Source organism: Leisingera sp. ANG1, assembly GCF_000203975.2.
In the GTDB taxonomy this organism is placed as follows: domain Bacteria; phylum Pseudomonadota; class Alphaproteobacteria; order Rhodobacterales; family Rhodobacteraceae; genus Leisingera.
The window spans coordinates 565,783-1,009,520 of the sequence record NZ_AFCF02000001.1 but is presented as its reverse complement, the minus strand read 5'-3'; the positions used below and the strand labels follow the sequence as shown (position 1 = coordinate 1,009,520).

The following is a 443,738-nucleotide window of genomic DNA, read 5'->3' as shown; positions in this document are numbered from 1 at the left end:
TGGCTGGCGGTGAACCTGGTGACGGCGGTGCTGGCTTCGCTGGTGATTGCCCAGTTTGAGGCGGCGATTGCACAGATTGTGGCGCTGGCCGTGCTGATGCCGATCGTCGCCTCCATGGGCGGTAACGCAGGCACCCAGTCGCTGACAGTTGCGGTACGCGCCATTGCCACACGTGACCTCACCGGCTCCAACGTCTGGCGGGTGATCCGGCGGGAAGTGCTGGTGGGGCTGGTCAACGGGGTGATCTTTGCCATTGTCATGGGCCTGGTGGGGCTGGCCTGGTTCGGCTCGCCGATGCTGGGCGTGGTGATTGCCGTCGCTATGGTGGTCAATCTGGTCGTGGCGGGGCTGGCGGGAACGGTGATCCCGGTACTATTGGAGAAAACCGGAATTGACCCGGCGCTGGCCTCTGGTGCCTTTGTGACCACCGTGACCGACGTGGTGGGCTTTTTCGCCTTCCTGGGCCTTGCGGCCGCTCTTTTGCTCTAGGAGACCGCCATGACGGATCTGACTGAAATCAAGGCCGCCGCCCGCAAAGCCGCCTTTGCCCGCCGCAAGGAGGCGCACGCCCGCAATATCCCTGGCGCCGCAGGCCACCTGTCGGAAGTGCTGGCCGGCTACCGCGGCGTGCCGTTGTCGGGCTACATGCCGATCCGGACTGAGATCGACCCCGTGCCCGCCATGGCAGAAGCCTCAGCCCATGGGCCAGTTGGCGTGCCGGTGATCCTGGGGCAGGGTCAGCCTTTGAAATTCAGCCGCTGGCAGCCCGAAGGCGCGCTGCGCGAGGGGCCTTTCGGTGCCATGGTTCCTGAGGTGGATGACTTCTTTGAGCCGGAAATCCTGGTGGTGCCGCTGGTTGCCTTCGATTCCAAGGGCGGGCGGCTCGGCTATGGCGGCGGTTTCTACGACCGCACGCTGGAACTGCTGCGCGGCAAGCGGGGCACCTTGGCGATCGGCTTTGCCTTCGATGCGCAGGAGGCAGAGGACCTGCCGCTGGAGCCCACCGACCAGCCGCTCGACATGATCGTCACCGAAAGCCGCATTCTGCAGTTCTAATCCGCTAGCCGGGCGCAGGTTCTGCGGATCGCGGCTTCGAAGAAGGCGAGGCGCGCCGGCGGCGCCTCCTGCTTCTGCCGGACCAGCCACAGGTCATCCTCCAGCGGCGCCTTCAGCGCCGCGGTGCGGAAGGTTCCTTGGCCCTGCTGCGCCAGAACAGCGCTTTGCGGCAGGATGGTGTAACCGGCCCCGGCAGATACCGGGCTCAAGATTTGGCCGATCTGGTTGAGGAAGGCGCGCCTGCGCAACCCGGCGGAGCCGCGATAGTCAGGATAGTTTGCCGCCAGCAGCCGGTCTGCCAGGGCGGCGGCGTCAGGGTGGTCAACCAGCCCCAGTTTCTGCAGCGTTTCAAACTCAGGCCTGTCTGCCGCATCTGACGGCAGGATCAGGTTCAGCCGGTCGCGCCCCAGCCGCTCCGCCATCAGCCGCGGCGCATCCAGCTCACGGTGCAGGATGCCCAGATCCAGCTCCCCGGACAGCAGTAGCGCTTCGATGGAGGCTTGCGGTGCCGCCTGCAGCGACAGCGTCAGTTCCGGCCAGCGCGCCAGATGCACCTCCACCTCGGCGTAGATCAGAACCGCCAGCCCGCCGGGGCAGGCGATGCGCACATGGCCGCGGCCGGGATCATCCTGTCCCAGGTCCTGGCGCAGCGCGTCTTCTTCAGCCTGGCGCCTGCGGCCTAGAGCGGCCACCGCAACGCCTGCGTCCGTCAGGCTGAAGCTTTTGCCGTGGCGGACCAGCAGCGGTGTGCCCACCTGCTGCTCCAGTTTCTTGATGTGCTGGGTAACCCCGGGCTGGGTCATGTTCAGCCGCGCTGCGGTGCGTGTGAAACTGTCCAGTCTGCTCAGCACAGTGAAGGTTTCCAGCCAGGTGGCATTCAGCATCTTTGGCTCATTTTGTTATGGATCGCATAATGAATGATAATTTTTCCTTCTTCTCCTGCAACCCTATCTCCGGGTGGCAACAAGCAAAACACCATCCAAGGAGACTATGATGCTGACCGCCCCGCGCAGTTTTTCCCACATCGGCCTGTCTGTTCCGGACCTGGACGCCGCAATGAAATTCTATGCAGAAGTCATGGGCTTCTACGTCATTATGAACCCAACCGAAGTGGTGGAGGAAGACAGTGACATCGGCCGTATGTGCACGGATGTGTTCGGGGCCGGCTGGTCGCGGCTGCGCATCGCTCACCTGTCCACCGCCGACCGCGTCGGCATCGAATTGTTCGAATTCGATGGAAATTACGCGCCGTCCGACAATCTGGACTACCGCCGTCACGGCCTCTTCCATTTCTGTGTGCAGGACCCCGACGTCGAGGGCCTGGCGCAAAGGATCGTCGCGGCCGGCGGCAAGCAGCGGATGCCGGTGCGGGAGTATTATCCGGGCGAAAAGCCCTATCGCATGGTCTATGTCGAAGACCCGTTCGGCAACGTGTTCGAAATTTATTCGCACGGCTACGAACTGACGTATTCGGCGGGCGCCTACAGCTGAGCCGGGCGCCACACCGATGCGAAAACGCACTGCGGGGCCTTGCTCTTTGGCGCCGTGTTGCCTACCAGCCGGGCATGCGTATTCTTTTCCTTGGCGATGTGATGGGCCGCGCCGGGCGCCGTGCCATCACCGAAACCCTGCCGCGTCTGCGGCAGGAGTGGCGGCTCGATTTTGTGGTGGTGAACGGCGAAAACGCCTCCAACGGCATGGGGCTGAGCGGCGAGCACGCCAAGCTGTTGCTGGATGCGGGCGTCGACTGCCTGACACTGGGCGATCATGCCTTTGATCAGAAAGACATGTTACAGTTCATCGAGAAAGAGCAGCGCATCATCCGGCCTCTGAACTTTGCCAAAGGCGCGCCGGGCCGCGGCTACAGACTCTTCAACGCGCCGGGCGGACGCAAGGTGCTGGTGGTGCAGGCGCTGGGGCAGGTGTTCATGAAACGCGCCTTCGACGACCCCTTCGGCGCAGTAGAGGCGGTGCTGAAGTCGCACCCGCGCGGCGGGCTGGCGCAGGCGGTCATCGTCGACATGCACTGCGAGGCAACCTCGGAGAAGATGGCGATGGGCCACTTCTGCAACGGCCGCGCCTCGCTGGTGGTGGGCACCCATACCCATGTGCCGACAGCGGATGCGCAGATCCTTTCGGAAGGCACCGGGTATCTGACCGACGCCGGCATGTGCGGCGACTACAATTCCGTCATTGGCATGGACAAGGCCGAACCGATGCGCCGCTTCCTGACCGGCATGCCCAAGGCCCGCTTTACCCCGGCAAATGGCGAGGCGACGCTGTCCGGCGTGTTTGTCGAGACCGACGACCGCACCGGGGCCGCCAAGAAGATTCGCATGGTGCGCAACGGCGGGCTGCTCGAGCCAGCGGCCCCCTGAACGGGACCCGCCGCCGCTGCAAGCACCAGCAGACGGGAGAATTGACGCTAAAGCCGCGGATTTCCGGGCAAAATGCCCTTTCCGCGCCGTTGGGCATCTGCTTTGCCGGAAATTCTTGCTCAGCCCTCTGGTTTCGGGGAAACTGCGCGATGGCGGGGCGTAAACCCCGCCTTTAACAACATGGGCAAAGTCACGGTTTATGCAGTACTTCCAACTTGGTGACACCGGCAGCGCATTTCTGGCGCTTGCAATTGTCCTGGCGATGTTCGTGGCGTTTCTCCGGGAAACCTATCCAACCGAAGTGGTGGCGCTGACCGGCGTTGCTGCGATGCTGGCCACCGGCGTTTTGCCCTATGGCGAGGCGCTGCCGGTTCTGTCCAACCCGGCACCCTGGACCATTGCCGCGATGTTCATCATCATGGGCGCTCTGGTGCGCACTGGTGCACTCGACGCCTTCACCCAGATCGCCAAGAAGCAGGCAGAAGTAAACCCGAAACTGGCCGTCGCTCTGCTGATGGCGTTTGTCGTCACCGCCTCCGCCGTTGTGTCCAACACGCCGGTGGTGGTGGTGATGATCCCGGTCTTCATCCAGATCGCCCGCACCCTCAACGTCTCTGCGTCCAAGATGCTGATCCCGCTCAGCTATGCGGCGATCCTGGGCGGCACCCTGACGCTGATCGGCACCTCGACCAACCTGCTGGTGGACGGTGTGGCGCGGGCGCAGGGGCTGAAGCCCTTCACCATTTTTGAGGTCACCCCGCTGGGCCTGATCCTCGTCGCCTACGGCATGGTCTACCTGCGCTTCATCGCGCCGCGCCTGCTTCCTGCGCGCGACAGCATGGCAGAGCTGCTCAGCGACAAATCGAAGATGAAATTCTTCACCGAGGCGGTGATCCCGCCCGAAAGCAACCTCATTGGCCGCGAAGTCACCGGCGTGCAGCTGTTCAAGCGCCCCGGCGTGCGCCTCATCGACGTGATCCGCGGCGACGCCTCTCTGCGCCGCAATCTTCAGGGGGTGGAGCTGCAGGTCGGCGACCGGGTAGTGCTGCGGACCCGGATGACAGAGCTGCTGAGCCTGCAATCAAACAAGGAACTGAAGCGGGTCGATCAGGTGTCCGCCATCGAGACCCAAACCGTCGAAGTGCTGATTACCCCGGGCTGCCGGATGGTGGGCCGCAGCCTGGGCGCCCTGCGCCTGCGCCGGCGCTATGGCGTCTATACGCTGGCGGTGCACCGGCGGAACCAGAACATCGGCGTGCAGCTGGACGATCTGGTCGTGCGGATCGGCGATACCCTTCTGCTGGAGGGCGCGCCCGCCGATATCCAGCGCTTGGCGGCTGACATGGATCTGGCCGATGTCTCGCAGCCGACCCAGCGGGCCTACCGCCGCAGCCACGCACCAATCGCTGTTGTTGCGCTCCTGGGCATCGTGCTGCTGGCCGCCTTTGGCGTCGCACCGATCCTGATGCTGTCGCTGCTGATGGTCTCGCTGGTCTTTATCACCCGCTGCATCGACGCGGATGAGGCATTTTCTTTTGTCGACGGGCGTCTGCTAGCACTGATCTTCTCGATGCTGGCCATCGGTGCCGCGCTGGAAAGCTCTGGCGCGGTGGCCCTGATTGTCAACGCCATTGCGCCAGCCTTGTCGATGCTGCCGCCGTTCCTGCTGGTTTGGGCCGTCTATCTCCTGACCTCAGTGCTGACGGAGCTGGTGTCCAACAATGCAGTTGCCGTGGTCGTCACCCCGATTGCAATTGGGCTGGCACAGGCCATGGGCGTCGATCCGCGCCCTCTGGTGGTGGCGGTGATGGTGGCGGCCTCGGCCTCTTTCGCAACCCCGATCGGCTATCAGACCAACACGCTGGTCTACGGCCCGGGCGGATACAAGTTCACCGATTTCCTGCGCGTCGGTATCCCGCTGAACCTGACCGTTGGTATGGTGGCCTCGCTGCTCATCCCGTTCTTCTGGCCGCTCTGAGCCCTCCTAGAACAGAAAAAGGCGGCGAAAAGCCGCCTTCTGTGACCCCGGTTACATGAAACTGTTAAACTATTGCCCATATGGAGAGGAGCAGTGTCTTCATAAGGTCCAAGACCATGAGTTTCAGAAAAGTGTTTTTGTTTGTCGTCCTCGCCGGCTCCACCGCAATTGCGCTGGTGTCGCAAGCCCAGACCAGCGGCGCCGCCCGCGCGCATCCGGTTCAGCAGGAGCAACCGCAATAAGCGGCAGCCGGTGCGTGGCCCTCAAAGGGGCCAGAACACCAGAATGGCGGGAATTGACACCGCGATGACCAGCGCTTCCAGCGGCAGTCCCATCCGCCAGTAGTCGCCGAAATGGTAGCCGCCAGGTCCCAGCACCAGCGTATTGTTCTTGTGCCCGATCGGGGTCAGGAAGGCGGCAGACGCGGCAACTGCCACAGCCATCAGAAACGGATCGGGCGAAACACCCAGCGTTTCCGCCATCTGGATGCCAACAGGCGCTGCCACAATCGCCGTGGCAGTGTTGTTCAGCACATCCGACAGGGTCATGGTGACCACCATCAGCACCGTCAGCACTGCCCAGGCGGGCAGGCCCGCGGTCAGCCCGGTCAGCGCATTGGCAATCAGCGCCGTGCCGCCGGATGTGTCCAGCGCCGCCCCCAGCGGGATCATTGATCCCAGCAGCACCACCACCGGCCATTCCACGTGGTCATAGATCTCTGCCACCGGCAGGATCTTCAGCAGAACATAGCCGATGGCCACCAGCCCCAGCGCCACAGGCAGGTACAACAGCCCGACAGAGGCTGCGAGCACCGCTGCGGCAAACAGCCCGATGGCGGCCCAGGTCTTGTCGTTCGCTGTGACCGACAGGCCGCGCGCCGCCAATGGCAGGCAGCCCAGCCAGTCGGCCACATCGGCGCTGCGCCCCCGCGGTGACAGCAGCAGCAGAATATCGCCGGCCTGAACCTCTGTCTGACGGATATGGCGGGTGATCCGCGTGCCCTGGCGGGAAATCCCCAGCAGCACTGCGCTCTGCCGCCAGGCCAGCCCGACGGACTGCGCCGTTCGCCCCCGGATGCGGGCGGTCTCCGGCACCACCAGTTCCGTCAGCTCCAGCCCTTCACCCGCCGCCGTCAGCTTTTCGGACCGTGCGGCATCAGCAAACTCCAGCTTGAGCGCGCTGCGGAACTCATCCAGCGCCTCGGGTTCCGCCTCGATCACCAGCGTATCGCCTTCGCGCAGCGTCGCCGCGGCGGAGCGCCCATAGCGCCGCTTGCCGTCCCGGATCAGGCCCAGGATCGCTACATCGGCCTTCTCGGCCTCTTCGTCCAGTTCCCCCAGCCGCTTGCCAATCAGCTCAGATCCGCCGCCCACCGTCAGCTCGGCGATATAGGGCGCCAGCTGCGCTTCGGACGCGCCGGCCGCATTCTCCCGCGCTGGGATCAGCCGCCAGCCGATCAGCGCGACAAAGGCAAGCCCCGCCAGCGCGGCAATGCCGCCGACCGGGGCGAAATCGAACATCTTGAACGGCTCCCCCAGCGTCTCGCCGCGGATCGCGGCAATGATGATGTTGGGGGGCGTGCCGATCAGCGTGACCATGCCGCCCAGGATGGTGGCAAAGGACAGCGGCATCAGGCTCAGTCCCGGCGCACGGCCTGCCTTGCGTGCGGTCTGAATGTCCACCGGCATCAGCAGCGCCAGCGCCGCCACATTGTTCATGAAGGCCGACAGCACGGCGCCAACCCCGCCCATCAGCGCGATGTGGCCGCCCAGGCCCCGCGCACTGTCTATCAGCGTCCGGGTGATCAGGAACACTGCGCCCGACCGCACCAGCCCGGCAGAGACGATCAGCACCAGCGCCACTACCAGCGTCGCAGGGTGCCCGAAGCCGGCAAAGGCGTCTTTGGCTGGCACAACCCCCAGCACCACGCCCGCCATAAGCGCGGCAAAGGCCACCAGATCGTAGCGGAAACGCCCCCACAACAGCAGGGCAAAGACAGCAGCAAATAACGCAAACAAAACAGCTTGATCATATGTCATGGCGCCAGCTTATCCCCGAAACCCCGCGGAACAAGGGCAAAGCGGGGCAGGGGCGCTTGAAAGCCGGCACATCCCAAGGCTATATGGGCGCCAATTCAGATATACAGCAGCAAGGATGCACCATGGCAGGCCATTCAAAATGGGCTAACATTCAGCACCGCAAGGGCCGTCAGGACGCGGCGCGGTCAAAACTGTTTTCCAAGCTGGCCAAGGAGATCACCGTGGCCGCCAAGATGGGCGACCCCGATCCCGACAAGAACCCGCGTCTGCGCCTGGCCGTAAAAGAGGCCAAGAGCCAATCCGTCCCCAAGGACGTGATCGAACGCGCGATCAAGAAGGCCATCGGCGGCGACGCCGAGAACTATGACGAAATCCGCTATGAGGGCTACGGCCCCAATGGTGTTGCGGTGATCGTCGAGGCGATGACCGACAACAAAAACCGCACTGCCTCCAACGTGCGCTCCACCTTCTCCAAGAACGGCGGCAACCTGGGCGAAACCGGCTCTGTCGGCTTCATGTTCGAACGCAAGGGTGAAGTCACGTACCCGGCCTCCGTTGGCGACGCCGACACCGTGATGATGGCCGCGATCGAAGCCGGTGCAGAAGACGTCGAAAGCGCCGAGGACGGCCACATCATCTATTGCGCCGACAGCGACCTCAACGACGTCTCCAATGCGCTTGAGACCGAGCTGGGCGAATCCGAATCGACCAAGCTGGTCTGGAAGCCGACCACCACCACCGAGCTGGACCTGGAAGGCATGCAAAAGCTGATGAAGCTGGTCGATGCGCTGGAAGACGACGACGACGTTCAGCGCGTCACCACCAATTTTGAGGCCACCGACGAGGTCATGGCGCAGCTCTGAGCCAGCGCCTGAAATGAATTCAAAGGCCCGCCAATCCGGCGGGCCTTTTGCTTTCTTCTGATGCAAAGCCCATGCGGGGCCCTCAAAAACTGCCGCGCTTCTTTCTGGGTGCAAGTACCCCGGGGGGAGGTCCAAGGGGCCGAGGGGGCAGCGCCCCCCTCACTGCTGGTCTGGCCCAATCAACCCGGCACTGGTCAGCTCTGCCCTGCTGGGCCGCCACAGCTCCGAGCCCGGCACCGCAAAAATCCTGCCTGCAAATTCTGCGCTCACCCCCTGGTCCAGCAGAAAGGCGCGGTCTTTCTCCTGTTCCCTCTGCAAATCAATCTGCGGCAGCCCGCTTTCAAACAGCAGGGTATAGCTGTGAAAGCCAAGCTGCCCGCCGGGTCCAAGGGTGCGCCCGCGGCCCGCAGCAAACACAAGGGTGCAGGCAGAGGCGCACAGCCCGTCCGCACGGGTGTCCCAGCCTTGCTGCCGGATCAGCCGGGCAACGCCGCGCGCCTCCGCAATCAGCCCGCCTGGGCCGCTTAAGGAGACAACACGCAGACCAGGATGCTCAGCGCCCATCTGGCCGATCCGGCGGGTCAGGCCAAAGGTGATCTCCCCGTCAAACACCAGCGTTGTCCCGTCACCGGAAACCGACAGGCTATAGAGCGCTTCACGCTCCAGCCGCCGCTGTTCGGCATAGGCAGGTTCCTCCACCGCCCGGGCAATCAGCAGCGCATCCCACCACTGGGTCAGCGCCGCAAACCCCGCAAACAGCAGCAGCAGATAACCGCCCCAGACCGGAGCCATTGCGCCGGTGCTTCGGACATGGGCATCGGCGCTGCGTAAAAACGCGCGTGCCTGCCAAAGCAAGTATACCCCGTCCGCCGTGATCAGCACAAAGGTCAGCGGCACCGGCAGCCGGATCCAGTGGTTAAACGCCAGCCACACCAGCAGCACCATCCCCCGCGGCAGAACCACCTGCAGTATCAGGCTGCGGGTCAGGGAGGCCGGGCTGCCTGTCATCCGGCGGGCGGTTTCATTCAAACACCTGGCAGATTTGCTCCAGAGGTTTTTTCATCTTGGCAACCGACGGCACCATCGCATCGTCTGCCGGATGGCCCACGGCAATGATCATGGTGGGTTTTTCTGATGCAGGGCGGCCCAGGGTGCCGTTCAGGAATTTCATCGGGTTCGGAGTATGGGTTAGCGTGAACAACCCCGCTGTATGCAGCGCCGTCAGCAGCACGCCGGTGGCGATGTTCACGCTTTCCGGCACGTAGTAGTTCTTGTACCGGGTGCCGTCCGCGAACTCGCCCCAGCGCTGGGCAAAGACGACGATCAGCCAGGGCGCGGTGGTCAGATGCGGTTTGTCTGCATTGGTGCCGATCGGCTCCAGTGCCTCGATCCATTCATCACCCGCGCCGCCTGCATAGAACCGGCGCTCTTCCTCTTCGGCCTCTTCGCGGATCTGCGCCTTCAGCGCCGGGTTGGAGATCGCGGCAAAGAACCAGGGCTGGTGATTGGCGCCCGAGGGCGCGGTGCCAGCAGCGCGGATGCAATCCTCAATAACCGCGCGCGGCACCGGCTGATCCGTAAAGTCCCGCACCGTATGCCGGCGCTGCATATGCGCAAGGAACGCGGCTGCCTTTTCCTGCATCTCCGCCTCGGAATACTCCGCCCGGTCGGGCAGGGGCAGCGGTTCATAGCTGAGCGTGTCTTTGGAGAACATGGGCGGTCTTTCCGGATTAGCTTTGCATCAAATACCGTTTCGCCGATTTCTGCACGGCGCGGGTCACCTCGGCAAGGGCCGGGGCCATCACCCGCGCCACTTGCCAGGTCAGGGGAACCGGCAGCGTGGTGTCCGGGATCAGCGGCACCAGGCGGCCCGCGCGGATGTCTTGCTCTACCATCGCCAGCGGGTTCATGCCCCAGCCCAGGCCCGCAGCCGCCGCATCAATAAATGCCTGGGTCGAGGGCAGGTAATGCGCGGGCGGCGCCAGCCCGGAGGCCACATTGCGTTCCAGCCACAGCCGCTGCAGGTTGTCCTTGGCGTTGAAGATCAGGCAGGGCGCCTTTGCGGCGGCCTCCAGCGTCACCCCGCCGGGAAACCAGCGTTCCATAAAACCCGGGCTTGTGGTTGCCACATACTCCGGCGCGCCCAGCGGGTAGGCGTCAAACCCGGTTACCGGCTTGGAACTGGCAGTGACCGCCGCGGAAACTTCGCCGCGTCTCAGCCACTCAGCGCTGTGGTCCTGATCATCGACCAGCAGGTCGAACAGCACGCCGTCCACCTCCGCCATCGCATCGATGAACCAGCTCGCCAGACTGTCGGCATTGACCGCAATCCGCAGCCGTACCGGGCCGTGATCCGCCTCCAGTGCCAGTTCCCGCGCCAGCTGCGCCTCCAGCAGGCCGATGTCCTCGGCGTGTTTGGCAATCCGAAGGCCCGCGGCCGTACCGGTGCAGGGCGACCCGCGCAGCACCAAAGCCGCGCCAATGCGGTCCTCCAGCGCCTTGATCCGCTGTGAAACGGCTGAGGGCGTCACGTTCAACGCATGTGCCGCCGCCTCGAATGTGCCGAGACGCAGCACAGCGCTTAGTGCTGCCAGCTGGCTGGGATCCATCTGCATTAGCAACTCTAATCTGACTTAAATCTCTTTAACTGGATTAATGGGTGGGCGAGCAGTAGTCAAATCCCAGCACAACGATGGAGACACACATGCCCCCCAGCCTGATTGCCGGATTTGCCCTGGGCCTCAGCCTGATCATGGCGATTGGCGCCCAAAACGCCTTTGTCCTGCGCCAGGGGCTGCGGCGCCAGCATGTGTTCTGGATCTGCCTCACCTGCGCGGGGTCCGACGCTCTGCTGATCACCGCGGGTGTTCTTGGCTTCGGCACCCTGGCAGTGGCCGTGCCCTGGTTCGAGCAGGCGATGCGCTGGGGCGGCGCGGCCTTTCTGATCTGGTACGGCGCCCGTGCCCTGCGCGCCGCCTGGCAGGGCGGCGAAACGCTGGAGGCAGCGCAGGAGGGTGCTGGCGCAGCCTTGTTGCCGGTGCTGGCCACCGTGCTGGCACTCACCTGGCTGAATCCGCATGTCTACCTGGACACGGTGGTTCTGCTCGGCTCAATCTCCGCCCAATATCCCGATCCGCTGATCTTTGCCGCTGGGGCCGCCATCGCCAGCTTCACCTTCTTCTTCACGCTGGGTTACGGCGCCAGCTTGCTGGCCCCGGTCTTTGCCCGCCCGCGGGCCTGGCAGGTGCTGGATGCCATTGTCGGCCTCACCATGTGGGCAATTGCAGCCAAGCTCCTTTTGATGTGACGAACAGCACTTGTGCGCAGGCGGGCCTAACGCCTGCGCAGAAATGTCCTACCTTTCCCCCATGACAGCAGACAGGAGGGAAGGATGAGCTGGAATCCGGCACTGGAACCGCAATGCCCCGACGCGGGCAGCCTTGATGCCATCGAGACGGTGATCATTCCGCGCGCCCGCGACATCGGCGGCTTTGAGGTCCGCCGCGCGCTGCCCGCGCCGCGCCGCCAGATGGTCGGGCCGTTCATCTTCTTCGATCAGGCCGGGCCGGCCGAATTCCTGACCGGCCAGGGCATCGACGTACGCCCGCACCCCCATATCGGCCTCGGGACCGTCACCTACCTCTATCAGGGCGAGTTCGAGCACCGGGACTCGCTGGGCACCCACCAGATGATCTATCCGGGCGAGGTGAACTGGATGGTGGCAGGCCAGGGCGTCACCCACTCCGAGCGCACCTCTGCCGCCACCCGTCAGGGAAAAAGCAGCCTGTTTGGCATCCAAACCTGGATTGCGCTGCCCGAAAGCCACGAGGATGTGCCTGCTGCTTTTGAACACCACGGCAAGGAGGCGCTGCCGGTGCTGGAGGGCGAGGGCAAGACCGTGCGCCTGATCCTTGGCAATGCCTGGGGCGAGAAAGCCCCGGCAACCCTCTATTCCGAAACCTTTTATGCCGATGTGGTGCTGCACCCGGGCGCCAAGCTGCCGCTGCCCACCGACCACGAGGACCGCGGGCTTTATGTCACGCAAGGCTCGGTGGAAATTGCGGGTGACACCTTTGAGGCGGGCCGCATGATGGTGTTCCGCCCCGGCGATGAGATCACCGTGACCGCCGGTGCTGAGGGCGCCCGGCTGATGGCGCTGGGCGGTGCGACGCTGAACGGTCCGCGCTATATCTGGTGGAATTTCGTCGCCTCCTCCCGCGACCGGATCGAAGCGGCCAAAGTGTCCTGGGCCGCTGGCGACTGGCAGCATGGCCGCTTTAAGCTGCCGCCCGGAGACGATCAGGAGTTCATTCCGCTGCCCGAGAACCGGAAATAATTCACATGTGAAGTCTTGCGCCGCCGCCCGAACGGGTGTTCTGTCAGCCCATGAGCCAATCCGCCGCCCCTGTTCAGCACACACAGAACCCTCTCAGGGGCGTGTTCTGGATGGTTGTGACCGGTCTCTGCTTTGTGGCGGTGACAGCGCTGGTCAAATCGCTTGGCACCCGCATCCCGCCCGCCGAAAGCGCCTTCTTGCGGTATCTTCTGGGGCTGGTGTTTCTGATCCCGATGGCTGGCGCGCTGCGCAGGGCGCATCTGACACCGCGGCTCTGGGCGTTGTTTGCCGGCCGCGGCGTGGTGCATACGGCGGGGGTGATCCTGTGGTTCTACGCTATGACCCAGATCCCGCTGGCAGAGGTCACGGCAATGAACTACCTGTCGCCGGTCTATGTCACCCTTGGTGCGGCGCTGTTCCTGGGCGAGAAGCTGGCCTTCCGCCGCATCACCGCCATCGCCGTCGCCTTGATCGGCGCGATGATCATCCTGCGCCCCGGCTTCCGAGAGGTTTCCCCTGGCCATATCGCCATGCTGTTCACCGCGGTCTCCTTCGGTGCCTCCTACCTGATTGCCAAGTTCACCGTTGGCAGCAACAGTCCGGCGGTGGTGGTGGGGATGCTTTCAGTGTTCGTCACCCTTGGCCTTGCCCCCTTTGCTCTCGCGGTCTGGGTGACGCCGACACTGGCAGAGGTTGCAATCCTGTTTGGTGTCGCTTGCTTTGCCACCGCGGGCCACTACACCATGACGATGGCCTTTGCCGCGGCGCCAGTGGCGGTTACCCAGCCGGTCACCTTCCTGCAGCTGGTCTGGGCCACCCTGCTGGGCGCGCTGGCCTTCGGTGAGCCCGCTGATGTCTGGGTGCTCTCCGGCGGCGGCTTGATCCTGGGCGCGGTCAGCTTCATCTCCTGGCGTGAAGCCAGGAAAAAAAAAGAAGAGTCTTTCATCCTCCGGTAATGTTGCTGGCGTTTGATCGTCTTATGGATGTTACATGGCTGGGATAACATCCTGCATTTATGAACATTCGCCGGGGTCCGTGGACGATGAAATGCCTATGGCTGCCAGCCTTGCTACTGGCAGCACTCCTTGATCTGACTGCCGCTCAGGCCGGGACCCGTTTCTGCAACGATACGGATGCCCTGCATCACCTGGCGGTGGTCCTTCGCGACGGCGGCAGTTGGGTGGCCCAGGGCTGGCAGCATCTGCATCCGGGCGATTGCGCGGATCCGGTGCCGCGGGAGTATCCGGGCAAGTTTCTCTATTACCGCGCCGAAAGCCCTGGCCACCGCTTCCATGATGACAGCGTGCAGTTCTGTACCGCACCCGGCCAGTTCCGCATCCCGCGCGGGGGCGATTGCACCGGACAGGGGCAGGCATGGCGGCGGTTTGCCAAGGCGTCCCTGAACCAGCCCGTGCTCCTCAGCACCCGTTCACACAGCGGCGAAGGTGCCGCGGACAGCCTGCAGGATCAGCATCACATAGCAGAAGACGGGCTGCACTATACGGCTGAGGTGGTCTTTCAGGGCTGCAGGCTGAACACCGCGGAGGAAACCGTCACCTGCAAATTTATCGGCCACGGCATGGAAATCGGGTCCGAAGGCCGCCTGCAGGTCGAAGACCCGGTCTTTACTTACTTGCTTGGGCTGCTGCGCGGAGCACCCCTGGAAATCGACGGGGAGATGATCTCCAGCTTCGGCTCTTTCGGTGAGCTGGACCTGCACAGTGTGACACCGCGGGTGCCGGACCGCTACGATGGGCTGCTGCAGAAGATGCAAGGCGTGTGGCTGTCAGAGCGCAGCCCGCTGGACAGGTTTTCCATTTCAGGCGCGATGCGCCGGGTCAGCTACGGCGGACGCCGGATGACGCCGGAATTCCTCTCAGTGCAAGACAGCTGCCAGGGGGGCAAGGGGGCGGATTTCCTGCTGGCCTGGGACAGCCTGCGCGGCAGCAGCCTGTGCTACCGGATCGACGCGCTGACACAAGACCGGATGACGCTGACCTATATGCCGCGCGGTATCCGGCTGGACTACCGGCGGGTGCAATAGGGGCCGGCGATCACGAGGCCCGCTGCCCGGGTCAGGGGATCACCAGGTCCACCACCCGGTGCGCGGCGGCGCGGGCCTCATCCGGGTCCAGCGCCTCTTCTGATTGTGCTGCCTGCAGCCAGACCCCATCCATGTAGCACTGCAGCGCTTGACGGGCGGTCTCCACCCGGTCCGCAGGCAGCAGCGCCCGCAACTCGGCCAGGAAATGGCTCCGCACCCGGGCCCGGTTGATTCGGTGCAACCGGCTCAGGCGCGGCGAATAGGGGGCATTTGCCCAGAACTGCATCCAGATGCTGCACTGGGGAACGGTGAACAGACCGTCGGCAAAGTTCGCATCCATCACCGCATAGAGCCGCTCGCGCGGGGTGCGCGCGGTTGCGTACCCTTCGCTCATCGCACGGCGAAGCTTGCCCAGAAGATGCAGCATGGTGGCTTCCATCAGCCCTTCCTTGGAGCCGAAATAGTAGTTGATCGAGGCCGCCGATGCTCCGGCCTCGCGCGCGATTTCCGCCATCGTTACAACACCGTAGCCGCGCTTGTGCACGGCAACGATGGTGGCTTCGATCAGCTCTTCGTTGCGGATGTCCCGGATGCGTTTCCTGCTCATGATTAAGTTGTGCGGCAATTGGGCCAGCGTTTCAACTGTTGTTCGCGTGAATTCGAAACTTGAATGACCATTTAAAAAACTGTTTGGCGCTTCAGCCGGCTGTGATATGTACCCGTTCCATGTCTGAGGGCGGAAACCGCCCGGAAATGGGAGGGACATATGACTTCAATCATCTCGTTCGGGATTCTGCTGGCCTTTGCGCTGGTGGCGTTCTGCGTGATCAAGTGGTGGAACGTCCGCAACGTCGGCGTGACCCCCGTTCACCTTTTCACCTTCATCGCAATCCTGTTCACCTCCGGTCTGGACGTGGGCCTGATCATGTTCCCGCTGGCCTGGGACTTCCCGCTTTACGCGGACACCGCGGCGGAACCGGCCTATGGTTTCACCAACCCGCTGGCGCTGGAGTTCGGCTTCTGGGGCTTCCTGATCTGGGGCTTTTACTTCCTGACGACCTTCTATTTCTGCGTGATCGAACCGCGGGTGAAGTTCTTTGAGATCCCGCTGGTGAAATGGATCAACAACATCGTGATCATCGGCACCTGCGCCTTCACCGGCGCGCTGTTCCTGATCTACCTGCCGTATTATGCCACCTTCATGGGTGACGGCGAAACAGTGATCCCGGCCTTCTATGTCATCACCTTCCTGGTGATCCTGTTTGCCGCCTTCTCCTCCACCGACATCAAATACGTGCGTATTCTGTCGGTCGGCTCCACCGGGCTGTTCCTGGCGCTGATCCTGGGCATGTGGGCCTATGCGGGCATGGGCCTGGGCGCCTTTGCCGACACCGCTTCGAACATCGGCGGCTACTTTGCCAACATCCACAAGTTTGTGCTGCCGCTGACCGACTATCATGAGTTCTACCTGTTCTGGTGGTTCGCATGGTCGATCATGATCGGCCAGTTCACTTCCCGCTTTGTCGGCGGCCTGCGTACCTGGCAGGTTCTGGCGGCGCTGCTGATCTTCCCGTCGATCCCGCTGGGGATCTGGTTCTCGGTGCTCTACTACTACCACCTGAACAGCATTGAGACGACGCTGCTGATCAACGTCTCCATGGTCGCTGTTGGCATCATCTTCGTGGTCAACTCGTTTGACTCGCTGATCCGCCTCTACACCGACAACTTGAACCTGTCGGCCAAGCGTTTCGGCACCATTCCATACGTTGTCGGCAACGCTGTTGTGCTCTTCGGCCTGACCCTGGCCTTCCAGAGCCAGTGGCTGCAGATCCAGTGGATCGGCACCGTGGTCATCGGCATCTATGTGGCCTGCCTGGCTTACATCGTGCTGTTCAAGCGCAGCGAAGTCATGAGCATCGACGCCTCGCCTGAGGAAAACACGCTCGACTTCGAAAAGATCAAGACAGCCCACTAAGGGCGGTCTCCCGGCTGGCCCCCAAGTTTCCCCGAATGAGGGGACCAGCCTTTAACTGCCTGGCAGCGCTTTCGGGCCTGCCAGGCGCCTTTGCAAAGCATCGCCAATACTTGGGAGGTCCGCGATGAGTGCCCCGAATATCCTGATCCTGATGGTTGACCAGTTGAATGGGACGCTTTTCCCGGACGGCCCCGCCGAATGGCTGCATGCGCCGAACCTGAAGAAACTGGCGGAACGCTCCACCCGCTTCAAAAACGCCTATACCGCGTCGCCGCTCTGCGCACCGGGGCGGGCTTCTTTCATGTCCGGCCAGCTGCCCTCGCGTACCGGCGTCTATGACAACGCCGCCGAATTCCGCAGCGACATCCCGACTTATGCCCACCACCTGCGCCGCGCAGGCTATTACACCTGCCTTTCGGGCAAGATGCATTTTGTCGGCCCCGACCAGCTGCACGGGTTCGAGGACCGGCTGACCACCGACATCTACCCGGCCGACTTCGGCTGGACCCCGGACTACCGCAAACCGGGCGAGCGGATCGACTGGTGGTATCACAACATGGGCAGCGTCACCGGGGCAGGGGTGGCAGAGACCTCCAACCAGATGGAATACGACGACGAGGTCGCCTACAACGCCACCGCCAAGCTCTATGAGCTGTCGCGCGGCCTCGACGACCGCCCCTGGTGCGTGACCGTCTCCTTCACCCACCCGCACGACCCCTATGTGGCACGCCGCAAGTACTGGGATCTTTACGAGGACTGCGAGCACCTGCTGCCCGAAGTCCCCGCCATGGACTATGAGGACCACGATCCCCACGCCAAGCGGATCTTTGACGCCAACGACTGGCGCAGCTTCGACATCACCGAGGAGAACATCAAACGCTCCCGCCGCGCGTACTTCGCCAATATCTCCTACCTGGACGACAAGATCGGCGAGATCCTGAACGTGCTGGAAACCACCCGGCAGGAGGCGATCATCCTGTTTGTCTCCGACCACGGCGACATGCTGGGCGAGCGCGGCCTCTGGTTCAAGATGAGCTTCTACGAGGGCTCCTCCCGCGTGCCGCTGATGATCTCGGCGCCGGACCTGCCCGCGGGCCTCATTGAAACCCCGGTTTCAACACTGGACGTGACCCCGACGCTGGGCGCGCTGGCCGGTGTCGACATGGGTGAAATCGAACCCTGGACCGACGGCCAGAACCTGGTGCCGCTGGCCAATGGAACGGAACGCACTGAACCGGTCGCCGTGGAATACGCCGCGGAAGCGTCATATGCGCCGCTGGTGTCGCTCCGTTATGGCAAGTGGAAATACAACCGCTGCAGCCTCGACCCTGATCAGCTGTTCGATCTGGAGGCCGACCCGCACGAGCTCAACAACCTGGCAGACGATCCGGCCCATGCCGGCACGCTGAACACCTTGCGCGCCAAGTCGGAGGCGCGCTGGAACCTGGAGACCTTCGACGCAGAGGTGCGCGCCAGCCAGGCCCGCCGCTGGGTCGTCTACGAGGCCCTGCGCCAGGGCGGCTACTACCCTTGGGATTACCAGCCGCTGCAAAAGGCCTCCGAGCGCTACATGCGCAACCACATGAATCTCGACAACCTCGAGGAAAGCAAACGCTTTCCCCGCGGCGAATAACCATAGCAACCGTTCAGCATCTCCCCCTGCTGAAGACCCCCGCTGGAGACACACAACATGACACATCCCGCACAGCCCAAGGCCAGCCACTTCATCAACGGCGAATACGTCGAAGACACCGCAGGCACCCCGATCCCGGTGATCTACGCCGCCACGGGTGAGCAGATCGCCACTGTCTACGCAGCCACTCCGGCGATCGTCGATCAGGCGCTGTCCACCGCCAAGGAAGCCCAGAAGGCATGGGCCAAGATGACCGGAACCGAGCGCGGCCGCATCCTGCGCCGTGCCGCCGACATCATGCGCGAGCGCAACCACGAACTGTCGGTTCTGGAAACCTACGACACCGGCAAACCGCTGCAGGAAACCCTGGTGGCCGACGCCACCTCCGGTGCCGACGCGCTGGAATACTTCGGCGGCCTGGCAGGCTCCCTGACCGGCGAGCACATCCCGATGGGCGAGGACTGGGTCTACACCGTGCGCGAAGCGCTGGGCTTGTGTGTGGGCATCGGCGCCTGGAACTACCCGACCCAGATCGCCTGCTGGAAAGGCGCACCGGCGCTGGCCTGCGGCAACTCGATGGTGTTCAAACCGTCCGAGACCACGCCGCTCTGCGCCCTGAAGGTGGCCGAGATCCTGCTCGAGGCAGGCGCCCCCGCAGGCATCTACAACGTCATCCAGGGCATGGGCGAAGTCGGCGGCGCGCTGGTTACCGACCCGCGCGTGGACAAGGTCTCGCTGACCGGCTCGGTGCCGACCGGCAAGAAAGTCTATGCCGCCGCCGCCGAAGGCATGAAGCACGTCACCATGGAGCTGGGCGGCAAGTCGCCGCTGATCATCTTTGATGACGCCGACATCGACAACGCCGTCGGCGGCGCCATCAACGGCAACTTCTACTCCTCCGGCCAGGTCTGCTCCAACGGCACCCGTGTGTTTGTCCAGAAGGGCATCAAGGAGAAATTCCTGGCCCGCCTGGCGGAGCGCACCGGCAACGCCATCCTGGGCGACCCGATGGATGAGGCCACCAGCTTCGGCCCGATGGTCACTGAAAACCAGATGAACATCGTGCTGGGCTACATTGAAAAGGGCAAAGAAGAAGGCGCCCGCCTGATCTGCGGCGGCGCGCGTGCGGACATGCCGGGCTACTACATCCAGCCCACCGTCTTCGCCGATGTGACCGACGACATGACCATCGCCCGTGAGGAAATCTTCGGCCCGGTGATGTCCGTTCTCGACTTCGACACAGAGGAAGAGGTGATCGCCCGCGCCAATGACACCGAATTCGGCCTGTCCGCCGGCGTCTTCACCAACGACTTCAGCCGCGCCCACCGTGTGATCGGCCAGCTGGAGGCGGGCAGCTGCTTTATCAACTCCTACAACGACGCGCCGGTCGAGGCGCCGTTCGGCGGGGTGAAGGCATCGGGCGTTGGCCGCGAGAACTCGAAAGAGGCGATCAAGCACTTCAGCCAGGTGAAGTCGGTCTACGTCCGCATGGGCGACGTCGAAGCGGCGTTCTGATCGGCGCTGCCTGAAAGCAACGGCCGGGCAGGGCGCCCCGCGCGCCCGCCCAATCTGAAGAAAACGGCAGCAGTCCAGATCTTTCGGCTGCCGGATGGAGAGTAGAAATGAACGCGGATTATGTGATTGTCGGGGCCGGCTCAGCGGGCTGTGCCATGGCCTACCGGCTCAGCGAGGCCGGGAAAAAGGTCCTGGTGATCGAACACGGCGGCACCGATGCCGGGCCGTTTATCCAGATGCCGGGCGCGCTCAGCTACCCGATGAACATGCCGCTTTATGACTGGGGCTATAAATCCCAGCCCGAACCGCATTTGGGCGGCCGCGAACTGGTCTGCCCGCGCGGCAAGGTGATCGGCGGCTCCTCCTCGATCAACGGCATGGTCTATGTGCGCGGCCACGCCGGCGACTACAACCACTGGGCCGAAAGCGGAGCGGCGGGCTGGTCCTATGCTGACGTGCTCCCGTACTTCAAACGCATGGAAACCTGGAACGACCGCGGCCACGGCGGCGACCCGGACTGGCGCGGCAAGGACGGCCCGCTGCACGTGACCCGCGGCCCCCGCGACAACCCGCTGCATGACGCCTTCGTCAAGGCGGGCGAGCAGGCGGGCTATCCGGTCACCTCCGACTACAACGGCGAGCAGCAGGAGGGCTTCGGCCCGATGGAAATGACGGTCTACAAAGGCCGCCGCTGGTCCGCCGCCAACGCCTACCTGAAGCCCGCGCTCAAGCGTGAAAACTGCGACCTTATCCGTGCCTTCGCCCGCAAGGTGGTGATCGAGGACGGCCGCGCCGTGGGTGTCGAGATCGAACGCGGCGGCAAGGTTGAGGTGATCCGAGCCAACGCCGAGGTGATCCTGGCCGCCTCCTCGCTGAACTCCCCCAAGATGCTGATGCTCTCCGGCATCGGCCCGGCCAAGCACCTGGCCGAACACGGCATCGACGTGGTCGTTGACCGCCCCGGCGTCGGCCAGAACCTGCAGGACCACCTGGAATTCTACTTTCAGTTCGCCTGCAAGCAGCCGATCACCCTGTTCAAATACTGGAACCTGCTGGGCAAGGGCCTTGTCGGCGCCCAGTGGATGTTCACCAAGACCGGCCTGGGCGCCTCGAACCAGTTCGAAAGCGCCGCCTTCATCCGCTCCGACAAGGGCGTGGATTACCCGGACATCCAGTACCACTTCCTGCCGATCGCGGTCCGCTACGACGGCCAGGCGGCGGCAGAGGGGCACGGCTTCCAGGCCCACGTCGGCCCGATGCGCTCCCCCTCGCGCGGCGAGGTCACGCTGGCGTCGAGCGATCCCAAGGACGCGCCGAACATCCTGTTCAACTACATGTCGACCGAGCAGGACTGGATCGACTTCCGCAAATGCGTGCGCCTGACGCGGGAAATCTTTGCCCAGGACGCGATGAAACCGTTCCTCAAGCACGAGATCCAGCCGGGTGCCGACCTGCAGACCGACGACGAGATCGACGGCTTCCTGCGCGAGCATGTGGAAAGCGCCTACCACCCCTGCGGTACCTGCAAGATGGGCGCGGCGGATGATCCGATGTCGGTGGTCGACCCGGAATGCCGTGTCATCGGTGTCGATGGCCTGCGCGTTGCCGACAGCTCGATCTTCCCGCGGATCACCAACGGCAACCTCAACGGCCCCTCGATCATGACCGGTGAGAAGGCCTCTGACCACATCCTGGGCCGCCGCCTGCCGTCCTCGAACGCAGAGCCGTGGTTCAACCCGAACTGGCGCGAAGCGCAACGCTGATCCTGTTGCACTGCCAGCAAGCCGCCCGCCACCTCCCCTTTGTGCGGGCGGCTTTTTATTAACGGAATTTTCCCGAAAATCCGCGTGCCGCAGGCATCTTTTGATCCGCGTCAAAGTGAAGGGGCAGGGGAGGAAATAATCTGCAAACGACCCTAGGAAGAAGGAGCGAGCAGGTGTCCAATACTCCCCATGAACTGGCCGAAGAATTCCCGGAAAAAGCGGCCCTGATGAGCCAGCTGAAACAGTCGGATGCGCATTTCGCCAAACTGTCCGATGAATATCACGAAGTGAACCGCGCCGTGCACCGGGCGGAAACCAATGTGGAGCCGGTGAGCGCCCAGGCCGAAACCGATCTGCGCAAGCAGCGCGCCGCGCTGAAGGACGAGATCTGGGGGATCTTGTCGAAGGCGTAAGACCAGAGCACCGGAAGTCAAAGCAAGGGGCGCCAATGGTGCCCCTTTATTTATGTCGTGCCCCGCTGTGCGGTCTCCCAGGCAACGGAACAGCCGCGCCTGTTATGCGCGCCTGAAATCCATGGTCCAATTTGTTTCCCAGGTCTTGCCGCCGTCGCTGGACATCGCCTGTTCCCAGCGGGGCGTCTCCGTGCCGGTATGCAGCCAGAGAAACCTGACCGACACGGGTTCGCTGCGTAGGGTGTCTTCTGCATAGAATGCTCCGACGCCATCTTCGAAGCTGCCAACCACAGGCACATCCAACTGGTGCGGATCGGTGGCTGCAAGCCACCAAATGGCCCACTTCTGGCTGGCAGGATCAAAAGACCGCAGCGCAATAGCCCGGTAGGCACCGCTTGGGAATTCAAGAAGGTTGTCTTCGACATTGCCATTCCCGCCCAGAACAGGCCGGGTTTCTGATGTGCCTTCGAATTCTTCCCATTCATCACAGCCGGTCAATCGCTCCTTCAGCCTGCGGTGGCGCACAACCCAGCTGCCGAACTCAAAATCGAAATCCCTGGAAATACTGCTTTTACCGTCCATGAAACTATCCTTCTCAAGTCAATACTGTTCTTGTTTTGTTCCAGATCAACCATCAAGTCAACGGTGAAACCCCGCTACGGGCTGCTTTGGCAAAGAATGGGTGAATGTTGAGTAAGTTCAGCTGGTTATCCTGCGGGGGTATCTCCAGGCCCCCCGTATTTGCACTGGGACCTGCACAGCCGGGACGCAGGATCGAAAGCCGTGTGCTAAGCTCTCTCCTGCGGCAATGCGGAGGTGCGACTGATGGCTGATTTCTATTCCGCAGAGCAGCGCCAGCTGCAGGATGCCTTCGGCACGCGGGGGCTGGCGGACGCTCTGCACGGCAACGTCCTGCGGCAGGCCCTGGCCCCGATGGACCGGAAATTCATCGCTGCAAGCGATTTCTTTTTCCTCTCCACCGTGGATCGCTGCGGCTATCCGACGGTGTCCTACAAGGGCGGCTTCCCGGGGTTCGTGCAAATGCCCGGCGACCGCACCCTCCGTTTTCCGGTCTATGACGGCAACGGCATGTTCCTGTCGGCGGGCAATATCGCCGGCACCAGCAAGGTTGGTCTGCTGTTCATTGATTTCACTCAGCCACGCCGCCTGCGGCTGCAGGGCACCGCCAGCCTTGTGACAGACGAGGCGCAGCTGGCAGACGTCCCGGAGGCCCTGATGCTGGTCCAGGTGGAGCTTGAGGCCATCTTCACCAACTGCCCGCGGTATATTCACAGCTACCATCGTACCGGCCGCTCTGAATATGTGCCTGCTGACGGTGCCGAAACGCCGGTGCCGGAGTGGAAGCGGGTGGATTACCTTCAGGAACAGCTGCCGCCCAAGGACCGCGAGGCCGCGCGGAAGTCAGGAGAGGTGATCACCGAGGCAGAGTACCGCAAGCACTTCTGGAAAGGGCTGGAGTAAGACGCCGGCCCGTGCCGTGATTGCCACAAGATTCGCAGCGGCTGGATTGATCCTGTACCGGAAACAGTGCCGCGCTGCCCGTGTTAGTGTTGAGTGTTTTCTTCCCGGTTGAGGTCAATTTAGATGAATTTAAGGCAAATTCGTCAAAATTGTGACCGGCTGCACTATCTTCAGACTGCAGCCGGAATGGGTCCGCGGGCCTGAGGCTGCAGTGTAGTGTGCAAGGGAGTAACCCAATGGGACAGGTCTATCAGCCGGGGGGCTGGCAGGAGATCGAGGGCGTGCCGGAAGAGGCGTCCGATGCGGAGATTCTCGCCAGGGTTCGCAATCTGGTCCAGGCGGAAACCGCGGTCCGTACTCAGCCGCAGGAGCCTGCGCCAAACCGCGTGAGCCAGTGGCAGCCAGCAGAAGCCGTTCAGCCCAAGCAACCGCCGCAAGCATCCGCCAGGGCAGAACGCGCGCTGATGGCCCGCCTGCTGGACCGCCTGCGCGGCTGACCACACCGCGCTGCAAGCTGCCGGGCGCCCAAGGATTTTCAAAATCCTTGGCAATTTTCTTCGAAGAAAATTGCCGCCGCACGCACCCTCTCAACTTACCTCATAAGGCAGCACACCGCGCTGGTCGGTGTTGATGGTCAGCCGCCGCTCCAGCGGCGGAACGGACCGCTGATGGCAATCTTTGCGCTCGCAGATCCGGCAGGAGATGCCGATCGGCTCATAGGCGCTGTCCTGACTCACATCCATCCCGTCCGCATAGACCAGCGCATCTGCATGGCGCACCTCGCACCCCAGCGCAATTGCATAGCGGCGCACCGGCGCGCCGAACGAGCCGCCCGGTTTCGACACATCCCGGGCCAGCGAGATATAGCGCACCCCATCCGGCGTCTCCGCCAGCTGACGCAGGAACCGGCCCGGGGTTTCAAACGCCCGGTGCACGTTCCACAGGGGGCAAGCGCCGCCAAAGCGGGCAAATTGCAGCCGCGTGGCTGAGTGCCGCTTGGTGATGGTTCCCGCCTGATCCACCCGCACGAAAAAGAACGGCACCCCCTTGGCGCCGGGCCGCTGCATGGTCGAGAGCCGGTGCGCAATCTGTTCAATCGAGGCGCCAAAGCGGATTGCCAGCAGCTCCAGGTCATGGCGGCAGGCCTGTGCAGCTTCCAGAAAGCGGCCATAGGGCATCAGCGCCGCGCCGGCGAAATAGTTGGCGAGGCCTATCTTGGCGATGGCGCGGGCCTCCTCGCTTTGAAACTTTGCAAAATCGAGGGTCGCCTCCAGCAGGGTGTTCTGCCGCAGGAGCGCCACCTGCAGCAGCATCTGGAACAGCTGCGTCTGCGGCGCGGAGCGGTTCGACAGATGCAGTACCTGCGCTTCGGCGTCGTAGTGGCGCAAGCCCTCCATCTCGGTTTGGCGCACCTTGATGCCGCCGCGCTCCAGCTCGGCTATGGCCGCCGCGCGGATGTCGCTGGTGGCGGCAAACCGCTCCGCCGCGTGGTCCACCGCGTCGATGTAGTTGTCGCAATAGTGGAAGAAATCGCGCACCTCCTCCCAGGGGGACGCCTGAATGCGCGCATCCTCCCGCCCCAGCGCCTCATCCAATGAGGCAAGCCGTTCATGGGTCTGCCGGTAAGCCCGGTGCAGCGCCAGAAAGGCCCGCGCCAGGGCAGGGGCGTTTGAGGCGGTCAGCCGCAGGTCCGCCAGCGGCGGCGCATCATCGGCAAACACCGGATCCGCCATCGCCTCGCGCATGTCACTGACCAGCCGCTCGCTGTCGCCCGCACTCAGCTCGGTCACATCCATGCCGAACTCCTGCGCCAGTGCCAGCACCACCGTGGTCGACACCGGGCGGTTGTTGTTCTCCATCTGGTTCAGATAGGGCAGGGAGACGCCCAGTTTGGCGGCGAAATCCTTCTGCGTCAGCTCCAGCCGCTGCCGCATCTCGCGCAGCTTGGCGCCTGCGTAAAGTTTCTGGGTGGCCATGAGGGAAGCCTTTGCAAATTCAATTCTTGCGAATGGTATAATTGCAAACTCACCCCTGCAAGCCCGTGGCGGCTCTTATGCGCCGATCTGCCGCTCCCGCCAGACCACCAGCAAGATCGCGACCAGGCCCATCATGGCGGTGGCAAACATGATCACCAGGAGCGGCACTGCAGTTGACCCCGGCACCAGCAGCATCCCTGCAAAGGCGCTGAGCGCGGCACCCGCGCCGATCATGATCGCGCCGCTGAGGCCGGAGGCGGTGCCCGCCAGATGCGGCCGCACCGAAATCGCGCCTGCGGTGGCATTGGGGATTGCCATGCCGTTGCCCAGCCCGACAAAGCACATGAGGCCAAAGAAGGTCCACACCGTATCTGCGCCCGCCATCGCAATCAGCAAGGACAGCAGCACCCCGCCGCCATTGATCACGCAGCCCCATAGCACCATGCGGTTGACGCCCAGCCGGGTGGAGAACCGGCCGGAGACAAAATTGCCGGCAAAATACCCGACCGCAGGAGCGGAGAAGAAGACACCCAACTCCGCAGTGCTCAGCCCGTATACCTCGGTGCCGACAAAGGGCGCACCGCCGAGGTAGGCAAAGAACGCGCCCGACGCCAGGCCGGAGGACAGGGAGTAGCCCCAGAACCGCGGCGACTGCAGCAACTCCGGGTACTCGCGGAACTGCGCCACCAGCGTCTTGCCGCTCTTGTGCGCGGTCTCGCCGAAATCGGTGAAGGTGATCAGCAGCGTCGCCGCGCCGACCAGGAACAGCAGCCAGAAATTGGCGGTCCAGCCCATCCACTGGTCCAGAAAACCGCCGATCGCCGGGCCGATCATCGGCACCACCGCCATGCCCATGGTGACATAGCCGATCATGCTGGCGGCCTCGTTGGTGTCATACATGTCGCGCACCGCGGCGCGGCTCAGCACCATGGTGGCGGCTACAACGGTCTGCGCCACCCGGAACAGCAGGAACAGCTCCGCAGTCGGCGCATAGATGCAGCCCAGTGTGGCCAGCAGGAACAGCACGATGCTGATCAGAATGACCGGACGCCGCCCCATCTGGTCGGAAATCGGTCCGACAAAGATCTGCACCACCGCATTGCCTGCCAGATACAGCGCCACCGACAGCTGCATTACCCGGTAATCCACCGCGTAATACTCTGCCATCCCCGCCAGCGACGGCAGATGCAGGTTCATGCCAAGCGCCGACAGGCCTGCCAGCAGGATCAGGGTGAAAATGCGCGGGGGCGTCCGCTGGCCAGAGGCCCTGGTATCATATGTGGACATACCATCTGCCTTATAGCGGCCCGCGGCCCTTGTCTATCGCGCATTCCGGGAGACCTTTATGTGCACTGCGGGGCTGCGGTTGCGGCTGGTTGAGTTTGCTGATTTTCAACTTTGCGGCTCGCGTATGCAAACGGTTTGCAAATTTGCGATAATGTCCTTTGGCTTCGCCGCAGCGCAATATATGGTCGCGCTGAAACTGACAGGGGACATGAGCCATGAAAGACATTCTTTCCGAGCTGGAAGACCGCCGCCAGGACGCGCGGCTGGGCGGCGGCCAGCGCCGCATCGACGCACAGCACGGGCGCGGCAAGCTGACGGCCCGTGAACGGATCGAGCTGCTGCTGGACGAGGACAGCTTCGAAGAGTTCGACATGTTCATCGCCCACCGCTGCACCGATTTCGGCATGGAAAACAACAAGCCGGCCGGTGACGGCGTGGTCACGGGCTGGGGCACCATCAATGGCCGCCAGGTCTATGTGTTCTCCCAGGACTTCACCGTGCTGGGCGGCTCTGTCTCTGCCACCCACGCGCAGAAGATCTGCAAGATCATGGATATGGCGGTGCAGAACGGCGCGCCGGTCATTGGCATCAACGACTCAGGCGGTGCCCGTATCCAGGAAGGCGTCGACGCGCTGGCCGGCTACGCCGAGATTTTCCAGCGCAACATCATGGCCTCCGGCGTGATCCCGCAGATCTCCGTCATCATGGGCCCCTGTGCCGGCGGTGCCGTGTACTCCCCGGCGATGACCGACTTCATCTTCATGGTCAAGGACACCTCCTACATGTTCGTGACTGGCCCGGACGTGGTGAAAACCGTGACCAACGAGGTGGTGACGGCCGAGGAACTGGGCGGCGCCTCCACCCACACCCGCAAGTCCTCGGTCGCCGACGGCGCCTTTGAAAACGATGTGGAAGCCCTGGCCGAGGTCCGCCGCCTGGTCGACTTCCTGCCGCTGAACAACCGTGAAAAGCCCCCGGTGCGCCCGTTCTTTGACCAGCCGGGCCGGATCGAGGAAAGCCTGGACACCCTGATCCCGGAAAACCCCAACAGCCCCTACGACATGAAGGAGCTGATCACCAAGGTCGCGGATGAGGGCGATTTCTACGAGATTCAGGAAGATTTCGCCAAGAACATCATCACCGGCTTCATCCGCCTTGAAGGCCAGACCGTGGGCGTCGTCGCCAACCAGCCGATGGTGCTGGCGGGCTGCCTCGATATCGACTCCAGCCGCAAGGCCGCCCGCTTCGTGCGCTTCTGTGACTGTTTCGAGATCCCGATCCTGACCTTCGTCGACGTGCCGGGCTTCCTGCCGGGAACCTCCCAGGAATACGGCGGCGTCATCAAGCACGGTGCAAAACTGCTGTTCGCCTATGGCGAAGCCACCGTGCCGAAGGTCACCGTGATCACCCGCAAGGCCTATGGCGGCGCCTATGACGTGATGGCCTCCAAGCATCTGCGCGGCGACTTCAACTATGCCTGGCCGACGGCAGAGATCGCGGTGATGGGTGCCAAGGGCGCCACCGAGATCATCCACCGTGCCGACCTCGGCGATGCGGAGAAGATCGCGGCCCACACGGCGGACTACGAAGACCGTTTCGCCAATCCCTTCGTTGCGGCCGAACGCGGCTTCATCGACGAGGTGATCATGCCCCAGTCCACCCGCAAACGGGTCAGCCGCGCCTTTGCCTCCCTGCGTGGCAAGCAGCTGAAAAACCCGTGGAAGAAACACGACAACATTCCGCTGTGAGTAGTGGTGCGTTAGAACCGGCCAGCAATCTAATTGGAGAAAAACATGCGTGTTATATTTGCGCTTTGTCTGCTGTTGCTGGCCGCCCCTCTTTCTGCTGGGCAGCAAGAGCGGATCTGCAAAGGGAAGTTCAACTTTCAACTGCCTGATGGAACTGTTGGCTGTATGCTTGGCTTTGGGAAAGCAAGCATAACAAAAACAAGGTCGATTCAGGACTATAACCGAGTCGTATCTCGTCGAGAAATTAAATCTGTGGGTGTTGAACTGGTTATGTTCGGTGAACCTGCAGTGCTGCGCTCGGCTTGGAACCGCCGGTACAAGGCGGCCTGCAAGGCTATTATGCCGGTGATTTCTGAAACCCATAAAAAAGGCAGCTATCGGAACGTAATTATCAACGTGCGCTGGCCTGATTTGATGGAAGTGACGTCAGATCCGAAAGGGGATGTCCGAATTCTTCGATCAGCATACATGAACCCTTCTTGCCGCTCTGTGCGTTATTTTCGGGGGTGGTGATAGCAATATGGGTATCCGATGGTACGTTTCACACTTAAATGAGAAGCTGACGCTGTCGCGCCGCCTTCCTGCACGCTTCGACGTGGCGGCGGAAACGGTGCTGCCTGCCGCTGATCCCCTGCGGCTGGCGCATCAGATCCGCCAGGACATGTGGCGCAAGCTGCAATCCCTGCGCGGCTTCTCCCCGGTGGTGGAAATCACCTCCGCAGGGCAGGGGATGCGGGTGCGTGCAGGGGGACAGGTGATGGGCCGGGTGCCCGCCAACACCGCCGCACAAATCACTGAAGTGCTGGAAGACCCCGGCGCCCGCGCCCGCTGGATTCGCCATGCCACCCGGGGGCAGGGGGGCGCTCTGCCTGATTCCCGGGCAGATGCGAAGGATTCGCATAGAATCGCGGCAAAAATTGACATGAAGAGCGAATCAGCGTCATGATCCGCTCCAGCCGATATCAGACAGCGCGCGCAACTTGCGCAGCGCCTGCAGCTCCGGCCGGAGGAGCCCGGGTGACCGGGGGCCGGGGCTGCGGATATCTGGCGGCAATCCCCTTTGCTCTCTATGCGGTCACCGCCGCTGCGGCAGATGCCGTGCCTGTCCCCTCGGGACAGCCTGTGACGCTGGCAGAAGTGCTTCTGGATGATGCCCCGGGCCAGCCCGGTGACACCTGGGCGCGGTTCCGCTTCCTGGCACCGCAGATCGCCCGTGAAAGCGGAACAGTCAGCTATGAGGCCGCCGCCCCCGACATGGACCACCTTTGCGGCAGCATCGCGCTGCCCTATCTGGCCGAACATGGCCTGAGCGCGGCGCGGGTGGTGATCTCGCTGTCGGACCGGATGGTGCCCTTTGGCGCCCAGGACCCGGACGCGACCCAGTTCTTCGAAGCCTACCGCCCCGACGGTGCGGCCTGCATGTGGGAGGCTTTCTGATGGTTCCACAATATCTTGCGGGCCTTGGGCAGGATCGGCGGAATCTTGCGGCATTGCAGCCACAGCCCTGTCAATTGCCGCGATTTGCATGTGACTTGGCCGCAAACCCGGTTATCCTCGCCGCGGGCAGTCATAAGGCTGCCTTCGCATTGAGGTTGAGGCACGCGGACGGCACAGCCGCCGCAGGTTTCACACATTTTATCAGGAGACAGAAATGTCCAAGAGCATCAAGCTTTTCGCCCTGGCAGGCCTGCTGGCCGCCGTCACCGCCTGCGCCCAGCAGGAAGAAGAATTCGTCGTTGTTGAGCCGGTCACCGAAGAACCGGTTTTCACCGGCAAGTACAACTAAACACTACAGGGGTCCGGCCCTGCGGCCGGCCCCCGCCGCCCCGTGGGGTGCCGGACCGGAGGCACCCAAATGCTGAAACACCGCGGGTTCCCGGGCCGTATGCCCGGCACAGATTTCCAATTCACCATCCGCCGCCCCAACCCCAAAGGGGTGACGCCGCTGACCCGGCGCGAGCGCTTCCGCGACCGCAAGAACGTCGACAAACGCGTCGACCTGATGTTCATGCAGTCCCTGTGGGAGCATTTCGGCGACCAGCCGTTTGAGCGCGGCAACCTCGATGCAGGCCGTCTCAGCTGGCTGTTCGGCCGCGAGGTCGTGCCGGCCGAAGATCCCTTTGATCCCGCAAGCTATGAGGCGCTGCTGGTTATCAACGAGGCGGTTGCGCGCGCGTCCTTCCCGGAGGCGTTCGACTGATGGCGCGCACCCGGACGCATATCTCGGGCTTGGCGGCGCGGTCCCTTGCGCGCAGCCTGTCCCGGCGTCCGGGGCGCCGCAATTTCGGCGTGAATTTGCACACGGCCCTTCCAGTTCAGCAGGAATCTGCCAAATTCGGGGGTGTTGAATTTCAGGGGCTTACAGCTGCTGCCGCCCGGTGCATCGTGGGTCAAGCAGCGCAGCCACGCTGCTGTGCCGAGCATCTGTTCCGGCCCCTTCGCCTGAACGGGCAGGTACGCGCCCCCATCCGCGGCCTGCCCGTCTTTTATCCCCTTCAGGCATTGGCGGAAGCTTGCCGCATCTCCCCCCCGGTGCGGCAAGCCTCCGCCCATCAGACACCCCGGATCCGAGCAGCGTTGCGCCCGGCTTGCCAGCCTGCAAATTCCGCAGGGACACTGACGTCCCAGGAAGAAGGAACATGGACATGCGGGCAAAATCTCTCATCGCGGCGCTGTCGCTCTGCGGCCTTGTGGCGGCCTGTGGCGACACCACCGGCGAACGGATCATCTACGGCGGCGGCGCCGGCGCGCTTGGCGCTGCAGTGCTGGATGCCAACCTGGTCACCGGCGCAGCCGTCGGCGTGGCCGCAAACCTCGTTTACTGCGAGCAAAACCCCCGCAAATGCTGAGGGTGCTGCCGAAGCACTGAACAGCCGCCCCTCGCGGGCTGCTTATGACATCGCGCAAACGCCGCGTCCGGGCTCTCCCCGGGCGCGGCGTTTTGCATTCCGGAATACCAAGGAACAAGGGACTGCCTATGTTTGATAAGATCCTGATCGCCAACCGGGGCGAGATCGCCTGCCGTGTGATCAAAACCGCGCGCAAGATGGGTATCAAGACCGTTGCCATCTACTCCGACGCCGACAAGCAGGCCCTGCATGTGCAAATGGCCGACGAGGCCGTCCACATCGGCCCGCCGCCGGCCAACCAGTCCTATATCGTCATCGACAAGGTGATGGAGGCAATCCGCGCAACCGGCGCGCAGGCGGTGCATCCGGGCTATGGCTTCCTCTCCGAGAACTCCAAGTTCGCCGAGGCGCTCGAGGCCGAAGGCGTTGCCTTTGTCGGCCCCCCGAAAGGCGCGATCGAGGCGATGGGCGACAAGATCACCTCCAAGAAAATCGCCCAGGAGGCCGGCGTGTCCACCGTGCCCGGCTACATGGGCCTGATTGCCGATGCCGACGAGGCGGTGAAGATTTCGAATGAGATCGGCTACCCGGTGATGATCAAGGCCTCCGCGGGCGGCGGCGGCAAGGGCATGCGGATCGCCTGGAATGACGAAGAGGCCCGCGAAGGCTTCCAGTCCTCCAAGAACGAGGCCGCAAACTCCTTCGGCGACGACCGGATTTTCATCGAGAAATTCGTCACCCAGCCGCGCCACATCGAGATTCAGGTGCTCTGCGACACCCACGGCAACGGCATCTACCTGGGGGAGCGCGAATGCTCGATCCAGCGCCGCAACCAGAAAGTGGTGGAAGAAGCCCCGTCGCCCTTCCTTGATGAGGAAACCCGCAAGGCGATGGGCGAGCAGGCCGTGGCACTGGCCAAAGCCGTTGGTTACTCCTCTGCCGGCACCGTGGAATTCATCGTCGACGGCGACAAGAACTTCTACTTCCTGGAAATGAACACCCGCCTGCAGGTGGAACATCCGGTGACTGAGCTGATCACCGGCGTCGACCTGGTGGAGCAGATGATCCGCGTCGCTGACGGGGCCGAACTGCCGATGCGTCAGGAAGATGTGAAACTCACCGGCTGGGCGATTGAAAACCGTCTTTATGCCGAGGATCCCTACCGCGGCTTCCTGCCCTCCATCGGCCGCCTGACCCGCTACCGCCCGCCGGCGGAAACCGCGGCTGGCCCGATGCTGGTCAACGGAAAATGGCAGGGTGATGCGCCTGCTGGCGAGACCGCCGTGCGCAACGACACCGGCGTCTATGAGGGCGGCGAGATCTCGATGTACTACGACCCGATGATCGCCAAGCTCTGCACCTGGGCGCCGACCCGCGAGGAGGCCATCGGCGCGATGCGCACCGCGCTCGACAGCTTCGAGGTGGAGGGCATCGGCCACAACCTGCCGTTCCTCAGCGCGGTGATGGACCACCCGATCTTCATCGACGGCTCCATGACCACCGCTTTCATCGAGGAACAGTATCCCGACGGCTTTGAGGGCGTGGAGCTGCACAGCGACGACCTGCGCAAGATCGCTGCCGCCTGCGCCGCCATGCACCGGGTTGCCGAAATCCGCCGCACCCGCGTGTCGGGCCGGATGGACAACCACGAGCGCAAGGTCGGCACCGACTGGGTCGTCAGCCTGCAGGGCCAGTCCTTCAACGTGGTGATCGACGCCGACCGCGACGGTGCCACCGTCAATTTTGAGGGCGGCGGCAGCTACCGTGTGACCTCTGACTGGACCCCGGGCGACCAGCTGGCCACCCTGCAGGTGAACGGCGAAACCCTGGTTCTGAAGACCGGCAAGGTGACCCAGGGCTTCCGCGTCCGTTCCCGCGGCGCTGACCTGGCCGTCAAGGTGCGCACGCCCCGTCAGGCCGAATTGGCAGAACTGATGCCGGAGAAGGTCGCACCCGATACCTCCAAGATGCTGCTGTGCCCGATGCCCGGCCTGATCGTGAAGGTCGACGTCGAAGTGGGGCAGGAGGTCCAGGAGGGCCAGGCGCTCTGCACTGTCGAAGCCATGAAGATGGAAAACATCCTGCGCGCCGAGCGTAAGGGGGTGGTGTCCAAGATCAACGCATCCGCTGGCGATAGCCTGGCGGTTGATGATGTGATCATGGAATTCGAATAATGCACTTTGGGGCAGGCACATATGCACGCGGGCAGGCGGGTTTTCCCGCCCCCGCAGCCGTGCCTGCCCCGCAAAATACGGTGCCATGCACCAAATCTTCAGTTTTTTCTGCGACACTGCGGGCGTTTGACCACTCCAAGGTGCCGCATGACCCGTCTCCTGACCTGTCTTTTGACCGTTCTGGCCGTCCTGTCCGCCTGCGCGCTGGACAAGGAGGAGGCGCTGCGCGCCCAGCTGTCGACCTGGGTGGAGCTGGGGGAGACGTTCTTTTTCCAAAGCTCGATGAGCTGCACCGCAGCGGTGTTTCACACCGCGGAAAATCCGCGCATCACCTCGCTGGTGGACCGTGCGCGGTCCCTCAACACCGGCATGAAGATGCTGGAGGCCGGCAAGCCGGTGATGTTTGCGGTCTCGGGCAAATCCCCCAATGCGGTGACAGAGGACATCATGTCCCGCGACCTGCCGCAGGGGCTGGGGGTGCTGAATTCGGGGCTGGCAGGGGTCAGCTGCATGACCGATCTGGTCAAATCCGTCTATTACCAGGCGATCCGCAACCCGGGCTCCAGCCTGGTCTTCGTGCCGGAAACCGGCGCGATGGTGGTGCTGGACAAACAGGCGATGGCGCTGATCTACGTCCGCGGCAACGGCTGAACGAAACCGCCCAGCGGGCTCACCCGCCGCGCCGCTCTTCCACTTCGCGCAGGCGTTCCGGGAACTTGTCGATGGTGCGGGACAGCTCGCGCACCGTCCAGGGATGCGGCTTCCTCAGCTTGACGCCGCCGTCCTTGCCCACCAGCACCAGCATGAACCCGCGCGGCCGCAGCTTCTTGCGCAGGGCCGACTTGGCAGCCGGATCGGTATCGGTCAGCACCACCACATCGCGCGTCTTCAGCGCCTCGATGCCCTCCATCAGCCGCTCCATCTGCTCATGGAACCGCGGGTCCTCGGGGCTGTCGGCAAACACCACCACCGGGCGGTGCGTCCACTGGAATTCCTCCAGCTCCACATCATACCCGGGCTGTATCAATTCAGGCGCACTGCCATCCGCCGCCGCAGCCGCCAGCGGCAGGAACCCTGCCATAACAACGCTAAGGATTGCTCTCATAATCTCTCCTGTTGTGTTGAATATATGTGTGCCGGCGGCAAATGCGACTGTGAAATCCGCAGCTTGGCGAAAAAACATAAACGTTAACGGGATAATGAGGGGTTGCCGGCCATGATCGTGGCATTCCCCTTGACCGGGCTGCGGCCTGCGGCCCTCCATCAGAGGCCCCGTAACGCTATGAAAGTGATCCTGCACACCGGCGCGCACCGCTGCGCAACCACCTCGTTCCAGGAATACATGCGCCACAATGCGCAAGCCCTCGAAAAACAGGGTATCGGTTTCTGGGGGCCGTACCGCACCCGCAACGGGCTGTTCCATGGCATCCAGCCGGGGCCCGCGCCGGTGTCCGGCCGCAACCTGGTGCAGCGCGCCCAGGGCCGTCTGAAAATCCAGATGGCAGACAGCAGTGATCGGGGCACCCGCCAGCTGCTGGTGAGCGAGGAAAACATGATCGGCTCGGTACGCCAGAACCTGCGGCTCGGCGATCTCTACGGCGGTGTGGGCGAACGCATGGCACGCTTCTCCCAGGCATTCGGCGGCGCAGTCACCGATGTGGCGCTCTCGATCCGCAGCCTCGACAGCTACTGGACTTCGGCGCTGGCCTACGCAGTGGCCCGCGGCCACAAGCTGCCCTCCGCGGCCACGCTGGACCGGCTGGCGCAGTCGCCGCGCAGCTGGCGCGACGTGATCACAGACATTGCTGCCGCGATGCCGGATGTAAACCTGCATGTGCTGCCGTTTGAAACCTTCGGCACCCGGCCTGAGGCCGCACTGCAAGCGCTCACCGGCATCGAGGCGCCGCGCACCCACGCGCGGGTGCGCCTCAATGCCTCGCTCTGCCTGCAGGACCTGCGCGCCAGCCTGCCGTCCCGGGTGGCGGCCGGCCTGCCTGATGGCGCAGGCCGCTGGCGCCCCTTCGACGACGCGCAGACCGCATATCTGCGCGAGGCTTACGCCGACGACATCATGTGGCTGGCGGGCGGGGCGGACGGCCTCGCATCACTGGCACAGGACCCGGAAAAACAGGCGGCGGGCACGAACCCGCCCCGTATCGCACTGACAAGAGGAAGACCTGATGACAAACAAAGACGAATGGCGGGCTCTGGCTGAGAAAGAGCTGCGCGGACGGGCTGTTGACGACCTCAACTGGCAGACGCTGGAAGGCATCGAGGTCAAGCCGCTCTATACCGAAGACGATACCAGGGATCTGCCCCACATGGGCACGCTTCCCGGTTTCGGCCCCTTCACCCGCGGGGTGAAGGCCACCATGTACGCAGGCCGCCCCTGGACCATCCGCCAGTACGCGGGCTTCTCCACCGCCGAAGAATCCAACGCCTTCTACCGCCGCAACCTGGCCGCAGGCCAGCAGGGCGTCTCGGTCGCCTTCGACCTCGCCACCCACCGCGGCTATGACAGCGACCACCCGCGTGTGGTCGGCGATGTCGGCAAGGCCGGCGTGGCCATCGACTCAGTCGAGGACATGAAGATCCTGTTCGACGGCATCCCGCTCGACAAGGTCTCGGTCTCGATGACCATGAACGGCGCGGTGATCCCGGTGCTGGCGTCGTTTATCGTCGCGGGTGAGGAGCAGGGCCACGACAAGAGCCTGCTGGCGGGCACCATCCAGAACGACATCCTCAAGGAGTTCATGGTCCGCAACACATATATCTATCCGCCAAAACCCTCGATGCGGATCATCTCGGACATTATTGAGTACACCTCGAACGAGATGCCCAAGTTCAACTCCATCTCGATCTCCGGCTACCACATGCAGGAGGCCGGCGCGAACCTGGTGCAGGAGCTGGCCTATACCATCGCCGACGGCCGCGAATACGTGCGCGCGGCGCTGGACGCGGGCATGGATGTGGACAAATTCGCAGGCCGCCTGTCGTTCTTCTTTGCGATCGGCATGAACTTCTTCATGGAAATCGCCAAGCTGCGCGCCGCCCGCACCCTGTGGCACCGGGTGATGACTGAGTTCGGCGCTAAGTCCGAACGCTCCAAGATGCTGCGCACCCACTGCCAGACCTCGGGCGTGTCGCTGCAAGAACAGGATCCCTACAACAACGTGATCCGCACGGCGTATGAGGCGATGTCTGCCGTACTTGGCGGCACCCAGTCGCTGCACACCAACGCGCTGGATGAGGCCATCGCGCTGCCCACCGATTTCTCCGCCCGCATCGCCCGCAACACCCAGCTGGTGCTGCAGGAGGAAACCGGCGTCACCAATGTGGTCGACCCGTTGGCCGGCTCCTACTACATCGAAAGCCTCACGGCGGAACTGGTCGACAAGGCCTGGGCGCTGATGGAAGAGGTCGAGGAAATGGGCGGCATGACCAAGGCCGTCGAAAGCGGCATGCCCAAGCTGCGCATCGAGGAATCGGCCGCCCGCCGCCAGGCGATGATCGACCGCGGCGACGAGGTTGTGGTTGGCGTCAACAAGTACCGCAAGGACAAGGAAGACCCGATCGACATCCTCGACGTGGACAACCACGCGGTGCGCGACGCCCAGATCGCCCGCCTGCAAAAGATGCGCGACACCCGTGACGAGGCCGCCTGCCAGGCTGCCCTCGATGAACTGACCCGCCGCGCCGCATCAGGCGAGGGCAACCTTCTGGAAGCCGCAGTCGAAGCCGCCCGCGCGCGGGCCTCAGTCGGAGAGATCTCCATGGCAATGGAAAAGGAATTCGGCCGCCACCGCGCGGAAGTCAAAACCCTGGCCGGCGTCTATGGCGCCGCTTACGAGGGCGACGAGGGCTTTGCCGCGATCCAGAAATCAATCGAGGACTTCGCCGAGGAAGAAGGCCGCCGTCCGCGCCTTCTGGTGGTGAAAATGGGCCAGGACGGCCACGACCGCGGCGCCAAGGTGATCGCCACCGCCTTTGCCGATATTGGCTTTGACGTCGACGTGGGCCCGCTGTTCCAGACCCCGGAAGAGGCCGCCCAGGACGCCATCGACAACGACGTCCACGTGATCGGCATCTCGTCCCAGGCGGCGGGCCACAAGACGCTGGCGCCGCAGCTGGTCGAGGCGCTGAAGGCCGAAGGCGCGGGCGACATCATCGTCATCTGCGGCGGTGTCATTCCGCAGCAGGACTACGAGTTCCTGTACTCGAAGGGCGTCAAGGCGATCTTCGGCCCCGGCACCAACATCCCCGAGGCCGCCCAGGACATCCTGCGCCTGATCCGCGAAGCGCGCGCCTGACACGCAGGCCGCATCTGCGGGGCAGGGGAGGTCCTCCCGTACCCGCAGGTGCCCGCCCTCCGGGCCGCCCCCTTGGCGGCTTTGGGTCCGGCAGCCCGCCCCGATGGGGTGGGCTGCCTGCATCGCGCACAGGCGCGATGCCGCGCCCAACCGGCGCGGATGGGCCTTTGGCTCAGTCAAGCGCCGGGCGGGAGTGCCCGTTGCTTTAGAAACATGGTGCCGCTTGCCGCAGCTTTCCGCCGGGTCTGATACGCCATGCCTTGGCAAACCGTAGCGGCGGTGATTGAGTGGCGCCATGCAGCGCAGCAAACGCCCCCGGATCCTTATCGGCATGGCCCTCGGCGCCCTCTGGGGCCTGCTGGTTGTTGGCCTGCCGCAATGGCTGGGCCTGCCCTATATCCCGGCCCCCATCGCATTGCCCGGCGCCTTCCTCGCGCCGGGGCTGGTGCTGGTGCTGATCATCGGCCGCCTGGCGCAGCGGCGGTTCTTCGATGACGCCATCATCGACGGAGAGCCCTTCGCCCCCGGCTCCCCGGCCGAGATCGACCAGCGCGTGCTGACCAACAGCATCGAGCAGCTGGTGCTGGCACTGGCCATCTGGCCCTTTGCCGCTGTCACCCTGGGCGGGGCGGTGGCCATCGCCCTTGGCCTTTCCTTCGCCGTCATGCGGCTGTTGTTCTGGGGTGGCTACCACCTGTCGCCGCCTTTGCGGGGGCTAGGTTTTGCCGGGACGTTTTACCCGACGGTGATTGCCGGGATCTGGGCGCTGGCGGTTTGGATGTGAAGGGCGGGCCGGAACAGTCCGCAGGGCGTTAGCCGGTACCAGCCTGCCCAAGCATCGCCGCCACAATGGCCTCCGGGCAGTCTTCTTGAAGCAGGTGCCCGGCGCGAGGAACCGGCTGGCACGGCGTGCCGGCGATCAAACCGGCCAGCTCATGCCCCTTGGCAATCGGGATCCATTGATCCTCCTCCCCCCACAGCACCTTGACCGGGCAGTCCAGCAACCGGTACTGCGGCTCGATCTCGTCAGTAAACGCCTGATCCATCTGCGCAATCTGCCGGTAAAAGGCCGCCTGACCGGTCTCTCCCGTCCAGGGCGACGCATAGATGTCCAGCGCCTCTTCGCTGAGCGTCTGATGGGCCGCTGTTTGCAGATAGGCGCGCAGAAGGGCCTGATGCATATAGTCCGGCATCCCGGCAAAGGCAGCCTCGTGTTTCTTCACATGCTGCACAAGGGGAGAGCCCCAGGTCTGCAGCGCCACCGCGTCGAAAATCGTCAGCGAGGCATAGCGCAGCCCGTTCAGGAAATACCCCCGCAGCGCAGTTGCTCCGCCGAAATCATGGGCCAGCACATGCGGCCGCTCCAGCCCCCACTCCTTGAACAGCGCCGCGAGTATCCGGTTTTGCACGCCTAGCGATACATCCTGTCCCCCCCGCATTTCAGATTGCCCGTAACCGGCCATGTCAAAGAAATAGACCGTCCAGCAGTGTTTCAGATGCGGCACGATCCTGCGCCAGACCTGCGAGGAAAACGGGGTGCCATGCAGGGCAACAAGCGCCGGCCCGGTGCCTTCCTTGCCCCAGCGGATGGTGTTCCCCTCAATTTCGCTCGTTTGATTCAATTGCAGCATGGCGATTCTCACATTGTAAATTAGCTAAATGACGATATGAATGGATGCATGGACAGGTCAACACAAATCAAGGCGCTGGCAAGCAGCACCAGAATGGAGGTTCTGCGCCTGCTTGCGGAGCCGGGCAAGCACTTCGGCAGCCAATGGTCCGCTGACCCGGTGGAGTTCGGGGTTTGCATGACGCTGATTGCTGAGGCCTTGGAAGTGTCGCAGCCCACGGCAAGCCGGCATTTGGATATTCTGCGGCAGGCGGGGTTCATCACCGTTCGCAAACACCAGAAATGGTCATACTGCCAGCGGGATGAGGCTGTGATCCGCGACTATCTTCAATGGCTGGGGCAGGAACTGGCAGTGGCCGGATAGCATACCAAACCGCGGCATTCCCCCAGGTCCCGCCTTGCACCCCGCCGCAACCCGGCTAGTCTCACGCGCAAAAGGGGAGGGCAGACATGATACTCGATCACCTGGCAGTGGCCGGCGCAACGCTGGAAGAGGCCGTTGCCCATACCGAAGACGCGCTCGGCATCACCTTCGGCCCCGGCGGCCAGCATGCCCGCTATGGCACCCATAACCGGCTGATCGGGCTGGCGGACGGGCTGTACCTCGAAGCCATTGCCATCGACCCCGAGGCCCAGCCGCAGGAGCTGCCGCGCTGGTTCAACCTCGACCAATTTGCAGGCCCCGCGCGGCTCAATAACTGGATCCTGCGCAGCGAAGATCTGGAAGCGGAGAAACCCCTGCTGCCGCCCCATGCGCAGCGGCATGTACAGATGCAGCGCGGGGACTTGCGCTGGCTGATGACGGTGCCCGCGGACGGGCTGCTGCCCTATGACAACCTGTTCCCGGCGGTCCTGCAATGGCAGGCGGAACCGCCTGCAGCAAAATTGCCGCAATCGAACTGCCGCCTGACCCGCCTGATCCTCAGCCACCCGGAGGCCTCTGATTTACAGACCGCGCTTGACCGCATCCTCAACGACCCGCGCCTGAAGGTCGAACAGGGCGCGCCGGCAATGATGGCGGAATTTGACACGCCGCACGGGCCGAGGGTGCTCAGATGATCATCCGTCCCGCAACCGAGGCTGATGCCGGGGCGGTCTGCGCCATCGCCAACTGGGTGATCCGCGACACGCTGGCCACCTTCAACACCCTTGAAAAGACCCCGGAACAGGTGAGGGAGCAGATCACGGCGAGCAACGGCGCCTATCTGGTGGCGGAACAGGACGGGGAAATCCTCGGCCACGCGCATTTCTTCCCGTTCCGCTCCGGCCCCGGCTACCGCTTCACGGCTGAGCACACCATCCACCTGCTGCCCGCGGCGCAAGGCAGGGGTGCCGGCCGCCGCCTCATGCAAGCGCTGGAGAATAAGGCCAAGGAAGCGCAGATCCACGTCCTGATCGCCAGCGTCAGCAGCGCCAACCCTGCTGCCATCGCCTTTCACGCCGCATTGGGCTACGTGGAAACCGCCCGGATGCCGGAGCTTGGCTGCAAGAACAACCTCTGGCTCGACACTGTTTTCATGCAGAAAATCCTGACACCGGGTATTCCCGCCCCTGACAGTGCCGCCAAAGCCGGATAGGCTCGCCCCATGTCACTCTGGACCCGCATATCCGACGCGCTGGCTGCGCTTGCCGCAGGTGAAAGCCTCACCGACGTCTTTGACAAGCTGCGCGCGCCGCCTGAACGCACCGTGGCCTTTGCCATTGCCGTCATCGCGCTTGGCGCCAAGATGGCCAAGGCCGACGGCCAGGTCACCCGCGATGAGGTCACCGCCTTCCGCGAGGTGTTCCAGATCGCACGGGATGACGAGGCGGGCGCCGCACGTGTCTTCAACATGGCGCGCACCGATGTGGCCGGTTACCAGGAATACGCCCGCCGCATCCAGCGGATGTTCGGCAACGACCCCACCACGCTGTGTGACTTGATGGAGGGGCTGTTTCACATCGCCATGGCGGATGGTTTCTACCACCCCGGCGAAAATGAGTTCCTGGAGGAGGTGAGCCGCATTTTCGGCCAGACCCCGCAGCAGTTCCAGGCCCTGCGCGCGCGCTTTGTGCCGGATGCGCCCAAGGATCCCTATACCGTGCTGGGCGTCTCCCCCGACATGACCCGCGAGGAGATCCGCAAACATTGGCGCCAGCTGGTGCGCGACACCCACCCGGATGCGATGATCGCCCGCGGCGTGCCGGAGGAGGCGGTGCGGCTGGCGGAAAAGCGGATGATCGACATCAACCGCGCCTGGGATGAAATCAGCGGATGCGGCGGCAATGCGGCTGGCCACGTATAACATCGAATGGTTCGCCTATCTGTTCGATAAGGACGACAAGCTGATGCTGGACGCCAAGCCCTCGGGCGTGCATGGCGTCGACCGCTACACCCAAGGCCGCGCCATCGCCCATGTGCTGCAGCGCATCGACGCCGATGCCATCATGGTGGTCGAGGCGCCCAACACCGGCCGCAGCCAGCGCACCACCCGCGCCCTGGAAAACTTCGCCGCTGAGGCAGGCCTCAGGGCGCGCGAGGCGGTCAGCGGCTTTCCGAATGACACCCATCAGGAAATCGCGCTGCTTTATGATCCGGATGTGCTGGACGCGGTGCATGATGCGCGCTCCAGCCCCGCCGCACCGCGGTTTGACGGGGTGTTCGAGATCGACCTCGACGTGGATGAGCGGCTGGACCAGGTGGCGTTCTCCAAACCGCCGCTGGAACTGGCGGTGACTACCAAGGGCAGAACTGTCTTGCGGCTGATCGGCGCCCACCTGAAATCCAAGGCGCCGCATGGGGCCAGAACGCCGGAGGCTATCACTGCCGCCGCCATCGCCAACCGCCGCAAGCAGCTGGCGCAGGCGATCTGGCTGCACCGCCGGGTTAAGGAGCACGCCGCCGCAGGTGAGCATGTGATGGTTCTGGGAGACCTCAACGACGGCCCCGGTCTCGACCAGTACGAGCAACTGTTCGGCCAGTCCTCGGTGGAGATCGTGATGGGCGATCTGCTGCACGACCCTCACGCGCAATGCCTGCTGCAGCCGCGCCCGGACATCCCGCCCAGCACCTCGCGGTTCTACAATGCCGAGACCAAGCGCTTCACCCGGGCGCTCTTGGACTATGTGATGATCTCGCAAAGCCTGATGGGCCTGCGCCCCCAATGGCGCATCTGGCACCCGTTTGAGGACGGCGAATGCTACGCCGACGCAGAGATGCGACAGGCGCTGCTGGATGCCTCGGACCATTTCCCGGTGACGCTGGATATCGAGCTGGGGTGAGGCAGGCATAGAGTATGCCTGCTGTTCATGGCCTTGACAGTTTGCAGACCGCTGCTTAAATGGCCCATGCACGAGGGCATGATGCCTCTTGCAATGGAGATTTTATGAAAGAGCCCCGGGCCTAACGCCCGTTCCTGGCGAAATTCACAGGAACACCCGCAAAGATAGGCACACTCACGCGCTGACGCTGAGTGATCCTGTTTCTGTGCTTTCATAAAATCGAGACATCCCAATGAACATCTCAAAGCACGAGCAACGTGTTTTGCATGAACTCGCCCTGGGCGGCGAGATTAAATACGCGCGCGGCGACAACGGCAAAGTGCACTCCGTCCAGTGTTATACACGCGACGGCTTTGTCTTCTCAGCCTGCACGATGGACGTGTTCAAGCGCCTCAAGGACAAGCGCTTCATCAAGTCGAAGAACGGCCACCCCTATCGCATCACGCATTTAGGGAACCAATCCGTGCGCGCCCAAATGAACCAGCGATAGGACAGAAGAAGATGACAGATAACACGTTCTCTATCCGCCCCTATCATGCCGATGACACGGATGCGGTGATTGCCGTCTGGCAAAGGGCCAACGCGCTCGCGCATCCGTTCCTCAGCCCGGACTTCGTGGCAGAGGTGCAGCAGGCCATGCGCAGCATCTATCTGCCAAACGCGGAAACCTGGGTGCTGGAGGAAGCAGGCACCGTCATCGGTTTCATTGCCCTCATTGGCAATGAAATCGGCGGCCTGTTTCTGGAGCCGTCCAGACACGGCCGGGGATACGGCAGGGCGCTGGTTGATCATGCGGTGGCTCTGAAAGGGCCGCTGAAGGTCGAGGTCTTTCGCGACAACACCATCGGGCGGCCGTTCTACGAACGCTACGGCTTCGAGTTTGCCGGGGAGGGGCTGCACGAACCCTCCGGACAGGTGAGCCGGAAGATGGCGATGCCCGGTGCCTGACCACCCTTCAACAGGCCGTCCCCCGCGCGGGGCGGCCACACCATTCATCCAAAGGAGACCAGAAATGGACAACATGGAAAAAGAAAACATCATCGACGTTCACCGCCGTGCTTTCGGCCCGGACGAAGGGCCGGAGATCGCAAAGCTTGCAGAAATCTTCCTTGATCACCCGGACACCATCTCAATCAGTGTCAGCCGCGATGGCAAGACCGCGGGCAACGTGCTGTTCACGCCCTTCGTTTTTGAGGACCACCCGGACGCAAAATGCTGCCTGCTCGCGCCCTGCGGCGTGTTGCCGGAGTTTCAGGGCCATGGCGTCGGCAAGGAGCTGATGGAAAACAGCATCGCGCACCTAAAGTCCGCGGGCTTTGACGCAGTGTTCGTGCTGGGCGTCCCCGCATTCTATCCCCGCTACGGCTTTGTCCCGACGGACAAGCAGACACCGTACCCGGATCTGCTGACCATGCCGGAATCCTGGATGGCGCTGGAGCTGACCGCCGGAACAGTCGCAAAGCTGAGCGGCAGGACAAAGGCGATCCCTGAGTTCATGCAGCCCGCGATGTGGGACACCTCCGCGTACGGCTAAGCGCAGAAGCCCTGCATCTGAACGCTGCGGGGCCTCATCCGCTGCAAAACGGCGGAGTGCCCCAACTGCGTTCCACAGAAGGCCGGTGCCAAATGCGCGCCGGCCTTACTTCTCCAGCTTGAAGCGGCTTGGGTCGGGGTTGATCTTGTTGACCAGCTTCTTCGCCCGTTTTTCCAGATCAGCGTCCAGCTTCTTGGTTGCTTCATCGGTCTTGGCCTTAATGGCTTTCTTGTCGGGCTTCTTGTCCTTGGCTTCGGCCTTGGCATCCTTTTCGGCCTGCTCCTTGGCCTTCTTGCGTTCTTCATCGACCTTGGCCTTGGCCGCCTTGAACTTCTTGTCGAACAGGGATTTGTAGTTCGACTCGATTTCAGAATTCCGCTTCAGCTTCTTGCCCTTGGCCAGGCCCTCTGTCAGGGCGACGTAGTTCGCGTAATTCTCCACGCAGGCCTTGACCTCTGTATCGCTGCGCCCGGGGCGGGTTTTCTTGACGACGTCGCCCTTGCCGACGCCCCCCTTCACTGCCTTGCGGGGCAATTCCACATGCCAGGGATCATCCGGCGCCAGGTTCGGCTTGGTTCCGGCCCAGTTTGCCAGTTTGGCGCTTTTGACCGCATCGGCCCATTCCTTGGCAAAGTCCGAATAGGACATGATCCCCCAGACCTCCTTCTTCTCGTCGAGATGATCGGCGTGGGAATATTTCGCTGGGAAAAATTTGAGCAGGTTGGTCTTCTTGTGCGGGACGGTTTTCGACTTCCCGGCCCGTGTCGCAGTGACCGGAACATGGATCGCAGCGCGCCGCATATGGGCGGAGGAGCAGGTGCTGGACCAGCCCTTGATCGCGTAATAGGCCTGCTCATTGGCAGTTCTGAGCCCGCTGCTTTCGACATTGTCGCTGATCGCCGCGCTGAAGCTGGGAATGCGCTTTTCCAGCTCGGCTTTCTTCTTGGCCAGTTCCTTGGCGTCCGGCTTGCCGCCTTTGGCCTCCTTCTTGGCCTTCTTTTCCAGCTCGGCCTTGGCCTGCTTGACCGCTTCCTTCCGGGCTTTGGTAAAGGCTGCGTTCAGTTTCGGAACCAGTTTGCCGGCCCGTTCACGCACGGTTTTGGCCAGCTCATCGGTCAGCTTCTTGGTATCGTCTTTCTTGTCCGCGGCCTTGTCTTCGGTTTTTGGAGCTCCCATCGTTACTTGCCTCCTGATCTGACGATCCCCGGCAGAGGTTTGCGTCAAACAGGGTAGTTGCCACCCCGGCCGGCAGGCAACAGTTAAGTTGCCGCCAATCCTGCAGTCTTCCCCTGTTACACCCCGCATCAGGCCTCTATATTAGCCCCATGAAACACCTCATCCTGCCTGCCGCCCTCCTTGCCCTGATGTCCGCGCCGCTTTCCGCCCAGGAAGCGGAAGAGGAGGGGACCGGCCCCTCGCTGATGGAGCGCGGGGCGGAGCTGTTCTGGGAAGGGTTGCGCCAGGAAATGGCGCCGGCGCTTGAGGACCTGCAGGGCATGATGGAGGAGATCGGCCCCTCGATGGGTGCCTTCCTGGCAGAGATGGGGCCTGCGCTGGCGGAGATCGCCAAGGAGGTGGAGGACTGGAGCGCCTATGAGCTGCCGGAAATCCTGCCCAACGGCGACATCATCATCCGCAAAAAGCCCAAGGACAACGCGCCCGCCAAGGAAGACAAGGGTGAGGACGAGGGCGTCACCGAAATCTGACGCCCCGCGCTCATTATTCTTGCGCCTGTTCCGGCTCGGGTTCCGGTGCGGGTTTGACAAAGCGCAGGTCAATCTCCGCATCCAGCGCCTTGGCCAGCGACTTCAGCCGCGACTCCGCCACCTCGCCGTACAGCGGCCGTGCGGTGTCCGGCAGATCCACATGCAGCACCCGCTTGCGCGGCTGCCAGCGCAAAGACCCGATGTCGCCGTTGCCGGTCACCATCAGCATCGCGCCGAACCGCATCGCCTTGCCCAGCACCTCCGCCTCGTGCTGGCCCTTTTCGTCCAACAGATCATAGAGATACTCGAAAGAGCTGCCGTGCCGCTTGTTGCTGTAGCGGTGCAAGAGCGCCAAGCCCAGGAACACCCGTTCGGAATGTTTGAGCCCGCCCAGGTTGGCGCGGGTGGCGTTGTCGAAACAGACCTCGGCGCGGTAGTCGGGATGCGCCCGCCAGCTGACGTCATGCAGCAGGCAGGCCGCCTTGACCAGCCGCCGCTTGCTGTGCCTCGCGCCGCTGAAGATCGGGCTTACGAAATCATAAAGCGTCTTGCCGAAGCCAGGGACGCGCGCGTCCTTCATCTCGGCAAAACGGGAGGCCTCGACCAGCGGGTCGCGGGCGCGCAGCCGCTGCGGCATCTGTTCGTACAGCAGGCCCTCGCGGATGCCATAACTGGAGACTGCAATATCCTTGGGTTTGAAGGTCTTCACGAGCCGGGTCAGCACGTCGATCGCATAGGGCACCAGCGACATCCGGCTGGAGGAAACCCCGCAGGCGCCGCGCAGCTTGTCCAGATCGCTGGTCTCGATAAAGCGGGCGGTTTCGCGCACGTCCTTGGCGGACATCCGGTATTCATGCAGCACCTTCAAAGGGTAGCCGCGCCGGTGCATGTCGATGCGGGCAATCGCCCGCCAGCTGCCGCCGACCAGGAACAGACGGTCGCGCTGCGGGCCCATTTCGCCCTTCAGCCGTTCGATCACTTCCTTGATGTGTTCCTTGCGGCCCCTGCGCCCGCCCTTGACGTCGCGCAGTTTCAAGGGTCCAAGCGAGGACGTCACCCGGCGGCCGACGGAGTTCTCCTGGATCTCCGCCAGTTCCATCGAGGAGCCGCCGATGTCGCAGACCAGCCCATAGGCGCCGGGCCAGCCCAGAAGCACGCCCTGTGCCGACAGACGCGCCTCTTCGCGGCCGTCAATGATGTGGATTTTCAGCCCGGTCTCGCGCAGCACCTCGTCGCAGAACTCCGGCCCGTCTTCCGCTTCGCGCACCGCCGCTGTGGCAATGGCTGACAGCGGCGGCAGCCCCATGCCCTGGGCCAGATGCTGGAACCGGCGCAGCGCCGACAGGGCGCGGGCGCGGCCCTCGGGGTTCAGGCGGCCGCTTTCGGACAGCCCGGCCCCCAGCGCGCACATGATCTTCTCGTTGTAGAAATAGGCCGGGCTGCGGGCGGCGCCGTCAAACACCACCAGGCGGACCGAGTTGGAGCCGACATCGACCACCCCCACCCGCGACAGCGCCCGGGCTTTGGGGTCATCAAAGATCGGACGCCCGAAAGGGCCCCAATCAGTTGCGGCGGCGGTGGCAGCGGCGGCGGGGTCCTGGGACAGGTTCATGAGGGCTCCGTCTTGCGATCCGCGGTCAGGATGGGGCATGGGCGGGCAGCGGTCAACCGCTTGCGGATGCGTCATTTTCTGCGGCCTCTTCGCGCACTTCAGACAGCGCCCGCACCGCCAGGGGCCGGGTCAGGCTGCGTTTTTCCGCCAGCGACAGCTGGTCCAGCCGCCGCACGATCTGCGCCGCGGCGGCAAAGGAGCGGTCCATATGCGCCACCAGATAGGGAATCACATCCGGTTTCGGGGTGATCTGGCGGTCGTTGAACAGCTTGGCCAGCACCACTGCCAGCAGCTGGTCGTCGGGCGGCTGCAGTTCGGCATGGGTGGCGGCCTGCACCCGGCTTTGCAGGTCGGGCAGCGTCAGCCCCCAGAGGTTCGGCGCGCCGCGCCCGGTCATCACTAGCGAATGGCCCTGCGCCAGCACCAGATTATGCAGATGGAACAGGGCGTTCTGCTGCTCTGGATCATCCGCGATCTGCGGGACGTCCTCGACCACCACCGGGCCTTGCGCCAGCTCCGGCACCATCTGTTCGCTCAGGCCTGCGGCGGGGAGGATGCGGGCGCCGGTCTGGCTGGCCCAGACATGCGCCAGATGGGTCTTGCCCGCGCCCTTGGGGCCGGTCAGCACCAGCTTGCCGCTGGGCCAGGCGAACTGCGGGTCCAGCAGGGCGACGGCCATCGCGTTGGAAGGCGCGACAAAGAAATCCTCCCGCCCCAGCGCCGGTTTCGCCGGGAGATCAAAACTCAGCTGCTGTGCCATCGGTTTACTCCGCGCCCGCGTCCCGCTTGACAGCAGTGGGATGGCTCTGGCCCTGATACAGGCGGCTGTCCAGGTACTGTTCGGTCAGGAAGCGGGCGATCACCCCCAGCGCCGCGGCGACAGGCACGGCAACCAGCATGCCGACAAAGCCGAACAGCGCCCCGAACACTGACAATGCCAGCAGCAGCCACACCGGATGCAGGCCGACAGAGCCGCCCACCAGCTTGGGGGTCAGGAAGTTGCCCTCTGCCACCTGGCCGATGGCAAAGACCGCGGCAACCAGCCCGATAGACACCCAGTCGCCCCAGAACTGGAACAGCGCCAGGCCAATGGCCAGCGCGCCGCCAATGAGGGCGCCGAGGTATGGGATGAAGGTGACAAGACCGGCGATGAAGCCGACGGCAAGGCCAAAGTTCAGCCCCACCAGCATCAGCGCCACCGCGTAATAGGTGCCAAGGATCAGGCAGACGGTGCCCATGCCGCGGATGAAGGACGCCAGCACCGCGTCGATCTCGCCGGCGATGCGGCGGATCACCGGCTGATGGTCGCGCGGCAGCAGCTCATCAATGCGGGCGACCATCCGGTCCCAGTCCAAGAGCAGATAGACCGCCACTACCGGCACGATCACCAGCAGGATCACGATGTTGAGGAAGGACGCCGCCCCGCCCAGCACCGATTGCAGCACCTCCACCGCGCGTGATTGCAGCGTCTGCGCAAAGGAGGTCACCGCTTGGTGAATGCGGCTGTTCTCCTCGAAGATCGAGGGGAAATGCTCAATCGCAAAGGTGCGTGCGTCGCGCACCAGCTGCGGCAGCACCTGGGCCAGGTCGATCATCTGCGCAATCAGCGTCGGCACCACGACCACCAGCAGCAGCAGGAAGATCAGCAGCGTGCCCACCGTGATCGTGGCGGTGGCGCCAGTGCGGCTCATGCCCCAGGCCTCCAGCCGGTCGGCGACGGGGTCAATCATATAGGCGATGGCGGCGCCGAGGATGAAGGGCATCAGCACATTGCCAAGCGCCCACATCACCACCGCAAAGACGATGGCGGCAATGCCCCAGTATTTCAGCTGCTGTTTTGCCGGTAAGGCCATGGTCCGCGTGCCGCCTCTGGTCCGTTTGCATCAGGTTCCTGGCGCCAGTCTTTCCTGATGGGGCAGGGGCTTGCAAGGGGGCAGGGCGATTCCCCTGTGGGCAAGGCGGGGATAAGGCGGAAAAGGCCGGGGGCAAGTTAAGGAAATGTTGCGCCCGGCCGCAGGCTGGGCAGCGCCCGCCCTCTCAGTGTGGGCGGGCGCTCCGCCCCCTGTGGGGCGGGGCGTTCCTTCAGCTGTGAATCGTGCCCAGCTCAGGCGTGTCTTCGCCCGCGTTCTCATCCGGCCAGTTGGTGCGCCAGATCTCCGCCGACCAATGGCCGCAATGCACCGAAGGCCGGTCGAAGCCTTCAACCGGCGGCAGCAGCGGCTGCACCACCACGTCATGGCGCGGCACCGCGAAATAGGGGAAGGAGTAGCGCTCCCGCCCGGATTTGTTCACCACCCGGTGCGGGGTGGAGACCAGCCGCCCGCCGGACCACAGCTCCAGCATGTCGCCGATGTTCACCACAAAGCCGCCGGGCGGGCAGTCGGGGGTGATCCAGCCGCCGTCCCTTGTCTGTACCTCCAGACCGCCCACCGGGTCCGGCGCGATGATGGTCAGCGCGTCGGTGTCCTTATGCGGGTGGATGCCGAACCCTTCCTCCTCCGGCGCCTGTGGCGGGTAATGCAGCAGGCTCATGTTGGTGAGCGGTTTCTCAAACGGGTCCTGAAACGCCGCCGGGTCCAGCCCCAGCCCCTCTGCCAGCGCGCCCAGCAGCAGGTGAAAGACACCGTCCAGCTGGGACCAGTAGCCCAGGATCACCTCGCGCGCTTCCGGCACCTCAAGCGGCCAGCGGTTGGGACCGTAGAGCGGACAGGCGGCACGGATGGGATCACCTGCTGCCACCTCATGGTGCAGTTTATAACCCTCGTATTTGTCCGCCGTGCCGCTGCCATCGTTTGGTGTGAAGAACCCCATCGGGATATAGCCGCGGTAATTCTCCCGCGTAATCGCCTGATCCCACTTGGATTTCTCATCCACGGCAAAGATCGCGCGCACCGCGTTCCGCACGGCCTCCACCGTTTCCTGCGCCACGCCGGTGCCGGTGATCGACAGAAAGCCGATGTCCTCAGCCGCGGCCAGAATGGCGGCAACGGTCTGCTGGTGCTGCGGGTGGCTATCCTCCCGCAGCGGCGTGATGTCGATGGTGGGGATCATCTGCATCAGTGGATCCGCACCCCCTGGCGCTTCAGCTCTGCCTGCACCGCGGAGATATCCACCGCGTCAAATTCGCAGCCCGATTTGACCGACAGCGCGGCGGCAATGCCCGCGCCCTGACCGGCGACAGCGCAGCAGGCCATGTTGCGGGTGGCGGCATGGGCGATCTTGTCGCCGCCGATGGCGCGGCCGGTCACCAGAAGGCCCTGAACCCCCTTGGGCAGCATCGAGCGGTAGGGGATCTGCATGTATCGCCCGGTGGTGGGCAGGATCAGCACCCCGTAGCCGTCGATGAATTCCGGGTAGATGCCGATAGTGTCCTCAAAGCGGCCCTGGTTGCGGGTCTCATCCTCGGTGATGTTGTGATGCGCGTCGATCTTGCGGGTGTCGCGGATGCCGATGGTCATGCCGAAGTTCCGCAGACGCGCGCCCTCGCAGCCGGGCGTATAGGTGCGCAGGGCGTCGATGGCGTGCATCGCCTGCTTGCGGCCCTCGATCTCGCCCTTTGTCATGCTGTCAGGGTCGGTGCCGTCGATGCCCGCCAGATGCACCAGGTTCATATAGGTCATCTCGCCTGAGTCATGCACCGCGCCCCAGGTGCCGCCGATGGTGTTCAGATGCGCCGGGATCACCCCGTCGCGGATGGCCTGTGAAAACGGTTTGGCCAGGAAGGGGGAGAACATCTCATCCTCTTTCCCTGAGGTCTCCACCTGCCATTCGCCGGTCGACCAATTGGCATAGGTCTGCGGATCGGCCTTCACACCTTCCATGAACTTCTGCTTGTCGACGCCGGCGATGTTGAACATCACGCTGGCCGCCTGCATCTGCTCCACCGGGGTCTTGATGCAAGGCGCGCCCATCATATGGGCAATGTCGGCGTCGCCGGTGGCGTCGATCACCCGTTTCGCCAGCACAGCCTCGCGGCCTGCCTTGCTTTCGACGATCACGCCGGTGATCCGGCTGCCCTCGCGGATCGGGGCCACAAAGACCCGGTGCAGCATCGGGTGGATGCCCGCTTCCTCGACCAGCTTATCAGCGACCAGCTTGAAGCCCTCGCTGTCCAGCTCATAAGACAGCGACTGGCTTTCGGGCACCGCCGCGCCCATCGCCTTGGCGCGTTCCTCGAATTCCCAGCCGATGCCGCCGGCCTCTACCGTTTCCTCGTGCCGGTACCAGGCAAAGCCCTCGACCCCCACGGTGGTGATATTGCCGCCGAAGCAGCCGAAGCGGTCCATCAGCGTGACCTCGACGCCCGCCCGCGCTGCCGCCAGCGCTGCTGCCAGCCCGCCAGGGCCGGAGCCCACGACCAGCACCTCTGTTTCATGGATCACCGGTATCTCGCGGGCCGGTTCGGTAATTGTTTTGGCCACGTCTCTCTCCCTAAGTCGTGCCGCCGTGTTTGGCGTTTCCGCTAACACTTTCGAATCTTGAACGGCGATTCAAGTTCCTTTGCGCCAGAATGCGGCAAAAGCGACATCATGCTGAGAGCAGGGCGCATACCGGCCCCAGGGAGGGTTTGCGGCGCAAATTAGGAGATTTCCGAATTTAATGCGACACTTGCAGGAGAGTTAACGAGTACAAGGGGAGGCGTCATGCCTGAAACAAAGAAAATGCTCGATCCCGACCCGAGGGTCTGGGACTTCGAGACAGAGTATGAGCTGGGACAGGACAACATCCGGCCGTTCGGCCTGGACATCCATAATCCTGTCTTCCTGATTTCCAGTATCCTGATCGCGGCATTTGTGCTGATTGCGCTTGCCAACCAGGAGGCTGCGGCGGCCTTCTTCGGCTGGCTGCGGCCCTGGCTGACCAGCACCTTCGACTGGTTTCTGGTCCTGTCGGTGGACGCCATCACCCTGTTCTGCCTGGCGCTGATCGTCCTGCCGGTCGGCTCTGTCCGGATCGGCGGCAAGGATGCCAAGCCGGATTATTCCTATGCCGGGTGGATTGCGATGATGTTCGCGGCCGGCATCGGTATCGGCCTCTTGTTCTTCGGCGTGCTTGAGCCGGTCTACTACAACTTCTCAGAAGGCGGCGCGGCGCGGCCGCTGGGGATCGACATCAATGAGCCGGGCAATGAGTACATCGGCATTGTCGGCACCATCCACCACTGGGGGCTGGAGGGCTGGGCGGTTTATGCCGCTGTCGGCCTGTCGCTGGCGATCTTCTGCTACAACCTCGATCTGCCGCTGACCCTGCGCTCCGCGTTTTATCCGATCCTGGGCGAGCGGGTCTGGGGCTGGTGGGGCCATGCCATTGATACGCTGGCGGTCTTTGCCACGCTGTTCGGGCTGACCACCTCCTTAGGCCTTGGCGCGCAGCAGGTTGCGGCCGGCCTTTATGAGGTGTTCGGGATCGAACCCAGCCCGACGGTTGTCGTGCTCTTGATCATCGGCATCACCGCGATTGCGCTGGGCTCGGTGCTGATGGGCATGGATGCCGGTGTCAAACGGCTGTCGGAAATCAACATGGTGATGGCGGTGGCGCTGTTCATCTTTGTGATCCTTGTGACCGGCATCGGCACCGCAATTGCCCGTTATTTCAGTGTGATGGTGGACTATGTTCAGCTGCTTCCGGCGCTCTCCAACCCGTTCGGGCGCGAGGACACCAGCTACTTCCACGGCTGGACCACCTTCTATTGGGCCTGGTGGATTGCCTGGTCGCCCTTTGTCGGCATGTTCATCGCCCGCATCTCCAAGGGCCGCACCGTGCGCGAGTTTGTGCTCTGCGCGCTGATCGCCCCCACTGCCGTTTGCGCGCTGTGGATGTCGACCTTTGGCGGCGGCGCCATCGACATGCTGAACGCCGGCGGCGCCGAGGGCGTCAAGGCGACAGTGATCGACAGCTACAAGCCCGAGGGCGCGCTGTTCGGCTTCCTGAAGGAGCTGCCTTTGTACTCGATCGTGGCACCGATCTCGCTGGTGCTGATCGTGATCTTCTTCGTGACCTCATCGGACTCCGGTTCGCTGGTGATCGACACGATCACCGCTGGCGGCAAGATGGACGCCCCGGTGATCCAGCGGGTGTTCTGGTGCACGCTGGAGGGGCTGGTCGCGATTGCACTCCTGCTCGGCGGCGGACTGTCAGCGCTGCAGGGCGCGGCGGTCTCAACCGGCATCCCGTTCACGCTGGTGGTGCTGATGATGTGCTACTGCCTGTGGCTGGCGCTGCGGGCTGAGCGGGCGAAGATGTAAGGCTACGGCAAAGCCTAGGTGAAACTTCTGCGGGCGTTCCGGCGCCCGTGGTTTTCTTTTGGGACGTGTGGCGTCAGCCGCACGGCCTGCGCCTGACCTTCCCCCCGGTCTGGCGCATTCGCGCCCGCCCAAGGTCAGGCCCGGGCCATTTGCAGTATTAGCTACTTGGTTTTGGTCTGGCGTTCTCGAGGATGAACCGGGCTGATCTTGCAACGTGTTTCGGTCTCTCATAGCCTGCCGGCCATGTACAAACTCCTTTCACATGAGCCTGATTTTAAGGCCGAAATCTCCATTCTGACCGCAGAACAGGGCGGGAGCTCTGTCCCTGCCTTCAACAAACTTCGATGGGACTTCAGATATGGGGAAGATAGCCCAACTGATGAAATCTACATGATCCATCCGATTTTTTTGGATGAAGATGGAGTTCCGTTCCCTGATACCGAACCCCTCTCAGGAATAAAGGACGCGCTCATGACTATCGTTGTCAGGGAGATGGTTAGCTACCACCGTCAGCGCATTTCAGTTGGGACAAATTTCTACTGCGTCGCGGGCCGCAAAGTTTATGCGACCGGTGTAGTAACAGAACTATTGGGTATTCAAGACTGAGCCCTGCCGGAATGCCGCAAGTTCTTTATTGCGGGCATTCTCTCCACCCTTGCCCGCACCCCCATCACCCACTAAACCGGGCGGGAACTCGAACCCACATCACCGATGGAGCCAAGATGCGCCTGTCCCGCTATTTTCTGCCGGTTCTGAAAGAGAACCCCTCGGAAGCCCAGATCGTCAGCCACCGGCTGATGCTGCGCGCCGGGATGATCAAGCAATCCGCCGCCGGGATCTATTCCTGGCTGCCCTTGGGCTTCAAGGTGCTGAAGAAGATCGAAAGCATCGTGCATGACGAGCAGATCCGCGCGGGCCATATCCCGATGCAGATGCCGACCATGCAGTCCGCCGACCTGTGGCGCGAGTCGGGCCGCTATGAGGCTTACGGCCAGGAAATGCTGCGGGTGAAGGACCGGCATGACCGCGACATGCTGTTCACCCCCACCGCCGAAGAGCTGATCACCGACATCTTCCGCGCCCATGTCAGCAGCTACAAGGACCTGCCGCTGACCATGTACCAGATCCAGTGGAAGTTCCGCGACGAGATCCGCCCGCGTTTCGGCGTGATGCGCGGCCGCGAATTCTATATGAAGGACGGCTACAACTTCGACCTCACCAAAGAGGACGCGCTGCACGCCTACAACCGCCACCTGGTAAGCTACCTGCGCACCTATGAGCGGATGGGGCTGCAGGCGATCCCGATGCGCGCCGACTCTGGCCCGATCGGCGGCGATGACACCCATGAATTCCTGGTGCTGGCAGACACCGGCGAGTCCGAGGTGTTCTATGACAGCGCCGTCACCGATCTGACCTTCGGCGACCGCGAGATCGACTATGACAGCGTCGAGCAGTGCCAGAGCGTGCTGGAGGAGTTCACCTCCAAATACGCCCGCACCGACGAGACCCACGACGAAGCCCTGTTCAACCAGATCCCCGAGGAGCGCCGCCAGGTGGCCCGCGGCATCGAGGTCGGCCAGATCTTCTATTTCGGCACCAAGTATTCCGACGCGATGGGCGCCACCGTGCAGGGCCCCGACGGCAAGAACGTGCCGGTCCACATGGGCTCCCACGGTATCGGCGTCTCGCGCCTGCTGGGTGCGATCATCGAGGCCAGCCACGACGACAAGGGCATCATCTGGCCCGAGGGCGTGACCCCGTTCCACTGCGGCATCGTCAACCTCAAGCAGGGCGACGACGAGGCGGATGCCGCCTGCAACCAGCTCTATGCGGCGCTGACCGCGGCTGGCCTGGACCCGCTTTATGATGACCGCAACGAGCGTGCGGGCGGCAAGTTCGCCACCATGGACCTGATCGGTCTGCCCTGGCGCATCACCGTCGGCCCGCGCGGGCTGAAGAATGGCGTGGTGGAGCTGACCTCCCGCCGCACCGGCGAGAGCGAGGAGTTGTCCCCGGAAGAGGCGGTCAAGAAAGTGGTCGAGGTCTACAAGGCGCACCCCACAGGGCGCGGCTTCTGAGCCAGGCCGCAAGTTTGAAGCGAACAGCCCCGCTGGCGAAAGCTGGCGGGGTTTTCCTTTGCCGTGCAGGGCGCTGACAGAGGGCGGCCCGGCTGCTAGCCTCGCCCTGAACAGCAGCGGGGGCAGAGCAGGCATGGCCAATTTCAGCGGTATCGAAGCAGACAGCGGGCTGACCCATGTGCTGTCCTCCTTTCCGCAGAACTCCGAACAGCTGCTGTGCTTGCTGGACCGCATCATGTGCGCCAGCGGTGTTCTGACACGGGGCGAGCGCGAGGCAATAGCCGCGCATGTCTCCGGCCTGAACGGTGTGGCCTATTGCGTCCATTTCCACAGCTTGTTTTCTGAGGTGTTCTGCGGCCCCGTGGCAACAACACAGGACCGCATCCGGCCCTTGCTGGACTATGCCGGTGCGTTGCACACGGGAGAGGCGGAGGACATCACGCAGGCCTTTGCCGCGGCCACCAGCGCGGGCTGGAGCGAGGCGGCGCTTTATGAGGTGGTGGAGGTCTGCGGCATGTTCAGTTTCATCAACACCATTGTCAGGGCAGCCGGGCTGGCGGCACCGGACCAGGTGCCGGACCCGAGGCCCGCGGCAGCGGAGCTGGAAGGCTCCTATGCTGCAATGGCAGAGGCGGTGCGCGGCAACTAGCCCCGGCGCGCGGGGGGGCTGTCATTTCCCTTGCCCGAACCCGCCGTCCGCCGCAGGGTGCCGGAAACGGGAGGATACGGCATGAAACAGATCCTGGCTTTTGGCGACAGCCTGACCTGGGGCAGCGACCCGCACACCGGCGGGCGGCACCCCTATGACGACCGCTGGCCGGTGGCGCTGGGCGAAGGGCTGACGAAAGCCGCCGTCTTTGCCGAAGGCTTGCGCGGGCGCACCACGGTTCACGCGCGCAACTCGGCCTGTGCGGAGATGCGCGGCGATGCGGTGCTGCCGATGCTGCTGCACAGCCACGCGCCGCTGGATCTGGTGGTAATCATGCTGGGCACCAACGAGATCTACGAGACCCGCCCCAACCATCTGATCCGCGACGGGCTGGAGCGGCTGGTGGAGATCATCCGCCACCACCCCTGGCGGATGCCGGAACCGGTGGCGCCGCAGGTGCTGCTGGTCTCGCCGCCTCCGGTGACGCTGTGCGAAACCTCGGACGTGACCCCGGCGATGGTCGAACAGTCAGAGATGCTGGCAGACGTGATCGAGGCGCTGGCAGACCGGCTTGGCTGCGGCTTTTTCGATTCCGGCCAGGTGGCGCGGGCCTCAGCCGCGGATGGCTACCATCTGGAGGCGGCGGACTCGCGTGCCCTTGGCCAGGCGCTGCGGCTGCCGGTGGCGGCGATGCTGGCGCTCTGACGCAAGTTCCGATCAGCCGTGTTTCAGCGGGTATTCGTGGCCTGAGAACCGGTGGAACAGGGCGGCAATCGCCACCAGCGCCACGGCCCCGGTCAGCACCGGGAACAGCAGGAAGGAAACACCGGGATCGGTGGCAAAGACCACCAGCGGGTCGGCGCCTGCGGGCGGATGGGTCAGGCGCAGTGCTGCCATCAGGGCAATAGAAAGGCCAACGGCCAGCGCCAGCGCCCACCAGGTGTCGGGCAGCAGCGCGTTCAGCGCCAGCGCAACCGCGGTGGCCAGCACATGGCCGCCGACCACATGCGCGGGCTGCGACAGCGGGCTGGCAGGGACCGAGAACAACAGCACGCAGCTGGCGCCAAAAGGCGCGATCAGCAACAGCAGATTGGCGTGGGTGGTCAGCAGCGACAGCGCCGCAATGGCCAGAAACGCGCCGAGCCCGGCCATGATCACCGTGCGCAGCGAAGGATGCGGCAGCGCGCGTTTGAAGTATCTGTCCATCGTTCTCACCCATTAAAACCGGAACCCGCCTGATAAAGCCCTAGCACCGGGCAAATGCAAGGCAATGGGCATATGCGGCAGGTCACGATGCAGTGACGCCAGGCGGCGTGGGTCAGCCGCCATGCTTGAGGGCAAGCGCCTTTTCGGTGGTCCAGACGGTGTCCGCGCCGCCCCAATGGCCGCTTCTCACCTCGTGTATGCGGACCGAAGTATTGTCCTGCATGACCTGACCGGCAACGGTGCCAAAGGCCTTTGCTGTTTCCCGGATCAGCTGGTGCTTTTCCTCTTCGGTAAACACCCCTTCCAGAACGTGAATGTCAATCAATGGCATTGTGGCCTCCCGTGTTCCTGCTGTGCGCTTCCAACGATTGCACAGACCAGCGCACGCCAGAAGCCTGCAGCGGCCGGCGGATTATCGGCCAGTTCTGCAACCGCACCTTGACCCCGGGCGTAAGGCAGCACAGTTTGCAGGCAAAATTTCCGGGCAGGACCCCTTATGGCCACGACACCACCGCCGTTTTCGCGTTTCGAATGGATTATCGCCTGGCGCTACTTGCGCGCCCGCAAGGCCGAGGGCGGGGTCAGCGTGATGACCTGGATCAGCCTCATCGGCATTACGCTTGCGGTGTTTGCGCTGATTGCCACGCTGGCGGTGCGTTCCGGCTTCCGCTCAGAGTTTGTCGGCACCATCCTGGGCGCGAACGCGCATGTCACCGTTTATTCCTATGGCGAGGTGAATGAGGCCGGGGTGCTGGACCGTTCCCTCAAGGATTATGAGGCACTGGCAGAGACCGTCGCCGCGGTACCGGGCGTCACCCGGGCTGCGCCGCTGGTCAAGGGGCAGGTGATGGCGAACCTGCGCGACCGCAATGCAGGCGTCGAGGTATTCGGGATTTCTGCCGCTGACATTCAGGGCATCCCCGGCGTCGCCCAAAGCGAGGAGGCCATTGGCGACCTTGCGCGGTTTGAGGAGGGGATCGCCATCGGCTCCGGCGTGGCGCGGGAGCTGGGGGTCACTGTGGGGGACAAGATCAAGCTGATCTCCCCCAATGGCGTCAAGACCGCCTTTGGCACCAGCCCGCGGGTCAACGCCTATGAGGTGGTCTATGTCTTTACCGCCGGGCGCTGGGACATCGACCGCACCCGGGTCTATCTGCCCTTTGGTGAGGCGCAGGGGTTTTTCAACCGCGAGGGCGTCGCGGATGAGATTGAGGTCATGGTGGAAGACCCGGAAAACGTGGATCAAATCGCCCTGCCGATCCTGACCGCGGCGGGCGGCGTTGCGGGGGTCTGGACCTGGCGCGATGCCTCTGGCGGCTTCCTGCGCGCGCTGGAGGTCGAGGACAACGTGATGTTCATCATCCTGTCGATCCTGGTGCTGATCGCGGCGATGAACATCGTCTCGGGCCTGATTATGCTGGTCAAGAACAAGGGCCGCGACATTGGCATCCTGCGCACCATCGGCCTGAGCGAAGGCTCGGTGATGCGGGTGTTCTTCATCTGCGGTGCCTTCACCGGCGTCCTCGGCACCATCTGCGGTGTGGTGCTGGGCTGCCTGTTTGCGCTTTATATCGATCCGATCTTCTCCTTCGTGAACTACGTCATGGGCGGCGGCGTCTGGGACCCGTCGATCCGCGGCATCTATGCGCTGCCAGCTGAGCTGCGGCTGGCGGATGTGCTCTCGGCCACGGCGCTGTCACTGGGGCTGTCGTTCTTCGTGACCATTTTCCCGGCCCGCCGCGCGGCGCGCCTCAACCCGGTGGAGGCGCTGCGCTATGAGTGAGATCACGCTGGAGCTGAAGGGGATCACCAAGTCCTATCTGAAAGGTACGCCCGGGCAGGTGGATGTTCTGCGCGGCGCCGACCTGACCCTGCAGGCAGGCGAAGTTGTGGCGCTGGTGGCACCCTCGGGCGCGGGCAAGTCGACGCTGTTGCACATAGCGGGGCTGTTGGACACGCCGGATGCAGGCGAGGTGCGGGTGGCCGGTGAGGATGTGACCCGAAAGGGCGACCGCCGCCGCACCCGTGTGCGCCGTCAGGAAGTGGGGTTTGTCTATCAGTTCCACCACCTGCTGCCGGAGTTTTCGGCGCTGGAAAACATCGTGCTGCCGCAGCTAGCCAATGGCGCCTCGCAGAAATCCGCGGTGGCGCGGGCGGCGCAGCTGTTGGGCACCGTGGGCCTTGCAGGCCGCGCCGATCACCGCCCGGCGGCGCTGTCGGGCGGCGAGCAGCAGCGGGTTGCCTTCTGCCGGGCGCTGGCCAACGCGCCGCGGGTGCTGCTGGCGGATGAGCCGACCGGCAACCTCGATCCCGGCACCTCTGACCAGGTGTTTGCGGCGCTGATGGAGCTGGTGCGCGGCACCGGCCTGTCGGCGCTGATTGCCACCCACAACCTGGAGCTGGCGGCGCGGATGGACCGGCAGGTGAAGCTGGAGAACGGGCTGCTGGTGCCGGTTTAGCCCACCGTTTGAGGCCGGGCAGGGCCCGTCCGCGGGTGGGCGGCGCTGACTGGTTTGTATGGCAGTTTATCCCGCCTGTTCCGTAGAAGTGCTGACAGGTTCGCACCGTGGCCAAAGAGCCCGCCCGAGGGGGCGGACGGGCTCTGCCCGGCGGCGCTGCGCGCCTTGATTCCGGGCTTTGCGCTCGCCCGCCGTTTGACCTGAACCCCTGCGCCAGGCCAGTCTATCCCTGGTACGGTTCCAGTGACGGCGGGTTCAGATGCAGAAGACGGTCTCACTCCTGAAAGACCTCGTGGTGCTGTTGCGCGATGCTACGGTGATTGCGCTGTTTGCGGTCTTTCTGCTGTTTCCGCAGAAGCTGAACGGCATTCTGGTCAGCGCCGGGTTTGAGGAGGGCAGCTTTGCCGGCTTCAAGTGGAAGTCGAAGCTGGTCGAATACGACGCCACCGTGGCGGAACTGCAGACCGCGCTGGCGGAGGCGCAGAAGGTGAATGCCCGGCTGACCCAGGCGCTGCAGGGGGCGGAGGGCGGCACGGGCGAGTTGCAGCGCGCCGCAGAACTGGTGCAGCAGGACGCAGCCTCGGCGCTGGAGGCAGCCAGCAAGACGGTGGCGGGCAATCAGCAGCTGGTCGAACAGGCCCGCGCCCAGCTGCAGGAGGAGGCCATCCGTTATTGCTACCAGGAGGACAGCGGCAAGACCGGGCCGCAGGCCTATCTGGCGGCCTGCCACACCACGCCGGAGCGCTGCGAGCGGGCCAAGGAGAACCCGGCCACAAGATCCTCAGCTTGCGTGGCGCTGGACATGAACACCGCACCCTGGCAGCCCAGTCCGGGCGGATTCTGGGGGTCGCTGTTCCAGTACGGCGCCGCACCTTTGCCGGCACCGTTCCCGCAGGTGGAATAGGCGGGCAGGCGGAACCTTGCCACCCCGACAGCTGCGGCTTTGGCCCCGGGGCGGCTGTTTGCTAACAACTGTTCAAATTTGACCGGGCGGGCTAGGCTGTCCGGGGATGCGCAGAAAGGGCTGAGACGTGGTGAATTCGGTAATCGAGAAAGACGTGACGGTTGAAGGCAATGTCACCTCCAGCAAAGGCAGCGTCGAGGTCAGGGGCCGGGTTGTCGGCGATGTCTCCGCGCAGGCGGTGACAGTGCTGGAAGGCGGCACCGTGGATGGCGCGCTGAGCGCAAAATCGGTCACGGTCGAAGGCGCCTACAGCGGCAAAATCCAATGCGAGGACCTGCGGCTGGCGGCCAGTTCGCGGGTGCAGGCGGATGTCTCTGCGCAGACCATGTCGACTGAGAACGGCGCCCAGCTGCAGGGCAATATCAAGGTCAGCGGCAAAACGGATTAAGCCTCGCAGAGAAAACTCCAGGTCAGCATCCGGCGCTCGCGCAGGGCGCGCAGCTGGTTCTGCACCATCTCCCTGAACCCGTCGCCGAACAGCAGCCGGGTGGTGATCGGCACTGGCGGCGGCGGTCCGGTGCTGGCGGTGCGCTCCTCCAGCCAGCGCAGGCTTTCGGCGGTGGATTCAATGCTGCCCAGCAGCTTGAAACCGGCGCCGCGCAGCAGGGTCTCCATCTCCTGCGGGGTGGCCAGATGGCTGATTGATGGTTCGGCTGCCCAAGGCGCCGGGAAGATCATATCCCCGCCTTCACCCTGAAGAATGTCATAGACGGCAAACACCCCGCCGGGCCGCAGCACGCGGCGGGCTTCGGCATACATCCGGTGTTTGGCGGGAATGTTCATCGACACATGCACGGTGATCGCGGCGTCAAAGCTGTTGTCCGCAAAGGGCAGATCTGTGGCATCGCCTTGCTGGAAGTCTGTTTTGCCCGCGAGGCCCAGCCAGGCGGAAATCTCTGCCGCCGCGGCGCATAGTTCCGGCGTCAGGTCGAGGCCGGTGACATGGCAACCCGCGGTCTCCGCAAGGGTGCGGGAGACACCGCCAAGGCCGGAGCCGATGTCGAGCACCTTGGATTGCGCAGTCAGCCGCATCTGCGCGGCCAGCTCCAGCGTTGCGGCGCGGCCGCGGAAGTGGAATTCATCCAGCGTCTCGAAATCGGCGGGGGTGAGCTCCGCGGGCTCCAGCCCCTTGGCGCGCAGGTCATTGGCGATCTGCTCTGCCAGATTGCTGCTGCCGCCGTAGTGTGTTTCCACCTTGCCGGTCATGATCCCGCCTTTCGCTGGTGCAAAGAAGTATAGCACAAAGGGAGCCGGGCGGCGGATCTGTCTCTGGTGTTGCGCGGGGTTCCCGGCTATTGGCGGTGTATGACTGATACCCTGCCGCCGTGCCCCGAATGCGCCTCTGCCTACACCTATCATGTGGATGCTCTGCTGATCTGCCCCGAATGCGCCCATGAATGGGCCGCGGGGGAGGCCGCGGGCGACGCCAAGGAGGTGCGCGACAGTGTCGGCAACGTCTTGCAGGACGGCGACACGGTGACGGTGATCAAGGACCTGAAGCTGAAGGGCACGTCCTCGGTGATCAAGGTCGGCACCAAGGTGCGCGGCATCCGGCTGGTGGACGGCGATCACGACATCGACTGCAAGGTGCCCGGCGTCGGGCCGATCGGGTTGAAGTCGCAGTTTGTGAAGAAGGTTTCCGGTTAAGCCATCTGGGTGATCCAGACCCCCAGCGCCATCACCGAAATGCCGGCCGCGCGGGTCAGGGTCAGCGGGCTGACCTGGGCGCCGAACAAGCCGAAATGGTCGATGGCGGCGGCAGAGATCAGCTGGCCGATCAGCACGAAGAACACCGCGTTGCCGACCCCGAAATGCGGCGCGACATAGGTGATCGACAGGACGTAGAAGGCGACCAGAACGCCCGCCAGCAGCAGGTGCTTGGGGGCCGATGGAATGCGCGCCAGCGCCTGCGGGCCGGCGATCAGCGCGTAGAGGCTGGTGGCAATCAGCGCGATCAGGAACAGCACCACGGCGGCAGAGGCGGGGGAGCCGATCAGCTTGCCGAGTGCCGCGTTCAGAGCCGCCAGCACCGGAATGCCAAGGCCTGCGGCCAGCATGATGAGGGCGTATTGGGTCATGGCGCGGCTCCTGCAGTTTGCTTGGCGGATTTGTGGCCGGAAACTCTCTGCGAAGACAACCCCTACGTTGCGGCGCAGCATCGGAATCCGGCGCGATTTCCCGCCCTGAAAAATCGATCTATCACCGCGGTTCAGCAGGTCAGTCGCAGATGCCGTTCAGTTCGGCGTCCTTCCAAGGCAGGTAGACCGCGCTTTCGCGGCTTTGCGGCAGCGGGCTGACCGGCATTGCGGCGGCCAGCATGTCGTGCAGCCGCTTGGTGCGGGCGGCCTGCGGGGCGAGGGCGCGGCAGCAGACGTATTCCTCGACGATGGCGCCCTGCTGTTCGAACCCGTAGGTGCCGAAGTCCGGGTCCCCCTCCAGATCGAACAGATAGGGGTCGCGGTCCTGGCCGTGCTCCGCTGCGGCGCGCAAGGGGGAATAGCCGGTCTGGCGGCGGTTTTGCCATTGCCACACATGGGTGACCTCATGCGCCAGCAGCATCGCCTCCACCAGGTGCAGCCGCTCCGGGTATTCCGGCAGGTAGTTATCCACGTACCAGTCGCGGGTGAAGAAGATGCGGTTGAACAGCGCCACGGCGGCGGGTTTGGAGGTGACGATCTCTTCCTTCACCGGCGGCAGGATGCGCTCGCGGCAGGTGACACGCGGGCGCGGCATGCGGCGGAAGGTGACGGCCCCGAGCGGTGCGCCCTCGACGATGCGGACCTTGTTTGCGTTGAGGCTGGTGCCGTGCAGGGTGTCCAGATAGGCGCGTTCGGTTTCCGTCAGCGGGCGGCCGCAGGCAGAGAGAAACAGCAGGGCGAGGAGCAGGCAGCGGATCATATGCGGCTTTGCCTCAGCAGCTCATCGCCAGCACGCGGCTGATTTCGGTGAGGGAGCGGCCGGATTGATCCATCCATTCATTGAACGCGGCCTGCACCGCTTTCAGAGCGGTCTTGGAGGTTGCGGGTTTGTCGATCACGCCCTCGGCAATGAGGCGCGCAGTGACGTCCTGGCTGAGGATGAAACTGTCGCGGCCGGCAAAGCGCATGGCGTATTGGCCGGTGTTGCCGCCGAGGCGGGCGCCGCGTTTCTTGAGCATCTCCAGCAGCCCGATGTAGTCGGATGAGGGCCAGCCGCCCAGTATCTCGCCTGCGCCGCCCTCGTCGCGCAGCTCCATCAGGAAGGCAGCGTTGGCGCGCACTGTTGCCAGTTTGGCGCCGTTCCGGACCACGCGGGTGTCGCTGAGGATCCGGTCGAATTCATCCTCCGGCATAAAGGCGCAGGGGCCGGGGTCGAAGCCGTGGAAGACCTCCTCGAAACCCTGCCATTTCGCCTCGATCACTTTCCAGTTGAAGCCCGCCTGGAAGATGCATTTGGTCATGGTGGCGAGCCAGCGGTCCTCCGGCAGCTCTGTCACCTTGGGGTCGGGTCTGGTGAGTTTCTCCTCCAGCGCCTGCACCCCACCGTGGCGGTCTGCGGATATGGCGTGGATCTCGTCGAATGTGCGCATGGGCGGGTCCTGTGGCGTCAGGTCAGGTTAGCGGCGCGCGCGCAGCTCGACAATGGATTTGCCGAGGCGGAAGGGGGCGGCGAAGCTGACGAGGCAGAGCGCGATGATCTGCAGCACCAGGATATGGGCGTTGTCCTGCAGGTATTCCCATTCCTCCTTGAGCTTGGACACATGGGCGATCAGGCCGTCATAGGCGCGGGCGATGATCAGGAAATCGCCGGCAATGGCAGGCACCTTGCGGCGCATGGTGTCGACGGCGGCCTGTGTTGGGGCGTCAAGCGCGGTGAAGACCAGGAAGGCCGCCGGGTCGAAGGCGGCGGCTTTGGCCTCCATGTCTGCCATTTCGGCCTTTTCCGAGCGGCTGCCGAACAGGAAGCTGAGGCCCTGCAATGGCGCGACCTCATCGGTCACCGCGATGAACAGCGGCAGTTCAGCGTTGCCCGCGGTGGAGGCGGAGAGGAATTCGACCTTTTCGCACAACACCGCGATGTCGGTGTCATAGGCGGGGTCGCAGAAGCGCAGGCGGAAGCGGGCGGCGTCGCGGTCGAAGGCGGCGGTGGCGGCATAGGCGATGTCGATCTGGCGTTCGAGCCGGGAGCTATCTGCGGCGTAGATGCCGGAGATCACCGCCACCAGCGCGCCGAAGCCGCCGAGCACCACCCACACGAGGTCCGCCAGTTTCCAGGCCCGGTGGCCTGCCGGTTTGCGGAACAGGAAGGCGGTGCCGATCAGGCCTGCAAAGAAGAACAAGAGGAGCAGGGGCAGCTGGTTGTCCGCGATGAAGGCCATGGCTGTTTCCCTGCTGTGATTGGCTGGCCTAACCATAAGAAGGGAAAGCGGTTTCAGGCAACAGCCCTCACGAAGCTGTCACCGGATGCGCGGGTTTGGCCGGGCGGGATTGTCTCCCTGTCCGGTGGCTGTGTGTCCGTCTGTCTGCCCGTCTGCCTGTCTGGGGCCTTTGGGCCGTTTTGCTTGTGTGGCCGTGATGTGCTGGCCGGAGTAGAGGTGGCGGCGCCGCCAAGGGGCCCGGAGGGGCCGGAGGCGGAGGGCCGGGCAGGGGGTCGCAAGCCCCCATGTCCGCTCGAAAGCTCTCGTGTTGCGGAGAACCCCTGCACCCGATGAAGAGGTGGTCTTGGGGGCTCCCGTATCTCCTGGTGGTGCGGGGTGTCAGTCCGCACCGTTGTGTCGCGACGGATTGGAGTATGGCAGAGCGGGGTTAAGGGCGCGCAAGCGGGGCGTGCGGTGGTTTGGGGTTTGGCGCAACGGGGGGGCGAGTCACCTTGACCGGGTCGCTTGCGGCCCGGTCAAGGTGACTCGCCCACTTCCCAACTTTAGTCGAAGTCTACACCGGCAGTTCTAAATTTCTCTAGAAGGCCTGGTAAATCAAATTCGTCCTCTAAGTCTTGTATCTCTTCATCGGAGAACGAATATTGTCCCCAATATGCTTCCCGTAAAAACCGATCTGGGTTTTTCCATACCATTGCCATACGTACAGCGCCAATGAAACGGAGGTTTTCCCAGAAGAACGTTGAAAAATCCTCCTTCAGGAACTCGTCCAATAGCGTGTCCAGTTGTCCAACAGTGAGAATTCCAAACTTCGACAGCTCGTGAATTAAGAGATCTGATTCTTCTTCGCTGAAGGGGATGTGCTGAGAGATAAGTTTTCCGTTGGGGGATTTGAGGTGTTTCTTTGAGAGACTCAGGATCGATGTTGTGGAGAGGAAATCATCCAAAACAGAAGCGTCATTCTTTCCAACTCTGTCATTGTATAGGTCAGCTTCCTGCACGACTCTGGAGAGTTCTTGGTCGATGAGTTCCAAATTTCCAGACAGAATATTTAACCGTCGCTGTAAGTCCGGGGGGAGTGCGGAATTTGACTTGTATTGTTGTTTATGTTCAATTTCAGCCCATGCTTGTTCGAGTGCTGTACGAATTTGTAACTCAAATGGTATGTCGTAAATGTTTAGGTATTCAGGTAGAGTCTCTCTTCCCTTTCCAAGTTTGCAGATTAAGTGTAGCGACCTGTAGCCAACTTTTTGAACATCTGAAGGTTTTCTCTTGTCTATTGAGTTTTCTTCATCAATCTCAAAGTACTGTCGGAGAACTTCTTCCAAGGATGTGATTTCATGTTCCAGATATAAAACGACTCTTAAACCGACAATATCTGTCATTTCCTTAAGGGGGTCGTTATATTTTTTCTATCAAGCTTTGAAGCCGCGCTGTTCTTGTCCTTTACGCGAGAGAGAATTGGCATAGCGGAAACGCCGGCTTCAGAAATTGCTTTCGATACTAAACCGAATGCTGATGTTCTCAAGTTTTCGAAGTTGTGGTGTTGACTCTCAAAGTTACTAAGGAATTCTTCTTTCTTCAATTTGTCCCCCAGGTGCCTGAACTCTCCACAAACCTCGAGAAGTTCCGGTCGAACTGGAAACGAAGTTTGGGCTCTATTTGGGTTTCACTTTATGCGTGTGATGGCGGAATGCAAACACTGCGATCAGGAGGAAAACGCCGCAGCAACTATGGTTGTGAGCACCGCGGCTGTGCTTGCGGACGCCAGCAGCATCAAAAACTGCAGCGCTGGGTGAGGCCGCGCACGACCAAACCAGAACTCCAGAATGCCAAGCGATGCGTTTTCCTCCCTCGCCTTGAGGTAAAGTAGAAGGTGGAAGAAAACATGCAGAGCCAAGAACAACCCGGCGAAAATCTTGAATGCCATCGGCTTAGACGTCCAGCTCCTCCACGAACTTCGCGTTCTCCTGGATATACTGGAAGCGGAGCTCGGGTTTCTTGCCCATCAGGCGCTCGACCAGGTCGCCGGTCTCGCCGGGCTCGTCCTCGTCGATGGTGACGCGGATCAGCTTGCGGGTGGCGGGGTCCATCGTGGTCTCTTTCAGGTCCTTGGCGTCCATTTCGCCAAGACCCTTGAAGCGGGAGACGTCGATCTTGCCCTTGCCGCCCAGGCCCTTCTCCAGCCATTTGTCGCGCTCAGCCTCATCGAGGCAGTAGACGCGGCGCGCACCTTGGGTCAGGCGGAACAGCGGCGGGCAGGCGAGGTAGAGGTGGCCGCCGTCGATCAGCGGGCGCATCTGGGTGAAGAAGAAGGTCATCAGCAGCGAGGCGATATGGGCGCCGTCGACGTCCGCGTCGGTCATGATGATGATCTTGTCATAGCGCAGGTCATCAAGGTTGAACTTGGTGCCGAGGCCGACGCCAAGCGCCTCGCAGAGGTCGTTGATCTCGGCGTTTGAGCCGAGCTTGTTGGAGGCGGCGCCCAGGACGTTGAGGATTTTACCTTTGAGCGGCAGCAGTGCCTGGTTCACCCGGTTGCGCGCGCCCTTGCCGGAACCGCCCGCCGAGTCGCCCTCGACGATGAACAGCTCGGTGCCGGAGCGGTCCTTGGAGGTGCAGTCGGTCAGCTTGCCGGGCAGGCGCAGCTTCTTGGTGGCGGACTTGCGCTGGGTTTCCTTCTCCTGCTTGCGGCGCAGGCGTTCCTCGGCGCGCAGGATCAGGAAGTCGAGGATGGCGCCGGCGGATTTGGTGTCGGCGGCCAGCCAGTTGTCGAAATGGTCGCGGACCGAGTTTTCCACCATCTTGGAGGCGGCCTCGGTCGACAGGCGGTCCTTGGTCTGGCCGACAAAGGCGGGGTCGGCGATGAAGCAGGAGACCAGCGCGCAGCCGCCCGCCATCAGGTCGTCGCGGGTGATCTGGGCGGCCTTCTTGTTGCTGACCAGTTCGCCGTAGGCCTTGATCCCCTTGAGGATCGCGGCCCAGAAGCCGGTCACATGGGTGCCGCCCTCGGGCGTCGGGACGGTGTTACAGTAGGACTGGGTGAAGCCGTCGCGCGAGGGGGTCCAGTTGATCGCCCATTCCACGTAACCCGGCTCGCCGAATTTCTCGCGGAATTCCACTTTGCCGGCAAAGGGCTGGTCTGCGTAGACGGAGGATTTGCCGAGCACCTCTGTCAGGTAGTCCTTGAGGCCGCCGGGGAAGTGGAAGGTGGCCTCGGTCGGGGTTTCGCCGTCGTCGATCTCAGACTTCCAGCGGATTTCGACGCCGGAGAACAGGTAGGCCTTGGAGCGCACCAGGGTGAACAGGCGCTTGGGCTTGAAGCGGTGGTGGCCGAAAATTTCCTCATCGGCGTGGAAGGTGACGAAGGTGCCGCGCTTGTTGGGGGCGGCGCCGATCTTCTCAACCGGGCCGAGGGGCAGGCCGCGGGAGAAACGCTGTTCGAACAGTTCCTTATTCTTGGCGACCTGGACAACCATCGAATCCGACAGCGCGTTCACCACCGAGGAGCCGACGCCGTGCAGGCCGCCCGAGGTCTGGTAGGCCTTGCCGGAGAATTTGCCGCCTGCGTGCAGGGTGCAGAGGATCACCTCCAGCGCGGATTTGTCCGGGAACTTGGGGTGCGGGTCGATCGGGATGCCGCGGCCGTTGTCGGAGATGGTGACTGCGTAATCGGAATGGAGCGTCACCTCGATCCGGTTGGCGTGGCCGGCGACGGCCTCATCCATGGAGTTGTCGAGGATTTCCGCCACCATATGGTGCAGCGCGCGTTCATCGGTGCCGCCGATATACATGCCGGGGCGCTGGCGGACCGGCTCAAGCCCTTCCAGAACCTCGATGGAGGACGCGTCATAGGTTTCCGATGCAGGCGTGCTGAGGAGGTCGTCGGCCATGTGCGGGAGCTGCTCTTCCTTGGTGTTGATTGACGCCCATTATGGCAGGTGTTGGGGCCGGGTGGAAGAGGGACGCAAGGGGCTGTGGATAAGGCGGCCCTGCCGTGGCAGGGCGGGAAGTTATCAATCCATCGAAGATAAGTTCCGGTTATCCGGGTGCGGCGATATTTTCCGTGCGGCGCAAGGACCTGAGGGCTACACCTCCTCCAGCGGCAGGCAGGAGGAGGGCGCGCGGTGGCTGAGAAGGGGATCAAGACGCAGGACTGGGCGGCGTTCCGGGCCGAGGCGCAGCGGATGCTGGAGGCGGCGCTGGACCAGATGCAAGAGGCGGTAGAGCGCCCGTGGCAGCCAGTGCCGGAGGACATCGATGCGCGCTATGCGGTGACGGCGGAGGCGCGCGGGCCGCAGGAGACCGTGGACCGGATCATCGAGGACGTGCTGCCCTATCACGGCGGCAATATTCATCCGCGGTTCTGGGGCTGGGTGCAGGGATCGGGGCTGGCCTCGGACCTGATCAGCTCCCTCGCGGTGGCGGCGGTCAATGCCAATATGGGCGGGCGCGATCACGGCGCGAACTACATGGAACGCGCGGTGGTCGACTGGACGCGGGCCAGGATGGGCATGCCGGAAAGTGCCAGCGGTATTCTGGTGACCGGCACCTCGCAGGCGACGGTGATTGCCTTTCAGGCGGCGCGGCTGCGGGTGCTGAAGGACCTGCGCAAGTCCGGGCAGGGCGCGGTGCGGCTGACCGCCTATGCGGGCGAGGGCGTGCACAATGCGACGCTGAAGGCGGTGGAACTGCTGGGCATCGGCTCAGACAACCTGCGCAAGGTGCCGTTGGCAGATGGCAAGCTGGACTGCGCAGCCTTGGCCCGGATGGTGGCAGAGGACAAAGCCGCGGGCGCGGTGCCCTTTCTGGTGGTCGGCAATGCGGGCACCGTGGATCTGGGGCTGTTTGATGATCTGAATGCGCTGGCGGATGCGGCTGCGGAGCTGGGGCTGTGGCTGCATGTGGACGGGGCCTTTGGTGCCTGGACGCGGATTGCGGCGGAGCCCTACCGGTCGTTGAGTGATGGGATTGGGCGGGCAGACAGCATTGCGCTGGATTTTCACAAGTGGATGTATGTGGGCTATGACTGCGGCATGGCCTTGCTGCGCAATGAGGACGAGCACCGGGCGGCCTTTGCGGCGCGACCGGCGTATCTGGAAGGGGCCGAGCGCGGGCTGGCGGGCGGCGAGCCGTGGTTCTGCGACTACGGCATCGACCTCAGCCGCGGCAACCGGGCGCTGAAAGTCTGGACGGCGCTGGAGACTTATGGCGAGGCGGCGTTCTCAGAGGCGATCACCGGCAATTGCGAATTGGCGGGTTTCATGGCGGCGGAGGTTGAGGCGCAGCCCCATATGGCGCTGGGGGCGCCGGTGGTGTCGAACGTCTGCGTGTTCACCGCGCGCAGCGATCTGGAACCGGACGCGCAGTCGGCGCTGAACGCGCATATCGCCCAGACCCTGCAGGAAAGCGGCGAGGCCGTGTTCTCGACCACCCGTGCAGGCGGCAGAGTAATGCTGCGCGCTGCGATCACCAATCACCGAAGCCGCGAGGCAGATGTTCGGGCAGCGATTGCAGCGGTGGCGCGGGAGGCGGCGAAGTAGAGCGGGGCGGTGGTGCCGCCAGGCTGAGAAACTGTGACGTTCGGTTTCGTCTTTCCGTATGATCTGAACCCGCTACTCTCCGGGCCAGACAGTCAGGGAGAGAGACATGGCCTGGATCAGGACCGTTCCGTTTGAAGAGGCAACCGGCAAGCTGAAGAAGCTCTATGAGCGGGTGACCGGGCCGGGGGGCAATGTCGACAACATCATGATGGTGCACTCCCTGCGGCCGCATTCGATGGAAGGCCATATGGCGCTCTACAAGAATGTGCTGCACCACACCGGCAACAAGATCCCCAAGTGGTTCCTGGAGGTGCTGGGGGTCTGGGTATCGTCGCTGAACGATTGCGCCTATTGCGTCGAGCATCACTTTGCCGGGCTGCAGCGGCTCTTGGGCGATACGGAGCGCGGTCTGGCGATCCGGGCCGCGATCGAGGCGCGGGAGCCGGAAGCGGCCCCGCTGGAGCCTGCACAAGTGCTGGCAATGGGTTATGCGAGGATGCTGACGGAGGAGCCGTCCAGCGTGACAGAAGCGGATATCGAAGCCCTGCGGGAAGCCGGGTTCGAGGATGGCGAGATCCTGGAGATCAATCAGGTAACCGCCTATTTCTCCTATGCCAACCGGACGGTGCTGGGGCTGGGGTGCTCCACCAAAGGGGATGTGCTGGGGCTGAGCCCGAACAATTCGGAGAACCCGGACGATTGGGGGCATAAATAGGGGCGCTGCCCCTCGGCCCCTTTGGGCCTCACCCCGGAGTATTTGAGACCAGAAAGAAGCAGGCGGCCCGTTACGGCCGTCTTATTTGTTGTGCAGACGGCTAATCTTTTGATGCAGGTCAGGGCGGGGGAACGGTGGCGGTATTAGGGTTGCGGCGCAGATTGAAAGAGGGAGTTTTTGATGGACGCCGCAGTGAAAAAGAGTGCCGGTAAAACCGCAAGCCCAGTGCCGGTTCAGCCCCCCGCCAGCGCCTCGGCCGAGGCCCGGGGGCCCAGTGCCGAGGACATCCGCCGGGCGTTTGAGAGCGGCAAGTACCCGTATCCCAAGAAGATGCAGCGCAAGGCCTATGAGGCGGAGAAGGCGCGTCTGCAGGCAGAGTTGCTGAAGGTGCAGCTGTGGGCGCAGGAGACCGGTGAGAAGTTTGTTCTGCTGTTCGAGGGCCGCGATGCCGCGGGCAAGGGCGGCACCATCAAGCGGTTCACAGAGCATTTGAACCCGCGCTCTGCCCGGGTGGTCGCCTTGAACAAGCCGTCGGACGAGGAGCGCGGCCAGTGGTATTTCCAGCGCTACGTGCGGCATCTGCCGACCAGCGGTGAGATCGTGTTCTATGACCGGTCCTGGTACAACCGCGCGGGCGTCGAGCGGGTGATGAGTTTCTGCGAGCCGAACGAATACCTGGAGTTCATGCGCCAGGCGCCGGAGTTTGAGCGGATGCTGGCGCGGTCGGGTATCCGGCTGTACAAATACTGGTTCTCTGTCACCCAGGCCGAACAGAAGCGGCGGTTCAATTCGCGCGAGACCGACCCGCTGAAGCAGTGGAAGCTGTCGCCGATCGACAAGGCGTCGCTTGGCAAATGGGACGATTACACCGAGGCCAAGGAGGCGATGTTCTTTTATACGGACACCGCGGATGCGCCCTGGACGGTGATCAAGTCGAACTGCAAGAAGCGCGCGCGGATCAACTGCATGCGGCATTTCCTGGCCTCGCTGGACTATCCGGGCAAGGATCCGGAGATCGCGCGGGCACCGGATCCGCTGATTGTCGGCCAGGCGCATCATGTGATCCACCAGTCCGATCACATCCTGGGCAAGGCGCTGCATCCTGAAACACGGACGCGCTGATCCCCGCTTGCGGTGCGGCCCGGCGCTTGCGGGGCCGTCGAACTGGGCTTAAGTCTTTGGGCATGAAACATCTTGCTCCACTTCTGGCACTTGCGCTGCTGGCCCCTGCGGGTGCCGGGGCGCATCCGCATATCTTTGTCGACACCGGAATGAAACTGGTGGTCTCAGACGGCGGGCAGCTGCAGGCGGTGGAGATCACCTGGGCCTATGATGAGTTCTATTCGCTGCTGATCTTCGAGGATAAGGGGCTGGACAGCGATTTTGACGGCAGCCTGACGGCAGAGGAACTGGCGCAGCTGCAAGGCTTTGATCTGGCCCGGAGCGAGGGGTTCCAGGGCGACACCTATCTGACCCTTGGCGGCGGGGCGCTGGGCCTGGGCGCGCCTGAGCATTTGTCGACCGAGGTGAAGGACGGGCGGATCACCACCCGGCACCGGCGGGTTCTGACACAGCCGCAGGCCGCGGACGGCGTGGTGATCAAGGCTTATGATCCGACCTATTACACGGCCTATACGGTGAACCAGGGGCTGGAGGTCAGCGGCGGCTGCCAGGCCAGCATCACCCCGCCCAACCTGGATCAGGCCTATACCCTGGTGGAAGAGCTGCTCTATGCGATGCCTGCAAATCAGGCAGAAGAGGCATACCCTGAGGTGGGGGAAGCCTTTGCCGACACCGTGCGCTTGAGCTGTGGCGCGTAAGGTGAAGATTTTCTTAACAATTGCGGCGCTGGGCGTGGCGGCGCTGGCTGTGTGGCTTTGGGGCTTTGGCGGTGCCGGGATGGTGTCCGTTTGGGCGGCCGAGGGCCAGCGCGAGGCGCAGAATGCGATGGCGCGGGGGCTGCGGGCGTTGCGCGCCGGGGAGCCGGGGGCGCTGTTGGCGCTGTTGTCCCTGTGTTTTGCCTACGGGTTCTTTCACGCTGCCGGGCCGGGCCATGGCAAGCTGGTCATTGGTGGCTATGGCATGGGCAAGCCGGTGCCGCTCATGCGGCTGGCGGGGCTGGCGCTGGCGTCCTCGCTGGCGCAGGCGGCCACAGCCGTCGTGCTGGTAGCGGGCGGGCTGATGCTGCTGGACTGGGGGCGCGAGCAGCTGACCAGCGCGGCGGAGGATGTGCTGGCGCCGCTGTCATACGGGCTGATTGCGCTGGTGGGCCTGTGGCTGCTGGTGCGGGGTGTGCGGCGGCTGCTGGCGAGCGGCCCGGTTCAGGTGGCAGCCCATGCAGGGCACCATCACCACGGGCACAGCCATGAGCATCACCATCACCATCATGATCATGATCATACTGACGGGGTCTGCGCCTCCTGCGGGCACCGGCACGGGCCGACGGTGGAGGAAGCCGCCAATGTGCACTCGCTGCGCGATGCGCTGGCGATCATCGGCGCGGTGGCGCTTAGGCCCTGTACCGGTGCGGTATTCCTGCTGCTGCTGACCTGGCGGATGGGGGTGCTGTGGGCCGGGATTGCCGGTGCCTTTGCCATGGGGGCCGGCACTGCGACGGTGACGGTGGCTGTGGCCATTGCTGCGGTGACAATGCGCAAGGGGGCGCTGGCGCAGATGCAAGGCACCGGCGCGCTGCGGGCGGCGGCGGTGCTGGAGATCCTTGCCGGTGCCGTGGTGGCGGTGCTGGCCAGCCAGATCATGCTGCGGGCCTTGTAGGCCTCAATCAGCCAAAGCACTCTCCAGCAGGGCAAACATCGGTTCCTGCGTCAGGTAGGCCGACATCAGCGCGCCCATCGGGGTGGCCTGCTCGCGGACTGACATCTCATGCCAGAAAGTCAGCGACTTGCGCTGCAGCAGCGCGCCGTGGGGGTGTGCCTTGCCATAGGGGGCCGGGACGCGTTTCAGTTCCGGGTCCTTGGCGGCAAATCCTTTGAGCGCGAGGATATCCACTAGTGCCGCGGTTTCATCGCCGAAGGCACCGTCGATGGCCTGCCGCCAGCGCGGCAGCTGCGCCTTGCTGAAGCCCATGATGCCGCCGCCTGCGGTGCAATAGTCCGGCGCGATGCCGAAGAACAGCGCGCAGCCTGCGCCGTTCAGGGTCCACATCATGTGCAGATGGGTGTTGTACGGCGTCTTGTCCTTGGAAAACCGCACGTCGCGCTGCGGGCGGAATAGCTTGGCGGTGACTTGCGCGCCGCTGCGGCGGCTGATCGCCTGCGCCACCTCGTCCATCTGCAGGAGCGCGGGGGATTTCAGCTGCGCCTCGTACCGGTCCTTATGCGCAGTGAACCAATCCCGGCTGTTGTTCTGCGCAAGCTCCGCCAGAAAGGCACGGGCGTCGGGGATCAGCTGGGCAAAGGCGTCGGTCATTCAAAAGGGCTCCTGCAAAGGGTTGCCTGTGCAGAATACCACCATGAGCCTGTGCGCAGGCAAGGAAACTCTTCCCTTGCCGGGGCGTGCGGGGGCGCCTAAGGCTGGCAGGATGAGCACGTTAGCGACCAAACATTCCGAGATGCCTGTGCGCAGCCACGCCCGGGCGATAGCCGTTCTTGGCCTGCCTCTGATCGGCGGCCATGTGGCGCAGTTTGCCATCGGCCTGACGGATACCGTCATGCTGGGGTGGTACGGGGTGGAGGAACTGGCGGCGGTGACGCTGGGCTCGTCCTATTTCTTCTCAATCTTCTTGCTGGGTTCCGGCTTTGCCTTTGCGGTGATGCCGATGGTGGCAGCGGCGGCTGGTGCCGGAGAGGAGCGGCAGATCCGCCGTTCGACCCGGATGGGGCTGTGGCTGTCGCTGGCGTACGGCGTGGCGGCGATGCCGCTCTTGTGGTGGTCGGAGGCGATCCTGCTGGTGTTGGGGCAGGAGGCGAAAGTGGCGCATGACGCGGCGGAGTACCTGCGGATTGCCGGCTGGGCGCTGTTTCCGGCGCTATTGTATATGGTGGCGAAATCCTATCTGGCGGCGCTGGAGCGCACTCAGATCGTGCTGTGGCTGTCGGTTTTTGCGGCGGTGATCAATGCGCTGGTGAACTATGCGCTGATCTTTGGCAACTGGGGGGCGCCGGAACTGGGGATTGCCGGGGCGGCGATTGCTTCCTTGGTGACAAATGGCGTGTCCTTTGTGCTGGTGCTGGCTTATGCGCTGAAGGTGCTGCCGCAGCATGAACTGCTGAAGAACTTCCACCGGCCGGACTGGGAGATGCTGGGCAAGGTGTTCCGCATGGGCACCCCGATCGGGCTGACGACCCTGGCGGAAGCCAGCCTGTTTGCGGCCTCAGCCATGATGATGGGCTGGCTGGGCACGGTGCCGCTGGCCGCACACGGCATTGCGATCTCGCTCGGCGGGCTGACGTTCATGGTGCATCTGGGCCTGTCCAATGCCGCGACCATCCGGGCCGGCAATGCCTTTGGCCGCGGCGACCGGGAGCATCTGGCGCGCGGCGGCAAGGTGGTGACGGTGATGTCGCTGCTGGTCTCGGCGGTGGCGATTGTGCTGTTCCTGACCATTCCGGATGCTCTGATGTCGCTGTTCCTGGATGCCGAGGATCCACAGAAGGATCAGATTCTGCTGATTGGCGGCGTGCTGCTGGCGGCGGCGGCGCTGTTTCAGCTGATGGACGGGATGCAGGCGGTGGCGCTGGGCCTGCTGCGCGGGGTGCAGGACACCGGCGTGCCGATGGTGATTGCAGCGCTCAGCTATTGGGCGGTGGGCATTCCGGCTTCCTATGTCTTTGGCTTCCTGCTGGGCTGGGGCGGCGTTGGCGTCTGGATGGGGCTGGTTGCCGGGCTGACCTGCGCCGGGCTGTTTCTGATGCTGCGGTTCTGGCGCCGCTCGATCCTGACGGTGGGGGCCGCGGCCTGAGATATGCGCCTGCCCGATGGAGGGCAGGCGCCGCATGGCTCAGTTCACCGGCTGGGACAGGACCGTTGCTCCGAGATAAGTGAAGGCCGTCAGATGTGCCTTGTTGAACTGGCCCACCTGTTCCAGCACGCCGGGATTGGCGGCGCGGAAGGCCTCGGCCTCTGCGCCAGAGCTGTAGTAGAGGAAAGTGATGTCATCCGGGCGCAGAGTGCCCAGGGCTGTGGCCGGGGTCAGCACAGCCTCTGTCTGCCAGACGTTTTCGAGATCTGAGATGACGCTGCCAAGGGTGGTGAGATCGGCAGCGCGCTGTTCCGTGTCCAGATTGTTGTAGTGTGAAAGCTTCACGATATATTCGGCCTCCGCATCTGGTGCATCAGCTGGTAAGAGCGTCAGGCTGCCCTCGAACAGCACCGGCTGCTGGCCGTGGCGGGCCAGCAGCGCGCTGGCGCCAGAGGCAGAGAGCGCACCCAGGACCGGGCTGGCGCAGCGGTAAAGGCGGAAGCCCTTCATTTGCGGCCAGTCCAGCGGGCCGAGGCTGCCGGAGATCGTGCCGGAGCGGTGCAGGCTGCACCCTGCGTCCTGGAGGAGCGGGGCGGCAGCCGGATCCCAATGGGTGAGAGCTGCTGCGGGCTGTGCGGGCCAAGCAAGGAACAGGCCGGTCTCGGCCAGTGCAGGCGTTGCTGTGGAAAGGGCGGCGGCGAAAGCGAGGGGCTTCATATGCGTCTCCTTAAACTTCAAAGCTGACAGGCCCGCGGCCGAAGACGCTGGCGGCAGGTTCATCCGGGGCGGCCTTGGCGGCGTTAAGTGCATCCATGGCGCCTTTGACAAATGCCAAGGGATGCGCAGGCACCGGCATCCCCGGCGCGAAGCCGTTGAAGCGGGCGGTGAAATGCTCCTGGGTCCAGGTGACGTCGATGCTGGCGGCCTCCGCGTTCTGATACTGGATGCCAAGGCTGAGGCTGCCGGTCATCACGTCTGGCACATCGGCGGATTTCAGGGTGAGCTGATAGGTCATTTCGGTGTCTCCGTTGCTGTGATGGGGAATTGCTATCGCGGACGGAGTTGTTAGAATATCTACCAGATTGGAACCGCTTTGGAACAAATTTGTACCAATGGAGAATTGGGACGATATCCGCATCTTTCTGGCGCTGGCCGAGGGCGGCACAATCCGCGGCGCAGCGGAGCAGCTGGGTGTGACCCATGTGACGGTGACCCGGCGCATCCGGGCGCTGGAGGCGCGGATCGGGGCCACATTGTTCGAGCGCAGCCCGGCCGGCCATCAGCTGAGCGAGGCGGGGCGGGCGGTGCTGCCCAAGGCGCTGGAGGCGCAGAGCAGCATCCGGGATCTGGAGCGGCAAGTGCTGTCGATAGATGCCAAGCTGAGCGGCCCGGTAAGCCTGGCGCTGCCGGAGGCGGTGGCAACGGTGCTGATTGCGCCGCTGTTGCCGGAGCTGCGGATGCTCTACCCAAAGATCACGCTGCGGCTCTTGCTGTCGGACCGTCTGGTGAACCTGGCAGGGCGGGAGAGCGATCTGGCGCTGCGGCTAACTGCCAGCCCGCCGGAGACCGCCTATGGGCGCCGCGTTGCCCATAGCCCGCTGTGTGTCTATGCGGCGCCTGCCTATCTGGAGGTGCGGCCGGTGCCGGACCGCTGGATCGGGCTGGACTACGGGCCCGCGCGGACCCTTGAAGGCACTGCAGACACGCACATCCAGGCCAACAGTATCCTGGCGATGGCGGAACTGCTGAAGGCGGGGCTGGGGGTTGGGGTGCTTCCGTGTTTTCTGGGGGACAGCCACGAAGGGCTGCAGCGGCTGCCGGGCGCAGAGGTGAAGCCGGACCTGGATCTGTGGCTGCTGGTGCACAAGGATCTGCGGCAGATGGCGCGGGTGCGGGCGGTGGCGGATTTCATTGCCGAACGCCTGAAGCCGCTGCGGCCGGTGATCGAAGGTGCATCGGTAGCGTCTTGACCGCCCCTGTGCGGGCTGGGAGGCTGGACTGAAATACTAGCAAAAACGGAAAGGGCAGTTTCAAAATGATGACAGATGACGACAAGCGCCTGCTGCGCATCGCCTATGAGGAAGCCAAGGCGGGATTCGAAGAGGGCGGCTGCCCGATCGGCTCAGTGCTGGCGCGGGGCGGCCAGGTGGTGGCGCAGGGGCGCAATCAGCGGGTGCAGAAGGGCGACCCGATTGCCCATGGCGAAATGGATGCGCTGCGCAAGGCCGGGCGGCAAAAGACCTACCGGGACACGGTGCTTTATACCTCGCTGTCGCCCTGCATGATGTGCAGCGGCACCATCGTGCAGTTCGGCATTCCGCGGGTGGTGATTGGCGATACGCAGAACTTTGGCGGCAACGAGGACTTCCTGCGCTCCAAGGGCGTTGAGGTGGTGATTGCCGAGGATTCGGACTGCATCGCGCTGATGGAGCGGTTCATCCGCGAGAAGCCGGAGCTGTGGTCCGAGGACATCGCAGAATAATCCTGCCCCCGTCTGTCAGCTGGTGAAAAACTCCAGCGTGCCGATGTTCTTGGCACGGACGGCGAATTTGCTTCCGTAGTGCTTCTGGTCGATCCCGCCCAGTTCATTGCGTAGCTCCGCGCTGATGCGGACCGGCCCGATTTGCCCGCCCTCCATCACGTCTTCCTGATGCGCCTGTTCCAGCCGGGCGGCCTTGTTCACCTCCGGGCCGATCAGGGTGAACTGGTGGCGGGTGGCGGAGCCGAAATCGCCGCTGAGAACGTAACCGGCGTGCAGGCCGATGCGCAGGCCGAGCGGCTGCTGTCCGATGGAGATGTCCGCCACTGCGGCCACCGCTTCCTCGGCGGCGCGCAGCGCGGAGGTGCAGATGCTGCGGGCGGAGCCGTCAGCGGTTCCGAGCACCCAGAAGGCCATCAGCCCGTCGCCGATGAACTTGTCGATATGGCCGCCATGCTGCTGGATCGGCTGGGTCTGGGCATTGAAGAACCGCTGCACGATGTCGGCGATCCGCTCCGGCGGCGTTCTGGTGGTGTAGCCGCTGAAGTTGACAACGTCCGAGAACCAGATCACCGCCCGGTCGACCGCGTAACCGGTCTGCTGGCCCGCGCCGGCCTGCATCCGGCGGCTGAGCGCGTATTCGTTGGTGTAGGCGTGCAGAATGCGGGTGTCATCGGCCAGCTGCTGGCTGAGCGAGGCTGTGCGGCGGCTGGCGCTACGCAGCTTGATCGAGATGATCTTGGCGATGTTGCGCCAGATCTTCCCGGCTTCCGGATGCTGTTCAATCTTGGCCTTGTCGACCACCAGCACCTCGACGCTGGTCTCATTGGCCACCAGGTCATAGATCCGCTGGTAGCCGTTGCCGACCAGATGCTGCTCTCCGACCACCTCGTTGCGGCGGCGGACAAACAGCGTGTGGCCGTCTTCCCGGATCGCAACGGAGCCCTCAACCACGATCCAGAGGCAGGTCGCCGGATCGCCGCGGGAGCAGAGATGCTCGCCTTCTGCAAAGCGGAAGGGGCGGGCGTCCAGCAGGTCGGGATCGAGCAGATCATCGGCCAGGCCGCACATCGCCATGGCCTCCGCATAGCGGGACCCCAGCGTGTTCAGTTTCTCGATTTTCGGTTTCATGGCAGTACCGCAACGGCGGCTCACGGGAAGATGAGGCTAGGTGCGGAGTCTAGCAATAATCCTGCGAGCTGGCCTTAACCTCGGTTGCGTTGCGGCAAAACGCGAATTGCTGAGTGCGGTTTGGTTCCCGGCTCCGGTGCATTTTCCGCGGGGCGGGCGGAAAGCCGCAGGAACGCCTGCCGGGCCTGCGCGGACAAAGGCCGACCCGGCTGTGAGGGCGGTAACCTGCTTATTTGAAACGGGAAAAACGGCGCTGTTGCGCCGGGGTTTTGGCCGGATGCGGTTGGGGGATGGTGCCGCGACCGGGCACGTCCTAGCTGTTTGCCACGGCTCGCGGGACACACCGCGGGCTGCAACAAACCAAATGATGACTGGAGTGTCTCACATGAAAAAGTTTGCCCTGACCGCCGCCGCCGTTGCTGCTCTGACCGCTTCGCCGCTGGCTGCAAAGGACCTGGCTGCAGAGCTGGACGCAGATGGCAACGGTACTTTCTCGCTGGAAGAGCTTCAGCTGGCGTTCCCGGAGCTGACCGCGGAAACCTTTGCCACCATTGATGCCAATGCGGATGGCGAAGCCGACGCGGAAGAGGTCACAGCGGCGATGGAAGCCGGCGTTCTGGCCAACGCGGGCTGATCCCGGGCTGAACCGCCAGTGTGCCGTCACTTGCACCCCTCTTGCCTTTCGGGGGGAGGCGCATAGTCCCTTCCAGCCGCGCAGGCGGCGGCACAGCGCAGAAAAGGCCCCGCGGGTTGCGGGGCCTTTTTTGCATGTCCGGCGGGTGGCGGTTGCGGTGCATTTCCCGTCGGGTTTCGGGGGCAGCCGCCGGCGGCTTGCCTGTAGGGTCTGCGCAGATTTGAAACCGCAGCGCCGGGCAGCCACGCGCCCGCGCCCTCAGGAGGCCCCCCCGATGTCCAAACCGATCGTTCTTATCACCTCGGCCACCGGCCGCATCGGCCGCGAGCTGGTGGCGCGGCTGGCGCAAGGGCAGCAGTTCACCGTGCGCGCCTGCTACTTCAGCGAAGCCAAGGCGGAACAGCTGAAGGCGCTGGGAGCTGATGAGGTCGTGAAATTCGACCTGTCGGATCCGGCCACCTGGGACGCGGCGCTGGAGGGCGTATCGGCGGTTTATTCCGCCTCGCTGGACCCGATGCTGGAGGGGCATCTGAACTTCTGCAAGGCGCTGGGGGCGCGCAAGGCGCAGATCAAACATGTTGTGCGCGTCAGCTGCATGGGGGCGGATACCAATACCGCTGACTATGATGCGGATACCCATGCGTCACGCGCGGGCGCAGGCATACCGCTGATGCTGCAGCACTACTGGTGGGGCGAGAAGGCGCTGATTGATGCAGGGCTGAATGTCACCGCGCTGCGCAATAACTTCTTCATGAATCACCTGTTGAAGACCGACTGCGAAACCATTGAAAACGAAGGCTGGTTCTCCAACCCTCTGGGCAGCATGCGCAATTCCTTTGTCGCCACACGCGACATTGCCGAGGCGGCGGCAGTGGTGCTGGCGGAGGGTCCGGAGCGGCACGGCAACAAGTTCTATGACATCACCGGCCCGGCGCCGCAGTCGATGGCGGAAATTGCCGCCGATCTGGGCCGCGCGATGGGCCGGGAGATCGAATACCGCCCGCAATCCATGGAGCAGTTCGAAGCTGATTTCGGCGCCACGCGGGCGGAATTCTTTGAGTATCTGACCAATGGCTTCTACACCCGCTGCAGCCCGGATTTCTACAACATCACCGGGCACAAGCCGACGTCTTACTACGATTACCTGACCACCAAGGGGGCCAGCGGCGAGACCGGCCTAGAAGAGCTGTGGCAGGGCAACCTGTGGAAGAAGGGTGTCGATGCGATGAAGGAGGCCGCCGCCGCCAAGGCGTCCTGATATCCTAGGCGGGCCGTCAGTCCAGGCTGACGATCCGCCATTCGCCGCCCTCGCGGCAGGCCAGGCCGCGGCGCCAGGAACCGCCGTCAAACCGGGCATCGAAGCTGCGGCAGAGCGTGCCGTTTTGGCTGCTGCGCGACAGCGGGCGCAGCGCATAGGCGAGGCCGGTCTGGGGGCTGCTGAAGTCGAAGACCTGGCTGTTGCCTGCGTATTCCAGCGCTGAGCCGATGCAGCGGCGGTCGTCCGCGCCCAGGCGGCGGCCGATTTCACCGCCCAGCAGGGCGCCCAGCACGGTTCCGGCCGCAATCGTGACGAGGTCGCCGTCGCCGGCCCGGGACCCTGCCGCTGCCCCAGCCGCGCCGCCCAGCAAGCGGCCCAGGGCTTGCGAGCTGCAAGAAGGCCAGGGCGCGGGCTGCGGTGCCGGACGGCTGCTGCCGCGCGCATAGGCAGCGGGCGGCGCAAATTGCGGGAAATGGGCAATATGGGAGCAGTCGCCCTTGGAAGAGGTCTTGGCGTCCCCCTTGCCGTATTTCAGGTGGTATTTGAACTGGCAGCGATGATCCTTGTACTCGTATTTGTACTGGTTGCCCTTGTCCTGAACCTTGATCGAGGGCCCGCCGGCCAGAGCGGGATGCGGCAGGGCCAAGGCGCAGAGAAACGGTAAGCTGCGGAGGAGGAAAGCGGGGCGCATGAGCGGTCTCGTATTCTGCCAGGGGCCGGGCAGAGACCCGGCGGAAACAGCACAACCTCAACCACGGAGCGGTGCCTGGGTCCAGCGGCGGCGGTGCAGCCCTGCCGGTAGCGGCAAAGCTTTGCCAATGCAGCGGCGGGGGCGCTGTTCCGCTTCCAGAGAGGCCGTCAGGCCGTTCCGGCTGCGGCTGCAGGCTGCTCTTCCTCTGGCCGGGTCTGGCTGGCCTGGTCCGGCAGCGCGCGGGTCAGACGCTTGATTGCGGCCAATCGGCGTGCGCGGGTCATGGGGCCGTAACTGCCCTCGCAGCCGTGCAGCGCATCCAGGTCCGCGGGGGCCTCGAAATCGAAGGGCACATCCGACAGTTGCGGGGCAAAGCGTTCAATGATGTCGAAGACCGGCACCGACTCTACCCGGTGCTTGTCCGCAAAGCTGAGCGACAAGGCGATCAGTTTGCGGCTGTTGAAGGGCGACATGTAGAAGTGCTGCCACAGGCCCGGAAACACGGCACCGATGGTGGAGCTGTAGTAGACCTCAAGAAACAGGAAATCGACTGCTTTGCTGCGGGCGGGTGTGTTCAGCGACTGCTGCCAGGCAGTGAAATCGTCCCGGAACAGCGCGGCCGTTTCAGGCCCGAACATATTGCTGGGCACAATCAGCAGCTTTCTGATCTGCCAGTTGATCACATCCCACAGCCCTTGCGGCCTCGTCACAAAGACGGCACGCAAAAGGTCGGTTTGATGGCCGCGCAGAATGACGGTGTTTTCGGGCAGGCCGTTGGCAGTGCCGTTCAGATGCTCAAGCGGCGGCGGCATCGGGGCGCCGGTTGTCAGGTGATAGATGCTGCGCCGCTTTTCGACTTCGGCTTCCGGCAGGGAAAAATCGCGTTTGTCCAGCGGTTCATGGCGCAGGTTCAGGCGCTGGCACAGGATGCCGCCGATGGCGGCGTCGCGCCGTGTTGCGTAGTTGTTGATATGGGAGAAATAATGCCGGATGCGGCCCGCATGGGGCTTGGCAAACGTCATGAGCAGGCGGCTGTCCTGGCCGCCGGTCACCGGCAGCGCCGTTGGGTGGGCAGCAGCAATGGCACCGATGTTGAAACTGGCCTGGGCATAGATCCGGTCGTAGATCTCTACCGGGTCTGCCGGGGCGTCCAGGCTGTCGTCCTCGCGGGGCCAGAAGCGGTGCTCGCGGAAGGTGCGCAGATCCAGGTAACAATTCGGATTGAGGCGCCGGACATGCTTGTCAGCTGTATGGAACAGGGAAATCTTGCCGCCGTGGTTTTCGACGTTATCCAGGTCGACTTTGGGATTGGGCACCACCGGACGGTCCAGCGCCAGCAGAGGAGAGGCGGCAACGCGGCGTGCCAGCGGGTCATAGACGGCGCCGATCATGGCGACCGGATCGGTGTAAAACCGTGCTTGGCCACCGCTTTCGGCGATGATGGCAAAACGGCCTGCGGTGTCCGTGATGAAGGCTTCAAGATGGTTCCAGAAATCCGCAGCGGTACTGTCCAGCGGCAGGTGCTGCTGCGGTCCGGACAGGAGGCCCGCCGGGCCGACTGCGATGCCTAGGAGGACGCCGAATTGGCGGCCCTGTGCATCATGCAGGGTGCAGGCGGGCAAGTCCTTGCCGGAATGAATATGCCATTGGCCGCAGGTGCGGCGGGCAAAGGAATGGATCTGTTCCACTTGCCGCGACACCACGTACTGGTAGCGGAACGCCTTGGCGAACAGCCGCGGGCGGTAGGGCCAAAGTCTTTGCGCTTCAAGCATCTGCTCTGCCGGAGCGGATGGTGCTCCGGCCCTCATCTTTTGTTGTTATGCTGTGATTTAGACCGGGATCTTGAGCGCCGGCCAGCAGTATCGGGGTTTCTGCCTGTGATTGAAACCGGGCCGTAGCATTCACATCACGCCGGGCGCTGCGGCCCGGGCTTTTGCCTGGGAAGGGCGCCTTGTGTTTGGGAAGGCCTGCAGCTGTGCTAGGCTTACGCTGTCTGTGACAGGCGGGAGCAGAAGGCCATGGTGCAGGACTTCGCAGGGCTGGCCTGGCGCCGGCTGGCGGCTGGGGTACTGGCCGGACTGTTTCTGTGCCTGCCCGCGGCGCTGGCAGAACAGGCGGACCGGCAGGCGGCTCCCCGTTCCGGGCTGATGTGGAACCGCACGGGGCTGCCCGCAGTGTTTCCCCTGCAAGTCAAATCGCCTGCAGGCGCTGATTACTATCTGGTGCTGTCCGGCAGCGGCGGTGACGCACTGGCGGCCTATGTTCGGGGCGGTGCCTTCTTTAAGGTACTGGTGCCGCCGGGGCGCTTTAAGCTGCGCTTTGCCAGCGGCAGGGACTGGAAGGATGAAGAGCGGCTGTTCGGGCCTGACACCGTGGTGTTTGAACTGCCGCAGGTGCTGGAGTTTGCAGTCCGCGGTGCGGGTCTTAAGGCTGGTCATCTGGTGACGCTGACACGGGAGTCTTCGGGCGGCGGGTTGCGGGCCGAGGTCAAAGGGCAATTCGTTTGCCAGATTGCCAGCCTGGAGGGGGCTGAGCCGTCCCGGATTCAGGCGGAGCCGCCCCGCGGGTTCATCCTGGGCGGCAATATGCATGCAAGGGCTGTTCTGCATCTGAGGTGGCGCCTGGGCCTGACCGGGGTGGAGCCGGGCACGCCGGACGCGCTGTGGCAGCGCAGCCTGTTTGTGCTGGGAAATCCGGGTCTGCCGAGGCACATGCCGCAATTTCTCAGCCCGCCCCAGCTGACGCGGTTTCAAAGCGGGTTCCGGTCATATTCCGTGCGGTCGCTGTACTGCGGTTGACGCGGCGGTCTTATTCCCCGCTGCGCTCTTTCATCAGCCGGTCGGCTTTTTTGCGCACCAGCACGCTGCGCAGGTCGTGCATCGCCAGCAAAAGCGCGTCGGTCACGTCTTCCAGCTGCTCCTCCGTTGCGCGGCTGTTGGCCCACTGAGCGGTGAGGTTCAAATGGTCGATGGCGCGGTGGATGTCGTCCACGTCGCGGGCTGCCAGGGTGGCGGCACGGGCCGCCATCCAGGATTTGATCTCGGCGAGGTCCTGACCGGTCAGCTGGCGCTGGCCGTGCGGTTTGATCTCGCCGTTGCGGATGTTCACAACGGCGATCTGGTCCATCTCGATCCGCCGGTTGCGGTTCTCGGTATCGACACGGAAGACAAAAGCGCCGTTCTCACGGACGCGGAAGTAATACTCCGGCAGATCGGCGCTCATGCTCGTGTCTCCTGTCAGGTCAGCGCGGCGCAGAAGGTCTGGATGCGGCGGCAGGCCTCTTCCAGCGCTTCGTCGGAGGTCGCGTAGCTGACGCGGAAGTTCGGCGACAGGCCGAAGGCGGCACCAAAGACCACAGCGACGTCTGCCTCCTCCAGCAGGGCGGTGGCGAAATCCTCATCGGTTTCAATCACTTTTCCTGACGGGGTCGTCTTGCCGATCAGCCCGGCGATGGACGGGTAGACGTAGAACGCACCCTCAGGCACGGGGCAGGAGATGCCCTCGATCTCTGACAGCATGGAGACCACCAGGTCGCGGCGGCGGACGAATTTTTCGTTGTTGGGCGCCAGGAAGGCTTGCGTGCCGTTCAGAGCCTCCACCGCGGCCCATTGGCTGACCGAGCAGGGGTTGGAGGTGGACTGCGACTGCACCTTGCGCATGGCGGCGATCAGCTTTTCGGGGCCTGCGGCATAGCCGATGCGCCAGCCGGTCATCGCATAGGCCTTGGAGACACCGTTGCAGGTGAGGGTGCGCTCATAAAGAGCGGGTTCCACCTGCGCCGGGGTGCAGAATTCAAACCCGTCATAGGCGAGGTGTTCGTACATGTCGTCGGTCATCACCCAAACGTGGGGGTGGCGCATCAGCACGTCAGTCAGCTCTTTCAGCTCTGCCCGGCTGTAGCCCGCGCCCGTGGGGTTGGAGGGCGAGTTGAAGATGAACCATTTGGTCTTGGGGGTGATCGCGGCTTCGAGCTGATCCGCGGTCAGCTTGAAATTGGTTTGCAGCGAGGTTTCGGCAATCACCGGGGTGCCGCCGGCCAGCAGCACCATATCGGGGTAGCTGACCCAATAGGGGGCGGGAATCACCACCTCATCGCCCTCGTTCAGTGTGGCCATCAGGGCATTGTACAGCGTCTGCTTGCCGCCGGTGCCGACAGAGACCTGCGCGGGCGTGTAGTCGAGACCATGGTCGCGCTTCATCTTGGCGCAGACGGCCTGTTTCAGCTCCGGGATGCCGTCGGGAGCGGTGTATTTAGTCTTGCCCGCGGCAATGGCGGCAACCGCCGCATCCTTGATGTTCTGCGGCGTGTCGAAATCCGGCTCGCCCGCCGACAGGCCAATGACGTCACGTCCCGCCGCCTTCAGCTCTGCCGCTTTTGCGGTCATCGCTATGGTCGGCGACGGTTTGACGCGGGATAAGGTCTCAGACAGGAAAGACATTGGCGGTGCCCCGGTTTGTATGTTGTGCGGAACTGTCATAGGTTGCCGCCAAACAGCGATCAAGCTGCATTGGCACTTTGAGTTAGGAGAACTGACAATGACTGAGCAGAACACAGACTGGTATGGCCCGGATGCAGCAACTTTCGGCGACCGCGTTGCAGCGGCGCGCGAAGCGGGCGGGATGACCCAGGGCCAGCTGGCACGCCGTATCGGCGTCAAGAAATCGACCCTCAGCGCCTGGGAGCGGGACCTGTCCGAGCCGCGCGCCAACAAGCTGACCATGCTGGCGGGCCTGTTGAACGTGTCGATGTCCTGGCTGCTGACCGGCGAGGGTGAAGGCATGTCCGAACCGGCGCCGCTGGAACTGGAAGTAGGCGATTTTGCTAGCGTCCTGAACGAGTTGCGCTCGCTGCGCAGCGAAATGCGCCAGAACGCGGAGCGTGCTGCGCGGCTGGAGAAGAAATTGCGGAGCCTGTTGCAGGTGAACGAGGCGCCGGCAGCGGAAACTGCCTGAGGCCTGATGATGCAAGAAGACCGTGCCACCCGCCTGAAGCGGCTGCAGATGCGCTCAATGCGCCGGGGTATCAAGGAAATGGATATCCTGCTGTCAGCCTATGCAGCCGCAAGCCTGGAGCAGATGGATACGGCGCAGCTGGATCTGTACGATCAACTGCTGCACGAAAACGACCAGGATCTGTACCAGTGGGTGACCGGTCAGGCGGAACCGCAGGAGCGGTTCCGCGCCCTCGTGGCGGACATAGCACAAACCCATCAAAAATAATAAAATTCCGGCTTAACTGATTTTTCGGGAATTGTTGGCATCTTGTCTTAGAAGCAAATTCGAGTCGGAGATGCGAATGAGTATGGAATTGCCAATTGGCCAGACGGACCGCAAAGGTTTCATGACTGGCTATCTGGAGGCGCTGGGTCTGCTTGAGCGCCTTCACCGCCTGCTGCTGGATGTCATCAAGGATGAGTTTGAGCGCGTCGGCGTGCTGGAGATCAATGCGGTCCAGGCGCTTTTGCTGTTCAACATCGGTGACAATGAGGTGACTGCCGGGGAACTGAAAACCCGCGGCTACTATCAGGGCAGCAACGTCAGCTACAACCTCAAGAAGCTGGTCGAAATGGGCTATATGCACCATCAGCGTTGCGAGATCGACCGCCGTTCCGTCCGGGTGCGTCTGACCCCGCGCGGCCGCGAGATCCGCGACATCGTGTCAGCGCTGTTCTCCCGCCATGCCGAAGGGCTGGAAGGCAAGAACGTGATTTCCTCCGAAGGGATCGAGGACATTACCGCCTCGCTGAAGCGGATGGAGCGCTACTGGTCGGATCAGATCCGCTACATTTACTGAAGCCAGACTGGGAAACAGACCAGCAGGCAAGAGGCCGCAGAGCCGGGGAACACCGGCAGGCCGCTGACAGGGCATGAGGGGAAACCATGCTCTGACCGAAAGCAAAGGGAAAGCGCCGGGCCCCGGACGGGGTCACGGCAGAAGGCCGCAGAAGCGCCGCCCTTTTTCCGGGATCGAAGTCTGTAAGAGACGATCAGACGGCACCGGCAGCCCCCATTGGGGGCTGCGCCGGTTTTTGGAGTTGCAAAAGGCTCTTATCCTGGCCGGGTGGCAAGCTGGCCTTGGCCGTTCGGCCTTTGGCGCCTGTTCCGGCCGGGGGGCTTGCTGGCCTTGCAGCCTGGTTTTCACGGCGGCTCAGCGCTGCTGTTGGCCGCGGTTAAGCCTGCGCCTGACTTCCGGGCGCGCTGCGTGCCGCTTCCCGCTGTATCTGATGCCAGGCTCTGCGGCCCGCCACCGGCAGGCCAGGCAGCCTTTCCAATGGCATGAGCCGCCGTTTGTCCCGTCGCCAAAGGCCTGCCTTACCAGTGGCCGGTATTTTCCATGCTGGCCCAAGGCTCTGCCGGGGGCAGGGACCCGCCATTTTGCAGCAGTTCGATGGAAATATTGTCGGGCGAGCGCACAAAAGCCATGTGCCCGTCGCGCGGCGGACGGTTGATGGTGACGCCGTTGTCCATCAGGTGCTGACAAACGGCATAAATGTCGTCCACCCCATAGGCAAGGTGGCCGAAATGGCGGCTGTCGCTGGGCAGCGCGTCGTCCCCGTCCCAGTTCCAAGTGAGCTCGACCGGGGCGTCCTCCTGACCCGGGGGCGCCATGAACACCAGGGTGAACCGGCCCTGCTCGTTGTCCCAGCGGCGGGTCTCCTTGAGGCCCAGCAGCGCAAAGAAGGCCATGGATTTCTCCAGGTCTTTCACCCGGACCATGGTGTGCAGATAGGTGAGGGGCATTGGCGGTCTCCTGTTTGGGTTTGCGGCCCCGGTGCATTCACCGTGCAGGCCCGTGCTGAACAGATACGGGGTCAGAACTTTGATTCAATGCCCAGAGAAACGGAAAATTCCGAACTGTCAAAGCGGCTGTGATTGGAACTGCGCTTGCCCGCGCGGACCCGCAGCATGGGGGCAAACCCTGCGTAATCATAATCTTCAAAGAATACGTTCAAATCCGCATAAAGCGACTGATCCTGGCGGCCGCCGGGTATGGTTTGCCAGCCAAAACCGTTGTGGAAAATGTGATCGGGATAGTCGGCGGCTCCCAAAATCAGTCCTGTGCTGACTTTGGCCGGGCCGATGGCCTCTGCAATAGCGTAGCCGATGCGCAGGGTTGCCGTAGTTCCTGCGGAGTTGACATTGCTGGTGTGGGTGTCGCGCAATCCAAGGGAGAAGCTGAGGCTGTTGCCGTTTTCCAGCTTTCGCGACAGCGAGGCGCCGAGGCCGAACACGTCGGCCCTCAGCAAGCTCAGGCGCGGATCAATCCGGTGTTCGGCGCTGCCGTTGATGGTGAGCCGGTTCTGGCTGGAGAGGGCCCAGCTGCGGGCGCCTGACAGCTTTACCAGATTGTAGTTGCGCCTGCCGCCATACCAGGAGGTTGCACCGGTCAGGGCGACACGGGCACTGCCGGCGCTTTCCTTGGGGCCTGCGGCAAAGGCGTGACTCAGAGTGATTTCGCCGTAGGTGGAGCCGAATTCGGAATTGCGGGGCACGCTGGTGCCGGTCTGCGCAGCCAGTGCGGCGGCTTCTTCCTTGGCGCTGGAAGACAGGGCGACGCGCTGGACGTAGAGGCGCCCGCTGAGAGACGTCAGGCTGGTTTCGCTTTGCCGCAGGCGGCGGCCGAGGCTGCTGTCCAGGGTTCCGATAAGACCGGAAAGGGCAATGGCGCGCGGGCCGAATCTGTTCTGGTGAGAGCTGAGCCCGTCGATTTCCTGAGTCGCCGCGTCAGAGCCGTTGTTCACGTTGTTCGACGGTTTCACCCCGCCGCTGAGGCGGAAGGACCAGGGGCTGATCCGGCGCAGGGCCTGGTAATCCTTGGCAATCAGCGCGTCGGATTTGCTGTCCGGGGAATGAACTGCCGTCCGGCGCAGCCAGTATTGAGACAAGGCCGGGCTGCCGCCCTGGAACGCCAGGCGCGAGGCCAGCTGGCCCATCTGGAACTTGGCGGCACTGTCGGGAGCAAAGCGAAAAGCACGGGCGGCGGCCTTGCGGCCTTTGGCGTGCTGACCGGCTTGGGCATAGGCCACCGCTTGCAGCTGCCAGGCTATGTGGTTCTTGCGATTGGCTTGCAGCAGCGCGTCAGACACCCGCAAGGCCAGCTGCGGATTGCCGTTGTCGAGAGCGTGCGCAGCCAGAATCTGACCTTGCTCCAATGTCAGATGGGCCTGAGTCTTCGGGGACTCCTGTGCCTGTGGCTGGCCGATGGAAACGGCCAGCCCAACAAATGCTGCCACAAACCTGTGCATGTTTACGGGGTTGGCTGATCGCAGACCGGGTCGCTGTTGTCGCCCCCGCATTGCCCGAGAACAAACACGCCGTATTCCTCAATGTCTGAAGAATACCCGTCGATATGACCTGTAGCGTGAACGCTCCCAGCTACGGCTGCTGCATCAGTGCCGGAGAATATCCCACCGTACTCGCCGAAATTGGTTTTGTCGATCGAAACATCACCAGTGAACGTTCCGTCCTCGGTAATGGACGTCGGTGCCAGCTCCAAATTGGCTGGAGACGCTGACCCGTTGTCCGTAACGGCACGATTGTAGATCAGGCCGTTTACAGTGTTATCGGCGAAATCAGCGTTAATAAACACATCTCCCGTTATTTCCGCGGCTTGGTCGGGCTGAAGCTCCGATGGCGTACCGGCGGCAACAGGAAGAAGGTCTTCTCCGCTTCCAGCAGTGTTCAAGAGGCCTACATACGACCCTGCATAACTGACGAGACCGCCAGAAGGCTGATCCGTGTCTGGCGCAGAATAGCTGCCGGTGCGGCCATAGTTTGTACCGGCGAAGTAGTAGTTGAACTGCCCGCCTGTTGCGACAACAACGGCGTATCCGCCCTCGATCTGGCGGACATAGGCGGTGGAATGGCGGTCAAGGGACGAGTCTTGAACCGTGTAGGCTTCGTAACCGTCCCGGTCTAGGGCGGTCTTGCGAACGTAGGAGGCGGAGAACGGTGTTTCATCCAAACTCACGCCTGACACGGTCAGCGTTTGATTGGACGGGTCATAGCTAACGCTTTCAAGATCGTTTGCCAAAGCATCTGGGATCGCCGACTCGGTATCCGTGCCGGTGTCCGTATCGTCATCAGTCGTTGTGGTGAAGGGATTCCCCCCGCCGCATGCGGACACCACGGACGCTGCCGCGAGCCCTAGCCAAAAGCGCCTCATCTGCCTCTACCTCAATATGTTTTATCGTTTTGCGCTACCTTCGGCCGCAGCGCTGCGCTTGTCAATTGAACAGCGCGGTTTTGGGCGCAACCGTGGCGGATGCGCTACCTGCATGTAGTTTCCTGTATCGCGTTGAGTGGCAGATATGGTAGGGTGACGGGGTGCCAAAGGGGGTATTTTCTGTCTTGGCGTGCGGCGTGGCATTGAGTATGCCGGGGTGATATTCCGGGCAGCGGCAGGGGGCGGAAATGCAGCAGTATCACGATCAGCTACAATTCATTCTGGATCACGGGGTGCCGTCGGATGACCGGACCGGCACCGGAACGCTGTCCTGTTTCGGGATGCAGGCGCGCTATTCCCTGGCGGAAGGCTTTCCGCTGGTGACCACCAAGAAGCTGCATCTGCGCTCCATCATTCATGAGCTGCTGTGGTTCCTGTCCGGCGACACCAACATCCGCTACTTGAAGGAAAACGGGGTGTCGATCTGGGACGAGTGGGCGGATGAGAACGGCGACTTGGGACCGGTTTACGGCCACCAGTGGCGCCGCTTTCCCAAGCTGGAACTGGCTGAAGGGACCCTAGGGGATGAGCCGCTGTACCGTGCGGGCAGTGTCGACCAGATTTCGGATCTGGTGGAGATGATCCGCAAAAGCCCGGACAGCCGCCGCCTGATCGTCTCAGCCTGGAACCCTGCGGATGTGCCGGACATGGCGCTGCCGCCTTGCCATACGCTGTGGCAGGTGCGGGTTGCAGGCGGCAAGATGCACATGCAGCTCTATCAGCGCTCCGCCGACATGTTCCTGGGGGTGCCGTTCAACATCGCGTCTTATTCTCTGCTTCTGGCCATGCTGGCGCATGTGACCGGTTACGAGGCTGGGGATTTCGTGCACACGATGGGCGACGCGCATATCTATTCGAACCATGTGGAGCAGGTGCAGCTGCAGCTCTCGCGCAGTCCCAAGCCGCTGCCGCAGCTGCAGATCAAGCGGCAGGTGAATTCGATTTTCGATTTCACCTTTGATGACTTTGAAATCCTGAACTATGACCCCGACCCAGTGATCAAGGCGCCGGTGGCGGTCTGACAGGCAAGTAACACGGGCAAGGACAACAGGCATGATTACCCTGATCGCTGCGCGGGCGCGCAACGGTGCCATCGGCAAGGACAATGATATCCCCTGGTTTGCGCCGGAGGATTTGAAGGCGTTCCAGCGTGAGACCCTGGGCGGCGCCATCATCATGGGCCGCAACACCTGGGACAGCCTGCCGGTGAAGCCGTTGAAGAACCGGCTCAATCTGGTGGTGTCCTCCAACCCGCAGGCAGCGGAGATTGTGCTTCCGTCGATCGAGGCGGCGGTGGAAGCAGCCTATGCGCAAGGCTACCGGCGCGTCTATGGCATTGGCGGTGAGGGGATCTATCGTGGGATGCTGGATATGGCGGACCGGCTGCTGGTCACCGAGGTGGATCTGACCATCGAGGATGCAGATGCCTATTTCCCGGAGTTTCAGGCAGACAAGTGGTTCAAGGCCGGAGAAACAGTGCTTCGCGACAGCGATCCGGCCTGTGTGATGGTGGAATACCTGCGGCGGTCCTGAGGCCGCTGGCAGTGCCTGCGCCCAGTCAGCACCCGGGCGCAGTGCAGAATTGATAGGCTATACAGCCTTAAGCTCTGCTGCCATTTGCCGGCCATCACGGCCTTCGGACAGCTCATAGGCGATTTTCATATTGTCGGCGAGGCCGGTCATGCCCGACCGCTCCACCGCTGAAATGTGCACAAACACATCTTTGCCGCCTTCATCGGGTTCAATAAACCCGTACCCTTTGGTGGTGTTGAACCACTTCACGGTGCCGCTTGGCATTTCCCGTGTCTCCTTCTACTTTGCACGTCGCCCAGGGGCATCCCGGGGCATCCGGCCTGTACCCTGACCGCGAAGGGCAAGGCGAGGCTGGACAACCTAGAGTTTTACACGGGTTGGCCGAAAATCAAGAGAAACCGGATAATTCCACCATAAATTGTGTGAATTCCGGCTGGGGAGAGTGAAGGCAACATGAAAATCTATGGACTCAAGAACTGCGATACCTGCCGTAAGGCGTTGAAAGCGCTTCCGGATTCGAGTCTGGTCGATATCCGCACGGACGGGATGCCGGACGGCCTGCTGGAAGCAGCCCATGCTCAGTTCGGGGTCAAGCTGGTCAATACCCGCTCCACCACTTGGCGGGGGTTAAGCGAAGAAGAACGTGCGGGGGAGCCGCTGGACCTGCTGCGCGCGCATCCGGCACTGATGAAGCGGCCACTGATTGAGCGTAACGGGGAATTATTCCTGGGATGGGATCAGAACACGAAGGCGGCCCTTGGCGCGGCCTAAGGCGGCGCATATGTCGTTACGGCAGATTTCAGGAGACGTATAATGCGGAATGCAGCCCTTGTTCTGGGGATCATCGCCGGGATTTTCGGCATGGTGGTGGGGTTCTTCGGCTATGGCTATACCGCCGCGGTGGAGCATTTTGGCGAGGTCGAGGGGCTGGCCGAACAGGTCGAGAACGTCGAGAAATTGCGGCTGCTGGCTGTGCTGTCGCCGCTGCTGGCGATTGCCGGCGGCGCGATGGCGCGGGCGCGGGCCTTGTGGGGTGGTATCCTGCTGTTGGGATCGGCGGCGGGGATGTATGCGGGCTTTGGCCTCAATGTCTTCACCATCTTCCCGCTTAGCTTTGCTGCGGTGGGCGGCTTGATGGCGCTGGCGGCGGGCAAGCCGGATGAGCCCAAGGCGCATTTCTGATCCTTAGCGGAACCGCATGAAAAAGGCGCCGCTGCCGGGGGCAGGGCGCCTTTTGTTTTTGCCAATTGTTCAGTGTCAGGCGATGGCCGGTTCCATCCGGTTGCGTAGCAGGGCGTCCACAGAGAGCGCTCCGGCGCCTTTGACCACCAGGACCGCCAGCAAGAAGACCCAGAACAGCCGCTGGTCCAGGATCACCGCGTCAGGGAAGCGGTCGAACAGCGCGCCAAGGGTTTTGTCGTCGGTTGCACCGTGGCCGTAGATGTCGGTCAGCGATTGCACGATGACAAAGCCGATCATGCCAAGCGAAGCGAGGCGGGTCAGAAGGCCGATCACGATCAGCAGCGGCAAGATGAACTCGGCGTAGGTGCCGGCCAGCACAACCAGTTTCTGGAATAGCCCGAACTGGGAGACGTCATAGCCGACCGCCTCCAGCTGTTTCGGGAAGATTTGGCTGTAGGCGCCGATCGAAGGGCTGAACAGGCCGAGGATGCCGTCGCCCAGCTTGGTCAGGCCGGAGTTCCAGAAGTAGAGCAGCAGGGTGGAGGCGAAAACAAAGCGCGCTGCCAGCGGCAGCAGCCAGTTGCCGCCCCTTTCCACCTGGCGGAAGACGGCGTCGTGAATGGAGACAAGTGCGTGCATGGATTTACCCTTTGCTGTCCAATCCGGTGATCGCGTGGCCCTGCAACAGCAGGGCCAGCGTGGCACCCAGGTCGAAGGTTTCGTCTGCGGCGGCGGCCTGTTCCAGCGCTTCGCCGATGGTGGCGCCCTTCATCAGGGCGCGGATCCAGAGGGCCCCGCCGAGGGGCAGAGCCTGGGGAATGGGGTCGAATTCAGGACGGGTGACCAGCACATCCTGGGCCTGCGGTTCAGGCTTGGGCGCGCCGTCCTCGGTGTTGAAGCGCCAGATGGCGTGGACGGGCCAAGGCGAACAGATGACCTGCACTGCGGGCGCAAGCGTCAGCCAAGTGTTCATCAGCTGGTCTGGCGGAAGGGCTCCAAGCGCGTCAGGGGTAATGGGCGCGGCATCGGCAGCATGGTAGGCGCGGCGCAGGGCCAATTCCAGCCGGGCGACATCGCCAAGGTAGCCGAGGTGCTTGAGCTGCTGCATGCCTTCGAGGAAGGCAGGGAAATGTTCGCCGTAGAACATCATTAGCGGTGAGGAAGGGGGATGCTGGCGCAGGTAGATGCCTGCCAGCCCGTCCATGTTCTGCTTTCCCAGAAGCTTGGCAATCACCGGAAAGGCGCTGTGCATGGCATCGGTCAGGGAGACGGCCACATTGTTGCGGTACACGCTGAAGCGGCGCCCGGCGGGCTGGGCCTGATGGTCGATCAGACCGTCCGGCACCGGCTGGCCCGCATCCATCATGGCGCGGGTGAATTCTGTCTGGGTCACACTCATGCCGGAACGCGCTCCAACGCGGTTGCGGCGCGGGCGGCCTCGGCTTCCAGCACGGGCCAGTCCGGTACGTCGTTGTCCCATTCGATCAGCACCGGCTTGGGGCCGGATTTTGCCAGCGTGTAATCCAAGAGCGCCCAGACCGGATCCACCACTTCGCGCCCGTGGCTGTCGATCAGCAGCGGGCGGCCGTGGTCGTCCTCATCCTCGTCGTGGCCGCCAAGGTGGATCTCGCCGACCTTGTCCAGCGGGAAGGCGTCGATGTAGCCCTGGGGCGAGAAATCGAGGTTGGTGGCGGACACAAAGACGTTGTTCACGTCCAGAAGCAGCCCGCAGCCGGTGCGGCGGGAGATTTCGGCCAGGAATTCAGGCTCGGACCAGGTGCTCTCGGCAAAGGCGAGGTAGCTGGAAGGGTTTTCCAGCAGCATCCTGCGGCCAATGGTGTCCTGCAGTTCGTCGATATGATCACAAATCCGCTGCAGGCTGGTGTCCGTGTAGGGCAGCGGCAGCAGGTCGTTGTAGAAATGACTGTCGTGGGTGGACCAGGCCAGATGCTCGGAGAAGCTGGCAGGGTTCAGCCAGCCAACCAGATGCTTGAGCCGGGCGAGGTGGTCCGCATCCAGGGCGCCCTCGCCGCCGATCGACAGGCCGACGCCGTGAACTGACATAGCAAAGCGTTCGGACAGGTGGCGCAGCTGCGCAATTGGACGTCCGCCGTCGCCCATGTAGTTCTCGGCGTGTATTTCCAGCCATTTGACGCTGCCCGGTTCGGCGGTGATCTGGGCGAAATGCTGCGGCTTGTAGCCAACGCCGGGGGCGGCGGGCAGCCTGTCATGTGCAGCAGTGTCAAGCATGGCGGGTCCTGTGGTCCGGGTGCAAAAGGGGCGGGAATTGACACTCCCGCCCCTGAATTCAAGCCGGTCTTATGCCGGCAGGTCGCGCTCCAGCGGCTCCAGCGAGCCCTTGCGCTCAGTGCCGTCTGCCATCGCGGGCAGTTCCATGCCCTCGCAGGTGCCTGCGTCCACCAGAGTCCAGGCATTGCCCTGGTAGTCGGTGGTCGAGGTGCCGGCGCAGGTGGTGCCGGGGCCGGCGGCGCAGTCGTTCTGGCCTGCCAGCGAAACGCCGTAGCATTTTTCCTTGGTGGCAGCAGCAGCGGGGATGGTCGAAGCTGCGGTCAGAGCGGCGGCAACGGCGCTGGCAACGGCCAGGGATTTTGCGGTGGTCGACATCTCGTGAATTCCTTTCGGTTTAACATGCGGTGTCGTGTTGACAGGAAAACACTAACCCGGGGCTTTCAGGAAATTAAGTCACGAGGCCGTGTCTCACGTCTGCGTCAGCGTATGTGAGACAGGATTGCAGCGCAAAGAGCTGAAATCGCGGGGTTTTACCGGATTTTGAAACAAAACGGCCCCCGGATGGGGGCCGCTGATGCTGTTTTCGGGACGGAATGTTACAGAAGGTCCGGCGGGGTGGCCTCCACCGCCAGCGACTTTGTAACATTTTCGAGGCTTTCCACCTTGGTCTGCTTTTCGCCAAGGCGGCGGACAGAGACGGTGCGCTCCTCCACCTCGCGGTGGCCGACGGCGAGAATGACCGGAACCTTGCCCACGGAATGCTCGCGGACTTTGTAGTTGATCTTCTCGTTGCGGATGTCAGCCTCGGCGCGCACGCCGGCCTTCTTCAGCTCGGCCACGACCTCTTGCACGTAGTCATCGGCGTCGGAGGTGATCGAGGCGACCACAACCTGGCGCGGCGCCAGCCAGAACGGCAGCTTGCCTGCGTGTTCCTCGATCAGGATGCCGATGAAACGCTCGAAAGAGCCGAGGGTGGCGCGGTGCAGCATGACCGGGCGGTGCTTGGCACCGTCGGCGCCGATATAGGTGGCGTCCAGGCGTTCCGGCAGCACGAAGTCCACCTGGTGGGTGCCGCACTGCCAGTCACGGCCGATGGCATCGGTCAGCACAAACTCCAGCTTGGGGCCATAAAAGGCGCCTTCGCCCGGGTTCAGTTCCGGTTCGATCCCGGCGGCGCGGGTGGCGGACAGAAGCGCGGCCTCTGCCTTGTCCCAGACTTCATCGGACCCGGCGCGGGTGTCCGGGCGGTCGGAGAATTTGACCGAGAACTTCTCGAACCCCAGATCCTTGTAGATCTTCGACAGGAAGTCGATGAATTCCGCGGTTTCGGATTCGATCTGATCCTCGGCGCAGAAGATGTGGCCGTCGTCCTGGGTGAAGCCGCGCACCCGCATGATGCCGTGCAGTGCGCCCGAGGGCTCATACCGGTTGCAGGAGCCAAACTCGGCCATGCGCAGCGGGAGGTCGCGGTAGGACTTGAGGCCCTGGTTGAAGATCTGCACGTGGCAGGGGCAGTTCATCGGCTTCAGAGCGTTCACAGCCTTCTCGCGGGCGTGTTCCTCGTCCACTTCGACGATGAACATGTTCTCCTGGTACTTGTCCCAGTGGCCCGAGGCCTCCCACAGTTTGCGGTCCACGACCTGCGGGGTGTTCACTTCGACATAGCCGCCCTTGCGCTGCTGGCGGCGCATGTAGTCCTGCAACTGGGTGTAGACGGTCCAACCGTTCGGGTGCCAGAAGATCTGCCCCGGTGCCTCTTCCTGCATGTGAAACAGGTCCATCTCGCGGCCCAGCTTGCGGTGGTCGCGCTTGGCGGCCTCTTCCAGCATGTGGAGGTGCGCCTTCAGCTTTTCCTTGCCGGTGAAGGCAACGCCGTAGATGCGCTGCAGCATCGCGCGGGAGCTGTCGCCGCGCCAGTAGGCGCCGGCAATCGACATCAGCTTGAACGCATCGCCCGGCAGTTGGCCGGTGTGCTGCAGGTGCGGGCCGCGGCAGAGGTCCTGCCAGTCACCGTGCCAGTACATGCGCAGCGGCTCATCGCCCGGGATGCTCTCGATCAGCTCGACCTTATAAGGCTCGTTGTTGTCGGTGTAATGCTGGATCGCGCGGTCGCGTTCCCATACCTCGGTGCGGACCTCATCACGCTTGTTGATGATTTCCTTCATCTTTTTCTCGATGGCGCCGAGGTCTTCGGGGGTGAAGGGGGCTGCGCGGTCGAAGTCGTAGTACCAGCCGTTTTCAATGACCGGGCCGATGGTGACCTTGGTATCGGGCCAGATTTCTTGCACCGCGCGCGCCATCACATGTGCCAGATCGTGGCGGATCAGCTCATTGGCCTGGACCTCGTCCTTCATGGTGTGGATGGCAATGGTGGCGTCGCTGTCGATCGGCCACTGCAGATCCCAGTGCTGATCGTTGACGGTGGCGGAGATGGCCTTCTTGGCCAGCGAGGTGGAAATGCCGGAGGCCACCTGCGCGGGCGTGACGCCTGCGTCATAGGATCGTGCATTGCCATCGGGGAAAGTGAGAGAGATTTGGGCCATAGTCTGGCTGCTCCTCGTCGGTTTGGCGCCCACAGAACGCCCGGTTGCGGGTATGTGTTTGGTCTGCGCGTTTTGCTGCCAATACAGAGGCAAGTCAAGGCGGCTTTGCATGCGGTTGTAATTGCGCAGGAATTTCCGTTTGTGTGCCTGTGCATGCGATTGCACATATATGTATACAGGTAAGCAATTGAAAAATAACAAAAAAACTGTTGTCATGGACGCGGCGCTAGGGCAGGGTGACCGAAACCTGAGACCCAAGGACATACCAGGAGTGTTCCAATGACCCGCCCGAACCCGAACTTTGACCTGACGGTTGAAGATGTGGATCTGATTGAAACCGCGCTGTGCCAGTCGCAAAAGATCCTGTCGCACCGCCATCTGTCTTATGAGCATGGCGCGCAGATCGAAGGCGGGGCAAACGCGGAGAAGGCCGTGCAGACCGGGGAGATGCTGAGCCGGATCCGGAACCTGCTAGGCCGCTTGCAGGTTCAGAAGGCCGACGGGACACCTGCCGCTAGTCTGTCCTGATCAGCCGTCAGGCAAGCGAGGGGCCAGCCCCTCGCGCTCCCCGGGGTATTTTAAACCATAAAGATGCCGGTCAGTCCTGTGCGGGCGCCGGCACGCCTTCGCGGATCATGGCGGAGTAGTCGGGACCGACCCCATGCGCCTGCGCGATCGGGGTGATGCTGCCAAGCGCGCGCAGGTCTTCGACGCTGCGGCTTTGATCCAGAACGCCCTGTTCCCAGGCAAATTCCGGCAGGTAGCCATTCGCCAGCACCCGCCAGTCCAGCGGCACGTCCTCCGCGAAGCTGCGGATCAGGGTCATCACTACCGTGGTGCAGTTGGTGGTCAGCGAGTTGTACCACTGGGGCTGTGCTGCCAGGCTGTTGGCGGTCTCGACGTATTTCAGCAGCAGTTCCCGGCCGGTGTCGGGGCTGACGCCGATGCGGAAAAGCTGCACGTCTTCGCCGCGGGCATTGGTGCGGGTCCCGACCAGATCGCGTTCATCCGCGGCGATCAGAACCAGCGTGTTGGATTTGAACAGATCGGCGATGGGGGAGAAACCGCCGCCCAGCTGGCGCCGCACCTCAACCGACCAGGCGATATGCTCGCCGCCCTCAAAGCCGAAGCTGACGATCATATGCGCCATCTGCGGCCCGGCCCAGTAGGACATGAACAGGTCGGTGGATTGCAGCTTGGTCAGATCGTAACTGCGGGATTCCCAGGCCTCGGTGAAGTTTTCCGGTGTGTCCCAGGTGAAATTGCGAACGCCGCTTAGGGTGAGGATGTCGCCCTCGACCGTGCCGGTCACCTGGCGGGCCACATCGGGCGACCAGTTGCGGTCTGCGGGCGGGGTGAGGGTGGACCACCACAGGATCACCGCAGCCAGTGCCAGAACGAAAGTAGTGAGCGCGCGCAAGGCGCGGCGGCGGAACAGCCCGGCAATGACGGCAAGACCCAAGAGGGCAATGCCGCCCGCCAGCGCACCCCGGCCCAGAGCTTCAAACGGCAGACGGTACCACAGGGCCATAACCGCCCAAACTGTCGCAAGGGCCACCGCAAGGATGGCGGCGCCAGTGAAAACGCCCTTGATGAGTCTGAACATGCCCCCACGGTCCTTCAAAAAATTTTTGCGGACCATAAGGAAGGCAGCGGGGGAGTTGCAAGCAGGCTGTGCACCTGCTTGCGGGGCGGGCGGAGCCGTGCCACATCTTGGGAAAAGCACAGGAGAGCAAAGACATGCCAGCTGCATCTTACCTTGAGACCTCTCAGGGCCGCCGGATTGCCTATCACAAGAGCGAGGGGCAGGGGCCGTGCGTGGTGTTCCTGGGCGGGCTGAAGTCGGACATGGAGGGCACCAAAGCGGTGCATCTGGAGGCCTGGGCCAAGGCACGCGGGCAGGCGTTTCTGCGGTTCGACTATTCCGGCCATGGCGAAAGCTCAGGAACGTTCGAGGAAGGTTGCATCGGCGACTGGCACGAGGACACGCTGGAGGCGGTGGCGCAGCTGACTGAGGGGGAGATCGTTCCTGTAGGGTCTTCGATGGGTGGTTGGCAGGCGCTCTTGCTGGCGCGCGAGATGCCGGAGCGGATCAAGGGCCTGGTGACTATCGCCGCAGCGCCGGACTTCACCGAGGACGGCTATTGGGCAAATTTCTCGGAGGCGCAAAAGGCGGAACTCGAGAGCCGCGGTTATGTAGAGCTCCCGAGCGATTATATGGAGCCCTATCACATCTCGAAACGGATGATTGAGGACGGGCGCAAGCGGCTGCTGCTGCGTACGCCGCTGTTCCTGCCGTTCAAGGTGCGCTGCCTGCAGGGAACAGCAGATACGGCGGTGTCGACAGAGACCGCGCTGCGGCTGATGGATCATGCAACCTGCCCGGACATGCGGCTGAACCTGGTGAAAGATGCCGATCACCGCTTCTCGGATGAGGCCTGCCTGAAGATGATCGAAGACGCGGTTCTGGACGTTCTGGGCGGCGCCTGATGCGCAGGTTCGGGAGCGGCTTGGGACGGGGGCTGCTGGCCCTGGCGGTGCCCGTTGCGGCGCTGACGGTCTTTGGCCCTTATGAGGACGTGGACCTCACTACCAGTTTTGATGCGCGCAAGTTTGGTGAAGGCGTTCAGGTCTACTTTGAAAGCGTCGAGAGCCGCTACGGCGACATTACGCCTGGCACGGAAAAGCGCGTGGTTTGGGCTGGGCAGGCAGAGACACGGACGCCAGTGTCGGTCCTCTACATCCATGGGTTTTCCGCGACCTCCGAGGAAATCCGCCCGGTGCCGGACCGGGTGGCTGAAGCCTTGGGCGCCAATCTGGTGTTTACCCGGCTGACCGGCCACGGGCGTTCCGGGGCTGCAATGCTGGAGGCCACGCCCAAGGCCTGGATGCAGGACACGGCAGAGGCGCTGGCGGCGGCGGCACAGGTGGGGAAGCGGGTCGTGGTTATCGCCAATTCCACGGGTGCAACCCTCGCCACGGTGGCGGCGTTGGATGCGGAGTTGTCGCAGAGCATTGATGCAATGGTACTGATGTCGCCGAACTACGGGTTGAACACGGTTTTTGCTCCGCTGCTGACCTGGCCCGCTTCACGCTACTGGCTGCCGCCGCTGGCCGCGCGCGAGGTAGAGCTGCCGGTGCGCAGCGAAGCCTATGGGCGGTTCTGGACCACGCGGTACCCGTCGCAGGCCGTGCTTCCGATGGCGGCAATGCTGAAAACGGTCAGCAAACTGGACTTCAGTCAAACGGATGTTCCTGCATTGTTCTGGTATTCAGATGGCGATAAGGTGGTGCGGCCTGACATCACTGCGGAGGTTGCCGCAGCCTGGGGTGGTCCGGTTGCGGTGAATCTGGTGCCGCCGGGGGCTGCAGACGATGTGCACGGCCATATTCTGGCCGGAGACATCGTATCGCCCAGCCAGACGCAGGCAACGGTGGATGGGATATTAAGTTGGTTGAACACAAAAGGATTTGAGTAATGGAACAAAGGGTGAGCCTGATTACGCTGGGCGTGCCGGACATGGAGAAGGCCGCCGCCTTTTACGAGGCTCTGGGTTGGAAACGGGCCGAAAGCCCGGATGGCGTCATTGCATTTGATCTGATTTCGCAGACACTGGGTCTCTATCCGCTGGTGGCGCTGGCGGAAGATGTCGGCCTGCCGCCTGAGGCTCTGGGAACCGGTGCCATAACGCTGAGCCACAACACCCGCAGCAAGGAAGAGGTGGCACAGCTCCTGGCCGCGGCAGAGGACGCCGGTGCGGAGGTGCTGAAGCCTGCGCAGGATGTGTTCTGGGGCGGCCATCACGGGTATTTCCGCAGCCCGGACGGGCATGTCTGGGAAATCGCCTTCAACCCGTTCTCGCCGCTGGCGGAGGACGGCGCGTTCCGCTGGAACGGTTACTGAGCGTGGCAGGGTGGCGGCAGCTTTTCTGTAAATTGCCGCCGCCCCGAGGTTTTTCTTGATCTAAGGGTTTTCCGTCCACAGAGTTGACAAACGGGTGGGAGGCAAACCGCGAGGGCAGGACATGCCTTATGATCAGCAACCGTGCCGCGAACCCCTGGTTTTGCTGCCGGGTATGATGTGCGACGGCCGGATCTTTTACGCTCAGGTCAGGACATTTTCCGGCAGCATGCCGGTGATGGTGCTGCCGCTGGCTGGCGGTGACACGGTAGAGAAGATCGCCGCTCGGATGCTGAGCCATCTGCCGCCGCGCTTTGCGCTGGCGGGGTTTTCCATGGGCGGCATTCTGGCGATGGAACTGGTGCGCCGGGCCCCGGAACGGATCAGCCGCCTGTGTATCATCGGGGCCAGTCCGCTGGCCGAGACGCCGGACCAGGCCGCCAGCCGGGAACCGCAGATCGTCGCGGCGCGCGCCGGACGGCTGGAGGATGTGCTGCGCGAGACATTGCCGGCGGAAGCGCTTGCCCCGGGCCCCTTGCGGCTGGAGGTGCACAAGCTGTTCTGCCGGATGGGGATGGAGCTGGGGCCGGAGATGTATGTGGCGCAGGCACGCGCATTGCAGCGGAGGCCGGACCAGCAGGCCGCAATGCGGCGGGTGCATGTGCCTACGCTTGTTCTCGGCGGAGAGCATGACACGATCGTACCCCCGGCCAAGCTGGACCTGCTGGCACAGCTGATCCCGGAGGCGCGGCTGGAAATCCTGCCGGATGCCGGTCATTTTCCAGTGCTGGAGCAGCCGGATGCCGTGAACCGGGCATTGCTGCACTGGCTGGCAGAGCCGGTAGCCGAACCCGCTGCGGAGACCGCCCTTTACGCTCAGGGATAAAGTTTCGCGCGCTCTGCCTTGCTGATCAGCTGCGGCTCCGCCACAGGTTTTCCGGTCTCCGCATCAAAGAACGGCGTCTCCTTCCACCGGCCGGACAGCCGCGCGGTGATCATCCGGCTGAGGATGCCCCAGGCCATGGCGCCTCCGCCCTTGGTGCGGGCTTGCTTGCCGGGGGCGGGGATGAAGGCCCTGGACCGGATCTTGCCCAGGGCGGATTTGTCCTGGAACAGATCAGAGCGCATGCCGGCAAAGGGCAGGCCGGGTTTGGCCAGCGTATTGGCAAAGGGCGTGCCGCAGCAGGAGGCAAACCAGCGCAACGGCCCGCGGGGGCCGAGGCGGAGCGCCTTCAGATGCTCTGCCCCTTGGGTGATGGTGATGGTATCAGGGGCGAGCTGAAAGAGGTCGACCGGGTCCGGGGCCGGGTCGGGCTGGCCGTGGTACAGCTCATTGGCACGGCAGTCGGCGCAGTAGCAGACAACGCGGGTACCGGTCTTGATGCCTTGCGCCGCGACTTCACCGCGCAAGGCCCCGCAATTGCAGGAAAACGCCAGCCCCTCCGCCATATATTCAGGCAGCCGTGTTCTTGTTGGCGGGTTTGTGAGCTGCCGGCTTCTTGCGGCTGTTGGCGTTCATGAAGTCGATCACCAGCGGCCGGATATTGTTGCGCCAGCTGCGGCCCGCGAAGATGCCGTAATGGCCGGCGCCAGGTTCGACGTGGCTGGCCTTCTTCTCTTCCGGCAGACCGGTACAGAGATCCAGTGCGGCGATGCATTGGCCGGGGGCGGAGATGTCGTCCTTGGCGCCTTCGACGGTTTTCACCGCCACATCGGTGATCTTGGAGAAATCGACCTTGTGGCCATTCACCACGAATTCATTGCGGGCGATCTCACGGTTCTTGAAGATGCGTTCGACCGTGGACAGGTAGAATTCCGCCGTCATGTCCATCACGGCGAGATATTCGTCATAAAACCGGTTGTGGGCATCGTGGTCGGATGCTTCGCCGCGGGAAACCCGCTGGATCTGATCCATGAAGGCCTTGGAGTGCCGTTCGCCGTTCATCGACATGAAAGACGCCAGCTGCAGCAGGCCCGGGTAGACCTTGCGGCCGACGCCGGGATACTTGAAGCCGACGCGCTGGATCATGGTTTCCTCCAGCTGGCCCATGGTGACGCGGCGGCCGAAATCTGTGACTTCGGTCGGGGTTGCGTCCGGGTCCACCGGGCCGCCGATCAGCGTCAGCGAGGAGGGCTGCGCCTTGGGGTCCTGCTCTGCCAGATAGGCGGTGGCGGCCAGGGTCAACGGCACCGGCTGGCAGACCGCAACAACATGGATGTCCGGTCCCAGCTCGCGCATGAAATCAACGAGGTAGAGCGTGTAATCCTCGACGTCGAATTTCCCCGCGGAAACAGGGATGTCGCGGGCGTTGTGCCAGTCCGTCACATAGACTTCACAGTTTCTGATCAGACTTTGCACGGTAGAGCGGAGGAGGGTGGCGTAATGGCCGGACATCGGGGCAACAAGCAGCACCTTGCGGGGCTGTTCATCGCGTCCGCTGACCTTGAAATGGATGAGGTCGCCAAAGGGGCGCTCGACCACGTTGGCAATTTCAACCACATGGTCCTTGCCGTCTTCGCAGGTGAAGGAGGGAATGCCCCAGTCGGGTTTCACCACCATGCGCTGGTAAGTACGTTCCGTCACTTCGCCCCAGGCGGCCATCCAGCTGAGGGCAGGGTTTGGCAAGGCGGAAAAGACCGGGTAAGATGCCATGGAGAGGGCCGTGGCGCCCAACCATTGGTTGGTGTTCCGGACGGTCTCCATCAGGTCGTAGGTCATCATGTATCGCATGCGCGTCTCCTTCGGGCTTTGCCCCTGCGTCATCGGACCATCAAATCCGGACTATCGGACCAATCGCCGCTTTGCCCTGAAAAATGCAGAAGAGTATTCTGCATAGCAGAAAGCCTATGAGGGATTCTTTTATATGACAACTAGTGACGAATTATCCGCAGCGGCCAATTCTGAGAGCATTGAAAAGCTTAAGGAAAACTTGACCCGTGTGGAGGAGCTGAGCAAGCGTCTGGCCGATGTCATGTCCCGGAAGGTGCCGCATAACCCGGCTTTGGACGGTCCGAATCAAGAGCTTTATGCGCGTGCAGCAACTGCCTATTGGGCCGAAGCCATGCAGAACCCGGCCAAGATCCTTGAGCAGCAGGTCGAATACTGGAGCAAGTCTGTGCTGAATTTCGCAGAAGCGCAGAAAGCCCTGGCTGGAAAACCGGAGAGCACGGATGACGGCGGCCCGAAGGACCGCCGTTTTTCGAATCCGCTGTGGGAGAGCAGCCCGTACTTCAGTTTCGTGAAGCAGCAGTACATGACCAACGCAGATGCGATCCGCAAGGCGGTGCAGGATGCGGTGGACCTGGACCGCAAGGACAAGCAGCGGCTGACCTATTTCGCCGATCAGATCATCGAGATGATGGCGCCAACCAATTTCCTGCCCACCAACCCGGACGCGCTGGAAAAGGCGGTGGAAACCGAAGGCCAGTCGCTGATCGACGGGCTGGAGAACCTGGTCACCGATCTGGAAGCCAATAATGGCGAGCTTGTGGTGCGGCTGGCGGATGAGAGCGCCTTTGAGCTGGGCGGCAACATCGCCACCACGCCGGGCGACGTGGTCTACCGCAACCGGATGATGGAGCTGATCCAGTACAAGCCGGTGACCGAGACCGTGCATGAGACGCCGATCGTTTTGTTCCCGCCTTGGATCAACAAGTTCTATATCCTCGACCTCAAGGCGCAGAACAGCCTGATCAAATGGGTGACGGAGCAGGGCTACACCCTGTTTGTGGTCTCCTGGGTCAATGCCGACGCCAGTCATGCCGACGTGGGGATGGAGGATTACATTCAGGAGGGCTTCCTGACCGCAATCGAGACCGCCAAGGAGATCTGTAAGACCGATCAGGTCAATGCAGTGGGCTATTGCATTGCCGGCACCACGCTGAGCCTGACACTGTCGCTCTTGAAGCAGCGCGGCGACAAGTCGGTGAAATCGGCCACCTTCTTTACCACGCTGACGGACTTCGGCGATCAGGGCGAGTTCACGCCGTTCCTGCAGAACGATTTCGTCGACGGGATCGAGGCGCAGGTGGAGGAAGAAGGGCTGCTGCGGTCCTGGGTGATTGCGCGCACCATGTCGTTCCTGCGTTCCAAGGACCTGATCTACGGCCCGGCTGTGAAAAGCTACATGATGGGCGAGACGCCGCCTGCATTCGATCTGCTTTACTGGAACGGCGACGGTGCCAATCTGCCGGGCCGGATGGCGGTGCAGTATCTGCGGGGCCTCTGCCAGAACAACGAGTTTGTTGGCGACGGGTTCGAGCTGATGGGCCACAAACTGCATATCAAGGACGTGGATGTGCCGCTGATGGCGATCACCTGCGAGACCGATCATATCGCCCGCTGGAAGGACTGCTATGCCGGCGTGCAGCAGATGGGGTCACGCAGCAAGAGCTTCATCGTGTCGGAATCCGGCCATATCGCCGGCATCGTCAATCCGCCCAGCAAGAAGAAATACGGCCACTACACCAATGACGATCTGAAGGGGGATCAGGAGGCCTGGATGGAAGGCGCGGATTACCACGAGGGCTCCTGGTGGCCGCGCTGGAACGATTGGCTCAAGAAGCGCGCAGGCAAGCAGGTTCCCGCCCGCGAGGTGGGGGATTCGGGCTTCCCTTCTTTGATGCCGGCCCCGGGATCCTATGTGAAGGTGAAAGCAAACCGTTGATTTTGCAGGTGCAGAAAACTTTTTTCTGCACCGCAGCAAAAATCTCTTGAAATGCTGCGGTGCGGCACGCATATTCCCCTCATGCTAAGAGCGCAGGATGGTCCTGCTGCAGCTTTCTGAGGAATTAGAACTATGGCAAAGACCCAAGACTTCACCGCGATGATGAAAGACTTCATGGGCGCCTTCCCGGTCGACACCAAAGCGATGGAAGACGCATTCAAGAACACCGCAGCTCTGAACGAGAAGCTGTCCGCTGTTGCACTGGACGCCGCCGGCAAATCCGCCGAGATCTCCAACAAGTGGACCAAAGAAACCATCGCCAAGCTGAGCGACGTTTCCAAGGTTCAGGCTGACCCGGCAGACTATGCCAAGGCCGCAACCGATTTCGCGTCCGCTTCCGCTGAAGTGGCTGCCGAAAACATGGCTGCCTTTGCTGAAGTTGCAAAGAAAGTCCAGATGGACACCGTCGAACTGATGATGGCGGCCGGCAAAGACGCAACCGAAGAAGCAACCGCTGCCGTGAAAAAGGCCACCGAAGAGGTGACCTCCGCAGCGAAGAAAGCTTCGGCAGCTGCCAAGTAAGAACGACCACGATCCGGCCCTCGCTCTCCTCCCTGACGGAGCCGGATTGTGAAGAAGGGCAGGCCGCAAGGCCTGTCCTTTTGCGTTTCAGGGGAGGTCAGTCCGGCAGCCCGGCGCGGCGCAGCCCGTCGCAGTAATGCTCCAGGTCTTCTTCCTTGGCAAAGGGCAGCGTGCTGCGGATGCGGCTGACTGAGAACCCGGGCTCCAGCTGCAGGATGCGCCCGCATTCCTGGGCTGCGGCGGTACGGTCACCCAGCTGGCCGTAACAGGCTGCCAGATGGCGGCGCGGTGCCGGGAACCCCGGAAACAGGCCGACCGCCTTGTTCACCTCTGAGATGCCCGGCTGGTATTCCCGGCACATGTATAGCGCCAGCCCTTTGAACCAATGAAAATAGGTCGGATGGAACGGGTTGCGTGCTGTGGCTTCATCCAGCTCGGCAAGCGCCTTTTCCGGCATGCCCTGATAAACCAGGGACAAACCGCGGAAGGCCATGGCGTCGGTGTCATTCGGATTAAGCGCCAGCGCACGCTGGAAATGATCCTCTGCCAGTGAAAACTCTCCCTTGAACAGGTGCATGACCGCGAGACGCCGCTGGGCAACGCTGTCCAGCGGGTCGATACGCGCTGCACGGCGCAGCAGCGGGAAGGCCCGGTCGAGGGTTTCCGCGGGTGACTTACCCCAGCCGCTCATCCATTCCACCAGATAGGTCAGAGCGAGCCCTGAACAGGCTGTGGCATTTCCGGGATCGGAGTCGCTGGCCTGCTGATACAGGCTGCGGCACTGCATCAGCGCATCGCGGGTATCCAGGATCAGCGCCTTGGCTCTGAGAACAAGCTCCCGCGCGGTCAGGGGAGTGCTTGCTGCGGCAATTGCAGCCGACCTCCGCTTTGCGGTGGCCTGCAGCTGTCCGGCAAGAGTTTGGGTGATCTGCCGGGCCAGCGCGTCCTGCTGGGTGATATCCGCACCAGCTGCCAAGTGGTATTGTTCGCTGAGCAGAGTGCTGCCGCTGATGCCATCCGCCAGCGAGACCGCAACCCGCAGTTTGCCAGGAAGCTGCCGCACGGTGCCCTCAGCCAGGTAGCGCACGCCCAGTTCAACAGCGGCAAGGGAGGTCTCCGAGGCACTGCTGGCATAACGCAGAGCCGTAGTGCGGGAGATCACCCGCAGTTCGCGGAACCTGGAAAGGCCGATTGTGATATCTTCGGTCAGCGAGTCCGCCAGGCTGCTGGCGCTGTCTGCGGCAGCGGGTTTGCCGGCAAACGGCAGCACCGCAACGGAGATTTCATAGGCCGGGCCTTCGGGATCCAGCTGCGGCATGGTGTTTTCGGCAATGCGGAAGATCCGCACCGGATCGGAGATATTGCGGATGACCTGCAGGCCAAGATCGTCGAAGGCAGCGTTGATCCGGCCGCGGACCTGTTCTTGCACAGTGCCCGAAACGCAGATTTCGCCAGGACCTGCAAGGCTTTCAAGCCGGGCTGCAATATTGACGCAGTTTCCGAACAGGTCGTCACCGGCAGAGATGACATTCCCGGTGTGGATCCCCATCCGCAAGGCTAGACGCGGATGCCCAAGGCTGGTGCCCTGGCTTGCGGTTTTCTTGGAGATCAACAAGGCAGCCTTCACGGCTTGCAAGGAGGAAGGGAACTCCAGCAGAAAGCCGTCCCCCAGTGTTTTGACAAGCTGGCCCGAATACTGAAGCGCTGCGGGCACGATGACCTTGTCGGCCAGTTTACGCACCGCGGAAACGGCCTCGGTTTCTCCGGTTTCCACCATCGCGGAAAAACCGGCCACGTCAGCGATCAGTATGGCAGCTTGTCTCTGTCTGTCCCCTTGGTCAGCCATATTCCCCGCCACCACAGACTCAAAGACCTGACCTTTATTATATCATATTGAGAGTTTTTTGCGGGAATTTAGATGCAAATAATATGATATTTCTTCAATGGGTTCCGGCCTGTCTTCAAAACTGCGCAGTGTGGAAGCTGGAATACCGGGGCTGCCAGCCGGTCAGGCGGCGCAGCTTTTCGGATCCCATCTGCTGGTCCAGCGTGGGGCCTTCCGCCCAGCTGCCGTATTTGCACAGGACATGTTTCAGACTGCGTACCACATAACCGCCATCATGGCCGCGGCGGCGGGCGATTTCACGGGTGATCTCGGCAACCGGAACGCCATCCTGGGCACTGGCGTTGAAGTGACCGCTGAGGTCCGGGTTTTCCAGCAGCAGCCGGTAGGCGCGGGCAAGGTCCTCGCGTTGGATCAGTGGCCAGCGGGTGGAGATGCTGCCCCAGATCTCGAACGGCTTGGCTGTGCTGGCGGCCTCCAGGTAGCGGGAGAATGCGCCGCCGTCCTCGTGATAGACCAGCGCCGGATGGATCACCGCGGCTGAGACGTCCGGGGAGGTCAGCACCAGGCGGGCGTTCTCTTGCATCCAGGCAAAGGGTTTAATCGGGCGCATTGGGCTGGTCTCATCCGCGATCTGACTGCCTGTGGCGCCATAAAGCCAGCAGCCGCCGGTGTAGATCATCCGCAGCGGCTGCGGGCGCAAGGCGGCTTGCCGCAGGATTGCGTTGATGGCGGCTGTATCGGCCTGGCCCATGTCTTCGTCGAAGGTGGCGGCCAGCTGGATCAGGCCGTCGGTGCGGGCCGCCTCGCGGACCCAGGCGCCAGGGGTGCGCAGGTCGCCGCGCAGGGGGCGGGCGCCCATCCTTTCCAGTTTGCGGTCCGACAGCTCCGACCGGCTGAGACCGGTCACATCATGACCGTGGCGGATCAGTTCTTGGGTAACGGCGGTGCCTATGGATCCCGTGCCGCCGAGGATCAGGACTTTCATTACTGTATGCTCTCCCGCTTCGGATTCTGGTGCGGGATCACTCATAAAAGCTCAAGCCAGGTTCAGGTCAAGCGCTTTGAATGCAGCTGCAGCAGGGCTGTACAGAACAATTGTTGCGGAAAACACGCCAAGGCTTCCCTTTTGTTCTGCGCTGGCATAGGCTTCGCTGCAATGCGTCATGACCGGGGAGGGATCACATGACAGAACAGGACAAACCCTTGCTGATCAAACGGTATGCGAGCCGGCGGCTCTATAACACCGAGACCAGCGATTACGTCACGCTGGAGGATATCGCGGGGTTCATCCGGGAAGGCCGAGAAGTGCAGATTGTCGATCTGAAGACTGGCGATGACCTGACTCGCCAGTATCTCCTGCAGATCATCGCCGAGCATGAAAGCCGCGGCGAGAATGTTCTGCCGGTCAATGTGCTCAACGACCTGGTGCGCAGCTACATGGTGCCGGGCGGCGGGGTGATGCCGCAGTTCCTGCAGACCTCCTTTGACATGCTGCGAGAAAGCCAGTCGAAAATGGTGGAGAACATGACCGCTATGAACCCGATGTCCAAGATGCCCGGGTTCGAGGCGATGAAGGCGCAGCAGGAGGCGTTCCTGAAGGCAATGACCGGCGGTTTCGGTGCCGCGGGCTGGACCGGCGGTGCTGAGGAAGAGAAGTCCGACAGCAGCGGCGAAGATCTGGACGACATCAAGAAACAGCTGGCAGCGCTGCAGGATAAACTGTCGAAGATGAAATGAGGCGCAGCGCCCAGCGCTGAAAGCACAGCCTAAAGATAAGCCCCCTGTCCGGTTCGGCGGGGGCTTTTTCAACGGGCAGGTACATGCGAGTGCGGATCAGGAGCCGGCCTCGACCTTCAGCACGTTGTGCAACCGGTGATAGGGAGCGTTCTGGACGATCTTGTCCAGGTCCTTTGCCTCCGCTGCGGGGCGCGCGCGCATGAAAAGATAGGCGCTGGCACCAAAAGACAGGGCGCAGGCGCCGACGATCGTGCTGACGATGACAGTCTCAAGTCCCATGGCTTCAAACATGCGTTTCTCCGTTTGCACTGCCAATATAGGGCAGGAAAGCTGAAAATTCCATATCACTTCCCCTCCTTCTTCAGTTTGCCTGCTTCCAGCACGTGGCGGGCCAGGGTCTCGGCGCTTTCCCGCTCCTGCGCTCGGCGGCGCATTTTCACCCTTCCTCCGATGCGGGAGGCGGTGGCAAAAACAAATCCTGAAAAAGACAGCAGGGTGAGGCCAAAGGCCAGCCCGCCGGTCACCGTGTCTGCAATCGTGGCGCCAAAGCTTGCCAGCAGCGCGCCGGCGGCCAGACGCTGCGCCCATTGGCCGATAACCTGATCCGCGTCGCGGGCCTGGGCTTCCGCCTCTGCCGCCTCGGTGGCAAAGGCGGTCAGCAGGTCGGCCACGGCCAGGCCGCAGTCCGGGTCGTTGGACGCACGGAGCGCGGCGAGCAGCGCCGCCCGTTCCGCGCGGTCCGACACAACCGCGCCAATGATCTGGCGCAGCTCATCACCGGGGACTGCATCGCCCATGCTCAGGGAGTTTGCCATCGCCACCAGCGCGGTGGCCGGGCGCCGTTTGAATTTCAATGGGCCTTTCATGAGCGGCACCGTGGACGGCACAAGCCTGGATTGCAATCGCGAAAAGCCCCGGCGCGGAGGCCGGGGCTGGTATTCGCTAAAGCACTGATATTCTCAGGCGGCAGCCTTGCCCATGGTCTCTTCTGCGGCGGCCAGCAGGATGCCGGCAATCACGTCCAGCTCCGCCCGGGTCAGCCGCACCGGCAGGCGCACGTCGCAGGCCTTCATCAGCATGTCACGGGTCTGGGGCAGCTCAGGGACATTGCCCAGGAACTGCCAGTTCCAGAAGGCGCGGGCGTTGTCGGTGGACAGGCCGAAGACCTGGACCTTGACGCCCTTGGCCTCTGCTGCGGCGGCAAAGGCGCGGGTCTGTGCCTCGCTGAGATCCACCAGGTTGAACTGGATTGAATCCGGCGCCCGGCGCTCCGGCCCCAGCGGTGCGGGCACGTCAAAGAAGGGGGAGGCGTTCAGCCGCTCCGCCACGTAATCGTGGTTGGCGAGGCCGTCGCGCACCCGGCGGGCCAGTTCCGGCAGCTGCGGGCGGATCACTGCGGCAGAGAGGTTGCTCATCCGCAGGTTATAGAGCGGCAGCTGGTTTTGCCACTTGGCAAAGGCCTGTTCCAGGTCCGGGGTGTTTTCGCCGTGCGGGCCTTTGTGCTTTTTCCAGTTGTGCTCATAAGCGCCGGACATGATCACGGCGCGGGCAACCAAGTCGGCGTCGTCGGTGATCAGGATGCCGCCTTCGCCGGCGTTGACCATCTTGTAGGACTGGAAGGAGAAGCAGCCCACCTTGCCGATGGTGCCTATGTTCCGGCCGTTCCAAGTGGTGCCCAGCGAATGGGCGGCGTCCTCGACCACCGGTATGCCGCGGGCATCGCATAGCGCCATGATCGCATCCATGTCGGAGGTATGGCCGCGCATATGGCTGATGATCACCGCCTGCACGCTGTCCAGCTTGGCCTCGAAATCGGCCATGTCGATTCGGTAGTTGTCAGCCACTTCACACAGCACCGGCACGCAGTCGGCATGCACGACGGAGGAGGGCACGGCAGCAAAGGTGAAGGCTGGAATCAGAACGCGGGCGTCGCGGGGCAGGCCAAGCGCCTTCAAAGACAGGAACAGAGCCGCCGAACAGGAAGACACCGCCAGCGCATATTTGCAGCCCAGAAGATCCGCATATTCCTGTTCCAGCAGCGTGACCGGCGCATCCTGGGGCGCGGTGTAGCGGAACAGGTCGCCTGATTGCATCAGGGCATCGATGGCGTCGCGGGCGGCTGCGGGAATGGGTTCAGCGTCATGAACGTTGGGCGGCAGAGCCATATTTCAAAATCCTGAATTGTTTCTTTGGGAAATGTAAAACTAACTTTCCGGGAAGCCAAGGCTGGACGCAGCGGAATCTGCTGCGCCCGGCAAAATTTCACAGAATTGTTGCGGAGTTGCGCGGAATCCGGCTCAGGCCGCTGTTCAGATGCCCAGCCGGTCGCGCATGGCAAACCAGGTCATCGCCAGCACCAGCAGCGGCGAGCGCATCCGCGGCCCGCCGGGGAAGCGCGGGGCAGGGACGCGGGCCAGGGTATCAAACCCTTCGGCCTGTCCCTGAATCGCCTGTGCCATCAACTGGCCCGCATGGGTGGCGGTGCCGACACCGTGGCCCGAGTAGCCGGAGGCTGTCAGCACATTGGGCGCCAGCCGTGCCAGATAAGGCATCCGCTTCATGGTGATGCCCAGGGTGCCGCCCCAGGCATAGTCGATCTGCACATCCTTCAGATGCGGGAAGATCTCCGCCATCGGCTTGCGGACGGTGGCGGAGATGTCTGCCGGGAACCGGTAGCCATAGCTTTCGCCGCCGCCGAACAGCAGCCGCTTGTCATGGCTGAGGCGGAAGTAGTTCACCACGAACTTGGTGTCAGCGACCGCCACGTCGCGGGCCAGAACACGGGCGGCGTCATCGCCCAGCGGTTCAGTGGCCACCACGAAGTTGTTGATCGGCATAACCCGTGCAGCGACCTGGCCGTTCAGCCCGCCGAGATAACCGTTGCAGGCCAGGATCAGGTGATCTGCTGTCACAGTGCCGCCCACGGTGCGGATGCGCAGCTGGCTGCCTTCCTGAATGTCCAGAACTTCGCTGCCTTCGTGGATGACAGCTCCTGCAGTTGCGGCTGCGCGGGCAAGACCCAGAACGTAGGCCAGCGGGTGCAGATGGCCCGCACCCATATCGAGAGAGCCGCCGACGTAGGCGGGTGACGGGCAGAGCGCCTGCATCGCGTCGCGGTCCAGCAGTTCGATCTGATCATACCCGTAGCGGTTTTGCAGATGTTCCGCGTAGGCGTGCTCATGCGCCGTTTCGCCATTGGAGAAACAGGCGTGCGCGACGCCGGGCTTCAGGTGGCAGTCGATGCCGTGGCGGGCCACCAGATCCTTCACCAGATCCTTGGCACCTTCGGCCAGATCCCAGAGCTTACGGGCATCATCCAAACCGACCAGCTTTTCCAGCCCGTCCTGCTCCATCCGCTGGCCGCTGCCGAGCTGGCCGCCGTTGCGGCCCGAAGCGCCAAAGCCTACCCGCTGCGCTTCCAGCAGAACAACGGACAGGCCTGCTTCTGCCAGATGCAGTGCAGCAGACAGGCCCGTGTAGCCGCCGCCGACGATACAGACGTCCGCCTTTACATCGCTGTCCAGCGCGGGAAAGCGCTCCAGCGGCGCGGCGGTGGCCGCATACCAGCTGCTTGGATACTCGCCTTTGCGGTCATTGGAATAGAGCAGGTTCATCGCCATCCCGCACCTCACCTGTTGGCGGGATTTCCCGGAAGGGATCCCGCTGTTCTTCTTTGCCCAAATACTCAATTGCAAAGGCGCTGCACCGCGGTGCAGCGCCAGAGGCTTCAGACGTTCATCAGCAGATGCTCGCGCTCCCAGGGGGAGATGACCTGCAGGAACTCCTCATACTCCGCGCGCTTCACGATTGAGTAGACGCGGGCAAAGTCCGGGCCCAGCACCTCGTGCAGCTCCTTGGCCTCGTCGAACAGGTCCAGCGCCTGACCCATCACCTGAGGGATATCGCCTTCGCCTTCATAGGCGTCGCCTTTGAACTGCTTGCGCGGGCGTTCCTCGTTGACCAGGCCGAGATAGCCGCAGGCCAGCGACAGGGCGATGCCCAGGTAGGGGTTGCAATCCATGCCGGCGATGCGGTTTTCCACCCGCCGCGCTTCCGGCCCCGACAGCGGCACGCGGATGCCGGTGGTGCGGTTGTCGCGCGCCCATTCCAGATTGATCGGCGCGGCGTGGTCTTTCACATAGCGGCGGTAGGAATTCACATAGGGCGCCATCACGGCAATGCCTGCAGGCAGATGGTTTTGCAGCCCGGCGATGAAGTTGTAGAACGCGTCCGTCTCTCCGCCCTGCGGGCCGGAGAAGATGTTCTGGCCGGTCTCCACATCCAGGATCGAATGGTGGATATGCATGGCAGAACCGGGCTCATTCTCGATCGGCTTGGCCATGAAGGTGGCAAAGCAGTCGTGGCGCAGCGCAGCCTCGCGGATCAGCCGTTTGAAGTAGAACACCTCGTCCGCCAGCTTCACCGGGTCGCCGTGGCGCAGGTTGATTTCCAGTTGGCCGGCGCCGCCCTCCTGGGTGATACCGTCGATCTCAAAGCCCTGATGCTCGGCGAAGTCATAGATGTCGTCGATCACCGGGCCAAACTCGTCCACTGCAGTCATCGAATAGGCCTGACGCGCCGCAGCCGGGCGGCCGGAGCGGCCCATCATCGGCTCAATCTCCTTGGCCGGGTCGATGTTGCGGGCGACCAGGAAAAATTCCATCTCAGGTGCCACAACCGGCTTCCAGCCCTTATCGCGGTACAGCTGCACCACGCGCTTGAGCACGTTGCGCGGGCTGTAGGGGATCGGCTGGTCATGCCGGTCGAAGGCGTCGTGGATCACCTGCAGGGTCCAGTCGCCGGTCCAGGGCGCAGCGGTGGCCGTGGACATGTCCGGCTTCAGGGTCATGTCCTTTTCGATCCAGCCGTCCTCGTCCGCGGCATCTGCCCAGTCCCCGGTGATGGTCTGGTAGAAGATGCTGTCGGGCAGATGGAAATAGTCGGTCTTTGCGAACTTCGATGCCGGTACCGCCTTGCCACGGGCGATACCGGGAAGGTCCGAGATAACGCATTCGACTTCGTCGAGACGACGCCCCTCCAGATAGGCTTTTGCTGCTTCGGGAAGGGTGTCGAGCCAGGCTGACATTAGGTCCTCTCTTTCCTGTAAAAATCTGCGAGGAGGGTTGCGATATCTTGGTTGTCTACGGGAGTGTCCAGCTCGGCGGCTGCACGATCCAGAAGGTCGTCAGGCACCACGCCGCGGCCGCGTTTTTCAATCAGGCCGCCAACGAAGGCGTTGGGGAATTCGGGGTGGGGCTGCCAGGAGATGATGTGATCGCCATAGGCAAGGATGCCATTGCGGCAGAACTCATTGCCGCCCAGCACCCGCGCGTCTTCGGGCCGCTTCACCACCTGGTCCTGATGCCAGGCGTTCAGGGTCAGGTCCTTGCCGTCCACCTGATAGGTGACCGGGCCGACGGCCCAGCCGCCCTCGAACTTCTCGACCTTGCCGCCAAGCGCCTGGGCGATGATCTGATGGCCGAAGCAGATGCCCGCCAGCGGCTGCTTGCGCGCATGGATGGCACGGATCAGATCCTCCAGCGGCGGGATCCACGCGTGGTCCTCATAGGCGCCATGCTTGGAGCCGGTGATCAGCCAGGCGTCGGCGTCCTGAGGCCCGTCCGGCAGGATACCGTCCACCACCGCCCAAGTCTGAAACTCAAACCCGTTGCCGTCTAGCATGTCGCGGAACATGGCGTCGTAATCGCCGAAGTCTCCGAACAGGTCTTCGGGGGAGTGGCCGGTTTGCAGGATGCCGATTTTCATGAGTCACCAAATTTGATCAAATTGAGCCTAGCCGAGGATGCCGGGGCGGGCAAGGGGCTTCCCGGGCGCCGCAGGCAAAGCGGGTTTATACCGCCTCCAGCCAAGACAGCCAATGGCTCTCCTTGGGGCGTTCCGCAAAGCCAATGAGCTCCTGCCGCTTGGTCATCACAAGATTGCGGATGGCGAGGTCCGGAAGGATGCGTGCAATCAGCGGGTCGGTGTCAAGCCAGTTGATCGCGGTCTCCCAGTCGGCGGCCAGCTGCGGCAGGCCCTCGATCTCATAAATGTTGCCCTCGGAAGGCGCTGGAGGCTGCATCTTGTCCTCGATCCCGGCCAATGCTGCACCCAGCACCGTAGCCAGCATTAGGTAGGGGTTGATGTCGCCGCCTGCGACCCGGTGTTCGATCCGGCGTGCCTTGGGGCTGCCGCCGGGAATACGGATGGCGGCGGTGCGGTTTTCATAGGCCCAAGCGGCGCTGACCGGGGCGTGGGCGCCGGGCACCAGCCGGTCATAGGAGTTGCCGTGCGGGGCAAAGATCAGTGAGCTGGCGGGCATCGCTGCCAGACAGCCGGCCACCGCGTGCATCAGCAGATCAGACCCTTTGTCGCTGCCGTCGTCAAAGATGTTGTTGCCGTCCTGATCCTCGACCGAGAAATGCACATGCATGCCGTTGCCGGCTTCCTCGGCATAGGGTTTGGCCATGAAGGTCGCGGCAAATCCGTGTTTGCGCGCAAGCCCTTTGACCAAAGCCTTGAATAGCCACGCATCATCGGCGGCGCGCATGGCGTCCTGGTGGAGGAGGTTGATTTCGAACTGCCCGAGGCCGGCCTCGGAGATGGCGTCCTGGGCGGGAATGCCCATCGCCTCTGCGCCGTCGTAGAGATCGGAGAAGAACTCGTCAAAGGCGTCCAGTTCGGCAATCGACAGCACCGATTGCTGATCCAGCTCGCGGCCCGTCAGCGGGTCAATCGGCGGGGCCGGGCGGGCACCGCTGTCATCCAGAAGGCTGAACTCCATCTCGGTCGCGGCGACAACGGTCCAGCCGCGTGCGCTGTAGCGCGACAGCACATCTGCCAGTACATGGCGGGGGTCGCCCAGGAAAGGGGAGCCATCCTCCCAGTACATCGCCATGGGCACTAGCGCCGAGGCACTCTTGAGCCAGGGCATCGGCACCGGACCGCGGTTGGTGGGCAGCATCACGCCATCAGCGTCGCCGGTTTCAAAAACCAGCGGGCTGTCTTCGACGTCGCGGCCCCACAGGTCGACGTTGAGGGCGGAAACCGGCATCCGGGCGCCGCCGCTTTCCAGCTTTCCGGCCTGGCTTGCGGGCAGCCGCTTGCCACGCATCTGGCCGTTCATATCACAGGCGGCAATGCGGATTGTCTTCAGTCCGGGCAGGTCCATTTGGGGCTCCATCAATGCGTTGCGCCAACCCTAGCCTATGGAAATCCATTCGCCAAGATAATTTGATCAAAAGTTCGATGTGATGGCCGTGCAGCTGGTGGATTGTCGGTGCGAATGGGCGCATCTGGCCATGCAGAGAAGCTGTCTGGGCCTCCGTTAAAAGCAAAAATGGCTCCCGAGGGAGCCATTTTGTTGTTAGCGGATCAGGCTGATCCTCAGTCTGGGCTTGGCCCGCCGCTCCTGCGGCAGATGCTTGTTCAGCCGCCGGTTCACAAAGCCGAACAGGCTGATAATCACCAGCGTCAGCAGGATGAAGTAGAAGGCCAGGATCGGGTAGGGGACAAACGGGTTGAAGGTCTTGTCCGCGAAATAGCTGGCGTAATAGAGTGCATCGCCCTGCTGCCGCCAGGCCGGGAAGCCGGAGAAGAACACCAGTGTGGTGGCATGGAACAGGAAGATCGCCTCGTTGGTGTAGGCAGGCCAGGCCAGCCGCAGCATGGTCGGGAATGTGATGCGGCGGAAGCGGTTCCAGCCGGTCATGCCATAGGCATCGGCGGCCTCGATGTCGCCCTTTGGTATCGACAGCAGTGCGCCATAGAAGATCTCGCCCGAGTAGGCTGCGGTATTGCAGAACAGTACAACCAGCGCCCCGAGCCAGGCCGATGTGAACGGATCAAAGAAGCTGGACACGCTTTTGAGGCTCAGGAAACAGGCGTAGGCAAAGAAGAACTGGATGAACAGCGGGCTGCCGCGGAACAGGAAGATGAACCACTCCGCGGGCTTGCGGAACAGCGGGTTGGGGCTGGACTTGCCGACCGCCAGGGCGACTGCCAGGAAAAAGCCGGTCATCAGCGCCAGTGCGCCGAAGTAGACGTTCCAGATCAGGCCGGAACCGATCAGGGTGAAATGCTCGCACAGGGTGTATTCGCCGCGCGGCAGCAGCCGTTCGCCAAAGCCCAGGGAACGGAAGGCATAGGCCTGGATGGTTTCAACGCAACTCATGCCGCTGCCTTTCTTTGTGCTTCACCCGCTGCGGTGGCCTGGCCCTTGGTCAGGCGGGTCATGATGCGGTCCAGAACCACTTCGGAGACTTTGGTGAAGCAGAGGTAGAACACCAGCAGCGCGAAGAAGTATTCAACATGCCAGTTCGGGTGCGGGTAGTCGGTGAAGCGCGCGGTCTTGGTGCCGCCGAGTTCCTTGGCCCAATAGACGATGTCTTCAACGCCCAGCAGGAACAGCAGCGGCGTGGACTTGATCAGCACCATCCACAGGTTCGACAGGCCGGGCAGTGCATAGACCCACATCTGCGGCACCAGGATGCGCCAGAACGCCTGGCGGTGGGTCATGCCATAGGCCTCCGCCGTTTCGATCTGGGCGCGCGGCACGGCGCGCATCGCCCCGTAAAGGACGTTGGCGGCAAAGGCGCCAAAGACGATGGAGAAGGTCAGGACGGCCAGGAAAAAGCCATAGGTTTCATGCACCCACTGCGGCGAGGTCGAGAGCGGCAGCTTGGCCGCGTCGCAGACCACAAAGTCGATGCCCTGGCGGATCGGCTGGTCCCAGTCCGGGCATTTCACCTTGTGGCGCATCCACTCAAACGCCTGGTCAAGCGCGATGACGAAGAACAGGAAGAAGGCAATGTCCGGCACGCCGCGTACAATGCTGGTGTAGCCTTTGCCGAACCAGCGCAGAGGCAGGAATTTCGAGCGGGCGGCACTGGCAGCGCCGAAACCGAACAGCAGGGCTGTCGGGGCGGTGATCGCCAGCAGTGTCAGCACCACAAAGACCGAGATGTAGAGGTTCACATGCTTGCCGGTGGTCAGATAGCAGCTGAGCCAGCTCAGCCCCTCAAGCGTGGATGGGTCCGTGCAATAGGAAAACATATGTACCCTGTCTTTCTGTGCTCACGCCCGGCACACCAGGCGCCGGAAGCGAATGAATGAGGCCCGCGTGCCGCGGCTCGCGGGCCTGCAAGATCCTGAAACAGGATCAGATTACCACTGTGAGGACACTTCCCACTTGGCGATCAGTTCGTTCAGCGAGCCGTCGTCTTTCATCGACTGGATTGCCGCGTCGAACTTGCCGCGCAGGTCTGCATCCGACTCGCGGAAGCCCATGCCAACGCCGCCGCCCAGGGATTCGGATTTCTCCAGCATCACCAGGTCGTCGCCGACCACAGTGTCCAGGAAGCTCTTGTCGGCCAGAACCGCGTCAGCTTCGCCGTTGCGCACGGCTGCGACGGTTTCTTCCGGGGTTGCGAATTCGACCAGGGTCCAGCCCTGCTCAGCGATGAAGGCCGCCTGGATGGTGGTGGCCTGAGCCGCGATCACGCCGCCTGCCAGATCGACGTCAGCCGACTGCGCCACATATGCGGACGGATCCGGCGGCGTGTAGGGCTGGGTGAAGTCGATGACTTCGTCGCGCTCGTCGGTGATCGACATGCCGGCGATGATGGTGTCGTAGTTGCCGGAAACCAGGTTCGGAATGATCGAATCCCAGTCGTTTTTGACCCACTCGCAGGTCAGTTCGGCGCGCTTGCACAGCTCATCGCCCAGTTCGCGCTCGAAGCCGTCGATCTCACCGGCGTCGTTGACGAAGTTCCACGGCGCATAGGCGCCCTCGGTGCCCAGGCGCACGGTGTCCGCCAGGCCCATGCCCGCGGTCAGCGCCAGGGCGGCGGTGCCAAGGATCAAAGATTTCATCAAGTTACTCCCATTTTTGGTTGGTTATTGATTTCGTTATTATTGCTCATGGCGGGTCGATGACAAGAACGCCCGCAACCGTTCGGAGCGGGTGCCGCCAAAGACTTCGTCCGGTGAACCTTCTTCCTCAATAAGGCCCTGGTGCAGGAACACCACGTGGCTGGACACATCCGCGGCCATTTTCATGTCGTGGGTCACAATCAGCATGGTGCGGCCTTCGGCGGCCAGATCCTTGATCACCTTGACCACTTCCTGCTCCAGCTCCGGATCCAGAGCAGAGGTCGGCTCGTCGAACAGGAGCGCCTCCGGTTCCATGCACAGGCCGCGGGCAATCGCCGCCCGCTGCTGCTGACCGCCGGACAGCTGCGCCGGGTAGACGTCGCATTTGTCGCCGATGCCGACTTTTGCCAGGTAGTGACGGGCCTTTTCCTCGACTTCAGCTTTGTCGCGGCCCAGAACGGTGACAGGCGCCTCCATCACGTTTTGCAGGATGGTCATATGAGACCACAGATTGAACTGCTGGAAAACCATCGACAGGTTGGTTCGGATGCGCAGCACTTGCTTGGCATCGGCCGGCCGTCGGGCCAGCCCCTGGCCAGTCCAGCTGATCGGCTCGCCATTGAACAGGATTTCGCCCTGCTGGCTGTCCTCCAGCAGGTTGCAGCAGCGCAGCAAAGTGGATTTGCCAGACCCCGAAGACCCGATCAGCGACACCACGTCGCCTTTCTTGGCGGTGATGTCGACGCCTTTGATCACTTCCAGCTCGCCATAGGATTTATGCAGGCCGCGGATTTGCAGAACGGGCGTTGTATCGGTCAAGGTGTCGTTGTCCCTGTAAGTGGAAATTCGTTCTTATTGGACCGAAAAAAAGACCGAATGCAACGTTCAAACCGCACAAGCTGCTGTCTGAGTTGTCAAAACGGCAGGTTTGGCGGCCCATTTCGGAGGCGGCGGCTACGTCAGCTCCGCTGCACGGATGCGCTGTTCGGTCAGCACCGGGCCGGGCGGGGTCGGCACCGCGAGATAGTCGCTGGGGGTGAACCGCACCAGCCCCTTCAGATGCAAGCATGCCTTGGTGTCTGCATCCAATTCGCTGATGGCCGTTTCAATGGCGGTGAACAGCTCATCCGCATCCCGGCCCAGGGCTGTGATATAGGGCAGGGTGGGCGTCGGCACTGTGCGCTCAATCTCGGCCAGGCCGGCGGCAAAGGTGTCGTGTTCCCGGATCAACTCCCAGGTCAGCGCATCTAGGGAGGCAAAATCGGCGCGGCCTTCCGCGACCGCTTCGGCAGACAGCCGGTGGCCGCCGGTTTCCACCAGCGCGCCGGGCAGGATACTGCGGTCGTGCAGGTGCACCATCGCCGCGGCCCAGCCCGATTGCGACAGGGATTCGTTATAGGCAAAGCGGCGTCCAGCTAAGGCGGACAGCGGCTGGCCTGCGTCTTCTTTGCGGGCAATAAACACGCTGTTGTAATAGCCGGGTTCGCAGCCGGGAAGGCCGTAGTCGGGAGTGCCCACCAGCTCCACCTCTCCGTAAAGCCGGGTGCGGTAGGGGCAACCGCAGGTTTGCGAGAGCAGCAGATCCGGGGATTTCCAGACCTGCCAGAAATCCGCACCGCGGGTCAGCGTTTCTGGCCCGCCGCTGAGGTGTTTGCGTATCTCCGTCCAGAACCTGTCGTTTGCCGCTGCGGTTTCCGGGCGGTCGTACATGCCTAGATGTGCAATCATTTCGCAGCCTCTGCCCGTTTGCGCGCCATGGCGCTGTCCACATCGGAAACCCCCAAGAGGCTGGAGGACAGCCGCAGCAGTGCGTCCTCATTGGCGTCCCGGTGCCCGTCGGCCAGCGCAACTTGCCACAGCGCCTCGACCACGCCGGTGCGGTCTTCATAGGCCACCGCGTCCTTGATGGCGCGGGTGAAGCGGACGGTATCAGGTGCCTCAGCCTCCATGGCCTCCGCCTGTTCGCGCAGGATCAGCGTGCCGCCGGTGTCCAGCCCGTAGCGGGCAGTCAGGATCCGGTCGATGCGGTCCTTCTCCACTTCGGAATAATTGTGGTCGGAGCGGGCTATTCGCACCAGCAGCGCCGTCAGCGCCAGTTTTGCGCCTTCGTCATCCAGCTGCGCAGGGGCGGGCTCCAGCAGCCGGTTCAGCAGTTCCTTGAACATCAGCTCTCCCCCGCTGTGCCGCTGAATTTCTCAACCGCTCGGGCGCGGGCCTTTTCACTGTCGGCATAGGACAGGCCCATAGCCTTGCGCGCGTCCTCAATAATGGTGATTTCGCCCTCGTGCTCGTTGCCGTCTGCCAGCACCACCTCCCACAGGGCATCCAGCGCCGCCAGGCGTTCCTCCAGCCCGGTGGTCTCGCGGATCAGCCGGCCGAAAGTGTCTGTTTCGGGCGCTGCTGCGTGCAGTTTTTCGCAAGTGGCGCGCACCTTGGCGGCCTCAATCGCGTTGTGCTGGTAAAGCCGCGCCAGGATCCGGTCGATCAGGCTGATCTCCTCCAGCTTGTAGTCACGGTCTGATTGCGCCACCCGCACCAAAAGCGCCCCCAGCGCCAGTTCGGCATCCGGGTCGGGAAGGGCGGGCGGCTCAGACGGGCGGAACGCTTGAAAGAATTTCTTGAGCAAGGGCATCGGCAGACCTCTGGCAGAGCAGCAGGGCAGACGGCTTCAGCCGCCGTACCCTTCGATGATGTGCATATCACCCGTCGAGACCAGATCGCGAAAGGCCTTGGCGTTCTGATAAGCCACGGAATCATAGCAGGCTTTAGCGGTTTCGAAATCCTTGAATTCAAGGACAACGGTGCGGGCCTTGAACGCGCCTTCACGCACTTCCCGCTCGCCGCCGCGGATCAGGAACTTGGCTTCGTACTCCTCCAGCACCGGCCGCGCTGCCTTGATATAGGCTTGATAGCGCTCCATGTCGTTCACATCCACATGGGCCACCCAGTATCCCTTGGGGGTGGTTTCATTGGGCATGGCTGCAGCCTCCCTTGTTCTTATGGTTGACGGCAGGCTGATACAAAACCGCCGCAAAGACAATGGGGCGGTTACCAGGAATTTCCCCGTACTGATGAAAATCAGAATGGTTTCAACACGCTGCAGCGAACAGCAAAACGCCCGCCGAAGAGGCGGGCGTTTCGAATGTATTTTTCAGCGGGATCAGCCGATCTCGGCAAGACGTGCCAGCGCTTCCTTGACCTTGGCTTCCTCTTCCTCGCGTGCCGCCAGGTTCTCGCGGGCTTCCGCCACAACCTCTTCCGGCGCGGAGGCCGCGAATTTCGGGTTGTTCAGCCGCCCGCGCAGGCCGCCCAGTTCCTTGGCCAGCTTGCCCAGTGTCTTCTCCAGGCGCGCCTTTTCCGCATCCACGTCGATCACGTCCGCCAGTGGCAGACCGAAGGACGCACCGGGCGCCGCCACGCTGGCGCAGCCTTTGGGGAAGCTCTCCACCTGCTCCAGCGAGGTGATGCGGGCCAGTTTCTGGATCATCGCCTCGTTCTTTTCCCAGGCCGTGCGGGCCTGATCGGAGAACTCGGTGACGACCATCGGGATTTTGGCTCCAGCAGGCACATGCATCTGCGCGCGGGTGGAGCGGATATTTTCGATGGCGGTGATCACCCAGTTCATCTCGGCGTCGGCCTCGGCGTTGACCAGCTCGGTGCCGTAAGTGGGCCACTCGGCATGCACCAGCATCTTCTCGCGCTTGGCGGTGTTGCCCCAAAGTTCCTCGGTGATGAAGGGCATGATCGGGTGCAGCAGGATCATGCACTGATCCAGCACCCAGCCCAGCGTCTGGCGGGTTTCGGCGATCACCGCCTCATCCTCGGAGCCGAACAGCGGTTTCGACAGCTCGATATACCAGTCGCAGACCTTGCCCCAGACAAAGGCGTAAAGCGCATTGGCCGCGTCGTTGAACCGGTAGGCTTCCAGTGCCGCGTCCACTTCCACCCGCACCTTTGCGGTTTCACCGATGATCCACTGGTTCACGGCAGCCTTGGCATCCGGGCACGCAAAGGCCGGGACGGTTTCGTCATAGACGTTGTTGAAATGGGCAAAGTTCACCGCATTCCACAGCTTGGTGCCAAAGTTCCGGTAGCCCTTGAGGCGTTCCATATCCAGCTTCAGCACACCGCCCAGCGCCGCCATCGCGGCGGAGGAAAAGCGCAGCGCGTCGGCGCCGAATTCCTCGATGATCTCCAGCGGATCAACCACGTTGCCGGTGGATTTCGACATCTTCTTGCCTTTGGCGTCGCGCACCAGGCCATGCAGGTAGACGGTGTCGAAGGGGATGCGCTCCTTGACCGGCAGGTTTTCGTCCAGCACTGCCAGTTGCATCATCATCATCCGGGCAACCCAGAAGAACAGAATGTCCTGACCGGTGACCAGGGTCGAGGTCGGGAAGTATTTCTGCATCTCGGCAGTGTCTTCCGGCCAGCCCAGGGTGCCGATCGGCCACAGGCCGGAGGAGAACCAGGTGTCCAGCACGTCGGGGTCGCGGAACATCGGCACTTGCATTGGGCCATCAAAGCTGCGGATCGCGCCTTCGTCCTGCACATCCATCAGCTTGACCTGTTCAGCCAGAATCTTTGCGGCTTCATGCTGATCGGCTACGATGCGGAATTCGGTACCTTCGACGGATTGCAGACGCGCCTTTTCCAGCGCCTCTTCTTCGGTCGCGGCACAAATGGCGTACCAATCGTCCTCGCCGGGGATGTACCAAACCGGGATCTGATGGCCCCACCACAGCTGGCGCGAGATGCACCAGGGCTCGATGTTCTCCAGCCAGTGGTAATAGGTCTTCTCGCCGCTTTCCGGCAGGATCTTCACGTCGCCATTGCGGACCGCATCCAGCGCCGGGCCGACGACCTTTTCCGCATCTACGAACCACTGGTCGGTCAGCATCGGCTCGATCACAACCTTGGAGCGGTCGCCGAAGGGCTGCATGATCGGCTTGTTCTCGACGTAAGGCTCCAGCACTTGGACCTCTTCACCGCTCTCCGGATCGGTCTTGGTGACGATGTGCATCACCGCCAGGCCTTCGCTGGTGATCTGCTCGACCACCAGTTTGCGTGCCTCGAACCGGTCCAGCCCGCGCAGGTCGTCCGGCACCAGGTTGACGGCGTCGGCTTCGTTCTCACCCAGGGTCTGCTCGCCCTTGGCCACGGCCATGGCAATGCCAGCGGCCTCGGCATAAGGCGCGCCGTCGGCCCGCATCTGGCCGCGCATATCCATCAGGCGGTACATCGGGATGCCGCCGCGCTTGGCAACCTGATAGTCGTTGAAGTCATGCGCGCCGGTGATCTTCACGGCGCCGGAGCCGAAGTCCTTGTCCGGGTACTCATCGGTGATGATCGGGATCAGGCGGCGGTGTTCCTTGGGGCCGACCGGGATTTCGCACAGTTTGCCGACGATGGGCGCGTAGCGTTCGTCCGAGGGGTGCACGGCCACCGCGCCGTCGCCCAGCATGGTCTCGGGCCGGGTGGTAGCGATGGAGATATAGTCGCGCTCCTCCTCGAGGATGACGTTGCCGTCTTCGTCCTTCTCCACATAGGTGTAAGTGGCACCGTTCGCGAGCGGGTATTTGAAGTGCCACATGTGGCCTGCGACCTCGATGTTCTCGACCTCAAGGTCGGAAATCGCGGTTTCGAAATGCGGGTCCCAGTTGACCAGCCGCTTGCCGCGGTAGATCAGCCCCTTGTTGTACATCTCCACAAACACCTTGATCACGGCATCGTGGAAATTGGGGGAGTTCTCGTGGCCGGTGCGGGTGTCGCCTTGGGCGCCTGCCATGGTGAAGGCGGTGCGGGAGAAATCGCAGGAGGCGCCGAGGCGTTTCAGCTGCTCAACAATGGTGCCGCCGGATTTTTCCTTCCATTCCCAGACCTTCTCCAGGAATTTTTCGCGGCCCAGCTCGCGGCGCGACGGCTGCTGGTTCTTTGCCAGCTCGCGCTCCACCACCATTTGCGTTGCGATGCCCGCATGGTCGGTGCCGGGCTGCCACAGGGTGTCAAAGCCCTGCATACGCTTCCAGCGGATCAGGATGTCCTGAAGCGTGTTGTTGAAGGCATGGCCCATGTGCAGGACGCCTGTCACGTTGGGCGGCGGGATCATGATGCAATAGGTGGAGGCTTCCGGCTTGGCGTTGGCGCCTGCCTTGAAACAGCCGGCCTCTTCCCAGGCCTTGTAAAGGCGGCTCTCGGCTTCGGCCGCGTTGAATGTCTTTTCCATCGCCATGCGCTAGGTCCTGCGTGCGTGTAATTTCGGGTCGCGCTATCCCTTACCGAAAGGGGCGGCAAAGGGAAAGTCCCAGCGGCGCAGCAGCGGGCGGGCAGGTGCGGCGATGCGCCCAGGCGCAGTTTTTGGAACTTTGGCCGGGGCGCTGCGTTTTAACTTCACCATGCGCCACGCAGGTCCGCGGGGTGCATAAAGTTTCAGGCGCCCGGTTCCGGCGCCGCAGTCAAAGACGCCCGGCCCCTGCTGACGCGCATTCCGCGGTATGGGCCGGGCGCACGATTCTAGCTACCGTGCAATCGGGTTGCAGGAAGGCTTTGGCTTGCCCCGCTTCAGCCTGCGCTCCAGATCTTGCGGCGGCGTTCCTTGACCATTTCGTTGCCCTCTTCAGTGCCGTCATGGAAGGTGTTGAACCATTCGTCCCAGGGGGTTTCCCAGGTGCCGTAGTTGCAGTCGAAAAACCTGTGGTGCAGCTGGTGGAAGAAATCGCCGACCAGGAACTTAGCTTTGTTGCCGAGTTTCAGATGCTCGAACCCTGCGTGCGAGGTCGGCGCGCCGATGCCGTGGTGGAACAGCAGGAAGATCGCCAGTACCGGATGCCCCGGCAGGAAGAAGAAAATCATGGTGTCGAACATCAGAAAGAAGCTCTCCACCGGATGCATCGCCAGGCCGGACCAGGGGCCGGTGTTGATGTTGCGGTGATGCCAGGCGTGCACCTTGGTATAAAGCACGCCCACATGCAGCAGCCGGTGCAGCCAGTAGAAGTGGAAGCCCGCCCAGATCGGGATGAAGACAGTCATGACAGTGAACCAGACCGGATTGCTCTCCAGCGTGATCATCGTCACCCAGCCGTTGGCATAGGCATATAGGATGAAGCTCTCCCAGAAGGTCCAGAAGGTGAGTGCGGGGCCAAGGGTCCAGAACATGTTGTCCCAGACCTGGTTCTTGAAGGTGAAGACCTTGGCGCCCTTCATCATCGGACGCATGTCATAGCGGTACTCATCCGCTTGCGTCCGGAACTTCCACAGCGCCAGATGCAGCCCGCCGGCCACCACCATCAGGATGCAGAAGTTGCGGAACCAGATCTCGAACACCCAGTCCCAACTGAAGGTGGCGATGCGGTCCAGCGAGGGGGTGAAGAAGGTCCAGGTGATGATCGCAAAAACCAGCAGCAGCGCCCTGAGTGCGAGCGGGTTCCAGCTTTGCAGCAGGTATCTGATCGAAGCCAGCGGTTTCATCGGCCAATCCCAATAGGGGGAGGTCTGGATTGGAAGCTGGGGGGTGAAGTTCCAAATCTTCCGCTTGGGGCGCGGGGCGTTGGCGGGAGTTGTCATGTCTCGTGTCTCATATGGCTGGTGAATTTGCCGCCTAAGCAGCGGGTGTTAGCTGCAGAGAACCCTATGTGAGGGGCGGAAATTCCCAGCACGGTATGTCTTGCCGGTTAGGCTAAGTTCTGCTTAGCCTCCTTTCATGGCGACCCGGATCCCCTCCCTGAACTGGCTGCGCGTGTTTGAAGCCGCGGCACGCACCGAAAGCTTTGCCCGCGCGGCCGGGCAGTTGAACATGTCGGCCGCTGCCGTCAGCCAGCAAGTGAAGGCGCTGGAAACGCAGCTGGGCACGCCTCTGTTTCACCGCCACGCCCATGCGGTGACGCTGACAGAGGCCGGGCGGGCCTATCTGCCCTCGGTCCAGCAGTCGCTTCTGATGCTGGAAACCGCCACCACCGGCCTGTTCGGCGAAAGCCGCGAGCAGCGGCTGTTTGTGCAATCTGTGCTGCTGTTTGCCCATGGGGTGCTGGCGCGCGGGCTGCCGCAGTTCCAAGCCGCGCATCCGCAGGTCAGCCTGGCGCTCAGCACCGGCAATATGGCGGCGGACTTCGCCAACCAGTTTACAGATTTGCAGATCGTCTTTGGCAACCCTTCGCTGTTCGGCACCGAAGGGGATGAGTTGTTGCGGGAGGTGCTCTATCCGGTGGCCCGGCCAGAGATCGCCGCGCAAATCCAGTCTCCGCAGGACCTCTTCCGCTTTCCCCTGATCGAAGTCTCGACCCACCGGGCCAGCTGGGTGCAGCTGTTTGAGAACCTGCGCCTGTCCCATGGGCAAGCGCGCTATTTCTTTGCCGACAACTCGCTGATGGCGGCGGAACTGTCGGCGCAGGGCATGGGGATTGCATTGGCTCGGGCACCTGCGTCGGATGCGGTGGTCAGGGCCAGCGGACTGGTGCGTTGCCTTCCGGACGTCGACGTGCCGGGGCAGGAGGCCTACCACTTGATCTATCCCGACCGCGGCGCCATGCGTCCCGCGGCAAAACTGTTCCGCGACTGGCTTCTGGATTACGTGAGGAGCGCCTGACCTCTATTGCCCTTTCCGGTCCAGTTTGGTGGCCAGGTGGATCAGGCTTTCGGAGGACCGCACGCCCCGCGCCTCTGCGATGTGGTCTATGGTTTCGTCCAGCTCAGCCGTGCTTTGCGCCACCACCTGCGCCAGCAAGTCGAACCGGCCTGAGGTCGTGTGCACCACCTCCACCCCCGGCAGGCTGCGCAGGCGGGCCAGCACCTCTGGCCCTGACCGCGGTTCAATCGACATCAGCACCGTGGCCTGCAGTGGCGGGCGGGCGGCAGCAGAAGTTTTCAGCGTGTATCCGGATATAACGCCGGTGCTTTCCAGCCGCTCGATCCGGGCCTGCACCGTGGTGCGGGCGAGACCCAGATGGCGGGCAAGCTCAGCCACCGGGCGGCGGGCGTTCTCCCGCAGCAGGGTGACAAGGCGCTGATCGGTGTCGTCGGTTTGCATGGATTGCCTGCGATATGACGGATGTTTTCGTCACTATAGGCAAAGTGCCAACCGGAATCGACGATCAATTCACGCAAAATATGCAAAACGAATGAGGATTACCCGATGCAGCAGATTCCCCCGCTATGGCTTTCGCCTGAGTCCCACCTGGCCCGCAGCACGCCGGATCACCCGATCCTGTATTTCTCGCCGCGGGTCCTGCATGAGGTGGCGCGGCGGTTCCGGGAGGGGTTTCCGGGCCTGGTGACTTATGCGGTCAAGGCAAACCCGCACCCGGCGGTTCTGTCCAATCTGGTGGCTGCTGGGATCACGGCGTTTGACGTGGCCTCGCCCGCGGAAATGGAGGCGGTGCGCGCCGCCAGCCCCGACGCAGTCATGCATTACAACAACCCGATGCGTTCTGAGGCGGAGGTTGCAGCAGGCATCGAGCACGGCGTCGCGAGCTGGTCGGTGGATGAGCTGAGCGAGCTTGAGAAGCTGGACGCGGTGCCGCGCTCCTGCGAAATCGCTGTGCGTTTCGCGCTGCCGGTTGCAGGCGCGGCCTATGATTTTGGCAGCAAGTTCGGTGCTGCCCCCGAGGAGGCCGTCGAACTGCTGAAGCAGGTGGCCGCCCGCGGCTGGACTCCTGCGCTGTGTTTCCACCCCGGCACCCAATGCGAGGATGAAAGCGCCTGGGTCGAATATGTCCATGCCGCCAAGCGGATCATTGACGAAGCAGGCGTGCACATCACCCGCCTGAACGTTGGCGGCGGCTTTGCCGCCAACCGCGACGGCGTGGCACCGGATCTGGAGAAGGTCTTTGCCGCCATCGGCAATGCGGCAGATCAAGCTTTTGGCGCAGACAAGCCGAAGCTGATCTGTGAGCCCGGGCGCGCCATGGTCTCCGAAAGTTTCACCCTGGCCGCCCGCATCAAGGGAATGCGCAAAGCAGGCGAGGTGGTCTTTCTCAACGATGGCATCTACGGCGGGCTGGTTGATATCCGCGACATGGGTCTGCCGGGCCGGGTAGAGGTCGTCGGTATTGACGGTAAGCATCGCGGGGGCGAGCGCAAGCCGCGGGTGGTGTTCGGCCCCACCTGCGATAGTCTGGACAGGCTGCCGGACGGGCTGCCGCTGCCCTGTGATGCCGCCACCGGCGACTATGTCCTGTTTCCGGGGCTAGGCGCCTATTCCTCTGCCATGAGCACGCAGTTCAACGGCTATGGCCTCAGTGACGTGGCGACGGTGATTGAGCTGGCTGGACAACCGGCCAGCTAAGGGTACTCTCGCCCCCGGACAGCCAGTCAGCGCGGACAGGGGGCGAGCATGGACAAATTCGGGAAAAGCCAGCCGGTAAAACGGGTCGAGGATGTAAGGTTCCTGACCGGGCAGGGCAACTACGTCGAAGATGCCGCCCCGGCAGATGCCTTGCGCGCCTGGGTGCTGCGCAGCCCGGTGGCGCATGGGGTGATCACGGCGCTGCACACGGAAGATGCGCTGGAGGCCGAAGGCGTCCATGCGGTGATCACCCTGGCGGACCTTGAGGCTGCTGGCATCAACGTCTCAATGGATGGCACCACGGTGAAAAACCGGGATGGCACGGACGGCGCCTCGCCGGAACGCCCGATGCTGGCCCGCAACAAGGTCCGCTATGTCGGGGAGCCGGTGGCCGTTGTCGTGGCTGAAACGCTGGACCAGGCCCGTGATGCGGGTGAACTGATCGAACTGGAGATCGGCGACCTGCCGGTCAAGCTGGACCTTCACCCAGGCGGCGAGGCCCTGCACGGCAGCGTGCCGGACAACAAGGCCTTTGACTGGGGCATGGGGGATGAGGCGGCCACGGCAGAGGCCTTCCGCACTGCCGCCCATACCGTTGCCCTCCAGGTCGAGGACAACCGGATCATGGTCAGCACCATGGAGCCGCGCGGCTGCTTTGCCGAATGGCAGCAGGGGCGGCTGCATTTCACCTTTGGCGGTCAGGGGGTTTGGGGCATGAAGTCCCAGCTGGCTTCCAAGCTGGGGCTCAATGAGGATGACATCAAAGTCACCACGCCGGATGTCGGCGGCGGTTTCGGGATGAAGGCCTTTGCCTACCCCGAATACTTCGCAGTGGCCCACGCCGCCACGGTGCTGAGCCGCCCGGTGTTCTGGATGTCAGACCGGTCTGAGGCCATGCTGAGCGACAACGGAGGCCGCGATCTGACCTCGCTGGCTGAGCTGGCTTTTGACGAGGATCTGAAGATCACCGCCTACAGGGTGTCGACCCGCTGCAATCTTGGCGCTTACAACGCCCATTTCGGGCAGCCGATCCAGACCCAGCTGTTCAGCCGGGTGCTGGCGGGTGTCTATGACATCCAGACCGCCTGGCTGCAGGTGGAGGGTATCTATACCAACACCACTCAGGTGGACGCCTACCGCGGCGCCGGGCGGCCTGAGGCGATCTATGTGCTGGAACGGGTGATGGACCGCGCCGCGCGCGAACTGGGAGTTGATCCGCTGGAGCTGCGGCGGCGGAACTTCATCAAGCCTGCGGCGTTTCCTTATGGCACCGTGACCGGGGAGACCTATGACGTGGGTGATTTCGACAAAGTGCTGACCCGCGCCGCCAAGGAGGCGGACCTGAAGGGATTCGCCGCCCGCCGCGCCGAAAATGGTAAACGCGGCAAGTACCGGGGCGTCGGGGTCTGTTACTATATCGAAAGCATTTTGGGCGATCCTTCAGAAGGCGCGGAAGTGGAGTTTCTGGAGGATGGCCGGGTGAACATCTATGTCGGCACGCAAAGCAACGGCCAGGGGCATGAGACCGTCTATGCCCAGTTCCTTGCCGACCAGAGCGGAATTCCGGCGGAAATGATCCAAGTGATCCAAGGCGACAGTGACCGCATCGCGCAGGGCGGCGGCACCGGCGGCTCACGCTCTGTCACCACCCAGGCCAACGCGACACTGGCAGCCGTGGAGACGATGATTGCCGCCTTTATCTCCTTCCTGGCGGAAGAAATGGGCGTGGAAGAGGATGCCGTGGAGTTTGACGGCGATACCTTCCGGGCGCCCGGCTCCAATTTGACCCCCACCATGCTGGAAGCGGCAGAGATGGCCCGCGCGCAAGGCCGCACCGATCTGCAGCGTCACGCGGCGCGGGCCCGGCTGCCGGGACGCTCGTTTCCGAACGGCGCACATATTGCCGAAATTGTTATCGATCCGGAGACTGGGCAAGCCGACGTGGAGCGCTACACTGTAGTTGACGATTTCGGTAATCTGATCAACCCGATGCTGGCCGAAGGCCAAGTGCATGGCGGGGTGGCGCAGGGGCTGGGACAGGCCATGCTGGAGCGGGTTGTCTACGATGAGGACGGGCAGCTGCTCACGGCTTCGTTCATGGACTATGCCTTGCCGCGGGCCAGCGGCGTCCCCATGATTGGATTCACCTCCGAGCCGGTGCCTTCGACACAGAACCCGATGGGGATGAAGGGCTGCGGCGAGGCGGGCACCGTCGGTGCGCTGGCAGCGGTTGCAAACGCGGTGCAGGACGCGGTCTGGGACCGCGGCGTGCGGCAAGTGGACATGCCGTTCACCCCGCTGAGGATTTGGGAAGTGCTTAGAGATGTTTCTGAGGCAGCTGAGTAGAAGGGTTTTAGGGTGGCTTGGACGGCCGCTGCGCTCGGAGCATTCCGGCGAAACCAAGCTGCGCGGCCCCCAGGCCCATGTGATTATTCTCGACGGCACCATGTCGACGCTGGAACGGGGCCATGAAACCCATCCAGGCCAGCTTTACCGCCTGTGCCGGGAAATGGGCGGCCAGGTGTCGGTCTTTTACGAATCCGGTGTGCAGTGGAAAGGCTGGGGCAGCGCTCCGGACGTGATGATGGGGCGCGGCATCAACCGGCAGATCCGCCGCGCCTACGGCTACCTCGCCTCCCGCTACCGTCCCGGCGACAAGATCTACTTGTTCGGCTACTCCCGCGGTGCCTATGCGGTGCGTTCGCTGGCGGGCGTGATCGACCGGATCGGATTGCTGAAGCCCGAACATGCCACCGTCCGCCATATCCGCACCGCGTACCGGCACTACCGGCTGAACGGGCGCTCCAAGACCGGCGCTGCCTTCACCGCGGCCCATTGCCACGATGAGGTCGAGATTGAGATGGTCGGCGTCTGGGATACCGTCAAGGCGCTGGGCCTGCGCCTGCCGTTGCTGTGGCGCTGGGCGGAACGGCAGCATAACTTCCACAATCACACCCTGGGTCCGCATATTAAAACTGGCTATCACGCGCTGGCGCTGGATGAGACACGCGATGTGTTCAAACCCGTGCTGTGGGACTGCCCCAAGGGCTGGAGCGGCCATGTCGAACAGGTCTGGTTCCGCGGCGCGCATGGCGACGTGGGTGGCCAGCTTGGCGGGTTCGAGGACGCGCGGCCGCTGGCCAATGTTTCCTTGATCTGGATGCTGGAGAAGGCTGAGGAACGCGGCCTGCCGCTGCCGAGCGACTGGCGCATGCGCTTTCCGGTCGATCCCAAGGCGCCTTCGGTTGGCACCTGGCAGGGCTGGGCCAAGATCTTCCTGTTGCGCAGCCGCCGACGGGTTGGACTGGATGCCAGCGAACGGCTGCACAGCAGCGTAGATGCGGGCAGGCAGGACGCCGCTGCCGGCGGCTGGATGGCGATGTTTTCCAAGACATAAAGCTGAAATGGCGCAAATGCTTTCCCGAGGCGTGAGCCGCGGGGGGCAGCCGGCCATGCCTGAATTCGGGTGCCGCGGAGCTGAAGCCGGCAGGCTACCTGCCGCCAGTCCTGCGCTGCTCCAGCTCTATTTGCAGGCGTTTCAGGGACGATTTCACGATTAGCTTGTGAGCCGGCCCGACCGGCAGCATATAAATGCGGCCGAACAGGTTGTGTGTCTTCACAGATGAGGTGATGCTCAGCACGCCGCTATTGCTGGAAACGCAGGTCATGACGTCCAGATGCCGGTCCCGCACGGTGAGGGTCAGAATGCGGTCTGACACCGCTTCGACCAGAAAAAAGTCCAGCTTGTCCCCGACCGCCGTATTGGTGTGCCGTCTTCCCGAAAAGCCGCCGGTCCGTCTGACGCCAAAGCACGCGGATATCGTGTCGCGCAGCCAGAAGGCCAGCTTCATGCCGGGCAGGGGCCGCTCCTGCATGATGTTCCAGGCCTCCAGCGGGGTGACTTGAACCGGCAAAACCAGCGATTGCGTGTCGAGGAAATCAAGCTCCTTAGCGGGTGCCAGAACCTGAATGCGGGCGGTCGCGGCACGGGCGAGGCTGTTTGGCGGCATGGCCAGCCTTTCTGCGGTTTCTAATCTGCTTGCAGATACTTAGGTGGGAATCCGCAGCAGGCAAGGCTGCAGGCTGCACCGCATTGGTTACTGCGGCGCGATTTGCATCACAATGCAGGTGGTGGAGCCGGTGGCGTAGAGCTTGCCGTCCGCCAGCCCGCGGATCTCGCCATGGGCCACACCGGTCGAGCGGCCCACATGGTCGATGCTGCCGGTGCAGTCGATGGTGGTGCCCAACGGGATCGGCCGCAGGATGTTGATCTTGTATTCCAGCGTTGTGTAAACGGCGCCAAGCGGCACCTTGGTCATCACCGCGCAGGCCATGGCGCTGTCCAGAAGCGTACCGTACCAGCCGCCATGCACGGTTCCCATCGGATTGCAGACGTGAAATTCCGGCGTGCCGCGGAACACCACCTGGCCGTCCTCGACACTGTGCAGATGATAGCCCAGCGTTTCGGCGATCGGCGGGCCGGGCAGGCGGCCGTCCAGGATACTCTGCATGAAGTCGAGACCGGAAATCCGGCTGATTTGGTCAATCGTCAGCAGGTCGGAGGGCTGTTTGGCAAAAAACATGGCGCGCGGATCCTTGGCGGGAAGTCCCGGCCATTAGAAACCGCGCGCCATCTTGTGCAACGCTTACGCGACGTTCTGCAGTGACACTTTGGGGGTGACACCCAAGGCGAAGCAAACGTCGCGGGTCAGCTCCGGCCGGTTCAGCGTGTAGAAGTGCAGCTTGTCCACGCCGCCCTCCAAGAGGTCTGAGCAGAGCTCGGTGCACAGCGCAGTTGCCAGCAGTTCCTCGCGGTCGTCGCGCAGGGCTTTTTCAAAGGCATTTTCGACCCAATCAGGGATGATGGTGCCGCAGCGCTTGGCAAAGTTTCGGGCGCCTTTCCAGTTCTCGATCGGCAAGATGCCCGGAGTCAGTTTGCTGCCGTCGATCCCGGCTTTTTCGCAGGCATCGCGGAAGCGGAAGAAGGTCTCGGCCTCGAAGAAGAACTGGGTCAGCGCCTCATCCGCGCCGGCATCCAGCTTGCGCTTCAGCCATTCCACATCCGCTGCCTGATCGGCTGCGTCCGGGTGGCGGTCCGGATAGGCGCCGACCTTGATGTTGAAATTGCCGCGTGTCTTCAGGCCCTTGATCAGCTCAACCGAATTCGCAAACCCGTCCGGGTGCGGGATGAACTTGCCTTCGCCCTTGGGCGGGTCGCCGCGCAGGGCAACAATCTCGGTTACGCCGGCCTCTGCGAACTGATCGGCGATCTCCAGCGTCTCCGCCTTGGAGGCATTCACGCAGGTCAGATGCGCCGCCACGTTCAGGCCGGAGGATTTGTGCAGTGTCGACACCGCGTCGCGGGTCAGGGTGCGGGTGGTGCCGCCGGCACCATAGGTCACCGATACAAAGCGCGGATCCATCGGAGCGAGGACCTGCACGGTGTCCCAAAGCCGGAAGGAGGCTTCGAGGTTTTGCGGCGGGAAGAATTCAAAGGAAATCTTGGGCGTCGTCATGCTCGGGGTCTCTCGCTAGGTTGATGTCAGCTCTTGTTGCATGCGCAGCATTGTGAGACAATTTCATAATACTCAAGATTAACATGAGCGATCTGATAGAATGCACATCGAATTCCGCCACCTCCGCACCATCAAGGCTATCCATGAGGCCGGCGGTCTGGCCCGCGCTGCAGAGCAGCTGAACATCACCCAAAGCGCACTGAGCCATCAGGTGAAGGGGTTGGAGGACCAAGCAGGTGTTGAGCTGTTTATCCGCCGCTCCAAGCCGATGAAGCTGTCGCCCGCCGGCTTGCGGCTCTTGCGGCTGGCAGAGCAGGTCTTGCCGCAAGTCGAGGCGGCACAAGCAGAATTTTCGTCACTGCGGGACGGTAATACGGGCCGCATGCATATCGCCATCGAATGCCATGCCTGCTTTGAGTGGCTGTTCCCTGTGTTGGAAGGATTCCGCAAAAACTGGGGTGATGTGGACGTGGACATCCGTCCGGGCCTCGCCTTTGACGCTCTGCCCGCGCTGCTGAAAGAAGAGGTGGATCTGGTGGTCTCCTCTGATCCGGAAGACATCAACGGCGTCGATTTCATCGAGCTGTTTGACTACAACGCCGTCTTCGTTGCTTCGGCACAGCATCCCCTGGCAGAAAAACCCTATGTGGAAGCAGAGGATTTCATCGGCCAGAACCTGATCACCTACCCGGTGGACAAGGTCCGGCTGGATGTGTTCAGCCAGCTGCTGATTCCTGCCGGGGTGGAACCTGCCTCGATCCGGCAGGTGGAACTGACGGCGGTGATCCTTCTTCTGGTTGCCTCTAACCGCGGGGTCTCAGTACTGCCGGACTGGGTGGTGCGGGAGGTAAAATATTCCTCAGACTATGTGACCCGGCCGCTGACCAAATCCGGCATCACCCGCAGCCTCTATGCGGCAATCCGCACGGAGGACCGCGAGAAACCTTTCATGCAGGAATTGATCCGCCTGGCCAAGGTCGAGGCGCGCAAGCTGCAGCATCAATAAATCCTGCTCCGGGAGAGGTGCGGAGCGGCCTGCGCGGTCCCGGCGCCGGTTCCCGCTCCGCGGGGGTGCGTGCACCGGCATAGGCCGGCGCCTGGTTCAGACCAGTTTGACGATCTGCTTGCCGGTATTGCCGCCGTGCATCATCGCCAGGAAGGTCTTGGGGGCGTTTTCAAGCCCCTCGGCGATGTCTTCCAGGAAGTTCATGTCCCCGCTGGCGATCTTGGGTGCGACCTCCTGCAGGAAGTCGCTATAGCGGTCGTAGTGGTTGAAGATGATGAAGCCGTTGACCGACAGGAACTTTGTCAGCACCGCGCGCCAGATGGCCGGGGCCGTCAGATCTGTTTCGGCGCTGTTGTACCAGGCAATCATGCCGCAGACAGGGATGCGGCCGAAATTGTTCATCAGGGGCAGCACCGCCTCCAGCACCTTGCCGCCGACGTTTTCGTAGTAGATGTCGATGCCTTTCGGACATGCCGCGGCCAGCGCCTCACTCAGCGCTTCGCCACTGTCATAGGCGCGGTGGTCGAGGCAGGCGTCAAAGCCGAAGGTCTCCACCGCCAGCTTGCACTTGTCCGCGCCGCCCGCGATGCCGACGACGCGCAGGCCCTTCTGCTTGGCCAGCTGCCCCACCATGGACCCGACCGGGCCGGTGGCCGCGGCGACCACCAGGGTCTCGCCGGCCTGCGGGCGGCCATAGGCGTCCAAGCCATGCCATGCGGTAAACCCCGGCATGCCCAGAACGCCAAGCGCAGTGGTGAGCGGTGCCATATCCGGGTCAAGCTTGCGCAATTCGGAGGCCTTGGCGCAGGCGTGGCTGGCCCAGCCGAACATGCCCAAGGCAAAGTCGCCGGGCTGGTAGTCCGGGCTGCCCGAGGCGATCACCTCACCGACACCGCCCGCGGTCATGGTCTCGCCGATTTCCACCGGCGGGGCATAGGATTTGCCTGCATTCATGCGCCCCCGCATATAGGGGTCCAGCGACATATAGTGAACCTTTACAATCACTTCTCCTTCGCTGGGCTGGGGAAGGTCTGCAGTCTCGAGGCGGAAGTTTTCCTCGCTGGCCTGGCCTTCGGGGCGGCTGGCCAGCACGATACGCTGCATCTGGTCGGGCATGGGGGCACTCCTTGTTCTGTTTGCCCCAAACTCTGGGCGCGCCAGCGGCGGATTTCAACCGCTGGCGCGCGCGGCGCCGCGGCGTCAGGCGGGATGTGCAGTTTGCGGCATAACCCCTTGGCATTCTGGGGCAGGGCGCGTATAGGCACGCATTGACCCGGCATCTCCCCGACGTGACAGGATTCTGCAGACATGATTGGCAGCGCAAACCTCAATGTGATGATCAAGGCCGCCCGCAAGGCTGGCCGCTCCCTGGTAAAGGACTTCCGCGAGGTGGAAAACCTGCAGGTGTCGATGAAAGGCGCGGGCGACTTCGTCTCCAAAGCCGATATCGCCGCCGAGAAGATCATCAAGGAAGAGCTGCGCAACGCCCGCCCGACCTATGGCTGGATTGCTGAAGAGGGCGGCGAGATCGAGGGTGAAGACCCCACCCGCCGTTGGATTGTCGATCCGCTGGACGGCACCACCAACTTCCTGCACGGGCTGCCGCACTGGGCGATTTCCATCGCGCTGGAGCACAAGGGCAAGATCGTCGCCGGCGTGGTCTATGACGCTGCCAAGGATGAGATGTTCTTTGCCGAGAAGGGCGCAGGCGCCTGGATGAACGACACCCGCATCCGCGTGTCGGGCCGCCACCGGATGATTGAATCGATCTTTGCCACCGGCGTGCCGTTCGGCGGCCGCGCCGACCTGCCGCTGACGCTGCAGGACCTCGCCCGCCTGATGCCTGCCTGCGCCGGCGTGCGCCGCTGGGGCTCTGCCGCGCTGGACATGGCCTATGTGGCCGCAGGCCGCTACGAGGGCTTCTGGGAACGCCGCCTGAACCCGTGGGACCTGGCGGCAGGCATCATCATCGTGAAAGAGGCCGGCGGCCTGGCCGAGGCGATCGACCCGGAAGCGGGCATCATCGACAGCGGCTCAGTGGTCTGCTCGAACGAACCGATCTTCGAGAACTTCGCTAAGGTGATCCGAGGCTGAACCGGCTTGAGAAAATGAGATTTTGAAACGCGGCCGCTGTGCCGCGTTTTTTATTGCAGAAGATATTTTTTGAGGGCAGTGCCCGGCCTACCGGCCAGGCGTAAGAGTTATTGATCTGATGGATGGTTCACCCCGTCATTCCAGGGGATCTCGCCATAGGTCTCCGGATGCGTCCGCGGATTGGAACCCTCGATGCAGCCCAGGTTGACACCGCACTCCTTCGGATCGGACCGGCGCTGGTGGTGGGTGTAGATGCCGCAGGTCTTGCAGAAATAGTGCTTCGCCGTATGGGTGCCCCAGGTGTAGAGGCTGAGGTTTTCAGCCCCTTTCAGCACCTTGAGGCTGGCGGTCAGTGCGGTGACGGCAGCCGCTCCGCGCCGCAGGCAAAAGGAACAGTCGCAGCGCGCGGCAGAGGCGAGGCCTTCGGGAAACTCCGCCTCGATTTTTACGGCGCCGCAGTGGCAGGTGGCTTTCAGGTGGGGCATTGGCGGCATTCTCCTGAGTATCAGTGTCCTTGGGTTTGCTCACCAAGCCGTTTGAAGCATGTTGCTTCGAAACCCTTCGGCGCTTTGGTAACATGACAGGTTCCAAAACTCGCTTGGCTTTCGTTCTGATTGAACTCAACGTTTGGGATAAGGACAGTTCGGCCGTTTAGTTGCCAGTTTTGTTCGCCGGACTCTTCGATGTTAAAAACCACTTTGACTATGTTGCCGTTTTCCCACTCGAATACGCTGAGCCAATACCCTGTCCCTCCGTAGAAGTCCTGTCGGCAAGCTGATTGGCTTACGAGTTGAAAGGCTTCGTCCCCGTCCTGATCTATAAGGTAACTGCAGGTGCCGTAAGAATGCCAGTTGGCTGCAAAAGACAGTGTGGGATGGAGTAAAAAAGTTAACAAAAATAGTGACTTGAGCAAGATCGAATACCTGATTTCTAAAGTTTTGGTGAAGGTGAGGCTCTCATTTTCCCCACGGCCTCGGATTCCTCTTTTTCCGCGGCAGCTTGGGAATGCGGCTGGCGGAGTATTCATACTCATTCTCCGGATGCGGAGGGGTGCCATGCGTCCGGTCCCAGAACGCCGGGCCGCCGCGGCGCAGCCACAGGGGCAGGCACAGGATCAGACCGACCGCAAAGCCGCCGGCATGGGCCCAGTAGGCGACGCCGCCCTGGTCGGGGTCAGAACCGAGGCCGCCGAAGAACTGCATCGCCAGCCAGACGCCGAGCATAACAAAGGCGGGGATGGTGAAGATGCGGAAATAGATGATCAGCACCAGCAGGATATCGACGCGCGCCTTGGGGTACATCAGCAGGTAGCCGCCCATCACGCCTGCAATGGCGCCGGAGGCCCCGATTGTGGGCACCATAGACCCAGGTGCGGACATCACATGGATCAGCCCTGCGCCAAACCCGCTGAGGAGATAGAACAGCAGAAAGGGCAGGTGGCCCATCTCCTCTTCCAGGTTGTCGCCGAAGATCCACAGGAACAGCATGTTGCCGCCCAGATGCATCAGCCCGCCGTGGATGAACAGGGAGGTGAACAGAGTCCCGTACCCGTAGCCGCGGTTGATCTCGGCCGGGACAACGGCATAGGCGTCATAGAAATAGGCAAGCGCCCGGGGCGAGGCGTAGCTGGCGGTGTAGTAGAAATAGGCCAGGATATTTGCGGCAATCAGCGCGTAGACGACATAGGGCCTGCGGCCGGACGGGTTGTGGTCGCGGATCGGAAACATGGGGGAACGCTGGGCCGGAAACGGCCCAGCGTCAAGTGCTTAGCGCGGAAAGCTCAGGCCATGCCGCCCAAGAGCTGCGCGTTGCCGCCGGAGGCGGTGGTGTCGACGCAGACGTGGCGCTCGGCCAGCACCCGGGCGCGGTCTGGCTTGCCCGGGATCAGCGGCACAATTGCGCCTTCTCGCTTGGCCAGGCTCTGTTCGATTTCGCGGCCTGTAGCTTCGTCGCCCCACCACAGCACCCCGGCGATGCCCTCGATGCTTTCCAGCTGGCGCATATCCAGCAGCCCGTGCGCCTCAATCGCGGTGCCGCCGAGGCTGATCACTTCTTTGGCCTGGGCCGCCGCGGCCTCCGCCCCCGGACCCATGCACAAGAGCGGCGGGCGGGCAGAGACTGTCAGGCGGTTCGATTCACCGGTCGGGCCGGGCAGGGAGGTTGTGACCGGCTGCGAGGGCACGCCGCTTGGCGCCTTCAGATCGGTGATGTTGCTGTCCCAGCTGTTTGCGCTGGACTGGCGGTCCGGTGCGCAGAAGCGGCTGAGGTAGAGCGGGCCGCCCGCCTTGGGGCCGGTTCCGGACAACCCCTCGCCGCCGAACGGCTGGCTGCCGACGATGGCGCCGATCTGGTTGCGGTTCACATAGATGTTGCCGGCATGCACCCGGTCGCAGACATGCTGCACCCGGTCGTCGATCCGGGTGTGGAGCCCGAAGGTGAGGCCATAGCCGGTGGCGTTGATGTCGGAAATCACCTGGTCCAGCTGCTGCGATTTGAACCGCGCCACATGCAGGACCGGGCCAAAGATCTCTTCCTTCAGATCACTGATGCCGGAAACCTCGATCATGGTCGGCGCAACAAAGGTGCCGGCCTGCGGCGCGCGCATTTCCTTCAGCACGCGGCCCTCGGCGCGGGCTTTGCCGACATGCGCCAGGATGCCTGCGCGGGCGGTTTCGTCGATCACCGGGCCGCTGTCGGTGGACAGGTTCCAGGGATCATCCAGCTGCAGGCAGTCCATCGCGCCCTTCAGCATTTTCAACACGTTGTCGGCAATGTCGTCCTGCAGATACAGGCAGCGCAGCGCCGAACAGCGCTGGCCGGCCGATTGGAAAGCGCTTTCGATCACCGCCTGTACCGCCTGTTCCGGCAGTGCGGTGGAGTCGACGATCATCGCGTTCAGGCCGCCGGTTTCCGCAATCAGCGGTGCGCCCGGCTGCAGGTTGTCAGCCATCGCCTTGCGGATGCGCAGGGCGGTGGCGGTGGAGCCGGTGAAGGCAACGCCGTTCACGCGCGGGTCGGAGGTGATGGCCGCACCAACCACGCTGCCGCGGCCCGGCACCAGCTGCAGGGCGCTGCGCGGCACGCCGGCCTCATGCATCAGCTGCACGGCGCGGTGGGCAATCAGCGGCGTCTGGTCGGCGGGTTTGGCCAGCACGGCGTTGCCAGCGGACAGCGCGGCCGAGACCTGGCCGGTGAAGATCGCCAGCGGGAAGTTCCACGGCGAGATGCAGGAGAAGATGCCGGCAGGCGGCGCATCGGAATTGCGCGCCGCATAGTAGCGCAGGAAGTCCACCGCCTCGCGCAGTTCGGCAACCGCATCGGGGATGGTCTTGCCGGCCTCGCGGGCAAGGATTGCGAACAGCTCGCCGAAGTTTTCCTCATAAAGGTCGGCGGCCTTGTTCAGGATCGCGGCACGCTCCGCAGCTGGGGCGTCCCAGGGATCGGCCAGCGCCAGCGCCAGTTCGATATCGTCCTGGCTGCACTGGCTGACGGTGCCAACCACGCTGTGGTCGGTTGGGCTGGTCACATCCTTGGCGGCCTCCGGCTGGGCATCGCCTGCCAGCAGCGGCGCGGCTTCCCACTGGTGGCTGCGCCAGGGCGCGCGGGCCTCTTCGATCTTTACCAGCGTCGGGGCGTGGCCCAGATCGAACCCTTTGGAGTTCGGGCGTTCCGGCGCGTACAGCTCCGGTCCGGTCGGGATCTTGCGGGTCACATCTGCGATGGCCTCAAACGGGTCCGCGGCCACCACCTCCGGCGGCACGTTGTCGTCCACGATCTGGTTCACGAAGGAGGAGTTGGCGCCGTTTTCCAGCAGGCGGCGCACCAGATAGGCCAAGAGGTCGCGGTGGGCGCCGACGGGGGCGTAGATCCGACAGTTGGTCTTGTTCTGCTCCAGCACCATCTGGTGCAGCGTCTCGCCCATGCCATGAAGGCGCTGGAATTCATAGCGCTCATTGCCGACCCCTTCGGCCATATGCAGGATGGCAGCGACGGTATGGGCGTTGTGGGTGGCGAACTGCGGATAGATCCGGTCCGTCATGCCCAAGAGCTTGCGGGCGTTGGAGATGTAGGAAACATCGGTCAGCGGCTTGGAGGTGAAGACCGGGAAGCCATCCACACCCTCGACCTGGGCACGCTTGATCTCGGTGTCCCAATAGGCGCCCTTGACCAGCCGCACCATGAAGCGGCGGTCGTATTTCTCGGCCATTTCATGCAGCGCATCAATCGCCAGCCCGGTGCGCGGGCCATAGGCCTGCACCACCACGCCAAAGCCGTCCCAGCCGGCCAGCGCCGGGTCAGAGACCACGGCCTCGATCACTTCCAGCGACAGCGACAGGCGGTCTGCTTCTTCGGCATCGACATTCAGGCCCATCTTGGCCGCCTTCGCCAGCAGCGCCAGCGCCTTCAGGCGCGGCACCAGCGCTTCCATCACGCTGTGCTCATGCGCCAGCTCATAGCGCGGGTGCAGCGCCGACAGCTTCACCGAGATGCCGGGGTTCCTGCGGATATCGTCGCTGTTGCAGGCAGCCGCAATGGCAGAAATCGCTTTGGAATAGGCCAGGTGATAGCGCGACGCGTCGGCCTCGGTGCGAGCGGCCTCGCCCAGCATGTCGTAGGAATAGGTGTAGCCCTTGGCCTCCATCCCCGCGGCGCGGTTCATCGCGCTTTCAATGGTTTCGCCCAATACGAACTGGCGGCCCATTTCCTTCATTGCGCGGCTGACGGCAGTGCGGATCACCGGCTCGCCCAGGCGTTTGATGGCACCGCGCAGGGCGCCGATCGGGCTGCGTTCCTCGTCCAGCACCTTGCCTGTCAGCATCAGCGCCCAGGTAGAGGCGTTGACCAGCGAGGAGGTCGATTTGCCCAGGTGCTTGCCCCAGTCAGACGGTGCAATCTTGTCCTCGATCAGCGCGTCTATTGTGTCCGCATCCGGCACCCGCAGCAGGGCTTCGGCCAGGCACATCAGGGCAACGCCCTCATCGGTCGACAGGCCGTATTCGGCCAGGAAGACTTCCATCAGGCCCGGTGCCGAATGGCCGCGGATATCACGCACCAGCGCAGCGGCGTTGGCGCAGATTTTTTCGCGGTCGGCATCGGTGAGGGCGGCCTGGGCCACCAGCAGGTCGCGCATTGCGGTTTGATCGGCATAGGTGCCGGCGTCGATCCGGTAGCGCAGCTTGGTTTGAGCGGTCATGCGGGGAACTCCACAAAAGGTGTGCAGGGCTTTTGTTAAGAGTACACCCTTTCTGAAAGGACAATCGCCTGAAGATGTGATACTTGCAGGTCAAATGAGTGAAAAGTTAACTCCGGAAAGTCCAAATGAACTCTGTTGATCTTGATCGCTACGACCGGGCGATTCTGAACGTCCTGAGCGAGGATGGCCGCATCTCCATCGCCGATCTCGCGCGCCGGATCGGACTGTCGAAAACCCCGACCCAGACCCGGCTCAAGCGGCTGGAGGCGGAGGGGATCATCACCGGCTACCGCGCCCTGGTCGACCCGATCCGGCTGGGGCTCGATCATGTGGCCTTTGTCGAGGTCAAGCTGGACGACACCCGCGAGGCGGCGCTGGCCAAGTTCAACGCCGCGGTGGCGCGGCTGCCAGAGATCGAGCAGGCGCATATGATGGCCTCGCATTTCGACTACCTGCTGAAGGTCCGCACCCGCTCCATGACGGATTACCGTGCGGTGCTGGGAGAGAAGATCTCTTCGCTGCCGCATGTGGCATCTACCTCCACCTATGTGGCGATGCAGGCAGTCAAGGAAGACGGCGCGCTGGGGCCGTTGTAGGGTCGGGGCAGGATCGCACGGCCAGTTGACTTGATTGAAACTGCAATTGTGCGAGCATGGGGCATGTTTCTTGTCTTGTTTCGCCCACCGTTTGCACTTGCCGCGGCTCTCACCGCCGCGGCTTTTCCGGCGCAGGCATCGGACTGCCCTGATGCGCCTGACCACAGCACCCCGCTGGAGGCGCTGATGGAAGAGGTGCAGGACGCAGAAAGTGAAACCCAGGCGCGGGAAATCGCCAACCGGATGTGGGAATATTGGGCTGATGCGCCAAATGCGCAGGCGCAGGCCATGCTCGACCGCGGCATGACCAAGCGCTCCGCCTTCGATTTCCTCGGCGCGCTTGCGGACTTCGACCAGCTGATTTCCTATTGCCCGGACTATGCCGAGGGCTACAACCAGCGCGCCTTTGTGCATTACCTGCGCAGGGATTTCGCCGCGGCCCTGACGGATCTGGACCGGGCCTTGGACCTGTCGCCACGCCATATCGCCGCCATGAGCGGGCGGGCGCTATCGCTTTATGGTCTGTCCCGGCTGGAGGAAGCGCGCGAAGCCCTGGCGGCAGCGCTGAAGCTCAATCCCTGGCTGCCGGAACGCTATCTGGCAGAGCCCGGCGGGCCGCTGGCGCCGCTAGGGGCGGAAGATGTGGAGTTGTAGCACTGCCCGCTCTGCGCGAAATTTTTGCCGGTCTGACCGAAAACACATTGTCCGCGTGAAATCAGGAGGCTAGACCTGCGTCCAAGGTGCCGCGATCCGGCGCCTGTGTGCGGACGTGGTGGAATGGTAGACACCGGAGACTTAAAATCTCCTGGCCGTATGGCCGTGCGGGTTCGAGTCCCGCCGTCCGCACCAGCTCTCTCAACTAGATTGCGGCGATGTCCTGAGGGCACCTTCGGCACGTCCCCGCGCAACGCGGAGGACTGCCAGCCATTTCGCGGCGTATCGCCTGCTCGCGCTGACTTTGCGTTGCTGTGACGATGATTTTATGCAAGATGTTTCGCGGAATGTGAAAGATCCGGCACATATGGCGCTCATCCACGAGAAAATTTCGGCCCTACTGGAGGATATGAACCTGTCCAACCGGCAGGCGGCGCTGAAGTGCGGCATCCCCTATGGCACCTTCAACAGCGCGCTGAAGCATGAGCGCGAGATCGGCTGGAGCACGCTGGATGCGCTGGCGCGCGGGCTTGGGGTGTCGTTCCACTACTTCTCTTCCGAGACCTCGGGGCTGGAACTGCTGCCGGATATCCGCGCTGACGCGGCTGCCGTGAAGGCGTTTGAGATTCTCAATACCCGGCTGCAGGCCGCCGCGAGAACCCGCCAATACAGCGGCTGCGATGTGTCGCTGCAGGATTTCCTGGACTGGTGGTTCGCCAACAGCGGCCGCCTGGAAGGGTTTGACCGGTTGCAGCATGCGGTCGACATGTTCGACCCGCCGGATGCGGAACAAAACCGGATACAGCCGATCCGCTCCGGTCCAGCCAGCCTCGCCTCGATCTGCTTTGAAGTTTCCGACAGCAACCAGCTGCGCAGCACACTCAATGGCTTCAGCGACAAGGTGAACGCCGATCTGGTGATGGCCCACAGCGAAGCCATCAGCCGGGGTGAGCCGGTGATTACCCATCCCTCGCTGGATGTGAAACTGCTGAACGGGCGCCGCTTTACCCGCCAGTACCGCCGGGTGCTGGCGCCGGTCTACCTGCCTGACGGCAAGCTGCTGGTGGTTAACTTTTCACAGGACATCAAAACCGGCTAGGTCGCTCTGCAGCATATGCTCCATCTCCAGCCGGGGCGCGCCGACGAACCATTCGGTGCTGCTGCGCACCTCCGGTTCCGGGTCGCGCCACTTTTGCGCCCGGGGGATCGCCCGGGTGAAGCCATAGACAAGGTCCAGCCGCGCCTGCATGTGGCGGTCGGGGATGAAGGCGTAAATCCAGTCCACATCCCATTTCTGGATTGCCAGTATCAGAAAGATCCGCATGAACGGCGCCAGCCGTTCCGCCCGCCGTCCGCGGTGGCCGGGCAGAAAGGTCAGCTCACCCACATAGGCCAGCCGCCCACGCACTTCGCGCGCCAGCGGCTCTGCCACGCTTTCGACGCCGCCGCCGGCATCGTTGGGAAACTGGTGCCGCGAGGTGCGCAGCAAATACTCTGCCAATGTCTCCCGGCCTAGATCCTGCAGCATCGACGCCGCACCGCCGATGTAGCTGTCGCCGTCCTTCAGAAACAGCCAGAAAGCAGAGTTTTCGGTGTGGTCAGCCCGTTCGATGGCAAAGCCCGGCATCTGGAATTGGCGTCCCGTTGTGGCGGCGGCTTCCGGAACCTTCTCGAAATCCGTGAACATTTCAACCTGCAGCCCGGCCTGCGAAAGCGCCTGCAAATAGACCGACAGCGTTTTCCCCAAATCAAGTGCGTTCATCAAGTTCCCCCGTCACAAATAGTACATTCCGGGATATCCCGGATTGCCCGCTGACACCGCTACAGAGTGCGATTTGATTAAAATCTTAACCACTTTTGCGGTAATTTGTTTACTTCTGTGCGAGGGTGATGTTTTGCGAAATGCCGTAGGCAAGCGGCAGTAGGGATTGTTTTCAAAGAAAAAGCCCGGCAGTGCTTCTGTCGGGCTGATCCGTGCGATGAGGTCTCAAGGTTGTGTCAGCCGCGGCCGCGGTAGGGTGGCACGCCCTGGTCGGGAATCCAGACGCCCTCGGGCATCGGGCCGGTCTGCCAGAACACATCAATCGGAATGCCGCCGCGCGGGTACCAGTAGCCGCCGATACGCAGCCATTTCGGCTCCAGGAAATCGGCCAGGCGGCGGGCGATGGAGACCGTGCAATCCTCATGAAAGGCGCCGTGGTTGCGGAAAGAGGTGAGGAACAGCTTCAGCGACTTGCTCTCCACCAGCCACTCGCCCGGCACATAGTCGATCACCAGATGGGCAAAGTCCGGCTGGCCGGTCATCGGGCAGAGCGAAGTGAACTCCGGCGCGGTGAAGCGCACGTTGTAGGCCACGTCTGCTTGCGGGTTCTGCACCCGCTCCAGTTCCGCCTGTTCTGGGCTTTGCGGCACGATGGTGTCGCCGCCCAGCTGTTTCAGATTGCTGTAGATGCTATCAGACATAGCAGGGTTCCTATGTTCAGACGCCGCGCTTGTTGCCCCAGACCAGCACATGCAGCTGCGGGAGGACGCGGGGGGTGAACCAGCCGTCGCCGGTCACTTTTTCAATCAGCCACAAAAGGCGTTCGGTGGCCTGGTTCAGATCGACGGGCTGTTCCGGGTCGACCTCCGGGTTGCCGGGCTGCAGGTACAGCGGCAATTCCGGATGGCGCTCAGCCGCGGCCTTGGCCCAAGCGTAATCCTTGTCGTCGAAGATCACGATCTTCATCACCGCCTGGCCGCAGCCCTGTGCCGCCTCAAGGCATTGGTCAAATGCTTTCCAGTCCACGGTTTCGCCGCTGGAGGGCGGCTTGGGGCTGAGCACCAGCGTATCCAGATCTGCAAACCAGGGTTTGCTGACCGATCCTTGGGTCTCGCAGGCAAACCGGTAGCCCTCGGCCTTGCCGTAGGCAATCACCGGTGCGAAATCCTGGATTGCCGGGTTGCCGCCGGAGATCGAGACGGTCAGCGGCTTGCCGCCGGACAGTCGGCGCACTTCGGCCATAACTTCTTCGGGCGCCATCACCGCCCAGTCGTGGCGATAGGCGCTGTCGACCGCATGCATGCTGTCGCACCAGGAGCAGCGGTAATCGCAGCCGCCGGCGCGTACAAATACCGTGGGCTCCCCGATCAGGGCGCCTTCGCCCTGGATCGTGGGGCCGAAGATTTCCGCGATGCGCAAAGTCGTCATGGCCGGTACTCTGCCCAGGTTTTCGGGGTTTCGGAAACCTTCACAGCAGATACTTCCGGCCAGCGCGCGTGGCACCAGTCGTAGAAATGCCTGGCCATGTTCTCCGCAGTCGAATGCCCGTCTAGCACATCGTTCAGGTGCCGGTGATCGAACGTCCCGTCGATGTAGTCCTTCAGCGGCTTCAACTCGTGATAGTCGCGCACAAAGCCGTCACTGTTCAGCTCCTTCGCCGCCAGTTCCACCACCACGACATAGTTATGGCCGTGCAGCCGGGCACACTGGTGATCGGAAGGCAGATGGGTCAACTGGTGCGATGCGGAGAAATGGAACTCCTTGGTGATCCGGAACATCAGGCGCCGTCCTTGGCAGCAATTGCCGCTTTCCAGAACTCCGGGTCGGCATAGTCTGTTGGATCCTCGACACCGGCCAGATGGAAGGCCTCTCGCCGTTCCACGCAGGTGCCGCAGCGCCCGCAATGCTTGTCGCCGCCTTTGTAGCAGGACCAGGTCTCGGCAAAGGGCGTGTTGTGCTTGGCGCCCGCAGTCACGATGTCGCCCTTGGTGCGGTGCACAAACGGGGTGTAAAGCCGCACGTCGGCATAGCCGTCCAGCGCCGCGCGCTGCATGGCGTCAAACGCCTCGGTAAAGGCCGGGCGGCAGTCCGGATAGATGAAGTGATCCCCGCCATGCACCGCCGTTGCCACGGCCTCGTCGCCGTTTGCAGCGGCAATGCCATAGGCGATGGTCAGCATGATCGCGTTGCGGTTCGGCACCACGGTGACCTTCATGGTCTCTTCTTCGTAGTGTCCGTCCGGCACGTCGATGTCATCGGTGAGCGCCGAGCCGGAAAGCGCGGCGCCGATACCCCTCATGTCGATGATGTCATGCGGCACACCCAGCCGCTTGGCTGCGGCGGCGGCATAGTCCAGTTCCTTCTTGTGGCGCTGGCCGTAGTCAAAGGAGACAAGACGGGTCAGCTGATGTTCTTCAGCGACCATATGGGCAAGCGAAACGGAATCCAGCCCGCCCGAGCAGATAACGATAGTTTTCATTTTTGAACCCTTGTTTTGGTGACCGGGTAGGCTGCGACCGGTGTCGCGCGTTTAGCAGCATGGCGGGAATGGCGCAAGTCGCGGGCGGATTGCGCACATTCTTCAGGACTTGTTGGAAAAACTTGAAAGTGGCAATCAGCCGGGCCGGCTTCCTAAACGGGCGGCAGTTCCCCCACCAGCCACTCCAGAAACGCCCGCGATGCCGGGGTGCTGGCATGGCTGGGCGGCGGCATCAGAAAATAGTTTTCCAGCAGTTCCGCCGAGTGATCGCTGGCCCGGACAAGCTGCCCGCTCTCCAGCAGCCCTTCCGCCAGCGTGTCATGCGACATCGCCATGCCCGCGCCGTTCACCGCTGCGGTCATGGCGATCACGTAAGTTGAGGCGAGGTTGACCTCATGGTTGCGCTCAAACGGCAGATCCTGCGACTTGAACCACGCCCCCCAGGACCCTGTTACGCCGGCACAATCCAGCAGTGTGGCGGAATTGAAGTCCACTTTGCCATCCTGATACCCTGGCGCGCAGACCGGGTAGAACCGGTCATAGGTCAGCCGCACCGCCGCCGCCGACATGTCATTCGGGCGGCCAAAGCGGATTTCGGTCCCGGCGGAACTGGCGTGCCGTTCCGGATCCCAGATCGGGGTCACGATGTTCAGCACCAGCCAGGGGAACCTCTCGTAAAGCCGCGGCAGCCGCGGCGACAGCCAGAAGACTGAGAACGCCATGTTGCACTGCAAGACCAGATGCCGCCCCTGATCGCCGCCGGTGAAGGCCTGGGTGCCCGCAGCAATGAGGTCAAAGGCTTCGCGCACAATCGGCATGTAATTCGCCCCGGCCTCACTGAGTTCCAGCGCCCGGGTTTTGCGGATGAACAGCTCCCGGCCCAGGAAGTTCTCCAGGCTGCGCACATGCTGGCTGATCGCCGATTGCGTCAGGTTCAGCTCCGCCGCGGCGCGGGTGAACGACAGGTGCCGGGCGCTGGCCTCAAAGGCGCGCAGCCAGGTGAGAGGGGGCAGGGAGGAGGAGGGGGACCCGGATGACGGCATGATGTATGACCTATGCATAAGTTCAATTAATGCATAGCGGCTGAATCAATCGTTTGTCAGCAGGAATTGCGGCTGGCACCACTAGGGAAAGCGGATTTGGAGACCAGAATGAACAAACAAGCGGACCTCAGCCCGAACCTCACCCATTGGCAGGAGCGCGTGGATATGGCCGCGGCCTTCCGCTGGACCGAGCGTCTGGACATGCACGAAGGCGTGGCGAACCACTTCAGCCTGGCAGTCAATGACGATGGCACCCAGTTCCTGATGAACCCCAACCAGGCGCATTTCCGGCGCATTAAAGCCTCGGACCTGCTGCTGCTGGATGCCAATGACCCCAAGACCATGGACCGCCCCGACGCGCCGGACCCGACCGCCTGGGGCCTGCACGGCTCTATCCACCGGCTGTGCCCGCATGCGCGCTGCGTGATGCATGTGCATTCGATCCACGCCACCGTTCTGGCCTGTCTCGCCGACAGCACCCTGCCGCCGATCGACCAGAACACAGCCACCTTCTACAACCGCTATGTGGTGGATGGCGATTTCGGCGGGCTGGCGTTTGAGGACGAGGGCGCCCGCTGCGCCTCGATGCTGACCGACCCGAAGGTCAAGGTGATGATCATGGGCAACCACGGGGTGCTGGTGATCGGCGACAGCGTCGCAGACACCTTCAACCGGCTCTACTATTTCGAACGCGCCGCGGAGACCTATATCCGCGCCCTGCAAACCGGCCAGAAGCTGCGGGTTTTGAGCGACGAGATCGCCGAGAAAACCGCGCAGGAATTGGAGGATTACCCGGATCAGGCCGAGCGCCATCTGGTGGAGCTGAAGGCGATTCTCGACGACGAAGGCTCCAACTACGCAAGCTGAGCGCCAGCAAGGGAGGCGGCACAATGGACGGAACTTTGCACACCGCGGAACGTGACCGAGAGGCCGAGCGCTGGCACTACCACCCCAAGGGACCGGTGCCGCTCAACCCGCTGTTCAGCTGGCCGCCGCGCCCGGCCGCGGTTCTGCGCTGGTACCGCGGCGCCTGGATGGAGATCACCGCGCTGAGCGTGCCCTTTGTACTGGCGCTGATGGCCTATGCGTGGTTCCTGCCTCCGCTGGCGGAGATGGCCAGTTTCAATCCTGGCTGGATGCTGCAGGTCTGGCTTGCCAATCTGGTGCCGCAGGCCGCAGTGGCCGGCGGCCTGCACTGGTGGCTCTACATGCGCAAGGGCCAGGGCATGCAGAAGAAGTTCGACAAGCGCGACCTCTCGCGCGGCAACGGCACCTTCACCTTCAAGAACCAGGTTCTGGACAACATCTGGTGGACGCTGGGCAGCGCCATCACCGTGGCCACCGTCTATCAATGGGGCATCTACTGGCTGATGGCCAACGGCTGGGTGCCGGTTGTGACCTTCGCCGAAGCCCCGGTCTGGTGCGTGGTCTGGATGCTGTTCATCCCGATGTGGTCCGGCCTGCATTTCTACTGGGTGCACCGGCTGGAGCACCACCCAAAACTCTACAAACATGTGCATGCGGTGCACCACCGCAACGTCAACACCGGGCCGTGGTCAGGGATTTCAAACCACTGGTATGAAAACCTGCTCTACTTCACCACCTATTTCATCCACCTGATCGTGCCCTCGCACCCGCTGCATCTGGCCTTCCATGCGATGTTCCAGCAGATCAGCCCGGTTCTGTCGCACTCCGGCTTCGAGCGGGTGATCGCCAAGGAAACCGAGGCCGCCAAGGCTGGGGATTTCTTCCACCAGCTGCACCACCGCTATTTCGAGTGCAACTACGGCACCTCGGAAATTCCCTTTGACAAGTGGTTCGGCACCTACCACGACGGCTCCGCCGCAGCGACAGAACGGACGCGGGCCTTTAAGAAGCAGATGTACACTCGCTAGAATTGAGGGTTTCGGAAACTGATCAGGATCAAGGCGTATATATTCGCGAATCCCTATGCCTGACCGCAGAACAGTCAAAGGCATAGGAGAAAGCCCATGTTGCGCCTTGCATCCATCCTCTATTCGCTGATCGGCAGCAGCCTGGCAGGGGCCGGGGTGATTGCGGTTCTGGCGGCCGGGCTGGTCACCACACAGGCAATTCTTGCGGCCGCAGCCGCTGGTGCGGTGCTGGCACTGCCGGTGGCCTGGCTGGTGGCAAAACAGCTCTATGCCCGCGGCGCCTGACGCGCGTCAGGCGTTCAGGAACACCCGCGCGGCGGCTTCAAATTCCCGCGGCTTCTCTGCGTGCAGCCAATGGCCCGCGCCGGGCAGCTTGGCGAAACGGGCATTGGGGAAACGCGCGCGGATCTCCTCGCGGTGTTCCGGCAGCACGTAATCCGACTCCGACCCGGACAGAAACAGCGCAGGGCCGTCCCAAACAGCGTCCGTCTGGGGAAACGACATGATGTTCGGCATCTGATCGGCCAGCGCGTCCAGGTTCAGCTTCCAGCGCTTGTTCGCCAGATCCAGCGACTGGGTGAAGAAACTCTGCAGCGCAGACTCCACCCCGGCTTCGGCCAGTTTTGCGGCAGCCTCGGGGCGGCGCTCGATGGTCTCCAGATCCAGCGATTTCATGGCGTGGATATACTGGATCTGCGTGTGGCCATAGGCGACCGGCGCGATGTCGGCGACCACCAGTTTGCGCACCGCCTCGGGGTGGTTCAGCGCCAGCATCATCGCGGCCTTGCCGCCCATTGAATGGCCAATCACATCCATCTGGCCGCCATGGGCCGTGATCACCCCGGCCAGATCCTCCGCCAGCTCCGGATAGGTGTGGCTGTCCGCGCGCGGGCTGTCACCGTGGTTGCGCATGTCCACCGCAACCACCTGCCTCTCATCCGACAGGCGCTTGGCGATGACGCCCCAGTTGCGGGCAGACCCATAAAGCCCGTGGGCAATCAGGAGCGGGGTGTTCGAGGTGGCGGAGCCATGAGTGATCGTGTTCAGCATGCGCACTTGATAGCCGTGCAGGCGGAGGCTTGCCACCCCCATTGAGGCAGCCGCAGCTGCAGGCTAGGGTAGTCCCGCAGCGCAGCAAGGGGAGAGTGCCAGAATGGCCGCCAGCCTGGACCAGGATATCGAAGACATCCGCACCCTCCTGAAGGAGCGCGAGCACGCCTCCGGCGACCTGGCCGCTGCGCTGAAACTCGTCCGCCGCCGCATCCCCCGCCGCATCTACAAGCAGGGCATGCGTCTGGCCGCTGCGCTGCCGCTGCTGGAACACCCTAAATTGCGGATGACCGTGGACGAAAAACCGCTGCAGGGCGCCGCCCGCGAGGTGAAGGCGCATCTGCGCAAAATCGACCTTGCCGACCGCCGCAAGGGCTTCTGGCTCGGCGTCCTTGGCAGCATGGCGTTTTCCATCCTCTGCGTGCTGATCCTGCTGGTGGTGGTGTTGCGCTGGCGCGGCCTGATCTGATTTCCCGCTTTACCCCGTGTCTGCCGACTGTATTTTGAACGCAGTTCAAGAAAAGGCAGGGTGCCATGGCAGGCAAGGTGGAAGCGCGCAAGGCCGCGCTGCGGCAGAAACTGGTGGAAGCGGCGGAGATCCGCATCGCGCGCGACGGGGCAGGGGCGCTGCGGGCCCGCGACCTGGCGCATGATGCGGGCTGTGCGGTTGGGGCGATCTACAACGCTTTCGACGATCTGACCGCCATCATCATGGCGGTGAACGGGCGCACCTTCCAGCAACTCGGCGCTGCGGTTGAGGCCTCGGTCGCGGGCGCAGAGGCGGAACCACCGACCTGCCGCCTGATCCTGATGAGCAACGCTTACCTGCATTTCGCGGTGCAAAACACCAACCTGTGGCGGGCGATGTTCGACCTGCGGATGGCCGCGGGAGATGCGGTGCCGGAGTGGTACCTGACCGCGCTGGACAGCCTCTTTGCCAATATCGCCCGCCCGGTGGGGGAACTGTTCCCGGACAAGGACGCAGGCGAGGCGGCTCTGATGGTGCGGGCGCTGTTCTCTGCCGTCCACGGCATCGTGCTCCTGGGGCTGGAGCAGCGCATCTCCGGCGTTCCGCCGGAACGCATTGAGCAGATGATCGCCCAGGTGCTGGAGCAAATCGGCGGCAGATAGTTTTTGAACGTCGTTCATGATTTTTCTTGAACGACGTTCAAAATTTTGTTACACGATTCTTCGTGAACGATGTTCATGTTTGCGGAGGAAGCAATGTTCAATACTCTGAAGACCCTGATCACCGGCGCCAATGCCCGGGCAGAAGAGCAGCTGCGCGAGACCTACTCGATTGAGCTGATCACCCAGAAGATCCGCGAGGCGGACGCCAACCTGAAGGCGGCCAAGCTGACGCTGGCCAGCCTGATCCAGCGCCAGCGGGCAGAGCAGCGTCAGGTGGAAACCCTGGAGGAGCGCGTCCGCGACCTGATGGCCCGGGCAGGGGAGGCGCTGGAAGGCGGCCGTGAGGATCTCGCGCAAAGCGCCGCCCAGGCGGTGGCGGATATGGAAAACGAGCTGGTGGTTCGCCGCCAGACCCTGGACCGGCTCGACACCCGCATCCTTCAGCTGCGTCAGTCGGTGGAAACTGCCAGCCGCCGCATCACCGACCTCAAGCAAGGCGCGATTGCCGCCCGCGCAACCCGGCGCGAGCAGGACCTCCAGCGCCGCCTGCGCCGCCACACAGGTGGCGACAGCCCGGCAGAGGAGGCCGAGGCGCTGATCCGCGACGTGCTGCAGCGCGACGACCCGTTCGAGCAGGGCGAGATCCTGCGCGAGATCGACGGTGAGCTGAACAATACCACCATTGCCGACGATCTGGCGGACGCCGGCTTCGGCCCCCGCAGCCGCAGCACCGCCGCGGATGTGCTGAGCCGTCTGAAACCCAAGGACTGACCCGACCTTTCTTATTCCACGCAGCCCGCCGGGCCGGGCTCACTGAATTTACTGGAGAAACAACATGTATACCGACAACACTGACAACAAGCTGATCATTCTACTGAACACCGCTGGCGTTGCCATTGCCTATGGCATGCTGGGGATTTCCCTGTGGCTCTCGACCGACGTGCCGCTGGCGACCAAGGGCTACTGGGGCATGGCTGTGCTCCTGCTGACGCTGAGCCTCATCAACGTTGTTAAATACCGCTTCGACCACCGCTCCAGCGAAGACCGCATCCGCAAGATCGAGGACGCCCGCAATGAAAAGCTGCTGGAAGACGCGCTGATGGACGCCAAGCAGGACATCTGAGTTGGCCTGATGATTGGAACCGCGCCCGCCTGACAAGGCGGGCGTTTTCTTTGCAGCCAAAAGAAAACCGCCGCGGCTTTGGGGCCGCGGCGGTTTCTTTTTGTCTGATAAGCCGGAGCTTACAGGTTCGGATAGAGCGGGAACTTGGCGCAGAGGTCGGCGACCTTGGCGCGGACGGAGGCTTCCACGTCTGCATTGCCCTCTTCACCGTTGGCCGCCAGCCCGTCGATCACCTCGATGATCAGGTCGGCGATCTGGCGGAACTCCGCCTCGCCGAAGCCGCGGGTGGTGCCTGCCGGGGTGCCCAGGCGCAGGCCGGAGGTCACGGTGGGCTTTTCCGGGTCGAACGGGATGCCGTTCTTGTTGGTGGTGATATGGGCGCGGCCAAGCGCCTTGTCGGCGATGTTGCCGGTGACGCCCTTGGGGCGCAGGTCGACCAGCATCACATGGGTGTCGGTGCCGCCGGTGACGATGTCCAGGCCGCCCTGGATCAGCTGGTCCGCCAGCGCTGCCGCGTTCGCCTTGACCTGCTTCTGGTAGGCCTTGAACTCCGGCTTCAGCGCCTCGCCGAAGGCCGCCGCCTTGCCTGCGATCACATGCATCAGCGGGCCGCCCTGGATGCCCGGGAAGATCGCCGAGTTCACCTTCTTGGCGATGGCCTCGTCGTTGGTCACGATCATGCCGCCGCGGGGGCCGCGCAGGGTCTTGTGGGTGGTGGTGGTGGCGACATGCGCGTGCGGGAACGGCGAGGGGTGCTCACCGGCCGCGATCAGGCCTGCGATATGGGCCATGTCGACCATGAAATAGGCGCCGACGCTGTCGGCGATTTCACGGAACTTGGCAAAGTCGATCTGGCGCGGAATGGCAGAGCCGCCGGCGATGATCAGTTTCGGCTGGTGCTCGTTGGCCAGCGCCTGGATCTGATCGTAGTCGATCAGGTTGTCGCTCTGGCGCACACCGTAATGCACCGCGTTGAACCACTTGCCCGACTGGTTCGGCGCGGCGCCATGGGTCAGGTGGCCGCCGGAGGCCAGATCCATGCCGAGGATGGTGTCGCCGGGCTGGATCAGCGCCTGGAACACGCCCTGGTTGGCCTGGGAACCGGAGTTCGGCTGCACGTTGGCGAACTCGCAGCCGAACAGCGCCTTGGCGCGGTCGATCGCCAGGTTTTCGGCAACGTCGACATACTGGCAGCCGCCATAGTAGCGGCGCCCCGGGTAGCCTTCGGCGTACTTGTTGGTCAGCACCGAGCCTTGCGCTTCCATCACCGCGGCGGAGACGATGTTCTCAGACGCAATCAGCTCGATCTCGTCGCGCTGGCGGCCCAGCTCAGCGGTGATCGCGCCAAACAGTTCAGGATCGCGCTCAGACAGCGCTTGGGTGAAAAAGCCGGTGTCACGGGTCGCTTCAGTCATGGTGGCTCCGTTGGAGTAGGGTTCAGATTTGAGCGATTTCCTATAGGAAACATCCTTGCGCCGGAAGCCTGTAAAGCGACATTTCCCTGCGACAGAACGGCAACTATGGTCATCGGCGGAAAGCTGTGATTGTTTCGGAACCAGATGCCTAATACCGGAAACAGATTTCATGAGTTTGAGAATCGCCTTTCTGGCCAGTGACGTTGAGGTGGCACAGGATGCGCTGGCGGAGCTGAGCCGCCGCTACGGCCATGTGCCGCCGGATCAGGCCCAGGTGATCGTGGCGCTCGGCGGCGACGGCTTCATGCTGCGGACCCTTCATACCATGATCGATCACCCGGCGCCGGTTTACGGCATGAACCGCGGCACCGTTGGCTTCCTGATGAATGAGTACCGCGAGGACGGACTGATCGAGCGGCTTGAGGAAGCGGTGCAGGAGATCATCAACCCGCTGTCGATGACCGCAATGGACCGGCGCGGTGAGGTGCACAAGGCGCTGGCGATCAATGAGGTCTCGCTGCTGCGTGCAGGCCCGCAGGCGGCGCGGCTGAGGATTTCGGTGGATGGCAGGATGCGGATGGAGGAACTGGTCTGCGACGGCGCGCTGGTCTCCACACCCGCCGGCTCCACCGCCTATAACTACTCCGCACATGGTCCGATCCTGCCGATCGGCTCCGATGTGCTGGCGCTGACCGCCATCGCCGCCTTCCGGCCGCGGCGCTGGCGCGGGGCGCTTTTGCCCAGCAATGCGATGGTGCGCTTTGATGTGCTGGAGGCGGACAAGCGTCCGGTAATGGCCGATGCCGACTCGATTTCGGTTGCGGATATCGACTGGGTGGAAATCCGGACCGATACGCAAATCCGCCATAAAATCCTTTTTGACCCCGGCCATGGGCTGGAGGAGCGGCTGATTTCCGAACAGTTTACCTGAGTGTTTAACGCGGGCTTTACGAGGCTGTGAACGTCCCGGTAACCATTCCGTGCGAGGATTTATCCACAGGCTGATGCTGTTGGCACTGCCTGAGGCTGCAGAGCCGATGTGCCTGACCGGCGGTTTTTAGGTGTTCCAGTTTTGTGTTTCCCGCCGGTCTGGTCCGGCACGCCCGTAGCTTTGTTTGCGGGCGGACGATGCAGCGTTGGTAGTGAGTGGTTTGGGTCAGGAAGACTCCCGGGGGCGGCTGGCCCCGCTCCCGGGATGTTCGCAAAGCGTTTCTTTTCTTTGCAGCCCTTAGGAAGCTGTTCCGGTGCGATCAAGCACGGCGCGGGGCGGGCGCTATACTCAGCCCTCTGCTGCCATCTTCTCCCACAGGGGCAGGCACATGCGGCCCGCGCGGGCTTCAATCGCGGCGCAGGCGTCCACCGCCAGGTCCTCGCGCCAGCGGCGGGCAGCGATCTGCACGTTGACAGGCTGTGGACCCTTCGCCAGCTGCGCCAGCCGGGCCGGGACCGAGGCGGCGGGCAGGCCCAGAAAATTCATCGCATAGGAATAAACCGCACAGCCCAGCACCTCATGCACGCCTGCCGCGCCTTCGGTGTCGCGGTCGGGCTTGAAGAAGGGCTGCGGCAGGAAGGGCGAGAGCACCAGCGGGTAGTCCTCCATGAACAGCGACCATTGCCGCGCGTAGTGGGTGCGCTTGGCCATCATCTGCAGCAGCTCATCGCCGGCAAAGGGCGGGAACTCCTGGAAATAGACCGCAAAGATATCGCGCACGGTCCGGGAGCCGGCCGCGTCCACATCATGTTTCATCAGCGCAAAGATCTCACCCATCAGTGCGCGGTAGCCGGTCCGCCCGGCATCGAACACGTTAGGCGGCTCCACTTCTTCGACTTGGTAGCCCGCATCGGTCAAAGCATCGCGGGCGAAATCCAGTGCCGCCTCGACCTCGGGGTGCAGGTCATAGCCATGGGTGTTCTTGGTGAAGGCGACCTTGATGGGCCCCTCCAGCGGCTCGCCGCGCCAGGGCATTGGCACATGGAAGGGGTCTCGGGGATCGGCGGCAATCAGCGCGGGCATCGACAGGTGCAGGTCCTCGGTGCTGCGGGTGATCAGCCCCTGCACCGACATCAGCTGCGCCAGCAGTCCGCGCTCAACCGTCTGGCTGGGGTTCCAGGCGGGCACCCGGCCAAGACCTGGCTTGACCGTCACCGCGCCATTGGCCGCCGCCGGGAAACGCAGGGAGCCGCCGATGTCATTGCCATGGGCAAGCGCGCCGATCCCGGCCATCACCGCAGCCCCCGCGCCGCCGGAGGAGCCGCCGGGAGAGATATGCCGGCCCCAGGGGTTGTGAGTGCGTCCGTGCAGCGGGTTGTCGGTATCGGCGCGGAAGGAGAACTCCGGCGTGTTGGTGCGCCCGATCACCACCGCGCCGGCCTTGTGCAGGTTCTCCACCACCGGGGCGTCTGCCGGCGCAATCAGGTCCTTCAGTGCGGTGACGCCGTTGGAAGTGGCGTGGCCCTTCTGGTCGATATTGATCTTGATGGTGACCGGCACCCCGTGCAGCGGGCCGGGTTCTGCGCCGCTCTCGCGCGCCTTGTCCAGGGCACGGGCGCGCTCCAGCGCCTCGCTGCTGAGATCCACCACCACCGCATTCAAGGACGGGTTCACCGCCTTCATACGGTCGATGGAGGCCTGTACGGCCGCTTCCGCGCTCAGATCCCCGGTGCGAGTGAGCTTCGTCAGTTCTGTGGCGCTCAGTTGCCAGATGTCCGCTTTTGTCATGCTCAGGCCTCCCAAGCCGCAGCCTAGGCGGGCAGGGCGGCGTTGCAAGCAAAACCGGACGGCAAACAGGCTCCGCCTGCGGGCGGAGCCTACAAAAATCCTTGAAGGATCTTTGGCCGTTTCCAGAACTTGGAAACGAGGGAGGTTACTTGGCGTAGCCGATGGTTTGCAGCGCCGTGGTGATCTCGTCCAGAATGGCTGGATCGTCGATGGTGGCCGGCATTTTCCACGGGGTGCCATCGGCGATGTTGACCATGGTGCCGCGCAGGATCTTGCCGGAGCGGGTCTTGGGCAGCCGGTCCACCACAACCGCCAGCTTGAAGGCGGCAACAGGGCCGATCTTCTCGCGCACCAGCTTCACCACCTCGGAGACAACTTCTGCGTTGTCGCGATCGGCACCTGCATTGAGGCAGAGGAAACCCACCGGCATCTGCCCCTTGAGGCTGTCGGCGACGCCAATGACCGCGCATTCCGCGACATCCGGGTGGCCTGCCAGCACTTCCTCCATGCCGCCGGTAGAGAGGCGATGCCCGGCCACGTTGATCACGTCATCAGTGCGCGCCATGATGTAGAGGTAGCCGTCCTCGTCCTTCATGCCGGCATCGCCGGTCTCGTAGTAGCCGGGGAAGGTGTTGAGGTAGCTCTTCTTGAACCGGTCCTCGGCGTTCCACAGGGTCGGCAGGGTGCCCGGTGGCAGCGGCAGCTTCACTGCAATCGCGCCCAGCTCGCCCGCCGCAACCGGGTTGCCGCCTTCGTCCAGAATGTCGACCTCATAGCCCGGCATCGGCACCGCAGGCGAACCGAGTTTGGTCGGCAGTTCCTCGATCCCAAGCGGGTTCGCTGCAATCGACCAGCCGGTTTCGGTCTGCCACCAGTGGTCGACCACCGGCACCTTCAGTTGCTCCTGCGCCCAGGTGATGGTGTCGGGGTCCGCGCGCTCACCGGCCAGGTAAACTTGGCTGAGGCAGCTCAGGTCGTATTTCTTGACAAACTCGCCCTTCGGATCCTCCCGCTTCACCGCGCGGAAGGCGGTGGGGGCAGTGAAGAAGCTCTTTACTTTATGCTCGGAAATCACCCGCCAGAAGGTGCCCGCATCCGGTGTGCCCACCGGCTTGCCCTCAAACACGATGGTGGTGTTGCCGTGGATGAGCGGCGCATAGCAGATGTAGCTGTGGCCGACGACCCAGCCCACGTCCGACGCAGCCCAGAACACATCGCCGGGATCGACGTTGTAGATGTTCTTCATGGTCCAATTGAGCGCCACCAGCTGGCCCGCGGTGTGGCGGATCACCCCCTTGGGCTGGCCGGTGGTGCCGGAGGTATAGAGGATATAGGAAGGATGGTTGCCCTCGACCGGCACGCATTCGGCCGGTTCCACGCCGTACTGGAAGCCGTGCCAGTTCACGTCGCGGCCCGGGATCAGCTCCGCCACTTCCTGCTCGCGCTGAAAGATCACGCAGAAGTCGGGCTTGTGCGCGGCCAGGTCGATAGCGCCGTCCAGCAGCGGCTTGTAATGCACGATCCGGCCCGGCTCGATGCCGCAGGAGGCGGCGATGATCGCCTTGGGCTTGGCGTCGTCGATCCGCACCGCCAGCTCGTTGGAGGCAAAGCCGCCGAACACCACCGAATGCACCGCGCCGATGCGGGCGCAGGCCAGCATCGCCTCCAGCGCCTCGGGGATCATCGGCATGTAGATGATGACGCGGTCGCCTTTTTCCACGCCCTTGGCGCGCAGCGCCCCGGCCAGATTGGCGACACGGTTGCGCAATTCGACATAGGAGATTTCACGCGTGGTATGGGTAACCGGGCTGTCATAGATGATCGCGGTCTGCTCGCCGCGGCCCTGTTCCACATGGCGGTCGACGGCGTTGTAGCAGGTGTTCACCTTGGCATCGGCAAACCACTCGTAAAGGCCTTCGCCCTTGTCAAACAGCGCCTGCTTTGGGGCCTCGTCCCAGCTGATCGACTGGGCGGCCTCCATCCAGAAACCTTCCGGATCCTGTTTCCAGGCGGCGTAAATATCCTGATATCCCATGGTGTTCATCTCCTCCTGCCAATTGCGTAGGCGACAAAGCGGCGGCCGGGCAAGTTTTGCCGCGTCTTCACGCAAGGTTCGTCAAGGAATTTACAGGTTTTGGCCGGATTTGCGCAGATGATTTACCGGATTTACAAGGCCGGACGGGTTTGCACTCTACCCGCTTTGCAAAGTGGTGTTTGCTGCAGAATATTCGGGAAAAGCCCGAAAGTTTTGCAAACTTGCAAATTCGGGCGCAGCGCACCCGGCCTTGCCACCGGGAATCACCCGCCTGAGGATTTTGCGAAGCGGGGCAGGCTGTCTTTCAGTTTCAGCCAGCTCACATGGTCGGAGTGGAACACGTGAAACCTGGGCGGCATCTGGCTGGGGCTTTCCAGCGTCGCGGTATAAAGATGGATGTTCACCGGATCGCGCGCGGTGCGATAGGCCATCTGGGTGCCGCAGGTTTCGCAGAACAGCCGCTCGACGCCTTCCGATGAATTATAGACCTTGGGTTCCGTGCCGGACCATTCGACCGCCTCATGCGGCAGCCCGAAAAATGCGGTGACAGGTGCCGCGCAGTTGCGGCGGCAGTCGGCGCAGTGGCAGTAGCAGCTCCAGGCCGCCTCGGCCCGGCTATCCCAATGCACTGCGCCGCAGTGGCAATGCCCTCTCATATCCGGCCTCCCTGATTGGGCGGCCGGCGGTAATGCATGGCCGCGCTGTTAACCGTAGTGCGCGACCGGGGTGCCGGCAATGGCGGCCATGTTCAGAAGGCCCCGCGCGGTGATCGAGGGGGAGACGATATGGGCGCGGTTTCCCATGCCCATCAGGATCGGCCCCACTTCCAGCCCGCCGGCCCGCATCTTGAGGATGTTGCGCACGCCGGAAGCGGCGTCGGCATGGGCGAAGATCAGCACGTTGGCCGCGCCGTCCAGCCGCGAATTGGGGAAGATCCGCTCGCGCAGTTCCGGGTCCAGCGCGGTGTCGATGTTCATCTCGCCCTCATAGACGAAATCGCGGCGCTTATCGTCGAGGATTTCGATGGCGGCGCGAAGGCGGCTGCCGGTGTCGCAGGAGATATTGCCGAACTGGGACTGCGAACACATAGCGATCTTCGGCTCCAGACCGAAACGGCGCACGTGGCGGGCGGCGCCAATCACGGTTTCGGCGATCTGTTCCGGTGTCGGCTCCACATGCACATGGGTGTCGGCAATGAACAGCGGGCCGTCTTCCAGGATCATCATAGACAGTGCGCCGTGCGGCGAGTAGGTGCCGCCACCCAGCACCTGCTGCACATAATTCAAGTGCCAGCGGTATTCCCCGAAGGTGCCGCAGATCAGGCTGTCGGCCTCACCGCGATGCACCATGATGGCGCCGATTGCGGTGGTATTCGTGCGCATGATTGCCTTGGCCAGATCCGGCGTGACGCCGCGGCGCTGCATTACCTTGTGGTAGCTGTTCCAGTAGTCGCGGTAGCGCGGGTCGTTTTCCGGGTTCACCAGCTGGAAATCACGTCCCGGGCGCACGTCCAGCCCCAGCCGCTCGCAGCGGCGCTCGATCACTTCGGGGCGGCCGATCAGGATCGGGGTCTCGGTGGTTTCTTCCAGAATGGCCTGCGCCGCGCGCAGCACCCGCTCATCCTCGCCTTCGCTGAACACGATGCGGCGGGCGGCGGCGCGTGCGGCCTCAAACACCGGCTTCATCAGCAACGCCGATTTAAAAACGGTCTGTTTCAGCTTCTGCTTATAGGCCTCGATATCCTCGATCGGGCGGGTCGCCACGCCGCTTTCCATCGCAGCCTTGGCCACAGCAGAGGACACCACAGCCACCAGCCGCGGATCAAAGGGTTTCGGGATCAGGTAATCAGCGCCAAAGGTCAGCTGTTCGCCCTTGTAGGCCGCTGCCGCCTCAGCCGAGGTGGTGGCGCGGGCCAGTTCGGCAATGCCGTCAACGCAGGCAATCTGCATCTCGTCGTTGATCTCGGTTGCACCCACGTCCAGCGCGCCCCGGAAAATAAAGGGGAAGCACAGCACGTTGTTGACCTGATTGGGGAAATCGCTGCGACCCGTGGCAATGATCGCATCCGGCGCCACCTTGCGCGCCTGGTCGGGCATGATCTCCGGCGTCGGGTTGGCCAGCGCAAAGATGATAGGGCGCTTGGTCATCTTGGCAACCATTTCCGGCTTCAGCACGTTTGGGCCAGAGAGGCCCAGGAACATGTCGGCACCGTCCATTACCTCGTCCAGCGTCCGCAGGTCCGAGGCCTGGGCGAAGGCCGCTTTCTGCGGGTTCATGTCTTCTTCGCGGCCCTCATAGACCAGCCCGTGAATATCGCAGAGCCAGATGTTCTCGCGTTTGACGCCTAGCTTCAGCAGCATGTTGAGGCAGGCAATCCCTGCCGCGCCGCCGCCGGTGGAGACGATCTTGATGTCTTCAAACGATTTGCCCGCCACATGCAGCGCGTTCTTGGCCGCGGCGCCGACCACAATCGCGGTGCCGTGCTGGTCGTCATGGAAGACCGGGATATTCATCCGCTCGCGGCACAGTTTTTCGACCACAAAGCAGTCCGGCGCCTTGATGTCTTCGAGGTTGATGGCGCCGAAGGTCGGCTCCAGCGAGCAGACGATGTCCGCCAGCTTCTCCGGATCGCTTTCGTTCACTTCGATGTCGAAACAGTCGATGCCGGCGAAGTTTTTGAACAGGACCGCCTTGCCCTCCATCACCGGCTTGGAGGCCAGCGCACCGATGTTGCCGAGCCCCAGCACCGCCGATCCGTTCGACACAACCGCCACCAGATTGCCGCGGGAGGTATAACGGGCGGCATTGGCCTCATCCGCTTTGATCTCCACGCAGGCCTCCGCCACGCCGGGTGAGTAGGCGCGGGACAGATCGCGGCCGTTGGCCATCGGCTTGGTCGCGCGGATCTCCAGCTTACCGGGGCGGGGAAACTCGTGATAGTTGAGTGCGGCTTGCCGCGTGCTCTGTGAATCGGACATCTGGCGCTCCTCGGAAAGGGTATTGTTTAGCGTTAAACCATTTTTATTGCCGGAAACATAGCCCAAACTGACGCAAACGGACGCGGCGGCAGCACGGGCGGCGGGTTCTTGCATAAACCATGCCGCAGGGTCACTGTCCTGCCAACAGATCAGGGAGTGAAAAATGAGCGAAACAATCGCCGAGATCCGCCTGCCGACGGATGAGCTGCGCAACGATATTCCGTTTTTTACCAAGGTGTTGGGTATGAAGATGGACATGATCTATCCGGCGGATGATCCGCGCACCGCGGTGTTTTCCGGCCACGGGCTTCGGCTGCGGGTTGAAAAGGGGGCGCCGGAAAGCCCCGGCACAATCCGTATTCTGACTGAAGATCCTGATGGATTTGCCGAAGGACAGCGCCGCCTGACCGCGCCCAACGGAACGAAAATCGAAATCGAAGAGCGCCACCCGCCAATGGTGATGCCGGAAACGGTGCACAGTTTTGTGGTCCGCCGCCTCAAGGATCAGGCGCCCTGGATCATCGGCCGCGCTGGGATGCATTACCGCGACCTGGTGCCGGACCGGCTGGGCGGGTCTATCATCGCCAGCCACATCCGCATTCCCGACGGCGGTCCGGTGCCGGACATGGTGCATTTCCACCGGGTCGGCTTTCAGCTGATCTTCTGCATCCACGGCTGGGTCGATGTGGTCTATGAGGATCAGGGCGATAAGAGGCGGCTGACGGCAGGCGACTGTTTCATCCAGCCGCCGGAAATCCGCCACCGGGTGCTGGAGGCCAGCGACAATGTGCAGGTGATCGAGATCGGCGTCCCTGCGGAGCATGTGACCGAGATCGACCACGAGATGACACTGCCGACGCCGCACTACCGTCCCGAACGGGAATGGCAGGGACAGCGCTTTGTCTACAACAAGGCGGAAGGTGCCGCGTGGGGTCCGTTCCGCCTGCCGGGCTATATCTGCCGCGACACCACGATTGCCGAAAACACCAAGGGCGTCGCGGGCGTGCAGGTTGTGCGCCGGGGCGAGGGCGATCCGCAATGGGCGGCGCATGACACCGACATCCACTTTACCTTCGTGATGAACGGCGAAGTGACGCTGGAAGGGGAAGGCCGCGAGCCTTACCAACTGGAGCAGGGCGACGCCTTTGTTGTTCCGCCGGGGATGAAGACCCGCCTCAGCGCGCCGTCGGATGATGTGGAGCTGTTGGAGGTGACGCTGCCCGGGGTGTTCAACACCTCGCTGGCCTGAACCCAGGGCGGCGCAAAGAACTGCATCCGGGGGCTTCCGCTTCCCGGATCAATTCAGCTATCCTGCGGCATCTTGACCAAATGATCAAAAATCGGGGAATCGCCATGAGCCTCAAAGCCGCCGCCGCCGCTGTCCGTGAAAACGCCCACGCGCCCTATTCCAACTTCAAGGTCGGCGCCGCTGTCCGCTCCGCCTCCGGCCAGATCTATGTGGGCTGCAACGTCGAAAACGTGGCCTACCCTGAGGGCACCTGTGCCGAGGCCGGTGCGATTGCCGCGATGGTGGCTGCGGGGGAAACCGAACTGGCAGAGGTCTATGTGATCGCCGATTGCCCGACCCCGATCACGCCCTGCGGCGGCTGCCGCCAGAAGATCAAGGAATTTGCCAGCGGTGATGTGAAGGTTATCATGGCCACCACCGACGGCGAGGAGCAGGAGACGACCATCGGCGACCTGCTGCCCGGCGCCTTTGACGCGGACCATATGGAGCGCAGCTGATGGACGCCCGCGCCATCAACGCCTGCCTGCGCCGCGGTGAAACACCCGGCGAGGACGCGCTGCGCTGGTTTGCCGAGGGTCTGGCCAGCGGTGCGGTCTCCGACGCGCAGGCCGGGGCCTTTGCCATGGCGGTCTGCCTGCAGGGCCTGAGTGTTGAGGGCCGCCGCGCCCTGACGCTGGCGATGCGCGACACTGGCGATGTGCTGGCGTGGGATCTGGACGGTCCTGTGCTGGACAAGCATTCCACCGGTGGTGTGGGCGATTGTGTTTCGCTGCTGCTGGCGCCTGCGCTCGCGGCCTGCGGGGCTTATGTGCCGATGATTTCGGGCCGCGGGCTCGGCCACACCGGCGGCACGCTGGACAAGCTTGAGGCGATCCCCGGCGTCTCCACCAGCGTCAGCGAGGATCACCTGCGGAACATGATGCAGGACATGGGCTGCGCCATCGTTGGCGCCACCGCGCAGATCGCACCCGCGGACAAGCGGCTTTATGCGATCCGCGATGTGACCGCGACGGTGGAAAGCCTCGACCTGATCACCGCCTCGATCCTCTCCAAAAAACTGGCAGCCAGCCCGGATGCGCTGGTGCTGGACGTCAAGATCGGCTCCGGCGCTTTCATGAAGACCGCCGATGACGCCCGCGCGCTGGCGCAATCGCTGTGCGACACCGCCAATGCCGCCGGCTGCCGGACCTCCGCGCTGATCACCGACATGAACCAGCCGCTAGCCCCCGCGCTTGGCAATGCGCTTGAGGTGGCAGAGGTGATGCGGGTGCTGACCGGCGCAGCGTTAGGCCCGTTGGCGGAGATCACAGCCATTCTGGGCGGCGAGCTGCTGGTGCTCGCAGGCCTCGCAGCGGATGCGGAGGAGGGCGCGGCCAAGATCAGCGCAACCCTTACCGATGGCCGCGCGGCAGAACGTTTTGCCCGGATGATTGCCGCCATGGGCGGCCCTTCTGATTTTGCCGCGAAGTGGCAAGACCACCTGCCGGGGTCAGAAGTGGTGCGCGAGGTGAAGGCCCCCGAATCCGGGCATATCGCAGCCATGAACGGCGAAGCGCTTGGCCTGGCGGTTGTCGCCCTCGGCGGCGGCCGCATGGTGGAGAGCGACCGCATTCACCCCGGTGTCGGCATCTCGGACATTGTCCGCCTGGGCCAGCCCGTCGGGGCAGGGGACAGGCTTGCCCGCATCCACGCCGCCAGCGATGATGCGGCAGAGATGGCAGAGGCAGCGTTCCTTGCTGCCATCGCCATCGGTGATGCGCCGGACAGCCTGCCGCTGGTTCACGAAAGGATCTCCTGATGCCCCGTGCCTTCCTTGTGGTGATGGATTCCGTTGGCATCGGTGGCGCGCCCGATGCCGGGACCTTCTTCAACGGCGACCTGCCGGATCTGGGCGCCAACACTCTGGCCCATATCGCGCAGGCCTGCGCAGCGGGCAAAGCAGAGGAGGGCCGCAGCGGCCCGCTGAACGTGCCGAACATGGAACGCCTTGGCCTTGGCGCGGCGATGCGGCTGGCGTCTTCGGTGCCGTTCCCCGGACTGGATGCACAGCCGCAGGGCCGCTGGGGCTGCGCCCGCGAGCTGAGCCGCGGTAAGGACACGCCGTCCGGCCATTGGGAGCTGGCAGGCCTGCCGGTGCCCTGGGACTGGCACTATTTCCCCGATCAGGCGCCGTCGTTCCCCGAAGACCTCTCCGCCTTTGTGGCAGAGCAGGCGGGCACGGACGGCATCCTGGGCAACTGCCATGCCTCCGGCACGGTGATCCTGGATGATCTGGGCGCCGAGCACATACGCACCGGCAAACCGATCTGCTACACTTCCGCCGACAGCGTGTTCCAGATTGCTGCGCATGAGGAAACATTCGGCCTCGACCGCCTGCTGAAGCTTTGCGAGGCGATTGCCCCGCGGCTGCACGCGATGAAGGTGGGGCGGGTCATTGCGCGCCCCTTCCTCGGCTCCGCAGAAACAGGGTTCACCCGCACCACCAACCGCCGCGATTTCGCGATTACCCCGCCGGCACCGGTACTGACCAACTGGGTGCAGGATGCGGGCGGCAAGGTCCATGCCATCGGCAAGATTGGCGACATCTTCACCATGTCCGGTATCGATACCCTGAAAAAAGGCGCCGATGCCCAACTGATGCAGCACTTGTTCGACGCGGTGGATGCGGCGGAGGACGGCAGCCTGACCTTTGCCAATTTCGTCGAGTTCGACACCCTCTATGGCCACACCCGCGAAATCTCCGGCTACGCCCGGGCGCTGGAGTGGTTTGACGCCGAACTGGGCCTCCTGCTGTCGCGCTTGCGCAAGGGCGACATGCTGGTGCTGACCGCCGATCACGGCAATGACCCCAGTTGGCCCGGCACCGACCACACCCGCGAACAGGTGCCGGTGCTGATTGCGGGGCTTGACGCAGGCACCATCGGGCAGGTCAAATTCGCCGATGTGGCGGCGTCCATCGCCGCCCATCTGGATGTCCCGGCCCAAGGCCCCGGCAAGAGCTTTCTTTGACCCTATGGTCAAAACACGCTTGCCTGCCGCGGCCAAGCCCGTAAAAGCGCGGAAAGCCAAACACTAGGAGTGCCCCATGACCGACCACCTGACCGTTGTTGATCACCCGCTTGTGCAGCACAAGCTGACCCTGATGCGGGACAAGGGCACGTCAACGGCCGGCTTCCGCCGCCTGCTGCGCGAGATTACCCAGCTGCTGGCCTATGAGATCACCCGCGAGATGCCGCTGACCACCACCAGCATCGAAACCCCGATGGAGGAGATGGAGGCGCCGATCCTGGCGGGCAAGAAGCTGGCGCTGGTGTCGATCCTGCGCGCTGGCAACGGCATGCTGGACGGCGTGCTGGAGCTGATCCCCTCGGCACGTGTCGGTTTTGTCGGCCTCTACAGGGATGAGGAAACCCTGGAGCCGGTGCAGTATTACTTCAAGGCGCCCGAGGGCCTGAAGGACCGGCTGGTGATTGCCGTGGACCCGATGCTCGCAACCGGCAACAGCTCCGCCGCCGCCATTGACCTGCTGAAGGAAGCCGGCGCAAACAACATCCGCTTCCTCTGCCTGCTGGCCTCGCCCGAAGGCGTCGAGCGGATGAAAGAGGCGCACCCGGATGTGCCGATCGTCACCGCCTCGCTGGACCGGGAGCTGAACAAGAAGGGCTATATCCTGCCCGGCCTTGGCGATGCCGGCGACCGGATGTTCGGCACCAAGTGATCCGCCGGTGCCGGGGCGGAGCAAATCCGCCTTGGCAGCCACGCGGTGTGAATTAGTTGCAATTCGCGCAAAAATTGCCGGAGTGCGGCCTTATTGTTGCCGCAGAATCTTTACTCACAGGCCAGTTTCGGGCATCCTGCAGCCATATTTTGTGGGGCTCAGGAATGAAAATAACTAGAATTATTGCACTGGCCATCATCGCGGGGGCTGCTGGCGCCGCAGGGATACAGGCACAAACCCTGCGTGAAACCCGTCCGCCCGCTGAGTATCCGCCCGCATCTTACAAGGGCAAGCAGTATGTCGACAGCCGCGGCTGTATCTACATCCGTGCAGGCATCGACGGCAATGTCAGCTGGGTTCCGCGGGTTTCCCGCTCCCGCAAGCAGTTATGCGGCTATGCGCCCACTAAGGTCGCCGGCGCAACCCGGCAGCAGCAGCGGAGCGCAGCGCCTGAGCTGATCACCCTCGAGCCCAGCCAGCAGCCTGCGCAAACCGCCGCGGCTAAGCCGGCCCCGGCTCCGGCCAAACCTGCCGCTGTGCAGCCCAAGCCGGCAGCCTCAAGCACGCCGCCGCAGTCTGTCACCACCGCCAAGCCGCGCCGAACCCCGCAAACGACCAGTGTCCGGCCGGCCGCAGTTGCCACGGCGCCTGCAGCGCCCAAGCCCGCGGCCAAGAAGGTCGTGCGCGTCGCGCCCAAGCCAGCACCCGCTCCGGTTCCGGCGGCGAAGCCTGCAGGCAATACCTCCTGCGCGGGCCTTTCCGATATCAGCCGCCAATACGCGGGTTCTTCGGGCGTGCGCTGCGGCCCTCAGGATGCTGCGCCAGTGACCTATGGCAGTCAGGAAATCGGGCCGCAGAGTTCAGTGCGGCTCACCCCGAATACCCGCGTGGTGCAGACCCACATCTACCAGGACCGCCGTCTCAGCAACAGTTTCACGGTGCCGGAGGGCTACCGCCCGGTCTGGACCGACGGGCGGCTGAATCCGCAGCGGGCGGAACGCACCGTGCGGCCCGCAGTGGTGACCAGTTTTGCCCAGGCCCCTGCAGGATATGAGACAGTGGCACGCGAAGACGGGCGGATGAACCCGATGCGCGGCGTGCGCACCCCGGAAGGCGATGCGCAGATGGCGCAGATCTGGACCGGCGGCGTGCCCCGCAAGCTGGTTCAGCTGCCGCTGGACCGGCCCGCAGTCAAACTGCCGCGCGGTGCGCGGCTCAGCCCGGCAGAGGCACAGCCCAAAGGCTTGCGCCTGTCGACCCGCTCGGCTCCAGGCGCTGCGGCACCGGATCAGCTTGCACCGGCCAGCCGCTATGTCCGTGCAGCGACCTATGCCGAACCTGCACAGGCCAAGGCAGCCGCCCGCAAACTGGCGTCCGCCGGCCTGACAGTGCGTCTTGGTACCGTCAGCCGCAAGGGGCAGCCTTACAAGGTGGTTCTGGCGGGCCCCTACCAGGGTGAAGCACAGGCAGCCGCAGCACTGGCCAAGGTGCAGCGCGCCGGTTTCAGCGGCGCCCGGCTTAGCAAGTAAGACTTCGAACCCTAAATTTCACAGGCCGGGCGTCTGCCCGGCCTTTTCGGCACCAGGACAGATGCGGCCCGGCACTCAATGGCTAGTGCCGGCGGCAGGTAAAGACCACGGCCTCCAGCGGCATCCTCAAAGGCGGCGGTCCGAAACGGCCGCGAAGGGCGTCCAGAATGGCGCTGGCAACCTCGTCCGGGTCGACACCACCCCTGGACCGGATTTCATCAATCATCGGGTTGCCGTAAACCAGCGCCTCGGCGAATTTCTCCGGGTCGTCAATGGTCTTGTCCTGCCGGACCGTTTCATGGCGGATGCCGGACCAGTCGTCATCATTCAGATCGCCTTTCACGGCTTCGGGATCGCCATAGTGGAACGGCACCTTGTAAAATCCCGGCGGATCCGCAGGAAAGAACTCCGCCGCGGCCAAGTCGGCGATTTCCGCAAACGGGTTCTTTGCCATCGGTGCCCAGACATTGAAGACATAGTGCCCGCCAGGTTTCAGCACCCGTGCGGCTTCCCGGAAAGCTGCCGCCTTGTCCGGGAAGAACATCACCCCGAACTGGCAGGCAATCAAATCAAAGCTGCCATCCTCAAAGGGCAGCGCCATCGCGTCGGCGGGCTGGAAGGTGACATTGGTTGTATCGGACAGTTTTGCCATTGCCAGCTGCAGCATCGGCTCGTTCAGATCGGTAACCGTCAGCGTGCAGTCCGGCGCAAGCCTGCGCCGCAGCCGCTGCGAGACAATACCGGTGCCCGCTGCCAGTTCCAGAACCTTCTGCGGCGCCAGGCTTCGGCATCGGGCGGCCAGATCATCTGCATAGTTGTAGAAAATCACCGGCCCCAGGCCGCTGTCGTAGTGACTGGGAATATCCCCGGTGAAACTGGCTGAGTTGTCCGGCATGGCTCACGTCCCCCCTGATCGTGCGTTTGCGCAGGTTTGACGATCCTAGCAGATCCGGCGCATTTTCGCGATTGGCAGGGGACAGGGGAGTAGAAAGCTGGATCAGCCGCAGATGTTCTGCAGCTGCACCCAGTCGCGGTCGTTCAGCACCGGCTCCAGCTCGCGGCCGGCCATGGGGTCGGCTTCGATCAGCCCCAGCACCGTCTCGCCGGTGATGTCCAGCGCATAGGCATAGGGGGAGGAGGGCAGGGCAGCGCGGGCAAACTCCGCCAGCAGCACCTCGTCGGGCAGCTGCGGGCGGGGGCTGGACAGGGTGGCTTCGGAATAGGCATCCAGCGCGGCGCGGTCCAGCTCGCCGGTGGTCAGCAGCTTGAAGGTGGAGACGAAGCCGCCGGCCTCCAGCAGCTCCTGCATCGGGTCGCTGGCCTCTGCCCGGGCGCGTTCTGCCAGGATGGCTCCGGCGGCAACCGCCGGATCCTCGAAATCCTCGACGAACGAGCGGTTCAAAAGAACGATGCCGCCGGGCAGATGCAGGCTGCCGGGAATGCCGGAGCGCAGAATCGCCAGCTGCCGCACGCCGGTGCGCTGCGCCAGGTTCTTCAGGATCGGTGCCGCCTCCGGGGTGGCGCAGGCCGGGCCGGAGACCCGCTCGATCCGCCCCAAGAGCGCCTGTCCGATGGCCTTGCGTTTGATATCAGGCACGACGCTGACCGCATGGCGGGTCACGGCACCCGGCAGCCACAGTACCAGCAGCGCCAGCACCAGTGCCAGTGTGCCCAGGATACTGACCGCCCGCAGCCGCCCCGGCCGTGCACGCGACCGCCCAATCGCATTCTGCACCCGGGCAATGGCCTCCAGCATCGCGGTTTCGTCTTCCGCTAGCTCCAGCGTTTCGCCGGGGTCGCCGTCGGGGTGGAACAGGGCCGGGAACTCACCGGGATTGGCACGTTCCACTGCGGCCAGCGACCAATGCGCCAGCGGCTGGTCGTTCATGCTGGCAATGGTCAGCGTTGCATCGCCCAGCGAGATGATCACATCCCGCCGCTGGGCCTCAGGATCAGCGCGCCACAGGCCCGCAGCCTCCAGCCGCTCAAATTCCTTCAATGCCGTCATGCAGCTTGCCCGGTCCCCATCCGTCTCGTTGCCGCCAGAATAAGCACATAAAACAGGGGCGGCAATTTGCTTTGCCGCCCCTTAGTGCCGTTTCGCTGTGAAAAATCACAGGGACTTGGCGATTTTTCTCAGCTCGAACTTCTGGATCTTGCCGGTGGAGGTCTTGGGCAGCTCCTGGAACACCACTTTCTTGGGCGCCTTAAAGCCTGCGAGCGTCTCGCGAGTGAAGGCGATCAGCGCCGCGGCGTCTTCCTTGGCACCGGCTTTCAGCTCGACAAAGGCGCAGGGCACTTCGCCCCATTTCTCATCCGGCATTGCGGCAACGGCGGCCAGCAGCACATCCGGGTGCGCCATCAGCACCCCCTCCACCTCGACAGAGGAGATGTTCTCGCCGCCGGAAATGATGATGTCCTTGGCCCGGTCAGCGATCTGGATGTAGCCGTCGGGGTGCTGGACGGCGAGGTCGCCGGAGTTGAAGTAACCGTTCTTGAAGGCCTCCGCCGTGGCTTCGGGGTTCTTCAGATACCCTTTCATCACCACATTGCCGCGCAGGGCAATCTCGCCTTGGGCCTGGCCGTCCATCGGCAGCACGTTGTGCTCGCTGTCGCGCACCACCACCGGCTCCAGCATCGGCATCGCGACGCCCTGGCGCGATTTCTTGGCGGCGATGCCCGCCTTGTCCAGCGCGTCCCAATCCTGTGCCTTCCAATAGCATTCGGTGACATGGCCGAAGGTCTCGGTCAGCCCGTAGACATGGGTGATGTTGAAGCCGAGGTTTTCGATCTTCGACAAGGTCGCAGGGGCGGGCGGGGCGCCGGCGGTGAAGACCTCGACCGTATGGTCAAAGGTGCGGCGCTCCTCATCCAGCGCGTTGACGATCATGTTCAGTACGATCGGGGCGCCGCCGAAATGGGTGACGCCTTCGTAGTGGATGGCGTTGTAGATGTTCTGCGCTGTGATATCGCGGCAGCAGACCAGGGTGCCGCCAACCAGCGGCATCATCCAGGTGTGGTTCCAGCCGTTGCAATGGAACAGCGGCACGATGGTCAGATAAACCGGGTGCAGCACCATCCGCCAGGACACCACCGTGCCCATGGTCATCAGATAGGCGCCGCGATGGTGATAGACCACGCCCTTGGGGCGTCCGGTGGTGCCGGAAGTATAGTTCAGCGCCAGGCTTTCCCACTCATCCTCGGGCATGATCCACTGGAAGTCCGGGTCGCCGCTGGCCAGCAGCGCTTCATACTCCATGTGACGACCGGTGGCGTGCCAGCTCGCCTGATCGTCGGCCACCTCGATCAGGACCGGGGCGGGGCCTTCCATCTCTTCGACGGCGGCCTCTGCCAGCTCAATGAACTGCGGATCAACCAGCACCGCCTTTGCCTCGCCATGGGCAAAGATATAGGCAACAGTGCCCACGTCCAGCCGGGTGTTGATGGTGTTCAGCACCGCGCCGCAGGCAGGCACGCCGAAATGCGCCTCTGCCTGTGCGGGGATATTCGGCAGCAGAGTCGCCACCACATCGCCGGGCTTCACCCCCAGCTTGACCAGGCCGGAGGCCAGACGGGTGCAGCGCTCATGATATTCCGCATAACTCTTGCGGTGCTTGCCATAGCTGACCGCCAAACGGTCCGGAAACACCTGCGCCGCCCGCTGCAGATGGCTGAGCGGCGACAGCGGCACATAATTCGCGGCGGTCTTCTCCAGACCGGTTTCATCCGCCATCCACCCCATCAGTTTCCTCCCCTGAATCACTTTGGTGTCGCTTAGAGGACAGATATTGCGGAAAGTTGCGGGCAATGGGAAGGGTATGAAACAAACAGCCGCACTCTCCGCCCCGGGCACCAGCCAGACCGCAGCCGCACAGGCCATGCTGGCGGCAATGCTGATTATCGGCATCACCGACAACGCAGTGCCGCTGATGGCGGAGACCATCGGGCTCGGCCAGTTCTACCTGTTGCGCACATTTGTCGCACTGCCGTTCCTGTGGCTGATGGCGCGCGCCGGACTGGGCGGGCTGCGCTGCCGCAACTTCGGCGCTGTACTGCTGCGTGCGGTGCTGGTGGCGGTGTCGATGGTTTTCTACTTCTCCGCCGTGGCGCTGATGCCGATTGCCCAGGCGCTGGCCGGGCTGTTCACCTCGCCGATCCTGATCGTGGTGATTTCCGTCCTGTTCCTGAAGATGCGGATCGGCTGGATCCGTGTCGGCGCGGTGCTCGGCGGTTTTGCGGGTGTCATGATGGTGCTGCAGCCTGACCCCGCGGCCTTTAGCTGGCTGATCCTGGTGCCAGTGGCGGGCGGACTATTTTATGCGCTCGGCTCATTGGCAACCGGGCTTTACTGCCAGGGCGAAAGCACGGTGGCGATGCTGTTCGTCTACTTGCTGGTGCAGGGTGTGCTGGGGGCGATGCTGCTGGCGGGGCTGGAGATCTGGCCGCAGGACGTGCCCGCGGGAGCGGACGGTTTTGTCACCCGCGGCTGGGTCTGGCCGCTGTGGGAGATCCCGCACCTGATCCTGCTGCAGGGCTGCGCAGCAGTGGGTGGCGTGTTCCTGATCACCAAGGCCTACCAGCTGGGTGAGGCCTCTTATGTCGCTGTGTTCGAATACTCGGTGATGATCGTCGGGCCGGGGGTTGCCTGGGCCTATTGGGGGCAGGCGCTGAACCTCTGGCAAATGCTGGGGATCGGTCTGATCATCACGGCCGGCACCACCATCGCGCTGCGTTCGAAGTGAAGGGAAGGGGCGCTGCCCCTCTTGGCCCCACCGGGGCCAATTCACCCCCGGAGTATTTGCGCAAAGGTGAATGGGTCTGCGAGGCGCTTCACAGCAGGCGTAAATCCATCGTTTCCTTACCCAGATCAATATCCTAGGGTCAGGGCATGATCCTGTCCCAAGGCCGCCGGTACGTTTTCATCCATATCCCCAAGACCGGCGGCACCGCATTGGCGCTGGCGCTGGAGGCGCGTGCCATGGCCGATGACATGATGCTGGGGGATACGCCCAAAGCCCTGAAGCGCCGCCGCCGCCTGAAGGATGCTAAGGCACGCGGGCGGCTGTGGAAGCACTCCACCCTGGCCGACATCGAAGGGCTGGTGCCGCAGGACACCCTGCGCGGTCTCTTTGCCTTCACCCTGGTGCGCAACCCCTGGGACCGGGCGGTCAGCTATTACCACTGGCTGCGCGAACAGAGCTTCGATCATCCGGCCATCGGCTTGGCGAAGGCGCAAGAGTTCCGCGCCTTTGTGCAGCACCCGGAGATCATTGCGGCTTTCCGCGGCAGCCCGGCGTCCTCTTACATGCGCCATGCCGACGGGAGTGAGCAGTGCCAGCTCTTTATCCGTCTGGAGCATTTCGCGTCTGATGCCCAGCCGCTGTTTGACCACCTCGGGTTTTCCCTTGAATTGCCCGTGGTCAATGAAAGTGGCCGCCAGCGCGATTGGCGCAGCTATTACGACGATGCCGCGGCTGGGGCCGTGGCCGAAGCCTGCGCGCGGGATATCGCGCAATTTGAATACTCTTTTAACGATTCTCTCCTATCCAGATAGCGTGAAGCGCGCTGAATGCGCCTGGCCGGAGCCTAATCCGGCAAAGGTTTGGCAGATCGGCGCAGAAACGTGAACAATGCCCGGTTTTGCCTTAGTTCCGTCCCATAAGCGGCAAGGATCAAAGAAACTTATCGGGCTGGCTGTTGGGGGTTCTCCGCAGCCTGAGGAAAGGAAAGCGGATGCTGGACTGGCTTCTGAAACGCACGAGCACCCCGGCGGGCGGGGTCATGAACAGCGGCTTTCCCCTGGTCTCAATTGGCCAGGGCGGTTTCCTGGCAGGCACCCATGTGGCGTCCAACCTGGGTTGGCGCCCGGTGGAGGCGCTGACGCCCGGTGACAAGGTGCTGACCTTCGATCACGGCATGCAAACCGTGGTGGAGTTGCAGCGCGAGGTCATGATCCCGGCAGAGGGTGATCTGGAACCTGCCCGCTGCCCGCTGTTTGTGCCGCGCGATGCGCTGATGAACCGGGTGCCGATGTGGCTGATGCCGGACCAGGGCGTGCTGCTGGAAAGCGAGTTGGTGGAGGACAGCCAGGGCGATCCTTTTGCCATCGTTCCGGCCTGCACGCTGGAGGGCTACCGCGGTATCCGCCGCATGCACCCCGGCGCCCAGCTGGAACTGGTGATGCCGCGATTTGCCGAGGATCAGGTGATCTATCTGGAAGCCGGGATGCTGGGCTACTCGGCGGCACCGGCGAACCTGATGTGCGGCCGGGTGTTCTCCGAACAAGGCGCCTACCGCGTGCTGAACCCGGATGAGGCCCGCGGCCTGGTTCTGTCGATGATGGCTGAGGAAGAATACTGGCCCGCAGGCGCCGCTGCCGGCGCTTTGCAGCCTGAGGTCAGAATGTAAGATCAGTTTCGGCATTCAACTTGCTGATAAGGCATAAAAAAGGCCAGCGCATGGGCGCTGGCCTTTCCTCGTTTTATGTTTGCCTTCAGGCCGCCGCAGAAGTTTCCGGCGCAAAGCGGGTGTAGAAGCTCTGGCCCTTCTCCGCCATCTCCCGCAGCAGTTCCGGGCAGGCGAAACGCTCGCCGAACTGCTCCGTCAGGCTGTCGCAACGCTCCGCCGCATAGGGCGTGCCCAGGATGTCCAGCCAGCTGAGCGGGCCGCCGGACCACGGCGCAAAGCCCCAGGCCAGGATGGCGCCGACGTCGCCCTCGCGGATATCCATCAGCACGCCTTCCTCCAGCGCCCGTACCGCCTCAAGAACCTGTGCGAACATCAGACGTTCCTGCACCTCGATCAGGTCGGGCTGTTCGGATGCCAGCGGGTACTTCTCCTGCAGGCCGGTCCAGTATCCGGCGCGCTTGCCCTTGTCGTCATACTCGAAGAAGCCCGCGTTCGACTTACGGCCCAGACGGCCCAGTTCTTCCATCCAGAAGATCAGGTCATCGGCCGGGCTTTCCGGGTAGGCATCACCCATCGCCGCCTTGGTGGCGCGGGCAATCTTGGCGCCCAGATCAATCGAGGTCTCATCGGTCAACTGCACCGGACCCACCGGGAAGCCCAGCTGGCGCGCAGCGTTGTCGATCAGCACCGGGCTGACGCCCTCGGTGATCATCCGCAGGCCCTCGTTGATATAGGGCAGGATGCAGCGGTTGGCGTAGAAGAAGCGCGCGTCGTTGACCACAATCGGCGTTTTGCGGATCTGGCGCACATAATCCAGCGCCTTGGCCACCGCGCGGTCGCCGGTTTCTTTGCCCTTGATGATCTCCACCAGGAACATCTTCTCAACCGGCGAGAAGAAGTGGATGCCGATGAACTGGTCCTGCCGGCTCGATGCTTTGGCCAGCTCGGTGATCGGCAGGGTGGAGGTGTTGGAGGCAAAGATGCAGTCTTCGGGAATGATCGCCTCGACCTTTTGGGTCATCTCGGCCTTGACGCCCGGATCCTCGAACACTGCCTCGATGATCAGGTCACAGCCCTTCAGTGCGTCCAGATCCGGGGTGGCGGTGATCTGCGCCAGCAGCGCTTCTTTCTTCTCCTCGGTCGCCTTGCCGCGCTTGATGCCCTTGTCCATGTAGGCGGCGGAATAGGCCTTGCCCTTATCGGCGGCCTCCTGGTCACGGTCGATCAGCACAACCTCCATGCCGGCCTGAGCCGACACCAGCGCGATGCCCGCACCCATCATGCCCGCACCCAGCACGCCGATTTTCTTGACCGACTGGTCCGGCACGTCCTTGGGCCGCACGGCGCCTTTTTCCAGCGCCTGCTTGTTCAGGAACAGGCTGCGGATCATGGCCGAGGACGACGGGTTCATCAGCACGTTGGTGAACCAGCGCGCCTCGATCTTCAGTGCGGTGTCGAAATCGACCAGCGCGCCCTCATAGATCGACGACAGCAGTGCCTTGGCCGCCGGGAAGGCGCCTTGGGTCTTGCCATGCACCATCGCCGAGGCACCGACAAAGGTCATGAAGCCCGCCGGATGATACGGCGCGCCGCCCGGCATCTTGTAGCCCTTGGCGTCCCACGGCTTTACCAGGTCTGCGTCCTTGGCGTTCAGCACCCACTCCTTGGCCGCCGCCAGCGCATCGTCGGAAACCGCGTCGATCAGCTGGGCGCCCTTGGCTTTCTTCGGGTCCATCATCTTGCCTTCCAGCAGGACCGGAGCGGCGGCCATTGCGCCCACCATGCGGGAATACCGGGTGGTGCCGCCGCCGCCGGGGAAGATGCCGATCATGATCTCCGGCAGGCCGATCTTGGCCTTGGGATTGGAGGTCATCACCCGGTGATGGCAGGCCAGCGCAATCTCGGTGCCGATGCCGGCGCAGGTGCCGTTGATGGCACAGGCCACCGGCTTGCCGCCCTTCTTGGTCTTGGGATCCATGCCCGCTAACTCCAGCTTGCGCAGGATGCGGTGGCCGCCCATGGTGAAGTCAAAGAGGCCTTGGGCCGGGTTCTCCCCCGACTCCTCACGGATGGTCGCCAGAACATTGAGGTCCATGCCGCCGGCAAAGTCTTTCTTGCCGCTGGTGATCACGATGCCCTTGACGGCGTCGTCCTCCAGCGCCCGGTCCACGTATTCCTCCACCAGGCCAAAGGCCTCGCGGGTGAGGACGTTCATGGACTTTCCTTCGGCATCCCAGGTGATGATTGCGACGCCGTCTGCGTCCACGTCGTATTTGAAATCGCTCATGTGTCTTCTCCGGTCTGGTCAGCCGTCAGCGGGCTGCCGTCCTTGCGGGTAAAGGTGAACTCGCCGCTTGCGAATTTCACCATCATGTCCAAATCGCTGTAATAGCCGGTCTCGGTTGCGGTGCGGGTGCCGACCACCAGAAAGGCGGCAGGCTTGTCCGAACGGTTCACCAGATGGTGGCCGTTCTCGTCCCCTGCCGGGAATGCTGCGCAGTCGCCGGGCATCATCTCATGCGCGCCCTGATCGTCGATCAGTGTGCAGGTGCCCTCTGTCACCATCACGAACTCGTCCTGCTCCATATGGTAATGGCGCAGGGAGGAGGCCGCGCCAGGCTCCAGCCGTACGATGTTGACACCGAACTGGCTGAGCCCGCCGGGATCGCCCAGCGGCTGCACGCTGCGGCCCGCACAGGCCTCGGCCAGCTTGCCGGGGTAGCCCGATCCGGTCCGCCAGGGCAGTTGGGATAGGTCCAGCTTCGGCATCAGACGCGCTCGATGATGGTTGCGGCGCCCATACCCGACGCAATGCACAGGGTGGCAAGGCCGCATTCCTTGTCCTGCCGCTCCAGCTCATCCAGCAGGGTGCCGATGATGATCGCGCCGGTGGCGCCCAGCGGATGGCCCATGGCGATGGAGCCGCCATTAACGTTCACCAGCTCCGGGTCGACGTCAAACGCCTGCTGGAAGCGCATCACAACAGAGGCGAAGGCCTCGTTCACCTCGAACAGGTCCAGGTCGCTGATTTTCATGCCGTTGTCGGCGAGGATCTTCTCGGTCACAGGTACCGGGCCGGTCAGCATGATGGTCGGATCGGTGCCGATCTTGGCGGTGGCCTTGATCCGGGCGCGCGGTTTCAGACCGTGCTTTTCACCAAACTCCTTGTTGCCGATCAGAAGCGCCGCAGCGCCATCCACGATGCCAGAGGAGTTGCCCGCGTGGTGGATGTGGTTGATCCGTTCCAGATGCGGGTATTTCAGCATTGCGACTTTATCAAAGCCCGGCATCTGCTCGCCCATCATCTGGAACGCCGGGTTCAGCGACCCCAGCGCCTGCATGTCTGTTCCGGGGCGCATGTATTCGTCATGGGCGAGGATCGGCAGGCCGTTCTGGTCGGTGACAGTAATCACCGACTTCTCGAACCGCTTCTCTTCCCAGGCCTTGGCGGCCCGGCGCTGGGATTCCATCGCCAGCGCATCGGCCTGATCCCGGGTAAAGCCGTATTCAGTTGCGATAATGTCGGCCGAGATGCCCTGCGGCACGAAATAAGTCTCCATCGCGAGGCTCGGGTCCACCGCAATCGCCGCGCCGTCGGAGCCCATGGCCACCCGGCCCATCATCTCCACGCCGCCCGCGATATAGGCATCGCCTGCACCACCCTTCACCTGGTTCGCCGCCAGATTCACCGCCTCCATGCCGGAAGCGCAGAAGCGGTTGATCGCCAGGCCCGGGATACGCTCATCCAGGTCCGAGGCCAGTACGGCAGAGCGCGCCAGGCAGCCGCCCTGTTCCATCACCTGGGTCACGTTGCCCCAGATCACATCCTCGACCGCATGGCCTTCCAGATTGTTGCGCTCCTTGATTGCGTTCAGCGTGAGCGCCGAGAGGCGGACCGAGGTCACCTCATGCAGGGAGCCGTCCTTGCGTCCCTTGCCGCGCGGGGTGCGCAGCGCGTCATAGATATATGCGTCTGTCATTGTGCTCTCCTCAGGCCCGGTCCGACGGGTTGCCGGGCATCAAATCATAGGGGTGTTTCCAGCCGGGCAGGGCGCTGATGCGGTCCAGCCAGGCGTCGATATGCGGCCATTCGGCCCGGTCAAAGCCGAAGGGTTCCGGGTAGTAGAGGTAGCTGCAGCAACTGATGTCGGCATTGGTGAGGCTGTCGCCAACAATCCACTCGCGGCCCTCCAGATGGTGTTCCAGCGTGGCATAGGCGGCCTTCAGGCGGCCTTGCATGAAGTTGATCACTTCTTGCGAGCGGTGCTGTTCCGGCAGGAAGTTGATCAGAAACCGGGTCATGCCGGCCTGGCTGGACATCTTGTGATTGTCCCACAGCACCCAGCGCAGCACTTCGTATTTGTCCTCAGGGCGGCCGCCAAACTTGCCCGTCTTGTCGGTGATGTACTGCTGGATCGCGCCCGACTGGCTGAGCGTTACATCCCCGTCTACCAGAACCGGAGCTTCGGCCATGGCAGAGAATTCCCGGAACTCCGGCGTGCGGGCCGCGCCGCCGAAGAAGTCGACAAAGACCGGTTCCCAGTCCAGACCGGCCAGCTCCAGCGCCAGCGCGGCTTTGTAGGAGTTGCCGCTTTCGCCAAAGCAATGCAGTTTGATTGTCATTTGTTGCTCCCTGTTTCGGATGGCGGAGCGGGGGTTTCACACCCCCGCACCCCCGTGGAGTATTTTCAGCAAAGAAGAAGAGGAGGGTTCATTCTTTCTTAACCATGTTCCGTTGCACTCGTCCTGCGGTACAGGCTGGAGAGCCGATGACCGCCAAAGGAGAAGCCCTGCCTTCCGGCTTGGCGCTGCCGGGGCGGGGGCAGGGCGGACTTTGAGCTTCTTCTTTGCCCAAATACTCAAATCCACCATTTGCCTTCTGCGATGCCGCCGCGGCCCCTGCGCCTACAGCGACCGCGCAATCAGCTCCTTCATGATCTCATTGGTACCGCCGTAAATCCGCTGCACCCGGGCATCGGCCCACATCTCGCCCACAGCGTATTCCTGCATGTAGCCATAGCCGCCGTGCAGTTGCAGGCATTCGTCCAGCACTTCTCCTTGGGTGTCGGTGATCCAATACTTGGCCATTGCGGCCTTCTCGACGGTCAGCTTGCCCTGCAGATGCTCACTGATGCATTCATCCAGGAAAGCGCGCGCGACCTTGGTCTTGGTCAGGCATTCGGCCAGCTTGAAGCGGGTGTTCTGAAACTGTGTCAGCGGCCCGCCAAAGGCTTCGCGCTCCTTGCAGTAGGCCGCCGTGCGTTCCACCGCGCCTTCCATCGCGCCGACCGCGCCGCAGGCGATGATCAGCCGCTCCTGCGGCAGCTGCTGCATCATCTGATAGAACCCCTGGCCCTCGACGCCGCCCAGGATGTTCTCCGGCGGGATTTCCACATCGCTGAAGAACAGTTCCGACGTGTCCGCCGCATGGCAGCCGATCTTGTCGAGGTTGCGGCCGCGGCTGAAGCCCTCGGCGCCATCCGTTTCAACCGCCACCAGCGACACGCCCTTGGCGCCTTGGGACGGGTCGGTTTTGGCCGCCACCAGGATCAGGTTGGCGTGCTGGCCGTTGGTGATGAAAGTCTTTTGCCCCGACAGCCGGTAGGCATTGCCGTCCTTCACTGCCTTGGTCTTGATCGCCTGCACGTCCGACCCGGTGGAGGGCTCTGTCATCGCTAGCGCGCCAACCAGCTCGCCGGTCACCATCTTCGGCAGCCAGCGCGCTTTCTGCTCCTCGGTGCCATAGGCCAGGATGTAGTGGCCGACGATGCCGGAATGGATGCCATGGCCCCAGCTGGCCAGGTTGGCGCGGCTGCCTTCCATCAGGATCACTGCCTCATGGCCGAAATCACCACCGGCGCCGCCGTATTCCTCGGGGATCGAGGGCAGGAGAAGGCCCAGCTCGCCGGCCTGGGTCCAGGTCTCCCGGTCCATCAGGCCCTGCTTGCGCCAGGTCTCGAACTTGGGGGCCCATTCATTGGTGATGAACTGGGCCGTCATCTCCCCAAGCATCTGGTGCTCGTCCGTCATCCATGCGGAATGCGTCTCGGTCATCTCTCTCCCTTTGCTGCGCTTTTCTAGCGCTTTCGCGCCTCCAGCTCGGCGTTGAACAGCCGCAGCCGGTGGCTCAGGTTCTCGTAGTCTGTCACGCTGTCGAAATTCTCGAACAGGAATGACAGCGCTTCGCCTTCATCCAGCCCCGCCTCCTGGGCGAACTTTTTCAGCCTGCGGTAGCCGTCCTCCGTCATTGCGATCGGCAGGCGGCGGGTCAGGCGGAAACGTTTCGGCATCTTGCGGTCCTTTGTGTGTCAAAGCACCGGCCGGGGCTGAACCGGGCGCCCCGCAAGGGGACGCCCGCAGGCATCAGAAGGCGTCCGCGTCCAGCGCCATCACCGTGTCGGCGCCGCTTTCGATGCGGGCAAGGTGCAGCTTGGTCGCGGGCAGCCGCCGTGCCATGTAGTACCGGCCGGTTGCGAGTTTCGTCTCATAGAACGCCGCGTCTTGCGTCCCGGCGTCAAGCGCTTCCTGCGCCGCCTTGCCCATCCGCGCCCACATCAGGCCCAGGCAGACCTGGCCGAACAAATGCATGAAGTCATAAGACCCCGCCAGCGCGTGGTTCGGGTTCTTCATGCCGCTTTGCATGAAGAACATGCCAGCCGCCTGCAGATCCTTGGAGGCAGCCTGCAGCGGCTTGATGAAATCTTTGGTGAAAGCCTCTGAAATCTCTTTGTTTTCCTGGCAGAAGGTCTTGACCATATCAAAGAAGGCGAGGACGTATTTGCCGCCGTGCTGACCCAGCTTGCGGCCCACCAGGTCCAGCGCCTGAACGCCGTTGGCGCCCTCGTAGATCATCGCGATACGGGCGTCGCGGGTGTATTGCGACATGCCCCATTCCTCGATGTAGCCATGGCCGCCATAAACCTGCTGCGCCTGCACCGTCATGTCATAGCCCTGGTCGGTCAGGAAACCCTTGATCACCGGCGTCATCAGCGAAATCAGACCGTCCGCATCCTTGTCGCCTGCGCGGTGGGCCTGGTCGATCAGGGTGGCGCCCCACAGAAGGAACGCGCGGGCGCCCTCGGCAAAGCTTTTCTGGTCCATCAGCGAACGCCGGATATCCGGATGCACGATCAGCGGATCCGCCGGGCCGTCCGGGTTCTTGACGCCGGTCACGTCGCGGCCCTGCAGGCGGTCCTTGGCGTATTCCAATGCGTTCTGATAGGCGGCCTCGGCCTGCGCCAGACCCTGCATGCCGACACCCAAGCGGGCCTCGTTCATCATGGTGAACATGGCGCGCATGCCCTTGTGCTCCTCACCCAGCAGCCAGCCGGTCGCGCCGTCATAGTTCATCACGCAGGTGGAGTTGCCGTGGATGCCCATCTTCTCTTCGATCTTGCCGACCGAGACGCCGTTGCGCTCACCCAGGCTGCCGTCTTCGTTCACCAGGAACTTCGGCACGATGAACAGGCTGACGCCTTTGATGCCCTCGGGGCCGCCGGGGATCTTGGCCAGCACCAGATGCACGATGTTCTCTGCCATGTCGTGATCGCCGGAGGAGATGAAGATCTTCTGCCCGGAAATCTTGAAGCTGCCGTCAGACTGCGGTTCCGCCTTGGTGCGCATCAGGCCCAGATCGGTGCCGCAATGCGGCTCGGTCAGGTTCATGGTGCCGGTCCACTGGCAGCTGATCATATTGGGCAGATAGGCCGCCTTCTGCTCCTCAGTGCCATGCGCCAGAATGGCGGAGGCCGCGCCATGGGTCAGGCCCTGGTACATGGTGAAGGCCTGGTTGGCGGCGGAGAAGAACTCGCCTACCGCCGTGCCCATCACATAGGGCATGTTCTGGCCGCCGAATTCCTCCGGCATGTCCAGCCCCGTCCAGCCGCCTTCCTTCACCTGCTCAAAGGCTTCCAGGAACCCCGCAGGCGTGTAGACCACGCCGTTTTCCAGCCGGCAGCCCTCCTGGTCGCCCACCGTGTTCAGCGGGTGCAGCACTTCGCTGGCGATCTTGCCTGCCTCTTCCAGCACGGCGCCGGTGAAATCCGGGTCCAGCTCATTGTATCCGGGGATGTCCTGGCCGGAGACCTTCAGCACGTCGTGCAGGATGAACTGGGCGTCTTTGGCGGGGGCTCGATAGGAAGGCATTGCGGTCCTCTTCAGGGTCTTGGTGATCGTGGTCAATGCCGGGCAGGCCGGCGGGAAAGGGCGGGGCGGCGGCCTATTCGGCCGCCTCCTGCTTAGCCTTCATCGAGGCGATCATCTTCTCGCCCCAGGCCAGCTGGTCCTTCAGGTCCTCGATTGCCTCGGTCAGCTCCTCGCGCTGGCGCTCCATATCGGCGAGCCGGTCACGCGCGACCTCATAGGTCTTGGTGAGCTGGGTCACCTGCTGGTCGCCGACGTGGTACAGCTCCAGCAGCTGGCGGATTTCCTCCAGACTGAACCCGAACCGCTTGCCGCGCAGGATCAGCTTCAGCCGGGCGCGGTCGCGTTTGGTGAACAGCCGCTTCTGGCCGTCGCGGATCGGGAACAGCAGTTCCTTGGCTTCGTAGAACCGGAGCGTGCGGGGCGTCACGTCAAAGGCCTCGCACATCTCGCGGATGGTCATGGTTTCTTCGGTCATCATCGTCACTCTTACGGCTTGGTGCAGGCCCAAGCTGTGCGCAGTTCGGATTTCGATCAAGACTGACTTTACGTTTACGTAAGTTGTACGTTGCGTCACTTTTCGGGGCGTTACTGGTTCGCAAAACGAACATAAAGTGACGTAACGTTACGGGCTGACTGGCTGTCTGCAGGCGGGTTTCGCCAATGCACCTGGCCAGAAACCTGGCGAATCCGGCAGCGGAATCTGCAAAAGAAAAACCCCGCCAAAAGGACGGGGTTCAATTACCGGAAAGATGTGCTGGCCCTATTTAAGCAGCGCCCGGGTGCTTTCGCGCAGCTCGCTCAGCTCTTCGATGGCCTCATTGATCTGCTCACGCTGCTTTTCCAGCTCCACCAGCTGCCGGTCGGCCATTTCCATGAAGGCGTGGTTCTGGGCGTCGTTGCCCTCTTTCTCATAGATCAGCAGCCACTGGCGGATCTCTTCCAGCTGAAAGCCGAACTTGCGCCCGCGCAGGATCAGTTTCATCCGGGCGCGCTCCCGCGCTCCGTAGAACCGCGACCGGCCTTCGCGGTCCGGCTGCAGCAATTCGATGTATTCATAGTAGCGCAGCGTCCGCGGCGTGACCTCGAACTCTGCGCACATTTCCTTGAATGACAATCTTTTGTCGGTCATCCGTCGTCTCCCTTGCCGGGAACCTATGCACTTGCAGCGAACAGTGCAACCTCCGCGGCGGCACACTTGCGCTTTTGCCGGGGCAGGGCCAAAGATGAGGGAGAGAATCCAAAGGACACTCCCATGGCCGACAAGACCGACCTCGCGCGCCAGTTCATCGAAGCGATTCCGCACGCCAAGCAATTGGGAATGAAGCTGACAGAGATCGGCGACGGTACCGCCGAGATCCGCATGGCCTATGACGAAAAGCTGATCGGCGATCCCGCCACCGGCGTCATTCACGGCGGTGCAGTCTCAGCCCTGATGGACACATGCTGCGGCGCAGCGGTGATGAGCCATCCCTCCGCCCCTGGCGGCACCGCCACCATCGACTTGCGCATCGACTATATGCGCCCCGCCACACCGGGACAGGCCATTACCACCCGCGCCACCTGCCACCACATCACCCGCACCGTGGCCTTTGTCCGCGCGGTCGCAATGGACGAGGACACGGACCGCCCCGTCGCCACCGCCTCAGGCGCCTTTACCGTGGAGAAGAAGTTTTGAGCCGCCCCCGTCCCGAACCGATCCAGGTGGTCAAGCAGCGCCGCGATGCAGCCCTGTCGGCGCTGGTCGACTCGGTGCCCTACATCCGCTTCCTGAACGTGACCTTCGAGCGCCGCGGTGATGAGCTGACTGCGGTGCTGAATTTCGATGACAAGCTGATCGGCAACCCCTTCCTGCCGGCGATCCACGGCGGGGTGACGGCGGCCTTCCTGGAAATCACCGCGATGATCACGCTCAACTGGTCGCACCTTTGGCAGCGCATCGAAAGCGGTGATCTGGACCCGGCGGAAATGGCCAAGGGCAACCTGCCGCGCCAGCCCAAAACCATCGACTTCACCGTCGACTACCTGCGTTCCGGCTTGCCGCGCGATGCCTATGCCCGCGCCCGGGTGAACCGTTCGGGGCGCCGCTATGCCTCGGTGCATGTGGAGGCCTGGCAGGATCACAAGGACAAGCTGTTTGCCCAGGCCACCGGCCATTTCCTGATGCCGCAGGACCAGAACGGCGAAGGCTGACCGGATGACCAGCGCGGACACGGAGATCACCCATAGACGGGTGCTCAGCATCGCATTGCCGATTGTGCTGTCGAACGCCACGGTTCCCATTCTGGGCGCCGTCGACACCGGCGTCGTGGGGCAGATGGGCGAGGCTGCGCCAATTGGCGCGGTGGGCATCGGCGCGGTGATTCTGGCGACGATCTACTGGATCTTCGGTTTCCTGCGCATGGGCACCACAGGTCTCGCAGCGCAGGCGCGCGGGGCCGGGGACTGGGGGGAAACCGGCGCGCTTCTGATGCGCGGGCTGCTCCTGGCCTTTGCTGCCGGAGCCGTCTTTATCATCGCGCAAGGCGCCGTTTTCTGGGGCGCCTTCGCACTGGCACCCGCCAGTGCCGAGGTCGAAAGCCTGGCCCGTGACTACCTGCAGATCCGGATCTGGGGCGCACCGGCCACCATCGCGCTTTATGCCGTCACCGGCTGGCTGATCGCGGTGGAGCGCACCCGCGGCGTATTCCTGCTGCAGGTCTGGATGAACGGGTTGAACATCGCGCTGGACCTGTGGTTCGTGCTTGGCCTCGGCTGGGGTGTGGAGGGCGTTGCCATTGCCACGCTGATCGCCGAGTGGAGCGGGCTGGCGCTCGGGCTCTACCTGTGCCGCGATGCCTTTGCGGGCGACCAATGGCGCGATTGGGCGCGGGTGTTCGATCCGGCACGGCTCAAACGTATGATGCAAGTGAACGGCGACATCATGGTGCGTTCGGTGCTGCTGACCGGCTCCTTCACCACCTTCCTGTTCATCGGCTCCGGCATCGGCGACGTGAACCTCGCCGCCAATCAGATCCTGCTGCAATTTGTCGAGATCACCGCCTTCGCGCTGGATGGTTTTGCCTTTTCGGCAGAGGCTTTGGTGGGTGGGGCGGTCGGTGCCAAGGCCCGGCAGCGGGTGCGCCGTGCCTCCATCGTGACCTCGCAATGGGGTGTGGGCGGTGCGGTGCTGCTGGGTATTGCCTTTGCCGCCGGCGGCCCCTGGCTGATCGACCTGATGTCCACCTCGCCGGAGGTGCGCGAAGCGGGCCGTGTATTCCTGATCTGGGCGGCGGTGCTGCCGGTCTTGAGCGTTGCCAGCTACATGTTCGACGGCATCTATATCGGCGCCACCTGGACCCGCGACATGCGTTGGGCGATGCTGCAATCGGTGGCCATCTATGTGGCGGCACTGCTGCTGCTGGTGCCGACCTTTGGCAACCATGGCCTTTGGGCTGCGCTGATCGTCCTGAACCTCGCCCGCGGCGTCACGCTGGGCCTGCGCTACCCGCGGCTGGAGGCGCAGGTGGGCGTCTAAGCAAGCCGGCATTCTGCGAGAATTCCGGCCAGTTTTCCGGCGCGGAAAACTGGCGCTCCGCCGCTAATGGAGCGCCAAAAAAATCCTCGCAGGATTTTTGGCCGTTTCCCGCGCCGGGAAACGGTCAGAGCAGGGTTTCGATCGCCTCGGTCGGCCGGCCGATGACCGCTTTGCCGTCCTTGATCGCAATCGGGCGTTCGATCAGGATCGGATGCGCGGCCATCGCCGCCAGCAGCTCTTCCTCGGCGCTGTCCTTCGTTAGGCCCAGCTCCTTGAAGACCTTCTCGCCGGTTCGCATCATCTCAATTGTGGAGACGCCAAGCGCGGCCTGAACCGCCTTCAGTTCCTCAACCGAGGGCGCATCCTCCAGATAAGCGCGGGTCTGAACCTCTGCACCGCGCTCTTCGATCAGCGCAAGGCCCGCGCGGGATTTGGAGCATTTCGGGTAATGCCAATAGGTGATCACAGCCAATCCTTCCGTTTGGTTCCAACCGCTTGCGCGACGTTCTCAAACCCGTCCCGGGCGAGAAGCGCGTCCAGCCCGCGGGCAATGTCCCCGGCCAGCGACAGCCCGCCATAGACCATTGCTGTGTAGAATTGCACCGCAGCGGCCCCGGCGCAGATCTTGGCATAGGCCTGTTCCGCCGTGCTGATGCCGCCGACGCCGACCAGCGGCACCTTGCCATCCAAAAGCTCCGACAATTGTGCCAGAACCCGGGTGGACTTTTCAAACAGCGGCGCGCCGGACAGACCGCCGGCCTCGCCCTTATGGGCGCTTTGCAAACCGTCGCGCGACAGGGTGGTGTTGGTGGCAATCACCGCGTCGATGCCACTTTCCAGAGCGACGGCGGCAATATCCTCGATACCCGCACGGTCCAGATCCGGCGCGATCTTCAGGAACACCGGCACCCGGCGGCTAAGGCCCTCGCGGGTCTCGATCACACCGGCCAGCAGCGCTGACAGCGCCGCCTTGCCCTGCAGGTCGCGCAGTTTTTCGGTATTGGGCGAGGACACGTTGACGGTCGCAAAATCCAGATGCGCGCCGCAGTGGGCCAGCACCTTGGCAAAATCCGCGGCGCGGTCCTCGCTGTCCTTGTTGGCGCCGAGGTTCAGGCCAATGACCGCATCGCGCGGGCGCTGCGCCAGACGCGCTCCGATGGCCGCCATGCCCTCATTGTTGAAGCCGAAGCGGTTGATGGCCGCCTTGTCCTCCGTCAGGCGGAACAATCGCGGCTTGGGATTGCCCGGCTGCGGGCGGGGCGTCGCCGCGCCGACCTCGATAAAGCCGAAGCCGGATTTTGACAGCGGTGCCAGTGCCTCGGCGTTCTTGTCATAGCCAGCCGCCAAACCAACCGGGTTCGGCAGGTCAATCCCGGCCAGCGTGGTCTTGAGCCGGGCAGAGGTGACCGGGCCGGGAGCTGGGGCCAGTCCCATCGTCAGTGCCTTCACCGACAGCCCGTGCGCGGCCTCCGGGTCGATCCGGTGCATCGCGGCAAGGGCCAGCTTCTCTGTCAGCTTCATGCCATTTCCTCCGGGAACTGATGGGTGCCCTCGACCAGCGGAAGCTGCTTGGCCCAGACCACATCCGACATGCGGATATCGCGGTAGAGATGCGGGAACTCGGCGCCGCCGCGGGACACTTCCCACTTCAGGTCCGCGCCCATCGCATCCGCATCGCAGGCCAGCAGGGTCAGCCCCTCGGCGCCGGCAAAATGCTTGGCTGCGGTTTCCGCCGCCTGGGCAGCGGTGGAGAAATGGACATAGCCGTCCGCAACATCGATCGGCGCGCCCGGCGTCTCGCCCGCGGCCTGCAGTGCGGCCCATTCGTCCGCCCGGAAAATCTTGTAAATCAGCATAGCGGCCTGATGCCCTGCGTTTGCAAAGGAATCAAGGGGGATTGGGGGCTAGCCGCCGGTCAAGCTGACGCAAGGGGAGGCAGCACTACGGCTTTTCCCCTTTGACCGGCGCGGGGTTTGGGCGCAGGATTCCCAAAAACAGAACAACGGGAGCGCTCCTCATGATTGCACGTATTCTCACATCGGTTGCAGCCCTGGCCCTGATCTCGGGCAGCGCGGCGGCGGAGTACAAGCTGACCATCCTGCATACCAATGATTTCCACTCGCGGTTCGAGCCGATCAACAAATACGACAGCACCTGCGACGCCGAAGATCAGGCTGAGGGCAAATGTTTCGGCGGCACCGCGCGGCTGGTGACGGCCATCGCGGACGCACGGGGACGGGCGGAGAATTCGATCCTGGTGGATGGCGGCGACCAGTTCCAGGGATCGCTGTTCTACACCTACTACAAGGGCAAGGCCGCGGCGGAGTTCATGAACCAGCTGGGCTATGACGGGATGACCGTCGGCAATCATGAATTCGACGACGGGCCGGAAGTGCTGCGCGGTTTCATGGATGCGGTGGGCTTTCCGGTGCTGATGTCGAATGCGGATGTGTCGGGTGAACCGGCGCTGGCGGATGTGCTGAAGAAATCCACGGTGATCGAGCGGGGCGGCGAGAAGATCGGCCTGATCGGGCTGACGCCGGAGGACACGCATGAACTGGCAAGTCCCGGCAAGAACGTGCATTTCTCCGATCCTGTTGCGGCGGTGCAGGCAGAGGTGGACAGGCTGACGGCAGAAGGCGTGAACAAGATCGTGGTGCTCAGCCATTCCGGCTATGGTGTGGACCAGCGGGTGGCGGCAGAGACCTCCGGCGTAGATGTAATCGTTGGCGGACACAGCAACACCTACCTGTCCAACACTTCCGAGAAGGCCGCCGGGCCGTATCCGACCGTGGTGAACGGGGTGCAGATTGTGCAGGCCTATGCCTATGGCAAGTTCCTGGGTGAGCTGAACGTGACGTTTGACGATGCGGGCAATGTTGTCAGCGCCAGCGGCGAGCCGCTGATCATGGATGCCGCAGTCAGCGAGGATGCGGCGACCCTCGACCGGATCGCGGAACTGGCGCAGCCGCTGGATGAGATCCGAAACAAGGTGGTGGCAGAGGCCGCGGAACCCATCGAAGGCAGTCGCGATGTGTGCCGGGTGCAGGAGTGCCCGATGGGCAACCTAGTGGCTGATGCAATGCTGGACCGGGTGAAGGATCAGGGCGTGACCATTGCCATTGCCAACTCCGGTGGTATCCGGGCCAGCCTGGATGCGGGGGAGGTCACCATGGGGGAGGTGCTGACCATCCTGCCATTCCAGAACACGCTGTCGACCTTCCAGATCGACGGCGCGACTTTGGTCGCGGCGCTGGAGAACGGCGTCAGCCAGGTGGAGGACGTCAAGGGCCGCTTCCCGCAGGTGGCCGGGCTGAAATTCAGCTGGGACAGCTCCGCCGCGCCGAACGCGGGCCGAGTCACCGAGGTGCTGGTGGCGGAGGGCGACGGTTTTGTGCCGGTTGATCCGGCCAAGACCTATGTGGTGGTCACCAATGACTATGTCCGCAACGGCGGCGACGGCTATGCGATGTTCGAAGGAGACGACAAGAACGCCTATGACTTTGGCCCCGACCTGGCGGATGTGCTGGCGGAATACATGGCCGCCCAAGGCCCCTATGTGCCCTATACCGACGGGCGGATTTCGCAGGTGAAATAGGTAGCGGCAAATAGGCCCGGACCGGATCCAATGTTTCGCGCGCGAAACATTCGGGCAGGAGGGCTGCCGCATTATTTTTAAGCATCCTTAACCTTCGCCACCCGTTTGTTAACGGGGTGGCGGGGGCTTTCGCACCGCCTGCGTGCATGGCAGAATAAAGCCATGGACCACCCGCTGATCGACCTCATCAATGCCCGGATCGAAGCCGCCGAGAAGGACGGCGCCTTTGACAACTTGCAAGGCGCCGGCAAGCCGCTGCCGAAATGCGAGGACCCTGAGAATGAGCTGGTCAACCGGCTGGTGCGCGAAAGCGGCGGGGTGCCGGAGTTCGTGAGCCTGTCGCGCGAGCTGCAGCGCCTGAGGGCCGAACTGCGCGAGGCCGGCGACCGCAGCCGCCGGCAGGAGATCCTGAAAGAGATGTCGATGATGGACGCGCGGATCGAAATCGCGCGCAAGGCCTACACCAAGTAAGCCCCGTTACTCATTGATTTCCGGCCATATTTCCGGGTCCAACCCGTCGATGAAGGGTGCCAGGACATCGGCGTATTTCTCCCACTTGCCGATTGAGCGAGTGTGCGCGGTTTGCCTGACTTGCGTGTTCGACAGGGTCAGCACCTGACCCTCGTGGCGTTCGGGGTGGGCCATGTCCTCGACCCACTCCAACCCGCAGAAGTCTGCCAGCTTGCGGCTTTCGCCCTCAATATCGGCAACGAAGCTTTCATAGCGCAGATCATAGATCCGGCCCGGCATCACCTGCCGCCAGTGCTGCATCAGCCGGCCATAGAGGTTGAACCGGTGCGCCATCGCCTTGAGGTCGTAGGCATAAGTGAGCGAGCTGCCGGAGAAATAGCCGCGCCAGATCGACAGCGCCACATCGCGCGGATCGCGGCAAAGATGAACAAAGCGTGCATCCGGGTAGGCGGTGGCAAGGTGGCCCAGCAGGCGGTAGTTGTCGGGCATCTTGTCGACATAGGCTGCGGTGCCCTCAGGCATTCCGGGCAGGCGGCTGATGTCCTCCGACACGAAAGTGCGGGCGGCCTCAGGCGTGAACTCCTGATCCTTTTCGATAAAGGGGTGCAGCAGGAACGCCGGCACGCCGCGTTCGCCCAAGGGAAACACCTCGGGGTGCAGGCCGATCACGGTTTCGGTCAGGGTTGTGCCGGAGCGGGGCATCCCCACCACATAGATCGGGCGCGGGCCTTCCGGCGCGGTTTCTGCCGGGGCGATCTGACCTGGGAAAGCCGCCATGATGCGGCTGAACTGACGCTCGCTCTCTTCGTAACCGTAGGGGGTCTGCGCCGCCATGCAGGCGTTGGCCTCGTCATTGTGGGCGGCGAAAGCCTCCTTGTCGCCCGCCTGATCGGCGATCCGGGCGAGGGCAAAGCTGACGTTGGCGCGGTCGAGCGAGCGGGGCGCGGCGGCCTTCAGCGCCTTCTGTGCTATCGGCAACAACTCTGCGTTCTGCTCGCGGCTGCTGATGCGGGCCAGCATTTCCAGCACCTGGGTGTCCTTGGGATCCAGCTCCATCAGCGCCAGGCACTGCTCGCGCGCTGCAGCGCTTTCGCCGTTGGAGATCAGCTGGCTGGCGAGGCGGCGGCGGGCCTCGGCGTTCTGGGGCGCCACAGCGACGGCTTTTTGTGCGGCTTCGGTGGCCTCGTCCTGGCGCATTAGGCGGGCCAGCAGCAGGCTGGCGTTCTGCAGCGCGTCGGCGTCATTGGGGTTCACCTTGAGCGCGGCCTGATAATCCGCCAGCGTGGCCTTTTCATCGCCCAGCGTGTTCCAGGCAGTGGCGCGCAGCCGCAGCATCCGCGGCTGGCGCGGATCGCGGGCCAGCGCGGCGGTGGCGGCTTCAATTGCGGCCTCGGCGTCATTCATCACCAGATGCGCCTGCGCCTGCAAATAAAGCGCGGCCTGATCGCCGGGCTGGTCCTTCAGCACCCGCTCGAGCAGTTTCATCGCCGGTTCACCCTGCTGCATGAACAGCAGTGTCTGCGCCAGGTTCTTGCGGGCGTCGTGAAAGCCTGGGGCCAGCGCCAGCGCCTTCTTGAAATAGGGGACAGCGTCGCGGTGCTTGCCGAGGCCTGACAAGGAAATGCCCGCGATATTGGGGAAGTCCGGGTGGCTTTTATACCGTTTCATGCCGCCCTTGGACTGTTTCAGCGCCTGTTTGAACTTACCCTGGTTGAGAAAGCCCAGGGCGGACTGGAGATCGTTCTGAAGAGTCATGAGGCCTATCTATCATCCTGTCAGGGCGGCTGAAAATCCTGTGCCGCGGAAGGTTTTGCAAACGCGCCGCGGGCCGGGTTAGAAATCAGCATGTGCGGACGATTTGCCATAACCTTGCCCACGGATGCAATGGCGCAGCTGTTTGCGGCGCAGCCGGCAAATGATTTGCCCAAGGTGCCCAATTACAACGTCTGCCCGACCAACCCGGTGCATGTGGTGCAGGCGGGTGATGCCGGGCGGCAGCTGGTGTCCATGCGCTGGGGGTTTCTGCCGCATTGGTACAAGACAGAGACCGCCGGGCCGCTGCTGATCAACGCGCGGGCGGAGACGATTGCGGAAAAGCCGGCCTTTGCCAAGGCCGCCCGCGAACGGCGCTGCCTGATCCCGGCCAGCGGGTTCTATGAATGGACCAAGTCGGAGGAGGGCGCCCGGCTGCCCTGGTACATCCGCCGCAACGACGGCGCGCCGATTGCCTTTGCTGCCGTTTGGCAGAGCTGGGGGGCTGACGATCCGGTCAAGACCTGCGCGATTGTCACCACGGCCGCTAACGAAGGGCTTTCACCTATCCACCACCGGATGCCGCTGATCCTGGAGGCCGGCGACTGGGGCAAATGGCTGGGGGAGGAGGGTCATGGCGCCGCCCGGCTGATGCAGCCGGGAGCGGAGGGCGTGCTGGACTTCCACCGGGTTGATCCGGCGGTGAACTCCAACCGGGCTGAGGGGCCGGAGCTGATCGAACCCTTCGGGGAGGAGGATATCCCGCGCGGCCAGCTGATCTGAGGATTATTCGGCAGCGTGGCGGGCGGGCAGGTCGCGCTGCGGCGCGCGGCTGAGGTCGTTGCCTGCAAGGGTCGCCTTTTGCAGCAGCGCCACGAAGGTGTCCTGTTCCGCCTCGGTGAGGCCGGTCAGGATGCCGGGCTGCGAGGCCCGCACGATGGGCAGGATGTGCTCCAGAAGCGCGGTTCCGTCTCGGGTCAGGCTGACCTCGCGGGCGCGGCGGTCGGCCCGGGAAACGCGGCGTTCCACCAGTCCCTTGTCCGCCAGCCGGTCCACCACCTTGCCCAGGGTGGCGCGGTCATAGGCGATAAGCCCGGCAACCGAAGCCTGGTCGATGCCGGGATGGCGGTGGATGGCGGCCATTGCGGCAAACTGCACTGGTGTGAGGTCAATGCCTTCACCCGCCATGCGGTCCATGAACTGGGCCACGGAAATCTGGTGCAGCCGCCGGATCAGGTGGCCGGGCAGGGTGTGGATGTCCAACGGGTCAGTAGTCATGGCCTTTTGGTCCTTGGCAGTCTGTCACCGGGCTGTTTGCGCCGGGGTGTCTGTTCGCGAGACTTGCCATAGCGCCCTGTGCGCAATGCGCGCAAGACTTATCGCCGCGGCAGCAGCAATTGCGGCTTTTCCTTGCGCATGGGGCGCGGTAGGCATGGGCATGGCGCTGAAATTCACCTCCCTGCAAGAGTTCTATGCCCACGGGTTCGATACCGTGATCGACGTGCGCAGCCCCGCGGAATATGCCGAGGACCATGTGCCGGGCGCGATCAGCCTGCCGGTGCTGAACAACGAGGAACGGGCTGAGGTCGGCACCATCTATGTGCAAGAGAGCCCGTTCAAGGCGCGCAAACTGGGGGCGGCGCTGGTGTTCCGCAATGCCGCCAATCACATCGAGCAAAGCCTGAGCCACCACGAGGGCGGCTGGAAGCCGCTGGTCTACTGCTGGCGCGGCGGCCAGCGGTCGGGGTCCTTTACCTGGATGCTGCAGCAGATCGGCTGGCGCGCCGAGGTGGTGGAGGGCGGCTATCAGAGCTACCGGCGGCTGGTGAATGCGGCGCTCTATCAATCCGCACTGCCGCACCGGCTGGTGGCGCTGGACGGCTATACCGGGTCTGCCAAGACCGAGGTTCTGAAGCGCGCCGAAGACCTGGGGGTGCAGGTGCTGGACCTGGAGGGGCTGGCCAATCACCGGGGTTCCTTGCTGGGGGATATGCCAACGCCGCAGCCCTCCCAGAAGGGGTTTGAGTCCGCTTTGGCGGGTGCGCTGATGAGGCTGGACCCGGCCCGCCCGGTGCTGGTGGAAGCGGAGTCGAGCAAGATTGGCCAGCGGATCATCCCGCCTGCGGTCTGGGACGCGATGAAGCAAGCCCCGCGGATCGAACTGCAGGTGCCGGTGGCGGCGCGCTGCCGCTACTTGGTGCAGGCTTACGATGACATCCTGTCAGATGCGGAGCGGCTGCGCGAGAAGCTGGGCCCGCTGCGTGCCCACCGCTCCGGTGCAGTGGTGGACGGCTGGTTCGCCAGCATTGAGGCGGGCAACAAGGCTGCTCTGACCGAGGCGCTGATGGTGGAGCATTACGACCCCGCCTACCGCAAGTCGCGCACGGCCATTGGCGCAGAGGTCGCTTCTACGGTCGGGGCCGAGGCGCTGGATGAGGCGGGATTGGATGCGGCTGCAGCGCAGGTGGCAGCGGTTATGTCCGGTCTCTGACCGGAGCTCTCCCGCCCGTCGCCGGGACATCTGCGATGCCCCGCGCCCGTTTGGCGTGGCGCTGCGCCGCGGCGCAGCGGGACTGGGTATTTTCGACCAGAAAGAAGCAGCAGTTGTTGGGCTTCTTTCTGGTCTGAAATACCCCGGGGTGAATTGGCCCCCTAGGGCCAAGAGGGGCTGGCCCCTTGTCAGTATCAGCGCTAGGCGCTGAGGGTGATGGCCCCGGTGTCTTCTGTGACCTTGCCGATGAGGGCTGCCGGATAGCCGGCGGCCTGCAACTGCTCCAGCAGATTTCCGGCCTGATCCGGGGCAACCGCGGCCAGCAGGCCGCCTGCGGTTTGCGGATCAAAAAGCAGGTCCTGCCAGCCGGCGGTTCGGAGTTCCGGCAGGGCGGCCTGATTGGCGGGGAACAGTGAGGAGCGGATGCCGCGGTCTGCCAATTCGGCGGCGCCTTGCATCAGGGGGATCCGGCCGGTGTAGAGATCTGCCCCGGTGCGGGACGCTTCGCAGATACCAAGCAGATGGCCGAGGAGGCCGAAGCCAGTGACGTCAGTCATTGCATGGGTGTCCTGCAGGATGCGGGCGGCGGCGCCCTGCGGCTGGCTCATTTGCTCCAGTGCGGCCGCCACCCATTCTCCCTTGGCTTCGCCGGCCATCTCCGCGGCCATCAGCACGCCGGAGCCGAGGGGTTTGGTCAGGATGAGGGCATCGCCCGGCTTGGCGCCCGCGAGAGTAATTGCAGGGCGGTGGCAAAGGCCGGTAACGGTGAAGCCGATGGTCAGCTCATCCCCCAGCGAGGTATGGCCGCCGATGATGGCGGCCCCGGCTGCCAGCATGACTTCAGAGGCGGTGCCCATGATCTCCTGCAGGGTGCGGGCCTGCAAGGCGGGGGACATGCGCGGCAGGATCAGGTTGGCGGTGGCGGCCTGCGGCTCGGCCCCCATCGCCCAGATATCGCCAAGCGCATGCACGGCGGTGATGCGGGTCATCAGCACCGGGTCATTGGTGAAGCTGCGCAGGTGGTCGGTGCTGATCACCTGTTGGACGCCGCCGGTGGTCAGCAGGGCGGCGTCGTCGCCGGGCAGCGGCGTTATGTCGTTGCGGTTCGTGCCGCCAAGCCCTGAAAGCGTTCCGAGCAGCGCGTTGCGCCCGACCTTGGCGCCGCAGCCGCCGCACATGGGCTTGTCTCCAAGTGCCTGCTCCATATCGAGGGTGTGTTCGGCAGGCAGCGGCGAGGCCTCCATGGTGGGCAGATCGCGGAACTTTTCCATGAAGGCCTGGTCGATGCGATCCTTCCAGGTCCACATCAGCGGGCCGGACAGGGTGGTGCCGAAGCGTTCGCCGAGCGCTTCCCTGGAGCCCATTGAGATCAGTTTCAGGTAGTCCTTCTGCGGCTTGTATTTGCGCAGCGGGTCGCCGGTCATCAGGGCGCGCAGGTTGTGGTAGAGCACCGGGGCCTGGCGCACGGCGTAGACGCCTGCCTTGGGGCGCGGGGCGAACTCCATATGGGCGCAGTCGCCGGCGGCAAAGACCTGCGGATCAGAGCTTTGCAGGGTTTCACTGGCGCGGATGAAGCCGTCGTTCAGGTCTAATCCGCTGTCCGCGAGCCAGCCATAGGGACGGGCGCCGGCGGCGCCGGTGGTGAAATCCGAGAGGATTTCGCGCCCGTCCTGCAGCGTGATGTAGCCGTCTTCGATTCGTTCTATGTCGGCGTTCTCCTCCAGCCGCACGCCGTGTTCCACCAGGGCGCGCCGCAGGGTCTGGCGGGCCTTTTCGCCAATGGCGCGCAAGGCGCTGCTGCTGTCGATCAGCGTCGCCTGGGCGAGGCGCCCGCGGGTGCGGAGGGCATGGGCCATGGCCAGCACCAGCTCCACCCCGGCAACGCCGCCGCCGATCACCGCGACATGGGCGGGACCGTCATCCTCGCGGAAGGCAGCCCAGCGGGCGGCGAAGCGGCCCAGTGGCTTGGCCGGGATGCCGTGATCGGCAAAGCCCGGCAGGTCAGGCATGGCGGAGGTGATGCCGATGTCGATGGAAGCGACATCATAGGCAATCGGCGGGCGGCCGGGCACATGCACCAGCTGGGAAGCCGTGTCGATATGTTCTGCCGCGCCCAGCACCACGCGGGCGCCGGCAAAACGGGCGAGGCGCACGAGGTCGATGTCCAGTTCGTCCCGCTGGTAATGGCCTGCCACAAAGCCGGGCAGCATACCGGAATAAGGTGCAGTGGGGCCGGGATTGATCACCGTCAGCCGGGCGCCGGGCAGGGGCTTCATCCCCCATTTGCGCAAGACCAGCGCGTGGGTGTGGCCGCCGCCCACCAGAACCAGGTCACGGGTCAGCGGCAGGCGGGAGGTGTCGATCACGGGTCAGGCCTTCCTGAGTGCTGTGCGGTTAGTCTTCGGCGGGCGGCGTCTGTTCCGCGCTGCGGCGTTCCTCATCCTCGGGCGTGTCATGGGTGGCCCAGTGATCGTCGCCGCCCGCCTCCGGCATGGTATCGCGGGTTTCCTGCCGGTGGATGTGCACCTTGGCAATGAAATTTGCCGTGATCGGTGCGGTCAGGAACAGGAACAGCGTGATCATCAGTTCATGGTAGGAGAAGTATTTCTCAAACGCAGCTGCGTGCAGCATGGAGGCTAAGAGCACGCCGCCGACGCCAAGGGTCGTGGCCTTGGTCGGGGCGTGCAGGCGGGACATCTGGTCGTTCAGCTTGATCAGCCCGTAGGAGCCGACAATGCCGAAGATGCCGGCGGTTACCAGGAAGGCGGCAACGAGGAATTCAAACAGGGTTTCCATCTTTCTGCCCCTTACTCGATGATGTTGCCGCGCAGGATGAAGCGCGCGTAGGCCACGGTGGAGACAAATCCGAGCATCGCGATGATCATTGCGGCCTCAAAGAAGATCTCGGTTCCCAGCGCCATGCCGTAGAGCACCATCAGGGCGATGGCGTTGATGAACATGGTGTCGAGCGCCAGGATGCGGTCGGCCACATCGGGGGCGGTGACGACCTTCCAGAGGTTCATCAGCATGGCGAGCGCGAAACAGGCGAAGGCGAAGGTGGCAGCGCTTTCGATCATTCGAAAATCTCCATCAGCCGGCGCTCGTAGCGCTGTTTGATTTCATCCCGCACCGCGTCGGGGTTGGGGGCATCGAGGCAGTGGACCAGCAGGGCGTGGCCCTCATCCGAGACGTCCGCCGAAAGGGTGCCGGGCGTCATGGTGATGGTGCCGGCAAGGGCGGTGATTGCTTCCGGCGTTTTCAGGTCCAGCGGGATGGTGATCCAGTTGGGGCGCCGGTCGGCGTTGGGTTTGAACAGCACAATGCGGGCGACGATGATGTTGGCCTGCACGATGTCCAGCAGCACAACCAGGATGTATTCCGCGATCTTGAACGGGCGGCGAAGGTTGGGCCGGTTGGGCCAGAAGGGTTGGGTCACGAAGGGGATCACCACCCCCAGCAGGAAGCCGAAGACCAATGAGTTCAGCGACCAGCGGTTCACCATCAAAAGCCAGGTGAGGGTCAGCAGGAGCGTGAGCAATGGGTGCGGAAAAAGCCGCCAGACCAGTTTCATTCAGCCGTCCTCCCAAGCACGGTGTCGATATAGGCCGAGGGCGCGTAGAGCTGCGCCGCCGTTGCCTCGGCATAGCGGGTGGCGGGGCCTGCAAAAACGGTGAGCGCCACCAGCCCGCCGAGAAGGCCGAAGCAGGCCACGAAGGCCAGTGCAGGCGGCGGAGCGGTTTCAGCAGCGGTGTAGCCGGGTTCCTCCGCAGCGCGTTGAGGCAGGCCGTGGCCCTTCCAGAACAGGAGCGAACCTGCGCGGGCCATGCCGATGATGGTGATGAGCGAGCCGAGCAGGATTACACCCCAGATCCAGGGCGCCAGGGCGGCGCCGCGGGTGGCGTCCAGCACAAGGAGCTTGCCCAGGAAGCCCGACAGCGGCGGCATCCCCGCCAGCGCGATGGCGGCAGCAAAGAACAGCGCTGATATCAGCCCGGTCTGCGGCATCGGCAGCTGCGGCAGGATCCATTGGCCCTGGCGTTCCATCACCAAGTCGGCCACCAGGAACAGCAGCGCCGCGGCCAGTGTCGAGTGTACTAGGTAGTAGAGCGCAGCTGCGGCGGCGGTCTGGGTGAACAAAGAGATTGCGATCAAGAGCGTGCCCATGGAGGCGATGGCGCCGAAGGCGGCGAGGCGGCCCAGCTTCTTGGAGCCGAGGACGCCGATGGCGCCGGCGCCAAGAGTCAGCATGGCGGCGGGCAGCAGCCAGCTTTCGGTCAGGCCTGCGGTGGCCTCAACCTCGGGGCCAAAGACCAGCGTGTAGATGCGCAGGATCGAATAGGCGCCGACCTTGGTCATGATTGCAAACAGTGCCGCCACCGGCATCGGCGCGTTGGCATAGGCCGAGGGCAGCCAGAAGTGCAGCGGCAGGAGCGATGCCTTGATCGCGAAGACCAAGAGGAGCATCACCGCGCCCACGCGCAGAAGGGCGGTGTCCTCTGCCGGAATCTGGGCGACCTTCACCGCCAGGTCGGCCATGTTGAGGGTGCCGGTCACGGAGTAGAGCGTGCCGAGTGCAAACAGGAACAGGGTGGAGCCGAGGAGGTTGAACACCACATACTGCACCCCGGCCTGGAACCGGCGGGTGCCGCCGGAATGGATCATCAGCCCATAGGAGGCGATCAGCAGCACCTCGAAGAAAACGAACAGGTTGAAGGCGTCGCCGGTCAGGAAGGCGCCCATGATGCCCATCAGCTGGAACTGGAACAGCGCATGGAAGTTGGCGCCGCGGGTGTCCCAGTTGGAGCCGATGGCGTAAAGCAGCACCGGTAGAGCCAAGAGCGACGTCAGCACGATCATCATCGCCGACAGCCGGTCCAGCACCAGCACGATCCCAAAGGGTGCGGGCCAGTCGCCGAGCTCGTAGACCTTTACCGTGCCATCGGCGGACTGCGCGGCCAGCGCCAGTGTGATGCCTGCCAGCAGCACCGCACTGGCCAGCGAGAAGATCCGCTGCAGGTCCAGATGGTGGCGCAGCACCATGATGATGAAGGGCGCAACGAGGGCCGGCAGAACCACCGGCGCGATCAGAAGATGCTCCATTATGCGTCCTCCTCTGCGCCGTCGGCCTCAACCGGCATGGCGGTGCCGTCATCGCGGGACGAGAGATAGGCCCCCAGCGCGATCATCACCACAACAGCAGTCATGCCGAAGGAGATCACGATGGCGGTGAGCACCAGCGCCTGCGGCAGCGGATCGGTATAGGCGACCTCCTCATATTTGTTGAGGATCGGCGGCGCGCCGGTGACCAGCCTGCCGGTGGCAAACAGGAACACGTTGACCGCATAGGTCAGGAGCGACAGGCCCAGGATCACCGGGAAGCTGCGGCGGCGCAGGATCAGGTAGACACCTGCCGCCGTCAGAATGCCCACGGCAGAGGCAACGAGAAGTTCCATGCTTATCCCTCCGTCCCGGCCTTGGCCGCTGCGTCGCGTGCCGGGTTGATGTCCATTGCGTGTTCGGAGCTGATGCCCGGCTGCCAGGCAAAACGCGACAGGCTTTCCAGCGCCAGCAGCACCGCACCGACCACGGCCAGGAAGACGCCGAGGTCAAAGAGGGCGGCAGTGGCCCATTCGAATTCCTCCAGCGGCGGCCAGTGCAGGTAGCCGAAATCGCTGGTGAGGAACGGCTTGCCGTTGAACCAGGCGCCCATGCCGGTGGCGGCGGCAATCAGCACGCCGGAGCCGATGATGGCGTGATAGGGGTAGCGCTGCCGCTCTGTCGCCCAGGCAAAGCCGGAGGCCATGTACTGCATGATGATGGCGATGGCGGCGACCAGGCCGGCGATAAAGCCACCGCCCGGCAGGTTGTGGCCGCGGAAGAAGATATAGGCGGCGACCATCAGTGCCAGCGGCATCATCACCCGGGTTGCCACCACCATCATCAGCGGATGGGCGTCGCCCGCCTGCGGCAGGTCGGGCTTGCGGTTCAGCAGAAAGGCGCGGACCTTGGATCCGAGCACGGCCTCGGTCAGGGCAAAGATCACCATGGCGGCGATGCCCAGCACGATGATCTCGCCAAAGGTGTCGTAACCGCGGAAGTCGACCAGGATCACGTTTACCACATTGGTGCCGCCGCCGCCCTTGTAGGAATTGGCGAGATGGAAGTCCGAGATGGTCGGGAAGGCGAAGTCGCGCATCAGGAGCGCATAGATCAGCCCGCCCGCCCCCAGGCCCGACACCGCTGCAATCGCGCCGTCGCGGAGGCGGGTGAGGGCCGGGGTCTCGACCGGGGTTTCCTTGGGCATGAAATTCAAGGCGAGTAGCAGCAGGATGATGGTCACCACCTCAACCGAGATCTGGGTCAGCGCCAGGTCGGGGGCAGAGAGGTAGTTGAAGGACATCGAGACCACGAGGCCAACCACGCCGATCAGCACCAGAGACAGCAGGCGGTTGCGGTGCTTGGCGACGATGAACAGGGTTGCCACCACCAGGGCGAACCAGCCAACAACCGGCAGGGCGCCCGGTTCCTGCATCTGGCGGGTTTCAACGCCCAGGGTTCCGCCGCGGTAGGCGAAATAGCTGATGGCCACGGTAAAGGTGACCATGATCGCCGCGTAACGGGTGAGAACGCCGTTGTGCAAGCCTTCGGTCACGAACTGGCTGAGGCGGGTGAAGGCGCCGATCAGGGCCTCGAAAATGGTCTTGGCTTCAGGCCGGGGCATGGCGTTCCAGGCCCGCTGAAGGGGCTTATGCAACGCCAGCAGGGACAGGCCGCCGATGGTGGCTGCGATGGACATGTAAAGCGCCGGGGTCAGACCGTGCCAGAGCTTGAGTGAATAATAGGGCAGCTCGCCGCCGCCGATCACTGCGCCTGCAGCTGTGGCGACCATCGGGCCTGCGAGTTTGGCCGAGGCAAGGCCGATCAGCACCACCAGTACGACCAAGAAGGCCGGGCCGATCCACATGCCTGTGTTCGGGTCATGCGGGTGGCCGGGGTAGTCGTCACGCTTTTGCCCGAGGAAAACGTGCACGATGAAGCGGAAGGAATAGGCGGCGGAGAAGAGTGCCGCCAGAGTGGCCAGGGCGGGCACGATCAGGTGCGAGCCGTTCCAGATGGTGTGGGCGGTTTCCTCCAGCATCATCTCCTTGGAGAGGAAGCCGTTGAGTGGTGGGATACCGGCCATGGACAGGGCTGCCACCGTGCCGATGGTGAAAGTGATTGGCATCAGGTGGCGCAAGCCGCCCAGGCGCTTGATGTCGCGGGTTCCAGCCTCGTGGTCGACGATGCCCGCGGTCATGAACAGCGCCGCCTTGAAGGTGGCGTGGTTGATGATGTGGAACACCGCGGCCACTGCGGCGATCTTGGTGCCGAAGCCCAGCAGCATGGTGATGAGGCCGAGGTGGCTGACGGTGGAGAACGCCAGGAGCGCCTTGAGGTCGTCCTTGAAGAGGGCAATCACCGCGCCGACCAGCATGGTGACAAGGCCGGTGGTGGCAACGATGTAGAACCACTCCGGCGTGCCGGCCAGAACCGGCCAGAGGCGCGCCATCAGAAAGAGGCCGGCCTTCACCATTGTGGCGGAGTGCAGATAGGCCGAGACAGGCGTTGGCGCGGCCATCGCGTGCGGCAGCCAGAAATGGAACGGGAACTGCGCCGATTTGGTGAAGGCGCCCAGCAGGATCAGGATCAGTGCGGGCAGGTAGAGATCCGAGGATTGGATCGCTTCCTTGTTCTGCAGGATCACGCTGAGGTCATAGGAACCAGCGATATGGCCCAGCATCAGCATGCCGGCAATCATCGCCAGCCCGCCGGAGCCGGTCACCGTCAGCGCCATGCGCGCGCCCTGGCGGCCCTCGGGCAGGTGTTTCCAGTAGCCGATCAGCAGGAAGGAGCTGAGCGAGGTGAGCTCCCAGAACACCAGCAGCAGCAGGATGTTGTCCGAGAGAACGATGCCGACCATCGCGCCCTGGAACAGCAGAAGGTAGCTGTAGAACTGGCCCATGGGGTCTTCGCGCGACAGGTAGTAGCGGGCGTAAAGGATGATCAGGAGGCCGATGCCCAGGATCATCGCCGCAAACAGGAAGCCAAGGCCATCAAGGAAGAAATGCGCGTTGAGGCCAAGGGCGGGCAGCCAGTCCACCGCGGCAAAGACCGTCTCGCCGCGGAATACTGCTGGGATGTGCAGCATCAACCCGATGAAGGCGAGCAGCGTGGTCAGCCCGGCGGCAGAGGCAGCCGCATTGCGTCCGGCGCGGATCAATAGCGCGGGAAAGACGGCTCCGATAAAGGGCAGGGCCGCAATCAGGAAAAGGGACACGTGCAAGTCTCCTGTCGGGTTGGCGCGTCGTTTTTAGGCCAGTGCTAAGCAATTTTGTTGCTCAGAACCACCCCCGCCGCCCGGATTGCGGCGGTAATGCCGCAGCCAAAGGCAGAGTGAATACGCTCGTTACGGGCATAATTGGGCAGCAGGCGCGCAATAACAAGAACTTGACCGATGGAATCGGCCTGTTTCTGGTGATTGAGGGCCTGTGGCCTGCTAGACCATAGGGGCAAAAGCGGCAGCGGAGGAACGATGGCTGGGGCAGACGCAATAAACCCGACGCTTACGCGGCGGCTGGTGCTGCTGGGCGGCGCTGCTGCCGCAGCGGGGGCCGGCATCTGGTGGCAGCGCCGCCAGCCACCGGACCACGATCATCCGCGGCTGACCGTGGCGGAGGCCTATGCGCAGGCGCAGGCCGGCGAGATTACCCTGGTAGACATCCGCACGCCGCAGGAATGGCGGGCGTCGGGTGTCCCAGTGGGCAGTCATCAGATCGACATGCGGCGGGAAGACTTCATCAAGGCCCTGCAGGCTGTGGCGGGGCCTGACCGCTCTGTGCCTGTGGCGCTGATCTGCGCCCGCGGTGTGCGCTCTGCACGGGTGACGCTGATGCTGTCGGAGGCGGGTTATACCCATGTGATTGACGTGCCGGAAGGGATGCTGGGGTCTGCAGCCGGGCCGGGCTGGCTCGCCGGCAACCTGCCGGTGGCGCGGTGGCAGGGATGATGCAGGGGTTGAGAAAGGCGGCGGCTGCCGCGGCTCTGGCTGCGGTCTTCGGCAGTGCGGCCATGGCGGAGTGCGGGGCAGAGACAGGTGCCTGCAGCATTGAAGAGGGACAGTATCACATTGTTCTGCCGGATTCTGCGGAGGCAGAGGGCGCAGTGCCGGTGGTGATGTTCCTTCACGGCTATGGCGGCAGCGGCAGCAGCGTGCTGCGCAACCGGACGCTGGTGGCGGGGCTGACGCAGCGCGGCTATGCGGTGATTGCGCCCGAGGGGCTGCGCCGGGATGGCAGCGGACCGCAATCCTGGGGGTTCGGCCCGTTTACCGGGGGGCGTGACGAGGGCGCGTTTTTTGCCGCGGTGCTGGCGGATGCGGCAGAGCAATTCGGAACCTCCCGGTCGCAGACGGTGCTGGCCGGGTTCTCGGCCGGTGCCTTCATGGTGCATTACCTGGCCTGCCGCGACCCTGCCGCCTTTGCGGCTTATGCGCCGGTGTCCGGCGCCTTTTGGCGGCCGCAGCCGGAACGCTGCAATGGCCCCGTGCGGCTGTTGCAGGTGCATGGCTGGCGCGACGAGGTGGTGCCGCTGGAGGGCCGAATTCTGGGTGGCGGGCGGTTTGAGCAGGGCGATGTCTTTGCCGCGCTGGAGGTTTGGCGGGAGGCCAACGCTTGCACCTCTCATGCGCCGGACAGGGCGTGGAGCACCGGGGGCCTCATGCGCCGCCGCTGGGACTGCGGGCCGGGTGCGGATATTGAGCTGGTGCTGTTTGATGGCGGCCATACGCTGCCCAAGAGCTGGGCGGAGCTGATGGCGGAGTGGTTCGAGAACCAGCCGGCGGTGCGCTGACGCCGCCGGAACGTCTAGAGCCGCCGGAGCGTCTGGAAAAGGGCGGCCGGCTCCCGCCCCTTTGGCCTGAAAATTAAAGATTTGCAGGCCAAAGCGTTGGGCCGGGCAGCGCTCCCGTGCGGGCGCGCTGCGGTAGCGTTTGCCGCGGGCCTCGCCGCGCGTCTGCGCGGCGCCGGGCCCAAGGCCGCCAAGGTGATCCGGCGTGAGCCGGGGCATCCTGCGGGCGCGGGAGTTCCTTGTTTGCGGCGGTTACTCTGCCGGGGTGCCGCGGGCGGTGGTACCGTCCAGCAGCGCCTTCAGGTCAGCGCGGGCGGCACGGGCGGCGCGGGTGATCTGGGGTTCGGTGAATTCCTCCCGCGTGGCCATCCAGTGGCGGATGCGGTTCACGGTCTTGACGCCGGAGAGCGCAGACAGCGGCACCGCCAGCACCAGCGACAGCGCGATGGGCGCCAGCCACAGCGACACGGTTCCGGTCAGGATCCCGGCCCAGAGCGCAACACCGCTGACGGTTTCCAGCGCGTGGCAGGTGATCAGCGTACGCAGGGAGTAGCTGCCGCCGTCACGCGCCTGCGGTGCCCAGCCGCGCTGCAGGCCTAGCGCGGTGCGGAACACAGCGATCATCTGTTGCACCATCAGGATCGGCGCATAGAGGATGGCCAGAACCACCTCGGACACGAAAGACAGTGCGAAATGCACCGGGCCGCCGTATTCGGAAAACCGGTTGCCTGTGAGCGGCAGCGCTGCTGCGGCCAGCATCTTGGGCGCCAGAAGCATGGCGTAGATCAGGATGATCACCAGCACATGCTTGGGCTCGGACATGTCGGGCCAGCTGGGGCGGAAGGGGTTGGCCTCGCTGAAGTAGCTGATGACGGACGCCTCTTCGCTGCGGCCGATCACGGCCCAAAGGACCAGCAGTGCAAACCAGACCGGCGCCATCAGGTAGCCGATCGCGCCTGCAAACAGGTGGAAGCGGGAGATCGCGCGGAAGCCTTTGGCGTGCAGCAGGTTGAGGTGCTGCAGGTTGCCCTGGCACCAGCGGCGGTCGCGCAGGATGTGGTCGATCAGGGTGGCCGGTGTTTCCTCGTAGGATCCACGGATGCGGGGCAGGAAGCGCACCGACCAGCCGGCCCGGCGCAACAGGCCTGCCTCGACGAAATCATGGCTCATGATCAGCTTCTCGCCGCCGCCAAAGCGGGAACGCAGCAGCGGCAAGCCGGCACAGGCGGCAAAGGCGCGGGTGCGGATGATGGCGTTGTGGCCCCAGTAGTTGCCCTCGTGGCCGGCCCAGCGGGCGAGTCCCTCGGCCAGTGCCAGGCCGTAGACACCGTTGGCGAATTGCTGCATGCGGCCAAAGACCGATTGCGCGCCAATCAGCTGCGGGTAGCTCTGGATCAGGCCTGCGCCTGGGTCGCGGGCCAGCGCATCGGCCAGCCGGGCGATGGCGCGGCCGGTCATCAGGCTGTCGGCGTCCAGCACCAGCATCGCCTCATAGCCCGCGCCCCAGCGGCGCACCCAGTCGGAGATATTGCCGACCTTGCGGCCTTCGTTGTCGTCGCGGCGGCGGTAGTAGAGCTCAGTGCCCTCGGGCAGCATGGTGCGCAGCGCCTCGACGCTGGCGCGCTCCTGCGCGGCAATGGCGTCGTCGCGGGTATCCGACAGGATGAACATCGCGTATTCATGCAGGCCGCCGCGGCCGTGAAGCTCCTGCAGCATGGTCTGAGCGTTGCCCAGCACGTACCAGGGCACCTCGTTGTAGACCGGCATCAAGAGCGCCACCTTCATCGGGCGGGCAGCACCGCGGGCGGCGGTGCGCTCGCGGCGCGACAGCCCGTAAAGGCCGAGCAGAACAGTGGAGACGGTGAAGGCGATCCAGAAGAAATTGAAGGCGATCAGCGCCAGCAGGATCATCTCCAGCACTGAGATGCCGCCATCGGTGAACCAGCCGGCCATGACCCAGGTCAGAACACCGGTTGCGGCCATCGCGGGCGAAAACGCCAGCAGGCGCCACAGCGCCACCTGGCGCGGCGCGGCACCGCCGGGGGCTTCCGCATCGCGAAAATCCTTGCTGAAATCTTGCTCCGGCATCGCCAGAGGCTGTTCCGGAGGCATCAGATCACACATGGTCATGCGGTCCACCTGTAAAGCCAGACCTCAGAGGCGGGGCTGCCGTCTTTCCTGAGCTGGGCGCGAAGTTCGACGTGGTCCCGGTCGCCCGGATCAAAGTAGAAGGCGAGCCGCAGGCCGCCGGTTTCCGGATTGCGCTGCAGCACGCCTTCGCTGGTCGCCACATGGGGAGAGTGGATGTGGACGTCAAGGGTGTCCGGTTCGCCTTCGAGCAAGGGGTGCGCGGCGAAGTCGATGGTCATGATCCGGCCAGGTCCGCCAAAGATGCGGGCGCCTTCGGCGGTGTCGGTCACCCGCGGCATCGGCAGCACCGGCTCGCCGCCCCAGGTGAGGCGGTAATTGAGGCTGACCTCGGACCCTGCGGCATAGGGTTCGCGCGGGCGCCAGTAGGCGACGATGTTGTCGTAGATTTCCTTGTCCGCCGGGATTTCCACCAGCGTGACAGCGCCTTTGCCCCAGTCTTCCTTGGGTTCCACCCACAGGCAGGGGCGGTTGTGATAGAAGGCCTCGAGGTCGTTGAAATCCGACAACTTGCGCGACCGCTGCATCAGACCGAAGCCGCGCGGGTTGTCGTCCACGAAGGAGGACACTTGCAGGCGTTTCGGGTTGGCCAGCGGCCGCCACAGGGTTTCGCCATTGCCGTTCAGTACCAGCAGCCCGTCGCTGTCGTGCACCGCCGGGCGGAAATCGTCGAACCGGTGGCGGTTGGTGGCATCGAACAGGAACATCGAGGTGAGCGGCGCAAGGCCTGCATGGCTCAGCTCCTCGCGGGCAAACAGGGTTGCCTCCACATCCATCACGGCGCTGCTGCCCGGGGTGACGGTGAAGCGGTAGGCGCCGGTGACCGACGGCGAGTCCATCAGCGCATGTACCACCATGTGGCGCTGGCCGGGGGCGGGGGCCTCGAGCCAGAATTCGATGAACTCGGGGAATTCCTCGCCTTCGGGGTCAGCGGTTTTCAGAGCCAGGCCGCGGGCAGACAGGCCGTAGGCATTGCCGATGCCGATGGCGCGGAAATAGCTGGCGCCCTGGAAGACGCAGAACTCTGTCTTCTTGGTGGGGTCGTCCAGATCGGTGCGCAGGCGCAGGCCTGAATAGCCCAGGTCGCCCTCGGTGGTGAGGTCCGGCGCCTTTTCGTTTTTGTCGAACAGCGAGAGGTCAAAGGGCACGCGGCTGGACAGCCCGTCCGTCACCGTATTGATCTGGATGGCGCGCGGGAAATAGAGGCCGGGAAGGAAGAAATCAACGTTGTAGCTGCGGTCCGTGCTGGACCACAGCGCGTCCTTGGTGCGGAACCAGCGGGCCTTGTAGTCGTCATAGGACTGCTCCAGCCAGTCCTGCGGCACCATCGGGCGCTCGGCATAATCCTTGGCGGCCAGGGCGCGGGCCTTGGCGATCACGACATCGCGGGTGAACGGCACAGCTTCGCTGGCCATGCCGGGCAATGCGGCAAGGGCGGTGCTGCCAAGTGCGGCAGCCATGAATGTGCGGCGGGTCAAAGTGCTCATCGCTTGGCTCTCCAAGGTTGCGACTTGAACCAGGCTGCGGTGTAAGCGCAGACAATGATTAGGAAAAAGCCAACCAGGTTGGCGAATGCCGTGGTCATAACCGCGCGGTCGGTCTGGTCAAGCGCAAAGCCGATGAACCGCGCCAGAGCCATGGAGAAAACAAACACCGCAAGCGATTGCTGGCCGACCTTGGTGATCAGTTTCAGCAAAACTGCCCAGGTGCGGGCCGCCAGAGACTGGCCGGAGGCGATGAGCCGCTTGCCGCCAGTGCCGGCCGCTACCCAGCCCAGATAGGCCAGCGACAGGAAGTGGGCATAACGCAGCAGGCCGAAGTCTGTTTTCTCGCGCCATTCGGCGGTGATTTCCCAGGTCGGGCGGATCAGGCTGGCCAGGTCCTTGTTCGCAGCTTCCACCCACAGGAACACCTTCCATGAGCCGAAGGGCGCCGACAGGACCAGGAATGCGGCGGCCAGAATCACCAGCGCCTTGGAGACCGGCGGCGCAGGCAGCCAGCCTTTCATGAAGGCAAAACCGGTGAAGAACAGCAGCTGCCAGCCGAGCGGGTTGAAGAACCATTCGCGGTCTGACCAGGGTTCCGCCATGAAGGAGATACCGTCCGGGCCGAGGCCGATCATGTAGGGGTTGGCGGTGAGCCAGATTAGGATGCTGGCGGCGGCCACGGTCCACAGACCTGCCTTCTCCAGCCCCATCATCAGCGGCATCAGCAGCAGAACCACCAGGTACATCGGCAGGATGTCAAAGTAGTTCGGAACATAGGTGAGGGTGAACAGCCCGGTCAGCTGCTGCACCGTGTTGGTGAAGAACCAGTGCAGGTTCAATGAGCCGATGTAGCTCTTGTCGAAGCCGCCATAGAGGTCGAGCAGAGCCATCGAAGCAGCGAGGAAGAAGAACAGGCCAATATGGGCCCAGTAGACCTGCCAGCAGCGGAAGATGACCCGGGCGGTGCCAAGCCACCAGCCTTGCTTGGCATAAGAGCTGCCGAAGGCAATGGCCGAGGCCATGCCGGAGCAGAAGACGAAGATCTCTGTTGCGTCGGAAAAGCCGAACCGGGCCGGGATCCAGCTGGCCCAGCGGTTGCCCGGGATATGCGCCACCAGGATGATGAACATCGCTATACCGCGGTAGAAGTCGAGCCGCGGGTCGCGCACACGGGGTTGGGCCGCCTGCAGCGGGGGCTCTGCACGGTTGGCAGCATTGGGGTCTTTCTGAGGCCCGGGGAAGGGCGCAACGCTGGACATCGGTCGTTTCTGGTCCTTGAAGGTCTTATTCGGCGGGAACGCTTGCAGCGTCGGGTGAGTTCCGGCCCTGGGCGATCAGAGCGCGGCGGGCCAGGGCGTAATTGTCCTCTGTGCCGCCGCGCTTGACGCAGCGGTCATCCAGTATTGCTTCGACTTCGTCAAGCTGTCCTGCACGCAGGCCGGCGTCTATGGTTATCCGTTCGAAAACATCGCGTTGCGCGTGGCTGCCGCCGGCCAGCTGCATGGTTGTGCGGGCTGTGGATAAATTTGCGAAAGCGGACTTGTAATTACCGTCTCCGAAGGCCTCAAGCCCGTCGGCGGCGGCGCATCCCGGGGCAGCCATCCGTTCCTTCGCCTCGCTGCCGCCCGCGTCAGCATCGGCGTGAATCCGCTGAACCAGCCGGTGCGCCTCCTCCTTTCGGTGGCCGGTGAGGGCCAGGAGGTAGTGCAAATCGGCAAAAATCAGGCTTCCATCCTCGGTCCGGTTGGCACAGAGATTCGCCAGTTCCTCCCAGCGGGGGCCCACATTGACGCCTTCCAGTTCCAGCCGCATCAAGAGCGAGGTGGCGTTGGAGATGTCGCGGTAGTCGTCGGTTTTGTCTTTGCGGACCTCACTGTCATAGAGGGCGATGGCTTCGTCCATCTGGCCCAGGTCCAGATGCATCAGCGCCTTGTGCCACCAGACGTGATAGCGGAAGTTGTTGCAATGGGCCCAGGCGTCCTCGCGCCCCTCAAGCCATTCCAGCCCCGATTTCGCGTTGCCGGTCATGTCGTGAACGTGGGCGACCGCGTGCAAGCCCCAGGCATCGTCCGGTGCCATCCACAGCGCCTGGCGCCCTGCGTTGGCGGCGCGTTCGTACTCGCCGGTTTCCTCCAGCGAGAAGGAGTGGCAGCCCAAGAGGTAGCCGCGGCCTGCGTGGTCGGGATCGTAAGAGGGCAGCACCCTTTCAATCGAGGCGCGCATGCCAGCGGGGTCGCCCATGATAAAGCGGATGCCGTGGCTGAGTTTCATCGCCAGCGTGTCCTGCGGGAAGATGTCCAGCACCTCCTCCATCCGCTGGATGGCCTGGCTGGGATGGCCCGACAGCCAGTTCTCCAACGCGTCGACATACTTGCGTTCGCGGGGCAGGGCGCCTTCATAAAACGCCTTGGCGTCGCGCAGCGCCTCGCGGGCGGTCGGCAGCAATTCGGAGCGGCCAAGCATTAGCAGCGACAGCCCCTTGATCGCATGGGCCAGGGCAAACTCCGGTACCGCTTTCAGCACCGTGCCCAAGTGGTCGGCGGTGACGGCGGCGTGGGCCAGAACCCCCAGCTGCACGGCGTTCCAATCCTGCAGCGCGGCTGCGTCAGTCAGGCTGCTGTCTTGGCCGAAAATGTCATGCGTCATGGGATTCCAATCTCTTCTTTGAACTCTGCGCGGTTTCCGTGTGTTCCAGTAATGTAGAGTAGAACATCGGATTGACCCGGGCGAACCCCGCTCTCGGTTTGGTGATGGGCTGTGTGCCTGCAAATGTGAATTTCGCCGGATGTGTAGGATTTCCCCGGAAAATTCTGCAAGGGGCCGTGGCAATTGATTGCAAAAACACCGCCGGTTTGGCGGTGTTTTGCCGGAAACTGTAACACTTGGCGGAATGCTGCCGCGGATTTGGGCGCTCAGGGCGTTCCGAAGGGGGAACCCGAGCCCAGAATCTCTTCTGTGCCTTCGCCGCATCGGGGCGGCGCGTGCCGGTATGTGACTGGCGTGCGCGAGAAATTCAGCGGGTTGCCCAGCAGCCTGACCGGGCCTGCCGCGGTGTCCATGCCGATGGCCATTTGCCGTGCTTCGACCTGATCGGTGGCGAACAGGGTTTCAAGGTTCTGCACCGGGCCGGCTGGCACCTTGCGGGCTTCCATCGCTGCCAGCACCGCATCGGTGGTGAAGCGCTGCACGGAGGGGATCAGGATGGCATTCAGCGCATCGCGGTTCTGCAGCCGGGCCGGGTTGGTGGCGAAACGGGGATCCTCTGCCAGGCCTTCGAGCTTCAAAAACTCCATGAAACGGCGGAACTGGCTGTCATTGCCCACCGCCAGGATCACGTGGCCGTCCGAGGTTTCATAGACGCCATAAGGCATGATGCTGGGGTGCTCGTTGCCGCGGCGCTTGGGGATGCTGCCGGTGTTCAGATAGGCGACGCCCTCGTTGATCAGCCAGGCGATCTGGGCATCCACCAGGGCCAGGTCGATCTGCTGGCCTTCGCCGGTTTTCTCGCGGTGGTGCAGGGCAGAAAGGATGCCGATGCAGGCGTACATGCCGCACATCACATCGGCGATGCCGACGCCTGCCTTCATCGGCTGGCCGTCTGGCTCCCCAGTCAGCGACATGATGCCGCCGAACCCTTGGGCCATGATGTCATAGCCGGGCTTGTGGCTGTTGGGGCCGGTTTGGCCGTAGCCCGAAATGGAGCAGTAGATCAGCCCCGGCAGATCGTCCTTGAGGCTGGCATAGTCCAGCCCGTATTTCGCCAGCCCGCCGGGTTTGAAATTCTCGATCAGGATGTCGGCCTCAGCCGCCAGGCGCCGGATGGCCTGCTGGCCGTCTTTTGTTGCAATATCAATGGCGACCGAGCGTTTGTTGCGGTTGGCCGCCATGAAATAGGCGGAGAGATCGGATTGCTGCCCGTTCGCGTCCACCACGTAAGGAGGCCCCCATTGCCGGGTGTCGTCGCCGCCGGTCTTGGGGTTTTCCACCTTGATCACCGTGGCGCCGAGGTCGCCCAGGAGCTGGGTGCAGGTCGGGCCTGCCAGGATGCGGGAGAGGTCGAGAACCTTGACGCCTTTGAGGGCGCCGTGGGGCAGCAGGTCAGATGCGGCCATCATAGCCTCCGCGGTCGATCACTGCCGAGATGACGGTGAAGTTGTCTGATTTCATTGCGTCCTGCAGGGCGGCGCGCAGGTCGGCGCGGCTGGTGACGGTGACGCCTTTGCCGCCGAATGCCCGGCCCATCGCCGCAAAGTCGTGTTCAGCAAAATCCACGCCGCCATTGGCAAGCTGGCGCTGGCGCTGTTTCAGCTCAATCAAGGCAAGGCTGGCGTCCGCAAAAACCACGAAGATGGGAGCCACGCCAAGTTCGGCAGCTGTGGCGAGCTCGCCTGCGACCATCAGAAAGCCCGCGTCACCGGAGAAACTGACCACCGGGCGGTCCGGCTGCGCCAGCTTGCGCCCGATGGCCATTGGCACGGCGCAGCCCATGGTGCAGAGGCCGGAAGACTGGATCAGACTGCGCGGCTCGGAACATTCCCACATCTGGCTGAGCAAAATACGGTGGGCGCCGCTGTCGGCGGTGGCAAGGGTATCCGGGGGCAGCGTGGCGCGGCATTCGGCGATGACACCGGCCGGGCCCCAGTTGTCATCCTGCGGGAAGGCTTCCGCCAGCGCGGATTTGACCGCTGCCGGGCGGCCATTGGTCCAGGTTTCGCGCGGGGCGGTGCCTTCGGAGAGGGCTTCCAGCGTTGGAATGATGGCGGTCAGAAAGTTCAAGCCGGCCTGATGCATGTAATGGGTGTTGGCCTCTGGCGCGACGTCGATGACGTTCTGGGTCTGCACATCCCAGACGTTTCGCCAGCCGGGGCGCATCTCAATCGGGTCATAGCCGATGGAGAGGACCAGATCAGCTTCACGCACCAGCGGCAGCAGGTGTTTGTCAGCCAGCGGTGACAGGCCCGCACCGCCCAGGCAGAGGGGGTGGTTCTCAGGCAGGATACCCTTGACCTTGTAGGTTGTGACGAAAGGGATCTGGTGTTCCTCAAGAAAACTGCGAAGGGCAGGGCCTGCGTTTTCCTGCAGCGCATCAAGACCAATGACCGCCACCGGACGTTCAGCTGCAGCCAGCCAGGATCGCGCCTGCGCCAGTGCCTCTCCGCTTGGCGCGCTGGCACTTGCAGGCGCGCGGCGGACGCCGCGGTCCTTTGCCGGCGCATCTGCCACCGAGATCGGCACGTCAATATGCACCGGCCCGTTTCGGGGTTCAGTTGCGATGGCGACCGCCTTGTCTGCGATCAGGTCCGCAGCTTCGGCGTCCAGCCGGAAGGTCGCCTTGGTGATAGGGGTGAACACTGCGCGGTGGTCAAGAACTTGATGGGTGTAGCTTTGTTCCTCCGCTGCATCGACGCAGCCGGTCAGCACCAGCATCGGCACCCGGTCCTGATGGGCGTTGGCGACCACATTGATGCCGTTCAGCGCACCGGGGCCGAGGGTGGCGATCAGGATGACCGGCGCGCCGTCCGCATGATGCACACCTTCGCCCATGAAGCCGGCGCAGTTCTCATGCTTGGCCAGGTGAAAGGCGATACCCGCGCGTGTAAGCGCATCGACCAGGGTCAGCACCTCGCCGCCGGGCATCCCGAAGGCATGGCGGCAGCCTGCCTCATAGAGCCGCCGGGCCAGAACATCGGCTGCGCGTGAGGGTTCTGTCATCTTGTTCGTCCAATCCGTTGATTTGCCGCCAGAATGCCGAGCCTGTGCCCGCGCGCAAGCCCTCTCACGCCAGTGTGAGAAATGCTGCGGCGGTTTTTGGCGCAAACGAGGGGATTTGGGTATTTGTGACCAGAAAGAAGCTGCAGCTACTTTTGTGCCTGTTCAGCGATTAACGCGAAGCGGCGGTCGAGTTGGCCGGCCAGAGCTGCAAGGCCTGCGCCGCCCTCATCCGCGTATGGGGCAAAGACATGAGTGGGCAGCTTGTAAGACAGCGTGGCGGTGCCGTCAGCTTCCTCTGTCACATACATCCGCACAGGGGCTTCGATCATCGCAGCGGTGGAAAGTGCCAGGATCTTCACTGCGAAATCATTGTTGAAGAGGCCAATAACCCGATTGCCGGGGATGGTGATGCCGCGGGCGGCGGCAGCGCCTGTGGGGCCTGCCTGGGTGACGACGCCCAGGCCTTGGGTTTTGGCTGCGGCTTTGACATCTGCAATCAGCTGCTCGAAGGGTTTGGAGGTCTCATGCACCGCCCAGCCGTCACGCGGGGAGATGCTGCCAGCGGCGGCTGTTGAAGCTGTCAGGATCAAGGCGGCGGTCAGACGGATGAAAGACATGGGGCTTCTCCAAGGCGTGCTTGAAACATCTAGGGCATAACCGGGGAGCTGCGGCTCACAATTTTGTGGGGCTGAGGCGCCCGGTCAGGTTGCGATCTTGCCGCCACCCTGTTTGGTGATCACGACTACCGAGGGGCGCGGCGGCATCGCCGGGTCGAAATCCGGCCAGCGGGTGGCCGGATCCTCGAAGGTGGATTCGCGTTCGAACCCTTTCAGGCTGGTGGTGCCGTCGGTGCCGGGGTGCTGCACTGCCAGGAACAGGGTTTCATTGTCCGGGGTGAAGTAGGGGCCGCAAAGCTCTGCCCCCACGGGACATCGGAAAAACAGTTTGGAGTGGCCGCGCAGACCCCCTTCGGTCTCCACGCCATATAGCCCGTCGGATTTGCCTGTCTTGTCCCACTTGCGGCCCTGGTCGGTGGCGACCCAGAGGCGGCCCTCAGCGTCGATGGCGCAATTGTCCGGTGAGCCGAACCAGCCGTTTTCTGTGGTTTCCAGGTTCCATTGCGCTCCTACGGCGGCAATTGCGGGGTTTCCGCATTGCACCAGGATGGACCAGCTGCCGCGGGTGGCGGCGTGGTCGCCGCCGTCCTCCTTCAGTTCAATGACATGGCCGAAATCAGATTCAGGCCGCGGATTGGCGGCGTTGGTCTGGCCCGGCTCACGCTTGGAGTTGTTGGTCAGCATCACGAAAGCAGTGCCGTCGCCGCGCGGCGAGACATCTTCGGGGCGGTCCATCGGGGTTGCGCCCAGAACATCCGCGGCCAGGCGGGCGTCAATCAGGACGTCTGCCTGGCTGGCAAAGCCGTTGTCCGCCGTGAGCGGCCCGTGGCCTTGCACCAGCGGCAGCCAGTGCAGAGTGCCGTCCGGATCAAACCGGGCTGCATAGAGCGTCCCGTCGCTGAGCAGGCGGGAGTTTGCGGCGCGGTCCTGCGAAACTGATCCGCGGGACACGTATTTGTAAAGGTATTCGAACCGGGCATCGTCGCCCATGTAGACCACCAGGCGGCCGTCGGCGGACAGGGTGGTTTCCGCGCCCTCATGCGCAAAGCGGCCAAGCGCTGTGTGCTTTACCGGCGTGGAATGCGGATCCAGCGGATCAACTTCAACAACCCAGCCGAAGCGGTTCACTTCATTGGGAGTTTTATCAATGTTAAAACGGTCGTGGTATTTGCCCCAAGCGTACCACAGGGCAGGCACGTTGTAGCGGGCCATCTGTGCGGCCTCTGGCTGGCCCGTGAGATCGGGCTCGCCCTCGGCGCCCAGTTGATCGGTCCAGAAATAGCCGTGAAAGTTCTCCTCAGCCATCAGCCAGGTGCCCCAGGGGGTCATGCCGCCGGCGCAGTTGTTCAGGGTGCCAATGACCTCGCGCCCGGTAGGATCAGCGCCGGTCTGCATCCGCGGGTGGCCCGCGGCGGGGCCATCAATGGCCATCACCGTGTTCAGCGGGGAAATGCGGCGGTTCAACTCGCTGTCACGGACAACGGCCCACTTGCCCTCCTGGTTGCGGGCAATTTCCACCACGGAGCCGCCGTGGGCGGCCATTTCGATTTCCGCCAGTTCCCGCGTCATGCCAGCAAACTCTGCCTTGTCCTGGCGGCCAAGGCCGGGGAACATCACCTCTTCATTTGTGTACTCATGGTTCACGCACAAAAGCCCGCGGGTGCCTTCTGCGTTGAGGGGCAGGAACCCAACATAGTCGTTGTTGTAGCCGAACTGCTGAAGCTGTGCTGCGGCGCTCTGGTTCATCACGTCGAAATCCGGCGCGTCCGCGGTGATGGGGTCCCCCCAGCGCAGCAGGATGTCCGCGTCATAGCCCGGTGCGACATGGTGGGTTTCGTCGTTGCCCCATGCCAGTTCGTCAAAGGCGTAACGGCTTTGAGCACTTGAGACAGCCGCGGCGGCCCGGTGCGGCTGAGTGAGAGCCGTCGCGCCAAAAAGGGCAGCAGAGGCAGAAGTGCCAAGCATTCCCTGAAGCACCGCGCGGCGGCCATGGCGGGCGGTGATTACATCTCCGATGGTGCGGTGACGGATCGGGTTGGCGGGGCAATCATCAGCGGCTTCAAAAGCTTCCGCCTTGTTGCCGGTCTGCGGGTCATTGATGATCTGCCTGCGGTTCAATGCTGTGCTCCGGTTGGCGTCCCGCATGGGGGCGGCTTGCGCGGTTTTGCCGGAACGCAGAGTATTCTGCAGCCCGATGGCGTCAATCGCCGTCGTTGCAGAAAATATCGTAGACCACTTCGAGAACGCGACGGGGCTTATCATCCGCGAGGCTGTAGTAGATCGCTTTGCCGTCGCGGCGCGGGACAACCAGGCCCTCAAGGCGCAGCCGGGAAAGCTGCTGGGAGACGGCAGCCTGTCGGGCCGACAGAAGTTGTTCCAGTTCCGTTACGGATTTTTCGCCGGAGACCAGATGGCACAGGATCATCAGCCGCCCCTGATGGCTGATGGCCTTGAGAAAGTTGGAAGCCTTGGCCGCGTTTGCAACCATTTGCTCCTTTTCTTCCGGATCCATATCAGCTGAAAACTCGGGCAGTGGCATCTTGTGTCTCCTGGTGGCACCGGGGCGCCTTACTCCTTTTTGAAATCCGTGCTGGCGAATACTTGGCGTAATTTCTGCGTACTAACAACATAATATGTAGGAGCTGTTACCAGAGTTGAACGGCGCGGCCAAAAGAAAAGCTGCCAATTTTGGTTTTTGTAAAGGTAGCGCCCTTCCGCCCGCTCTAGGCGCAGGACCAAAGATAGGGCGGGTGTTCAAGCCGCCTTTCTCAGCTCCAGCCCTTGCGGAAGAAGTGCGGCGAAGCGCCGAATTTTCGCTTGAACTGGCGTGAGAAGTGGGTGGCCGAATTGAAGCCCGAGGCCAGCGCGATCTCGGTGACAGACATTGAGGTTTCGTTCATCAGCGCAAAGGCGTGGCTGAGGCGCATGTCAAAATAGACATGCATCGGGCTTTGGTTCAGATAGCGCGAGAACAGCCGCTCCAGCTGGCGGCGGGAGATGTCGAGCCGGTCGCACAACTCGCCGATCGACAACGGTTCCTCGATCGATTCCTGCATAAGCTGCAGAGCGTTCAGCAGGCGCTGGTTGCGGCTGCCGATGGCCACCGCATAGTTCGACTTCTGCGGCGCCGCCTGGCCGCCGGAGCGCACATGCAGGCACATATCGGCGACGATGATCGCCAGTTGCTTGCCGTGGCGCTCCTCGATCAGGTGCAGCATCATGTCGGTGGCGGCATTGCCGCCGCCGCAGGTCATCAAGGGCCCCGAGATTTCGAAGATGTTTGGGGAGGGCTCCAGGCTGGGATAGCTTTCCAGGAAGCCCGGCTGGTTTTCCCAGTGCAGGGTGAACTTGTGGTTCTTGATCAGACCGGCCTGAGCCAGCGCAAAGGCACCGGTGCAAATACCGCCAATGGAGCGGCCAAAGCGGCTTTCGCGGCGCAACCAGTTCAAGGTGACTTCGCTGGCGGCCGCGTGCGGTTCAACGCCTGCGCAGACAAAACCCATCGAATCCGAGGGCAGCGGCTGCAACTGGGTGTCCGGGGTTACCACCATGCCGTTGGAGCAGCGCACCGGCCGGCCGTCCTCCGTCATGATGTACCAGCGGTAGAGCCGGGTGCCGGTCACCTGGTTGGCAATGCGCAGGGGTTCAATGGCGGCGGCCACCGGCAGCATCGTCGCCTTGGGCAGCAGCAGGAAATAGAAATCCTGCGGTTCGCCCTCAAATGGAATGGCGAGATTGGCGGCGGCGCCTTTCTGAACGAAGCTGTCATCGGACATGGCGGGACCCCAGCGCAGCACCCGGTGAAAGACACCGGGCGGAATTCGGACTTGATTTTGCTTCCTAAGGCGCTGGTGCCGCGCGCAGCCCGAGAATAGCGACAGCGTTCCAGCGGATTGCGACACCACATGCAGGTTTGCGTCATTGGGAAAATGCCTGCCGCCTCTTGCAGGTCAAAAGGGGCGATACTAAGACTCGGGTAACACACTGTCGGGTATGGTGCCGGACATAAACAACGCAGGCAGGTTGCAATGATTGATCCCAGAGAAACATACATGAACACCCTGGTCCCGATGGTGGTTGAGCAGACCAGCCGGGGAGAACGGGCCTATGACATCTTTTCCCGCCTGCTGAAGGAGCGGATCATCTTCCTGAACGGTCCGGTGCATGACGGGATGAGCTCGCTGATCGTGGCCCAGCTGCTGCACCTTGAGGCAGAAAACCCGTCCAAGGAAATCTCCATGTATATCAACAGCCCCGGCGGCGTTGTGACCTCCGGCCTGTCGATCTATGACACCATGCAGTACATCAAGCCCAAGGTCTCGACCCTGGTGATCGGTCAGGCGGCCTCGATGGGCTCACTGCTGCTGACCGCCGGCGAGCCGGGCATGCGCTTCAGCCTGCCGAATTCCCGCGTGATGGTGCACCAGCCCTCCGGCGGCTTCCAGGGCCAGGCGACTGACATCATGATTCACGCCGAAGAAACCCTGAAGCTGAAAAAGCGCCTGAACGAGATTTACGTCAAGCACACCAGTCAGGATTACGACACCATCGTCAACGCGCTGGAGCGCGACAACTTCATGTCTCCGGAAGAGGCCAAGGAATTCGGTCTGATCGACGAGATCGTCGAGAACCGCGCCAAGGGCGACGACGAGCAGGCCTGACGCCTGCGCTTGTGAACAGCCGTGTGCCCCGCGTTTCAGATGGGGCGCACTTTCACATTGTGGCGGCCTAAGCACTGGCTTAAGCTGGCCAAAAGATGAATTGCCCCGCAGCGCGGGCGCAGCGGACCGGGCGGACTGAAAGGTAGACCATGGCGACGAATTCAGGCGGCGACAGCAAGAACACCCTCTATTGCAGCTTCTGCGGCAAGAGCCAGCATGAAGTGCGCAAGCTGATCGCTGGCCCCACCGTATTCATTTGCGATGAATGCGTTGAACTGTGCATGGATATCATCCGTGAAGAGACCAAGGCCTCCGGGCTGAAGGCGACCGACGGCGTGCCGACGCCCAAGGATATCTGCCAGGTGCTGGATGATTACGTGATCGGCCAGGCCACCGCCAAGCGCGTGCTGTCGGTTGCGGTGCACAACCACTACAAGCGTCTGAACCACGCCCAGAAGGCGGGTTCTGACATCGAACTGGCGAAATCCAACATCCTGCTGATCGGCCCGACCGGCTGCGGCAAAACGCTGCTGGCGCAGACGCTGGCGCGGATCCTGGATGTGCCCTTCACTATGGCGGATGCCACCACGCTTACCGAGGCCGGTTACGTGGGGGAGGATGTCGAGAACATCATCCTGAAGCTCTTGCAGGCGTCGGAATACAACGTTGAGCGCGCGCAGCGCGGCATCGTTTATATCGACGAGGTCGACAAGATCACCCGCAAGTCGGAAAACCCCTCAATCACCCGCGACGTGTCGGGCGAGGGCGTGCAGCAGGCACTGCTGAAGCTGATGGAAGGCACCGTCGCCTCTGTGCCGCCGCAAGGCGGGCGCAAGCATCCGCAGCAGGAATTCCTGCAGGTGGACACCACCAACATCCTGTTCATCTGCGGCGGCGCCTTTGCCGGCCTCGACAAGATCATCGCGCAGCGCGGCAAGGGCTCGGCGATGGGCTTTGGGGCTGATGTGCGCGACAATGACGAGCGCGGCGTTGGCGAGATCTTCAAGGATCTGGAGCCGGAAGACCTGCTGAAATTCGGCCTGATCCCGGAATTCGTCGGCCGTCTGCCGGTGCTGGCAACACTCGAAGATCTGGACGAGGATGCGCTGGTCACCATTCTGACCCTGCCGAAGAACGCCCTGGTCAAGCAGTACCAGCGCCTGTTCGAGCTGGAAGACACAGAGCTGGACTTCACCGACGAGGCGCTGAGCGCGATTGCCAAGAAGGCAATAGAACGCAAGACCGGCGCCCGCGGCCTGCGCTCGATCATGGAAGACATCCTCTTGGATACCATGTTCGACCTGCCGGGCATGGACAGCGTCACCAAGGTGGTTGTGAACGAGGAGGCCGTGACCTCTGACGCGCAACCGCTGATGATCCACGCGGATGCGGAGAAAGAGCCGGCGTCAGCGGGCTGACTGGCGAAAGTTTCTGATAGAGCGGCGCGGTCATTTCCGCGCCGCTTTCATGTTGAGGAGAGAAACATGATCAAGCGGATTTCTTCGGGCGGCGAGTTCGAGGCCAAGATCGGCTATTGCCGCGCTGTGGTCGCCGGCGGTTTCGTGCATGTTGCTGGAACCGTAGGGCAGGGCGACGACGTGGTGGCCCAGTGCCGCTCGGCGCTGGACACCATAGGTGCGGCGCTGGAGAAGGCAGGCGCCAGCTTTGCCGACGCAGTGCGGGTGAACTATTACCTGCCGGATGCAGCGGAGTTCGAACCCTGCTGGCCCATTCTGGCGGAAACCTTTGGCGCCAACCCGCCGGCGGCCACCATGGTGGAATGCAATCTGATTGACCCCAAATTCCGGATCGAGATCGAATTGACCGCGCTGGCACCCGCTGAGGGCTGACCCTGCCAGCGGCACAGAGGCCGCTGAGGCAAATCTGCCAAATCCCGCCAAGTCACAGGCTGCCCGTGGCGCAAGCCACTGGACCTTGGCGGGAAATTGGGCCATATCGAAGTCGGAAAAATCCGGAGGCACCCATGGGAATCCTGAACACACTTCTGCGCGCTGTGACCTGGTGGAACGGCTCCACCCTGAACACCCGGATCTTCACCGCCCGCAAGGGCATCAAGGTGGGTGAAGATGACCAGGGCAACGTGTTCTACCGCAACGCGGATGACAGCAAGCGCTGGGTGATGTTCAACGGCGAAGTGGAAGCCTCCCGCATCAGCCCCGACTGGCACGGCTGGCTGCACCGCACCTTTGACGAGGTGCCGAGCGAAAAGCCGCTGAAGCACAAGGCCTGGGAAAAGCCGCATCAGGAAAACCTGACCGGCACCATCATGGCCTATGCGCCGGCCGGGTCGATCCGCGCGGGCGGCGAGCCGAAAGAGCGCCGCGATTACGAGGCCTGGGTGCCCGAGTAAACACATCTGCCAAAAGGCTGATTTCATGTCCCATAATCCTACTGAAGTTTTTGCCGGCGGCATCGTGCTGGCGGCGGCCATCGGCTTTGCCGTTTATGCAGGACAGGCGGCTGGCCTGTCGCGTGCCGGCTCCACTTATGATTTGAATGCGTCTTTCCGCTCTTTGGAAGGCGTCAGCGTCGGCACCGACGTGCGGCTGGCCGGGGTCAAGATCGGCACCGTGACCGGTGTGGGCCTGAACCCGGAAACCTTCCGCGCCGATACCGTTTTTTCGGTTAAAGATGGTATCGAGATCCCCGACGACAGCGCCGTGGTGATTTCCTCCGAAGGCCTGCTGGGCGGCAATTTCGTTGAGATCATGCCGGGCGGATCGCCCTTTGCCTTTGAGGCGGGTGACGAGATTGAAGATACCCAAGGCGCGGTCAGCCTGATTTCGCTGCTGGTGAAATTCGTGGCTGGCGGCGGTGAGGAAGAGTCGTGAAGCGGCTGACGGCAGCGCTGACGGCGGTGGTGCTGGCTATGCCCGCCTGGGGGCAGGAGCAGGCCGCACAAGGCACCGCTGCGGTGCTGCGCGCGCTTGACAAGGTGAACGGGCATTCCGTCGATGCTGAGGTCGCCATTGGCGCCAGCGCAGAGATGTTCGGCCTTCTGGTGACTGTGCGGGATTGCCGCTATCCGGCGGAAAACCCGACGGGCGATGCCTTTGCCTATTTGTCGGTTCAGGACCCCAAAAACGGGGCAGAGCATTTTCAGGGCTGGATGATTGCCTCCAGCCCGGCGCTGAACGCGCTGGACCACAACCGTTACGACGTCTGGGTCATCCGCTGCAAAAGCAGCTGAGGATCCGGAACTGCCGGCCGCATGAAATCCGCATCCTTGTCCAAAGCCTCGCGCAGCAGCGCGCGGTAGCGTGCGCGTGTCACTTCGACGCCGCCAAGGGAGGCCAGATGCGGGGTCAGGAACTGGGTGTCGCATAGGGTGAAACCAGCCTGCACCAGCCGGTCGGTCAGATAGGCAAGTGCCACCTTTGACGCATCCCGGCGGCGGGAGAACATGCTTTCACCGAAGAACGCGCCACCCAGAGACACGCCGTATGTGCCGCCTGCCAGTTCGCCCTGGTGCCAGACCTCGAGCGAGTGGGCGTTGCCCATCAGATGCAGTTCCAGGTAGCGGTCGCGGATTTCACTGTTGATCCAAGTTTCTGCCCGGTCGGCGCAACCGTCCACGACACCTGCGAAATCCCGGTTCACGGTGATCTCGAAGCCGCCGTTGCGGATGCGCTTGGCGAGAGAGCGGGAGATGCGGAATCCGTCCAGCGGCAGGATCCCGCGCCGCTTGGGGTCGACCCAGAACACTTCGGGATCGTCGCGGTGTTCGGCCATCGGGAAAACACCGGCGGAATAGGCGTGCAGCAAAAGATCGGCAGTCAGGCTCATGATGCCGCCAGTATAAAGTGGAAAGGCAGGGAAATGTAAAACGGGGCGCATCCGGATGGTGCGCCCCGCAGGATTTTAACCCGGTGTGTTCTCTTCCAGCCAGCGTTCCAGCCAGTGGATGCCGTAATCGCCGGTGTGGATGTCCTGCTCCTGCAGGAGCGCGTGGAACAGCGGCACGGTGGTGTCGATACCGTCGATGATCAGCTCGCCCAGGGCCCGGTTCAGGCGCGCCAGCGCCTCGGTCCGGTCGCGGCCGTGCACGATCAGCTTACCAATCAGCGAGTCATAGTAAGGCGGGATCGAATAGCCGTCATAAAGCGCCGAATCCATCCGCACACCCAGGCCGCCGGGGGCGTGGTACTGGGTGATTTTGCCCGGGCAGGGCGAGAAGTTCGGCAGTTTCTCGGCGTTGATCCGCACTTCGATGGCGTGGCCGTTGATCTCCAGGTCTTCCTGGGTGAAGGACATCGGCAGGCCTTCGGCCACCCGGATCTGCTCGCGCACCAGGTCGACGCCGAAGATGGCCTCGGTCACCGGGTGTTCCACCTGCAAGCGGGTGTTCATCTCGATGAAATAAAACTCGCCGTCCTCATAGAGGAACTCGACGGTGCCGGCACCGGAATAGCCCATCTTGCCGATGGCGTCGGCGCAGATCTTGCCGATGCGGGCACGCTCTTCCGGGGTGATGCAGGGGCCGGGGGCCTCCTCGAACACCTTCTGGTGGCGGCGCTGCAGCGAGCAGTCGCGTTCCGCCAGATGGATGCCGGTGCCTTTGCCGTCGCCAAAGACCTGAACCTCGATGTGACGCGGCTTCTGGAGGTATTTCTCCATGTAGACTTCGTCATTGCCGAAGGCGGCCTTGGCCTCGGAGCGGGCGGTGGAGAAGGCCGAAACCAGCTCTTTCTCGTCCTTGGCCACCTTCATGCCGCGGCCGCCGCCGCCGGCGGTGGCCTTGATGATCACAGGGTAGCCCATGTCCGCGGCGGCCTTCTTGGCTGCGCCAATATCAGGCACGCCGCCGTCGGAGCCGGGCACCACCGGGATGCCGAGGTTCTTGGCGGTTTCCTTGGCGGTGATCTTGTCGCCCATGATGCGGATATGCGCCGCCGAGGGTCCGATGAAGGTCAGGCCGTGGTCTTCGATGATCTGCACGAAGTTAGCGTTTTCCGACAGGAAGCCGTAGCCGGGGTGGATCGCCTGGGCGCCGGTGATCTCGCAAGCCGAGATGATGGCCGGGATCGACAGGTAGCTTTGGGCGCCGGAGGGCGGCCCGATGCAGACCGATTCATCGGCCATGCGGACGTGCATCGCGTCGGCATCTGCGGTGGAGTGCACCGCGACGGACTTGATGCCCATCTCCCGGCAGGCGCGGATCACGCGCAGGGCGATCTCGCCGCGGTTGGCAATCAGGATCTTGTCAAACATGGCAGACCCTTATTCGATGATGACCAGGGGGGACCCGAATTCAACAGCGGCGCCGTCTTCGACCAGGATGCGCTTCACGGTGCCGGATTTCGGGGCCGGGATGTGGTTCATGGTCTTCATCGCTTCGACGATCAGCAGGGTGTCGCCTTCGCTGACCTGCTGGCCAACCGAAATGAAGGAGGGCGAGCCGGGTTCCGGCTGCAGGTAGACGGTGCCGACCATCGGCGAAGTCACGGCGCCGGGATGGCTGGCCGGATCGTCGTTTGCAGCTGCAGGGGCGGCAGCAGAGGCAGGCGCGGCTGCGGCAGCAACCGGTGCGGGGGCAGCTGCGGCAGGAACCTGTACCTGCACCGGTGCAGCTGCCATTGCAGTCTGGCGCGACACACGCACGTTCAGACTGTCGTCGTCGCCATAGTCGCGTTTGACCTGCAGCTCGGTCAGGTCGTTTTCGCGCAGCAGCTCCGCCAGCGCCTTGATGAATGCCACGTCAGCTTCGTGAGATTTGTTGGTCATATTGTCCTCAGCCAATTCCGACAGGCCCGCCGGAGGGGCGGGCAGGAAATTAGGGCGCTTATAGGGCAAGGATTACCGCAAGGAAAGCACTCCTGAACTGGGCTGTAACATGAGGGCTATGGCGCGGATTCGCAATTGCCGGCAGGAAATTCCTGGTCAAAGAGGCATCCCGGTCAGTTTGGCCACCAGCTCCGGCAGCTTGCGGGCGCCGAATTTCTGCAACAGATGCGCCCGGTGGCTTTCCACCGTGCGGTAGGACAGGTCCAGCTGCTTGCCGATCTCCTTGGCTGACAGCCCCTTGCAGGTAAGGATCGCCACCTCGCGTTCCCGCGGGGTGAGGGAAACGACAGGGCGGTCGTCGGAAATATCGGCAAAGGACCAGATGCCGGTCTGAAACGGCGCCTCCGGCGTCACTGACCGGCCCCGCACCCGGCACCAGAACAAGCCGCCCGACCGGCGGCGCATGATGCGCTCGTCGCTGTAGCTGCCGCTTTGCGCCTCGGGCTGCTGCAGAAGGGCGCCGATGCGGTTGAAGTCTTCCTGGCTGGGATAAAGCTCAGCAACCAGCATTCCGGTGTAGTCGCCGGGCGCGCCGCCGAAGGTCGCCGCGAATTGCAGGTTGCACCGGGTGATGACGCGGCGTTCCAGAACCGCAAGGCCTACAGGGGCATGTTCAAAGGCAAGATCGCTCATATGGTATTCTTACGCAGGTATTTTTGCGGAATTGAAGGGCTTTGCTTGTGCGTGCCAGTTTCCGGCCGCAACGGCAAGCCGGGGAGGCGATTGGGATGAACATTGCAGTGTGGCTGGCGAGGATGGCCGCGGCAGAGGGGGCGCGGCCGGCGCTGTATCTGGGGCAGCAATTGGTTGCAGATTACGCCGGGTTCCATGCGCGTGCGGCCTCACTTGCCGGCTGGCTGCGGGCGCAGGGCATCGCGCCCGGGGACCGGGTCGGCATTTTCATGAAGAACTGCCCGGACTACCTGATCGCGCTTTATGGCATCTGGTATGCCGGCGCGGCGGCGGTACCTATCAATGCCAAGCTGCATGGCAAGGAGGCGGAATTCATCCTTGAAAACTCCGGCGTCCGGCTGGTGTTCACCTCGCCGGGCCTGACGGAGGCTGTCGAAGGCACCGAGGCCGAGGTGCGCTGCGTGGATATCACCGGCGCGGACTATGCCGCCGCGTTGCAGGCAGATCCGGTGTCGGAACCCGCGTCGCGCCTGCCGGAAGATCTGGCCTGGCTGTTTTACACCTCCGGCACCACGGGCCGGCCCAAGGGTGTGATGATCACTCACCGGATGCTGATGACCATGGCCATTGCCTACTTCGCGGACGTGGATCAAGTGAGCGCGGAGGATCACGCGCTGTACGCGGCGCCGATGAGCCATGGCGCGGGGATCTATGCAATCCAGCATGTTCTGGCAGGTGCGCGGCATGTCTGCCCGGTGTCCGGAGGTTTTGACGAGGCGGAGATCTTTGATCTTGCCGCGCATTTCGAGCGGGTCCACATGTTTGCCGCACCAACGATGGTCACGCGCATGACATCGGAGGCCAAGCGGCTGAGCCGCAAGGGCGAGGGTTTGCGCACGGTCGTTTATGCCGGCGGGCCGATGTATGTCGCCGACATTATGGAGGCGGTGGAGCAATTCGGTCCGGTCTTTGTGCAGGTCTACGGGCAGGGCGAATGCCCGATGGCGATCACCGCGCTGCCGCGCAATGACGTGCAGGACCGTTCGCATCCGCGCTGGAAAGAGCGGCTGGCCAGCGTCGGCAAGGCGCAGAGCGTGGTGGAGGTGCGGATCGGCACGCCGGAGGGGGAATTCCTGCCAGCCGGGTGCCACGGCGAGATCATGGTGCGCGGCGATGCGGTGATGCCCGGGTACTGGGACAACCCCGAAGCCACCACCAAGACGCTGGTCAACGGCTGGCTGATGACCGGCGACATGGGGGTGCTGGACGAGGACGGCTATCTGACCTTGCAGGACCGTTCCAAGGACATGATCATCACCGGCGGGTCCAACGTCTATCCGCGCGAGGTGGAGGAGGTGCTGCTGCTGCATCCTCAGGTGCGTGAAGTCTCTGTGGTGGGCCGCCCCCACGCGGATTGGGGCGAGGAAGTGGTGGCCTTTGTCGTGGGCGATGCGCCAGATGCCGAGCTGGATGAGATGTGCAACAACCGGATTGCCCGTTTCAAACGGCCCAAAGAGTATATCCGTATCCATGCCTTGCCCAAGAACAACTACGGAAAGGTGCTAAAAACCGAGCTGCGCAAGATGCTGTAATGGGCCGCTTAGGCGGAGCGGGCAGAGCCGTTTTCCGCAACCGCCTGGCGCTGGCCCATCAGGGTGTCTATCAACAGGCTCATCAGTTCGGCCCGGTTGCCGGTGCCGGACTTGCGGTAGATCGCGTTGAGCTGTGCCTTGACCGTGCCCTCGGCACTGCCGCGCATGGCGGCGATCTCTGCTGTGCTGAGGCCCTTGACCAGGAAGTTTGCCACGTCCAACTCGGCGGGCGTCAGGCCCCAATTGGCAAACTCAGTGTCGATCACCTCCTGCACTGCAGCTTGTGCCGAGGTCAGGCTTTCCTCCAGATGCGCCTTGCGCCGCATCAGCCACATCAGGATGCGGGTCTCGATCACGATTGCCGCCGCCAGCGCCAGCGCTGCCAGCCCCTCGATATAAGCGTGTGGGCCTTCGCCTTGCTCGGCTTCAGCAGCCTCCATACCAGAGAGATCGGCAATCATATCGCCCAGAAACACCGCCGCGCAGAGGGCCTGCACGGCGATGACGGCAATCAGGATCCAGGGTTTGGCCGGGTTTTGCCGGTTTAGGGTCATGGCGCAGGCTCCGCGTCGGTCTTGGGCAGTTCCTTGTAGCCAGTGACCATCGCGCGCGCCAGATTGACTTTGGTGCGGCGGCTTTCGAACAGCACGGCGGCCACATGCAGGACAACCGAGAACTCAGCCCAGGAAACCAGCGCCTCATGCAGGTCTTCCGGCCAGCCAATACCTTGAAATGCGGGAGTGACCGCCATCCAGCCAGTGATGGCGACCGCCAGCAGTGTCAGCAGCAGGTTGTAAGTCATCAAGGCGCCCAAGGGGCTGTGGCCCTTGTGACGGCGCACTCGTCCGGTTGCGATATCGGTCAGTTGACCGGCAGCGGCGCCCAGATCAGGCGGGAAACTGGAGAAGCGGGCATAACGGCTGCCGGTAAGGCCCCAGATCACCCGGAACCCCACGAGTGCTGCGATAAAGTAGCCGATATTGTGATGAAGGGTTCCGTCTGGATCGGTCAGCAGCGTGTTGGTGATAAAGCCGCCCGCCAGCAGCCAGTGAAACGACCGCACCAGCGGATCCCAGACATAGGCTTTTTGCATTTCATCCTCCTGTTCAGCCCGGATGCGGAGGCGACCGCATCCAGGGAGCGCATAAGCGGGGGCGATCAATCGTCTTCGCTGTCTTCCTCGATTTTCACGACTTCGAATTGATCGTTCAGGTAGAATTCGTAGGCCTTGCCGTCCTTGGTGGCCTCGGCTTCGAACATGCTGTCCTCGGCCTCGATTTCGGTGACCTCATAACCTTGGCCTGTCAGCAGGTCGCGGATCTTGGTTTCGGCGCCGGCGCTGATTGCGGTTTCCGAGGCCAAAGCTGCTGCGGCAGGAAGAGTGAGGGCAAGGGCGATGAGTTTCAGGGATTTTCGCATGTCTTGGTCCTTTACGTGTTGTGTCGGATGCCGTGCCGGATTGGCGCGGCCTGTGGCATCGACATCGGGAGCGGGGCGGACCTGCTGAATAGGCTCCGGGTTGGATAAGGGCGGGGAATTGCGGTCTATACCCGGAGTTTATGGCTTCGAATGGAGTGTTCGGGTGCCTCCAGGTACAAAAAAAGAGGCCAGCCCTGAACAGAGCCGGCCTTAGTCACCCAGTGCCGACCTGCGGGTGGCTGGCACAGCGGAGATGAAGTCTGGGATACGGTTCAGATCGCCAGGTATTCGGCGCGCAGCTCCTCGTTTTCCAGGACCTCTGCGGCGGTGCCGTCAAAGACGATGCCGCCGGTATCGAGGATCACCGCGCGGTCCGCCAGTTCCAGGGCGCGGACCGCGTTCTGCTCGACAATGATGGTTGTCATGCCCTGTTCCTTGATGTGGATGAGGGTCTTTTCGATCTCATCCACGATCACCGGAGCGAGGCCTTCGTAGGGTTCATCCAGCAACAGCACCTTGATGTCGCGGGCCAGCGCCCGGGCAATCGCCAGCATCTGCTGCTCGCCGCCCGAAAGCGTCACGCCTTCCTGCTTGCGGCGTTCGCCAAGGCGCGGGAACAAGTCATAGAGACGCTCCAGCGACCAGCCGATGGGCGGCGCGATTTGGGCCAGCTGCAGGTTTTCCTCCACTGTCAGGCCGGGAATGATGCGGCGGTCCTCAGGCACCAGGCCCAGGCCCGCAGCGGCGGCCTCGTGCGAGGCCATGTTGTGCAGCGGCTTGTGGTCCAGCCAGATTTCGCCGCGGGTCACCATGGGGGAGCCGGTGCGGGCGATGGACCGCAGGGTCGAGGTCTTGCCCGCGCCATTCCGGCCCAGCAGCGCCAGGATCTCGCCCTCATGGACGTTGAAGCTGATGCCTTGCACGATGTAGCTCTCGCCGTAATAGGCGTGCACATCCCAGACCGACAGGAAAGCCGGTGCGGTGGTGGCGACGTTGGCATTCTTGGAGAAATCGGGTTTGACGTTCATCTTGGTTCCTCCTTAAGCCGACTCGCCCAGGTATGCTTCGCGCACCTTGGGGTTGCCGCGGATGTTCTGCGGATCGTCCTCGACCAGGGGTGTGCCCTGGGCCAGCACGGTGATCCGGTTGGCGAGGCTGAACACCACATGCATGTCGTGCTCGATGATGGCGATGGTGATGTCGCGCTCTTCGCTGATCTGCTTCAGCAGGTCGATTGTGTTGTTGGTGTCGGCCCGGGCCATGCCGGCCGTCGGCTCATCCAGCAGCAAAAGGCGTGGCTCTTGGCTGAGGCACATGCCGATCTCCAGCCGCCGCTTGTCGCCGCGGGACATGGCGGCGGCGTGCATATGCCGCTTGTCCGCCATGTTCATCTCTTCCAGCATATGCTCAGCCTTTTGCAGAATGTCCTTTTGTTTCAGCACCGCGGAGAGGGCGTTCAGCTCAAACGCGCCGTCCCGTTTGGCAAAGCAAGGGATCATCATGTTTTCCAGCACCGTCAGGTCGCCGAAAATCTCTGGCGTCTGGAACACGCGGCTGATGCCCATCTGGTTGATTTCGTAAGGAGCACGGCCCAGCACCGACTGGCCGTCGAACATGACGGAACCGGTGTCGGGGATCAGTTTGCCCACCAGGCAATTCAGCAGCGTGGACTTGCCGGCGCCGTTCGGCCCGATGATTGCGTGGACCGAATTTTCCTGAACGCTGAGGTTCACGTTTGAGAGCGCCTGCAGGCCGCCGAACCGTTTCCCCACGTCTTTGACTTCAAGGATACCCATTGTTTTGTCTCCTCATTCCGCGGGGTTGGTTTCGCCGGCAGCCTTGCCGCCGTCTTTGGCCTTGCGGCGGCTGAGCCAGCCTTTGATCCGCTGGCCGCCCTCAACCAGGCCGCCGGGCAGGAAGATCACCACCAGCATGAACAGGATGCCGAGGGTCAGATGCCAGCCCTTGCCGATGAAGGGGTGGATGATGAACACCACCGCGTCCTCCATCCCGTCCGGCAGGAAGCTGAACCAGGTGTGCAGCACGTTGTCGTTGATCTTGGAGAAAATGTTCTCGAAGTACTTGATGAAGCCCGCGCCCAGCACCGGGCCGATCAGCGTGCCGGCGCCGCCGAGGATGGTCATCAGCACCACCTCGCCGGAGGCGGTCCACTGCATCCGCTCCGCGCCAGCCAGCGGATCCATCGAGGCCATCAGCCCGCCTGCAAGACCTGCATACATGCCGGAGATCACAAAGGCGGCCAGGGTGTAGGGACGGGTGTTGAGGCCGGTGTAGTTCATCCGCTGCTGGTTCGACTTCACCGCCCGCAGCATCATGCCGAAGGGTGAGCGGAAGATGCGGATCGACAGGTAGAAGGCTGCCAGCATGATCAGCGCGCAGAGGTAGTAGCCGGCGTTGAACTGGAAGGCCCAGGGGCCGACCGCCATCTCGAAGGTGGAGCGCATTTCAAGGCCGAACAGGTTGGTCACCGGGATCGAGCCGTCCGCGGTAGCAGAAACGCCCAGGATGCGGGGGTCTTCCAGCGTCAGCTGCAGGCCGGTTTCGCCGTTGGTGATCGGGGTCAGCACTGAATAGGCGAGGTTGAAGGACATCTGCGCAAAGGCCAGCGTCAGGATCGAGAAGTAGATGCCTGAGCGTCTCAAGCTGACAAAGCCGATCAGCAGCGCAAACAGGCCCGCGACAATCACCGACAGCACGATCGCCGGGATCACGTTCATGCCGATCAGCTTGAACATCCAGACGGCGGAGTAGGAGCCGACACCCAGGAAGGCCGCGTGGCCGAAGGACAGGTAGCCGGTGAGGCCGAAGAGGATGTTGAAGCCGATGGCGAAAATCCCGAAGATCACGAAACGCTGCATCAGGTCCGGATAGCCCGCGTTGAACTGCGCCAGGGCGCTGTCCGTTGGGAACGGGTTCAGGATGAAGGGCGCAAGCAGCGCGAGGCAGGCGACGATGATCAGCTTTGATGTGTCTTTTTTGTCGAGTCCGAACATGTCTTATTCCTCCATCACGCCTTTGCGGCCCATCAGGCCCCGCGGCCGGGTCAGCAGAATGATGATTGCGACCACGTAGATGATGATCTGGTCGATGCCGGGCAGCAGCGATTTGACCTCGTTCATCGAGGCAAAGCTTTCGAGCACGCCCAGCAGGAAACCCGCCAGCACCGCGCCGGGCAGCGAGCCCATGCCGCCGACAACCACGACCACGAAGCTGAGGACCAGGAAGTCCATGCCCATGTGGTAGTTGGGGGAATTGATTGGCGTGTACATGACGCCCGCGAGGCCGGCGACAGCGGCGGCGATGCCGAACATGATGGTGAAGCGGCGGTCAATATTGATGCCCAAGAGGCCCACGGTTTCGCGGTCTGCCATGCCGGCCCGCACCACCATGCCGAAGGTGGTGAACTGCAGGAAGCTGAAGATGCCGCCGATGATCAGCACCGCAAAGAAGAAATAGACCACGCGCCAGACCGGATAGACGATGTCCATGCCAATGGCGGCTCCCAGGTTCACAACGCCGTTCAGGGCATCCGGGGCCGGGGTCTGGATCGGGTTGGCGCCGTAGAAGTATTTCACCACTTCCTGCAGCACGATGGCGAGGCCAAAGGTCACCAGGATCTGGTCGGCGTGGGGGCGCTTGTAGAAATGTTTGATCAGCCCGCGCTCCATCACATAGCCGACGCCGATCATGATCGGGATCGCAAAGAGGATCGCCAAAGGTACCGCCCAGTCGATGATGCTGCCGCCGATGTCGGGGCCGAACCAGGCCTCCACATAGGGGGTTTTCACTTTGAGCGGGTTGCCCAGAAAGTCCGTTTGGGTTTCGTCTACGAGTTCGAAGCTGAGGTTCAGGATGCGCTGCAGGGTGACGGCGCAGAAGGCGCCGATCATGAACAGCGCCCCATGGGCAAAGTTCACCACGCCCAGCGTGCCGAAGATGAGTGTCAAACCCAGCGCGATCAGCGCATAGGCCGAGCCTTTGTCGAGCCCGTTCAGGATTTGCAGGAGAATGGCGTCCATGGGTCCCACCGTGCGTCAGGTTGGGGAAGGCCCGTCCGGCGGGGGAGCGGACGGGCCGGTTGGGGCTGCCGGAACCCGGTGCGGACTCCGGCCCGGAAACTCCGTTGAGTTCCGGTGCCCTGTGGCTGGCTTATGCGCCCGGGTTGCAGGCGCCCAGGTTGCCGCCGGCGAACATCGGGTGATCCGGTGCGTATTCCACCTGTGCCCGCGGGGTGACCTCGACCACTTCCAGAAGGTCGAATTCCGAGGTCGGGTTTTCCTTGCCGCGCACCACCAGAACATCCTTGAAGCACTGATGGTCTTCGGCGCGGTAGAGGGTCGGGCCGTTGCCCATGCCGTCGAACTCAAAGCCTTCCAGGGCTTCGGCAACTGCGCAGGGGTTGAAGCTGCCGGCGCGCTCCACTGCATCCGCATAAAGCAGGGTCTGCACATAACAGGTGTGCGCGGCCTGGCTCGGCGGGAAGCCGTATTTGGTGCCGAAGGATTTCACAAAAGCTTTGGAGCCTTCATCTTGCAGCGTCCAGTGCCAGTTGGTGGAGCCGTGGATGCCCTTGACGTTCTCGCCGGCGCCCTTGGCCATCAGGCGGGAGTAGAGCGGCACCACGATTTCAAAGTTCTTGCCGTTCACCACCTTGTCGCGCAGGCCGAACTGCACCGCATTGGTCAGCGAGTTCACCATGTTGCCGCCGTAGTGATTCAGCACCAGCACGTCGGCGCCGGAATTCAGCACCGGGGCGATGTAGGAGGAGAAGTCAGTTGCAGCCAGCGGGGTGCGGACCTTGTTCACGGTCTGCCATCCCAGCGCCTCGGTGGCGGCTGCAATCGATTCCTCCTGGGTCCAGCCCCAGGTGTAGTCTGCGGTCAGGTGATAGGCGGTGCGGTCGGTGCCATAGAGGTTCTTCAGCACCGGCGCCAGTGCCGCGCCGGACATGTAGCCGTTGAAGAAATGGCGGAAACCGTTGGCCTTCTTGTCCTTGCCGGTGGTGTCGTTGGAGTGGGTCAGGCCAGCCATGAAGATCACGCCTGCCTCCTGGCAGAGGCCCTGAACGGCAATCGCCACACCGGAAGAGGAGCCGCCGGTGATCATCACCGCGCCGTCCTTCTCGATCATCGACTTGGCAGAGGCGCGGGCAGCGTCGGACTTGGTCTGGGTGTCGCCGGTGACATACTCGACCTTCTTGCCCAGGATGCCGTTGCCCTGCAGCGCCTTGGAGCTGAAGGTGTTCATCATGCCGCCGTCGCCGCCGCCGTTCAGGTGCTCAACCGCAAGCTCATAAGCGCGCAGCTCGTCAGCGCCTTCGTCGGCATACGGGCCGGTCTGGGGCACGTTGAAGCCAAGAGTAACAGTTCCGCCGGTCGGCTCGTTGGTGAATGCCGCGGCGGAAGAGGCGGTAAAGATCGTTGGCAGCGCCACGCCGGCGCCTGCAATTGCGCCGGTCTTAAGGACTCTGCGGCGCGATGCGTCAAATTTAGACATGTATTCCTCCCTGATATGATTGGTGCCTTGCAGCTCCTCACTTCTGCGCGGTACCAGCACTTTGCGTGCAAAATCAGTATGAGAGGCACATGTAAACTCAGGCAATAAAACCCTTTTACTGCTTGAAAATTCTGTAAAGAACTGAACAATAAGTTTCGGCCATCTGTAAACAAAGTTATTTTGCGTTGCAGAAAGCCGTTGAAATGGAAGTGTTTTGGGAGGCCCGCCATCATGGCACGCGATACCCTGACCGGCAGCCGGATCCGCGAGCGCAGGCTGATCCTGGGCATGCGCCAGGCCGAACTGGCGCGGGAGGCGGGGATCTCGGCCTCATACCTCAACCTGATTGAGCACAACCGGCGCAGAATCGGCGGCAAGCTGCTGGTCGGGATTGCAGGTGTGCTGGGAGTCGAGCCCTCGATGCTGAGCGAGGGGGCGGAAGCGGCGCTGATCTCCACCCTGCGGGAGGCGGCGGCAGACAGCGGGGTGCCGGTGGCAGAACTGGACCGGGTCGATGAATTTGCGGGCCGCTTTCCGGGCTGGGCAGAGGTTCTGGCAGCAGGGCACCGCCGCATCTCCACGCTTGAGCGCACTGTGGAAACTCTGTCTGACCGGCTGACACATGACCCCAACCTGGCAGCCTCGGTGCATGAGGTGCTGTCGACCGCTGCTGCGATCCGCTCCACTGCTTCGATCCTTGCGGAAACCGGTGAGCTGGAACCGGAGTGGCGGGACCGGTTCCATAAAAACCTCAACCAGGACTCGCTGCGCCTGTCTGAAAGCAGCCGGGTGCTGGTCAGCTTTCTCGATGAGGACGGCAGCGGCGCGGACCGGCGCGGCATGCCGCAGGAGGAGGCCGAGGTGTTTTTTCAGAACAGCGGTTTTCATTTCCCAGCCCTTGAAGACGGCTCTGCCACGCCCGAGGATTTGGTGCGGGACGAGCCGGACCTGACCGGCGAGGCGGCCCGCAGCCTCGCCCAGGCAGCGCTAGCGCAATACCAGTCCGACGCGCGTGCGATGCCCCTGCAAGCTCTGGAACAAGAGATTTCCGCGAGCGGGATAAACCCGGTTGCTTTGGCGGGCCGGTTCAATTGCGGGCTGCCTGTGGTGTTGCGCCGCCTCGCGGCGCTGCCGGAGGAGGTGCTTAGCCAGGAGGCCGGGCTGGTGATCTGCGATGCCTCCGGCACGCTGTTGTTCCGCAAGCCGGTGACCGGCTTTGCGATGCCGCGCTTCGGTGCTTCATGCCCGCTTTGGCCGCTTTATACTGCTTTGGTGAACCCCAATGTGCCGGTCCGGCGCAATGTGGTGCAGCACGGGCGCAATGCCGCGGCGTTTGATTGCATGGCCACGGCCTGGATGCAGAAACAGCCGGACTTTGGTGAGGACCCCCTGTACCGCGCGGTGATGCTGATTCTGCCCGGGGCCAAGGACGCCGAGGATCCGCAGCCGGTGGGAGCCAGCTGCCGGATCTGCCCGCGCCAAGCCTGCCCGGCGCGGCGCGAACCTTCGATCCTTAAGGAAGAGTTTTGACACTCATGCGGGCAGGGGGCTAACCTGCGGAAAAATAACCGCGTGTCCGGGCCGAGCAGGCCGCAGGACCGCGCCGGGAGGAAATTCTGCTGATGGGCAGGCATGTTGTTCTGATTGAAGACGAACCGAACATCACCGAGGCGATCCGGTTTCTGCTGATGCGCGACGGCTGGAGCGTGGATGCGCACACCGATGGTGCAACCGCGGTCGAGGTGATCCGGGATGCGGGTCCGGACCTGGTGATACTGGATCTGATGCTGCCGGGCAAAAGCGGGCTGGAAATCGTGCGCGAACTGCGCGCGTTAGAGGGCATGCAGGCCTTGCCGGTCCTGATGCTGACCGCCCGCGGCCAGATGCGCGACCGCGAAATGGCAGAAAAGGCAGGCGTTACCCGCTTTATGACCAAACCGTTCTCCAACGCCGAGGTTCTAACTGCGGTCCGCGACCTGCATGCCCAGGCCGGGCAGGGATAAGGGCGCCATGGCGCTGGGAAGCGGCGAAGAACAGGCGGGGACCCGGACAGAGCGCCAGACCTACCGCCGCCGCCGGCTGATGGACATTTCCCGGCTGCTGCCGCTGATCGGCGCTCTGTTGCTGGCGCTGCCGCTGCTGTGGCCCGAGGCTTCGGCCCATCCAGCGGCGCGTGGCGGGGTCAGCATGTCGTCGGCCATTATCTATATCTTTGCGGTCTGGATCGGGCTGATCGCCGCCTGTTTCGTATTCAGCCTGGCGGTGCAGCGGTGGGCCGACCACTGGACCGGCGGCGGACCGGATGGGACAAGCTCCCCAGAGCAGCCCGCTGGCAGAGAGGCAGGCAGCTAATGGCCTCCCTCAACGTTCTTGCCTTCGTTTGTTTGGCCTACGTGGCCTTTCTGTTCTTCATCGCTTTCTGGGCTGACCGCATGGCAACGCGGGGCAAGAGCGCGGCCTGGATGCGTTCGCCGCTGATCTACACGCTGTCGCTGTCAATCTACTGCACTGCCTGGACTTTTTACGGCGCAGTTGGCTATGCGGCGCGGTCCGGGCTGGAGTTCGTGACCATCTACCTGGGCCCGTCCCTGGTGATGATCTGCTGGTGGTGGGGGTTGCGCAAGCTGGTGCGGATCGGGCGCAGCCAGCGGATCACCTCAATCGCTGACCTCCTGTCCTCGCGGTATGGTAAGTCGAACCTGCTGGCCGCCGGGGTGACCATACTGGCGGTGATTGGCGTCACCCCGTATATTTCACTGCAATTGCAATCCGTTACCTTGTCCTTTGCAATCTTTGCAGAGGCCGACCCGCTGCGGGGGTATAACGAAACCTCCATCGTGTTCTGGGTTGCTGCGGGGCTGGCGGTGTTTGCGATCCTGTTCGGCACCCGCAACCTCAATGCCAATGAGCGCCACCACGGTGTGGTAACCGCGGTTGCGCTGGAGGCGATTGTCAAACTGGCCGCGCTGCTGGCGGTGGGGGTCTTTGTTGTCTGGGGTATTGCCGGCGGCATCGGCGAAACGCTGGCGCGCATCGACGCCTCCCAGATCGGGCAGTGGAATGTCGATGGCAGCCGCTGGGCCACGATCACCTTCCTGGCTGCTGCGGCCTTCATCTGCCTGCCGCGGATGTTCCAGGTGATGGTGGTGGAGAATGAGGATGAGCGCCACCTGCGCATCGCGTCCTGGGCCTTTCCGCTGTACCTGCTGCTGATCTCGATGTTCGTGGTGCCGATTGCCGTTGTCGGGCTGGACCTTTTGCCTGCCGGGTCGAACCCCGACATGTTTGTCCTTACGGTACCGTTGCAGCAAGGCCAGCAGGGGCTGGCGATGCTGTCCTTCCTGGGCGGGTTTTCCTCGGCCACGTCTATGGTGATTGTGGCGGCAATGGCGCTGTCGACGATGGTGTCGAACCACATCGTGATGCCGGTCTGGCTGCGGCTGCAAAACCGGCAGGCGTCCGTATCGGGCGATGTGCGCGATGTGGTGCTGCTGTCGCGGCGGGTGTCGATCGCTGCGATCATGGCGCTGGGGTATTTCTATTACCACCTCTCCGGGGGCGCCGCGGCGCTGGCGGCCATTGGCCTCATTTCCTTTGCCGGTGTGGCGCAGTTGCTGCCCGCGCTGGTGGGCGGCCTGTTCTGGCGCGGCGCCACCCGCAGCGGCGCGCTTGCGGGGCTGACAGTGGGGTTTGCAATCTGGCTGTATACCATGCTGCTGCCGGCCTTGGGCGGCGGGCTGCTGCCGGAGCACATTTTGCGATACGGCTTGTTCGGTCTCAGTTGGCTGCGTCCCGAGGCGCTGTTCGGTATCGAGGGCCTTGATCCGACGGTCCACGCTGTGATGTGGTCGATGAGCCTCAATGCAATAGTGTTCTGCCTGGTCTCGCTGATGAGCTTCCCCAGCCCGCTGGAGCGGCTGCAGGGGGCGCAGTTCGTCAATGTATTCGACCATTCCGCGGGCCCGCGCGGCTGGACCGGTTCGGTGGCGCAATGCGAGGATCTGATGATCATGTCGCAGCGGATCCTGGGGGCGACGGAAGCGCAGGCATTTTTCCAGCGCGAGCGGATGCGCCAAGGCGGCCGCGGCCCGCTGCCGGAACCGACGCCTGCCTTTCTGGAACGGCTGGAACGGGAACTCAGTGCCTCCATCGGGGCGGCTGCGGCGCATGCGATGATCGGCCAGATTGCCGGCGGCTCATCGGTTTCGGTTGCCGATCTGCTGGCGGTGGCGGATGAGACAGCACAGATGCTGGAATATTCCAGCCGTCTAGAGGCGCAATCGGCGGAATTGTCGGCAACAGCGCGTAAGCTTAGGGAAACAAACGAGAAGCTTACTCAGATTTCAGAACAGAAGGATGCCTTCCTGAGCCAGGTAAGCCATGAGTTGCGCACGCCTATGACCTCAATCCGGGCGTTTTCCGAGATCCTGCGGGATGCCGGGCAGCTCGATGCGCAGGAGCAGCGCCGCTATGCGGGAATCATTCATGATGAAACACTGCGTCTGACGCGGCTCTTGAATGACCTGCTCGATCTTAGTGTGCTCGAAAGCGGGCAGGTCAGCCTAAACATTACCGTCGGCACCCTGTCCGAAGTGCTGGATCATGCTGTTGCTGCCGCTCTGGCAGGGTCGGATCAGCCGCTGCGGGTCCGCCGCCGCCCGGAGGCGGAAGGGTTTCGCCTGACCTCCGATCTAGACAGGCTGGCGCAGGTGTTCATCAATCTGATTGCCAATGCCCAGAAATATTGCGACGCGGAGCAGCCGGAGCTGTCTGTCTCCGCCTCGATGTCCGGCGGGCGGCTTCATGTTGATTTCTTTGACAATGGAAGTGGTGTGCCAGCGGACGCCCAGCAGATGATTTTCGAGAAATTTGCGCGGGTCAGCCCGGAACGGGCAGGCGGTGCCGGCCTGGGCTTGGCGATCTGCCGCGAGGTCATGCAGCGGCTGGGCGGCGATGTCTCCTATCTGCCTGGACACGGCGGCGGCGCTTTCCGGGTTTCTCTGCCCGCTGCAGGTGAAAAGGCTGCATAACCAGCGCCGGAATACAGAAGTTGTTAACCCCCTTTCGGTTAAAACCGGGGAAACGGGACGCGCAAGGGGCAGGTTAAACAGCCTATGTCTGAGACAGAAGCAGCAGAGGCAGGCAGCGGCAGGCAAAGTGTGCTTGCACGTAAGCTGGCGGCGACCAAGGAAGGCGCCGGGGGGCTCACCAGTTCCCTGACCCTGAAGGCGTTGCGCCGTTCGGTTGCGCGCGCGGCTGCGGATCTCTGCAATCTGCCGATGGCGGTGCTGGCCGCGCGCCAGTCCAACCGGATGTCCGAGGACCTGGCTGATCAGCTATCCGACAAGGATTTGCTGGTGGTGCTGGACTGCCCGCAGGGGCGGCTGGGGGCTGCCAGCATGGATGCGGCTACTGTTACGGCGCTGATCCAGCAGCAGACCATCGGGGCGGTGATCGGCAAGGCACCGTCTGAACGTCACTACACACCGACCGACGCGGCAATGACGGCCGATTTCCTGGAGCGCAGCTTTGCCAAAGTTGTGGCTATGCTGGACGGTCAGACGGACCAGTCCCTGTTTTCCGGCTACCGCTTCGGTGCCCAGGTCGAAAACGTTCGCAGCCTGGTGCTGGGGATGGAGGCCGATGACTACCGGGTAATCGAACTGAACCTGGATCTCGCCTGCGGTGCCATGCAGGGCGTGATGAAGCTGATCCTGCCAGAACCAACTGCGGAAGAACTGCAAGACGGCCAGGGCAGCGCCAACGGCCCGTCGCTTGGCGCCAGCCTTGATTCGATTCGTGCGGAGCTGACAGCTGTGCTGTGCAAGATGCGCGTGCCGGTGCAGCAGTTTGCCAGCCTCAAGATTGGCGATAGCATCCCGTTGGATTCGGCCTTTCTCTATGAAACGGATCTGCTGACCATTGGCGGCAAACCGGTTGCACAGGGGCGTCTTGGCCAGATGAACGGCTCGCGGGCTGTGCGTCTGAACCCGCCCAGAAACAGCCAGCCGCGTAACGGCGGCGCTGAAGCGGCCGCATTTTCCGAAGGCGGCGGCATGGAAACGATGCCGGAACCGGCGCCAGCACTGGAAATGGATATGGGGATTGCTGCCCAAGGGCTGCAGGATCCGATGGATGACATGGGCCTGCCCGCGCTTGATGCTGGGCCGGGGCTGGAGGGTTCAGCGCTGGACGCAGGCGCTGGTGATGGTCTGGACGCAGGTTTCGGCGGCGGGCTTGGCGGTGATCTGGGCAGCGGCCTCGATGGTGGGGCCGATCCGATGGGCATGCCCATGCTCGAAGGTGAAGGCGCGATGAGCATGGACGGGCTTGACGGCGGCTTGACCGATTTGCCTGATCTTCCCGAACTGCCAGATTTCCCCGCCGGTGATCTTGGCGATTTCGCGGCCGGGGATATGGATGAAATTTCCCAGCTCGCCGGCTTCGATGGCGCTCTGCCTGAAAGCTGAGGCGCTGAAGGCAGCGGCCAGCCCCTTGTTTGGAACAGCCGAAAAATTGGGCGCCTGCGATGCCAGTTTTCCCCAGGTCATCAACGGCTTGCGGGATCAAGCGGGTTTGTGAACCTGGCTTAAACAGCGTGGCAGCGCCTTGTTTAGTGTCTCAGGATTCACTTCCTTTGCGCTGCTTGAACTGCTGCCTTCGATGCATGTCCAATCAGTTGCCCCGCCGGGCAGGCTGCAGCGCGTCTTGGAGCAGATCAGCTGCCCGCGCTCAGTTGCTTGCAAGTGATTCCAGCGCCGGACGCAGCCCATCCAGCTGATACCCCGCAGCCTGGGTTTTCTGCAGGATGTCGTCGGCAGCCATGTCGCAGGCCTGGCTCAGCGCCCAGACCACCGAACAGCGCGTGCCGGAGGCGCAATAGGCCAGCACAGGGCCTTCGCAGCCCTCGTACAGTTCCCTCTGCAGCGCAACATTATCCGGAGTCATGGTCTGATGGGTCAGCGGCAGCACCTCGAACCGCAGCCCTGCGGCCTCAGCGGCGGCACGGATCGCCTCGGCCTGGTGACTGGGCGGCACTTCCTCGTCCGGGCGGTTGCAGATCACCGTCTTGTAGCCGGCATCTGCAATGGCAGGCATGTCCTCGGCAGAGATCTGCGGCGAGACTGAATATCGGGGGGTGATTACGCGTGCATCCATGGCCTTAGTCTTTACGCGTTTGCAACCGCACGGTCCAGATGCCGGCTGAGCCTGGGCGCGGCCAACATGCCGCAGGCCATGGCTGCAAAGAATAGCATCCCCTGCCATCCGTTGTAGCTGAGCGAAGCCATGGCGGGGCCGGGGCAAAGGCCTGCCAGTCCCCAACCCGCTCCAAACAGCACGGAGCCCAGCACCAGCCGCCTGTCCAGTTCGGTGTGCGGCGGGGCAGGGAAGCTGCCACCAGCCGCGGGCCGGCGCCCCTGTGTCAGCCGCCAGGCCAAGGCCATCGGCAGCAGTGCGCCGCCCATCACGAAGGCCAGCGTGGGATCCCAGATGCCAAATATATCCAGCCAGCCCTGCACTTTGGCGGTGTCGGTCATCCCTGAGAACATAAGGCCGGTGCCGAACAGCCCGCCAGCGAACAGCGCCAGAAGAATACGCAGCATCAGATCACCCCCAGGATTTGGCGCAGAACCGCCAGTGTCAAAATGCCTGCCAGCATGAAAACAGCGGTTGCCGCGATTCCGCGCAGAGACAGACGGGAGATACCGCAAACCCCGTGGCCGGAGGTGCAGCCATTGGCAATGCGTGTCCCGATGCCCACTAGCAGCCCCGCGCCAATCAGCACGGCAGCATTGCTTGTGACGCGGGTATCCGGTGCATGTCCGGTAGAAAGTGCGATCAGAAACGGCACCAGCACGACGCCGCCGATGAAGGCGATACGCTCAGCTGCATTGGAGCGGCCGCTGCCATCCAGAAGCCCGCCCAGGATTCCGCTGGCGCCCATGATACGTCCGTTGCCCAGCAGGAACACCGCGCCGCCGAGGCCAATCAGCAGCCCGCCGCCCAGTCCCCAGATCCAATCCGCTTCCATCCGTTTGCTCCTGCTTGCCTGCCTAAATCTTGTTGACCGGGATCTTCAGGAACACGTCGCCCTGTTCATCCGGCTCCGGCATCTGGCCTGCGCGCATGTTGACTTGCAGCGACGGCAGGATCAGGCGCGGCATGCCCAGCGTTGCGTCACGGGCGTCGCGCATCTCGACAAACTCCTCGATGCTGCGGCCGGCCCCGATATGCACGTTCAGCGCCTTCTGCTCGCCCACCGTGGTCTCCCAGGCATAGTCATCCCGCCCAGGGGCCTTGTAGTCGTGGCCGACAAACACGCGGGTGCTGTCCGGCAGGGCCAGGATCTTCTGGATCGAGTTGTAGAGATCGGCAGAGGACCCCCCAGGAAAATCGCAACGGGCCGTGCCAAAGTCCGGCATGAACAGCGTATCGCCGACAAAGGCCGCATCGCCGATCACATAGGTGAGGCAGGCCGGCGTGTGGCCTGGCGTATGCAGCACCTCGCCGCGCATTTGCCCGATCATAAAGCTGTCGCCCTCGCGGAACAGCTTGTCGAATTGGCTGCCATCGCGCTGGAATTCAGTGCCTTCGTTGAACACTTTGCCAAAAGTGTCCTGAATCACCGTGATCTGGTCGCCGATACCGATCTTGCCGCCAAGCTGATCCTGTAAATAGGGCGCCGCGGACAGGTGATCGGCGTGGACATGGCTTTCCAGAATCCATTCGAGGCGCAGGTTTTCGGATTTAATCCAGTCAATGACTGCGTCCGCTGATGCAGTACAGGTGCGCCCCGCCGCCTGGTCGTAATCCAGGACCGAATCAATGATCGTGCAGGCGGACCCTTCGGGTTCGCGCACCACGTAGGAAACGGTATTGGTTGTTTCGTCGAAAAAGGCTTTGACGGCGGGGGTCATGAGGTGCTCTCCCTTGGGTTCGCAATTCATATAATGATTTAAGAATGTGTTTCAAGCCTGCCAGTTGGCGGGATTGAAAGGCTGCTGAATCATCACTTCCATCTGATTTAAGTCAAGGCGCCGGAATGCTGCGCTGCGGTAGGCTTTCTGCGCTGCCGGGAGGCCGCAAAAACCACCAGAGGACCGGTAAATCTGCGTAAATAAGCGGCAGCACGCTCAAATGGCTCGGGTATTCATATGCCTGTTGTGAAATACCGGGATAACCTCATCATGACACAGGGAGGACTGCTATGACACGTGAAGATCTGCTCAGCACCGTCGAGAGCCTGGAGACCCGGATCCGCAAGGAAAGCGGTGCTGCTAGGCTGGCCATGCGGCCGGAATTCATCCGTCTGCTGGACTACATGCGCAAGACTGGTGCCGAGGTTCCCGGCCGCCTGCGCCGTCTGGAAGCGACCCTGTGCGAAGAAGCAGTTGAGGAGATGTTCGACAACGTGCCGGTTTGAACACAAGCCAGGTGCGGGCGGCAGAGGGCGTCAGCCTAGGAAGATGCCCACCATTACCAGCATCAGCCCCAGCACGGACAGAAGCAGGGCGCCCAGATTGTAGGGCAGCACCGATTGCACCACGGCGCGCAGCGCCTCGTCGTCCAGTTTCTGGCGGCGGGCTTGTGCGACCTTGATGATGCACCAGATCAGCCCCAGCAGGCCGGCAACAGATACGGCGGCTCCGGTCCAGACGATCAAATCGAACATTTGGGTGCTCCTGCAGAGGTCTTGATGCGACGCGGCTAGCCGATCCGCATTGCACGTGCAAGCGTTTCAGCCCTGATCGCACGGGACCGTTGCCGCTTTTCGCCGCTCAGTGAGCCTCCGCCGCTTTCCCGTCTTGCGGCGCGGCGGGCAGGGCGCTATCCCCTTGCTCCGACAGCAACTGACAGCCTTTGCCGACGGAGCCGCAGATGGACATCACAGAAGACGAAAAGAGCGAAAACTACCGCGTGACCGCTGGCGAACTGCGCCAGTTCATTGAGCGGTTCGAGCGGCTCGACGAAGAGAAGAAAACCATTGCCGAGCAGCAGAAAGAGGTGATGGCCGAGGCCAAGGGCCGCGGCTATGACACCAAGGTGATGCGCAAGATCATCGCCCTGCGCAAGCGCGACGAGAACGACATCGCCGAAGAAGAGGCGGTGCTGGAAATGTATAAAGAAGCGCTCGGCATGTAAGCCGCGCTGCCACGTTGAAATGCCAAGCCGCGCAGGTCCCGGACCTGCGCGGCTTTTGTTTTTGCGGTGTTGGCTCTAAGAAATTTTAAGCTTGAAATAAATGCCGCGGCGGCGCTATGGTCGGCCCAGGCAATGATCAGCAAAGGAGTACCGCCATGCCGGCCATCAGCGTGCATCCCGAAGGGTGGAAGCCCGCAAAAGGCTATGCCAACGGCATGGTGGCAGAAGGCCGGCAGCTGTTCGTCGGCGGCCAGATCGGCTGGACCGCAGATCAGGTGTTCGAGGCGGAGGACTTCATCGGCCAGATGAACCAGGCCCTGCGCAACATCCTTGAGGTGGTTGAAACCGCGGGCGGCACTGCCGGGGATATCACCCGGCTCACTTGGTATGTGACGGACAAGGCGGAGTACTTGGCCCACCAGTCGGAGGTCGGGAAAGCCTACCGCGCGGTGATGGGCTATCACTTCCCGGCGATGACCATGGTGGTGGTCTCTGCCCTGGTTGAGGATGAGGCCAAAGTGGAAATCGAAGCCACCGCAGTTTTGCCGTCCTGACACCTGAGAAAGAGCGCGGGCAGGCGGCTGTTCAGTTCCTCACGGCTTTCTGGAAGCAGGATCATTTGCGCATTTTCCGGTCCTCAGCAGTGAGTTCTGTCTGCTTTTCCAAGCTGTCAGGCTGAATCTGGCCGAATACTGGTTGGGCAAAATGGCAATATTCCAATGTGTTGCAAGCCGCTCCTTCCTGGGCGGCAATTTTTTTGCCCGCGAAAAAATTTTACCAGTTGATAAAAAATCAGACTGTGGCACTCTGATATCAAGAACAACAGAAAATCAGGGAGACACCCAATGGCGACCAGCCATCAGGCATCCGGCATTCAGGCAGCGCGGCTTGACGCTGCCGGCATTGCCGAGAATTTCTCGGACCTGCATCCAGCCTATGACGCGCATGAAGCAGCCGTAGCGGCGGACCGCTGCTATTTCTGCTATGACGCGCCCTGCATGACGGCCTGTCCGACCAGCATCGACATTCCCCAGTTCATCCGGGAGATCCAGGCAGGCCACCCGGACAGCGCGGCCAAGACCATTCTGGAGCAGAACATCCTCGGCGGTATGTGCGCCCGGGTCTGCCCGACGGAAACCCTGTGTGAAGAGGTTTGCGTGCGCGAAACCGCCGAGGGCAAGCCGGTCGAGATTGGCCGCTTGCAGCGATATGCCACCGACACGCTGATGGAGAAGGGCGCGCATCCGTTCACCCGCGCGGCTACCACCGGCAAGAAGATCGCCGTGGTTGGCGCCGGCCCCGCGGGCCTGGCTGCTGCCCACCGGCTGGCGATGCTGGGCCACGACGTGGTGGTTTACGATGCCAAGACCAAGGCGGGCGGGCTCAACGAGTTTGGCATCGCGGCCTATAAATCCACCAATGACTTCGCCGCGCGCGAGGTCGACTGGCTGCTGCAAATCGGCGGCATTACAATGGATTACGGCAAGAAGCTGGGCGAGGAACTGTCGCTGGACGGGCTGACCTCCGGCTATGACGCGGTTTTTCTGTCGATCGGTCTGGCCGGCGTAAACGCTCTGCGTTCGCCGGGCGAGGACAAGGACGGCGTGCGCGACGCGGTGGAGTTCATTGCCGAGCTGCGCCAGGCCGAAGATCTGACCGCGCTGCCGGTGGGCCGCAATGTGGTGGTGATCGGCGGCGGCATGACCGCGGTAGACGCCGCGGTGCAGTCCAAGCTGCTGGGCGCCGAAAACGTCACCATCGCCTACCGTCGTGGCCGCGAGGACATGGGCGCCAGCCGCTTTGAACAGGATCTGGCAGCCTCCAAGGGTGTCAAGCTGATGTTCAACGTCATGCCCAAGGCGGTACTTGGCAATGGCGCAGCAGCTGAAATCGAATTGGAGTATACTGACGTCACCGACGGCAAGGTGTCCGGCACCGGCGAGACCGTGCGTTTGGCCGCGGATCAGGTGTTCAAGGCCATCGGCCAAACCTTGGAGGGCCAGCCGGATGCGCTGGAGCTTGAGGGGCGCAAGATCAAGGTCAGTGACACGGGCCGCACCTCGATGGCTGGTGTCTGGGCCGGGGGCGATTGCGCTTCTGGCGGCGAGGACCTGACCGTGACCGCCGTGGCCGAGGGCCGTGACGCTGCAATGGACATTCACTCCAGCCTGATGGGCTGAGCCAGCTCGGGAGCAGTTCCACTGCACCCAAGCTAGCCTTAAGAGGAGAGATCAAATGGCTGATCTGACAACAGAATTTCTGGGTATTAAATCCCCCAACCCGTTCTGGCTGGCCTCCGCGCCGCCGACCGACAAGGAATACAACGTCCGCCGCGCCTTCGAGGCCGGCTGGGGCGGCGTGGTCTGGAAAACGCTGGGTGCCGAAGGCCCGCCGGTGGTCAATGTGAACGGCCCGCGCTATGGCGCGATCTGGGGCGCCGACCGCCGTCTCTTGGGCCTCAACAATATCGAGCTGATCACCGACCGGCCGCTGCAGACCAACCTGGAGGAGATCACCCGGGTCAAGAAGGACTATCCGGACCGCGCCGTGATCGTCTCGATCATGGTGCCCTGCGAGGAGCAGGCCTGGAAAGACATTCTGCCGCAGGTGGAAGCCACCGGCGCTGACGGGATAGAGCTGAACTTCGGCTGCCCGCACGGCATGGCCGAGCGCGGCATGGGCTCCGCCGTGGGGCAGGTGCCGGAATACATCCAGATGGTCACCGAGTGGTGCAAGAAATACTACTCCAAGCCGGTGATCGTGAAGCTGACGCCGAATATCACTGACATCCGCAACCCGGCCCGAGCAGCAAATGCGGGCAATGCGGATGCGGTCAGCCTGATCAACACCATCAACTCCATCACTTCGGTGGACCTCGACAGCATGGCGCCGGAACCGACCATCGGCGGCAAGGGCACCCACGGCGGCTATTGCGGACCGGCGGTGAAGCCGATTGCGCTGAACATGGTCGCCGAAATCGCCCGCGACCCGCAGACCCACGGGTTGCCGATCTCTGCTATCGGCGGTGTCACCACCTGGCGCGACGCGGCTGAATTCATGGCACTGGGCGCGGGCAACGTGCAGGTCTGCACCGCCGCAATGACCTATGGCTTCAACGTGGTGAAGGAGATGATTTCCGGCCTGTCTACTTGGATGGACGAGAAGGGTTATACCTCCACCCAGGATTTCATCGGCATGGCGGTCCCGAATGTGACCGACTGGCAGTATCTGGACCTGAACTATGTGACCAAGGCGAAGATCAGCCAGGATGACTGCATCAAATGCGGCCGCTGCTATGCAGCGTGCGAGGACACTTCGCACCAAGCGATCGCGATGAGCGAGGACCGCGTGTTCACGGTGAAGGACGACGAATGCGTCGCCTGCAATCTCTGTGTGAACGTCTGCCCGGTCGAAAACTGCATCACAATGGTCGAGGTTCCCGCAGGCCAGATCGACGAGCGCACTGGTGAGGTGGTTTCAGGCGACTATGCGAACTGGACCACGCATCCGAATAATCCGTCGGCAACAGCTGCGGAATAACTGAAACGCGCCCAAGCGGGCGCGCGGTCTCCCCGTTGACTTTGCGCCCCGGCTTTTTGGCCGGGGCTTTTTTGTTGGATTTGGTTCCGGTGCAGGCAGCTAGGCTGGCCAGCGGAGTTGCTGCGGTCGGCTGCTTCAGCTTTTCGGCGTAAGCATACGACGGTACAGGGTTTCCAGGTACTGCGGCGCGGCGTCAAAAGGGTCTTCGTCCCCCATCAAGGTCCGTACCTGGGCGTCAAAATCCGCATAATGCTGGGTCAGCGACCAGATTGAAAACAACAGATGCTTGGGGTGTGCGCGGTTGATCCTGCCGGCATCCATCCATCCCTGCAGCAGCTGCGCCTTTTCCTCGACCAGCACATTAAGATCCGCCGCGATCACGTCATGCAGACGCGGCGCGCCCTGCACGATTTCATTGGCATAAAGCCGGCTTTCACGGGGGAAGTCGCGGCTCATCTGCAGCTTGCGCTGCACATAGGCGAGGATCTCCTCCAGTGGCTCCCCTTCCGGGTCCAGCGCCCTGAGAGGGTCCAGCCAGGTGTCCAGAAGCCCCGCCATCAGCTCATTGAAGATCGCTTCCTTGGAGGGAAAGTAATAAAGCAAGTTCGGCTTGCTGAGCCCTGCCGCCTTGGCGATCTGGTCCACGGTGGAGCCGCGGAAACCGTGGCTGGAAAAGACATCCAGCGCGGCCTCCAAGATAGCGGCGCGATTCTTTTTCTGAATGCGGGTAGGCGCGCGGTCTGCGGGCATGTCCGTCCTTGTCTGATTTTGCCGCAGCCGCCAGCGGAAGCGCGGAATTTCACCTATTTCCGGCAAAAGCACCGATTTTTTCAAGAGCCACGCGGCAATTTCTTGACTGGTGGTGAACCCGTGATAGCGTGAGTTTGACCAGTTGGTCAAATCAAAGACAGGGGCACAATCCTCAGCTTTGATGGGACCGGCACTCAAAGCCACCTAACACGGCGCCAAGCCGGAAAGCCTGCAAAGATGGGCGCACAGGGAAGGAAGCTCTTGATGACGTCGCTTGGACAGAATCTGAAAATTGACGGGGACAGGCTGTGGGACAGCCTGATGGAGATGGCCAAGATCGGCCCCGGCGTTGCGGGCGGCAACAACCGCCAGACGCTGACCGATGAAGATGGCGAGGGCCGCGCGCTTTTCCAGAAATGGTGCGAGGCCGCGGGCTGTACCATGGGGCTCGATCAGATGGGCAACATGTTTGCGGTGCGCGCGGGCACCGACCCGGATGCGCTGCCGGTTTATGTTGGTTCGCATCTGGATACCCAGCCGACCGGCGGCAAATACGATGGAGTGCTGGGGGTGCTGGCGGGGCTGGAGCTGATCCGCTCGCTCAACGACATGAACATCAAGACCAAGCACCCGATTGTGGCCACCAACTTCACCAACGAGGAAGGCACCCGCTATGCGCCGGCCATGCTGTCATCGGGCGTGTTTGCCGGCGTGCACACCCAGGATTGGGCCTATGAGCGTGAGGACGCCGAGGGAAAGAAATTCGGCGATGAGCTGAAGCGCATCGGATGGCGCGGCGAGGAGGAGACCGGCGCCCGCAAGATGCACGCGTTCTTTGAGCTGCACATCGAGCAGGGCCCGATCCTGGAGGCGGAAGGCAAGGACATCGGCGTGGTGACCCACGGCCAGGGCCTCAGCTGGACGCAGGTGACGATCACCGGCAAGGACGCCCATACCGGTTCTACCCCGATGCCCATGCGCCGCAATGCTGGCCTGGCGATGGCGCGGGTACTGGAAGCGGTAGACGAGATCGCCTGGAGTCACGCGCCCCATGCCGTGGGGGCCGCGGGCCACATCGACGTCTACCCGAACTCGCGCAACGTGATCCCGGGCAAGGTGGTCTTCACCGTCGATTTCCGCAGCCCGGAACTGGACGTGATCACCGACATGGAAAACCGTCTGCGCGAAAAGGGCACCCAGATTGCCGAGACGATGGGAGTGGAAATCGAATTCGAAAAGGTAGGCGGCTTTGACCCCGTGGCCTTTGACGAGGGCTGTGTCAGCGCGGTGCGCAGTGCGGCAGACCGGCTGGGCTATTCCCATCTCAATATCATTTCTGGCGCGGGTCACGACGCCTGCTGGATCAACCGGGTGGCGCCGACCGCGATGGTGATGTGCCCCTGTGTCGATGGCCTTAGCCACAACGAGGCTGAGGAGATCAGCAAGGATTGGGCCGAGGCTGGCGCCAACGTGCTGTTCCACGCGGTGGTCGAGACAGCGGAGATCGTTGAGTAGGGGGCGCTGCCCCCGCGGCCTTTTGGGCCGCTCCCCCGGAGTACTTCGGGAAAGATGAAATAAGCTGCGAAAGACAGCAACGAGACAAATGGAGGCGTTAAAATGCGCCCCGATTCAGGGAGTTGTAACCATGAGTAAAGTCATCCGGAACGGCACCATCGTGACCGCCGATCTGACCTATAAGGCCGATGTGCTGATCGAGAACGGGGTGATCACCCAGATCGGCCCGAACCTGAAAGGCGATGAAGAACTGGACGCCTCCGGCTGTTATGTGATGCCGGGCGGGATCGATCCCCATACGCATTTGGAGATGCCCTTTATGGGCACCTACAGCTCGGATGATTTCGAGAGCGGCACCCGCGCAGGCCTGGCGGGCGGCACCACCATGGTTGTGGACTTTGCTCTGCCCAACCCGGGTGAGAGCCTGCTGGACGCTCTGAAGCGCTGGGACAATAAATCCACCCGCGCCAACTGCGATTATTCCTTCCATATGGCTGTCACCTGGTGGGGGGAGCAGGTCTTTGACGACATCAAGACCGTGATTCAAGAACGGGGCATCAACACCTTCAAGCACTTCATGGCCTACAAGGGCGCGCTGATGGTGAATGACGACGAGCTTTATGCGTCGTTCCAGCGGCTGGCGGAACTGGGCGGCATCGCCATGGTGCATGCTGAAAACGGCGATGTGGTGGCAGAACTGTCCGCTAAGCTCTTGGCACAAGGCAATAATGGACCCGAGGCGCATGCCTATTCCCGGCCGCCGCAGGTGGAGGGTGAAGCGACCAACCGGGCCATTATGATCGCCGACATGGCGGGCGTACCGCTTTATGTTGTGCATACCTCCTGCGAGGACAGCCACGAGGCCATCCGCCGCGCCCGCATGCAGGGCAAGCGGGTCTGGGGCGAGCCGCTGATCCAGCATCTGACCCTGGATGAGAGCGAATACTTCAACAAGGATTGGGACCACGCCGCCCGCCGGGTGATGTCGCCCCCGTTCCGTAATAAACAGCATCAGGACAGCCTCTGGGCCGGTCTGCAGTCCGGCTCGTTGTCGGTGGTGGCGACGGACCATTGCGCCTTTACCACCGAACAGAAGCGCACGGGCGTTGGCGATTTCACCAAGATCCCGAATGGCACCGGCGGCCTGGAGGACCGGATGCCGATGCTGTGGACCCACGGTGTGGAAACCGGCCGCTTGACCCCGAACGAGTTTGTTGCGGTTACGTCAACAAACATCGCCAAGATCCTGAATTGTTATCCGAAAAAGGGGGCGGTTCTGGTGGGCGCCGATGCCGATCTGGTGGTCTGGGACCCGGAAAAGCGCAAGACGATTTCCGCCGCCAGCCAGCAGTCCGCGATCGACTACAACGTGTTCGAGGGGCACGAGGTGAAGGGCCTGCCGCGCTTTACCCTGACCCGCGGCCATGTGGCGGTGCATGATGGCGAAATCCGCTGCCAGGAAGGCCATGGCAAGTTCGTTTCCCGGGAGCCCAACACCACGGTGAACAAGGCGCTGTCGACCTGGAAAGAGTTGACCGCGCCGCGCCCGGTGGAACGCACCGGCATCCCGGCAACAGGCGTGTAAATCAGGAGCGGGCTGCCGGTAACGGCGGCCCGTTTTCCTGTGTGAAATCAAGGCGAAGATATGAATATGGAACCGACCACCCAGGCAATCCGACCCGAGGCCGCCGCTTCCGCACCAGCCCCCGCGAACTGTGTGATCGAGGCCCGGAACCTGGACCTGACCTTCCAGACCAACGATGGCCCGGTGCACGCGCTGAAAGATGTCAGCCTGGAGATCAACAAGGGCGACTTTGTCTCCTTCATCGGCCCGTCCGGCTGCGGCAAGACCACGTTTCTGCGCTGTATTGCGGCGCTGGAAACGCCGACCGGCGGCAGCCTGTCCGTGAATGGCATGACCCCGGATGAGGCGCGTCGTAACCGGGCTTATGGCTATGTGTTTCAGGCGGCTGGGCTTTACCCCTGGCGCACCATCGCCAAGAACATCAAGCTGCCGCTGGAGATCATGGGATACTCCAAGGCGGAGCAGGAAAAACGCGTTAACCAAGTCCTGGAACTTGTTGAATTGTCAGGCTTCGGCGGTAAGTTTCCGTGGCAGCTGTCCGGCGGTATGCAGCAGCGCGCCTCCATCGCGCGGGCGCTCGCGTTTGACGCTGACATCCTGTTGATGGATGAACCTTTCGGGGCGCTGGACGAGATCGTGCGCGACCACCTGAATGAGCAGCTCTTGAAGCTCTGGGCGCGGACCAACAAGACCATCGGCTTTGTCACCCACTCGATTCCCGAGGCGGTGTATCTGTCCACCAAGATCGTGGTAATGTCGCCGCGTCCCGGCCGCATCCACGACGTGATCGACAGCACATTGCCCAAGGAACGGCCGCTGGATATCCGCGACAGCCCGGAGTTTATCGAGATCGCCCACCGGGTGCGCGAGGGGCTGCGGGCGGGGCATGGCGATGACTGACTTTGCCAGCTGGACCCGCCGGAATTGGGGGGTGACAACTGTGCACCCCCTGTACACCCCCTGTGCACCGGGCGGCTGCCGATCAGGGAGGGCGGGGTCATGAAAAGCCTTGTTGCCGTCCTTACCGTGCTCGCCGCGATCATCGCCTTCTGGTATGCGGCCTGCGTGCCGATGAACATCAAGGGCGTGCTGGACCAGGTGGAGCGGGCAGGGGTTGAAGTCACCCCCGCCACCGCTAAGGAGCGCCGGGACAGGGGTGAGATCGGGCTGGTGGCGCAGAACACATTTGCCATCGGCGACACCTGGGTGCAGGAGCGCCCGCGGCTGCCGGCACCGCATCAGGTGGCGGTTGAGCTGTGGGAGACCACGGTGGAGAAGAAAATCACCTCCAAGCGCAGCCTGATCTATCACGCGCAGGTGACGCTGAGCGCCACGCTGCTGGGCTTTGCCATCGGTACCGGCCTTGGCATTTTGCTGGCGGTGGGCATCGTGCACAGCAGGGTGATGGATATGTCGGTGATGCCCTGGGCGATTGTCAGCCAGACCATCCCGATCATCGCGCTGGCGCCGATGATCATCGTGGTGCTCTATTCCATCGGGGTGCAGGGGATCATCCCCAAGGCGGTGATTTCAGCTTACCTGAGCTTCTTCCCGGTGGTTGTCGGCATGGTGAAGGGGCTTCGGGCGCCGGATGCGATGCAGCTGGATCTGCTGAAAACCTACAACGCCAACACGAACCAGGGGTTCTGGAAGCTGCGGCTGCCGTCCTCCATGCCATACCTCTTTGCCTCGCTGAAGATCGGCATCGCCGCCTCGCTGGTCGGGGCCATCGTGGGTGAGCTGCCGACCGGTGCGGTTGCGGGTCTTGGCGCGCGGCTGCTGGCGGGCAGCTACTACGGGCAGACCGTGCAGATCTGGTCGGCGCTGTTTGCCGCGGCGATCCTGGCGGCGGCGCTGGTGGCGCTTCTGGGCCTGATCGAGAAGGTTGTCTTGAACCGGATGGGGGTGCGGGCATGATACTGGTGATCCTTGCAATCCTTGTCTGGTGTCTGGGCTGGTGGCTGAACAGCCGGCTGGCGAACAGCCCGGCCTCGAAGACCCGGGCGGTGCAACTGCTGGTGCCTGCCATCTTCGGCATCACCGTGCTGGTGGTCTGGGAACTGCTGGTCAGGGGGCTGGCGGTGTCGCTGGTGATCCTGCCAGCGCCCACGGTGATTGCGGCGCGCTTTGCCTCCAGCCTGCCGATCCTGTGGGAGGACTTTGCCCAGACTATCCTGAAGGGCGCGCTTGGCGGTTACCTGATCGGCTGCGGCGCGGCGTTTCTGACTGCGATTCTGGTGGACCGCAGCGATTTCCTGCGCCGCGGGCTGCTGCCGGTCGGGAACTTCGTGGCGGCGCTGCCGATTGTCGGCACCGCGCCGATCCTGGTGATGTGGTTCGGCTTTGACTGGCACTCCAAGGCCGCGGTCGTCGTCGTCATGGTGTTCTTCCCGATGCTGGTGAACACCGTGGCGGGGCTGCGCGAGACCTCGGCCATGCAACGGGATCTGATGCAAACCTATGCGGCCACTTATTGGCAGGCGTTTTTCAAGCTGCGGCTGCCGGCGGCGCTGCCGTTTGTGTTCAACGGGCTCAAGATCTCAACCACGCTGGCGCTGATCGGCGCGATTGTGGCGGAGTTCTTTGGTTCGCCCACCGTCGGCATGGGGTTCCGCATTTCCACCAGCGTCGGCCAGCTGGCGCTGGATATGGTCTGGGCGGAGATCGTGGTGGCGGCGCTGGCGGGATCGGCCTTCTACGGGCTGGTGGCGCTGATCGAGAAGAGCTTTACCTTCTGGCACCCATCACAGCGGGGCTGAAAGTTGAACCGTCCCGCCGGCTGCGGGGCGGTTTTTGCGGAAATCTTGCGCGGGGTGCTGTCAAAGGCCGGCCTCATAAAGAAAAAACTTTGAACGAATGGTCAAACCCGGGCAAGCTTCACATCATAATCAATAGGGAGAACGAGACATGAAACATCTGATGACGGCGGCAGCGCTGATGATGGGGGCCGCGGGGGCGGCGCAGGCGGCGGATGACGTGACGCTGCAGCTGAAGTGGGTGACCCAGGCGCAGTTCGCGGGCTATTATGTGGCGCTGGACAAGGGGTTCTATGAGGAAGAGGATCTGAATGTCACCATCCTGCCGGGCGGCCCGGATATCGCGCCGACCCAGGTGATTGCCGGCGGCGGCGCCGATGTGACGGTGGAATGGATGCCTGCCGCTCTGGCCGCTCGGGAAAAGGGCCTGCCGCTTGTCAATATCGCCCAGCCGTTCAAATCCTCCGGCATGATGCTGACTTGCTGGAAAGACACCGGCATAGCTGAACCCGCCGATTTGGCCAACCGCACCCTGGGTGTCTGGTTCTTCGGCAATGAGTTCCCTTTCATGAGCTGGATGAGCCAGCTGGGCATCTCCACCGAGGGTAAGAGCGAAAACGGCGTGGAAGTCTTGAAGCAGGGTTTCAACGTCGATCCGCTGCTGCAGCGGCAGGCGGATTGCATCTCGACCATGACCTATAACGAATACTGGCAGGTGATCGATGCGGGTGTGTCGCCGGATGAGCTGATCACCTTCAAGTATGAGGACCAGGGCGTGGCGACGCTGGAAGATGGTCTGTATGTGCTGGAGGAGAACCTGAGCGATGAGGCCTTTGCCGGCAAGATGGAGCGGTTTGTGCGCGCGTCGATGAAGGGCTGGAAATACGCCGAGGAAAACCCGGACGAAGCGGCGGAGATCGTGCTGGACAATGACGCCTCCGGTGCCCAGACCGAGACCCACCAGAAGCGTATGATGGGTGAGATTGCCAAGCTGACTGCGGGCAGCAATGGCGCGCTGGACGAAGCGGACTACCAGCGCACCGTGTCGACCCTGATGGGCGGCGGCTCTGATCCGGTGATCACCAAGGAGCCGGAAGGCGCCTGGACCCATGCCATCACTGATGCGGCGCTGAAGTAAGGCTTCGGACCAGCAACAAGCCTTGCAGCCCCGCCGGATCCTGTCCGGCGGGGTTTTGCGTGAAATGTCCGAGGATTGGTTAAAATTGCAACAAAATTCCGGCCTGAAGGAAAAACATCCGCAGGTTGTTTAAATTTGTGTTAACCTTCCCTTATGGGAGAGGTGTGCGGACATATCTCTGAACGGCATGAACCTGCTGGCAATGGGCCGCAGCATTTATGCCTTTGCTCTCAGGCGGAAGTTGCCGAATGCCGGTCAAGGTATGCGGTCAAAGGACGGTCCGCCCTGCTGGATGTGGGGAGCCGAAGCAGCGCCTTGCCGCTGATGCCGCTGTGCCAGGCTGCCCATGGCCGCAAGCTGGCTACCGGCCGGGCACAGATCCTGGTGCTGTATGAGTTGGAGCCGGCGGGGCTGGAAGAGGCCAGCGTAGGGCACAGCGATGTAGTGCCGGTCGCGGTGTGCCGCCTTGAAAAGATCACCCATGCTGATCTGCTGCATGCGCTGGCCTGCGGGTTCGACGTTGTCTACTTGCAGGCGTGCAAAGCGCCGCAGGGGCGCGAGCCGCAGAGGCTGGAAGTGGACCTGGTGCGGGCCCTGGGGGGATTGGGCCGGATTGTGCTGTTCAACGGAGCCGCTGCCGTGGACCGGCGTCTGGCGGCACGGCTGCTGCCGTTTCCCTCGGTTGAGCCCGAGGTGCTGGCGGTGGGCAGCCGCAGGGACACCGCGCGGGCCAGTGCCGCCGCGCTGCTGCCGGCCAGCACCGGCCATGCGGCGCTGCCGGAGCAGGCACCCTATGGCACTGTCAGCCTGCAAGAGGACCTGTGCAACAATTGCAACAGCTGCGTCTGGGTCTGCCCCTCGGATGCGCTGAGCCTGACTGAAAACGCCGGAGCACTGAATTTTGTGGAATCGCTGTGCACCCAATGCGGGCTGTGTGTCTCGATTTGCCCGCAGCGGGCGCTGAGCATGACACCGGGTATGGATCTGACCGCCTATGCGGTGCTGCCGCATTTGCTGACGGAGGCGGAGGGGAAGGCCGCTGGAGCATCCACCCCTGTAGCCCGCCATGAAGCCGGGACGGATCTGCCTGTTGCGGAGCTGCCGGTTATCCCTGTTCCAGAAACCCGCCATACAGACCGCGCTTGAAGATCAGCCCCTTGCCCGGGCGGGTGGTGACGCGGGCCACTTCACCGATGACAATGGTGTGGTCGCCTGCCGGATGGGCGGCATAGCGGCGGCAGTCGAAACGGGCGATCACCCCCTCCAGCGCCGGCGCGCCCAGATCGTTGGGCTGCCAGGCTGCGGCGCTGAAATCCTCGCCGAAAGCGGCGAAATGCTTGGCCAGCGGCAGCTGGTCCTCTGCCATCACGTGAATCGCAAAGTTCTCAGCCGCGACAAAGGCATCGTGGCGCAAGGAGGCCTTGGCCGGGCACCATAGCATCAGCGGCGGCTCCAGCGAGACTGAAGTGAAGCTGTTGACGGTAATGGCCAGCGGGCCGCGGGGCGTCTGGGTGGTGACAACCGTCACCCCGGTGCCAAAGCAGCCGAGCGCATCACGGTAGGCCCGGGCGGTTTCCGGCCCGGGAATGAAGCTGGTGTCGGCCATCTCGCGCGCCTTTTGTTCGTTCCGGGCAGTGACCTGCCACGCATGGCCCGGATTGTCTACCTAGTTCAAGTCCTCAATGAGGCGGCCGTGTTTGCGGGTCTCCTCCAAAATGGCGCCAAAGGTCATGAGCCCGCGCGCCTCCAGCATCGGCAGCATCTTGCAGAAGACCTCAGCTGTGGCGCGGGCGTCCCCCATGGCGGTGTGGCGCAGGGCAGATGGGATGGTGACATCAAGCCGGTCGCACAAGGCGTCGAGCGTGTGGTTCTGGGAGGCACCGAACAGGACCGCGCTCAGCAGCACCGTGTCCAGCACCGGCTGGTCCCATGTGACACCGGTGCGTTTGGCATGGCGGTGCAGGAAGGCCATGTCGAAGGGGGCATTGTGGGCCACGATCACCGCATCGGAGGCAAACCGGTGGAAATGGCGCGCGGCGCTGGCGATGCCGGGCCGCCCCCGAACCATGGTATCGGTGATGCCATGCACCTTGGTTGAGGAGGCCGGAATGGGGCAGCCCGGGTTCACCAGGGTTTCAAAGGCTTCGCTTTCGATGATCCGCCCGCGCACCACCCGCAGGGCGCCGATCTGCACGATCTCATCCTTGTGGGGCAAGAGGCCGGTGGTCTCGGTGTCGAACACCACATAGCTCAGGTTGCTGAGCTTGCGCCCGTTCAATTCCGCATGCTCGCTCTCCAGCAGACCAAAGTCATAAACCAGCGGGCGGGAGTCTTCTGGCGCAAGGCCCGCATGGGCGCCCTCAAACAGGATGATATAGCCCGGCGCGCCGCCCAGCGGTTTCAGGCGCAGGTCGAACACCTGAGCGCCGCTGGCGCTTTTGACTTCTGCCTGAACCTCCATGCCGCTGCGCACCAGCCGGCCATAGGCCGCCTCCAGCCCGGTGAGGTCCAGGTAATCGGACAGCGGTGCATTCAGGCGCGGTGGCGCCTCCTCCGCCAGCACCGCCGCGGCCTGGCCGTCGTAGAGCACGATCTGATGGGCGGGGCTGGCCATCACGGTGGCGATGGGAATGTCGGTCAGGAGCGCGGCCAGCCGGGTTTTCTCGGCTTCCAGATGCTCCGTTTCTCGGGCGATGGCCTCAGCGGCGTTCATGGCAGAGGCGCCGAGCTGGCCCGCCAGCCCCTGGGCCGCTGCGGCAAGATCGCCCAGGTAGCGGGCGCCGTGGGTATCCAGCTCTTTGCTAACGCCCGCATGGGCGCGGGCGCGCATACCCGCAGCCAGGCGTTCGATCGGCTTGGCGACGTTTTCATCGAACAGCAGCCAGACCCCGGCGCAGAGGCCGAGAATGGCAAAGGTGCTGAGCAGGCCGGAGAAAATGAAGGCATCTGACAGCTCTGGCTGCTCTGCCCGGCTGTAGCCGGCCCAAAGCGCGCCTGCGGTGACGGCGATGCCGCCAAATGCCAGCAGGCAGAAGAACAGGAAAATCCGCAGCCGCAGTGACAGGCGTCTGTGCATGGCTACCCTCCGCAGGCGGTGGTGAGGATGGCATCATCGGCCTCGGCTGCGATCCAGTCCAGCCCCTTGGGCAGCCCGTCGCCGGAAAAGGCCACTGTGCCACCGGCCAGCGCACGCTGCCACTTACCGCAGTCCAGCACCGCGGCCTGCTTGCTGACCGGCGCCCAGCGGCCGAAGAAATAGAGATCCGCCAGGAAAACCTGCGGATGCGCGGCGTGGCTTTTCATCGTGGCGGTATCCACCGCGGCGAAGCGGTCCACGTAAGGCACCACCTGCGTCCAGGGGCGGTAGAGACTGCGGTTCTCGATGGTTTCGGCCACGGCCAGGCCTTCGGGCAGGGCGGCTTTGGTGCGGCTGTACCAGCCGTACTCGGACGCGATGGTCACCCCGATCATTGCCAGTCCCGCCGCCACCGGCGCCATCCAGCGCGGCAGCCGGCCCTTGAGCGTCCGGTTCAGGAGCATCACCACGCCCGCCGCGGCAATGCCCGCAAAGATCACCGCAATCAGTTCCAGAAACATCCGATCTCCCCGAAGGCCCCAGGCCTCTTCTTCTTTGTCTAAATACTCGCGCCGCAGGCTCCCGCACTGCCGGCTGGCGCTGCTGTCAGCTTAACATGCCTTTGCCGTGCCCGGCTGCCGATTGCATGGTCTTTACAACAACAAATGCGTCGCGCAGATGACTTCGCTCAAAATCCGACAGATCTGAAGGCGCCAGATAGTTGTCCGGCGCCTGGCTGCTGCGGATTTGTGCGGCCTGATGCTCCAGCCGGGTCTGGGCGATCAGGTCATAGGCGTCCATGAGGTCGCGCGCGCCCGAAGGGCTGAGCACACCCGCGGCCTCCGCCGTCTCCAGCCGGGCGCGGGTGTTCACCTCTGCCAGCTGGCCCTGCAGCGCGTAGATGCGGCCCAGGTCCACCACCGGCACCACCCCGTTGTGCTTCATGTCCAGCGTGTTGCGGTGCTCGCCCGAACGGATGGTGGCCAGCCCGCGCAACAGGCCCAAGGGCGGCGTGTGCTTCAGCGAGTTGGCGGTCATATGGGCGGTGAAGATCGAATTGGCGCTGGCGGCCCTGAGCGTCTCCTGCTGCAGGTCCGCAAACAGCGCGGCGTCGCCGCCGATCGGGCGCAGGTCGAACATCACCGAGGCCAGCATCTGCGCCTCAGGATTCGGCTTGGCGATCCAGCCGCGGAAATAGTCGCGCCAGACGTGCAGCGGCTGCCGCCAGCGCGGGTTGGAGGCCATCATGTCGCCGGGGCAATAGACGTAGCCGCAGGTATCCAGCCCGTCGCAGACAAACTTGGCAAGCTGTTCGAAATAGGCGTTGTCTTCCGGCTTCAGGTCATTGGACAGGATCAGGCAGTTGTCCTGGTCGGAGACGCCGGTTTGCTCGCGCCTGCCTTGCGAGCCGCAGGCCAGCCACAGGTAGGGCACCGGCGGGGCGCCCAATTGCTCCTCGGCCAGCGCCAGCAGGCGGCGGGTCGCGGTGTCGGCGATGTCGGTGATCAGCCGTGTCACAACCTCATGCCGGTTGCCTCCAGCTACCAGCTGCACCAGCAGACGGGGAATTTCAGCGGTGACCTTGGCCATCTCCTCAGCGGAACCTGCGCGGGCGATGCTGGAGACCATCTCGCCTGAGCTGACGGCCTGGAACCGGGTGAGGTCGGTTTGGGTCACGATGCCTGCGAGCCTGCCAGCCTCAACCACCGGGATATGGCCGATGCCATGCTCCATCATCATGTGCAGCACGTCCGACCCGATGGCGGAAGGCGCCAGGGTCAGCGGATCCGGGGTCATTACCGTGCTGACCGGGGTCGAGATGGGTTTGCCGGCGGCGAGGATTTTTGCCGTGAGGTCGCGGGTGGTGAGGATGCCTTGCAGTCTGTCCCCGTCGGTTACGCAGATGGAGGAGATGCGGCGGTCGCGCATCAGTTGCGCCGCACCCTGGCAGGTGAGGCCGCTGGAGCAGGTGACCGGGTCGCGCGCCATGATGGTTGCCACGCGGGTGGTGGCAAGGCTGGTGCTGTCCCGGCTTCCGGGGCGGCGGCGGTCGAAGAACTTGGCCACTTTGGGCTGGCTTGCCATCAGGGCGTGGAAGTCCGCCTTGGGCAGCAGCAGCAGGATTGTGTCGGTGGTGGTTCGGGCCGAGGTTACTGCGCGTCCAGTGCGGGTAAGGCCGCGCTCGCCGAAAGAATTGCGGGGGCCGAGGATGGAGACGGGGATGCCGTTTTCGTCGGTCACTTCCACCTCGCCGGTGTGAACCAGGTAGAGGCCGTCCAGATCTTCGTTCAGAGCATAGACGGGGCCGCCTGCGCTTGCTTCGATCTGGCGGAACTTGGGTGCCAGGTCCTGCAGCAGTGCGGGTTCCAGGCTGTCGTAGGGGTGGACCGAGGACAGGAAGCGGAGCAGGGCAGCGTCAGATAAGGGCATGGGAATACCTGGGCGTCTTCAGGAAAAATGGCCCCGCCAGTGAAACACCGGACGGGACCATGAGGGAAGAGGCGGGCCGCCGGGAAGGCAGCCCGCCCAGGGGAGGTCAGTGGTCCTGTGCGGCCCCTGCGCCGCGCGGGATGCGGACGCTTTCCACCAGCTCCTCGATCTCGGCCGGGATGGCCTCGGTCGATTTGGAGACGATGAAGGCCACCGCGAAGTTCACCATTGCGCCAACCGCACCGAAGGAGGTGGATTTGATGGTGCCCAGCAGCGGATCTGCATCGGTGAAGGAGTTGGTGTCCGGGATGAACAGCCAGCCCTTGTGCAGGAAGATGTAGACCAGGGTCACGATCAGGCCTGCCAGCATGCCGGCCACGGCGCCCTTGTTGTTCACCTTGGTGAAGATGCCCATCATCAGCGCAGGGAAGATCGAGGCAGCGGCCAGGCCGAACGCCAGTGCCACGGTCTGTGCGGCAAAGCCCGGCGGGTTCAGACCCAGGTAGGTTGCCACCGCGATGGCTACGGCCATGGCGATACGGGCCGACAGCAGCTCGCCTTTTTCCGAGATGTTCGGATTGATTGAGCCCTTGATCAGGTCGTGGGAGACTGCCGAAGAGATCGCCAGCAAGAGGCCCGCAGCGGTGGAAAGAGCAGCCGCCAGGCCGCCTGCGGCCACCAGACCGATCACCCAGCCCGGCAGGTTGGCAATCTCAGGATTGGCCAGAACCAGGATGTCGCGGTTGAAGTTGGTCAGCTCATTGCCGGCCCAGCCGTTGGCTTCGGCAGTGGCCTGCAGATCGGCGTTCTTGTCGTTGTAGTACTGGATCGCACCGTCGCCGTTCTTGTCTTCCCAGCCCAGGAGGCCGGTTTGCTGCCAGGTCGCCATCCAGTCGTACTTGGGATCTTCTTCGATCTGCTGCACGGTGACGGCGCCGCCTTCGATGCCGCCGTTCGGCCACATCATCTCAGTGATGTTCAGGCGGGCCATGGCGCCGACTGCCGGAGCGGTCAGGTACAGGAGCGCGATGAACACCAGCGCCCAGCCGGCCGACCAGCGGGCATCAGCTACTTTCGGCACAGTGAAGAAGCGCATGATCACGTGGGGCAGGCCCGCGGTGCCGATCATCAGCGACAGGGTGAAGAGCACCATGTTGAAGGTGTCGGCGTGATGCGCGGTGTACTCGTTGAAGCCAAGCTCGGTCACGATGGCGTCCAGCTTGGACAGCAGCGGCTCGCCGCTTGCGGCGTGGTCGCCGAACAGGCCGAGCGCCGGGATCGGGTTGCCGGTCAGCTGCAGCGAGATGAAGATGGCCGGGATGGTGTAGGCCATGATCAGGACGCAGTACTGGGCCACCTGGGTGTAGGTCACGCCCTTCATGCCGCCGAACACGGCGTAGGCGAAGACCACACAGGCGCCGATCAGCAGGCCTGCGGTGTTGGAAACCTCCAGGAAGCGGCCAAAGGCCACGCCGACGCCGGTCATCTGGCCGATCACGTAAGTGGTCGAGGCCACGATCAGGCAGATCACCGCCACCACGCGCGCGGTGGGCGAATAGAACCGGTCGCCGATGAATTCGGAGACGGTGAATTTGCCGAACTTGCGCAGGTAGGGCGCCAGCAGCAGTGCCAGCAGAACGTAGCCGCCGGTCCAGCCCATCAGGAAGGTGGAGTTGTCATAGCCGGTAAAGGCAATGAGGCCCGCCATCGAGATAAATGACGCCGCCGACATCCAGTCGGCCGCAGTGGCCATGCCGTTGGTGACGGGGTGCACACCCCGGCCGGCGGCATAGAATTCAGATGTGGAACCCGCACGGGCCCAGATCGCGATGCCGATGTAGAGCGCGAAAGACGCGCCCACAAACAGCAGGTTGATGGTAAACTGGTCCATCTTATTCTTCCTCCACGCCGTATTCGCGGTCCAGCTTGTTCATCCGGAACGCGTAGAAAAAGATCAGCCCCAGGAACACCAGGATCGAGCCTTGCTGGGCGAACCAGAAGCCCAGATCGCTGCCGCCGACCTTGATGCCTGCCAGCATCGGGCGCAGCAGAATGCCGAAGCCGAATGAAACAACAGCCCAGATGATCAGGCTGACGATGATGATGCGCACATTTGCCGCCCAATAGCCCTTGTCGGCTTCGGCGGCTTTGTCCGCGTTTGTGGTTTGATCCGCCATGGCGGCTCCTCCTTCTTCCTCCATGCCTGCCGTGCGGGAGCGCAGGGCAGACCTCCTCTGTTTGCCTGCCGCCGGATTCACGGGCGCGCAGACATGACTCCTCCGGTCCGCCAAGGCGGGTCCGACGGGTATTCCAATGTCCGGGGACGGGGTCCTGCCGGGTCAGGGCAGGCCCCGTTTCTTGGTTGTTAGCTGGTGGCCTTGGTCACGATGGCCGCCATGTCCTGGGCGATGTCGTCGATACCGCCCATGGCATCTGTGGTTTTCAGAACATCCTTTCCGCCGTAGTAAGCGATCAGCGGCGCGGTCTGCGCGTGATAGGCCTCCAGCCGGCTGGCAACGGTTTCTGCATTGTCATCGGCGCGGCGCTTCATCTCGGTGCCGCCGCATTTGTCGCATTTGCCGGCTTCCGCGGGCTGTTTGAAGCTGTCGTGATAGCCTTCGCCGCAGCCTCCGCAGGTGTAGCGGCCTGAAATCCGCTCGACCATGGCGGCGTCGTCCACCTCCAGGCTGATCGCGGCGTTGATCTTCTGGTTCGTTTCCGCCAGCAGACCGTCCAGCGCCTCGGCCTGAACGGTGGTGCGGGGAAAGCCGTCGAGGATCACGCCCTTGGTGCAATCGGGCTCTGCCAGACGGTCGCGCAGGATGTTGATCACGATCTCGTCGCTGACCAGCTGGCCTGCCTCCATCACCGCCTTGGCGGCAAGGCCGGCGGGCGTGCCGGCGGCAACCGCCTCGCGCAGGAGGTCGCCGGTCGACAGCTGCACATAGCCGAATTTTTCCTCAAGCATCCGCGCCTGGGTGCCCTTGCCGGCGCCCGGAGGCCCCAGCAGGATCAGAACGGCGGGACGGGTCATGACTGCCATATTCATTGTTCAATCACCCCTTGTTCGCACGGTTTTCGATCAGGTCCTCGACCACCGAAGGATCGGCGAGGGTCGAAGTGTCGCCGAGGGAGCCGAAGTCGTTCTCGGCGATCTTGCGCAGGATGCGGCGCATGATCTTGCCGGAGCGGGTTTTCGGCAGGCCCGGCGCCCATTGGATTACATCCGGAGAGGCGATCGGGCCGATTTCGGTGCGAACCCAAGTGCGCAGCTCCTTCAGCAGCTCATCCGACGGCTCGCGGTCGTTCATCAGGGTCACGTAGCAGTAGATGCCCTGGCCCTTGATCTCATGCGGGTAGCCGACCACGGCGGCCTCAGCCACGGCAGCATGGGCCACCAGCGCGCTTTCGACCTCAGCGGTGCCCATGCGGTGGCCGGAGACGTTGATCACGTCATCGACGCGGCCGGTGATCCAGTAATCGCCGTCCTCGTCGCGGCGGCAGCCATCGCCGGTGAAGTAATAGCCCTTGTAGTCGGAGAAATAAGTCTTCTCGAACCGCTCATGATCACCCCAGACGGTGCGCATCTGGCCCGGCCAGCTGTCCTTGATGCAGAGCACGCCTTCGACGCCATTGCCTTCGATCTCGGCGCCGGACTGCGGGTCCAGGACCACCGGCTGAATGCCGAAGAAAGGTTTCATCGCTGCGCCCGGCTTCATCGCATGGGCACCCGGCAGCGGGGTCATCAGGTGGCCGCCGGTCTCGGTCTGCCACCAGGTGTCGACGATCGGGCATTTGCCCTTGCCGACAACCTCATTGTACCAGTTCCAGGCTTCCGGGTTGATCGGCTCACCTACGGTGCCCAGCACCTTGAGGTCGCTCAGGTTGCATCTTTCGACCCATTCGTTGCCCTGGCCCATCAGCGCGCGCAGGGCGGTGGGGGCGGTGTAGAACTGGTTGACCTTGTGCTTTTCGCAGACCTGCCAGAAGCGCGAGGCGTCGGGGTAGGTCGGCACGCCCTCGAACATCAGCGTTGTGGCGCCATTGGCGAGCGGGCCATAGACGATGTAGCTGTGGCCGGTGACCCAGCCCACGTCCGCGGTGCACCAGTAGATGTCGCCGTCGTGGTAATCAAAGGTGATCTCGTGGGTCATCGCGGCGTAGGTCAGATAACCGCCGGAAGTGTGCACAACGCCCTTGGGCTGGCCGGTGGAGCCGGAGGTGTAAAGGATGAACAGCGGGTCTTCGGCGTTCATCTCGGCGGGCGCGCAGTAGTCATCCGCTTCCAGCGCCATCTCGTTGTAGTCGTAGTCGCGGCCGTCGACCCAGGTGGTCTGGCCGCCGGTGCGCTTGACCACCAGGCATTTCACGCTGTCCTTGGTGTGCAGCAGGGCTGCGTCGGCGTTCGACTTGAGCGGAGTCTTGCGGCCGCCGCGCGGCGCCTCGTCGGCGGTGATGATCACCTTAGCGTCGCAGCCGTTGATCCGGGCCGCCAGCGCGTCGGGGGAGAAGCCGGCAAAGACGATGGAATGAACGGCGCCGATGCGGGCGCAGGCCAGCATGGCATAGGCCGCTTCGGGGATCATCGGCAGGTAGATTACCACCCGGTCGCCTTTGCGCACGCCCATCGACTCCAGGATGTTGGCCATCCGGCAAGTGCGGCGGTGCAGTTCGCTGTAGGTAATGTGCTGTGCGTCTTCTTCGGGGCTGTCCGGTTCCCAGATGATCGCGGTCTGATCGCCGCGGGCCGCCAGGTGGCGGTCGATGCAGTTGGCGGAGACGTTCAGGGTGCCGTCGGCATACCAGTTGATCGAGACATTGCCGAAGTTGTAGTTCACGTCCTTCACCTGGGTGAAGGGCTTGATCCAGTCGATGCGCTTGCCCTGTTCGCCCCAGAACCCTTCGGGATCGGACAGCGAGGCTTCATACATCTCCTGATACTTGGCGGCATTCACATGCGCGCGGGCAACGGTTTCGTCGGACGGCGGATAGACAGCGTCTGCGTGCAGCGCGTTCATTCGGTTTCCTCCCAGAATTTTATTGGCAAGACAAACGACAACGCTGTGCCGTGGCTGTCAAACCGTTTCCTCCTGGGGCCAGATAATACCGCAGTCTGAAAATTTGTGAATAAAATGCCGGTATCAAAGGATTTATCTGTAAACGAATTTCAAGGTTTAGGATGGGTTTGAAAAGTAATTTGCATGCCGGCGCATACCAGCGCTTGTTTTAAAGGCCTTTTCTGTAAAGTCCCGGGCACGCTGATAGCTGCCTGCGGGGCCGCTATTGCCCCGGCAGCGGCGTCCTGCCGCAGGCTGGGACGGCCTGAAGCCTGCGGCAAATTGTGCCGGCGGGGCGGAACGGGCGCCAGATGCCCGGCGCGAGTCGCTGCGTCACCTTTGCCGCCGGGGGGCTTGGCAGGGCGCATCCCTGCCGCTAGCCTGACAGCCAAGCGTCCAGGCCGGATTTCCTTTTGCCGGCAGTCACAAGGGCGCAATTCGGGAGAGTTACATCATGAACAGATTTCTGACTGCCGCCGTGGCGGCTGCTGTGGGTTTTGCCATCGCTGGCGAGGCCGCGGCCACCGAGTGGAACGTGTCCCTGTGGGGCAAGCGCCGCGCCTTCACTGAACATGTGGAGAAGCTGGCGGAGCTGGTCTCCGAGAAAACCGGCGGCGAGTTCACCCTGAATATCAGCTATGGCGGGCTGTCCAAGAACAAGGAAAACCTCGACGGCATCTCCATTGGCGCCTTTGAGATGGCGCAGTTCTGCGCCGGATACCACCGCGACAAGAACCCGACCATCACCGTGCTGGAACTGCCGTTCCTGGGCGTGAACACGCTGGAAGAAGAGGTCGCTGTCAGCCACGCGGTCTATGGCCACCCGGCGGTGCAGGCCGATCTGGCGCGCTGGAACGCCAAGCTGCTGATGACTTCGCCGATGCCGCAGTACAATATCGTCGGCACCGGCGAGCCGCGCGATGAGCTGGCAGAGTTCAAGGACATGCGGGTGCGCGCCACCGGCGGCATCGGCCAGGCGTTCTCGGCCGTGGGCGCGGTTCCCACTTCGGTGACCGCAACCGAAGCCTACAACGCCATGGAATCCGGCGTTGTCGACACTGTCGCCTTTGCCCAGCACGCGCATCTCAGCTTTGGCACCATCAACAAGGCCGACTGGTGGACCGCAAACCTGAACCCTGGCACCGTGAACTGCCCGGTGGTGGTGAACACCGATGCCTATGACGCCCTGAGCGACGCCGAACGCGAGGCACTGGACAGTTCAGTGGAGGAGGCGATTGCCCACTACCTGGAAAACTACGGCGCGCTGCTGACCAAGTGGGACGGCGTTCTGGAAGAGAAGGGCGTCGAGAAGGTGATGATCTCTGATGATCAACTGGCCGAGTTCCGCAAGGTGGCCGCCGATCCGATCCGTGCCAAGTGGATCGAGGATATGAGCGCGCAAGGCCTGCCGGCGCAGGAGCTCTATGACCTGGTGCAGAAAACCTTGAGCGACGTGCGCTCGGGCAGCTAAGCCTGACGCAATAGAAAGGGGCCGGGCAGAACAGCACCGGCCCCTTTTTGTCTTTGATACTACGGAAATGATGGGGGCAGGGCATGGCAGGCAGCGCGGCGGTGCTGGAGGATGGCAGCCTGATCAGCAGGCTGGACCGAAGATTGCTGAAAGCAGAGCAGTTGCTGGCACTGCTGAGCGGCTTGGCGGTGTTCTCCCTGATGATTCTGGCGGTGGTTTCGGTCGGCGGGCGTAACGCGGCCAATGCGCCGCTGCCCGGCTATGTCGACTGGATCGAGCAGATCATGCCGCTGATTGCATTCATGGGCATTGCCTATGTGCAGCGTCAGGGCGGCCACATCCGCATGGATATCTTTATCGGCGCACTGAGGAGACGTGCACTGTGGCTGTTCGAGCTGGTCTCGGTTGTGCTGATCCTGCTGCTGATCCTGGCGCTGGTCTGGGGCAGCTGGTCGCATTTCCTGCGCTCCTTCGATTTCGCCGCGCCGCTGTGGAGCCGCGACAGCTCCATCGACATTGGCCTGCCGATCTGGCCCGCCAAGCTGCTGGCGCCGGTGGCCTTTGGGGTGCTGGCCCTGCGGCTGCTGCTGCAGGTCTGGGGCTACGGGCGGGCGCTGGTGCTGGGGCTGGAGGCGCCGGTGGCGGTGCCGCTGATCCAGACCGCGGCAGAGCAGGCGGCAGCTGAAGCAGACCAGATGCAGGGCCATGACACAAATGGCAGCGGGCAGGGGTAAGGCAGATGGAACCGATTGAAATCGGCCTGTGGGTCACGGGCGGCCTGCTGGCCATGGTGGTTTTGGGGATGCGGGTGGCCTTTGCTGCCGGCATGGCGGGGCTTGCGGGTCTCATCTGGATCTTCTGGGCCAAGTTCGGCTATGACCCGGCGCGCTTTGGCAAAGCGCTGACCATCGCGGTCAAGACCGCAGGTCAGGTGCCGCACTCCAAGGTGTCCAGCCAGGCACTGAGCCTTATTCCGACCTTCATCCTGATCGGATATCTCGCGTATTACGCAGGTCTGACCCGCGCGCTGTTTGTGGCCGCCAAACGCTGGATCGCCTGGCTGCCGGGCGGGCTGGCGGTCTCCACTGTTTTTGCCACTGCGGGCTTTGCCGCGGTGTCGGGTGCATCTGTGGCGACCTCTGCCGTCTTTGCCCGGATCGCCATTCCGGAGATGCTGGCGATCGGCTATGACAAGCGCTTTGCTGCTGGTGTGGTGGCCGCGGGCGGCACCCTGGCCTCGCTGATCCCGCCCTCCGCCATTCTGGTCATCTACGCGATCATTGTTGAGCAGGACGTGGGCAAGCTGCTGCTGGCAGGCTTCATCCCCGGCGCGTTTTCTGCGGTGATCTATGGCCTGCTGATCGTAGGCATCGCAGTGGTCTTCAAGACCGTCGGCCCACCGGTCAAGGGTTTCACCTGGGGCCAGCGGTTTGCGGCGCTGCCGGGCGCGCTGCCGATCGTGCTGGTGGTCGTGATCATCATCTGCTTTGTCTACAACCCCTTTGGCGGCGATGCCTGGGGCACCCCGACCGAAGGCGGTGCCATCGGGGCCTTCATTGTGTTCCTCTATGCGCTGAAGGAGGGGATGAAATGGGCGGAGCTGAAGTCGGCGCTTTTGGAGACCGCCAAGCTGACAGTGATGATCTTCACCATCATCTGGGGTGTCCTGATTTATGTGAGGTTCCTCGGCTTTGCGGATCTGCCGGGGGCGTTCTCAGACTGGATCACCTCGCTGGAGATGTCGCCGATGCTGATCCTGATCTGCATCCTCTTGGCCTACGCGGTGCTGGGGATGTTCATGGATGCTATCGGGATGCTCTTGTTGACCCTGCCGGTGGTCTACCCGGCAGTGATGGCGCTGAATGGCGGCGAAAGCGTCGCCGCGGCAGACAGCGCATTCGGCATGAGCGGTACCATGTGCGCGATCTGGTTCGGCATCCTGGTGGTGAAGATGGCCGAGTTCTGCCTGATCACCCCGCCCATCGGGTTGAACTGTTTCGTGGTGGCCGGCGTGCGCGAGGATCTGAGCGTGCAGGATGTGTTCCGCGGCGTCACGCCGTTCTTCATCGCCGATGCAGTGACGATTGCCTTGCTGGTCGCCTTCCCCGGGATTGTTCTCTACCTTCCGTCCCTGGCGGGCTAGCAGCGGGGAGCTTTGCGCTGCGGCTTGGCAGCGGGCGGTGCAGGGCCTATATGGCGCGGCATCAGAGATTTTGCCCCCACTGCACCAGGCCGCGCGTTTGAGCGTGGCGCCGATGACGGATTTGTGCGACTGATTTTAGTGCGCTGATTTTGTGTGGTTTTTCAGTTCTGAATTTTGCGTGTAGCACATACGTAGCAGCCGTCCCTTCCTGATCGTGAAGCCGGGCCCTATTTGTTCGAGGATGCATCCTTTCTGTTTGGTCTCCAAATGAATGTGCCAGGACAGCGCGAAATGTCCTGGCCATTCCGCTGACATCTCACAGGATCTTGGCCAGAAGGACATCTGCGTCGCGGATGGCGGCCAGTTTGTCATCCAGTGCGATCTTGGCGGCTTTGAATTCTTTCCAGCGGTAGGCCAGGTTCACGTACTCGATGACCTTTTGATCCTGTTCCCAATCCACATCCACAACTTGCGAAATCGCGGCATCGCCTTTGCCGTAGCGGATTTCATTCTGCGTATAGCGGATTTGCTCTCCCATGAGCTCGATCAGATCTTGGTCGATGCCCACGAGGCCCCCACGCTCCCGGAGAGACCGTATGGCTTCCAAGATGATCAGCCGGGTCGATCCTTTTGTAACCAGACTTCCTTCGAGCCATTCTTCTGCGAGCAACCGGCCCAAGATGATCGCTTCCAACGTCAGCTTGTGAACGGTGCGTTCAATCTTCGTGTTAGCCTTTGGGCCAACTTGATTTCGTCGAAAAGCGCCTGGGTCCGGCGCAGAGCGGGTTGGACACCTAGGAGGACGGACGCATTTTGAAGCGCCTCGTCGTGTGAGGACATGAAATCACGCTGCTCTTTCAATGTGTCATGACTAAGGTCGAACATGGTGTTCTCCTATGCAGCGCCGCGGCGGGGTTGCTGACGGCTTCAAGAGCGGCTGTTTTTCCTTTCGACTGCGCGGTTTTCGTTTTGAGAGGCTGCTTTCTCTCAGTTCATTGCGGGGGCAGGGCGTTTTTCGGGGTTCATACCGAAATCTCGAAGAAACACCTGCGACCGCAAGCTCAGGAAAATTGTTCAATGGGGGTGCAATGTGAGCCTGGCAATCAACCTTGTCTAAGGATGACTTTGATGCAGTGACTGCCCTTGACCGCATGGGGTTTCCAAGCTGGGTCCGCAACGTTACATGAAGGAGAGTGGTGATGCGATCGGCGCTAAATTTCTTCCGTTTGCCAGCAGCTCTGTCTTTTCTTGTCTTAGTTTGAGGCAAGCTGAGCAGCGGGCCCGTTTTCTGGTGGTATGTCATCCAGTTCACGCCCTCAATCAAATATGCCATGAATACTTGCCGATGCCCGTCTGCAGTTTGCAGTCTCTGGGAGTTTCAACACAGCCTCGGCCCAATTCGGGCATTCGTTTTCTTGGCTGGATGCCGCGGTGCAACAACATAGAAAAGCCGTTCCTTGCGAGTGCGAAGTGACGAGTAGATCAGGTAATAAAACCACCCTCGTATGTGTCAGCATCCAAGACGCGGATATTTCGACTAATGGCAAGCAAGCTACAAGGTGAATTCCCCAGTACTTTCTGAGTTGTCGATAGGAACGCGATCCGGCGCTTGTGGACGGACAGGCAATATTACATAAGGCAAGGTTATTCGTCACAATACCGCTCCAGTACCTGCCGGGTAGTTTCCAGATATTCGTCTTGCTGTCCGGCACTCATCCTGTCCCAGATGCTGTAGACCTGACGCAGGCGGGGGTTACCGCGCAGTTTGTCCGCATTGCGCGAAAGGAAGTCCCAGTAGAGCGGGTTGAACGGACAGGCCCCCGCGCCGGACTTGTGCTTCACATCGTAACGGCAGCTGGAGCAGTGGTCCGACATCTTGTGGATGTAGTTGCCGCTGGCGGCATAGGGTTTTGATCCCAGCAGGCCGCCGTCGGCAAACTGGCTCATGCCGATCACATTCGGCGCCTCGACCCACTCATAGGCGTCGGCGTAAACCGCAAGGTACCATTCGTGCACCTGATGCGGGTCAACGCCCGCCAGCATGGCGAAATTCCCCGTTACCATCAGCCGCTGAATGTGATGCGCATAGGCTTCGTCGCGGGTCTGGGTGATGGCGGCAGACAGGCAGGCCATGTCTGTCTCGCCTGTCCAGTAGAAGCCGGGCAGGGGGCGGGTGGCCTCCAGAAAATTCCGCTCTGTATAGCCTGGCATGTTGAGCCAGTAGATGCCGCGCATGTACTCGCGCCAGCCGATGATCTGGCGGATGAACCCCTCGGCCGCGTTTAGCGGCGCGAGGCCCTCGTAATAGGCGCGCTCGACCCGGCGGCAGACCTCAAGCGGTTCCAGCAGGCCCGCGTTGATGTAATGCGACAGGACCGAATGGTAGAGGAACCGCTCCCCCTCCAGCATGGCGTCCTGATAGTCGCCGAAATCCGGCAGTGCCTGTTCAACGAAGCTTTCAAGCGCCTCCAGCGCGCCGTCCCGGGTGACCGCAAACCAGAACGGGCGCAGGGAACCGAAATGGCCGCCGAACCGGGCGTCGACCAGGTCCAGAACATCCTCCGTGATACCGTCGGGCGGGGTTTGCGGCGGGCGCGGCAGAAACAATCCGCCCCCGGCGGGTTTGCGGTTCTCGTGGTCGAAATTCCACTTGCCGCCCTCCGGCTTATCGCCGTCCATCAGCAGCCCGGTATCACGGCGCATGTCGCGGTAGAAATACTCCATCCGCAGCTGCTTGCGCCCCTCGGCCCATTTGCGGAACCGCTGATGGGAGCAGAGAAAGCGGCTGTCCTGCCGCATGTCCAGGGCGGAGCCCGCCTGTTCAGCCCAGTCAAGCAGCGCGGACTTCAGCCTGTATTCTCCGGGCTCCGTGACCACCACCCGCGCCTCCGGATGGTCCGCGCGCAGCCGGTCGATCTCGCCCGTCAGACTGCCAGTGTTCTCGGGATCGTCCAGCCGCACAAAGCGCAGCTGCCAGCCGTCGGCCTCCAGCTCCTTGGCGAAGTGGCGCATGGCCGAAAACACAAACGCGATTTTCTTCTTGTGGTGCCGGACATAGGACGCCTCTTCTGCAACCTCCGCCATCAGCAGGATGTCGCGGGACGGGTCCGCGTCCCGCAGCGAGGAAAGGCTGCGGCTGAGCTGATCGCCTAGAATGAGTATGAGATTTCCAGCTGCAGCCGGATCGCGTTCTGCGGTCATGCCGCGCCGCCAGGACGGGTCATGGTGCGGGCCGCATGGTGGCAACCAGCTCGGCAACCTTGACGCCGAACTTGCGCATCTCGGCCCGGTTCATGATCACCCCGTCAGCGGTCAGGTACAGCCAATCGGTGGCTTTCAGGGTGTACCCGCCGGCGCTTTCGGGCAGGGTGATTTCATATTGGAGCTGCACCGTTGAGCCGGACACGATGCCCTGAGCCTCTCCCACCAAGTCATCGGCTGTGGCGGTGAAGGTGTTGCCGGGGCCAAGGGTCAGGAACCACTTGCGGCTTTGGGTGACGCCGTTGGAATAAGTGAACTCTTCGCTCAGCGTGCCGGTTCTGCCGTCCCATTCGCCAACCATTTTGGCGGTAAAGCTGTTGGCCATCTTACCGGTGGGGCCAAAGATCACCCCTTCAGACAGGATTTCACCGGACAGGTGTTCGGTCAGGATGAAGTGCGGGCCTGTGTCCGCATAATCCGGCGGCGACTGGAACCGAAAGCTGAACAGGAAGGTTTTCGCGATCATCGCAAGAAGAGCGATCGCGAGGCAGAGGGTCAGGAGTTTCATGCTGTTGCTCTTTCTGATGGCAGGGTCAGGGCAAAGGCGAAGGCGGCGGTTTTCAGGACGCAGGGCAGGACTGCATAGGACACAGCAAGGGCGCTAAGCGCTTGCGGGCTGTTGTCCGTTCCGGGCCGGAAGCCCTGCTGCTCCAGCAGCGGCAGCGCCAGGGCGGCGGCCAGGGCCAGCGCCAGCTTGCCGGCAAAGGACCAGATGCCAAAGGCCGCAGAGGCGTTGAGGCCCGCGCGGGTCAGCGCGATGCTGAACATGGCGGGCAGCAGCACCATGTCTGCGCCCAGCGTGGCGCCCGACACCGCGCAGATCACCGCAAAGCCCAGCAGGCTGCCCGGCCCCAGGACAGCAGCGCCGGCAAAGCTGGCGATGGCCAGTGGCATGGCGATCAGCAGCGTCTGTTTCGCTCCGATCCGCTGGCTGAGGCGCGCCCACAGCGGCACGCTGAGCCCGGCGCAGAGGAAGAACAGCACCAGCAGCGGCCCTGCGTATGAAGGCAGGTTCAGCCGGTCCTCGACAAAGAACAAGAAAAGGGTGGAGGTCAGTGCCACCGGCAGACTGTTGAGCATCGCCAGGCACAGGAGGCGCAGCGCGCCAGCCTGTGTCAGGGCCATCGCCGACAGCGGCTGGCCGGTGACTGCCGAACGCATCCAGACCGGCCGGGTTGCAGCGGCGGTGAACAGGGCAAAGCCTCCCAGCACAAGGCCAAAGGCCGCATAGCCTTGACCCGCGGCTCCAAGCGCCACCAGGATGCCGGGTGCGATGGAGGCAAAGATCACACCACTCAGCATGCCCGCTTCGCGGAAGGCCGCCAGCGTCAGCAGTTCACGCGGGGCAGCGCGTTTGGCCAAAGTGGCGCTGCGCCCATAGAGCAGGATCATGCCCAGGCTGTAGGCCGAGAACAGCAGAAGCAGGATCAGCACAAGCTTGGGCACCACCAGGGGGCCTGCCGCCAGGCCGAACAGCAGCGGAAAGCCTATTGCCAGTCCACCCGCTGCCAGCAGCGCGAACCAAAGCTGCGCCCCGGGCCAGCGGTCGATGGCCCAGCCGATCAGCGGGTCCTGGACAAGATCAAACAGGCGGATCCCCAACAGGATGCCGCCAAGCGCCCCCAGGCCGATCCCCAGGTTCACCGACGCAAACTGCGGCAGGTGGATGTAGAGAGGGATCCCCGCAGAGGCGAGCATCATCGCATAGAGGCTGACCCGGGGATACAGCATCATTAGCCCAGAAGCGCGCGGGTGAATCGGGCGGAGCGGGTGTTTTCGCCCACAAAAATCGACATGAAGCTGCGCTTGATACCCACTTGGTTCAGCGTGCAGGCGGTGCGTCCATTGCGCAGAAACCTGACCCGGTCCGGACCCTGGCTCACGGCCAGATAACGGTCGCCGGGGGAGACGCCTTTGAAACAGGCCTCGAACCGGGGGCGGCCGGGTGCGGAATACCCAAGGCGCCGCATCTCGCGCAGCGTTGCGTCGACCAAGTCATCCTGGCTCAGTTTTCGCTGATAGGTCAGTTCGATTCCGAAATCCTGCGACCAGTCCAAAGGCGCGGCACGCTTGGTGAAGAGCCGGGCCTGGTAAACTGGCAGGCCAAGCAGCCGGAACGTCGCCGCGCCACGCTGTTCGGCCCCCGGCAGCAGGGATTGAACCGGAGAGGCAAAGCCGACCGCTGGGACCGCTAGCAGGCAGAGGGTCAGGAGCAGCTTACGCATGGGCGAGCTCCACCTGCACAACATTGGTGTGGCCGATGGCAAAGGAGGCGGCGCAGATATCCAGGTAATACTGCCAGTTGCGGAAGAAGGCCTCGCCGTATCCCAGATCCATGATCCGGCGCTTTTGCGCGGCCAGACGACGCGCCCAGATCCGGCAGGTGCGGGTATAATCCTGGCCGAAAGCGAAACTGTCCGCGACCTGCAGACCGGCCGATTTTGCCTGCTGCGCAATCACCTGGTCAGACAGCAGCATACCGCCGGGAAAGACATACTGGCGTATGTAGTCGGAGGAGGTCCGGTAGGTCGGGAAGAAGTCATCCCGCACCGTGATCGCCTGCAGCAGCACCCGTCCGCCTTCGGCAAGGCTGCTTTTGAGCTTGGCGAAGTAGCTGGGCCAATACCGCTCGCCCACGGCCTCGATCATCTCGATGGAGACGATGCTGGAGAACTTGCCCTCGATATCGCGGTAGTCGCGCAGCTGGATGTCGGCGCGCCCGTCCAGGCGGCTTTCGGCATAGCTGTGCTGGTTGCGCGAGATGGTGACACCGGTCACGTCGCGGCCCGCGGCACTGGCCTGTTCGGCGAAGCCGCCCCAGCCGCAACCGATCTCCAGCACCCGTTCGCCACCGCCCAGCCGCGAAAGGATGCGGGCGTTCTTGCGGGTCTGCGCCTGCGCCAGATCATCGCCCTCCGCCTCGAACAACCCGGAGGAATAGGTCATGCCGTCATCCAGCCACAGCTGGTAGAACTCATTGCCTACATCGTAATGGGCGCGGATGTTTTTGCGCGCTCCGCGTTTGGAATTCGCCCGCAGCAGGGTGTCGACAACGCGGAACTTGGCGCGATTCAGGGGGCTGGCCTGATCGTAGCTGCCCAGATGCTCGCGGTTGCGCATTGCCAGCTGCATAAGGCCGTCCACTGACGGCGTGTCCCACAGGCCCTGCACATAGGCCTCGCCCAGCCCGACCTGGCCGTGCGCCGCCATCGCGGAAACCGCGGCCCAGTCATTGATCTGCATTTCCGCCTCGGGGCCGCGGTCGCCGAATTCATAGCGCGCGCCATCCGGGGTGCGCAGCGTCAGCCGGCCCTCACGCAGTCGCGCGCAGACCGTCAGAAATTCCGACTGAAGGGCTTTGTCCGTGAATGCCATGATCTGTTCCTTTGGCCAGGTAAGGGGTGAGAGAATTCATTATGCGGACAATCCGCATGGCGCTGGCGATGCCGTCTTCGTGAAAGCCGTGGCGGTTGTAGGCGCCTGCAAACCAGGTGTTGTTCTGCCCCTGTATCGTCCGGATCTGTCGCTGGGCGCGCAGGGCTGCCTTGTCGAAAACGGGGTGGGAGAATTCCACCGTGTCATAAACCTTACCCGCAGGAATAGGCCGGGTGGGGTTCAGGGTCACGAACAGCGGATCGCTTTCCGGAATGCTTTGCAGGCGGTTCATCCAGTAAGTAACGCCGACGCCGCCGTCCTGGCTGCGGTAGGCCCAGCTGGACCAGCAGCTGCGCCGCTTGGGCATCTGCCCGCTGTCGCAATGCAGAACCGCGGTGTTGGGCTGATAGCGGATTGCCCCAAGCGCCGCGGCCTCGGCCGGGGTGGCATCAGCCCCCAGTATGGAAAGCGCCTGATCGGAATGGCAGGCAAGGATGATGTCATCGAACAGGCGCGGGTCCGCGCCCTGCGCCTGCACCGAAACACAGCCCGCCTGACGGGTGACTTGCTCGACCGGACTGCCGGTGCGGATCTCACAGCCCCGCGCAACCAGGGCGGCTTCCAGGCGGCGGACATATTCGATGCTGCCGCCCTTGACGGTCCACCACTGGTGTTTGCCCGTCCCGGCCAGCAGTGCGTGGTTGCGGAAGAAGCGGACCAGCGATTTGGCCGGAAAAGCGTCGACGTCGGTGGCCGGGGTCGACCAGATCGCGCCGCACATTGGCATCAGGTAATGGTTGCGGAACCAGCTGCCCAGACCCAGCTCCTCCACCAGCTCGCCGATGGTCTTGTTGTCGTCGGTGGCGGCGGCCTCGGCCCGTTTGCCGAAGCGCACGATATCGGCGACCATCTTGTGAAACTGCGGCCGCACCAGATTGAGTTTCTGTGCCGCCAGCATTCGCAGATTGTTCAGCCCGTATTCCAGACGGCCGTCGTCGATGCTGGCGCAAAAGCTCATCTCGCTTTTGATCACAGGCACATCCAGCTCGCGGAACAGCCGGGTCAGGTAGGGGTAGGTGGCATAGTTGAACACGATGAAGCCGGTATCCACCGGCTGATCGCCATTCTTGCCCGCCAGCACGGTGCGCGCGTGGCCGCCCAGTCGGGGGGCGGCCTCAAACAAGGTAACGTCATGTCTTTCAGACAGGTAATACGCCGCGGAGAGCCCGGAAATACCGCCTCCCACGATGGCGATCTTGCGGCGCGGTCCCTGAGTTTGATCCAGCATGCGTCGGTTTTCCCTTGCTGATGTTTGGACCTGATACGCCGGGAGCAAGAATGCGGATCACTTCTTTCCCGATAAAACTGTGCTTGCGGGTGATCCGGGGCGGCAGCGGCTGCGTAACCACTGCATGATCGAACATGTTGCAGCACAGACCTTTCATGCGCGCCGGGGCCGCTTGAAGAATGCCTTCCGCTACGGCGTGGACTTCATTCTGACCGACATGACTGACGGCGCGCCGCCGCTGCTGTCGCGCAACTGCTTCAACCTGTTCTCGATCCACGACCGCCGCCACGGCGGCCCCCTCGGCAACGGGCGCGGCGCCGCCTGGTTCCGAGAGGAGCTGGAGCGGCGCGGGTTTCCCTTGCAAGGCGCTCAGCTGCTGCTGCTGACCCAGCCGAGTTTCCTGTGGTTTCATTTCAACCCGGTCAGCTTCTGGATCGCGGTCAAGGATGGCAGCCCGCGGGCCTTTATAGCCGAGGTGAACAACACCTTCGGCCACCGCCATTGTTATTTTGCGGCCCATCCTGATTTCCGTCCGATCCAGCGCAGCGAGGTGATCGAAGCGGAGAAGCTGATGCATGTCTCGCCGTTTCAACAGGTGGCGGGGCGCTACCGGTTCAATTTCGAGATGACGGAGCGGGCGTTCAACATCCGGATTTCCTACACCAATGGACGCGAGGGCGTGCTGGCGACGCTGAATGGCCTGCGCCGTCCGGTGACCACCGGCGGGCTGCTGCGCGCCGCCCTGCGCAGGCCGCTGGGAGCTGCCCGTGTGGTGGCGTTGATCTACTGGCAGGCGCTTAAGCTTTGGGTAAAGCGCGCGCCGTTTCTGAAGAAGTCGGAGCCGCCGGAGCCGCTGATCTCCGACAGCTCGACCTTCTCGGGCGGCAAGGCGTGACGCAGTTTGAAGGCAAGACCTTCTGGCTGGTCGGGGCGAGCCACGGGCTGGGGCGCGAGATTGCCCGGCAACTGGACCGGGCCGGCGCCCGGCTGATCCTTTCGGCGCGGTCAGAGGATGCGCTGGAGACGCTGGCACATGAGCTGTGCCGGGCAAAGCCGGTGCCTGTGGATGTGACCGATATGCACTCGGTCAGAAAGGCTGCCCGTCTTGCCGCGCCGCTGGATGGCGTCATCTACAACGCAGGCGCCTATGAGCCGATGCGCACTCAGGACTGGGATAGCGAGGCTGTGCTGGGGATGAGCGATGTGAATTTCACAGGCGCGCTGCGGGTTCTGGGACAAGTGGTGCCTGAATTTGTGAAGGCGGGCTGGGGCGATATCACGCTGGTCGGCTCCTTGGCCGGATACCGGGGGCTGCCCGCCTCCATCGGCTATGGCGCCAGCAAATCTGCGCTGATCAGCCTTGCGGAAACCATGCGGCATGATCTGAAGGACAGCGGCGTCACCGTGCGCGTGGTCAACCCGGGTTTCATCAAAACCCGGCTGACGGACAAGAACAGTTTCAAGATGCCGCAGCTGATGGAACCGGAGGACGCCGCCGGACATGTGGTGGCCGCCATGCAATCGCGCCGGTTCAGAACGGACTTCCCCCGGCCTTTTTCTTACGCAATCAAGGCGTTCAACCTTTTGCCCGACTGGCTGGTTTACCGCGGCAAGTGAGGCTGGCAGCCCTCGGCCGCATGCTTCAAATCCGGAACAAGGGCTGCAGCAGACGCGGCATGAACGCCTTGAAACGCAGCGGCGCATCGGTGGCGGCCAGGCAAATGCAGGGATCGCCGGCATCCGCAACTGGCGTGTGCTCCAGGGTTTCATCGCCGATTTCGACATCCCCGACACCAAACCGCCCGGTCTCGTCGCTGAAACTGCCCTGCAGCACCAGCGTCAGCTCCAGCCCGTTGTGGCTGTGATCCGGCACCGCCTGGCCCGCAGGGATATACAGCAGCCGGGCAGATCCGCCCTGACCCTCGAACAGAATGTTCTGCTTGACCCCCATGCCCAGCGTTTTCCAGCGTAGCGGCTGCCCCTTCAGGGACTGCATCACCGGCCCCGGGTAGATCCCCTTGGCGTCATAGAGCGGCTCCGGCGCGGCAGGCTCATCCAGCTGCGCCATGAGGTTTGATTTCGCGTCCTGCGACACCGCCACGCAAGCAGCCTCTTCCAGCAGCGCACCGCCGACGGCTTGATGCGCGCCAAGCGCTGCCTGGCAGTCGTGGCACAGCGACAGGTGGCTTGCAACAACCATGGAAAAGGCGTGCGGCAGGCTGCCCGAGGCATAGGCCGCGATCATCGGGGCGGGGATGTGATGTGTGATTGCAGGCATTCAACGCAATCCTTTTAGTTCCTTGCGCAGCCGCCCGAGGCCAAGGCGGATACGTGACTTTACTGTACCCAGCGGCAAGCCTGTCTGGGTGCTGATCTCTTGATGGGTCAAATCCCCGATATAGGCCTTCTCGATCATTTCTTTCTGATCGGGGTGCAGTTGCTCGATGGCCTGTTTCAATTGCAGGGTTTCCTGCTCCAGGGCCAGGATCTGGCTGGCATCGGGTTCCGTTCCGGGGTCCTCGCCCAATTCATCGGGGACGGGCCGGTTTTCCTTGCGGACGATATCGATATGGCGGTTGCGGGCGATCTGGTAAATCCAGGCCGACGCCTGCGCCTTGTGCGGATCGAACATCCCCGCCTTGCGCCAGATCGTCAGCATGACGTCCTGAACAATCTCTTCAGCCAGCGCCGGCTGCGCGCCGCAGCGGATGACAAATCCCTTCAGGCGCGGTGCCAGGTAGTCAAACATGTCACCGAACGCCGCGCGGTCACGGTGATCACGCACCGCCAGCAGCCAGACGGTGAGCTGCGAATAGGTTTGCTCGTTTGACACTACTGCTTTGCCCTCAGGGGAAGCCCGAAGCACGGTGAAATTATCGGGCGGCCTGTCCAAGTTTAGTGTCAGCATAGTCCGGATACGGACTGGTGTGGAAGTTGGATCATGGACCGCCGCAATTTTTGCACGCCCGGAAACCCCGATGGGCGGCCAGGGCACCAAGACCTGATCCGCCTCCGGCTGCGCGGCGTAACACATGAAACCTTCTGCAAGAAAGTGTTCAGCGATGCGCAATGTAGTTGTCAGCGGCGGGTCCGGAGCGATCGGGTCGGCCTTCCTCAGCGAACTGGCCCGGAAATACCCGCAGGCCAGCATTCACAGCCTGTCCCGTCGCCCGAAAGCCTCAGCGCCGCCCGGCGTGCAGACTTTGCAGGTGGACTACCTGGATGAAGACAGCCTGCAAGCCGCAGCGGGGCAGGCCGCGGGGAAAGGCGCAGTTGACCTGATAATCTTGGCCGGCGGGATCCTGCACCAAGGGGATATCACGCCGGAGAAATCCCTGAGAGAGCTGAGCGCCGAGAAACTCCTGGAGCTCTTCTCGGCCAACACGGTGGCCCCGGCCCTGACCGCAAAGCACTTTCTGCCCTTGCTGCCGCGTGACAGGCGCGGGGTCTTTGCCGCTCTGTCCGCCCGCGTCGGCAGCATCTCCGACAATCATCTGGGCGGCTGGTATTCCTACCGGGCGTCCAAGGCGGCCCTGAACATGTTCATCCGCAATGCCGCGATAGAAATCCGCCGCCGCAATCCAGAGGCCATTGCCGTCGGGCTGCATCCCGGCACGGTGGAAAGCGGCCTGTCCCAGCCGTTTCTGCGCAACGTTGCCCCGGACAAGCGCTTTTCACCGCAATACTCGGTTTCCCGGATGATGGCTGTAGTCCAGACTCTGACGCCATCGCAGAGCGGACACTGCTTCGCTTGGGACGGAAGCTGCATCGATCCCTGAACCGAAATGTGGAGCAAGAAGGCGGCGTAAGTGGAAGCCGCACCTCTGTAGCGTATCGAATGCAGACGCCCCGTGCTTGAGTGGTCAGGTCGTGATTTCCCTTGCCTGCTCGCGCAGCGCAAATTTCTGGATCTTGCCGGTCGAGGTTCTTGGAATATCCATGAACACGAACCTGCCCGGAACCTTGTAGGGCGCCAGACGGTCGCGGCACCAGCTGCGCGGGACTTCCGCGTCGGCCTCCTGGCCTTGAACCAGTTCAACAAAGGCGCAGGGAGTTTCGCCCCATTTTTTGTGCGGCATTGCCACAACGGCAGCAACCGCAACCGCCGGGTGGCGGTAAAGCGCCTCTTCGACCTCGATCGAGGAGATGTTCTCACCACCCGAGATGATGATGTCCTTTGACCTGTCCTTGAGCTGGATGTAGCCGTCAGGGTGCATGACACCCAGATCGCCGGAGTGGAACCAGCCGCCGGCAAAGGCTTTCTCGGTGGCTTTGGGATTGCGGAAATAGCCCTTCATCACGACGTTGCCGCGGAACATCACCTCGCCCATGGTCTGGCCGTCGCGCGGCACCGGCCGCATCGTCTCCGGGTCCAGCATATCCAGCTGTTCCAGCGGCAGGTAGCGCACGCCCTGGCGCGCCTTCAGTGCGGCCTGTTCGGCAGGCGGCAGATCCGACCAGCTATGGTGCCAGTCATTGACCACCGCAGGACCGTAGGTTTCCGTCGGCCATAAAGGTGGGTCACCTCAAAGCCTGCGGCCTTCATGTCCGCCAGCAGGCTTTCCGGCGGCGGCGCGGCGGCGGTAAAGAACTGCACCGGCTGGGAAAGTTCACGCTTGGCTTCTGCGGGTGCCGAGATCAGCAGCGACATCACGATGGGGGCGCTGCACAGGTGGGTCACGCCCTCGTCCGCCAGGGCGTTCCAGATCGGTTCGGCCCGCACCTGCCGCAAGCACACATGGGTGCCTGCGATGGCGGACAGTGTCCATGGGAAGCACCAGCCGTTGCAGTGGAACATCGGCAGGGTCCAGAGATAGACCGCGTGTTTCTGCATCGACGTGGTCAGCGCGTTGCCCTGCGCGAGCAGATAGGCGCCCCGGTGGTGCGAAACCACGCCCTTGGGGTCGCCGGTGGTGCCGGAGGTGTAGTTGATCGAGATCGCATCCCATTCGTCCTCCGGCATCAGCCAGGCGAATTCCGGGTTGCCGCGGGTCAGAAACACCTCGTAGTCGGCGGCCTCCGAATCTGCCGGCACACCGTCATACTCTGGGTCATCATACTGGATCAGAACCGGCGAGACCGTGGCAAGCGCCAGCGCCTCTTGCATCAGCGGCATGAATTCCCGGTCCACGATTACCAATTTCGACATCGCGTAGTCGAGCTGGAACGCAATCACCGCTGCATCCAGCCTTGTCTTGATCGAATGCAGTACCGCGCCGCACATAGACACGCCGTAATGGCACTCAAGCATCGCCGGGGTATTTGGTAGCAGCGCCGACACGGTATCGCCGCGGCGGATGCCGTTCTTGGCCAAGGCCGAGGCCAGCCGCCGCGACCGCGCAAAAAACTCCGCGTAGCTGCGCCGCAGGGACTCATGCAAAATCGCCGTGCGGTCCGGAAAGGCGCTGGCGGCGCGTTCCAGGAAGGTCAGCGGCGTCAGCGGCTGATAGTTTGCGGGGGGGGCGGTCCAGACCGGTGTTGTACGGGTTGTCCGTCCTTATCTTATAGCTCCTGCCATTGGGCAAGTTCTGCAACAAAGCCGAGCACATCCATCGAGCTGTTCTTGTTACTGGTCATGGAATTCATCCCATCTTGATTTCGATGATAAGGAATTCGGTTCGCGCGCACGAAAAGTTTTTGGGGTTTGATAGCCGAATTCCGAAGGAAACACGGAAGATGGAACCGGAGGTGCCCGGGCCAGGAACCAGCTGCATTGGCGCCGCTGTTTGTAAGCCTCGGATGTGCTACACCGTAGCACGCTCGAATCGAGAACCCCCGAAATCCGCGGAAAACCGGCGAAATCGGGGGAATAGTGCTACGGGGCCAAAAAAAGGTCATATGGAGTTAACGTGTCGAAAAATAACGCACAAAAAGCAGCGCGTTTGAGCGTGGCACCCATGATGGACTGGACCGACCGGCACTGTCGCTATCTGCACCGGCTGTTGAGCAGGGAGACGCTGCTGTATACCGAGATGGTTACGGCGCCGGCGCTGGTCCGGGGCCAGGCGCTGCATTTGCTGGAGTTCAACGCTGAGGAGCATCCTGTGGCGCTGCAGCTGGGCGGCTCCGATCCGCAGGAACTGGCAGAGGCGGCGCGGCTGGGGGCTGATGCGGGGTATGACGAAATCAACCTCAACTGCGGCTGCCCTAGCGACCGGGTGCAATCCGGGGCCTTTGGTGCGGTGCTGATGCAGACGCCGGAACTGGTGGCCGATTGTGTGGCTGCCATGCGCGAAGCGGTGGATGTGGAAGTCACCGTCAAATGCCGTATTGGCGTGGATGAGCAGGAGCCGGAACAGGTGCTGCCGGATTTCCTGGAGAAGATCCGCGCGGCTGGCTGCAAGCGGGTCACCATCCATGCCCGCAAGGCCTGGCTGCAGGGGCTGTCGCCCAAGGAGAACCGGGACATCCCGCCGCTCGATTATGATCTGGTGCACCGGATGAAGGCGGCGTTTCCGGACCTGCATGTCTCGATCAACGGCGGCATTGCCACGCTGGCGGAGGCTAAGACGCATTTGGAGCGCGGGCTTGACGGGGTGATGGTGGGCCGGGCGGCCTATCACCAGCCTGCCGATTTGCTGTGCGCGGCGGATTCTGAGATATACGGCACCGGCGCGGTGAGCGATGCGGGCGAGGCGGTGCGGCAGATGCTGCCCTATATCGAGGCGAGGCTCAGCGAGGGCGCCAAACTGAACCAGATCACCCGGCATTTGCTGGGGCTGTTTGCGGGCAAGCCGGGCGCGCGGCAGTGGCGGCGGATGCTGTCCGAGGGTGCCTGCCAGGCGGGTGCCGGGCCGGAACTGGTCCTGGACGCGCTGGCGCAAGTGGAGAACCGCGCCGCAGCGTGACGGAACGCCTCACGCGTGAGTGTCTTGTGCATTCCGGGTCCGGCGGCTAACCCTTTGCCGCAAACGCAAAAGCCCGAGGTGCCCCGCATGACCGATCCTGCCATGACCGCCGCCCTGTGGCCTGAGCCCGCGTTGCTGATACAGATGGCTGGGCTTTTGGTGGTGATCGGTGCCTTTGCCGGCGTGCTGGCTGGCCTTCTGGGGGTTGGCGGCGGCATCGTGCTGGTGCCTGCGTTTTTCTATGCCTTCCAGACCCTTGGCTATGGCGGCGACCAGCTGATGCAGATTTGCCTGGCGACCTCTTTGGCGACCATCATCGTGACCTCGCTGCGTTCTGTCATGAGCCACAACAAGAAGGGCGCGGTGGATTGGGAGATCTTGCGCAGCTGGGGGATTGGCATTGCGCTTGGCGCCATTGTCGGCGTGCTGGCGGCCTCCGCCCTGCGCTCCACCGTGTTGCAAGGCGTCTTTGGCGGACTGGCGCTGGTGATTGGCTGCTATCTGGGGCTGGGCCGGTCGGAGTGGAGGCTGGCCGAGGAAATGCCCAAAGGGGGCAAGCGCGCTGTGCTGTCTCCGGCAGTGGGTTTCCTGTCGGTGCTGATGGGGATTGGCGGCGGCAGCTTCGGGGTGCCGCTGATGACGCTGCACGGGGTTGCCGTGCACCGGGCGGTGGCGACCGCCGCTGGCTTTGGCGTGATCATCGCGGTACCTTCTGTGGCGGGCTTTCTGCTGCTGAACGTCGACCCTGCAACCAAGCCGCCCTTCACCATCGGCGCGGTCAATCTGGTGGCGTTCTTCATCGTTATCGCCATGACGCTGATTACAGCGCCGTGGGGCGTGAAACTGGCCCATGCGATGGATCCCAAGCCGTTGAAGCGGGTGTTCGGGGCGTTTCTGGTGCTGGTGGCACTGAACATGCTGCGCAAAGCTTTCGGGTACTAGAAAATGAATGAGCAGTTCGAACAGTTTCAGGACAGGGGCTGGGTGCGTTTTGCCCATGACCCGCAGGTGGCCGCCTGGGCGGCGGATGCATTGCGTCACGGCATCCGGTCGCTGGACGACCCGGCCTGCGCCGAGTGGTTCCAGTGCGAACGGACCTGGTTCATCGGCGTCGACGCGCTGCCCAACGATGCCGCCGGGCGTTTGCCGGACGGGCCGCCGCTGGCGGGGGCGCCGGTGGAGTTCATCACGCAGAACCTTGGCCCGATCCCCGAGTTGCACCGGGCGCAGGTGTCCTCGGTCTTTCCCGGCTATCCGCGTCCGCGGCCGGGCGAGGGCGAGGCGGCGTTCCGCTACCGTATCAAACGCGATGCGGCGCATGTGGATGGGGTCAAGATGTACGGTGAGCACCGCCGCCGCAAGGTGGAGGAGCCGCATGCCTGGGTGCTGGGCCTCCCGCTGAATGAAAGCAGCCCCGATGCCTCGCCGCTGGTGATCTGGGAGGGCAGCCACCGGATCATGCGCCGCGCCTTTGCCGCTGCCTTTGAGGGGGTGCCGCAGTCGGGCTGGGCGGATGTGGATGTGACCGATGCCTACACGGCAGCCCGCGCCGAAGTGTTCGAGACCTGCCCGCGGATCACGGTGCATGCCAAACCCGGCGAGTCCTATCTGATGCACCGGCTGTGCCTGCACGGGGTTGCACCCTGGGGCGAGGAGGCAAGCGCGCCGGAAGAGGGCCGGATGATTGCGTACTTCCGGCCAGAGCTCGCGGATTGGACCAAGGGATGGCTGGCGGAGGGCTAGGTGTCGGCTTGTCCGAAACTTGGATGCGGATGGAGTAATCGTTGGAAAAGGCAACCATTGAACTCGATCAAGACGACTGGCACAGCCATTCCACGGAGAGCGTTTGGCTGTCCGAGGTTTCCGCGGGAAAATACAGAGTCGAGAATATCCCCTTTTTTGCGAGAGGGCTGAGTTTCCGTGACATCGTTTCAGTGAGAGAGATAGACGGCCAGCTTGTCATTACGAAACGTCTTAGAAGCGCAAAAGGCTCGACTTACCGTATCATTCCGGCCAAAGGCGGCTCTAAGAACGTTCTGAACCAGTTCTTAACCGCATTGAACGAAGCCGGGTGTGCCTATGAGCACGGTGATTTTGGATTCGACCTTTATGCTCTGAACGTTCCCGCGGGTGTGGATGTGCATAAGGTTTATGCGTTGCTCGAAGACGGCGAACAAAGCAAGGTCTGGGACTTTGAAGAAGGTGATTGTTCCCACGACATCTGAAGTCAATTGTGTCCCCGATTACTCATTCGCACTTGGGGTACCTTCTGCCGAGGAAGGTGAACAGCGCTTCTTCAAGAAAGGTCAGCAGTTCTGCCTAAATGTTTCGCGCGCGAAACATTGGGTCAGTGCTTATTCCGCATGATTGACAAGCGGTTACCTCACCGCGCGCCGCGTTAGCTGCGTTTTAACCTCGCGCCGCGGCCGCCGCGGCGCTTGACCAGTTTGCTGGCGCGCTCCGGCAAGTCGTTCATGATACCGGCGCGCTCCTCGTTGGTCATTTTCGACCAGTCGCGGATTTCGTCGATGGAGCGGTAGCATCCGGTGCAGATGCGGGCCTCGGGGTGGACGACGCAGATCTTGATGCAGGGGGACTGGATCTCGTCCCGTTTCCAAACGTCGTCAGTCATCAGTTCACCCGTTCTTCAAATGCCGCATCCGGTCCAATGCGCCTTGCAAGATATAGGAGGCCGCGACGTGGTCGATAACCTCTGCGCGGCGTTTGCGTGTCGTATCTGCTTCAAGAAGCGCTTTTTCTGCTGCCACAGTGCTGAGGCGCTCATCCCAGAAGGAGATTGGCAGATCGGTGAGCTGGCCCAGATTGCGGGCAAAGGCGCGGGTGGATTGGCAGCGCGGCCCCTCTGTGCCGTCCATGTTGCGGGGCAGGCCGAGGAGGATGCCGCTGATGTCGCGGGCTTGGATGATTTCCAGCAGGCGGGCAGCGTCTGCCGAGAACTTCTTGCGCTTCACGGTTTCCAAAGGTGTTGCCACCGCGCCGATGCGGTCGGAGACAGCGACGCCAATGGTCTTGGTGCCCAGGTCCAGCCCCATCAGCGCGTGCATCGGAGGCAGGGCGGCGGCGAAGTCTTCAAAGGCGTCGTGGATCATTCTGTCAGTCCTGCCTGGGCGGCGATGGTTTCCAAGAGCGCCAGGGCTTCTACGTCGGCGTCAAAGGCGCCGCGGGCCTCGTCATAGACGGTGCGGGCGCGCTCGGTCTCGCCAAGCACCGACAGGGCGCCGATCAGGCGGGCCCATTCCTCAGCGCTGCCGCCCTCGGTTGCCAGCCGGTCCGACAGGCGGGTGACCATGCCGCGGATCATTACCTGCTGCTCTTCAGGGCTGAGTTCGCTGGCGCCGGCCATGTCTTCAGCACTGGGGCCGGGCAGGGCGGGGGAAGTTCCTCCGCCGGGGGTGATCGGACGGTATTCGACACCGGCGCGGAAGGCCATTTCCTCGATCTGGCCCTGAATTCCTTTGACCCACAGGGCATCCGCAGGTCCGTCCCGCAGGGTTGCGGCCCATTCGCGGTAGGCAAGGTCCGGGCGGCCGATCTGGCCCAGCATCAGGCCCCAGTAATAACGGGCCGGGCCATGGCTCGGGTCGATGGCGCGGGCTTTTTGCAGGTCGGTCTGCGCCTCGGGCGAGACGTAGCCGCCGGCCGCCATGATCTTCAATTCGGCCAGTTCGGTGAAGTCGCGGGCGTTCACCTTGCCTTCGGCCAGGCGGATATAGTTGGTCTTGGCCTCGTAAGCAGCTTTGAAGTTGCCGAGGTTGGCCTCGTGCTGGGCCAGCAGGGCCTGGCCGCGGGCGTCATCTTCGCGCTCGCCTGCGGTTTTGCGCAGCTGTTCGACCAGCTTGAGGTAACCCTCTTCCACTTCAGGGCGCTCGATTGCCGGCACATCGGCCTCCGCCTCAGCCTGAGAGGGGCGGTTTTCGGCGCGCTCGCCTGCCAGACGGATACGGTCCTGCAGGCCGAGGTCAGCGTAGCCCGGCGCGCCCAGCTGCCAGTAAAGGCCCAGGGTGCCGCCGGTGATCAGCAGTGCTGTGGCGATGGCAAAGCCCAGCGACAGGGCGCGGGGCTGGGCGGGGCCGGACTTGCGCTTTTGCAGCTGCGTGTCAGCGGCCAGAATGCGGCGCGATATCTCGGTGCGGATGCGCTCTGCGTCGCTTTCGGCGATGACGCCGCGGGCCAGATCCTTGTCAACCTCGCGCAATTGCTGGCGGTAGACACGCAGGTCGTAAGCCGCGGCAGGTTCGCCTTGCTCACGGGCGCGAATGATGATCATTGCCAGCAGCAGCGCGGCCGCAAAGGCGATGAGGGCGGTGACTGTCCAGAAAATCATGCCGTCTCCGAAGTTTGGTTTTCATCTATATGCGGGGCGGGGCGAACAAAAGAGCCAATCTGCCGCGGGATGCTGCAATGCGTCATTTCGATATGTCGCAATAACGCAGAAACAGGGCGATAAACGGCACTGGTCAGCCATGCGTTTCGGGCATACCCGCTATCAGACACGAACCATCGGATTCGCTCATGAAACGCTATTCAGTCTTTGCTGTTGCGCGGGAAGCCCTGCGCTATCACACCGGATGGGAGCGCGCCTGGCGCTCGCCGGAACCCAAACGCCACTACGATGTCGTCATCGTGGGCGCGGGCGGGCATGGCCTCGCCACTGCCTACTACCTGGGTAAAAACTTCGGCATTACCAATGTCGCAATCATCGAGAAAGGCTGGCTGGGTGGCGGCAATACGGGCCGGAACACCACCATCATCCGCTCGAACTACCTGCAGGATCCCTCGGCTGCGATCTATGAAAAGGCGCGCAGCCTGTATGAGACCATGTCGCAGGACCTGAACTACAACGTGATGTTCAGCCCGCGCGGCGTGATCATGCTGGCCCAGACCGAGCATGAGATCCGCGGCTACAAGCGTACCGCGCATGCCAACCAGCAGCAGGGCGTTCAGACCGAGTGGATCACCCCGGAGCGGGTGAAAGAGATCGTGCCGATCATCAACCTGCACGGCCCGCGTTACCCCGTGCTGGGCGGCCTCTATCAGGAACGCGGCGGCACCGCCCGCCACGACGCTGTGGCCTGGGGTTATGCGCGTGCGTGCTCCGACATGGGCATGGATATCATCCAGAAGTGTGAAGTCACCGGTGTGCGCACCGAGAACGGCCGCACCGTGGGTGTCGACACCACCAAGGGCCCGATCGACTGCGACAAGATCGGCATGATCGTGGCCGGTAACGCCTCGGTGCTGTCGGAAATGGCGGGCTTCCGTCTGCCGATGGAATCCGTTGCCCTGCAGGCGATGGTGTCCGAGCCGATCAAACCCTGCATGGACGTGGTTGTGATGGCCAACACCGTGCACGGCTACATGTCCCAGTCCGACAAGGGCGAGATGGTCATCGGCGGCGGCACCGACGGGTTCAACAACTACACCCAGCGCGGCAGCTTCCACCATATCGAGGAAACCGTGCGCGCCCTGGTCGAAACCTTCCCGATGGTCAGCCGCCTGAAGATGCTGCGCCAGTGGGGCGGTATCGTGGATGTGACCGGCGACCGCTCGCCGATCATCTCCAAGACCCCGGTTCAGAACTGCTTCATCAACTGCGGCTGGGGCACCGGCGGCTTTAAATCCATCCCGGGTTCGGGCTGGGCGATGGCAGAGCTGATGGCCACCGGCCATTCGCCGCTGACCGAGGAGTTCTCGATCAACCGCTTCAAAGAAGGCAAGTTCATCGACGAGAGCGTCGCCGCCGGTGTGGCGCACTAACGCCGCAAAATTCAATACTGTGGAGCAAGCACAATGCTGATCCTTGAATGCCCCTACTGCGGCGTCAAAGCCGAAGAAACCGAACTGGCCGCGGGCGGCGAAGCGCATTTGAAGCGCTATGGCCCCGGTTCCTCGGATGATGAGTTCCATGACTACCTGTTCATGCGCGAAAACCCCAAAGGCGTTCACTTTGAACGCTGGCGCCATGCCAACGGCTGCGGCAAGTGGTTCCACGCCGCCCGTTGCACAATGACGCTGGAAGTCTTTGGCACCTACACCGCACAGACCAGCGTGCCGACGCAGGAGATCCTGGACAAGATCGCTGCCAAACGCCCGGGCTGGACCTGGCGCGAATTTGCGGACGGCAAGAAATGAACCGCCGCCTGACTGAAACACCCGCTTTTCTCTTGAAAGGTCTGCGCCCATGAGCACGCGTCTTGCCAAACACGGCCGGCTGATCGACCGCTCCAAACAGATCGCCTTCACCTTCAACGGTAAATCCATGCAGGGTTTTGCCGGCGATACCCTGGCGTCCGCACTGCTGGCCAACGGCCAGGTGATGATGGGCCGCTCGTTCAAATACCACCGCCCGCGCGGCGTTGTCGCATCCGGCTCGGAAGAGCCCAACGCGCTGATGCAGCTGGGTGTGGGCGACCGCTACGAGCCGAACCAGCGCGCCACCACCACCGAGCTGTTCTCGGGCCTGACCGCGCAGTCGCAGAACCACTGGCCGAGCCTGGAATTCGACGTTCTGGCGGTGAACAACAAGCTGTCGCGCTTCCTGACCGCCGGTTTCTACTACAAGATGTTCATCCACCCGCGTCCGCTGTGGAAACACGTGTATGAGCCGATCATCCGGAAGTCCGCCGGTCTGGGCGCAGCACCTGACAAAGAACTGAAGGACGCCGACACCTACGAGCATTTCTACTTCTTTGCAGATGTGCTGGTTATCGGCGGCGGTGTTGCCGGCCTGCAGGCGGCCAAGGCGGCTGCTGCGTCGGGCGCCAAGGTTCTGGTGCTGGAGCAGAACAACTTCTGGGGCGGCCGCGCACCGGTCGACGGCGGCACCATCGACGGTGAAGCGCCCGAGGCCTGGATCGAAAAGACCCTGGCCGAGCTGCGCGGCATGGACAACGTTACGCTCCGCGACCGCTGCATGGGTTCCGGCGTCTATGACCACGGCTATGCCCTGGGCTATGAGCGCCTGACCGACCACGCACCGGGCCAGGGCGGCCCGCGCCACCGTCTGTGGCGGATCCGTGCATCCCAGATCGTCACCGCAACCGGTGCGATCGAGCGTCCGCTGTCCTTTGCCGGCAACGATGTTCCCGGCGTGATGCTGGCGGCCTCGATGCGCGACTATGTGGTGAACTGGGGCATCAACCCGGGCCAGAAGGTGGTGGTTGCCACCAACAACGACGACGCCTACCGCACCGCGCTGGTGCTGCATGACGCTGGCGTCGAAGTGGTCCGCGTGGTCGACACCCGCGAAACCGGCGGCGGCGCGCTGATGGAAGCTGTCCGCGAAAGGGGCATCCGGGTCGAACTGGGCCGTGCCATCGCCAAGGTGAAGGACGGCAAATGCGTGACTGAGGTCGCCATCTGCGCCCAGAACGGCGAAGGCGGTGCGCGCGAGACCGTGCAAGCCGATGCAGTTGCCATGTCCGGTGGCTGGTCGCCGGTGGTCCACCTGTGGTCCCATTGCGGCGGCAAGCTAATCTGGGACGAAGTGAACGCCAATTTCCGCCCCGATGCCTCCCGTCCGCCGCTGGGCCACGACGGCAACGGCTTTGTGGTGCCTGCTGGTGCCGCAAACGGCGAGTTCGGCCTGGGCGCGCTGCTGGAAGATGCAGCTGCGGCTGGCGCGAAAGCGGCAGAAGCGGCGGGCTTCCCGGCGAAAACCGTGGCGGCTGCCAAGGGTGAGTCTGAAGCGGAAGCGCAGATGGAAGCGGTCTGGCTGATGCCTGCCAAGGCAGACATCAAGCTGCGCATGAAGTCCTGGCTGGACTACCAGAACGACGTGAAAGTGTCGGACGTGCAGCTGGCGGCCCGCGAAGGCTATGAAAGCGTCGAGCACACCAAGCGTTACACCACGCTGGGCATGGCGACCGACCAGGGCAAGCTGTCCAACATCAACGGTCTGGCCATTCTGGCCGACAGCCTGAACTCGGAAATCCCGCAGGTGGGCACCACCACCTTCCGTCCGCCCTACCACCCGATCTCTTTGGGTGCGATTGCGGGCGAAGCACGGGCCGAGATCTTCCAGCCGGTGCGCAAGACACCGATTGCCGACTGGCTGGATAAGAACGGCGCGGATTGGGAACCGGTTGGCCAGTGGCGCCGTCCGTTTGCCATCACCAAACCCGGTGAGGACCGTCATGCTGCGGTGAACCGCGAGGTGAAAAACACCCGCGAGAATCTCGGCCTGCTGGATGCCTCGACCCTGGGCAAACTGGTGGTCAAAGGCCCCGACGCAGGCAAGTTCCTGGACATGCTGTACACCAACATGATGTCCACGCTGAAGGTCGGCAAATGCCGTTATGGCCTGATGTGCACCGAAAACGGTTTCCTGATGGACGACGGTGTGGTTGCCCGCATCGACGAGGACACTTTCCTGTGCCACACCACCACCGGCGGCGCCGAGCGCATCCACGGCTGGATGGAAGAGTGGCTGCAGACCGAATGGTGGGACATGAAGGTCTATGTCGCCAACGTGACCGAACAGTACGCCCAGATCGCTGTGGTCGGCCCCAACGCCCGCAAGGTGCTGGAGAAGCTGAATGCGGCAGCAGGCGGCGGCATGGATGTCTCGAAAGAGGCGCTGCCGTTCATGGAATGGCGTGACGGCAAGATCGGCGAGTTTGACGCCCGGGCTTACCGGATCTCATTCTCGGGTGAGCTGTCCTATGAGATCGCGGTTGCGGCCTCTGAAGGTCAGGCGTTCTGGGATGCGCTGATGGACGCAGGCAAGGAATTCGGCGTCATGCCTTACGGCACCGAGACCCTGCACATCCTGCGCGCCGAGAAGGGCTTCATCATGATCGGCGACGAGACCGATGGCACCGTGATCCCGCAGGATCTGGGTTTGCATTGGGCGCTGTCGAAGAAGAAGGAAGACTACCTGGGCAAACGCGCGCAGCAGCGTTCGCACATGGTTGATCCGGAGCGCTGGCAGCTGGTTGGCCTGGAAACCGTTGACGGTTCGGTGCTGCCTGACGGCGCCTATGCACTGGGTGAAGGCGTCAACGCCAACGGCCAGCGCAACATGATCGGCCGGGTGACCTCGACCTACCACTCCGCGACTCTGGGCCGCGGCATCGCCATGGGCCTGGTTAAGCATGGTCCCAAGCGGATGGGCGAAGTGATCGAGTTCCCCGGCACTGACGGCAAGACTTACAAAGCCAAGATCGTTGATCCGGTCTTCTACGATAAGGATGGAGAGAAGCAGAATGTCTAAGGCTGTTTCCGTACTGAACGGCGCCCGTTTCTCGGGTCTGGCCACCGTCGAGGATGCCGGTCTGCAGGGTATGATCACCCTGCGCGGCGATCTGGGTTCATCGGCGCTGAAGGCGGCTGTCAAAGCCGCCACCGGCGCCGACGTTCCGGCACAGGGCTCCATCTCGGTTGCCGAAAACGGCGCCGCGGCCTGGATGTCCCCGGACGAACTGCTGCTGCTGGTGCCTTACGAGGACGCTGTCGCCAAGACCGCGGAAGTGGCCGAGGCGCTGAAAGGCGAGCATGCTCTGGCTGTAAACGTCTCCGACGCCCGTGCCTTCTTCCGCTTGTCGGGTGAAGGCGCGCGCGAGGTGCTGGGCAAGGTGAGCCCGGTGGACTTTGACGCTGCGGCCTTCAAGCCGGGACAGTTCCGCCGCTCGCGCCTGGCACAGGTGGCAGGCGCCTTCTGGTTGAACGACGACGGCAACTTCTACATCGTCTGCTTCCGCTCGGTTGGTGAATATGTGTTCAAACTGCTGAGCGCAGGGGCGCATCCGCAAAGTAAAGTGGGTGTTTACTAAAATTATCACTCGCTTTCTGCTTGTGACGCCTTTGCGCGTCATTTACGGTGTCCTGGAGACCTTCCAGGGCACCTTTTTTTGCCCGTTCCCGGAATGTCTCCTTTTGCGCATTTTGCAAGCGGTTGAACTCTGGCTGTTTCCTTGGGGGGAGGTGGCTGCGTGAAGATGTTTCGGGGGGCTGCCCATGGGTCTGCGGTTTTGCGGGTTCTTTGCACTTGTACTAACGCTTGGAGGTGCCGCGGCTATCGCGGGGCCCGGCTTTCGCTGCAGCCTGAAACCGATTTCCGGAACAGAGTGGATTCCCAGCCGTTTCAGCCTGAAGTTCGCGGATGACTTCAGCGGCGCTGTGATCACCGATATGGTCTTTGGCGTGACGGTCAATGCCAGGGTGATGCAGCACAGTGAAACCTCTTATATGCTGAATTGGGCGTTGCCGAAACTTGCTGTCGGTGGAGACGCTGGACGGCCCAAGCCCCGATTTCGGGCGATTTTGAACACTGCGAACCACAAAATGAGCATCAAGGCAGAGCGCAGCGGTCAGGATGGGGTACTGCCACGTGGACAGGGTCATTGCGAAATGCTCCGCAGCCTGTCTTTGCTGGCTCAGAACGAAGGCTGACCTGCTGGCTTAGCTGGCACGCATGAATTGCGTCGCATTGAAACCGCAATAGTAGAAAACGTGTTCTTTTGACGTTGGAATATGCTTGCCTTTCTTTTCTTCGGCTGCAAACAACCCCGGGGTGAATTTGGAGAAAAACAGATGCTACGTTTTGCACTTTTCGGGATAGCAGCTTCCGTCAGCTTCGCGGGACAGGTGGCCTTTGCCGAGACGGTTTATGATTGTGAGATCAAAGCCTTCACCAACAATGGCTGGATTGCACCTAGGGTCATCGTGATGTGGAACGATGAGGATGAGTCGGCAAAGATTTATGATGGTTTCATTCACGAACTTGTTGGTGAGCCTCTTGAGGCACGCGTTGAACGGCGCAATGAGATTTCCTACAACTTGGACTGGCGTGTAAATGATATCCCGGTCGGCAACGCCAGAACCAAAGTGGATGGTTTGTACACCGGGGTTCTCAATATGAAGCAGAACACCCTGTCGATCCGTGGCGTGATCACCGGCTATGAAAACCTGCCGCGCGGGCGGGGTAAGTGCAAGGTCAAGAAGGGCTAAACAGTTCGGAACCAGAGTTGCAAGGTCCGCGGATAATGTCGCACGGCAATGCGAGCTCATCCTTTGGTGGACAATATGCGCGCTAACAAGGTCTGTTGCTGCTTGAAGACTGTTCAGCATTGAGACCTGGAATTCTTGGTAACCACTAGTTTTTTGCACATGGGTCCTGCGGTGTTTTCACGCCTAGGCCCCTTGACCTGATAGCGCGCACACCGCATGTATCTGCGCAGGAACGCAAACTTATTTCACAGGGGGCCAAAATGGCTTTTGAACTTCCCGATCTTCCTTATGCACACGACGCCCTGGCCGCCAAAGGCATGTCGGCGGAAACCCTGGAATACCACCATGATCTGCACCACAAAGCCTATGTCGACAACGGCAACAAGCTGATTGCGGGCACCGAGTGGGACGGCAAGTCGATGGAAGAGATCATCAAAGGCACTTATGACGCCGGCGCGGTTGCCCAGAACGGCATCTTCAACAACATCTCCCAGCTGTGGAACCACAACCAGTTCTGGGAAATGATGGGCCCGGGTGAAAGCAAAATGCCGGGTGAACTGGAGAAAGCTTTGGTTGAATCCTTCGGCTCGGTCGATGAGTTCAAATCGCAGTTCTCCGCCGCTGGCGCGGGCCAGTTCGGCTCCGGCTGGGCCTGGCTGGTCAAGAACGCTGACGGCTCGCTGGCGGTGACCAAGACCGAAAACGGCGTCAACCCGCTGTGCTTCAACCAGACCGCGCTGCTGGGCTGCGATGTGTGGGAGCACTCCTACTACATCGATTTCCGCAACAAGCGCCCGGCTTATCTGTCGAACTTCCTCGACAACCTGGTGAACTGGGAAAACGTCGCCTCGCGCATGTAAGGCACATGCCGCATATTGGCTTATTCAGGCCCGCCGGAGATCTCCGGCGGGCTTTTTCGTGTGGCTTCGACGCGTTTTTTACCCGGAACGCGGGCGGGGTTTCGTGCGTTGGTCCGGTGTACGAAAGGAGGACCATTATGGCTGAACGCAAGAGGTCCATGGACGGACACCAGGAAACCAAAGACATACTGGGCGAAAAGGGCAGCGTCTCTCATGGCGGGCGCACCGGCGGGCGGCTGGCCCGGGAAATTGGCAGCGAAGACGAGGAAAAGCGCGCCAAGGAGCGTCCGGCAGGGGCGACACGGGTGCGTAAGTCCAATGAGCAGGAGGAGAAGTAATGACCCGGCTTTCCAACGGCACCTATGTCCTGGTGGCTGACAGTGAGAAGGCGCTGTTCCTGGAAAACACCGTCGATGGTGACGACCCCTTCCTGCAGGTGCGCCGCAAGGATGAGCAGGAAAACCCGCCGGACCGGGAGCAATCCGCCAACCGTCCGGGACGGTTCAACGACGGCCCTAGCGTCCACCGCTCTGCCGTGGACGACACCGATTGGCACCAATTGGCCAAGGAGCGGTTTGCAAAGGATCTGTCGGACAAGCTGTATGAGATGGCCCACCGCGGTGAATTCGCGAAGCTGGTTCTGGTCGCCGCACCGGAAGTTCTGGGCGAACTGCGCAAGACCCTGCACAAGGAAGTTTCCGACCGCGTGATCGGGGAGATCAGCAAGAACCTGACCGGACATGAGATCACCAGGATCGAAGAATTGGTGAAAGATGCGCTGCGTAACAGCTGAGCAGGGTTGACCCGCGCTTCTGCCCGGTGTCTGTGAAACGGCAGCCGGGCGGGAGCATGTCATGGGAGAGGCACAAAAAGGGGTTCTGGCACTCTGTGCCTCCTGCACCGTTTGGGGGCTTTCCGGTATTTACTACAAGGCATTGTCGCATGTGCCGCCGGAGCAGGTGCTGTCGCACCGGGCGCTGTGGTCGTTTGTGTTTTTTGCCATCGTGCTGCTGTGTCAGGGGCGTATCAGCGCGCTGGGGGCGGCGTTGTCCACCCGCCGCAGTGCCTTGCTGCTGGTGTTTGCCTCGGCAATGATTTCATTGAATTGGTTAATCTTCATCACTGCGGTGCAGGTGGGCTATGCGACCGAAGCGAGCCTTGGCTATTACATTTTTCCGCTGCTGAGCGTTCTGCTGGGGAGGCTTGCCTTCGGTGAGCAGCTGACGCGGGCCCAAGGCGCCGCGGTAGGGCTGGCGGCGCTGGCTGTGGCGGTGCTGTCGTTCGGGCTGGGGGCCGCGCCCTGGATTCCGCTGGCGCTGAGCTTCAGCTTTGCCCTGTATGGTGTTGTTAAGAAACAACTGCCATTGGGGCCGGTGGTATCTGTCACTGCGGAAGTTGCTCTGCTGTTGCCGGTTGCGTTGGCGATCATCTGGATGACCGGTGGGGCTGGTTTTCTGGGAGGGTTCCAGGATGCGCTGATGCTGATGTTCTCCGGCATCCTGACCGGGCTGCCGCTGATCCTGTTTGCCTATGCGGCCCGCCGGGTGCGGCTGGGAACAGTCGGGGTGCTGCAATACCTGAACCCGACGCTGCAATTCCTGGTCGCGGTGCTGGTCTTTGCCGAGCCGTTCACCCCCTGGCATGGCACCGCCTTTGCGCTGATCTGGAGCGCGGTAGCGGTGTTTTCGGTCTCGGCGCTGCGTCAGGAGCGGGCGTCGCGCAGGGCGGCGATTGCAGCCACCGGGGTGTCGGCCCAGATCAGGTAATCCGCGGTTTCCCGACCGGCAAATCCCTGGCTGACCACTTGCTCCAGCAGATCGCGCAGCTTGTCCCAGTAGCCTTCGGTATTGAGGATCACAATCGGCTTGGAATGCAGGCCCAGCTGGCGCCAGGTGAGGGCTTCGAAAAGTTCGTCAAGCGATCCCGCTCCGCCGGGCAGCACAACCACCGCATCGGCGTTCCACAGCATCACCTTTTTGCGCTCGTGCATGGTCTCGGTGACAACATAGGTTGTGAGGTCTGATTTCCCCACCTCGCGCCGTTCCAGGTGGCCGGGGATAACCCCGAAGGTTTCGCCGCCGGCCTTTTGCGCTGCGCGCGCCACTTCGCCCATCAGGCCGACATCGCCGGCGCCATAGACCAGCCGCATGCCGTTATCGGCCAGCGCGGTGCCGAATGCGCGGGCAGCCTCGGCGTAGGCGGGCAGAACACCCGCGCGCGATCCGCAGTAGACACAGACGGATTTGATGCTCATCGGCCAGCCTTTCCGTGGAATATCAAGGTGAAAACCAATTGGTGTTTTGACCCGTGATAGCGGGGTTGTTAGATTCCCTCAACTAAGCGGAAGGTCACATTCCGCAATTGCCGAAGGGAAAGACATGGCGGATGCATCTGGAAGCGGGGGTCTGGGGGCCCTCACACTTGGCGGTATTGCCGGCACGGTTGTGGTCGTAGGCGGCGTGGTGCTGTACCAGCTTGGGATGTTTGGCACGGTTGCGCCCGATGGCGAGGTGGTGAGCGAACAGGCGGCCGGGCAGGCTGCTGACGGCGGCGGCGCGTTTTCCGGCGAGGGTCAGGAATCGGGACAGCCGCTGCAGAACCGGGCCATTGAGGAGGCTGCGGGCAATCAGGTTGAAGCGGTTGAAGCTGTTGACGGTGTTCAGCAGCCGGAGGACTTGATTGCGGAAGATGCCAGCGGTGCAGAACCGGAGGTTTCAGATCAGGTTGCAGCCGCAACTGACGCGCTTGATACAGAAACTTCTGTAGAGGCAGCCGCCGTTGCGGAGACTGGCACCGGTGAAGGTGCAGAGGAAGCATCAGATCAGACCACCGAATTGGCAGTGCTGTCCGAGCCTGAGGGGATTGCGGAGCAATCCCAACCGGCACCCGAAACATCCAAAGAAGATGTCTTTGTCCTGCAGGCGCCGGAGCTGGATCTGGTGCGTGTGGATAGCGACGGGGCCGCGGTGATTGCCGGCCGGGCACAGGAAGGCGTGCAGGTTTCGGTGCTGCTGGACGGCGAGGTGCTGGAACAGCTGGAGGTGCCGGCGGGTGGCGAGTTTGTTGCACTAACCTCCATTGCGTCGAGTTCGGAGGCCCGAGTTGTGTCGTTGTTGGCGGAACATGAGGGCGCGCAAAGCACCTCTGGCGCGTCCTTTATTCTGGCGCCAGTCGCCCCTGCGGAAACTGCAACGGAGCGTGCGGTTGAGCAAACTGAAGAGCAGGTAGCGTCACTGGTTCCAGACGAACCGGCTGCAGACGAGCAGCTGACTGGACAAGCAGATGAAACTGAGGCCGCGGCTGAGCCGGCAGCGGTTGAGCAGGGCGGCCAGGACGCGGAAAGCACTGCGGCAACCGGGCAAGGTGGTCAAAACACTGTTGAGACCGCGGCAGCGGAACCTGTTCCGGCAGAGACAGAGCCTGGGGCCGAACCCGAGCCGCCTCAGCCGCAAGGGCAGGCTGTGGCCGTGCTGCGTGCCGATCAGGACGGGGTAGAAGTGGTGCAGCCCGCAGTTCCCGCCGATCCGGACCTGAACAAGGAAGTGGCGCTGGACGCCATCAGCTACAATGGCACTGGCGGGGTTGAACTGTCCGGGCGCGCGCGCCCGAAGTCGCGGGTCAGGGTTTATGTGGACAATCAGGTGGTCGCGGAACTGGATGCAGCCCAGGACGGCCGCTGGAACGGTCGGCTGGCGGATGTGGCACCGGGTGTCTACACCCTGCGCCTGGATGAGATCGAAACCTCCTCAGGCAAGGTCATGAGCCGTCTGGAAACCCCCTTCAAACGGGAATCGCCGGAGGTGCTGCCGCAGCCGGAGCGCGATGCGGACCCGGACCTGCCAGCGCCGCTTGTGCGCGCAGTGACGATCCAGAAGGGCGATACGCTTTGGGCCATCTCGCAAGAGAAATATGGCAGTGGTTTCCTCTATGTAAGGCTTTTCGAGGCCAACAAGGACGCGATCCGCAACCCGGATCTGATCTACCCGGGGCAAGTCTTCACCATCCCCGAATAACCCTGGGAAACGCGCCCTTGCGGCGCGTTTTTTCTGTTCGCCCCTCGCAAAACCGTGAACAGGTGAATATCTGGAGGTGTCTAGCCAGGAACAGCCATGACCCAGACTGATCAGGCCGCCGCGCCGCCACAAGCAGACATCGCACAGGACGAACGCCGCTCCGGCCTGCGCACTTTGCGCAAGGTGGGCCCGTATCTGTGGCCCGAGGGCAATCGCGCGGTGAAAGTGCGGGTGGTGCTGGCTCTGGCAGTTCTGGTTTTGGCCAAATTTATCGCGGTCTATACCCCGATGCTCTACAAGGGCGCGGTGGACAGCCTGGCGGGCGAAGGCGTGCCGCCGCTGGCGCTTGGGGCTGTGGGACTGACGGTGGCCTATGGTATGGCGCGGATCCTGACCATCGGCTTCCAGCAGCTGCGGGATGCGGTCTTTGCGCCTGTGGGGCAACGCGCCCTGCGGCGGCTGGCGCTGGAGACTTTCACCCACATTCACCGCCTGTCGATGCGCTATCACATCACCCGCAAGACCGGCGGCCTCAGCCGGATCATCGAGCGCGGGGTGAAGGGCGTCGAGTTCCTCTTGCGCTTCATGCTGTTTTCCATCGGCCCGCTGATCCTGGAGCTGACCCTGGTCGCGGTGATCCTGACGGTGCTGTTCGACGCCTGGTACCTGGTCGTCGTGGCCGTCACCATCGGGCTTTATGTCTGGTTCACCTTCGCAGTCACAGAATGGCGGGTGAAGCTGCGCCGGGAGATGAACAAGCAGGACACCGACGCCAACCAGAAGGCCATCGACAGCCTGCTGAACTTTGAAACCGTCAAGTATTTCGTTGCCGAGGAGCGCGAGGCAGAACGTTATGACGGTGCCATGCGGGGGTATGCCCAGGCGGCGCTCAAGACGGCCTATTCGCTGGCGGCGCTGAATTTCGGCCAGAGCGTGATCATCACCGCAGGTCTGGTCGGGGTGATGGTGATGGCCGCCATCGGGGTGGAGCAGGGCAACCTAACCGTGGGCGATTTTGTCATGGTCAACGCTTACATGATTCAGATCACTGTGCCGTTGAACTTCCTTGGCACCGTCTACCGAGAAATCCGCCAGAGCCTGGTGGACATGGGAGAGATGTTCGACCTTCTCGAACAGCCCGCGGATGTGAGAGACAGGCCGGGCGCCGGCGAGCTGAAGGTCAATGGCGGGCGCATCACGCTCGAGAATGTGCAGTTTTCATACGATGCCGGGCGCGAGATCCTGAAGGGCATCTCGCTGGAGGCGGAGCCGGGCCAGACCGTGGCGATTGTCGGCTCCACCGGCTCGGGGAAATCGACCATCGGCCGGCTGCTGTTTCGTTTTTATGATGTGACCGGCGGAGCGCTGAAGATCGACGGTCAGGACGTGCGGGAGGTGACTCAGCAAAGTCTGCATCACGCCATCGGCGTAGTGCCGCAGGACACTGTGCTGTTCAACGACACCATCCGCTACAACATCGCCTACGGCCGCGACGGGGCCACCCAGGAGGATGTCGAACAGGCGGCGCGGGACGCACAGATCCATGACTTCATCATGGCGCTGCCGGAGGGCTATGACACCCAGGTCGGTGAACGAGGGCTGAAACTTTCCGGCGGTGAGAAGCAGCGGGTGGGGATTGCCCGGACACTGTTGAAGAACCCGCCGGTGCTGCTGCTGGACGAGGCGACCTCGGCGCTGGACACCGACACAGAGCAGGAGATCAAAGAGGCGCTGGCACGGGCCGGGCAGGGGCGAACGGTGATCACCATTGCCCACCGTCTGTCGACCATCGCCGAGGCTGACAGGATCGTGGTGCTGGAGCAGGGTGAGATTGCGGAGACCGGCACCCATGAGGATCTGCTGGCGCAGGATGGCCGTTACGCCCGGTTGTGGCAACGCCAGCAGGCGGATCAGGACGCAGCCTGACAGCAGACGCCAAGGTTACGGCGGGGTTTCCGGCAGAAAAGGCCAGTTCGTGGAACTGGCCTTTTCCAATTGTAATACGGTGCGGCTTCAGAAGTCTTCCCACCCCCCGTTGGCCGCTTTGGCAGGAACCGGAACCACGTCGCCAAAGTCTATGTCAACGCCGTGGGCGGTGGCGGAGGCCGGTGCAGCGGCCGCCGCAGGTTTGCTGGGGACGGCGCTCCCGGCGGAACCTGAGATTTTGAATTTGGCCATCAGCTCTGCCAGTTTGCCTGCATCGCTGTGCAGCATGTGGCCTGCGGCTGTGGCCTCCTCCACCATGGCAGCGTTTTGCTGGGTGACCTGATCCAGCTGGCCGACGCCGGTGTTGATCTCGGTCAGCCCAGTGGACTGTTCCGCGGCGCCTTCGGCGATGCTGGAAACCAGCTGCGAGATGTCGTTGACCCTGCCGACGATACTGGTCAGCGCCTCGCCTGTTTCACCGACCAGATCGACGCCCTGCTTCACATGTTTGGAGCTGTCGCCAATCAGCGCCTTGATCTCGGTTGCGGCGTCGGCAGAACGCTGCGCCAGCGCCCGCACTTCGCTGGCAACCACGGCGAATCCCTTGCCGGCTTCTCCGGCCCGCGCAGCTTCCACTCCGGCGTTGAGCGCCAGCAGGTTGGTCTGAAAGGCGATGTCGTCAATCACGGAGATGATCTGCGAGATCCTGACCGAAGATTGCTCAATCTCATTCATCGCGGTCACCGCTTTGCGGACAACCTCGCCGCTGGCCTCGGCCTCGCTGCGGGCTTCCTGCATCGTCTGCTCCACACCGCGGGCGCCGTCTGCAGAAGATTTGACTGATGCCGTCAGCTGCTCAAGCGCAGCGGCGGTCTCCTCCAGGGTGGCAGCCTGGCTTTCGGTTCGGCTCGACAGGTCGTCGGAGGCGGTGCTGATTTCGGTTGCGCCGTTGTGGATGCTGCTGGCCGCGGAAATCACCTGTTCAATGGTTTCCTTCAGGGTTGCCACCGTGGTGTTGAAGCTTTGCCGGAGCTGCTCGTATTCCTCCGGAAAGGCCTCATCAATGGTGCATTCCAGATCGCGGCCGGACAGTCGGGCGAGGTGGTCGTCCAGCTTGCCTACAACCGCTCCGCGGTCGGCGATCCGGCTCGCCTCGATATTCGCGAGCTTCTCGTCAGCGGCTGCCAGAGCGGTGCGGGTTTTCTCCATCGCGCGGCTGAGCTTGCCGATTTCCGTTTTCGCCTCCAGATGTGCCGGTTCGAAATCGAATTCCTTGCGGGCCAGCCGGTCCAGGTCCGTCTGCAGCGCGCCGAACTGGCGGGTGAAGGCGGTGATCAGGCGCAGGCCGATGGCACCGCTGACAATCAGCGAAGCGGCGACCGCTGCCAGCGTCACAATAAGGGCCTGCCGGGATTGGGCGGCCTCAAACGCGGAGATTGCAATCATTTGATCCGTTACGGTCATTTCCGAGTCGCGAAGCGAACCGACCCATTGGGTTGCCCGGTCAAACCACTCCTTGGCGGCATAGCCCGGCGCCAGTGCGCCTGGGCCCGCTTCCAGCACCTCGTCGCGTATGCCGGGCAGACCCGCAGGCGCGAGCCCGGCGCGCAGGTCCTGGCCAGCCAGCACTTCTCGTAAGGCAAGGCCCGCAATATCCAGCAACTGGTGTTCCACTGCGCCGGTACGGGTGAACCAGCGGTAGAGGGTCAGGTTGAAGCTGCCCAGGCCGAACCCGGCTGCGCCTGCCGCCCGCTGCTGGCCTGCGGCCTCCTTGGCGTAGGCAAGACTGACAAGCCCGGCGCCGAGCTGTGCAAGGCGGGCATCCTTCTGGTGCAGCAACTGCAGGCTGGCGTCTTGCAGCAAAGTGCCGATCATTGCGGAGTAGCGCGCGCCCATCTGGCCGGGTTCGAGAGCCAGATCGCTGACTGCCTGCCGAAGGCTGGTCAGCTCGGACAGATGCTGCAGTGAGGCGCCCGCAGTGTCCGGTACCCTCTGCATGGCGGTGTCCACTTTGATCCGGGTATCGTTCAGCCCGGCAGCGGCGGAATTGCCGCCGGAGGACAGGAAGGCAGCTGACAGGCCTCGTTCAACCTGCAGATGGTGGATAGCTTCCATCAGCGCGACAGAGCTTCGGGTTTCGGCCTGCGTGGCCCGCGCGTTTTGAAAGCGCTCCCAGTCTGCGGCAGCCTTTAGTCCGCCAATCGCTGCCAGGGCGATGAAGGGGACCGTGATCAGCGCCAGGATTTGCGCGCGTAGTGACATCGTCTTCTTCCTTAAACAAAAAACACGCTAAGCGGGAAAAGTCCCGTTGCTATTGCTGATAAGCATGTAAAGAATAACGGTTTGTGAATGGAACAATTGGACAGTCTTGAGAAAATTTGACCGGGCGGCCGAGCCATCCGCCACATGCGGCAAGGTCCGGCTGCTCGTGACGCATTTGCCCAAAAAAATGCGCCTTCCATGCATGATTTTGACTGGAAATAATCAAGTTGTCGTGGGAAAAAATGTAGCAATAACAATAATTTGCGATGATCTTCCATTGCTGCATTGCCGCCGCGTAAGACTATTTAAGATTCAATCTTACTGGCCGTCTGCCCCAGAGGGTTTTCTTGCTTTTGCAATGAACCCTGCAAAGCAGTTGACTGAAACGCCCGCAACTGAGGCCCCGAAGGGGAGCGTTGTGACTCATTTCCCGTTGACCGATGTTACTGCTGGCTTAATGTTCGCGCACTTCGGGCAAAGGCAGCACCAACGACTGCCTGCCCGCAAACAAGGACATGTAGATGAAGACCTTTCTGACCGCAGCCTCCGCCGCTGCACTGCTTGCCTTTCAGGCGCCCGCCCATGCTGAAGACCTTGAGTTCCTGCTGGTAAACGACAGCAGTGCTGATCTTGTGGAGTTCAATGTGTCGCCCGCGTCTTCCGACGATTGGGAAGGCAACCTGATGGAAGGCGGCTATCTGGCGCCGGGCTACGAAATCGGCGTGCTGATTGCCGATGGCGCAACCACCTGCGTCTACGACATCCGAGGCAGTTTCGCTGATGGCTCCGAGGCAGAGGATTATGGCCTCGATCTGTGTGATCTGGGTGAGTACACCTTTACCGACTGATCTTTGCGGAGCGTCTGAAACGGCGGCACGCAGAATTGAAAAGCCCCGCCGGAGCGGGGCTTTTTGTTTGTCTTGTTATTCCGCTGCGCGCAGGCGGCCGCGCGGGGCAGGCGGCTGCGGTTCGTCCTCTTCGGTATCCGCTTGGCCTTCGCTTGTCTCTGGCGCTGCATCTTCCACCCATTGGATTTCGGTGGTCGGCAGCTGACGCGCCTTCTTGAACAGCTTGGAGTCCTGCGCGATGCGGCTGGAGCGGCCGCGGGTGATCCGCGACAGCATCCGGCCAAGCGCATGCATATAGGTGGAGAACCACACCCGGATCGACAGCAGTGACGGCGTGACCACCAGGGTCAGCACGGTGGCGATCCCCAGGCCGAAGACCACGGCGGTTGCTAGCTGTTTCCACCACAGCGCGGTGGGGCTGTCGATGGAGTAGCCGCCGTTGATGAAGTCCAGGCTGACGCCGAACATCATCGGGGTAAGGCCGGCCATCGTGGTGATGGTGGTCAAGAGAACCGGACGGATGCGCGCCTCGGCGGTGCGGATGATCGCCTCGATCCGCGGCATCTGCTGGCTGAACTCCTGATAAGTGTCGATCAGCACGATGTTGTTGTTCACCACGATGCCCGCCAAAGCGACGATGCCGGTGCCGGTCATGATGATCGAGAACGGCTGCTGCATCACCATCATGCCGATCAGCACACCGGTGGTGGACAGCACCACTGCCAGCAGAACCAGCACCGAGTTGTAGAAACTGTTGAACTGGGCCAGCAGGATCACGAACATCAGCGCCAGCGCGCCGGCAAAGGCCTTGGACAGGAAGGCACCGGATTCCTCCTGCTCCTCCTGGTCACCGGTCCATTCCCAGCCGATGCTGCGCGGCAGCGGGTCACTTTCCAGCCATTCGGTGAGGATGGCGATCCGCTCGTTCGGGTTCACCGGGCTGATCTTGGCGCCGTCGTCCAGCGCAGCCAGCACCGCGTCAAAGCTCTCAGCACCCGTCAGCTGCAGCAGCTGCATGGTCTTGCCATTGGGCGCAATCAACGTTTCACCAGTTGCGGCGGCACCTTCCGGCAGTTCCTTCAGGACTGCCAGGCGAGTCAGTTCACCGCTGCCCGCATCCTCGATTACCACCTTGTTCAGTCCCGGTTCCACGTCTGCCTTGACGTCATAGAACCGTTCCTGGCCGATGCGGTTGATCTGGGCGAGCTTCGGCACAGGTTGGCGGGTCACGAAGTTCGACAGCGGCACCAGCCCGTCCGAGGTGCGGACCTTGAGGTTGTCGAGCGTTGACAGCACCCGGTCCTGTTCCGGCAGACGGACGCGGATCTCGATCTCCTCGTCGGAGCTGTCGACCCGCATGGTATCCAGCAGGATGCCGCGGGTGACCAGCTGCACCATCGCGCCCACGGTCGCCACATCGGCGCCGTAGCGGCCGGCCTTCTCGACGTCCACGTCGATCTGCCAGTCGATGCCGGGCAGGGGCAGGCTGTCTTCGATCAGGATCAGGCCGGGGGTGTTCTCGAACTGCTCCCGTGCGGTCAACGCTGCTGCGGTCAGGTCTTCCCAGCCATCGCCGCGCAGGCGCAGATGCACCGGCTTGCCGGAGGCGGGGCCTTGCGCCAGTGCGCGGACTTCCACCTCAAAGCCGGGCAGTTTGCCGAGAATGGCATTCAGCTCGTCGATCACGGTGTTGCCGTCGTATTCCTCGGCGATCACCTTTTTCTCAAAGCCCAGGTATTTGCTCAGCAGTCCGCCGAACCAGCCGTCCAGCGGCTCGCTCTCGGTGGGGCGTTCCTCCCAGGGGATGATCTCAAACTGAACCTGGCCGATCGTGTCCGGCGGCAGCTGGGCGCCGGAACTGTCGGTGTTGAGGCCGCCGTCGCCAGCAAAGGAGAACACGTTGATCACTGCGTGGTGGTCCAGAATGACCTCCTCGGCCGCGCGCACCATCTCGTCCTTTTCATGCAGTGAGATGTTGCCGCGGGCGCGGATATAGGCGGTGGCCTGTTCCGGTTCCGAGTCGACGAAGAATTCAACGCCGTAGTTGTTCTCGCTGAACGTCGAGAAGACGGTCATGATGGCAAAGCCTACGGCGGCGATGGTCACCACCGGCATTACCGGGTTGCCCGCGATGAACTTAATCACATGGCCGAACGGGGTGTGATGGTAGCCGGGGGCAACTTCCTGCTCCTCGCGCTCTACTTTGACTGAGCTAAGCGTGATCGAGGCGGCAAAGGACGCCAGCGTAAACACCAGCCCGCCGAACAGCACGCCTGCCATCGGTCCGGTGTCCTCACCCAGCAGGTAGGAGGGGTTCAGCATCTGCATCGCGCCCGCAAACATGCCCCACATGGCGACCGGCACCAGCACCGCACGCAGCCACCAGGGTGCAACCATCCGCAGCGCGCGCGAAGCGCCCTCAAACGTGCGGCTGATGCGGCCGGTGACGCCGCCCATGACGGGCAAGTAGATCAGTGCCACCACCAGCGAGGCGGACAGAACGAAGATCAGGGTAACCGGAAGCATGCCCATGAACTCCCCCGGCACGCCAGGCCAGAACAGCATCGGCAGGAAGGCGCAGAGCGTGGTGGCGGTGGAGGACACGATCGGCCAGAACATCCGCTGTGCCGCCTCGACATAGGCGTGCATCGGGCCGGTGCCTTCCTTGATCCGCTTGTCGGCGTATTCCACCACCACGATGGCGCCATCAACCAGCATCCCCACGGCGAGGATCAGGCCGAACATCACGATATTGGAGATAGAGATGCCCATCAGCGCTAGCAGCGCAAAGCACAAGAGGAAGGATGTCGGGATCGCAAAACCAACGAGCAGCGCGGCCCGGCTGCCAAGCGCCGACAGCACCACGATCATCACAAGCGCGATGGCGGTCAGCACCGAGCCTTCCAGCTGGCTGACCATGGAGCCGACCACGCGGCTCTGGTCGTTGGAGGTGCCGACCTCGACTGCGGCCTGCAGTTCCGGCGGCCATTTGGATTTGGAGACCTCGATGGTTTCCTTCACCAGGTTCACGGTGTCGATCAGGTTGTAGCCCTTGCGCTTGACCACCTGCAGAGCAACCGTGTCCTCGCCGTTGAAGCGGGCGGTGCCTTCGCGGTCCTCGAAGGTGAAGTTGATCTGCGCCAGCTCGCCCAGCTTGACCACCCGGTCGCCGTTGGTCTTGACCGGCAGCTGATAGATGTCCTTCACATCGTCAAAGGAAGAGGGGATTTTGACTGAGAACGCGCCCTGGCTGGTTTCGACCTCACCGGCCGCAATCAGCTGGTTGTTGTTTTGCACAACATTGATCAGCTCCAGCGCGGTGACGTTATAGGCTTCCAGCCGCAGCGGGTCGATCAGTACCTCGACCATCTCGTCGCGGTTGCCGGCGATCCCGGCCTCCAGCACCGCATCCAGTGCCTCAAGGTCGTCCTGCAAGTCCTTGGCGATACGCGCCATCGTGCGTTCCGGCACCGCGCCGGTCAGGTTCACGATGACAATCGGGAATTCGGAGAAGTTGATCTCTGTGATCGAGTATTTCTCGGCGCCTTCCGGGAATTCCGCCTCGGCCTTGTCCATTGCGTCGCGGACGTCGGCCATGATGGCGGTCTTGTCCCAGCCGAATTCGAACTCCAGCGCCACCCCGGCATAGCCCTCGGCCGCGGTGGAGGTCATCTTGTCGAGCCCGTCAAGGTCGGCAAGCTCGGTCTCCATCACCTTGACCATCAGGGATTCGGCGTCCTCGGCAGAGATGCCGGGGAAGGGGACGGAGATGAACAGGGCCGGAATTTCGATGTCCGGCTCGCCCTCCTTGGGCAGCATCGAATAGGCAAATCCGCCGACAAGCAGAGAGATTGCGATGAACGCTAGGACCATCCGGGCGCGGCCGGCGGCCCAATCGACGATGCCAATCACTGTTCAGTCTCCCGGTAGGTGGCCGCCACTGCGACGCCTTCGGTTACGAAATCCTGTCCCACAACGATCACATCCGCGTTCTCAGGCAGGCCGCCAAGCCAGACGCCATCCGCCTCATCCCGCAGAAGCTGCACGGGGTAGAATACCACGGTGCTGTCGGGTCCGACAACGCGCACACCCAGCTGGCCTTCGTTGTTCAGCGTCAGTGCCGATTGCGGCAGCTTGTGCGCCAGCGAGCCGGCTGAGGAAATTGCGATATCTGCGGTCTGGCCGTCACGGATGCTCAAGTCCGGGTTCGGCACCGTAATCTCGACCTCAAAGGTGCGGGTGGTCGGATCGGCAGAGCGGCTGAGGAAGGTGACCTCGCCCTGGACCTGCTGGCCGGTGGAGAGTTCCGCGCCCGCAATGGCGCCCAGTTCCACTTTGTTGACTTCCGCTTCCGGCACATAGCCAACCAGTTTGATGGTATCGAGCTGGATCACCGTGCTGCACAGGCTGCCGGGTTGCAGCAGGCTGCCCAGTTCCGCGGTGTCGCTTTCGAGCAGGCCGTCAAAGGGCGCGGTGATGGTCAGGTGACCGATTTCCCGCTCTGCCGCGGCCACTGCGGCCTGCGCGGACCGCTCCGCAGCCTCAGCTGAGGCCAGACGGGTTTCAGAGGCATAGCCGCCCTCTGACAGTTTGGCGGCGGCGGTCAGGTTAATCTTGGCTTCCTTTAGCTGAGCCTGCGCCTGCAGCAGCGATGCGGGCCGTGTGCCGGGATCCAGCTCGCACAACAGATCGCCCTTCTTGACATGGGCGCCCTTGCGCAGCGGCTCAGAAATCACGGTGGAGGTGGTTTCGGCCCGAACTTCCACCTGGCGGATAGCCTGGGTCTGGCCGCGCAGGATCACTGCGTTGCCAATGGTCCGTGCTTTGCTTTGGATGGCGACAACGCCGACGCGCGAATCTTCCGCCTCCGTCAGCTTCTGGCCTTCGGCGGCAGTTTCGGCCCCGGTCGCCTCATTCGCGTCTTCCCCGCGGGCAAAGGCCATCAGATCGTCACGCTCGAAAACCACCAGATAGAGGCTGGCGGATACCGCCACTGCAGTCAGTATCGGTACAATGCGCATGTCGGGCCTTTCCTATTCTCTGTCTTCTTCCACGTGCACCTTACCTATGTCCGTCGGACGGCAGGGCCGGTTCACAGGGGAGTCGCGCGTATGTGATAGGGCTGATATAGGAGATGTCCATTCTAAACTAAGTGGTTTAGTTCACATTTCTTGCTTTTCTGGCCCATTTGCCGAAGTTTCTGGTGCAAACGGGCCACTTGGCTTGGCCTTTGAGCCGGGGTAAGAGGGGCGCAACGCATTCAATACAGGTGCGGGCGCCAGCCCGGGCCGCGCATATCAGGGGCTTTTCATGAGCGACACCGACAGCTTTATCGACGAAGTGACAGAAGAGGTCCGCCGTGACCGGCTTTTCCTGATGCTGAAACGCTATGGCTGGATCGGCGGCGCAGCCGTGGTGCTGATCGTCGGCGGTGCCGCGTTCCGCGAATACAACAAGGCCAAGGAACAGGCAGCAGCTGAAACGCTGGGGGACGATATTACCGCGGCGCTGAAAATCGACGGCAGTGAAAAACAGGCAGAGGCATTGGCTGCCGTGCCGGCAGAGAGCGCCGGCGGTGCAGCCATTCTGAACATGCTTGAAGCTGCGGCGCTGTCAGAGGCCGGCAAGACTGCCGAAGCAGTGGCGCAGCTTGAGGCGGTGGCCGTGGATGGCGATCTGCCGCTGATCTACCGGCACGTCGCCAGCTTCAAGGCGCTGGCGCTGCAGGCCGAAACGTTGCGCGCCGCGGACCGCCGTGTGCAATACGAGGCGCTGGCCCAGCCCGGCGCGCCGCTGGCATTGCTGGCGTCAGAACAGCTGGCTCTGCTGGATGTGGAGGAAGGCAACACAGAGGCTGCAATTAGCCGCCTGCGGGACATTGTTGCGGATGCGACTGTCACTGCAGACTTGAAAGACCGCGCGTCTCAGGTGATTGTGGCGCTTGGCGGCTCGGTCAACGGGGACGCCGCGCCTGAGGGGTAAGGCGCTCCGCGGATGGAAACTTGCGGAACAAGAACGGCAGACAGGGCAGGGCAATGGCAATAATCAAATCAATCTCCCGGGCACGGGTTCTTCTTTGCACAACCGCTGTTGCGGCTCTTCTGGCGGCCTGCTCGGAGGAAGAGGTTATCCTGCGCGGCGAGCGCGAGGACATCCGCCCCGATGCCGCAGTAGAGATCGTCAATCAGTCACGCGCCATTTCCCTTCCGCAGCAGGCGGCCAATGCCAGCTGGGAACAGGGCCACGGCGCTGAGGCCGGGCGCACCGCGCATCCGGCGCTGGCGGCCGCCCCGCAGCGCATCTGGTCTGCCTCGATCGGCGCCGGCGACAGCCGCCGCCAGCGCATCACCGCAACCCCGGTTGTGGGCGGCGGCCGTATCTACACCCTGGACAGCGCCGCGCGGGTGTCTGCGGTATCTCCGCAAGGCCAGCTCCTGTGGCAAAGCGAACTGATTCCGGCCGCCGATGACGAGGGTCAGGCCACAGGCGGCGGTTTGGCCTTTGCTGATGGCGTGCTGTATGTGTCCTCCGGCTTTGGTGTGCTGACAGCGCTGAATGCGGCGGACGGCAACCTGATCTGGCGGCAGGAACTCGACGCCACCGGCTCCGGTCAGCCGCGGGTCAGCGGCGGGCTGGTCTATCTGGTGGCAGGCGACGACACCGGCTGGGCTGTGAACACCAAGGACGGCCGCATCGCCTGGCAGATCGACGCCGCGCCGTCTCCGGCCAATGTCCTGGGCGCCCCGGCGCCGGTTGTGACCAATGACCTTGCGGTCTTTGCCTTCGGGTCCGGCGACCTGATCGCCACCTTCCGCCGCGGCGGCCTGCGCCGCTGGAGCGCCTCCGTTGCGGGCAAGCGCACCGGCCAGACCTTGTCGCGGATCAGCGATGTGACCGGCGCGCCGGTGGTGTCCGGTAACCGTCTTTATGCCGGTAACAACTCCGGCCGGACCGTGGCCATCGATCTCGAAACCGGCGACCGTCTTTGGACTGCGCGTGAAGGCGCATCCGGCACCGCTTGGCCTGCGGGCGGCAGCCTGTTCCAGGTCAGCGACCTGAACCAGCTGCTGCGGCTGGATGCAAGCAGCGGCGAAGTGATCTGGGCTGTGGACCTGCCCGGATACCTGAAAGACAAGCCGCGCAAGCGGGGCCAGATCCATGTGCATCACGGCCCCGTTGTGGCCGGCGGTCAGGTGGTTCTTGCCTCCAACGACGGGTTGCTTCGTTTCTTCAACCCCGTCGACGGCAGCTTGTCTCGCACCGCGGAAGTGCCTGGCGGCGCCACCACGGCACCGGTTGTCGCCGGGCGCACGCTGTATGTAGTTTCCACCAAGGGCGATTTGCTGGCATACCGCTGACAGTGTTTCCGGGTGGCACAAGCCGCGCGGATGCGCTATGAGCCGCGTCTGAATCGCAGAAAGCTGGTCTGATGTCCTTTACCCTCGCCATCGTGGGCCGTCCCAATGTGGGCAAGTCCACCCTGTTCAACCGCCTTGTGGGCAAGAAGCTGGCCTTGGTCGACGACCAGCCGGGCGTGACGCGTGACCTGCGCGAAGGCGCGGCACGGCTGGGCGACCTGCGCTTTACGGTGATTGATACTGCGGGTCTGGAAGATGCCACAGACAACTCGCTGGAAGGCCGGATGCGCCGGCTGACCGAGCGGGCGGTGGACATGGCCGACATCTGCCTGTTCATGATCGACGCCCGCACCGGCGTTACCCCGACCGACGAGATCTTTGCCGATATCCTGCGCCGCAGGTCCGCGCATGTGATCCTCGCCGCCAACAAGGCTGAGGGCAATGCCGCCGAGGCCGGTGTGCTGGAAGCCTACGGCCTAGGCCTAGGTGAGCCGCTGCGGCTGTCGGGCGAGCATGGCGAAGGGATGCCGGACCTTTACGGCATCCTGCAGCCGCTGGCCGAGAAGTTCGAGGCCCAGGCCGAAGAGCATGCCCCGGTCACCGATGTCGAACTTTATGAAGAGATCGGCGAGGACGAAGAAGAGGTCATCCCGGTTCCGACCGACGCCAAGCCCCTGCAGGTTGCCGTGGTGGGCCGTCCCAATGCGGGCAAGTCGACACTGATCAACAAGATCCTGGGCGAGGACCGGCTGCTGACAGGGCCCGAGGCCGGGATCACCCGCGATGCGATCTCGCTCAAGATCAACTGGAAAGACACGCCTATGCGGGTGTTTGACACCGCCGGCATGCGCAAAAAGGCAAAGGTGCAGGAGAAGCTGGAGAAGCTTTCGGTCTCCGACGGCCTGCGCGCGGTGAAATTTGCCGAGGTTGTGGTGGTGCTGCTGGACGCCAGCATCCCGTTTGAGCAACAGGACCTGCGGATTGCCGACCTGGCCGAGCGCGAGGGGCGTGCGGTTGTGGTTGCGGTCAACAAATGGGACGCCGAAGAGCACAAGCAAGAAAAGCTGCGCGACCTCAAGGAAGCCTTCGGCCGGTTGCTGCCGCAACTGCGCGGCGCGCCGCTGGTCACCGTTTCGGCCAAGACCGGCAAGGGGCTGGACCGGCTGCACGAGGCGATCATGCGGGCCTATGGCACCTGGAACCGGCGGGTGCCGACCGCAGCGCTGAACCGCTGGCTGGTTGGCATGCTGGAGCAGCACCCGCCGCCCGCGCCGCAGGGCAAGCGGATCAAGCTGCGCTACATGACCCAGGCCAAGAGCCGCCCGCCGGGGTTCGTGGTGATGTGCTCGCACCCTGACAAGCTGCCGGAAAGCTATACCCGCTATCTGGTGAACGGGTTGCGCGAGGATTTCGACATGCCCGGCACCCCGATCCGCCTGTATATGCGCGGGCAGGGCGACAAGAACCCCTATAGAGGCAAGCGGGCAAAGAACGCAGGCGCGCTGGAAAAGCACCTGAAGAAGCGCGGCAGCTGATCTCCGGCGGCGAGCGCTCCCGCCCGGCTTCGCGGCATTCAAAGAATGCCTTGGCCCGTTGGGTCCGGCGCCGCCCCACGGGGCGGCGTTTTCGCGTTCTGCAACGGGGGTCTGTTGTACCTTCGGCAGGCATCCGCCGTACTGACTTGGCCAGCACCCGGCTATTCCATCCAGAGTGGCGCGGTGATATCCCTTGGGTTGAGGCGCTTTGCCTCAGCCGGCTTGCCTTTGGCAAAGCTGGAATTATCTGAGGTTTATCTTGGGCGGGCTGCGCCCATTTCGCATGCCTGTCACATCGCGCATTTATGGAAGAATTCATGGATCTGAGGGCACACACGCGCAAGTTCACCGAAAAGGATAACCGGCTGGCATCACTCAGCTATTTCGGAACATTTGCGGTTTACTTCCTGTCGCTCTATCTGGCCATCACCCATGCCGACCGCTGGTATGTGATGCTGCCCGCAGGGGTGGTCTTTGCCTTTGCTGCGGTACGCCTCTACGTGCTGCAGCATGACACCGGCCACCATTCGCTGTTCGAGACCCGCCTGCAGAACGAGATCGCGGGCCATGTGCTGTCGCCCTTCACCTTTGCGCCCTTTGAGGTGATGAAGCAGAACCACAACCTGCATCATTCCAATATCGGCAATCTAGAGCACCGCGAGACTGGCGAGATCCACACCATGACTCTGCGGGAATGGAAAGCGGCCGGTTTCTGGGAGCGGCTGGGCTACCGGCTCTACCGCAATCCGTTTGTGCTGGTGCCGCTGGGTTCGGCCTTCACCTATTTCATCCGCTACCGCTGGCCCAAGAACACGGCGCGGTTCGGTGCTGCCGGGGTGATCCTGCACAATCTGGTGATCGTAGCCATGCTGGGACTGCTCTATTGGGTTGCAGGGATGACCGGCATTCTGATCTGGCTGGCGTTCTCTTTCCTCGGCGGCATGATCGGCGTGTTTCTGGTCTATCTGCAGCACAATTTCGAGGACACCTACTGGGACCGCCGCCCGGACCTGAACCCGCAGGTGGCGGCGTTGCAGGGATCGTCTTGCCTGGATTTCGGCTGGTTCTTCGACATGGCAGTGGCAAATATCACCCTGCATGACATCCACCACTACAACGCCCGGATCCCCTCCTACCGGCTGCGCCAGTGCCATTACAGCCTGCCGCCTGAACTGGGGCTGCGCCGGATCAAGTTCCCGGAAGCGGTCCGGGCGCTGACGCTAAAGCTTTGGGATGAAGAGAAGAAATGCCTGGTGCCCTTTCCTGGATGAACATTTCCTGCGAAGGTTGCCGGGGAGCCTAGTGAATTAGAGGGGGAGGCTGACAGCGGCATGACGGCGATTTCAGAACTGCGGGGAGTGGGGCCTGCGCTGGCCCGGGTTCTTCAGGAAAACGGGGTGAATTCCGTCGAAGAACTAGCCGGGATGGAGGAGCAGCAGCTGCGCAGCATCCCGGGGATCGGCGCCAGCCGGGCCGGCCTGCTGCAGGATGCCGCCCGGGCTCACAACGGGTCCGCAGAGTCGGATGGGGACGATCTGAGCGCCCGGCTGGCCGCCGCGGAAACTGCGCTTCAGGCGGCTGAGGAGAAAGCCGCCAAGGCACAAGCCAAGGCCAAGAAGGCCAAACGCCAGGCGGCGCAACTGATGGAGGAATTTGCCGAGGCCAAGGTCAAGGCCAAGAAGAAGGCCAAGAAAGTGAAGGCCAAGGCAAAAAAGGCCATCGAGAAGGAAAAGGCCAAGGCCAAGGCCATTCTGGAAGGCAACGTCACAGAGAAGAAAAAGAAGAAGTCGAAGAAATAGCTTCAAGCCATTGCTTCAAAATAAAACCGGCGCCAGTGGCGCCGGTTTCTGTCTCCGGGACGCGGTCTGGATCAGACCAGCTCACCCTCTGCTGTCAGGGTCAGTTTGCCGCCCAGATAAGGGGCAAGCACCTCGGGCAGCTTAACCGAGCCATCCGCCTGCTGGCCGTTTTCCAGCACCGCAATCAGGCAGCGGCCCACCGCCAGGCCGGAGCCGTTCAGCGTGTGCACGAACTGCGGTTTGCCGCCGTCGGCAGGCTTGAACCGCGCGTTCATCCGGCGGGCCTGGAAATCGCCGCAGACCGAGACCGAGGAGATCTCGCGGTAGGTCTTCTGGCCGGGCACCCAGACCTCGATGTCGTGGGTCTTGCGGGCGCCAAAGCCCATGTCGCCGGTGCACAGCACGATGGTGCGGTAGGGCAGGCTCAGGCGCTCCAGAATGTCCTCTGCGCAGCGGGTCATGCGCTCATGCTCCTCGACGCTCTTGTCGGGATGGGTGACAGAGACCATCTCGACCTTCTCGAACTGGTGCTGGCGCAGCATGCCGGCAGTATCCTTGCCGGCCGAACCCGCCTCGGAGCGGAAGCACTGGGTGTGTGCAACATAACGGCGCGGCAGGTAGCCTTCCTCAACCGTAAGGCCGTTCACGATGTTGGTCAGCGTGACCTCAGCCGTCGGCACCAGCCACCATCCATTGGTGGTCTTGTAGCTGTCCTCGCCGAACTTGGGCAGCTGGCCGGTGCCATACATCATCTCTTCGCGCACCAGAACCGGGGTCCAGGTTTCCGTCAGCCCGTTCTCATCCACATGGGTGTTGATCATGAACTGCGCCAGCGCCCGGTGGATACGGGCCACCGCGCCGGACAGCACCACAAAACGGCTGCCCGACAGCTTGGCCGCAACTTCAAAATCCATGCCGGGCTTCACGCCTTCGATCTCGAAATGCTCCTTGGCCTCGAAATCCAGCGCTTTCGGCTCACCCCAGCGGCGGATCTCGACATTGTCGTCTTCATCCTCACCGTCCGGCACATCGTCGAAGGCCAGGTTCGGGATGGTCATCAGCATGTCGTTAAGCTGCTGGTCCAGCGCCTTGGCCTCGGTGTTCATCTCGGCCACTTCGGCTTTCTTTTCGGCCACCAGCGCGCGCAGGCGCTCAAACTCGGCCTCATCGCCGCGCCCCTTGGCGGCGCCGACTTCCTTGGAGGCCTTGTTTTGCTCGGCCTGAGCGGTTTCGGCCGCCAGGATCTTGGCCCGGCGTGCCTCATCCAGCGCGAGAATCCCGGATGACACGCCCGCATCCCCGCGCCGCGCCACAGCGGCGTCGAATGCGGCAGGGTTTTCGCGGATAGCGCGGATGTCATGCATGAGAGTCTCTCCTAGCGTTGAATGGTGTTTGAATCAGTAGGCCCATCCTATGACGCAAGGGTGAAGAAAGGGGAAGGGGGCGGGCACCTCAGCGCCTGACAGCGTAAAAAGAAATAGGCCGGGTGTGGCGCCCGGCCTGTTTTGGTTCATTCCGCGGCCATCGCCATCATGTGCACCTGATGCCGCGGTGGCTGCATGCGGATCTCGCCGGTCAGGAAGTCGGCATAGTCAAAGGTGAGTTCCGTGCCTGCCGGTATGCTGGTCAACGCCCGGCCCCAGGCCCCGTCGGAAAAATCGAGGTTCGGATACATGGAGTGGTTCAGGAACCGCCCTTCGTCGCATTGCAGGATCATGTAGCCTGGGCGGCAGGGATCCGGGAAGCTGTAGCGCTCCAGAAACTCCTTTATGTGGAGTTCAACATTGTCCAGCTTGCTCTCCGGGAAGGTGGTGTCGAGCATTCTGTCATAGCGCCAGACAATGTCGCCCTTGGTGATGTTGTCGTGGCAAAAAACGCCCAGCCCTTCGATAGCCGAGGGGGCGAGATAGCAGCGCACCATCATCATGCGCCTGTTCCTTCTTTCAGGAATGGCCGGGCCGCCATCCGGACCGGAAAGAGGGGGCAAAGGCCCCGCGCCTGGCGGCTTGCGCAAGGGAAAGCAAAGCGCCGAATCGCACTGTTTTGCAATCAGTTTCCGCACGCCTGCAGGTCGTGTTTGCACTTTCTTTCACTGCTGGCTGCCTGGCAACTGGCTACGGCCTGAAATCCGCCCCTTTGGGACTGCAGGGTTCCCTTGCAAACCCCCTGTCCAGCGCATAGGTTCCGCTGCAAATTTCCGGCATGAAAACCATGCCGCTTTGACAGAAGGAATATCCCATGGACGCTGGCGCAATCGGCCAATTTCTCCCGCTTATCCTGATCTTCGCGATCATGTACTTCCTGCTGATCCGCCCGCAGCAGAAGAAGATGAAACAGCATCAGGCGATGGTGGACGGCCTGCGCCGCGGCGACCAGGTGGTGACCCAGGGCGGTGTGATCGGCAAGGTGGCCAAGGTCAAGGAAGACGGCGAGATCGAGGTCGAAATCGCGGATGGCGTCAAGGTGCGCGTGGTCAAGGCGACCATTGCCCAGGTTCTGAGCAAAACCGAGCCGGCAGCTTAAGCACCCTTCGCAACCATCTGAAAAGGCAGGGCAATGCTGCAAATTGATCTCTGGAAGAGGGTGCTGATCTGGCTGGTTTGTGCAGCTGGCATCATGCTTGCCCTGCCAAACGGTTTTTATACCCGCGTCGAACAGGCCAACGACGCGGCCGCCGATATCATCGTCAAGGGTGAAACGCCGGAACGGCTGGAAACAGCAGGCCAGTGGCCGTCTTTCCTGCCGTCGGGTCTGGTGAACCTTGGCCTCGATCTGCGGGGCGGCGCGCATCTGCTGGCCGAAGTGCAGGTCGAGGATGTCTATGAGGCGCGGATGGATGCGCTGTGGCCGGAGGTGCGCGATGCACTGCGGCCCGAGCGCTCCACTGTCGGCACCTTCCGGCGCCAGCCTGGCCCGGTGGATCAGATTCGCCTGAAGATTTCCAAACCGGACGGTATGGCCCGCGCGCTGGAAGTGGTGCGCGGCCTGGCTAGCCCGGTCACCAGCCTGACCGGCGCCGGAGCAACTGACATTGAGGTTGCTGCCGAAGGCGACATCCTTGTGGTGGAGCTGAGCGAGGCGGAAAAGCTGGCCTCTGACGACCGGACCGTGCGCCAGTCGCTGGAAATCGTGCGCCGCCGGATCGACGAGGTCGGCACCCGTGAGCCGACCATCCAGCGCCAGGGGGCCGACCGGATCCTGATCCAGGTGCCGGGCATCGGTTCCGCTTCTGAACTGAAGGCGATCATCGGCACCACCGCACAGCTGACCTTCAACCCGGTAGTGGGCCGCGGCAGCGACGCGGACGCAGCACCGGGCATCGGCAACAAGGTTGTGCCGTCGCTGGACGAAGAGGGATTCTATTACACCATCGAGGCCGCCGCGGTTGTCACCGGCGAGGACCTGGTGGATGCGCAGCCGTCGTTCGACCAGAACGGCCGACCGGCTGTGACCTTCCGCTTCAACACCTCCGGCGCACGCCGGTTCGGCGACTACACGGCCGAAAACATCGGCTCGCCCTTCGCCATCGTGCTGGATGACGAGGTGGTCTCCGCGCCTGTAATCCAGTCGCACATCCCGGGCGGCTCCGGCATCATCACCGGCAACTTCACCGTTGAGGAAAGCACCAACCTTGCCGTGCTGCTGCGCGCTGGCGCGCTGCCTGCGGGGCTGGACTTCCTGGAAGAGCGGACCATCGGCCCCGAATTGGGCCAGGACAGCATCGACGCGGGCAAGATTGCCACCATCGTGGCCTTTGTCGCGGTGCTGGTGTTCATGGGCCTCAGCTATGGCTTGTTCGGTCTATTCGCCAACGTGGCGCTGATCCTGAACATCGCGCTGATCTTCGGCATGCTGAGCCTGATTGGCGGCACGCTGACCCTGCCGGGCATTGCCGGTATCGTTCTGACGGTTGGTATGGCGGTGGACGCCAATGTGCTGATCTTTGAGCGTATCCGGGAAGAGCTGAAGGCGGGCCGCGGCCCGGCCAAGGCCATCGACGAAGGCTACTCCAAGGCGCTCAGCGCCATTCTCGACGCCAACATCACCACCTTCATCACTGCGGTGATCCTGTTCGCCATGGGCTCCGGCCCGGTGCGCGGCTTCGCGATTACCCTGGGCTTGGGCATTCTGACCTCGGTGTTCACCGCGATCTTTGTGACCCGCCTGATGATCGTTATGTGGTTTGAACGGCGCCGTCCGAAAACGATTGAGGTGTGATATGCGGCTGAGACTTGTTCCCCAGGAAACCTCATTCGATTTCTTCAAACGCGCCAAGCTGTGGCTGGGCATCTCAGCCTTGATGATGGTGGTGGGCTTTGCCTCCTTCCTGTTTCAGGGGCTGAACTTCGGCATCGACTTCCGCGGCGGCACCACCATCCGCACCGAAGCGTCGGAGACTGTGGACGTTGGCGCATACCGCGATGCACTGGCGGTGCACGGCCTGGGTGACGTGTCGATCACCGAGGTGTTCGATCCGGCCTTCGAAGAAGACCAGCACGTCGCCATGATCCGCATTCAGGCACAGGACGACGGCGAGGCGATCTCCGGTGAGATGATCGAGACGCTGAAGGCCTCCCTGGACGCGGTGGCGCCGGGCATCAAATTCGTCTCGGTCGAGTCCGTTGGCCCCAAGGTCTCGGGCGAGCTGATCACCACCGCGATTATTGCGGTCGCCTTGGCGATTGCCGCGGTTCTGGTTTACATCTGGCTGCGGTTCGAATGGCAGTTCGCCCTCGGCGCGGTGGCGGCGCTGGTGCATGACGTGGTGCTGACCATCGGTGTGTTCTCGGAATTGCAGATCCGGTTCGACCTGGCGATCATTGCAGCGCTGCTGACCATCGTCGGCTACTCGCTGAACGATACCGTGGTTGTTTTCGACCGGGTGCGGGAGAACCTGCGCCGTTACAAGAAGAAGGACCTCTCTGAGGTTCTGAACATCTCGATCAACGAGACGCTGAGCCGGACGATGATGACCTCCGTCACCACGCTTCTGGCGCTGATCTCGCTCTATGTGCTGGGCGGCGACGTGATCCGCGGCTTCGTGTTTGCGATGATCTGGGGCGTTATTGTCGGGACCTACTCCTCGGTCTTCGTCGCCTCCACCATCCTGTTGAAACTGGGGGTGAAGCGCGACTGGTCGAAGCAGGCCAACACCACCGGCAACCAGTTCGGCAACATCGATGCCTGAGGCGTTTCAGGCAGCCCTGCAGACGCCGGGGCTGGTCTGGCTGCTGATAACCATTGGAGCCGCGGGTCTTGTCCGCGGCTTCACTGGTTTTGGCACCGCGATGATCTTTGTTCCCGTCGGCGCGCAATTCCTGCCCTCGGCGGATGTGGTGTTCCTGATGGTGCTGATGGGGGTGTTTTCCACCATCACCCTGTTCCCGCAGGCCTGGAGCAAGGCGGACAGGGCTGAAGTCGGTGCCTTGTCCATGGCCGCTGCGGTCACCGTGCCGGCAGGATTGTGGCTTATGTCGCAGATGGATCCGCTGACGCTGCGTTGGGTGGCTGCCGGGGTAATCGGCGTGACCTTAGCCGCGGTGGTCTCCGGCTGGCGCTGGCAGGGCAAACTCGGCTGGCCAGGGCGGTTCGCCATCGGCGGGGCGGCTGGTATCGTGGGCGGTATGACCGGCCTCACGGGACCGGTGATCATCGTTTTCTACCTTGCCAACGTGCGTGACGTGGCGCGGGTGCGGGCCAACACCATCGTATTCCTGGCGGCGTTGGATGTGGTGATCGCGGCCAACCTGATCTTCGGTGGCATGGCCAGCCTCAAGGCCGTCATTCTGGCCTGCCTTCTCGGCATCCCCTACATAGTCACCACGCTGACCGGTAAAGCGCTGTTTGATCCCAAGCTCGAGAAGCTCTACCGCTTAGCCTCCTATTCCGTGATCGCGCTGGCCGTGTTATCCAGCCTCCCGGTATTTGACTGAAAGGACCGCCCATGCGCCTGAATGAAGTGAGCTATTCCGATGCGCAGCCCATAGACGGCTATGGCGAGGGGTTCTTCCGCATCGGTGGCAAGGTGCATCAGGGCGGCGTGCTGACTTCGGCTGCTGGTACTGCGGGCTGGGACGGCATGGGGGACGCTGCGCCTCTGCTGGCGCTTGCCGGAGAAATTGATGTGCTGTTCATCGGCACCGGGCCTGAGATCGCCCATATCCCTGCAGACCTGCGCAAGGCGCTGGAGGATGCAGGGCTGGGCGTTGAAGCAATGAATTCACCGGCCGCCTGCCGCACCTACAATGTGCTGTTATCCGAGGGGCGGAGGATTGCCTTGGCCGCATTGCCGGTCTGAAGATGAATTTCCGATGTATTTGACCTGCCGCAAAGCGGGCATTTGCTGAATAGTCTTTTCATGCGCCGGAGCAATGGGATAAGCGAACTTCATGACATTGACTGTGACGGATCTGGGCGTGGCCCGCGGCGGCATCCCGGTGCTGGAGGGCCTGAGCTTTGCGCTGGAGCCCGGCAAGGCACTGATCCTGCGCGGTCCCAATGGCATCGGTAAGACCACGCTGCTGCGCACTGTTGCAGGCCTGCAGCTGCCGCTGAAAGGGCGGGTTGAAGGCGCTGAGGACAAGATTGCCTATGCCGCCCATTCCGACGGTCTGAAGCCAACGCTGACAGTGGCGGAAAACTTGATGTTCTGGGCTAGTGTCTTTGGCCGCAACGGCATTGAACAGGCGCTGGACGGATTCGACCTGCAAACTCTGCGCGACCGGCAGGCCGGTGCGCTGTCTGCAGGCCAGAAACGCCGCCTTGGCCTCAGCCGGATGCTGGTTACCGGCCGTCCCATCTGGATCATGGATGAGCCGACAGTGAGCCTTGATGTAAACTCCGTCGAGATGTTCGCAGACGCCGTGCGGTCGCATCTGGGGCAGGGAGGGTCTGCCCTGATTGCCACCCATATCGACCTTGGGCTGGAGGCAGACGTGCTGGACGTTGGCCCCTACAAAGCCAAGCCGCCTGAGATTGACGATTTTGACGGAGGCTTCCTGTGATTGCGCTTCTCCTGCGGGATCTGAAGCTCGCCTTCCGGGCGGGCGGCGGTTTTGGCCTCGGTCTTGCGTTCTTTTTGATCGTGACTGTGATGGTGCCGTTCTCCGTTGGTCCGCAGTCCGAGCTGCTGTCCCGCATCGCTCCGGGCGTTTTGTGGCTGGGCGCGCTGCTGGCCTGCCTGCTGTCGCTCGACCGCCTGCTGGCGCTGGATTGGGAGGACGGCTCGCTCGACCTGCTGGCCACCGCGCCGCTGCCGCTGGAAAGCACCGTCACCATCAAGGCTCTGGCCCATTGGATCACCACCGGCCTGCCGCTAGTACTGGCCGCACCGGTGCTTGGCGTGCTGCTGAACCTGCCGGTGCAGGGCTTCCTGTGGCTGGTGATCTCCCTTCTGCTGGGCACGCCTGCGCTGTCTGTCATCGGCACTTTTGGTGCCGCGCTGACCGTGGGGCTGAAGCGCGGCGGCCTGCTGATGTCCTTGCTGGTGATGCCGCTTTACGTGCCGACGCTGATCTTCGGCTCAGAGGTCGCCCGCCGCGGTGCGGAGGGCATGGCGGTGCAGACCCCGCTGTTGCTGCTGGCCGGCATCTCTGCCGCTTCCATCGCCCTGCTGCCCTTTGCCAGCGCTGCCGTGCTGCGCGTCAATCTGCGCTAGGCCACCCAATTGAGAAACCCGAGAACAAGAGCTAAATAGCCACCATGTCGATCTGGGAATACGCCAACCCGAAGAAGTTTCTGGCCACCTCTGAGAAGGTGATGCCGGCCCTCTGGGTCAGCTCTGCGGTGCTGATCACCGTTGGCCTTGTCTGGGGCTTCTTCTTTACGCCGGACGACTACCGGCAGGGTTCCACCGTCAAGATCATCTTCCTGCATGTGCCCTCGGCGCTGATGGCGATCAACGCTTGGTTCATGATGCTGGTCGCCTCGCTGGTCTGGGTGATCCGCCGCCACCATGTCAGCGCATTGGCCGCCCGTGCGGCGGCGCCCATTGGCGTCGTGATGACGGTAATTGCCCTCATCACCGGCGCGATCTGGGGCCAGCCGATGTGGGGCACCTGGTGGGCCTGGGACCCGCGGCTGACTTCCTTCCTGGTGCTGTTCCTGTTCTACCTCGGCTATATCGCCCTGTGGGAGGCGATCGATAACCCGGACACCGCCGCGGATTTGACCTCGATCCTGTGCCTGGTGGGCTCGGTCTTTGCCGTGCTCAGCCGCTATGCGGTGAACTTCTGGAACCAGGGGCTGCATCAGGGCGCGTCGCTGTCGCTTGATGAAAAAGAGAATGTGCATGATGCCTTCTCCTCGCCGCTCTATGTCTGCATGGCGGGCTTTGTGCTCTTGTTCCTTGTGCTGGTGCTTTACCGCACCGGAACTGAAATCCGCGCCCGCCGCATCAAGGCTTTGATGGCGCGCGAACGGCTGGAGGCGTGATGCCTGATCTTGGAAAATACGCCGACACGGTGCTATCGGCCTATGGCGCCTCGCTGCTGCTGCTGGTTGCGCTGGTGGTGCTGACAATCCTACGCGGCCGCAAGGTCCGCCGGGAGATGGAAAACCTGGAAACCCGGATGAAGCGCAATGGCTAAGATTTCACCGCTGATGGCGGTTCCCGGAGTGGTGTTTGCTGGATTTGTCGGCCTGGCGTTGGTCGGCATGTTCCGCGAGGATCCGAACAGCCTGCCGTCCGCCCGCGAGGGCCAGCCCGCGCCACCGGTGGTGCTGGACGAATTTCCCAGCAAGGAAATGTTCAGCGACGAAACCCTGCGCGACGGCACCGTGAAACTGGTGAACTACTGGGCCAGCTGGTGCGCACCCTGCCGGGCTGAGCATCCTAACCTCGAAGCACTGTCCAAGGAAGGAATCCCGGTCTACGGCATCAACTACAAGGACCAGTTGGCCAATGCTGAGGCCTTCCTGAACGAACTGGGCGACCCCTACACCGCGATCGGCCGGGACGAGAAGGGCCGGATGGCAATTGACTGGGGGCTTTACGGCGTGCCGGAGACCTATGTGGTGGATGGAAACGGCAAGATCGTGTTGCGCTTTGCAGGCCCGATCACGCAGCGGGTAATCGACAGCACCCTGCGCCCCGCGATGGAGAAGGCCGCAGCTCAGTAAGCGGTCTGCGGGCTTTCAACAGGGACGGCCAAGGTGAAGCTGCTCAGATCAGGCTCACTGGCGCACAGCTCATAGACCTGATCCAGCTGCTCCTGCTTTGACCGCCAAATCAGGTAGTCGCTGAAAGAGTCGTTGTCTTTCCATTTTTGGAAGATTGCGATTTCGTTCCGGTCCTGAGCCAGCAGGATCTCGGCCTGCAAGCATCCAGCGTGCCTGCGGACTTGTTCCACCATCTGTTGGACAAGCGCAGCCAGCTCTTCGAATTTACCGGACCGGGGGTGCAATCCAATGATTACCGCTTCAGTCATTGAAGCCTCCGGTGTTTGTGAGTGCCGGAATGGTCCCAGCAACTTGGAAATTTTTGGTAAATTTACGGAAGCAGCTCAGCCGAAGATGCTGAAATCCAGGTCCAATCCAGTGCCCAGCCATATGCCGTGATCGCGGTGATCGGCCAGGTCGTCGTCGGTTTCCGGGTGGGCAAAGACGATCAGCCCATCCCGGTTCAGCGCCAGCCACGGCAGCAACCCGCTGAATTGCTCCGGCGTTGCCGCCAGCTGGCAGGACCACATCGGATGCGGGCCGACGGTTTTCTCATGCACGTGGCCCATTTGCACGCCAAACTCGTCTTCAGCTTGCTGGCACAGGCGGCGGGCCTGATCCACGGTCGCGGCGTCAAAGTAGATGTGGGCGTGGTAGCCAGTGATGCTGTTTGTCTGTTTCATACCTGCAATTTTCCAGTGATTTGCGCCGCTGGCAATGCGGTGTATCCGAACAATGTCTGTGCAGCAGTCAGCTATGGAACGGTGTAGGTCCGGAAGTCCTGTTCCCGGCGCATGGTGGCGCTGCGGGCGTCCAGATCACCCCGCTCGGCGCGCCAGTTGAGGTAACGCTCCAGATGCTCCGATGTTTCCCATAAATGGAACACCGCGATTTCGTAGCGGTCCCGGTTGATGCCGGCATAGGCTTTTATACAGCCGGGATATTCCCGGGTGCCTGGCAGCATTGCCAGGACAGCTGCTGCATGGTCATCAAAAGTGTCTATGTCCGGATAGACGACTAGGAAAGCGGCCTCTTTCATTCTGGGGGCATCAGCCTTTCCTCGCCTGCGTTTTGTTTAAACATGTATTTAAAATATAGGTTTGCACAAGCAAGCACGGCCACACAACCAGTAAAGATCCTGCTGATCTCACGTTAAGATTGTATCCGGGATACTGGATTCCGCAAGCCGGAAACCTGTCACCCCAAACGGGTTTCCCGGCAGTCTATGGCACAAAAAAACATGCACCCCGCGGGGTGCATGTTCAAAAGCTCGGGTCTGGCAGGTCTTACGACTTGGCCAGATTGCGCAGCACGTAGTGCAGAACGCCGCCGTGTTCGATGTATTCGATCTCCGGAGCGGTATCGATGCGGCACTTCAGGGTGATCTCCTTCACCGAGCCGTCGGCAAAGGTGATCGAGCAAGGCACTTCCTGCAGCGGCTGGATGGTGTCCAGGCCGCTGATCGAAACAGTTTCCTCGCCGGTCAGACCCAGCGACTTGCGGGTATCGCCTGCGGTGAACTCGAACGGGATTACACCCATGCCAACCAGGTTGGAGCGGTGGATACGTTCAAACGACTCGGCGATCACCGCCTTGACGCCCAGCAGCGCGGTGCCCTTGGCCGCCCAGTCGCGCGAGGAGCCCGCGCCATACTGTTCGCCGCCGAACACCACCAGCGGGGTGCCGTTGGCCTGATGCGCCATCGAGGCTTCGTAGATCGAGGTCTGCTCGCCGTCTGGGCCTTTGGTGTAGCCGCCCTCGACGCCGTCCAGCATCTCGTTCTTGATGCGGATATTGGCAAAGGTGCCGCGCATCATGATCTCGTGGTTGCCGCGGCGGGAGCCGTAAGAGTTGAACTCACGCGGCTGCACCTGGCGCTCCAGCAGGTACTGGCCTGCAGGCGTGGTGGTGGCAAAGGAGCCGGCGGGGGAGATGTGGTCGGTGGTGACCATGTCGCCCAGAACCGCCAGAACCTTGGCGTTCTCGATGTTCGAGATAGTGCCCGGTTCATGCCCCATGCCCTGGAAGTAGGGCGGGTTCTGAATGTAGGTCGAGGTCGCGGGCCAGTCATAGGTTTCCGCGTCTGTGGTCTCAACCGCCTGCCACTTCTCGTCGCCCTTGAAGACGTCGGCGTATTTCGACTGGAACGCCTCGCGGGTGACGGTGGAGGCCACCAGATCCGCAACTTCCTGGGTCGAGGGCCAGATGTCTTTCAGGTAGACGTCGTTGCCGTCCTTGTCCTGTGCGATCACGTCGGTTGCCAGGTCGATGTCCATGGTGCCGGCAAGCGCATAAGCGACCACCAGCGGCGGCGAGGCTAGGTAGTTGGCGCGGACGTCAGGCGAAATGCGGCCTTCGAAGTTGCGGTTGCCCGACAGCACAGAGGTCGCCACCAGATCACCCTCGGCAATCGCCTCGGAGATCTCCTGCTGGATCGGGCCGGAGTTGCCGATACAAGTGGTGCAGCCGTAGCCCACCAGGTTGAAGCCGACCTTGTCCAGATCCTCCTGCAGGCCTGCGGCCTCCAGATAGGCGGACACCACCTGCGAACCCGGTGCCAGCGAGGTCTTGACCCAGGGCTTGCGGTCGAGGCCCAGGGCGGCCGCTTTGCGCGCGACCAGTCCGGCGCCGATCATCACATAGGGGTTGGAGGTGTTGGTGCAGGAGGTGATCGAGGCGATCACGACCTTGCCCGATTCCATGGTGTAGTCTTCGCCCTTGACGGCGACTTCCTTGCCCATCGGACGCTTGAAGGTCTCTTCCATCTCCTGGCGGAAAGCGGCCTTGGCGTTGGTCAGCGGCACATAGTCCTGAGGGCGTTTCGGGCCGGAGATGGCCGGAACGATGCTGCTCATGTCCAGCGACAGGGTGTCGGTGTAGACCGGCGCATAATCGGCGCCGCGCCAGAAACCGTTTTCCTTGGCGTAGGCTTCGACCAGTGCGATGCGGTCTTCGTCGCGGCCGGTGTTGCGCAGGTAGCGCAGGGTTTCGTCGTCGATCGGGAAGAAGCCGCAGGTGGCGCCGTATTCCGGCGCCATGTTGGCGATGGTCGCACGGTCTGCCAGCGGCAGACGGTCCAGGCCCTCGCCGTAGAATTCGACGAATTTGCCGACCACGCCCTTGGCGCGCAGCATTTCGACGACCTTCAGAACCAGGTCGGTGCCGGTGGTACCTTCGACCATCTCGCCGGTCAGCTCAAAGCCGATGACCTCGGGGATCAGCATGGAGATCGGCTGGCCCAGCATTGCTGCCTCGGCCTCGATGCCGCCAACGCCCCAGCCCAGAACCGCAGCGCCGTTGACCATGGTGGTGTGGCTGTCGGTGCCGACCAGGGTATCCGGATAGGCGACTTCTTCACCGTTCTGGTCCACGTCGGTCCAGACAGTCTGCGCCAGGTATTCCAGGTTCACCTGGTGGCAGATGCCGGTGCCCGGCGGCACCACGCGGAAGTTGTTGAACGCGTTTTGGCCCCATTTCAGGAACTGGTAACGCTCCATGTTGCGCTCGTACTCGCGGTCGACGTTCATCTGGAACGCGCGCGGGTTGCCGAACTCGTCGATCATTACGGAGTGGTCGATGACCAGGTCAACGGGGACCAGCGGGTTGATCTTGGCGGCAGAGCCTTTCAGGCCGACGATGCCGTCGCGCATGGCGGCCAGGTCGACAACGGCGGGAACGCCGGTGAAATCCTGCATCAGCACGCGGGCAGGGCGGTAGGCGATCTCACGCGGGTTCTTGCCGCCGTTGGCGCCCCATTCGGCAAAGGCCTTGATGTCGTCGGTGGAGACGGAGAAACCGCCGTCCTCGAACCGCAGCATGTTTTCCAGCACCACTTTCAGCGCGGCAGGCAGCTTGGAAAAGTCGCCAAAGCCGGCCTCGGTGGCGGCGGGAATGGAGTAATAGGAGATCGACTTGCCATTGACGCTGAGCGTTTTGCGCGCCTTGGCATTGTCCTGTCCGACGGTGATAGGCATGGTTGGCCTCCCTCAAGAATTTGTAACCGGGGAATTCGCTGCCTGCTAAATGCATGAGGAAGATGAAGCATTCAATAGCCCAAACGCCGCAGGGGGCACTTTTGTATGCAATAGTACACATTTTTTGATTTAAGCTGCCTCGCGCCACGCTCAAAAATGATTGATTGGCCTGTTTGCCGGCACATCATTAGACCTGAAGCCTACCAAACAGAGAAAGCGATTCATGAGATTCCTGGCGCCGATCGCGGCTGTAGTTGCACTTGCCTTGCCGGTTTACGGCCAATCCGCAGATGAGCCTGTGGTGGTTGAGCTGTACACCTCGCAAGGTTGTTCTTCCTGCCCGCCGGCCGATGCGCTGCTGCATGAGCTTGCCGCACGCGAAGATGTGCTGCCGCTGGCGCTGCATGTGGATTACTGGGATTACATCGGCTGGAAGGACGAATTCGCAAAACCCTCCCACACAAAACGGCAGAAAGGCTATGCCCACCAGGGCGGCCGCCGGATGATCTATACGCCGCAAATGATCATCATGGGGCAGGACGATGTGGTCGGGGCTGATGCGATGAAGGTGGAGGATGCAATCATCCGCCACCAGAAACAGCCGCGGCCCGTTGCGCTGACTGTGGCCCGCAGCGGCGGGGACGTGGTGATCCGGCTGCAACCAAAGGTGCAGATGCCCGAAGGCCGCTTGCTGGTGCAACTGGTGCGTTACACGCCGAAGCGGACCGTCAGCATCAAGCGTGGAGAGCTGGCCGGGCGGACGCTCAGCTATGCCAATGTGGTCGAAGACTGGCAGGTCGTGGCAGAGTGGGACGGGGCAGGCGGCCTTGAGGTCGCGGTCCCTGCGCCCGTCGGCAAGCCAGCCGCGGTTCTGGTGCAGGCTGCTCCGTTTGGCCCGGTCATTGCGGCGGCGCGAGTGGACTGACGTTCCGCGTCAGTCCGCAGCAGAGCTGGTCTGCCTGGCGGCTTTACCTACAGGCACATAAGGTTTCCAGCGGCGGTGGATCCAGAACCACTGGCCGGTATGCTTGCGCACAATCGCTTCCAGATCCGCGCTCAGCGCCTTGCTCATCGTCAGCGGGTCAGAAGGCGGCACTTCGGCATTCATCACGATCTCGAAGTCCAGACCGTTTTCCTGCCGCACCGCATAGACCGGGATCAGCGCCGCGCCGAATTTCAGTGCCAGTTCCGCAGGCACGGTGGAGGTGACGGCAGGCTTGCCGAAAAAGTCGATCAATTCGCCGCCCTGGGCGTGCAGGTCGGTGACGATGGCGGCAATGCCGCCCTTCTTCAAATGACGCACCAGCTCCACCATGCCGCGCTTGCCCTGTTCGAACATCAGGTCGTGATTGGCCTTCATGGCTTCGACATAATGTTCGTTGAAATAGGGGTTGGCCATGCGCCGGTAAAGCGACCCCATCTCGTGGCCGCGGGCGACCAGGGCCGCGCGGGCGGCATCGTAATTGCCGAAATGAGCGGTCGCCAGCAGCACCGGGCGGCCTGCTGCGCGGGCGTCTTCCAGCGCCTTCAGGCCCGGCCCGGTGATCGGCGCCTTGCGGGCACGCTCAAAGAATTCCTTGCCAGCGTAAAGCTCTGCAATCATGCGCCCGGCATTGTTGCTGACGTCCCTGTACAACTGGTCTGCGTCCAGTTCTGACAGTTCCGGGCTGACCAGTTTCAGATTGTCGCGCACCCTTTTGTGAAATCCGGCGGCACGCCCCATGGCGGTGACCAGCCGGCCCATCATCGGCACCCGAAGCCGGTAGGGCACCAGCCCGGCACCCAGAAGAAGGCCGCGCAGAAACAGGTTGCTGCCAAAGTATTTGACATGGCTCCAGGTGGAGAGCTCGGAAGGATCTGCGGGCATGGCGTCTGGATGGCTGCGGCGCGGAACTGCGCCTGGAAGCCTGCATCATACGCAGTGGCGCCGGCAGGCACAAGCAGCTCCAGCGGGCTGAAAGGCTGCGCAACTGCCAAGGCCGGCTTGCAAAGCTGTAGCCGTGCGAGGTGTCAGCCGTTGTCTTCCTCGTCTTCTTCCACCGATTTCAGCTCGATCTCTCCCGTCGCGACCAGATCGCGCATGGCACCGATTATCAGGCTGAAGGCGGCTTCGCCGTCGCTGCGCTTGACCCTGCCGCGCTCTGCAACTTCCTCGCGGATGTTGTCTGCCATCCGGCTCGACATGTTCTTGAGCAGGAATTCCGAGGTGGCCACGTCTTCCTCGTCGGTAGCAAAGGCGATTGCGGTCACCAGATCGGGCTGCGACAGCACCCGGATCAGCTTTGGCACGTCCAGCGGCTTCATCCGTTCGGCAATCAGCGCATAGGTAAAGATAGCCTTGCGCACCGAGACAGCGAAATCCTCGTCCTCTTCGTCCAGCGCGGTCAGCACCTCGTCGCGCTTGGCGGCGGCGGCTTCGGTCAGGACAGCGCCCAGGCGCTGGCCAGGGGTTTGGTCAAAGGCGAGATCAGGCCGTGCCTCGACCTGGGCGGCCAGCGACAGGCCGATGCGGTCCACGGTGTCCGGCGTTACATTGGCGGTTTGGCTGACGGCATAGGTGATGCGGCGGGCCACTGGTCCGGGCAGGTGGATCAGCATCTGCGCGGCCTTGGCAGTGTCGAGTTTGGACAGCAGAACTGCAGCCACCTCGGTGCTTTCGGCCTCTGCCAGCCCGGCCAGATCTTCGGGCGGCAGCTGTTTCAGCCGCTCCCAGGGGTCGCCGAACTGGCGCACCCCGGCTTCGCGGCGCAGGCGGCTGTGGGTGTGGCGGCTGATCTTGCCTTCCATCGCGTTCAATGCGCCGGCCAGGCCGTTGGGGAAATGCAGGCCGACATTGTCCAGCAGATCGGCAAACTCGCCCGCCACCGCATTCAGCGTTTCGCGGTCGACAATACGCATCCGGCCCATCTGTTGAGTCAGCTCCAGCTGCAGGTCGTCGGGCAGTTCTTCCAGCGGGATCTCGGCGCCTTCATTCAGCAGCAGCCGGACGATGATGGCAGCCTTGGCCTTGCCGCTGAGGCTGGCAGCCGCGGCCGGGTTTGCGACCGCGCCGCCGCCCATTCCACCACCCATGCCGCCGCCGAGGCCGCCTGCATCCAGGCCGCCCATCGGGGCGGGCGCGGCGAAATCGCCCATGTCCAGGCCGCCCATTCCGCCCATGTCGCCCCCGCCCAGATCCATCGGAAGCGCCAGCATATCGTCTTGAGGCATTCTCGCACCCTAACAAAAGATTCTTCTCAATCGTTGTGGGCAGGATAGGCCGCAAGCCGTAAAGAAAGACTGAAGCCTAGTAGCTGTAAGAGGTGCCCGTCTCCAGCGCGCTGCGCAAGGAGGCCTCAGCCCAGCTGCCGTCACCGCCGCGGGCGCGGATTTCCTTCCACTGTGCAAGAGCTGCGCCGTATTTTCCCTGTACGACAAAGCCTTGGCCCATGTAGGAACGTGCCAGGATATTGTCCGGGTCCTGCGCCAAGGCCTGATCATAATAGGCCTGCGCCAGATCCAGGTTGCCAAGTTTGCGGTGGGTGAAGCCCCAGTAGGTCAGCACCATGCTGTCGGTCTGATCGGCCATCGCGCTCAGCACTGCCTGGGCATCTTCCTGACGGCCGGCATAGGCAAGCTCGCGCGCCGCACCCAGCAGCCCTTCCTGGTTCAGCGACGACTTCCGCGGCCGAACACAGCGTTTCTTCTCCTCATCCCAGACGCGTTTGCCCTTGCAGGTCTTGGTGGTCTCGGAAGGTTTCGGAGGGTTCCAGTCGTTGCCGCTGGCGGCAAGGGCTGCAACCGGCAGGGTCAGGGCGGCGGCCAGGGCGAAAATACGCATGTCTCGTGCTCCAAATGCAAAGTTTGGCCCAGTTTAGCCGCAGAACCCGGGTTTGGATCTGTATTTTTGTTCACAAAGGCGTTTGTGTCCGCGGAACAAAAACGCCCCGCCGGAAAGGCGGGGCGTCTGGAGTTTTCAGGTCAAAACGTCTTATTCGCCGAAGACGCGCTTGAAGATCGTGTCGACATGTTTGGTGTGATAGCCCATGTCGAATTTCTCGTTGATCGCCTCTTCGCCAAGCGCCGCAACCACATCGGCGTCTGCCAGCAGCAGCTCGCGGAAGTCGACGCGCTCTTCCCAGACCTTCAGAGCGTTGCGCTGCACCATGGCATAGGCATCCTCGCGGCTGACGCCGGCTTGGGTCAGCGCCAGCAGCACCCGCTGCGACATCACCAGGCCCGGGAATTTGTTCATGTTGTCCAGCATGTTCTCCGGGAACACCAGCATCTTGTCGACAACACCGGCCAGACGGTGCAGGGCGAAGTCGAGGGTGATGGTTGCATCCGGACCGATGCCGCGCTCGACGGAGGAGTGCGAGATATCGCGCTCATGCCACAGCGCCACGTTCTCCATCGCCGGGATCACCGCCATGCGCACCAGACGCGCAAGGCCGGTCAGGTTCTCGGTCAGTACCGGGTTCTTCTTGTGCGGCATCGCCGAGGAGCCCTTCTGGCCCATCGAGAAGAATTCCGCGCCTTCCAGCACTTCGGTGCGCTGCATGTGGCGGATTTCAACAGCGACGTTCTCGATCGAGGAGGCAATCACGCCGAGGGTGGCAAAGAACATCGCGTGGCGGTCGCGCGGGATCACCTGGGTGGAGATCGGCTCCGGGCGCAGGCCCAGCTGCTCGCAGACGTGCTCTTCAACCGCCGGGTCGATGTTGGCAAAGGTGCCCACCGCGCCGGAGATCGCGCCGGTGGCAACTTCCCAGCGGGCCTTTTCCAGGCGGTTCTTGTTGCGGTCCATTTCCGCATAGAAGCGGGCAAAGGTCAGGCCCATGGTGGTCGGCTCTGCGTGAATGCCGTGGCTGCGGCCAACACGCACGGTGTTCTTGTGCTCCAGCGCGCGTTTTTTCAGCGCCGCCAGCACCTTGTCCATGCCCTCCAGCAGAATATCGGCGGCGCGCACCAGCTGCACGTTCAGGCAGGTGTCCAGAACGTCCGACGACGTCATGCCCTGGTGCACGAAGCGCGCTTCCTCAGAACCGACATGCTCCGCCAGATGGGTCAGGAAGGCGATGACGTCATGCTTGGTGACGGCCTCGATCTCGTCGATGCGGGCGACGTCGAATTCCACGTCCTTGGCTTTCCACACCGCGTCGGCGTTCTCGCGCGGGATCACGCCAAGGTTGGCCATGGCTTCGCAGGCATGCGCCTCGATCTCGTACCAGATCTTGAATTTGGTCTCGGGCGACCAGATTGCGACCATCTCGGGGCGGGAATAGCGGGGGATCATGGGCGGAGGCACCTTTATGTGATTGCGCAGCAGATGCCCGGCCTCTTAGATCAGCAAAGGCAGGACAGCAAGGCTGGGAGAGGGACATGAGGCAGATTGCCCTGATGATTGCGTTATCATCTGCGGTTTCGCCGGTTTGGGGCGGAGAATGGCGGGTGCTGAACGGGGCGGAGGTGCAGGCGGCGCTGGAAGGCCGCAGGCTGGTCTATGGCAGCGGCGCCTGGCAGGACTTCCACGTCTCGGGCCGGACGCTTTATAATGCGGGCCATGACAGCTGGGGCTACTGGGGCGTGCGGGACGGCAAATACTGCTCCACCTGGCCGCCCTCGGACTTGTGGGCCTGTTATGCGCTGGAAAGTGACGGCGAGGCCATTCGGTTTGTTGGGGAAGGCGGTGACATCACCACCGGACGGTACGCTGAGACTGCAGAGTGAGCCAGCGCGCTGATCCGCACGCTGCAAACCGGATAGTACACAGCGGATGCGAGCAGCCGTATAGAAGGGATTAGCTGCCCCGTAAATGCGCCAGCAACTGCGCGTTGCGGCAGTAGGATGGCGCCTCCGCCAGCTCTGTTGTCTCCCGCTGCAAGTCACTGCAGCCGTCCTGATTGCGGCAGGTGCTGCAGCGCAGGACCGCGCGCATGTATTTTTGGCCCTGCACTTGCGGATCGCCTGCAACCATTTCACCGTAGTCGATGCCCAGCCGGCTGGCCATGCCCTGCACCAGATCACTGCTGCGCCCGAGTTTTGCAAAAAGTCCCATGTATCTCCTCCCATGCCCGGCAGCCGCCAGGGTGGACACAGCATGAAGGGGAACGCGGAGCGGAACTTTGATGTGGCGCAAATTCAGAAGCAGTCAGGCTCTCCCGTCTGCGCTGCGGTCTTCGTGCGAAGACCTGCCGCAGTTGGGCCCGGCACCGCGCATGGCGCGGTGCCGGGCCCAAACCCGCTGATGGGGCAGGTTTCCTGCACCGTTCGGGCGCGGGAGGCCCGCCGGCGGTCCGGTATGTCAGATCGCGGGCTGCTCTGCGGCCTCTAGCCGTGTCACCACCTTGGCGCCGCTTTCCAGCGTTCGGTGCACAGGGCATTTGTCGGCGATTTCCAGCAGCCGCGCGCGCTGGTCGTCGCTTAGGGGGCCGCAGAGGCGCACGACACGGGTGAACTGATCGATCTTGGCTGGCCCGGAAGGCAAGGCATCCTGCGCATGCACCTTGTCATGGCACACATCAACGCTGATCCCCTCCAGCGGCCAACCCTTGCGGCGGGCATACATGCGCAGCGTCATCGAGGTGCAGGCGCCAAGGCCTGCCGCCACGAAACCATAGGGCGACATGCCGCGGTTGGTGCCGCCATAGGCCAGCGGCTCATCTGCAAAAGCGTGGTGATAGGGGCCGGACTGCACATCCTGCAGGAACCCCTCCGGATCCGCCTCTGTCACCCGCAGAACGCCCTCTGGCGCACCGGGCGGCGGCGCGGGCGGCGCCATTTTGACATAGCGCCCGGCCCAGGCGGCAATGACTTCGGCGGCGTATTCGGCGTCCGCCGCGCGGGAGATCAGGTGGTCGGCGTCATCCAGGGTGACAAAGCTTTTGGGATGCTTGGCGGCGGTGAAGATCGACGCGGCATTGTCGATGCTCACGGTCTCATCACGCGGCGCATGCAGCACCAGCAGCGCCGCCTTCAGCTCCGAAATCGCAGGCGCCAGCGCCTCAGCGTGGATATCGTCGACAAATTCCTTGCCGATCACAAAGGGCCGCCCGCCCAGGCAGACCTCGGCGCGGCCTTGTGCCTCAATCTCCGGCAGGGCAGCATCGAAATGATGCGAGACATGGCCCGGATCAAACGGCGCCCCCAGCGTTACCACGCCTTTGACCGAAGGGATGCCCGCCCGCGCCCGCAGCACCGCGGCACCGCCCAGCGAATGGCCGATCAGCAGCGCCGGCGCCATGCTGCGCGCGGCCAGGTACTGCGCCGCCTTGATCAGGTCCGCCACGTTGGAGCTGAAGGTGGTGTTTTCAAACTCGCCTTCCGAATGGCCCAGCCCGGTGAAATCGAACCGCAGGACCGCAATCCCCATTGCCGCCAGCCGCCCGGCAATCCGCCGCGCTGCGGGAATGTCCTTGGAGCAGGTGAAGCAATGTGCAAAGAGCGCAGTCGCCAGCACCGGCCCTTCCGGCAGGTCGAGGCGGGCAGCAAGAGTGTTTCCGGCGTAGCCGGTGAAGGTGATCCGTTCCGTGGGCATGGGCGTGGCCTTTGTTGGGTGTTCCGCATAGATTGAGCGCTTGGATGGCCACTAACAAGGCGACAGGCCGGAACGTCACGGGAAGGTGAAGGCAGATGAGCAGCAGCGTCCTCTCAGGTGTCGGATGTTACAGCCTACGAACCGCGCGCGACCGCAGCATGTGGCAGCGCCTGACGGATTTCTGCGCGGCTGAGCCGCAAGCCTTTGGCCGAAATCCGGAAACCGGGCACGTGACTGGCTCTGCCTTCGTGTTGTCACAGGACATGCAATGCGTGCTGCTGACCCATCACAAGAAGCTCAACCGATGGTTCCAACTGGGCGGTCATTGCGACGGCATCGCCGACGTGCCGTTTGTGGCGCTGAAGGAAGCCTATGAGGAAAGCGGGCTCAAACGGATCAGGCCGCTGTCGGCGCTGGTGTTCGACGTCGACATTCACGAAATCCCTCAGAACGCAAAAGAATGTGCGCATTTGCACTACGATGTGCGTTACCTGTTTCAGGCTGAGGCGGGAGAGATTGCAGCCAGCGGAGAATCCCACGCCCTGGCTTGGGTGCCGCTCAGCCAGCTGGAAGAAGTCACAGATTCGCCCGGCGTTCTGGTGCTGCGTGACAAGCTGGAACTGTTCCTGAAGACCCATTGCTAAGCGGTGGCGCCTGACGGCGCCGCAGGCTGTCCCGGCCCCTCCTTGCGGGAGGGACCGGCTGTTTTGTTCAAACCTCCCCCAGCAGCGCCTTGTCGAAGGGATAGCTGGTCAGGTTCTCATAGCCGTCTTCGGTGATCAGAACCTGGTCTTCCAGTTTGATGGAGAAATCGCCGCCCTCAGGCGACACCAGCGCCTCGACGCACAGCACCATGCCCGGTTCCAGCTCATAGTCAAAGGCGCCCTCGACCATCTGGTCCGGATAGGCCACCAGAGGCCATTCATCGCACAGGCCGACGCCGTGCATCATGCAGCCGTATTTCTGCTTCTGGAACTGGTCGTCCAAGGGGTGGCAACCGCGCGACAGCTCCTGAATGTTCACACCGGGCTGGAGCATCTCCATGTTGTGGCGGATATGCTCCAGCCCGTGCTGCATGGCATAGATCATGTCGGGCCGCGGCTTTTCATCGCCGACCCACCAGCTGCGCGAGATGTCGATACAGATCCCGTAGGAGCCGACCAGATCGGTGTCAAAACTGATCATCTCGTTGTTCTGGATGATCCGGGGGCCGCATTCCTGGAACCACGGGTTGGTGCGCGGGCCGGATGCCAGCAGCCGGGTCTCAATCCATTCACCGCCGCGGCGGATGTTTTCCGCGTGCAGCACCGCCCAAACGTCATCCTCTGAGATATTGCCGCCAGGCACTTGTTCACGCGCGAATTTTTCCATTGCGGCCACCGCGGTTTCGCAGGCGTGATGGGCGCAGCGCATCGCCAGGATCTCGTCCGGGCCTTTCACCGCGCGGCATTTCTCAGTCAGCTCCTCGCCGGGGAAGATCTCCAGGCCCTGCGCCTCAAGTGCGCGCAGTCCGTGCAGCATCACCTTGTCCACCGCCAGCCGCTTGTTGCTGCCGCTGTGCTCTTCCATCAGGATGCGCACTTCGTTGGAGAACTTGTCGGCGGCCACGTCGATCTTGTCGCCGCGGTCGAAGTAGAACAGATCGGCGCCCGCACGCTGTTCGCGCACCAGCGGGTTGAACTCGCTGAGGAACGGCGACTGCTTGTAATCCCACAGCACCATATAGCCGTCAGCGCAGATCAGGAGCGCCCGGAACGGGTTGTGGGTGTTCCACAGCTGCATGTTGGTGCTGTCTGTGGCGTAGCGGATGTTCAGTGGATCGAACACCAGGAGGCCGCCATAGCCGCGGTCATTGATGAAACGCGTCAGCCGCTCCCAGCGGAAACTGCGCAGCGCCTGCAGGTCGGGCAGCTGCAGCCCGGCTTCGGCCCATTCGCCAAAAGCCAGCTGAGTCGGGCCGATCTCCACCCGGTCATTGTCGTTCGGGGTGTTGTCGCCCAATTTGGCGCCGCGGGTCGGGTCGATCTTGCGGATGTCGCGGTAATGCTCGTTCATGCCGGGAAGTCCTTGCTGCACAGTCCTGTACAATGTGCAGCAAGGGGCAGGGCGGATTCGCCGCTGAAAGCGACGGATTCAACCGTCGTTTCTGACCAAACAAGGGGGGACGCGGACCACAACGGGCCTTTGTCAGCTAAGCGGCTGCTCAGGTCCTACGGCACCAGCGGCCGGGCGGCCTGCACCATTCCGGCGCTCTCCAAGAACAGGAACAGGGCGGTCAGAAGCAGCAGGTGGCTGATGAAACGCAGGCGGCGCGGGCCGGTCAGCGACAGCGCTGCCAAGGCCGAGGCCTGCAGCTGGCGCCCCCAGTTGCTGCGCAGGCCCGAGGCCGAAACAGAGGCGCGCAAACCTGCCCAGGACTTGCCGGATGCCGCCGCAACAGCATGAGCTGCCTTGCGCATTCTCGCTTCCTGAAAGGCAAGGTCGCAATGGGCATCCAGCGCGCGCGCTGTCTGGTCCACCGGGGTAAAGCAGTCTCTGCCGCGGGGCCGGGGCTGCACGCTCCGGGCCATCTGCGGAACCGACGCAGCTGCATCGGACGCGGCAGCCGGCACCGCGGCAACAGGCTGCTCAGCGCTGCGGGATTGGGGATCAAAGGCGCTCAGAAACTGTTCGCAGGTCAGGGCAACTTCGGTGTCGAGCCATTCGACAAAAGCAGCCTCTACCCTATCCAGGAGGCGCCGCAATGTTTCTGCCAAGAGCAGTTCAGAAATCTCCTGATCGCAGTAGCCGGGGTAAACCGGGGACAGCGACAATTCCAGCAGCGCCGAGGGCTGCATGACGCTGCCTGGCAGCTTGGCTGTCCGGCGCAGGGGAACCCGGCGCAGGCGCACGGTCACCAGGTAGTGATCGCTTTGCAGCCTCGCGGTGTTTTCCGCACGGGCCTCAATCGTTTCTGCCGGGTGGCCGAAGTCATCCAGCGTGTCGACAACTGCTGTCACCGCATCCGAAAGGGTTTTGCTGTCGCGGCTTTCCAGCCCAAGCCGTCCTGTATATTGCACGTTCTCTGCCACTGTCCGGATCCTCCATTCAGGGTGCCGTCAGAGAAACAATAAAATTTGAACTAGTTAAAAGTGGGGCGGGCCTGGACAATATTCTGAGCCCGGGCGCGCCGGACCGCGTTGAATTGCGGCAGGATGCATCGCTCTGAATTTAAACAAATAATTTGGAAATTCCCCGTGTCCGGTGGCTGGATTGCGGCTCAACTGTGGCGGCTTGCGGTCACATTGATGCCCCAAGGCCTACAATGACGCGGGAATCGCACCGACTGTTTTTCACCCTTGGGACGGAAACGCCCAGCGCCCGCCAGAGGGCGGGCGCTGAAACTTACAACCGTTGCTGGCCAGGTGTGCTCAGCCGTCGATCTGGCGACCCATGATCGCCAGCGACTGCTGGTACACGGTGGCGGCATTCCACTCCTTCAGAACCCGGTAGTTCGGCTCGCCCTGCTGGTAGCCCTTGCCGGGTTTCCAGCCCTTCTGGCGCAGGTAGTTGGCGGTGGAGGCGAGCGCATCGCCCATGTTGTAGAAATCCACCCTTCCATTGCCGTCCCAATCGACACCGTATTGCAGCGCATTGCCGGGCAGGAACTGGGTATGGCCCAGCTCGCCGTGTTTGGCGCCCAGCGTGCCCGGCGTGATGGCACCCTGATCCACCAGCTTCAGCGCCCCCAGCGCATGCGGGCGGAAGAAGTCGGAGCGGCGGCAGTCATAGGTCAGCGTCACGATGGCAGACACCACCTGGCTGTCACCCATGTAATTGCCAAAGGCGGTTTCCATTCCGTGGATGGCAATCAGCACACCTGCCGGCACACCGTATTTGCGTTCAAGCGCGGCATAGAAATCCCGATTGCGCGCCTTGCGCTTGCGGCCCTGCGCCACGATGGTGGCGGAGCCGCGGATCTGCATGAATTTTTCCAGCGAGTATTTGAAGCTCTTTTGATTGCGGTCAGCCGAAATGGTGCGGCGCGCATATTGCGCATTGGCTAGCGCCTGCAGTCCCGCCTTGCGCACGCCCGCCCGCTGGGCCTCGGCGCTGAACGCCTGTTTCCAGGCATCAAACCCGGCAGAGGTATTGCCGCAGGTGGCGGCAATAGCAGGGGAAGCAAGCAGGACGGAAATCAGGGCAGGGGCCAGCAGACGGCGCATGAAGTAATCTCTCGAAATGTGACTCGTGACTTGCAGCCTAACGCGCCGGCAGCGCATGTCTAACGGGAAAAGCCGTGATTGCTTCCCAGTTGCCTAGGCAAAGGCCGTTCCCGCGGCCAGAGCCAGCCCGTCCGCAACCGCGGTCATCGCATTTCCCGTTTCCAGCCGGGCATTTGGGCACAGCGCGCGCATTTCCGCCTGCACCGCGGCCAACAGCGAAGAGCCGCCGACCAGAACAATCCGCTCCACGTTCATCGCTTCAATCCCGGCCTGCGCCAGGGTCTCAGCCGCGCAGGTGCCAATGGCCGCGGTCTGCTCCATCAGCGTCTGGGTCATTCCAGCGGCATCCAGCGGCACAGACAACCCGCGCTCCAGCAGCTTCAGGTCAATTTGAGCCGCCGCATCAGTGCCATTGGCGCGGATCTTGCCGTGCTCAACGGCAAAGGCCAGCTCGTGGCCCAGCTCATCCTCCAGAACGTCCACCAGCCGCGCCAGTTTCTCCGGCTCCACTGCATTGGCGGCCAGATCCTTTGCTGCGCGGCGGCTTTCCGGCGCATAGAGAAAGGGGATCATCTGCCAAGTGGCCAGATCGTTGAACAGCCGGTTCGGCGCGGGCAGGGTCCCGCCGCCGAAGCTGTTTCGGATCTGGCTGCCCCGGCCCAGCAGAGGCATCACATGGCGAATGCTCAGCTGCCGGTCGAAATCTGTGCCCCCCAGCCGGACCCCGTGCGAGGCGAGGATGCGGGTTGCCCCATCTTTCCCCTGTTCAAACGCGGTGAAGTCAGAGGTGCCGCCACCGATATCAACAATCAGCCCCAGACCCGGCGCCGGTGCAGCGGCGCGCAACGCTGCCTCGGGCTCATGCATGAACAGAACATCCTGAAATCCGGCTGCCAGATAGCAGGCGCGCAGGTCCTTTTCTGCCTGCACGTTGCGGTCTTCATCCTTGGAATGAAACCGCACCGGCCGCCCCGACAGCGCGTGGGTGAACTCCATATGCGTTGCTGCTTCGGCCCGCCGTTTCATCTCCGCCAGGAACCGCGCGATCAGGGTGGCAAAGCTCAGCCGCTCGCCGCCCAGCCGCCGCTCTTCTTGCAGCAGCGGCGTGCCCAGCAGGCTTTTCAGCGCCCGCATGAACCGGCCCTCGTCGCCATTGATCAGCGCCCGCGTGGCGCTGTGGCCGATCCGCATGGTGCGGCTGCCCTCCTCAAAGAACACCGCGGTGGGCAGCGTCTGCTCGCCCGGCTCCATCTCCACCAGCCAGGGGCGGCCCGCAACCGCAATGCCGGCGGCCGAGTTGGAGGTGCCAAAGTCTATGCCAAGGGTGTTCGGGGCGGTCATTGCGCAGGCTCCTGTCTGCCAAGCTGAGCCGCGCTGAATACGGAATGCCTGCCCCAAGAGCAAGGCCGCCAATTGAAAAGGGCGCCCCTGAGGGACGCCCTTTCCGTGTCTGGTCTGTCAGCTTAGCAGCTGTAGTACATGCCGAACTCAACCGGGTGCGGGGTGTGCTCGTACTTGTGGACCTCTTCCATCTTCAGCTCGATGTAGCCGTCGATCTGGTCTTTGGTGAACACGTCGCCCTGCAGCAGGAAGTCGTGGTCGGCCGCCAGCGCGTCCATGGCTTCACGCAGGGAGCCGCAGACGGTCGGGATGCCTTCCAGCTCTTCGGCCGGCAGATCGTACAGGTTCTTGTCCATGGCTTCGCCCGGATCGATCTTGTTCTTGATGCCGTCCAGGCCGGCCATCAGCAGCGCGGCAAAGCACAGGTAGGGGTTCGCCGCCGGATCGGGGAAACGGGCCTCGACGCGCTTGGCTTTCGGGCTTTCGGTCCACGGAATACGCACGCAGCCCGAACGGTTGCGGGCGGAGTAAGCGCGCAGAACCGGTGCTTCAAAGCCCGGGATCAGGCGCTTGTAGGAGTTGGTGGACGGGTTGGTGAAGGCATTCAGGGTCTTGGAATGCTTCAGGATGCCGCCGATGAAATACAGGGCTTCCTGGGACAGGTCGGCGTATTTGTCGCCTGCAAACAGCGGCTTGCCGTCTTTCCAGATCGACATGTTGACGTGCATGCCGGAGCCGTTGTCGCCATAGATCGGCTTCGGCATGAAGGTTGCCGACTTGCCATAGGCGTGCGCCACGTTGTGGATCACGTATTTGTACTTCTGCAGCTCGTCCGCCTGTTTGGTCAGGGAGTCAAAGATCAGGCCCAGCTCGTGCTGGCAGGACGCCACTTCGTGGTGGTGCTTGTCGACCTTCATGCCCAGACGCTTCATGGTCGACAGCATCTCGGAACGCAGGTCCTGCGCTTCGTCGGTCGGGTTCACCGGGAAGTAGCCGCCCTTCAGGCCCGGGCGGTGGCCCATGTTGCCCATTTCGAACTCAGCGTCGGTGTTCCAGGAGCCGTCGGTTGCGTCAACCTCGTAGGACACCTTGTTGATGGTGTTGGAGTAGCGCACGTCGTCGAACAGGAAGAATTCCGCTTCCGGACCCATGTAGGCCACATCGCCGATGCCGGAGGACTTCAGATAGGCTTCCGCCTTCTGGGCGGTGCCGCGCGGATCGCGCTCGTAGCTCTCGCCGGTGTCGGGCTCAACGATGGAGCAATGGATGCAGAGGGTCTTCTCGGCATAGAACGGGTCGATGTAGGCGGAGGTGGTGTCCGGCATCAGTTTCATGTCGGAGTTTTCGATCGACTTCCAGCCGGCGATCGAGGAGCCGTCGAACATGAAGCCTTCTTCCAGGAAGTCTTCGTCCACCAGGTCCACGTCCACGGTCACGTGCTGCAGCTTGCCGCGCACGTCGGTGAAACGGATGTCGACATAGGCGATGTCTTCGTCTTTGAGTTGCTTGAGAACTGCGTCTGCGCTCATTCCCTCGGTCCTTCTGATTTAGATGTCAGGATATTCGTTGAATTCGTTTACAGCGCGTCCGGGCCGGTCTCGCCGGTACGGATGCGGATCGCTTGCTCGACGGGCGAGACAAAGATCTTGCCGTCGCCGATCTTGTCGGTCTTGGCGGCATCGACAATGGCCTCGATTGCCTGGTCGACCTGATCGTCGTCCAGCACCACCTCGACCTTTACCTTGGGCAGGAAGTCGACCACATATTCGGCGCCGCGGTAGAGCTCGGTGTGGCCCTTCTGGCGGCCAAAGCCCTTGACCTCGATAACGGAAAGACCCTGGACGCCGACGTCCTGCAACGCTTCCTTCACCTCATCCAGTTTAAAAGGCTTGATGATGGCTTCGATCTTTTTCATGCCTGGGCTCCTCGCAAGCTTGTTGGGGGTGTCATTTCACTTCTAAATGAAGGCAGCAATGCAGGAGGCTGCGGCTGCGGCAATTGCGGGCAGGATTTGATCGGGTCTGCCTAAAAATTAAGCACTGCGCCCGGAAAATGCGCAGAATTGAATCGGGGAAGGGCAAAATATGACCGAACTGCTGACCGCAGCCCAGATGCGGGCGATTGAGCAGGCCGCCATCGCGTCCGGCGAGGTGACCGGGCTGGAGCTGATGGAGCGGGCCGGGCAGGGGGTGGTCGAGGCCATCTTCGAAGAGTGGCCGGAACTGGCGGAGCCTGTTGAAGCCGAGCGAGGGGCCAGCCCCTCGCGCTCCCCGGAGTATTTGCAGAAAGATGAAACGCCGCGCCGGGCGGTGGTGCTGTGCGGGCCGGGTAACAACGGCGGCGACGGCTTTGTGGTAGCGCGGCTCTTGAAGGCGCGCGGCTGGAAGGTGGAGGCGTTTCTGTATGGAGACCCGGACAAGCTGCCGCCGGATGCGAAGGTGAATTATGAGCGGTGGCGGGAGCTGGGAGAGGTGGCAGACCTGACGGCCGAAGCCGTGGGAAAGGGGCCAAGGCCTGTTTTGCTGCTGGATGCAATGTTTGGGACCGGGCTGTCACGCGCCATTCCGCTGGAGTTGGCTAACGCGCATCACTGTTTGGAAATGCGCGATGTCGGTGGTGTTCACCGGTGGCGCGTTCCTTATTACCGGGTGGCGCTTGATTGCCCCTCCGGTCTTGATTGCGACAGCGGGAAGTTCCTCCTTCCGGAGGCGCCTACGGAAACCGGAAATGAAGAGAAGGATTTGGAGGAAAAGTGGAGTTGGTGGGAGAACGATGCCTCACGTCGTCTCCTGCGCTCTGACCTTACAGTCACTTTTCATCGCCGAAAGATTGCTCACGGCTTGGATGGCGGTCTGGGCAAAGTAGTCGTTGCGGATATCGGGCTTGGAAAAGAGGATCGGCATCCTGCTCATCTTCTTCTGAAACAAGGTGATAGGGGAGTTCAGCTTCTCGACATTGATCGCCGAAGTAAAAAGGCGACTTCAATCGCCTGGCCCGGCGGGTCGTTGAAAAAAAATGGTAACTTCGATCACAAATACACCCATGGCCACGCCCTCGTCCTCTCCGGCGGCCATGGCAAAACCGGCGCGGCGCGTCTCGCCGCCCGCGGCGCGCTGCGGATCGGGGCCGGGCTGGTCACCGTCGGCTCGCCGCGCTCGGCAATGTTCGAAAACGCCGCCAATCTGACCGCCATCATGCTGCGCCAGATCGACGGCGCGCATGGGGTCAGCGAACTCTTGGAGGACGAACGTTTCAACGCGGTCTGCCTCGGCCCGGGCCTCGGGCGCGGCGCCGACACGCAGGCAGTGGTGATGGCGGTCCTGAAGGAAAACCGCGCCACTGTGCTGGATGCCGATGCGCTCACAAGGTTTGAGCTGAAGCCGCAAGCGCTGTTCGACCTGCTGCATGAGAACTGCGTCCTCACCCCGCATGGCGGCGAATTTGCCAAGCTGTTCCCGGACCTGGCAGAAAAACTGAACGCGCCCGCCACCACCGGCCCCGCCTATTCCAAGGTCGACGCCACCCGCGAGGCCGCCAAACGCGCAGGCTGCGTGGTATTGTTCAAGGGACCAGACACGGTGATTGCCGCGCCGGACGGGCGCTGTTCTGTCAATTCCGCCCATTACGAGCGCTCCGCGCCCTGGCTCGCCACTGCCGGATCGGGTGACGTGCTGGCAGGCTTCATCACCGGGCTGATGGCACGCGGTTTCGGTCCGATGCAGGCAGCAGAGACCGCCGCCTATATCCACGTCGAATGCGCGCTGGAGTTCGGCCCCGGCCTGATCGCCGAGGACCTGCCGGAGCAGATCCCCGCCGTGTTCCGCAAACTGGGCCTCTAAGGCTCAGGCTGCCGGGCGCAGGTCCTCTTGCGGCGCGGCGGCTGCGGCCAGTTCCAATCCGCCTGCATAAATCACATGCGGGCGGGAGAACTCCAGCACCGTCAGATCCATCATCTGCAGGCCCAGGTCGCGGATGAATTCGCCATCCACCAGCTCATAGGCCGGCACCACAGCCTGCGGCTGGCCGAACATCGCCTTGGCGCGCCAGTCGCGCACGAGGATGCGCTGATCCCAGGGCACCACCAGATCGCTGTCGGCGCGCATGTCGCCCAGCGAACCGGCTGCAAAACACACCGCCTGCAGCATTGCGCGGCGGGTCCGCACCCCTTCCACCTGCGCCATTCCTTGCGTGCGGGTGATCAGGCTGTCCCCGGATTTGAGCTCTTCAGCCGCGCGCTCGCCCTCGCGGGTCAGCACGATGGTGCCGCGCAAAAGGCTGATGTTCTGGCTGCCTTGATACAGACGCCGGGGCTGTGCCTGGACACGCATCGCCAATTGCGCGCGCAGGGCCGCATTTCCAAAAGGTTTCATATTGTTGCTCGCTGTGTCTGCCTCAGACTTTTTTCCCAAACTACCGCACAAGCGGATTCCGCGCCCAGCCCTTTTGCGCGAAAACCCGCCGATTGTTGCGATATTCCGGACGGATTGTTGCCGTTTTGCACAATGGCATTTCAGGCACGATTTCCCCTCGCATCCCCCGCCAAGCTTTGCTATTCAGCGCGTCACGCGGCGGGCTTGCCCGGCGCAAGTGCGGGTGTGGCGGAATTGGTAGACGCACCAGATTTAGGTTCTGGCGCCGCAAGGCGTGGGGGTTCAAGTCCCTTCACCCGCACCATATTGATTTTAAGTGGAAAATTTGATTGGTACGGGGCTGCACTTCGCCCTTGATCCAGAGTGTTTTACACTTTGTTTTACACTCTGGAATCTGTTCTTATTCTGTTTTTGTTCTGTTCCGGCGCAGCTGTGCTGTCTTTGAGAGCTGTTTTTGCCTGGCTTGCTGGCGGTACTTCTTCACCATTTCCAGCGATTTGTGGCCGGTCACGGACTGGATTTCCGTGTCTGAGCAGCCTGCCTCTGCCAGCTCTTTCGCGGCGGTGTAGCGCCAGCCGTGGATAACAAAGCCCTCGGCCTCGATCTTCTTGCGGACTTCGGCCACAAGGCTTTGCGCGCGCCGTTTGCTGATGTGCTGCGTCAGGTTCTTCGCCAAGATGTGTTTTCCGTTGCGTGGCAAACGCTCCAGGAAGGTCTGTAAGCGCTCTGGGCAGAAGATCGAAAGCCGGGCGCCGGTTTTCTCCTGCACAACGTCCATATAGCCGCCTTGGAAGTGTACCCACTCCATGGCAACCACATCACCAATGCGCTGCCCCGTGCCGATGCACAGCTCATAAATCGCGCGCGCAATTGTCAGCCCATGCTGTTCACAGTAGCGCTCATATGCCGACAGCTTTGGCTCCGGCCAGGCTTCATAGCTTCCGCCCTTCAGCTTTTCGACGCCTTGGGCGGGGTTGGCGGTGATCCATTCCAGATCAATGGCGTGGCGGGCCAGAATCGAAAGCTGTTCGACCATGGCATTCGCCTTGCGCCATTGGTCTGCATACTTGTCTCGCGCTGCGATAACGTGTTTGCGGCGCAGTTTAGTGAAGTCCTTCGGGCCATTCTTTTCGCGGAGCAATTCCAGCGTGCGGCGATATTCTGCCTTTGTGCCTGGCTTCAACCCCTTGAAGCGTGGCGTTTGGTAGTAGCTGGTGATCAGTGCTTCAAAGGTGGTTTTAACCGTCGCCTTGTGCTGGCCGGACCTGATGGCCCAGTATTCACGGTCAAATTCCTCGCTGTCCGGGTCGTCAGGCAGACGGATCAGGGTTTTGCCCTTGCGAAAATACCAGTAGTCCTTTCCGCCGCGTGGGATCCGGGCCAGGTAAGGTTTTGAGTTCTTCTTTACCATTCGAAATCTTCACTCAGCATGGCGCCTGAGCTGATTGCCTCAAGCTGTTTCACGGACCAGCGCTCTAATTTGCCGCCGATCTTAACCGGCTTGGGCAGGCTCCCGGCTGCCACCAAGGCGCGGAATTCCTTGAGCGGCATATCCAGCATCTTAGCCGCCGTGCTTTCTCGCGCTAGGATTTGGTTTGCTGCAGCCACGGAATCAGCCTCCTGCTTCAGTTCTTGCCTTGGGCGCGCTGCATCCGGCGGGTGCATTTGCGCATGATCTGGCGGCGTTCTTCTTTCAGGTCGTGCAAGGCGCGCTCTTTCACCCGGATGCGGACGTGCAGCTTTGCGAGGCGGCGCAAGTCCATTTCATCCGCAAAGTGCAGCCACAGCGCCCTGATGCCGAAAAGTTCAACCTTTGCCAGTGGTTTGCGGCCCTTTTTTGATCCGTTCTGTGTATCTGTTCCAGCTACACGGGCAGCAGTATCTGTTGCGGTTTGCATGAGCGCTCCAATCACCGGAAAGGGGTTGCGAGTTTGCCGGTCCATGCGTCGAATTCTGTGCGCAGGGCCTGGAAGCGGTCGGCGGCGGCTTGGTCGTGCAGCAGCTCGCAGCGGCTGCTGACCTTACAGATCTGGCGGACGTATTCCGCCGCGCCGCCCTGGGTAAGCTGCTTGTCCGGGTAGCCGCAGCGTTGGGCTGCGAAGGTCTGAAACCGCGGGTCATTGCAGAGGATGCCTGCCTGTGTCGATGGCGGCAGATCCTCAAAGCGCTTTTTCTGTTCCGTGGGCATTGGCTTGACTTTCTGCAGGGCGGGCGCGGCGCGGCGGCGTGAGTGGTGGACTTTGCCGCGCCCGGCGGATCTGGCGGGGTTCGTTTTCTGGAAAGAGCCGGGGGCGGCTTGAAGTGCGCCCCCGGCCAGTGTGCTAAGGCGCAGGTTTCAAGTGGCCTCGGCAACTCGTGTCCTGTCAGGCGGCAGCATTGCCGCGCCGTTGTAAGGACAATCCGGTCGGCCATCGGTGGCGCGGCGGGTGAAGTCGTTTCTTAGGCGCCTCTGGGCGGCTCGCATCCATGCGTTCAACGTTTCGGACAGGTCATTTCCTGAGGCGCAAACGCCCAGCAGCGATGCGTGCCAGCGCGTGGTTTCGTAATCGAAGCGATCGCTGGCTTCAGTGCTGGCCGGAGTGATCTTGCCGCCGAGTTCCTGCAGCAGCATCGCCTGGCCGAACCGGCAGCGGGCGCGCATGTTGCGTTCAACGGAGTAGAGTTCCTGAAAGGTGCAGGGGCCGGAGTTGTGCATGGGGTGTCCTAGGAAAAGGTGCGCGGGCAGCGGATTGTTTGGAGGACTGCGCCGCCCGCGCTGATCCGCGCCGCAAGACGGGCGCGAAACCTCAAGGAAAAGCGGCGCGTCAATCCTCCGTCACGCGCCGCTCTTGGCTATTTGGTGGTGGGTGGTGCCCTTGGGTGCGATCTGCCGGATCTTCCGGTTTCGGTCGGTGTTCCGGTGGCGGAGGCGGCCTGTGCGTCAAGCAGCATTGCGGTGCTGCACCGGGATGTTCTTCTCCGCAATGAGTGCGCGTACCTTGGCACCGACGCGCGCAAGGGTTTGGTCGGTCGGTTCCGGCGCAGGTTCGGGGCGGTCGATCAGGTGGGCTGCGCGCAGTCGTGCCGGGTCAAAGCCCTGGCCGCGGGCGGCCTTCATGGCGGCCCAGGCCTGGGTGAACAAGCTGGTATCGTCCAGGTAGTGTTCCGGTGAGCCGACGATCTGTCGGGCGGTGTTGTTCATGTCTTGCATTCAATCCTCCATCGGTTGATAGGGATACCGATAAACTAAGCAAATTGCGTAGGTCAAGTGTAAAACTAAGCAATATGCATAGTTTGTGTTAGCGCGGGATTTACCATTGTGTATGGCTATTGCCTGCGGGGGATTCTGAGGTTGGGGATTCTGCCGTGCTGGCGAGGGCTTCATTTGATGAAGTCCCCCAACTTTCGCGCAATTTATGCGGACTTAGGCAAATGAATATGAACGAAGAAAAGTTATTGCGGTTGTTAAAAGAGGCGCGAGCCAGGTCGGGCCTGCCGTTGGACTTCTGGGCAGACGTCACGGAAGGACTGGATTACAGTTCCCTCGAGATCCTGGTGGGCAAATCTTCGATCTTTCCAAAGTACATGAACTCAAGTGGTAAGCTGTAGCACTTTCGAAGTTTTTTTGCGGCGCTTAGGGAAAGTTCGCGCCGCGCATTTTCAAACGGTCCGTACGTCTGTTCGGTCATGCCTGCGCGTTCTGCGAACTCTTTCTTAGTGAGTCCCAGAATTTCGCGCACGCGTTTCAGCCGGGCTGCGACTGCTTCAATGTTGTCTTCTTGATCTTCAAGCATGGTCAATTTCTACCGTTGAAGCTGAATTGCGGCACTGAGCAATTTGCGTATTTACTTCCTACGCAAAATGCGTAGTTACTTGGCGCATGAGTGCTGAGAGCAGAACTGAAACAGTTGCCAACTTTCTTGATGTCGCCGACCGGGTGCAGTTTCAAAAGGAAACTGGGTTCTCGGTGCAGTTGGTGACACGCGCGAAACGTGTGGGGCTTTTTCCCGCGCACTGGTTTTGGGCTGTTCGAAGCTACTGTGAAAAGCATGGAATTGAGGTCCCTGAACATCTTTTCAAGGGGCACCCGGACGCAAGCGGAAAGGACGCCGCATGAGCCGCCCCCGCCTGACCTTGATTGTGAACAATGATGTGACATGCGGTGAGCGTGGCGCGGCAGCCGGTCAAAAGTCTTGGTCAAATCAGTTTGACCCCTTTGCGTTGAAGGCTGCTGCACCTGACTTGTGGTCGGCCTACTTCCGCGCTCGGTTCCGCAGCCCGCGCGAGGTTGCGCTGTTTTGCGATGTGAGCTTTCAGACAGCGCTGAACTGGTGGGGCGCGGTGACCGCCCCGGCTAGCCATATCGCGCTGTTGATCATGCTGACCGATCCGGGCGTGGCTGAGTTTTTCGGTAATGAACTGGCGAGGGCGGCGTGATGCCGAGCCAAGGTTCGTTCCTCCGAAGCCAGAAAAAAGATCGAGCGGCGAATTCCTCCGCCGCTCGACAGGTCACCCCCTCCCTGGTGAAACATGCCAGTTTACCTGGCGGTCAGAAGCCTGATGGCTTCGTCTACTGCCTCGGGGTGCTCATCGCCCCTAAAAACCTCGCCAATTCTGTTGGCGTTGGTTCCGAGTCTGTGAACGATATCCGTATAGGAAACGCCTTGCAGGCGCATCACATGGGCTGTAACAGCCTCAGCGAACGAGAGTGCGCGTCGCTTGAGTGTGATGACGTTCATTTTGACACCTGTGATAGGGTGTCTTTCGTATGGGGGTCCTTCCCCAAACAAATCAGCCATGGCTTAACCTCGCTAGTGGCTGGTGGGACCGCATTGGGCAGGAGTGGTATTTTGCCCGCGGTCCGGTGGTACCGCGCTTTGCTTAAGGGTGCGGTTTCCTCAGCTGGGGTGGCGACTGCGAATCGCCGCCCCGGCATTCATAATTCTGAGTATGTAACCGCCGCAGGGCAACCCTCTCTATGGGGTGAAAGCCGCAAGTATTTGTGGATGAAATGTGGGAATGTCCCACATATCGTTGCATTCGCAGGGGAATTTTCTGGGTTTCATTGCGGTGTGGGGAACTGCTTTGTTAGCACTCCGCAGTCCGGTGTGCCAAAAATTTCAGAATTTGCATCTTGTTGGCGTCAGCTTGCGGCTCTCTTCGCCGACCTCATTTTATACGGAAATGCTGCAGGTGCGGGGGCGTGGCAGCGCCCCTGGACACGCCTACCGGGGGCAGGTGTACCTGCAAGCAGCCCCCAAATCCCTCCCTGTTGGTCTAGGGCGCGCAGCGGTTACCTCGCTGTGCGCCCCTTTTTCCGCGGGGGCGATTAATGCGTGACTTGGCTGAAATCGCTGCTGATTTTCCTGCGGAACCGGATTGGCTTTGGCTGGGGTGGTTCTGGAAGCCTGTCGGCCAATTGCGCCGCCGGGTTGGGTTGGCCGAGGTCGCTGCGGAAGCGCGCGGCAAGCTGGCCTGTGTCGCTACACCTTTCGCAAGTGTCTGCGGCGGTCCTGGTCTGGCGTCTGATGCGGCCATGATCTGGATGGAACGGGCAGCGGCGGCAGGTTTGCTGCCTTTGGCTCCGGCCTATCTGGCCTTCGAGGCCGGGCGGGACGCGCCGGAGCCGGAAAAGGTGCTGCGTTATTCTGATTTGGTGATCGTTCCGCCGGTTCCGGGTTGGCAGCGGTCTGCGTGTGTGTGGCACACAGTGTGCCTGGCGTTGAGGGATCACAAGCCTGTCTATCTGCTGGATGGGGGCGTCTGATGGCTGACCCTTGGCAGCGGAAGGGAGCGGGGTGTTGACCGATGGGTTGGATCTACGTCCCCGGAACGGATTGTCGCTCTTCGCTGGCGGCGGTGGCCTTGATATGGGGCTCATGCTCGCTGAGCCGGGATTCCACACGCGATGCTTTGTCGAGTGGGAAAAATACCCGCAAAACATCCTCATTGCAGCACAGGAAGCCGGATACTTCGCGCCTGCTCCAATCTGGGACGACATCACCAGCTTTGACGGACGCCCCTTGCGCGGGGCAATCGACACGATCCTTGCCGGATACCCCTGCCAAGGGGAGAGCTACGCCGGAAAGCGGATGCTCGAAAATGACCCGCGATGGATGTGGCCCCAGGTCGAGCGGCTTGCGAAGGAAATCCAGCCCCGTTGGCTCTTTCTCGAAAACGTCAGGGGGCACGTTACAGGCGGCGCTGAAACCGTGCTGCGAAGACTACACGACATGGGCTTCAAGACTTCAACTGGCCTCATTACAGCGGCAGAAACAGGCGCGCCGCATGAGCGCTGCCGGTGGTTCACTGTCGCTTACAGCCGGGAAAACAGCCGGGCGTTGGCCAACGCCAGCAGCGCACGAGGCCCGGCTGGGTATCCAGAACAGGACGCCTGGAGCCAAAGGCAGTCAGATCAGTCTGAGTACAGTCGCGGACCGTTGGCCGCCGCCTTCCAGCCGGGATGGGAAAGACACGCCAGGAATGTCCTATCACCGTGTGAATCCGGATGGGTCAACACGGGTACGTCTAGATCAGCTGCCACGGATGGCGCAGGTCTTTTCCCGCCCGCCCCAAGCGATATGCCAGGCTGGTCTGCCGTCCTGGCAATGGCGCCCGACCTCGCGCCGACTGTTGCGTTCGGTGACCTCGCGCGTCGCGCTGGTGAGCTTGCGCAGGTGGTTGCGAAGGGGGGTATGGCGGCGGCGGAAGCTGAACGTTCTCTTTGTCGAATGGTTGATGGGCTGGCCCAGAGGACACGCGCTCTCAAGCTGCTCGGAAACGGAGTTTTCCCGCTGGCAGCGGCGTATGCGTGGCGCACTCTCAGCGCTGCCCACGGCCTGCGGCCCGTGGATCTGGCAGCCGCCAGCAGAAGTGCCGACGGAGCCGGAACAAGTGAGTTTCTTTGACGGCCTGCTGCAGGGCGGGCTGAGACGATAACAAGAGGAAGGGCAGGGCAATGAGTGCATTCGCAAGGCATCTGCAGCCGGTCGATGCCGAGGATTTGGAAGAGTACCCGATTTCAGCCGGTGATCGGCTGGACTCGCACTACTTCCTGCAATGGAACCTCAAGCGCTGGCGGGCCAGCGAGTTCCGCCGGAAGGCAGATCCTGATGTTGGCTGGTACGGCATGCAGCTCTTTTTCATTGCACAGGATGAAACGCCCATTGGCACGCTGCCCTGCGATGATGAGCAACTGGCCTATGAGCTGCGGTTGCCCTTGGAGAAGTGGCATGCGCTGAATGAGCGCAAGATTACACCGCTGCATAACTGGCGCCGGGTCCGTTGCGACAACGCGGAAATCCGCTGGGCGCATCCGGTTGTGCTGGAGGTGGCCGCCGAGGCGCTGAAGTCGAACCGGAAGAACAAGGCGGATCAGGAAGAGCGTAAATACAACAAGCGCCTTAAGGATCTTCGGGTAATGATCGAGGGTCGGATCGGCGCAGGCCAGCTTTTGCGTGCTCCCGGCTTCCTTGAGCGCTTCAACGACTGGCTGGAAGAGCGTTATCCGCGAAATCAGCGGCGAGAAGACTTTATCCGTTCCGCCTTAGATGAATTCCAGATGGAATGCGCCCCGTGATCGGCCCTGTTGCAATCTGTGCATTCTGTGACGGTAACAGAATATTCCGGGAAAGTTACGGAACATGCCCGAAAAAACACGGAATTTCCCGTGTTCTGTTCCGGTCGTCCCTTTTTTTGCGCGGTTTCTGTGACCGTCGAAAAGAGAAGAAACGAAATTAAACGAAAAGATATTCACGGGTCGCGCCATCGGGAACGGGCTGCCTGTGGATAGGTCGGACAGGCTTAGAAAAAGGAGCGGTGAAGGCAGATGTGCAGTGACCAAACCGAAAGCAAGCGCGCCCGGGTGCGGAGGCTGGTGATACAGCCGCTGCAGGATCTGGGCTTCAGGTTTCCGAAGGGGACGCCGGAAGACAAGCAGCGGGCCGTGCTGGACCGGCTGGCCGACTCCATCGCCTACATGAGCGACAAGGGGCTGATTGCCCTGCAGCAGTCCTTGCAGACCAAGGGGGAAGGCGCGGCGAAATGCTTTTGGCCGTGCCGGGCAACGGTGATGGGCTGGGCCGAGGCGCTGGAGTACCGCCCGCTTGATGAGCTGCCGGAGCTGCTGGGGTGGTTCCGGTCGCGTGCCGGGGCGGAGGCAATGCAGGATGGCCTGCTGCTGGCGGAATACCTGTTCTGGCGGGACAACAAGCGCCCCCCGGCAAAGGGGCCTGAGAAAGACCGGGTGCGGCGCCGGGCTGCCGAGTTCAACAGCGAATATCAGAAGATCATGGAACGGCGGGCGCGCGGGTTCCCGGATATCCACGACCAGGGGGAATTCGTCCGCTGGTATGAACGCACGCTGAAGAAGTGCGAGGCGTGGGTGATGGAAGGCAAGGCGGCCCGCAATGGGGCTGGAACGAAGGAAAGGGTGCAAGCGTGAGCGAGCAGGTAGCAGTAGTGGCCGCAGATGGTGAGGCGGTCATGACGCCCGTACAGGAATACCTGGCGGCGCGCAGGCTTCGCGAAGAGGAAGAGGCGGCGCGGGTCGAGGCAGTGAAGGCCCGCGGGAATGTGCCGGCGGAATGCGGTGACCGGATACCGGATGCTCCGGCGCGCGGTGCCTTCCGGGTGTTTGAGCCGGTGCAGCTCTATCCTTCCGGCAAAAAAGAATATGAGGCGAAACCCGCTGGCTTTGAGGGCCGCAAGGCGATGCAGATGGCCGATGCCTTTGACGTGATGGCCGCAAGTGCAGCGCGGAAGAAAAAGCCTGCACCGTTCTCGCCTGGTCAGGTTGCCATGGGGCGCCATTACCGGGATCTGCTGGAACGGTACGAAAGCGCGGGCGTGCGCTGTTCCTCCGTCGAGGCGATCCGCACGGGCGGCAGCGGGCAGGGTGGCGAGTTCATTGACGCGGTGCTGCGCGACCGGGAAGAGATTGAACGGCTGCGCCGCCGCATTGGTAACGGGGTTGCGATGGAAGTGCGGCGGGTGCGTCCGTCCAAGCGCGGCACGCGCGGCGCCATCAGCAACCGCGTCCTAGTGGATATGGTCTGCCTGCATGACAGGACGATCAGCGACGTGCTTCGCAAGCATCATTGGTCGGTCAACGGCGACAACGTGAAGGCGGTGACGCGGGCGCTGGCCGGTGTGCTGGATGCCATGGCCGGGCCTGTGCGGCGCGGTCAAATGCTCGCTATGTGAGAAAGGGGCTTGACGCTTACATCATCTGCGTGCCAATGAATATGCATCATCACGAAATGCGCCCGCAGGAAACTGCCGGGCGCTTTTGCTTTGGTGCTCTCGAACATTGGAGGTTGTCATGCGGCCAGCCGGAGAAAGCCCGGCAGTGGGGTTCTTGTGGCTCGTCTGAAGGTTTGCGTGGCGTCTGGCTGCGAAGATCTGGCGCTGCCCGGTCTGTCTCATTGTGAACGGCATGAGGCAGACCGGCAGGAGAAGCTGAAGGCGCGGAGGGCAAAGGCGCAGACCTCGCCCGCGGCCCTGGCTGCCCGCAAGCTCTATGCAAATCCAAGATGGGTGAAGGCGTCCAAGGCTTATCTGCGGGATAACCCGCTGTGTGTCGACTGTCAGGAATTGGGGGTTGTTGAGCCTGCAACGGACGTTGACCACATCAAGCCGCACAAGGGCGATCGGAAACTGTTCTGGGACCGGAACAATTGGCAGTCGCTCTGCCATCGGTGCCATAGCCGAAAGACTGCGCGCGAGGTGTTCCACCAATAGGGGGGTATCTCGAAAATAACCGCCCAATAGTACAAACCGGCGGTGATACCTGAGTTTTTGCGCGGGGGAATTTGGAACTTTTTCACCACGGTTTCAGTGGGAAGGCAGGTGTAAGGAGAAGGATATGAAGGGCGCAAAACCAAGCCTTGATAACGTCATTCCGATGAAAGGTGATGCGCCGTTTCATGTGCCGGATGCCCCGGACTTCATGAGTTCTGAGGGGCGCGAAGTCTGGGAACGCCTGGCGCCGGTTGTCGCTCAAAAGGGACGGCTGGAGCCGCATCATGTGGATCTGTTTGCCGCCTACTGCGAGGCGTGCGCTGACTTCATCCGGTTCACTGGCGATATCGCAATGATGGGTTCCTACTTCGAGACCACAGGCCGCCACGGCAAGCAGGAAAAGAGGCGGGTTGTTTGGTCCCAGCGCAACGATGCCCTAGCGACTATGCAGCGGATATCCTCGTTGTTTGGCATGTCGCCGGTCGATGAAAAGCGTTTGGGTGCAGGCGGGCAGGGTGACCTTCTGGCCGACCTTGAACGCATGCTGAGCGGCAATGCATCCGCTTGACCATCCTGTCAGCCGCTACGCTGCCGAGGTTGTAGAGGGTGATATCATAGCCGGAGATCTGGTGCGGCTCGCTTGCGAGCGCCACCTGATGGATCTGGAAACCGGTGAAGAGCGCGGGCTGTTCTTCGATTGCGAGGCTGCCAACCGCGTTTTGAACTTCTCGGGGCTGATTCAGCACACAACCGGAGAGCTGGCAGGGAAGCCGCTTGAGCTGCAGCCCTGGCAGCAGTTCCGGCACGGCTCTGTCTTCGGGTGGAAGCACCGGGAATCAGGCTTGCGCCGCTTCAAGTCAACCTATCACCAGGTGGGCAAGAAAAACGGGAAGACCACGGATACGGCTATCCCGATGCTTTACACCCAGACCTTTGACGGGGAAGGGGCGCCGCAAGGATACTGCGCCGCGACAACGCGGGATCAGGCAAAGCTGCTGTTCAATGAACTGAAGCGCATGGTCCGGGCATCGCCGATGCTGGCCCAGCTTATGAAAGTCTGGTCGCACTCAATCTCGACTGCGCACAGCAACGGCGTGATTTCCTGCCTTAGCCGCGACGGCAATTCCGCGGATGGTATCAACCCGCATTTCGCTGCCCGCGATGAGGTCCACCGCTGGACTGACCGCGAACTGGCAGAGGTGGTTGTGAACTCGATGATCGCACGGGCGCAGCCGATCGATTGGGCAATTACGACGGCAGGCGCAGACCGCAACACGATCTGCGGTGAAACGCGGGACTATTCGGAAAAGGTGCTGCGCGGTGACGTGCAGGATGATGCGTTCTTTGCCTATGTCGCCGAGCCGCCGGAGGATTGCGATCCCGGCGACCCGGCAGCCTGGGCGATGGGCAATCCGAACTTGGGCGTAAGTTTCAAACACGAGGCGTTCAAGCGGATCTATGATGAGGCGACGGTGATACAGGCAAAGATGCCGAACTTCCGGCGTCTGCATCTGAACCTCTGGACTGAAGGCTCTCAGACTTGGATTTCCCGCGACGTGTGGGACAAGGGCGAGGCGTGTGCGCCCTTTGACCCGGAAATGCTCTACGGTCGCAAGGCGTGGATCGGCCTGGACCTGAGCCGAACCACAGACTTGACCTCGATCGTTGTTGCGGTGCCGTTGAATGGGCTGATCTACCTGATCACCTATTCGTTCATTGCAGAGGGGCCAAAGGGTTTCGTGGTCAGGGCGCAGACCGAAAACCGGGCCTATGTGAGCTGGCGGGATCTGGGGTGGCTGGAAGTTCACCGCGGCGGCGTGATCGATGAAGATCAGATAATTGAGCGCATGAAATGGCTGCGCGAGCGGTTCGACATTCAGGAAGTCGCCTATGACCGCTGGGGCATGAAATATGTGGCCGGTGAGCTGGACCGGCTGCGCTTCCCGCTTCTGGAGCACGGCCAGGGCTACGCTTCTATGTCAGCGCCGACCAAGCGTCTTGAAAACTGCGTCATGACCAACCGCATCCGTCACGGCGGCAACCCGGTTCTGGCCTGGGCCGTCGGCAATGTGATGCTGGATCAGGATGCGGCTGAGAATGTGAAGCCGAACAAGAAAAAATCAACGGGCCGGATCGATCCGGCTGTTGCTGCCATCATGGCGCTGGGGCGCGCCGAGGTGGGCGAAGAGAAACGCAAAGCACAGGATATCCTGATCGTATGAAACTGCTGGGGTTCAACATTTCGCGTGCGTCCAGCGAGGCGGCGCCGGTAGCTGAGCGCGTCGAGCCGCCTATGGTGTCGGCGCAAGCGGAAACCTCTGGCACGTCCAAGCCTGAACCCTGGCTGACGGATATCGGGTTCGGCGGCAGCGCTCCGTCAAACAAGCGGCTGCCGCGAGTCACGCCGCAGCGCGGGGAGCAGCACGGTACGGTCTTTGCCTGCTGCAACAACCTCGGCGGGGATCTGTCCAAGGTTCCGCTGAAGCTGTGGCAGCGCATGGGGGATGGGCAGGAGGTTCGCGTGCGGGAGCACCCTGCCAATTACCTGCTGAACGTGGAATCCTCGCCCGGAGTGCCGGCCAAACTGATGCGGTACGGCCTTGTTTATGCCTGGGCGCTGCGCGGCAATTCCTATGCCTACGGGCCGCGCGATGGCGGCGGCGAGCTGGAAATGATCGAGCTTGCATTGCAGGACAGTTGCTCTGTCCTGCGGGCTGGCCGGGAGCGCTTCTATGATTTCACCGACGGGGCGGGTGTGCTGCGCCGGGTGCCAAGCCGGTCCATGGTGCATATGCGCTATATGGCGCTGGACGGCTGGACGGGCCGCAGCCCTCTGCAGGTCGCAAGTGAAACCGTCGGTCTGGCTTTTGCCGGGCAGGAGTCGGCGGCGCGGTCGGTTTCGGGCGGGCATACCAAGGCCGTGATTAAGCTGGCTGACAACTATGAAAGTGCTGAAGACCGTGAGCGGAACGCCCGCAACATCAAGGCGCATGTCACTAAGCCGGGTGCTGATGGAATTCCGGTTCTCGGCCCTGATGACGATATCAAGAGCCTGGACCTGACTGCGGCGGATCAGCAGTTGCTGGAAAGCCGGAAGTTTGACCGCGAGCAGCTTGCAGCGATTTACCGCATGCCGCCCTCCAAGCTGCAGATGCTGGAATTTGGAGTGAAGGCAAACGGCGAACAGCAGGCGATCGACTACCTGACCGACTGCCTGCTGCACTGGTCTGGACTGGCCGAGGCCACGCTTGCGCTGTCGGTGCTGACCCGCGGAGAGCGTGAGCGTGGGTTTTTCCTGCGCCATGATTTCGGGGCGCTGCTGCAGCCGACGGTCAAAGAACGCAATGAGGCTTTGAACAGGGCTACCGGCGGCCCGTTTCAGACGCCGAATGAAAGCCGCCGGATGATCGGTCTGCCGCCTGTTGAGGGAGGCGACGAGCTGAACCCGGCGCCGAACATGACCCGCGACGACAGCAAACAGAAGAAGGGGAAAGAGGAATGAGCCAGCCGAAAATTGGCGCCCTGGTCGGAAGCGGCCCGCTTGCCATCCATGAGTCCGCCTTGCCTTCGTTGCAGATGGATCTGCCGAAAGAGGTGGCGGAACTGTCCGCAGCAATGACGGCCCTCGCAGCAGAGGGGGTTTCGATCGAGCGCGGCCAGCGTTACGCCGTTCACCGGGGAATTGCTTTTGTCCCGGTGCGGGGGGTTCTGACGCCCAATTCCGCCCTCCTGGAGCGTTACCTGGGCTGGACCACCTACCACGGCATTGCGGAAACCATGGCCGAGGTCACTGCCAGCGATGAGGTGCAGGCAACCGTAATGATCTATGACACGCCGGGCGGGTCGGTCATGGGCATTCAAGCTGCTGTCGAAGCCGTCAAGGCTGCTGCAAAGGAAAAGCCTGTGCATGGGATTGTGCACCCCCTGGCCGCGTCGGCGGGGTATTGGGTGGTCAGCCAGTGCACCGATATCAGCCTGACGCCGGGTTCCTGGGTGGGATCTGTCGGCACGATGATGACTGCGGATCAGCCGGTGCAGCCGGGCATGGGCGGGTTTCAGTATTTCATTCTGACCTCGGAGCACGCCGGGGCCAAGCGCCCGGACCTTTCCACGGAAGAAGGGCAGAAGCTGGCGCAGACGCGGCTTGATACCATGGAGGCGGATTTCCTGGCGGCGGTGGCGGAGGGCCGCGGCATTGCCGCCGCTGATGTGCCGGGCCGCATGAGCCGCACAGACAACGACGCCGACGGCGGCGATGTGTTCTGGGGGCCGGATGCGATCGAGCGCGGCCTTGCTGATGCAATCGAAACCGTGCCGGAATTCATGGCGCGCATCGGCGGCCTGTACGCGCCCAAGCCGCGCCAGAAATCCCGCGCCTACCTGGCGCAGGCAGAGGCTGCAAAGGCCGCAGCTTCCCACTGAAATTCGCTGGCAGTTTTGCCTGTGATCACCCTGCGCATTCGCGGCGGGGATAGCTGGCTGCGTGCCTGCAGCCTTCCATGACAAGGAGAAACAACATGGACCTGAACGATCTGCGCCGCGTTATGAAGGCGGCGGCGGAAGACATGGAAACCAAGGCCAAGGCGATCGAGGCTTTGGAGGCCGCCGACGATACGAAGGCCGAAGACTTTGACGCCGCGGTCGCTGCTTTCAACGCTTCCAAAGCCGAATTCGAGAAGGCGCAGGCGAGTGTCCAGCGTGCCGAGGCGGTGGAAGCGGCCAAGGCGGCAACTGCGACCTCGGAAGTCGAAACCGGCGCCGCTGCAGGTGGTTCGTCTCCCGCAGCTCCTGCCCGCCCCAAGCAGCCGGGCCAGGAGGCCATCGAAGTTGGCTTCATGGCTCATGCGCTGATCAACGCCAAGGGTGACCGCGACAAGGCGGTGGAGCGCTTGGAGAAGGACGGCCACACCGCCATTTCTGCTGCGCTGTCCGGTGCCACCGAAAGTGCCGGCGGTGTGACCCTGCCGCGCCCGCAGGGCGAGGCGGTGATCGGCCTGCTGCGCCCGCGCGTGACTGTCCGCAACTCGGGGGCCGTGGTGCATGACCTGCCCGCGGGTGAGCTGCGCAATGCGCGTCTGGCAACGCCGCCGACGGCCAGCTATGGCGCTGAGAATGCTGCGATCACCGAAAGCGAACCGACTTTCGACAAGGTTGAAGAGAAGTTCCGTAAGTTGACCTCGCTGGTGCCGGTTGGCAACTCGCTGCTGCGCCATTCCAGCGCGTCGATCGCGCTGATGGTGCGCGATGCGATCCTCAAGGAAATGGGCCTGAAAAACGACTTGGCCTTCCTGCGCTTCGACGGAACCGGCGATTTGCCGAAAGGCCTGCGGCAGTGGGCGCTGGCGGATCACTGGCAGGATGCGGTTGCAAGCGATGTTGCGGCTGTTGAAGCCGCGATCCGGCGGTGTGTGAGCAAGGTGGAAGATGCAGATGTCGGCCTGGTCAACCCGGGCTGGATTATGCGGGCTTCGACCAAGAATTTCCTCGGCAGCCTTGTGCGCGCCAATGGCTTCAAGGTGTTCCCGTCGATCGACGAAAAGGGCACTCTGCACGGTGCGCCGATCAAGACCACCTCGCAGATCCCGGACAACCTGGGCGGCGGTGGCGACGAAACCGAGATTTATTTCGCGGAATTCAGCGAAATCATGATCGGCGACTCCATGGATATCACCCTGGGTTCGAGCACTGAGGCCTCTTACGTGGATACCGGCGGCAACACCATTTCGGCATTCCAGAACGACCTGACGCTGATGCGGGCGATTGCGGAGCATGACATGGCCCCGGCTCATGATGAGGCAATCGCGGGCCTGAACGGCGTCGGCTGGTCTCTGTAATCCCGGCTTGAAAACCTGCCCTGGCGGTTGCCGCCAGGGTGAAACCTTCTCTCAGAAACGGAAGTTCTGACATGTCAAAGCAAATCGTGAAATTCCTGAAAACCCATGGCCGCTACGTCAAAGGCGACGTTGCCGGTTTTGAACCGGCGACCATCGCGAAGTGGCCCAAGGGCACCTGCAAACCCTTTGACCCGGAAGAGGTTGATTCCGCGCCGAATGCGGACGGCGAGGCGGGCGCTGATGTGTCCGCGAAGCTGGCCGAGCTGGCGCAGCGCGAAGCTGATCTGAAGGCCCGCGAGGAAGCCCTGGCCGAGAAAGAGCAGGCGGCGGAAGAGGCGGGCAAAGCTGGTGGCGAACCGGCAGGCGCGGCTGAGGCCGCCAGCAAGGGTGCCAAGGCTTCCGGCGAGCCGCCGAAGCAGGGCGCGAGCAAGTAAGGGGCGCGTGCGATGCGGGTAATCGAACAGGCGGAAATCGTTGCTGGTGTCGACCTGGAGGACTTCAAGAAGTCCGTTCACATGGCGGCAGGCGATCTGGATGACGACGGCGCCTTGCAGCTTGCGCTGGAGTCCGCAGAGGCCGCGATTTCCACTGCAACAGGTTACCCGCTGACGCCCCGGGAAGTTGAATTTGTGGTTACCCGTGGGAGCTGGTGCCGCTGGTGGTTCCCGGTTCTGCCGGTGATCGAGTTGACCGGGCTTGCCCTGGACAATGGGGCGGGCGGCTGGACTGATCAGCCGCTGGTGGGGGCTTGGGTTCAGCAGGCATACGATGAGCCTCAGTTAGTGCTTGGGGCGTCTTGGGCTGGCAACAGCGCGGCAGGCGATGTGCTGCGGGTGCGGGCCCGTGTCGGCGGACCTGATCAGCCTACATTTAACCGCTTGCGGCAGGCAATCCTGCTGCAGGCAAAGGAATGGTTTGAGGCCGGGATCGCGATCGAGGCGGAAGATACGCCTCGCATGTCGTTCGGCGTGCATCGTCTAATCAAGCAGGCGCGCTACCGCCGCCCGTATGAGGTGGCCTGATATGGGCAGGCTTCTGGACCGCAAGGTGATCTTTTTGGAGCGCGGCCCTGGTAAGAACAACCTGGGTGAAAAGAAGCGCGATGTTTGGCAAGAGCTGTTTCTGGTTCAAGCTGGTTTTGAGCCGGTCAGCGACACTGAGCGCTGGCAGGCGGGGGCGGTCGAGCAAAAAGCGGATGCGCGCTTTACCGTCGGCTACACCGCGCGCACCGCGGCGATTACCGGAGAAAACCGGCTGCGTTTTGAGGGCAGCGATTGGCAGATTTCCGGCGTCAAGGTGATCGGCCGCCGCCGCTGGCTGGAATTCACGGCCTGGAAGGTCAGACCGCCGGAGGCGTGACATGTCCATGAAAATGAAAATCGAGGGGGCGGGAGATATTGAACGCGCCCTGTCGGAACTGGCGCGCGGTACGGCCAAGGGAGTCATGCGCCGGGCCATGAAGAAGGCGCTGCAGCCGGTGAAGCAAGGCGCTGAAAATTCGGCCTTTGAGATTGCGATCACCAGCAAGCTTTCCCCCCGCCAGCAGGGCGAGGCAAGGGGAGATCGGGGGCGGGCCAAAGTCTCGCTCTATGTGGGGCCTGTGGAAGCCGACGGTTCCCACGCGCCGCACGCGCATCTGATTGAGTTTGGCACAGGGCCGCGCCGTCATGCGAGCGGCAAATATGTTGGCGCGGTCATGGCGGATCCGTTCATGCGGCCCGCCTGGGACGCGAACAGGGAGCGCATGCTGCAGATCCTGCGCAAAGAGGTCTGGGCGGAAATTGAAAAGGCTGTGGAGCGCGCAGCACGCAAGGCAGCGAAGGCGGCAGGCTGATGGAATACGATATCTACAGCGCGCTGGAGCCTCTTGGGCATCCGGTTGTCTGGGGCGGTTTTGACGATGCGGAAGGCTTTCCGCGGATTACCCTGCAGATGATCAGCAACAGCACCCGCTATACTCTGAAAGACCGGGCCGGAAATGAGACGGCCCGCATTCAGGTGAATGTCTACGCGGAAACTTATGAAGAGATGATGCTTGCCGCGCGGCAAGTGTCCCAGACCCTGACAGGGTTTCGCGGCGGATCTGTGATCCGCTGCAAAGAGATATCCCGCCGGGACGGACCAGCAGAATCCGGCGGCGATGTGATCCGGCTGCAGCAGCTGGATTTCCGGGTGCGCTACCGCGCCTAACCATCGCCGGGTGACCGGCAATCATCATCATCGTGAAAGGATAGGAAATGGCTCAGAAAGTCGTTCCTGGTGATCTGTGCGACATCGAATGGTCGGCGGATGACGTGGATGGAAACTATGTCGTTATCAAGGGCTGTAAAACGGTCGGCATTCCGGAGGAAAGTCAGGAATACCGCGACCGCACTTCGCTGGACAGCCCGGGCCGCAGCAAGGAATGGGGCGTCGGTCTGACCGATACCAGCGAACTGACGCTGAACTGCTTTTATTCCACCAGCCTCTATGAACAGGCCCTGGCCTACAAGGCCGCAGGTAAGCCGGTGTATTTCCGCGTGAAACTGCCGCCGGAGGACGGTGTGCAGTCCGCCGGTGACATGTTCAAGTATCAGGCGTTCCTGAACCCGTCGATTCCGTCGGTGGATCAGGATGGCGACCTGATGACTGATCTGAAGCTGCGCCCGACTGGCCTCGTGACCTGGACGAAAGGCGCCGCGGTATGATCAGCACTCACACTGTGAAAGTGGGCCGTAAGACCCACAAGCTGAAGGCTTCCACCCTGGCGCAGGCCCGGCTGGAGCAGCTGCAAGGCGGCAAGCCGATCGGTGATCTTCTGGAGCATCTGATTGACGGCAGCGGCGGCGTAAATCTGGTGATCGATGCCTGGGCGGCGTTCCTTGACGACGGCAAGGGGGTCGAACGTGAAGAGGCGGCGAAGATCCTGGACGCCTTGGGCGGTGCCAATGCGGCTGCGGTTCACCTTGGCGAATGCCTGTCGATCGCCTTCCCGTTTCTGAAGGCCGAAGAGGGCGAGGAAGCGGAAGAAGAGGACGACGCGGGAAACGCGAAAAGCCCAGCCGCATAGACTGGCACAAGCTGTTTTCGGTGTGGTGTGAGCTGGGCTTGCATCACGCCGAATTCTGGCACGTCAGCCTGCGCGAATTCGACCTGATCACCCGCGCCCGGATCAAGGCCAAGGATGCCGAATTCGCAGCGCGGCGGGTGCTCAATCAGGAGCTGGGCATTCTCACGCAATTTGCCATCCACAACCCCGGCAAGATGCCGGATTTCACCAAGGCGATCGGCGGCAAGAAGCCTGCCGAACGCAATCGGGCCGCAGAACTGGCGCAGCTGCGCGCGGGTCTGCTGAACATGCACTTTCAGAGCAAAAAGGGGCAGTAGATGTCCGCAGTTATCGGCGCCCTCCGGGGCGTTCTTTCGCTGGATTCCGCGGCCTTCGAAACGGGCGCGAAGCGTTCAAAAGCCGCAATGGGTGACCTGGAACGCCGCATGGTGCGTCTGGGCGGCAAGTTTGAGGCTGTAGGCCGCAAGATGACGGTGGGCCTCACCCTGCCGATGGCCGGCGCCGCTGCGGTTGCGGTCAAGTCCAGCCTGAAGGTGATCGATGCCCAAGCCAAAATGGCGCAATCCTTCGGGACTACGGTCAAATCCTTGCAGGTGCTGGAGCGCGCTGCGGATCTGTCTGGCGTCTCGATGGGGGAGGTGCAGCAGGCCACTATACAGCTGACCAAGCGCCTCAGCCAGGCGGCGGGCGGTACGGGTGCCGCTGCCAAGGCTCTGACCCGCTTGCATCTGAATGCCCAGCAGCTGCAGCGCCTTCCGCTTGATGAGCGCCTTGCGAAGATCCAGGCCGCTCTGGCGCAATATGTCCCGGAAGCGGAGCGGGCGGCGGTGGCCTCGGAGCTGTTCGGCAGCCGGGCGGGCCTGATCTTCACCCGGATTGACGGATCAGCCTTGCGCACCGCGACCGATGACATCGAGCGGTTTGGCGTTGCTGTCTCAGAAGTCGATGCCGATCAGATCGAGCACACCAATGACGCGATTTCGCGCCTTGGGCTGGTGGGCCGGGGTGTATCAAATCAGCTCGCAGTGGGTCTGGCGCCCACGCTGGAATGGCTGAGCGATCAGGCCGCAGATGCCGCGGAATGGTTCAACGGGCTGAGCGATCGCACCAAGCAGTTTATTTCGGTGGGTGCCGCACTGACAGCGGCCGTTGGGCCTGCGGCGATCGGCCTGGGCCTGATGCTGAAGGTTGCGGCACCTCTGGGTGCTGCGATGGCGGGCGTGGTGACCGCTGTGGCGTTGGCGCCGGTCAAGTTCATTGCCGCGGCTAAATCTGCTGTGGCGCTGGAAATCGCTCTGGGTGCAACCAGCACCAAGGCCGCGCTTGCTGGCGTTGCCATCAAGGGTCTGATCCGCGGTTTGAAGCTGCTGCGCCTGGCGGCCCTGGCAACCGGGATCGGCGCCCTGGTTGGTGTTGCCGCGGGCATCTACCAGGGGTTTCAGCAGTCGAAAGTGGCGGCGGAGAATTTCGAAACCGCCATTCGTGACTTGGCCTCGGCGCATGACGTGCTGAACACGGCCACGGAAACCTTCTATTCAAACATGACCGCCAAAAACGCGGAGGCGATGCGGCGGGCTGCTGAAGCTGCGCGCGATGCCACGCGCGAGGCGCTTGAGGCTGCCAAGGCTGAGCTGGAAGCGGCATCCTTTGCGACCAACTTTTTCGGCGCCAGTCTCTATGAAACCGAACGCATGGCAAAGGCCCGGGCTGACATCGAGCAGCTGGGCGCGGCGCTTGCGGAAGCTGAAGCCCGCCTTGATGCCGCAACCGTGGCGGCTGAGCGCACCGCTACTGAAACCGGCAATGCAGCCGAAAGCGCGGCAACCGCGGCGGAGAACAGCAACGCCCTCGCGGGCGGCCTCGCTGGCGCTGCGGGTCAAGCCTCGGCACTTAGCTCCTACCTCGCTTCAGTGCCGGGTGCGATCGCATCCGCGCAGACCACAATCGCCGGGTTGAAAGCCGGTATGGCGGTTCTGTCCTCTGGCGGCGGTGAGGCTGCCGCCAATGTTGCAAAGTACCGGGCGGAGCTGGAAGCATCTGCGGGGCCTCTGGGGGAGCTTCAGGACGGTCAGCGGGACCATGTTCAGCAGACGATTGACCAGCAGGTGCAGCTCTATGCGCAGGAACAGCAGTTGCGGGGTGAGTATCAAAAGCAGCTGGCAACGCTAAACAAGGTCAAATCCGCAGGCGGGGCGGCGTCTAAGAGCGCTATGGCCTCGCTGCAGAAGGAGATTAAGGAGCGGCGCGAGCTGCTGGGTGTCACTGAAGCCCAGCGGAAGAAGCTGGAAGCCATCCGGCTTGTGCAGCAGCGCGTGGGTAAGGATGCACTGGGGTACAGCAAGGCGCAGATCTCCGGCCTGGCCGACCAGCTGATTGAACTCGATGCGGCGGAAGAGGCCACGCGGCGGATTGCCGATCAGCAGGAACGCTGGGCTGAAAACATCACCCGCACCGCCTTTGAGGGCGGCAGCCTCACCGACACGATCGAGGGTATGCTGCGGGATATTCAGTTTCAGTTCGCGCATACCAAGATTGTCCTGCCGATCGTTGGGCAGATTACGGGGTTCTTGGGTCTCGATAACTTGTTCCTCGGTGGTGGTGGTCAGGCTGCCGCTGGGGTTGCTGGCGGCGGCGGGGGCGGCGGCCTGCTGAACCTGGCTGGTGGTGCTTTCAACCTCTTCGGTAGCGGTGGCGGCGGTCTGGCAGGCCTCGCGGGTTCCGGCGGTTTGCTAGGTGGCATTGGCGGGCTTGCTTCTGGTTTCGGTGGCATTCTCAGCGGTGGCGGCCTTGGTGCCAGCTTCTCGAGCCTGACCGGTCTGGTTTCCGGTTCCATTGGCGGTCTCGGCGCCATCGGTGCTGCGATCCCTGCTATCGGTGTCATTGCCGCAGGTGCAGCCTTCTTGAAAAAGGCCTTAAGCCGGAAGTTCGCCTATTCGGCTTTGGAAGGTACAATCGGTGCGGATGGTTTCGACGGCTACGCCCGGGATCATTTCAAAGGGGGGCTGTTCCGGAGCGACAAGGATATCCGCAAGGCGCTTGATTACGACCTGAAAACAGGCCTCAGCAATCAGGCAAAAGGTCTGACAGAAACCCTGCTGGGAATGTCGGAGGCCTTGGGGCGTGGCCGGGATGCCCTGAAGGATTACAAGGGGCATTTTGTCTCGATCCTGACCAGCGGGCGCAGTCAGGAGCAGATCCAGAAAGACTTGGCGCGGGGCTTCGAAACAGCCTCAAATCAAATGTCCGAATTGATCCTTGGCGCGTCCAAGTGGTCAAAGGCTGGTGAGAGTGCCACGGAGACCCTGACGCGGCTGTCGACAAGCCTGCTGCAAGTAAATGACGCCTTTGACTTGCTGGGCCTGTCCGGCTTCAAGAAGTCGCTCCAGGGCGCGGATATGGCGTCTGGCCTGGTGGATGATTTCGGCGGCTCTGAGGCTATGACAAACGCCGTTTCCGCCTATTGGACCGGGTTTTATTCCGACGCCGAACGGCAGGAGACCACCATCCGCCGCTTGTCCGCGGAGTTCAAAAAACTTGGCTTGGCAATGCCGCAGAGCCGGGAAGAGTTCCGCAGCCTGGTCGAGGGAATTGACCGGACCTCAGCGTCCGGGCGGAAGCTCTATGCGGATCTTCTGAAGTTGTCAGGCGGGCTTGGGCAAGTGCTGGACCCGCGGGCCGGGATCAGCCAGGGCGTTGCAAAGCAGCTTGAGGCGATCGGCAAGACCGTTGCGGATCAGATCGAGGTTTCGCGCAGCATGGCCGCTGATGCTCGGGCGTCCGCTGAGCTGTGGCACCGGACGGCTGCCAAGCTGCGGGACTTCCAGGACGGTCTGTTGAACTCCGGTCTTTCCGGCGCGAGTTCTGCACAAACGGCAGCAGCGCTGCGGGGCCGCTACCTGAGTGCCTTGGAGCGCGCCCGCGGCGGCGATACTGACGCCGCTGCTGAGCTGCCAGGCCTGGCGCGGGAATACCTGCAGAGCGCGCGGGATAGCGCAGGTTCCGCGCTGGAGTTCAACCGTATCGCGGCCCAGGTGCAGGCGGAGATCCACCAGATGACTGCGCTGGCCGATGCTGCGGGTGATGCGGACGAACGGCTTGCGGATCTCCTGGATGAGCAGACCAGCGTCCTCACGGAACTGGGCGAATACCTGCAGACCGCAAATGCCAGCTCTAAGAAATTCGGTGAGGATGTCGCCCAGTATCAGGACCGGTTGAAAGCGCTGGGGGCAGACATCGTGGAGGCCAGCAAAAACCCCGGCATTGCTGAGGTCAGCCCGACTGGCCCCATGTCGGAATTGTTCGGTGAGTTGACCGGCGGGCTAAGCAGTGTGAAGGCGCCAATGAACTCGCTGACCAGTATGCTGGGCAAGCTCCGGGATGCCGTCAATGCGGATCGCCGGGACAGGAACCGGAACGCAAAGATTGCGGGCCTTCAGGTGAAGGGGGGCGATGCAGCGACGGCGGCTAAGAGGCCGCAGGAGATTGCCGAAAAATTCAATGCATTGCGCGAGAAATACGGGGTCAGCCTGCACGGGCAAAAGCGGTCGATTTCCGTCAATAAGGATGGCCAGCTTGTTACCTCCTTTGACTACTATGGCGGAACTCCCAAAAAGCTGGCGGAATTCAAGAAAGCCCTCAAGGATGAATTCGGCACGGCCTCTTTTGGCAATGTCGTTAGCTCGGCCAATTCGAAGGCCAGCAAGGCGGCGGTGCAGGCCGAAAGCCTCCGCAAGCAGATCCGCTCGATGGGCGGTATTCCGCAGTTTGCAGAAGGCGGCGCCCATCTGGGCGGCTGGCGGATTGTCGGGGAACGCGGCTGGGAACTGGAAAACACCGGCCCCAGCCGGGTTGTGAGCCATTCGGATTCGGTTGCCATGCTGGATAACCGCCAGGTGGTCCGGAGTGTCGAGGGGCTTGCAAAGCAAGTCGCCGTGCAGGGTCAGCGGATGGAAATGATGGTGCGCAAGGTCGCGCAGTACCTGGAGGATTGGGATGAAGTGGGTCAGCCGGAGGTGCGTGTCTGATGGATTTCAACATTATCGCGCCGATGACTGTCACCGATGCGGAACTGACGGCATCAAATATTCCGGAAAATGACCATGCGGAATGGGATGCCGGCACATCCTTCGGCCTCGGCGCAAAGGTGATCTCGACCACCTCGCACCGGATCTATGAGAGCATGCAGGCCGGAAACCAGGGCAATGATCCGGTTTCGGACGATGGCACCTGGTGGCTCGATCTGAAGGCCACGAACCGCTGGAGCGCGTTTGATCAGCGCCGGTCAAACCGGGCCAGCTATGCGGAGGAAATCACCTATTCGATCGTGCCTAGCCAGGACTGCGATGCCATTTCGCTATTCGGCCTGTCGGCGGGTTCAGTTCAGATCGAGGTCTTTGACGGCGCCACACTGATCTTTGACCAGACCTTTGCGATGGCAGACACCGGGCATGTGGTCAGCATGTATACCTATTTCTTTGGCGGAGTGGTTTTCCAGCGTCAGAAGGTGCTGAACGGCTTCCCGGGCTACATCGGCCACCGGATCGATATCACCATCTCAGCACCGGGTTCCGTGGCTGAGGTGGGGCATATCGTTCTTGGCAGGAATCACATCCTGGGGGAGGTGCTGAACCTTCCCAATATCCAGCACGTCAGCCACAGCCGGAAAGGGTATGACGATTTTGGTGATGAGATCCTGGTGAAGCGCGGATCCACGCGCCGGGTTGAGGTGGATCTCATTGTGCAGACGCTGCAGGCGCCGCGCGTGATGGACATTATCGCAGAGGTCGATGGGGTGGCCACGGCCTTCTACCTGTCCGGTGATGCTCCAAGCTACGGGATCGAGGGGCTGGGGTTTGTCGATGACCATAGCCAGCCGATCGATATTGCAGGGGACAGCGTGTTTCCCCTGGTGATGAAAACTCTCAAATAGGGCAAAACACATGGATTTTCCTGCTCAACCGGCCAAGCCGGATATTCCTCTGCGCTCATCGCCGGAGGCCGACTTTGATGCAAAGATGGTGCTGCTGTTTCAGTGGGCGGTGAATGATTTCTTCAGCTTTGTCGATGCCTGGGCGACCTGGCTGACCGAAAACAGCACGGTCATCGGCGGCGAATTGAACGATACGGATATCGGGCAAACCACCCCTGCGGCAGGGGCGTTTACGGCGCTGTCTGCCGCTGCCGTGGCCTACTTTGCCGATAAGCTGGGCGTCGGTACTGCCTCTCCGTCTCATCTCATCGATGTGCAGGGCAACGGGGGCGAGGTGGCGATCCGCGTGAAGAACACCGACGCGGCAGGTGCTGACCCGGATGCAAACTTCTATCTTGATGCGGGGAATGCCAGTGGCGAGGCCGCGCTTGAATTTATGAAGGGTGGTCTTCCGGAGGCCCGGGTGATTGCGCTGCTGGATAAGCTGCGGCTTGTTCATGATGTGGGGCCCATCGAACTGCACGCGGCGGGTCAGGCTGCGCTTAGCGTTTCCGGCACGGCAATCGAGCCGGGTTCGGACAATGCCTTTACCGGCGGCTCCGCGAGCAAGCGCTTTTCTGAAATGTTCTCGGTCGATGGAACTATCAACACCTCGGACATGCGCGAGAAGGTCAACATTCGGCCCTTGAATGAGGCTGAAAAGCGGGTCGCGCAGGAGCTGGTCAATGATTTCCGCATCTTTCAGTGGATCTCTGCTGTGGCAGATAAAGGGGAGGCCGGTGCCCGCCTGCACGTCGGTCAAATGGCGCAATGGGTGGAGCAGAAGTTTGCGGAGGAAGGCCTTGATGCAGGCCGTTACGGCATGTTCACCCGCGACAAGATTTTCCGCACTGTGACCGATACCAAAATGGTCCAGGTTCAAAAGGTCGAGAAATCAACGCAACAGCGGACGATCATTGAAGTGATCGACGGGCGGGCGACTGAGAAGACTGTATCCGAAGAAATCTCGGTGCCTGTCTATGAGGTGCTTCCGGTCTTTGATGAGGCCGGGGAAGCGGTGATGGTGCCTGGCCCGGGTGGCCCCGTCCAGAAGACAGCGCGGGTTCCGGTGCTGGTCGAAGAGGAGCGGGAATTCACCGAAGAGGTCGAGGACGGCGAGCGCCTGGGGCTGCGCTATCCCGAATTGATGTGTTTCATCATGGCCGGAACCTTGGGCGTCTGACGCCGCAGAAAACGAGCAGGATACCTCATGAAATTTGAAAGCTTCGGCTCCGCCATGGCGGGTTTTTTTGGCGTGGCTGGTGGCTGGCTGGCGCAATACGGATCAAATTGGGAGGTGGTTGTCGTCGCCCTGCTGGGCGTTACGCTGGCGCTGCTGGAAGGCGATGAGTTGCGCCTGAAGCCTGCGGTTGCCGTTGCGGTGTTCAACCTTCTGATCGGCGTTCTGGGCGGCCCTATGGTGGCTCACTGGCTGCGGGAGCACTTCGAGATCCAGTACCCGGCCCTGACGCTGATTATCGCCTTTCTGGCGGCATATGTGGCGCATGACGCCTTCAGCCGCTTCCGTGGCCCGTTGATCCACCTGGTGCGGCGCTTGATGGGGGCAGGTTCATGATCCGCTTCCTGCGTTCAAAGACCTGGCGCCGGGTGCGTGTGGCGCTTTCTGTGCTGCTCTGGCTGGCCCTTAGTTGGGCCGTGTTTGGCCCGGCCTGAAACTGAAAACCAACCCTGAAACCGGCCCCGCATCGAGCGGGGCTTTTCCTTTGGAGGGCACATGACCCGAATTCTGACACTTGAAACCCTGCAGCGGATCACCGGCCCGATGGGGCAGGGTGGAGAGCAGGAGCGAAACGCGAAGTCGTTTCTGCTGGGGGTGAACACTTTCGGCTTTGACTGCGGGCTGAACCAGCCGCACCGGCTGTCTTACCTGCTGGGCCAAACGCTGCTGGAGAGCGGGGTCTTCAATTATGACCGTGAGTTGTGGGGGCCAACCCCCGCGCAGGCCCGCTATGACATTCGCACGGATCTTGGAAACACACCTGAAGCCGATGGCGACGGTTTCAAGTTCCGGGGACGCGGGCCGTTCCAGATAACCGGGCGCTGGAATTACCGGAAGTTCCGGGATTGGGCGCGGCGCCTCGATCCTTCCGCACCTGACTTCGAGGCTGATCCGGATGCTGTGAATCTGGATCCCTGGGAGGGGCTGGGGCCGCTTTGGTTCTGGAGCGTGAACGGCCTGAATGTGCCGGCCGATGCTGGCGACGTGCGGGTGATCACCCGGCGGATCAATGGCGGCTACAACCACTTTTTCCAGCGGCAGCAGTGGACCGACAAAGCGCAGCTTGTGCTGCTGGGATTCGCGGCAACGGACGTGCGAGGGTTTCAGCGCACTGTTGGCCTGGCCGCTGACGGCCGGATCGGACCGAAGACCCGCGCCGCGCTGCACCAGGAGCTGCGTGCCCTGCCGCCCGTTTCCCCGCCCAAGCCTGCACCGCTGCCGTGGCTGCCTGCCTGGCTGCTGAAATTTCTCACCCTGTCCCGCGGCTGATCGCGGGCCGGTTTTCCCCAACTGAAAGGACTGAACAATGGACCTTACAAACCTTCTCCCTGACCTGACGCCGCTGCTGATCGAGGCGCTGGCCCTGATCCTGACCTCAGCGATTGCCGCCGCTGCGTTGATGGTGCGCAAGCATTTCGGGGTCCAGGTCGGCCAGGCGCTGCAGCGTGATCTTCACACCGCTCTGATGAGCGGCATCCGTGCGGCTCTGGAAGATGGCAGGGAAGCTGCTGCGGACGTTCTGATCAATGAAGCGATCCAGCATGCCCGGGAATCCGTGCCTGATGCCATCAAGGCGCTGAAGCCCACGGAGGCGGTCCTGCAGCGGCTGGCGCGCGGCAAGATTGCAGAGGCCGTGCGGCAGGCCCGCGAATAGGTCTGCCTGACGAACTTGAGGCCCTGGCGATCGCTGGGGCCTTTTTGAAAACTGCATCCATAAGGAATGGGATATGCCCCAAATTGATCATTTCGCCCATTTTCAGCGCGGTCTGGAAAGCCCATGCTCCCGACATTTCACTATTGTCCCACAGGATGGCGTTGACCTGCCTGTGAAGCCGCGCGTTCTGCGCGTCCTGACCTCCGGGGATCTGGCTGTCCGTGATGAGGCCGGAGCCGTGATCGTCTACGCGGTCATTGCCGGGGAGACCATTGGGTTCTCAGCCGTGGGCATCGAGGCCTCAGGCACCACGGCATCCGTTGCGGGCTGGTACTGATGCTCGGCGCCGGTCATTCGGTGATGGTAGCAACTCAACAGCAGCGGCATTGTCTTCCCGACCGTTCAAGTCTGATCGGCTGGTACAGCGCGAAGGCTACCGGAACCATCCAGCTTGAAGCTGGTGATGAGGTGTCTGCAATCGGCAACCTGGTTGCGGGCTATCTGGGGTTGTCCAAGCTGGCGGATGGTGGTCCGACCTATGTGGCTTCTGAACCGCTCGCTGGCGGGCGTCCTGCGCTGGTTTGGCCGGATCAAGGCAATTCGCGTGGGTTGAGCCTGCCTACAGACGCGATGGTCAGGGAGGTGTTCGTTGTCCTGGCCTATGGCGACGGTGTGCGGGCTGCATTCAATAGCTACAACACTCTGATCACTGACCTGGCCGGGCTGGATACCGGCAGTCCGAACCGGGTGATCGGCCACGAAAACAATTCCGGGGTTTTCACTGGTTCCATACCTGCGGGAATGACCATTCATGTAAACGGCGGCGCTGCAACCACAGAGCTTTTGCCGCTGCCTTTGTCGGTGGTTCATTTCAGTTCGGCAACGCCATTTCCGCTGGCCGCGATCGGCGGGCGGAACAATGGCTTGAATCGGGCCTGGCGCGGGCCGATGTGCGAGGTTCTGGCCTATACCGACCAACTGGCCCCGGCAGCGGTTGCGCGGAATGTGCGCTACCTGCGGAGCGGCTGGGGGATCTAGGCTTGAAGCGCCAAAGCAAAAAGCCCCGGTTAGCGCCGGGGCTTTTGTCGTTTCTGGGGCGGGCGTTTGTTGGACTGCGAGTCTGCCAGGTCGTGTTGAGCCCTTTGCGGTCGTCCGCTCCTGGCATCTTCTCGCATGTGCAACACGTCGCGAGCGGTGGCAAGCGGACGTTCAGCATTAGATTACGGCAAACCTGCTAAGCAGGACCTCACTAATGTTGAACTTTGCTCGTCTTAATGCGACTGTTCCTCATGAATATTGAGATAAGCGATATTGATCTTCTGACCGACGACAAGGACGGTAGAAGTCGTTGTGTTCTGTACACAGAAAATCAGATTGATTTGGCCTTTTCCACTATTTTGGAAGCTAGGATATTCGTTTCAAGAGCTGGCAAATCGTTCCCATGCGAGGTCTATCGACCAAGGCCGAATGGCCCTCTCGATCCACAGCATCTGCATATGAGGGCAGACCGCGAGTTTTGCTTGAACGAGACCATCGCTGTAGGCGACGTTATCACTGTAATGTAGGTTGAGCTCTAATCCTGCCGCCTGATGGGGCGATCACAAGCGGGTGGTTCGAGCCCACAGCAGACTTTTGACTGGATCTTGCGCTTCGCTTGTGCAGCGTTGCGAACCGTCCCAAGCCGACGTTCAACTAGCATTCCAAATGCTGCGCAGGTCGAGAGGCAGACTCCACTTCTCAAAGAGAGGGAAAGTATCGGGACTGGCGCAGACGGCATCGGCGTCCTGCAGCCATCAGCACCGCATCAGGGCAGCATTGTCCCCTAGGAGGGCAAGGACTAATTTTCAGCACCCAGGGCTCTGGTCGGATACCAGCCGAACCCCGGCTCATCAGCCCGGGACGGAGTAGCTGGATCGCCGAGTGCAACGCCACCAGTACTATCCATGAATGGACATTCTACGAGCTACGCCATCGGCTCAACCACAAGCGCTAGCTGACAGTGTGTTGGTACAGCCTAGGCACCGCTGCTTGGCCTTGAAATCCCAGCAAGGGTGGAACATTTACAAATTTGTCAAATCACCGCGCTGATCACAGCGGCGCTCCGCTCCGGGCGTTCGCCCTATCAGCAACACTGGATAAGGATGTCTCACTCGTCAGAAATTCTTGTTGACGTCAACACTTGGACAAGAGTTCATCAGATAAAGGTACAGAGAACCTCTCGATCTCGCCGAGAATTGGACATAACAAAGCAGCAAAATTTGAGTCGCCCTATGCAACCGCGCATCCTTGTCAGCAGACCGGACATAGGCGACATACACCCCCGAGTCTTCGACTCAAGGAAGGTTCCGTGTGAAACTGAAGATTAATAACGTCGGACGGATTTCTAAGGGAGAAATCGAGCCAAAGCCTCTTACAATGTTCGTGGGGCAGAACGACAGTGGCAAGACCTATGCCGCAAGCACGATGTGGGCACTGCTGCGCCACATTAATCGACCTGAGACCAGAGCATTCACCAACAACATCCCCGGACTCAAGGATTTTATTTCTACATCTACAGGCGGAGACTCAGGTCACTTCGAGTTTTCGGCCGGGCCGAAAGATGTAAAAAAGATTCGAGACAATACGGTCAAGAGCTTTAACAAAAACATAGATGTCATTCTCCAAGATGCAATCGGATACGATGGCTTCTCCGATAGTAAAATCAGTCTTGAGGGTGACGATTCTTCCTCTGCGATCAAGCTAAACCTTTACGTCGAAAAATTTGAGACAATCGAGGAAGTTGAGGTGGAGGTCGAAGACGAGGAGGAATCCTACGACATTGAGATTCAAACAGTTGATCGTTTCAACTATTCCTGCAAAGTCGAATACGGGACAACTCAGAAAGAGCTATTTAGTTATGAAGATCTCGAATTGGATATCTTCGCGGGGTTCATTGAGTCGAACGTAAGGCAGTCCTTAATAGGAATTTCATGTTTCGGGTTGGATTGGCTTGGAATGCGCAATGTGATCTACTTGCCAGCTGCAAGAACCGGAATCATGCTCGCACTCGATTACTTTGTCAGCGGCACGCTCGATAGATCCAAAATGGCTGGAAAGGAACTTGAAGAAAGCGGAACGCTTCCGCGGCCTATTCAAGATTTTGCTCTTAACCTTTCCAGAAGAACATTCAGACCCTTCTGGAAGAAACGGGACCACCACCTCGGAAACCTCATTCAAGGTGAATTTAGCAGGCGCAGCCATACGAGGGGTGACTATGTTTATTCCATTGAAAACGGTAAGGGCGAGATTCCACTCGCCTCTACCTCCTCACTTGTTACAGAGCTCGCTGCGCTTTCGGTGCTATCTCACCGCGTGACCCAAAGAACTCTGCTTATTTTCGAAGAGCCGGAAGCTCATCTTCACCTTAGTGCGCAACGTGAGATGGCGAGATCTTTGGCCAAGATGGTCAATTCTGGTATTAAAGTTCTCATCACAACACATAGCGACACTTTTCTACAGCAACTGAACAACCTAATTTCACTTCACCACCTGAAGGGTGACCGGGAATTAATCGATAACCTCGGTGTGCCCGAGGATTCAATAATTGACCCGAAGGACATCGCGGCCTTCGATTTCGATTGCGTGGACGGAATCACAAACATTGAAAAGTTGGAAATCACCAAGCATGGCGTTGTGGCAAATTCTCTTAATAGGGTCCTATTAGAGTTAGCAGACGAGACGATCCGAATTAATGATGCCCTAAGCAACTTGGAAACGTAATTTCTGGCGAGAGCGCTGCATGACTTTCAAAAACTCTGACCTGGTCAATAAGGACTACGTCTTCTCGGTAAGTGCCGGAACTAAATTTGAAGTGGTGGAAAAAAATAAGGGAGGTGCTGGAAAGTGCACCTTCGAGTCCACACACAATGTAATTTTTATTGGGGCAAGAGATAATGCTCCTGTTGTTTGGTGTCTGGCAAATAGGAAGTGCGCCGAAGCTGCGTTCTGCGTTGTGCACTCGGATTCATCTTCCTCGCTTCACATCGTAGAAATGAAAAGCAGCCTAACTCGAAAAGAGTTTGAGAAAGTAATTGAACAGATTTCAGGGATGTACTTGTCTGCAATTGCAACCATCTCAATCATCGAAGCGCCCCAACCTGCGAACATCACGGCTTATGTGGCCTACAAAGCTGACAATATTTCGACCCCTCCTTCCGCGACGCTGATCACAAGCAAGACTTTGGTGGGTGGCGCAGAACTTCCCGGAGCAAAGGAATGGCGGACTAAAGAGATCCCTCTCCCTCACGGTTCAAAGGCCAAGCTCGTGGTAGGGCAACGTGTAGCTGGCGACTTTGACTTTGGAACAGTCGTGTAGTCACCGGAGCGGTATTTCCGCTTACCCAAAATAGACTCAACCTCCGCACAGCCAGAAGCGTTACAAACTGGCCGACCGCTCCCAATACACCCCCTTCCAGCACTCTGTGGATTGGCGAACTGCCGTCCGCCTGAGGACGGCCAAAGTTCTGTACAATAACACTTTTCTAGATTGGAATAGTGCCCCGCACGGACACGAACCGCAACCTTACTGATTGCAAATCAGCTGATTGAAGCTCCGCTCTCACAATTGGTGCTCTTAAATTCCCTGGCTGCTGCGAACGACCGCCTTCCGCCGTTCTCTCAGAACACGCGCAGACTTAGCGGAAACCGAGCAGGTGCAGCGAACGGCGGCTTTGTCCCGCCGTGTGTTCGTGGCTCGCAAATACGGGAAAGTAGTGAGGGGCGGTACCGCACAGGTTGCCTTGTCCAGAAATACTATCCAGATTGGGCGCATGAGTCCGAAGCTTGAGTAAGAAAGCAGTGTCCGAATCCAAGAAAGAGCCAGTTCGCAAGATCGGGTATGCCCGCGTTTCGACTGCGGACCAGAACCCCGACATGCAGATCCAAGCCCTCAAGGATTACGGGGTCCCGGAGGCGCTGATTTTTGTGGACCGGGCCAGCGGCGGGACCATGGATCGGCCCAATTTTATTCGCGCTCTGCGGCTGGCGCAGGTACCCGGGACGGAGTTTGTCGTCTTGAAGCTCGACCGCCTGGGGCGCACGCTTGAGGGCATTCTTGAAGTCCTGAACCTGCTCAGTGACCGCGGCATTTCCTTTTTCAGCCTGACTGAGCGGGTGGACGTGACAACCCCAATGGGCAAAGCCATGCTGCAGATGATGGGCGTGGTAGCGGAGCTGGAGCGCAACCTGATCATCGAGCGCACCAAGGCCGGGATCGAGCGGGCCAAGGCGCGGGGCGAAATGCCCGGCCGCCCGATTTCAATGACCGAGGAGCGTGCCGAGGTCGCCTCAATGATGCTGCAGATGGGCGACCGCGGAATGACCGTGTTTGAAAAGATCAAGAATCTGAAGGGGCCGCCGATCAGCCGGGCCGCATACTATGCCTGGCAGAAGGAATGGGATGCCGGCCGCGATGGCGGCAGCGCCCTGGATGATGAGTCTGAATAGGAGTAAGGCCGTGCGAAAGGCCCTGTATTTCATGTACTTTAAGTTCTTACGGTTTCCGGCTGTCGCGCTCAGCGGCGCATTGGTTCTTGGAGTTGTTGTTTGGGTTCTTGATTGGGGAACTCAGCGGATTTTTGAAACTTCGCTCTTGCCGGATTGGAGAGCACATCCGCCGGAAGAAGGTGTGGTCGCCGTTCTTGTATCCGCGTTTGCGATAGCTGTTTCAGTGCTACAGTTCGCGGCGGAAAAACGTAGAGAGGTTGCTCTGTTACGCTATGAAGCCGTTCGATCTAAGAGAGCAATAGCTAAAGCCATTCGGGCGGAGATCCTGGCCTTCCTGCATACTTCGACAGCAAAAACACCCATCAAAGATGCTCATCTGGCTGATCTTGGCCGATTGAGTCGAGAAGCATCCGAAGCTGTCCTGAAATTCTACTGGCGCCTGCCAGAGAGCGGAACAGAGTTTTCTGATGATGCTAAGGCTGACGCGAAGGCAGCCATCATATGCTTAGACAAGTTCCTTGAAGATGAGTGGGAACTCAACAAGTTGAAAATTCAGTTGGCGATTTGAGAACAAATAGCAGTCCAACAAAGGAGTGGTGCGGCCCGCGAAGCTGGTTAAACAAGCACTAGTTACGCGCGGGCCGCTGCCCCTGTCGGCTAGGGGCAACTTGATGGTAGGGTGGTAGGTTCGCGTTTTGCGGGGAATTATCGAAATGATAACTCACGACGCCGGTGTCTGAAAAAGGAGGCTTCATTTGACTATTAATCAGGCCAGTAGGGGTATGAGGTCATGTGTTTGGGCTGCCTCTCTTGTTTTTGTGCTTCCCTCAGACGCGCAAGCTGAGAAGCAGTTTCAGTGCACATTCTCAACAGTATGCTTGGAAACCAATGCATGCAGTACGCGTGATCTTGTTGTCCAAGTGTCCTACACTGAGGATGACGGAACAATATCGTCTCCAGGGCAAACCTTCCCCGTTACAATCATTCAAAATGGGGTGACGAGGCTATCACATTCCTTAGCGAGGAAGTGAACGGATCAACTGCTTTCCTGACGGTTTTTGCCAATTCTGCTGCTCGGTTAACATATCATTTTCATAGGCCGGAACCGACAGCCATGACTAATTTTGGTACCTGCGAGTAGGTCCAACAAAGGAGCGCGGGCAGGTTTGTTGACGGGGGTAGGGCGCTCTGTGCGGCAACAGGTACGAGACACGAAAATGGGCGCCTCTCAACCGAGGCGCCCATCTTCTTGTGCAGAATGAGCTTGAGAGTGTAGTTCGCGCTCTCAGTTCTATCTATGCGGTATCTGAGTTAAAATTGTGTATACGCATCGTGAAATTTGCATCAAAGGAGCAAGGCCAGTGCGCGGCACTCGTTACCAGGTCAACATCTGACTGCAGGCGCCACCCCATCGGGCACTGGGGTAAAAGAGTGACGGGCGCCCTTGGGTGTAGGCGCCCGCCTGGGTTTTGGCCTAGTACAAAAAGGGGAGCGGAATGTCCCTTGCTACCCTTATGCGGTAGTTTGGTTAAGGAAGCGTTATCGCTTCGTGATAGGTCCAGAAAAGGAGCAGTAATGACGTTAAAAACAATAACAATCGATCGATTTTCTCCAAAGGATGAAATCCTCATCCCAACTTATTTCTTCCATCCCGAAACGATGGTTGGAGGGGTGACACAGGCGCAGTTCGACACAGGAAATGATCACACATGCGTGCATGCAAAGCTGTTGAAGTTAACAGGAGAGCTACGGCCGATTAGGCAGATCGACGTCAATGGAGTTACTGGAGGCGCTGTCGGCAGGGTTGTTGAAGCTACAATCGGTCTAGAGACAGATTGTGGTGGGAAAATTACGATCAGTAGTCACCAGATCGTGGTAGTTGACGGCATTTCCTGCGATGCCCTTCTAGGGCGGGACATGCTTCAGTACTTTGACGTTGAGATATTCAGGTCCGGCAAGGTGCGGCTAAGCCACCTTTCATAGCGATCCAGATAAGGAGTAAGTATATGATTTTGAATAAGGGAATTGTTAGATGAGAGGAGCTTTTACGCTCGCTGCCGCTTTTTGTTTGGCGGGTAGTCAGGCCGTTGCCGCTTCTAAGTCCGAGGTCTGCCAGAAAATCGGGGCTATCATGTCAGAGCATATCGAGGCCAACCTAGAGGTTGCTCAAGCACTAACCGTAATGAAAATCTCCGGCTCTGAGAGTGAGAAGACACGAGCATCTGCCCTGTTCGACAAGGTGGCGAAAAGCCAGCGCAAGCTCCTTCGGGGCTTGGAGGAAATTGCGGAGCTATGCAAAAGCTCGGACTAAGTCCAGCAAAGGAGGATGTGAATTTGCTTCCAATTGCAAGAGAGACAATTTCGGTCGCTCAGCTAGAGATGAAATTCAACGATATTCATTTAAGCAAGGCCACCGGGTTCCTTTGGCACTCTGAAAGGGCGTTGTACCTCGTTACAAACTGGCACAATGTTGCTGGGCGCAACGCTCTGACTGGAAAGTGTTTGAATAAGATGTTGTCCAGACCCAATAGGGTTTCAACGACATTCCACATGTTGTGTTCTGAAGGCGTTATGCCGGTCGACTTTGATTTAGACTGGGAGTTTGGCGTTGAAACGCAATGGCTCGAGCATCCACTTGGGAGTTCTGTCGACGTAGTGATGTGTCGAATTTCCACCCCGCCGGAAGGGTTCATAGTTCATCCAATAAATGCTTCACACTCACGGCTTCGGCTTGCCGTTTCTTCGGACGTGTTTCTTCTGGGCTACCCTCTGGGGTTAGGGGTTGAGGGGACGCCGATTTGGAAGAAGGGTAGCATCGCCTCTGAGCCTCATTTTGACGTTGAGGGTCTTCCGAAGATGCTGGTTGACACGGCTTCAAATTGCGGGATGTCAGGCTCGCCAGTTATCTCCACCAATAAATCGGGCTTTGATGACAAGGGCCGTTTCATCAATATCATGGGTGAGGTTCGGGATTTCGTGGGTATATACTCAGGCCGAGTTGTCCATGATCGAAAGCTTGGTGCTCAGCTTGGGGTGGTGTGGAAGGCTCGAGTGCTTGATGAGATTCTCGCCGCTCAGAAGCGGTTTGTGCCTGAGCATTGAAGGGAATAGCTCAGCTAGTTGAATTGTCCAGAATGGGAGCGAGCGACCCGCCGGGCATATGCACCGTTGTCGGCGATACAGCGGGCCGCTCTGACCCACCCCAGATTTCCGGGATCTCTGCAGTGTAGAGCTGAAGGTGCAAATTTCCAGTAAAGGTGGCCGGGCAGGCTATCTCGCCCGCCTACCCGTGATCCACCAGTCTTGAGCGTAGAACGGCCGACAGTTCCCGCGCATGTTGCCCGGTGAAACGCGATCCTCTGGACAGTCCGCCGCTATAACCCCAAGCGCCTGGGGCAGCTCAGTATCGGCGCCGACGATCTCCACAAACCGCTGTTTCCTATAGCGCCCATATCGGCTGCAATAGCTGCAGCAGATTTCAACCGTTGGAAAGGGGTAGTCTTTGGCGCGCATTTGGGAGGGTGGGATTCGTGCTTGGTTTGTTCCGTTTTACGCTTTCGCGTTTCGTTCTGGCAATGTCCTGTAAAACTTTCGGGCTAAGTGCGCTGAAATCATTGATTGTTCGTTAGTTTTAGGTTCTGGCGCCTTTGGCGTGGGGGTTCGAGTCCCTTCACCCGCACCAGCTTTCAATCTCATCAGAGGCAGACAGGATGCTGGCCGTGGCGGTTGCTGGCCGGTTTAACCTTTCCGGTCAATAATTTCACTGGAACCAGCCGCGATGTGCTATACTTCTATCTGGCCGGCCAGCGGCCTTTGGCTGGCCCAAGTGTTTATCAGTACATTGTTAAAAAGGGGGATGGCCATGACACGTCTTCTGAAAATTTCCACGGCAGCTGCAGGGGTCTGCGCAATCGCGATTCCGGCCTACGCCGAGCTGCGGTATGACAACAATTCCGGCGGCTATGTTGAAATCTACGGACAGTTCAATCCGGCCATCATCTCGGTTGATGACGGCCAGCAGACTGAGACCAACGTGCTTGACTACGACCTGTCCCGCTCCCGCGTCGGGTTGCGGCTGATGCAGCCGATCGGGGCCAACACCTTTGGCTTCCGGTTTGAGACCGGGCTGGGCTTTCCGAACTCGACCGAAGTGAACCAGTTCGGCTCCAACTACAGCGGCTGGACCCGCGCCGACCTGCGCCACGTGGACTTCTGGCTCGAAGGCAGCTGGGGCAGGTTCTCCGCCGGGCAGGGCAGCATGGTGGCCGATGGCGCGGCTGAAACCGACCTGTCTTATGTCGGCACCGCGCTTTATTCCTATACAGCTGATGCAAATGCAGGTTTCCTGTTCCGCGACACCGCAGGCGCGCTGAGCGGGCCTGCCGTGGCCTCTGCCTTTGACAATCTGGATGGCTCCCGCCGCGGCCGGATCCGCTATGACACCCCGGATTTGAACGGGTTCACCGCCGGTATCGCCTGGGGGCAGAATATCCTGTCGTCCGGCGACGATGCCGACTATTACGACATCGGCCTGCGCTACGGGCAGGAATTCGGCTCCACTAATTTTGCCGCCTCACTGGCCTATCAGGTGCGTGACGACGCCGGGGCAGAGCGCTCGGATGTGATCGGCTCGGCCTCGGTGCTGCTGGACAGCGGCATCAGCTTTACTGTGGCGGGCGGCAGCCGGGACAACGATGCGGCGGGCTCCAGCGATCCCAGTTACTACTATGCCAAGATCGGCTATGAGACCGACCGCTGGCTGCCCTGGGGCAAGACCGGGCTTGGGGTGCATTATTACGACGGCGATGATTTCAACGTCACCGGTTCCAGCACCAAGGGCTGGGGCATTGGTGCGGTGCAAAAGGTCGACAGCATCAACACCGACATCTACCTGACCTACCAGGAATATGAGTATGAGGATGCCGCCGCGACTTACCAGGATCTGACGACCTGGGTGCTGGGCGCCCGCTGGCGTTTCTGACGAGCGGCAGATATCTGGACCATAATGAAACGCTCCGGTCAGCCGGAGCGTTTCTTTGCTGAGGGCTGGACCGGGCAGGTTTCCGGATCCGCCCGCCCGGCTGGTTCCCGCCTCAGGGTTGCACGTGCGGCATAGCTGCTTTGCATGAGGCGGGCTGTAAACGTAATCGTCTTCACATCTCCGGTCCCGTGGCGGCGCTACGGTGCAGGTGATTTTTTGCCACGGGCAGATTTTCACAATTGCCGCAGCGGTCATCTGACCCGGAATTCATGCCACGCGCCCAGAGGCTCCCTCGGCTCCTGCGCTGGCTTGTGCCGGACAGCGGCCGTAAGCGGCGGAACAGGAGACAGGACATGAAAACCAAGTTTGCAGCCCGCGCCGGCGCAGCCACCCTCGCAGCCGCAGTTGCGGCCCCGGCATTTGCAGGCCCCACTTACACCAACGACACCGGCGGCAGCTTCCGCTGGTACGGCCAGTTCAACCCCGCCTATCAGTCGTTTGATGATGGCGAACAGGACTTCAACCGCCTGACCGACAACGCCGCCTCCAACTCCCGCATCGGTTTCTGGCTGGAGCAGGCGTACGGCGAGAACACCCTGCGGTTCAATTTTGAAACTGCCTTCGGTTTCCGCTCCTCTGACGGGGTCAGCCAAACCTCGACCGGCGACAACCTGAGCTGGGACCGCACCAACATCCGCCACGTCGACTTCCAGTTCGACACCGCGCGCTATGGCCGCTTCTCGGCGGGTCAGGGCTCGATGGCAACTGACGGCATCACTGGCGCTGACTTCTCCGGCACCGGTCTTGGCGCCTCCAACTCGGTTGCCGACTCCGCGGGCGGCTATGCCTTCCGCACCGGCGCCGGCGCGCTCAGCGGCGTGGACATCGGCGATGCCTTCACCGACCTGGACGGCAGCCGCCTGGGCCGTGTCCGCTACGATTCGTCGGAGCTGGCGGGTTTCACCCTGTCGACCTCCTGGGGCACCGACATCCTGAAGGACGCCAACGACCGCGAAAGCTATGACGTGGCAGTCCGCTGGGCCAATGACGACGCTGCGGCCTTTGCCATCGACACCGGCATCGGCGCCTCCTGGACCGAGGAAACCGGCGAGCAGGACTACCGCGACATCTCCGGCTCCTTTGCGGTGCTGCACAAGGCCACCGGCCTGTCGCTGAACATCGCCGCAGGCGAGCGCGACATTGCAGGAACCTATGCTTACGCCAAGCTGGGTTATTCGGCAGATCTGATTGCGGCCGGCTCCACCTCCTTCTCGGTCGACTATTATGACGGCTCCGACATGGTCAGCTCCGGCGACAGCGCTGAATCCTGGGGCGTTGCTGCAGTCCAGAAAATCGACGCCTACAACGTCGAGACCTACCTGGCCTACCGCGACTACTCCTATGCCGACAACAGCGCCACCACCTACCAGGACGCAAACGTCATCCTGGCTGGTGCCCGCTGGAAGTTCTGAACCGCAACTCTCTCGGTTTTAGGAACACAAACACGCCCCTCTAGGGGCGTGTTTTTCGTTTTGGGCGGCTGGAAATCCGCGCGATTGCGCAGGAAAGGGGCAATCCCCCTTGCGCCGCCGCGCCGGGGGAAATAGAAGACCGCAAATTGTCTGGGGGCACCTCGCACAGGGGCCCCGAATCTCTATGGGGAATAGGATGCAGGTCACCGAGACGCTGAACGAAGGTCTGAAACGCGGCTACGCCATCACCGTCACCGCCGCCGAGCTGGACGAGAAGGTCAACGAAAAGCTGGTCGAAGCCCAGCCGGAAATCGAAATGAAGGGTTTCCGCAAGGGCAAGGTGCCGATGGCGCTGCTGAAAAAGCAGTTCGGCCAGCGCCTGATGGGCGAAGCGATGCAGGAAGCCGTCGACGGCGCCATGAACAAGCATTTCGAGGACAGCGGCGACCGTCCGGCGCTGCAGCCCGACGTTAAGATGACCAACGAAGACTGGAAAGAAGGCGACGACGTCAACGTCGAGATGTCCTACGAGGCACTGCCGGAAATCCCCGAAGTCGACTTCTCCGGCGTCGAGCTGGAAAAGCTGGTTGTGAAGGCTGAAGACGAAGCCGTCACCGAGGCGCTGGCCAACCTGGCCGAAACCGCCAAGGAATTCGAAGCCCGCGAAGAGGGCGCAGCAGCCGAAGACGGCGACCAGGTCGTAATCGACTTCGTCGGCAAGATCGACGGCGAAGCCTTTGAAGGCGGCGCAGGCGACGACTACCCTCTGACCCTAGGCTCCAACTCCTTCATCCCCGGCTTCGAAGAGCAGCTGGTCGGCACCAAAGCCGGTGAAGAAAAAGACGTGACCGTGTCCTTCCCCGAGGAATACGGCGCAGAGCACCTGGCCGGCAAAGAGGCCGTGTTCTCCTGCAGCGTCAAGGAAGTCAAAGCCCCGAAGGCGGCTGAGATCGACGACGAGCTGGCCAAGAAATTCGGCGCCGACGACCTGGACGCGCTGAAAGCCCAGATCACCGAGCGCCTGGAAGCAGAATACGCCGGTGCCGCCCGCGCGGTGCTGAAGCGCGGCCTGCTGGACAAGCTGGACACCCTGGTCTCCTTCGACCTGCCGCCGTCGCTGGTCGACGCCGAAGCCAAGCAGATCGCGCACCAGCTGTGGCACGAGGACAACCCGGAAGTGCAAGGCCACGACCACGGTGAAATCGAAACCACCGAAGAGCACACCAAACTGGCTGAGCGCCGCGTCCGTCTGGGCCTGCTGCTGGCCGAGCTGGGCCAGAAAGCCGAGGTCGAAGTGACCGACGCCGAGATGACCCAGGCAATTATGGCGCAAGCCCGCCAGTACCCCGGCCAGGAACGCCAGTTCTTCGAATTCATCCAGCAGAACGCCCAGATGCAGCAGCAGCTGCGCGCGCCGATCTTCGAGGACAAGGTTGTCGACCACATCGTCGGCCAGGCCAAGGTCACCGAGAAAGAGATCTCCAAAGACGACCTGCAAAAGGCCGTTGAGGAGCTGGAAGAGGAATAATCCTCCTTCCGCATCGACTTACGGAAAGGCCGCCCATCGGGCGGCCTTTTTCGTTGGATAGGATAAGGTTGGATAGGATAAGACGGCGCCGGGCGTCCGGTGATCCGGTTTCTATCGGTGCGCGTCCGGCACCCAGTCCTCGGGGGCGCTGTTCCAGAACCTGTTGGGATTGTCTTCATCCATGCCGCGGATATGGAGGGTCCGCAGGCAGGGGGTCACATAGATCACCGGCTCCTCGTAAGGGTGGGACGCATAGACGCTTTCCAGAACCTGCGCCGCCCCGGCGTCCTCCCGGCCTAGAAAGAAGGACAGTTCCACGCAAGGCACCTCAACGGCAGCCTCCGTCGCCGCGTTCCGCCCGCTCCCCAGCGAACGGAAGCTCTGTGTGCCCGCCGATGTCTGAAAGGTCACGCGGTCATAGTCGCCGTATTTCAGGGCGGAGACGGCAAGAACCGCATCAACGATCCTCTGCACGTGGGTTTCGGGAACTTGGACGGTGATCCGCAAACCGTCTTCGGGGATAAATCTGCCGGTCTTCAACTCGGGCATTTTCATAAGGGACTCCAGTGATGATTGGGACTGGATACCCCAGGCAGGCGGCACTGCGGGAAAGGACGCTTCGCTGCGGGCCGAAGCGTTTGGCCTTGCGGTCAGGCGGTGCTGGTCAGGAAAACAAATGCTCCCGCCCGTCCTTGGCGCCGTCCTGCGGACAGCGCCGCGGCCCGTTGGGCCAGGCAGCGCCCCTGCGGAGCGCTGCTGACGGGCAGGCTTCAGCCGTCAGAAGGCGCCGGACGCAGGCCGGTTTCCACCAGCATGCCGCGGCGCTTGGCCTCGTAGTAATACCCGCGCGAGTAGTGCTTCACCGCCATGTCCTGGCTGCCATCAGCCAGCAGCCAGGCGCCGCGCAGGTATTTCACCGAAAATTGCAGGTTGGTATCGGCATCCAGCAGTTCCTTGGGTTCTCCCTTGAACCCCATCGACCGCGCCGTCGCGGGAAGGATCTGCAGCAGCCCATAATAGGGGCGGTTCACCGCCTTGGGCCTGTGGGTGCTTTCGCGGACCGCCAGCCGGTGCACCAGGCTGCGCGGCACCTCGTAGTGGTCCGCCCAGTAATTGATCTTCCGGCGCAGTTCCGGGGTCTCATTGGGGTAGAGCGGCGGGGCGGCTCGGGACACCTCCGGCGGGGAGGCGGTGCTGGCGCAGGCGGACAGCACCGCGGCAGCAATAAACAAGATCAAAGGGGTCGGGCGCTTCATGCGGCCTCCGAAAGCGGTTTCTCACGATGGGCAGATTACCCGCCCCGGCGCGGGCTGCAATCCTGCCCATGCCAGCAGGGGCTTCCAGTGGCGGGGAACCGCCATTGCCGCGGGGGGAAACCGCCTGAAATCCGGCGTGCGTTCCGGTGTCCGGGAAGTCGGTCAAACTTTAATCATTAGACATTTGTTAAATATGGCCGCCCACTACATATTGGGGTTGCGCATTGAGGCAGAAACAACCCTCAGGGCAGTTTGCCCCTCACGCCTGTGGGGCAGCTGACCACTTCGGGCAGAAAGGGACCGCGGCTGTTTCCCAAAATTTCGCGGTCCCTACAACCCTTGGCAGCTCCTCAGTGCAGCCCCTGACCGCCCTGCGCAGACCGGTTTGCATACCTCAGCCAAAGGCCGCTTGGGACGCCTTCAGACAGGTTTCTGCATCGCGTCTGACGGCGCCTTGAACAGGCTGTCCCCAGGGCCGATAAGCCCTTTGGGCACCAGTTCTGAAATCGCTTCTGTCTTAAAATCCGGCCGGTCGAACCGCTGGCCGCGCAGCAGCCGGAACAACAGCCGCCGCCGCAGCGCCAGCTCCTCACTTTCCAATGCGTCCTGCATGGCGCATCCCCCTTTTTCACTCCACGTGCCGACTATTCTGGATGAATCCGGCAAACAGATGGTTATTCGGGGGCAGGGGATTTCCGTGCAATTTGGCGTGTCTTTGCAAACTCCGCTGAGCCAAAGAAAAAGGCCGCCCCAAGGGCGGCCTTTCCCGTGTCTCACTGTCCCGGATGGGATCAGTTGGTTTCTTCGCCAGCGGCTTCGGCCGGTGCTTCGTCGTCGTCGGACGCAGCAGAGCCGATGTCGTCGAACAGCTCGGAAATCTCGAACTCTGCAGCGGCTTCCTCTTCGGCGGCCAGCTCCTGGATCGATTTGCCCGATGCCTGCAGTTCGGCTTCTTCTGCCGAACGTGCGACGTTCAGTTCGATGGTTGCTTCGACTTCCGGGTGCAGTTTCACGGAGACCGAGTGCAGGCCGAGGTCCTTGATCGGAGCGATCAGGGCGACCTGTTTCTTGTCGACCGAGAAACCGGCTTCGGTTGCAGCATCAGCCGCGTCGCGCGGGGTGACGGAGCCGTACAGCGCGCCCGCGTCCGAAGCGGAGCGAATCACGATGAACTGCTGGCCGTCCAGCTTCTCTGCCAGAGCCTCGGCTTCTTTCTTGGTCTCCAGGTTGCGCGCTTCCAGCTGCGCTTTCTGGGCTTCGAAAGAAGCGATGTTGGCTTCGGAAGCGGTCTTTGCCTTGCCCTGCGGCAGCAGGAAGTTGCGGGCGAACCCGGGCTTCACGTCAACGACGTCGCCCATCTGGCCCAGCTTTGCAACGCGCTCAAGAAGGATAACTTGCATCTGCTTATCTCCTTACTTCACGGCGTAGGGCAGCAGGGCGAGGAAGCGGGCGCGCTTGATAGCACGGGCCAGCTCACGCTGCTTCTTTGCCGAAACGGCGGTGATGCGCGAAGGCACGATCTTGCCGCGCTCAGAGATGTAGCGCTGCAGCAGACGGGTGTCTTTGTAGTCGATCTTCGGCGCATTTTCACCCGAGAACGGGCAAACCTTGCGGCGGCGGAAAAACGGTTTGGCTGCCATGATTTAGCGTCCTTTTCTCAAGCGTTGATCAGCGGCGCTCACGGCGATCGCCGCGTTCGTCGCGCTTCTGCATCTGGACCGAAGGGCCCTCGGCGTGCTCGTCGACCTTGATGGTCAGGACGCGCATCACGTCATCATGCAGACGCATCAGGCGCTCCATTTCCTGAACGGCGGCCGACGGTGCGTCGGTCTTCAGGAAGGCATAGTGGCCCTTGCGGTTCTTGTTGATCTTGTAGGCCATGGTCTTGACGCCCCAGTACTCCTGCTCGACCAGCTTGCCGCCGTTGTCGGACAGAACAGCACCGAAATGTTCGATGAGGCCTTCAGCTTGCGAGTTGGACAGGTCCTGACGCGCAATCATGACATGCTCATAGAGTGGCATGCGAACTCCTGTTTGTGTCTAGGCGCATTTCATAGACGGGGCATGTCACACTTCCGCTGCCCGGTCACGAGAGGCTGCGCGGATCGAAGATGTCGCGGAAGCAGGGCCTCCTATACAGGCTGGCGCCAAAAGAGCAAGTCCAAAGGGCGTTTTGCGCTGGCTGCAATGGCCCGCCGCGGCAAAACCGCAAGCCCGCCCCATTGCTGCCCCAATGCCAGTCTTCACTCGTTAACGAAGCCTTAACGCGGAGAGAAGCCGCGGCGCCGGAAACCCAGACGCGGGACCCGCAGCAGGGCAGCAGAAACAGGACCGCAGCAGAAGGGCAGTCAAATGGCAGTGACAGACCACACCCCGCCGCAGATTTCCGCAATGTCCAGCGCACGGGCGCTTGGCGCAATTGCCAGTGCATCGCCGCTGCGCTTGAGGTTCGAAGCGAACTGGAAAGTGCGGGTGGTTGCGCTGAAGCTTCTGGGCGCCGCGATGATCCTCAGCTCAACCGGCCTGTGGCTGGTGCAGGGGGCTGGCGCGGATGCGGAAATGAACCTGATCCGCTTCGGCCTCTCCGTTGCATTCCTGCTGGCCGGGCTGGTCCTGATGACCGCGCATGAGCCTGAAGGCCGGCCGGAGGCCTGCTTTGATCCGGTGCGCCGCGAACTGCGGGTGCTCAAGCGCGACGCCCAGGGCCGTCCGCGCACCGTCCTGCGGCGCAGCTATGACACCCTGGGCGGCGCACGGCTCACCGCCAGCTCCGTCCAGCTGTTCGAGGGCGACGGCAGCCTGATGATCGAACTGCCGCTGGCCTCCGCCGCGGTGCGCAGCCAGCTGCGCGACCAGCTCAGCGGTGCGGTGCGCATCCTGACCTGATCCGCTTTCACATTTGCGCGAGATGCCGCCCGGCTGCCTGCAGCCGGGTTTTGTGTTCGCGCGCTCACAGATAATGTTGGTTTTTGCGGTCTTCCTTTCGGGGAGGAAACAACCACATGTGTTGCCATAGAAATTCTTCAATTCGGAGCCTTTGACATGAAAAAGACCCTGTTTGCCGCCGCCTTGGCCGCTGCCGCTGCAACCGGCGCTGCCGCCGCACCGGAGAAATACGTGCTGGACGCCGGCCACAGCCAGATCCTGTTCGATTACAACCACCTCGGTTATTCGACCACCTACGGCCTGTTCTCCGGCTTCGAAGGCGAGATCATGTTCGATCAGGAAGACCCGGCCGCTTCCAGCGTGTCGGTTTCGATGCCGCTCAGCAGCATGTTCACCGGCTGGCAGGCGCGCTTTGACCATTTCATGACCAAGGACTTCTTTGACGCCACCGAGGATGAAACCATCAGCTTCACCTCCACCGGCATCGAAGTGACCGGCGAAAACACCGCCAAGATCACGGGCGACCTGAACCTCAACGGCGTGACCAAATCCGTGGTGCTGGACGCCAAGCTGAACCAGGCCGGCGAACACCCGATGGCCAAGAAGCCCTGGGCCGGCTTTGACGCCACTGCCCAGATCCTGCGCTCCGACTACAACCTGGGCCAGTTCGCCCCCTTCGTCAGCGATGAGGTCAACATCAAGATCTCCGTCGAGGCGATGAAGGCCGACGGCTGATCCAGCCGCCGCATCTTTGAAATTACAGCCGCCGGCTCCCTTGGGGCCGGCGGTTTTCCTTTGCGCCGCGCTGCGAAGACCTCCCCAAACCGTGACCCAAGTTCACTGGCCTTTGCGCCGCATCAGGCGCAGACTGTGGGCGGCCTCTCCGGCCACTTCGGAAAGGAGGCACCATGTTCCGCTTCGGCTTTCTCACTTCAGCCTGCGCGGCTTTGGCCCTTGCTGCCAACCTGGCCTTTACAGCTCCCGCCGCAGCCCATGATTCCGGCAATGACGCCGCCCGCGCCATCGCCGGGCTGATTGCGCTTGGCATTATCGTCAAGAGCCTGGACAACGACCGGGACCGCCACCGCGGCCGCGTCTATTATCACCAGCCCCGGCAATACCACGGCTACCACGGCGCCCGCCGGCACCACGCCACCCGCAACCGGCACCACTTCCGCCGCCACGGCGGCCACCGGCACCGCTCACGCCACGGCGGCTATTACTACCACCGGCATTGAAATCAGCGGGCAGATCAGGTCCCGGAAGCCTGTGAATAAGCAAAGCGCCGCGCGTCAGCGCGGCGCCAGGCCCAAGGCTGCCGGGGGGGTGCCGGCATTGCCGGCGCACCCGCCAGGCGCGGGAGAGCGGCCCTGTGCTGCCGGTTATTCGGCGCGCTTGGCTTCCAGTTCCACTGCGACATCCACGGCAAACGCCAGCGAGCTTTCATCGGGCAGGCTCTTGCCAACCCCGAAATCCAGCCGGTTCAGCGTCAGCCCGCCACTCATCTTGGCCGTATCCCCCTCAAGCACCAGATCAAAGGGCAGGGTGGCCGGCACGGTTTCGCCCTTGATGGTCAGGGTACCCACTGCCTGATAGCCCTCTGCCAGCTTCTCAATCTCCGCCTTGAACTGAGCCGCCGGAAAATTGGCGCTGTCGAAGTAATCCGCGCCCATCGCCTGGCTTGCGACGGAGCCCAGCTCCAGCGAGGGGATTGCAATGGTCACCTCCACATCGCCCGCCGGGCCAGGGGCGGCCGGCTCCTCGAAATTGATCACCGCGGTCCACTCACCAAAACTGCCATTGATGACGCTGCCCATCTGAGTGACGGCGATGCCCAGCGTGCCGGACTGCACCGCCCAGCCGCCCGCGCCCTCGGGCGCTGCGGCAACCACCGGGGCAACGGTGCCTTCTGTGCCATGATCGTGGTCATGGCCGCCCAGAATGCCCAGCGCCGCACCGCCGCCCAGCACACCGCCCCAGACCACCACTGCAGCCAGCATCGGTGCCAGGCTGTGCGCCTGCGCAGGCGGCCTGGGCAGGGTGCCGCTGCCCGGCAGCATCCGCCGCAGGGTGGCGTCGCGGTCGATCACATGGTGCTTCAGCGCGCCGGCAATATGCAGCCCCAGCGCCGCCGCCAGCGTCCAGACCAGCAGCCAGTGCAAGCCGCCAAAGACTCCCGCAACCGCGTCGGACTTCGGCACAAACGGCAGCTCCTGCCCGAACGGCCACCAGATCGGCGCAAAGCCGGTGGTCGCCGCATGATGGATCCAGCCCGTGAGCGGCACCGCCACCAGCGAGCCGTAAAGCAGCCAGTGCACCACCTCCGCCGCCAGCGCCTCTGCCTTGCGCTCCGGGTGCAGCAGGCCGGGTTTCGGCTGGCTCAGCGCCCACAGGATGCGAAGCAGCGCAGTGAAGAACACCGCCACGCCGATGGTCTTGTGCAGGGAGAACAGGAGCGTTGCCCGCTCGATCACCGCCTGGCTGCCGTCAAACCCGGGGCTCTGGATCTCATGCGCCAGTTCATTGGCGACATAGCCCAGCGGAAAGGCAGAGAAGATCAGGAGGGCCGTAAGCCAGTGAAAGCCCTTGGCGACAGAGCCGTAAGACGAAAATGTATTGGAGCGGGACATAAAGCGCATTTCCTGGTCTGGGTCCGGTTGACCTTAACCTAACCACGCACACCTGGGATGCAACGCACGGGGCTGTCCGTCCATGCACAGGTTTCGTGCGCAATCTGCACCTTTGCTTGTACGTTAGGGAAAGGGCGGGTACATCAGGCAAAACGCTAAAACAGACGAGGTCATCAATGACGATCGCATTTGTGTTCCCCGGGCAGGGCGCCCAGACCATCGGCATGGGCAAGGCGCTGGCTGAGGCCTATCCCGCCGCCAAGGCCATCTTTGACGAGGTGGACAGCGCACTCGGCGAAAGCCTGAGCCAGCTGATCTGGGAGGGCGACATCGAAACCCTGACCCTGACCCAGAACGCCCAGCCCGCCCTGATGGCCACCTCCATGGCGGCCATGCGCGCGCTGGAGGCCGAAGGCGTCACCATCGATAAGGCGGCTTTTGTGGCCGGCCACTCCTTGGGCGAATACTCCGCGCTGGCCGCCGCCGGTGCCATTTCGGTTGCCGACACCGCCCGCCTGCTGCGCACCCGCGGCCTCGCAATGCAAAGCGCGGTGCCGGTGGGCGAGGGCGCCATGGCCGCGATCCTGGGCCTCGATCTGGATGCCGTGCGCGCGGTGGCTGAGGAAGCCGCGCAGGGCGAAGTCTGCCAGGCCGCCAACGACAACGACCCCACCCAGGTGGTGGTCTCCGGCGCCAAGGCCGCGGTGGAACGCGCGGCTGAAATCGCCAAGGAGAAAGGCGCCAAGCGCGCAGTGATGCTGCCGGTGTCCGCCCCCTTCCACTGCGCCCTGATGCAGCCCGCCGCCGATGCCATGGCGGAGGCGCTGGCCGGTGTTGATATCAAATCCCCCGCAGTTCCGCTGATCGCCAACGTCCGCGCCGATGCGGTCACCAGCCCGGACGAAATCCGCGCATTGCTGGTGGAGCAGGTCACCGGCTCCGTGCGCTGGCGCGAAAGCGTGCAGGCGATGGCCGCCAAGGGTGTGACGGAATTCTGGGAAATCGGCGCAGGCAAGGCGCTGTCGGGCATGATCCGCAAGATCGACCGCAATCTCGCCTGCCGCCAGGTCGGCACGCCCGAGGACGCCGCGGCCGCCGCCGGGGCCTGATCCATGCAGCGCCGCCTCGCGTTTCTGGCATCCAGCCTTGCCCTTGCCGCAGCCGTGGCAGTGGCGGGCGGGCTGATGCTCAGCCACGCGCAGGCGGCCAGTTTCAAGCTGCAGGGGCAGGACATTCTGGTCAACGGCACCGTCAACGGCAAGTCGCTGCGCAAGTTCCGCGCCTTCATGGCCAAGAACCCGGATGCGCAGCGGCTGGTGCTGCTGGACATGCCCGGCTCTGACGATGATGAGACCAATCTGAAAATCGGCCACATGGTCCGCGATCTGGGCCTCGGCACCCATGTCACCGCCAGCAGCCGGATCTATTCCGGCGCTGTGGAGCTGTTCCTGGCCGGCACCGAACGCACGATGGAGGCAGGCGCCGTCCTGGGTGTCCACGCCTGGGAGGGTGACAAGACAGCCGACGAATACCCGCGCTGGCACCCGGAACATGCGCCCTATGTGGCCTATACAACCCGGATGCTGGGCAGCGCCGATTTCTACTGGTTCACCGTCCGCGCGGCCCCCGCCAGCTCAATGCACGAAATGACCGAGGCCGAGATAGAGCGCTTCGGTCTCCTGACACAACCGGTCCTGCGGGACTAAGAAGCCAAGAGGGCAAGAAACATGTTTGATCTTACAGGAAAAAATGCGCTGGTGACCGGCGCGTCCGGCGGCATCGGCGGCGACATCGCCCGCGCCCTGCACGCCGCTGGCGCCACCGTGGCGCTGTCCGGCACCCGCGAGGAGCCGCTGAAGGCGCTGGCGGCTGAGCTGGGCGAGCGCGCCCATGTGCTGACCTGCAACCTGTCGGACGCGGAGTCGGTTGAAGCACTGCCGAAACAGGCGGCGGAGGCAATGGGCTCGGTCGACATCCTGGTGAACAACGCAGGCATCACCCGCGACAACCTGTTCATGCGCATGAAGGACGAAGAGTGGCAGAGCGTTCTGGACGTGAACCTCACCTCCACCATGCGGCTCTGCCGCGGCGTGCTGCGCGGCATGATGAAGGCCCGCTGGGGCCGCATCATCAACATCTCCTCCGTGGTGGGCGCCACCGGCAACCCCGGCCAGGGCAACTATGCCGCTTCCAAGGCCGGCATGGTCGGCATGTCCAAATCGCTGGCCTATGAGGTCGCCAACCGCGGCATCACCGTCAACGCCGTGGCACCGGGTTTCATCGCCACCGCCATGACCGACAAGCTGAATGACAACCAGAAAGACGCGATCCTGACCCAGATCCCGGCCGGCCGGATGGGAGATTCGAAGGAAATCGCCTCTGCCGTGCTCTATCTGGCCAGCCAGGAAGCAGGCTATGTCACCGGCACCACCCTGCATGTGAACGGCGGCATGGCGATGATCTGAGCGCCCCGCCGCGCCGCATCATTATTGAACCCCGCAGCCTGTCTGCGGGGTTTTTCCGTCTCTGCAGCCCGGAACAAGAGCCGCAACCGGGGTTGGCCGGAGGCGCCAAATGATTGAAATCCGGTGAAAAAGCAAAAAAGATGCAGTGCAGGTCTTGCAACCACTTGATTACAAGGCCATCTGCACGCTTCATAGCGGCCACAGGCAAACTGCGCTGCCGCTTGATGACCGCGCGAAACCGTTTGCCTTGGCTGCGGTCTATGCTATAGGCGGCCCATATCCGCTGGTATTTCCTAACGGAAACGCCGCACTGTCCCCGTCCCGCGGGGATCACACCGCCCGCTCCGGGCAAAACCACGCCGCCCGGCTAGGGCAGGGCAGAACCGGGCAGAGTGCCCTGTAAAACGAGGAAGAGACATGAGCGACGTCGCAGATCGCGTTAAAAAGATCGTTGTTGAGCACCTGGGTGTTGAAGAAGACAAGGTCACCGAAAACGCCTCCTTCATCGACGATCTGGGCGCAGACAGCCTGGACACCGTGGAACTGGTGATGGCGTTTGAAGAAGAGTTCGGCATCGAGATCCCGGACGACGCAGCCGAAACCATCCAGACCTTCGGCGACGCGGTCAAGTTCATCTCCGAAGCGTCCTAAGCCACGCTTCCGGATGACCGGATTTCACGGCGCTCTCCTGCACGGAGGGCGCCGTTTTCTTTTGCCCGCCTGCCTGCGCCGAATCTGCTGCTGCGGCATTCTGGCCCCTTGTGCCTGTGGCGTTTGTTTGCGCTACCGGCGCGCCCGGAAATCCACGCCGCAATTGTTCTATAAATGGTCAGGATACGGCGTATCGCCGGCCTCAATCCGTGTTACTCTGAACCCATGAGGCATGACATGAGGAGACTGGCACTATGATCATCTACCCCACGATGCAAATTCAGAATGGCCGTTGCGTGACGCTCGAAAAAGGCCGCCTGGACGAGCCGCAGATCTGGCACGTGGACCCGGTGGAAACCGCCAAGGGCTTCGCTGCAGCCGGGGCGGAATGGATGCACCTCACCGATTTCAACGCGCTGGAAGGCGACAACAGCAACGAGGAACTGGTCACCGACATCATCCGCGCTGCCGGTATCCCGGTGCAGCTGGGCGGCGGCATGCGTTCGCGCGAGCAGGTCGAGTACTGGATCGACAAGGGCGCAGGGCGTGTCGTGATCGGCACCCTGGCGGCGCGCGATCCGCACCTGGTGCGCGAACTGGCCGAACACCACCCCGACCAGATCGTTCTGGCGGTGGACATCTGGCAGGGCCAGGTGATGACCGATGGCTGGCGCAAGTCTGGCGCTTTCACCCCTGAGGCCTATCTTGAGGCTTTTGCGGGCGCGCCCTTTGCGGGCATCCTCATCACCGATATCGACGCTGATGTTGCCGATACCGAGGCGCAGATGGGGCTGATCTCGCATCTGGCCTCGCTGGTGAAACTGCCGGTGATCGCCAGCGGCGTGGTGCGCAACGCTGATGACATCTCACGGCTGAAGTACATCCACAACATCGCCGGTGCCCAGATCGGCCGGGCCCTGTTCAGCAAGACTATCGCGCTGGAGGATGCGCTGGCCGTGGCCCGCCCGGAACCGGAACCGGTCGCCGAATTCCAGTAAGGCCGGCATCCGGCACGCAAGACCAGGGGCGCCTGCCAGCGGGCGCCCCTTCGTTATGGCCGTAACCGGCTTGGCTGCGGCCAGAGGTGCTGCACGGATGCCAGCCGCGAGTCCCGGGCTGGTCTCAGGCCGGTTTGACCGCGGCTTTGGATGCCAGTTCCGTCGCGGTCTCGGCCTGTTTCGACCAGTTGAGGAGGCTGCGCAGTTCTTCTGCCGTCATTGGCTTCAGGAATTTCACCCCAACATAATCAGCGCTCTGCCAGGTCACCTGGGCCCGGATTTCACCTACACCGGGAAAGACGGCAATGACGTCTTTCTTTGGCGGTGGCAGCGGGGTGCCGGGCAGCTGCCAGATCCGGATCTTGGCGCCCATGCGGCTGATGTCGACCAGTTTGGCGCGCAGCATCTGGGCCGGGGTTTTCAAGGAACAGGGCAGCGAGCAGGGGTAGCGGCGGCGCCTGCGCCGGTGGCGCCGGGCGACCCGCTCCGCCAGAAACATGCCGCCGCCGCCCAGCACCAGCGCGGACAGCGATCCGGCAATGGCCGTCTCCTGTGAAATGCCCCTGATCCGCCCCATCCCGGCCGCTGTGTCCGCGGAACTTTCCTTCTCCGGCGCATAGTCGCAGGGCAGCGGGATGATCCGGGCGGCAAACTCCTCCAGCAGCGCCGATGTGCCAAGCCGCTGCGCACTGACTTCCGCCTTGGCTTGCCCATGCCGGTTATACACCTGAAGCAGCCCTTTCTGCTGGGTGATCAGCCGCATCGCCAGCGGCTCATACGCGTCCATGCCGGCCCGCCGCATTTGCATTCGCAGTGTGACATCCGGATGATCCTCCAGCCAATGCTCCAGCTGCCGGGCCGCGCGCGGCCCGTTCCCGGTGCGCAGATACTCCAGGAACTGGCGCGCTTCATGCTGGAAAATCACAAGATCGGATTGCAGAACGCAGGTGGGCCTGGACGCCTCAGCCCGCCCTGCGCTGCACCAGAGCGCTGCAGGCGCAGCAAGCGCAACCAGGATCAGTGGCCAATGTTTCATGCGGGGCTCGCCTTGCAGATCAAAAAGGTGGTTTCGCGCGTCTTCCGTTCAATCACTCTACCAAGGAGGGTGCTGGCAGTTATTAACGCAACCGTTTACGGGAGTTAATTCCCCGTAAAAGCGCCCGTGGGTGACAGGGTAAGGGGATCGGGAGGAAACAGGATATGCCGCAAATCAGCAGCAGGAGACGCAAACGGAGCACAGGCCGCGCCGCATGCAAAGCATCAGCCGGGCTCTGGGCCCGGCTGCAGGCCGCTGGCCTGAAAAGTGATTCTGGCTGGTTTGGCAGCCGCGCTGCCAAGGACGCGGCCGGGGGCGTTTACAGCCCCAGCCGCACTTCCTCGCGCATGCCGCCTTCTTCCATCGGGAATTCCTCCAGCAGCCGGTGCAGCTGCATGAAGTTGAATTCCTTGATGAATTGCACACCGACATAATCCGCGGTCTTCCAGCGCACCTGGGCGTCCACCGTATAGCCGCCAAAGTTCAGCTTCACCCGGCCTGAGGCATCGACCTGCGTGTCCGGGTGCACCTTGGCGCCGGCCCGGCTGAGGTCGACCAGGTGGCCCCGCACCGTGCGCCCGCCGGCCTGCAGCACGCAAGGCACGGCACAGGGGTAGCGTTTGGTGCGGCGGATCTTGCGGATGCCGATCCGGTCGAGAAAGTACAAAACGCTGCCGCCCAGCACCAGGAAGGACACCCAGGCAATCGCGGCATTGATGATCTGCTGGCGCTGGCGGGCGTCATTGGCGTTGATCGCCACCAGCTTGCTGCCGAAACCGTCTTCCTTGATCTGATCGCACGGCAGTGCCTCAACCCGGATGCCATAGTCCGACTGCAACGCGAAAACCCCCATGTGGCGGGCGGTTTCCAGCGCCACCTGGCGGCCCTGGCTGGAGAGGATCTGCAGCAGCACAGTGGATTGCTGCATCAGCTTCAGCGTGCCGGCTTCGACCTGCTGAATGCCGACAGCCCGCATCCGCTGCTTCAGCGGGGCAGGCGGATTCGTACCGATCCAGCTGTTCAATTGCTGCACGTAATAGGCGCCTTCGCCGGTCTCGAGGTAGGACAGGAAGCCCGCCGAAGCCCGGTTCAGTCCGGAGAGATCCTGATGCACAGGACAGGCCGCCTCCGCCCGCAGGGGAAGCAGGGACAGGGTCAGCAGAACCGCAGCAGTCGGAAGCCATTGGCGCATGGCAGTGTAGTCCTCACATATCTCCGCAGGAGATTTTGGCGCAAAGTTGCAAATTTGAGGTTAACAAGGCCGGATCGCAGCCCGGAAAGTTCCTGTTTCCCTCCCGCCAGATGCTGCAATGGGGATGCCGTCTCAATCCGGGGTCTTGCTGCCGGCAAAGGAAAAAAGCAAAAAAAGACGGGCTGGAGACAAAATGGCCCAGAGCTCCAGCCCGCTTTGGCATTCGATGAGGACGGATGCCGAGTTTCGCGTTTTGATAAATTCAACCTAAGTGTGAGTCGTTAATCAAACGTTCCCGCAGCGCAAAAACACCGTCACGGCCCATTTTCCGTAACGTCACGGCGGGTGCCAGCCCGCTCTTGCACCCGGTTGCCATTCCAAGCTATTTGAACGGACGGATTGCCGAGGCATAGGAGAGCAAGGAATGCGCCGAGTAGTAGTCACCGGACTGGGCCTGGTCACCCCGCTGGCCAGCGGAGTCGAAGAAACCTGGTCCCGGTTGCTGGATGGACAGTCGGGCGCCGGCCCCATCACCCTGTTTGATGCTGAAGCAAGCGGCGTCACCACCACCTACGCCTGCGAAGTTCCGCGCGGCGACGGCTCTGAGGGCACGTTCAATCCGGATGACTGGGTCATCAAGAAAGAACAGAAGAAGATTGACGACTTCATCCTCTATGGCATCGCTGCCGCCGATATGGCCGTGCGCGACGCCGGCTGGACGCCGGAGGACGAGGAAAGCCGCTTGCGCACCGGCGTGATGATCGGCTCCGGCATCGGCGGGTTGTCGTCGATCGCCGACACCGCGGTGATGATCAAGGAGAAGGGCCCCCGCCGGGTGTCGCCGTTCTTCATCCCCGGCGCACTGATCAACCTGATCTCCGGCCAGGTCTCGATCCGTTTCGGCTTCAAGGGCCCGAACCACTCCGTCGTGACCGCCTGCTCGACCGGCGCCCACGCCATCGGCGACGCGGCCCGGCTGATCAAATCCGGCGACGCCGACGTGATGATTGCAGGCGGCGCCGAAGCCGCGATCTGCGAGATCGGCATTGCCGGCTTCAACGCGTGTAAAGCACTGTCCACCAAACGCGCCGATGACCCCAAGGCCGCCTCGCGCCCCTATGACGCCGACCGCGACGGGTTCGTGATGGGCGAGGGCGCTGGCATCGTGGTGCTGGAAGACTACGAGCACGCCAAGGCCCGCGGCGCCAAGATCTATGCCGAGGTGCTGGGCTACGGCCTGTCCGGCGACGCCTACCACATCACCGCGCCTTCCGAGGACGGCGAGGGCGGCGAACGTTCGATGAAGGCCGCTCTGGCCAACGCAGGCCTGGACGCTTCCGCCATCGACTACATCAACGCCCACGGCACCTCGACCATGGCCGACACCATCGAACTGGGCGCGGTTGAACGCCTGCTGGGCGATCACGCGGGCAATGTCACCATGTCCTCGACCAAATCCGCCACCGGCCACCTCCTGGGGGCCGCCGGCGCGATTGAGGCGATCTTCTCGATCCTGGCGATCCGCGACCAGGTGGCCCCGCCGACCATCAACCTCGACAACCCCGCGGTTGAAACCCCGGTCGACCTGGCCCCCAACGCCAAGCGCGAGCGCAAGATCAACGTGGCCCTGTCGAACTCCTTCGGCTTCGGCGGCACCAACGCATCGGTCCTGTTCGGGAAACCTGACTGATGTGGCGCAGCCTCGCCTCTAACATGCTGACTGTCCTGATCGCCGCCCTGTTCCTGCTGGGCGGCCTCATCCTGTGGGGCAAGTCGCAATATACTGCCGAGGGCCCGCTCGACACCGCCATCTGCCTGCGGGTGGAGCGCGGCTCCAACATGGCCCGCGTCAGCCGCGACCTGGAAACCCAGGGCGCCGTCTCCTCCGGCACCATCTTCCGCCTCGGCGCCAAATACAGCGAGAAAACCGGCCAGCTGAAGGCCGGCAGCTTTCTGGTGGAGCCGGGGTCGTCGATGGAGCGCATCGTTGACGAGATCACCCATTCCGGCGCCTCCACCTGCGGCACCGAAATCGTCTACCGCGTCGGCGTGACCCGGACCCAGGCGCTGGTGCGCGAACTGGACCCGGCGACCAGCAAGTTCGAGGAAATCGCCGACTTCGTCCTCGGCGAGGATGAGGTCCCGGCCGAGTACACCGAGACCCGCCAGGACGCCGATACCCGCTACCGCATCGCGCTGGCCGAAGGCGTGACCAGCTGGCAGGTGGTCGCGGCGCTGAAAGCGATGGATGTGCTGGACGGCGACCCGGGCGAACGCCCCGCCGAGGGCCTGCTGGCACCCGACAGCTATGAGGTCACCCCCGGCACAGACCGCGCCGCGGTGCTGGCAGAAATGCAGAAACGCCAAGAGCTGCGCATCAACGCCGCCTGGGAAAGCCGCTCCGCGGATGCGGTGGTGAAAACCCCGGAGGAAATGCTGATCCTCGCCTCGATCATCGAGAAGGAAACCGGCGTCGCCGAGGAACGCGGCCTGGTCGCCTCTGTGTTCACCAACCGCCTCAACCGCGGCATGCGCCTGCAGACCGACCCGACGGTGATCTACGGCGTCACCAAGGGCGAGGGGACCTTGGGCCGCGGCCTGCGCCAGAGCGAGCTGCGCAAGGCGACCCCCTGGAACACCTATGTGATCGAGGGCCTGCCGCCCACGCCCATCGCCAACCCGGGCCTTGCCAGCCTGGAGGCCGCGGTGAACCCGGAGACCACCAACTACGTGTTCTTCGTCGCTGACGGCACCGGCGGCCACGCCTTTGCCGAGACGCTGGACGAGCACAACGCCAACGTCGCCAAATGGCGCGAGATCGAGGCCCAGCAGCAAAACAACTGACCGGACGCCGGAATTCTGCGAGAATTCCGGCCCGGAAAACACGCGTTTTCCGAGCCGTTTCCCGCGCCGGGAAACGGTCTGCGGGGCGGGACAGACACAGGGAAGGGCGCCGGTTGGCGCCCTTTTTTTGTTACTGCAGGAAGCAGAGATTGCGCGGTGCAAGTGCGGCCGTTTGCGGGTGCTCTCGTTCTTTTCCATGGCCTTATTGCCTTTCGGCCGGTATGCAAAAGAGGGAGGGTAGGTTGTGGAACGAAAGCTGGCGGCAGTCTTAATCGCCGATATGGTCGGGTACACCAGCCGGATGGAACAAGACGAAGCCGGCACGCTCGCTTCGCTGTCTGCATTTTTTGATACGCTCTCCGCCCCGCTTATTGCTTCCCATCGCGGCCGCATCGTCAAGCAATTGGGCGATGGTCTTCTGGCCTGCTTCGACAGTGCTGCCGACGCTGTTTCTTGTGCCATCGAATGGCAGCAAGCGCAGGGTGAGGCTGCCGATCCGATCCGCTTTCGAATTGGTATTAATCTCGGCGACATAATCATTCGTGACGGCGATGTCTTCGGATCGGGTGTCAACCTGGCTTCAAGGTTGGAGCAGCTTGCCCCGCCCGGCGGAGTGCTAATCTCGGAAGCTGTTTACGGTGTTGTTGGAACCAGTCTCCCGGTTACTTGGGAAGATACCGGGCTCCACACTCTCAAAAACGTCGCCTCGCCGGTGCGCGCCTGGCGTTATGGCGGGGTGAAAGAGGCGGACACAGGACAAGTTCGGCCGGCTGATCCCGGAACGGCTAAGGTTGCCGTTCTTCCCTTCGATAGCATGAGCGGCGATACCGATCAGTCATTTTTCAGCGAAGGTATTGCAGAAGATGTTATCACAGGCTTGTCACGTTTCCGCACCCTCCAGGTCACTTCAAAGAACGCATCCTTCCGCTTCAAACCGAAGGATACAGACCCGGCCGAAATAGCCGAGGCGCTCGGTGTCGATTACCTCGTTCAGGGCAGCGTCCGGAAGGCCGGGGGACGGGTACGTATCTCGGTTCAGCTTGCGGATGCCCATAAAGGGATCCAGCTTTGGTCGGAGCGCTATGACCGCGAATTGGAAGATGTATTCGCCGTGCAGGACGAAGTAGCGCGCAGTGTCGCGGCGGTCTTGCCCGGACGGGTGCAACACGACGTGGTTGACCGCGCCGCTCATAAGCCGGCGGATGAAATGAAGGCCTACGAATTGATGCTGAAGGGCAAGGCGCTGCGAGACGGGCTGAATGCGCAGGACACAGCAACTGCACGCGTGCTCCTCGAACGGGCAGTCGTGCTCGATCCGTCTGTTGCGCGAACTTACATGTACCTGTCAGACACCTATGTGATTGACCTCTGGCTCGGTCTTGCGGACCCGGACGCGCCCGACCATGCACTTAAGACCGCCCGCAAAGGCGCTGCACTTGATAACCGCGACGTCTATATCCAGGATCAACTCGGGTTTGCATACCTTTGTGCGGGTCTTTGGGATGAAGCAGAAGCCCAGTTCGAAAGAACACTGTCGCAAATCGTCAATGAAGCAGAATCCATGGCGTGGTGCGGCTACGCGTTTCTCTTGCTAGGACGTCAGGAAAAAGCGCGCGATGTCGTGTCGGAAGCGATGCGTCTGGACCCGCTGCATCCGCCCGCCATTAAATGGATCATGGGACAGGCAGAGTTCTTTAGGGGCAACTATGAAGCGGCGCTTGGTATGTTGAATGGCGAGGCGCGTTTAAACTCGCTCGCCTCAGCATTTGTCGCTGCATCCTACGCACATCTCGGCCGTCGAAAGGAAGCCGCAGCCGCATTGAAGGAGTTCGTCGCTGAACGCCATGACGAATTCGCCAGCCGCGGCATTGAAGTCGATGAGGATACCGTTACGAGTCTTGCGCGCGGGTTTGAAACGATGTGGCGGCGGCCGGGGGATTTTGCTCTCGTTGCGGATGGTTTGCGCGCCTCAGGACTCAGCAGCTGAACCTAGCGATCCTAAGTATTTCCTTCCGGTCCTTCTTATTCTCCGCCTCCCCCGTTGCGTACCCACCGTACGCACCCCTCCCCATAACCCTTGACTTTTACGCTGAAATCGCGTATAGGTTGTGGTGCAGCTGGAAGAAACATGGACGGCCCCGGACCCCCTCCGCCGGCGGCCGTCCTGTCTTTCTCTCGTGCGGACAAGAACGCATGAGGCAGAGCATATCATGACAGATCAGACCAGCGGCCCGGCACCGGGCCACTCAGGGCAGGGCCACCCGGCACCGACCCCCTCTGAACCGGACCGCGCAGCACCGTCCCCCTCTGAACAGGCCCCCTCTGAACAGGGCCAGACACCGGACCAGGACGGCGCCGCCCTCCTGAAACGGCGGGTGCATTACACTGCCGATCTCCTGCTGTCCCTGCAGGACAGCATCCACCGCCTGCGCAAAGAAGCAGAGGAGCTCCGGGAGCAGCTCGAAACCACCGGCGCCAAATCCCAGGTCCGCAAGCTCGAAGACCTGATCCGGGACTGCCAGAAAGTGGAGAAGACCCTTGCAGAACAAAGCACCGACGTCGCCCGCCTGCTCAAATCCGAGCATGAACTCGATCTCGTCGCGGCGCGCGCAGCTGTCGAGCTCGGACTTTCTCGCCTGCGTGCCGCCCTCGCTCCTGAGCTGCTTCTTGGATGAGCTGGACCGCAAGACCCTCTGCGCACTGCCGCATCTCTTTCACATCTGGGCGCTGGATCACCAGCGCCCGCCGCCGGGCGATTGGCGCGCCTGGGTGATCCTGGGCGGGCGCGGTGCAGGCAAGACGCGGGCAGGGGCCGAATGGGTCCGCTCGCTGGCTGAGGGCGCGTGGCCTCACGACCCCGGCACCGCCCGGCGCATCGCACTGGTGGCGGAAACCTATGACCAGGTGCGCGACGTGATGATCCACGGCGACAGCGGCATCCTGGCCTGCTCGCCGCAGGACCGCCGCCCCAAGTGGAAGGCGTCGGAGCGCAAGCTGATCTGGCCCAACGGCGCCGAGGCGCAGGCGTTCTCCGCCCACGACCCCGAGGCGCTGCGCGGCCCCCAGTTCGACGCCGCCTGGGCGGATGAACTGGCCAAGTGGAAGAAGGGGCAGGAGAGCTGGGACATGCTGCAATTCGCGCTTCGGCTGGGGCAGGATCCCCGCGTCTGCGTCACCACCACCCCGCGCAACGCAGCCGTCCTGAAACGGCTGCTGGCCTCGCCCAGCACCGTCACCACCCATGCCCCGACCGAAGCCAACCGCGCCAACCTCGCAGCCTCCTTCCTCACGGAAGTCCGCGCGCGCTATGCAGGCACCCGGCTGGGCCGGCAGGAGCTGGACGGGGTGATGCTGTCGGACATCCAGGGCGCGCTCTGGACCACCGCAGCACTGGTGGAGGCCCAGGTGGCCGAAGCCCCGCCCTTGGACCGGATCGTGGTGGCGGTTGACCCGGCCGTCAGCGCGGGCAAGGACTCCGACGCCTGCGGCATCGTGGTGGCGGGCGCGGTCACCCACGGCCCGCCGCAGGACTGGCAGGCCTATGTGCTGGCGGATTGCACCGTGCAGGGGGCCACGCCGATGACCTGGGCGCAGGCGGTGATCTCCGCCCGCGACCGCTTTGGTGCCGAACGGGTGGTGGCAGAGGTCAACCAGGGCGGCGCGCTGGTCGAAACCGTGCTGCGCCAGGCCGACCCGCTGGTGCCGTTCCGCGCCCTGCACGCGCGAAAGGGCAAATCCGCCCGCGCCGAACCCGTCGCGGCACTTTATGAGCAGGGCCGGGTGCGCCACCTGCCGGGGCTGGGCGAGCTGGAAGACCAGATGTGCCAGATGACCCCGCAGGGCTACCGCGGCAGCGGCTCTCCCGACCGGGTCGATGCGCTGGTCTGGGCGCTGCATGAGCTGATTATCCAGCCCGCCGCCAACCTGCGCAGGCCGCAGGTCAGGGTGTTATAAAACGCTAAGGGCAGCGTCCGTCCGCGGGTGGACGCGAAGCGCCCGCCCGGGGGGGCGGACGGGCGCTGCCCGGCCTTCGGCCAGGCGAAGACAAGACAAAGAAATTCGATTGGATGAGGCAGCGCGCAACGCTGCCTTTATCTTTTAAAACAGTGCTGTAACCCAAGGTGTTGCGTACCCACCGTACGCACCGCTTGCCAAATCTTCAGGTCTTTCTGGCCCTAATGATCCTCAGCAAAGGCGCACCAGCCCCACCGGGCCGGCAGCGCCACATAGGAACAAGCTGAGGAGCGGACCATGGTCTTTGACCTGCTGCGGCGCAAATCGCCAGACCCCCAGAAATCAGGCCCCCAGAAACCGGGCCCCAATACTCCGGGCCTGGAACAGAAGGCCAGCCAGACCGCCCGCGTGGTCTCCTGGCACGGCGCCGGCCGCATCGCCTGGAGCCCGCGCGACACCGTGTCCCTGACCCGCAGCGGCTTTGCCGGCAATCCGGTCACCCACCGGGTGATCCGCCTCATTGCCGAGGCCGCCGCCGCGGTGCCGCTGGTCCTGCAGGACAGCCGCCAGCGCTTTGACACCCACCCCTGGCTGGCGCTGCTGGCCCGTCCCAATCCGGCCCAGACCCAGGCCGAGATGCTGGAGGCGCTCTATGGCCACCTGCTCCTGTCCGGCAACGCCTATATCGAGATGGTCACAGCTGAGGACGCGACGCCTGCAGAACTGCACGTGCTGCGCTCCGATCGGATGAACGTCGTGCCGGGGCCGGACGGCTGGCCCGCGGGCTTTGATTACGTGGTGGGCGGGCGCAAGCACCGCTTCGCCAACGAACCCGGCAACTCCCCGGTCTGCCACATCAAAAGCTTCCACCCGCAGGATGACCACTACGGCCTCTCGGCCCTTCAATCGGCGGCAATGGCCATCGACGTCCACAACGCCGCCTCGCGCTGGTCCAAGGCGCTGCTTGATAACGCAGCCCGCCCCTCCGGCGCGCTGGTCTGGACCGGTTCCGACGGCCAGGGGCAGATGTCCGACGATCAATTCCGCCATCTAAGCGAAGAAATTCAAACGAATTTCCAAGGCGCCAATAATGCCGGCCGCCCGATGGTGCTGGAGGGCGGATTGGACTGGAAACCGATGGGCTTCTCGCCCTCCGACATGGAATTCCAGAAAACCAAGGACACCGCCGCCCGCGAAATTGCGCTGGCCTTCGGGGTGCCGCCGATGCTGATCGGCATCCCCGGCGACGCGACCTATGCCAACTATCAGGAGGCCAACCGCGCCTTCTACCGGCTGACCGTGCTGCCCTTGGTGTCCAAGGTCACCGCTGCGCTGTCCGGCTGGCTCACCGCCTGGACCGGCGACACGCTGACGCTGAAGCCCGACCTCGACCAGCTGCCTGCGCTCGCGGCAGAGCGCGAGGCGCAATGGCGGCGCATCACCTCCGCGGATTTCCTCACACCCGCGGAAAAGCGGCGTCTGCTGGGGTTGCCCACAGAAACCCTGCCCACAGAGCAGACGGAGGGCGGACAGGATGACTGAGCACCCGATGCACGCATTTGATTGTTCACCGGGATTGCGCCTGTCCGCCCATGAGCGGGTGGCCCAGATCCAGCACGACGCCGTGAACCGCCGCCTCGACCGGATCGAACAGATGATGGAGCGGCTGGAAAAACGCCTCTGGCTCACTGTCTACGGCGTCGCCGCGGTGATCCTGGCGCAGGCCTTCCAATCCTTCCTGACGGTGCAATTACCGTAAATCCAACGACTTGCGAGGTTCAGATGATGCAGGGATCCCCCCAGCTGGAACATAAATTCGCACGCTTCGGCGAGGAACTCTCGCTGAAGGACGCAACCGAAATCAAGGGCTACGCCAGCCTCTTTGGCCAGACCGACCAGGGCGGTGACGTGGTGATGCGCGGCGCCTATGCGGCCTCGCTCAAGGCGCTCCGCGATCAGGGCCGCACGGTCAAGATGCTGTGGCAGCACGACCCGCACCAGCCCATCGGCGTCTGGGACGAGGTGCGCGAGGACAAGCGCGGACTGTATGTGAAGGGCCGCATCCTCACCGCCACCCCCAAAGGCGCCGAAGCGGCAGCCTTGATCGAGGGTGGCGCCATCGACGGCCTCTCGATCGGCTACCGCACTTTGAAAGCCACCCGCGCCCCCGACGGCACCCGCCATCTGACCCAGGTGGAGCTGTGGGAGGTGTCGCTTGTCACTTTCCCGATGCTGCCCGCCGCCCGGGTGGCAGCCAAATCCTCCGCCGATGCGGAAGCACAAGCGCTGCGCGCCCTGGCCGACGGCCTGCGCCAGATCACCCGTGACCTCAGAACAGGACACCAAACATGAGCAACCAAGACCTCCCGGCCCAAACCGGGGACGCAGCGCCCCTGGCGCATGAAGTGAAACAAGCCATCACCGGCTTTCTTCATGAATTCAAGGGGTTTCAGGACGACGTGCAATCAAGGCTGAAACAGGCAGAAGAGCGAGTGACCATGCTGGACCGTAAGACAATCTCTCAGAACCGCCCCCATCTGGCAGCCAGCCAGGACGCGGGCGCCCCGCATCAAAAGGCGTTCAACGCCTACCTGCGCAACGGCGACGACGACGGCCTGCGCGGGCTTGAGCTGGAGGGCAAATCCATGTCCACCGCGGTGGGCAGCGACGGCGGCTATCTGGTCGACCCGCAGACCGCGGACACCGTCAAGGCGGTGCTGAATGCTTCCGCCTCGATCCGCGCCGTGGCCTCCGTGGTGCATGTGGAGGCCTCAAGCTATGACGTGCTGATCGACCACAGCGAGATGGGCGCCGGCTGGGCCAATGAAACCGGCCCGTCCACGGAAACCTCCACCGGCAGCATCGACCGCATCTCGATCCCGCTGCATGAACTCAGCGCCTTGCCCAAGGCGTCGCAGCGGCTGCTCGATGACAGCGCCTTTGACATCGAGGGCTGGCTGGCCGGGCGCATCGCCGACAAATTCGCGCGGTCCGAGGCCGACGCCTTCATCAACGGCGACGGCAACGACAAGCCCACCGGTTTCCTCAACTACAACGTCGAGGAAAACGACAGCTGGACATGGGGCAACATCGGCTACAAGGCCACCGGCGTCGAAGGAGAGATCGGTAACGGCGACGCGATCATCGACCTGGTCTATGCGCTGGGGGCGGAATACCGCGCCAACGCCACCTTCATTCTGAACTCCAAGACCGCGGGAATGCTGCGGAAATTGAAGGACGCCGATGGCCGCTTCCTGTGGTCCGACGGCCTGGCCGCAGGCGAGCCTGCGCGCCTGATGGGCTACCCGGTGCTGATTGCCGAGGACATGCCGGATCCGGCCGCCAACAGCTTCCCCATCGCCTTCGGCGACTTCCGCGCCGGCTACACCATTGCCGAACGCCCGGACCTGCGGGTGATGCGCGACCCCTTCAGCGCCAAGCCGCATGTGCTGTTCTACGCGACCAAGCGCGTCGGCGGCGACGTCAGCGACTTTGCCGCGATCAAGCTGATGAAATTCGGCCTGAGCTGACCGCTCAGCGCTGATGGCGGACCGGCAGCCCGGTCCGCCGGCTGGCACGCACCCCATATTTCCCTGCCGTCTAGCTGCTCCCCCTCCGTCCGAGCGGCAGGGAACGGTGCGTGCCGGCCGAACCTCAAAAACCGGACAGCAGATCAGGGCCGGCACAAGGGGGAGGCCCGCAGGAGTGAGATGATGATGCTGAGCGAAGTGACCCCCGTGCCCGAGGCCGCCCTGCCGCTGGCCCCCTTCAAGGCGCACCTCCGCCTGGGCACCGGCTTTGGCGAGGACAGCCTGCAGGACGAGGTGCTGATTGGCTTCCTGCGCGCCGCCCTGGCAGCCGTGGAAGCAAGAACCGGCAAGGCACTGATAACCCGCGATTTTGAAATGGAGATCCGCCACTGGCGCGACCGCACCGGGATGACGTTTCCCATCGCCCCGGTGCAGATGGTGACAGAGGTGATGATCCGTGACTCCGCAGGCGCTGAGACGGTGCTGGACCCCGCCGCCTACAGCCTGGAACGCGACAGCCAGCGCCCGGCGCTGTGTCCCGCGGGCAGCCTGCTGCCCGCCATTCCCGCGGGCGGTCTGGCACGGATCACCTTGCAGGCCGGCATGGCCGCGGACTGGGGCGGGCTTCCTGCCGATCTGGGTCAGGCGGTGATGCTCTTGGCGGCGCATTACTACGAATACCGGGCCGATACCGGTCTGCATGGCGGCTGCATGCCCTTTGGCGTCACCAGCCTCATTGAACGCTACCGCACGCTGCGGCTGACATTGGGGGGCCTCGCATGAAACGCCCCCCGAACCTGACCCGCAAACTGGTGCTGGAAGACCCCCAGCGCGCCCCCGACGGCGCCGGCGGCTATGCTGAGACCTGGGTGGCGCTTGGCACCCTCTGGGCAGAGGTGAAGCCGCTCAGCGGGCGTCTGAACAGCGACAGCCTGTCTTTGCAGAAATACCGCATCACCCTGCGCGCTTCCCCCGATGGTTTTGCATCCCGCCCGCGCCCCGACCAGCGGTTCCGCGATGAAAACCGTTTCTACCGCATTGATGCGGTTGCGGAAAATGGACCGGACGCCCGCTACCTCACCTGCTTCGCGGTTGCGGAGGTGAGCACATGACCTATGCCATCGCAGGCGGACTGCAATCCGCCGTCTACACCCATCTGACCGGCGACGCGGGTCTGACCGCACTGGTTGGCAGCGCGATCTATGACGCCATCCCCGCAGGCCCCTTGCCGCAGACCTATGTGGCGCTTGGCAGCGAAGAGGTGCTGGACCGCTCTGACAAGACCGCGGGCGGTGCCGAACACCGGTTCTTTGTCACCGTCACCACCGACATGGCCGGCTTTGCCACCGCCAAATCTGCCGCCGCCGCCGTCTGCGATGCGCTGGTCGGGGCCCAGGTGCCGCTGCCGCGCGGCCAGCTGACCGGCCTGTGGTTCGACCGGGCCAAGGCGGAGCGGCTCAGCACCGGCGGCAGGCAGATCACCCTGCGCTTCCGCGCCCGTGTGGATGATGTGTGAACCGCAAGAACCTAACGAAACCAATTGAAATACATGGAGAAACGCCATGACAGTTCAAAACGGAAAGGACCTCTTGGTCAAAGTGGACATGAACGGCGCAGGCCTATTCGAGACCATCGCCGGCCTGCGCGCCACGCGGATCAGCTTCAACGCCGAAAGCGTCGATGTGACCAGCCTCGAAAGCCAGGGCGGCTGGCGCGAACTGCTGGCCGGTGCCGGCGTCCGCTCCGCCAGCATTTCCGGTTCCGGCATCTTCCGGGATGAGGCGACGGACGAACGAGCCCGGCAGCTGTTCTTTGACGGGCTGATGCCGGAATTCCAGGTGATCATCCCCGACTTCGGCATCGTGCAGGGGCCGTTCCAGGTCACGGCACTGGAATACGCCGGCAGCCACAATGGCGAGGCGACCTATGAACTCTCGCTCGCCAGCGCCGGCCAGCTCAGCTTTGCGGCGGTCTGATCGATGGTGAACCCGCATGCAGGCGAGGCGGAATTGCTCGTGAATGGAACCCCTTACGCGCTGAAGCTCACACTCGGTGCGCTTGCAGCCCTTGAGGCCGCGCTGGAGGAAGGCACGCTGGTGGATCTGGTGCAGCGGTTCGAACAGGGCCGGTTTTCCGCCCGCGATGTGCTGGCGCTGCTGGCGGCGGGCTTGCAGGGCGGCGGGCATGATCTCAGCCGCGAGGATCTGGCTGTGGCCACCATCACCGGCGGCCCGATGCAGGCGGCACGGGTGGCGGCGGAGTTGCTGGTGCGCAGCTTCGCCGTGCCGGAGAGCCCATGACTGCGCTCGACTGGCCCGCCCTGATGCGCGCCGGAATGGCGGGGCTGAAACTGCTGCCGCGCGACTTCTGGCAGCTGACACCCGCTGAGTTGCGGCTGATGCTGGGCGAGGCCGCGGCACCGCAGCCGCTGGGGCGCGACCGGCTGGCAGCCTTGATGGCGGCCTTCCCGGACACCGCTGGCCCGAAGAATAAGGAGACAACAGATGACTGACTCATCTTCTATGGCAGAATTGGAACTGCAGGGCGAGGCTTTGGGAGAAGCGCTGGACGGTGCCTCTGGAATGGCCGCAGCCTTTGCAGATGTGCTGGGGCGGGTGAAGGAGGGTTTCTCCGAAACCGGCCGCGATGCCCAGATCCTGGACCGCAGTCTTTCCAAGGGCTTGCGCCGCGCTTTTGACGATCTGGTGTTTGACGGCGCCAATCTGTCGGAGGCGATGGACACGCTCGCGCGCTCAATGATCCGCACCACCTATAACGCGGCGATGAAACCGGTCACCAACCACGTGGGCAGTCTTATTTCCGACGGTTTCGGCAGCCTCATCGGCAGTATCCTTCCCTTCGCCAATGGCGCCGCCTTCAGCCAGGGCAAGGTGATGCCCTTTGCCAAGGGCGGCATTGTCACCAGCCCCACCACGTTTCCGATGCGCGGTGCCACCGGGCTGATGGGCGAAGCCGGGCCGGAGGCGATCCTGCCGCTGACGCGCGGCGCCGATGGCTCGCTTGGGGTGCGCAGCCAGGGCGGCGGCGCGGTGAATGTGGTGATGAATGTCTCCACCCCCGACGTCAAAGGCTTTGACCGCAGCCGCAGCCAGATCGCTGCGCAGCTGTCCCGCGCGCTGTCACGCGGCGGGCGCAACCGTTAAGGATGGAGGGTAACCTTATGAATTTTCACGAAGTCCGCTTTCCCGCCTCGCTCAGCTTCGGCTCCGTCGGCGGGCCGGAACGGCGCACCGATGTGGTGACGCTGGCCAACGGTTTTGAGGAGCGCAACACCCCCTGGGCGCACTCCCGCCGCCGCTATGACGCGGGCCTTGGCCTGCGCGCGCTGGAGGATATCGAGGTGCTGATTGCCTTTTTCGAGGCCCGTCAGGGGCAGCTTTACGGCTTCCGCTGGAAGGATTGGAGCGATTACAAATCCGCCCGGCCCAGCGCCGGGGTGGCGTTTGACGATCAGGAAATCGCAACGGGTGACGGCAGCACCGTGAGTTTCCAGCTCGCCAAGACCTACCGCTCCGGGGCCTTCACCTATCAGCGCCCGATTGCCAAGCCGGTGGCGGGCACCGTGCGGGTTGGGATCGAGCAGGACGAACTGCGCGAAGGCGTGGATTACGAGCTGGACACCGCCACAGGGCTGATCACCCTGGCGCATCCGCCGGAGGTGGGCCTCAGCATCAGCGCCGGGTTTGAATTCGACGTGCCGGTGCGCTTTGACACCGCCAGCATCCAGACCAGCGTGGCGTCATTCCAGGCCGGCGAGGCACCTGCAGTTCCGGTGGTGGAGGTGCGGGTATGAGCAGTGTTCCCAATGACTTGCGCGCCCATCTTCAATCCGGTATCTCCACCGTCTGCCGTGCCTGGGCACTGACCCGGCGCGACGGCGCGGTGCTGGGATTCACCGACCACGACTGCGTCCTGTCCTTTGATGGCATCACCTTCCAGCCCGGCAGCGGTCTCACCGCGCGGGCGGTGCAGCAGGCCACCGGCCTGTCGGTCGACAACACCGAGGCCTTGGGGGTTCTGAGCGATGCCGCCGTGCGCGAAGAAGACATCGAGGCAGGCCGGTTCGACGGCGCTGAGGTGCGCTGCTGGCTGGTCAACTGGCAGGATGTCACAATGCGCTGGCTGCAATTCCGCGGTTCGATTGGAGAGATCCGCCGGGCCGGCGGCGCCTTTGAGGCAGAGTTGCGAGGGCTGACCGAGCAGCTGAACCAGCCGCAGGGGCGGATTTTTCAGACGCCCTGTACGGCGGTGCTGGGCGACAGCGCGTGTGGGTTTGATCTGAGCACGCCGGGCTATGCCATCGAAACGGCAGTGGAAACAGTGGAGCGCAGCGAGGACTTCCGCTGGAACGCGCTGCCGGGGTTTGAGCCGGGCTGGTTTGCGGATGGCCGCCTGACGGTGCTGAGCGGTGCGGCACAGGGCCTGTGGGCCGCGGTGAAGTCCGACCAGTCCACCGCCGCGGGGCGCAGGATCACCTTGTGGGAACCCATCCGCGCCGTAGTGCAGCCGGGTGATACGGTGCGGCTGGAGGCAGGCTGCGACAAGCGGATGGAGAGCTGCCGGCTGAAGTTCAACAACCTTTTGAATTTCCAGGGATTCCCCGACATTCCGGGCGAGGACTGGATCATGGCGGTGCCGCGGCAGTCCGGTGTGAACACCGGGGGCAGCCGCAGATGAGCCGGGTTGTGGAGGCCGCGCGCGGCTGGATCGGCACGCCTTATGTGCATCAGGCGTCCTGCAAGGGCGCGGGCTGCGATTGCCTGGGCCTGATCCGGGGCCTATGGCGCGAGCTGTTGGGCGCGGAGCCGGAGCTGCCGCCCGCCTATACGATGGACTGGTCAGAGCCGCAGGGGGCTGAGGCGCTGTGGCAGGCCGCGGCGCGGCATCTGGCGGCGAAGCCGTTGCAGGACGCCGCACCCGGTGACGTGATCCTGTTCCGGATGCGCGAGGGATCGGTGGCCAAGCATCTGGGGGTGCAGTCCAACGTTTGTTTTCAAAGCGGTCAGGGCAGTGCCCGGCCGCGGGGGGGCGAGAAGCGCCCGTCCGTTTTGCCGGAGGCAAACCTCCGGTTTGACGGAGCGGACGGGCGCTGCCCGGCCTTCGGCCAGGCGGAACAAGTACGAAATGTCCCGTCCTTCATCCACGCCTACGCCGGTCACGGGGTTGTGGAAAGCCCGCTGAGCCCGCCCTGGCAGCGCCGTATCGTGGCGCGGTTTCACTTCCCCGGCATGTCCTGACAAAGGAGCTGATCTGATGGCAACCATTCTTCTTTCTGCCGCCGGCGCGGCGGTTGGCGGCGCAATTGGCGGCACCGTGGCGGGGCTGTCCTCTGCCGTGATTGGCCGTGCAGTGGGCGCTACCCTGGGGCGGCTGATCGACGAGCGGCTCCTGGGCTCCGGCGCTGATCCGGTGGAGACCGGCAAAGTTGACCGCTTCCGCCTGACCCAGGCCAGTGAAGGCGCGCCGATGGCGCAGGTCTATGGCCGGATGCGGCTGGGCGGCCAGGTGATCTGGTCCTCGCGTTTTCTGGAGACCTCGCAGACCAGCGGCGGCGGCGGCAAGGGCCGGCCCAGCCAGCCGCAGGTCACCAGCTACAGCTATTCGGCCTCTCTGGCGATTGCGCTGTGCGAGGGCGAGATCGCCAGCGTCTCCCGCGTTTGGGCTGATGGTGAGGAAGTGGCGCCGAAGGATTTGAACATGACCGTCTACCGCGGCACGGCGGATCAGCTGCCGGACCCGGTGATGGAGGCGATCGAGGGCGCAGGGCAGGTGCCTGCCTACCGCGGCACGGCCTATGTGGTGATGGAGAACCTGGAGCTGGGACGGTTCGGCAACCGCGTGCCGCAGTTCTCCTTTGATGTCTTGCGCCCCGAGCAGCCCGCCAGCAGCACCTATGCGCAGGACCTGGGCCGGATCGTGCAGGGCGTGGCGCTGATGCCCGGCACCGGGGAATATGCGCTGGCTGCGGATGTGGTGCAGTATTCCGGCGGGCCGGGGGATGCAAAGGCGGCAAATGAACATACGCCCTCAGGGCTTTCCGATCTAAAGACCTCGCTGAATGCGCTGGAGGCAGAGCTGCCGTCCTGCGGCGCGGCCTCGCTGATTGTGTCGTGGTTCGGCGGCGACCTGCGCTGCGGCAGCTGCACGCTGAAACCCAAGGTGGAGCATAAGCTGGCCGAGGGGAACATGGCCTGGACTGTCAGCGGCGTGACCCGCGCAGGTGCTGAGGAGGTGCTGAAGGAGGACGGCGAGCCGCTCTATGGCGGCACGCCTGCCGATGCCTCGGTGATCCAGTCGATAAGGGAAATGCAAGGCCGCGGCCTTCGGGTGATGTTTTACCCCTTCATCCTGATGGATCAGGCAGAGGGCAACGCGCTGTCGGATCCCTGGACTGGCGGCGCCAGCCAGCCGCATTTGCCGTGGCGCGGGCGGATCACCTTGTCGGTGGCTCCGGGCCAGCCTGGCTCACCCGATGGCACCGCGGCGGCGGATGCGGAGGTGGCGGCGTTCTTTGGCTCCGTGACGGCGGCGGATTTCACCGTGGGGGACGGAACCGTCACCTACAGCGGGCCTGACGAATGGAGCCTCAGCCGGTTTATCCTGCACAATGCAGCGCTGTGTGCGGCGGCGGGCGGGGTGGAGGCGTTTTGCATCAGCTCCGAGATGCGCGCGCTGACGCAGATCCGCGGCGCCGGCGGCTTCCCGGCTGTGCTGGCATTGAAAGGGCTGGCGGCAGAGGTGCGCAGCCTGCTGGGGATGGAGACCAAGATCGGCTATGCCGCCGACTGGTCGGAATACTGGGGCTATCAATCGCCGGAGGGCGACCGGTATTTCCACCTGGACCCGCTGTGGGCGGATGAAAACATCGACTTTATCGGGATCGACAACTACATGCCGCTGTCCGATTGGCGGGAGGGTGATGATCATCTGGACGCGCGGGCCGGTGTGCCGTCGGTCTATGACCTCGGCTACCTCAGCGGCAATGTGGAGGGCGGTGAAGGGTTTGACTGGTACTACCATTCCCCCGAGGCGCGGGAGGCGCAGATCCGCACCCCGATCACCGATGGTGCGCATGATGAGCCCTGGGTGTGGCGCTACAAGGATATCCGCAGCTGGTGGATGCAGGAGCACTTTGAGCGCATCGGCGGGGTGCGGCAGGTGGTTCCGACGGACTGGGTGCCGCAATCAAAGCCCGTGTGGTTCACCGAACTGGGCTGTGCTGCCATCGACAAGGGCACCAACCAGCCGAACAAGTTTCTGGACCCCAAAAGCTCAGAATCGAAACTGCCGCGCTATTCCAACGGCTTGCGCGACGATCTGATGCAGATCCAGTACCTGCGCGCGTTTCTGGGGTATTGGGGCGCGGCCGCGAACAACCCGCTGTCAGAGGAATACGATGGCCGGATGCTGGATATGTCCAACGCCTATGTCTGGGCCTGGGATGCGCGCCCCTTTCCGGCCTTTCCGGCGCGGGTGGAGATTTGGAACGACGGCGAAAACTACCTGCGCGGCCATTGGCTGAACGGGCGCGCGGCGCAGCGCACGCTGGCCTCTGTGGTGGAGGAAGTGTGCCACCGTGCGGGGCTGTATGACATTGACGTCACTGGGCTTTATGGCGTGGTGCATGGGTTTGTGAACCCGGATGTCGCGGATGCCCGCGCGGTGCTGCAGCCCTTGATGCTGCGGCACGGGTTTGACGCGGTGGAGCGCGACGGGGTGCTGAGGTTCCGGATGCGCAAGGGCATCGTGACGGAAGCGCTGCAGTTGGAGCATCTGGCCGACAATGACGAGATGGACGGCAGCCTGGAGCTGGCCCGCGCCAGCGAGGCGGAACTGGCGGGCCGGGTGCGGCTGCGGTTCACCGAATGGGGCGGCGACCATGCTGCGGGCTCGGTCGAGGCGGTGCTGCCCGACGAGGCGACGCATAGCGTCAGCCAGAACGAGCTGCCGCTGGCCATGACCCGGGCCGAGGCGCGCCAGACCGTCGCCCGCTGGCTGGCGGAAGCGCGGATTTCCCGCGACACCGCGCGGTTCGTTCTGCCGCCCTCGCTGCTGCATCTTGGGGCGGGCGATGTGGTGTCCCTGCCAGTGGAGGGCAAGGACCAGCTCTACCGTATTGACCGGGTGGAGCAGGCGGAGGCGCAGACGGTAGAGGCGGTCAGGATCGAGCCCGGCACCTATGATCTGGCCGCGGTGGCGGAGGAGCTGCCGGGGGTCAATGCCTTTGCCGCCCCCGGCCCGGTGCTGCCGTTGTTCATGGACCTGCCGCTGATGCGCGGGGATGAGGTGCCGCACGCGCCGCATCTGGCGCTGACGGCGGCGGCCTGGCCCGGCAGCGTCGCGGTTTACGGATCAGAGGCGGATGAGAATTACGTTCTGGAACAGGTGGTTGCGGCACGGCAGGTGATCGGCGTCACGGAAACGCCGCTGTTTTCTGCCGGGGCCGGGCGCTGGGACTTGGGCGCGGACCTGCAGGTCAGGCTGATCTCCGGAAGCTTGGAAAGCCGCACGGTGGAGGCGGTGCTGAACGGTGCCAACGCCGCCGCCATCGGTGATGGCACGCCCGGCAACTGGGAACTGTTCCAGTTCCGCGAGGCGGAGCTGATTGCGCCGCAGACCTACCTGCTGCGGGGCCGGTTGCGCGGTCAGCAGGGCAGTGATGCGCTGATGCCTGATGTTTGGCCCTCCGGCTCCTATGTGGTGCTGCTGGACGGCACCCCGGTGCAGATGGAACTGGCACCGGAACAGCGCCGCCGGCTGCGCCACTACCGGATCGGCCCGGCGCGGCGCGCGCTGGAGGACCCATCCTATTTGCATCTGCAGGAGGCGTTTGAAGGAAATGGCCTGCGCCCCTATGCACCGGTGCATCTGCGGCTGAATGGTGCGCTGGGGCAGGACCTGTCGGCGGGCTGGATACGCCGCACACGGATCGAAGGCGACAGCTGGGAGCTGGACGAGGTGCCGCTGGGAGAGGAGATCGAGAGCTACCGCATCCGGGTGATGCGCGGCGCCACCGTGCTGCGGGAGGAGACCTCTGCCACGCCCTCCTGGGCCTATCCGGCGGCGGCGCAGGCGCTGGACGGGGTGCAGGCGGGTGACGTGCTGGAGGTGGCGCAGCGCTCAGCCCGGTTTGGTGCCGGGCCGGCGGCAGAGGCCGTTCTGGGATGATCCGCCCGGTGCTGCCCGGCGATGTGTCCGCAGTGGCGCGGGCGCTGCTTCTGGTGCCGGCAGCTGAGCGGCTTGCCCTGTGCCGCAGGATCTTCGGCGGCGCGGCGGAGGCCGCGGTTTATGGCCGCCTGTATTGCCGTTTGCATCCGCGCTGGGGCGACGGGAGTTTAAGCGCCGCGGCCCGGCGGTATGCGCTGGCGGATGAACCGTTTCTGGATGATCCGGCATATCTGGACTGCACAAGGCTAGTGCTGCGGGAGCTGGCCTCTGTGCTGGAAACCGGCAGGGAGGGTCCGGCCGGCTGATCCAAAATGGAAACCTGCCAAACCATCTGTTGGGCTGGCGCCGCTTGCCTCAGGCAGCGATGCGAGAGATTGGCTGCTAAGGGGGAGCGCCTGCCTGCGGGGTGGCGCTCCAACAGTTCTGTGTGGCAGTTTATTCCGGCAACGTCCGTACTAACTTTCCAAGGAGCTCCGCACTCTCAAAAGCGCCAGCCCGTGCGGGCGGGCAGGCGCTCGCCCGGCGCCTGCGGCTTGATTCCGGGCGGGATGGGGCATCACCCGAAAGCGAAGCATTCTCTGCCGCCAGTTCCGCCAGCCGGATGGTGATCTGCTGCTTCAGCCCCGCCTGATCGGACTCATTCATTTTGAAAATATGCCTCATCACGGGTTTGCGTTTGCTGCAAACCACCTTAGATGGGTAGTCTGAGCGGAGAAAGGACGTTGACCCATGGCAAAAACACAGCAAGCCGTTACTCCGGTGGATCCCGTATGGGACCGCATCACCCGCGAAGCTGAGGAGGCCGTTGCCACCCAGCCGCTGATGGGCGGGCTGATTCACGCCTGTATCCTGCACCACAAGACGCTGGAAAAGGCGCTGTCCTACCGGATTGCCGCCAAGCTCTGCTCGAATGAAATGTCGATGATGGTGCTGCGCGAGATCGTTGACGAAGCCTATGAGACCTGCCCGGAAATCCTGGAGGCAGCGCGCGCCGACCTGATGGCGATCAATGAGCGCGACCCGGCAAGCCACCGGCTGCTGCAGCCGATCCTCTACTTCAAGGGGTTCCAGGCGGTGCAGGCCTACCGTGTCAGCCATTACCTGTGGGACAAGGGGCAGAAGGATCTGGCCTATTTCTTCCAGATGCGGACGTCGGAGATTTTCGGGATCGACATCCACCCCGGCGCGCGTCTTGGCAAGGGGATCATGATTGACCATGCCCATTCCATCGTGATCGGCGAGACCGCAGTGGTGGGCGACAATGTCTCTATGCTGCATTCGGTGACCCTGGGCGGCACCGGCAAGGAAGAGCAGGACCGCCATCCGAAGATCGGCGACGGGGTGCTGATCGGCGCCGGCGCCAAGGTTCTTGGCAACATCAAGGTCGGCCATTGCAGCCGCATTGCAGCCGGGTCCGTGGTGCTGGCAGAAGTGCCGCCCTGCACAACGGTTGCGGGCGTGCCTGCGAAGATTGTCGGCGAAGCGGGTTGCGACCAGCCGTCGATCAACATGGACCAGGTGGTTCCGGCGGGGTCTCCTGCGGAGTGAGGCCTCTGGCTGCCGGACTGGGAAGTTGAGTATTTGAGCAAAGAAGAAGGGGCGGGTTCCGCCCCTTTTTTGATGGTCCTATCTGGCGTGAATATTGTTTTGAATAAAAGGGTTGCGGGTGGGTTTTGATCTGCTGCGTGCAGGCGGTGCGGCCTGCGGTTCTGCAAATGCCGGGTTGTGGCGGAGGCTGGTCTTAATCGCTGTCCGGTGCCGCCGGCTGGCTTGAACCCGGCGGCGGCGGGGCGCATATTCCTGACCAACAGCTTCTTTTTCTGCAGTTTCGATTTGGGGGACAGATCATGATTTATACAACCGAAGGCCGCGGGCGTCTGTTTGGCTCGATCCTGGAGACGGTGGGCAACACGCCCGTGATCCGGCTGAACAATATCGCGCCGGCGCATGTCACCATGTATGTGAAATTCGAGGCGTTCAACCCGGCGGGATCGGTGAAGGACCGGCTGGCGCTGAACATCATCGAGGCGGCGGAGCGCGAAGGGCGGCTGAAGCCGGGCCAGACCGTGGTGGAGGCGACCAGCGGCAACACCGGGATCGGGCTGGCGATGGTCTGCGCCGCCAAGGGCTACCCGCTGGTCATTACCATGCACGACGGGTTCTCGGTCGAGCGGCGGCGGCTGATGCGGATGCTGGGCGCCAAGGTGGTGCTGACCCGCAAGGAAGACAAGGCGGTTGGCATGGTGGTGAAGGCCAAGGAACTGGCGGAGGCCAACGGCTGGTTCCTGGCGCATCAGTTCGAGACCAAGGACAACGCCGACATCCATGAGAGCACCACTGCGCAGGAGATCCTGGGCGATTTCGAAGGTGAACGGCTGGATCACGTGGTGCTGGGCTATGGCACCGGCGGCACCGTGTCGGGCCTGGGGCGGGTGCTGAAGGGCGCGCGGCCGGATCTGAAGATCACCCTCAGCGAGCCCGCCAACGCGGCGCTGGTGCAGTCCGGTGAGGCGCAGGCGCGCAACGACGAGGGTGAGCCCGCGGCGACCCATCCGGCGTTCAACCCGCATCCCATTCAGGGCTGGACCCCGGATTTCATTCCGCTGGTGCTTCAGGAGGCGCTGGACAAGGGTTACTTTGATGCGCTGGAACCGGTGAGCGGTGACGAGAGCATCAAGTGGTCCCGGCGGCTGGCAGCGGAGGAAGGCATCCTGGCGGGGATTTCCAGCGGCGGCAGCCTGGCGGCGGCGATGAAGGTCGCGGAAAGCGCGCCGGAGGGATCGGTGCTGCTGGCGGTGCTGCCGGATACCGGCGAGCGCTATCTGTCGACACCGCTGTTTGAGGATATCCCGGCGGAGATGGATGCGGCGGAGCAGGCGCTGTCGGCCTCGACGCCCGGGTATCAGTACTGAGCGGCGGACTGCCGCAGGCGTAGCGCCGCCGCTGGCGGGGTGCTGGCGGCGGCTGTTGCGCAAATGAGTATTTTGGAAAAGATGAAGGGGAGCGGTTGCGCTCCCTTTTTTCATGCGTTTGGAGGCAAATGGGTGCGCCCGATTTCCGGTAGCGGCTTCGAAGGCTGCCGGGGCGAAGCAGACTTTCCGCAGGGACTATGGTATTTCTTGCACATACAGTCTGGAGAAGAGGGATGTGTGAGGAGAATAAGGCGCTTGTCGAACGGTACTATCGCGAAGTCATGACGATTGGGCAGGGAGACACGGTGAAGTTTGATGAGTTTGTGGCGTCTGATGCGGTGCTGCACAATTCTTACTTTAATCCGCCTGTTGGGCCTGAGGCGTGGAAAGAACGCGTGCGGATTTTCACGACGTCGTTCTCTGACGTTGAAATCACGCTGGGAGAGGTGCTGGCCGAGGACGACAGGGTCGCAACGCAGATGATCTATCGCGGAACGCATACCGGAGAGTTTCTGGGGGTGCCGGCCAGCGGAATACGCGTCGCGGTGGATGAAATCCAGATCATGCGCATCAAAGACGGGATGATTACCGAACGCCGCAGCGTGATCGATATGATCAACTTGCTTGCTCAAATCGGGGCGACTGAAATTCCGGCATCTTATCGCGGCGCAGCCATTCCCGGGACCTGACTCAGGTGGCTATCAGTGCCGAGCGGCGCGCCGCCCGAGAGCATGGCGCCGCAGCGGGCGGGGTGCTGGCGGCGGCTGCGGTGCAGGTGAGTATTTGGTCAAAGAAGAAGGGGGCGCGCGCGCTCCCTTTTTCGGTTTGGGGCTTTGGGGGCCTGTAAAGGGCGTCTGACGGTGTGGTCGCGTTGCAGCGCCATGCGCCCCTTGCCCTGGTGCCGGGGCTGATGCACACTTCCATGTACAGGAGGGATGTCTGTTTCATTGCCTGGCCCGTTTGCACGGGGGCCAGCACGGGTCATGCTTTGGAAGGAGTGTGCCATGACGTCCAAGACCGGAAGTTCCACATCACCGGAAAGACGGAAGCCGCGGCCGCGCAGCGTGCTCGAGGTCAACAGGCTGACTGCAGGTGATATCAGCGCATCGCTGAAGGCCGGGTTTGCCGATTTTCTGGCGCGCCCGGTCATGAGCGGCTTCTTTGGCCTGTTCTATGCGGTTTTCGGCATCCTGTTTGTCTGGTGCCTGGTCTGGCTGGGCAAGATCTGGATGATCATTCCCGCCGCCGTGGGCTTTCCGCTGGTGGCGCCTTTTGCCGCGGCCGGGCTTTATGAAATGTCGCGGCGGATCAAGGCGGGCGAGAGTTTCGGCTGGTCAGACATCCTCAGCGTGATGGTTCGCCAGCGCAACCGGGAAATGGGCTGGATGGCCTTTGTCACCCTGTTCATTTTCTGGGTGTGGATGTATCAGGTCCGGCTTTGGCTGGCGATCACCCTGCAAAACGCGTCCTTCTCGGATTTCGAGGGGTTCCTGCACGCGGTCTTCTTTACGCCGCAGGGTTGGGCTTTTCTTGCGGTTGGCACCTGTGCCGGCGCGTTTCTGTCGGCTGTCCTGTTCACGGTGACCGTCGTTGCGATGCCCATGCTGCTGGACCGGGACACCAATTTCGTGACGGCCATGCTGACGTCGATCCGCGCGGTTGCGGAAAATCCGGTGGTCATGCTGGGCTGGGCGGCGATCATCTCCGCCGCCATGCTGGTGTCGCTGGTTCCGGCGTTTCTGGGCCTGATCGTCACGCTGCCAGTTCTGGGGCACACCACCTGGCATCTGTACCGGCGGGCGGTGCCGCCGGCGGAGGCGGGGGCTGCCAACGGTGCTGTTTGACGGCATCCCAGCAAAGTTGGTTGTGGCGGAGCAGGCGCTGTATGCGCCCGGATATCAGTGCTGCGAAAGTGAGTACTTGGTGAAAGATGAAGAGGGGACGGGAAACTCCTTTTCGAGCCCTGATGGCAATCCCGAACGAGATCTAGCGCGCGCTTCAGTGTCCACTACGCCGGACTTTGCTGCCGTTTGAACCCCAACATCAAATGTCCGCTTTGCTTGTTGTTCAAGAAGACACGTGGCACTCTCGGCAAGGGCAAGAGCTCAAGTTTCGCAGTAAAGCAATTCAAGTGTGGCAGAATTGAAAAAGTGCATCGAATGCCAAAAAGAAATTGAGACGGCCGCGAATCTCTGCGTCGAGTGCGGGTCCCATCAAGATTGGCGTCGGCATATCAAAGTATGGACACCGCTTCTCGGATTTCTCCTAGCGTTTCTGGCTTTTGTTTTTTCGATTTCTCCGCAGATCAAGTCGGCGTGGTTTCCGTCACCTCCCAAATTTAGCGCCTACCTTAGGTCGGTGTCTGAACGCAGCGTAACTTTCGATGTTTCAAACCTAGGCGAACAGCGGCTAATCATTGATCCAGTATTGAAGTGCACCGCGGCCAATAGAATTGACGAAAGGATTGTCGACTATGAAGAGCCGTTTCGAGTTTGGTTCACAACTGTTGAAGGTCAATCGGACAGGCCAATAACTGTTGCAGAGTTTGGCGGAAGTGAGGTCGCGACCTTTGCCATCCCTCAGGATTTGGGGGGTAGCTGGCTCGAAAACAGTGCTGTCTTCTTGCCTCCGGAAGATGAAAGAGTGAGCGACATAAAGGAGCGTTTTTCGCCTGGATTGACGCTTAGGCACACTTGGTTTGGGGCTAGCCGCGCATCGAAGATACCTGTCTACCACATCATCGGTAAAGACGGCTTGATATCACTTCAGCCAGTTTCAGACATAGCAACCTTCTGTCAGTTGACTGCTCTTGATCCGGTTTCTGGAAAAGAAGTAAGCGAAGGTTTTGCTATTTGGCAAGTCGGCAACGACCTTTGGCAAGGCGGACGTGCCAACCTACTGTATGACGTATTAGGTAGCTTAATCTACGTTCGTGGACCTGGCGGTTTGAATGAAACAGATCCAGAGCTATGCAATTCGGACTCTCCGCCTTGGGGTTGCATTACCGAAGACTGAGTTCTTATCTCTCCCTGAAAGCTTTCTTTCATCGTTCGCGCAGCATCAGGTAAATTGGGCTCAAACAGCCCTTCGTGATCAGTTGTTGCTTAATGCACAAAAGCCCCGGGGCTAGGACCGGGGCTTTTGCCGTTTCGCAGTGGCTGCAACCAATCAGGCCAGCATCACCATCGGGTTTTCCAGGTTGTCGACGATGGCCTTCAAGAGATCCGCGCCGAGGGCGCCGTCGATGACGCGGTGGTCGACCGACATGGTGACGCTCATTACGGTGGCGACCTTCAGCTCGCCGTCAGCACCCACAACCGGCTTCTTGACGCCGGAGCCGACCGCCAGGATGCCCGCGTGCGGCGGGTTGACGATGGCGTCGAAGTTGTCGATGCCGAACATGCCGAGGTTGGAGATTGCAAAGCTGCCGCCCTGGTATTCATGCGGCGCCAGCTTGCGGTCGCGGGCGCGGGAGGCGAGGTCCTTCATCTCAGCCGACAGGGCCGACAGGGATTTGGTGTCGCTGTCCTGCAGGACCGGAGTGAACAGCCCGCCCTCGATGGCGACGGCCACCGCCACGTCGGAGGCTTTCATCTTCAAGACCCGGTCGCCGGCCCAGACCGCGTTGGCGTCCGGCACCGCCTGCAGCGCCAGGGCCACGGCCTTGATGATGAAGTCGTTGACAGAGAGCTTGACGCCGCGGCCTTCGAGCTGCTTGTTCAGTTCACCGCGGAATTTCAGCAGCGCGTCGAGCTGGATGTCGCGGCGCAGGTAGAAATGCGGGATGGTCTGCTTGGCCTCAGTCAGGCGGGCGGCGATGGTCTTGCGCATGCCGTCCAGCTTGACCTCTTCGAACGCGCGGCCCTCGTACATGCGGGCAACCATGTCGGCAGAGGGGCCGGCAGGGGCTGCAGCAGCGGCAGGTGCGGCGGCCGGAGCGGAAGCTGCCGGTGCAGCAGCGGCTGCGGCCTGCGGCTTTGCATCCATGACGTCAGCCTTGACGATGCGGCCCTTGGGGCCGGAGCCCTTGATGGCGCTCAGGTCCAGGCCCTTGTCGGCGGCGATGCGGCGGGCCAGCGGCGAGGCGAAGATGCGGCTGCCGTCAGCACCCTGCGGTGCAGCGGGGGCGGCTTTGGCCTCTTCCTTGGGCGCGGCTGCGGGGGCTTCCGCTTTGGCCGCGGGGGCCTCTTCCTTGGACGGGGCAGCAGCGCCGCCGCCGGAGGACTGGATGTCATCGGCGCTTTCGCCGTCTTCCAGCAGCACCGCGATGGGGGTGTTGACCTTCACGCCCTCGGAGCCTTCGGCGATCAGGATCTTGCCGACCACGCCTTCGTCCACGGCTTCAAATTCCATGGTGGCCTTGTCGGTTTCGATCTCGGCGATCAGGTCGCCGGAGGAGACGGTGTCGCCCTCCTTGACCAGCCATTTGGCAAGGGTGCCTTCCTCCATGGTGGGAGAAAGCGCGGGCATCAGGATTTCGGTGGGCATTTAGTTTTCTCCCGTTTCGGAGCAGCGGCCGGCCCGTATCTCAAGATCATTGATGTATGAGTTCATCATTGCGTTGTGCAGTCCATCCTTGAACTCTGCCGACGCAAAGCCGGCAAAGAACACAAATGGGATCAAGAGAAACAGCCAGCGCTTTCTCATTTAGTTACCGGTAGGTCACTTGCTTAACGGCTTCGACCACTTCATCCGTGGTGATCAGCGCGTGGCGTTCCAGATTGGCGGCATAGGGCATCGGGACGTCCTTGCCGGTGCAGGTCACAACCGGCGCGTCCAGATAGTCGAACGCCTGCTGCATCACCTCGGAGGCGATGTAGCTGCCGACGGAGCCCTGCGGCCAGCCTTCCTCGACGGTGACCAGACGGTTGGTCTTCTTGACCGATTCAATCACCGTGGGAAGGTCCATCGGGCGCAGGGTGCGCAGGTCGATGACTTCAGCCGAGATGCCGTCCTGGGCCAGCTTGTCTGCTGCCTCCAGCGCGTATTTCATGCCGATGCCGAAGGAGACGATGGTGGCGTCAGAGCCTTCGCGCCAGATACGGGCCTTGCCGAAGGGGATGGTGAAATCGTCCATCTTGGGCACTTCAAAGCTTTGGCCGTAGAGGATTTCATTCTCCAGGAAGATCACCGGGTTGTTGTCGCGGATCGCGGTCTTCATCAGGCCCTTGGCGTCGGCGGCGGAGTAGGGCATCGCCACTTTGAGGCCCGGGATCTGCATGTACCAGGCGGCGTAGTCCTGGCTGTGCTGAGCACCGACGCGGGCGGCGGCGCCGTTGGGGCCGCGGAACACCATCGGGGCACCCATCTGGCCGCCGGACATATAGAGCGTCTTGGCCGCAGAGTTGATGATGTGGTCAATCGCCTGCATGGCGAAGTTGAAGGTCATGAACTCGACAATCGGGCGCAGGCCCCCGAAGGCGGCGCCGGTGGCGATGCCGGCAAAGCCGTGTTCGGTGATCGGGGTGTCGATAACCCGCTTGGCGCCGAATTCGTCCAGCAGCCCTTGCGAGACCTTGTAAGCGCCCTGATACTCGGCGACTTCCTCGCCCATCAGGAACACGTCCTCGTCGCGGCGCATTTCCTCTGCCATGGCGTCGCGCAGCGCTTCGCGCACGGTGGTCTGCACCATTTCGGTGCCTTCCGGGTAGTCCGGTTCCAGCACGCGGCTTTCGACCGGGGCAGGCGCGGCGGCGGCAGCGGCGGGGGCTGCGGGCGCCTCAGCTGCGGGTGCCGGGGCTTCAGCAGCCGGGGCAGGGGCGGCGGAGGCATCATAGCTTTCGCCGTCTTCCAGCAGCACCGCAATCGGGGTGTTCACCTTGACGCCTTCGGTGCCTTCACCGATCAGGATCTTGCCGACGGTGCCTTCGTCGACGGCTTCAAACTCCATCGTTGCCTTGTCGGTTTCGATCTCGGCCAGAATGTCGCCGGAGTTCACGGTATCGCCTTCCTTGACCAGCCATTTGGCCAGGGTGCCTTCCTCCATGGTCGGCGACAGGGCGGGCATAAGAATTTCAGTTGCCATGTCTTTGTCTTCCCTCTCAGGCGGTTTCCTGCGGCACTTCGTCCGCGTAGATGTCGGTCCAGAGTTCCTCGAGGGCCGGTTCCGGGCTTTCCTTGGCAAACTCGGCGGACTTGTTGACGATCTCCTTGATTTCCTTGTCGATCGCCTTGAGGTCTTCCTCGGTCGCGTGCTTGCCGGTCAGCAGCATCTCGCGGACCTGCTCGATCGGGTCGCGCTCCTCGCGCATCTTCTGGACCTCTTCGCGGGTGCGGTACTTGGCCGGGTCCGACATCGAGTGGCCGCGGTAGCGGTAGGTCTTCACTTCGAGGATGTAGGGGCCGTCGCCGCTGCGGCAGTGGGCCACGGCGCGCTCGCCTGCTTCCTTCACCGACAGCACGTTCATGCCGTCCACTGCTTCGCCCGGGATGCCGAAGGCCTTGCCGCGTTCCCAGATCTCGGCGCTGGAGGTGGAGCGCTGCTGCGAGGTGCCCATAGCGTACTGGTTGTTCTCGATCACGAAGACCACCGGCAGTTTCCACAGGGCAGCCATGTTGAAGGTCTCGTAGACCTGGCCCTGGTTGGCTGCGCCGTCGCCGAAATAGGCGAAGGTCACGCGGCCGTTGTCCTTGTACTTGTCGGCAAAGGCAAGGCCCGCGCCGATCGGCACCTGGGCGCCGACGATGCCGTGGCCGCCATAGAAATGCTTCTCCTTGGAGAACATGTGCATGGAGCCGCCCTTGCCCTTGGAGTAGCCGCCCTCGCGGCCCGTGAGCTCAGCCATGACGCCGTCCGGGTCCATGCCGCAGGCCAGCATGTGGCCGTGGTCGCGGTAAGAGGTGACGCGCTTGTCGCCTTCCTCGGCTGCGGCCTCAAGACCCACAACAACCGCTTCCTGGCCGATGTAGAGGTGGCAGAAACCACCGATCAGGCCCATGCCGTAGAGCTGGCCCGACTTTTCCTCGAATCGGCGGATCAGCAGCATCTCGCGGTAGTGTTTCGTCAGTTCTTCGGCAGAAACGTTTGGTTTCTTTGCGCTTTTTCTAGCGGCCATGGTGGTCAGCTCCCCCTGAAGGCTAGATAGTTTAGTGTTAAACAAATTCATAGCGGGTTTTGGCCCGGCTGAATAGTGCTATTCTGCCGCGGGCTGGACGCAGGGTAAAGATCCGCCGATTGGCGCGCAGAAATGCAACAATTGGGGCTGGCGCAGGGGCAGGGCGGATCCCGTCGGCAGCACTCTGCCGGCCCGGATCTTGCGGTTACGGTCCGGGCCGCGCGGCAAGCGCAAGATCCGGGTCGCCCTGCCGTGTCTTTCCTCCTTTCCTGAATGGCGTGCAAAAACTGAAAGGCATGACCATGGAACTGAAAGACAAGACGATCATCATTACCGGGGCCAGCAGCGGGATCGGCGCGGCCGCGGCGCTGCTGTTTGCCGCTGAAGGGGCGAATGTGGTGCTGGGCGCGCGCCGGGAGGAACGGCTGCGCGCCATTGCCGGGCAGATTGAGCAAAGCAACGGGCGCGCCGTTTTCCTGGCCGGGAATGTTTGCGACGCGGCCTATGCCAAGGCGTTGGTTGAATTGGCGGAGGAACGCTTTGGCGGTCTGGACGGCGCGTTTAACAATGCTGGCATGATGGGGGATATGGGCCCCATTGCGGAAATGGAGCCGGGCAACTGGCAATCCGTCCTGACGACCAACCTCACCAGCGCATTTCTGTCAGCCCGGGCGCAGATCCCGGCGCTGCAGCGGCGGGGCGGCGGGGCCATTGTCTTTACCGGGACCTTTGTCGGCGTCAGCAATGGCGGCATGCCGGGCATGGCGGCCTATGCCGCGTCGAAGGCCGGGCTGCTGGGGCTCACGCAGTCGCTGGCCTCAGACCATGCAGCGGAGGGGATCCGGGTGAATACGATCCTGCCGGGGGGCACCAAGACGGATATGGCTGGCGATGATCCAGCAACGCATGAGTTCATCGCCGGTTTGCACCCGCTAAAGCGGATGGCTGAACCGAAGGAGATTGCCCAGTCGGCGCTGTTTCTGCTGTCGGACAGAGCAAGCTTTATGACCGGTGCTCCGGTCTCTGTTGATGGGGGTATTGCGGCCCGGCTGCTGTAAGAGTCCTGCCGCCGGCTGCGGAGCGGCTGGCGGCAATCTGCGCTGGCTGGATCAGCGGATCACGATCTCGTCCGCGCGGACGAGACCGAGAACCGTGCGTGCCTGTTCGTCGAGGAGGTCAAGGTCGAGGTAGTCGTCGGACAGGCGGCGTGTCAGATTTTCCATCTCGCTGATGCGGGATTGGAGGCGGCCAAGATCCTGCTGAAGTTCTTCTGCTTCGGCCTGGATCTCAACCCGTCTGAACAGCCCGAAGTCGCCCTGCACCGCCGCAAAGGTGAAGTACGCGCTGAGCGCGAAGGCGATGGCAAAAAAGGTGATGGCGCCCAGGGACGGGCGGTTGCTTCGGGTCACTTTGGAGGTGCCTGTATGTTACTGCTCATGTTGTATTTTGCGCCGTTTGCCGGCGTCTGAAAACAGCATGCCACACGCGGCTGTGCTTGGGAATCCCAAATCTGTCCGCGGGCGTGTTTTTTATGGGGTTCTGGCGGGTGCCGGGATGGTCAGAGGATCATGTCCTGCAGTGCCTTGGGGTGGGTGGTGATCTGCTCGTAGCCGTCACCGGTGATGATGAAGCTGTCGCCGACCTGGGCGCGGAAGGTATCCGTGGCGACAGAACCGTCGACCGCAAAGACCATGCCGGGCTGCAGAACGGTTGTGTCGCCGGTCACCAGCTGCGGGCGTTCCAGAAAGCTGAAGCCGGTGGCGCGGCCGCAGCGGAACGGGTAGCTGAAGCCTGCGTCCTGGATCACCCCGGCATAGGCGCGGTGCACCTCCTGCGCCTGAACGCCGGGGCCGAGGACGTCCAGCGCGGCCTTCTGGCTGGCCACGGCCACCTCGTAGATGCGGGCCTGTTCCGGGTCCGCCTCGCCGATCCAGAAGGTGCGGTCGAAGCCCAGTTTGAAGCGGTGGAAATTGGTCATGCCGCAGAAACACAGAAACACCGGCTCACCGTGCTGCATGATGCGGGTGGAGGCGCGGTGGTGGGTCTTGGTAATGTCCCGGCCTGAGGCCATGATCTGCAGGAAATGGGTGCTGGGGGACATGTTGGCATCGCTGTAGTGGGTGCTGAGCAGCTCCGCCGCGGTGCGGGTGCCGGCCTGGGAGGTGGCGATGGCGACCTCGTATTCCGGCACACCGGCGGCGATGGCGCCGCGGCCTGCGGCCATCATGGCGCCGGCAACCTGGCCTGCGTGGCGGGCCAGCTGCAGCTCTTCGGAGGATTTGATCATCCTGAGGTCCGACAGTGCCGGGGTGATGCTGGTGATCTCGGTGCTGCCCGCCAGTTCGCCAACGCAGGCGCGCACCATCGGCGGCATGTGGTCCGGTTCAACCGCGATGCGGGCGGCACCGGCCAAGGCGGCTGGCAGTTCGGCGCGCCATTCAGCCCCGTCGCCGTCGTTCCAGGCGGCGATGCGGTCCACCTGCGCGACCTCCTCCGCCATCACCACGTCGATCACCGGGGTGATCAGGAGGGACGGGCCGTTGCAAGGAACCACCAGGATGGTGGGGCGGCCGAACTCCATATGCAGATAGTCGTAGTAGCCGGTCAGGTAATAGACGCTGTCGTCGTCGGTGATCAGGGCCACGCCGATGCCGGCCTCTGCCATCTTCTGCCTGAGACGGGTCATGCGGTCCTGGAACATGGCGGGCCTCCGCTTTTGCCGGTGTCTTGGCGTGACGCTACGGGGGCGGGGAGGGCCGGGGCAAAGCATTTATTGTCCCGTGACAAAGAAAACGCCCCGGCGGTGAGGCCGGGGCGCGGTCATACGGAAAGGTATTTGGCTTACTGATCCAGAGCCGCAACGCCGGGCAGCACTTTGCCTTCCATCCATTCCAGGAAGGCGCCGCCGGCAGTGGAGATATAGGTGAAGTCGCCGGCAGCACCCGAGGCGTTCAACGCCGCCACGGTGTCGCCGCCGCCGGCCACGGAGATCAGCTGGCCGGAACGGGTCATGGCCGCTGCTTTCAGCGCGGCAGAGTTGGTGGCGGCGTCAAAGGGTTCCAGCTCAAACGCGCCGAGCGGGCCGTTCCAGATCAGGGTCTTGCTGTTGGCAAAGACCTCGATGATGCGGGCGACGCTTTCCGGCCCTGCGTCCAGGATCATGCCGTCCTCGGGGCATTGATCGGCGGGCAGGATTTCGTGCGGCGCGTTGGATTCGAACTTCTTGGCGACCACGATGTCGGAGGGCAGAATGATCTCGCAGCCCGCGGCCTCGGCCTTGGCCAGGATTTCGGCTGCGGTGTCCTTCATGATGCGTTCGGCCAGCGAAATGCCAACCGGCAGGCCCTTGGCGACCAGGAAGGTATTGGCCATGCCGCCGCCGATCACCAGGTGGTCGACCTTCTCAATGAGGTTGCCCAGCAGTTCCAGCTTGGTGGAGACCTTGGCACCGCCGACCACGGCAGTCACCGGGCGCTGCGGCTGGCCGAGCGCACTTTCCAGCGCTTCGAGTTCGGCCTGCATCAGGCGGCCGGCGCAGGCGGGCAGCAGGCGGGCCAGAGCCTCGGTCGAGGAATGGGCGCGGTGGGCGGCGGAGAAGGCGTCGTTGCAGTAAACCTCGCCCAGGCGGGCCATGCCGGCGGCCAGGTCCGGGTCGTTCTTGGTCTCGGCGGCGTGGAAGCGGGTGTTTTCAAGCAGGAGAACTTCGCCCGGCTGCAGCGCGTCTGCGGCGGCCTCAGCCCCGGCGCCGACACAATCGGCGGCAAACAGGACCTTGGTTTCAAAGGCGCGCTCCAGCGTCGGCACCAGCTGGTTCAGCGACAGGTTCTCGCGCCGCTCGCCGCCGGGGCGGCCGAAGTGGGCCAGCAGGATCGGCTTGCCGCCTGCGGCCAGAATGTCGCGCACGGTGGGGGCGATGCGGCGGATGCGGGTGGAGTCGGTCACCACGCCGTCGACGATCGGCACGTTGATATCCACGCGCACCAGCACGCGCTTGCCGTTCAGATCCATGTCGTCGAGTGTTTTCCAGCCCATCTGCGAGACCCCTCATTGGTGAAATTGCCGATAAATCCGCGCGCTGTTTCGGGGGTTTTTGCGCATCAGTCAATGCTCCCTTGGCATTTCCGGGCTCTGGGCTTAGGTATCTGTGCAAATTTCGACGACAGGAGGGCCAGATGGCCGAGATTAAAGATCCCGAAAACACCATCATCATCGAGCTGAAGGACGGCAATGTGGTGATCGAGCTGCTGCCCGACGTGGCGCCGAAGCATTCCGAGCGGATGAAGGAACTGGCCCGCGGCGGCGAATATGATAACGTCTGCTTCCACCGCGTGATCGACGGTTTCATGGCGCAGACCGGCGATGTGGCCAACGGCGACATGGAAGACGGCTTCAACATCCGCATGGCGGGCACCGGCGGCTCCAGCCTGCCGGACCTGCCGGCCGAGTTCTCCAAGCTGCCGCATGACCGCGGCACCCTGGGCGCGGCACGCTCGCAGAACCCGAACTCCGCCAACTCGCAGTTCTTCATCAACTTCAAGGACAACCACTTCCTGAACGGCCAGTACACCGTTTACGGCCGTGTCATCGAAGGCATGGAGCATGTGGACGCGATCACCCGCGGCGAGCCGCCTGCGAACCCGGACCGGATGATCTCCGTCAAGGTTGCTGCGGATGCGTAAGGCGCTTTCGCTGGTGGCCCTGCTGGCGGCAGGGCCTGCCTTTGCCACCGGCCTGGAGGTCCAGGTCGAAGGCGAAGCCAACGGCACCATCAAGATCGACCTCTTTGAGGATGTGGCGCCCAAGCATGTGGAGCAGATCACTGCGCTGGCGGCGGAAGGCCAATATGATGGCGTGGTGTTTCACCGCGTGATCGAGGGCTTCATGGCGCAGACCGGCGACGTGGAGTTCGGCCGGGTCGGCGGCGACATGAGCTACGCCGGGCGCGGCGGCTCTGACCGCCCGGACCTGCCGGCCGAGTTCTCCGACCTGGCGTTTGACCGCGGCGTCGTGGGTATGGCGCGTTCGCAAAGCCCGAACAGCGCCAACTCGCAGTTCTTCATCATGTTTGATGCGGGCCATTTCCTGAATGGCCAGTACACGGTTGTCGGCAAGGTGACCGAGGGCATGGATGTGGTCGATGCAATCAAGCGCGGCGCCGGCAACAACGGTTCTGTGATCGGCCAGCCGGATGCGATGACCAAGGTGACCGTGACCGAGTAATCGGGTCCGGTTGTCCGTAAGATTGAGGCCCGCGCCCGGCATTCCGGGGGCGGGCCTTTGCTTTTGCCGGGCGCTAACGGCAGGTCACAAGCCCGTGCCGCCCTCTGTTCTGCGCCGCTCTGCCGCCGTTTACTGGGGCAGGAGGCGTTTGATCATGTTCAAAGGTGTTTTGTTGTGTCTGGCGCTGCTGCTGCCGTCGGGTGCTGCCGCCGATCCGCAGGTCTGGAAGCGGGAGTGGCCGCAGACCGATTTCAGCCGCACCAATGTGCCGGAGTGGCGCCAGATCCGTTCTGGCGGGGTGGGCAAAGACGCGATCCCGGCGCTGGATGAGCCGCAGTTCGTGGAGGCCGCCAAGGCGCGGCGGCTGAAGCCGCGGGAGCCGGTGATCACGCTGCAGATGGAAGGGGCCAAGCCACGGGCCTATCCGCTGCGCTACCTGACCTGGCATGAGATCGTGAACGACGTGGTGGCCGGGGTGCCGGTGGCGGTGACCTATTGCCCGTTGTGCAATTCCGCGGTGACATTTGACCGGCGCACGGCGGCAGGCACGTTGAGTTTCGGCGTCAGCGGCAAGCTGCGGTTTTCCGACATGGTGATGTATGACCGCGAGAGCCAGAGCTGGTGGCAGCAGGCAACCGGCACCGGCATCGTCGGGCGGATGACCGGCACCAGGCTGAAGACGCTGCCGAGCTGGGTTGAGAGCTGGCAGGAGTTCACCGCGCGCAACCCGGACGGGCTGGTGATGGCAGAGCCGGGCTGGAACCGGGATTACGGGCGTAACCCCTACCGCGGCTATGATACCGCGAAATGGCCGTTCCTCTATGACGGCAGCCCGCCGCCGCATGGGGTGGCGCCGATGGCGCGGGTGGTGCGCGCCGGCAGCCGCGCCTGGCCGCTGGACCGGCTGGCGCAGGAGGGCGAGATCCGCGAGGCCGGTCTGGTGCTGAGCTGGCGGGCGGGGCAGGCCTCAGCCCTGGATACAAGGCGGCTGGCGCAGGGGCGCGATATCGGCAGCGTCCGGGTTCGGGACGGGACAGGCCGGGACGTGGCGCATGACGTGATGTTCGCCTTTGCCTTCCACGCTTTCTGGCCGGAGGGCAGATGGATGCTGAATTGAATAAGGCGCGCCGGGCAGGGCGCGCCATTGTATTATTTGCTGCGGAAACCGCTGTCAGAACAGGAAGTTATCCGCGTCCTGCAGCTGCGCCAGGGTGATGTCCTCTACCAGCAAGGTCACGTTGGAGAAGGACACCAGCACGTCATCCCCCTGGGTTTGGAAATTGAGATCGCCCATGCCGGAGGCACCTATTCCGATCCTGATGCGGTCCAGGCCGGCGGTGAAATCCTGGATGGTGTCATTGCCGTAGCCGCTGTGGAAGACGAAGACATCGGCACCGGTGCCGCCGTGCAGCTGGTCATCGCCCGCCATGCCCCGCAGCGTGTCATTGCCGGCACGCCCGTGCAGGGTGTCGCTGCCCGCTTCACCCAGAAGAATGTCGTCGCCGTAGCCGCCTGACAGGAAATCGTCACCGCTGCCCGCCTTGAGGGTGTCGTTGCCCATGCCTCCCTGCAGGGTGTCGTGGCCTGTTTGCCCAAAGAGCAGGTCATCACCCGGGCCGCCGTACAGGGTGTCGTCGTCGGTGCCGCCATAGAGGAGATCAGCGCCGCTGTTTGCCTCCAGCCGGTCGTTGCCCGGTCCGCCGTAAAGGGTGTCGTCGCTGACGCGGTCCCGAAGGCCATATCCCTTCACCGTGTCATTGCCCTCGCCCCCATTGAGCAGGTCGCTGTCCGCCCCCCCGGAAAGAGTGTCGTTTCCGTGCTGGCCATAGAGGGTGTCAGTTCCATTGTCCCCGCGAATCAAGTCATCGCCAGTCCCGCCATACACCTTGTCGTTGCCCAAGTGCGCACTGACGGTGTCGTCTCCGGAATCGCCGAAAATCACATCATGGCCCTCATGCGCGTACAGTAGGTCGTTGCCGAGATTGCCGCTGAGTTTGTCGTTGCCCGTCCACCCTAGCAAGGTGTCATCGCCAGCTCCGCCAACCAGCACGTCATTGCCTGCCTCGCCGCGCAGATTATCAGGCTGCTTTCCGCCATGCAGAAAATCGTCGCCATAACCGCCATACAGGGTATCGTAACCTCTTTGGCCATAAAGCCTGTCGTCACCTGCGCCGCCGTAGATCTTGTCTCTGCCCGCGCCGGCTTCGATAGTGTCATCGCCGGTGTAACCTTGAATTGTATCCTTGCTGTCCAGGAGGGAGGAGTAAATGTCGTTGCCGGCAAATGCCGCATAACCGAATTTCTTCGAGCCGTCTCCGAAAAGGTCCGCGTATGTAGCGGTGAGGCGGGTGCCCTTCAAAAATTCAGTGCCGTCATACCAGAGCGAGAAAGCTGTTACGGTGCTGTCTGCTGAGGCGGTTCCGGAATTGTCGTAGGTAAAACTTCCCGTGAACTCGTAGATGATGCCGTCCTTTTGCACCCTCAGGCTGGAGGCGGTTGCCGAAACGACGGTCGCGCCTTCGATCGTAAAATCAAACAGTTTATAGCTGGGGATGGCGCCTTCGGTTTCGGTGACGGTAATCCAGGCCATATACAGAGAAATCCTGCCATTTATACGGGAAAGGTCGTGGTCAAAAATGTCACTTTGAGTGTAAGTTGCTCAATCACAAGCCGCAAGGGTTGAGTGGTATCGCCTTTGGGTGGAGCGAATGGTTTCGCAGCTTACAACACGTAAAAGGCGCGCCGGGCAGGGCGCGCCTTGGTTCGTTTGAAAGCGGTGGAAGCTGTCAGAACAGGAAGTTGTCCGCGTCCTGCAGCTGCGCCAGGGTGATGTCCTCGACCAGGATGGTGACGTTGGAGAAGGACACCAGCACGTCATCGCCGCGGGTCTGGAACTCAAGGTCGCCCATGCCGTTGGCGCCGACGCCG

457 protein-coding genes, 2 tRNA genes and 1 pseudogene (1 of these 460 running past the window's edge) are annotated in these 443,738 nt (G+C 62.7%); 254 read left to right on the top strand and 206 right to left on the bottom strand.

The window, feature by feature from the left end; all coding sequences use genetic code 11:
• Window positions 1-489, top strand: partial view of a magnesium transporter gene (mgtE, locus tag GC1_RS05020; RefSeq protein WP_019295719.1) — the 3' end only. The gene continues 900 nt to the left of window position 1, outside the view; only the last 489 of its 1,389 coding nucleotides appear in the window; its start codon lies off the left edge, out of view; its stop codon occupies window positions 487-489.
• A gap of 9 nt (window positions 490-498) precedes the next feature.
• A complete protein-coding gene (locus GC1_RS05015; protein WP_019295718.1) occupies window positions 499-1,056 on the top strand; it encodes a 5-formyltetrahydrofolate cyclo-ligase in 558 nt (185 codons plus the stop codon).
• Here GC1_RS05015 and GC1_RS05010 read toward each other — a convergent pair.
• On the bottom strand, window positions 1,053-1,940 hold the full coding sequence (locus GC1_RS05010; protein ID WP_019295717.1) for a LysR family transcriptional regulator: 888 nt from the start codon (window positions 1,938-1,940) through the stop codon (window positions 1,053-1,055). The two genes, GC1_RS05015 and GC1_RS05010, sit on opposite strands and share 4 nt — an antisense overlap.
• Before the next feature lie 109 nt (window positions 1,941-2,049).
• Between GC1_RS05010 and GC1_RS05005 the strand changes: the two genes are divergently transcribed.
• The 4 genes from GC1_RS05005 (at window position 2,050) to GC1_RS22950 (ending at window position 5,654) form a co-directional block, all read left to right on the top strand.
• Window positions 2,050-2,547, top strand: a complete 498-nt coding sequence (locus tag GC1_RS05005) for a lactoylglutathione lyase family protein (protein WP_029204764.1) — start codon at window positions 2,050-2,052, stop codon at window positions 2,545-2,547.
• A 74-nt stretch (window positions 2,548-2,621) separates the two neighbouring features.
• Window positions 2,622-3,434, top strand: a complete 813-nt coding sequence (locus tag GC1_RS05000) for a TIGR00282 family metallophosphoesterase (protein ID WP_019295715.1) — start codon at window positions 2,622-2,624, stop codon at window positions 3,432-3,434.
• Between the two features lie 199 nt (window positions 3,435-3,633).
• Window positions 3,634-5,412: an SLC13 family permease gene (locus tag GC1_RS04995; protein ID WP_019295714.1), complete on the top strand. Its 1,779-nt coding sequence runs from the start codon at window positions 3,634-3,636 to the stop codon at window positions 5,410-5,412.
• Between the two features lie 116 nt (window positions 5,413-5,528).
• Window positions 5,529-5,654, top strand: coding sequence for a hypothetical protein (locus GC1_RS22950; protein WP_272946426.1), 126 nt, complete (start codon window positions 5,529-5,531; stop codon window positions 5,652-5,654).
• A 21-nt stretch (window positions 5,655-5,675) separates the two neighbouring features.
• Here the strand turns inward: GC1_RS22950 and GC1_RS04990 are convergent, their stop codons facing one another.
• Window positions 5,676-7,451 carry an SLC13 family permease gene (locus GC1_RS04990; RefSeq protein ID WP_019295712.1) on the bottom strand — a complete coding sequence of 592 codons (1,776 nt, stop codon included), beginning with the start codon at window positions 7,449-7,451 and terminating at the stop codon, window positions 5,676-5,678.
• A 122-nt stretch (window positions 7,452-7,573) separates the two neighbouring features.
• Here GC1_RS04990 and GC1_RS04985 point away from each other — a divergent pair, with 122 nt between their 5' ends.
• On the top strand, window positions 7,574-8,314 hold the full coding sequence (locus GC1_RS04985; protein WP_019295711.1) for a YebC/PmpR family DNA-binding transcriptional regulator: 741 nt from the start codon (window positions 7,574-7,576) through the stop codon (window positions 8,312-8,314).
• A 159-nt stretch (window positions 8,315-8,473) separates the two neighbouring features.
• Here GC1_RS04985 and GC1_RS04980 read toward each other — a convergent pair whose 3' ends face one another.
• The 3 genes from GC1_RS04980 to GC1_RS04970 are packed head-to-tail and all read right to left on the bottom strand — an operon-like array spanning window position 8,474 to window position 10,929.
• On the bottom strand, window positions 8,474-9,322 hold the full coding sequence (locus tag GC1_RS04980; protein WP_036761893.1) for a hypothetical protein: 849 nt from the start codon (window positions 9,320-9,322) through the stop codon (window positions 8,474-8,476).
• A gap of 13 nt (window positions 9,323-9,335) precedes the next feature.
• On the bottom strand, window positions 9,336-10,028 hold the full coding sequence (locus GC1_RS04975; protein WP_019295709.1) for a nitroreductase family protein: 693 nt from the start codon (window positions 10,026-10,028) through the stop codon (window positions 9,336-9,338).
• 16 nt (window positions 10,029-10,044) lie between these two features.
• Window positions 10,045-10,929 (bottom strand): LysR family transcriptional regulator ArgP, encoded by an 885-nt coding sequence (locus GC1_RS04970; protein WP_019295708.1) that lies wholly within the window; start codon window positions 10,927-10,929, stop codon window positions 10,045-10,047.
• A gap of 89 nt (window positions 10,930-11,018) precedes the next feature.
• Between GC1_RS04970 and GC1_RS04965 the strand changes: the two genes are divergently transcribed.
• The 4 genes from GC1_RS04965 to GC1_RS04950 all read left to right on the top strand — a co-directional run bounded on the left by GC1_RS04965 (window position 11,019) and on the right by GC1_RS04950 (window position 14,694).
• Window positions 11,019-11,621 (top strand): LysE/ArgO family amino acid transporter, encoded by a 603-nt coding sequence (locus GC1_RS04965; protein WP_019295707.1) that lies wholly within the window; start codon window positions 11,019-11,021, stop codon window positions 11,619-11,621.
• An 84-nt stretch (window positions 11,622-11,705) separates the two neighbouring features.
• Window positions 11,706-12,650 (top strand): pirin family protein, encoded by a 945-nt coding sequence (locus GC1_RS04960; RefSeq protein WP_019295706.1) that lies wholly within the window; start codon window positions 11,706-11,708, stop codon window positions 12,648-12,650.
• 50 nt (window positions 12,651-12,700) lie between these two features.
• Complete coding sequence (locus tag GC1_RS04955) at window positions 12,701-13,606, top strand: DMT family transporter (protein WP_052260482.1); 906 nt, start codon at window positions 12,701-12,703, stop codon at window positions 13,604-13,606.
• A 59-nt stretch (window positions 13,607-13,665) separates the two neighbouring features.
• Window positions 13,666-14,694, top strand: coding sequence for a DUF1036 domain-containing protein (locus GC1_RS04950; protein ID WP_237754556.1), 1,029 nt, complete (start codon window positions 13,666-13,668; stop codon window positions 14,692-14,694).
• A 31-nt stretch (window positions 14,695-14,725) separates the two neighbouring features.
• On the opposite strand, the gene betI is transcribed toward GC1_RS04950, so the two are convergent.
• Window positions 14,726-15,301 carry a choline-binding transcriptional repressor BetI gene (gene betI, locus GC1_RS04945; RefSeq protein WP_019295703.1) on the bottom strand — a complete coding sequence of 192 codons (576 nt, stop codon included), beginning with the start codon at window positions 15,299-15,301 and terminating at the stop codon, window positions 14,726-14,728.
• Window positions 15,302-15,460: 159 nt separating this feature from the next.
• Between betI and GC1_RS04940 the strand changes: the two genes are divergently transcribed.
• The 5 genes from GC1_RS04940 (at window position 15,461) to GC1_RS04920 (ending at window position 21,993) form a co-directional block, all read left to right on the top strand.
• Entirely contained in the window at window positions 15,461-16,669 is a 1,209-nt protein-coding gene (locus GC1_RS04940) for a choline transporter (RefSeq protein ID WP_019295702.1), read from the top strand.
• Window positions 16,670-16,793: 124 nt separating this feature from the next.
• A complete protein-coding gene (gene betC, locus GC1_RS04935; protein ID WP_019295701.1) occupies window positions 16,794-18,302 on the top strand; it encodes a choline-sulfatase in 1,509 nt (502 codons plus the stop codon).
• A 57-nt stretch (window positions 18,303-18,359) separates the two neighbouring features.
• Complete coding sequence (gene betB, locus GC1_RS04930; RefSeq protein ID WP_019295700.1) at window positions 18,360-19,817, top strand: betaine-aldehyde dehydrogenase; 1,458 nt, start codon at window positions 18,360-18,362, stop codon at window positions 19,815-19,817.
• Between the two features lie 107 nt (window positions 19,818-19,924).
• Window positions 19,925-21,580 (top strand): choline dehydrogenase, encoded by a 1,656-nt coding sequence (betA, locus tag GC1_RS04925; protein ID WP_019295699.1) that lies wholly within the window; start codon window positions 19,925-19,927, stop codon window positions 21,578-21,580.
• A gap of 173 nt (window positions 21,581-21,753) precedes the next feature.
• Window positions 21,754-21,993 carry a YdcH family protein gene (locus GC1_RS04920; RefSeq protein ID WP_019295698.1) on the top strand — a complete coding sequence of 80 codons (240 nt, stop codon included), beginning with the start codon at window positions 21,754-21,756 and terminating at the stop codon, window positions 21,991-21,993.
• A gap of 102 nt (window positions 21,994-22,095) precedes the next feature.
• Here GC1_RS04920 and GC1_RS04915 read toward each other — a convergent pair whose 3' ends face one another.
• A complete protein-coding gene (locus GC1_RS04915; protein ID WP_019295697.1) occupies window positions 22,096-22,575 on the bottom strand; it encodes a hypothetical protein in 480 nt (159 codons plus the stop codon).
• A gap of 243 nt (window positions 22,576-22,818) precedes the next feature.
• On the opposite strand from GC1_RS04915, the gene GC1_RS04910 reads away from it, so the two are divergent.
• Together GC1_RS04910 and GC1_RS04905 are read left to right on the top strand one after the other, a co-directional pair.
• Window positions 22,819-23,475 (top strand): pyridoxamine 5'-phosphate oxidase family protein, encoded by a 657-nt coding sequence (locus tag GC1_RS04910; RefSeq protein ID WP_019295696.1) that lies wholly within the window; start codon window positions 22,819-22,821, stop codon window positions 23,473-23,475.
• A 236-nt stretch (window positions 23,476-23,711) separates the two neighbouring features.
• Window positions 23,712-23,972, top strand: coding sequence for a hypothetical protein (locus GC1_RS04905; RefSeq protein WP_019295695.1), 261 nt, complete (start codon window positions 23,712-23,714; stop codon window positions 23,970-23,972).
• 90 nt (window positions 23,973-24,062) lie between these two features.
• Here GC1_RS04905 and GC1_RS04900 read toward each other — a convergent pair whose 3' ends face one another.
• Window positions 24,063-25,451: a helix-turn-helix domain-containing protein gene (locus GC1_RS04900; RefSeq protein WP_019295694.1), complete on the bottom strand. Its 1,389-nt coding sequence runs from the start codon at window positions 25,449-25,451 to the stop codon at window positions 24,063-24,065.
• Between the two features lie 75 nt (window positions 25,452-25,526).
• Complete coding sequence (locus tag GC1_RS04895) at window positions 25,527-26,738, bottom strand: multidrug effflux MFS transporter (RefSeq protein ID WP_019295693.1); 1,212 nt, start codon at window positions 26,736-26,738, stop codon at window positions 25,527-25,529.
• A gap of 215 nt (window positions 26,739-26,953) precedes the next feature.
• On the opposite strand from GC1_RS04895, the gene GC1_RS04890 reads away from it, so the two are divergent.
• From GC1_RS04890 to GC1_RS04860, 9 genes are all read left to right on the top strand, one after another.
• Window positions 26,954-28,486 (top strand): acyl-CoA carboxylase subunit beta, encoded by a 1,533-nt coding sequence (locus tag GC1_RS04890; RefSeq protein ID WP_019295692.1) that lies wholly within the window; start codon window positions 26,954-26,956, stop codon window positions 28,484-28,486.
• A 45-nt stretch (window positions 28,487-28,531) separates the two neighbouring features.
• Window positions 28,532-28,999: a hypothetical protein gene (locus tag GC1_RS22340; protein WP_152612412.1), complete on the top strand. Its 468-nt coding sequence runs from the start codon at window positions 28,532-28,534 to the stop codon at window positions 28,997-28,999.
• A gap of 7 nt (window positions 29,000-29,006) precedes the next feature.
• Window positions 29,007-29,432, top strand: coding sequence for a hypothetical protein (locus tag GC1_RS04885; RefSeq protein ID WP_019295691.1), 426 nt, complete (start codon window positions 29,007-29,009; stop codon window positions 29,430-29,432).
• Between the two features lie 71 nt (window positions 29,433-29,503).
• Entirely contained in the window at window positions 29,504-29,923 is a 420-nt protein-coding gene (locus GC1_RS04880) for a DUF6497 family protein (RefSeq protein ID WP_337589009.1), read from the top strand.
• 214 nt (window positions 29,924-30,137) lie between these two features.
• The gene (locus GC1_RS22945) at window positions 30,138-30,272 is read left to right on the top strand and encodes a hypothetical protein (protein WP_019295689.1); all 135 of its coding nucleotides are present in this window, start codon (window positions 30,138-30,140) and stop codon (window positions 30,270-30,272) included.
• 69 nt (window positions 30,273-30,341) lie between these two features.
• Window positions 30,342-30,686 (top strand): hypothetical protein, encoded by a 345-nt coding sequence (locus tag GC1_RS04875; protein ID WP_019295688.1) that lies wholly within the window; start codon window positions 30,342-30,344, stop codon window positions 30,684-30,686.
• A 445-nt stretch (window positions 30,687-31,131) separates the two neighbouring features.
• Window positions 31,132-31,335: a hypothetical protein gene (locus tag GC1_RS04870; RefSeq protein WP_029204763.1), complete on the top strand. Its 204-nt coding sequence runs from the start codon at window positions 31,132-31,134 to the stop codon at window positions 31,333-31,335.
• Between the two features lie 128 nt (window positions 31,336-31,463).
• Window positions 31,464-33,509 carry an acetyl-CoA carboxylase biotin carboxylase subunit gene (locus GC1_RS04865; protein WP_019295686.1) on the top strand — a complete coding sequence of 682 codons (2,046 nt, stop codon included), beginning with the start codon at window positions 31,464-31,466 and terminating at the stop codon, window positions 33,507-33,509.
• Between the two features lie 147 nt (window positions 33,510-33,656).
• Window positions 33,657-34,160, top strand: a complete 504-nt coding sequence (locus GC1_RS04860) for a hypothetical protein (protein WP_019295685.1) — start codon at window positions 33,657-33,659, stop codon at window positions 34,158-34,160.
• 19 nt (window positions 34,161-34,179) lie between these two features.
• On the opposite strand, the gene GC1_RS04855 is transcribed toward GC1_RS04860, so the two are convergent.
• Window positions 34,180-34,614, bottom strand: a complete 435-nt coding sequence (locus tag GC1_RS04855; protein WP_029204762.1) for a DUF4174 domain-containing protein — start codon at window positions 34,612-34,614, stop codon at window positions 34,180-34,182.
• A gap of 177 nt (window positions 34,615-34,791) precedes the next feature.
• Here GC1_RS04855 and GC1_RS04850 point away from each other — a divergent pair, with 177 nt between their 5' ends.
• The 3 genes from GC1_RS04850 to GC1_RS04840 all read left to right on the top strand — a co-directional run bounded on the left by GC1_RS04850 (window position 34,792) and on the right by GC1_RS04840 (window position 38,603).
• Complete coding sequence (locus tag GC1_RS04850) at window positions 34,792-35,724, top strand: hypothetical protein (protein WP_019295683.1); 933 nt, start codon at window positions 34,792-34,794, stop codon at window positions 35,722-35,724.
• Window positions 35,690-37,819: a methylmalonyl-CoA mutase gene (gene scpA / locus GC1_RS04845; protein ID WP_019295682.1), complete on the top strand. Its 2,130-nt coding sequence runs from the start codon at window positions 35,690-35,692 to the stop codon at window positions 37,817-37,819. Before GC1_RS04850 ends, scpA begins: the two co-directional genes overlap by 35 nt.
• A 295-nt stretch (window positions 37,820-38,114) precedes the next feature.
• Window positions 38,115-38,603, top strand: coding sequence for an MAPEG family protein (locus GC1_RS04840; protein WP_019295681.1), 489 nt, complete (start codon window positions 38,115-38,117; stop codon window positions 38,601-38,603).
• Window positions 38,604-38,631: 28 nt separating this feature from the next.
• On the opposite strand, the gene GC1_RS04835 is transcribed toward GC1_RS04840, so the two are convergent.
• Window positions 38,632-39,450, bottom strand: coding sequence for an alpha/beta fold hydrolase (locus tag GC1_RS04835; protein WP_019295680.1), 819 nt, complete (start codon window positions 39,448-39,450; stop codon window positions 38,632-38,634).
• A 48-nt stretch (window positions 39,451-39,498) separates the two neighbouring features.
• On the opposite strand from GC1_RS04835, the gene GC1_RS04830 reads away from it, so the two are divergent.
• From GC1_RS04830 to GC1_RS04795, 8 genes are all read left to right on the top strand, one after another.
• A complete protein-coding gene (locus tag GC1_RS04830) occupies window positions 39,499-39,813 on the top strand; it encodes an ArsR/SmtB family transcription factor (RefSeq protein ID WP_029204761.1) in 315 nt (104 codons plus the stop codon).
• Between the two features lie 86 nt (window positions 39,814-39,899).
• Complete coding sequence (locus GC1_RS04825; protein ID WP_019295678.1) at window positions 39,900-40,508, top strand: VOC family protein; 609 nt, start codon at window positions 39,900-39,902, stop codon at window positions 40,506-40,508.
• Window positions 40,505-41,026, top strand: a complete 522-nt coding sequence (locus tag GC1_RS04820) for a GNAT family N-acetyltransferase (RefSeq protein ID WP_019295677.1) — start codon at window positions 40,505-40,507, stop codon at window positions 41,024-41,026. Before GC1_RS04825 ends, GC1_RS04820 begins: the two co-directional genes overlap by 4 nt.
• A gap of 9 nt (window positions 41,027-41,035) precedes the next feature.
• Window positions 41,036-41,734, top strand: coding sequence for a molecular chaperone DjiA (locus GC1_RS04815; protein ID WP_019295676.1), 699 nt, complete (start codon window positions 41,036-41,038; stop codon window positions 41,732-41,734).
• Window positions 41,715-42,710, top strand: coding sequence for an endonuclease/exonuclease/phosphatase family protein (locus tag GC1_RS04810; RefSeq protein ID WP_029204760.1), 996 nt, complete (start codon window positions 41,715-41,717; stop codon window positions 42,708-42,710). Before GC1_RS04815 ends, GC1_RS04810 begins: the two co-directional genes overlap by 20 nt.
• 232 nt (window positions 42,711-42,942) lie before the next feature.
• Window positions 42,943-43,200, top strand: coding sequence for a YjhX family toxin (locus tag GC1_RS04805; protein ID WP_019295674.1), 258 nt, complete (start codon window positions 42,943-42,945; stop codon window positions 43,198-43,200).
• Window positions 43,201-43,211: 11 nt separating this feature from the next.
• Entirely contained in the window at window positions 43,212-43,658 is a 447-nt protein-coding gene (locus tag GC1_RS04800) for a GNAT family N-acetyltransferase (RefSeq protein WP_019295673.1), read from the top strand.
• A gap of 64 nt (window positions 43,659-43,722) precedes the next feature.
• A complete protein-coding gene (locus GC1_RS04795; RefSeq protein WP_019295672.1) occupies window positions 43,723-44,244 on the top strand; it encodes a GNAT family N-acetyltransferase in 522 nt (173 codons plus the stop codon).
• A 105-nt stretch (window positions 44,245-44,349) separates the two neighbouring features.
• Here GC1_RS04795 and GC1_RS04790 read toward each other — a convergent pair whose 3' ends face one another.
• Window positions 44,350-45,420, bottom strand: a complete 1,071-nt coding sequence (locus GC1_RS04790; protein WP_019295671.1) for a hypothetical protein — start codon at window positions 45,418-45,420, stop codon at window positions 44,350-44,352.
• A gap of 149 nt (window positions 45,421-45,569) precedes the next feature.
• On the opposite strand from GC1_RS04790, the gene GC1_RS04785 reads away from it, so the two are divergent.
• Window positions 45,570-45,950 carry a hypothetical protein gene (locus tag GC1_RS04785; RefSeq protein ID WP_019295670.1) on the top strand — a complete coding sequence of 127 codons (381 nt, stop codon included), beginning with the start codon at window positions 45,570-45,572 and terminating at the stop codon, window positions 45,948-45,950.
• 13 nt (window positions 45,951-45,963) lie between these two features.
• Here the strand turns inward: GC1_RS04785 and GC1_RS04780 are convergent, their stop codons facing one another.
• From GC1_RS04780 to GC1_RS04760, 5 genes are all read right to left on the bottom strand, one after another.
• Window positions 45,964-47,562, bottom strand: a complete 1,599-nt coding sequence (locus GC1_RS04780) for a Ppx/GppA family phosphatase (protein WP_019295669.1) — start codon at window positions 47,560-47,562, stop codon at window positions 45,964-45,966.
• 52 nt (window positions 47,563-47,614) lie between these two features.
• A complete protein-coding gene (locus tag GC1_RS04775; RefSeq protein WP_019295668.1) occupies window positions 47,615-48,322 on the bottom strand; it encodes an HdaA/DnaA family protein in 708 nt (235 codons plus the stop codon).
• A 4-nt stretch (window positions 48,323-48,326) separates the two neighbouring features.
• Complete coding sequence (locus GC1_RS04770; RefSeq protein ID WP_019295667.1) at window positions 48,327-49,415, bottom strand: AI-2E family transporter; 1,089 nt, start codon at window positions 49,413-49,415, stop codon at window positions 48,327-48,329.
• 229 nt (window positions 49,416-49,644) lie between these two features.
• A complete protein-coding gene (locus GC1_RS04765; RefSeq protein ID WP_019295666.1) occupies window positions 49,645-50,619 on the bottom strand; it encodes an isopenicillin N synthase family dioxygenase in 975 nt (324 codons plus the stop codon).
• Complete coding sequence (locus GC1_RS04760; RefSeq protein WP_019295665.1) at window positions 50,619-51,983, bottom strand: FAD-dependent oxidoreductase; 1,365 nt, start codon at window positions 51,981-51,983, stop codon at window positions 50,619-50,621. The genes GC1_RS04765 and GC1_RS04760 overlap by 1 nt, the downstream gene beginning before the upstream one ends.
• A 222-nt stretch (window positions 51,984-52,205) precedes the next feature.
• Between GC1_RS04760 and GC1_RS04755 the strand changes: the two genes are divergently transcribed.
• The 5 genes from GC1_RS04755 (at window position 52,206) to GC1_RS04735 (ending at window position 57,239) form a co-directional block, all read left to right on the top strand.
• The gene (locus tag GC1_RS04755; RefSeq protein WP_019295664.1) at window positions 52,206-53,807 is read left to right on the top strand and encodes a BCCT family transporter; all 1,602 of its coding nucleotides are present in this window, start codon (window positions 52,206-52,208) and stop codon (window positions 53,805-53,807) included.
• Window positions 53,808-54,050: 243 nt separating this feature from the next.
• The gene (locus GC1_RS04750; protein ID WP_019295663.1) at window positions 54,051-54,413 is read left to right on the top strand and encodes a hypothetical protein; all 363 of its coding nucleotides are present in this window, start codon (window positions 54,051-54,053) and stop codon (window positions 54,411-54,413) included.
• A 116-nt stretch (window positions 54,414-54,529) separates the two neighbouring features.
• On the top strand, window positions 54,530-55,885 hold the full coding sequence (gene proS, locus GC1_RS04745) for a proline--tRNA ligase (protein ID WP_019295662.1): 1,356 nt from the start codon (window positions 54,530-54,532) through the stop codon (window positions 55,883-55,885).
• A gap of 133 nt (window positions 55,886-56,018) precedes the next feature.
• Window positions 56,019-56,534, top strand: a complete 516-nt coding sequence (locus GC1_RS21855; RefSeq protein WP_019295661.1) for a carboxymuconolactone decarboxylase family protein — start codon at window positions 56,019-56,021, stop codon at window positions 56,532-56,534.
• A gap of 81 nt (window positions 56,535-56,615) precedes the next feature.
• Window positions 56,616-57,239 (top strand): GDSL-type esterase/lipase family protein, encoded by a 624-nt coding sequence (locus GC1_RS04735; RefSeq protein ID WP_019295660.1) that lies wholly within the window; start codon window positions 56,616-56,618, stop codon window positions 57,237-57,239.
• A gap of 12 nt (window positions 57,240-57,251) precedes the next feature.
• Here GC1_RS04735 and GC1_RS04730 read toward each other — a convergent pair whose 3' ends face one another.
• Window positions 57,252-57,740, bottom strand: coding sequence for an HPP family protein (locus GC1_RS04730; protein ID WP_019295659.1), 489 nt, complete (start codon window positions 57,738-57,740; stop codon window positions 57,252-57,254).
• A gap of 112 nt (window positions 57,741-57,852) precedes the next feature.
• Window positions 57,853-58,071 carry a tautomerase family protein gene (locus GC1_RS04725; protein WP_019295658.1) on the bottom strand — a complete coding sequence of 73 codons (219 nt, stop codon included), beginning with the start codon at window positions 58,069-58,071 and terminating at the stop codon, window positions 57,853-57,855.
• 165 nt (window positions 58,072-58,236) lie between these two features.
• On the opposite strand from GC1_RS04725, the gene GC1_RS04720 reads away from it, so the two are divergent.
• The 4 genes from GC1_RS04720 to GC1_RS04705 all read left to right on the top strand — a co-directional run bounded on the left by GC1_RS04720 (window position 58,237) and on the right by GC1_RS04705 (window position 61,551).
• On the top strand, window positions 58,237-59,523 hold the full coding sequence (locus GC1_RS04720) for a lipoprotein-releasing ABC transporter permease subunit (RefSeq protein ID WP_019295657.1): 1,287 nt from the start codon (window positions 58,237-58,239) through the stop codon (window positions 59,521-59,523).
• Window positions 59,516-60,199 carry an ABC transporter ATP-binding protein gene (locus tag GC1_RS04715; RefSeq protein ID WP_019295656.1) on the top strand — a complete coding sequence of 228 codons (684 nt, stop codon included), beginning with the start codon at window positions 59,516-59,518 and terminating at the stop codon, window positions 60,197-60,199. The genes GC1_RS04720 and GC1_RS04715 overlap by 8 nt, the downstream gene beginning before the upstream one ends.
• Window positions 60,200-60,458: 259 nt before the next feature.
• Window positions 60,459-61,103, top strand: a complete 645-nt coding sequence (locus GC1_RS04710; RefSeq protein ID WP_019295655.1) for a hypothetical protein — start codon at window positions 60,459-60,461, stop codon at window positions 61,101-61,103.
• A 127-nt stretch (window positions 61,104-61,230) separates the two neighbouring features.
• Window positions 61,231-61,551, top strand: a complete 321-nt coding sequence (locus tag GC1_RS04705) for a bactofilin family protein (protein ID WP_019295654.1) — start codon at window positions 61,231-61,233, stop codon at window positions 61,549-61,551.
• On the opposite strand, the gene GC1_RS04700 is transcribed toward GC1_RS04705, so the two are convergent.
• Window positions 61,548-62,369, bottom strand: a complete 822-nt coding sequence (locus GC1_RS04700) for a class I SAM-dependent methyltransferase (RefSeq protein WP_019295653.1) — start codon at window positions 62,367-62,369, stop codon at window positions 61,548-61,550. The two genes, GC1_RS04705 and GC1_RS04700, sit on opposite strands and share 4 nt — an antisense overlap.
• 99 nt (window positions 62,370-62,468) lie before the next feature.
• On the opposite strand from GC1_RS04700, the gene GC1_RS04695 reads away from it, so the two are divergent.
• On the top strand, window positions 62,469-62,810 hold the full coding sequence (locus GC1_RS04695; protein WP_019295652.1) for a zinc ribbon domain-containing protein YjdM: 342 nt from the start codon (window positions 62,469-62,471) through the stop codon (window positions 62,808-62,810).
• On the opposite strand, the gene GC1_RS04690 is transcribed toward GC1_RS04695, so the two are convergent.
• The 7 genes from GC1_RS04690 to parE all read right to left on the bottom strand — a co-directional run bounded on the left by GC1_RS04690 (window position 62,807) and on the right by parE (window position 69,410).
• Window positions 62,807-63,241, bottom strand: coding sequence for a DMT family transporter (locus tag GC1_RS04690; RefSeq protein WP_019295651.1), 435 nt, complete (start codon window positions 63,239-63,241; stop codon window positions 62,807-62,809). The two genes, GC1_RS04695 and GC1_RS04690, sit on opposite strands and share 4 nt — an antisense overlap.
• 139 nt (window positions 63,242-63,380) lie before the next feature.
• Window positions 63,381-64,061: a hypothetical protein gene (locus GC1_RS04685; protein ID WP_019295650.1), complete on the bottom strand. Its 681-nt coding sequence runs from the start codon at window positions 64,059-64,061 to the stop codon at window positions 63,381-63,383.
• Window positions 64,062-64,074: 13 nt separating this feature from the next.
• On the bottom strand, window positions 64,075-64,731 hold the full coding sequence (locus GC1_RS04680) for a DNA-3-methyladenine glycosylase I (RefSeq protein ID WP_019295649.1): 657 nt from the start codon (window positions 64,729-64,731) through the stop codon (window positions 64,075-64,077).
• 27 nt (window positions 64,732-64,758) lie between these two features.
• Window positions 64,759-65,520, bottom strand: a complete 762-nt coding sequence (locus tag GC1_RS04675) for a hypothetical protein (protein ID WP_019295648.1) — start codon at window positions 65,518-65,520, stop codon at window positions 64,759-64,761.
• Window positions 65,521-66,062: 542 nt separating this feature from the next.
• Window positions 66,063-66,902 carry a hypothetical protein gene (locus GC1_RS22075; RefSeq protein ID WP_082020141.1) on the bottom strand — a complete coding sequence of 280 codons (840 nt, stop codon included), beginning with the start codon at window positions 66,900-66,902 and terminating at the stop codon, window positions 66,063-66,065.
• Window positions 66,903-67,225: 323 nt separating this feature from the next.
• Window positions 67,226-67,447, bottom strand: a complete 222-nt coding sequence (locus GC1_RS04665; RefSeq protein WP_019295646.1) for a hypothetical protein — start codon at window positions 67,445-67,447, stop codon at window positions 67,226-67,228.
• Between the two features lie 4 nt (window positions 67,448-67,451).
• The gene (gene parE, locus GC1_RS04660; protein WP_019295645.1) at window positions 67,452-69,410 is read right to left on the bottom strand and encodes a DNA topoisomerase IV subunit B; all 1,959 of its coding nucleotides are present in this window, start codon (window positions 69,408-69,410) and stop codon (window positions 67,452-67,454) included.
• 234 nt (window positions 69,411-69,644) lie between these two features.
• Between parE and GC1_RS04655 the strand changes: the two genes are divergently transcribed.
• The 5 genes from GC1_RS04655 to GC1_RS04635 all read left to right on the top strand — a co-directional run bounded on the left by GC1_RS04655 (window position 69,645) and on the right by GC1_RS04635 (window position 74,550).
• Window positions 69,645-71,060: a pyridoxal phosphate-dependent decarboxylase family protein gene (locus tag GC1_RS04655; RefSeq protein WP_019295644.1), complete on the top strand. Its 1,416-nt coding sequence runs from the start codon at window positions 69,645-69,647 to the stop codon at window positions 71,058-71,060.
• Window positions 71,061-71,166: 106 nt separating this feature from the next.
• Entirely contained in the window at window positions 71,167-71,775 is a 609-nt protein-coding gene (locus tag GC1_RS04650) for a carboxymuconolactone decarboxylase family protein (RefSeq protein ID WP_019295643.1), read from the top strand.
• Window positions 71,776-71,955: 180 nt separating this feature from the next.
• Window positions 71,956-72,897, top strand: coding sequence for a polyphosphate kinase 2 (gene ppk2 / locus GC1_RS04645; protein ID WP_019295642.1), 942 nt, complete (start codon window positions 71,956-71,958; stop codon window positions 72,895-72,897).
• Between the two features lie 62 nt (window positions 72,898-72,959).
• Window positions 72,960-73,595, top strand: coding sequence for a DUF1007 family protein (locus GC1_RS04640; protein ID WP_019295641.1), 636 nt, complete (start codon window positions 72,960-72,962; stop codon window positions 73,593-73,595).
• 1 nt (window position 73,596) lies between these two features.
• Complete coding sequence (locus GC1_RS04635; RefSeq protein ID WP_029204759.1) at window positions 73,597-74,550, top strand: nickel/cobalt transporter; 954 nt, start codon at window positions 73,597-73,599, stop codon at window positions 74,548-74,550.
• A 3-nt stretch (window positions 74,551-74,553) separates the two neighbouring features.
• Here the strand turns inward: GC1_RS04635 and GC1_RS04630 are convergent, their stop codons facing one another.
• A complete protein-coding gene (locus GC1_RS04630) occupies window positions 74,554-75,204 on the bottom strand; it encodes a TIGR02453 family protein (RefSeq protein WP_019295639.1) in 651 nt (216 codons plus the stop codon).
• A gap of 112 nt (window positions 75,205-75,316) precedes the next feature.
• On the opposite strand from GC1_RS04630, the gene GC1_RS04625 reads away from it, so the two are divergent.
• Window positions 75,317-76,696 (top strand): MATE family efflux transporter, encoded by a 1,380-nt coding sequence (locus GC1_RS04625; RefSeq protein ID WP_052260481.1) that lies wholly within the window; start codon window positions 75,317-75,319, stop codon window positions 76,694-76,696.
• 39 nt (window positions 76,697-76,735) lie between these two features.
• Here the strand turns inward: GC1_RS04625 and GC1_RS04620 are convergent, their stop codons facing one another.
• A complete protein-coding gene (locus tag GC1_RS04620; RefSeq protein WP_019295637.1) occupies window positions 76,736-77,413 on the bottom strand; it encodes a hypothetical protein in 678 nt (225 codons plus the stop codon).
• 10 nt (window positions 77,414-77,423) lie between these two features.
• Entirely contained in the window at window positions 77,424-77,711 is a 288-nt protein-coding gene (locus GC1_RS04615) for a hypothetical protein (RefSeq protein ID WP_019295636.1), read from the bottom strand.
• Window positions 77,712-77,808: 97 nt separating this feature from the next.
• On the opposite strand from GC1_RS04615, the gene GC1_RS04610 reads away from it, so the two are divergent.
• Complete coding sequence (locus tag GC1_RS04610; RefSeq protein ID WP_019295635.1) at window positions 77,809-78,666, top strand: LysR family transcriptional regulator; 858 nt, start codon at window positions 77,809-77,811, stop codon at window positions 78,664-78,666.
• 65 nt (window positions 78,667-78,731) lie between these two features.
• The gene (locus tag GC1_RS04605; RefSeq protein ID WP_019295634.1) at window positions 78,732-79,178 is read left to right on the top strand and encodes a nucleoside deaminase; all 447 of its coding nucleotides are present in this window, start codon (window positions 78,732-78,734) and stop codon (window positions 79,176-79,178) included.
• Window positions 79,179-79,193: 15 nt separating this feature from the next.
• Here GC1_RS04605 and GC1_RS21850 read toward each other — a convergent pair whose 3' ends face one another.
• Window positions 79,194-80,306, bottom strand: a complete 1,113-nt coding sequence (locus GC1_RS21850) for an adenylate/guanylate cyclase domain-containing protein (protein WP_019295633.1) — start codon at window positions 80,304-80,306, stop codon at window positions 79,194-79,196.
• 385 nt (window positions 80,307-80,691) lie between these two features.
• Here GC1_RS21850 and GC1_RS04595 point away from each other — a divergent pair, with 385 nt between their 5' ends.
• A complete protein-coding gene (locus tag GC1_RS04595; protein ID WP_019295632.1) occupies window positions 80,692-80,940 on the top strand; it encodes a calcium-binding protein in 249 nt (82 codons plus the stop codon).
• Window positions 80,941-81,214: 274 nt separating this feature from the next.
• Complete coding sequence (locus GC1_RS04590) at window positions 81,215-82,198, top strand: NAD(P)H-binding protein (protein WP_019295631.1); 984 nt, start codon at window positions 81,215-81,217, stop codon at window positions 82,196-82,198.
• A gap of 16 nt (window positions 82,199-82,214) precedes the next feature.
• Here the strand turns inward: GC1_RS04590 and GC1_RS21845 are convergent, their stop codons facing one another.
• Together GC1_RS21845 and GC1_RS04580 are read right to left on the bottom strand one after the other, a co-directional pair.
• On the bottom strand, window positions 82,215-82,889 hold the full coding sequence (locus tag GC1_RS21845) for an RT0821/Lpp0805 family surface protein (RefSeq protein ID WP_019295630.1): 675 nt from the start codon (window positions 82,887-82,889) through the stop codon (window positions 82,215-82,217).
• 167 nt (window positions 82,890-83,056) lie between these two features.
• Window positions 83,057-84,661, bottom strand: a complete 1,605-nt coding sequence (locus GC1_RS04580; protein ID WP_019295629.1) for a hypothetical protein — start codon at window positions 84,659-84,661, stop codon at window positions 83,057-83,059.
• A 246-nt stretch (window positions 84,662-84,907) separates the two neighbouring features.
• Between GC1_RS04580 and GC1_RS04575 the strand changes: the two genes are divergently transcribed.
• The gene (locus GC1_RS04575) at window positions 84,908-85,687 is read left to right on the top strand and encodes a hypothetical protein (RefSeq protein WP_019295628.1); all 780 of its coding nucleotides are present in this window, start codon (window positions 84,908-84,910) and stop codon (window positions 85,685-85,687) included.
• A 10-nt stretch (window positions 85,688-85,697) separates the two neighbouring features.
• On the opposite strand, the gene GC1_RS04570 is transcribed toward GC1_RS04575, so the two are convergent.
• Entirely contained in the window at window positions 85,698-86,111 is a 414-nt protein-coding gene (locus tag GC1_RS04570) for a hypothetical protein (RefSeq protein WP_019295627.1), read from the bottom strand.
• A gap of 14 nt (window positions 86,112-86,125) precedes the next feature.
• Window positions 86,126-87,328, bottom strand: a complete 1,203-nt coding sequence (locus GC1_RS04565) for a pyridoxal phosphate-dependent aminotransferase (protein ID WP_019295626.1) — start codon at window positions 87,326-87,328, stop codon at window positions 86,126-86,128.
• A 97-nt stretch (window positions 87,329-87,425) separates the two neighbouring features.
• On the opposite strand from GC1_RS04565, the gene GC1_RS04560 reads away from it, so the two are divergent.
• The 3 genes from GC1_RS04560 to GC1_RS04550 all read left to right on the top strand — a co-directional run bounded on the left by GC1_RS04560 (window position 87,426) and on the right by GC1_RS04550 (window position 88,683).
• Window positions 87,426-87,842, top strand: a complete 417-nt coding sequence (locus GC1_RS04560) for a helix-turn-helix domain-containing protein (RefSeq protein ID WP_019295625.1) — start codon at window positions 87,426-87,428, stop codon at window positions 87,840-87,842.
• Window positions 87,843-87,851: 9 nt separating this feature from the next.
• On the top strand, window positions 87,852-88,109 hold the full coding sequence (locus tag GC1_RS04555) for a succinate dehydrogenase assembly factor 2 (protein WP_029204757.1): 258 nt from the start codon (window positions 87,852-87,854) through the stop codon (window positions 88,107-88,109).
• A 76-nt stretch (window positions 88,110-88,185) separates the two neighbouring features.
• Window positions 88,186-88,683, top strand: a complete 498-nt coding sequence (locus GC1_RS04550) for a MarR family winged helix-turn-helix transcriptional regulator (RefSeq protein WP_193386808.1) — start codon at window positions 88,186-88,188, stop codon at window positions 88,681-88,683.
• A gap of 518 nt (window positions 88,684-89,201) precedes the next feature.
• Here the strand turns inward: GC1_RS04550 and GC1_RS04545 are convergent.
• From GC1_RS04545 to GC1_RS04535, 3 genes are all read right to left on the bottom strand, one after another.
• Window positions 89,202-89,630 carry a VOC family protein gene (locus tag GC1_RS04545; protein ID WP_019295622.1) on the bottom strand — a complete coding sequence of 143 codons (429 nt, stop codon included), beginning with the start codon at window positions 89,628-89,630 and terminating at the stop codon, window positions 89,202-89,204.
• Between the two features lie 71 nt (window positions 89,631-89,701).
• Window positions 89,702-91,123, bottom strand: a complete 1,422-nt coding sequence (locus GC1_RS04540) for a hypothetical protein (RefSeq protein ID WP_237754555.1) — start codon at window positions 91,121-91,123, stop codon at window positions 89,702-89,704.
• A gap of 14 nt (window positions 91,124-91,137) precedes the next feature.
• Window positions 91,138-92,055 carry a hypothetical protein gene (locus GC1_RS04535; RefSeq protein WP_019295620.1) on the bottom strand — a complete coding sequence of 306 codons (918 nt, stop codon included), beginning with the start codon at window positions 92,053-92,055 and terminating at the stop codon, window positions 91,138-91,140.
• Window positions 92,056-92,303: 248 nt separating this feature from the next.
• Here GC1_RS04535 and GC1_RS04530 point away from each other — a divergent pair, with 248 nt between their 5' ends.
• Together GC1_RS04530 and GC1_RS04525 are read left to right on the top strand one after the other, a co-directional pair.
• Window positions 92,304-93,137, top strand: a complete 834-nt coding sequence (locus GC1_RS04530) for a thymidylate synthase (protein ID WP_019295619.1) — start codon at window positions 92,304-92,306, stop codon at window positions 93,135-93,137.
• Window positions 93,138-93,168: 31 nt separating this feature from the next.
• Complete coding sequence (locus GC1_RS04525; RefSeq protein WP_019295618.1) at window positions 93,169-93,648, top strand: dihydrofolate reductase; 480 nt, start codon at window positions 93,169-93,171, stop codon at window positions 93,646-93,648.
• A 57-nt stretch (window positions 93,649-93,705) separates the two neighbouring features.
• Here GC1_RS04525 and GC1_RS04520 read toward each other — a convergent pair whose 3' ends face one another.
• Window positions 93,706-93,912: a cold-shock protein gene (locus tag GC1_RS04520; RefSeq protein ID WP_019295617.1), complete on the bottom strand. Its 207-nt coding sequence runs from the start codon at window positions 93,910-93,912 to the stop codon at window positions 93,706-93,708.
• Window positions 93,913-94,101: 189 nt separating this feature from the next.
• Here GC1_RS04520 and GC1_RS04515 point away from each other — a divergent pair, with 189 nt between their 5' ends.
• Both GC1_RS04515 and GC1_RS04510 read left to right on the top strand, forming a co-directional pair.
• Window positions 94,102-94,419, top strand: a complete 318-nt coding sequence (locus tag GC1_RS04515; RefSeq protein WP_019295616.1) for an arsenate reductase family protein — start codon at window positions 94,102-94,104, stop codon at window positions 94,417-94,419.
• A gap of 42 nt (window positions 94,420-94,461) precedes the next feature.
• Entirely contained in the window at window positions 94,462-94,830 is a 369-nt protein-coding gene (locus tag GC1_RS04510) for a hypothetical protein (protein ID WP_019295615.1), read from the top strand.
• A 75-nt stretch (window positions 94,831-94,905) separates the two neighbouring features.
• Here the strand turns inward: GC1_RS04510 and GC1_RS04505 are convergent, their stop codons facing one another.
• From GC1_RS04505 to thrS, 5 genes are all read right to left on the bottom strand, one after another.
• Window positions 94,906-95,469 (bottom strand): DoxX family protein, encoded by a 564-nt coding sequence (locus GC1_RS04505; protein ID WP_019295614.1) that lies wholly within the window; start codon window positions 95,467-95,469, stop codon window positions 94,906-94,908.
• A gap of 4 nt (window positions 95,470-95,473) precedes the next feature.
• The gene (locus GC1_RS04500; protein ID WP_019295613.1) at window positions 95,474-96,229 is read right to left on the bottom strand and encodes an HvfC/BufC N-terminal domain-containing protein; all 756 of its coding nucleotides are present in this window, start codon (window positions 96,227-96,229) and stop codon (window positions 95,474-95,476) included.
• Window positions 96,226-97,080 carry an MNIO family bufferin maturase gene (gene bufB / locus GC1_RS04495; RefSeq protein ID WP_019295612.1) on the bottom strand — a complete coding sequence of 285 codons (855 nt, stop codon included), beginning with the start codon at window positions 97,078-97,080 and terminating at the stop codon, window positions 96,226-96,228. Before bufB ends, GC1_RS04500 begins: the two co-directional genes overlap by 4 nt.
• A gap of 69 nt (window positions 97,081-97,149) precedes the next feature.
• Window positions 97,150-97,455: a BufA1 family periplasmic bufferin-type metallophore gene (locus tag GC1_RS04490; RefSeq protein ID WP_019295611.1), complete on the bottom strand. Its 306-nt coding sequence runs from the start codon at window positions 97,453-97,455 to the stop codon at window positions 97,150-97,152.
• A gap of 221 nt (window positions 97,456-97,676) precedes the next feature.
• A complete protein-coding gene (thrS, locus tag GC1_RS04485; protein WP_019295610.1) occupies window positions 97,677-99,623 on the bottom strand; it encodes a threonine--tRNA ligase in 1,947 nt (648 codons plus the stop codon).
• 279 nt (window positions 99,624-99,902) lie between these two features.
• Here thrS and GC1_RS04480 point away from each other — a divergent pair, with 279 nt between their 5' ends.
• Window positions 99,903-100,151 carry a hypothetical protein gene (locus GC1_RS04480; RefSeq protein WP_019295609.1) on the top strand — a complete coding sequence of 83 codons (249 nt, stop codon included), beginning with the start codon at window positions 99,903-99,905 and terminating at the stop codon, window positions 100,149-100,151.
• Window positions 100,152-100,221: 70 nt separating this feature from the next.
• Here GC1_RS04480 and GC1_RS04475 read toward each other — a convergent pair whose 3' ends face one another.
• Complete coding sequence (locus GC1_RS04475; RefSeq protein WP_029204755.1) at window positions 100,222-101,229, bottom strand: Lnb N-terminal periplasmic domain-containing protein; 1,008 nt, start codon at window positions 101,227-101,229, stop codon at window positions 100,222-100,224.
• Between the two features lie 134 nt (window positions 101,230-101,363).
• On the opposite strand from GC1_RS04475, the gene GC1_RS04470 reads away from it, so the two are divergent.
• The 4 genes from GC1_RS04470 to GC1_RS04455 all read left to right on the top strand — a co-directional run bounded on the left by GC1_RS04470 (window position 101,364) and on the right by GC1_RS04455 (window position 104,410).
• Complete coding sequence (locus GC1_RS04470) at window positions 101,364-102,113, top strand: alpha/beta hydrolase (RefSeq protein ID WP_019295607.1); 750 nt, start codon at window positions 101,364-101,366, stop codon at window positions 102,111-102,113.
• The gene (locus GC1_RS04465) at window positions 102,113-103,102 is read left to right on the top strand and encodes an alpha/beta hydrolase (protein WP_019295606.1); all 990 of its coding nucleotides are present in this window, start codon (window positions 102,113-102,115) and stop codon (window positions 103,100-103,102) included. Before GC1_RS04470 ends, GC1_RS04465 begins: the two co-directional genes overlap by 1 nt.
• A complete protein-coding gene (locus GC1_RS04460; RefSeq protein WP_019295605.1) occupies window positions 103,102-103,527 on the top strand; it encodes a VOC family protein in 426 nt (141 codons plus the stop codon). Before GC1_RS04465 ends, GC1_RS04460 begins: the two co-directional genes overlap by 1 nt.
• 121 nt (window positions 103,528-103,648) lie before the next feature.
• Window positions 103,649-104,410 carry an alpha/beta fold hydrolase gene (locus GC1_RS04455; protein WP_019295604.1) on the top strand — a complete coding sequence of 254 codons (762 nt, stop codon included), beginning with the start codon at window positions 103,649-103,651 and terminating at the stop codon, window positions 104,408-104,410.
• Here the strand turns inward: GC1_RS04455 and GC1_RS04450 are convergent.
• A complete protein-coding gene (locus tag GC1_RS04450; protein WP_019295603.1) occupies window positions 104,401-104,973 on the bottom strand; it encodes a DUF6151 family protein in 573 nt (190 codons plus the stop codon). The genes GC1_RS04455 and GC1_RS04450 overlap by 10 nt on opposite strands.
• 4 nt (window positions 104,974-104,977) lie before the next feature.
• Window positions 104,978-106,255, bottom strand: a complete 1,278-nt coding sequence (gene phaZ, locus GC1_RS04445; protein ID WP_019295602.1) for a polyhydroxyalkanoate depolymerase — start codon at window positions 106,253-106,255, stop codon at window positions 104,978-104,980.
• A gap of 133 nt (window positions 106,256-106,388) precedes the next feature.
• Between phaZ and GC1_RS04440 the strand changes: the two genes are divergently transcribed.
• The gene (locus GC1_RS04440; RefSeq protein WP_019295601.1) at window positions 106,389-108,191 is read left to right on the top strand and encodes a PHA/PHB synthase family protein; all 1,803 of its coding nucleotides are present in this window, start codon (window positions 106,389-106,391) and stop codon (window positions 108,189-108,191) included.
• Between the two features lie 132 nt (window positions 108,192-108,323).
• Window positions 108,324-108,773 (top strand): phasin family protein, encoded by a 450-nt coding sequence (locus GC1_RS04435; RefSeq protein WP_019295600.1) that lies wholly within the window; start codon window positions 108,324-108,326, stop codon window positions 108,771-108,773.
• 97 nt (window positions 108,774-108,870) lie between these two features.
• Here the strand turns inward: GC1_RS04435 and GC1_RS04430 are convergent, their stop codons facing one another.
• Both GC1_RS04430 and GC1_RS04425 read right to left on the bottom strand, forming a co-directional pair.
• Window positions 108,871-110,619, bottom strand: coding sequence for an adenylate/guanylate cyclase domain-containing protein (locus GC1_RS04430; RefSeq protein WP_036761864.1), 1,749 nt, complete (start codon window positions 110,617-110,619; stop codon window positions 108,871-108,873).
• A gap of 115 nt (window positions 110,620-110,734) precedes the next feature.
• The gene (locus GC1_RS04425; RefSeq protein ID WP_019295598.1) at window positions 110,735-111,604 is read right to left on the bottom strand and encodes an NAD-dependent epimerase/dehydratase family protein; all 870 of its coding nucleotides are present in this window, start codon (window positions 111,602-111,604) and stop codon (window positions 110,735-110,737) included.
• A gap of 197 nt (window positions 111,605-111,801) precedes the next feature.
• On the opposite strand from GC1_RS04425, the gene phaR reads away from it, so the two are divergent.
• Complete coding sequence (gene phaR / locus GC1_RS04420) at window positions 111,802-112,356, top strand: polyhydroxyalkanoate synthesis repressor PhaR (RefSeq protein WP_019295596.1); 555 nt, start codon at window positions 111,802-111,804, stop codon at window positions 112,354-112,356.
• A 96-nt stretch (window positions 112,357-112,452) separates the two neighbouring features.
• Here phaR and GC1_RS04415 read toward each other — a convergent pair whose 3' ends face one another.
• From GC1_RS04415 to GC1_RS04335, 17 genes are all read right to left on the bottom strand, one after another.
• On the bottom strand, window positions 112,453-112,647 hold the full coding sequence (locus GC1_RS04415; protein ID WP_019295595.1) for a hypothetical protein: 195 nt from the start codon (window positions 112,645-112,647) through the stop codon (window positions 112,453-112,455).
• Window positions 112,648-112,700: 53 nt separating this feature from the next.
• Complete coding sequence (locus tag GC1_RS04410) at window positions 112,701-113,210, bottom strand: hypothetical protein (protein ID WP_019295594.1); 510 nt, start codon at window positions 113,208-113,210, stop codon at window positions 112,701-112,703.
• Window positions 113,211-113,315: 105 nt separating this feature from the next.
• Window positions 113,316-114,521, bottom strand: coding sequence for a DegT/DnrJ/EryC1/StrS family aminotransferase (locus tag GC1_RS04405; RefSeq protein WP_019295593.1), 1,206 nt, complete (start codon window positions 114,519-114,521; stop codon window positions 113,316-113,318).
• A gap of 144 nt (window positions 114,522-114,665) precedes the next feature.
• A complete protein-coding gene (locus GC1_RS04400; protein WP_019295592.1) occupies window positions 114,666-115,976 on the bottom strand; it encodes an NAD(P)/FAD-dependent oxidoreductase in 1,311 nt (436 codons plus the stop codon).
• Window positions 115,977-116,083: 107 nt separating this feature from the next.
• Window positions 116,084-117,442 (bottom strand): glutamine synthetase family protein, encoded by a 1,359-nt coding sequence (locus tag GC1_RS04395; RefSeq protein WP_019295591.1) that lies wholly within the window; start codon window positions 117,440-117,442, stop codon window positions 116,084-116,086.
• Entirely contained in the window at window positions 117,442-118,122 is a 681-nt protein-coding gene (locus tag GC1_RS04390) for a type 1 glutamine amidotransferase (RefSeq protein WP_019295590.1), read from the bottom strand. Before GC1_RS04390 ends, GC1_RS04395 begins: the two co-directional genes overlap by 1 nt.
• Window positions 118,123-118,207: 85 nt before the next feature.
• A complete protein-coding gene (locus tag GC1_RS04385; protein WP_029204754.1) occupies window positions 118,208-119,527 on the bottom strand; it encodes a glutamine synthetase family protein in 1,320 nt (439 codons plus the stop codon).
• A gap of 195 nt (window positions 119,528-119,722) precedes the next feature.
• Window positions 119,723-120,529 (bottom strand): ABC transporter permease, encoded by an 807-nt coding sequence (locus tag GC1_RS04380; RefSeq protein ID WP_019295588.1) that lies wholly within the window; start codon window positions 120,527-120,529, stop codon window positions 119,723-119,725.
• Window positions 120,526-121,410, bottom strand: coding sequence for an ABC transporter permease (locus tag GC1_RS04375; RefSeq protein WP_019295587.1), 885 nt, complete (start codon window positions 121,408-121,410; stop codon window positions 120,526-120,528). The genes GC1_RS04380 and GC1_RS04375 overlap by 4 nt, the downstream gene beginning before the upstream one ends.
• A gap of 111 nt (window positions 121,411-121,521) precedes the next feature.
• Window positions 121,522-122,229 (bottom strand): transporter substrate-binding domain-containing protein, encoded by a 708-nt coding sequence (locus GC1_RS04370; RefSeq protein ID WP_019295586.1) that lies wholly within the window; start codon window positions 122,227-122,229, stop codon window positions 121,522-121,524.
• A gap of 39 nt (window positions 122,230-122,268) precedes the next feature.
• Window positions 122,269-123,048: an ABC transporter ATP-binding protein gene (locus GC1_RS04365; RefSeq protein ID WP_019295585.1), complete on the bottom strand. Its 780-nt coding sequence runs from the start codon at window positions 123,046-123,048 to the stop codon at window positions 122,269-122,271.
• Window positions 123,049-123,183: 135 nt separating this feature from the next.
• Window positions 123,184-123,957: a phosphate/phosphite/phosphonate ABC transporter substrate-binding protein gene (locus GC1_RS04360; protein ID WP_019295584.1), complete on the bottom strand. Its 774-nt coding sequence runs from the start codon at window positions 123,955-123,957 to the stop codon at window positions 123,184-123,186.
• Window positions 123,954-124,394, bottom strand: a complete 441-nt coding sequence (locus GC1_RS04355) for a tellurite resistance TerB family protein (RefSeq protein WP_019295583.1) — start codon at window positions 124,392-124,394, stop codon at window positions 123,954-123,956. The genes GC1_RS04360 and GC1_RS04355 overlap by 4 nt, the downstream gene beginning before the upstream one ends.
• Entirely contained in the window at window positions 124,394-124,855 is a 462-nt protein-coding gene (locus GC1_RS04350) for a tellurite resistance TerB family protein (protein WP_036761872.1), read from the bottom strand. The genes GC1_RS04355 and GC1_RS04350 overlap by 1 nt, the downstream gene beginning before the upstream one ends.
• A 42-nt stretch (window positions 124,856-124,897) precedes the next feature.
• Entirely contained in the window at window positions 124,898-125,206 is a 309-nt protein-coding gene (locus GC1_RS04345; protein WP_019295581.1) for a DUF1330 domain-containing protein, read from the bottom strand.
• 183 nt (window positions 125,207-125,389) lie between these two features.
• Complete coding sequence (locus GC1_RS04340) at window positions 125,390-128,461, bottom strand: valine--tRNA ligase (protein ID WP_019295580.1); 3,072 nt, start codon at window positions 128,459-128,461, stop codon at window positions 125,390-125,392.
• A gap of 329 nt (window positions 128,462-128,790) precedes the next feature.
• On the bottom strand, window positions 128,791-129,792 hold the full coding sequence (locus GC1_RS04335) for a sterol desaturase family protein (RefSeq protein WP_019295579.1): 1,002 nt from the start codon (window positions 129,790-129,792) through the stop codon (window positions 128,791-128,793).
• Window positions 129,793-129,928: 136 nt separating this feature from the next.
• Here GC1_RS04335 and GC1_RS04330 point away from each other — a divergent pair, with 136 nt between their 5' ends.
• The gene (locus tag GC1_RS04330) at window positions 129,929-130,810 is read left to right on the top strand and encodes a LysR substrate-binding domain-containing protein (protein ID WP_019295578.1); all 882 of its coding nucleotides are present in this window, start codon (window positions 129,929-129,931) and stop codon (window positions 130,808-130,810) included.
• A 3-nt stretch (window positions 130,811-130,813) separates the two neighbouring features.
• Here the strand turns inward: GC1_RS04330 and GC1_RS04325 are convergent, their stop codons facing one another.
• Window positions 130,814-131,251 carry an Lrp/AsnC family transcriptional regulator gene (locus GC1_RS04325; RefSeq protein ID WP_019295577.1) on the bottom strand — a complete coding sequence of 146 codons (438 nt, stop codon included), beginning with the start codon at window positions 131,249-131,251 and terminating at the stop codon, window positions 130,814-130,816.
• 105 nt (window positions 131,252-131,356) lie between these two features.
• Here GC1_RS04325 and GC1_RS04320 point away from each other — a divergent pair, with 105 nt between their 5' ends.
• The 3 genes from GC1_RS04320 to GC1_RS04310 are packed head-to-tail and all read left to right on the top strand — an operon-like array spanning window position 131,357 to window position 135,905.
• Window positions 131,357-132,508 (top strand): type III PLP-dependent enzyme, encoded by a 1,152-nt coding sequence (locus GC1_RS04320; protein ID WP_019295576.1) that lies wholly within the window; start codon window positions 131,357-131,359, stop codon window positions 132,506-132,508.
• 48 nt (window positions 132,509-132,556) lie between these two features.
• Window positions 132,557-134,854 (top strand): xanthine dehydrogenase family protein molybdopterin-binding subunit, encoded by a 2,298-nt coding sequence (locus GC1_RS04315; RefSeq protein ID WP_019295575.1) that lies wholly within the window; start codon window positions 132,557-132,559, stop codon window positions 134,852-134,854.
• Entirely contained in the window at window positions 134,832-135,905 is a 1,074-nt protein-coding gene (locus GC1_RS04310; RefSeq protein ID WP_019295574.1) for a DUF2235 domain-containing protein, read from the top strand. The genes GC1_RS04315 and GC1_RS04310 overlap by 23 nt, the downstream gene beginning before the upstream one ends.
• Before the next feature lie 94 nt (window positions 135,906-135,999).
• On the opposite strand, the gene GC1_RS04305 is transcribed toward GC1_RS04310, so the two are convergent.
• The 3 genes from GC1_RS04305 to metF all read right to left on the bottom strand — a co-directional run bounded on the left by GC1_RS04305 (window position 136,000) and on the right by metF (window position 138,024).
• Complete coding sequence (locus GC1_RS04305; RefSeq protein ID WP_019295573.1) at window positions 136,000-136,518, bottom strand: DUF2867 domain-containing protein; 519 nt, start codon at window positions 136,516-136,518, stop codon at window positions 136,000-136,002.
• Window positions 136,519-136,605: 87 nt separating this feature from the next.
• On the bottom strand, window positions 136,606-137,091 hold the full coding sequence (locus GC1_RS04300) for a PaaI family thioesterase (RefSeq protein WP_019295572.1): 486 nt from the start codon (window positions 137,089-137,091) through the stop codon (window positions 136,606-136,608).
• 63 nt (window positions 137,092-137,154) lie between these two features.
• Complete coding sequence (metF, locus tag GC1_RS04295; protein ID WP_019295571.1) at window positions 137,155-138,024, bottom strand: methylenetetrahydrofolate reductase [NAD(P)H]; 870 nt, start codon at window positions 138,022-138,024, stop codon at window positions 137,155-137,157.
• A gap of 100 nt (window positions 138,025-138,124) precedes the next feature.
• Between metF and GC1_RS04290 the strand changes: the two genes are divergently transcribed.
• Window positions 138,125-139,030, top strand: a complete 906-nt coding sequence (locus GC1_RS04290) for a LysR family transcriptional regulator (RefSeq protein WP_019295570.1) — start codon at window positions 138,125-138,127, stop codon at window positions 139,028-139,030.
• Between the two features lie 96 nt (window positions 139,031-139,126).
• On the opposite strand, the gene GC1_RS04285 is transcribed toward GC1_RS04290, so the two are convergent.
• Window positions 139,127-140,146: an NADP-dependent oxidoreductase gene (locus GC1_RS04285; RefSeq protein WP_019295569.1), complete on the bottom strand. Its 1,020-nt coding sequence runs from the start codon at window positions 140,144-140,146 to the stop codon at window positions 139,127-139,129.
• Window positions 140,147-140,338: 192 nt separating this feature from the next.
• On the opposite strand from GC1_RS04285, the gene GC1_RS04280 reads away from it, so the two are divergent.
• Window positions 140,339-141,124, top strand: a complete 786-nt coding sequence (locus tag GC1_RS04280) for an inositol monophosphatase family protein (protein WP_019295568.1) — start codon at window positions 140,339-140,341, stop codon at window positions 141,122-141,124.
• Window positions 141,125-141,231: 107 nt separating this feature from the next.
• On the opposite strand, the gene GC1_RS04275 is transcribed toward GC1_RS04280, so the two are convergent.
• The 3 genes from GC1_RS04275 to putA all read right to left on the bottom strand — a co-directional run bounded on the left by GC1_RS04275 (window position 141,232) and on the right by putA (window position 146,318).
• Window positions 141,232-141,609, bottom strand: coding sequence for a GFA family protein (locus tag GC1_RS04275; protein WP_019295567.1), 378 nt, complete (start codon window positions 141,607-141,609; stop codon window positions 141,232-141,234).
• 471 nt (window positions 141,610-142,080) lie between these two features.
• Window positions 142,081-142,851 carry a rhomboid family intramembrane serine protease gene (locus GC1_RS04270; RefSeq protein ID WP_019295566.1) on the bottom strand — a complete coding sequence of 257 codons (771 nt, stop codon included), beginning with the start codon at window positions 142,849-142,851 and terminating at the stop codon, window positions 142,081-142,083.
• A 53-nt stretch (window positions 142,852-142,904) separates the two neighbouring features.
• Window positions 142,905-146,318: a bifunctional proline dehydrogenase/L-glutamate gamma-semialdehyde dehydrogenase PutA gene (putA, locus tag GC1_RS04265; RefSeq protein ID WP_019295565.1), complete on the bottom strand. Its 3,414-nt coding sequence runs from the start codon at window positions 146,316-146,318 to the stop codon at window positions 142,905-142,907.
• A 125-nt stretch (window positions 146,319-146,443) separates the two neighbouring features.
• Here putA and GC1_RS04260 point away from each other — a divergent pair, with 125 nt between their 5' ends.
• The 4 genes from GC1_RS04260 (at window position 146,444) to GC1_RS04245 (ending at window position 148,667) form a co-directional block, all read left to right on the top strand.
• A complete protein-coding gene (locus GC1_RS04260) occupies window positions 146,444-146,914 on the top strand; it encodes an Lrp/AsnC family transcriptional regulator (protein ID WP_019295564.1) in 471 nt (156 codons plus the stop codon).
• 63 nt (window positions 146,915-146,977) lie between these two features.
• Window positions 146,978-147,568, top strand: a complete 591-nt coding sequence (locus GC1_RS04255; RefSeq protein ID WP_019295563.1) for a tetratricopeptide repeat protein — start codon at window positions 146,978-146,980, stop codon at window positions 147,566-147,568.
• A gap of 109 nt (window positions 147,569-147,677) precedes the next feature.
• A tRNA-Leu gene (locus GC1_RS04250) sits at window positions 147,678-147,763 on the top strand.
• A 172-nt stretch (window positions 147,764-147,935) separates the two neighbouring features.
• A complete protein-coding gene (locus GC1_RS04245; protein WP_019295562.1) occupies window positions 147,936-148,667 on the top strand; it encodes a helix-turn-helix domain-containing protein in 732 nt (243 codons plus the stop codon).
• Here the strand turns inward: GC1_RS04245 and GC1_RS04240 are convergent.
• From GC1_RS04240 to GC1_RS04215, 6 genes are all read right to left on the bottom strand, one after another.
• Window positions 148,644-149,330, bottom strand: coding sequence for a hypothetical protein (locus tag GC1_RS04240; protein WP_019295561.1), 687 nt, complete (start codon window positions 149,328-149,330; stop codon window positions 148,644-148,646). The two genes, GC1_RS04245 and GC1_RS04240, sit on opposite strands and share 24 nt — an antisense overlap.
• Window positions 149,331-149,566: 236 nt before the next feature.
• Window positions 149,567-150,031: a preQ(1) synthase gene (gene queF / locus GC1_RS04235; RefSeq protein ID WP_019295560.1), complete on the bottom strand. Its 465-nt coding sequence runs from the start codon at window positions 150,029-150,031 to the stop codon at window positions 149,567-149,569.
• Between the two features lie 16 nt (window positions 150,032-150,047).
• A complete protein-coding gene (gene queE, locus GC1_RS04230; RefSeq protein ID WP_019295559.1) occupies window positions 150,048-150,758 on the bottom strand; it encodes a 7-carboxy-7-deazaguanine synthase QueE in 711 nt (236 codons plus the stop codon).
• Complete coding sequence (gene queD / locus GC1_RS04225; protein WP_019295558.1) at window positions 150,755-151,108, bottom strand: 6-carboxytetrahydropterin synthase QueD; 354 nt, start codon at window positions 151,106-151,108, stop codon at window positions 150,755-150,757. Before queD ends, queE begins: the two co-directional genes overlap by 4 nt.
• Complete coding sequence (queC, locus tag GC1_RS04220) at window positions 151,108-151,809, bottom strand: 7-cyano-7-deazaguanine synthase QueC (protein ID WP_019295557.1); 702 nt, start codon at window positions 151,807-151,809, stop codon at window positions 151,108-151,110. The genes queD and queC overlap by 1 nt, the downstream gene beginning before the upstream one ends.
• 152 nt (window positions 151,810-151,961) lie before the next feature.
• Window positions 151,962-152,852, bottom strand: coding sequence for a LysR family transcriptional regulator (locus GC1_RS04215; RefSeq protein WP_019295556.1), 891 nt, complete (start codon window positions 152,850-152,852; stop codon window positions 151,962-151,964).
• A gap of 108 nt (window positions 152,853-152,960) precedes the next feature.
• Here GC1_RS04215 and GC1_RS04210 point away from each other — a divergent pair, with 108 nt between their 5' ends.
• The 3 genes from GC1_RS04210 (at window position 152,961) to GC1_RS04200 (ending at window position 155,032) form a co-directional block, all read left to right on the top strand.
• Entirely contained in the window at window positions 152,961-153,719 is a 759-nt protein-coding gene (locus GC1_RS04210; protein WP_019295555.1) for a class II aldolase and adducin N-terminal domain-containing protein, read from the top strand.
• A 23-nt stretch (window positions 153,720-153,742) separates the two neighbouring features.
• Window positions 153,743-154,747, top strand: a complete 1,005-nt coding sequence (locus GC1_RS04205; protein WP_019295554.1) for a sterol desaturase family protein — start codon at window positions 153,743-153,745, stop codon at window positions 154,745-154,747.
• Between the two features lie 96 nt (window positions 154,748-154,843).
• Window positions 154,844-155,032 (top strand): hypothetical protein, encoded by a 189-nt coding sequence (locus GC1_RS04200; protein ID WP_019295553.1) that lies wholly within the window; start codon window positions 154,844-154,846, stop codon window positions 155,030-155,032.
• 6 nt (window positions 155,033-155,038) lie between these two features.
• Here the strand turns inward: GC1_RS04200 and GC1_RS04195 are convergent, their stop codons facing one another.
• Complete coding sequence (locus GC1_RS04195) at window positions 155,039-155,839, bottom strand: alpha/beta fold hydrolase (protein ID WP_019295552.1); 801 nt, start codon at window positions 155,837-155,839, stop codon at window positions 155,039-155,041.
• A 61-nt stretch (window positions 155,840-155,900) separates the two neighbouring features.
• Here GC1_RS04195 and GC1_RS04190 point away from each other — a divergent pair, with 61 nt between their 5' ends.
• From GC1_RS04190 to GC1_RS04175, 4 genes are all read left to right on the top strand, one after another.
• The gene (locus tag GC1_RS04190) at window positions 155,901-156,266 is read left to right on the top strand and encodes a hypothetical protein (RefSeq protein ID WP_019295551.1); all 366 of its coding nucleotides are present in this window, start codon (window positions 155,901-155,903) and stop codon (window positions 156,264-156,266) included.
• A 65-nt stretch (window positions 156,267-156,331) separates the two neighbouring features.
• Window positions 156,332-156,928, top strand: a complete 597-nt coding sequence (locus GC1_RS04185; protein WP_019295550.1) for a TetR/AcrR family transcriptional regulator — start codon at window positions 156,332-156,334, stop codon at window positions 156,926-156,928.
• 93 nt (window positions 156,929-157,021) lie between these two features.
• Window positions 157,022-157,699: a PspA/IM30 family protein gene (locus GC1_RS04180; RefSeq protein WP_029204753.1), complete on the top strand. Its 678-nt coding sequence runs from the start codon at window positions 157,022-157,024 to the stop codon at window positions 157,697-157,699.
• A 64-nt stretch (window positions 157,700-157,763) separates the two neighbouring features.
• Window positions 157,764-158,051, top strand: a complete 288-nt coding sequence (locus GC1_RS04175; protein WP_019295548.1) for a hypothetical protein — start codon at window positions 157,764-157,766, stop codon at window positions 158,049-158,051.
• A gap of 119 nt (window positions 158,052-158,170) precedes the next feature.
• Here GC1_RS04175 and glyA read toward each other — a convergent pair whose 3' ends face one another.
• Complete coding sequence (glyA, locus tag GC1_RS04170; protein WP_039136609.1) at window positions 158,171-159,466, bottom strand: serine hydroxymethyltransferase; 1,296 nt, start codon at window positions 159,464-159,466, stop codon at window positions 158,171-158,173.
• A 169-nt stretch (window positions 159,467-159,635) separates the two neighbouring features.
• Between glyA and GC1_RS04165 the strand changes: the two genes are divergently transcribed.
• A complete protein-coding gene (locus GC1_RS04165) occupies window positions 159,636-160,397 on the top strand; it encodes an NAD kinase (protein ID WP_019295774.1) in 762 nt (253 codons plus the stop codon).
• 348 nt (window positions 160,398-160,745) lie between these two features.
• Here GC1_RS04165 and GC1_RS04160 read toward each other — a convergent pair whose 3' ends face one another.
• The 4 genes from GC1_RS04160 to GC1_RS04145 form a co-directional block, all read right to left on the bottom strand.
• Window positions 160,746-162,185 (bottom strand): amidase family protein, encoded by a 1,440-nt coding sequence (locus GC1_RS04160; protein WP_019295775.1) that lies wholly within the window; start codon window positions 162,183-162,185, stop codon window positions 160,746-160,748.
• A 145-nt stretch (window positions 162,186-162,330) separates the two neighbouring features.
• Window positions 162,331-164,220, bottom strand: a complete 1,890-nt coding sequence (gene prpE / locus GC1_RS04155) for a propionate-CoA ligase PrpE (RefSeq protein ID WP_029204771.1) — start codon at window positions 164,218-164,220, stop codon at window positions 162,331-162,333.
• A gap of 263 nt (window positions 164,221-164,483) precedes the next feature.
• The gene (locus GC1_RS04150) at window positions 164,484-164,876 is read right to left on the bottom strand and encodes a GFA family protein (RefSeq protein WP_019295777.1); all 393 of its coding nucleotides are present in this window, start codon (window positions 164,874-164,876) and stop codon (window positions 164,484-164,486) included.
• 48 nt (window positions 164,877-164,924) lie between these two features.
• Complete coding sequence (locus GC1_RS04145; protein WP_019295778.1) at window positions 164,925-167,198, bottom strand: NADP-dependent malic enzyme; 2,274 nt, start codon at window positions 167,196-167,198, stop codon at window positions 164,925-164,927.
• A 163-nt stretch (window positions 167,199-167,361) separates the two neighbouring features.
• Between GC1_RS04145 and GC1_RS04140 the strand changes: the two genes are divergently transcribed.
• The 6 genes from GC1_RS04140 to GC1_RS04115 all read left to right on the top strand — a co-directional run bounded on the left by GC1_RS04140 (window position 167,362) and on the right by GC1_RS04115 (window position 173,694).
• Window positions 167,362-168,447, top strand: a complete 1,086-nt coding sequence (locus GC1_RS04140; protein ID WP_019295779.1) for a cupin domain-containing protein — start codon at window positions 167,362-167,364, stop codon at window positions 168,445-168,447.
• Window positions 168,448-168,509: 62 nt separating this feature from the next.
• On the top strand, window positions 168,510-168,944 hold the full coding sequence (locus GC1_RS04135) for a cytidine deaminase (RefSeq protein ID WP_272946429.1): 435 nt from the start codon (window positions 168,510-168,512) through the stop codon (window positions 168,942-168,944).
• Window positions 168,944-170,245 (top strand): thymidine phosphorylase, encoded by a 1,302-nt coding sequence (locus tag GC1_RS04130; protein WP_019295781.1) that lies wholly within the window; start codon window positions 168,944-168,946, stop codon window positions 170,243-170,245. The genes GC1_RS04135 and GC1_RS04130 overlap by 1 nt, the downstream gene beginning before the upstream one ends.
• On the top strand, window positions 170,245-171,456 hold the full coding sequence (locus GC1_RS04125; RefSeq protein WP_019295782.1) for a phosphopentomutase: 1,212 nt from the start codon (window positions 170,245-170,247) through the stop codon (window positions 171,454-171,456). The genes GC1_RS04130 and GC1_RS04125 overlap by 1 nt, the downstream gene beginning before the upstream one ends.
• Before the next feature lie 76 nt (window positions 171,457-171,532).
• Window positions 171,533-172,165, top strand: a complete 633-nt coding sequence (gene upp / locus GC1_RS04120; RefSeq protein ID WP_019295783.1) for a uracil phosphoribosyltransferase — start codon at window positions 171,533-171,535, stop codon at window positions 172,163-172,165.
• A 164-nt stretch (window positions 172,166-172,329) separates the two neighbouring features.
• The gene (locus GC1_RS04115; RefSeq protein WP_019295784.1) at window positions 172,330-173,694 is read left to right on the top strand and encodes an SPOR domain-containing protein; all 1,365 of its coding nucleotides are present in this window, start codon (window positions 172,330-172,332) and stop codon (window positions 173,692-173,694) included.
• A gap of 82 nt (window positions 173,695-173,776) precedes the next feature.
• On the opposite strand, the gene GC1_RS04110 is transcribed toward GC1_RS04115, so the two are convergent.
• From GC1_RS04110 to GC1_RS04100, 3 genes are all read right to left on the bottom strand, one after another.
• On the bottom strand, window positions 173,777-174,589 hold the full coding sequence (locus tag GC1_RS04110; protein WP_019295785.1) for a class I SAM-dependent methyltransferase: 813 nt from the start codon (window positions 174,587-174,589) through the stop codon (window positions 173,777-173,779).
• A 102-nt stretch (window positions 174,590-174,691) separates the two neighbouring features.
• The gene (locus GC1_RS04105) at window positions 174,692-175,702 is read right to left on the bottom strand and encodes a hypothetical protein (RefSeq protein ID WP_019295786.1); all 1,011 of its coding nucleotides are present in this window, start codon (window positions 175,700-175,702) and stop codon (window positions 174,692-174,694) included.
• 105 nt (window positions 175,703-175,807) lie between these two features.
• A complete protein-coding gene (locus tag GC1_RS04100) occupies window positions 175,808-177,436 on the bottom strand; it encodes an AMP-binding protein (protein ID WP_019295787.1) in 1,629 nt (542 codons plus the stop codon).
• Window positions 177,437-177,512: 76 nt separating this feature from the next.
• Here GC1_RS04100 and GC1_RS04095 point away from each other — a divergent pair, with 76 nt between their 5' ends.
• From GC1_RS04095 to GC1_RS04085, 3 genes are all read left to right on the top strand, one after another.
• Entirely contained in the window at window positions 177,513-178,436 is a 924-nt protein-coding gene (locus GC1_RS04095; protein WP_019295788.1) for a DMT family transporter, read from the top strand.
• Window positions 178,437-178,582: 146 nt separating this feature from the next.
• Window positions 178,583-179,248, top strand: coding sequence for a sulfotransferase family 2 domain-containing protein (locus GC1_RS04090; protein WP_019295789.1), 666 nt, complete (start codon window positions 178,583-178,585; stop codon window positions 179,246-179,248).
• Between the two features lie 179 nt (window positions 179,249-179,427).
• Window positions 179,428-180,102: a Hint domain-containing protein gene (locus GC1_RS04085; RefSeq protein WP_019295790.1), complete on the top strand. Its 675-nt coding sequence runs from the start codon at window positions 179,428-179,430 to the stop codon at window positions 180,100-180,102.
• An 85-nt stretch (window positions 180,103-180,187) separates the two neighbouring features.
• On the opposite strand, the gene GC1_RS04080 is transcribed toward GC1_RS04085, so the two are convergent.
• The 9 genes from GC1_RS04080 to GC1_RS04040 all read right to left on the bottom strand — a co-directional run bounded on the left by GC1_RS04080 (window position 180,188) and on the right by GC1_RS04040 (window position 189,376).
• A complete protein-coding gene (locus tag GC1_RS04080) occupies window positions 180,188-182,389 on the bottom strand; it encodes a 3-hydroxyacyl-CoA dehydrogenase NAD-binding domain-containing protein (protein WP_019295791.1) in 2,202 nt (733 codons plus the stop codon).
• Window positions 182,386-182,871, bottom strand: a complete 486-nt coding sequence (locus GC1_RS04075) for a cupin domain-containing protein (RefSeq protein ID WP_019295792.1) — start codon at window positions 182,869-182,871, stop codon at window positions 182,386-182,388. The genes GC1_RS04080 and GC1_RS04075 overlap by 4 nt, the downstream gene beginning before the upstream one ends.
• The gene (locus GC1_RS04070) at window positions 182,871-184,082 is read right to left on the bottom strand and encodes an acetyl-CoA C-acetyltransferase (RefSeq protein WP_019295793.1); all 1,212 of its coding nucleotides are present in this window, start codon (window positions 184,080-184,082) and stop codon (window positions 182,871-182,873) included. Before GC1_RS04070 ends, GC1_RS04075 begins: the two co-directional genes overlap by 1 nt.
• A 10-nt stretch (window positions 184,083-184,092) precedes the next feature.
• Window positions 184,093-184,725, bottom strand: coding sequence for a glutathione S-transferase family protein (locus GC1_RS04065; protein ID WP_019295794.1), 633 nt, complete (start codon window positions 184,723-184,725; stop codon window positions 184,093-184,095).
• A gap of 282 nt (window positions 184,726-185,007) precedes the next feature.
• The gene (locus tag GC1_RS04060) at window positions 185,008-186,156 is read right to left on the bottom strand and encodes an acyl-CoA dehydrogenase family protein (protein WP_019295795.1); all 1,149 of its coding nucleotides are present in this window, start codon (window positions 186,154-186,156) and stop codon (window positions 185,008-185,010) included.
• 23 nt (window positions 186,157-186,179) lie between these two features.
• Window positions 186,180-186,392: a hypothetical protein gene (locus GC1_RS04055; RefSeq protein WP_019295796.1), complete on the bottom strand. Its 213-nt coding sequence runs from the start codon at window positions 186,390-186,392 to the stop codon at window positions 186,180-186,182.
• A 73-nt stretch (window positions 186,393-186,465) separates the two neighbouring features.
• On the bottom strand, window positions 186,466-188,247 hold the full coding sequence (locus GC1_RS04050; protein ID WP_019295797.1) for an acyl-CoA dehydrogenase C-terminal domain-containing protein: 1,782 nt from the start codon (window positions 188,245-188,247) through the stop codon (window positions 186,466-186,468).
• A gap of 73 nt (window positions 188,248-188,320) precedes the next feature.
• Window positions 188,321-188,722, bottom strand: coding sequence for a MerR family transcriptional regulator (locus GC1_RS04045; protein WP_029204772.1), 402 nt, complete (start codon window positions 188,720-188,722; stop codon window positions 188,321-188,323).
• Window positions 188,723-189,007: 285 nt separating this feature from the next.
• On the bottom strand, window positions 189,008-189,376 hold the full coding sequence (locus tag GC1_RS04040; RefSeq protein WP_019295799.1) for a MerR family transcriptional regulator: 369 nt from the start codon (window positions 189,374-189,376) through the stop codon (window positions 189,008-189,010).
• Between the two features lie 123 nt (window positions 189,377-189,499).
• Between GC1_RS04040 and GC1_RS04035 the strand changes: the two genes are divergently transcribed.
• Genes GC1_RS04035 through GC1_RS04025 form a run of 3 tightly spaced genes read left to right on the top strand, consistent with a single transcriptional unit; the run spans window position 189,500 to window position 191,761 of the window.
• Window positions 189,500-189,922, top strand: coding sequence for a PaaI family thioesterase (locus tag GC1_RS04035; protein ID WP_019295800.1), 423 nt, complete (start codon window positions 189,500-189,502; stop codon window positions 189,920-189,922).
• Window positions 189,919-190,437, top strand: a complete 519-nt coding sequence (locus GC1_RS04030) for a PaaI family thioesterase (RefSeq protein ID WP_019295801.1) — start codon at window positions 189,919-189,921, stop codon at window positions 190,435-190,437. The genes GC1_RS04035 and GC1_RS04030 overlap by 4 nt, the downstream gene beginning before the upstream one ends.
• Window positions 190,438-190,441: 4 nt before the next feature.
• Window positions 190,442-191,761 (top strand): MATE family efflux transporter, encoded by a 1,320-nt coding sequence (locus GC1_RS04025; protein WP_019295802.1) that lies wholly within the window; start codon window positions 190,442-190,444, stop codon window positions 191,759-191,761.
• A gap of 124 nt (window positions 191,762-191,885) precedes the next feature.
• On the opposite strand, the gene arsC is transcribed toward GC1_RS04025, so the two are convergent.
• From arsC to GC1_RS04010, 3 genes are read right to left on the bottom strand one after another with little or no spacing between them, the layout of a single operon-like run.
• Window positions 191,886-192,227 (bottom strand): arsenate reductase (glutaredoxin), encoded by a 342-nt coding sequence (gene arsC, locus GC1_RS04020; protein ID WP_029204773.1) that lies wholly within the window; start codon window positions 192,225-192,227, stop codon window positions 191,886-191,888.
• On the bottom strand, window positions 192,224-193,282 hold the full coding sequence (locus GC1_RS04015) for a quinone-dependent dihydroorotate dehydrogenase (protein WP_019295804.1): 1,059 nt from the start codon (window positions 193,280-193,282) through the stop codon (window positions 192,224-192,226). Before GC1_RS04015 ends, arsC begins: the two co-directional genes overlap by 4 nt.
• Window positions 193,279-193,617 carry a DUF952 domain-containing protein gene (locus tag GC1_RS04010; RefSeq protein WP_019295805.1) on the bottom strand — a complete coding sequence of 113 codons (339 nt, stop codon included), beginning with the start codon at window positions 193,615-193,617 and terminating at the stop codon, window positions 193,279-193,281. The genes GC1_RS04015 and GC1_RS04010 overlap by 4 nt, the downstream gene beginning before the upstream one ends.
• Window positions 193,618-193,778: 161 nt before the next feature.
• On the opposite strand from GC1_RS04010, the gene GC1_RS04005 reads away from it, so the two are divergent.
• Entirely contained in the window at window positions 193,779-195,359 is a 1,581-nt protein-coding gene (locus GC1_RS04005; protein ID WP_019295806.1) for a bifunctional metallophosphatase/5'-nucleotidase, read from the top strand.
• Between the two features lie 162 nt (window positions 195,360-195,521).
• Window positions 195,522-195,830 carry a J-domain-containing protein gene (locus GC1_RS04000; protein WP_019295807.1) on the top strand — a complete coding sequence of 103 codons (309 nt, stop codon included), beginning with the start codon at window positions 195,522-195,524 and terminating at the stop codon, window positions 195,828-195,830.
• A gap of 6 nt (window positions 195,831-195,836) precedes the next feature.
• Here the strand turns inward: GC1_RS04000 and GC1_RS03995 are convergent, their stop codons facing one another.
• Window positions 195,837-197,585 carry a tetratricopeptide repeat-containing sulfotransferase family protein gene (locus GC1_RS03995; protein WP_019295808.1) on the bottom strand — a complete coding sequence of 583 codons (1,749 nt, stop codon included), beginning with the start codon at window positions 197,583-197,585 and terminating at the stop codon, window positions 195,837-195,839.
• Window positions 197,586-197,675: 90 nt separating this feature from the next.
• Between GC1_RS03995 and GC1_RS03990 the strand changes: the two genes are divergently transcribed.
• A complete protein-coding gene (locus tag GC1_RS03990) occupies window positions 197,676-198,365 on the top strand; it encodes an SOS response-associated peptidase (RefSeq protein ID WP_036761922.1) in 690 nt (229 codons plus the stop codon).
• A gap of 3 nt (window positions 198,366-198,368) precedes the next feature.
• Here GC1_RS03990 and GC1_RS03985 read toward each other — a convergent pair whose 3' ends face one another.
• Complete coding sequence (locus tag GC1_RS03985) at window positions 198,369-198,860, bottom strand: MarR family winged helix-turn-helix transcriptional regulator (RefSeq protein ID WP_019295810.1); 492 nt, start codon at window positions 198,858-198,860, stop codon at window positions 198,369-198,371.
• 160 nt (window positions 198,861-199,020) lie between these two features.
• Here GC1_RS03985 and mnmH point away from each other — a divergent pair, with 160 nt between their 5' ends.
• Entirely contained in the window at window positions 199,021-200,073 is a 1,053-nt protein-coding gene (gene mnmH / locus GC1_RS03980; protein ID WP_036761926.1) for a tRNA 2-selenouridine(34) synthase MnmH, read from the top strand.
• 200 nt (window positions 200,074-200,273) lie between these two features.
• Here the strand turns inward: mnmH and selD are convergent, their stop codons facing one another.
• Genes selD through GC1_RS03945 form a run of 7 tightly spaced genes read right to left on the bottom strand, consistent with a single transcriptional unit; the run spans window position 200,274 to window position 208,390 of the window.
• Window positions 200,274-202,436 (bottom strand): selenide, water dikinase SelD, encoded by a 2,163-nt coding sequence (gene selD / locus GC1_RS03975; RefSeq protein WP_029204775.1) that lies wholly within the window; start codon window positions 202,434-202,436, stop codon window positions 200,274-200,276.
• Between the two features lie 31 nt (window positions 202,437-202,467).
• Window positions 202,468-202,869 (bottom strand): Na+/H+ antiporter subunit G, encoded by a 402-nt coding sequence (locus GC1_RS03970; RefSeq protein ID WP_019295813.1) that lies wholly within the window; start codon window positions 202,867-202,869, stop codon window positions 202,468-202,470.
• Between the two features lie 11 nt (window positions 202,870-202,880).
• The gene (locus GC1_RS03965; protein ID WP_019295814.1) at window positions 202,881-203,150 is read right to left on the bottom strand and encodes a K+/H+ antiporter subunit F; all 270 of its coding nucleotides are present in this window, start codon (window positions 203,148-203,150) and stop codon (window positions 202,881-202,883) included.
• Window positions 203,147-203,644, bottom strand: coding sequence for a Na+/H+ antiporter subunit E (locus GC1_RS03960; protein WP_019295815.1), 498 nt, complete (start codon window positions 203,642-203,644; stop codon window positions 203,147-203,149). Before GC1_RS03960 ends, GC1_RS03965 begins: the two co-directional genes overlap by 4 nt.
• Entirely contained in the window at window positions 203,641-205,173 is a 1,533-nt protein-coding gene (locus GC1_RS03955; protein WP_019295816.1) for a monovalent cation/H+ antiporter subunit D, read from the bottom strand. The genes GC1_RS03960 and GC1_RS03955 overlap by 4 nt, the downstream gene beginning before the upstream one ends.
• Window positions 205,173-205,526: a Na+/H+ antiporter subunit C gene (locus tag GC1_RS03950; protein WP_019295817.1), complete on the bottom strand. Its 354-nt coding sequence runs from the start codon at window positions 205,524-205,526 to the stop codon at window positions 205,173-205,175. Before GC1_RS03950 ends, GC1_RS03955 begins: the two co-directional genes overlap by 1 nt.
• 2 nt (window positions 205,527-205,528) lie before the next feature.
• Window positions 205,529-208,390: a monovalent cation/H+ antiporter subunit A gene (locus GC1_RS03945; protein ID WP_019295818.1), complete on the bottom strand. Its 2,862-nt coding sequence runs from the start codon at window positions 208,388-208,390 to the stop codon at window positions 205,529-205,531.
• 255 nt (window positions 208,391-208,645) lie between these two features.
• Between GC1_RS03945 and GC1_RS03940 the strand changes: the two genes are divergently transcribed.
• Window positions 208,646-209,119: a rhodanese-like domain-containing protein gene (locus tag GC1_RS03940; RefSeq protein ID WP_019295819.1), complete on the top strand. Its 474-nt coding sequence runs from the start codon at window positions 208,646-208,648 to the stop codon at window positions 209,117-209,119.
• Window positions 209,116-209,961, top strand: a complete 846-nt coding sequence (locus GC1_RS03935) for a CocE/NonD family hydrolase (protein WP_019295820.1) — start codon at window positions 209,116-209,118, stop codon at window positions 209,959-209,961. Before GC1_RS03940 ends, GC1_RS03935 begins: the two co-directional genes overlap by 4 nt.
• A gap of 249 nt (window positions 209,962-210,210) precedes the next feature.
• On the opposite strand, the gene mdoH is transcribed toward GC1_RS03935, so the two are convergent.
• The 10 genes from mdoH to GC1_RS03885 form a co-directional block, all read right to left on the bottom strand.
• A complete protein-coding gene (gene mdoH, locus GC1_RS03930; RefSeq protein ID WP_029204777.1) occupies window positions 210,211-212,088 on the bottom strand; it encodes a glucans biosynthesis glucosyltransferase MdoH in 1,878 nt (625 codons plus the stop codon).
• Entirely contained in the window at window positions 212,085-213,593 is a 1,509-nt protein-coding gene (locus GC1_RS03925) for a glucan biosynthesis protein (protein ID WP_019295822.1), read from the bottom strand. The genes mdoH and GC1_RS03925 overlap by 4 nt, the downstream gene beginning before the upstream one ends.
• Window positions 213,590-214,852 carry an OpgC family protein gene (locus tag GC1_RS03920; RefSeq protein WP_019295823.1) on the bottom strand — a complete coding sequence of 421 codons (1,263 nt, stop codon included), beginning with the start codon at window positions 214,850-214,852 and terminating at the stop codon, window positions 213,590-213,592. Before GC1_RS03920 ends, GC1_RS03925 begins: the two co-directional genes overlap by 4 nt.
• A 25-nt stretch (window positions 214,853-214,877) precedes the next feature.
• On the bottom strand, window positions 214,878-216,239 hold the full coding sequence (locus tag GC1_RS03915; protein ID WP_019295824.1) for a tetratricopeptide repeat protein: 1,362 nt from the start codon (window positions 216,237-216,239) through the stop codon (window positions 214,878-214,880).
• Window positions 216,240-216,505: 266 nt separating this feature from the next.
• On the bottom strand, window positions 216,506-217,705 hold the full coding sequence (locus GC1_RS03910; protein WP_019295825.1) for a CaiB/BaiF CoA transferase family protein: 1,200 nt from the start codon (window positions 217,703-217,705) through the stop codon (window positions 216,506-216,508).
• The gene (locus tag GC1_RS03905) at window positions 217,692-219,305 is read right to left on the bottom strand and encodes a thiamine pyrophosphate-binding protein (protein WP_019295826.1); all 1,614 of its coding nucleotides are present in this window, start codon (window positions 219,303-219,305) and stop codon (window positions 217,692-217,694) included. Before GC1_RS03905 ends, GC1_RS03910 begins: the two co-directional genes overlap by 14 nt.
• Before the next feature lie 146 nt (window positions 219,306-219,451).
• Window positions 219,452-219,922 carry a DUF302 domain-containing protein gene (locus GC1_RS03900; RefSeq protein ID WP_019295827.1) on the bottom strand — a complete coding sequence of 157 codons (471 nt, stop codon included), beginning with the start codon at window positions 219,920-219,922 and terminating at the stop codon, window positions 219,452-219,454.
• Window positions 219,923-220,006: 84 nt separating this feature from the next.
• Entirely contained in the window at window positions 220,007-222,040 is a 2,034-nt protein-coding gene (locus GC1_RS03895) for a PhoX family protein (RefSeq protein ID WP_029204778.1), read from the bottom strand.
• An 82-nt stretch (window positions 222,041-222,122) separates the two neighbouring features.
• Window positions 222,123-222,461, bottom strand: coding sequence for an ArsR/SmtB family transcription factor (locus GC1_RS03890; RefSeq protein WP_019295829.1), 339 nt, complete (start codon window positions 222,459-222,461; stop codon window positions 222,123-222,125).
• Between the two features lie 229 nt (window positions 222,462-222,690).
• A complete protein-coding gene (locus tag GC1_RS03885) occupies window positions 222,691-223,698 on the bottom strand; it encodes a GlxA family transcriptional regulator (protein ID WP_029204779.1) in 1,008 nt (335 codons plus the stop codon).
• 252 nt (window positions 223,699-223,950) lie between these two features.
• On the opposite strand from GC1_RS03885, the gene GC1_RS03880 reads away from it, so the two are divergent.
• The 6 genes from GC1_RS03880 (at window position 223,951) to GC1_RS03855 (ending at window position 227,794) form a co-directional block, all read left to right on the top strand.
• Complete coding sequence (locus GC1_RS03880; RefSeq protein ID WP_019295831.1) at window positions 223,951-224,583, top strand: ATP-dependent Clp protease proteolytic subunit; 633 nt, start codon at window positions 223,951-223,953, stop codon at window positions 224,581-224,583.
• 149 nt (window positions 224,584-224,732) lie between these two features.
• Entirely contained in the window at window positions 224,733-226,001 is a 1,269-nt protein-coding gene (gene clpX / locus GC1_RS03875) for an ATP-dependent Clp protease ATP-binding subunit ClpX (RefSeq protein ID WP_019295832.1), read from the top strand.
• A 66-nt stretch (window positions 226,002-226,067) separates the two neighbouring features.
• Window positions 226,068-226,433, top strand: coding sequence for a RidA family protein (locus tag GC1_RS03870; protein WP_019295833.1), 366 nt, complete (start codon window positions 226,068-226,070; stop codon window positions 226,431-226,433).
• 134 nt (window positions 226,434-226,567) lie between these two features.
• Window positions 226,568-226,954, top strand: coding sequence for an NADH:ubiquinone oxidoreductase subunit NDUFA12 (locus tag GC1_RS03865; RefSeq protein ID WP_019295834.1), 387 nt, complete (start codon window positions 226,568-226,570; stop codon window positions 226,952-226,954).
• Between the two features lie 25 nt (window positions 226,955-226,979).
• A complete protein-coding gene (gene mlaD / locus GC1_RS03860) occupies window positions 226,980-227,435 on the top strand; it encodes an outer membrane lipid asymmetry maintenance protein MlaD (RefSeq protein WP_019295835.1) in 456 nt (151 codons plus the stop codon).
• Window positions 227,432-227,794, top strand: coding sequence for a DUF2155 domain-containing protein (locus tag GC1_RS03855; protein ID WP_019295836.1), 363 nt, complete (start codon window positions 227,432-227,434; stop codon window positions 227,792-227,794). The genes mlaD and GC1_RS03855 overlap by 4 nt, the downstream gene beginning before the upstream one ends.
• On the opposite strand, the gene aat is transcribed toward GC1_RS03855, so the two are convergent.
• The 4 genes from aat to GC1_RS03835 form a co-directional block, all read right to left on the bottom strand.
• Window positions 227,758-228,390: a leucyl/phenylalanyl-tRNA--protein transferase gene (gene aat / locus GC1_RS03850; RefSeq protein ID WP_019295837.1), complete on the bottom strand. Its 633-nt coding sequence runs from the start codon at window positions 228,388-228,390 to the stop codon at window positions 227,758-227,760. The two genes, GC1_RS03855 and aat, sit on opposite strands and share 37 nt — an antisense overlap.
• A 75-nt stretch (window positions 228,391-228,465) precedes the next feature.
• Complete coding sequence (gene accC / locus GC1_RS03845) at window positions 228,466-229,815, bottom strand: acetyl-CoA carboxylase biotin carboxylase subunit (protein WP_019295838.1); 1,350 nt, start codon at window positions 229,813-229,815, stop codon at window positions 228,466-228,468.
• 9 nt (window positions 229,816-229,824) lie between these two features.
• Entirely contained in the window at window positions 229,825-230,328 is a 504-nt protein-coding gene (accB, locus tag GC1_RS03840) for an acetyl-CoA carboxylase biotin carboxyl carrier protein (RefSeq protein ID WP_019295839.1), read from the bottom strand.
• Window positions 230,329-230,484: 156 nt separating this feature from the next.
• Window positions 230,485-231,021: a PAS and helix-turn-helix domain-containing protein gene (locus GC1_RS03835; protein ID WP_019295840.1), complete on the bottom strand. Its 537-nt coding sequence runs from the start codon at window positions 231,019-231,021 to the stop codon at window positions 230,485-230,487.
• 95 nt (window positions 231,022-231,116) lie between these two features.
• Between GC1_RS03835 and GC1_RS03830 the strand changes: the two genes are divergently transcribed.
• The gene (locus tag GC1_RS03830) at window positions 231,117-232,613 is read left to right on the top strand and encodes a class I adenylate-forming enzyme family protein (RefSeq protein WP_019295841.1); all 1,497 of its coding nucleotides are present in this window, start codon (window positions 231,117-231,119) and stop codon (window positions 232,611-232,613) included.
• A gap of 8 nt (window positions 232,614-232,621) precedes the next feature.
• On the opposite strand, the gene GC1_RS03825 is transcribed toward GC1_RS03830, so the two are convergent.
• From GC1_RS03825 to GC1_RS03790, 8 genes are all read right to left on the bottom strand, one after another.
• A complete protein-coding gene (locus GC1_RS03825) occupies window positions 232,622-233,167 on the bottom strand; it encodes a helix-turn-helix transcriptional regulator (protein ID WP_019295842.1) in 546 nt (181 codons plus the stop codon).
• Window positions 233,164-233,706, bottom strand: a complete 543-nt coding sequence (locus tag GC1_RS03820; RefSeq protein WP_019295843.1) for a cytochrome b/b6 domain-containing protein — start codon at window positions 233,704-233,706, stop codon at window positions 233,164-233,166. Before GC1_RS03820 ends, GC1_RS03825 begins: the two co-directional genes overlap by 4 nt.
• A 65-nt stretch (window positions 233,707-233,771) precedes the next feature.
• On the bottom strand, window positions 233,772-234,032 hold the full coding sequence (locus GC1_RS03815) for a PepSY domain-containing protein (RefSeq protein ID WP_036761925.1): 261 nt from the start codon (window positions 234,030-234,032) through the stop codon (window positions 233,772-233,774).
• 272 nt (window positions 234,033-234,304) lie between these two features.
• Complete coding sequence (locus GC1_RS03810) at window positions 234,305-235,060, bottom strand: ABC transporter ATP-binding protein (RefSeq protein WP_019295845.1); 756 nt, start codon at window positions 235,058-235,060, stop codon at window positions 234,305-234,307.
• 12 nt (window positions 235,061-235,072) lie between these two features.
• Window positions 235,073-235,828, bottom strand: a complete 756-nt coding sequence (locus tag GC1_RS03805) for an ABC transporter ATP-binding protein (RefSeq protein ID WP_019295846.1) — start codon at window positions 235,826-235,828, stop codon at window positions 235,073-235,075.
• A 12-nt stretch (window positions 235,829-235,840) separates the two neighbouring features.
• Complete coding sequence (locus tag GC1_RS03800; RefSeq protein ID WP_019295847.1) at window positions 235,841-237,046, bottom strand: branched-chain amino acid ABC transporter permease; 1,206 nt, start codon at window positions 237,044-237,046, stop codon at window positions 235,841-235,843.
• A gap of 3 nt (window positions 237,047-237,049) precedes the next feature.
• Window positions 237,050-238,072, bottom strand: coding sequence for a branched-chain amino acid ABC transporter permease (locus GC1_RS03795; RefSeq protein ID WP_019295848.1), 1,023 nt, complete (start codon window positions 238,070-238,072; stop codon window positions 237,050-237,052).
• Window positions 238,073-238,202: 130 nt separating this feature from the next.
• Window positions 238,203-239,549, bottom strand: coding sequence for a substrate-binding protein (locus GC1_RS03790; RefSeq protein WP_019295849.1), 1,347 nt, complete (start codon window positions 239,547-239,549; stop codon window positions 238,203-238,205).
• Window positions 239,550-239,780: 231 nt separating this feature from the next.
• Here GC1_RS03790 and GC1_RS03785 point away from each other — a divergent pair, with 231 nt between their 5' ends.
• From GC1_RS03785 to GC1_RS03765, 5 genes are all read left to right on the top strand, one after another.
• Window positions 239,781-241,079: a helix-turn-helix domain-containing protein gene (locus GC1_RS03785; protein ID WP_019295850.1), complete on the top strand. Its 1,299-nt coding sequence runs from the start codon at window positions 239,781-239,783 to the stop codon at window positions 241,077-241,079.
• A 92-nt stretch (window positions 241,080-241,171) separates the two neighbouring features.
• A complete protein-coding gene (locus tag GC1_RS03780; protein WP_019295851.1) occupies window positions 241,172-241,552 on the top strand; it encodes a response regulator transcription factor in 381 nt (126 codons plus the stop codon).
• Window positions 241,553-241,559: 7 nt separating this feature from the next.
• Entirely contained in the window at window positions 241,560-241,901 is a 342-nt protein-coding gene (locus GC1_RS03775) for a hypothetical protein (protein WP_019295852.1), read from the top strand.
• The gene (locus tag GC1_RS03770; protein ID WP_019295853.1) at window positions 241,901-244,579 is read left to right on the top strand and encodes an ATP-binding protein; all 2,679 of its coding nucleotides are present in this window, start codon (window positions 241,901-241,903) and stop codon (window positions 244,577-244,579) included. Before GC1_RS03775 ends, GC1_RS03770 begins: the two co-directional genes overlap by 1 nt.
• Before the next feature lie 84 nt (window positions 244,580-244,663).
• Entirely contained in the window at window positions 244,664-246,019 is a 1,356-nt protein-coding gene (locus GC1_RS03765; protein WP_019295854.1) for a FliM/FliN family flagellar motor C-terminal domain-containing protein, read from the top strand.
• 262 nt (window positions 246,020-246,281) lie between these two features.
• Here the strand turns inward: GC1_RS03765 and GC1_RS03760 are convergent, their stop codons facing one another.
• Genes GC1_RS03760 through GC1_RS03745 form a run of 4 tightly spaced genes read right to left on the bottom strand, consistent with a single transcriptional unit; the run spans window position 246,282 to window position 248,467 of the window.
• Complete coding sequence (locus tag GC1_RS03760) at window positions 246,282-246,707, bottom strand: TIGR01244 family sulfur transferase (protein WP_019295856.1); 426 nt, start codon at window positions 246,705-246,707, stop codon at window positions 246,282-246,284.
• Between the two features lie 11 nt (window positions 246,708-246,718).
• On the bottom strand, window positions 246,719-247,153 hold the full coding sequence (locus GC1_RS03755; protein ID WP_019295857.1) for a DUF6691 family protein: 435 nt from the start codon (window positions 247,151-247,153) through the stop codon (window positions 246,719-246,721).
• Window positions 247,153-247,581, bottom strand: a complete 429-nt coding sequence (locus tag GC1_RS03750; RefSeq protein ID WP_019295858.1) for a YeeE/YedE family protein — start codon at window positions 247,579-247,581, stop codon at window positions 247,153-247,155. Before GC1_RS03750 ends, GC1_RS03755 begins: the two co-directional genes overlap by 1 nt.
• 22 nt (window positions 247,582-247,603) lie before the next feature.
• Entirely contained in the window at window positions 247,604-248,467 is an 864-nt protein-coding gene (locus GC1_RS03745) for an MBL fold metallo-hydrolase (protein ID WP_019295859.1), read from the bottom strand.
• A 290-nt stretch (window positions 248,468-248,757) separates the two neighbouring features.
• Here GC1_RS03745 and GC1_RS03740 point away from each other — a divergent pair, with 290 nt between their 5' ends.
• Window positions 248,758-248,973: a hypothetical protein gene (locus tag GC1_RS03740; RefSeq protein WP_019295860.1), complete on the top strand. Its 216-nt coding sequence runs from the start codon at window positions 248,758-248,760 to the stop codon at window positions 248,971-248,973.
• Between the two features lie 30 nt (window positions 248,974-249,003).
• Here GC1_RS03740 and GC1_RS03735 read toward each other — a convergent pair whose 3' ends face one another.
• Window positions 249,004-249,222: a hypothetical protein gene (locus tag GC1_RS03735; RefSeq protein ID WP_019295861.1), complete on the bottom strand. Its 219-nt coding sequence runs from the start codon at window positions 249,220-249,222 to the stop codon at window positions 249,004-249,006.
• Between the two features lie 206 nt (window positions 249,223-249,428).
• Here GC1_RS03735 and GC1_RS03730 point away from each other — a divergent pair, with 206 nt between their 5' ends.
• The 4 genes from GC1_RS03730 to preA all read left to right on the top strand — a co-directional run bounded on the left by GC1_RS03730 (window position 249,429) and on the right by preA (window position 253,232).
• On the top strand, window positions 249,429-249,692 hold the full coding sequence (locus tag GC1_RS03730; protein WP_008553759.1) for a DUF2312 domain-containing protein: 264 nt from the start codon (window positions 249,429-249,431) through the stop codon (window positions 249,690-249,692).
• 155 nt (window positions 249,693-249,847) lie between these two features.
• Complete coding sequence (locus GC1_RS03725; RefSeq protein ID WP_019295862.1) at window positions 249,848-250,246, top strand: RidA family protein; 399 nt, start codon at window positions 249,848-249,850, stop codon at window positions 250,244-250,246.
• 291 nt (window positions 250,247-250,537) lie between these two features.
• Complete coding sequence (locus GC1_RS03720; protein ID WP_019295863.1) at window positions 250,538-251,872, top strand: NAD(P)-dependent oxidoreductase; 1,335 nt, start codon at window positions 250,538-250,540, stop codon at window positions 251,870-251,872.
• Window positions 251,873-251,927: 55 nt separating this feature from the next.
• The gene (gene preA, locus GC1_RS03715; RefSeq protein ID WP_019295864.1) at window positions 251,928-253,232 is read left to right on the top strand and encodes an NAD-dependent dihydropyrimidine dehydrogenase subunit PreA; all 1,305 of its coding nucleotides are present in this window, start codon (window positions 251,928-251,930) and stop codon (window positions 253,230-253,232) included.
• Window positions 253,233-253,367: 135 nt separating this feature from the next.
• On the opposite strand, the gene GC1_RS03710 is transcribed toward preA, so the two are convergent.
• The gene (locus tag GC1_RS03710) at window positions 253,368-253,982 is read right to left on the bottom strand and encodes a TetR family transcriptional regulator C-terminal domain-containing protein (protein ID WP_029204781.1); all 615 of its coding nucleotides are present in this window, start codon (window positions 253,980-253,982) and stop codon (window positions 253,368-253,370) included.
• A gap of 264 nt (window positions 253,983-254,246) precedes the next feature.
• Between GC1_RS03710 and GC1_RS03705 the strand changes: the two genes are divergently transcribed.
• From GC1_RS03705 to GC1_RS03675, 7 genes are all read left to right on the top strand, one after another.
• Entirely contained in the window at window positions 254,247-255,497 is a 1,251-nt protein-coding gene (locus tag GC1_RS03705) for a Zn-dependent hydrolase (protein ID WP_019295866.1), read from the top strand.
• Window positions 255,498-255,627: 130 nt separating this feature from the next.
• Window positions 255,628-257,082: a dihydropyrimidinase gene (hydA, locus tag GC1_RS03700; protein WP_019295867.1), complete on the top strand. Its 1,455-nt coding sequence runs from the start codon at window positions 255,628-255,630 to the stop codon at window positions 257,080-257,082.
• A gap of 60 nt (window positions 257,083-257,142) precedes the next feature.
• Complete coding sequence (locus GC1_RS03695) at window positions 257,143-257,982, top strand: ABC transporter ATP-binding protein (RefSeq protein ID WP_019295868.1); 840 nt, start codon at window positions 257,143-257,145, stop codon at window positions 257,980-257,982.
• Between the two features lie 99 nt (window positions 257,983-258,081).
• Window positions 258,082-258,999, top strand: a complete 918-nt coding sequence (locus GC1_RS03690; protein ID WP_019295869.1) for an ABC transporter permease — start codon at window positions 258,082-258,084, stop codon at window positions 258,997-258,999.
• On the top strand, window positions 258,996-259,841 hold the full coding sequence (locus GC1_RS03685) for an ABC transporter permease (protein ID WP_019295870.1): 846 nt from the start codon (window positions 258,996-258,998) through the stop codon (window positions 259,839-259,841). Before GC1_RS03690 ends, GC1_RS03685 begins: the two co-directional genes overlap by 4 nt.
• A gap of 148 nt (window positions 259,842-259,989) precedes the next feature.
• Window positions 259,990-260,976, top strand: a complete 987-nt coding sequence (locus GC1_RS03680) for an ABC transporter substrate-binding protein (protein WP_019295871.1) — start codon at window positions 259,990-259,992, stop codon at window positions 260,974-260,976.
• Window positions 260,977-261,300: 324 nt separating this feature from the next.
• A complete protein-coding gene (locus GC1_RS03675; RefSeq protein WP_237754561.1) occupies window positions 261,301-262,122 on the top strand; it encodes an ATP-binding protein in 822 nt (273 codons plus the stop codon).
• Here GC1_RS03675 and GC1_RS03670 read toward each other — a convergent pair.
• The 8 genes from GC1_RS03670 to acs form a co-directional block, all read right to left on the bottom strand.
• Window positions 262,082-262,582, bottom strand: coding sequence for a flavin reductase family protein (locus GC1_RS03670; protein WP_019295873.1), 501 nt, complete (start codon window positions 262,580-262,582; stop codon window positions 262,082-262,084). The two genes, GC1_RS03675 and GC1_RS03670, sit on opposite strands and share 41 nt — an antisense overlap.
• Window positions 262,583-262,642: 60 nt before the next feature.
• Entirely contained in the window at window positions 262,643-264,052 is a 1,410-nt protein-coding gene (locus tag GC1_RS03665) for a 3'-5' exonuclease (RefSeq protein ID WP_019295874.1), read from the bottom strand.
• Window positions 264,053-264,054: 2 nt separating this feature from the next.
• Window positions 264,055-264,573, bottom strand: a complete 519-nt coding sequence (locus tag GC1_RS03660; protein WP_019295875.1) for a hypothetical protein — start codon at window positions 264,571-264,573, stop codon at window positions 264,055-264,057.
• 85 nt (window positions 264,574-264,658) lie between these two features.
• On the bottom strand, window positions 264,659-266,482 hold the full coding sequence (locus tag GC1_RS03655) for a DUF294 nucleotidyltransferase-like domain-containing protein (RefSeq protein WP_019295876.1): 1,824 nt from the start codon (window positions 266,480-266,482) through the stop codon (window positions 264,659-264,661).
• 106 nt (window positions 266,483-266,588) lie between these two features.
• Complete coding sequence (locus tag GC1_RS03650) at window positions 266,589-268,373, bottom strand: sodium:solute symporter family protein (protein WP_019295877.1); 1,785 nt, start codon at window positions 268,371-268,373, stop codon at window positions 266,589-266,591.
• 1 nt (window position 268,374) lies between these two features.
• Window positions 268,375-268,659 (bottom strand): DUF4212 domain-containing protein, encoded by a 285-nt coding sequence (locus GC1_RS03645; protein ID WP_019295878.1) that lies wholly within the window; start codon window positions 268,657-268,659, stop codon window positions 268,375-268,377.
• Between the two features lie 188 nt (window positions 268,660-268,847).
• Window positions 268,848-269,531: an adenylate kinase gene (locus GC1_RS03640; RefSeq protein WP_019295879.1), complete on the bottom strand. Its 684-nt coding sequence runs from the start codon at window positions 269,529-269,531 to the stop codon at window positions 268,848-268,850.
• 7 nt (window positions 269,532-269,538) lie between these two features.
• Window positions 269,539-271,500, bottom strand: coding sequence for an acetate--CoA ligase (gene acs / locus GC1_RS03635; RefSeq protein WP_019295880.1), 1,962 nt, complete (start codon window positions 271,498-271,500; stop codon window positions 269,539-269,541).
• A 493-nt stretch (window positions 271,501-271,993) separates the two neighbouring features.
• Between acs and GC1_RS03630 the strand changes: the two genes are divergently transcribed.
• From GC1_RS03630 to GC1_RS03620, 3 genes are all read left to right on the top strand, one after another.
• The gene (locus GC1_RS03630; RefSeq protein WP_019295881.1) at window positions 271,994-273,010 is read left to right on the top strand and encodes a C4-dicarboxylate TRAP transporter substrate-binding protein; all 1,017 of its coding nucleotides are present in this window, start codon (window positions 271,994-271,996) and stop codon (window positions 273,008-273,010) included.
• An 83-nt stretch (window positions 273,011-273,093) separates the two neighbouring features.
• Entirely contained in the window at window positions 273,094-273,744 is a 651-nt protein-coding gene (locus GC1_RS03625; RefSeq protein ID WP_019295882.1) for a TRAP transporter small permease subunit, read from the top strand.
• A gap of 5 nt (window positions 273,745-273,749) precedes the next feature.
• Window positions 273,750-275,153, top strand: coding sequence for a TRAP transporter large permease (locus tag GC1_RS03620; RefSeq protein WP_039136568.1), 1,404 nt, complete (start codon window positions 273,750-273,752; stop codon window positions 275,151-275,153).
• A gap of 316 nt (window positions 275,154-275,469) precedes the next feature.
• Here GC1_RS03620 and GC1_RS03615 read toward each other — a convergent pair whose 3' ends face one another.
• The 7 genes from GC1_RS03615 to GC1_RS03580 all read right to left on the bottom strand — a co-directional run bounded on the left by GC1_RS03615 (window position 275,470) and on the right by GC1_RS03580 (window position 283,077).
• A complete protein-coding gene (locus GC1_RS03615) occupies window positions 275,470-275,721 on the bottom strand; it encodes a hypothetical protein (RefSeq protein WP_019295405.1) in 252 nt (83 codons plus the stop codon).
• A 1,076-nt stretch (window positions 275,722-276,797) separates the two neighbouring features.
• Window positions 276,798-278,354 carry a cryptochrome/photolyase family protein gene (locus GC1_RS03605; RefSeq protein WP_019295407.1) on the bottom strand — a complete coding sequence of 519 codons (1,557 nt, stop codon included), beginning with the start codon at window positions 278,352-278,354 and terminating at the stop codon, window positions 276,798-276,800.
• A 19-nt stretch (window positions 278,355-278,373) separates the two neighbouring features.
• Window positions 278,374-278,922, bottom strand: coding sequence for a DUF3833 family protein (locus GC1_RS03600; protein WP_019295408.1), 549 nt, complete (start codon window positions 278,920-278,922; stop codon window positions 278,374-278,376).
• Window positions 278,919-280,145: an MFS transporter gene (locus tag GC1_RS03595; RefSeq protein ID WP_029204741.1), complete on the bottom strand. Its 1,227-nt coding sequence runs from the start codon at window positions 280,143-280,145 to the stop codon at window positions 278,919-278,921. Before GC1_RS03595 ends, GC1_RS03600 begins: the two co-directional genes overlap by 4 nt.
• A gap of 2 nt (window positions 280,146-280,147) precedes the next feature.
• The gene (locus GC1_RS03590) at window positions 280,148-280,639 is read right to left on the bottom strand and encodes a hypothetical protein (RefSeq protein WP_019295410.1); all 492 of its coding nucleotides are present in this window, start codon (window positions 280,637-280,639) and stop codon (window positions 280,148-280,150) included.
• Window positions 280,632-281,789, bottom strand: a complete 1,158-nt coding sequence (locus tag GC1_RS03585) for an SAM-dependent methyltransferase (RefSeq protein WP_019295411.1) — start codon at window positions 281,787-281,789, stop codon at window positions 280,632-280,634. The genes GC1_RS03590 and GC1_RS03585 overlap by 8 nt, the downstream gene beginning before the upstream one ends.
• Window positions 281,728-283,077, bottom strand: a complete 1,350-nt coding sequence (locus GC1_RS03580; protein ID WP_019295412.1) for an NAD(P)/FAD-dependent oxidoreductase — start codon at window positions 283,075-283,077, stop codon at window positions 281,728-281,730. The genes GC1_RS03585 and GC1_RS03580 overlap by 62 nt, the downstream gene beginning before the upstream one ends.
• 124 nt (window positions 283,078-283,201) lie before the next feature.
• Between GC1_RS03580 and GC1_RS03575 the strand changes: the two genes are divergently transcribed.
• Complete coding sequence (locus GC1_RS03575; RefSeq protein ID WP_019295413.1) at window positions 283,202-283,972, top strand: DUF1365 domain-containing protein; 771 nt, start codon at window positions 283,202-283,204, stop codon at window positions 283,970-283,972.
• Window positions 283,969-284,694: an SDR family NAD(P)-dependent oxidoreductase gene (locus GC1_RS03570; protein ID WP_019295414.1), complete on the top strand. Its 726-nt coding sequence runs from the start codon at window positions 283,969-283,971 to the stop codon at window positions 284,692-284,694. Before GC1_RS03575 ends, GC1_RS03570 begins: the two co-directional genes overlap by 4 nt.
• A 25-nt stretch (window positions 284,695-284,719) precedes the next feature.
• On the opposite strand, the gene GC1_RS03565 is transcribed toward GC1_RS03570, so the two are convergent.
• Window positions 284,720-285,355 (bottom strand): ChrR family anti-sigma-E factor, encoded by a 636-nt coding sequence (locus GC1_RS03565; RefSeq protein ID WP_019295415.1) that lies wholly within the window; start codon window positions 285,353-285,355, stop codon window positions 284,720-284,722.
• Window positions 285,356-285,910, bottom strand: coding sequence for a sigma-70 family RNA polymerase sigma factor (locus GC1_RS03560; protein ID WP_019295416.1), 555 nt, complete (start codon window positions 285,908-285,910; stop codon window positions 285,356-285,358). It lies immediately after the preceding gene.
• A gap of 229 nt (window positions 285,911-286,139) precedes the next feature.
• Between GC1_RS03560 and GC1_RS03555 the strand changes: the two genes are divergently transcribed.
• Window positions 286,140-286,856 carry an SDR family NAD(P)-dependent oxidoreductase gene (locus GC1_RS03555; protein ID WP_029204742.1) on the top strand — a complete coding sequence of 239 codons (717 nt, stop codon included), beginning with the start codon at window positions 286,140-286,142 and terminating at the stop codon, window positions 286,854-286,856.
• Between the two features lie 84 nt (window positions 286,857-286,940).
• Here GC1_RS03555 and GC1_RS03550 read toward each other — a convergent pair.
• Window positions 286,941-288,626: pseudogene (locus GC1_RS03550) on the bottom strand (acyl-CoA synthetase).
• A gap of 300 nt (window positions 288,627-288,926) precedes the next feature.
• Between GC1_RS03550 and dusA the strand changes: the two are divergent.
• The 4 genes from dusA to GC1_RS03530 all read left to right on the top strand — a co-directional run bounded on the left by dusA (window position 288,927) and on the right by GC1_RS03530 (window position 292,150).
• Complete coding sequence (dusA, locus tag GC1_RS03545; protein ID WP_019295418.1) at window positions 288,927-289,925, top strand: tRNA dihydrouridine(20/20a) synthase DusA; 999 nt, start codon at window positions 288,927-288,929, stop codon at window positions 289,923-289,925.
• An 87-nt stretch (window positions 289,926-290,012) separates the two neighbouring features.
• A complete protein-coding gene (locus tag GC1_RS03540) occupies window positions 290,013-290,867 on the top strand; it encodes a sulfite exporter TauE/SafE family protein (protein WP_019295419.1) in 855 nt (284 codons plus the stop codon).
• A 3-nt stretch (window positions 290,868-290,870) separates the two neighbouring features.
• Entirely contained in the window at window positions 290,871-291,668 is a 798-nt protein-coding gene (locus tag GC1_RS03535; RefSeq protein ID WP_019295420.1) for a hypothetical protein, read from the top strand.
• 41 nt (window positions 291,669-291,709) lie between these two features.
• Window positions 291,710-292,150: a DUF4265 domain-containing protein gene (locus GC1_RS03530; RefSeq protein ID WP_019295421.1), complete on the top strand. Its 441-nt coding sequence runs from the start codon at window positions 291,710-291,712 to the stop codon at window positions 292,148-292,150.
• 173 nt (window positions 292,151-292,323) lie between these two features.
• On the opposite strand, the gene GC1_RS03525 is transcribed toward GC1_RS03530, so the two are convergent.
• The 3 genes from GC1_RS03525 to ccmI are packed head-to-tail and all read right to left on the bottom strand — an operon-like array spanning window position 292,324 to window position 294,270.
• Window positions 292,324-292,557 carry a DUF1289 domain-containing protein gene (locus GC1_RS03525; protein ID WP_019295422.1) on the bottom strand — a complete coding sequence of 78 codons (234 nt, stop codon included), beginning with the start codon at window positions 292,555-292,557 and terminating at the stop codon, window positions 292,324-292,326.
• 4 nt (window positions 292,558-292,561) lie between these two features.
• Entirely contained in the window at window positions 292,562-293,035 is a 474-nt protein-coding gene (ruvX, locus tag GC1_RS03520) for a Holliday junction resolvase RuvX (protein ID WP_019295423.1), read from the bottom strand.
• A complete protein-coding gene (ccmI, locus tag GC1_RS03515; RefSeq protein WP_019295424.1) occupies window positions 293,032-294,270 on the bottom strand; it encodes a c-type cytochrome biogenesis protein CcmI in 1,239 nt (412 codons plus the stop codon). The genes ruvX and ccmI overlap by 4 nt, the downstream gene beginning before the upstream one ends.
• 188 nt (window positions 294,271-294,458) lie before the next feature.
• Here ccmI and GC1_RS03510 point away from each other — a divergent pair, with 188 nt between their 5' ends.
• The 10 genes from GC1_RS03510 to rarD all read left to right on the top strand — a co-directional run bounded on the left by GC1_RS03510 (window position 294,459) and on the right by rarD (window position 303,522).
• Window positions 294,459-295,703: a sarcosine oxidase subunit beta family protein gene (locus GC1_RS03510; protein WP_019295425.1), complete on the top strand. Its 1,245-nt coding sequence runs from the start codon at window positions 294,459-294,461 to the stop codon at window positions 295,701-295,703.
• 33 nt (window positions 295,704-295,736) lie between these two features.
• Window positions 295,737-296,078, top strand: coding sequence for a sarcosine oxidase subunit delta (locus tag GC1_RS03505; protein WP_019295426.1), 342 nt, complete (start codon window positions 295,737-295,739; stop codon window positions 296,076-296,078).
• Between the two features lie 49 nt (window positions 296,079-296,127).
• Window positions 296,128-299,160, top strand: coding sequence for a sarcosine oxidase subunit alpha family protein (locus GC1_RS03500; protein ID WP_019295427.1), 3,033 nt, complete (start codon window positions 296,128-296,130; stop codon window positions 299,158-299,160).
• Window positions 299,153-299,719: a sarcosine oxidase subunit gamma gene (locus tag GC1_RS03495; protein WP_019295428.1), complete on the top strand. Its 567-nt coding sequence runs from the start codon at window positions 299,153-299,155 to the stop codon at window positions 299,717-299,719. The genes GC1_RS03500 and GC1_RS03495 overlap by 8 nt, the downstream gene beginning before the upstream one ends.
• A gap of 184 nt (window positions 299,720-299,903) precedes the next feature.
• Window positions 299,904-300,338 (top strand): hypothetical protein, encoded by a 435-nt coding sequence (locus tag GC1_RS03490; RefSeq protein ID WP_019295429.1) that lies wholly within the window; start codon window positions 299,904-299,906, stop codon window positions 300,336-300,338.
• A gap of 81 nt (window positions 300,339-300,419) precedes the next feature.
• The gene (locus GC1_RS03485) at window positions 300,420-300,896 is read left to right on the top strand and encodes a hypothetical protein (RefSeq protein WP_036761836.1); all 477 of its coding nucleotides are present in this window, start codon (window positions 300,420-300,422) and stop codon (window positions 300,894-300,896) included.
• A gap of 260 nt (window positions 300,897-301,156) precedes the next feature.
• On the top strand, window positions 301,157-301,756 hold the full coding sequence (locus GC1_RS03480) for a superoxide dismutase (RefSeq protein ID WP_019295431.1): 600 nt from the start codon (window positions 301,157-301,159) through the stop codon (window positions 301,754-301,756).
• A gap of 137 nt (window positions 301,757-301,893) precedes the next feature.
• Window positions 301,894-302,094, top strand: a complete 201-nt coding sequence (locus GC1_RS03475; RefSeq protein WP_019295432.1) for a hypothetical protein — start codon at window positions 301,894-301,896, stop codon at window positions 302,092-302,094.
• Complete coding sequence (locus GC1_RS03470; protein ID WP_019295433.1) at window positions 302,094-302,549, top strand: host attachment family protein; 456 nt, start codon at window positions 302,094-302,096, stop codon at window positions 302,547-302,549. Before GC1_RS03475 ends, GC1_RS03470 begins: the two co-directional genes overlap by 1 nt.
• A 61-nt stretch (window positions 302,550-302,610) precedes the next feature.
• Complete coding sequence (gene rarD / locus GC1_RS03465; protein WP_019295434.1) at window positions 302,611-303,522, top strand: EamA family transporter RarD; 912 nt, start codon at window positions 302,611-302,613, stop codon at window positions 303,520-303,522.
• Here the strand turns inward: rarD and GC1_RS03460 are convergent.
• Entirely contained in the window at window positions 303,459-304,010 is a 552-nt protein-coding gene (locus GC1_RS03460) for a TIGR00730 family Rossman fold protein (protein ID WP_019295435.1), read from the bottom strand. The two genes, rarD and GC1_RS03460, sit on opposite strands and share 64 nt — an antisense overlap.
• A gap of 124 nt (window positions 304,011-304,134) precedes the next feature.
• Here GC1_RS03460 and GC1_RS03455 point away from each other — a divergent pair, with 124 nt between their 5' ends.
• Together GC1_RS03455 and GC1_RS03450 are read left to right on the top strand one after the other, a co-directional pair.
• Complete coding sequence (locus GC1_RS03455) at window positions 304,135-305,769, top strand: LysM peptidoglycan-binding domain-containing protein (RefSeq protein ID WP_019295436.1); 1,635 nt, start codon at window positions 304,135-304,137, stop codon at window positions 305,767-305,769.
• A 96-nt stretch (window positions 305,770-305,865) separates the two neighbouring features.
• Window positions 305,866-307,695, top strand: a complete 1,830-nt coding sequence (locus GC1_RS03450; RefSeq protein WP_019295437.1) for an ABCB family ABC transporter ATP-binding protein/permease — start codon at window positions 305,866-305,868, stop codon at window positions 307,693-307,695.
• Between the two features lie 87 nt (window positions 307,696-307,782).
• Here the strand turns inward: GC1_RS03450 and GC1_RS03445 are convergent, their stop codons facing one another.
• Window positions 307,783-309,957: a methyl-accepting chemotaxis protein gene (locus tag GC1_RS03445; protein WP_019295438.1), complete on the bottom strand. Its 2,175-nt coding sequence runs from the start codon at window positions 309,955-309,957 to the stop codon at window positions 307,783-307,785.
• Window positions 309,958-310,478: 521 nt separating this feature from the next.
• Between GC1_RS03445 and GC1_RS03440 the strand changes: the two genes are divergently transcribed.
• Window positions 310,479-310,805, top strand: coding sequence for a hypothetical protein (locus tag GC1_RS03440; RefSeq protein ID WP_019295439.1), 327 nt, complete (start codon window positions 310,479-310,481; stop codon window positions 310,803-310,805).
• A gap of 75 nt (window positions 310,806-310,880) precedes the next feature.
• Here GC1_RS03440 and GC1_RS03435 read toward each other — a convergent pair whose 3' ends face one another.
• Together GC1_RS03435 and GC1_RS03430 are read right to left on the bottom strand one after the other, a co-directional pair.
• Window positions 310,881-314,717: an efflux RND transporter permease subunit gene (locus GC1_RS03435; protein ID WP_019295440.1), complete on the bottom strand. Its 3,837-nt coding sequence runs from the start codon at window positions 314,715-314,717 to the stop codon at window positions 310,881-310,883.
• Window positions 314,714-315,826 (bottom strand): efflux RND transporter periplasmic adaptor subunit, encoded by a 1,113-nt coding sequence (locus tag GC1_RS03430; protein WP_019295441.1) that lies wholly within the window; start codon window positions 315,824-315,826, stop codon window positions 314,714-314,716. The genes GC1_RS03435 and GC1_RS03430 overlap by 4 nt, the downstream gene beginning before the upstream one ends.
• 289 nt (window positions 315,827-316,115) lie before the next feature.
• On the opposite strand from GC1_RS03430, the gene GC1_RS03425 reads away from it, so the two are divergent.
• From GC1_RS03425 to GC1_RS03405, 5 genes are all read left to right on the top strand, one after another.
• Window positions 316,116-316,787: a hypothetical protein gene (locus GC1_RS03425; protein ID WP_019295442.1), complete on the top strand. Its 672-nt coding sequence runs from the start codon at window positions 316,116-316,118 to the stop codon at window positions 316,785-316,787.
• A gap of 53 nt (window positions 316,788-316,840) precedes the next feature.
• Window positions 316,841-318,163, top strand: a complete 1,323-nt coding sequence (locus GC1_RS03420) for a PQQ-like beta-propeller repeat protein (RefSeq protein ID WP_019295443.1) — start codon at window positions 316,841-316,843, stop codon at window positions 318,161-318,163.
• A 71-nt stretch (window positions 318,164-318,234) separates the two neighbouring features.
• Complete coding sequence (gene der / locus GC1_RS03415; RefSeq protein ID WP_019295444.1) at window positions 318,235-319,698, top strand: ribosome biogenesis GTPase Der; 1,464 nt, start codon at window positions 318,235-318,237, stop codon at window positions 319,696-319,698.
• Between the two features lie 317 nt (window positions 319,699-320,015).
• Window positions 320,016-320,969, top strand: a complete 954-nt coding sequence (locus GC1_RS03410; RefSeq protein ID WP_019295445.1) for a fatty acid desaturase — start codon at window positions 320,016-320,018, stop codon at window positions 320,967-320,969.
• Between the two features lie 60 nt (window positions 320,970-321,029).
• Window positions 321,030-321,497, top strand: coding sequence for a helix-hairpin-helix domain-containing protein (locus tag GC1_RS03405; protein ID WP_019295446.1), 468 nt, complete (start codon window positions 321,030-321,032; stop codon window positions 321,495-321,497).
• A gap of 71 nt (window positions 321,498-321,568) precedes the next feature.
• Here the strand turns inward: GC1_RS03405 and serS are convergent, their stop codons facing one another.
• Together serS and GC1_RS03395 are read right to left on the bottom strand one after the other, a co-directional pair.
• A complete protein-coding gene (gene serS, locus GC1_RS03400; protein ID WP_019295447.1) occupies window positions 321,569-322,861 on the bottom strand; it encodes a serine--tRNA ligase in 1,293 nt (430 codons plus the stop codon).
• A gap of 146 nt (window positions 322,862-323,007) precedes the next feature.
• Entirely contained in the window at window positions 323,008-323,424 is a 417-nt protein-coding gene (locus tag GC1_RS03395; protein WP_019295448.1) for an SET domain-containing protein, read from the bottom strand.
• A 311-nt stretch (window positions 323,425-323,735) separates the two neighbouring features.
• On the opposite strand from GC1_RS03395, the gene yajC reads away from it, so the two are divergent.
• The 10 genes from yajC to GC1_RS03345 all read left to right on the top strand — a co-directional run bounded on the left by yajC (window position 323,736) and on the right by GC1_RS03345 (window position 330,617).
• Window positions 323,736-324,020 carry a preprotein translocase subunit YajC gene (gene yajC / locus GC1_RS03390; protein ID WP_019295449.1) on the top strand — a complete coding sequence of 95 codons (285 nt, stop codon included), beginning with the start codon at window positions 323,736-323,738 and terminating at the stop codon, window positions 324,018-324,020.
• 33 nt (window positions 324,021-324,053) lie between these two features.
• A complete protein-coding gene (gene secD / locus GC1_RS03385) occupies window positions 324,054-325,715 on the top strand; it encodes a protein translocase subunit SecD (protein WP_019295450.1) in 1,662 nt (553 codons plus the stop codon).
• Between the two features lies 1 nt (window position 325,716).
• Complete coding sequence (secF, locus tag GC1_RS03380; RefSeq protein WP_019295451.1) at window positions 325,717-326,685, top strand: protein translocase subunit SecF; 969 nt, start codon at window positions 325,717-325,719, stop codon at window positions 326,683-326,685.
• Complete coding sequence (locus tag GC1_RS03375; RefSeq protein ID WP_019295452.1) at window positions 326,678-327,430, top strand: TSUP family transporter; 753 nt, start codon at window positions 326,678-326,680, stop codon at window positions 327,428-327,430. The genes secF and GC1_RS03375 overlap by 8 nt, the downstream gene beginning before the upstream one ends.
• Before the next feature lie 11 nt (window positions 327,431-327,441).
• Entirely contained in the window at window positions 327,442-327,795 is a 354-nt protein-coding gene (locus GC1_RS03370) for an Mth938-like domain-containing protein (RefSeq protein ID WP_019295453.1), read from the top strand.
• A 91-nt stretch (window positions 327,796-327,886) separates the two neighbouring features.
• Window positions 327,887-328,501 carry a heme ABC exporter ATP-binding protein CcmA gene (gene ccmA, locus GC1_RS03365; protein WP_019295454.1) on the top strand — a complete coding sequence of 205 codons (615 nt, stop codon included), beginning with the start codon at window positions 327,887-327,889 and terminating at the stop codon, window positions 328,499-328,501.
• Window positions 328,498-329,154, top strand: a complete 657-nt coding sequence (gene ccmB, locus GC1_RS03360) for a heme exporter protein CcmB (protein WP_019295455.1) — start codon at window positions 328,498-328,500, stop codon at window positions 329,152-329,154. Before ccmA ends, ccmB begins: the two co-directional genes overlap by 4 nt.
• A gap of 44 nt (window positions 329,155-329,198) precedes the next feature.
• Window positions 329,199-329,930 (top strand): heme ABC transporter permease, encoded by a 732-nt coding sequence (locus tag GC1_RS03355; protein WP_019295456.1) that lies wholly within the window; start codon window positions 329,199-329,201, stop codon window positions 329,928-329,930.
• Window positions 329,930-330,085, top strand: coding sequence for a heme exporter protein CcmD (gene ccmD, locus GC1_RS03350; protein WP_020424454.1), 156 nt, complete (start codon window positions 329,930-329,932; stop codon window positions 330,083-330,085). Before GC1_RS03355 ends, ccmD begins: the two co-directional genes overlap by 1 nt.
• Window positions 330,078-330,617, top strand: coding sequence for a DsbE family thiol:disulfide interchange protein (locus tag GC1_RS03345; protein ID WP_019295458.1), 540 nt, complete (start codon window positions 330,078-330,080; stop codon window positions 330,615-330,617). The genes ccmD and GC1_RS03345 overlap by 8 nt, the downstream gene beginning before the upstream one ends.
• Here GC1_RS03345 and GC1_RS03340 read toward each other — a convergent pair.
• The 4 genes from GC1_RS03340 to acnA form a co-directional block, all read right to left on the bottom strand.
• Window positions 330,611-330,925: an antibiotic biosynthesis monooxygenase family protein gene (locus GC1_RS03340; protein ID WP_019295459.1), complete on the bottom strand. Its 315-nt coding sequence runs from the start codon at window positions 330,923-330,925 to the stop codon at window positions 330,611-330,613. The genes GC1_RS03345 and GC1_RS03340 overlap by 7 nt on opposite strands.
• Window positions 330,926-331,000: 75 nt before the next feature.
• Window positions 331,001-331,339 (bottom strand): DOPA 4,5-dioxygenase family protein, encoded by a 339-nt coding sequence (locus GC1_RS03335; RefSeq protein ID WP_019295460.1) that lies wholly within the window; start codon window positions 331,337-331,339, stop codon window positions 331,001-331,003.
• 71 nt (window positions 331,340-331,410) lie between these two features.
• Window positions 331,411-331,695, bottom strand: a complete 285-nt coding sequence (locus GC1_RS03330) for an antibiotic biosynthesis monooxygenase (RefSeq protein ID WP_019295461.1) — start codon at window positions 331,693-331,695, stop codon at window positions 331,411-331,413.
• 247 nt (window positions 331,696-331,942) lie between these two features.
• Entirely contained in the window at window positions 331,943-334,630 is a 2,688-nt protein-coding gene (acnA, locus tag GC1_RS03325; RefSeq protein ID WP_019295462.1) for an aconitate hydratase AcnA, read from the bottom strand.
• Window positions 334,631-334,853: 223 nt separating this feature from the next.
• Here acnA and GC1_RS03320 point away from each other — a divergent pair, with 223 nt between their 5' ends.
• The gene (locus GC1_RS03320) at window positions 334,854-335,555 is read left to right on the top strand and encodes a DUF1223 domain-containing protein (protein WP_019295463.1); all 702 of its coding nucleotides are present in this window, start codon (window positions 334,854-334,856) and stop codon (window positions 335,553-335,555) included.
• A 9-nt stretch (window positions 335,556-335,564) separates the two neighbouring features.
• On the opposite strand, the gene GC1_RS03315 is transcribed toward GC1_RS03320, so the two are convergent.
• From GC1_RS03315 to purB, 4 genes are all read right to left on the bottom strand, one after another.
• Complete coding sequence (locus tag GC1_RS03315) at window positions 335,565-336,497, bottom strand: lysophospholipid acyltransferase family protein (RefSeq protein ID WP_019295464.1); 933 nt, start codon at window positions 336,495-336,497, stop codon at window positions 335,565-335,567.
• A 143-nt stretch (window positions 336,498-336,640) separates the two neighbouring features.
• Entirely contained in the window at window positions 336,641-337,840 is a 1,200-nt protein-coding gene (locus GC1_RS03310) for a flagellar motor switch protein FliG (protein WP_029204743.1), read from the bottom strand.
• Between the two features lie 76 nt (window positions 337,841-337,916).
• Window positions 337,917-338,450, bottom strand: a complete 534-nt coding sequence (locus GC1_RS03305; RefSeq protein ID WP_019295466.1) for a tetratricopeptide repeat protein — start codon at window positions 338,448-338,450, stop codon at window positions 337,917-337,919.
• A gap of 150 nt (window positions 338,451-338,600) precedes the next feature.
• Window positions 338,601-339,905, bottom strand: coding sequence for an adenylosuccinate lyase (purB, locus tag GC1_RS03300; protein WP_019295467.1), 1,305 nt, complete (start codon window positions 339,903-339,905; stop codon window positions 338,601-338,603).
• An 86-nt stretch (window positions 339,906-339,991) separates the two neighbouring features.
• Here purB and GC1_RS03295 point away from each other — a divergent pair, with 86 nt between their 5' ends.
• Entirely contained in the window at window positions 339,992-340,339 is a 348-nt protein-coding gene (locus GC1_RS03295) for a hypothetical protein (RefSeq protein ID WP_019295468.1), read from the top strand.
• Window positions 340,340-340,409: 70 nt separating this feature from the next.
• On the opposite strand, the gene GC1_RS03290 is transcribed toward GC1_RS03295, so the two are convergent.
• Together GC1_RS03290 and GC1_RS03285 are read right to left on the bottom strand one after the other, a co-directional pair.
• Window positions 340,410-340,667, bottom strand: coding sequence for a DUF6455 family protein (locus tag GC1_RS03290; RefSeq protein ID WP_019295469.1), 258 nt, complete (start codon window positions 340,665-340,667; stop codon window positions 340,410-340,412).
• 246 nt (window positions 340,668-340,913) lie between these two features.
• Window positions 340,914-342,146, bottom strand: coding sequence for a bifunctional alpha/beta hydrolase/OsmC family protein (locus GC1_RS03285; RefSeq protein ID WP_019295470.1), 1,233 nt, complete (start codon window positions 342,144-342,146; stop codon window positions 340,914-340,916).
• Between the two features lie 95 nt (window positions 342,147-342,241).
• On the opposite strand from GC1_RS03285, the gene GC1_RS03280 reads away from it, so the two are divergent.
• A complete protein-coding gene (locus tag GC1_RS03280; RefSeq protein ID WP_019295471.1) occupies window positions 342,242-342,790 on the top strand; it encodes an NUDIX hydrolase in 549 nt (182 codons plus the stop codon).
• Between the two features lie 67 nt (window positions 342,791-342,857).
• Here the strand turns inward: GC1_RS03280 and dddP are convergent, their stop codons facing one another.
• The 6 genes from dddP to GC1_RS03250 all read right to left on the bottom strand — a co-directional run bounded on the left by dddP (window position 342,858) and on the right by GC1_RS03250 (window position 349,607).
• Window positions 342,858-344,201 (bottom strand): dimethylsulfonioproprionate lyase DddP, encoded by a 1,344-nt coding sequence (gene dddP, locus GC1_RS03275; protein ID WP_019295472.1) that lies wholly within the window; start codon window positions 344,199-344,201, stop codon window positions 342,858-342,860.
• 155 nt (window positions 344,202-344,356) lie between these two features.
• On the bottom strand, window positions 344,357-345,217 hold the full coding sequence (locus tag GC1_RS03270) for a hypothetical protein (protein WP_019295473.1): 861 nt from the start codon (window positions 345,215-345,217) through the stop codon (window positions 344,357-344,359).
• A 339-nt stretch (window positions 345,218-345,556) separates the two neighbouring features.
• On the bottom strand, window positions 345,557-346,351 hold the full coding sequence (locus GC1_RS03265) for a lytic murein transglycosylase (RefSeq protein WP_019295474.1): 795 nt from the start codon (window positions 346,349-346,351) through the stop codon (window positions 345,557-345,559).
• Window positions 346,352-346,444: 93 nt separating this feature from the next.
• A complete protein-coding gene (locus tag GC1_RS03260; protein ID WP_019295475.1) occupies window positions 346,445-347,692 on the bottom strand; it encodes an Hsp70 family protein in 1,248 nt (415 codons plus the stop codon).
• A 122-nt stretch (window positions 347,693-347,814) separates the two neighbouring features.
• On the bottom strand, window positions 347,815-349,221 hold the full coding sequence (glnA, locus tag GC1_RS03255; protein ID WP_019295476.1) for a type I glutamate--ammonia ligase: 1,407 nt from the start codon (window positions 349,219-349,221) through the stop codon (window positions 347,815-347,817).
• 47 nt (window positions 349,222-349,268) lie between these two features.
• Window positions 349,269-349,607 (bottom strand): P-II family nitrogen regulator, encoded by a 339-nt coding sequence (locus GC1_RS03250; RefSeq protein WP_008554830.1) that lies wholly within the window; start codon window positions 349,605-349,607, stop codon window positions 349,269-349,271.
• A 169-nt stretch (window positions 349,608-349,776) separates the two neighbouring features.
• Here GC1_RS03250 and GC1_RS03245 point away from each other — a divergent pair, with 169 nt between their 5' ends.
• Window positions 349,777-351,531, top strand: coding sequence for an NAD(P)H-hydrate dehydratase (locus GC1_RS03245; RefSeq protein ID WP_019295477.1), 1,755 nt, complete (start codon window positions 349,777-349,779; stop codon window positions 351,529-351,531).
• Between the two features lie 3 nt (window positions 351,532-351,534).
• On the opposite strand, the gene GC1_RS03240 is transcribed toward GC1_RS03245, so the two are convergent.
• Entirely contained in the window at window positions 351,535-352,062 is a 528-nt protein-coding gene (locus tag GC1_RS03240; protein WP_019295478.1) for a Hint domain-containing protein, read from the bottom strand.
• Window positions 352,063-352,281: 219 nt separating this feature from the next.
• Here GC1_RS03240 and GC1_RS03235 point away from each other — a divergent pair.
• Window positions 352,282-352,366: transfer RNA gene (locus GC1_RS03235), tRNA-Leu, on the top strand.
• A 96-nt stretch (window positions 352,367-352,462) separates the two neighbouring features.
• On the opposite strand, the gene GC1_RS03230 is transcribed toward GC1_RS03235, so the two are convergent.
• From GC1_RS03230 to GC1_RS22065, 7 genes are all read right to left on the bottom strand, one after another.
• Window positions 352,463-353,473, bottom strand: a complete 1,011-nt coding sequence (locus GC1_RS03230) for a site-specific integrase (protein WP_019295479.1) — start codon at window positions 353,471-353,473, stop codon at window positions 352,463-352,465.
• Window positions 353,467-353,670, bottom strand: a complete 204-nt coding sequence (locus GC1_RS22070) for a helix-turn-helix transcriptional regulator (RefSeq protein WP_036761839.1) — start codon at window positions 353,668-353,670, stop codon at window positions 353,467-353,469. The genes GC1_RS03230 and GC1_RS22070 overlap by 7 nt, the downstream gene beginning before the upstream one ends.
• Window positions 353,671-353,687: 17 nt before the next feature.
• Window positions 353,688-353,960 carry a hypothetical protein gene (locus GC1_RS03220; RefSeq protein WP_019295481.1) on the bottom strand — a complete coding sequence of 91 codons (273 nt, stop codon included), beginning with the start codon at window positions 353,958-353,960 and terminating at the stop codon, window positions 353,688-353,690.
• Between the two features lie 11 nt (window positions 353,961-353,971).
• A complete protein-coding gene (locus GC1_RS03215) occupies window positions 353,972-354,250 on the bottom strand; it encodes a hypothetical protein (RefSeq protein WP_019295482.1) in 279 nt (92 codons plus the stop codon).
• Between the two features lie 147 nt (window positions 354,251-354,397).
• Complete coding sequence (locus GC1_RS03210) at window positions 354,398-354,757, bottom strand: hypothetical protein (RefSeq protein ID WP_019295483.1); 360 nt, start codon at window positions 354,755-354,757, stop codon at window positions 354,398-354,400.
• 225 nt (window positions 354,758-354,982) lie between these two features.
• Window positions 354,983-355,252, bottom strand: a complete 270-nt coding sequence (locus GC1_RS03205) for a hypothetical protein (RefSeq protein WP_019295484.1) — start codon at window positions 355,250-355,252, stop codon at window positions 354,983-354,985.
• 322 nt (window positions 355,253-355,574) lie between these two features.
• A complete protein-coding gene (locus GC1_RS22065; RefSeq protein ID WP_082020144.1) occupies window positions 355,575-355,835 on the bottom strand; it encodes a helix-turn-helix transcriptional regulator in 261 nt (86 codons plus the stop codon).
• A gap of 319 nt (window positions 355,836-356,154) precedes the next feature.
• On the opposite strand from GC1_RS22065, the gene GC1_RS03195 reads away from it, so the two are divergent.
• Entirely contained in the window at window positions 356,155-356,478 is a 324-nt protein-coding gene (locus tag GC1_RS03195) for a hypothetical protein (protein ID WP_019295487.1), read from the top strand.
• Between the two features lie 101 nt (window positions 356,479-356,579).
• Here GC1_RS03195 and GC1_RS03190 read toward each other — a convergent pair whose 3' ends face one another.
• Window positions 356,580-356,780, bottom strand: coding sequence for a hypothetical protein (locus GC1_RS03190; protein ID WP_019295488.1), 201 nt, complete (start codon window positions 356,778-356,780; stop codon window positions 356,580-356,582).
• Between the two features lie 593 nt (window positions 356,781-357,373).
• Between GC1_RS03190 and GC1_RS03185 the strand changes: the two genes are divergently transcribed.
• The 37 genes from GC1_RS03185 (at window position 357,374) to tig (ending at window position 392,992) form a co-directional block, all read left to right on the top strand.
• On the top strand, window positions 357,374-357,808 hold the full coding sequence (locus tag GC1_RS03185; RefSeq protein WP_019295489.1) for a hypothetical protein: 435 nt from the start codon (window positions 357,374-357,376) through the stop codon (window positions 357,806-357,808).
• Between the two features lie 34 nt (window positions 357,809-357,842).
• Entirely contained in the window at window positions 357,843-358,949 is a 1,107-nt protein-coding gene (locus tag GC1_RS21840; protein WP_152614060.1) for a DNA cytosine methyltransferase, read from the top strand.
• A 50-nt stretch (window positions 358,950-358,999) separates the two neighbouring features.
• Window positions 359,000-359,620 (top strand): hypothetical protein, encoded by a 621-nt coding sequence (locus GC1_RS03175; RefSeq protein WP_019295491.1) that lies wholly within the window; start codon window positions 359,000-359,002, stop codon window positions 359,618-359,620.
• 249 nt (window positions 359,621-359,869) lie between these two features.
• Window positions 359,870-360,484, top strand: a complete 615-nt coding sequence (locus tag GC1_RS03170; protein WP_019295492.1) for a hypothetical protein — start codon at window positions 359,870-359,872, stop codon at window positions 360,482-360,484.
• A complete protein-coding gene (locus GC1_RS03165) occupies window positions 360,481-361,245 on the top strand; it encodes a hypothetical protein (protein WP_029204745.1) in 765 nt (254 codons plus the stop codon). Before GC1_RS03170 ends, GC1_RS03165 begins: the two co-directional genes overlap by 4 nt.
• A gap of 93 nt (window positions 361,246-361,338) precedes the next feature.
• Window positions 361,339-361,782, top strand: coding sequence for an HNH endonuclease (locus tag GC1_RS22990; RefSeq protein WP_337589010.1), 444 nt, complete (start codon window positions 361,339-361,341; stop codon window positions 361,780-361,782).
• 124 nt (window positions 361,783-361,906) lie between these two features.
• Window positions 361,907-362,350: a P27 family phage terminase small subunit gene (locus tag GC1_RS03155; protein ID WP_019295495.1), complete on the top strand. Its 444-nt coding sequence runs from the start codon at window positions 361,907-361,909 to the stop codon at window positions 362,348-362,350.
• On the top strand, window positions 362,337-364,004 hold the full coding sequence (locus tag GC1_RS03150; RefSeq protein WP_019295496.1) for a terminase large subunit: 1,668 nt from the start codon (window positions 362,337-362,339) through the stop codon (window positions 364,002-364,004). The genes GC1_RS03155 and GC1_RS03150 overlap by 14 nt, the downstream gene beginning before the upstream one ends.
• Window positions 364,001-365,284, top strand: a complete 1,284-nt coding sequence (locus tag GC1_RS03145; RefSeq protein ID WP_019295497.1) for a phage portal protein — start codon at window positions 364,001-364,003, stop codon at window positions 365,282-365,284. The genes GC1_RS03150 and GC1_RS03145 overlap by 4 nt, the downstream gene beginning before the upstream one ends.
• On the top strand, window positions 365,281-366,204 hold the full coding sequence (locus GC1_RS03140; RefSeq protein WP_019295498.1) for a S49 family peptidase: 924 nt from the start codon (window positions 365,281-365,283) through the stop codon (window positions 366,202-366,204). Before GC1_RS03145 ends, GC1_RS03140 begins: the two co-directional genes overlap by 4 nt.
• 95 nt (window positions 366,205-366,299) lie before the next feature.
• Window positions 366,300-367,616: a phage major capsid protein gene (locus tag GC1_RS03135; protein WP_019295499.1), complete on the top strand. Its 1,317-nt coding sequence runs from the start codon at window positions 366,300-366,302 to the stop codon at window positions 367,614-367,616.
• A 71-nt stretch (window positions 367,617-367,687) separates the two neighbouring features.
• Window positions 367,688-368,050 carry a hypothetical protein gene (locus tag GC1_RS03130; RefSeq protein ID WP_019295500.1) on the top strand — a complete coding sequence of 121 codons (363 nt, stop codon included), beginning with the start codon at window positions 367,688-367,690 and terminating at the stop codon, window positions 368,048-368,050.
• 12 nt (window positions 368,051-368,062) lie between these two features.
• Window positions 368,063-368,638, top strand: coding sequence for a hypothetical protein (locus GC1_RS03125; protein WP_019295501.1), 576 nt, complete (start codon window positions 368,063-368,065; stop codon window positions 368,636-368,638).
• A gap of 1 nt (window position 368,639) precedes the next feature.
• Window positions 368,640-368,975, top strand: a complete 336-nt coding sequence (locus tag GC1_RS21835; RefSeq protein WP_019295502.1) for a head-tail adaptor protein — start codon at window positions 368,640-368,642, stop codon at window positions 368,973-368,975.
• Window position 368,976: 1 nt separating this feature from the next.
• Window positions 368,977-369,450 (top strand): hypothetical protein, encoded by a 474-nt coding sequence (locus tag GC1_RS03115; protein WP_019295503.1) that lies wholly within the window; start codon window positions 368,977-368,979, stop codon window positions 369,448-369,450.
• The gene (locus GC1_RS03110) at window positions 369,450-369,806 is read left to right on the top strand and encodes a DUF3168 domain-containing protein (protein ID WP_019295504.1); all 357 of its coding nucleotides are present in this window, start codon (window positions 369,450-369,452) and stop codon (window positions 369,804-369,806) included. Before GC1_RS03115 ends, GC1_RS03110 begins: the two co-directional genes overlap by 1 nt.
• A 47-nt stretch (window positions 369,807-369,853) precedes the next feature.
• Window positions 369,854-370,303, top strand: coding sequence for a hypothetical protein (locus tag GC1_RS03105; protein WP_019295505.1), 450 nt, complete (start codon window positions 369,854-369,856; stop codon window positions 370,301-370,303).
• Window positions 370,300-370,665 (top strand): hypothetical protein, encoded by a 366-nt coding sequence (locus tag GC1_RS03100; RefSeq protein WP_019295506.1) that lies wholly within the window; start codon window positions 370,300-370,302, stop codon window positions 370,663-370,665. Before GC1_RS03105 ends, GC1_RS03100 begins: the two co-directional genes overlap by 4 nt.
• A gap of 38 nt (window positions 370,666-370,703) precedes the next feature.
• The gene (locus GC1_RS03095) at window positions 370,704-370,982 is read left to right on the top strand and encodes a hypothetical protein (protein WP_019295507.1); all 279 of its coding nucleotides are present in this window, start codon (window positions 370,704-370,706) and stop codon (window positions 370,980-370,982) included.
• Window positions 370,983-371,069: 87 nt separating this feature from the next.
• Window positions 371,070-375,689, top strand: coding sequence for a hypothetical protein (locus GC1_RS21830; RefSeq protein WP_152614061.1), 4,620 nt, complete (start codon window positions 371,070-371,072; stop codon window positions 375,687-375,689).
• Window positions 375,689-376,594 carry a hypothetical protein gene (locus GC1_RS03085; protein ID WP_019295509.1) on the top strand — a complete coding sequence of 302 codons (906 nt, stop codon included), beginning with the start codon at window positions 375,689-375,691 and terminating at the stop codon, window positions 376,592-376,594. The genes GC1_RS21830 and GC1_RS03085 overlap by 1 nt, the downstream gene beginning before the upstream one ends.
• An 85-nt stretch (window positions 376,595-376,679) precedes the next feature.
• Window positions 376,680-377,816, top strand: a complete 1,137-nt coding sequence (locus GC1_RS03080) for a tail fiber domain-containing protein (RefSeq protein WP_152614062.1) — start codon at window positions 376,680-376,682, stop codon at window positions 377,814-377,816.
• A gap of 27 nt (window positions 377,817-377,843) precedes the next feature.
• A complete protein-coding gene (locus GC1_RS03075) occupies window positions 377,844-378,209 on the top strand; it encodes a hypothetical protein (RefSeq protein WP_019295511.1) in 366 nt (121 codons plus the stop codon).
• A gap of 159 nt (window positions 378,210-378,368) precedes the next feature.
• The gene (locus GC1_RS03070; RefSeq protein WP_019295513.1) at window positions 378,369-379,142 is read left to right on the top strand and encodes a glycoside hydrolase family 19 protein; all 774 of its coding nucleotides are present in this window, start codon (window positions 378,369-378,371) and stop codon (window positions 379,140-379,142) included.
• Between the two features lie 37 nt (window positions 379,143-379,179).
• The gene (locus tag GC1_RS03065) at window positions 379,180-379,527 is read left to right on the top strand and encodes a hypothetical protein (protein ID WP_019295514.1); all 348 of its coding nucleotides are present in this window, start codon (window positions 379,180-379,182) and stop codon (window positions 379,525-379,527) included.
• Window positions 379,528-379,600: 73 nt separating this feature from the next.
• Window positions 379,601-379,864, top strand: coding sequence for a spike base protein, RCAP_Rcc01079 family (locus tag GC1_RS03060; protein ID WP_019295515.1), 264 nt, complete (start codon window positions 379,601-379,603; stop codon window positions 379,862-379,864).
• Window positions 379,864-380,565 carry a hypothetical protein gene (locus GC1_RS03055; protein WP_019295516.1) on the top strand — a complete coding sequence of 234 codons (702 nt, stop codon included), beginning with the start codon at window positions 379,864-379,866 and terminating at the stop codon, window positions 380,563-380,565. Before GC1_RS03060 ends, GC1_RS03055 begins: the two co-directional genes overlap by 1 nt.
• 1,311 nt (window positions 380,566-381,876) lie before the next feature.
• On the top strand, window positions 381,877-383,286 hold the full coding sequence (locus tag GC1_RS03045; RefSeq protein WP_152614063.1) for an AAA family ATPase: 1,410 nt from the start codon (window positions 381,877-381,879) through the stop codon (window positions 383,284-383,286).
• A gap of 19 nt (window positions 383,287-383,305) precedes the next feature.
• Complete coding sequence (locus GC1_RS22335; RefSeq protein WP_152614064.1) at window positions 383,306-383,881, top strand: hypothetical protein; 576 nt, start codon at window positions 383,306-383,308, stop codon at window positions 383,879-383,881.
• A gap of 467 nt (window positions 383,882-384,348) precedes the next feature.
• Window positions 384,349-385,011 (top strand): recombinase family protein, encoded by a 663-nt coding sequence (locus tag GC1_RS03035; RefSeq protein ID WP_237754553.1) that lies wholly within the window; start codon window positions 384,349-384,351, stop codon window positions 385,009-385,011.
• Between the two features lie 10 nt (window positions 385,012-385,021).
• The gene (locus tag GC1_RS03030; RefSeq protein ID WP_152612407.1) at window positions 385,022-385,579 is read left to right on the top strand and encodes a hypothetical protein; all 558 of its coding nucleotides are present in this window, start codon (window positions 385,022-385,024) and stop codon (window positions 385,577-385,579) included.
• Between the two features lie 1,007 nt (window positions 385,580-386,586).
• On the top strand, window positions 386,587-386,994 hold the full coding sequence (locus GC1_RS03025) for a hypothetical protein (RefSeq protein WP_019295522.1): 408 nt from the start codon (window positions 386,587-386,589) through the stop codon (window positions 386,992-386,994).
• 49 nt (window positions 386,995-387,043) lie between these two features.
• Window positions 387,044-387,322, top strand: coding sequence for a hypothetical protein (locus tag GC1_RS03020; protein WP_036761843.1), 279 nt, complete (start codon window positions 387,044-387,046; stop codon window positions 387,320-387,322).
• Entirely contained in the window at window positions 387,304-388,113 is an 810-nt protein-coding gene (locus GC1_RS03015) for a S1 family peptidase (protein WP_082020146.1), read from the top strand. The genes GC1_RS03020 and GC1_RS03015 overlap by 19 nt, the downstream gene beginning before the upstream one ends.
• A 760-nt stretch (window positions 388,114-388,873) precedes the next feature.
• On the top strand, window positions 388,874-389,992 hold the full coding sequence (locus GC1_RS03010) for a porin (RefSeq protein WP_039136444.1): 1,119 nt from the start codon (window positions 388,874-388,876) through the stop codon (window positions 389,990-389,992).
• Between the two features lie 353 nt (window positions 389,993-390,345).
• On the top strand, window positions 390,346-391,464 hold the full coding sequence (locus tag GC1_RS03005; protein WP_019295526.1) for a hypothetical protein: 1,119 nt from the start codon (window positions 390,346-390,348) through the stop codon (window positions 391,462-391,464).
• Window positions 391,465-391,660: 196 nt separating this feature from the next.
• Window positions 391,661-392,992 carry a trigger factor gene (gene tig, locus GC1_RS03000; protein ID WP_019295527.1) on the top strand — a complete coding sequence of 444 codons (1,332 nt, stop codon included), beginning with the start codon at window positions 391,661-391,663 and terminating at the stop codon, window positions 392,990-392,992.
• Between the two features lie 111 nt (window positions 392,993-393,103).
• On the opposite strand, the gene GC1_RS02995 is transcribed toward tig, so the two are convergent.
• From GC1_RS02995 to rpsF, 6 genes are all read right to left on the bottom strand, one after another.
• Window positions 393,104-393,541, bottom strand: coding sequence for a hypothetical protein (locus tag GC1_RS02995; RefSeq protein ID WP_052260485.1), 438 nt, complete (start codon window positions 393,539-393,541; stop codon window positions 393,104-393,106).
• Window positions 393,542-393,762: 221 nt separating this feature from the next.
• On the bottom strand, window positions 393,763-394,248 hold the full coding sequence (locus tag GC1_RS02990) for a lytic transglycosylase domain-containing protein (RefSeq protein WP_019295529.1): 486 nt from the start codon (window positions 394,246-394,248) through the stop codon (window positions 393,763-393,765).
• Between the two features lie 420 nt (window positions 394,249-394,668).
• The gene (locus tag GC1_RS02985; protein WP_019295530.1) at window positions 394,669-394,860 is read right to left on the bottom strand and encodes a hypothetical protein; all 192 of its coding nucleotides are present in this window, start codon (window positions 394,858-394,860) and stop codon (window positions 394,669-394,671) included.
• A gap of 179 nt (window positions 394,861-395,039) precedes the next feature.
• Entirely contained in the window at window positions 395,040-395,648 is a 609-nt protein-coding gene (rplI, locus tag GC1_RS02980; RefSeq protein WP_019295531.1) for a 50S ribosomal protein L9, read from the bottom strand.
• Window positions 395,649-395,660: 12 nt separating this feature from the next.
• On the bottom strand, window positions 395,661-395,888 hold the full coding sequence (gene rpsR, locus GC1_RS02975) for a 30S ribosomal protein S18 (RefSeq protein WP_005608650.1): 228 nt from the start codon (window positions 395,886-395,888) through the stop codon (window positions 395,661-395,663).
• A 28-nt stretch (window positions 395,889-395,916) separates the two neighbouring features.
• On the bottom strand, window positions 395,917-396,270 hold the full coding sequence (gene rpsF, locus GC1_RS02970; RefSeq protein WP_019295532.1) for a 30S ribosomal protein S6: 354 nt from the start codon (window positions 396,268-396,270) through the stop codon (window positions 395,917-395,919).
• 330 nt (window positions 396,271-396,600) lie between these two features.
• On the opposite strand from rpsF, the gene GC1_RS02965 reads away from it, so the two are divergent.
• The 3 genes from GC1_RS02965 to GC1_RS02955 all read left to right on the top strand — a co-directional run bounded on the left by GC1_RS02965 (window position 396,601) and on the right by GC1_RS02955 (window position 398,372).
• Window positions 396,601-397,134: a hypothetical protein gene (locus tag GC1_RS02965; RefSeq protein ID WP_019295533.1), complete on the top strand. Its 534-nt coding sequence runs from the start codon at window positions 396,601-396,603 to the stop codon at window positions 397,132-397,134.
• 156 nt (window positions 397,135-397,290) lie between these two features.
• On the top strand, window positions 397,291-397,869 hold the full coding sequence (locus tag GC1_RS02960) for a YceI family protein (protein ID WP_019295534.1): 579 nt from the start codon (window positions 397,291-397,293) through the stop codon (window positions 397,867-397,869).
• A 173-nt stretch (window positions 397,870-398,042) separates the two neighbouring features.
• Window positions 398,043-398,372 (top strand): hypothetical protein, encoded by a 330-nt coding sequence (locus GC1_RS02955; protein WP_019295535.1) that lies wholly within the window; start codon window positions 398,043-398,045, stop codon window positions 398,370-398,372.
• A 144-nt stretch (window positions 398,373-398,516) separates the two neighbouring features.
• Here the strand turns inward: GC1_RS02955 and GC1_RS02950 are convergent, their stop codons facing one another.
• Window positions 398,517-399,764, bottom strand: a complete 1,248-nt coding sequence (locus GC1_RS02950) for a cytochrome b/b6 domain-containing protein (RefSeq protein ID WP_019295536.1) — start codon at window positions 399,762-399,764, stop codon at window positions 398,517-398,519.
• A 176-nt stretch (window positions 399,765-399,940) separates the two neighbouring features.
• Here GC1_RS02950 and fabD point away from each other — a divergent pair, with 176 nt between their 5' ends.
• The 5 genes from fabD to GC1_RS02925 all read left to right on the top strand — a co-directional run bounded on the left by fabD (window position 399,941) and on the right by GC1_RS02925 (window position 403,878).
• Window positions 399,941-400,873: an ACP S-malonyltransferase gene (gene fabD, locus GC1_RS02945; protein ID WP_019295537.1), complete on the top strand. Its 933-nt coding sequence runs from the start codon at window positions 399,941-399,943 to the stop codon at window positions 400,871-400,873.
• Window positions 400,874-400,876: 3 nt separating this feature from the next.
• A complete protein-coding gene (locus GC1_RS02940; RefSeq protein ID WP_019295538.1) occupies window positions 400,877-401,470 on the top strand; it encodes a hypothetical protein in 594 nt (197 codons plus the stop codon).
• Window positions 401,471-401,491: 21 nt separating this feature from the next.
• Window positions 401,492-402,229, top strand: a complete 738-nt coding sequence (gene fabG / locus GC1_RS02935; protein ID WP_019295539.1) for a 3-oxoacyl-ACP reductase FabG — start codon at window positions 401,492-401,494, stop codon at window positions 402,227-402,229.
• Window positions 402,230-402,646: 417 nt separating this feature from the next.
• Window positions 402,647-402,880 carry an acyl carrier protein gene (locus tag GC1_RS02930; protein WP_005982462.1) on the top strand — a complete coding sequence of 78 codons (234 nt, stop codon included), beginning with the start codon at window positions 402,647-402,649 and terminating at the stop codon, window positions 402,878-402,880.
• A 254-nt stretch (window positions 402,881-403,134) separates the two neighbouring features.
• On the top strand, window positions 403,135-403,878 hold the full coding sequence (locus GC1_RS02925; protein WP_019295540.1) for a 1-(5-phosphoribosyl)-5-[(5-phosphoribosylamino)methylideneamino]imidazole-4-carboxamide isomerase: 744 nt from the start codon (window positions 403,135-403,137) through the stop codon (window positions 403,876-403,878).
• A gap of 124 nt (window positions 403,879-404,002) precedes the next feature.
• Here GC1_RS02925 and GC1_RS02920 read toward each other — a convergent pair whose 3' ends face one another.
• Both GC1_RS02920 and GC1_RS02915 read right to left on the bottom strand, forming a co-directional pair.
• Window positions 404,003-404,914, bottom strand: coding sequence for a PilZ domain-containing protein (locus GC1_RS02920; RefSeq protein ID WP_019295541.1), 912 nt, complete (start codon window positions 404,912-404,914; stop codon window positions 404,003-404,005).
• A 319-nt stretch (window positions 404,915-405,233) separates the two neighbouring features.
• Complete coding sequence (locus GC1_RS02915) at window positions 405,234-406,106, bottom strand: PilZ domain-containing protein (protein WP_019295542.1); 873 nt, start codon at window positions 406,104-406,106, stop codon at window positions 405,234-405,236.
• A gap of 424 nt (window positions 406,107-406,530) precedes the next feature.
• On the opposite strand from GC1_RS02915, the gene fabF reads away from it, so the two are divergent.
• The 26 genes from fabF to GC1_RS22320 all read left to right on the top strand — a co-directional run bounded on the left by fabF (window position 406,531) and on the right by GC1_RS22320 (window position 431,550).
• Window positions 406,531-407,796, top strand: coding sequence for a beta-ketoacyl-ACP synthase II (fabF, locus tag GC1_RS02910; protein ID WP_019295543.1), 1,266 nt, complete (start codon window positions 406,531-406,533; stop codon window positions 407,794-407,796).
• Window positions 407,796-408,950, top strand: a complete 1,155-nt coding sequence (mltG, locus tag GC1_RS02905) for an endolytic transglycosylase MltG (protein ID WP_019295544.1) — start codon at window positions 407,796-407,798, stop codon at window positions 408,948-408,950. The genes fabF and mltG overlap by 1 nt, the downstream gene beginning before the upstream one ends.
• A 244-nt stretch (window positions 408,951-409,194) precedes the next feature.
• On the top strand, window positions 409,195-410,937 hold the full coding sequence (locus GC1_RS02900) for an adenylate/guanylate cyclase domain-containing protein (protein WP_019295545.1): 1,743 nt from the start codon (window positions 409,195-409,197) through the stop codon (window positions 410,935-410,937).
• 223 nt (window positions 410,938-411,160) lie between these two features.
• Complete coding sequence (locus GC1_RS02895) at window positions 411,161-411,625, top strand: hypothetical protein (protein ID WP_019295546.1); 465 nt, start codon at window positions 411,161-411,163, stop codon at window positions 411,623-411,625.
• A complete protein-coding gene (locus GC1_RS02890; RefSeq protein WP_019295547.1) occupies window positions 411,618-412,904 on the top strand; it encodes a DNA-packaging protein in 1,287 nt (428 codons plus the stop codon). The genes GC1_RS02895 and GC1_RS02890 overlap by 8 nt, the downstream gene beginning before the upstream one ends.
• 297 nt (window positions 412,905-413,201) lie before the next feature.
• Window positions 413,202-414,446, top strand: a complete 1,245-nt coding sequence (locus tag GC1_RS02885; RefSeq protein ID WP_019298453.1) for a phage portal protein — start codon at window positions 413,202-413,204, stop codon at window positions 414,444-414,446.
• A complete protein-coding gene (locus tag GC1_RS02880) occupies window positions 414,439-414,663 on the top strand; it encodes a GTA head formation protein, RCAP_rcc01685 family (RefSeq protein WP_019298454.1) in 225 nt (74 codons plus the stop codon). Before GC1_RS02885 ends, GC1_RS02880 begins: the two co-directional genes overlap by 8 nt.
• Before the next feature lie 23 nt (window positions 414,664-414,686).
• Complete coding sequence (locus tag GC1_RS02875; RefSeq protein ID WP_019298455.1) at window positions 414,687-415,256, top strand: HK97 family phage prohead protease; 570 nt, start codon at window positions 414,687-414,689, stop codon at window positions 415,254-415,256.
• Complete coding sequence (locus GC1_RS02870; RefSeq protein WP_019298456.1) at window positions 415,253-416,434, top strand: phage major capsid protein; 1,182 nt, start codon at window positions 415,253-415,255, stop codon at window positions 416,432-416,434. Before GC1_RS02875 ends, GC1_RS02870 begins: the two co-directional genes overlap by 4 nt.
• Before the next feature lie 183 nt (window positions 416,435-416,617).
• Window positions 416,618-417,217 (top strand): head-tail connector protein, encoded by a 600-nt coding sequence (locus tag GC1_RS02865; RefSeq protein WP_029205070.1) that lies wholly within the window; start codon window positions 416,618-416,620, stop codon window positions 417,215-417,217.
• Window positions 417,214-417,546, top strand: coding sequence for a head-tail adaptor protein (locus GC1_RS02860; protein ID WP_019298458.1), 333 nt, complete (start codon window positions 417,214-417,216; stop codon window positions 417,544-417,546). Before GC1_RS02865 ends, GC1_RS02860 begins: the two co-directional genes overlap by 4 nt.
• Window positions 417,543-417,950 (top strand): DUF3168 domain-containing protein, encoded by a 408-nt coding sequence (locus GC1_RS02855; protein WP_019298459.1) that lies wholly within the window; start codon window positions 417,543-417,545, stop codon window positions 417,948-417,950. The genes GC1_RS02860 and GC1_RS02855 overlap by 4 nt, the downstream gene beginning before the upstream one ends.
• Window positions 417,951-417,996: 46 nt before the next feature.
• A complete protein-coding gene (locus GC1_RS02850; protein ID WP_019298460.1) occupies window positions 417,997-418,410 on the top strand; it encodes a phage major tail protein, TP901-1 family in 414 nt (137 codons plus the stop codon).
• A gap of 3 nt (window positions 418,411-418,413) precedes the next feature.
• A complete protein-coding gene (locus GC1_RS02845; RefSeq protein ID WP_019298461.1) occupies window positions 418,414-418,734 on the top strand; it encodes a gene transfer agent family protein in 321 nt (106 codons plus the stop codon).
• The gene (locus tag GC1_RS02840) at window positions 418,731-418,946 is read left to right on the top strand and encodes a rcc01693 family protein (RefSeq protein ID WP_019298462.1); all 216 of its coding nucleotides are present in this window, start codon (window positions 418,731-418,733) and stop codon (window positions 418,944-418,946) included. The genes GC1_RS02845 and GC1_RS02840 overlap by 4 nt, the downstream gene beginning before the upstream one ends.
• On the top strand, window positions 418,939-419,598 hold the full coding sequence (locus GC1_RS02835) for a phage tail tape measure protein (protein WP_019298463.1): 660 nt from the start codon (window positions 418,939-418,941) through the stop codon (window positions 419,596-419,598). Before GC1_RS02840 ends, GC1_RS02835 begins: the two co-directional genes overlap by 8 nt.
• 17 nt (window positions 419,599-419,615) lie before the next feature.
• Window positions 419,616-420,248, top strand: coding sequence for a DUF2460 domain-containing protein (locus GC1_RS02830; protein ID WP_019298464.1), 633 nt, complete (start codon window positions 419,616-419,618; stop codon window positions 420,246-420,248).
• Entirely contained in the window at window positions 420,245-421,132 is an 888-nt protein-coding gene (locus tag GC1_RS02825; RefSeq protein WP_019298465.1) for a DUF2163 domain-containing protein, read from the top strand. Before GC1_RS02830 ends, GC1_RS02825 begins: the two co-directional genes overlap by 4 nt.
• A complete protein-coding gene (locus GC1_RS22775; RefSeq protein ID WP_019298466.1) occupies window positions 421,129-421,692 on the top strand; it encodes a peptidase in 564 nt (187 codons plus the stop codon). The genes GC1_RS02825 and GC1_RS22775 overlap by 4 nt, the downstream gene beginning before the upstream one ends.
• Before the next feature lie 16 nt (window positions 421,693-421,708).
• On the top strand, window positions 421,709-425,623 hold the full coding sequence (locus tag GC1_RS02815; protein ID WP_019298467.1) for a baseplate multidomain protein megatron: 3,915 nt from the start codon (window positions 421,709-421,711) through the stop codon (window positions 425,621-425,623).
• Complete coding sequence (locus GC1_RS02810) at window positions 425,620-425,928, top strand: DUF7742 family protein (RefSeq protein ID WP_019298468.1); 309 nt, start codon at window positions 425,620-425,622, stop codon at window positions 425,926-425,928. The genes GC1_RS02815 and GC1_RS02810 overlap by 4 nt, the downstream gene beginning before the upstream one ends.
• 424 nt (window positions 425,929-426,352) lie before the next feature.
• Window positions 426,353-427,171: a serine O-acetyltransferase gene (gene cysE, locus GC1_RS02800; protein ID WP_019296878.1), complete on the top strand. Its 819-nt coding sequence runs from the start codon at window positions 426,353-426,355 to the stop codon at window positions 427,169-427,171.
• 299 nt (window positions 427,172-427,470) lie between these two features.
• A complete protein-coding gene (gene cysK / locus GC1_RS02795) occupies window positions 427,471-428,535 on the top strand; it encodes a cysteine synthase A (protein WP_019296877.1) in 1,065 nt (354 codons plus the stop codon).
• A gap of 233 nt (window positions 428,536-428,768) precedes the next feature.
• Window positions 428,769-429,224, top strand: coding sequence for an ester cyclase (locus GC1_RS02790; RefSeq protein ID WP_019296876.1), 456 nt, complete (start codon window positions 428,769-428,771; stop codon window positions 429,222-429,224).
• Window positions 429,225-429,539: 315 nt separating this feature from the next.
• The gene (locus GC1_RS02785) at window positions 429,540-430,379 is read left to right on the top strand and encodes a DUF2189 domain-containing protein (protein WP_036762228.1); all 840 of its coding nucleotides are present in this window, start codon (window positions 429,540-429,542) and stop codon (window positions 430,377-430,379) included.
• Window positions 430,380-430,668: 289 nt separating this feature from the next.
• Window positions 430,669-431,550: a hypothetical protein gene (locus tag GC1_RS22320; protein ID WP_152612405.1), complete on the top strand. Its 882-nt coding sequence runs from the start codon at window positions 430,669-430,671 to the stop codon at window positions 431,548-431,550.
• Between the two features lie 153 nt (window positions 431,551-431,703).
• On the opposite strand, the gene GC1_RS02780 is transcribed toward GC1_RS22320, so the two are convergent.
• The 3 genes from GC1_RS02780 to pdhA form a co-directional block, all read right to left on the bottom strand.
• The gene (locus tag GC1_RS02780; protein ID WP_019296874.1) at window positions 431,704-433,023 is read right to left on the bottom strand and encodes a pyruvate dehydrogenase complex dihydrolipoamide acetyltransferase; all 1,320 of its coding nucleotides are present in this window, start codon (window positions 433,021-433,023) and stop codon (window positions 431,704-431,706) included.
• 163 nt (window positions 433,024-433,186) lie between these two features.
• A complete protein-coding gene (locus GC1_RS02775; protein ID WP_019296872.1) occupies window positions 433,187-434,560 on the bottom strand; it encodes a pyruvate dehydrogenase complex E1 component subunit beta in 1,374 nt (457 codons plus the stop codon).
• Between the two features lie 16 nt (window positions 434,561-434,576).
• Complete coding sequence (gene pdhA, locus GC1_RS02770) at window positions 434,577-435,590, bottom strand: pyruvate dehydrogenase (acetyl-transferring) E1 component subunit alpha (RefSeq protein ID WP_019296871.1); 1,014 nt, start codon at window positions 435,588-435,590, stop codon at window positions 434,577-434,579.
• A gap of 302 nt (window positions 435,591-435,892) precedes the next feature.
• Between pdhA and GC1_RS02765 the strand changes: the two genes are divergently transcribed.
• The gene (locus GC1_RS02765; RefSeq protein ID WP_029204874.1) at window positions 435,893-436,648 is read left to right on the top strand and encodes an SDR family oxidoreductase; all 756 of its coding nucleotides are present in this window, start codon (window positions 435,893-435,895) and stop codon (window positions 436,646-436,648) included.
• Between the two features lie 51 nt (window positions 436,649-436,699).
• On the opposite strand, the gene GC1_RS02760 is transcribed toward GC1_RS02765, so the two are convergent.
• The 3 genes from GC1_RS02760 to GC1_RS02750 form a co-directional block, all read right to left on the bottom strand.
• Window positions 436,700-436,999 (bottom strand): FtsB family cell division protein, encoded by a 300-nt coding sequence (locus GC1_RS02760; RefSeq protein ID WP_019296869.1) that lies wholly within the window; start codon window positions 436,997-436,999, stop codon window positions 436,700-436,702.
• 149 nt (window positions 437,000-437,148) lie between these two features.
• Complete coding sequence (locus GC1_RS02755; protein ID WP_019296868.1) at window positions 437,149-438,291, bottom strand: M24 family metallopeptidase; 1,143 nt, start codon at window positions 438,289-438,291, stop codon at window positions 437,149-437,151.
• A gap of 140 nt (window positions 438,292-438,431) precedes the next feature.
• Window positions 438,432-439,622 carry a phosphoglycerate kinase gene (locus tag GC1_RS02750; RefSeq protein WP_019296867.1) on the bottom strand — a complete coding sequence of 397 codons (1,191 nt, stop codon included), beginning with the start codon at window positions 439,620-439,622 and terminating at the stop codon, window positions 438,432-438,434.
• A gap of 140 nt (window positions 439,623-439,762) precedes the next feature.
• Here GC1_RS02750 and GC1_RS02745 point away from each other — a divergent pair, with 140 nt between their 5' ends.
• From GC1_RS02745 to GC1_RS02735, 3 genes are all read left to right on the top strand, one after another.
• Window positions 439,763-440,269: a peptidylprolyl isomerase gene (locus GC1_RS02745; protein WP_019296866.1), complete on the top strand. Its 507-nt coding sequence runs from the start codon at window positions 439,763-439,765 to the stop codon at window positions 440,267-440,269.
• Window positions 440,262-440,810: a peptidylprolyl isomerase gene (locus GC1_RS02740; RefSeq protein ID WP_019296865.1), complete on the top strand. Its 549-nt coding sequence runs from the start codon at window positions 440,262-440,264 to the stop codon at window positions 440,808-440,810. Before GC1_RS02745 ends, GC1_RS02740 begins: the two co-directional genes overlap by 8 nt.
• 154 nt (window positions 440,811-440,964) lie before the next feature.
• Complete coding sequence (locus GC1_RS02735) at window positions 440,965-441,927, top strand: DUF3179 domain-containing protein (protein WP_036762226.1); 963 nt, start codon at window positions 440,965-440,967, stop codon at window positions 441,925-441,927.
• A 54-nt stretch (window positions 441,928-441,981) separates the two neighbouring features.
• Here the strand turns inward: GC1_RS02735 and GC1_RS02730 are convergent, their stop codons facing one another.
• Entirely contained in the window at window positions 441,982-443,400 is a 1,419-nt protein-coding gene (locus tag GC1_RS02730; RefSeq protein ID WP_052265105.1) for a calcium-binding protein, read from the bottom strand.
• Window positions 443,401-443,738 lie beyond the last annotated feature (338 nt).

Excerpts from the sequence above, each read along its gene's own strand:
- GC1_RS05015 (WP_019295718.1), top strand. The coding sequence starts at position 499 with ATGACGGATCTGACTGAAATCAAGGCCGCCGCCCGCAAAGCCGCCTTT.
- GC1_RS05010 (WP_019295717.1), bottom strand. The coding sequence starts at position 1,940 with ATGCTGAATGCCACCTGGCTGGAAACCTTCACTGTGCTGAGCAGACTG.
- GC1_RS05005 (WP_029204764.1), top strand. The coding sequence starts at position 2,050 with ATGCTGACCGCCCCGCGCAGTTTTTCCCACATCGGCCTGTCTGTTCCG.
- GC1_RS05000 (WP_019295715.1), top strand. The coding sequence starts at position 2,622 with ATGCGTATTCTTTTCCTTGGCGATGTGATGGGCCGCGCCGGGCGCCGT.
- GC1_RS04995 (WP_019295714.1), top strand. The coding sequence starts at position 3,634 with ATGCAGTACTTCCAACTTGGTGACACCGGCAGCGCATTTCTGGCGCTT.
- GC1_RS22950 (WP_272946426.1), top strand. The coding sequence starts at position 5,529 with ATGAGTTTCAGAAAAGTGTTTTTGTTTGTCGTCCTCGCCGGCTCCACC.
- GC1_RS04990 (WP_019295712.1), bottom strand. The coding sequence starts at position 7,451 with ATGACATATGATCAAGCTGTTTTGTTTGCGTTATTTGCTGCTGTCTTT.
- GC1_RS04985 (WP_019295711.1), top strand. The coding sequence starts at position 7,574 with ATGGCAGGCCATTCAAAATGGGCTAACATTCAGCACCGCAAGGGCCGT.
- GC1_RS04980 (WP_036761893.1), bottom strand. The coding sequence starts at position 9,322 with ATGACAGGCAGCCCGGCCTCCCTGACCCGCAGCCTGATACTGCAGGTG.
- GC1_RS04975 (WP_019295709.1), bottom strand. The coding sequence starts at position 10,028 with ATGTTCTCCAAAGACACGCTCAGCTATGAACCGCTGCCCCTGCCCGAC.
- GC1_RS04970 (WP_019295708.1), bottom strand. The coding sequence starts at position 10,929 with ATGCAGATGGATCCCAGCCAGCTGGCAGCACTAAGCGCTGTGCTGCGT.
- GC1_RS04965 (WP_019295707.1), top strand. The coding sequence starts at position 11,019 with ATGCCCCCCAGCCTGATTGCCGGATTTGCCCTGGGCCTCAGCCTGATC.
- GC1_RS04960 (WP_019295706.1), top strand. The coding sequence starts at position 11,706 with ATGAGCTGGAATCCGGCACTGGAACCGCAATGCCCCGACGCGGGCAGC.
- GC1_RS04955 (WP_052260482.1), top strand. The coding sequence starts at position 12,701 with ATGAGCCAATCCGCCGCCCCTGTTCAGCACACACAGAACCCTCTCAGG.
- GC1_RS04950 (WP_237754556.1), top strand. The coding sequence starts at position 13,666 with ATGAACATTCGCCGGGGTCCGTGGACGATGAAATGCCTATGGCTGCCA.
- betI (WP_019295703.1), bottom strand. The coding sequence starts at position 15,301 with ATGAGCAGGAAACGCATCCGGGACATCCGCAACGAAGAGCTGATCGAA.
- GC1_RS04940 (WP_019295702.1), top strand. The coding sequence starts at position 15,461 with ATGACTTCAATCATCTCGTTCGGGATTCTGCTGGCCTTTGCGCTGGTG.
- betC (WP_019295701.1), top strand. The coding sequence starts at position 16,794 with ATGAGTGCCCCGAATATCCTGATCCTGATGGTTGACCAGTTGAATGGG.
- betB (WP_019295700.1), top strand. The coding sequence starts at position 18,360 with ATGACACATCCCGCACAGCCCAAGGCCAGCCACTTCATCAACGGCGAA.
- betA (WP_019295699.1), top strand. The coding sequence starts at position 19,925 with ATGAACGCGGATTATGTGATTGTCGGGGCCGGCTCAGCGGGCTGTGCC.
- GC1_RS04915 (WP_019295697.1), bottom strand. The coding sequence starts at position 22,575 with ATGGACGGTAAAAGCAGTATTTCCAGGGATTTCGATTTTGAGTTCGGC.
- GC1_RS04910 (WP_019295696.1), top strand. The coding sequence starts at position 22,819 with ATGGCTGATTTCTATTCCGCAGAGCAGCGCCAGCTGCAGGATGCCTTC.
- GC1_RS04905 (WP_019295695.1), top strand. The coding sequence starts at position 23,712 with ATGGGACAGGTCTATCAGCCGGGGGGCTGGCAGGAGATCGAGGGCGTG.
- GC1_RS04900 (WP_019295694.1), bottom strand. The coding sequence starts at position 25,451 with ATGGCCACCCAGAAACTTTACGCAGGCGCCAAGCTGCGCGAGATGCGG.
- GC1_RS04895 (WP_019295693.1), bottom strand. The coding sequence starts at position 26,738 with ATGTCCACATATGATACCAGGGCCTCTGGCCAGCGGACGCCCCCGCGC.
- GC1_RS04890 (WP_019295692.1), top strand. The coding sequence starts at position 26,954 with ATGAAAGACATTCTTTCCGAGCTGGAAGACCGCCGCCAGGACGCGCGG.
- GC1_RS22340 (WP_152612412.1), top strand. The coding sequence starts at position 28,532 with ATGCGTGTTATATTTGCGCTTTGTCTGCTGTTGCTGGCCGCCCCTCTT.
- GC1_RS04885 (WP_019295691.1), top strand. The coding sequence starts at position 29,007 with ATGGGTATCCGATGGTACGTTTCACACTTAAATGAGAAGCTGACGCTG.
- GC1_RS22945 (WP_019295689.1), top strand. The coding sequence starts at position 30,138 with ATGTCCAAGAGCATCAAGCTTTTCGCCCTGGCAGGCCTGCTGGCCGCC.
- GC1_RS04875 (WP_019295688.1), top strand. The coding sequence starts at position 30,342 with ATGCTGAAACACCGCGGGTTCCCGGGCCGTATGCCCGGCACAGATTTC.
- GC1_RS04870 (WP_029204763.1), top strand. The coding sequence starts at position 31,132 with ATGCGGGCAAAATCTCTCATCGCGGCGCTGTCGCTCTGCGGCCTTGTG.
- GC1_RS04865 (WP_019295686.1), top strand. The coding sequence starts at position 31,464 with ATGTTTGATAAGATCCTGATCGCCAACCGGGGCGAGATCGCCTGCCGT.
- GC1_RS04860 (WP_019295685.1), top strand. The coding sequence starts at position 33,657 with ATGACCCGTCTCCTGACCTGTCTTTTGACCGTTCTGGCCGTCCTGTCC.
- GC1_RS04855 (WP_029204762.1), bottom strand. The coding sequence starts at position 34,614 with ATGAGAGCAATCCTTAGCGTTGTTATGGCAGGGTTCCTGCCGCTGGCG.
- GC1_RS04850 (WP_019295683.1), top strand. The coding sequence starts at position 34,792 with ATGAAAGTGATCCTGCACACCGGCGCGCACCGCTGCGCAACCACCTCG.
- scpA (WP_019295682.1), top strand. The coding sequence starts at position 35,690 with ATGACAAACAAAGACGAATGGCGGGCTCTGGCTGAGAAAGAGCTGCGC.
- GC1_RS04840 (WP_019295681.1), top strand. The coding sequence starts at position 38,115 with ATGCAGCGCAGCAAACGCCCCCGGATCCTTATCGGCATGGCCCTCGGC.
- GC1_RS04835 (WP_019295680.1), bottom strand. The coding sequence starts at position 39,450 with ATGCTGCAATTGAATCAAACGAGCGAAATTGAGGGGAACACCATCCGC.
- GC1_RS04830 (WP_029204761.1), top strand. The coding sequence starts at position 39,499 with ATGGACAGGTCAACACAAATCAAGGCGCTGGCAAGCAGCACCAGAATG.
- GC1_RS04825 (WP_019295678.1), top strand. The coding sequence starts at position 39,900 with ATGATACTCGATCACCTGGCAGTGGCCGGCGCAACGCTGGAAGAGGCC.
- GC1_RS04820 (WP_019295677.1), top strand. The coding sequence starts at position 40,505 with ATGATCATCCGTCCCGCAACCGAGGCTGATGCCGGGGCGGTCTGCGCC.
- GC1_RS04815 (WP_019295676.1), top strand. The coding sequence starts at position 41,036 with ATGTCACTCTGGACCCGCATATCCGACGCGCTGGCTGCGCTTGCCGCA.
- GC1_RS04810 (WP_029204760.1), top strand. The coding sequence starts at position 41,715 with ATGCGGCTGGCCACGTATAACATCGAATGGTTCGCCTATCTGTTCGAT.
- GC1_RS04805 (WP_019295674.1), top strand. The coding sequence starts at position 42,943 with ATGAACATCTCAAAGCACGAGCAACGTGTTTTGCATGAACTCGCCCTG.
- GC1_RS04800 (WP_019295673.1), top strand. The coding sequence starts at position 43,212 with ATGACAGATAACACGTTCTCTATCCGCCCCTATCATGCCGATGACACG.
- GC1_RS04795 (WP_019295672.1), top strand. The coding sequence starts at position 43,723 with ATGGACAACATGGAAAAAGAAAACATCATCGACGTTCACCGCCGTGCT.
- GC1_RS04790 (WP_019295671.1), bottom strand. The coding sequence starts at position 45,420 with ATGGGAGCTCCAAAAACCGAAGACAAGGCCGCGGACAAGAAAGACGAT.
- GC1_RS04785 (WP_019295670.1), top strand. The coding sequence starts at position 45,570 with ATGAAACACCTCATCCTGCCTGCCGCCCTCCTTGCCCTGATGTCCGCG.
- GC1_RS04780 (WP_019295669.1), bottom strand. The coding sequence starts at position 47,562 with ATGAACCTGTCCCAGGACCCCGCCGCCGCTGCCACCGCCGCCGCAACT.
- GC1_RS04775 (WP_019295668.1), bottom strand. The coding sequence starts at position 48,322 with ATGGCACAGCAGCTGAGTTTTGATCTCCCGGCGAAACCGGCGCTGGGG.
- GC1_RS04770 (WP_019295667.1), bottom strand. The coding sequence starts at position 49,415 with ATGGCCTTACCGGCAAAACAGCAGCTGAAATACTGGGGCATTGCCGCC.
- GC1_RS04765 (WP_019295666.1), bottom strand. The coding sequence starts at position 50,619 with ATGCAGATGATCCCCACCATCGACATCACGCCGCTGCGGGAGGATAGC.
- GC1_RS04755 (WP_019295664.1), top strand. The coding sequence starts at position 52,206 with ATGCCTGAAACAAAGAAAATGCTCGATCCCGACCCGAGGGTCTGGGAC.
- GC1_RS04750 (WP_019295663.1), top strand. The coding sequence starts at position 54,051 with ATGTACAAACTCCTTTCACATGAGCCTGATTTTAAGGCCGAAATCTCC.
- proS (WP_019295662.1), top strand. The coding sequence starts at position 54,530 with ATGCGCCTGTCCCGCTATTTTCTGCCGGTTCTGAAAGAGAACCCCTCG.
- GC1_RS21855 (WP_019295661.1), top strand. The coding sequence starts at position 56,019 with ATGGCCAATTTCAGCGGTATCGAAGCAGACAGCGGGCTGACCCATGTG.
- GC1_RS04735 (WP_019295660.1), top strand. The coding sequence starts at position 56,616 with ATGAAACAGATCCTGGCTTTTGGCGACAGCCTGACCTGGGGCAGCGAC.
- GC1_RS04730 (WP_019295659.1), bottom strand. The coding sequence starts at position 57,740 with ATGGACAGATACTTCAAACGCGCGCTGCCGCATCCTTCGCTGCGCACG.
- GC1_RS04725 (WP_019295658.1), bottom strand. The coding sequence starts at position 58,071 with ATGCCATTGATTGACATTCACGTTCTGGAAGGGGTGTTTACCGAAGAG.
- GC1_RS04720 (WP_019295657.1), top strand. The coding sequence starts at position 58,237 with ATGGCCACGACACCACCGCCGTTTTCGCGTTTCGAATGGATTATCGCC.
- GC1_RS04715 (WP_019295656.1), top strand. The coding sequence starts at position 59,516 with ATGAGTGAGATCACGCTGGAGCTGAAGGGGATCACCAAGTCCTATCTG.
- GC1_RS04710 (WP_019295655.1), top strand. The coding sequence starts at position 60,459 with ATGCAGAAGACGGTCTCACTCCTGAAAGACCTCGTGGTGCTGTTGCGC.
- GC1_RS04700 (WP_019295653.1), bottom strand. The coding sequence starts at position 62,369 with ATGACCGGCAAGGTGGAAACACACTACGGCGGCAGCAGCAATCTGGCA.
- GC1_RS04695 (WP_019295652.1), top strand. The coding sequence starts at position 62,469 with ATGACTGATACCCTGCCGCCGTGCCCCGAATGCGCCTCTGCCTACACC.
- GC1_RS04690 (WP_019295651.1), bottom strand. The coding sequence starts at position 63,241 with ATGACCCAATACGCCCTCATCATGCTGGCCGCAGGCCTTGGCATTCCG.
- GC1_RS04685 (WP_019295650.1), bottom strand. The coding sequence starts at position 64,061 with ATGATCCGCTGCCTGCTCCTCGCCCTGCTGTTTCTCTCTGCCTGCGGC.
- GC1_RS04680 (WP_019295649.1), bottom strand. The coding sequence starts at position 64,731 with ATGCGCACATTCGACGAGATCCACGCCATATCCGCAGACCGCCACGGT.
- GC1_RS04675 (WP_019295648.1), bottom strand. The coding sequence starts at position 65,520 with ATGGCCTTCATCGCGGACAACCAGCTGCCCCTGCTCCTCTTGTTCTTC.
- GC1_RS22075 (WP_082020141.1), bottom strand. The coding sequence starts at position 66,902 with ATGACAGATATTGTCGGTTTAAGAGTCGTTTTATATCTGGAACATGAA.
- GC1_RS04665 (WP_019295646.1), bottom strand. The coding sequence starts at position 67,447 with ATGGCATTCAAGATTTTCGCCGGGTTGTTCTTGGCTCTGCATGTTTTC.
- parE (WP_019295645.1), bottom strand. The coding sequence starts at position 69,410 with ATGGCCGACGACCTCCTCAGCACGCCTGCATCGGAAACCTATGACGCG.
- GC1_RS04650 (WP_019295643.1), top strand. The coding sequence starts at position 71,167 with ATGGCCTGGATCAGGACCGTTCCGTTTGAAGAGGCAACCGGCAAGCTG.
- ppk2 (WP_019295642.1), top strand. The coding sequence starts at position 71,956 with ATGGACGCCGCAGTGAAAAAGAGTGCCGGTAAAACCGCAAGCCCAGTG.
- GC1_RS04640 (WP_019295641.1), top strand. The coding sequence starts at position 72,960 with ATGAAACATCTTGCTCCACTTCTGGCACTTGCGCTGCTGGCCCCTGCG.
- GC1_RS04630 (WP_019295639.1), bottom strand. The coding sequence starts at position 75,204 with ATGACCGACGCCTTTGCCCAGCTGATCCCCGACGCCCGTGCCTTTCTG.
- GC1_RS04625 (WP_052260481.1), top strand. The coding sequence starts at position 75,317 with ATGAGCACGTTAGCGACCAAACATTCCGAGATGCCTGTGCGCAGCCAC.
- GC1_RS04620 (WP_019295637.1), bottom strand. The coding sequence starts at position 77,413 with ATGAAGCCCCTCGCTTTCGCCGCCGCCCTTTCCACAGCAACGCCTGCA.
- GC1_RS04615 (WP_019295636.1), bottom strand. The coding sequence starts at position 77,711 with ATGACCTATCAGCTCACCCTGAAATCCGCCGATGTGCCAGACGTGATG.
- GC1_RS04610 (WP_019295635.1), top strand. The coding sequence starts at position 77,809 with ATGGAGAATTGGGACGATATCCGCATCTTTCTGGCGCTGGCCGAGGGC.
- GC1_RS04605 (WP_019295634.1), top strand. The coding sequence starts at position 78,732 with ATGATGACAGATGACGACAAGCGCCTGCTGCGCATCGCCTATGAGGAA.
- GC1_RS21850 (WP_019295633.1), bottom strand. The coding sequence starts at position 80,306 with ATGAAACCGAAAATCGAGAAACTGAACACGCTGGGGTCCCGCTATGCG.
- GC1_RS04595 (WP_019295632.1), top strand. The coding sequence starts at position 80,692 with ATGAAAAAGTTTGCCCTGACCGCCGCCGCCGTTGCTGCTCTGACCGCT.
- GC1_RS04590 (WP_019295631.1), top strand. The coding sequence starts at position 81,215 with ATGTCCAAACCGATCGTTCTTATCACCTCGGCCACCGGCCGCATCGGC.
- GC1_RS21845 (WP_019295630.1), bottom strand. The coding sequence starts at position 82,889 with ATGCGCCCCGCTTTCCTCCTCCGCAGCTTACCGTTTCTCTGCGCCTTG.
- GC1_RS04580 (WP_019295629.1), bottom strand. The coding sequence starts at position 84,661 with ATGCTTGAAGCGCAAAGACTTTGGCCCTACCGCCCGCGGCTGTTCGCC.
- GC1_RS04575 (WP_019295628.1), top strand. The coding sequence starts at position 84,908 with ATGGTGCAGGACTTCGCAGGGCTGGCCTGGCGCCGGCTGGCGGCTGGG.
- GC1_RS04570 (WP_019295627.1), bottom strand. The coding sequence starts at position 86,111 with ATGAGCGCCGATCTGCCGGAGTATTACTTCCGCGTCCGTGAGAACGGC.
- GC1_RS04565 (WP_019295626.1), bottom strand. The coding sequence starts at position 87,328 with ATGTCTTTCCTGTCTGAGACCTTATCCCGCGTCAAACCGTCGCCGACC.
- GC1_RS04560 (WP_019295625.1), top strand. The coding sequence starts at position 87,426 with ATGACTGAGCAGAACACAGACTGGTATGGCCCGGATGCAGCAACTTTC.
- GC1_RS04555 (WP_029204757.1), top strand. The coding sequence starts at position 87,852 with ATGCAAGAAGACCGTGCCACCCGCCTGAAGCGGCTGCAGATGCGCTCA.
- GC1_RS04550 (WP_193386808.1), top strand. The coding sequence starts at position 88,186 with ATGAGTATGGAATTGCCAATTGGCCAGACGGACCGCAAAGGTTTCATG.
- GC1_RS04545 (WP_019295622.1), bottom strand. The coding sequence starts at position 89,630 with ATGCCCCTCACCTATCTGCACACCATGGTCCGGGTGAAAGACCTGGAG.
- GC1_RS04535 (WP_019295620.1), bottom strand. The coding sequence starts at position 92,055 with ATGAGGCGCTTTTGGCTAGGGCTCGCGGCAGCGTCCGTGGTGTCCGCA.
- GC1_RS04530 (WP_019295619.1), top strand. The coding sequence starts at position 92,304 with ATGCAGCAGTATCACGATCAGCTACAATTCATTCTGGATCACGGGGTG.
- GC1_RS04525 (WP_019295618.1), top strand. The coding sequence starts at position 93,169 with ATGATTACCCTGATCGCTGCGCGGGCGCGCAACGGTGCCATCGGCAAG.
- GC1_RS04520 (WP_019295617.1), bottom strand. The coding sequence starts at position 93,912 with ATGCCAAGCGGCACCGTGAAGTGGTTCAACACCACCAAAGGGTACGGG.
- GC1_RS04515 (WP_019295616.1), top strand. The coding sequence starts at position 94,102 with ATGAAAATCTATGGACTCAAGAACTGCGATACCTGCCGTAAGGCGTTG.
- GC1_RS04510 (WP_019295615.1), top strand. The coding sequence starts at position 94,462 with ATGCGGAATGCAGCCCTTGTTCTGGGGATCATCGCCGGGATTTTCGGC.
- GC1_RS04505 (WP_019295614.1), bottom strand. The coding sequence starts at position 95,469 with ATGCACGCACTTGTCTCCATTCACGACGCCGTCTTCCGCCAGGTGGAA.
- GC1_RS04500 (WP_019295613.1), bottom strand. The coding sequence starts at position 96,229 with ATGAGTGTGACCCAGACAGAATTCACCCGCGCCATGATGGATGCGGGC.
- bufB (WP_019295612.1), bottom strand. The coding sequence starts at position 97,080 with ATGCTTGACACTGCTGCACATGACAGGCTGCCCGCCGCCCCCGGCGTT.
- GC1_RS04490 (WP_019295611.1), bottom strand. The coding sequence starts at position 97,455 with ATGTCGACCACCGCAAAATCCCTGGCCGTTGCCAGCGCCGTTGCCGCC.
- thrS (WP_019295610.1), bottom strand. The coding sequence starts at position 99,623 with ATGGCCCAAATCTCTCTCACTTTCCCCGATGGCAATGCACGATCCTAT.
- GC1_RS04480 (WP_019295609.1), top strand. The coding sequence starts at position 99,903 with ATGACCCGCCCGAACCCGAACTTTGACCTGACGGTTGAAGATGTGGAT.
- GC1_RS04475 (WP_029204755.1), bottom strand. The coding sequence starts at position 101,229 with ATGTTCAGACTCATCAAGGGCGTTTTCACTGGCGCCGCCATCCTTGCG.
- GC1_RS04470 (WP_019295607.1), top strand. The coding sequence starts at position 101,364 with ATGCCAGCTGCATCTTACCTTGAGACCTCTCAGGGCCGCCGGATTGCC.
- GC1_RS04465 (WP_019295606.1), top strand. The coding sequence starts at position 102,113 with ATGCGCAGGTTCGGGAGCGGCTTGGGACGGGGGCTGCTGGCCCTGGCG.
- GC1_RS04460 (WP_019295605.1), top strand. The coding sequence starts at position 103,102 with ATGGAACAAAGGGTGAGCCTGATTACGCTGGGCGTGCCGGACATGGAG.
- GC1_RS04455 (WP_019295604.1), top strand. The coding sequence starts at position 103,649 with ATGCCTTATGATCAGCAACCGTGCCGCGAACCCCTGGTTTTGCTGCCG.
- GC1_RS04450 (WP_019295603.1), bottom strand. The coding sequence starts at position 104,973 with ATGGCGGAGGGGCTGGCGTTTTCCTGCAATTGCGGGGCCTTGCGCGGT.
- phaZ (WP_019295602.1), bottom strand. The coding sequence starts at position 106,255 with ATGCGATACATGATGACCTACGACCTGATGGAGACCGTCCGGAACACC.
- GC1_RS04440 (WP_019295601.1), top strand. The coding sequence starts at position 106,389 with ATGACAACTAGTGACGAATTATCCGCAGCGGCCAATTCTGAGAGCATT.
- GC1_RS04435 (WP_019295600.1), top strand. The coding sequence starts at position 108,324 with ATGGCAAAGACCCAAGACTTCACCGCGATGATGAAAGACTTCATGGGC.
- GC1_RS04430 (WP_036761864.1), bottom strand. The coding sequence starts at position 110,619 with ATGGCTGACCAAGGGGACAGACAGAGACAAGCTGCCATACTGATCGCT.
- GC1_RS04425 (WP_019295598.1), bottom strand. The coding sequence starts at position 111,604 with ATGAAAGTCCTGATCCTCGGCGGCACGGGATCCATAGGCACCGCCGTT.
- phaR (WP_019295596.1), top strand. The coding sequence starts at position 111,802 with ATGACAGAACAGGACAAACCCTTGCTGATCAAACGGTATGCGAGCCGG.
- GC1_RS04415 (WP_019295595.1), bottom strand. The coding sequence starts at position 112,647 with ATGTTTGAAGCCATGGGACTTGAGACTGTCATCGTCAGCACGATCGTC.
- GC1_RS04405 (WP_019295593.1), bottom strand. The coding sequence starts at position 114,521 with ATGGCTCTGCCGCCCAACGTTCATGACGCTGAACCCATTCCCGCAGCC.
- GC1_RS04400 (WP_019295592.1), bottom strand. The coding sequence starts at position 115,976 with ATGGCGATGAACCTGCTCTATTCCAATGACCGCAAAGGCGAGTATCCA.
- GC1_RS04395 (WP_019295591.1), bottom strand. The coding sequence starts at position 117,442 with ATGTCAGCCTGGCTCGACACCCTTCCCGAAGCAGCAAAAGCCTATCTG.
- GC1_RS04390 (WP_019295590.1), bottom strand. The coding sequence starts at position 118,122 with ATGAAAATCGGCATCCTGCAAACCGGCCACTCCCCCGAAGACCTGTTC.
- GC1_RS04385 (WP_029204754.1), bottom strand. The coding sequence starts at position 119,527 with ATGGACCTGCCCGGACTGAAGACAATCCGCATTGCCGCCTGTGATATG.
- GC1_RS04380 (WP_019295588.1), bottom strand. The coding sequence starts at position 120,529 with ATGAGTTGCGTTGAAACCATCCAGGCCTATGCCTTCCGTTCCCTGGGC.
- GC1_RS04375 (WP_019295587.1), bottom strand. The coding sequence starts at position 121,410 with ATGTTTTCCTATTGCACGGACCCATCCACGCTTGAGGGGCTGAGCTGG.
- GC1_RS04370 (WP_019295586.1), bottom strand. The coding sequence starts at position 122,229 with ATGAAATCTTTGATCCTTGGCACCGCCGCCCTGGCGCTGACCGCGGGC.
- GC1_RS04360 (WP_019295584.1), bottom strand. The coding sequence starts at position 123,957 with ATGATTGCACATCTAGGCATGTACGACCGCCCGGAAACCGCAGCGGCA.
- GC1_RS04355 (WP_019295583.1), bottom strand. The coding sequence starts at position 124,394 with ATGTTCAAGGAACTGCTGAACCGGCTGCTGGAGCCCGCCCCTGCGCAG.
- GC1_RS04345 (WP_019295581.1), bottom strand. The coding sequence starts at position 125,206 with ATGCCCAATGAAACCACCCCCAAGGGATACTGGGTGGCCCATGTGGAT.
- GC1_RS04340 (WP_019295580.1), bottom strand. The coding sequence starts at position 128,461 with ATGGCGATGGAAAAGACATTCAACGCGGCCGAAGCCGAGAGCCGCCTT.
- GC1_RS04335 (WP_019295579.1), bottom strand. The coding sequence starts at position 129,792 with ATGACAACTCCCGCCAACGCCCCGCGCCCCAAGCGGAAGATTTGGAAC.
- GC1_RS04330 (WP_019295578.1), top strand. The coding sequence starts at position 129,929 with ATGGCGACCCGGATCCCCTCCCTGAACTGGCTGCGCGTGTTTGAAGCC.
- GC1_RS04325 (WP_019295577.1), bottom strand. The coding sequence starts at position 131,251 with ATGCAAACCGACGACACCGATCAGCGCCTTGTCACCCTGCTGCGGGAG.
- GC1_RS04320 (WP_019295576.1), top strand. The coding sequence starts at position 131,357 with ATGCAGCAGATTCCCCCGCTATGGCTTTCGCCTGAGTCCCACCTGGCC.
- GC1_RS04315 (WP_019295575.1), top strand. The coding sequence starts at position 132,557 with ATGGACAAATTCGGGAAAAGCCAGCCGGTAAAACGGGTCGAGGATGTA.
- GC1_RS04310 (WP_019295574.1), top strand. The coding sequence starts at position 134,832 with ATGTTTCTGAGGCAGCTGAGTAGAAGGGTTTTAGGGTGGCTTGGACGG.
- GC1_RS04305 (WP_019295573.1), bottom strand. The coding sequence starts at position 136,518 with ATGCCGCCAAACAGCCTCGCCCGTGCCGCGACCGCCCGCATTCAGGTT.
- GC1_RS04300 (WP_019295572.1), bottom strand. The coding sequence starts at position 137,091 with ATGTTTTTTGCCAAACAGCCCTCCGACCTGCTGACGATTGACCAAATC.
- metF (WP_019295571.1), bottom strand. The coding sequence starts at position 138,024 with ATGACGACGCCCAAGATTTCCTTTGAATTCTTCCCGCCGCAAAACCTC.
- GC1_RS04290 (WP_019295570.1), top strand. The coding sequence starts at position 138,125 with ATGCACATCGAATTCCGCCACCTCCGCACCATCAAGGCTATCCATGAG.
- GC1_RS04285 (WP_019295569.1), bottom strand. The coding sequence starts at position 140,146 with ATGCCCGACCAGATGCAGCGTATCGTGCTGGCCAGCCGCCCCGAAGGC.
- GC1_RS04280 (WP_019295568.1), top strand. The coding sequence starts at position 140,339 with ATGATTGGCAGCGCAAACCTCAATGTGATGATCAAGGCCGCCCGCAAG.
- GC1_RS04275 (WP_019295567.1), bottom strand. The coding sequence starts at position 141,609 with ATGCCCCACCTGAAAGCCACCTGCCACTGCGGCGCCGTAAAAATCGAG.
- GC1_RS04270 (WP_019295566.1), bottom strand. The coding sequence starts at position 142,851 with ATGTTTCCGATCCGCGACCACAACCCGTCCGGCCGCAGGCCCTATGTC.
- putA (WP_019295565.1), bottom strand. The coding sequence starts at position 146,318 with ATGACCGCTCAAACCAAGCTGCGCTACCGGATCGACGCCGGCACCTAT.
- GC1_RS04260 (WP_019295564.1), top strand. The coding sequence starts at position 146,444 with ATGAACTCTGTTGATCTTGATCGCTACGACCGGGCGATTCTGAACGTC.
- GC1_RS04255 (WP_019295563.1), top strand. The coding sequence starts at position 146,978 with ATGTTTCTTGTCTTGTTTCGCCCACCGTTTGCACTTGCCGCGGCTCTC.
- GC1_RS04245 (WP_019295562.1), top strand. The coding sequence starts at position 147,936 with ATGGCGCTCATCCACGAGAAAATTTCGGCCCTACTGGAGGATATGAAC.
- GC1_RS04240 (WP_019295561.1), bottom strand. The coding sequence starts at position 149,330 with ATGAACGCACTTGATTTGGGGAAAACGCTGTCGGTCTATTTGCAGGCG.
- queF (WP_019295560.1), bottom strand. The coding sequence starts at position 150,031 with ATGTCTGATAGCATCTACAGCAATCTGAAACAGCTGGGCGGCGACACC.
- queE (WP_019295559.1), bottom strand. The coding sequence starts at position 150,758 with ATGACGACTTTGCGCATCGCGGAAATCTTCGGCCCCACGATCCAGGGC.
- queD (WP_019295558.1), bottom strand. The coding sequence starts at position 151,108 with ATGTTCCGGATCACCAAGGAGTTCCATTTCTCCGCATCGCACCAGTTG.
- queC (WP_019295557.1), bottom strand. The coding sequence starts at position 151,809 with ATGAAAACTATCGTTATCTGCTCGGGCGGGCTGGATTCCGTTTCGCTT.
- GC1_RS04215 (WP_019295556.1), bottom strand. The coding sequence starts at position 152,852 with ATGCCGTCATCCGGGTCCCCCTCCTCCTCCCTGCCCCCTCTCACCTGG.
- GC1_RS04210 (WP_019295555.1), top strand. The coding sequence starts at position 152,961 with ATGAACAAACAAGCGGACCTCAGCCCGAACCTCACCCATTGGCAGGAG.
- GC1_RS04205 (WP_019295554.1), top strand. The coding sequence starts at position 153,743 with ATGGACGGAACTTTGCACACCGCGGAACGTGACCGAGAGGCCGAGCGC.
- GC1_RS04200 (WP_019295553.1), top strand. The coding sequence starts at position 154,844 with ATGTTGCGCCTTGCATCCATCCTCTATTCGCTGATCGGCAGCAGCCTG.
- GC1_RS04195 (WP_019295552.1), bottom strand. The coding sequence starts at position 155,839 with ATGGGGGTGGCAAGCCTCCGCCTGCACGGCTATCAAGTGCGCATGCTG.
- GC1_RS04190 (WP_019295551.1), top strand. The coding sequence starts at position 155,901 with ATGGCCGCCAGCCTGGACCAGGATATCGAAGACATCCGCACCCTCCTG.
- GC1_RS04185 (WP_019295550.1), top strand. The coding sequence starts at position 156,332 with ATGGCAGGCAAGGTGGAAGCGCGCAAGGCCGCGCTGCGGCAGAAACTG.
- GC1_RS04180 (WP_029204753.1), top strand. The coding sequence starts at position 157,022 with ATGTTCAATACTCTGAAGACCCTGATCACCGGCGCCAATGCCCGGGCA.
- GC1_RS04175 (WP_019295548.1), top strand. The coding sequence starts at position 157,764 with ATGTATACCGACAACACTGACAACAAGCTGATCATTCTACTGAACACC.
- glyA (WP_039136609.1), bottom strand. The coding sequence starts at position 159,466 with ATGACTGAAGCGACCCGTGACACCGGCTTTTTCACCCAAGCGCTGTCT.
- GC1_RS04165 (WP_019295774.1), top strand. The coding sequence starts at position 159,636 with ATGAGTTTGAGAATCGCCTTTCTGGCCAGTGACGTTGAGGTGGCACAG.
- GC1_RS04160 (WP_019295775.1), bottom strand. The coding sequence starts at position 162,185 with ATGACAAAAGCGGACATCTGGCAACTGAGCGCCACAGAACTGACGAAG.
- prpE (WP_029204771.1), bottom strand. The coding sequence starts at position 164,220 with ATGGGATATCAGGATATTTACGCCGCCTGGAAACAGGATCCGGAAGGT.
- GC1_RS04150 (WP_019295777.1), bottom strand. The coding sequence starts at position 164,876 with ATGAGAGGGCATTGCCACTGCGGCGCAGTGCATTGGGATAGCCGGGCC.
- GC1_RS04145 (WP_019295778.1), bottom strand. The coding sequence starts at position 167,198 with ATGTCCGATTCACAGAGCACGCGGCAAGCCGCACTCAACTATCACGAG.
- GC1_RS04140 (WP_019295779.1), top strand. The coding sequence starts at position 167,362 with ATGAGCGAAACAATCGCCGAGATCCGCCTGCCGACGGATGAGCTGCGC.
- GC1_RS04130 (WP_019295781.1), top strand. The coding sequence starts at position 168,944 with ATGGACGCCCGCGCCATCAACGCCTGCCTGCGCCGCGGTGAAACACCC.
- GC1_RS04125 (WP_019295782.1), top strand. The coding sequence starts at position 170,245 with ATGCCCCGTGCCTTCCTTGTGGTGATGGATTCCGTTGGCATCGGTGGC.
- upp (WP_019295783.1), top strand. The coding sequence starts at position 171,533 with ATGACCGACCACCTGACCGTTGTTGATCACCCGCTTGTGCAGCACAAG.
- GC1_RS04115 (WP_019295784.1), top strand. The coding sequence starts at position 172,330 with ATGAAAATAACTAGAATTATTGCACTGGCCATCATCGCGGGGGCTGCT.
- GC1_RS04110 (WP_019295785.1), bottom strand. The coding sequence starts at position 174,589 with ATGCCGGACAACTCAGCCAGTTTCACCGGGGATATTCCCAGTCACTAC.
- GC1_RS04105 (WP_019295786.1), bottom strand. The coding sequence starts at position 175,702 with ATGACGGCATTGAAGGAATTTGAGCGGCTGGAGGCTGCGGGCCTGTGG.
- GC1_RS04100 (WP_019295787.1), bottom strand. The coding sequence starts at position 177,436 with ATGGGGTGGATGGCGGATGAAACCGGTCTGGAGAAGACCGCCGCGAAT.
- GC1_RS04095 (WP_019295788.1), top strand. The coding sequence starts at position 177,513 with ATGAAACAAACAGCCGCACTCTCCGCCCCGGGCACCAGCCAGACCGCA.
- GC1_RS04090 (WP_019295789.1), top strand. The coding sequence starts at position 178,583 with ATGATCCTGTCCCAAGGCCGCCGGTACGTTTTCATCCATATCCCCAAG.
- GC1_RS04085 (WP_019295790.1), top strand. The coding sequence starts at position 179,428 with ATGCTGGACTGGCTTCTGAAACGCACGAGCACCCCGGCGGGCGGGGTC.
- GC1_RS04080 (WP_019295791.1), bottom strand. The coding sequence starts at position 182,389 with ATGAGCGATTTCAAATACGACGTGGACGCAGACGGCGTCGCAATCATC.
- GC1_RS04075 (WP_019295792.1), bottom strand. The coding sequence starts at position 182,871 with ATGCCGAAGCTGGACCTATCCCAACTGCCCTGGCGGACCGGATCGGGC.
- GC1_RS04070 (WP_019295793.1), bottom strand. The coding sequence starts at position 184,082 with ATGACAGACGCATATATCTATGACGCGCTGCGCACCCCGCGCGGCAAG.
- GC1_RS04065 (WP_019295794.1), bottom strand. The coding sequence starts at position 184,725 with ATGACAATCAAACTGCATTGCTTTGGCGAAAGCGGCAACTCCTACAAA.
- GC1_RS04060 (WP_019295795.1), bottom strand. The coding sequence starts at position 186,156 with ATGACCGAGACGCATTCCGCATGGATGACGGACGAGCACCAGATGCTT.
- GC1_RS04055 (WP_019295796.1), bottom strand. The coding sequence starts at position 186,392 with ATGCCGAAACGTTTCCGCCTGACCCGCCGCCTGCCGATCGCAATGACG.
- GC1_RS04050 (WP_019295797.1), bottom strand. The coding sequence starts at position 188,247 with ATGCCTTCCTATCGAGCCCCCGCCAAAGACGCCCAGTTCATCCTGCAC.
- GC1_RS04045 (WP_029204772.1), bottom strand. The coding sequence starts at position 188,722 with ATGACCGAAGAAACCATGACCATCCGCGAGATGTGCGAGGCCTTTGAC.
- GC1_RS04040 (WP_019295799.1), bottom strand. The coding sequence starts at position 189,376 with ATGACCGACAAAAGATTGTCATTCAAGGAAATGTGCGCAGAGTTCGAG.
- GC1_RS04035 (WP_019295800.1), top strand. The coding sequence starts at position 189,500 with ATGGCCGACAAGACCGACCTCGCGCGCCAGTTCATCGAAGCGATTCCG.
- GC1_RS04025 (WP_019295802.1), top strand. The coding sequence starts at position 190,442 with ATGACCAGCGCGGACACGGAGATCACCCATAGACGGGTGCTCAGCATC.
- GC1_RS04015 (WP_019295804.1), bottom strand. The coding sequence starts at position 193,282 with ATGAAGCTGACAGAGAAGCTGGCCCTTGCCGCGATGCACCGGATCGAC.
- GC1_RS04010 (WP_019295805.1), bottom strand. The coding sequence starts at position 193,617 with ATGCTGATTTACAAGATTTTCCGGGCGGACGAATGGGCCGCACTGCAG.
- GC1_RS04005 (WP_019295806.1), top strand. The coding sequence starts at position 193,779 with ATGATTGCACGTATTCTCACATCGGTTGCAGCCCTGGCCCTGATCTCG.
- GC1_RS04000 (WP_019295807.1), top strand. The coding sequence starts at position 195,522 with ATGGACCACCCGCTGATCGACCTCATCAATGCCCGGATCGAAGCCGCC.
- GC1_RS03995 (WP_019295808.1), bottom strand. The coding sequence starts at position 197,585 with ATGACTCTTCAGAACGATCTCCAGTCCGCCCTGGGCTTTCTCAACCAG.
- GC1_RS03990 (WP_036761922.1), top strand. The coding sequence starts at position 197,676 with ATGTGCGGACGATTTGCCATAACCTTGCCCACGGATGCAATGGCGCAG.
- GC1_RS03985 (WP_019295810.1), bottom strand. The coding sequence starts at position 198,860 with ATGACTACTGACCCGTTGGACATCCACACCCTGCCCGGCCACCTGATC.
- mnmH (WP_036761926.1), top strand. The coding sequence starts at position 199,021 with ATGGCGCTGAAATTCACCTCCCTGCAAGAGTTCTATGCCCACGGGTTC.
- GC1_RS03970 (WP_019295813.1), bottom strand. The coding sequence starts at position 202,869 with ATGGAAACCCTGTTTGAATTCCTCGTTGCCGCCTTCCTGGTAACCGCC.
- GC1_RS03965 (WP_019295814.1), bottom strand. The coding sequence starts at position 203,150 with ATGATCGAAAGCGCTGCCACCTTCGCCTTCGCCTGTTTCGCGCTCGCC.
- GC1_RS03960 (WP_019295815.1), bottom strand. The coding sequence starts at position 203,644 with ATGAAACTGGTCTGGCGGCTTTTTCCGCACCCATTGCTCACGCTCCTG.
- GC1_RS03955 (WP_019295816.1), bottom strand. The coding sequence starts at position 205,173 with ATGGAGCATCTTCTGATCGCGCCGGTGGTTCTGCCGGCCCTCGTTGCG.
- GC1_RS03950 (WP_019295817.1), bottom strand. The coding sequence starts at position 205,526 with ATGGAACTTCTCGTTGCCTCTGCCGTGGGCATTCTGACGGCGGCAGGT.
- GC1_RS03940 (WP_019295819.1), top strand. The coding sequence starts at position 208,646 with ATGGCTGGGGCAGACGCAATAAACCCGACGCTTACGCGGCGGCTGGTG.
- GC1_RS03935 (WP_019295820.1), top strand. The coding sequence starts at position 209,116 with ATGATGCAGGGGTTGAGAAAGGCGGCGGCTGCCGCGGCTCTGGCTGCG.
- mdoH (WP_029204777.1), bottom strand. The coding sequence starts at position 212,088 with ATGACCATGTGTGATCTGATGCCTCCGGAACAGCCTCTGGCGATGCCG.
- GC1_RS03925 (WP_019295822.1), bottom strand. The coding sequence starts at position 213,593 with ATGAGCACTTTGACCCGCCGCACATTCATGGCTGCCGCACTTGGCAGC.
- GC1_RS03920 (WP_019295823.1), bottom strand. The coding sequence starts at position 214,852 with ATGTCCAGCGTTGCGCCCTTCCCCGGGCCTCAGAAAGACCCCAATGCT.
- GC1_RS03915 (WP_019295824.1), bottom strand. The coding sequence starts at position 216,239 with ATGACGCATGACATTTTCGGCCAAGACAGCAGCCTGACTGACGCAGCC.
- GC1_RS03910 (WP_019295825.1), bottom strand. The coding sequence starts at position 217,705 with ATGGCCGCATCTGACCTGCTGCCCCACGGCGCCCTCAAAGGCGTCAAG.
- GC1_RS03905 (WP_019295826.1), bottom strand. The coding sequence starts at position 219,305 with ATGACAGAACCCTCACGCGCAGCCGATGTTCTGGCCCGGCGGCTCTAT.
- GC1_RS03900 (WP_019295827.1), bottom strand. The coding sequence starts at position 219,922 with ATGTCTTTCATCCGTCTGACCGCCGCCTTGATCCTGACAGCTTCAACA.
- GC1_RS03890 (WP_019295829.1), bottom strand. The coding sequence starts at position 222,461 with ATGCCACTGCCCGAGTTTTCAGCTGATATGGATCCGGAAGAAAAGGAG.
- GC1_RS03885 (WP_029204779.1), bottom strand. The coding sequence starts at position 223,698 with ATGTCCGATGACAGCTTCGTTCAGAAAGGCGCCGCCGCCAATCTCGCC.
- GC1_RS03880 (WP_019295831.1), top strand. The coding sequence starts at position 223,951 with ATGATTGATCCCAGAGAAACATACATGAACACCCTGGTCCCGATGGTG.
- clpX (WP_019295832.1), top strand. The coding sequence starts at position 224,733 with ATGGCGACGAATTCAGGCGGCGACAGCAAGAACACCCTCTATTGCAGC.
- GC1_RS03870 (WP_019295833.1), top strand. The coding sequence starts at position 226,068 with ATGATCAAGCGGATTTCTTCGGGCGGCGAGTTCGAGGCCAAGATCGGC.
- GC1_RS03865 (WP_019295834.1), top strand. The coding sequence starts at position 226,568 with ATGGGAATCCTGAACACACTTCTGCGCGCTGTGACCTGGTGGAACGGC.
- mlaD (WP_019295835.1), top strand. The coding sequence starts at position 226,980 with ATGTCCCATAATCCTACTGAAGTTTTTGCCGGCGGCATCGTGCTGGCG.
- aat (WP_019295837.1), bottom strand. The coding sequence starts at position 228,390 with ATGAGCCTGACTGCCGATCTTTTGCTGCACGCCTATTCCGCCGGTGTT.
- accC (WP_019295838.1), bottom strand. The coding sequence starts at position 229,815 with ATGTTTGACAAGATCCTGATTGCCAACCGCGGCGAGATCGCCCTGCGC.
- accB (WP_019295839.1), bottom strand. The coding sequence starts at position 230,328 with ATGACCAACAAATCTCACGAAGCTGACGTGGCATTCATCAAGGCGCTG.
- GC1_RS03835 (WP_019295840.1), bottom strand. The coding sequence starts at position 231,021 with ATGAGCGATCTTGCCTTTGAACATGCCCCTGTAGGCCTTGCGGTTCTG.
- GC1_RS03830 (WP_019295841.1), top strand. The coding sequence starts at position 231,117 with ATGAACATTGCAGTGTGGCTGGCGAGGATGGCCGCGGCAGAGGGGGCG.
- GC1_RS03825 (WP_019295842.1), bottom strand. The coding sequence starts at position 233,167 with ATGACCCTAAACCGGCAAAACCCGGCCAAACCCTGGATCCTGATTGCC.
- GC1_RS03820 (WP_019295843.1), bottom strand. The coding sequence starts at position 233,706 with ATGCAAAAAGCCTATGTCTGGGATCCGCTGGTGCGGTCGTTTCACTGG.
- GC1_RS03815 (WP_036761925.1), bottom strand. The coding sequence starts at position 234,032 with ATGCGAAAATCCCTGAAACTCATCGCCCTTGCCCTCACTCTTCCTGCC.
- GC1_RS03810 (WP_019295845.1), bottom strand. The coding sequence starts at position 235,060 with ATGAACGTCAAACCCGATTTCTCCAAGAATGCCAACGTCGCCACCACC.
- GC1_RS03805 (WP_019295846.1), bottom strand. The coding sequence starts at position 235,828 with ATGGGTATCCTTGAAGTCAAAGACGTGGGGAAACGGTTCGGCGGCCTG.
- GC1_RS03800 (WP_019295847.1), bottom strand. The coding sequence starts at position 237,046 with ATGTTCGGACTCGACAAAAAAGACACATCAAAGCTGATCATCGTCGCC.
- GC1_RS03795 (WP_019295848.1), bottom strand. The coding sequence starts at position 238,072 with ATGGACGCCATTCTCCTGCAAATCCTGAACGGGCTCGACAAAGGCTCG.
- GC1_RS03790 (WP_019295849.1), bottom strand. The coding sequence starts at position 239,549 with ATGTCTAAATTTGACGCATCGCGCCGCAGAGTCCTTAAGACCGGCGCA.
- GC1_RS03785 (WP_019295850.1), top strand. The coding sequence starts at position 239,781 with ATGGCACGCGATACCCTGACCGGCAGCCGGATCCGCGAGCGCAGGCTG.
- GC1_RS03780 (WP_019295851.1), top strand. The coding sequence starts at position 241,172 with ATGGGCAGGCATGTTGTTCTGATTGAAGACGAACCGAACATCACCGAG.
- GC1_RS03775 (WP_019295852.1), top strand. The coding sequence starts at position 241,560 with ATGGCGCTGGGAAGCGGCGAAGAACAGGCGGGGACCCGGACAGAGCGC.
- GC1_RS03770 (WP_019295853.1), top strand. The coding sequence starts at position 241,901 with ATGGCCTCCCTCAACGTTCTTGCCTTCGTTTGTTTGGCCTACGTGGCC.
- GC1_RS03765 (WP_019295854.1), top strand. The coding sequence starts at position 244,664 with ATGTCTGAGACAGAAGCAGCAGAGGCAGGCAGCGGCAGGCAAAGTGTG.
- GC1_RS03760 (WP_019295856.1), bottom strand. The coding sequence starts at position 246,707 with ATGGATGCACGCGTAATCACCCCCCGATATTCAGTCTCGCCGCAGATC.
- GC1_RS03755 (WP_019295857.1), bottom strand. The coding sequence starts at position 247,153 with ATGCTGCGTATTCTTCTGGCGCTGTTCGCTGGCGGGCTGTTCGGCACC.
- GC1_RS03750 (WP_019295858.1), bottom strand. The coding sequence starts at position 247,581 with ATGGAAGCGGATTGGATCTGGGGACTGGGCGGCGGGCTGCTGATTGGC.
- GC1_RS03745 (WP_019295859.1), bottom strand. The coding sequence starts at position 248,467 with ATGACCCCCGCCGTCAAAGCCTTTTTCGACGAAACAACCAATACCGTT.
- GC1_RS03740 (WP_019295860.1), top strand. The coding sequence starts at position 248,758 with ATGACACGTGAAGATCTGCTCAGCACCGTCGAGAGCCTGGAGACCCGG.
- GC1_RS03735 (WP_019295861.1), bottom strand. The coding sequence starts at position 249,222 with ATGTTCGATTTGATCGTCTGGACCGGAGCCGCCGTATCTGTTGCCGGC.
- GC1_RS03730 (WP_008553759.1), top strand. The coding sequence starts at position 249,429 with ATGGACATCACAGAAGACGAAAAGAGCGAAAACTACCGCGTGACCGCT.
- GC1_RS03725 (WP_019295862.1), top strand. The coding sequence starts at position 249,848 with ATGCCGGCCATCAGCGTGCATCCCGAAGGGTGGAAGCCCGCAAAAGGC.
- GC1_RS03720 (WP_019295863.1), top strand. The coding sequence starts at position 250,538 with ATGGCGACCAGCCATCAGGCATCCGGCATTCAGGCAGCGCGGCTTGAC.
- preA (WP_019295864.1), top strand. The coding sequence starts at position 251,928 with ATGGCTGATCTGACAACAGAATTTCTGGGTATTAAATCCCCCAACCCG.
- GC1_RS03710 (WP_029204781.1), bottom strand. The coding sequence starts at position 253,982 with ATGCCCGCAGACCGCGCGCCTACCCGCATTCAGAAAAAGAATCGCGCC.
- GC1_RS03705 (WP_019295866.1), top strand. The coding sequence starts at position 254,247 with ATGACGTCGCTTGGACAGAATCTGAAAATTGACGGGGACAGGCTGTGG.
- hydA (WP_019295867.1), top strand. The coding sequence starts at position 255,628 with ATGAGTAAAGTCATCCGGAACGGCACCATCGTGACCGCCGATCTGACC.
- GC1_RS03695 (WP_019295868.1), top strand. The coding sequence starts at position 257,143 with ATGAATATGGAACCGACCACCCAGGCAATCCGACCCGAGGCCGCCGCT.
- GC1_RS03690 (WP_019295869.1), top strand. The coding sequence starts at position 258,082 with ATGAAAAGCCTTGTTGCCGTCCTTACCGTGCTCGCCGCGATCATCGCC.
- GC1_RS03685 (WP_019295870.1), top strand. The coding sequence starts at position 258,996 with ATGATACTGGTGATCCTTGCAATCCTTGTCTGGTGTCTGGGCTGGTGG.
- GC1_RS03680 (WP_019295871.1), top strand. The coding sequence starts at position 259,990 with ATGAAACATCTGATGACGGCGGCAGCGCTGATGATGGGGGCCGCGGGG.
- GC1_RS03675 (WP_237754561.1), top strand. The coding sequence starts at position 261,301 with ATGCCGCTGTGCCAGGCTGCCCATGGCCGCAAGCTGGCTACCGGCCGG.
- GC1_RS03670 (WP_019295873.1), bottom strand. The coding sequence starts at position 262,582 with ATGGCCGACACCAGCTTCATTCCCGGGCCGGAAACCGCCCGGGCCTAC.
- GC1_RS03665 (WP_019295874.1), bottom strand. The coding sequence starts at position 264,052 with ATGCACAGACGCCTGTCACTGCGGCTGCGGATTTTCCTGTTCTTCTGC.
- GC1_RS03660 (WP_019295875.1), bottom strand. The coding sequence starts at position 264,573 with ATGTTTCTGGAACTGATTGCGGTGATCTTTGCGGGCATTGCCGCGGCG.
- GC1_RS03655 (WP_019295876.1), bottom strand. The coding sequence starts at position 266,482 with ATGCCCTTATCTGACGCTGCCCTGCTCCGCTTCCTGTCCTCGGTCCAC.
- GC1_RS03650 (WP_019295877.1), bottom strand. The coding sequence starts at position 268,373 with ATGGACCAGTTTACCATCAACCTGCTGTTTGTGGGCGCGTCTTTCGCG.
- GC1_RS03645 (WP_019295878.1), bottom strand. The coding sequence starts at position 268,659 with ATGGCGGATCAAACCACAAACGCGGACAAAGCCGCCGAAGCCGACAAG.
- GC1_RS03640 (WP_019295879.1), bottom strand. The coding sequence starts at position 269,531 with ATGAATATGGCAGTCATGACCCGTCCCGCCGTTCTGATCCTGCTGGGG.
- acs (WP_019295880.1), bottom strand. The coding sequence starts at position 271,500 with ATGAACGCGCTGCACGCAGACGCTGTCTATCCGCCGTCCGACGAAACC.
- GC1_RS03630 (WP_019295881.1), top strand. The coding sequence starts at position 271,994 with ATGAACAGATTTCTGACTGCCGCCGTGGCGGCTGCTGTGGGTTTTGCC.
- GC1_RS03625 (WP_019295882.1), top strand. The coding sequence starts at position 273,094 with ATGGCAGGCAGCGCGGCGGTGCTGGAGGATGGCAGCCTGATCAGCAGG.
- GC1_RS03620 (WP_039136568.1), top strand. The coding sequence starts at position 273,750 with ATGGAACCGATTGAAATCGGCCTGTGGGTCACGGGCGGCCTGCTGGCC.
- GC1_RS03605 (WP_019295407.1), bottom strand. The coding sequence starts at position 278,354 with ATGACCGCAGAACGCGATCCGGCTGCAGCTGGAAATCTCATACTCATT.
- GC1_RS03600 (WP_019295408.1), bottom strand. The coding sequence starts at position 278,922 with ATGAAACTCCTGACCCTCTGCCTCGCGATCGCTCTTCTTGCGATGATC.
- GC1_RS03595 (WP_029204741.1), bottom strand. The coding sequence starts at position 280,145 with ATGCTGTATCCCCGGGTCAGCCTCTATGCGATGATGCTCGCCTCTGCG.
- GC1_RS03590 (WP_019295410.1), bottom strand. The coding sequence starts at position 280,639 with ATGCGTAAGCTGCTCCTGACCCTCTGCCTGCTAGCGGTCCCAGCGGTC.
- GC1_RS03585 (WP_019295411.1), bottom strand. The coding sequence starts at position 281,789 with ATGGCATTCACGGACAAAGCCCTTCAGTCGGAATTTCTGACGGTCTGC.
- GC1_RS03580 (WP_019295412.1), bottom strand. The coding sequence starts at position 283,077 with ATGCTGGATCAAACTCAGGGACCGCGCCGCAAGATCGCCATCGTGGGA.
- GC1_RS03575 (WP_019295413.1), top strand. The coding sequence starts at position 283,202 with ATGATCGAACATGTTGCAGCACAGACCTTTCATGCGCGCCGGGGCCGC.
- GC1_RS03565 (WP_019295415.1), bottom strand. The coding sequence starts at position 285,355 with ATGCCTGCAATCACACATCACATCCCCGCCCCGATGATCGCGGCCTAT.
- GC1_RS03555 (WP_029204742.1), top strand. The coding sequence starts at position 286,140 with ATGCGCAATGTAGTTGTCAGCGGCGGGTCCGGAGCGATCGGGTCGGCC.
- GC1_RS03540 (WP_019295419.1), top strand. The coding sequence starts at position 290,013 with ATGACCGATCCTGCCATGACCGCCGCCCTGTGGCCTGAGCCCGCGTTG.
- GC1_RS03535 (WP_019295420.1), top strand. The coding sequence starts at position 290,871 with ATGAATGAGCAGTTCGAACAGTTTCAGGACAGGGGCTGGGTGCGTTTT.
- GC1_RS03525 (WP_019295422.1), bottom strand. The coding sequence starts at position 292,557 with ATGACTGACGACGTTTGGAAACGGGACGAGATCCAGTCCCCCTGCATC.
- ruvX (WP_019295423.1), bottom strand. The coding sequence starts at position 293,035 with ATGATCCACGACGCCTTTGAAGACTTCGCCGCCGCCCTGCCTCCGATG.
- ccmI (WP_019295424.1), bottom strand. The coding sequence starts at position 294,270 with ATGATTTTCTGGACAGTCACCGCCCTCATCGCCTTTGCGGCCGCGCTG.
- GC1_RS03510 (WP_019295425.1), top strand. The coding sequence starts at position 294,459 with ATGAAACGCTATTCAGTCTTTGCTGTTGCGCGGGAAGCCCTGCGCTAT.
- GC1_RS03505 (WP_019295426.1), top strand. The coding sequence starts at position 295,737 with ATGCTGATCCTTGAATGCCCCTACTGCGGCGTCAAAGCCGAAGAAACC.
- GC1_RS03500 (WP_019295427.1), top strand. The coding sequence starts at position 296,128 with ATGAGCACGCGTCTTGCCAAACACGGCCGGCTGATCGACCGCTCCAAA.
- GC1_RS03495 (WP_019295428.1), top strand. The coding sequence starts at position 299,153 with ATGTCTAAGGCTGTTTCCGTACTGAACGGCGCCCGTTTCTCGGGTCTG.
- GC1_RS03490 (WP_019295429.1), top strand. The coding sequence starts at position 299,904 with ATGGGTCTGCGGTTTTGCGGGTTCTTTGCACTTGTACTAACGCTTGGA.
- GC1_RS03485 (WP_036761836.1), top strand. The coding sequence starts at position 300,420 with ATGCTTGCCTTTCTTTTCTTCGGCTGCAAACAACCCCGGGGTGAATTT.
- GC1_RS03480 (WP_019295431.1), top strand. The coding sequence starts at position 301,157 with ATGGCTTTTGAACTTCCCGATCTTCCTTATGCACACGACGCCCTGGCC.
- GC1_RS03475 (WP_019295432.1), top strand. The coding sequence starts at position 301,894 with ATGGCTGAACGCAAGAGGTCCATGGACGGACACCAGGAAACCAAAGAC.
- GC1_RS03470 (WP_019295433.1), top strand. The coding sequence starts at position 302,094 with ATGACCCGGCTTTCCAACGGCACCTATGTCCTGGTGGCTGACAGTGAG.
- rarD (WP_019295434.1), top strand. The coding sequence starts at position 302,611 with ATGGGAGAGGCACAAAAAGGGGTTCTGGCACTCTGTGCCTCCTGCACC.
- GC1_RS03460 (WP_019295435.1), bottom strand. The coding sequence starts at position 304,010 with ATGAGCATCAAATCCGTCTGTGTCTACTGCGGATCGCGCGCGGGTGTT.
- GC1_RS03455 (WP_019295436.1), top strand. The coding sequence starts at position 304,135 with ATGGCGGATGCATCTGGAAGCGGGGGTCTGGGGGCCCTCACACTTGGC.
- GC1_RS03450 (WP_019295437.1), top strand. The coding sequence starts at position 305,866 with ATGACCCAGACTGATCAGGCCGCCGCGCCGCCACAAGCAGACATCGCA.
- GC1_RS03445 (WP_019295438.1), bottom strand. The coding sequence starts at position 309,957 with ATGTCACTACGCGCGCAAATCCTGGCGCTGATCACGGTCCCCTTCATC.
- GC1_RS03440 (WP_019295439.1), top strand. The coding sequence starts at position 310,479 with ATGAAGACCTTTCTGACCGCAGCCTCCGCCGCTGCACTGCTTGCCTTT.
- GC1_RS03430 (WP_019295441.1), bottom strand. The coding sequence starts at position 315,826 with ATGCGCATTGTACCGATACTGACTGCAGTGGCGGTATCCGCCAGCCTC.
- GC1_RS03425 (WP_019295442.1), top strand. The coding sequence starts at position 316,116 with ATGAGCGACACCGACAGCTTTATCGACGAAGTGACAGAAGAGGTCCGC.
- GC1_RS03420 (WP_019295443.1), top strand. The coding sequence starts at position 316,841 with ATGGCAATAATCAAATCAATCTCCCGGGCACGGGTTCTTCTTTGCACA.
- der (WP_019295444.1), top strand. The coding sequence starts at position 318,235 with ATGTCCTTTACCCTCGCCATCGTGGGCCGTCCCAATGTGGGCAAGTCC.
- GC1_RS03410 (WP_019295445.1), top strand. The coding sequence starts at position 320,016 with ATGGATCTGAGGGCACACACGCGCAAGTTCACCGAAAAGGATAACCGG.
- GC1_RS03405 (WP_019295446.1), top strand. The coding sequence starts at position 321,030 with ATGACGGCGATTTCAGAACTGCGGGGAGTGGGGCCTGCGCTGGCCCGG.
- serS (WP_019295447.1), bottom strand. The coding sequence starts at position 322,861 with ATGCATGACATCCGCGCTATCCGCGAAAACCCTGCCGCATTCGACGCC.
- GC1_RS03395 (WP_019295448.1), bottom strand. The coding sequence starts at position 323,424 with ATGATGATGGTGCGCTGCTATCTCGCCCCCTCGGCTATCGAAGGGCTG.
- yajC (WP_019295449.1), top strand. The coding sequence starts at position 323,736 with ATGGACGCTGGCGCAATCGGCCAATTTCTCCCGCTTATCCTGATCTTC.
- secD (WP_019295450.1), top strand. The coding sequence starts at position 324,054 with ATGCTGCAAATTGATCTCTGGAAGAGGGTGCTGATCTGGCTGGTTTGT.
- secF (WP_019295451.1), top strand. The coding sequence starts at position 325,717 with ATGCGGCTGAGACTTGTTCCCCAGGAAACCTCATTCGATTTCTTCAAA.
- GC1_RS03375 (WP_019295452.1), top strand. The coding sequence starts at position 326,678 with ATGCCTGAGGCGTTTCAGGCAGCCCTGCAGACGCCGGGGCTGGTCTGG.
- GC1_RS03370 (WP_019295453.1), top strand. The coding sequence starts at position 327,442 with ATGCGCCTGAATGAAGTGAGCTATTCCGATGCGCAGCCCATAGACGGC.
- ccmA (WP_019295454.1), top strand. The coding sequence starts at position 327,887 with ATGACATTGACTGTGACGGATCTGGGCGTGGCCCGCGGCGGCATCCCG.
- GC1_RS03355 (WP_019295456.1), top strand. The coding sequence starts at position 329,199 with ATGTCGATCTGGGAATACGCCAACCCGAAGAAGTTTCTGGCCACCTCT.
- ccmD (WP_020424454.1), top strand. The coding sequence starts at position 329,930 with ATGCCTGATCTTGGAAAATACGCCGACACGGTGCTATCGGCCTATGGC.
- GC1_RS03345 (WP_019295458.1), top strand. The coding sequence starts at position 330,078 with ATGGCTAAGATTTCACCGCTGATGGCGGTTCCCGGAGTGGTGTTTGCT.
- GC1_RS03340 (WP_019295459.1), bottom strand. The coding sequence starts at position 330,925 with ATGACTGAAGCGGTAATCATTGGATTGCACCCCCGGTCCGGTAAATTC.
- GC1_RS03335 (WP_019295460.1), bottom strand. The coding sequence starts at position 331,339 with ATGAAACAGACAAACAGCATCACTGGCTACCACGCCCACATCTACTTT.
- GC1_RS03330 (WP_019295461.1), bottom strand. The coding sequence starts at position 331,695 with ATGAAAGAGGCCGCTTTCCTAGTCGTCTATCCGGACATAGACACTTTT.
- acnA (WP_019295462.1), bottom strand. The coding sequence starts at position 334,630 with ATGCCTATCACCGTCGGACAGGACAATGCCAAGGCGCGCAAAACGCTC.
- GC1_RS03320 (WP_019295463.1), top strand. The coding sequence starts at position 334,854 with ATGAGATTCCTGGCGCCGATCGCGGCTGTAGTTGCACTTGCCTTGCCG.
- GC1_RS03315 (WP_019295464.1), bottom strand. The coding sequence starts at position 336,497 with ATGCCCGCAGATCCTTCCGAGCTCTCCACCTGGAGCCATGTCAAATAC.
- GC1_RS03310 (WP_029204743.1), bottom strand. The coding sequence starts at position 337,840 with ATGCCTCAAGACGATATGCTGGCGCTTCCGATGGATCTGGGCGGGGGC.
- GC1_RS03305 (WP_019295466.1), bottom strand. The coding sequence starts at position 338,450 with ATGCGTATTTTCGCCCTGGCCGCCGCCCTGACCCTGCCGGTTGCAGCC.
- purB (WP_019295467.1), bottom strand. The coding sequence starts at position 339,905 with ATGATCCCCCGCTATTCCCGCCCCGAGATGGTCGCAATCTGGTCGCCC.
- GC1_RS03295 (WP_019295468.1), top strand. The coding sequence starts at position 339,992 with ATGAGGCAGATTGCCCTGATGATTGCGTTATCATCTGCGGTTTCGCCG.
- GC1_RS03290 (WP_019295469.1), bottom strand. The coding sequence starts at position 340,667 with ATGGGACTTTTTGCAAAACTCGGGCGCAGCAGTGATCTGGTGCAGGGC.
- GC1_RS03285 (WP_019295470.1), bottom strand. The coding sequence starts at position 342,146 with ATGCCCACGGAACGGATCACCTTCACCGGCTACGCCGGAAACACTCTT.
- GC1_RS03280 (WP_019295471.1), top strand. The coding sequence starts at position 342,242 with ATGAGCAGCAGCGTCCTCTCAGGTGTCGGATGTTACAGCCTACGAACC.
- dddP (WP_019295472.1), bottom strand. The coding sequence starts at position 344,201 with ATGAACGAGCATTACCGCGACATCCGCAAGATCGACCCGACCCGCGGC.
- GC1_RS03265 (WP_019295474.1), bottom strand. The coding sequence starts at position 346,351 with ATGCGCCGTCTGCTGGCCCCTGCCCTGATTTCCGTCCTGCTTGCTTCC.
- GC1_RS03260 (WP_019295475.1), bottom strand. The coding sequence starts at position 347,692 with ATGACCGCCCCGAACACCCTTGGCATAGACTTTGGCACCTCCAACTCG.
- glnA (WP_019295476.1), bottom strand. The coding sequence starts at position 349,221 with ATGAGCGCAGACGCAGTTCTCAAGCAACTCAAAGACGAAGACATCGCC.
- GC1_RS03250 (WP_008554830.1), bottom strand. The coding sequence starts at position 349,607 with ATGAAAAAGATCGAAGCCATCATCAAGCCTTTTAAACTGGATGAGGTG.
- GC1_RS03245 (WP_019295477.1), top strand. The coding sequence starts at position 349,777 with ATGACCGAACTGCTGACCGCAGCCCAGATGCGGGCGATTGAGCAGGCC.
- GC1_RS03240 (WP_019295478.1), bottom strand. The coding sequence starts at position 352,062 with ATGAAACCTTTTGGAAATGCGGCCCTGCGCGCGCAATTGGCGATGCGT.
- GC1_RS03230 (WP_019295479.1), bottom strand. The coding sequence starts at position 353,473 with ATGGTAAAGAAGAACTCAAAACCTTACCTGGCCCGGATCCCACGCGGC.
- GC1_RS03220 (WP_019295481.1), bottom strand. The coding sequence starts at position 353,960 with ATGCAAACCGCAACAGATACTGCTGCCCGTGTAGCTGGAACAGATACA.
- GC1_RS03215 (WP_019295482.1), bottom strand. The coding sequence starts at position 354,250 with ATGCCCACGGAACAGAAAAAGCGCTTTGAGGATCTGCCGCCATCGACA.
- GC1_RS03210 (WP_019295483.1), bottom strand. The coding sequence starts at position 354,757 with ATGCACAACTCCGGCCCCTGCACCTTTCAGGAACTCTACTCCGTTGAA.
- GC1_RS03205 (WP_019295484.1), bottom strand. The coding sequence starts at position 355,252 with ATGCAAGACATGAACAACACCGCCCGACAGATCGTCGGCTCACCGGAA.
- GC1_RS22065 (WP_082020144.1), bottom strand. The coding sequence starts at position 355,835 with ATGCTTGAAGATCAAGAAGACAACATTGAAGCAGTCGCAGCCCGGCTG.
- GC1_RS03195 (WP_019295487.1), top strand. The coding sequence starts at position 356,155 with ATGAGCCGCCCCCGCCTGACCTTGATTGTGAACAATGATGTGACATGC.
- GC1_RS03190 (WP_019295488.1), bottom strand. The coding sequence starts at position 356,780 with ATGAACGTCATCACACTCAAGCGACGCGCACTCTCGTTCGCTGAGGCT.
- GC1_RS03185 (WP_019295489.1), top strand. The coding sequence starts at position 357,374 with ATGCGTGACTTGGCTGAAATCGCTGCTGATTTTCCTGCGGAACCGGAT.
- GC1_RS03175 (WP_019295491.1), top strand. The coding sequence starts at position 359,000 with ATGAGTGCATTCGCAAGGCATCTGCAGCCGGTCGATGCCGAGGATTTG.
- GC1_RS03170 (WP_019295492.1), top strand. The coding sequence starts at position 359,870 with ATGTGCAGTGACCAAACCGAAAGCAAGCGCGCCCGGGTGCGGAGGCTG.
- GC1_RS03155 (WP_019295495.1), top strand. The coding sequence starts at position 361,907 with ATGAAGGGCGCAAAACCAAGCCTTGATAACGTCATTCCGATGAAAGGT.
- GC1_RS03150 (WP_019295496.1), top strand. The coding sequence starts at position 362,337 with ATGCATCCGCTTGACCATCCTGTCAGCCGCTACGCTGCCGAGGTTGTA.
- GC1_RS03145 (WP_019295497.1), top strand. The coding sequence starts at position 364,001 with ATGAAACTGCTGGGGTTCAACATTTCGCGTGCGTCCAGCGAGGCGGCG.
- GC1_RS03140 (WP_019295498.1), top strand. The coding sequence starts at position 365,281 with ATGAGCCAGCCGAAAATTGGCGCCCTGGTCGGAAGCGGCCCGCTTGCC.
- GC1_RS03135 (WP_019295499.1), top strand. The coding sequence starts at position 366,300 with ATGGACCTGAACGATCTGCGCCGCGTTATGAAGGCGGCGGCGGAAGAC.
- GC1_RS03130 (WP_019295500.1), top strand. The coding sequence starts at position 367,688 with ATGTCAAAGCAAATCGTGAAATTCCTGAAAACCCATGGCCGCTACGTC.
- GC1_RS03125 (WP_019295501.1), top strand. The coding sequence starts at position 368,063 with ATGCGGGTAATCGAACAGGCGGAAATCGTTGCTGGTGTCGACCTGGAG.
- GC1_RS21835 (WP_019295502.1), top strand. The coding sequence starts at position 368,640 with ATGGGCAGGCTTCTGGACCGCAAGGTGATCTTTTTGGAGCGCGGCCCT.
- GC1_RS03115 (WP_019295503.1), top strand. The coding sequence starts at position 368,977 with ATGTCCATGAAAATGAAAATCGAGGGGGCGGGAGATATTGAACGCGCC.
- GC1_RS03110 (WP_019295504.1), top strand. The coding sequence starts at position 369,450 with ATGGAATACGATATCTACAGCGCGCTGGAGCCTCTTGGGCATCCGGTT.
- GC1_RS03105 (WP_019295505.1), top strand. The coding sequence starts at position 369,854 with ATGGCTCAGAAAGTCGTTCCTGGTGATCTGTGCGACATCGAATGGTCG.
- GC1_RS03100 (WP_019295506.1), top strand. The coding sequence starts at position 370,300 with ATGATCAGCACTCACACTGTGAAAGTGGGCCGTAAGACCCACAAGCTG.
- GC1_RS21830 (WP_152614061.1), top strand. The coding sequence starts at position 371,070 with ATGGGTGACCTGGAACGCCGCATGGTGCGTCTGGGCGGCAAGTTTGAG.
- GC1_RS03085 (WP_019295509.1), top strand. The coding sequence starts at position 375,689 with ATGGATTTCAACATTATCGCGCCGATGACTGTCACCGATGCGGAACTG.
- GC1_RS03080 (WP_152614062.1), top strand. The coding sequence starts at position 376,680 with ATGGTGCTGCTGTTTCAGTGGGCGGTGAATGATTTCTTCAGCTTTGTC.
- GC1_RS03075 (WP_019295511.1), top strand. The coding sequence starts at position 377,844 with ATGAAATTTGAAAGCTTCGGCTCCGCCATGGCGGGTTTTTTTGGCGTG.
- GC1_RS03070 (WP_019295513.1), top strand. The coding sequence starts at position 378,369 with ATGACCCGAATTCTGACACTTGAAACCCTGCAGCGGATCACCGGCCCG.
- GC1_RS03065 (WP_019295514.1), top strand. The coding sequence starts at position 379,180 with ATGGACCTTACAAACCTTCTCCCTGACCTGACGCCGCTGCTGATCGAG.
- GC1_RS03060 (WP_019295515.1), top strand. The coding sequence starts at position 379,601 with ATGCCCCAAATTGATCATTTCGCCCATTTTCAGCGCGGTCTGGAAAGC.
- GC1_RS03055 (WP_019295516.1), top strand. The coding sequence starts at position 379,864 with ATGCTCGGCGCCGGTCATTCGGTGATGGTAGCAACTCAACAGCAGCGG.
- GC1_RS22335 (WP_152614064.1), top strand. The coding sequence starts at position 383,306 with ATGACTTTCAAAAACTCTGACCTGGTCAATAAGGACTACGTCTTCTCG.
- GC1_RS03025 (WP_019295522.1), top strand. The coding sequence starts at position 386,587 with ATGACGTTAAAAACAATAACAATCGATCGATTTTCTCCAAAGGATGAA.
- GC1_RS03020 (WP_036761843.1), top strand. The coding sequence starts at position 387,044 with ATGAGAGGAGCTTTTACGCTCGCTGCCGCTTTTTGTTTGGCGGGTAGT.
- GC1_RS03015 (WP_082020146.1), top strand. The coding sequence starts at position 387,304 with ATGCAAAAGCTCGGACTAAGTCCAGCAAAGGAGGATGTGAATTTGCTT.
- GC1_RS03010 (WP_039136444.1), top strand. The coding sequence starts at position 388,874 with ATGACACGTCTTCTGAAAATTTCCACGGCAGCTGCAGGGGTCTGCGCA.
- GC1_RS03005 (WP_019295526.1), top strand. The coding sequence starts at position 390,346 with ATGAAAACCAAGTTTGCAGCCCGCGCCGGCGCAGCCACCCTCGCAGCC.
- tig (WP_019295527.1), top strand. The coding sequence starts at position 391,661 with ATGCAGGTCACCGAGACGCTGAACGAAGGTCTGAAACGCGGCTACGCC.
- GC1_RS02995 (WP_052260485.1), bottom strand. The coding sequence starts at position 393,541 with ATGCCCGAGTTGAAGACCGGCAGATTTATCCCCGAAGACGGTTTGCGG.
- GC1_RS02990 (WP_019295529.1), bottom strand. The coding sequence starts at position 394,248 with ATGAAGCGCCCGACCCCTTTGATCTTGTTTATTGCTGCCGCGGTGCTG.
- GC1_RS02985 (WP_019295530.1), bottom strand. The coding sequence starts at position 394,860 with ATGCAGGACGCATTGGAAAGTGAGGAGCTGGCGCTGCGGCGGCGGCTG.
- rplI (WP_019295531.1), bottom strand. The coding sequence starts at position 395,648 with ATGCAAGTTATCCTTCTTGAGCGCGTTGCAAAGCTGGGCCAGATGGGC.
- rpsR (WP_005608650.1), bottom strand. The coding sequence starts at position 395,888 with ATGGCAGCCAAACCGTTTTTCCGCCGCCGCAAGGTTTGCCCGTTCTCG.
- rpsF (WP_019295532.1), bottom strand. The coding sequence starts at position 396,270 with ATGCCACTCTATGAGCATGTCATGATTGCGCGTCAGGACCTGTCCAAC.
- GC1_RS02965 (WP_019295533.1), top strand. The coding sequence starts at position 396,601 with ATGGCAGTGACAGACCACACCCCGCCGCAGATTTCCGCAATGTCCAGC.
- GC1_RS02960 (WP_019295534.1), top strand. The coding sequence starts at position 397,291 with ATGAAAAAGACCCTGTTTGCCGCCGCCTTGGCCGCTGCCGCTGCAACC.
- GC1_RS02955 (WP_019295535.1), top strand. The coding sequence starts at position 398,043 with ATGTTCCGCTTCGGCTTTCTCACTTCAGCCTGCGCGGCTTTGGCCCTT.
- GC1_RS02950 (WP_019295536.1), bottom strand. The coding sequence starts at position 399,764 with ATGTCCCGCTCCAATACATTTTCGTCTTACGGCTCTGTCGCCAAGGGC.
- fabD (WP_019295537.1), top strand. The coding sequence starts at position 399,941 with ATGACGATCGCATTTGTGTTCCCCGGGCAGGGCGCCCAGACCATCGGC.
- GC1_RS02940 (WP_019295538.1), top strand. The coding sequence starts at position 400,877 with ATGCAGCGCCGCCTCGCGTTTCTGGCATCCAGCCTTGCCCTTGCCGCA.
- fabG (WP_019295539.1), top strand. The coding sequence starts at position 401,492 with ATGTTTGATCTTACAGGAAAAAATGCGCTGGTGACCGGCGCGTCCGGC.
- GC1_RS02930 (WP_005982462.1), top strand. The coding sequence starts at position 402,647 with ATGAGCGACGTCGCAGATCGCGTTAAAAAGATCGTTGTTGAGCACCTG.
- GC1_RS02925 (WP_019295540.1), top strand. The coding sequence starts at position 403,135 with ATGATCATCTACCCCACGATGCAAATTCAGAATGGCCGTTGCGTGACG.
- GC1_RS02920 (WP_019295541.1), bottom strand. The coding sequence starts at position 404,914 with ATGAAACATTGGCCACTGATCCTGGTTGCGCTTGCTGCGCCTGCAGCG.
- GC1_RS02915 (WP_019295542.1), bottom strand. The coding sequence starts at position 406,106 with ATGCGCCAATGGCTTCCGACTGCTGCGGTTCTGCTGACCCTGTCCCTG.
- fabF (WP_019295543.1), top strand. The coding sequence starts at position 406,531 with ATGCGCCGAGTAGTAGTCACCGGACTGGGCCTGGTCACCCCGCTGGCC.
- mltG (WP_019295544.1), top strand. The coding sequence starts at position 407,796 with ATGTGGCGCAGCCTCGCCTCTAACATGCTGACTGTCCTGATCGCCGCC.
- GC1_RS02895 (WP_019295546.1), top strand. The coding sequence starts at position 411,161 with ATGACAGATCAGACCAGCGGCCCGGCACCGGGCCACTCAGGGCAGGGC.
- GC1_RS02885 (WP_019298453.1), top strand. The coding sequence starts at position 413,202 with ATGGTCTTTGACCTGCTGCGGCGCAAATCGCCAGACCCCCAGAAATCA.
- GC1_RS02880 (WP_019298454.1), top strand. The coding sequence starts at position 414,439 with ATGACTGAGCACCCGATGCACGCATTTGATTGTTCACCGGGATTGCGC.
- GC1_RS02875 (WP_019298455.1), top strand. The coding sequence starts at position 414,687 with ATGATGCAGGGATCCCCCCAGCTGGAACATAAATTCGCACGCTTCGGC.
- GC1_RS02870 (WP_019298456.1), top strand. The coding sequence starts at position 415,253 with ATGAGCAACCAAGACCTCCCGGCCCAAACCGGGGACGCAGCGCCCCTG.
- GC1_RS02865 (WP_029205070.1), top strand. The coding sequence starts at position 416,618 with ATGATGCTGAGCGAAGTGACCCCCGTGCCCGAGGCCGCCCTGCCGCTG.
- GC1_RS02860 (WP_019298458.1), top strand. The coding sequence starts at position 417,214 with ATGAAACGCCCCCCGAACCTGACCCGCAAACTGGTGCTGGAAGACCCC.
- GC1_RS02855 (WP_019298459.1), top strand. The coding sequence starts at position 417,543 with ATGACCTATGCCATCGCAGGCGGACTGCAATCCGCCGTCTACACCCAT.
- GC1_RS02850 (WP_019298460.1), top strand. The coding sequence starts at position 417,997 with ATGACAGTTCAAAACGGAAAGGACCTCTTGGTCAAAGTGGACATGAAC.
- GC1_RS02845 (WP_019298461.1), top strand. The coding sequence starts at position 418,414 with ATGGTGAACCCGCATGCAGGCGAGGCGGAATTGCTCGTGAATGGAACC.
- GC1_RS02840 (WP_019298462.1), top strand. The coding sequence starts at position 418,731 with ATGACTGCGCTCGACTGGCCCGCCCTGATGCGCGCCGGAATGGCGGGG.
- GC1_RS02835 (WP_019298463.1), top strand. The coding sequence starts at position 418,939 with ATGACTGACTCATCTTCTATGGCAGAATTGGAACTGCAGGGCGAGGCT.
- GC1_RS02830 (WP_019298464.1), top strand. The coding sequence starts at position 419,616 with ATGAATTTTCACGAAGTCCGCTTTCCCGCCTCGCTCAGCTTCGGCTCC.
- GC1_RS02825 (WP_019298465.1), top strand. The coding sequence starts at position 420,245 with ATGAGCAGTGTTCCCAATGACTTGCGCGCCCATCTTCAATCCGGTATC.
- GC1_RS22775 (WP_019298466.1), top strand. The coding sequence starts at position 421,129 with ATGAGCCGGGTTGTGGAGGCCGCGCGCGGCTGGATCGGCACGCCTTAT.
- GC1_RS02815 (WP_019298467.1), top strand. The coding sequence starts at position 421,709 with ATGGCAACCATTCTTCTTTCTGCCGCCGGCGCGGCGGTTGGCGGCGCA.
- GC1_RS02810 (WP_019298468.1), top strand. The coding sequence starts at position 425,620 with ATGATCCGCCCGGTGCTGCCCGGCGATGTGTCCGCAGTGGCGCGGGCG.
- cysE (WP_019296878.1), top strand. The coding sequence starts at position 426,353 with ATGGCAAAAACACAGCAAGCCGTTACTCCGGTGGATCCCGTATGGGAC.
- cysK (WP_019296877.1), top strand. The coding sequence starts at position 427,471 with ATGATTTATACAACCGAAGGCCGCGGGCGTCTGTTTGGCTCGATCCTG.
- GC1_RS02790 (WP_019296876.1), top strand. The coding sequence starts at position 428,769 with ATGTGTGAGGAGAATAAGGCGCTTGTCGAACGGTACTATCGCGAAGTC.
- GC1_RS02785 (WP_036762228.1), top strand. The coding sequence starts at position 429,540 with ATGACGTCCAAGACCGGAAGTTCCACATCACCGGAAAGACGGAAGCCG.
- GC1_RS02780 (WP_019296874.1), bottom strand. The coding sequence starts at position 433,023 with ATGCCCACCGAAATCCTGATGCCCGCGCTTTCTCCCACCATGGAGGAA.
- GC1_RS02775 (WP_019296872.1), bottom strand. The coding sequence starts at position 434,560 with ATGGCAACTGAAATTCTTATGCCCGCCCTGTCGCCGACCATGGAGGAA.
- pdhA (WP_019296871.1), bottom strand. The coding sequence starts at position 435,590 with ATGGCCGCTAGAAAAAGCGCAAAGAAACCAAACGTTTCTGCCGAAGAA.
- GC1_RS02765 (WP_029204874.1), top strand. The coding sequence starts at position 435,893 with ATGGAACTGAAAGACAAGACGATCATCATTACCGGGGCCAGCAGCGGG.
- GC1_RS02755 (WP_019296868.1), bottom strand. The coding sequence starts at position 438,291 with ATGTTCCAGGACCGCATGACCCGTCTCAGGCAGAAGATGGCAGAGGCC.
- GC1_RS02750 (WP_019296867.1), bottom strand. The coding sequence starts at position 439,622 with ATGGGCTGGAAAACACTCGACGACATGGATCTGAACGGCAAGCGCGTG.
- GC1_RS02745 (WP_019296866.1), top strand. The coding sequence starts at position 439,763 with ATGGCCGAGATTAAAGATCCCGAAAACACCATCATCATCGAGCTGAAG.
- GC1_RS02740 (WP_019296865.1), top strand. The coding sequence starts at position 440,262 with ATGCGTAAGGCGCTTTCGCTGGTGGCCCTGCTGGCGGCAGGGCCTGCC.
- GC1_RS02735 (WP_036762226.1), top strand. The coding sequence starts at position 440,965 with ATGTTCAAAGGTGTTTTGTTGTGTCTGGCGCTGCTGCTGCCGTCGGGT.
- GC1_RS02730 (WP_052265105.1), bottom strand. The coding sequence starts at position 443,400 with ATGGCCTGGATTACCGTCACCGAAACCGAAGGCGCCATCCCCAGCTAT.